The 459,689-nt window shown below is 64.9% G+C and carries 415 protein-coding genes, 11 tRNA genes and 3 pseudogenes (2 of these 429 running past the window's edge); 159 read left to right on the top strand and 270 right to left on the bottom strand.

The genetic code is table 11. The features are described from left to right. The 3 genes in view from ABC728_RS22170 to ABC728_RS22160 are tightly spaced (at most 39 nt apart) and all read left to right on the top strand, a layout consistent with a single transcriptional unit that may run on beyond the window. Positions 1-1,309 carry the 3' portion of a PQQ-dependent dehydrogenase, methanol/ethanol family gene (locus tag ABC728_RS22170; RefSeq protein WP_416621377.1) on the top strand. The gene continues 785 nt to the left of window position 1, outside the view, so the window shows 1,309 of its 2,094 coding nt (coding positions 786-2,094); its start codon lies beyond the left edge, outside the window; the stop codon is at positions 1,307-1,309. Further along, positions 1,306-2,253 (top strand): alpha/beta hydrolase, encoded by a 948-nt coding sequence (locus ABC728_RS22165; protein WP_416621376.1) that lies wholly within the window; start codon positions 1,306-1,308, stop codon positions 2,251-2,253. The genes ABC728_RS22170 and ABC728_RS22165 overlap by 4 nt, the downstream gene beginning before the upstream one ends. 39 nt (positions 2,254-2,292) lie before the next feature. Continuing rightward, positions 2,293-3,459, top strand: coding sequence for an acyl-CoA dehydrogenase family protein (locus ABC728_RS22160; RefSeq protein ID WP_416621375.1), 1,167 nt, complete (start codon positions 2,293-2,295; stop codon positions 3,457-3,459). Positions 3,460-3,508: 49 nt separating this feature from the next. On the opposite strand, the gene ABC728_RS22155 is transcribed toward ABC728_RS22160, so the two are convergent. Further along, positions 3,509-5,581, bottom strand: a complete 2,073-nt coding sequence (locus tag ABC728_RS22155) for a TonB-dependent receptor (RefSeq protein ID WP_416621374.1) — start codon at positions 5,579-5,581, stop codon at positions 3,509-3,511. 346 nt (positions 5,582-5,927) lie between these two features. On the opposite strand from ABC728_RS22155, the gene ABC728_RS22150 reads away from it, so the two are divergent. Next, positions 5,928-7,178, top strand: coding sequence for a cytochrome P450 (locus ABC728_RS22150; RefSeq protein ID WP_416621373.1), 1,251 nt, complete (start codon positions 5,928-5,930; stop codon positions 7,176-7,178). Between the two features lie 59 nt (positions 7,179-7,237). Then, positions 7,238-8,515, top strand: a complete 1,278-nt coding sequence (locus ABC728_RS22145; RefSeq protein ID WP_416621372.1) for a spinster family MFS transporter — start codon at positions 7,238-7,240, stop codon at positions 8,513-8,515. 22 nt (positions 8,516-8,537) lie between these two features. On the opposite strand, the gene ABC728_RS22140 is transcribed toward ABC728_RS22145, so the two are convergent. Next, positions 8,538-8,960, bottom strand: coding sequence for an HIT domain-containing protein (locus tag ABC728_RS22140; RefSeq protein ID WP_416621371.1), 423 nt, complete (start codon positions 8,958-8,960; stop codon positions 8,538-8,540). 181 nt (positions 8,961-9,141) lie between these two features. On the opposite strand from ABC728_RS22140, the gene ABC728_RS22135 reads away from it, so the two are divergent. Next, positions 9,142-11,757 (top strand): glycosyltransferase, encoded by a 2,616-nt coding sequence (locus ABC728_RS22135; protein WP_416621370.1) that lies wholly within the window; start codon positions 9,142-9,144, stop codon positions 11,755-11,757. On the opposite strand, the gene ABC728_RS22130 is transcribed toward ABC728_RS22135, so the two are convergent. After that, on the bottom strand, positions 11,758-12,867 hold the full coding sequence (locus tag ABC728_RS22130) for an aminotransferase class I/II-fold pyridoxal phosphate-dependent enzyme (protein ID WP_416621401.1): 1,110 nt from the start codon (positions 12,865-12,867) through the stop codon (positions 11,758-11,760). A 139-nt stretch (positions 12,868-13,006) separates the two neighbouring features. Between ABC728_RS22130 and ABC728_RS22125 the strand changes: the two genes are divergently transcribed. After that, the gene (locus tag ABC728_RS22125) at positions 13,007-14,374 is read left to right on the top strand and encodes a M48 family metalloprotease (protein WP_416621369.1); all 1,368 of its coding nucleotides are present in this window, start codon (positions 13,007-13,009) and stop codon (positions 14,372-14,374) included. Between the two features lie 53 nt (positions 14,375-14,427). Here ABC728_RS22125 and ABC728_RS22120 read toward each other — a convergent pair whose 3' ends face one another. Further along, complete coding sequence (locus tag ABC728_RS22120) at positions 14,428-15,990, bottom strand: DUF3369 domain-containing protein (protein ID WP_416621368.1); 1,563 nt, start codon at positions 15,988-15,990, stop codon at positions 14,428-14,430. A 216-nt stretch (positions 15,991-16,206) separates the two neighbouring features. Between ABC728_RS22120 and ABC728_RS22115 the strand changes: the two genes are divergently transcribed. The 4 genes from ABC728_RS22115 (at position 16,207) to accC (ending at position 19,640) form a co-directional block, all read left to right on the top strand. Further along, positions 16,207-16,980 carry a DsbA family protein gene (locus ABC728_RS22115; protein ID WP_416621367.1) on the top strand — a complete coding sequence of 258 codons (774 nt, stop codon included), beginning with the start codon at positions 16,207-16,209 and terminating at the stop codon, positions 16,978-16,980. 367 nt (positions 16,981-17,347) lie between these two features. Next, a complete protein-coding gene (locus ABC728_RS22110; RefSeq protein WP_445376502.1) occupies positions 17,348-17,758 on the top strand; it encodes a type II 3-dehydroquinate dehydratase in 411 nt (136 codons plus the stop codon). A 36-nt stretch (positions 17,759-17,794) separates the two neighbouring features. Continuing rightward, complete coding sequence (gene accB / locus ABC728_RS22105) at positions 17,795-18,259, top strand: acetyl-CoA carboxylase biotin carboxyl carrier protein (protein WP_416621365.1); 465 nt, start codon at positions 17,795-17,797, stop codon at positions 18,257-18,259. Between the two features lie 31 nt (positions 18,260-18,290). Then, positions 18,291-19,640 (top strand): acetyl-CoA carboxylase biotin carboxylase subunit, encoded by a 1,350-nt coding sequence (gene accC / locus ABC728_RS22100; RefSeq protein WP_416621400.1) that lies wholly within the window; start codon positions 18,291-18,293, stop codon positions 19,638-19,640. 68 nt (positions 19,641-19,708) lie between these two features. Here accC and mgtE read toward each other — a convergent pair whose 3' ends face one another. The 4 genes from mgtE to ABC728_RS22080 all read right to left on the bottom strand — a co-directional run bounded on the left by mgtE (position 19,709) and on the right by ABC728_RS22080 (position 24,401). Next, positions 19,709-21,055 carry a magnesium transporter gene (gene mgtE / locus ABC728_RS22095; RefSeq protein ID WP_416621364.1) on the bottom strand — a complete coding sequence of 449 codons (1,347 nt, stop codon included), beginning with the start codon at positions 21,053-21,055 and terminating at the stop codon, positions 19,709-19,711. A gap of 52 nt (positions 21,056-21,107) precedes the next feature. Then, a complete protein-coding gene (locus ABC728_RS22090) occupies positions 21,108-21,710 on the bottom strand; it encodes a class I SAM-dependent methyltransferase (protein WP_416621363.1) in 603 nt (200 codons plus the stop codon). Positions 21,711-21,772: 62 nt separating this feature from the next. Continuing rightward, positions 21,773-24,052, bottom strand: coding sequence for an NADP-dependent malic enzyme (locus ABC728_RS22085; protein WP_416621362.1), 2,280 nt, complete (start codon positions 24,050-24,052; stop codon positions 21,773-21,775). A 264-nt stretch (positions 24,053-24,316) separates the two neighbouring features. Next, a tRNA-Leu gene (locus ABC728_RS22080) sits at positions 24,317-24,401 on the bottom strand. A 237-nt stretch (positions 24,402-24,638) separates the two neighbouring features. Here ABC728_RS22080 and ABC728_RS22075 point away from each other — a divergent pair. After that, positions 24,639-25,748 (top strand): branched-chain amino acid ABC transporter substrate-binding protein, encoded by a 1,110-nt coding sequence (locus ABC728_RS22075; protein WP_416621361.1) that lies wholly within the window; start codon positions 24,639-24,641, stop codon positions 25,746-25,748. Between the two features lie 63 nt (positions 25,749-25,811). Here ABC728_RS22075 and ABC728_RS22070 read toward each other — a convergent pair whose 3' ends face one another. The 4 genes from ABC728_RS22070 to ABC728_RS22055 all read right to left on the bottom strand — a co-directional run bounded on the left by ABC728_RS22070 (position 25,812) and on the right by ABC728_RS22055 (position 28,993). Next, positions 25,812-26,324, bottom strand: coding sequence for an OsmC family protein (locus ABC728_RS22070; protein ID WP_416621360.1), 513 nt, complete (start codon positions 26,322-26,324; stop codon positions 25,812-25,814). Between the two features lie 40 nt (positions 26,325-26,364). Next, positions 26,365-27,138 carry an ABC transporter ATP-binding protein gene (locus ABC728_RS22065; protein WP_416621359.1) on the bottom strand — a complete coding sequence of 258 codons (774 nt, stop codon included), beginning with the start codon at positions 27,136-27,138 and terminating at the stop codon, positions 26,365-26,367. Between the two features lie 16 nt (positions 27,139-27,154). After that, on the bottom strand, positions 27,155-27,943 hold the full coding sequence (locus ABC728_RS22060; protein WP_416621358.1) for an ABC transporter permease: 789 nt from the start codon (positions 27,941-27,943) through the stop codon (positions 27,155-27,157). 66 nt (positions 27,944-28,009) lie between these two features. Then, positions 28,010-28,993 carry an aliphatic sulfonate ABC transporter substrate-binding protein gene (locus ABC728_RS22055; RefSeq protein ID WP_416621357.1) on the bottom strand — a complete coding sequence of 328 codons (984 nt, stop codon included), beginning with the start codon at positions 28,991-28,993 and terminating at the stop codon, positions 28,010-28,012. A gap of 343 nt (positions 28,994-29,336) precedes the next feature. Here ABC728_RS22055 and ABC728_RS22050 point away from each other — a divergent pair, with 343 nt between their 5' ends. The 3 genes from ABC728_RS22050 (at position 29,337) to ABC728_RS22040 (ending at position 31,576) form a co-directional block, all read left to right on the top strand. After that, a complete protein-coding gene (locus ABC728_RS22050; protein ID WP_416621356.1) occupies positions 29,337-29,753 on the top strand; it encodes a response regulator in 417 nt (138 codons plus the stop codon). A 227-nt stretch (positions 29,754-29,980) separates the two neighbouring features. After that, a complete protein-coding gene (locus ABC728_RS22045; RefSeq protein WP_416621355.1) occupies positions 29,981-30,250 on the top strand; it encodes a hypothetical protein in 270 nt (89 codons plus the stop codon). Between the two features lie 390 nt (positions 30,251-30,640). Further along, a complete protein-coding gene (locus ABC728_RS22040) occupies positions 30,641-31,576 on the top strand; it encodes an IS110 family transposase (protein ID WP_445376291.1) in 936 nt (311 codons plus the stop codon). 74 nt (positions 31,577-31,650) lie between these two features. Here the strand turns inward: ABC728_RS22040 and ABC728_RS22035 are convergent, their stop codons facing one another. From ABC728_RS22035 to ABC728_RS21995, 9 genes are all read right to left on the bottom strand, one after another. Further along, positions 31,651-32,958, bottom strand: coding sequence for a replication-associated recombination protein A (locus ABC728_RS22035; RefSeq protein ID WP_445376662.1), 1,308 nt, complete (start codon positions 32,956-32,958; stop codon positions 31,651-31,653). Between the two features lie 93 nt (positions 32,959-33,051). Further along, a complete protein-coding gene (locus ABC728_RS22030) occupies positions 33,052-36,303 on the bottom strand; it encodes a tetratricopeptide repeat protein (RefSeq protein ID WP_416617278.1) in 3,252 nt (1,083 codons plus the stop codon). Next, positions 36,300-36,995, bottom strand: coding sequence for an OmpA/MotB family protein (locus ABC728_RS22025; RefSeq protein WP_416617279.1), 696 nt, complete (start codon positions 36,993-36,995; stop codon positions 36,300-36,302). The genes ABC728_RS22030 and ABC728_RS22025 overlap by 4 nt, the downstream gene beginning before the upstream one ends. After that, entirely contained in the window at positions 36,995-37,678 is a 684-nt protein-coding gene (locus ABC728_RS22020) for a hypothetical protein (protein WP_416617280.1), read from the bottom strand. Before ABC728_RS22020 ends, ABC728_RS22025 begins: the two co-directional genes overlap by 1 nt. A gap of 6 nt (positions 37,679-37,684) precedes the next feature. Beyond that, a complete protein-coding gene (locus tag ABC728_RS22015) occupies positions 37,685-38,329 on the bottom strand; it encodes a protein phosphatase CheZ (protein WP_416617281.1) in 645 nt (214 codons plus the stop codon). Between the two features lie 85 nt (positions 38,330-38,414). After that, positions 38,415-39,359 (bottom strand): MotE family protein, encoded by a 945-nt coding sequence (locus tag ABC728_RS22010; protein ID WP_416617282.1) that lies wholly within the window; start codon positions 39,357-39,359, stop codon positions 38,415-38,417. Beyond that, entirely contained in the window at positions 39,356-39,883 is a 528-nt protein-coding gene (locus ABC728_RS22005) for a DUF6468 domain-containing protein (protein ID WP_445376501.1), read from the bottom strand. Before ABC728_RS22005 ends, ABC728_RS22010 begins: the two co-directional genes overlap by 4 nt. Then, positions 39,880-40,959, bottom strand: a complete 1,080-nt coding sequence (fliM, locus tag ABC728_RS22000) for a flagellar motor switch protein FliM (RefSeq protein ID WP_445376500.1) — start codon at positions 40,957-40,959, stop codon at positions 39,880-39,882. Before fliM ends, ABC728_RS22005 begins: the two co-directional genes overlap by 4 nt. Positions 40,960-40,977: 18 nt before the next feature. After that, positions 40,978-41,514 (bottom strand): flagellar basal body-associated FliL family protein, encoded by a 537-nt coding sequence (locus ABC728_RS21995; protein WP_416617285.1) that lies wholly within the window; start codon positions 41,512-41,514, stop codon positions 40,978-40,980. Between the two features lie 329 nt (positions 41,515-41,843). On the opposite strand from ABC728_RS21995, the gene ABC728_RS21990 reads away from it, so the two are divergent. From ABC728_RS21990 to ABC728_RS21965, 6 genes are all read left to right on the top strand, one after another. Beyond that, on the top strand, positions 41,844-45,164 hold the full coding sequence (locus tag ABC728_RS21990; RefSeq protein ID WP_416617286.1) for a transglutaminase family protein: 3,321 nt from the start codon (positions 41,844-41,846) through the stop codon (positions 45,162-45,164). Beyond that, positions 45,157-47,661, top strand: a complete 2,505-nt coding sequence (locus ABC728_RS21985) for a circularly permuted type 2 ATP-grasp protein (RefSeq protein WP_416617287.1) — start codon at positions 45,157-45,159, stop codon at positions 47,659-47,661. The genes ABC728_RS21990 and ABC728_RS21985 overlap by 8 nt, the downstream gene beginning before the upstream one ends. Further along, entirely contained in the window at positions 47,639-48,592 is a 954-nt protein-coding gene (locus ABC728_RS21980) for a transglutaminase family protein (RefSeq protein WP_416617288.1), read from the top strand. Before ABC728_RS21985 ends, ABC728_RS21980 begins: the two co-directional genes overlap by 23 nt. Before the next feature lie 138 nt (positions 48,593-48,730). Beyond that, positions 48,731-50,269 (top strand): helicase HerA domain-containing protein, encoded by a 1,539-nt coding sequence (locus ABC728_RS21975; RefSeq protein WP_416617625.1) that lies wholly within the window; start codon positions 48,731-48,733, stop codon positions 50,267-50,269. Between the two features lie 90 nt (positions 50,270-50,359). After that, entirely contained in the window at positions 50,360-50,566 is a 207-nt protein-coding gene (locus ABC728_RS21970) for a cold-shock protein (protein WP_416617289.1), read from the top strand. 141 nt (positions 50,567-50,707) lie between these two features. After that, positions 50,708-50,974 carry a hypothetical protein gene (locus ABC728_RS21965; protein ID WP_416617290.1) on the top strand — a complete coding sequence of 89 codons (267 nt, stop codon included), beginning with the start codon at positions 50,708-50,710 and terminating at the stop codon, positions 50,972-50,974. Positions 50,975-51,092: 118 nt separating this feature from the next. On the opposite strand, the gene ABC728_RS21960 is transcribed toward ABC728_RS21965, so the two are convergent. Then, entirely contained in the window at positions 51,093-51,368 is a 276-nt protein-coding gene (locus ABC728_RS21960) for a hypothetical protein (RefSeq protein ID WP_416617291.1), read from the bottom strand. Between the two features lie 169 nt (positions 51,369-51,537). Here ABC728_RS21960 and ABC728_RS21955 point away from each other — a divergent pair, with 169 nt between their 5' ends. Then, on the top strand, positions 51,538-51,993 hold the full coding sequence (locus tag ABC728_RS21955) for a hypothetical protein (protein WP_416617292.1): 456 nt from the start codon (positions 51,538-51,540) through the stop codon (positions 51,991-51,993). A 102-nt stretch (positions 51,994-52,095) separates the two neighbouring features. On the opposite strand, the gene mfd is transcribed toward ABC728_RS21955, so the two are convergent. Then, positions 52,096-55,722, bottom strand: coding sequence for a transcription-repair coupling factor (gene mfd, locus ABC728_RS21950; protein ID WP_416617293.1), 3,627 nt, complete (start codon positions 55,720-55,722; stop codon positions 52,096-52,098). Positions 55,723-55,858: 136 nt separating this feature from the next. Beyond that, positions 55,859-56,134, bottom strand: coding sequence for a succinate dehydrogenase assembly factor 2 (locus tag ABC728_RS21945; RefSeq protein ID WP_416617294.1), 276 nt, complete (start codon positions 56,132-56,134; stop codon positions 55,859-55,861). 99 nt (positions 56,135-56,233) lie between these two features. On the opposite strand from ABC728_RS21945, the gene recG reads away from it, so the two are divergent. Together recG and ABC728_RS21935 are read left to right on the top strand one after the other, a co-directional pair. After that, positions 56,234-58,315: an ATP-dependent DNA helicase RecG gene (gene recG / locus ABC728_RS21940; protein ID WP_416617295.1), complete on the top strand. Its 2,082-nt coding sequence runs from the start codon at positions 56,234-56,236 to the stop codon at positions 58,313-58,315. A 69-nt stretch (positions 58,316-58,384) separates the two neighbouring features. Then, positions 58,385-59,653, top strand: coding sequence for an NAD(P)/FAD-dependent oxidoreductase (locus ABC728_RS21935; RefSeq protein ID WP_416617296.1), 1,269 nt, complete (start codon positions 58,385-58,387; stop codon positions 59,651-59,653). A gap of 32 nt (positions 59,654-59,685) precedes the next feature. Here the strand turns inward: ABC728_RS21935 and ABC728_RS21930 are convergent, their stop codons facing one another. Further along, positions 59,686-60,972: a methyltransferase gene (locus tag ABC728_RS21930; protein WP_416617297.1), complete on the bottom strand. Its 1,287-nt coding sequence runs from the start codon at positions 60,970-60,972 to the stop codon at positions 59,686-59,688. 332 nt (positions 60,973-61,304) lie between these two features. Between ABC728_RS21930 and ABC728_RS21925 the strand changes: the two genes are divergently transcribed. The 4 genes from ABC728_RS21925 to ABC728_RS21910 all read left to right on the top strand — a co-directional run bounded on the left by ABC728_RS21925 (position 61,305) and on the right by ABC728_RS21910 (position 64,957). Further along, the gene (locus tag ABC728_RS21925) at positions 61,305-61,967 is read left to right on the top strand and encodes a transglycosylase SLT domain-containing protein (RefSeq protein ID WP_416617298.1); all 663 of its coding nucleotides are present in this window, start codon (positions 61,305-61,307) and stop codon (positions 61,965-61,967) included. Between the two features lie 257 nt (positions 61,968-62,224). Further along, complete coding sequence (locus tag ABC728_RS21920; protein WP_416617299.1) at positions 62,225-63,166, top strand: DMT family transporter; 942 nt, start codon at positions 62,225-62,227, stop codon at positions 63,164-63,166. A 1-nt stretch (position 63,167) separates the two neighbouring features. Further along, positions 63,168-64,040 carry a 23S rRNA (adenine(2030)-N(6))-methyltransferase RlmJ gene (locus ABC728_RS21915; protein ID WP_416617300.1) on the top strand — a complete coding sequence of 291 codons (873 nt, stop codon included), beginning with the start codon at positions 63,168-63,170 and terminating at the stop codon, positions 64,038-64,040. A gap of 206 nt (positions 64,041-64,246) precedes the next feature. Continuing rightward, a complete protein-coding gene (locus ABC728_RS21910; RefSeq protein ID WP_416617301.1) occupies positions 64,247-64,957 on the top strand; it encodes a protein phosphatase CheZ in 711 nt (236 codons plus the stop codon). 80 nt (positions 64,958-65,037) lie between these two features. On the opposite strand, the gene ABC728_RS21905 is transcribed toward ABC728_RS21910, so the two are convergent. Next, positions 65,038-65,439 (bottom strand): DUF1465 family protein, encoded by a 402-nt coding sequence (locus tag ABC728_RS21905; RefSeq protein WP_416617302.1) that lies wholly within the window; start codon positions 65,437-65,439, stop codon positions 65,038-65,040. Between the two features lie 299 nt (positions 65,440-65,738). Between ABC728_RS21905 and ABC728_RS21900 the strand changes: the two genes are divergently transcribed. Continuing rightward, the gene (locus ABC728_RS21900) at positions 65,739-66,200 is read left to right on the top strand and encodes an Hsp20 family protein (protein WP_416617303.1); all 462 of its coding nucleotides are present in this window, start codon (positions 65,739-65,741) and stop codon (positions 66,198-66,200) included. A gap of 213 nt (positions 66,201-66,413) precedes the next feature. On the opposite strand, the gene ABC728_RS21895 is transcribed toward ABC728_RS21900, so the two are convergent. Then, positions 66,414-68,315, bottom strand: a complete 1,902-nt coding sequence (locus tag ABC728_RS21895; RefSeq protein ID WP_445376499.1) for a propionyl-CoA synthetase — start codon at positions 68,313-68,315, stop codon at positions 66,414-66,416. Between the two features lie 202 nt (positions 68,316-68,517). Here ABC728_RS21895 and ABC728_RS21890 point away from each other — a divergent pair, with 202 nt between their 5' ends. Continuing rightward, positions 68,518-68,856, top strand: coding sequence for a hypothetical protein (locus tag ABC728_RS21890; protein WP_416617305.1), 339 nt, complete (start codon positions 68,518-68,520; stop codon positions 68,854-68,856). An 84-nt stretch (positions 68,857-68,940) separates the two neighbouring features. On the opposite strand, the gene ABC728_RS21885 is transcribed toward ABC728_RS21890, so the two are convergent. The 5 genes from ABC728_RS21885 to ABC728_RS21865 all read right to left on the bottom strand — a co-directional run bounded on the left by ABC728_RS21885 (position 68,941) and on the right by ABC728_RS21865 (position 74,707). Then, complete coding sequence (locus ABC728_RS21885) at positions 68,941-70,329, bottom strand: divergent polysaccharide deacetylase family protein (protein ID WP_416617306.1); 1,389 nt, start codon at positions 70,327-70,329, stop codon at positions 68,941-68,943. Positions 70,330-70,347: 18 nt separating this feature from the next. Next, positions 70,348-71,736 carry a S41 family peptidase gene (locus ABC728_RS21880; RefSeq protein ID WP_445376661.1) on the bottom strand — a complete coding sequence of 463 codons (1,389 nt, stop codon included), beginning with the start codon at positions 71,734-71,736 and terminating at the stop codon, positions 70,348-70,350. Positions 71,737-71,738: 2 nt separating this feature from the next. Further along, on the bottom strand, positions 71,739-72,986 hold the full coding sequence (locus tag ABC728_RS21875; protein ID WP_416617308.1) for a murein hydrolase activator EnvC family protein: 1,248 nt from the start codon (positions 72,984-72,986) through the stop codon (positions 71,739-71,741). Positions 72,987-73,113: 127 nt separating this feature from the next. Next, positions 73,114-74,154, bottom strand: a complete 1,041-nt coding sequence (locus ABC728_RS21870) for an alpha/beta fold hydrolase (RefSeq protein WP_416617309.1) — start codon at positions 74,152-74,154, stop codon at positions 73,114-73,116. A 37-nt stretch (positions 74,155-74,191) separates the two neighbouring features. Further along, on the bottom strand, positions 74,192-74,707 hold the full coding sequence (locus ABC728_RS21865) for a hypothetical protein (protein WP_416617310.1): 516 nt from the start codon (positions 74,705-74,707) through the stop codon (positions 74,192-74,194). 215 nt (positions 74,708-74,922) lie between these two features. On the opposite strand from ABC728_RS21865, the gene phaR reads away from it, so the two are divergent. The 5 genes from phaR (at position 74,923) to ABC728_RS21840 (ending at position 82,075) form a co-directional block, all read left to right on the top strand. Further along, the gene (gene phaR / locus ABC728_RS21860; protein ID WP_445376498.1) at positions 74,923-75,525 is read left to right on the top strand and encodes a polyhydroxyalkanoate synthesis repressor PhaR; all 603 of its coding nucleotides are present in this window, start codon (positions 74,923-74,925) and stop codon (positions 75,523-75,525) included. Positions 75,526-75,908: 383 nt separating this feature from the next. After that, positions 75,909-76,376, top strand: a complete 468-nt coding sequence (gene purE, locus ABC728_RS21855) for a 5-(carboxyamino)imidazole ribonucleotide mutase (RefSeq protein ID WP_416617626.1) — start codon at positions 75,909-75,911, stop codon at positions 76,374-76,376. 51 nt (positions 76,377-76,427) lie between these two features. Further along, positions 76,428-77,495 (top strand): 5-(carboxyamino)imidazole ribonucleotide synthase, encoded by a 1,068-nt coding sequence (locus tag ABC728_RS21850; protein WP_416617312.1) that lies wholly within the window; start codon positions 76,428-76,430, stop codon positions 77,493-77,495. Positions 77,496-77,729: 234 nt separating this feature from the next. Further along, positions 77,730-78,914 carry an efflux RND transporter periplasmic adaptor subunit gene (locus ABC728_RS21845; RefSeq protein ID WP_416617313.1) on the top strand — a complete coding sequence of 395 codons (1,185 nt, stop codon included), beginning with the start codon at positions 77,730-77,732 and terminating at the stop codon, positions 78,912-78,914. Further along, positions 78,911-82,075: an efflux RND transporter permease subunit gene (locus ABC728_RS21840; RefSeq protein WP_416617314.1), complete on the top strand. Its 3,165-nt coding sequence runs from the start codon at positions 78,911-78,913 to the stop codon at positions 82,073-82,075. Before ABC728_RS21845 ends, ABC728_RS21840 begins: the two co-directional genes overlap by 4 nt. A 27-nt stretch (positions 82,076-82,102) precedes the next feature. On the opposite strand, the gene ABC728_RS21835 is transcribed toward ABC728_RS21840, so the two are convergent. Both ABC728_RS21835 and ABC728_RS21830 read right to left on the bottom strand, forming a co-directional pair. Then, positions 82,103-82,915, bottom strand: a complete 813-nt coding sequence (locus tag ABC728_RS21835) for an SRPBCC family protein (protein WP_416617315.1) — start codon at positions 82,913-82,915, stop codon at positions 82,103-82,105. Beyond that, a complete protein-coding gene (locus ABC728_RS21830) occupies positions 82,896-83,510 on the bottom strand; it encodes an ArsR/SmtB family transcription factor (protein WP_416617316.1) in 615 nt (204 codons plus the stop codon). Before ABC728_RS21830 ends, ABC728_RS21835 begins: the two co-directional genes overlap by 20 nt. 232 nt (positions 83,511-83,742) lie before the next feature. Between ABC728_RS21830 and ABC728_RS21825 the strand changes: the two genes are divergently transcribed. Next, on the top strand, positions 83,743-84,411 hold the full coding sequence (locus ABC728_RS21825) for a uracil-DNA glycosylase (RefSeq protein ID WP_416617317.1): 669 nt from the start codon (positions 83,743-83,745) through the stop codon (positions 84,409-84,411). Positions 84,412-84,881: 470 nt separating this feature from the next. Then, entirely contained in the window at positions 84,882-85,829 is a 948-nt protein-coding gene (locus ABC728_RS21820; RefSeq protein ID WP_416617318.1) for a homoserine O-succinyltransferase, read from the top strand. Between the two features lie 44 nt (positions 85,830-85,873). Here the strand turns inward: ABC728_RS21820 and ABC728_RS21815 are convergent, their stop codons facing one another. Next, positions 85,874-86,692, bottom strand: a complete 819-nt coding sequence (locus tag ABC728_RS21815) for a substrate-binding periplasmic protein (RefSeq protein WP_416617319.1) — start codon at positions 86,690-86,692, stop codon at positions 85,874-85,876. A 208-nt stretch (positions 86,693-86,900) separates the two neighbouring features. Further along, positions 86,901-89,438, bottom strand: coding sequence for a M10 family metallopeptidase C-terminal domain-containing protein (locus ABC728_RS21810; protein ID WP_416617320.1), 2,538 nt, complete (start codon positions 89,436-89,438; stop codon positions 86,901-86,903). 172 nt (positions 89,439-89,610) lie between these two features. On the opposite strand from ABC728_RS21810, the gene pyrC reads away from it, so the two are divergent. Together pyrC and plsY are read left to right on the top strand one after the other, a co-directional pair. Next, the gene (gene pyrC, locus ABC728_RS21805) at positions 89,611-90,900 is read left to right on the top strand and encodes a dihydroorotase (protein ID WP_416617321.1); all 1,290 of its coding nucleotides are present in this window, start codon (positions 89,611-89,613) and stop codon (positions 90,898-90,900) included. 103 nt (positions 90,901-91,003) lie between these two features. Beyond that, a complete protein-coding gene (gene plsY / locus ABC728_RS21800; RefSeq protein WP_416617322.1) occupies positions 91,004-91,618 on the top strand; it encodes a glycerol-3-phosphate 1-O-acyltransferase PlsY in 615 nt (204 codons plus the stop codon). Between the two features lie 31 nt (positions 91,619-91,649). Here the strand turns inward: plsY and ABC728_RS21795 are convergent, their stop codons facing one another. Then, complete coding sequence (locus tag ABC728_RS21795) at positions 91,650-92,426, bottom strand: SDR family NAD(P)-dependent oxidoreductase (protein WP_416617323.1); 777 nt, start codon at positions 92,424-92,426, stop codon at positions 91,650-91,652. Positions 92,427-92,458: 32 nt separating this feature from the next. Then, positions 92,459-93,268 carry a nucleoside triphosphate pyrophosphohydrolase gene (gene mazG / locus ABC728_RS21790; protein WP_416617324.1) on the bottom strand — a complete coding sequence of 270 codons (810 nt, stop codon included), beginning with the start codon at positions 93,266-93,268 and terminating at the stop codon, positions 92,459-92,461. A gap of 186 nt (positions 93,269-93,454) precedes the next feature. On the opposite strand from mazG, the gene ABC728_RS21785 reads away from it, so the two are divergent. Next, a complete protein-coding gene (locus ABC728_RS21785; RefSeq protein WP_416617325.1) occupies positions 93,455-95,962 on the top strand; it encodes a ligase-associated DNA damage response DEXH box helicase in 2,508 nt (835 codons plus the stop codon). 166 nt (positions 95,963-96,128) lie between these two features. Next, positions 96,129-96,500 (top strand): hypothetical protein, encoded by a 372-nt coding sequence (locus ABC728_RS21780; protein WP_416617326.1) that lies wholly within the window; start codon positions 96,129-96,131, stop codon positions 96,498-96,500. A gap of 128 nt (positions 96,501-96,628) precedes the next feature. Here ABC728_RS21780 and ald read toward each other — a convergent pair whose 3' ends face one another. Continuing rightward, positions 96,629-97,738: an alanine dehydrogenase gene (gene ald, locus ABC728_RS21775; protein WP_416617327.1), complete on the bottom strand. Its 1,110-nt coding sequence runs from the start codon at positions 97,736-97,738 to the stop codon at positions 96,629-96,631. 129 nt (positions 97,739-97,867) lie between these two features. Between ald and ABC728_RS21770 the strand changes: the two genes are divergently transcribed. After that, complete coding sequence (locus ABC728_RS21770; protein ID WP_416617328.1) at positions 97,868-98,338, top strand: Lrp/AsnC family transcriptional regulator; 471 nt, start codon at positions 97,868-97,870, stop codon at positions 98,336-98,338. 63 nt (positions 98,339-98,401) lie between these two features. Further along, positions 98,402-98,821, top strand: coding sequence for an NUDIX domain-containing protein (locus tag ABC728_RS21765; RefSeq protein WP_416617330.1), 420 nt, complete (start codon positions 98,402-98,404; stop codon positions 98,819-98,821). 53 nt (positions 98,822-98,874) lie between these two features. Here ABC728_RS21765 and ABC728_RS21760 read toward each other — a convergent pair whose 3' ends face one another. Together ABC728_RS21760 and ABC728_RS21755 are read right to left on the bottom strand one after the other, a co-directional pair. Next, a complete protein-coding gene (locus ABC728_RS21760) occupies positions 98,875-99,228 on the bottom strand; it encodes an ArsC family reductase (protein ID WP_416617331.1) in 354 nt (117 codons plus the stop codon). An 80-nt stretch (positions 99,229-99,308) separates the two neighbouring features. After that, entirely contained in the window at positions 99,309-99,944 is a 636-nt protein-coding gene (locus ABC728_RS21755; RefSeq protein ID WP_416617332.1) for a DsbA family oxidoreductase, read from the bottom strand. Positions 99,945-100,115: 171 nt separating this feature from the next. On the opposite strand from ABC728_RS21755, the gene ABC728_RS21750 reads away from it, so the two are divergent. Next, positions 100,116-100,850 carry a hypothetical protein gene (locus tag ABC728_RS21750; RefSeq protein WP_416617333.1) on the top strand — a complete coding sequence of 245 codons (735 nt, stop codon included), beginning with the start codon at positions 100,116-100,118 and terminating at the stop codon, positions 100,848-100,850. 283 nt (positions 100,851-101,133) lie between these two features. Further along, entirely contained in the window at positions 101,134-102,099 is a 966-nt protein-coding gene (locus tag ABC728_RS21745; RefSeq protein WP_416617334.1) for a hypothetical protein, read from the top strand. A gap of 96 nt (positions 102,100-102,195) precedes the next feature. On the opposite strand, the gene ABC728_RS21740 is transcribed toward ABC728_RS21745, so the two are convergent. The 3 genes from ABC728_RS21740 to cobS all read right to left on the bottom strand — a co-directional run bounded on the left by ABC728_RS21740 (position 102,196) and on the right by cobS (position 104,478). Next, positions 102,196-102,870 carry a lipid-binding SYLF domain-containing protein gene (locus ABC728_RS21740; RefSeq protein WP_416617335.1) on the bottom strand — a complete coding sequence of 225 codons (675 nt, stop codon included), beginning with the start codon at positions 102,868-102,870 and terminating at the stop codon, positions 102,196-102,198. Positions 102,871-102,937: 67 nt separating this feature from the next. Continuing rightward, positions 102,938-103,558: a histidine phosphatase family protein gene (locus tag ABC728_RS21735; RefSeq protein ID WP_445376497.1), complete on the bottom strand. Its 621-nt coding sequence runs from the start codon at positions 103,556-103,558 to the stop codon at positions 102,938-102,940. Beyond that, positions 103,555-104,478: an adenosylcobinamide-GDP ribazoletransferase gene (gene cobS / locus ABC728_RS21730; protein ID WP_416617337.1), complete on the bottom strand. Its 924-nt coding sequence runs from the start codon at positions 104,476-104,478 to the stop codon at positions 103,555-103,557. Before cobS ends, ABC728_RS21735 begins: the two co-directional genes overlap by 4 nt. On the opposite strand from cobS, the gene cobT reads away from it, so the two are divergent. The 3 genes from cobT to purD all read left to right on the top strand — a co-directional run bounded on the left by cobT (position 104,467) and on the right by purD (position 108,039). Continuing rightward, positions 104,467-105,543, top strand: a complete 1,077-nt coding sequence (gene cobT, locus ABC728_RS21725) for a nicotinate-nucleotide--dimethylbenzimidazole phosphoribosyltransferase (protein WP_416617338.1) — start codon at positions 104,467-104,469, stop codon at positions 105,541-105,543. The two genes, cobS and cobT, sit on opposite strands and share 12 nt — an antisense overlap. Positions 105,544-105,561: 18 nt before the next feature. Next, the gene (locus ABC728_RS21720) at positions 105,562-106,671 is read left to right on the top strand and encodes a threonine aldolase family protein (protein WP_416617339.1); all 1,110 of its coding nucleotides are present in this window, start codon (positions 105,562-105,564) and stop codon (positions 106,669-106,671) included. 72 nt (positions 106,672-106,743) lie between these two features. After that, the gene (gene purD, locus ABC728_RS21715; protein ID WP_416617340.1) at positions 106,744-108,039 is read left to right on the top strand and encodes a phosphoribosylamine--glycine ligase; all 1,296 of its coding nucleotides are present in this window, start codon (positions 106,744-106,746) and stop codon (positions 108,037-108,039) included. A 377-nt stretch (positions 108,040-108,416) separates the two neighbouring features. Here the strand turns inward: purD and ABC728_RS21710 are convergent, their stop codons facing one another. The 5 genes from ABC728_RS21710 to ABC728_RS21690 all read right to left on the bottom strand — a co-directional run bounded on the left by ABC728_RS21710 (position 108,417) and on the right by ABC728_RS21690 (position 116,573). After that, positions 108,417-110,261: a TniQ family protein gene (locus tag ABC728_RS21710; protein ID WP_445376496.1), complete on the bottom strand. Its 1,845-nt coding sequence runs from the start codon at positions 110,259-110,261 to the stop codon at positions 108,417-108,419. Further along, positions 110,258-111,253 carry an AAA family ATPase gene (locus ABC728_RS21705; RefSeq protein ID WP_445376495.1) on the bottom strand — a complete coding sequence of 332 codons (996 nt, stop codon included), beginning with the start codon at positions 111,251-111,253 and terminating at the stop codon, positions 110,258-110,260. The genes ABC728_RS21710 and ABC728_RS21705 overlap by 4 nt, the downstream gene beginning before the upstream one ends. 2 nt (positions 111,254-111,255) lie before the next feature. Then, positions 111,256-113,466 carry a Mu transposase C-terminal domain-containing protein gene (locus ABC728_RS21700; RefSeq protein ID WP_445376494.1) on the bottom strand — a complete coding sequence of 737 codons (2,211 nt, stop codon included), beginning with the start codon at positions 113,464-113,466 and terminating at the stop codon, positions 111,256-111,258. A gap of 12 nt (positions 113,467-113,478) precedes the next feature. After that, complete coding sequence (locus ABC728_RS21695) at positions 113,479-114,279, bottom strand: hypothetical protein (protein ID WP_416617345.1); 801 nt, start codon at positions 114,277-114,279, stop codon at positions 113,479-113,481. A 218-nt stretch (positions 114,280-114,497) separates the two neighbouring features. After that, positions 114,498-116,573 (bottom strand): AAA family ATPase, encoded by a 2,076-nt coding sequence (locus ABC728_RS21690; RefSeq protein WP_416617346.1) that lies wholly within the window; start codon positions 116,571-116,573, stop codon positions 114,498-114,500. A 542-nt stretch (positions 116,574-117,115) separates the two neighbouring features. Here ABC728_RS21690 and ABC728_RS21685 point away from each other — a divergent pair. The 3 genes from ABC728_RS21685 to ABC728_RS21675 all read left to right on the top strand — a co-directional run bounded on the left by ABC728_RS21685 (position 117,116) and on the right by ABC728_RS21675 (position 118,208). Further along, positions 117,116-117,457 (top strand): ribbon-helix-helix domain-containing protein, encoded by a 342-nt coding sequence (locus ABC728_RS21685; protein WP_416617627.1) that lies wholly within the window; start codon positions 117,116-117,118, stop codon positions 117,455-117,457. Between the two features lie 317 nt (positions 117,458-117,774). Next, positions 117,775-117,993 carry a hypothetical protein gene (locus ABC728_RS21680; RefSeq protein ID WP_416617347.1) on the top strand — a complete coding sequence of 73 codons (219 nt, stop codon included), beginning with the start codon at positions 117,775-117,777 and terminating at the stop codon, positions 117,991-117,993. Then, positions 117,990-118,208 carry a hypothetical protein gene (locus tag ABC728_RS21675; protein WP_416617348.1) on the top strand — a complete coding sequence of 73 codons (219 nt, stop codon included), beginning with the start codon at positions 117,990-117,992 and terminating at the stop codon, positions 118,206-118,208. The genes ABC728_RS21680 and ABC728_RS21675 overlap by 4 nt, the downstream gene beginning before the upstream one ends. Positions 118,209-118,276: 68 nt before the next feature. Here ABC728_RS21675 and ABC728_RS21670 read toward each other — a convergent pair whose 3' ends face one another. The 3 genes from ABC728_RS21670 to ABC728_RS21660 all read right to left on the bottom strand — a co-directional run bounded on the left by ABC728_RS21670 (position 118,277) and on the right by ABC728_RS21660 (position 119,779). Continuing rightward, complete coding sequence (locus tag ABC728_RS21670) at positions 118,277-118,609, bottom strand: hypothetical protein (RefSeq protein WP_416617349.1); 333 nt, start codon at positions 118,607-118,609, stop codon at positions 118,277-118,279. A 136-nt stretch (positions 118,610-118,745) separates the two neighbouring features. Next, positions 118,746-119,372 carry a hypothetical protein gene (locus ABC728_RS21665; protein WP_416617351.1) on the bottom strand — a complete coding sequence of 209 codons (627 nt, stop codon included), beginning with the start codon at positions 119,370-119,372 and terminating at the stop codon, positions 118,746-118,748. A gap of 56 nt (positions 119,373-119,428) precedes the next feature. Further along, entirely contained in the window at positions 119,429-119,779 is a 351-nt protein-coding gene (locus tag ABC728_RS21660; RefSeq protein WP_445376493.1) for a hypothetical protein, read from the bottom strand. Between the two features lie 377 nt (positions 119,780-120,156). Between ABC728_RS21660 and ABC728_RS21655 the strand changes: the two genes are divergently transcribed. From ABC728_RS21655 to ABC728_RS21640, 4 genes are all read left to right on the top strand, one after another. After that, on the top strand, positions 120,157-120,885 hold the full coding sequence (locus ABC728_RS21655; RefSeq protein ID WP_416617353.1) for an endonuclease: 729 nt from the start codon (positions 120,157-120,159) through the stop codon (positions 120,883-120,885). A 28-nt stretch (positions 120,886-120,913) separates the two neighbouring features. Continuing rightward, positions 120,914-121,207 carry a hypothetical protein gene (locus tag ABC728_RS21650; protein WP_416617354.1) on the top strand — a complete coding sequence of 98 codons (294 nt, stop codon included), beginning with the start codon at positions 120,914-120,916 and terminating at the stop codon, positions 121,205-121,207. Positions 121,208-121,369: 162 nt separating this feature from the next. Then, positions 121,370-121,588: a hypothetical protein gene (locus ABC728_RS21645; protein ID WP_416617355.1), complete on the top strand. Its 219-nt coding sequence runs from the start codon at positions 121,370-121,372 to the stop codon at positions 121,586-121,588. A 2-nt stretch (positions 121,589-121,590) separates the two neighbouring features. Then, positions 121,591-121,854 (top strand): DUF3892 domain-containing protein, encoded by a 264-nt coding sequence (locus tag ABC728_RS21640; RefSeq protein WP_416617356.1) that lies wholly within the window; start codon positions 121,591-121,593, stop codon positions 121,852-121,854. 56 nt (positions 121,855-121,910) lie between these two features. Here ABC728_RS21640 and ABC728_RS21635 read toward each other — a convergent pair whose 3' ends face one another. Next, complete coding sequence (locus ABC728_RS21635; RefSeq protein ID WP_416617358.1) at positions 121,911-122,909, bottom strand: helix-turn-helix transcriptional regulator; 999 nt, start codon at positions 122,907-122,909, stop codon at positions 121,911-121,913. A 105-nt stretch (positions 122,910-123,014) separates the two neighbouring features. Between ABC728_RS21635 and ABC728_RS21630 the strand changes: the two genes are divergently transcribed. Next, positions 123,015-126,380: a TM0106 family RecB-like putative nuclease gene (locus tag ABC728_RS21630; RefSeq protein ID WP_416617359.1), complete on the top strand. Its 3,366-nt coding sequence runs from the start codon at positions 123,015-123,017 to the stop codon at positions 126,378-126,380. Positions 126,381-126,442: 62 nt separating this feature from the next. Here the strand turns inward: ABC728_RS21630 and ABC728_RS21625 are convergent, their stop codons facing one another. After that, positions 126,443-126,874, bottom strand: a complete 432-nt coding sequence (locus ABC728_RS21625) for a hypothetical protein (protein WP_416617360.1) — start codon at positions 126,872-126,874, stop codon at positions 126,443-126,445. Positions 126,875-126,956: 82 nt separating this feature from the next. Here ABC728_RS21625 and ABC728_RS21620 point away from each other — a divergent pair, with 82 nt between their 5' ends. The 4 genes from ABC728_RS21620 to ABC728_RS21605 all read left to right on the top strand — a co-directional run bounded on the left by ABC728_RS21620 (position 126,957) and on the right by ABC728_RS21605 (position 129,887). Beyond that, complete coding sequence (locus ABC728_RS21620) at positions 126,957-127,715, top strand: hypothetical protein (RefSeq protein ID WP_416617361.1); 759 nt, start codon at positions 126,957-126,959, stop codon at positions 127,713-127,715. Then, entirely contained in the window at positions 127,712-128,293 is a 582-nt protein-coding gene (locus ABC728_RS21615; protein WP_416617362.1) for a hypothetical protein, read from the top strand. Before ABC728_RS21620 ends, ABC728_RS21615 begins: the two co-directional genes overlap by 4 nt. 4 nt (positions 128,294-128,297) lie before the next feature. After that, the gene (locus tag ABC728_RS21610) at positions 128,298-128,969 is read left to right on the top strand and encodes a hypothetical protein (RefSeq protein WP_416617363.1); all 672 of its coding nucleotides are present in this window, start codon (positions 128,298-128,300) and stop codon (positions 128,967-128,969) included. A gap of 75 nt (positions 128,970-129,044) precedes the next feature. Beyond that, positions 129,045-129,887, top strand: a complete 843-nt coding sequence (locus ABC728_RS21605) for a DUF3883 domain-containing protein (protein WP_416617365.1) — start codon at positions 129,045-129,047, stop codon at positions 129,885-129,887. Positions 129,888-129,906: 19 nt separating this feature from the next. On the opposite strand, the gene ABC728_RS21600 is transcribed toward ABC728_RS21605, so the two are convergent. Further along, positions 129,907-130,596, bottom strand: coding sequence for a hypothetical protein (locus ABC728_RS21600; RefSeq protein ID WP_416617366.1), 690 nt, complete (start codon positions 130,594-130,596; stop codon positions 129,907-129,909). A 287-nt stretch (positions 130,597-130,883) separates the two neighbouring features. Here ABC728_RS21600 and ABC728_RS21595 point away from each other — a divergent pair, with 287 nt between their 5' ends. Next, the gene (locus ABC728_RS21595; protein ID WP_445376492.1) at positions 130,884-133,244 is read left to right on the top strand and encodes a hypothetical protein; all 2,361 of its coding nucleotides are present in this window, start codon (positions 130,884-130,886) and stop codon (positions 133,242-133,244) included. Positions 133,245-133,558: 314 nt separating this feature from the next. Here the strand turns inward: ABC728_RS21595 and ABC728_RS21590 are convergent. The 4 genes from ABC728_RS21590 to ABC728_RS21575 all read right to left on the bottom strand — a co-directional run bounded on the left by ABC728_RS21590 (position 133,559) and on the right by ABC728_RS21575 (position 138,594). Continuing rightward, positions 133,559-133,634, bottom strand: a tRNA-Lys gene (locus ABC728_RS21590). A gap of 102 nt (positions 133,635-133,736) precedes the next feature. Beyond that, a complete protein-coding gene (gene coaD / locus ABC728_RS21585) occupies positions 133,737-134,258 on the bottom strand; it encodes a pantetheine-phosphate adenylyltransferase (protein ID WP_416617368.1) in 522 nt (173 codons plus the stop codon). Between the two features lie 107 nt (positions 134,259-134,365). After that, positions 134,366-137,053, bottom strand: a complete 2,688-nt coding sequence (gene gyrA / locus ABC728_RS21580) for a DNA gyrase subunit A (RefSeq protein WP_416617628.1) — start codon at positions 137,051-137,053, stop codon at positions 134,366-134,368. Between the two features lie 149 nt (positions 137,054-137,202). After that, on the bottom strand, positions 137,203-138,594 hold the full coding sequence (locus ABC728_RS21575; protein WP_416617369.1) for an MATE family efflux transporter: 1,392 nt from the start codon (positions 138,592-138,594) through the stop codon (positions 137,203-137,205). Between the two features lie 389 nt (positions 138,595-138,983). Here ABC728_RS21575 and trmFO point away from each other — a divergent pair, with 389 nt between their 5' ends. Next, a complete protein-coding gene (gene trmFO / locus ABC728_RS21570; protein WP_416617370.1) occupies positions 138,984-140,348 on the top strand; it encodes a methylenetetrahydrofolate--tRNA-(uracil(54)-C(5))-methyltransferase (FADH(2)-oxidizing) TrmFO in 1,365 nt (454 codons plus the stop codon). A 95-nt stretch (positions 140,349-140,443) separates the two neighbouring features. Here trmFO and ABC728_RS21565 read toward each other — a convergent pair whose 3' ends face one another. From ABC728_RS21565 to trkA, 3 genes are all read right to left on the bottom strand, one after another. Next, complete coding sequence (locus ABC728_RS21565; protein WP_416617371.1) at positions 140,444-142,642, bottom strand: xanthine dehydrogenase family protein molybdopterin-binding subunit; 2,199 nt, start codon at positions 142,640-142,642, stop codon at positions 140,444-140,446. An 11-nt stretch (positions 142,643-142,653) separates the two neighbouring features. Next, the gene (locus ABC728_RS21560) at positions 142,654-143,100 is read right to left on the bottom strand and encodes a (2Fe-2S)-binding protein (protein WP_416617372.1); all 447 of its coding nucleotides are present in this window, start codon (positions 143,098-143,100) and stop codon (positions 142,654-142,656) included. Positions 143,101-143,324: 224 nt separating this feature from the next. Further along, entirely contained in the window at positions 143,325-144,701 is a 1,377-nt protein-coding gene (trkA, locus tag ABC728_RS21555; protein ID WP_416617373.1) for a Trk system potassium transporter TrkA, read from the bottom strand. Between the two features lie 303 nt (positions 144,702-145,004). Here trkA and ABC728_RS21550 point away from each other — a divergent pair, with 303 nt between their 5' ends. Further along, on the top strand, positions 145,005-145,844 hold the full coding sequence (locus ABC728_RS21550; protein WP_416617374.1) for a hypothetical protein: 840 nt from the start codon (positions 145,005-145,007) through the stop codon (positions 145,842-145,844). 9 nt (positions 145,845-145,853) lie between these two features. Here the strand turns inward: ABC728_RS21550 and ABC728_RS21545 are convergent, their stop codons facing one another. Genes ABC728_RS21545 through ABC728_RS21535 form a run of 3 tightly spaced genes read right to left on the bottom strand, consistent with a single transcriptional unit; the run spans position 145,854 to position 148,274 of the window. Next, complete coding sequence (locus ABC728_RS21545) at positions 145,854-146,597, bottom strand: nucleotidyltransferase domain-containing protein (RefSeq protein WP_416617375.1); 744 nt, start codon at positions 146,595-146,597, stop codon at positions 145,854-145,856. A 5-nt stretch (positions 146,598-146,602) separates the two neighbouring features. Beyond that, on the bottom strand, positions 146,603-147,094 hold the full coding sequence (locus tag ABC728_RS21540; RefSeq protein WP_416617376.1) for a CinA family protein: 492 nt from the start codon (positions 147,092-147,094) through the stop codon (positions 146,603-146,605). Between the two features lie 4 nt (positions 147,095-147,098). Next, positions 147,099-148,274 (bottom strand): bifunctional 2-C-methyl-D-erythritol 4-phosphate cytidylyltransferase/2-C-methyl-D-erythritol 2,4-cyclodiphosphate synthase, encoded by a 1,176-nt coding sequence (locus ABC728_RS21535; protein ID WP_416617377.1) that lies wholly within the window; start codon positions 148,272-148,274, stop codon positions 147,099-147,101. Positions 148,275-148,551: 277 nt separating this feature from the next. Between ABC728_RS21535 and dusB the strand changes: the two genes are divergently transcribed. Genes dusB through ntrC form a run of 3 tightly spaced genes read left to right on the top strand, consistent with a single transcriptional unit; the run spans position 148,552 to position 152,138 of the window. Next, positions 148,552-149,568: a tRNA dihydrouridine synthase DusB gene (dusB, locus tag ABC728_RS21530; RefSeq protein WP_416617378.1), complete on the top strand. Its 1,017-nt coding sequence runs from the start codon at positions 148,552-148,554 to the stop codon at positions 149,566-149,568. After that, the gene (locus ABC728_RS21525; protein ID WP_416617379.1) at positions 149,568-150,686 is read left to right on the top strand and encodes a two-component system sensor histidine kinase NtrB; all 1,119 of its coding nucleotides are present in this window, start codon (positions 149,568-149,570) and stop codon (positions 150,684-150,686) included. The genes dusB and ABC728_RS21525 overlap by 1 nt, the downstream gene beginning before the upstream one ends. 3 nt (positions 150,687-150,689) lie before the next feature. Then, positions 150,690-152,138, top strand: a complete 1,449-nt coding sequence (gene ntrC, locus ABC728_RS21520) for a nitrogen regulation protein NR(I) (protein WP_416617380.1) — start codon at positions 150,690-150,692, stop codon at positions 152,136-152,138. 55 nt (positions 152,139-152,193) lie between these two features. Here the strand turns inward: ntrC and ABC728_RS21515 are convergent. Then, positions 152,194-152,298 (bottom strand): annotated as a pseudogene (locus tag ABC728_RS21515) (IS5/IS1182 family transposase); the annotation flags it as partial. 392 nt (positions 152,299-152,690) lie between these two features. Between ABC728_RS21515 and gap the strand changes: the two are divergent. The 3 genes from gap to ABC728_RS21500 all read left to right on the top strand — a co-directional run bounded on the left by gap (position 152,691) and on the right by ABC728_RS21500 (position 155,707). Next, positions 152,691-153,698 carry a type I glyceraldehyde-3-phosphate dehydrogenase gene (gene gap, locus ABC728_RS21510; protein WP_416617381.1) on the top strand — a complete coding sequence of 336 codons (1,008 nt, stop codon included), beginning with the start codon at positions 152,691-152,693 and terminating at the stop codon, positions 153,696-153,698. Positions 153,699-153,833: 135 nt separating this feature from the next. Further along, the gene (locus ABC728_RS21505) at positions 153,834-154,067 is read left to right on the top strand and encodes a DUF3126 family protein (RefSeq protein WP_416617382.1); all 234 of its coding nucleotides are present in this window, start codon (positions 153,834-153,836) and stop codon (positions 154,065-154,067) included. 245 nt (positions 154,068-154,312) lie between these two features. Continuing rightward, positions 154,313-155,707, top strand: coding sequence for a hypothetical protein (locus ABC728_RS21500; protein WP_416617383.1), 1,395 nt, complete (start codon positions 154,313-154,315; stop codon positions 155,705-155,707). Positions 155,708-155,750: 43 nt separating this feature from the next. Here the strand turns inward: ABC728_RS21500 and ABC728_RS21495 are convergent, their stop codons facing one another. Next, entirely contained in the window at positions 155,751-157,121 is a 1,371-nt protein-coding gene (locus tag ABC728_RS21495; protein ID WP_416617384.1) for an aspartate aminotransferase family protein, read from the bottom strand. A 245-nt stretch (positions 157,122-157,366) separates the two neighbouring features. Between ABC728_RS21495 and dprA the strand changes: the two genes are divergently transcribed. The 3 genes from dprA (at position 157,367) to ABC728_RS21480 (ending at position 161,786) form a co-directional block, all read left to right on the top strand. Then, a complete protein-coding gene (dprA, locus tag ABC728_RS21490; RefSeq protein WP_416617385.1) occupies positions 157,367-158,488 on the top strand; it encodes a DNA-processing protein DprA in 1,122 nt (373 codons plus the stop codon). Positions 158,489-158,537: 49 nt separating this feature from the next. Then, positions 158,538-161,216, top strand: coding sequence for a type I DNA topoisomerase (topA, locus tag ABC728_RS21485; protein ID WP_416617386.1), 2,679 nt, complete (start codon positions 158,538-158,540; stop codon positions 161,214-161,216). A gap of 99 nt (positions 161,217-161,315) precedes the next feature. After that, positions 161,316-161,786: a hypothetical protein gene (locus ABC728_RS21480; RefSeq protein WP_416617387.1), complete on the top strand. Its 471-nt coding sequence runs from the start codon at positions 161,316-161,318 to the stop codon at positions 161,784-161,786. Here the strand turns inward: ABC728_RS21480 and ABC728_RS21475 are convergent. The 3 genes from ABC728_RS21475 to recO all read right to left on the bottom strand — a co-directional run bounded on the left by ABC728_RS21475 (position 161,773) and on the right by recO (position 166,239). Next, positions 161,773-163,014, bottom strand: a complete 1,242-nt coding sequence (locus ABC728_RS21475) for a substrate-binding periplasmic protein (protein ID WP_416617388.1) — start codon at positions 163,012-163,014, stop codon at positions 161,773-161,775. The two genes, ABC728_RS21480 and ABC728_RS21475, sit on opposite strands and share 14 nt — an antisense overlap. Positions 163,015-163,122: 108 nt before the next feature. Further along, on the bottom strand, positions 163,123-165,387 hold the full coding sequence (gene parC / locus ABC728_RS21470; protein ID WP_416617389.1) for a DNA topoisomerase IV subunit A: 2,265 nt from the start codon (positions 165,385-165,387) through the stop codon (positions 163,123-163,125). Between the two features lie 60 nt (positions 165,388-165,447). Beyond that, positions 165,448-166,239 carry a DNA repair protein RecO gene (gene recO / locus ABC728_RS21465; protein WP_416617390.1) on the bottom strand — a complete coding sequence of 264 codons (792 nt, stop codon included), beginning with the start codon at positions 166,237-166,239 and terminating at the stop codon, positions 165,448-165,450. A 216-nt stretch (positions 166,240-166,455) separates the two neighbouring features. On the opposite strand from recO, the gene ABC728_RS21460 reads away from it, so the two are divergent. After that, entirely contained in the window at positions 166,456-168,954 is a 2,499-nt protein-coding gene (locus tag ABC728_RS21460) for a bifunctional diguanylate cyclase/phosphodiesterase (protein WP_416617391.1), read from the top strand. A gap of 34 nt (positions 168,955-168,988) precedes the next feature. Here the strand turns inward: ABC728_RS21460 and ABC728_RS21455 are convergent, their stop codons facing one another. Next, a complete protein-coding gene (locus tag ABC728_RS21455; protein WP_416617392.1) occupies positions 168,989-171,100 on the bottom strand; it encodes a methyl-accepting chemotaxis protein in 2,112 nt (703 codons plus the stop codon). Between the two features lie 282 nt (positions 171,101-171,382). Between ABC728_RS21455 and aat the strand changes: the two genes are divergently transcribed. Next, positions 171,383-172,036, top strand: coding sequence for a leucyl/phenylalanyl-tRNA--protein transferase (gene aat / locus ABC728_RS21450; protein ID WP_416617629.1), 654 nt, complete (start codon positions 171,383-171,385; stop codon positions 172,034-172,036). On the opposite strand, the gene ABC728_RS21445 is transcribed toward aat, so the two are convergent. From ABC728_RS21445 to ABC728_RS21430, 4 genes are all read right to left on the bottom strand, one after another. Further along, entirely contained in the window at positions 171,970-172,488 is a 519-nt protein-coding gene (locus ABC728_RS21445) for a DUF2155 domain-containing protein (RefSeq protein WP_416617393.1), read from the bottom strand. The two genes, aat and ABC728_RS21445, sit on opposite strands and share 67 nt — an antisense overlap. A gap of 79 nt (positions 172,489-172,567) precedes the next feature. Beyond that, on the bottom strand, positions 172,568-173,080 hold the full coding sequence (mlaD, locus tag ABC728_RS21440) for an outer membrane lipid asymmetry maintenance protein MlaD (RefSeq protein WP_416617394.1): 513 nt from the start codon (positions 173,078-173,080) through the stop codon (positions 172,568-172,570). Positions 173,081-173,212: 132 nt separating this feature from the next. After that, positions 173,213-173,602: an NADH:ubiquinone oxidoreductase subunit NDUFA12 gene (locus ABC728_RS21435; RefSeq protein WP_416617395.1), complete on the bottom strand. Its 390-nt coding sequence runs from the start codon at positions 173,600-173,602 to the stop codon at positions 173,213-173,215. 157 nt (positions 173,603-173,759) lie between these two features. Further along, positions 173,760-174,812, bottom strand: a complete 1,053-nt coding sequence (locus tag ABC728_RS21430) for a UPF0104 family protein (RefSeq protein WP_416617396.1) — start codon at positions 174,810-174,812, stop codon at positions 173,760-173,762. A gap of 408 nt (positions 174,813-175,220) precedes the next feature. On the opposite strand from ABC728_RS21430, the gene ABC728_RS21425 reads away from it, so the two are divergent. Beyond that, on the top strand, positions 175,221-179,006 hold the full coding sequence (locus tag ABC728_RS21425) for a vitamin B12-dependent ribonucleotide reductase (RefSeq protein ID WP_416617397.1): 3,786 nt from the start codon (positions 175,221-175,223) through the stop codon (positions 179,004-179,006). 24 nt (positions 179,007-179,030) lie between these two features. Here the strand turns inward: ABC728_RS21425 and ABC728_RS21420 are convergent, their stop codons facing one another. Further along, positions 179,031-180,530 (bottom strand): tryptophan halogenase family protein, encoded by a 1,500-nt coding sequence (locus ABC728_RS21420; RefSeq protein ID WP_416617398.1) that lies wholly within the window; start codon positions 180,528-180,530, stop codon positions 179,031-179,033. A gap of 347 nt (positions 180,531-180,877) precedes the next feature. Next, positions 180,878-183,850: a TonB-dependent receptor gene (locus ABC728_RS21415; protein WP_416617399.1), complete on the bottom strand. Its 2,973-nt coding sequence runs from the start codon at positions 183,848-183,850 to the stop codon at positions 180,878-180,880. 670 nt (positions 183,851-184,520) lie between these two features. On the opposite strand from ABC728_RS21415, the gene ABC728_RS21410 reads away from it, so the two are divergent. Then, positions 184,521-187,082, top strand: coding sequence for a glycoside hydrolase family 3 protein (locus tag ABC728_RS21410; protein WP_416617400.1), 2,562 nt, complete (start codon positions 184,521-184,523; stop codon positions 187,080-187,082). A gap of 216 nt (positions 187,083-187,298) precedes the next feature. On the opposite strand, the gene ABC728_RS21405 is transcribed toward ABC728_RS21410, so the two are convergent. From ABC728_RS21405 to ABC728_RS21345, 13 genes are all read right to left on the bottom strand, one after another. Further along, positions 187,299-188,213: a tetratricopeptide repeat protein gene (locus tag ABC728_RS21405; RefSeq protein WP_416617401.1), complete on the bottom strand. Its 915-nt coding sequence runs from the start codon at positions 188,211-188,213 to the stop codon at positions 187,299-187,301. A gap of 388 nt (positions 188,214-188,601) precedes the next feature. Next, positions 188,602-189,051, bottom strand: coding sequence for a hypothetical protein (locus ABC728_RS21400; protein WP_416617402.1), 450 nt, complete (start codon positions 189,049-189,051; stop codon positions 188,602-188,604). Between the two features lie 44 nt (positions 189,052-189,095). Then, the gene (locus ABC728_RS21395) at positions 189,096-192,233 is read right to left on the bottom strand and encodes an efflux RND transporter permease subunit (protein ID WP_416617403.1); all 3,138 of its coding nucleotides are present in this window, start codon (positions 192,231-192,233) and stop codon (positions 189,096-189,098) included. 11 nt (positions 192,234-192,244) lie between these two features. Next, positions 192,245-193,903: a hypothetical protein gene (locus ABC728_RS21390; RefSeq protein ID WP_416617404.1), complete on the bottom strand. Its 1,659-nt coding sequence runs from the start codon at positions 193,901-193,903 to the stop codon at positions 192,245-192,247. 78 nt (positions 193,904-193,981) lie between these two features. Next, positions 193,982-194,407 carry a hypothetical protein gene (locus tag ABC728_RS21385; RefSeq protein WP_416617405.1) on the bottom strand — a complete coding sequence of 142 codons (426 nt, stop codon included), beginning with the start codon at positions 194,405-194,407 and terminating at the stop codon, positions 193,982-193,984. A gap of 145 nt (positions 194,408-194,552) precedes the next feature. Beyond that, positions 194,553-194,756 carry a hypothetical protein gene (locus tag ABC728_RS21380; RefSeq protein WP_445376491.1) on the bottom strand — a complete coding sequence of 68 codons (204 nt, stop codon included), beginning with the start codon at positions 194,754-194,756 and terminating at the stop codon, positions 194,553-194,555. 149 nt (positions 194,757-194,905) lie between these two features. Beyond that, positions 194,906-194,981, bottom strand: a tRNA-Glu gene (locus ABC728_RS21375). Positions 194,982-195,076: 95 nt separating this feature from the next. Next, the gene (locus tag ABC728_RS21370; RefSeq protein WP_416617407.1) at positions 195,077-196,600 is read right to left on the bottom strand and encodes a hypothetical protein; all 1,524 of its coding nucleotides are present in this window, start codon (positions 196,598-196,600) and stop codon (positions 195,077-195,079) included. A gap of 187 nt (positions 196,601-196,787) precedes the next feature. Then, complete coding sequence (recJ, locus tag ABC728_RS21365) at positions 196,788-198,581, bottom strand: single-stranded-DNA-specific exonuclease RecJ (RefSeq protein WP_445376490.1); 1,794 nt, start codon at positions 198,579-198,581, stop codon at positions 196,788-196,790. A gap of 156 nt (positions 198,582-198,737) precedes the next feature. Beyond that, positions 198,738-199,712, bottom strand: coding sequence for a class II fructose-bisphosphatase (glpX, locus tag ABC728_RS21360; protein ID WP_416617630.1), 975 nt, complete (start codon positions 199,710-199,712; stop codon positions 198,738-198,740). Positions 199,713-199,841: 129 nt separating this feature from the next. Further along, positions 199,842-201,140, bottom strand: coding sequence for a homoserine dehydrogenase (locus ABC728_RS21355; RefSeq protein ID WP_416617409.1), 1,299 nt, complete (start codon positions 201,138-201,140; stop codon positions 199,842-199,844). An 11-nt stretch (positions 201,141-201,151) separates the two neighbouring features. Continuing rightward, positions 201,152-202,381 (bottom strand): LL-diaminopimelate aminotransferase, encoded by a 1,230-nt coding sequence (locus tag ABC728_RS21350; protein ID WP_416617410.1) that lies wholly within the window; start codon positions 202,379-202,381, stop codon positions 201,152-201,154. Between the two features lie 153 nt (positions 202,382-202,534). Beyond that, complete coding sequence (locus ABC728_RS21345; protein ID WP_416617411.1) at positions 202,535-202,981, bottom strand: hypothetical protein; 447 nt, start codon at positions 202,979-202,981, stop codon at positions 202,535-202,537. Positions 202,982-203,165: 184 nt separating this feature from the next. On the opposite strand from ABC728_RS21345, the gene ABC728_RS21340 reads away from it, so the two are divergent. Beyond that, positions 203,166-204,962 carry a PHA/PHB synthase family protein gene (locus ABC728_RS21340; protein ID WP_416617412.1) on the top strand — a complete coding sequence of 599 codons (1,797 nt, stop codon included), beginning with the start codon at positions 203,166-203,168 and terminating at the stop codon, positions 204,960-204,962. A gap of 45 nt (positions 204,963-205,007) precedes the next feature. Here the strand turns inward: ABC728_RS21340 and ABC728_RS21335 are convergent, their stop codons facing one another. Then, positions 205,008-205,997, bottom strand: a complete 990-nt coding sequence (locus ABC728_RS21335; RefSeq protein WP_416617413.1) for an esterase-like activity of phytase family protein — start codon at positions 205,995-205,997, stop codon at positions 205,008-205,010. Positions 205,998-206,158: 161 nt separating this feature from the next. Here ABC728_RS21335 and ABC728_RS21330 point away from each other — a divergent pair, with 161 nt between their 5' ends. Both ABC728_RS21330 and ABC728_RS21325 read left to right on the top strand, forming a co-directional pair. After that, positions 206,159-206,425, top strand: a complete 267-nt coding sequence (locus ABC728_RS21330) for a hypothetical protein (protein ID WP_416617414.1) — start codon at positions 206,159-206,161, stop codon at positions 206,423-206,425. 20 nt (positions 206,426-206,445) lie between these two features. Next, positions 206,446-206,757 carry a hypothetical protein gene (locus tag ABC728_RS21325; RefSeq protein ID WP_416617415.1) on the top strand — a complete coding sequence of 104 codons (312 nt, stop codon included), beginning with the start codon at positions 206,446-206,448 and terminating at the stop codon, positions 206,755-206,757. A 208-nt stretch (positions 206,758-206,965) separates the two neighbouring features. Here the strand turns inward: ABC728_RS21325 and ABC728_RS21320 are convergent, their stop codons facing one another. From ABC728_RS21320 to ABC728_RS21275, 10 genes are all read right to left on the bottom strand, one after another. Further along, positions 206,966-209,113, bottom strand: a complete 2,148-nt coding sequence (locus ABC728_RS21320) for a TonB-dependent receptor domain-containing protein (RefSeq protein ID WP_416617416.1) — start codon at positions 209,111-209,113, stop codon at positions 206,966-206,968. A 147-nt stretch (positions 209,114-209,260) separates the two neighbouring features. Next, positions 209,261-210,463: a TIGR03862 family flavoprotein gene (locus ABC728_RS21315; protein WP_416617417.1), complete on the bottom strand. Its 1,203-nt coding sequence runs from the start codon at positions 210,461-210,463 to the stop codon at positions 209,261-209,263. Positions 210,464-210,568: 105 nt separating this feature from the next. Continuing rightward, entirely contained in the window at positions 210,569-210,931 is a 363-nt protein-coding gene (locus ABC728_RS21310) for a methyl-accepting chemotaxis protein (protein WP_445376489.1), read from the bottom strand. Between the two features lie 228 nt (positions 210,932-211,159). Next, positions 211,160-212,740, bottom strand: a complete 1,581-nt coding sequence (serA, locus tag ABC728_RS21305) for a phosphoglycerate dehydrogenase (RefSeq protein WP_416617418.1) — start codon at positions 212,738-212,740, stop codon at positions 211,160-211,162. A gap of 166 nt (positions 212,741-212,906) precedes the next feature. Continuing rightward, complete coding sequence (locus ABC728_RS21300) at positions 212,907-214,064, bottom strand: phosphoserine transaminase (RefSeq protein ID WP_416617419.1); 1,158 nt, start codon at positions 214,062-214,064, stop codon at positions 212,907-212,909. A 162-nt stretch (positions 214,065-214,226) separates the two neighbouring features. Beyond that, entirely contained in the window at positions 214,227-215,936 is a 1,710-nt protein-coding gene (locus ABC728_RS21295) for a hypothetical protein (protein WP_416617420.1), read from the bottom strand. Between the two features lie 142 nt (positions 215,937-216,078). After that, a complete protein-coding gene (locus ABC728_RS21290) occupies positions 216,079-216,555 on the bottom strand; it encodes a GNAT family N-acetyltransferase (RefSeq protein WP_416617421.1) in 477 nt (158 codons plus the stop codon). Then, positions 216,548-217,330, bottom strand: coding sequence for a PhzF family phenazine biosynthesis protein (locus ABC728_RS21285; protein WP_445376488.1), 783 nt, complete (start codon positions 217,328-217,330; stop codon positions 216,548-216,550). Before ABC728_RS21285 ends, ABC728_RS21290 begins: the two co-directional genes overlap by 8 nt. 25 nt (positions 217,331-217,355) lie before the next feature. After that, positions 217,356-217,787 carry a GNAT family N-acetyltransferase gene (locus tag ABC728_RS21280; protein ID WP_416617423.1) on the bottom strand — a complete coding sequence of 144 codons (432 nt, stop codon included), beginning with the start codon at positions 217,785-217,787 and terminating at the stop codon, positions 217,356-217,358. A gap of 100 nt (positions 217,788-217,887) precedes the next feature. Next, positions 217,888-218,487 carry a LysE family translocator gene (locus ABC728_RS21275; RefSeq protein ID WP_416617424.1) on the bottom strand — a complete coding sequence of 200 codons (600 nt, stop codon included), beginning with the start codon at positions 218,485-218,487 and terminating at the stop codon, positions 217,888-217,890. 215 nt (positions 218,488-218,702) lie between these two features. On the opposite strand from ABC728_RS21275, the gene ABC728_RS21270 reads away from it, so the two are divergent. Continuing rightward, a complete protein-coding gene (locus ABC728_RS21270) occupies positions 218,703-220,121 on the top strand; it encodes an aminotransferase-like domain-containing protein (RefSeq protein ID WP_416617425.1) in 1,419 nt (472 codons plus the stop codon). 11 nt (positions 220,122-220,132) lie between these two features. Here the strand turns inward: ABC728_RS21270 and ABC728_RS21265 are convergent, their stop codons facing one another. The 7 genes from ABC728_RS21265 to ABC728_RS21235 form a co-directional block, all read right to left on the bottom strand. Beyond that, positions 220,133-220,894, bottom strand: a complete 762-nt coding sequence (locus tag ABC728_RS21265; RefSeq protein ID WP_416617426.1) for a nucleotidyltransferase family protein — start codon at positions 220,892-220,894, stop codon at positions 220,133-220,135. A gap of 19 nt (positions 220,895-220,913) precedes the next feature. Next, positions 220,914-222,059 (bottom strand): dATP pyrophosphohydrolase, encoded by a 1,146-nt coding sequence (locus tag ABC728_RS21260; RefSeq protein ID WP_416617631.1) that lies wholly within the window; start codon positions 222,057-222,059, stop codon positions 220,914-220,916. A 2-nt stretch (positions 222,060-222,061) separates the two neighbouring features. Further along, a complete protein-coding gene (locus ABC728_RS21255; protein ID WP_416617427.1) occupies positions 222,062-222,856 on the bottom strand; it encodes a sterol desaturase family protein in 795 nt (264 codons plus the stop codon). A 124-nt stretch (positions 222,857-222,980) separates the two neighbouring features. Continuing rightward, complete coding sequence (lptG, locus tag ABC728_RS21250; RefSeq protein ID WP_416617428.1) at positions 222,981-224,063, bottom strand: LPS export ABC transporter permease LptG; 1,083 nt, start codon at positions 224,061-224,063, stop codon at positions 222,981-222,983. Then, positions 224,060-225,352: an LptF/LptG family permease gene (locus ABC728_RS21245; protein ID WP_416617429.1), complete on the bottom strand. Its 1,293-nt coding sequence runs from the start codon at positions 225,350-225,352 to the stop codon at positions 224,060-224,062. Before ABC728_RS21245 ends, lptG begins: the two co-directional genes overlap by 4 nt. Next, on the bottom strand, positions 225,349-225,801 hold the full coding sequence (locus ABC728_RS21240) for an HIT family protein (RefSeq protein WP_416617430.1): 453 nt from the start codon (positions 225,799-225,801) through the stop codon (positions 225,349-225,351). The genes ABC728_RS21245 and ABC728_RS21240 overlap by 4 nt, the downstream gene beginning before the upstream one ends. A gap of 82 nt (positions 225,802-225,883) precedes the next feature. Next, positions 225,884-226,801 carry a metallophosphoesterase family protein gene (locus tag ABC728_RS21235; protein WP_416617431.1) on the bottom strand — a complete coding sequence of 306 codons (918 nt, stop codon included), beginning with the start codon at positions 226,799-226,801 and terminating at the stop codon, positions 225,884-225,886. A gap of 84 nt (positions 226,802-226,885) precedes the next feature. Here ABC728_RS21235 and ABC728_RS21230 point away from each other — a divergent pair, with 84 nt between their 5' ends. The 3 genes from ABC728_RS21230 to ABC728_RS21220 are packed head-to-tail and all read left to right on the top strand — an operon-like array spanning position 226,886 to position 229,960. Next, positions 226,886-228,058 (top strand): CDP-alcohol phosphatidyltransferase family protein, encoded by a 1,173-nt coding sequence (locus tag ABC728_RS21230; RefSeq protein WP_416617632.1) that lies wholly within the window; start codon positions 226,886-226,888, stop codon positions 228,056-228,058. Between the two features lie 10 nt (positions 228,059-228,068). Further along, positions 228,069-229,022 carry a diacylglycerol kinase family protein gene (locus tag ABC728_RS21225; protein WP_416617432.1) on the top strand — a complete coding sequence of 318 codons (954 nt, stop codon included), beginning with the start codon at positions 228,069-228,071 and terminating at the stop codon, positions 229,020-229,022. Continuing rightward, entirely contained in the window at positions 229,019-229,960 is a 942-nt protein-coding gene (locus tag ABC728_RS21220) for a hypothetical protein (RefSeq protein WP_416617433.1), read from the top strand. Before ABC728_RS21225 ends, ABC728_RS21220 begins: the two co-directional genes overlap by 4 nt. Before the next feature lie 244 nt (positions 229,961-230,204). Here ABC728_RS21220 and ssb read toward each other — a convergent pair whose 3' ends face one another. Then, positions 230,205-230,780 (bottom strand): single-stranded DNA-binding protein, encoded by a 576-nt coding sequence (gene ssb, locus ABC728_RS21215; RefSeq protein ID WP_416617434.1) that lies wholly within the window; start codon positions 230,778-230,780, stop codon positions 230,205-230,207. Between the two features lie 188 nt (positions 230,781-230,968). Between ssb and ABC728_RS21210 the strand changes: the two genes are divergently transcribed. Further along, entirely contained in the window at positions 230,969-231,334 is a 366-nt protein-coding gene (locus ABC728_RS21210) for an MmcQ/YjbR family DNA-binding protein (protein ID WP_416617435.1), read from the top strand. Between the two features lie 103 nt (positions 231,335-231,437). After that, on the top strand, positions 231,438-234,317 hold the full coding sequence (gene uvrA / locus ABC728_RS21205) for an excinuclease ABC subunit UvrA (protein ID WP_416617436.1): 2,880 nt from the start codon (positions 231,438-231,440) through the stop codon (positions 234,315-234,317). A gap of 60 nt (positions 234,318-234,377) precedes the next feature. Here uvrA and ABC728_RS21200 read toward each other — a convergent pair whose 3' ends face one another. Next, positions 234,378-234,551: a DUF4169 family protein gene (locus tag ABC728_RS21200; protein WP_416617437.1), complete on the bottom strand. Its 174-nt coding sequence runs from the start codon at positions 234,549-234,551 to the stop codon at positions 234,378-234,380. A gap of 80 nt (positions 234,552-234,631) precedes the next feature. On the opposite strand from ABC728_RS21200, the gene ABC728_RS21195 reads away from it, so the two are divergent. The 6 genes from ABC728_RS21195 to ABC728_RS21170 all read left to right on the top strand — a co-directional run bounded on the left by ABC728_RS21195 (position 234,632) and on the right by ABC728_RS21170 (position 243,157). Beyond that, on the top strand, positions 234,632-237,820 hold the full coding sequence (locus ABC728_RS21195) for an AsmA family protein (protein ID WP_416617438.1): 3,189 nt from the start codon (positions 234,632-234,634) through the stop codon (positions 237,818-237,820). An 82-nt stretch (positions 237,821-237,902) separates the two neighbouring features. Then, on the top strand, positions 237,903-238,685 hold the full coding sequence (locus ABC728_RS21190; protein WP_416617439.1) for a 3-hydroxybutyrate dehydrogenase: 783 nt from the start codon (positions 237,903-237,905) through the stop codon (positions 238,683-238,685). 71 nt (positions 238,686-238,756) lie between these two features. After that, entirely contained in the window at positions 238,757-239,794 is a 1,038-nt protein-coding gene (locus ABC728_RS21185; protein ID WP_416617440.1) for a patatin-like phospholipase family protein, read from the top strand. Positions 239,795-239,940: 146 nt separating this feature from the next. Beyond that, entirely contained in the window at positions 239,941-241,524 is a 1,584-nt protein-coding gene (locus ABC728_RS21180; protein ID WP_416617441.1) for a peptide MFS transporter, read from the top strand. A 165-nt stretch (positions 241,525-241,689) separates the two neighbouring features. Continuing rightward, a complete protein-coding gene (locus tag ABC728_RS21175) occupies positions 241,690-242,514 on the top strand; it encodes a helix-turn-helix domain-containing protein (protein WP_416617442.1) in 825 nt (274 codons plus the stop codon). 172 nt (positions 242,515-242,686) lie between these two features. After that, positions 242,687-243,157, top strand: coding sequence for a hypothetical protein (locus ABC728_RS21170; protein WP_416617443.1), 471 nt, complete (start codon positions 242,687-242,689; stop codon positions 243,155-243,157). A gap of 18 nt (positions 243,158-243,175) precedes the next feature. Here ABC728_RS21170 and ABC728_RS21165 read toward each other — a convergent pair whose 3' ends face one another. From ABC728_RS21165 to ABC728_RS21145, 5 genes are all read right to left on the bottom strand, one after another. Beyond that, on the bottom strand, positions 243,176-243,862 hold the full coding sequence (locus ABC728_RS21165) for a hypothetical protein (RefSeq protein ID WP_416617444.1): 687 nt from the start codon (positions 243,860-243,862) through the stop codon (positions 243,176-243,178). 189 nt (positions 243,863-244,051) lie between these two features. Further along, a complete protein-coding gene (locus ABC728_RS21160; RefSeq protein ID WP_416617445.1) occupies positions 244,052-244,927 on the bottom strand; it encodes a DNA-3-methyladenine glycosylase family protein in 876 nt (291 codons plus the stop codon). A 2-nt stretch (positions 244,928-244,929) separates the two neighbouring features. Then, on the bottom strand, positions 244,930-245,610 hold the full coding sequence (locus ABC728_RS21155) for an ABC transporter ATP-binding protein (RefSeq protein ID WP_416617446.1): 681 nt from the start codon (positions 245,608-245,610) through the stop codon (positions 244,930-244,932). A 3-nt stretch (positions 245,611-245,613) separates the two neighbouring features. After that, positions 245,614-246,864 carry a lipoprotein-releasing ABC transporter permease subunit gene (locus ABC728_RS21150; protein ID WP_416617447.1) on the bottom strand — a complete coding sequence of 417 codons (1,251 nt, stop codon included), beginning with the start codon at positions 246,862-246,864 and terminating at the stop codon, positions 245,614-245,616. After that, positions 246,857-248,095 (bottom strand): lipoprotein-releasing ABC transporter permease subunit, encoded by a 1,239-nt coding sequence (locus tag ABC728_RS21145; RefSeq protein ID WP_416617448.1) that lies wholly within the window; start codon positions 248,093-248,095, stop codon positions 246,857-246,859. Before ABC728_RS21145 ends, ABC728_RS21150 begins: the two co-directional genes overlap by 8 nt. 218 nt (positions 248,096-248,313) lie before the next feature. Here ABC728_RS21145 and ABC728_RS21140 point away from each other — a divergent pair, with 218 nt between their 5' ends. The 3 genes from ABC728_RS21140 to ABC728_RS21130 are packed head-to-tail and all read left to right on the top strand — an operon-like array spanning position 248,314 to position 249,806. Beyond that, a complete protein-coding gene (locus ABC728_RS21140) occupies positions 248,314-248,886 on the top strand; it encodes a TetR/AcrR family transcriptional regulator (RefSeq protein ID WP_416617449.1) in 573 nt (190 codons plus the stop codon). 12 nt (positions 248,887-248,898) lie between these two features. Then, a complete protein-coding gene (locus ABC728_RS21135; protein WP_416617450.1) occupies positions 248,899-249,189 on the top strand; it encodes a YciI family protein in 291 nt (96 codons plus the stop codon). 11 nt (positions 249,190-249,200) lie between these two features. Continuing rightward, positions 249,201-249,806 (top strand): DNA-3-methyladenine glycosylase I, encoded by a 606-nt coding sequence (locus ABC728_RS21130; protein ID WP_416617451.1) that lies wholly within the window; start codon positions 249,201-249,203, stop codon positions 249,804-249,806. A gap of 425 nt (positions 249,807-250,231) precedes the next feature. Here the strand turns inward: ABC728_RS21130 and proS are convergent, their stop codons facing one another. Then, the gene (proS, locus tag ABC728_RS21125) at positions 250,232-251,536 is read right to left on the bottom strand and encodes a proline--tRNA ligase (RefSeq protein WP_416617452.1); all 1,305 of its coding nucleotides are present in this window, start codon (positions 251,534-251,536) and stop codon (positions 250,232-250,234) included. A gap of 165 nt (positions 251,537-251,701) precedes the next feature. Here proS and ABC728_RS21120 point away from each other — a divergent pair, with 165 nt between their 5' ends. Beyond that, positions 251,702-252,790, top strand: coding sequence for a zinc-binding metallopeptidase family protein (locus ABC728_RS21120; protein ID WP_416617453.1), 1,089 nt, complete (start codon positions 251,702-251,704; stop codon positions 252,788-252,790). Positions 252,791-252,884: 94 nt separating this feature from the next. On the opposite strand, the gene ade is transcribed toward ABC728_RS21120, so the two are convergent. Continuing rightward, the gene (gene ade / locus ABC728_RS21115; protein WP_416617454.1) at positions 252,885-254,600 is read right to left on the bottom strand and encodes an adenine deaminase; all 1,716 of its coding nucleotides are present in this window, start codon (positions 254,598-254,600) and stop codon (positions 252,885-252,887) included. Positions 254,601-254,617: 17 nt separating this feature from the next. After that, complete coding sequence (locus ABC728_RS21110; RefSeq protein ID WP_416617455.1) at positions 254,618-255,073, bottom strand: hypothetical protein; 456 nt, start codon at positions 255,071-255,073, stop codon at positions 254,618-254,620. A gap of 36 nt (positions 255,074-255,109) precedes the next feature. On the opposite strand from ABC728_RS21110, the gene ABC728_RS21105 reads away from it, so the two are divergent. Then, positions 255,110-256,411, top strand: a complete 1,302-nt coding sequence (locus ABC728_RS21105) for an NCS2 family permease (RefSeq protein ID WP_445376487.1) — start codon at positions 255,110-255,112, stop codon at positions 256,409-256,411. A 634-nt stretch (positions 256,412-257,045) separates the two neighbouring features. Here the strand turns inward: ABC728_RS21105 and ABC728_RS21100 are convergent. The 8 genes from ABC728_RS21100 to ABC728_RS21065 form a co-directional block, all read right to left on the bottom strand. Further along, positions 257,046-257,615: a DNA-3-methyladenine glycosylase I gene (locus ABC728_RS21100; protein WP_416617456.1), complete on the bottom strand. Its 570-nt coding sequence runs from the start codon at positions 257,613-257,615 to the stop codon at positions 257,046-257,048. A 144-nt stretch (positions 257,616-257,759) separates the two neighbouring features. Further along, positions 257,760-258,227 carry a RidA family protein gene (locus ABC728_RS21095; protein ID WP_416617457.1) on the bottom strand — a complete coding sequence of 156 codons (468 nt, stop codon included), beginning with the start codon at positions 258,225-258,227 and terminating at the stop codon, positions 257,760-257,762. Between the two features lie 79 nt (positions 258,228-258,306). After that, positions 258,307-259,968: an ArnT family glycosyltransferase gene (locus ABC728_RS21090; protein ID WP_416617458.1), complete on the bottom strand. Its 1,662-nt coding sequence runs from the start codon at positions 259,966-259,968 to the stop codon at positions 258,307-258,309. Continuing rightward, positions 259,965-260,276 (bottom strand): lipid-A-disaccharide synthase N-terminal domain-containing protein, encoded by a 312-nt coding sequence (locus ABC728_RS21085; protein ID WP_416617459.1) that lies wholly within the window; start codon positions 260,274-260,276, stop codon positions 259,965-259,967. Before ABC728_RS21085 ends, ABC728_RS21090 begins: the two co-directional genes overlap by 4 nt. Further along, a complete protein-coding gene (locus tag ABC728_RS21080; RefSeq protein WP_416617460.1) occupies positions 260,273-260,995 on the bottom strand; it encodes a glycosyltransferase family 2 protein in 723 nt (240 codons plus the stop codon). Before ABC728_RS21080 ends, ABC728_RS21085 begins: the two co-directional genes overlap by 4 nt. Positions 260,996-261,097: 102 nt before the next feature. After that, positions 261,098-261,730 (bottom strand): bifunctional nicotinamidase/pyrazinamidase, encoded by a 633-nt coding sequence (gene pncA / locus ABC728_RS21075; RefSeq protein WP_416617461.1) that lies wholly within the window; start codon positions 261,728-261,730, stop codon positions 261,098-261,100. 19 nt (positions 261,731-261,749) lie between these two features. Continuing rightward, positions 261,750-262,226, bottom strand: coding sequence for a nucleoside deaminase (locus ABC728_RS21070; RefSeq protein ID WP_416617462.1), 477 nt, complete (start codon positions 262,224-262,226; stop codon positions 261,750-261,752). Positions 262,227-262,417: 191 nt separating this feature from the next. Next, on the bottom strand, positions 262,418-262,570 hold the full coding sequence (locus tag ABC728_RS21065) for a DUF3309 family protein (protein ID WP_416617463.1): 153 nt from the start codon (positions 262,568-262,570) through the stop codon (positions 262,418-262,420). 233 nt (positions 262,571-262,803) lie between these two features. On the opposite strand from ABC728_RS21065, the gene ABC728_RS21060 reads away from it, so the two are divergent. After that, a complete protein-coding gene (locus ABC728_RS21060; RefSeq protein ID WP_416617464.1) occupies positions 262,804-263,208 on the top strand; it encodes a GreA/GreB family elongation factor in 405 nt (134 codons plus the stop codon). Positions 263,209-263,317: 109 nt separating this feature from the next. Here ABC728_RS21060 and ABC728_RS21055 read toward each other — a convergent pair whose 3' ends face one another. Beyond that, a complete protein-coding gene (locus ABC728_RS21055) occupies positions 263,318-263,821 on the bottom strand; it encodes a hypothetical protein (protein ID WP_416617465.1) in 504 nt (167 codons plus the stop codon). A 302-nt stretch (positions 263,822-264,123) separates the two neighbouring features. On the opposite strand from ABC728_RS21055, the gene ABC728_RS21050 reads away from it, so the two are divergent. Beyond that, positions 264,124-264,492, top strand: coding sequence for a hypothetical protein (locus ABC728_RS21050; protein WP_416617466.1), 369 nt, complete (start codon positions 264,124-264,126; stop codon positions 264,490-264,492). Between the two features lie 10 nt (positions 264,493-264,502). Then, entirely contained in the window at positions 264,503-264,853 is a 351-nt protein-coding gene (locus ABC728_RS21045) for a DUF2200 domain-containing protein (RefSeq protein ID WP_416617467.1), read from the top strand. Positions 264,854-265,018: 165 nt separating this feature from the next. Here the strand turns inward: ABC728_RS21045 and era are convergent, their stop codons facing one another. The 9 genes from era to folK all read right to left on the bottom strand — a co-directional run bounded on the left by era (position 265,019) and on the right by folK (position 272,519). Beyond that, on the bottom strand, positions 265,019-265,996 hold the full coding sequence (gene era, locus ABC728_RS21040) for a GTPase Era (RefSeq protein ID WP_416617468.1): 978 nt from the start codon (positions 265,994-265,996) through the stop codon (positions 265,019-265,021). Continuing rightward, positions 265,993-266,682: a ribonuclease III gene (rnc, locus tag ABC728_RS21035; RefSeq protein ID WP_416617469.1), complete on the bottom strand. Its 690-nt coding sequence runs from the start codon at positions 266,680-266,682 to the stop codon at positions 265,993-265,995. Before rnc ends, era begins: the two co-directional genes overlap by 4 nt. Further along, entirely contained in the window at positions 266,679-267,512 is an 834-nt protein-coding gene (lepB, locus tag ABC728_RS21030) for a signal peptidase I (RefSeq protein ID WP_416617470.1), read from the bottom strand. Before lepB ends, rnc begins: the two co-directional genes overlap by 4 nt. 6 nt (positions 267,513-267,518) lie before the next feature. Beyond that, positions 267,519-267,935, bottom strand: a complete 417-nt coding sequence (gene acpS, locus ABC728_RS21025) for a holo-ACP synthase (RefSeq protein ID WP_416617471.1) — start codon at positions 267,933-267,935, stop codon at positions 267,519-267,521. Continuing rightward, positions 267,932-268,678 carry a pyridoxine 5'-phosphate synthase gene (locus tag ABC728_RS21020; RefSeq protein ID WP_416617634.1) on the bottom strand — a complete coding sequence of 249 codons (747 nt, stop codon included), beginning with the start codon at positions 268,676-268,678 and terminating at the stop codon, positions 267,932-267,934. The genes acpS and ABC728_RS21020 overlap by 4 nt, the downstream gene beginning before the upstream one ends. Beyond that, entirely contained in the window at positions 268,678-269,202 is a 525-nt protein-coding gene (locus ABC728_RS21015; RefSeq protein WP_416617472.1) for a DUF2062 domain-containing protein, read from the bottom strand. The genes ABC728_RS21020 and ABC728_RS21015 overlap by 1 nt, the downstream gene beginning before the upstream one ends. A gap of 76 nt (positions 269,203-269,278) precedes the next feature. Then, positions 269,279-271,492 (bottom strand): RelA/SpoT family protein, encoded by a 2,214-nt coding sequence (locus ABC728_RS21010; protein ID WP_445376486.1) that lies wholly within the window; start codon positions 271,490-271,492, stop codon positions 269,279-269,281. Positions 271,493-271,557: 65 nt separating this feature from the next. Continuing rightward, on the bottom strand, positions 271,558-271,944 hold the full coding sequence (rpoZ, locus tag ABC728_RS21005) for a DNA-directed RNA polymerase subunit omega (RefSeq protein ID WP_416617474.1): 387 nt from the start codon (positions 271,942-271,944) through the stop codon (positions 271,558-271,560). A gap of 83 nt (positions 271,945-272,027) precedes the next feature. Then, positions 272,028-272,519, bottom strand: coding sequence for a 2-amino-4-hydroxy-6-hydroxymethyldihydropteridine diphosphokinase (gene folK / locus ABC728_RS21000; protein ID WP_445376485.1), 492 nt, complete (start codon positions 272,517-272,519; stop codon positions 272,028-272,030). Positions 272,520-272,830: 311 nt separating this feature from the next. On the opposite strand from folK, the gene ABC728_RS20995 reads away from it, so the two are divergent. Next, on the top strand, positions 272,831-273,427 hold the full coding sequence (locus ABC728_RS20995) for a LabA-like NYN domain-containing protein (protein ID WP_445376484.1): 597 nt from the start codon (positions 272,831-272,833) through the stop codon (positions 273,425-273,427). Positions 273,428-273,629: 202 nt separating this feature from the next. On the opposite strand, the gene ABC728_RS20990 is transcribed toward ABC728_RS20995, so the two are convergent. The 4 genes from ABC728_RS20990 to ABC728_RS20975 form a co-directional block, all read right to left on the bottom strand. Beyond that, positions 273,630-273,830 (bottom strand): YdcH family protein, encoded by a 201-nt coding sequence (locus ABC728_RS20990; protein ID WP_416617477.1) that lies wholly within the window; start codon positions 273,828-273,830, stop codon positions 273,630-273,632. 109 nt (positions 273,831-273,939) lie between these two features. Next, on the bottom strand, positions 273,940-274,515 hold the full coding sequence (locus ABC728_RS20985) for an FKBP-type peptidyl-prolyl cis-trans isomerase (RefSeq protein ID WP_416617478.1): 576 nt from the start codon (positions 274,513-274,515) through the stop codon (positions 273,940-273,942). 76 nt (positions 274,516-274,591) lie between these two features. Continuing rightward, positions 274,592-275,083 (bottom strand): FKBP-type peptidyl-prolyl cis-trans isomerase, encoded by a 492-nt coding sequence (locus ABC728_RS20980; protein WP_416617479.1) that lies wholly within the window; start codon positions 275,081-275,083, stop codon positions 274,592-274,594. Then, positions 275,080-275,730 (bottom strand): hypothetical protein, encoded by a 651-nt coding sequence (locus tag ABC728_RS20975; protein ID WP_416617480.1) that lies wholly within the window; start codon positions 275,728-275,730, stop codon positions 275,080-275,082. The genes ABC728_RS20980 and ABC728_RS20975 overlap by 4 nt, the downstream gene beginning before the upstream one ends. A 178-nt stretch (positions 275,731-275,908) precedes the next feature. Between ABC728_RS20975 and ABC728_RS20970 the strand changes: the two genes are divergently transcribed. The 3 genes from ABC728_RS20970 to ABC728_RS20960 all read left to right on the top strand — a co-directional run bounded on the left by ABC728_RS20970 (position 275,909) and on the right by ABC728_RS20960 (position 279,101). Further along, entirely contained in the window at positions 275,909-277,585 is a 1,677-nt protein-coding gene (locus ABC728_RS20970; protein ID WP_416617481.1) for an NAD+ synthase, read from the top strand. A gap of 271 nt (positions 277,586-277,856) precedes the next feature. Further along, positions 277,857-278,195: a response regulator gene (locus tag ABC728_RS20965; RefSeq protein ID WP_445376660.1), complete on the top strand. Its 339-nt coding sequence runs from the start codon at positions 277,857-277,859 to the stop codon at positions 278,193-278,195. A gap of 6 nt (positions 278,196-278,201) precedes the next feature. Beyond that, a complete protein-coding gene (locus ABC728_RS20960) occupies positions 278,202-279,101 on the top strand; it encodes a protein phosphatase CheZ (RefSeq protein WP_416617483.1) in 900 nt (299 codons plus the stop codon). Positions 279,102-279,148: 47 nt separating this feature from the next. Here ABC728_RS20960 and ABC728_RS20955 read toward each other — a convergent pair whose 3' ends face one another. After that, complete coding sequence (locus ABC728_RS20955; protein ID WP_416617484.1) at positions 279,149-279,841, bottom strand: helix-turn-helix transcriptional regulator; 693 nt, start codon at positions 279,839-279,841, stop codon at positions 279,149-279,151. Positions 279,842-279,938: 97 nt separating this feature from the next. Between ABC728_RS20955 and ABC728_RS20950 the strand changes: the two genes are divergently transcribed. Beyond that, the gene (locus tag ABC728_RS20950; RefSeq protein WP_416617485.1) at positions 279,939-280,619 is read left to right on the top strand and encodes a glutathione S-transferase family protein; all 681 of its coding nucleotides are present in this window, start codon (positions 279,939-279,941) and stop codon (positions 280,617-280,619) included. Positions 280,620-280,748: 129 nt separating this feature from the next. Here the strand turns inward: ABC728_RS20950 and mltG are convergent, their stop codons facing one another. From mltG to fabD, 5 genes are all read right to left on the bottom strand, one after another. Further along, positions 280,749-281,759 (bottom strand): endolytic transglycosylase MltG, encoded by a 1,011-nt coding sequence (mltG, locus tag ABC728_RS20945; protein ID WP_416617486.1) that lies wholly within the window; start codon positions 281,757-281,759, stop codon positions 280,749-280,751. Between the two features lie 7 nt (positions 281,760-281,766). Next, the gene (gene fabF / locus ABC728_RS20940) at positions 281,767-283,032 is read right to left on the bottom strand and encodes a beta-ketoacyl-ACP synthase II (RefSeq protein ID WP_416617487.1); all 1,266 of its coding nucleotides are present in this window, start codon (positions 283,030-283,032) and stop codon (positions 281,767-281,769) included. A gap of 140 nt (positions 283,033-283,172) precedes the next feature. Next, positions 283,173-283,406 (bottom strand): acyl carrier protein, encoded by a 234-nt coding sequence (locus ABC728_RS20935; protein ID WP_416617488.1) that lies wholly within the window; start codon positions 283,404-283,406, stop codon positions 283,173-283,175. A gap of 211 nt (positions 283,407-283,617) precedes the next feature. Then, entirely contained in the window at positions 283,618-284,358 is a 741-nt protein-coding gene (gene fabG / locus ABC728_RS20930) for a 3-oxoacyl-[acyl-carrier-protein] reductase (protein WP_416617489.1), read from the bottom strand. Positions 284,359-284,384: 26 nt separating this feature from the next. Continuing rightward, complete coding sequence (fabD, locus tag ABC728_RS20925) at positions 284,385-285,320, bottom strand: ACP S-malonyltransferase (protein ID WP_416617490.1); 936 nt, start codon at positions 285,318-285,320, stop codon at positions 284,385-284,387. A 334-nt stretch (positions 285,321-285,654) separates the two neighbouring features. On the opposite strand from fabD, the gene rpsF reads away from it, so the two are divergent. From rpsF to alr, 6 genes are all read left to right on the top strand, one after another. Beyond that, complete coding sequence (gene rpsF, locus ABC728_RS20920; RefSeq protein ID WP_416617491.1) at positions 285,655-286,122, top strand: 30S ribosomal protein S6; 468 nt, start codon at positions 285,655-285,657, stop codon at positions 286,120-286,122. Then, entirely contained in the window at positions 286,119-286,403 is a 285-nt protein-coding gene (rpsR, locus tag ABC728_RS20915) for a 30S ribosomal protein S18 (RefSeq protein ID WP_416617492.1), read from the top strand. Before rpsF ends, rpsR begins: the two co-directional genes overlap by 4 nt. A 19-nt stretch (positions 286,404-286,422) precedes the next feature. Then, on the top strand, positions 286,423-286,977 hold the full coding sequence (gene rplI, locus ABC728_RS20910) for a 50S ribosomal protein L9 (protein WP_445376483.1): 555 nt from the start codon (positions 286,423-286,425) through the stop codon (positions 286,975-286,977). A gap of 159 nt (positions 286,978-287,136) precedes the next feature. After that, a complete protein-coding gene (locus ABC728_RS20905; protein ID WP_416617494.1) occupies positions 287,137-288,375 on the top strand; it encodes a class I SAM-dependent methyltransferase in 1,239 nt (412 codons plus the stop codon). 101 nt (positions 288,376-288,476) lie between these two features. Beyond that, complete coding sequence (locus ABC728_RS20900; protein ID WP_416617495.1) at positions 288,477-289,979, top strand: replicative DNA helicase; 1,503 nt, start codon at positions 288,477-288,479, stop codon at positions 289,977-289,979. Further along, positions 289,969-291,111 carry an alanine racemase gene (gene alr / locus ABC728_RS20895; protein ID WP_416617496.1) on the top strand — a complete coding sequence of 381 codons (1,143 nt, stop codon included), beginning with the start codon at positions 289,969-289,971 and terminating at the stop codon, positions 291,109-291,111. Before ABC728_RS20900 ends, alr begins: the two co-directional genes overlap by 11 nt. A gap of 47 nt (positions 291,112-291,158) precedes the next feature. Here the strand turns inward: alr and ABC728_RS20890 are convergent, their stop codons facing one another. Further along, on the bottom strand, positions 291,159-291,563 hold the full coding sequence (locus tag ABC728_RS20890) for a cupin domain-containing protein (protein WP_416617497.1): 405 nt from the start codon (positions 291,561-291,563) through the stop codon (positions 291,159-291,161). Next, positions 291,560-292,006, bottom strand: coding sequence for a VOC family protein (locus ABC728_RS20885; protein WP_416617498.1), 447 nt, complete (start codon positions 292,004-292,006; stop codon positions 291,560-291,562). Before ABC728_RS20885 ends, ABC728_RS20890 begins: the two co-directional genes overlap by 4 nt. 69 nt (positions 292,007-292,075) lie before the next feature. Between ABC728_RS20885 and ABC728_RS20880 the strand changes: the two genes are divergently transcribed. After that, entirely contained in the window at positions 292,076-292,663 is a 588-nt protein-coding gene (locus tag ABC728_RS20880; RefSeq protein WP_416617499.1) for a TetR-like C-terminal domain-containing protein, read from the top strand. Here ABC728_RS20880 and ABC728_RS20875 read toward each other — a convergent pair. From ABC728_RS20875 to miaA, 5 genes are all read right to left on the bottom strand, one after another. Continuing rightward, a complete protein-coding gene (locus ABC728_RS20875; protein ID WP_416617500.1) occupies positions 292,653-293,495 on the bottom strand; it encodes a hypothetical protein in 843 nt (280 codons plus the stop codon). The genes ABC728_RS20880 and ABC728_RS20875 overlap by 11 nt on opposite strands. A 221-nt stretch (positions 293,496-293,716) precedes the next feature. Beyond that, a complete protein-coding gene (ilvC, locus tag ABC728_RS20870; RefSeq protein ID WP_416617501.1) occupies positions 293,717-294,736 on the bottom strand; it encodes a ketol-acid reductoisomerase in 1,020 nt (339 codons plus the stop codon). Between the two features lie 104 nt (positions 294,737-294,840). Then, the gene (gene ilvN / locus ABC728_RS20865) at positions 294,841-295,356 is read right to left on the bottom strand and encodes an acetolactate synthase small subunit (RefSeq protein WP_416617502.1); all 516 of its coding nucleotides are present in this window, start codon (positions 295,354-295,356) and stop codon (positions 294,841-294,843) included. Between the two features lie 63 nt (positions 295,357-295,419). Next, positions 295,420-297,186 (bottom strand): acetolactate synthase 3 large subunit, encoded by a 1,767-nt coding sequence (locus tag ABC728_RS20860; protein WP_416617503.1) that lies wholly within the window; start codon positions 297,184-297,186, stop codon positions 295,420-295,422. A gap of 100 nt (positions 297,187-297,286) precedes the next feature. Continuing rightward, positions 297,287-298,276, bottom strand: coding sequence for a tRNA (adenosine(37)-N6)-dimethylallyltransferase MiaA (gene miaA, locus ABC728_RS20855; RefSeq protein WP_416617504.1), 990 nt, complete (start codon positions 298,274-298,276; stop codon positions 297,287-297,289). Between the two features lie 216 nt (positions 298,277-298,492). Here miaA and ABC728_RS20850 point away from each other — a divergent pair, with 216 nt between their 5' ends. From ABC728_RS20850 to ABC728_RS20840, 3 genes are all read left to right on the top strand, one after another. Beyond that, the gene (locus ABC728_RS20850; RefSeq protein WP_416617505.1) at positions 298,493-299,632 is read left to right on the top strand and encodes an OpgC family protein; all 1,140 of its coding nucleotides are present in this window, start codon (positions 298,493-298,495) and stop codon (positions 299,630-299,632) included. Between the two features lie 103 nt (positions 299,633-299,735). Continuing rightward, entirely contained in the window at positions 299,736-300,635 is a 900-nt protein-coding gene (serB, locus tag ABC728_RS20845; RefSeq protein ID WP_416617635.1) for a phosphoserine phosphatase SerB, read from the top strand. Between the two features lie 55 nt (positions 300,636-300,690). Further along, the gene (locus tag ABC728_RS20840) at positions 300,691-301,326 is read left to right on the top strand and encodes a LysE family translocator (protein WP_416617506.1); all 636 of its coding nucleotides are present in this window, start codon (positions 300,691-300,693) and stop codon (positions 301,324-301,326) included. A 34-nt stretch (positions 301,327-301,360) separates the two neighbouring features. Here ABC728_RS20840 and ABC728_RS20835 read toward each other — a convergent pair whose 3' ends face one another. Beyond that, the gene (locus tag ABC728_RS20835; protein WP_416617507.1) at positions 301,361-301,951 is read right to left on the bottom strand and encodes an FMN-binding negative transcriptional regulator; all 591 of its coding nucleotides are present in this window, start codon (positions 301,949-301,951) and stop codon (positions 301,361-301,363) included. Positions 301,952-302,102: 151 nt separating this feature from the next. On the opposite strand from ABC728_RS20835, the gene chrA reads away from it, so the two are divergent. Then, positions 302,103-303,383, top strand: a complete 1,281-nt coding sequence (gene chrA / locus ABC728_RS20830; protein WP_416617508.1) for a chromate efflux transporter — start codon at positions 302,103-302,105, stop codon at positions 303,381-303,383. Positions 303,384-303,465: 82 nt separating this feature from the next. On the opposite strand, the gene ABC728_RS20825 is transcribed toward chrA, so the two are convergent. Then, entirely contained in the window at positions 303,466-303,987 is a 522-nt protein-coding gene (locus tag ABC728_RS20825; RefSeq protein WP_416617509.1) for an Lrp/AsnC family transcriptional regulator, read from the bottom strand. Positions 303,988-304,110: 123 nt separating this feature from the next. On the opposite strand from ABC728_RS20825, the gene ABC728_RS20820 reads away from it, so the two are divergent. Continuing rightward, positions 304,111-305,094 carry a mitochondrial fission ELM1 family protein gene (locus ABC728_RS20820; RefSeq protein ID WP_416617510.1) on the top strand — a complete coding sequence of 328 codons (984 nt, stop codon included), beginning with the start codon at positions 304,111-304,113 and terminating at the stop codon, positions 305,092-305,094. Here ABC728_RS20820 and ABC728_RS20815 read toward each other — a convergent pair. Continuing rightward, positions 305,070-305,618: a GNAT family N-acetyltransferase gene (locus ABC728_RS20815; RefSeq protein WP_416617511.1), complete on the bottom strand. Its 549-nt coding sequence runs from the start codon at positions 305,616-305,618 to the stop codon at positions 305,070-305,072. The genes ABC728_RS20820 and ABC728_RS20815 overlap by 25 nt on opposite strands. A gap of 6 nt (positions 305,619-305,624) precedes the next feature. After that, on the bottom strand, positions 305,625-306,518 hold the full coding sequence (locus tag ABC728_RS20810; RefSeq protein WP_416617636.1) for an N-formylglutamate amidohydrolase: 894 nt from the start codon (positions 306,516-306,518) through the stop codon (positions 305,625-305,627). A gap of 222 nt (positions 306,519-306,740) precedes the next feature. Between ABC728_RS20810 and ABC728_RS20805 the strand changes: the two genes are divergently transcribed. The 3 genes from ABC728_RS20805 (at position 306,741) to ABC728_RS20795 (ending at position 310,317) form a co-directional block, all read left to right on the top strand. Next, positions 306,741-306,815 (top strand) — tRNA-Val (locus ABC728_RS20805). Positions 306,816-306,998: 183 nt separating this feature from the next. Further along, the gene (locus tag ABC728_RS20800; RefSeq protein WP_416617512.1) at positions 306,999-307,976 is read left to right on the top strand and encodes an ABC transporter substrate-binding protein; all 978 of its coding nucleotides are present in this window, start codon (positions 306,999-307,001) and stop codon (positions 307,974-307,976) included. 7 nt (positions 307,977-307,983) lie between these two features. Further along, complete coding sequence (locus tag ABC728_RS20795; protein ID WP_416617513.1) at positions 307,984-310,317, top strand: ATP-binding protein; 2,334 nt, start codon at positions 307,984-307,986, stop codon at positions 310,315-310,317. A 21-nt stretch (positions 310,318-310,338) separates the two neighbouring features. On the opposite strand, the gene ABC728_RS20790 is transcribed toward ABC728_RS20795, so the two are convergent. Beyond that, on the bottom strand, positions 310,339-311,652 hold the full coding sequence (locus tag ABC728_RS20790) for a hypothetical protein (RefSeq protein ID WP_416617514.1): 1,314 nt from the start codon (positions 311,650-311,652) through the stop codon (positions 310,339-310,341). A 356-nt stretch (positions 311,653-312,008) separates the two neighbouring features. Here ABC728_RS20790 and ABC728_RS20785 point away from each other — a divergent pair, with 356 nt between their 5' ends. From ABC728_RS20785 to ABC728_RS20775, 3 genes are all read left to right on the top strand, one after another. Continuing rightward, entirely contained in the window at positions 312,009-312,557 is a 549-nt protein-coding gene (locus ABC728_RS20785; RefSeq protein ID WP_416617515.1) for a PAS domain-containing protein, read from the top strand. Continuing rightward, the gene (locus ABC728_RS20780; RefSeq protein WP_416617516.1) at positions 312,532-313,836 is read left to right on the top strand and encodes a methyl-accepting chemotaxis protein; all 1,305 of its coding nucleotides are present in this window, start codon (positions 312,532-312,534) and stop codon (positions 313,834-313,836) included. Before ABC728_RS20785 ends, ABC728_RS20780 begins: the two co-directional genes overlap by 26 nt. Before the next feature lie 120 nt (positions 313,837-313,956). After that, positions 313,957-314,622 (top strand): thioredoxin family protein, encoded by a 666-nt coding sequence (locus ABC728_RS20775; protein ID WP_416617517.1) that lies wholly within the window; start codon positions 313,957-313,959, stop codon positions 314,620-314,622. 590 nt (positions 314,623-315,212) lie between these two features. Here the strand turns inward: ABC728_RS20775 and ABC728_RS20770 are convergent. Further along, entirely contained in the window at positions 315,213-316,247 is a 1,035-nt protein-coding gene (locus tag ABC728_RS20770; RefSeq protein WP_445376482.1) for a methyl-accepting chemotaxis protein, read from the bottom strand. A 703-nt stretch (positions 316,248-316,950) separates the two neighbouring features. Here ABC728_RS20770 and ABC728_RS20765 point away from each other — a divergent pair. Both ABC728_RS20765 and ABC728_RS20760 read left to right on the top strand, forming a co-directional pair. Further along, positions 316,951-317,271, top strand: a complete 321-nt coding sequence (locus ABC728_RS20765; protein ID WP_416617519.1) for a helix-turn-helix domain-containing protein — start codon at positions 316,951-316,953, stop codon at positions 317,269-317,271. Positions 317,272-317,337: 66 nt separating this feature from the next. Then, complete coding sequence (locus ABC728_RS20760) at positions 317,338-318,783, top strand: calcium-binding protein (RefSeq protein ID WP_416617637.1); 1,446 nt, start codon at positions 317,338-317,340, stop codon at positions 318,781-318,783. A 21-nt stretch (positions 318,784-318,804) separates the two neighbouring features. Here the strand turns inward: ABC728_RS20760 and ABC728_RS20755 are convergent, their stop codons facing one another. Then, on the bottom strand, positions 318,805-319,248 hold the full coding sequence (locus ABC728_RS20755; RefSeq protein WP_416617520.1) for a MerR family transcriptional regulator: 444 nt from the start codon (positions 319,246-319,248) through the stop codon (positions 318,805-318,807). Between the two features lie 121 nt (positions 319,249-319,369). Between ABC728_RS20755 and ABC728_RS20750 the strand changes: the two genes are divergently transcribed. Further along, positions 319,370-321,532: a heavy metal translocating P-type ATPase gene (locus ABC728_RS20750; protein WP_416617521.1), complete on the top strand. Its 2,163-nt coding sequence runs from the start codon at positions 319,370-319,372 to the stop codon at positions 321,530-321,532. Between the two features lie 85 nt (positions 321,533-321,617). Here the strand turns inward: ABC728_RS20750 and lpxB are convergent, their stop codons facing one another. The 15 genes from lpxB to rpsB form a co-directional block, all read right to left on the bottom strand. After that, positions 321,618-322,808 (bottom strand): lipid-A-disaccharide synthase, encoded by a 1,191-nt coding sequence (gene lpxB, locus ABC728_RS20745; protein ID WP_416617522.1) that lies wholly within the window; start codon positions 322,806-322,808, stop codon positions 321,618-321,620. Then, on the bottom strand, positions 322,805-323,629 hold the full coding sequence (locus ABC728_RS20740) for an LpxI family protein (RefSeq protein WP_416617523.1): 825 nt from the start codon (positions 323,627-323,629) through the stop codon (positions 322,805-322,807). Before ABC728_RS20740 ends, lpxB begins: the two co-directional genes overlap by 4 nt. 6 nt (positions 323,630-323,635) lie before the next feature. Then, on the bottom strand, positions 323,636-324,424 hold the full coding sequence (gene lpxA, locus ABC728_RS20735; RefSeq protein ID WP_416617524.1) for an acyl-ACP--UDP-N-acetylglucosamine O-acyltransferase: 789 nt from the start codon (positions 324,422-324,424) through the stop codon (positions 323,636-323,638). 103 nt (positions 324,425-324,527) lie between these two features. Beyond that, on the bottom strand, positions 324,528-325,001 hold the full coding sequence (fabZ, locus tag ABC728_RS20730; protein ID WP_416617525.1) for a 3-hydroxyacyl-ACP dehydratase FabZ: 474 nt from the start codon (positions 324,999-325,001) through the stop codon (positions 324,528-324,530). After that, on the bottom strand, positions 324,979-326,028 hold the full coding sequence (lpxD, locus tag ABC728_RS20725) for a UDP-3-O-(3-hydroxymyristoyl)glucosamine N-acyltransferase (RefSeq protein WP_416617526.1): 1,050 nt from the start codon (positions 326,026-326,028) through the stop codon (positions 324,979-324,981). Before lpxD ends, fabZ begins: the two co-directional genes overlap by 23 nt. Positions 326,029-326,103: 75 nt before the next feature. Then, positions 326,104-326,730, bottom strand: a complete 627-nt coding sequence (locus ABC728_RS20720) for an OmpH family outer membrane protein (protein WP_416617527.1) — start codon at positions 326,728-326,730, stop codon at positions 326,104-326,106. A 13-nt stretch (positions 326,731-326,743) separates the two neighbouring features. Then, on the bottom strand, positions 326,744-329,077 hold the full coding sequence (bamA, locus tag ABC728_RS20715; RefSeq protein WP_416617528.1) for an outer membrane protein assembly factor BamA: 2,334 nt from the start codon (positions 329,075-329,077) through the stop codon (positions 326,744-326,746). Between the two features lie 17 nt (positions 329,078-329,094). After that, complete coding sequence (rseP, locus tag ABC728_RS20710; RefSeq protein WP_416617529.1) at positions 329,095-330,249, bottom strand: RIP metalloprotease RseP; 1,155 nt, start codon at positions 330,247-330,249, stop codon at positions 329,095-329,097. Positions 330,250-330,289: 40 nt separating this feature from the next. Then, positions 330,290-331,486 (bottom strand): 1-deoxy-D-xylulose-5-phosphate reductoisomerase, encoded by a 1,197-nt coding sequence (locus ABC728_RS20705; RefSeq protein ID WP_416617530.1) that lies wholly within the window; start codon positions 331,484-331,486, stop codon positions 330,290-330,292. Next, complete coding sequence (locus ABC728_RS20700; protein ID WP_416617531.1) at positions 331,468-332,268, bottom strand: phosphatidate cytidylyltransferase; 801 nt, start codon at positions 332,266-332,268, stop codon at positions 331,468-331,470. The genes ABC728_RS20705 and ABC728_RS20700 overlap by 19 nt, the downstream gene beginning before the upstream one ends. Next, positions 332,231-332,971, bottom strand: coding sequence for an isoprenyl transferase (locus tag ABC728_RS20695; RefSeq protein WP_416617532.1), 741 nt, complete (start codon positions 332,969-332,971; stop codon positions 332,231-332,233). Before ABC728_RS20695 ends, ABC728_RS20700 begins: the two co-directional genes overlap by 38 nt. Before the next feature lie 34 nt (positions 332,972-333,005). After that, a complete protein-coding gene (gene frr / locus ABC728_RS20690) occupies positions 333,006-333,566 on the bottom strand; it encodes a ribosome recycling factor (protein ID WP_416617533.1) in 561 nt (186 codons plus the stop codon). Position 333,567: 1 nt separating this feature from the next. Beyond that, entirely contained in the window at positions 333,568-334,236 is a 669-nt protein-coding gene (gene pyrH / locus ABC728_RS20685; protein ID WP_445376659.1) for a UMP kinase, read from the bottom strand. 172 nt (positions 334,237-334,408) lie between these two features. Next, positions 334,409-335,332, bottom strand: coding sequence for a translation elongation factor Ts (gene tsf, locus ABC728_RS20680; protein WP_416617535.1), 924 nt, complete (start codon positions 335,330-335,332; stop codon positions 334,409-334,411). A gap of 135 nt (positions 335,333-335,467) precedes the next feature. Then, entirely contained in the window at positions 335,468-336,241 is a 774-nt protein-coding gene (gene rpsB / locus ABC728_RS20675; protein WP_416617536.1) for a 30S ribosomal protein S2, read from the bottom strand. Positions 336,242-336,543: 302 nt separating this feature from the next. On the opposite strand from rpsB, the gene ABC728_RS20670 reads away from it, so the two are divergent. Continuing rightward, positions 336,544-337,113 carry a hypothetical protein gene (locus tag ABC728_RS20670; protein ID WP_416617537.1) on the top strand — a complete coding sequence of 190 codons (570 nt, stop codon included), beginning with the start codon at positions 336,544-336,546 and terminating at the stop codon, positions 337,111-337,113. Positions 337,114-337,169: 56 nt separating this feature from the next. Here the strand turns inward: ABC728_RS20670 and ABC728_RS20665 are convergent, their stop codons facing one another. Next, a complete protein-coding gene (locus ABC728_RS20665) occupies positions 337,170-337,793 on the bottom strand; it encodes a hypothetical protein (protein WP_416617538.1) in 624 nt (207 codons plus the stop codon). Positions 337,794-338,057: 264 nt separating this feature from the next. On the opposite strand from ABC728_RS20665, the gene ABC728_RS20660 reads away from it, so the two are divergent. Next, entirely contained in the window at positions 338,058-339,053 is a 996-nt protein-coding gene (locus ABC728_RS20660) for an LLM class flavin-dependent oxidoreductase (RefSeq protein WP_416617539.1), read from the top strand. Positions 339,054-339,183: 130 nt separating this feature from the next. Here ABC728_RS20660 and ABC728_RS20655 read toward each other — a convergent pair whose 3' ends face one another. The 4 genes from ABC728_RS20655 to ABC728_RS20640 form a co-directional block, all read right to left on the bottom strand. Continuing rightward, positions 339,184-342,366, bottom strand: coding sequence for an efflux RND transporter permease subunit (locus ABC728_RS20655; RefSeq protein WP_416617540.1), 3,183 nt, complete (start codon positions 342,364-342,366; stop codon positions 339,184-339,186). 206 nt (positions 342,367-342,572) lie between these two features. Next, positions 342,573-343,742: an efflux RND transporter periplasmic adaptor subunit gene (locus tag ABC728_RS20650; RefSeq protein ID WP_416617541.1), complete on the bottom strand. Its 1,170-nt coding sequence runs from the start codon at positions 343,740-343,742 to the stop codon at positions 342,573-342,575. A gap of 414 nt (positions 343,743-344,156) precedes the next feature. Continuing rightward, on the bottom strand, positions 344,157-345,167 hold the full coding sequence (locus tag ABC728_RS20645; protein WP_416617542.1) for a LysR family transcriptional regulator: 1,011 nt from the start codon (positions 345,165-345,167) through the stop codon (positions 344,157-344,159). A gap of 116 nt (positions 345,168-345,283) precedes the next feature. Further along, entirely contained in the window at positions 345,284-346,387 is a 1,104-nt protein-coding gene (locus ABC728_RS20640) for a Gfo/Idh/MocA family protein (RefSeq protein ID WP_416617543.1), read from the bottom strand. A 294-nt stretch (positions 346,388-346,681) separates the two neighbouring features. Here ABC728_RS20640 and ABC728_RS20635 point away from each other — a divergent pair, with 294 nt between their 5' ends. After that, positions 346,682-347,599, top strand: coding sequence for an AraC family transcriptional regulator (locus tag ABC728_RS20635; protein ID WP_416617544.1), 918 nt, complete (start codon positions 346,682-346,684; stop codon positions 347,597-347,599). A gap of 327 nt (positions 347,600-347,926) precedes the next feature. Here ABC728_RS20635 and ABC728_RS20630 read toward each other — a convergent pair whose 3' ends face one another. Beyond that, positions 347,927-349,123, bottom strand: coding sequence for a phosphoglycerate kinase (locus ABC728_RS20630; RefSeq protein WP_416617545.1), 1,197 nt, complete (start codon positions 349,121-349,123; stop codon positions 347,927-347,929). A 232-nt stretch (positions 349,124-349,355) separates the two neighbouring features. Between ABC728_RS20630 and ABC728_RS20625 the strand changes: the two genes are divergently transcribed. From ABC728_RS20625 to ABC728_RS20610, 4 genes are all read left to right on the top strand, one after another. Continuing rightward, entirely contained in the window at positions 349,356-350,936 is a 1,581-nt protein-coding gene (locus ABC728_RS20625) for a CYTH and CHAD domain-containing protein (RefSeq protein WP_416617546.1), read from the top strand. Between the two features lie 36 nt (positions 350,937-350,972). Then, the gene (locus ABC728_RS20620) at positions 350,973-351,590 is read left to right on the top strand and encodes a ParA family protein (RefSeq protein WP_416617547.1); all 618 of its coding nucleotides are present in this window, start codon (positions 350,973-350,975) and stop codon (positions 351,588-351,590) included. A gap of 112 nt (positions 351,591-351,702) precedes the next feature. Further along, positions 351,703-353,286 carry a glutamine-hydrolyzing GMP synthase gene (gene guaA / locus ABC728_RS20615; protein WP_416617548.1) on the top strand — a complete coding sequence of 528 codons (1,584 nt, stop codon included), beginning with the start codon at positions 351,703-351,705 and terminating at the stop codon, positions 353,284-353,286. Between the two features lie 319 nt (positions 353,287-353,605). Further along, positions 353,606-354,862: a tyrosine-type recombinase/integrase gene (locus ABC728_RS20610; protein WP_416617549.1), complete on the top strand. Its 1,257-nt coding sequence runs from the start codon at positions 353,606-353,608 to the stop codon at positions 354,860-354,862. Here the strand turns inward: ABC728_RS20610 and ABC728_RS20605 are convergent. The 4 genes from ABC728_RS20605 to trbG form a co-directional block, all read right to left on the bottom strand. Next, positions 354,852-355,124, bottom strand: a complete 273-nt coding sequence (locus tag ABC728_RS20605; protein ID WP_445376481.1) for a helix-turn-helix transcriptional regulator — start codon at positions 355,122-355,124, stop codon at positions 354,852-354,854. The genes ABC728_RS20610 and ABC728_RS20605 overlap by 11 nt on opposite strands. 146 nt (positions 355,125-355,270) lie before the next feature. Continuing rightward, a complete protein-coding gene (locus tag ABC728_RS20600; RefSeq protein WP_416617551.1) occupies positions 355,271-355,492 on the bottom strand; it encodes a DUF2274 domain-containing protein in 222 nt (73 codons plus the stop codon). Positions 355,493-355,494: 2 nt separating this feature from the next. Further along, positions 355,495-356,631, bottom strand: a complete 1,137-nt coding sequence (locus tag ABC728_RS20595; protein WP_416617552.1) for a TrbI/VirB10 family protein — start codon at positions 356,629-356,631, stop codon at positions 355,495-355,497. Continuing rightward, positions 356,628-357,521 (bottom strand): P-type conjugative transfer protein TrbG, encoded by an 894-nt coding sequence (gene trbG, locus ABC728_RS20590; RefSeq protein ID WP_445376480.1) that lies wholly within the window; start codon positions 357,519-357,521, stop codon positions 356,628-356,630. Before trbG ends, ABC728_RS20595 begins: the two co-directional genes overlap by 4 nt. Positions 357,522-357,644: 123 nt before the next feature. Here trbG and ABC728_RS20585 point away from each other — a divergent pair, with 123 nt between their 5' ends. Continuing rightward, positions 357,645-358,022, top strand: a complete 378-nt coding sequence (locus tag ABC728_RS20585; protein WP_174835074.1) for a nuclear transport factor 2 family protein — start codon at positions 357,645-357,647, stop codon at positions 358,020-358,022. A 5-nt stretch (positions 358,023-358,027) separates the two neighbouring features. On the opposite strand, the gene trbF is transcribed toward ABC728_RS20585, so the two are convergent. From trbF to ABC728_RS20535, 10 genes are all read right to left on the bottom strand, one after another. Then, entirely contained in the window at positions 358,028-358,717 is a 690-nt protein-coding gene (gene trbF / locus ABC728_RS20580) for a conjugal transfer protein TrbF (RefSeq protein ID WP_416617553.1), read from the bottom strand. Further along, positions 358,714-360,075, bottom strand: a complete 1,362-nt coding sequence (gene trbL, locus ABC728_RS20575) for a P-type conjugative transfer protein TrbL (protein ID WP_445376479.1) — start codon at positions 360,073-360,075, stop codon at positions 358,714-358,716. The genes trbF and trbL overlap by 4 nt, the downstream gene beginning before the upstream one ends. 2 nt (positions 360,076-360,077) lie before the next feature. Continuing rightward, complete coding sequence (gene trbK-alt, locus ABC728_RS20570) at positions 360,078-360,344, bottom strand: putative entry exclusion protein TrbK-alt (RefSeq protein ID WP_416617555.1); 267 nt, start codon at positions 360,342-360,344, stop codon at positions 360,078-360,080. Between the two features lie 14 nt (positions 360,345-360,358). After that, positions 360,359-361,132, bottom strand: coding sequence for a P-type conjugative transfer protein TrbJ (trbJ, locus tag ABC728_RS20565; protein WP_416617556.1), 774 nt, complete (start codon positions 361,130-361,132; stop codon positions 360,359-360,361). Next, entirely contained in the window at positions 361,129-363,615 is a 2,487-nt protein-coding gene (trbE, locus tag ABC728_RS20560) for a conjugal transfer protein TrbE (protein WP_416617557.1), read from the bottom strand. The genes trbJ and trbE overlap by 4 nt, the downstream gene beginning before the upstream one ends. 10 nt (positions 363,616-363,625) lie before the next feature. Beyond that, on the bottom strand, positions 363,626-363,907 hold the full coding sequence (locus ABC728_RS20555; protein WP_416617558.1) for a VirB3 family type IV secretion system protein: 282 nt from the start codon (positions 363,905-363,907) through the stop codon (positions 363,626-363,628). Next, positions 363,907-364,239 carry a TrbC/VirB2 family protein gene (locus ABC728_RS20550; protein WP_021696279.1) on the bottom strand — a complete coding sequence of 111 codons (333 nt, stop codon included), beginning with the start codon at positions 364,237-364,239 and terminating at the stop codon, positions 363,907-363,909. Before ABC728_RS20550 ends, ABC728_RS20555 begins: the two co-directional genes overlap by 1 nt. Continuing rightward, entirely contained in the window at positions 364,236-365,231 is a 996-nt protein-coding gene (gene trbB, locus ABC728_RS20545) for a P-type conjugative transfer ATPase TrbB (protein ID WP_416617559.1), read from the bottom strand. The genes ABC728_RS20550 and trbB overlap by 4 nt, the downstream gene beginning before the upstream one ends. 147 nt (positions 365,232-365,378) lie before the next feature. After that, a complete protein-coding gene (locus tag ABC728_RS20540) occupies positions 365,379-365,858 on the bottom strand; it encodes a CopG family transcriptional regulator (protein ID WP_171009991.1) in 480 nt (159 codons plus the stop codon). 10 nt (positions 365,859-365,868) lie between these two features. Further along, on the bottom strand, positions 365,869-367,857 hold the full coding sequence (locus tag ABC728_RS20535; protein WP_416617560.1) for a conjugal transfer protein TraG: 1,989 nt from the start codon (positions 367,855-367,857) through the stop codon (positions 365,869-365,871). Positions 367,858-368,126: 269 nt separating this feature from the next. Between ABC728_RS20535 and ABC728_RS20530 the strand changes: the two genes are divergently transcribed. Next, the gene (locus tag ABC728_RS20530; RefSeq protein WP_174835064.1) at positions 368,127-368,636 is read left to right on the top strand and encodes a winged helix-turn-helix transcriptional regulator; all 510 of its coding nucleotides are present in this window, start codon (positions 368,127-368,129) and stop codon (positions 368,634-368,636) included. A gap of 4 nt (positions 368,637-368,640) precedes the next feature. Next, positions 368,641-369,903, top strand: coding sequence for a beta-ketoacyl-ACP synthase II (gene fabF, locus ABC728_RS20525; protein WP_416617561.1), 1,263 nt, complete (start codon positions 368,641-368,643; stop codon positions 369,901-369,903). 78 nt (positions 369,904-369,981) lie between these two features. Here fabF (ABC728_RS20525) and ABC728_RS20520 read toward each other — a convergent pair. From ABC728_RS20520 to tet(G), 3 genes and pseudogenes are all read right to left on the bottom strand, one after another. Further along, positions 369,982-370,198: pseudogene (locus ABC728_RS20520) on the bottom strand (DUF3363 domain-containing protein); the annotation flags it as partial. Next, complete coding sequence (locus ABC728_RS20515; RefSeq protein ID WP_445376658.1) at positions 370,168-371,082, bottom strand: LysR family transcriptional regulator; 915 nt, start codon at positions 371,080-371,082, stop codon at positions 370,168-370,170. The gene ABC728_RS20515 and the pseudogene ABC728_RS20520, both read right to left, overlap by 31 nt. An 88-nt stretch (positions 371,083-371,170) precedes the next feature. Continuing rightward, positions 371,171-372,349, bottom strand: coding sequence for a tetracycline efflux MFS transporter Tet(G) (gene tet(G), locus ABC728_RS20510; RefSeq protein ID WP_445376478.1), 1,179 nt, complete (start codon positions 372,347-372,349; stop codon positions 371,171-371,173). A gap of 104 nt (positions 372,350-372,453) precedes the next feature. Between tet(G) and tetR the strand changes: the two genes are divergently transcribed. Beyond that, positions 372,454-373,080, top strand: coding sequence for a tetracycline resistance transcriptional repressor TetR (gene tetR, locus ABC728_RS20505; protein WP_416617564.1), 627 nt, complete (start codon positions 372,454-372,456; stop codon positions 373,078-373,080). Positions 373,081-373,324: 244 nt separating this feature from the next. Here the strand turns inward: tetR and floR are convergent, their stop codons facing one another. The 9 genes and pseudogenes from floR to ABC728_RS20460 form a co-directional block, all read right to left on the bottom strand. Then, positions 373,325-374,539 (bottom strand): chloramphenicol/florfenicol efflux MFS transporter FloR, encoded by a 1,215-nt coding sequence (gene floR / locus ABC728_RS20500; RefSeq protein ID WP_416617565.1) that lies wholly within the window; start codon positions 374,537-374,539, stop codon positions 373,325-373,327. Between the two features lie 218 nt (positions 374,540-374,757). Beyond that, a complete protein-coding gene (locus ABC728_RS20495; protein ID WP_445376657.1) occupies positions 374,758-375,879 on the bottom strand; it encodes a DUF3363 domain-containing protein in 1,122 nt (373 codons plus the stop codon). 327 nt (positions 375,880-376,206) lie between these two features. Further along, positions 376,207-376,665: pseudogene (locus ABC728_RS20490) on the bottom strand (type VI secretion protein); the annotation flags it as partial. 460 nt (positions 376,666-377,125) lie between these two features. Continuing rightward, positions 377,126-378,058: a lytic transglycosylase domain-containing protein gene (locus ABC728_RS20485; protein WP_416617566.1), complete on the bottom strand. Its 933-nt coding sequence runs from the start codon at positions 378,056-378,058 to the stop codon at positions 377,126-377,128. Then, positions 378,055-378,390, bottom strand: a complete 336-nt coding sequence (locus ABC728_RS20480) for a DUF736 domain-containing protein (protein WP_174835053.1) — start codon at positions 378,388-378,390, stop codon at positions 378,055-378,057. The genes ABC728_RS20485 and ABC728_RS20480 overlap by 4 nt, the downstream gene beginning before the upstream one ends. 36 nt (positions 378,391-378,426) lie before the next feature. After that, positions 378,427-378,972, bottom strand: a complete 546-nt coding sequence (locus tag ABC728_RS20475; RefSeq protein WP_416617567.1) for a S26 family signal peptidase — start codon at positions 378,970-378,972, stop codon at positions 378,427-378,429. Then, a complete protein-coding gene (locus ABC728_RS20470) occupies positions 378,969-379,487 on the bottom strand; it encodes a DUF2840 domain-containing protein (protein ID WP_416617568.1) in 519 nt (172 codons plus the stop codon). The genes ABC728_RS20475 and ABC728_RS20470 overlap by 4 nt, the downstream gene beginning before the upstream one ends. Before the next feature lie 61 nt (positions 379,488-379,548). Next, the gene (locus tag ABC728_RS20465; RefSeq protein ID WP_416617569.1) at positions 379,549-380,625 is read right to left on the bottom strand and encodes a replication initiator protein A; all 1,077 of its coding nucleotides are present in this window, start codon (positions 380,623-380,625) and stop codon (positions 379,549-379,551) included. Continuing rightward, complete coding sequence (locus ABC728_RS20460) at positions 380,626-380,895, bottom strand: helix-turn-helix transcriptional regulator (RefSeq protein WP_023516906.1); 270 nt, start codon at positions 380,893-380,895, stop codon at positions 380,626-380,628. A 463-nt stretch (positions 380,896-381,358) separates the two neighbouring features. On the opposite strand from ABC728_RS20460, the gene ABC728_RS20455 reads away from it, so the two are divergent. Further along, entirely contained in the window at positions 381,359-381,646 is a 288-nt protein-coding gene (locus tag ABC728_RS20455; protein WP_416617570.1) for a DNA -binding domain-containing protein, read from the top strand. 16 nt (positions 381,647-381,662) lie between these two features. On the opposite strand, the gene ABC728_RS20450 is transcribed toward ABC728_RS20455, so the two are convergent. From ABC728_RS20450 to ABC728_RS20440, 3 genes are all read right to left on the bottom strand, one after another. After that, complete coding sequence (locus ABC728_RS20450) at positions 381,663-382,184, bottom strand: DUF2285 domain-containing protein (RefSeq protein ID WP_416617571.1); 522 nt, start codon at positions 382,182-382,184, stop codon at positions 381,663-381,665. Positions 382,185-382,230: 46 nt separating this feature from the next. Continuing rightward, the gene (locus tag ABC728_RS20445; protein WP_416617572.1) at positions 382,231-382,446 is read right to left on the bottom strand and encodes a transcriptional regulator domain-containing protein; all 216 of its coding nucleotides are present in this window, start codon (positions 382,444-382,446) and stop codon (positions 382,231-382,233) included. Between the two features lie 198 nt (positions 382,447-382,644). Then, the gene (locus ABC728_RS20440; protein WP_416617573.1) at positions 382,645-383,172 is read right to left on the bottom strand and encodes an antirestriction protein ArdA; all 528 of its coding nucleotides are present in this window, start codon (positions 383,170-383,172) and stop codon (positions 382,645-382,647) included. Between the two features lie 326 nt (positions 383,173-383,498). Between ABC728_RS20440 and ABC728_RS20435 the strand changes: the two genes are divergently transcribed. The 4 genes from ABC728_RS20435 (at position 383,499) to ABC728_RS20420 (ending at position 387,913) form a co-directional block, all read left to right on the top strand. After that, entirely contained in the window at positions 383,499-384,422 is a 924-nt protein-coding gene (locus ABC728_RS20435; RefSeq protein WP_416617574.1) for a HamA C-terminal domain-containing protein, read from the top strand. Next, positions 384,422-386,536 (top strand): DEAD/DEAH box helicase, encoded by a 2,115-nt coding sequence (locus ABC728_RS20430; RefSeq protein ID WP_416617575.1) that lies wholly within the window; start codon positions 384,422-384,424, stop codon positions 386,534-386,536. Before ABC728_RS20435 ends, ABC728_RS20430 begins: the two co-directional genes overlap by 1 nt. A 589-nt stretch (positions 386,537-387,125) precedes the next feature. Next, positions 387,126-387,395, top strand: a complete 270-nt coding sequence (locus ABC728_RS20425) for a type II toxin-antitoxin system TacA family antitoxin (protein WP_445376477.1) — start codon at positions 387,126-387,128, stop codon at positions 387,393-387,395. After that, positions 387,383-387,913: a GNAT family N-acetyltransferase gene (locus ABC728_RS20420; protein ID WP_416617577.1), complete on the top strand. Its 531-nt coding sequence runs from the start codon at positions 387,383-387,385 to the stop codon at positions 387,911-387,913. Before ABC728_RS20425 ends, ABC728_RS20420 begins: the two co-directional genes overlap by 13 nt. Positions 387,914-388,641: 728 nt before the next feature. On the opposite strand, the gene ABC728_RS20415 is transcribed toward ABC728_RS20420, so the two are convergent. Then, on the bottom strand, positions 388,642-389,271 hold the full coding sequence (locus tag ABC728_RS20415) for a LysE family translocator (protein WP_416617578.1): 630 nt from the start codon (positions 389,269-389,271) through the stop codon (positions 388,642-388,644). A gap of 223 nt (positions 389,272-389,494) precedes the next feature. Between ABC728_RS20415 and ABC728_RS20410 the strand changes: the two genes are divergently transcribed. After that, a complete protein-coding gene (locus ABC728_RS20410) occupies positions 389,495-389,836 on the top strand; it encodes a hypothetical protein (protein WP_416617579.1) in 342 nt (113 codons plus the stop codon). 24 nt (positions 389,837-389,860) lie between these two features. Here ABC728_RS20410 and ABC728_RS20405 read toward each other — a convergent pair whose 3' ends face one another. Continuing rightward, entirely contained in the window at positions 389,861-390,706 is an 846-nt protein-coding gene (locus ABC728_RS20405) for an EamA family transporter (RefSeq protein ID WP_416617580.1), read from the bottom strand. Positions 390,707-390,881: 175 nt separating this feature from the next. Between ABC728_RS20405 and ABC728_RS20400 the strand changes: the two genes are divergently transcribed. Further along, positions 390,882-390,956: transfer RNA gene (locus ABC728_RS20400), tRNA-Thr, on the top strand. Positions 390,957-391,053: 97 nt separating this feature from the next. On the opposite strand, the gene ABC728_RS20395 is transcribed toward ABC728_RS20400, so the two are convergent. The 31 genes from ABC728_RS20395 to ABC728_RS20245 form a co-directional block, all read right to left on the bottom strand. After that, the gene (locus ABC728_RS20395; protein ID WP_416617581.1) at positions 391,054-391,593 is read right to left on the bottom strand and encodes a thioesterase family protein; all 540 of its coding nucleotides are present in this window, start codon (positions 391,591-391,593) and stop codon (positions 391,054-391,056) included. Between the two features lie 143 nt (positions 391,594-391,736). Further along, positions 391,737-393,359, bottom strand: a complete 1,623-nt coding sequence (locus ABC728_RS20390; protein WP_416617582.1) for a tetratricopeptide repeat protein — start codon at positions 393,357-393,359, stop codon at positions 391,737-391,739. 233 nt (positions 393,360-393,592) lie between these two features. After that, positions 393,593-394,786, bottom strand: a complete 1,194-nt coding sequence (locus ABC728_RS20385; protein ID WP_416617583.1) for a GNAT family N-acetyltransferase — start codon at positions 394,784-394,786, stop codon at positions 393,593-393,595. Between the two features lie 36 nt (positions 394,787-394,822). Continuing rightward, the gene (locus ABC728_RS20380) at positions 394,823-395,068 is read right to left on the bottom strand and encodes a DUF1467 family protein (RefSeq protein WP_416617584.1); all 246 of its coding nucleotides are present in this window, start codon (positions 395,066-395,068) and stop codon (positions 394,823-394,825) included. A 27-nt stretch (positions 395,069-395,095) separates the two neighbouring features. Further along, positions 395,096-395,500 (bottom strand): methylmalonyl-CoA epimerase, encoded by a 405-nt coding sequence (mce, locus tag ABC728_RS20375; protein WP_416617585.1) that lies wholly within the window; start codon positions 395,498-395,500, stop codon positions 395,096-395,098. A 98-nt stretch (positions 395,501-395,598) separates the two neighbouring features. Further along, entirely contained in the window at positions 395,599-397,284 is a 1,686-nt protein-coding gene (locus ABC728_RS20370) for a ribonuclease J (protein ID WP_416617586.1), read from the bottom strand. Between the two features lie 12 nt (positions 397,285-397,296). Next, positions 397,297-398,085: a type III pantothenate kinase gene (locus tag ABC728_RS20365; protein ID WP_416617587.1), complete on the bottom strand. Its 789-nt coding sequence runs from the start codon at positions 398,083-398,085 to the stop codon at positions 397,297-397,299. Position 398,086: 1 nt separating this feature from the next. After that, a complete protein-coding gene (locus ABC728_RS20360) occupies positions 398,087-398,758 on the bottom strand; it encodes a biotin--[acetyl-CoA-carboxylase] ligase (RefSeq protein WP_445376476.1) in 672 nt (223 codons plus the stop codon). A 125-nt stretch (positions 398,759-398,883) separates the two neighbouring features. After that, positions 398,884-400,335: an NADH-quinone oxidoreductase subunit NuoN gene (gene nuoN / locus ABC728_RS20355; protein ID WP_416617589.1), complete on the bottom strand. Its 1,452-nt coding sequence runs from the start codon at positions 400,333-400,335 to the stop codon at positions 398,884-398,886. Between the two features lie 3 nt (positions 400,336-400,338). Then, positions 400,339-401,919, bottom strand: coding sequence for an NADH-quinone oxidoreductase subunit M (locus ABC728_RS20350; protein ID WP_416617590.1), 1,581 nt, complete (start codon positions 401,917-401,919; stop codon positions 400,339-400,341). 18 nt (positions 401,920-401,937) lie between these two features. Then, on the bottom strand, positions 401,938-403,875 hold the full coding sequence (gene nuoL / locus ABC728_RS20345) for an NADH-quinone oxidoreductase subunit L (RefSeq protein ID WP_416617591.1): 1,938 nt from the start codon (positions 403,873-403,875) through the stop codon (positions 401,938-401,940). A 10-nt stretch (positions 403,876-403,885) separates the two neighbouring features. Continuing rightward, the gene (nuoK, locus tag ABC728_RS20340; RefSeq protein WP_416617592.1) at positions 403,886-404,203 is read right to left on the bottom strand and encodes an NADH-quinone oxidoreductase subunit NuoK; all 318 of its coding nucleotides are present in this window, start codon (positions 404,201-404,203) and stop codon (positions 403,886-403,888) included. A gap of 2 nt (positions 404,204-404,205) precedes the next feature. Continuing rightward, complete coding sequence (locus ABC728_RS20335) at positions 404,206-404,823, bottom strand: NADH-quinone oxidoreductase subunit J (protein WP_416617593.1); 618 nt, start codon at positions 404,821-404,823, stop codon at positions 404,206-404,208. 100 nt (positions 404,824-404,923) lie between these two features. After that, positions 404,924-405,412, bottom strand: coding sequence for an NADH-quinone oxidoreductase subunit NuoI (gene nuoI / locus ABC728_RS20330; protein ID WP_416617594.1), 489 nt, complete (start codon positions 405,410-405,412; stop codon positions 404,924-404,926). A 50-nt stretch (positions 405,413-405,462) separates the two neighbouring features. After that, the gene (gene nuoH / locus ABC728_RS20325; protein WP_416617595.1) at positions 405,463-406,470 is read right to left on the bottom strand and encodes an NADH-quinone oxidoreductase subunit NuoH; all 1,008 of its coding nucleotides are present in this window, start codon (positions 406,468-406,470) and stop codon (positions 405,463-405,465) included. A gap of 6 nt (positions 406,471-406,476) precedes the next feature. Beyond that, the gene (nuoG, locus tag ABC728_RS20320; RefSeq protein WP_445376475.1) at positions 406,477-408,543 is read right to left on the bottom strand and encodes an NADH-quinone oxidoreductase subunit NuoG; all 2,067 of its coding nucleotides are present in this window, start codon (positions 408,541-408,543) and stop codon (positions 406,477-406,479) included. Positions 408,544-408,564: 21 nt separating this feature from the next. After that, positions 408,565-409,863 carry an NADH-quinone oxidoreductase subunit NuoF gene (gene nuoF / locus ABC728_RS20315; RefSeq protein ID WP_416617597.1) on the bottom strand — a complete coding sequence of 433 codons (1,299 nt, stop codon included), beginning with the start codon at positions 409,861-409,863 and terminating at the stop codon, positions 408,565-408,567. A gap of 14 nt (positions 409,864-409,877) precedes the next feature. Continuing rightward, entirely contained in the window at positions 409,878-410,522 is a 645-nt protein-coding gene (gene nuoE / locus ABC728_RS20310; RefSeq protein ID WP_416617598.1) for an NADH-quinone oxidoreductase subunit NuoE, read from the bottom strand. Continuing rightward, positions 410,519-411,673: an NADH-quinone oxidoreductase subunit D gene (locus ABC728_RS20305; protein ID WP_416617640.1), complete on the bottom strand. Its 1,155-nt coding sequence runs from the start codon at positions 411,671-411,673 to the stop codon at positions 410,519-410,521. The genes nuoE and ABC728_RS20305 overlap by 4 nt, the downstream gene beginning before the upstream one ends. Before the next feature lie 105 nt (positions 411,674-411,778). Then, positions 411,779-412,420 (bottom strand): NADH-quinone oxidoreductase subunit C, encoded by a 642-nt coding sequence (locus ABC728_RS20300; protein ID WP_416617599.1) that lies wholly within the window; start codon positions 412,418-412,420, stop codon positions 411,779-411,781. Between the two features lie 32 nt (positions 412,421-412,452). Continuing rightward, positions 412,453-413,004 (bottom strand): NuoB/complex I 20 kDa subunit family protein, encoded by a 552-nt coding sequence (locus ABC728_RS20295; RefSeq protein WP_416617600.1) that lies wholly within the window; start codon positions 413,002-413,004, stop codon positions 412,453-412,455. A 31-nt stretch (positions 413,005-413,035) separates the two neighbouring features. Further along, positions 413,036-413,404: an NADH-quinone oxidoreductase subunit A gene (locus ABC728_RS20290; RefSeq protein WP_416617641.1), complete on the bottom strand. Its 369-nt coding sequence runs from the start codon at positions 413,402-413,404 to the stop codon at positions 413,036-413,038. A gap of 461 nt (positions 413,405-413,865) precedes the next feature. Then, positions 413,866-413,942, bottom strand: a tRNA-Asp gene (locus tag ABC728_RS20285). A gap of 53 nt (positions 413,943-413,995) precedes the next feature. Further along, positions 413,996-414,072: transfer RNA gene (locus ABC728_RS20280), tRNA-Asp, on the bottom strand. Between the two features lie 49 nt (positions 414,073-414,121). Further along, positions 414,122-414,198: transfer RNA gene (locus ABC728_RS20275), tRNA-Asp, on the bottom strand. Between the two features lie 137 nt (positions 414,199-414,335). Continuing rightward, positions 414,336-414,569: a hypothetical protein gene (locus ABC728_RS20270; RefSeq protein ID WP_416617601.1), complete on the bottom strand. Its 234-nt coding sequence runs from the start codon at positions 414,567-414,569 to the stop codon at positions 414,336-414,338. Between the two features lie 138 nt (positions 414,570-414,707). After that, a tRNA-Val gene (locus tag ABC728_RS20265) sits at positions 414,708-414,782 on the bottom strand. Between the two features lie 168 nt (positions 414,783-414,950). Beyond that, positions 414,951-415,223 (bottom strand): HU family DNA-binding protein, encoded by a 273-nt coding sequence (locus tag ABC728_RS20260; RefSeq protein ID WP_416617602.1) that lies wholly within the window; start codon positions 415,221-415,223, stop codon positions 414,951-414,953. Positions 415,224-415,367: 144 nt separating this feature from the next. After that, positions 415,368-417,776 carry an endopeptidase La gene (gene lon / locus ABC728_RS20255; RefSeq protein ID WP_445376474.1) on the bottom strand — a complete coding sequence of 803 codons (2,409 nt, stop codon included), beginning with the start codon at positions 417,774-417,776 and terminating at the stop codon, positions 415,368-415,370. A gap of 318 nt (positions 417,777-418,094) precedes the next feature. After that, a complete protein-coding gene (locus ABC728_RS20250) occupies positions 418,095-418,319 on the bottom strand; it encodes a hypothetical protein (protein ID WP_416617604.1) in 225 nt (74 codons plus the stop codon). A 93-nt stretch (positions 418,320-418,412) separates the two neighbouring features. Continuing rightward, positions 418,413-418,904, bottom strand: a complete 492-nt coding sequence (locus ABC728_RS20245; protein ID WP_416617605.1) for a GNAT family N-acetyltransferase — start codon at positions 418,902-418,904, stop codon at positions 418,413-418,415. Between the two features lie 123 nt (positions 418,905-419,027). Here ABC728_RS20245 and ABC728_RS20240 point away from each other — a divergent pair, with 123 nt between their 5' ends. After that, entirely contained in the window at positions 419,028-419,393 is a 366-nt protein-coding gene (locus ABC728_RS20240; protein ID WP_416617606.1) for a PadR family transcriptional regulator, read from the top strand. Then, on the top strand, positions 419,369-419,584 hold the full coding sequence (locus tag ABC728_RS20235) for a hypothetical protein (RefSeq protein WP_416617607.1): 216 nt from the start codon (positions 419,369-419,371) through the stop codon (positions 419,582-419,584). Before ABC728_RS20240 ends, ABC728_RS20235 begins: the two co-directional genes overlap by 25 nt. Positions 419,585-419,661: 77 nt before the next feature. Here ABC728_RS20235 and purN read toward each other — a convergent pair whose 3' ends face one another. Further along, positions 419,662-420,309 carry a phosphoribosylglycinamide formyltransferase gene (gene purN / locus ABC728_RS20230; protein WP_416617608.1) on the bottom strand — a complete coding sequence of 216 codons (648 nt, stop codon included), beginning with the start codon at positions 420,307-420,309 and terminating at the stop codon, positions 419,662-419,664. Beyond that, entirely contained in the window at positions 420,306-421,364 is a 1,059-nt protein-coding gene (purM, locus tag ABC728_RS20225; RefSeq protein ID WP_416617609.1) for a phosphoribosylformylglycinamidine cyclo-ligase, read from the bottom strand. The genes purN and purM overlap by 4 nt, the downstream gene beginning before the upstream one ends. Positions 421,365-421,469: 105 nt before the next feature. Here purM and ABC728_RS20220 point away from each other — a divergent pair, with 105 nt between their 5' ends. The 4 genes from ABC728_RS20220 to ABC728_RS20205 all read left to right on the top strand — a co-directional run bounded on the left by ABC728_RS20220 (position 421,470) and on the right by ABC728_RS20205 (position 425,245). Beyond that, positions 421,470-422,627, top strand: a complete 1,158-nt coding sequence (locus ABC728_RS20220; protein ID WP_416617610.1) for a DUF2066 domain-containing protein — start codon at positions 421,470-421,472, stop codon at positions 422,625-422,627. Positions 422,628-422,717: 90 nt separating this feature from the next. Beyond that, entirely contained in the window at positions 422,718-423,332 is a 615-nt protein-coding gene (locus ABC728_RS20215) for a CDP-alcohol phosphatidyltransferase family protein (protein ID WP_416617611.1), read from the top strand. Beyond that, positions 423,329-424,501, top strand: coding sequence for an AI-2E family transporter (locus ABC728_RS20210; protein ID WP_416617612.1), 1,173 nt, complete (start codon positions 423,329-423,331; stop codon positions 424,499-424,501). Before ABC728_RS20215 ends, ABC728_RS20210 begins: the two co-directional genes overlap by 4 nt. 30 nt (positions 424,502-424,531) lie before the next feature. Beyond that, on the top strand, positions 424,532-425,245 hold the full coding sequence (locus ABC728_RS20205; protein WP_416617613.1) for an HdaA/DnaA family protein: 714 nt from the start codon (positions 424,532-424,534) through the stop codon (positions 425,243-425,245). Here the strand turns inward: ABC728_RS20205 and ABC728_RS20200 are convergent. The 10 genes from ABC728_RS20200 to ABC728_RS20155 form a co-directional block, all read right to left on the bottom strand. Further along, the gene (locus ABC728_RS20200; RefSeq protein WP_416617614.1) at positions 425,228-425,851 is read right to left on the bottom strand and encodes a tyrosine phosphatase family protein; all 624 of its coding nucleotides are present in this window, start codon (positions 425,849-425,851) and stop codon (positions 425,228-425,230) included. The two genes, ABC728_RS20205 and ABC728_RS20200, sit on opposite strands and share 18 nt — an antisense overlap. A 1-nt stretch (position 425,852) precedes the next feature. Continuing rightward, a complete protein-coding gene (locus tag ABC728_RS20195; protein ID WP_416617615.1) occupies positions 425,853-426,230 on the bottom strand; it encodes a DUF6491 family protein in 378 nt (125 codons plus the stop codon). A gap of 152 nt (positions 426,231-426,382) precedes the next feature. Further along, positions 426,383-426,458 (bottom strand) — tRNA-Lys (locus ABC728_RS20190). Between the two features lie 28 nt (positions 426,459-426,486). After that, positions 426,487-426,562 (bottom strand) — tRNA-Lys (locus ABC728_RS20185). 181 nt (positions 426,563-426,743) lie between these two features. Continuing rightward, the gene (gene rodA, locus ABC728_RS20180; RefSeq protein WP_416617616.1) at positions 426,744-427,895 is read right to left on the bottom strand and encodes a rod shape-determining protein RodA; all 1,152 of its coding nucleotides are present in this window, start codon (positions 427,893-427,895) and stop codon (positions 426,744-426,746) included. Further along, positions 427,892-429,823 (bottom strand): penicillin-binding protein 2, encoded by a 1,932-nt coding sequence (gene mrdA / locus ABC728_RS20175; protein WP_416617617.1) that lies wholly within the window; start codon positions 429,821-429,823, stop codon positions 427,892-427,894. Before mrdA ends, rodA begins: the two co-directional genes overlap by 4 nt. A 56-nt stretch (positions 429,824-429,879) precedes the next feature. Further along, the gene (mreD, locus tag ABC728_RS20170; RefSeq protein WP_445376473.1) at positions 429,880-430,389 is read right to left on the bottom strand and encodes a rod shape-determining protein MreD; all 510 of its coding nucleotides are present in this window, start codon (positions 430,387-430,389) and stop codon (positions 429,880-429,882) included. Positions 430,390-430,397: 8 nt separating this feature from the next. Then, positions 430,398-431,276 carry a rod shape-determining protein MreC gene (gene mreC, locus ABC728_RS20165; RefSeq protein WP_416617619.1) on the bottom strand — a complete coding sequence of 293 codons (879 nt, stop codon included), beginning with the start codon at positions 431,274-431,276 and terminating at the stop codon, positions 430,398-430,400. Between the two features lie 110 nt (positions 431,277-431,386). After that, the gene (locus ABC728_RS20160) at positions 431,387-432,424 is read right to left on the bottom strand and encodes a rod shape-determining protein (protein WP_416617620.1); all 1,038 of its coding nucleotides are present in this window, start codon (positions 432,422-432,424) and stop codon (positions 431,387-431,389) included. 294 nt (positions 432,425-432,718) lie between these two features. Further along, on the bottom strand, positions 432,719-434,281 hold the full coding sequence (locus tag ABC728_RS20155) for a 2-isopropylmalate synthase (protein WP_416617621.1): 1,563 nt from the start codon (positions 434,279-434,281) through the stop codon (positions 432,719-432,721). 644 nt (positions 434,282-434,925) lie between these two features. On the opposite strand from ABC728_RS20155, the gene ABC728_RS20150 reads away from it, so the two are divergent. Both ABC728_RS20150 and ABC728_RS20145 read left to right on the top strand, forming a co-directional pair. Next, the gene (locus ABC728_RS20150) at positions 434,926-435,696 is read left to right on the top strand and encodes an MlaE family ABC transporter permease (RefSeq protein WP_416617622.1); all 771 of its coding nucleotides are present in this window, start codon (positions 434,926-434,928) and stop codon (positions 435,694-435,696) included. Further along, positions 435,693-436,481: an ABC transporter ATP-binding protein gene (locus tag ABC728_RS20145; protein ID WP_416617623.1), complete on the top strand. Its 789-nt coding sequence runs from the start codon at positions 435,693-435,695 to the stop codon at positions 436,479-436,481. The genes ABC728_RS20150 and ABC728_RS20145 overlap by 4 nt, the downstream gene beginning before the upstream one ends. A gap of 68 nt (positions 436,482-436,549) precedes the next feature. Here the strand turns inward: ABC728_RS20145 and ABC728_RS20140 are convergent, their stop codons facing one another. The 3 genes from ABC728_RS20140 to ABC728_RS20130 all read right to left on the bottom strand — a co-directional run bounded on the left by ABC728_RS20140 (position 436,550) and on the right by ABC728_RS20130 (position 438,841). After that, the gene (locus ABC728_RS20140; protein WP_416622361.1) at positions 436,550-437,491 is read right to left on the bottom strand and encodes an electron transfer flavoprotein subunit alpha/FixB family protein; all 942 of its coding nucleotides are present in this window, start codon (positions 437,489-437,491) and stop codon (positions 436,550-436,552) included. A 31-nt stretch (positions 437,492-437,522) separates the two neighbouring features. Then, positions 437,523-438,272, bottom strand: a complete 750-nt coding sequence (locus tag ABC728_RS20135; protein ID WP_445376472.1) for an electron transfer flavoprotein subunit beta/FixA family protein — start codon at positions 438,270-438,272, stop codon at positions 437,523-437,525. A gap of 224 nt (positions 438,273-438,496) precedes the next feature. Then, a complete protein-coding gene (locus ABC728_RS20130; RefSeq protein ID WP_416620709.1) occupies positions 438,497-438,841 on the bottom strand; it encodes a hypothetical protein in 345 nt (114 codons plus the stop codon). Between the two features lie 118 nt (positions 438,842-438,959). Here ABC728_RS20130 and ABC728_RS20125 point away from each other — a divergent pair, with 118 nt between their 5' ends. After that, positions 438,960-439,985, top strand: coding sequence for an SPOR domain-containing protein (locus ABC728_RS20125; protein WP_416620710.1), 1,026 nt, complete (start codon positions 438,960-438,962; stop codon positions 439,983-439,985). Here the strand turns inward: ABC728_RS20125 and ABC728_RS20120 are convergent. After that, positions 439,969-441,174 carry an O-antigen ligase family protein gene (locus tag ABC728_RS20120; RefSeq protein ID WP_445376471.1) on the bottom strand — a complete coding sequence of 402 codons (1,206 nt, stop codon included), beginning with the start codon at positions 441,172-441,174 and terminating at the stop codon, positions 439,969-439,971. The genes ABC728_RS20125 and ABC728_RS20120 overlap by 17 nt on opposite strands. 173 nt (positions 441,175-441,347) lie before the next feature. On the opposite strand from ABC728_RS20120, the gene ygfZ reads away from it, so the two are divergent. From ygfZ to ABC728_RS20105, 3 genes are all read left to right on the top strand, one after another. Further along, positions 441,348-442,226, top strand: coding sequence for a CAF17-like 4Fe-4S cluster assembly/insertion protein YgfZ (gene ygfZ / locus ABC728_RS20115; RefSeq protein ID WP_416620712.1), 879 nt, complete (start codon positions 441,348-441,350; stop codon positions 442,224-442,226). A gap of 63 nt (positions 442,227-442,289) precedes the next feature. Next, positions 442,290-444,968, top strand: a complete 2,679-nt coding sequence (locus ABC728_RS20110; protein ID WP_416620713.1) for a HAMP domain-containing protein — start codon at positions 442,290-442,292, stop codon at positions 444,966-444,968. A 306-nt stretch (positions 444,969-445,274) separates the two neighbouring features. Beyond that, a complete protein-coding gene (locus ABC728_RS20105; protein ID WP_416620714.1) occupies positions 445,275-445,802 on the top strand; it encodes a PRC-barrel domain-containing protein in 528 nt (175 codons plus the stop codon). A 145-nt stretch (positions 445,803-445,947) separates the two neighbouring features. On the opposite strand, the gene ABC728_RS20100 is transcribed toward ABC728_RS20105, so the two are convergent. Beyond that, the gene (locus ABC728_RS20100) at positions 445,948-446,994 is read right to left on the bottom strand and encodes an aspartate-semialdehyde dehydrogenase (RefSeq protein WP_416620715.1); all 1,047 of its coding nucleotides are present in this window, start codon (positions 446,992-446,994) and stop codon (positions 445,948-445,950) included. Between the two features lie 356 nt (positions 446,995-447,350). Between ABC728_RS20100 and ABC728_RS20095 the strand changes: the two genes are divergently transcribed. Next, positions 447,351-447,710 (top strand): hypothetical protein, encoded by a 360-nt coding sequence (locus ABC728_RS20095; protein WP_416620716.1) that lies wholly within the window; start codon positions 447,351-447,353, stop codon positions 447,708-447,710. 58 nt (positions 447,711-447,768) lie between these two features. Here the strand turns inward: ABC728_RS20095 and metF are convergent, their stop codons facing one another. Together metF and ABC728_RS20085 are read right to left on the bottom strand one after the other, a co-directional pair. Continuing rightward, complete coding sequence (gene metF, locus ABC728_RS20090; protein ID WP_416620717.1) at positions 447,769-448,695, bottom strand: methylenetetrahydrofolate reductase; 927 nt, start codon at positions 448,693-448,695, stop codon at positions 447,769-447,771. A gap of 16 nt (positions 448,696-448,711) precedes the next feature. Beyond that, positions 448,712-449,677, bottom strand: coding sequence for an ArsR/SmtB family transcription factor (locus ABC728_RS20085; protein WP_416620718.1), 966 nt, complete (start codon positions 449,675-449,677; stop codon positions 448,712-448,714). 280 nt (positions 449,678-449,957) lie between these two features. Between ABC728_RS20085 and ABC728_RS20080 the strand changes: the two genes are divergently transcribed. Both ABC728_RS20080 and ABC728_RS20075 read left to right on the top strand, forming a co-directional pair. Then, the gene (locus ABC728_RS20080) at positions 449,958-450,620 is read left to right on the top strand and encodes an MlaC/ttg2D family ABC transporter substrate-binding protein (protein ID WP_416620719.1); all 663 of its coding nucleotides are present in this window, start codon (positions 449,958-449,960) and stop codon (positions 450,618-450,620) included. A gap of 106 nt (positions 450,621-450,726) precedes the next feature. Continuing rightward, positions 450,727-451,539, top strand: a complete 813-nt coding sequence (locus ABC728_RS20075) for a hypothetical protein (protein WP_416620720.1) — start codon at positions 450,727-450,729, stop codon at positions 451,537-451,539. On the opposite strand, the gene ABC728_RS20070 is transcribed toward ABC728_RS20075, so the two are convergent. The 7 genes from ABC728_RS20070 to ABC728_RS20040 form a co-directional block, all read right to left on the bottom strand. Beyond that, positions 451,511-452,269: a substrate-binding periplasmic protein gene (locus ABC728_RS20070; RefSeq protein ID WP_416620721.1), complete on the bottom strand. Its 759-nt coding sequence runs from the start codon at positions 452,267-452,269 to the stop codon at positions 451,511-451,513. The two genes, ABC728_RS20075 and ABC728_RS20070, sit on opposite strands and share 29 nt — an antisense overlap. Before the next feature lie 120 nt (positions 452,270-452,389). Further along, on the bottom strand, positions 452,390-453,205 hold the full coding sequence (locus ABC728_RS20065) for a CheR family methyltransferase (RefSeq protein WP_416620722.1): 816 nt from the start codon (positions 453,203-453,205) through the stop codon (positions 452,390-452,392). Beyond that, positions 453,202-454,422 (bottom strand): protein-glutamate methylesterase/protein-glutamine glutaminase, encoded by a 1,221-nt coding sequence (locus ABC728_RS20060; RefSeq protein WP_416620723.1) that lies wholly within the window; start codon positions 454,420-454,422, stop codon positions 453,202-453,204. Before ABC728_RS20060 ends, ABC728_RS20065 begins: the two co-directional genes overlap by 4 nt. A gap of 21 nt (positions 454,423-454,443) precedes the next feature. Then, complete coding sequence (locus tag ABC728_RS20055) at positions 454,444-454,809, bottom strand: response regulator (protein WP_416620724.1); 366 nt, start codon at positions 454,807-454,809, stop codon at positions 454,444-454,446. Positions 454,810-454,836: 27 nt separating this feature from the next. After that, positions 454,837-455,334 (bottom strand): chemotaxis protein CheW, encoded by a 498-nt coding sequence (locus ABC728_RS20050; protein WP_416620725.1) that lies wholly within the window; start codon positions 455,332-455,334, stop codon positions 454,837-454,839. After that, entirely contained in the window at positions 455,331-458,036 is a 2,706-nt protein-coding gene (locus ABC728_RS20045; protein WP_445376470.1) for a hybrid sensor histidine kinase/response regulator, read from the bottom strand. Before ABC728_RS20045 ends, ABC728_RS20050 begins: the two co-directional genes overlap by 4 nt. Positions 458,037-458,345: 309 nt before the next feature. Continuing rightward, entirely contained in the window at positions 458,346-458,969 is a 624-nt protein-coding gene (locus ABC728_RS20040) for a histidine phosphotransferase family protein (RefSeq protein WP_416620727.1), read from the bottom strand. 98 nt (positions 458,970-459,067) lie between these two features. Between ABC728_RS20040 and ABC728_RS20035 the strand changes: the two genes are divergently transcribed. Beyond that, positions 459,068-459,265 (top strand): DUF3553 domain-containing protein, encoded by a 198-nt coding sequence (locus tag ABC728_RS20035; protein WP_416620728.1) that lies wholly within the window; start codon positions 459,068-459,070, stop codon positions 459,263-459,265. A gap of 120 nt (positions 459,266-459,385) precedes the next feature. Here the strand turns inward: ABC728_RS20035 and ABC728_RS20030 are convergent, their stop codons facing one another. Next, positions 459,386-459,689 carry the 3' end of a sensor histidine kinase gene (locus tag ABC728_RS20030; protein WP_416620729.1) on the bottom strand. 1,418 nt of this gene lie beyond the right edge of the window, so only the last 304 of its 1,722 coding nucleotides appear in the window; its start codon lies off the right edge, out of view — the gene reads right to left on this strand; it ends in the stop codon at positions 459,386-459,388.

Below are 459,689 nucleotides of genomic sequence, written 5' to 3'. Positions count from 1 at the left end.
TCCGGACCTGGACCAGCTCTATATCGGGGTCGGCAACGGCTCGCCGCTGAACCATGTCATCCGGTCGGAGGGCAAGGGCGACAACCTGTTCCTGTCTTCCATCGTGGCACTGGACCCCGATACGGGGGCCTATCGCTGGCACTATCAGCAGGTGCCGGGCGAAAGCTGGGATTACACGGCCTCGCAGCAGATGATGCTGGCCGACCTGCCGTTGGACGGCGACATGCGCAAGGTCCTGCTGCATGCCCCCAAGAACGGCTTCTTCTATGTCATCGACCGCCGGACCGGAAAGCCGTTATCGGCGGAAAAATACGCCCCGACCAACTGGGCGACGCATATCGACCTGGAAACAGGGCGGCCCGCGCTGACACCGGAAGCGCGATATCTGGAAAAGCCCTTCATCGCGACCATCGGGTCCGCCGGCGCCCATAGCTGGCATCCCATGTCCTTCAGCCCGAAGACGGGGCTGGTCTATATCCCCGTTCAGGTCATTCCCGGCTATTACCACCGTGACCGGGCCTTCACCTACCGCAAGGGACGCTGGAACCTTGGCTATGATCTGATGCGCCTGCCCCTGCCGCGCGACGCCGCGTCGCGCCAGGCCATGCAGGAAGGGCTGCAGGGCTGGCTGTCCGCCTGGGACCCGGTCGCGCAGAAGGAGGTCTGGCGGGCCGATCACGGCATGCCATGGAACGGCGGCACGCTGGCCACGGGCGGCGGGCTGGTGTTCCAGGGAACCTTCGACGGCCGGTTCATGGCCTATGACGCGGCCACGGGTACGGAATTGTGGCACTTCGCGGCGCAGACCGGGGTCATGGCCGGACCCGTCAGCTACGAGGCGGGTGGCCGGCACTATATCGCCGTCATGGCCGGTGCCGGCGGCGCCGTGCCGCTGGCACTGCCCAGTTTCCAGGGCCCGCAGGCCCAGCCAAACGGGCGCATCCTGGCCTTCGCCCTGGATGGAACCGCCCACCTGCCGCCGCTGGAAGCCGTCCTGCCCCCTCCCAGCGAAGCCGCCGTCCCGGCACCACCGGACCGGATCGAACAGGGCCGACTGCTCTATGCCGATAATTGCGGCGGCTGCCACGGGCTGGGCACCTTGTCGGGCGGCATCCTGCCCGACCTGCGCCGCTCCGGCGTGCTGGAGGATGCGGAGGCCTGGCGGCAGGTGGTCATGGAGGGCATCTTCCAGGATCGCGGCATGATCGGCTTCCGCCAGTTTCTGAGCGAAGACGAAGCCGAAGCCATCCGTGCCTATGTGGCGGACGAGGCGGCGCATCTGCGCCGGGAAACCGGAAAGGAACCATGACCATGCCGCTGGACCCGGATGCCCGCCGCCTGCTGGACATGGCCGCCGCCGCGGGTGCCCCGTCGCTGGATGCCATGGGTGTCGTTGCCGCCCGCGCGGCGGTGGCCGCCATGGGGCCCATGCTGGCCCCGCCCGCCCCGCCACACGCCCTGCGCCATCTGGTGCTGGACGGACCGGGTGGTCCGCTGCCCGCCCGCCTTTACCGGCCGGAAGGCGTGGACGCAGACATTCCCCTGCCGGCCCTTGTCCACCTGCATGGCGGCGGCTGGGTACTGGGCGATCTGGATGGATGCCACAGTTTCTGCGCAACCATCGCCAGCCGGGCCGGAATCGCGATCCTGTCCGTGGATTACCGGCTGGCACCGGAACACCCTTTCCCTGCCGCCCTGGCCGATACGCTGGCCGCCGTCCGCCAGGCGGTGACGCTGGCCGCCGATCTGGGCATCGATCCTTCACGGCTGGCCATCGGGGGCGACAGTGCCGGCGGCAATCTGGCGGCCGTCACCTGCCTGACCCTGCGTGACGGGGGCGGGCCAGACCTGCGGATGCAGGTTCTGCTCTATCCCGTCACCGATCTTCGCATGCGATCCGCCTCCTATGCCTTGCCCGATGGCGACGGGATGCTGACCGGCAGCATGATGCGCTGGTTCCGGAATCTCTATGCCGGGCCAGGGGCGGACGTGACAGACCAGCACCTGTCACCCCTGCTGGCGGACGACCATGCCGCTCTTCCGCCGGCCTATGTCCTGACCTGCGGCTTCGATCCGCTGTGTGACGAGGGCCGGGCCTATGCCGATGCGCTGGCGGCGGCGGGCGTGCCCGTCACCCATGTGCATTGTGCCGACCAGATGCATGGCTTCCTGTTCATGGGCGGCGCCATCGCCGCCGCCGGCCCTGCGGTTGAGGCGGTGGCCGATCACCTGCGCACCGCACTGGCCGGATAGGCCCCGCGCCGCATCGCCCGAAAATCTGAAAGGACATCCATGCTCACCTTCGATGAATGGCGGGCGCGCTCGCCCTTTTATGATGAGACCCATGACGCCGTAGCCCGATCCGTGGCCCGGTTCGTGGAACGGGAGGTCGCCCCCCATATCGACCGCTGGGAAGCGGAAGGCGAACTTCCCCGGTCGCTGCATGCCAAGGCCGCAGAGGCCGGTATCCTGCAACTGGGCTTTCCGGAGGAGTATGGCGGCCTGTCCGAAGGGGTCGACATCTTCCACGGCCTCACCCAGGCCGAGGAACTGGCCAGGCCGGGAGCAGGCGGACTGCATGCTTCCCTGATGACCCATTCCATGGCGCTGCCGCCGGTCCTGCGCCTGGGATCGGACGAACTGAAGCGCCGCATCGCCCCGCCCGTGCTGGCGGGCGAAAAGCTGATGGCGCTGGCCATCAGCGAACCTTCGGGCGGGTCCGATGTCGCCGCGCTGAAGACCAGCGCGAAACGGGTCGGCGACCGCTATGTGCTGAACGGATCGAAGACCTTCATCACGTCCGGCATGCGGGCCGACTATTTCACGGTGGCCGTGCGCACGGGCGGCCCCGGCATGGGCGGCATTTCGCTGCTGCTGGTGGAGGCGGACAGTCCCGGCTTCACCCGCACGAAGCTGGACAAGATGGGCTGGCGCTGTTCGGACACGGCCACGCTTTACTTCGACAATGTCGAGGTGCCGTCGGAAAACCTGATCGGGCCGGAGAATGAGGGCTTCCTGCGCATCGTCCAGAATTTCAACGATGAGCGGCTGCTGATGGCCATGCAATGCTGTGCCCATTCCCGCGTCTGCCTGCGCGAGGCGGCACAATGGGCCCTGACGCGCGAGACGTTCGGCAAGCGACTGGTGGACCATCAGACCATCCGCGTGAAGCTGGCCGACATCGCGCTGATGATCGAAGGAACGCAGGCCTGGGTCGATCAATGCGCCTGGATGCGCCGCGAAGGCCGCCTGACCCCGGCCAGTGCCGCCATGCTGAAGGTGCAGGCAACCCGCACCCTGGAACTGGCGGCACGGGAAGCCGCGCAGGTCCTTGGCGGCGCGTCCTACATCACGGGGTCCAAGGTCGAGCGCATCTATCGCGAGGTGCGGGTGAATGCCATCGGCGGCGGATCGGAGGAAATCATGCTGGATCTGGCCGGCCGCCAGCTTTTCCGCTGAAGCAAAGGCACCGGGGCAGCCCGCCCGCCGCGGTGCCCTGCCCCACCCGTCAATATTCCGCCGTCAGGCGCAGGCCCCAGGTGCGCGGGGCACCGGGGAAGCTGTTCTGGCCCAGGAAGCCGAGGGTGGAACCCCAGAAGGCATATTCCTCCTTCGTCAGGTTCTTGCCATAGACCGAAACGGTCCAGACCCCCGACGGGGTCGTATAGTTCAGGTTGGCGTCCAGCAAATTGTATGATTTCTGCTTCAGCAGATTGGGATCGTCGAAGAAATAGGCACCGGTGTAGCTGCTGGACAGGTTCGCCTTGAACGCCCCGCCATCGGCCAGGGTGCGCTCATAGCTGGCCGTCAGGTTGAAACTGTCCTTGGGTACGCGCACGAACTGTCGGCTGCCCGGATCGGCAACGCCGGCAAAGCTTTTATACTCGGCATCGGTGTGGCCGTAGCTGCCGGATACCGACAGATGTTCCGTCAGGATGGCCGTCGCTTCCACCTCGATGCCCCGGATGGTGGCGTCGGCGGCGTTGAAGACGGACTGCACCACGCCCTGGGTCGGGCTGGTGCCCAGCACGGTACGCTGCAGATCCTTGTAATCATTGTTATATGCGGAAAGGTTGAAGCGCAGGTGCCGGTTCAGCAGATCGGCCTTGTAGCCGATTTCATAGGCCGTGACCTGTTCGGCCTTGTACGGTTCGATGATGGGCGTGCCACGCAAGGAAAAACCGCCGCTGCGGAAGCCGCGCGTGGCGGAGGCAAACAGAAGCTGGTCATCCGTCAGCCTGTAAGCCAGGCCCAGCTTGGGCGACAGGTTGCTGTCGTCGGTCTTGGCCTGCGGCGACAGGGTGCAGGTGGAGAAATCCAGCGCGCAGGCGCCGAACGGCGCGGCCTGCGCCTTCTTCGTCTCCTCCGTGTACCGCGCACCGACGGTCACGGTCAGCCGGTCCAGCGGCCGCCAGTCGGCCTCCGCGAAGATGGCGAAACTGTCATTGTCCAGCAGAGAGCGGGTGGCCAGGCGCTGGGTCCCGTTGTTCAGGTCCCGCCCCTCGCGGAAATTGAAATTCTGCTCGAAATAGTAAAGTCCCGTGGTGAAGTCGAAACTGTCCGACAGCGGCATGGCATAGCGCAGTTCGGAACTGAACTGATCCTGGTCCTGCGCAATGCTTTGCAGGAAGGCACGGCTGGGCGTGCCGTCGAAATCGGTCAGCACGCGCGTGCGCACGTCGCGATAGCCGGTGACGGAGGTCAGCACGCCACCGCCCAGGTTCCAGTTCACCTCCAGCACGCCGAACAGCACATCGATATCGTTGCTGCCGCGCGTGTCCGGGGCCACAGTCCAGAAATTGGCCGGGGTGAGATAGCCTTCCTGCTGCGGCAGGGTCAGGGGAGAGCCCGGCAGGGTGGAGGGCGAAACGCCCCGCGCCACCACGGGGTCGCCCTTCTCCGAATACCATTCGCCGATCAATGTCACGTCCAGATTGTCGTTGGGCGTGAAGCGCAGGCTGGGCCGCACGATCAGCGAATGGCTTTCGCCATAGTCGCTGTCGGTCGTGGCATCGGTGAAATAGCCGTCAAGCCAGCGGCTCTGCACCGCCAGACGGGCGGCAAGCTTGTCCTGCACCAACGGGCGGTTCAGCACGGCCGACGCCTCGTAGCTGCCGTAATTGCCGATCCCGACCGTGGCCTTCGTGCTGTCGGAAAAGGATGGCCGCGCACTGCGGAAGGATACGGCACCACCCGTGACATTGCGCCCGAACAGGGTGCCCTGCGGACCGCGCAGGATTTCCACGCTTTCAACGTCGAACAGGTCGCCCAGCGCGCCATAATTGGAACCCCAATAGACGCCATCCTGGAAAATGCCGACGGCCGGCTCATCCGACGGGGTGGAACCCGACACGCCCATGCCACGGATGGCGAAATTCTGCACGCCCTTCTGCGCGGAAGGCTGCAAGGCCACCGACGGGGCCAGGCGGCCGACATCGACAATATCGTTGACGAAGAAATTCTCCATCTGCGCCGGACCAAAGGCCGTCGCGGAAATCGGCGTCTCCTGAAGGCTTTCACCGCGCGCCCGCTTGCGCGCAGTAACAACGATCTCGTCAAGCTGCATCGCGTCTTCGGACATCGGAACAGGTTGGGCCCAAGCGGAATCGGCGGCCAGCGACAGTACCAGGACTGAAATACCGTACGAAATACCGGATTTCCTCTTCATGCATACCTCCCTATGGCGTGTCCTTCGCGGGATCGCGCCTTTGTCGGCAGGATTGGCCTGCATCGCGCCGGCGATGCAAGATAGATCCATACCCATGTCTGCATTACGGGCTCTGTCGCCATCATCGATCGGCGGCACAACAGACCCGCGGCCACTGTCCATGCCCCGGCCATACCGGGAACCTGCCAATCGAGAGGTTCACACGAAATTGCCCCCGCTTACGCTGCCCGTGCCAACCACAGGGAATGGGGAGGATGGGATGCCCGACGGCCGGATGAACCAGAACAGCCAGGATGGTTGCCCGCATGCGGCCGGTATCCTGGACTTCACGGACAAGGACCCGTTTGGTTTCTATGCCGGACTGCTGGCCGGTCCGTCGCCGGTGTGGGACGAAGGGGCGCAGGCCTGGCTGGTCCATGATTTCCAGCAATGCCTGGACTGCGAGCGCAATGAAACGCGCTTCGCCAACATGTACCTGGACGCCGACCCGATCACGGTGGCCATCAAGGGCGGTGGCGCCAACATCACCCTGAGCCGGGAGCCGGAGCATATGAAGCTGCGCCGCTTCCATTTCCGGCTGTTATCCGCCGATAGTGTCCGTGTCTTCCGCGGCCGTCACATAAGGCCCGTGATCACCGGCTTGCTGGACCGCCTGGAAGGGGCCGCCACGGCCGATCTGGCCGAGCAATATGCGGCGCAAATTCCGCCGCGGATCATCTGCGCCCTGCTGGGCATGCCGACCGATGACAGGACGGTGGGCCAGATACTGGACGCCAACGAGGCCATCGTGCGCTTCATCGCATCCGGTTACCGCGACATGGTGCTGCGCGACGCAGCCCTGGCGGCATCGGAACGGCTGAACGCCATGCTGCTGCCCTATGTGCGGGACCGGCGCGAGCGGCCGGGCGACGATTTCATCAGCCGGGTCTGGCTGGATGCCCCCAAGGATGGGGTCGTCCTGGATGAGGCCGGCGTGATGGGCATCTGCCGGGAATTGTTCTTCGCCGGCTCCGACACGTCCGTGCATGGCATCGCCAACGCGCTGCACCTTCTGCTGGCTGATCCGGCAGTGAAGGACCGCGTGGCGGCCGACCGCGACACGGCCCTGCCGGCGCTGGTGGAAGAGGCGCTGCGGCTGTTGAACGTGGTGCAGTTCCGCCATCGCCGTTGTCTGGCCGATACGCAGGTCGGTGCCACCACCATCCGGCAAGGGGAAGTGATCATCCTGCTGCATGCCGCGGCGAACCGTGACCCCGCCCGCTTCGAATGCCCGCACGAGGTGCGGCTGGACCGGCCGGAACCGACGGCCCATCTGGCCTTCGGCCGGGGTATCCGGTCATGCATCGGCGCGCAACTGGCCCGGGCGGAAATGCAGGAGGCGCTGGGACTGCTGCTGGACCGGTTCCCCGCCGTCGCCCCCGATGCGGAGCAGCCGGCCCCCTGCTTCCGTGGCCTTTACATGCGGTCAATGGGGCCGTTGCACGTTAAGTTGCGGCCGGCCGCGCCGTGACCGTCCCGGTATCGGTGGCGGCCGCAGAAAACAGAAAAACCGTGGGAGGAAAGAGATCAATGGCCGCACAGCCGCCGGCACCCGGGTCCTGGTCCGCATTGCGCAAGAGCTACATCATGGCGATGGTGATGATCGTCGCCTTCATCAGCTATGTCGATCGCCAGATCGTCACGATCCTGATCCAGTCCATCAAGGAGGATTTGTCGCTGAGCGACACGCAGATCGGGCTGCTGACCGGTGTTTTCTTCTCCGTGCTGTACGTCATTGCCGGCATTCCGCTGGCCCGCATTTCGGACCGGGGGAACCGTCGCACGCTGATTTCCCTGTGCGTGGCGTTCTGGAGCGCCATGACCATGTTCTGCGGGATTGCCACCAGCTATGTGCAACTGGCCTTCGGCCGCATGATGGTGGCCGTGGGCGAGGCGGGCAGCGCGCCTGCCAGCTATTCCCTGCTGGCCGACCTGTTCCCGCCGCAGCGCCGCACCCGCATCTTCGCGCTGATGAGCTGCGGCAGCGCCTTCGGCATCGCGTTCGGGGTCTATCTGGGCGGCACCTTGAACGAGGTGCTGGGCTGGCGGACCACCTTCCTGGTCGTAGGGGCACCGGGCCTGGTGATCGGGCTGCTGTTCTGGCTGACGGTGCCGGAGCCCGCCCGCCCGGCCAGGGCGACCGATGCCCCCCCGATCCAGGGCCTGTTCCGCACATTGCTGTCCTTCCTGGACCTGACCACCTATCGCGCGCTGATTGCCATCGCCCTGTTTGCATCCATCGCCGCCTTCGCCATGCTGTCCTGGATGCCGGCCTTCCTGATTCGCGTGCATGGCATGTCTTCGGGGGAAGTCGGGTTGAAAATGGGCACGGCCCTGGCGCTGGGATTGCTGCTGGGCAACATCTGCTGCGGCACCATCGCCGACAAGATGGGCGGGCGCGATGTGCGCTGGCTGATCTGGACGGCGGGGTACGGGTTGCTGGCCTGTGTCCCGACGGGGCTGCTGTCGCTGTTCTGGCCCGATGCCCTGGGATCGGTCATCTGGTTCGGCGCCTTCACTTTCTTCCTGGGTTTCTGGGCGCCGCCGGTCATCACCGTCGTGGTCGGGCTGGTGCATGACCAGTCGCGCGCACTGGCCGCCGCCACCATTCCCATCTTCCAGAGCATCGGCGGTGCCATCGGGCCGCTGTTCGTCGGCATGGTCAGCGATGCCTTGACCCCGACAGAGGGGGTGGAGGGCATCCGCTATGCCATGGCCGCGTCGCTGGGCTGCTGTGTCCTTGCCGGCGTAGGTGCGCTTTTCACAGGCCGCTGGCTGCGGCTGGAATATCGGGCGGCACCCGGTTGATTCCGGCCGCCCGGCCGGATGGTCAGGGAAATTCCTGTCGCGCGGCTTCCCACAGCCGGTCGGCAAGGGCCGCCAGTTCGTCCCCGCCATAGGGCGCACTATGCCCGGCACCCCATACGGGGCCGGGCCAGGCCGGGTCAGTGTGCCGGCGCCCGATAACATGCACATGCAATTGCGAGACGTGATTGCCCAGCGCACCGATATTCACCTTGTCGGGCGTGAAGACATGTTCGAGCAGCCGGCCCGCCGCGGCGATCTCCCGCATCAGCAGGGATTGATCGGCCGGCGTCAGGCGGTGGATTTCCACCGCACCGGCCCGGCGGGGCACCAGGATCAGCCAGGCGAACAAACGGTTGCGCATCAGCAGCAGCCGGCTGAGCGGCCAGTCCCCCAGCGTGATCGTATCCCCGGCAAGCCGCTCATCAAGCCTGAACCCGTCTTCCATCCCGCTGCCCTCCGTTCTGTACCCTTATCCCCGAACTATACCAATGAACGGGCCCTGGGTTATGGTGATTGACGGTCTTGATGTCGATCATCATTGCGCTTTCCACAAAAATAACAGAAACGGCTGCCAGAACAGGTTGGTTACCGCCGTTGCGGGCGGGCTCCGGGGGCAAGACGAGACGATGGGCAAAATCCTGAAGATGCGGGCATCGGCCTGGGCGGTGCTGGTGCTGCTGGTCCTGGGCAATATCGGGGCCTGGGCGCTGTCCAACCGGCCGACCACGCCGGAGAAGCTCTGGGCCGGGACCATTGCCGGCGTCGCCTTCAGCCCTTACCAGGAAAATCAGAACCCGCAGGATGGGCGCCACCCGTCGCGCACCGATATCGAACGCGACATGGGCGTCGTAGCCCCCTATGTCCGGTCCATCCGTTCCTATTCCGCCACGGACGGGCTGGAGGTGATCCCGGAGATCGCCGCCAAATATGACCTCGACGTGACGGCCGGCGCCTGGATTTCGGGCGACCTGGGCAAGAACGAGCAGGAGATCAATTCCCTGGTCCGGGTGACGCGCGCCAATCCCAATGTCACGCGCGTCATGGTCGGCAACGAGGTGATGTATCGCGGCGACCTGGAGGTCGAGGCCCTGATCGACTATGTCCAGCGCGTGAAACGCCAGCTCGACGTGCCCGTCTCCACCGCCGAGCCACCCTATGTCTGGATGAAGCATCCCGAACTGGCCGAGGCGGTGGATTATATCACCATCCACCTGCTTCCCTATTGGGAGAAGGTGCCCATCGAGCAGGCCATGGATCAGGTGCGCCGCGGCTATGACGAAGTACGCGCCAGATATCCCGACAAGCACATCCTGATCGGCGAGGCCGGATGGCCGTCCGACGGGCCCTATCGCGGCGGGGCGCAGGCCAGCCTGGTCAATCAGGCACAATTCATCCGGAATTTCCTGAACCTGGCGGGCGACAACCGCTGGGACTATTACATCATGGAAGGCTTCGACCAGCCGTGGAAGCGGCAGATCGGCGGTGAGGCCGAGGCAAACTGGGGCATCTGGGACACCCATCGCAGCATGAAGTTCCCAATGGAAGGCGGGGTCTTCGAGGTGCCGGGCTGGCCCGTGCTGTGCGCCATCGCCGTGGCGCTGGCCTTCATCCCCATGTTCTGGTTCGTGCTGTCCCGCGATGACCTGCGGCCGGGCGGGCAGCTATTTTATGGCGCGCTGATCCAGGCCATCGCCTCGGGCCTGGTCTGGACCGCGACGGAAGCCATGACGACGGGCATGAACACCATGTCCTTCGTCGCCTTCCTGATCCTGATCTGCGCGCAGATTTTGCTGCTGATCGTCGTTCTGATCGATGGTCTGGAACTGACCGAGGTGGTATGGACCGACCGCTGGAAGCGGAAATTCACACCCGTCAAGGTCAATACCAGCGGCTACTATCCCAAGGTTTCCATCCATGTGCCCTGTTACAACGAACCGGCACACATGGTGATCGAGACACTGAACGCGCTGGCGAAGATGGATTATCCCAACTTCGAAGTTCTGGTGATCGACAACAACACCAAGGACGAGGAGGTGTGGAAGCCGCTGGAGGCGCATTGCGCCAGGCTGGGCCCGCATTTCCGCTTCTTCCATCTGGCAAAATGGCCGGGATACAAGGCCGGCGCACTCAATTTCGGACTGGCCGTGACGGCGCCGGATGCCGAAGTGGTGGGCGTCATCGACAGCGATTATCAGGTCACGCCGGACTGGCTGTCGGCCACCATCCCCTATTTCGAGAACCAGAAGGTTGCCTTCGTCCAGAGCCCGCAGGACTACCGCGACTGGCACATCCACCCGTTCCATCGGATGATCAACTGGGAATATCAGGGCTTTTTCCATATCGGCATGGTGCAGCGCAACGAGCGGAACGCCATCATCCAGCACGGCACCATGACCCTGATCCGGACCTCCATCCTGAAGCGGGTGGGCTGGTGGGCCGAATGGTGCATCTGCGAGGATGCCGAGCTGGGCCTGCGACTGTTCGAGGAGGGGCTGGAGTCGGTCTACATGCCCGACAGCTTCGGCAAGGGACTGGTACCCGACAGTTTCGCCGGCTACAAGACGCAGCGCTTCCGCTGGGCCTATGGGGCTGTGCAGATCATCAAGCGGCACTGGCGGGAGTTCCTGCCGTCGGGGACCAAGCTGACCTTCGGCCAGAAATATCATTTCGTGACGGGCTGGCTGCCCTGGTTCGCCGATGCCGCGCATATGGGCTTCGTGATGGGCGGCATTCTCTGGTCCATGGGGCTGCTGCTTGCCCCCAAATATTTCGAGTTCCCGCCCACCGTCTTCATCATGCCTACCCTGGGCGTGTTCTTCTTCAAGGTGGCGTGCGGCCTGTGGCTTTATGCGGCGCGGGTGAAATGCGGGTTCCTGGACAAGGTGAATGCGGCGGTGGCCGGCATGGCGCTGACCCATACGGTGGGCCGCGCCGTCTGGACGGGCCTGTTCACGCAGGGCCGCCCCTTTGTGCGCACGCCCAAGTGCGAGGACCAGCCAGCCCTGATCCAGGGCTTCCTGCATGCGCGGGAAGAGGTGGTGCTGATGATCCTGCTCTGGATCACCGCCTTCCTGGTGGGCTGGCGCGAAGGCGGCGACAATCGCGACGCCTATATCTGGTCGGCCATGCTGGTGGTGCAGTCCCTGCCCTATATCGCCGCGCTGGCCGTTGCCACCATCAACGGCCTTCCCATGCCCAGGCAGGACGATCCGGAGGCACAGCCGGCGACGGCGGCGGAGTGATCACCGCCGGCCCGACCAGGCCACCAGCCGCCGGGCCGCCTCTGCCACCTCTGCTTCCGCCGCGGCGAAGCTGATGCGCAGAAACCGATGGCCACGGGCCGTGTCGAAATCCAGGCCCGGCGTGATGGCCACACCCGTCTCGGCCAGGATGCGCTTGCAGAACGCCTCGCTGTCATCGGTCAGGCGGCTGACATCGGCATAGACATAGAAGGCCCCGTCGGCCGGGGCCAGATCATCGAACCCGGCACGCGGCAGTTCATTCAGCAACAACTCCCGGCTGCGGCGATACCGGGCGACATGGCCATCGGCCTCCTCCACACAGTCGAACGCCGCGACGGCGGCCCGCTGCGACAGGGTGGGGGCGGAAATGAACAGGTTCTGCGCCAGGCATTCGGCGGCCCGGACAAGCTCCGGCGGCACGACCATCCAGCCCAGGCGCCAGCCCGTCATGCTGAAATATTTGCTGAAGCTGTTGATGACCAAGGCCCGGTCGCTGAACGCCAGGGCCGTCTGCGCCCGCAGGCCGGTGAATTCGATACCGTGATAGATCTCGTCGCTGATGAGGCGCACGCCGTTTTCCTCGCACCACCGCGCCAGGTCGCGCAGGGCGTCGGGTGACAGCATGGTGCCGGCGGGGTTCGACGGGCTGGCCACGATCAGCCCCTTCACGGGCCGGTCCAGGGCGGCCAGCAGGGCCGGCGTCGGCTGGAAACGGGTTTCCGGTCCCGTCGGAATTTCCACGGGCACCAGATCCAGCGCGCGCAGGATGTTGCGATAGGCAGGATAGCCGGGTGCTGCCAGCGCCACACGGTCCCCCGGCTCGAACGCGGCCAGAAAGCCCAGCAGGAAGCCGGCCGACGACCCCGTGGTGACGGCGATACGCTCTGGCCCGACCGATACGCCATGGCGGTCACGATACCAGCGGGCGATGGCCTCCCGCAGGGACGGGATGCCGAACGCCTCGGTATAGGCGATACGGTCGGCGTCCAGCGCGGCATGGGCCGCCGCAATGACGCCGCGCGGGGCCGGCGTGCCCGGCTGACCGATCTCCAGGTGCAGGACATCACCACCCGCCGCGGCCCGCTCGTTGGCGGCGCGCATCACCTCCATCACGATGAAGGGGGCCACCGAACCCCGGCGCGACGGGGCCCAGGGGTCCGTGGCGATCGCTTCGCGCAACGTCGCCCTTCCCTCGCCATGTTTTTCGTGGCTAGTGTCGGGGCGAAGGGCGTTGCCGATGGATAGACTCATGTTTGCGGTTCCAAAGCGGATTGCCAATGCGGCGGTGGCGTTGCTGATGGCGGCCACGCTGGCCCTACAGCCGGCCGTGGCCCAGGCCCGATCGATCAGTTTCATCCGGGACACGGAAATCGAGCATATATTGCGCGTCTATGCCACACCGATCTTGGAGACGGCGGGCATCGTGCCGGAGGCCGTGACGATCGCCCTGGTCAATGACGACACGCTGAACGCCTTTGTGGCCGGCGGTCAGAACATGTTCTTCCATACCGGATTCCTGATGGATACGGGGCTGGACGAACTGATCGGGGTGACGGCGCACGAAACCGGCCACATCGCCGGCGGCCACCTGGCCCGCATGGGGGATGCCATGGCCAACGCCGCGACCATCGCCACCATCTTCACCCTGCTGGGCCTGGCCGCCGCGATCGGTGCCGGGCGCGGCGATGTGGGCATGGGCCTGATGGGCGGCGGCCAGGAAGCCGCGATGCGCACCTTCTTCGCCTTCACCCGCGCGCAGGAGGGCTCCGCCGACGAGGCGGCCATGAAATATCTGGAAAGCCTGGGCTGGTCGTCGGAAGGGCTGCTGAAGATGATGCAGCGGCTGGCCGGGCAGGAACTGCTGCCCGAGAACCGGCAGGTTGAATATGTCCGCACCCACCCGCTGACCCGCAACCGTATCGAGGCCATCCGCAATTTCGTGGAGACGCGGTCGCAGAACAACGGCAAGCGCCTGCCCGACAATTTCCATGACCTGCATGAGCGCATGGTGGCCAAGCTGATGGGCTTCATGCGGCCGGGCATCGCCCTGCGACGTTATTCGGCCACCGACAATGCCATCCCCGCCCGCTATGCCCGGGCCATTGCGCTCTACCGTACCGGCCGCGCCGACGAAGCCGTCACCATGACAGACGCGCTGATCGCAGCCGAACAGGACAATGCCTATTTCCATGAGTTGAAAGGCCAGATCCTGTTCGAGGAAGGGCGGGTGGCGGATGCGGTGGCCCCCTATCGCGAGGCGGTGCGTCTGAACCCCGATTCGGGCCTGCTGCGCAATGCGCTGGGCCATGCGCTGCTGGAAGTGGGCGACGACCGGTTCCTGGAGGAAGCCATCAACCACCTGACGGTGGCCGCGCGGGTGGAGCGCAGTTCCGCCATCACCTGGCGGCTGCTGTCATCGGCCTACAGCCGCGCCGACATGCCGCCGCAACTGGCCTATGCGCGCGCCGAGGAAGCCTTGTCCCGCGGCGACATCCGCGCCGCAAAATTCCATGCCGACCGGGCGGAGCGTATGCTTCCCGCCGGCTCCCCGGAATGGATACGCGCCCAGGATATCCGCGTGATGGTGGAAAGCCGGGTCTCGACCTCGGAGTTCTGAACCGGTCAAAAGCCGAAGGCAGGGGCCCCGGGCAGGGCCCCGAAGGCAGATCGTCAACGCGGCCGGACGCGCGCCTGACGGGCCTGGAAGAAGGCCTCGACGACGGTTGGGTCGTACAGGGTGCCGGCCCCTTCCTGAATGGCCCGCAACGCCTCCGCATGGGGAACGGCGGCCCGCCAGCTTCGCCGGTGGGTCATGGCATCATAGACATCGGCCACGGCCACGATCCGGGCCGCGGCCGGAATGGCGGTGCCGGCCAGACCTCGCGGATAGCCGCTGCCGTCCCAGCGCTCATGATGGGCCCGCGCGATGGCCGCACCGAAGGACAGGTAGTTGCTGCCTTCCACCATGCGGGAGGCCTTTTCCAGCAGGGCGGCCCCCCGCTCGCAATGCATCTCCATCTGCTGGCGTTCCTGATCGTCCAGCGGCAGGGTCTTCGTGATCAGCCGGTCGGGCACGCCGACCATGCCGATATCGTACAGCATGGCCCCCATGGTGATCAGGTCCAGGAACTCGTCATCGATGGGCGTGTCCCAACCGGCATTGCCACGCAGGGCGAAGGCGATCTCCGTCACCAGCCGGGACAGCCGCAACCCGTGGTCACCGCCGCCATCCGGGTCCTTGTAATCGGCCAGGCCGGCAAGGGCGATGACGGCCGCCTTGTGCGACCGCCGCACCTGTTCGTAAAGGTGCAGATTGTCGAAGCCGATGGCGATCTTGGTGCCCAGCAGTTCGGCAAGCTTCCGTTCCAGCCCGTCCAGCGGCCGGCCAACATGCAGGCAGGCCGCCGCATCACGGCCGTCCGCCGTGCGCAGCCAGAGGATCAGACGCTGATCGTCGTAATGATGCTGACGGCCGTTCAGTACAGCCATCACCATGGCCGACAGGGCCGGATCGGCGCTGTAGCCAAGCGGCATGCCCGCAAGGTCGGCATAGCGGCCGGATGCCGCCAGGATTTGCGCATCATTGCGGGCGATGCCCCGCGTGACGCAGACAAAACCGTCGGCCGCCACGTCCAGCACCTGCGCCAGTTCGCCCAGCACCGCCTGTGCGAACCGGTCGATGGCGCGCAGCGTGAACAGGCTGCCGGCGGCGTCGATGATGCGCGCCATGCCCCGGCGGGAACGTTCCAGTTCCGTGATATGCTCATAGGAGCGTAGGGCCGCCACCGTGGCGGTTCCCAGCTTCTGGGCCGTCAGCTCGGTCTTCGCCTTGTAATCATTGATGTCATAGGCATGGATGACGGCGTCTTCCGGCGCCTGGCCCGGCTGGCCCGTGCGCAGGATGATGCGCACCTGGCTGTTGCCCAGATCCTCCCGGATAAGGGGCACAAGGCGCAGGCCCGCGTCGTCGGTCTCCATCACCACATCCAGCAGGATCATGGCGATGCCAGGGTCCTTGGCGAGCATCTGCAAGGCCTCCGCCGCGGAGAAGGCGGACAGGAACTGCAGGGGACGGCCGTTATAGACGAACTTCTTCATGACCAGACGGGTCATGGCATGCACCTCCGGATCGTCATCAACGATCAGGATCAGCCATGGCCGGTCGACCTGGGGGCCAACGGCGACCGGGCTTTCCGGCGTCTCCTCATGGAAGAGGAATTCGTCGTTGTTCACGCCCATCCGGTGCCACCCGCTCCGTCCTGCGGGCCGCGGATTCCCCTCCACGGCCTTATCTACTGATTATATCGGACTTTACACACCTGCGTATCACCGCATACCTCGTTCGTGTAGGCAAGTGTCTTGAAACCCCAGCGGTGGAACCTCCACCTGTTGCAAGCGCCGCCCAGGCATCGCATGGTGCGGGGACGTTGCAAGGATGGAACCACAGATATGCCGATATTCCCGTTCATTTTCCGCCGGAACCGTCTGCACCGGGGGCTGGCTGTGCTGGCCCTGGGGTTGCTGCCCGCCATGCCCGTCACGGCGGCCGACAAGCCGCTGGACAAGGCGGCGGTGGAACAGATCGTCAGGGAATATCTGGTCGCCAACCCGGAAGTGATCCTGGAAGCCCTCCAGGCGCTGGAAAACCGGGAACAGGCCGCGTCCACCCAGGCCGCAAAGGAAGCGCTGACCGCGAATCGCGCAGCGCTGGAACAGAGCCCCACGTCGCCTGTGGGCGGCAACCCCAAGGGCGATGTGACCCTGGTGGAGTTCTTCGACTATAATTGCGGCTATTGCAAACGCACCCATCCGGAACGGACCGCCGCCGTCAAGGGCGACGGCAAGGTCCGTGTCATCTACAAGGAATTCCCCATCCTGGCCGCCTCCTCCCGCGAGGCGGCGCGCGCCGCCCTGGCCGCCAACCGCCAGGGCAAGTACGAGGCGTTCCACACGGCGCTGATGTCCCATCAGGGCCGGCTGGACACGGATACCATCCGCCGGGCCGCCCGGGATGTCGGGCTGGATGTGAAGCAGATGGAAAAGGACATGGGCGACCCCGCCATCGAGGCGGAATTGAAGGCCAACGCCGAACTGGCACAGAAGCTGGGCATCCGCGGCACGCCGGGCTTCGTGATCGGCGATACGGTGGTGCCCGGCGCCATCGAGGCCGATCAGTTCGTCAATCTGTTCAATGCGGTCCGCGAAGGGCGCAAGGGCGGCTGACCGGCGCCCCTCTTGATTCGGGACCCGTGCCGCGGATGCTAGCCGGCCGGACAGGATGATCCGGTCGGCATAGCCGGCATGACCTATGACATTCGGCCGATCCCCGATTGTGACAATCCTGCTCCACGCCGATGGCAAGAAGGTCTCCAACACAATATCTTGTTGGCACGCACCATTAATTCCTCAGCGGATAGATCAAGGGACAAGATTTTGCGATGGCAGGCTGGCGCCTTACGTAATGTTCGCGCCCCATTGCTCCAATCCGTGGCCGTGTTATAACCGCCCGGCTTCCGGTGATCACCACAGCAGGGCGACCAACTTGGCGCAAAGGCCATCGATCCTCATCCTAAACGGGCCAAACCTGAACATGCTCGGCACGCGCGAGCCCCATATCTATGGGGCGGAGACGCTGGCCGACGTGCAGGCTCTGTGCCTGGCCGAAGGCGAACGCCTGGGCCTGGAGATCGACTTCCGGCAGAGCAACCATGAGGGCGAGCTGGTCACCTGGATCCAGCAGGCGCGGGGCGTCCGATCCGCGATCCTGCTGAATGCCGGGGCCTATACACACACCTCCGTGGCCATACTGGACGCGCTGACGGCTGTTGACCTGCCCGTCATCGAGGTGCATCTGAGCAACATCTTCCGGCGCGAGCCATTCCGGCACCATTCCTATGTGTCGATGGCCGCCCGGGGGGTTATTTGCGGCCTGGGGTCGCACGGCTATGTACTGGCCCTGCAGGCGGCGGACCGCCTGCTTCGGGCCGGGACCCGGCCCTGACATCCCTGGCGCCTTTTGGATAAGGTTGAGAAAACCATGTCGAGCTTCGATCTGGATGCCGAGTTCGTGCGCACCATGGCCAAACTCCTGGAGGAGTCCGGCCTGACGGAAATGGAATATTCGGAAGGCGAACGCCGCATCCGGCTCAGCCGGGCCGCCCCGCCCGCCCCGGTGGGCTTCAACCCGGCCGCTTATGCTGCGGCCCCCATGCCCGCACCGGCCGCGGTGGCAGTGGCACCGGTTGCCGTCGTGGCGCCGGCCCAGCATCCCGGTACGCTGAAATCCCCGATGGTCGGCACTGCCTATCTCGCGTCCGAGCCCGGTGCGGCCCCCTTCGTGAAGGCCGGCGATACAGTGAAAGCCGGCCAGACCGTGCTGATCATCGAAGCCATGAAGGTCATGAACCCGATCAAGGCGCCCAAGGGCGGCACCGTGACGGAGCTTCTGGTCGCCGACGCGCAGCCGGTCGAATTCGGCCAGCCCCTGCTGATCATCGAGTGACCAGGCCATGACGGCGTATCCCCAGGACGGCCTGTTCGACAAGGTCTTGATCGCCAATCGCGGCGAGATCGCGCTTCGCATCCACCGCGCCTGCCGCGAGATGGGCATCAAGACCGTCGCCGTGCATTCCACGGCCGATGCCGATGCCATGCATGTGCGTCTTGCCGACGAAAGCGTGTGCATCGGCCCGCCTTCGGCCAAGGAAAGCTACCTCAACATCCCGGCGATCCTGTCGGCGGCCAGCATCACGGGTGCCGATGCCATCCATCCCGGCATCGGCTTCATGGCCGAGAACGCCCAGTTCGCCGACATGGTGATCGAGCATGGCTTTGCCTGGATCGGCCCCACGCCGGAGCATATCCGTGTCATGGGCGACAAGGTATCGGCCAAGAAGACCGTGATCGCCCGTGGCCTGCCCTGCGTGCCCGGTTCGGACGGCCCGGTGGACAGTTTCGAAACGGCGGCCGCCGTGGCGGACAAGATCCAGTACCCCGTGCTGATCAAGGCCGCGGCCGGCGGCGGCGGCAAGGGAATGAAGGTCGCCTTCAGCAAGGAGGAACTGCGGGAAGCCTACCAGCTTGCCCGTGGCGAGGCCCGGGCCGCCTTCGGCAATGACGAGGTCTACCTTGAAAAGTACCTCGCCAATCCGCGCCATATCGAGGTGCAGTTGCTGGGCGACCACCATGGCAACGTGGTGCATTTCGGCGAGCGCGACTGTTCCATCCAGCGCCGCCATCAGAAAGTGGTGGAGGAGGCCCCGTCCCCCGCACTGAATGCGGAAGAGCGGGAAAAGGTCGGCAGCCTTGCCGCCCGCACGGCCAAGCTGCTTGGCTATCGCGGCGTCGGCACGATGGAATTCCTGTACGAGGACGGGCAGTTCTATTTCATCGAGATGAACACCCGCCTGCAGATCGAGCACACGATCACGGAAATGATCACGGGCGTCGATCTGGTCCGCGAGCAGATCCGTGTCGCCACTGGCGCGCCGCTGGGCTATACGCAGCAGGATATCCGCTTCCACGGTCATTCCATCGAATGCCGCATCAATGCGGAACATCCGGAAACCTTCCTGCCCTCCCCCGGACAGGTGAAGCAGTACCACGCACCGGGTGGGCTGGGCGTGCGGGTCGACAGCGCGCTTTATGACGGCTATCGCATCCCGCCGCATTACGACAGCATGATCGCCAAGCTGATCGTTCACGGCAACACCCGCAACGAGTGCCTGATGCGCCTGCGTCGCGCGCTGGAGGAGTTCGTCATCACCGGCGTCGACACCTCCATCCCGCTGCATCAGCGCATCATCGCCGAGCCGGACTTCATCAACGGCGATTATGACATCAAATGGATGGAAGGCTGGATGAAGCGCCTGCAGGAAGGCTGATGCCTGTCGGCGACATGATCCCGGCGGTAAAAAGGGGCCCGGCGGACATCCGCCGGGCCTTTCGCATTTTATAGTAGCACGAAGGTGGCAAGGCCCAGGAAGGCCAGGAAACCGACGACATCGGTGACCGTGGTCAGGAAAACACCCGACGCCACGGCAGGGTCGATCTTCATCCGGTCCAAAACGAACGGGATCAGGGCACCGCACAGGCCGGCGCACACCAGATTGATGACCATGGCGGCCGCGATCACGCCGCCGATCAGCGGGCTGTTGAACCAAAGATAGGCGATGACACCCATGATGACCGCCAGGGCCAGGCCATTGAACAGCCCGACCAGCCCCTCCTTGCCGATGACGCGGGCGGCATTCGCCTTGGTCAGTTCCTTGGTCGCCAGCGCACGCACCGCAACCGTCAGCGCCTGGGTGCCGGCATTGCCGCCCATGCTGGCCACGATGGGCATCAGCACGGCCAGCGCCACCACCTTTTCGATCGTGCCGGCGAACTGCTCGATGACGACGGCTGCGATCAGTGCCGTCAGGACATTGACCGCCAGCCAGCGAAAACGTGAAAGCGCCGTGGAGGCGGCGGCCCGGTAGAGGTCGTCGCCGCCCACGCCGCCCATGGCCAGCATGTCGGCTTCCGCCTCCTCCTCGATCACGTCGACCACGTCATCGACCGTAATGACCCCGACCAGTCGCTGTGCTGCGTCCACGACAGGCGCCGACACAAGCCCGTAATTGCGGAACAGGCGGGCCACCTCCTCCTGGTCCATGGTAACGGGAATACGGCGTATATCCTTGTGCAGGATCTCGTTCAGCTTCACCCCGCGCCGGGCGCGCAGCACGCGCGACAGGGGCACGCTGCCGACCACCCTGTGCATTGGATCAACGATGAAGATGTCGTAGAATTCGGCCGGCAGGTCGCTGTCATCGGTCGTCGCGGCGGCGCGCAGATAGTCCAGCAGCCCGCCCACCGTCCAGAATTCCGGCACCGACACCAGGGTGCGGCCCATCAGGCGGCCGGCGGAATATTCAGGGTAGGTCAACCCCTCTTCCACCAGGGCGCGGGCCTCGGGCGGCAGGTTGGCGAGGATGGCCTGCTGGGCATCCTCGTCCAGATCCTGGATCACGTCGACGGCGTCGTCGGTATCCAGTTCCGCGACGGCCGCGGCCAGGGCCTTGGGCTCCAGCCGCTCGATCACCTCGTCACGCAGATCGACGGGCAGATAGGCCAGCACCTCTGCATCGAATTGCGGGCGCAGCAGCGCGATCAGCAGTTCGCGCCGATCCTCGTCCGCCTGTTCAAGCAGGTCGGCGACATCGGACGGGTGCAGGTCGGCCAGCATGCCGGCGGCGGCGGACAGATCGCCAGCCTCCAGCAGTTCCTCGATCGATCCCTGGTCCTTCTGATCCATGCCGCCTGCCATCGACAAGGGCCCCCCTTCCGTCCAGGTCCGGCACCCGCCCTCAGACGGGGAAATGCGCGCCGGCCAGTTCCCTCATCTCATCTTCCGTCGCTTGCCAGTTCGCCGCGACAGCCCAAAGGTCGTAGAAGGGATGCCCGCGACTGGTAACCATCACCTGCCCGAAACCCACACCCGACAACAGGCCGCCCAGCACCGGGAGCGTGAAGCCGCTGCGATGCGCCATGTGGACATGGCCATCCTTGATGGCCCAGCGCAGGCCGAACACCATGTCGATGGCAGCGACGGGGCCGGCCTCGCTCTGATACATCGGCTCCAGCAACCTGCCCTCGGCAATCTCTTTCGCGGCGGCCTGCATATCCGGACAGGTCAGGACCATCACACCCCGGGGTGACAGCACGCGACGGCATTCCTGCAGCGCAGTGATGACGTCGTGTGCAAAAAGATGCTCCAGGACATGGCTGGAATAGACGCCATCGAACGATCCGGACGGGATCATCGACATGTCTGTGATGCTGCCGACAATATCGGGCCGGACATCCGAAGCGACATCCAGCCGGGTTTCCGTCCAACCCGCCCCCGCGAAGCCCCTGGTCGTTCCGTCCCGCCGTTTCAACCCGCAACCGACATGCAGCAGGCGTCTCACCGGTACTTCCATATATCCCCCACAGGGCGGGCGACGGCCGCAGCCGTCCCGCTTTGATACCGTCAGGTGGCCGGATTGTGCATCTGCGCGTCGATGACCGCCAGCGCCGACATGTTCACGATGCCGCGCACCGTGACCGACGGGGTCAGGATGTGGGCCGGCTTGGCCGCCCCCAGCAGCACCGGCCCGACAGCCAGCCCGTCGCCCAGCACCTTCAGCAGGTTGAAGGAGACATTGGCGCTGTCGCGGTCGGGCATCACCAGCAGGTTGGCCGACCCGTGCAGACGGCTGTTGGGGAAGATACGGGTGCGGATCACCGGGCTGATGGCGGCATCGGCATGCATCTCCCCTTCCACCTCCAGGTCGGGGCAGCGTGCGGCAATGGCCTGAAGGGCCTCCCGCATCTTGATGGCAGAGGGGTCGTTGTGGCTGCCAAAGCTGGAATGCGACAGCAGCGCCACTTTCGGCGCCAGGCCGAAACGCCGCACCTCTTCCGCGGCCAGGTCAGTGATCTCCGCCAGATCGGCGGCCGTGGGGCTGGCATTCACATAGGTGTCGGTCAGGAAGAAGGTGCCACGGTTCAGGATCAGCACGGAGAGAGCCGCCATCACGCGCGCGCCGCGCTTCTTCCCCACCACGTCGTTCACATGCTTCAGGTGCCAGTCGTAAAGGCCGACCGTGCCGCAGATCACGGCATCGGCCTCCCCCTTTTCCACCATCAGGGCGCCGATCACGGTGGGGTTGGTGCGCACCACCTGACGCGCCCGGTCCGGTGAAACGCCACCGCGCTGCATGATCCGGTGATAGGTCTGCCAATAGTCATTATAGGCCGGGTCGTTCTGCGGATCGATCAGGCGGACATTCTCGTCCAGGCGCAGGCGCAGGCCCAGCTTCTCGATACGCCGGGCCACGACCTCGCGGCGGCCAATCAGGATGGGCTGGGCGATGCCATCCTCCAGCACCTGCTGGGCGGCGCGCAGCACGCGCTCCTCTTCCCCCTCGGCATAGGCGACGCGGCGCGGGTCCGCCTTGGCCTTGGCGAAGACGGGCTTCATCAGCAGGCCGGAGCGGAAGACGAACTGGCCCAGTTGCTCGCGATAGGCGTCGAAATCCTGGATGGGACGGGTGGCCACGCCGCTATCCATGGCGGCCTTCGCCACGGCGGGCGCGATTTCCAGGATCAGGCGCGGATCGAAGGGGCGCGGGATCAGGTATTCCGGCCCGAAGCTGGGCGGCGCCTCGCCATAGGCCATGGCCACCACGTCATGCACCTCTGCCTGGGCCAGCCGGGCGATGGCGTTGACGGCAGCGATCTTCATCGCCTCGTTGATGGTGGTGGCCCCGACATCCAGCGCGCCGCGGAAGATGAAGGGGAAGCACAGGACGTTGTTGACCTGATTGGGAAAGTCCGACCGCCCCGTGCCGACGATGGCATCGGGGCGCACGGCCTTCACCTCGTCCGGCATGATCTCAGGCGTCGGATTGGCCAGCGCCATGACGATGGGGTGCGGCCCCATCTTCTTCACCATGTCCTGGGTCAGCACGCGGGGTGCCGACAGGCCCAGGAAGATGTCGGCATCGCCGATGATATCATCCAGAACCCGGGCATTCGTGGCCTTGGCATAGCGTTCCTTGCGCGGGTCCATCAGCTCGGTGCGGCCCTGATAGACCACACCCTTGATGTCGTTGACCCAGATATTCTCCACCGGCAGGCCCATATCGACCAGCAGGTCCAAGCAGGCCAGCGCTGCGGCACCGGCGCCGGAGCAGACCAGCTTGACGGTGGCGAAGTCACGGCCCGTCAGCTTCAGCGCATTGGTGATGGCGGCCGCCACGATGATGGCGGTACCGTGCTGGTCATCATGGAAGACCGGGATCTTCATGCGCTCGCGCAGCGTCTTTTCGACATAGAAGCATTCCGGCGCCTTGATATCCTCCAGGTTGATCCCCCCGAAGGTCGGCTCCAGCGCCGCAATGACATCGACGAGCTTTTCCGGGTCCTTCTCGTTGATCTCGATATCGAACACATCGATGCCGGCAAACTTCTTGAACAGGACGCCCTTGCCCTCCATCACCGGCTTGGACGCCAGCGGGCCGATATCGCCCAGGCCCAGCACGGCGGTGCCGTTGGTAATGACAGCGACCAGATTGCCGCGGCTAGTATATTTGGCGGCGTTCGCCTCATCCTCGACGATCGCCTCGCAGGCATGCGCGACACCCGGGGAATAGGCGAGCGCCAGGTCACGCTGTGTGGCCAGGGGCTTGGTCGGGGTGACGGCGATTTTGCCGGGCGTCGGCAGACGGTGGTAATCGAGTGCCGCGTCGCGGAAGGCGTCGGTCATTTCCTGAATAGCTCCCAGCATCCGAGGGGTCTTTGTTGGGGCCTAGTTAGGCCCGTCCGCCCCGCCCTGTCCAGCCATAGCAGACAGCTTGCCGCCAGGGTCCCGGCGATAAGGGCGCTAGGCTGCGTTGCAGTGATCGGAATGCTGAAAAGACGGACACTTGTTCTGGAAAGCCGGACGGCTGCGACAGGGAGAAGGGCATGGCACGGGCCAAAATGAAAAGGGCGATGCCGGCCGGCATCGCCCTTTTTTCATCGTTCAGCATGGTGCGGCCGAAAAAACTCGAACTTTCACGGGTTGCCCCACAGCGACCTCAACGCTGCGCGTCTACCAATTCCGCCACGGCCGCAAAACACATGCCGGAACACCGCTTCAGGCTGGAAGCCCCCGGCGGTTGGCGGTGGATAGCAAATCGCGGCGGGCGCATCAAGCACCAATCGACATGCCATGAGAAGAACGACAGACCACGCCGGACGCAGTCCAGACCACGCCGGACGCAGTCCCGACCCATGTACGGATTTGACGGGAGGGGTCCGCATGATAGCTTCACGCTCACGTTCCACACCCCCACGGGAGATTGGCGACAATGAACCTCAAGAAAACCCTGCCCGCCGTCCTGATGGCCGCCACCATGCTGACGGGCCTGCCCGCGCTGGCCGATACGGTGGTCGGTCTGGCGGCCCCGCTGACGGGGCCCAATGCCGTATTCGGGGAACAGATGCGGCGCGGCGCCGAAATGGCCGTGAACGACATCAATGCCAGGGGCGGCGTGCTGGGTGAGAAGCTGGTGCTGGTCAACCTGGACGATGCCTCCAACCCCAGCCAGGGGGTGGCCATCGCCAACCGCCTGGCCACGCAGGGCGGCGTGGCCGCATTCGGTAATTTCAATTCCGCCGTCTCCATCCCGTCGGCCCGCGTCTATGCGGACGAAGGGATCGTGATGATCAGCCCGGCTTCCACGAACCCGCAGCTCACCGAACAGGGGCTGGATACCGTATTCCGCACCTGCGGCCGGGACGATCAGCAGGGCGATGTGGCCGCCGCCTGGCTTCTGAAGCATCACAAGGACGGCAAGGTGGCCGTCATCCACGACCAGACCACCTATGGCCGTGGCCTGGCGGAAGCAACTCGCGCCGCCCTGCGCAAGGGCGGCAAGAACGAGGCGATGTTCGATGCCGTCAATGTCGGCGACCGCGACATGTCGGCCCTGGTCACCAAGATGAAGGATGCCGGCATCGACATCGTCTATTTCGGCGGGCTGCATACGGAGGCCGGCCTGCTGGTGCGTCAGATGGCCGATGCCGGCCTGAAGGCCGTGTTCATGTCGGGGGACGGTATCGTCAACCAGGAATTCTGGAACATCGCCGGCCCGTCGGGTGAAGGCACGCTGGTGACCTTCGGCAATGAATACCGCGACAAGCCCGAAGCAGCCGACGTTGTGAAGCGCTTCCGCGATGGCGGGTTCGAACCGGAAGCCTATACGCTTTACACCTATGCCGCCGTCCAGGTCTGGGCCGCGGGTGCCGTGAAGGCCAAGTCGGTGGATGCCGAAAAGGTGGCCGCCGCCATGCGGGATGGTGAATATACCACCGTGATCGGTCCGCTCTCCTTCGATGATAAGGGCGATCGCAAGGTCACCGACTATGTCGTCTACCGCTGGTCCAACGGCAAGTACGCCCCCATTCCGGGGCAGTGATCCACTCACAATCACCAGGCCCGGCATCCGCCGGGCCTGGTCCCCGGAAAGCGGGATCGCCGGTCAGGCAGCGCTGGTCAGGTCGACCTGGAAGGACGGCGGGTTCTTCAGCGTCTGATAGATGACGCAATAGCGTTCCGTCAGCTTCAGCAGCGTGGCCCGCTGTTCATCCGTCAGGTCGCCCTGCAGGTCGAAGGACAGGCGGATATCCTTGAACCCGACGGGCGCATCCTTGGCAACACCCAGTGTGCCCCGGAAATCAAGGTCGCCCTCGGCCCGGACCGTGCCGCCGGCAACATTCAGGCCCAGCGCCGTGGCCACGGCCTTCAGCGTCACGCCGGCGCAGGCGACCAGGGCCTCCAGCAGCATGTCGCCGGAACAGGCGAAGCTGCCCGGTCCGCCGGTGGCGGGGTGCAGGCCCGCCTCCACCAGCGCACGGCCCGTATCGACCTTGCAGACGACATTCTCGCTGTCCAGTTCGCCCGCGGCCTTCAGCGTGACGATGGCGGCGGTCGCCTCGTCCTTGTAACGCTGCTTCAGCGGGGCCTGCAGGCTGCGCAGATCATCGGCATTCATGAATCGTTCCTCGTTTGGCTTCGTTTGGCTTCAGGCGTCGTCAGATGGCGTAATCGGGCTGCACCGTGCCGGGGTGGCGCGCATTGCGCAACTCCTGCAGCAGCCGGGCCCGCCAGCCCGGAAAACTGTCATGTTCGCGCCGGCCCCGGCGGGGCAGGCCGACATGATAGTCGCCATGGATGCGCCCCGGCGTGCCGCCCAGCACGACCACGCGATCGGCCAGGGCCAGCGCCTCCTCGATATCATGGGTGACCAGGATCAGGGTCGGCCGCTCATCCTCGGCATAGGCGTCCCAGACATCCAGCAGATGGTCCTGCAATTCCATGCGGATCAGGGCGTCCAGCGCACTGAACGGCTCGTCCAGCAGCAAGACCTCCGGCCGCGTCACCAGCGCGCGGGCGATGGCCACACGCTGGGCCATGCCGCCCGACAATTGCCGCGGCAGCGCCCGGGCGAAGGCCGACAGGTTGACGCGGGCCAGCACCTCGCCCACCCGCGACGCCCGTTCGGCCCTGGAAAGCCCCTTCAGCCCGAAGGCGACATTGGCCGAAATGTCCAGCCAGGGCATGAGACGCGGTTCCTGGAAGACCACCCCGATTTCCGGCCTTGGTCCCGTCACGGGCGTGCCGTCCAGTTCGACCTGGCCGTTGCTGACATTGTCCAGCCCGGCGACAAGGCGCAGCAGCGTGCTCTTGCCGCACCCCGACCCGCCCACGATGGCCAGGATTTCCCCGCGTTCAACGGAAAGGCCGATGCCCCGGATGGCGACATAGCCGTTGGCATAGCGCTTTTCGACATTGGTCAGGCGCAGCATGACGGGTTCCCTTCGCTCAGCGCTTCGACTTGAAACCATCCTGCCAGGCGACCAGCGGCGCCGTGGCGCGGGCCAGTGCCAGATCAGTCAGCTTGCCCAGGACAGCGAACAGCACGATGGCGCCCAGGATGACGGGCGTGCGCCCCGTCATCTGCCCGTCGATCAGCAGATAGCCCAGGCCCTCGCTGGCCCCCATGAACTCTGCCGCCACCACGAACATCCAGCCCAGCCCCAGGCCCGACCGCAGGCCAATGACATAGGTCGGCAGGCTGGCCGGCAACAGCACCCGCCAGACCAGTTCCAGCGGCGAGAAGCGATAGGCCCGCGCCACCTCCACCAGCTTGCGGTCCACCTCGTGGATGGCGCTGGCCAGGTTGAGATAGACGGGGAAGAAGACGCCGACGGCGATCAGCAGCACCTTCGATGTCTCGAAAATGCCGAACCACAGGATGAATAGCGGCACCCAGGCAATCGAAGGGATATTGCGCAAGGCCTGCAGCATCGGGTCCAGAAGCCGGCGGGCCAGGGTGGAATAGCCCGTCAGGGCTCCCATGGCCGTACCCGCCGCCACACCCAGCCCGAAGCCGACCAGCACCCGCCACAAAGTGGCCCAGACATGCATCCACAGGTCGCCGCTGGCCGCCAGATCCGCCACGGCCACCAGCACGGTGGACGGGGCCGGCAGCAGCTTGGCCGATATCCAGCCCAGATGCGCCGCCCCTTCCCATGCCGCCAGAAGGCCGACCGGCACCTCAAGTCCCAGGACGGCCCCGCCGAACCGGTCCCACCGGGAGGCGTCCGGCATCCGGCCGCCTCCCTGTCCCGCATCACTCATCCCATACTTCCTTCGACCCCGTTATCGCCGCCGCCGTCACGGCGCCGTCAGGCTGGCGCTGAAGGACGGATCGATCAGGGCGTCGGTGACGGCCTTCACACCCACGTCGGCGGCGATGATGCCGGCTTCCTGCAAGGCCAGTCCTGCCTTCAGGATCGTATCATGCTGCGTGGCACCAATGGCACTGTGCGACAGGTCGGTGCGTTCCAACTGGCGGCCGGCCACCTCCGGCGTCAGGCTGGCGGCCTTGGCCAGCGTGGCGGCCAGTTCCGCCGGATTGGCCAGGGCATGGGCCCGCGCCTTCTCATAAAGCTTCAGCACGCGGGCGACGATCTGCGGATGCGCGGCGGCGAAATCCTCCCGCACATTCAGCACACCCCAGGTATTGAGATCCGGCGCACGGTAGAACAGGCGCGACCCTTCCAGCAGTTCGGTCTGGGCCATCATCGGGTCCAGGCCGGCCCAGGCGTCCACCGCCCCCTGTTCCAGCGCCAGACGGCCATCGGCATGCTGGAGCAGGACGGTACGGATATCCCGCTCCGTCAGGCCATGATCGGCCAGGGCCCGCAACAGGAAGATATAGGGGTCGGTGCCGCGCGTCACCGCCACCCGCTTGCCCTTCAGGTCTTCGACCTTGGTGATGGGGCTGTCCTTGCGGGCGACCAGGGCGGTCCATTCCGGCTTGGAATAGACGTAGATCGACTTGATCGGCCCGCCATTGATGCGGGCCAGCAGGGCAGCGGCACCAGCGGTGGAGCCAAAATCCACACCCTTGGCGTTCAGGAATTCGATGGCCTTGTTGGACCCCTGGCTCTGCACCCAGCGCACCCGGATGCCGTCGCGGCCAAATTCCTCTTCCACCCAGCCCTTGTCCTTCAGGATCAGCGAGACGGGATTGTAATAGGCCCAGTCCAGCGTCACGGTGCCGGGATCGGCCGCCATGACCGTGCCCGACGGCAACAGGGCGGCACCGGCCAGCGCAATGCCGGCAACAAGGGACAGGAAGGAACGACGCAACATCAGGCTACTCCCTCTGGCTTAACGGCCATTACTGGACCCCGTGGGCGCCTTTGGCACGCCCAGCGTGGAATTTCAAGCGCGCCAGCAATTTGGCTTCAAACCGGCGTCGTCGAATAAAATTATTACCCATTTATCGTGCGTCAAATAGAATTTTTCACATCCCTCCTGCGTTGTACATTTCGAAAAATGCCATTGCCTAATCCCCGACCTTTCGGCCTAAGGCTGCAACAGCCGGTTGGATGAGTTGCTAAGGAGGGGACAATCCGGTATCCCCTTCAATAAGCACATACTCTTGATGGCATCCTGCCACTGGGGAAGGAAGCTGTGAGGATTCAAGATACCGATGATCCCGTTATCCGATTCTCCTGTCCGTGTCCTCATTGTGGAGGATGATGCACTTGTAGCGTTGGGCGTGCGCCTGACATTGACGGAATTAGGGTACTACGTCGTCGGTATTGCAGCATCGGAGCTGGAAGCCCTGTCCATTACAGCCCTGGAAGAACCACATCTGGCACTGATGGATATCCGCCTGCGCGGGGCCAATGATGGCGTGCAGGTCGCGCGGCGCCTGTGGCTGGAACAAGGCGTGCGCAGCATCTTTCTGTCCGCCTATGCCGATGAACAGACGATGGAGCGGGTGGCACAGGCCAAGCCGCTTGGATTCGTGCAGAAACCCTATTCGGCCCAGCAACTCCGCACGGCGCTGGACCTTGCCTGCCAACGGCTGCAGCTCAAGGGTTCGACTGATCCAAGCCCTTGAAACTCCTTCACAAGGGCACGGGATTGCCACATTTCGACCCCATGATGGCAATCGATTTGACCGCGTTGAGGGCAGGTTGCCGGTTAAATGATCAACGGCGGTAAAAAAATCCATCGACGTTGTTGTCAACAAACCCTTAACGCTTCAAGGTGCGTATGTTGAAGCGTACCCGGTAACGGGGGGATGGGCCCTCGCGTACCGGTCACATAAAAGCGAAGGAGCGAAAAATGCGCGTGCTTCCCCTGGTTCTTTCTGGCCTGATGGTTATGGGCCTGGCCGCCTGTGGCCAGGACAAGTCGAAGGAGGCGGCACCGGCAGCCCCCGCCGAGGCGCCGGTCGTTGAGCCGACCCCCGCGCCCGCTCCGGTTCCGGAAGAAGCCGCCCCCATGACCGAGGAAGCCCCGGCCGATGTGCCGGCCGAAGCCCCGGTTGAGGGTGAGACCGTGCCGTCCGAGCCCGCGCCGGACACCACGACCCCGCCGCCGGAAGGCAACTAATTCTCCATCATCGGGAAACCGGGTGGAACGGGAGGGCCGGATACCGTCGGGGTGTCCGGCCCTTTCGCTATTCAGACCGTCCCTATTCAGAATGCCCGCCGGATCACCCCCAAGGCTTCAGCCGTTACCCTTCTCATACCCAGTCCCGGTGATCGCAACCGATCACCGGCCTCAATCGCCGGCGCCCACATCCGTTGGCTTGTGTTTTCGAAATGTCAGTAAGATGTGTGATCGCCGGCCGGGGCATGCCCCGGCCGGCGATCCGTCCGGAAGACCGCTCCGTGGAAAGGTAGATCATACACCGTAGCCAAGCATGGTTCTCCGGTCGGCCCCTTCATTGACCCGAACAGTTGCTTGGGGTTGCAGCCCCGTACGTGCAAGGCAGGGAGTATGAAGATGGCACAACAGGACTCTATCATCGCCCTGGACGTCAGCAAGGCCCGTCTGGACGGGTTGGATGCCGAGACAGGAGAGGCTTTCCAAGTCGAGAATGCCGAGGCTGGTTACAGTCTCCTTCGGCGACGGTGTGGCAAGCGCGCCGTGCAGGTCGTCCTGGAAGCCAGTGGTGGCTATGAGCGGCCGGTCATGGAGGCTTTATCGAAAGCCGGCATTCCCGTCCGCCTCGTCGATCCTCGCAAGGTCCGGCATTTTGCCAGGGCGCATGGACGCTGGGCCAAGAATGACCGGCTGGATGCCCGGATGATCGCCGCCTATGCCCAGGCGATCCCCGGAGCCGCCTACCAACCCGATCCGGAACGGGAGGTCCTGGCGGAACTGGCCACCTACCGGCGCCAGTTGCTCGACGAGCAGACCATGGTCAGGAACCAGGCCCAGACCCTGGCGGATCCGGAACTGCGCCGCTTGGCCAAGCGGCGCCTGGATGCCATCGCCCTGCTGATCCTGCGCCTCGACAAGCGCATTGCCGAGCAGATCGCGGCATCCAAAACCTTGAAGGTCAACGACAACCTGCTCCAGTCCATTCCTGCTGTCGGGCCGGTGCTGGCGGCCACCCTGCTGGCCCATATGCCGGAGTTGGGCACACTGACACGACATCAGGTCGCCGCCCTGGCCGGCGTTGCCCCGATGGATAACCAGAGCGGCAAACGCGATGGCCCGCGCAGCATCTACGGTGGAAGGCCCGTTGTCCGAACCGTCCTTTACATGGCTGCCGTCGTCGCCAGTCGGCGAAATCCACCCTTGGCCGCCTTCTATAAAAAACTCATCGCCGCTGGAAAGAAGCCAAAGGTTGCCCTCGTTGCCATCATGCGAAAGATCGTCGTCCTCGCCAATGCCATCATCCGCGATCAGAGAACTTACGCCGCATGAAAACAGTTGCTTGGCTACGCCGCACGTGCGGCGCGTCGGCGGTCGCCGCCGTACCAGCTCCCGGTGAGTTGCACTCACCGGGAGCTGGTATCACGCCGCAGGCGGGCCCAATAATCCAGCCGTTTGCGCACCTCCCGCTCGAAACCGCGTTCCACAGGGCGGTAGAAAGGCCGGCGGTCCATCCCCTCGGGAAAATAGTTCTGCCCGCTGAACCCCTCGGGCGTGTCGTGATCGTAATTGTAGCCGTGGCCATAGCCCAACTGCTTCATCAGTTTGGTCGGCGCATTCAGAATGTGCTTGGGCGGCGACAGGCTGCCCGTTTCCTTGGCGGCGCGCGCAGCCTCCTTATACGCCGTGTAGGCCGCGTTTGATTTCGGCGCCGTGCCCAGATAGATCACCAGTTGTGCGATGGCCAGTTCCCCTTCGGGGCTGCCAAGACGCTCATAGGCTTCCCAGGCGGCGGTTGCCTGGGTCAGGGCGGCAGGATCGGCCATGCCGATATCCTCCACCGCGAACCGCGTCAGCCGCCGGGCGATGTATCGCGGATCCTCTCCCCCAGCCAGCATGCGGGCATACCAGTAAAGGGCGGCATCCGTGTCCGATCCGCGCAGCGACTTGTGCAGGGCAGAAATGAGGTTGTAATGGCCTTCCTGCGCCTTGTCGTATAGCGGCATGCGCCGCTGCACGGCGGCGGCCAGACCGTTATTGTCCAGCATCGTGCCTTCCGGCAGGGCGAACAACTCCTCGCACAGGTTAAGGCAATAGCGGCCGTCACCGTCCGCCAGTGCCTTGACGGCGGCCCGGGCGTCGGGGTCGAGCGGCAGGGGCCGCCCCTCCTCCGCCTCCGCACGCGCCAGCAGCAATTCCAGGGCCGCATCGTCCAGCCGGTTCAGCACGAAGACCTGCGCCCGCGACAGCAGGGCGGCGTTCAATTCAAAACTGGGATTTTCCGTTGTCGCCCCGACCAGGGTTACGGTCCCATCCTCCACATAAGGCAGGAACCCGTCCTGCTGCGCCCGGTTGAACCGGTAAATCTCGTCGATGAACAGCAGGGTGCCCTGCCCGCCCTGCCGCCGGGTCCTGGCCGCCTCGAACACCCGCCGCAGATCGGCAACACCGCTGAAGATTGCCGAAAGGGGTTCGAAATGCAGGTCGGTCGTCTGGGCCAGCAGGCGCGCCAGCGTCGTCTTGCCGCAGCCGGGCGGGCCCCACAGGATCATGGAGACCAGCCGCCGGGACCCGATCATCCTCCCGATAGGGCCATCGGGCCGCAGCAGATGGTCCTGGCCGACCATCTGGTCCAGGCTTTGCGGACGCAATCGGTCTGCCAGGGGCCTGGGCGCCTGTGCTTCAAACAAACCTGCCACCCTATCCGTTCCCATGGCCATGGCGATCCCGTTCCGTTCCCTTATTTCAGATGGGGGACGGGCTGCGCAATGTCCATCCCGCCCTGTCGGCGCCGTCGCCGGACGGTATCAGGATGGGGGCTGCGCCGGGGTGGCCGGGGCCGCGGCGGGGGGCGGCGCGGCCGCTTCCTGCCGGGCCGTGCGGTAATTGTCCAGGAAATTGCGGAACAGGTCGATTTCCGTAATGCGTGAGCGGATGGTGGCGGCATCGGCCAGCCCCGCCGCTTCCTCCGGCCGGGTCAGCAGGCGGAATGTGTTGGCATCCCTGGAATTTTCCATAGCAGGGCCGAAATCACGGCGCAACGTCTCCAGCCCGGCATTGTCCTGTGCCAGCGACAGCGCGATGGCATGGTTGATCACCAGCCCGGCCGTCTGTGGTTCCAGCGCCGCGCCCGCGGCCGGCGGCGGGCCGATCAGATCACCCAGAGCCGCCGCCGCGGCCGGCCATTGGCGGTCACGCATCGCGATATCGACGCGAAGCAGATTGGCATTGTGCGACTGGTCTGTCGCCAGCAACTGCACGGCGTCCGCCCCCTTGCCCGTCTGCGACAGGGCGCGGGCACGCAGAAGCTTGCGCTCCTCCACCAGTTCAGGGGGCAGCCCGTCCACCAAACTCTTGTCCAGGGCGGCGATGGCGTCATCGGGCTTGCCATCCAGCAGGCGGATACCGGCCAGCCGCGCCCCGACCTGGGCCTTTTCGGTTCCCGTCAGCCGATACTGCACCTGATGGTCCAGCAACTGGGCCGCCCGGTCCAGCAGATCGATCTCCACCAGCCGTTCGGCCAGACGGCGGATGATCCTGTCGCCATCCGGACCAGGCGGGGTCAGTTCCCGATATTGTTCATAGAGCGCAAGAGCCTCCACGGCCGACATGCTGGCCGCGCCGTCATTGGCGAACAGATTCGTGAAGGTCCGCGTCAGGTCGGATGCGATCTCTCCTGCGTCCCTGGTATTGGGGAACTGCGAGATGGTCTGCCGCATCGTATCGAAGGCCTGGGGATAATTCCCGGCCAGCGCATGCACCTCGCCGATCCGGCGCAGATTGGACAATTCCAGGGCGTCACCACGCCAGGCGAAGCGCAATGTCTCCATCTGCCGGGCGGCCTCCTTGGGCTCCATCCGGCCCAGGTCCAGCGCGGTGTCGATATAATCGCGCTTGCCACGCATGGCATAGAGCCGGTCGCGCCCTTCCTGCGCACTGGCGAAATAGGGCAAAGCCTTCTCATTATCGCCCAGGGCCCGGAACACGGCGCCACGGAAATACTGCACCGCCGCGGCCTGAGGCCCTGTTTCCCCACCCCGCTTGGCGACACGGTCCATGATCGATGCGGCTTGGTCGGGGTGCCCGGCCTTCAACGCCGCGTCCGTGGCGGACAGGGCGAGGCCGGTGTAAAACGGCTCCGGATAGCGGTCCAGCAACTCCCTGTTCTGGGTGAACAGAGTGTTGGCCCCGTCGAAATCCTGCTGACCGGCCAGGGCGGCGGCCCGCCACAGGGCCGCGTCGGGTTCCGCAGACAATTGCCGGTTGGAAAGATCGGCCTGTGCGCCTGCGTAATCGCCCGTCAAGGCGCGGCCGATACCGCGCACGGCCAGAAATTCCGGCCGGCGGTCGACATCGGGCTGCAATTCCTGCACCCGCGACAGCATCCCCAGCGCCTCATAGCCCAGCCCGTTGGCCAGATAGAAGCGTGCAATGTCCAACCGCCCGCGCGTGCGTTCCGCCTCTGGCATGGCAGCCAGCCGGTCCCAGCGTTCCTGTCGCGCACGGGTGAAGTCACGCAAGGGGACCTGTCCCCAGCGCTGAAAATCGAACAGCCTCTCCTCCTCCGCCGCGGGCGGCGGGGGTGGAACGGCGACCTGCACGTCGGCCGCGGGCGACAGGGTCAGCCCACCGGGAACGGAAACCTCCACCCCCTCGCGCACGGGCTGGACCAGCAGACGATCATCCAGCGGGCGGACGACGATGCCCTGCAGCGTGGGCAGGAACTGTACCTCCGCATAGCGCAGCGGAACCGGCATATGCGATCCCGGCTGCGGCAGCGGCACCACCTTCAGCATGTCACCAACCACAGGATCATGGAAGGCCAGCACCGTTCCCGCGTCCGGGGCCGCTACCACCAGCCGGGAGCCCAGCGCGAAATCCAGGTCCGGTTCAGGCGTCAGAATATGGTCATCGGGACCGTCGGGCACCGCCGAGGGGGGCTGGCCGTTTGTACGGGACAATAGCAGCCGCCATGCCGTTCCATCCCGCTGCACTGAGGCCTGCATCAGCGCCGGCATCGGAAATCTGAACCCCGCACCGTCCGGCACGTCCAGCCGGTCGATACTGACCGGCAGTTCCGGCGGGGGGGCCGGCACCGCACCGTCGGGAATTTCCCCGTCGAACAGCACATGCAGGAAGCCCGCACGTTCAAAGACGGCAGCGGACCGCGCCACCTTGGGATCAAAGACCAGGACCACCGGGGCCGCCGCCGCTTCCACCGCTGTTGCTGCCGGCTCGACCACCGGTGCCGGCGCCGGCACGGGTGAAGCCAGCGGCGCCGGCGTAACGGGTGTCGCCGCGGCGGCCGACGGGGCCGATGCCGCGGTGCCGGATGGTGATGCCCCGGGGCCGGAGGATGCCGCTGGTCCGGGTGCTGCGGTTTGTGCTGGCGGCGGCACAAGGGCCGTGGGAGCACCCGTGGCCGCCTGCTGCGCCGGCGGGGTGATGGCACCGGGGGCCGGCCGGCCGCGCATTTCGTACAGCGGTGCCCCTTCGCGCACGCCACGCGGGTCGGCCGCCGGAGGGGCGGCGGCAGTGGTAGCAGCGGCAGGGGCGGCGGATGCCGGAGCCGTCGTCGCCGCGGCGGGATTGGTCGGCCGGGCGATGGCGCCGGGTGGCGGCCTGTCCAGCACATCGACAACGATGCGGTTGCCCACCCGGCTGTCCTTGAGGCCGGCCCCGGCAGGAATGTCGAAGCGCAGGGTCACCGCGCCGTCACCGGCCGTCTGCGACAACCCGGCGATACGGCTGGGCCGCGCCCGTGCGACCGCTGCCAGATCCAATTCTGCCGGCACGGGAAAGCGGATCGAAACCGCCGTACCATTCTGTTCCACACTATAGGGCGTGGACCGGGGCCAGTCGAAGACAAGCCGGCTGTAGGTCGGATGCACACCGCTGCGCACAGGCACCCGCAGCGCGGGCGCGGCGGCCGGGGCCGGCGGGTTCTCAGCCGGCGCCGGGATGGATTGCTGCGCCGCGGACGGTGGTGCTGCCAGCAGCGCGCCCAGAGCCACGCCCAACACCAATGCCCGCCGCAATCGAAGACGCCCGGCCATCATGGCGTCACCCCATGTTCACGGACGACCAGATCGACGCGCCTGGCCTGTGGCGACACACGCCCGCCCGACCGTCCATCGCCATGACCGCGCACCGTGATATCCCGCAGATAGCCGGCGGCCCGCAGCGCCTCGGCCACCGATTGGGCACGCGCCAGCGACAATTCCCAGTTGCTGGGCCAACGGCTGCCGGCCGGCAGTGCATCGGCATGACCGACGACATCGACGGCATTGCCGATATTGGCTGCCACCCCCCCCATGACGAACATGGCCTGCCGGCCGCGCGCCGACAGGGTGGCATCGCCGGGCGCGAACAGCAGGTCAGCCGGCATGGACAGGACCAGCGAGCCGTCGATACGGTCGATGCGCACATCGGCCAGCTCGGGATTGCCCGCCATCTGGCTTTCGAACACGCGGCCCAGATAACCCAGGTCGATGGCCTTGCCACGATCCAGGCTGGCGGCGGAAAAGGCGGCCTCCGGCCTCTCCTCGCCCTCCTGCGCCGGCGTGGCCCCCGGCACGCCCGCGGCCAGCGCCTGGTAACGGGCCGGATCAGGCTCGGACATGGCGTAAAGCATGACGAAAAAGGTCAGCAGCAGGCAGATCAGATCGGTGAAGGTCACCAGCCAGGCACGTCCGGCCACCGTGTCAGGTGCCGCGAAACTGAACAGGGCCGGGGAACGGCGGTCGCGCATCACTGGCCCCCCGACCCGTGGATCGTGAATAGCAGCCGCATGCCGCCCGCCCTTTGTCCCTTCTCCAGCCCGACCGACAGGGATGGGGCATCGGCCCCCAACGCCGTCAGGGCCCGGGCCAGCGAACCGGCCCGCGCGACAAGGGGGCCCGTGTCGGCATCATCGGGTGCGGCGAACAATATCTCCGCCCGCACCGCCACACCCGATCCGCGCGGTTCCAGCACGCGCGCGATGCGGTCCATCAACCCCTGCTGATCAGGCCTGATCGATTGCCCGTCACCGGAGAACAGGGCCGCGGCCGGCAAGGCGATGAACAGGGTCCCCGCCTCCTGCCCGGCCTCCACCTTGGCCAGGGGCAGTTCGGCCCGGATCAGGTCTCCCAGGTCCCGCACCGCGCGCGCCGCCTCGCGCAGCGACTGCTGCCGGTCTCCGGGCGCCCCGGTCAGCAGCGCCTGGCTGGAAAAGGCGTCATCCACGCTGCGGATGACAGCGCCCACCTTCTCATCATGGAAATGCGAAACACTGTTCAGCAGGATGAAGAAGGCCAGCAGCAGGATGAACAGGCCCAGATACAAAAGCTGCCCCCCCTGCCCGCCGCCGCCCTGGCCATCGCCGGGCGCGGCGAACCGCACGGGAACCGCGATGTCAGGATCGGATCGGTCGGATGGGAGCGGGCCGGGCATTCATCCTCAATCGAACAGCGAGTCGATAAAGGCCTGATCGATACCCGTACCGGGCATGGACGGGCCGTTCAACAGGTCGGAATCGGCGGAACCGGATGCGGCGGCCGGGGCGGCGTCGGGGTGACGGCGCTGCACCTCCTCCCCCATGGCGATCAGCAGGGCTTCCACCTTCTGCTCGATATGCTTCAGAGCACGCACGACCTTCGTGATGCGCTGTCCCGTGATGTCCTGGAAATTGCATGCCTCGTAAATGCCGGTCGTGATGTCCATCAGCTTGTTTGACACTTCGGCCGGCACGTCACCGGCCAGCGCCATCATCTGGTCGCAGGCATCCATGATGCGGTTGGTCGCATCCTCCGTGGCGCCGACCACGGCGTCCAGTTCATCGGTCGCCAGGGGAATATGTTCTGAATGGATATCGGCCGGCTGGATGCTGGCGATCTCCTTCTTGGCGGTATTGATGAACCGGGCCAACCCTTCCAGTTCCGCATAGACATGCAGGTGATGCTGGCCCAGGTCTCCCCCCATGGAGGACAGGACGGATGCGACAATGGTCGTCACCTCCTCACGCGAAAGGGGCTGACGCGCCTCCGCGCGGGCATTGTCCAGACGGCCCTGGAGAACCGGATCGGCAGCGGCAGTGCGGAGCATCGGGAGACACCTTCAAGCGCTAAGGACCAAGGAACCGGGCAAAGCCGGCAGAGCGAACGGACAGCGCCCGGCCGCCTTCATACAATTAATCGGGCACGGTGGGCAGCGTCTTCCGCGCTGCCAGCAAAATCGTCACTTCCTGGGCCCGCTTCTGTTCCATCGCCGCCAGGACGGGCGCAACCTTCGCCTCCTTCATGCGGCTGATCACATTGATCAGCACGTCATTTTCCAGGCTGTTGAAGATTTTCGCGGCATCCACGGGCTTCATCGTCTCGTAAATCTTCACCAGACTGTCCAGTTGGGCCTGCTGTTCACTGTTGACCTGAGTCAGCAAGCCCTGGATTTCCTGCTTCAGGCCCTGCAATTCACCGATCTTCTGATCGAATCGCTGTTCGGCCGCCGCCAGCATGGCTTCCCGCTGGTCCAGTTCGCGCGCGCGCGTGTCCAACTGCTCCCGGCGTTCCTGCAGGCGCTGGAGCAATTCCAGTTCCGTGGGGGTGAAGCTCTGACCCGGTGCGCCGGACGGGGCCGGTCCCACATCGGGTTGATGCGTGGCGGGCGGGCTGGCCGCAGGCTCGGCCGAAGCAGGCGGCTGTGCCGGCGGGGATTGGGTGGCCGGGGGATCGCCGGCCTGTGCCACCTGGGTCGGTGGCGGCGTCAACGCGGGCGCGGGCGGCAACTCGGGCAGACCCTGCGGCCCCGTCTCCTCCGCGATGGAGGGGGAGATCAGCGACAGGCCCCGCCCCGTGGTCAGGGTCAGCCAGATGTCCCCCACCTTGAAGCCCAGGACCAGCATGGCAACAAAGATGGTGGCCGGCAAAAGGCCGGGACGGACCAGTGCCCGACGCGCAGCGCGCCCCTTGCCCGGCGGAACACGCCCCTTGCCTGCGGCACGGACGGGCGCGCCGGGCCGCACGGGCTTGGCCTTGGCCGCCGCCGGCTTGCCGCCGGACGGCGTGGCGGCATTCTTCTGCGGGGGCTTGGCCGCAGGTGCGGGCTTGGGCTGCCGGGAAACGGGAAGGTCGGTCATGGGCGCAGATTCTCCAGCGCCTGAAGCAGTTCCTTCTCCGCCCGGGAGCGGGGTTCAGGTCCGCCCGGCGACGGGGCCTGCGGAGGCGGCGCCGATGTCGCAGCGCGCACGGCAGCCGCAGCGGCAGGGGCCGACGGGCGCGGCAACGGCGCGGCCGTCAGCGGCGGGGGTGGTGCGGATGGCATGACGGCCGCCCGCGCCTTGCCCGAGGCCGCTTCCAGCCGGTTGGCAAGGCCGTCGGCCGCCTGCACGATCAGCTCCATCTCCTCCTTCAGGGTCTGGGCACGGGTGATCAGGGCGGCCAGCGCCTCTCCCAATTCCTGCGCCGTGCGGCGCATGCCCTTCACCGAACTGTCCGCCTGGGCCGTCGCCTCGGCAAAGCCCTTAACCAGTTCCTCCAGTTCCGCCCGGCTTTCCTTGACGGCGGAAAGCTGCCGGTTGAGCCGCAGGGCGTAGATGATGGTCGCCACCAGCAGGCCGACGATGGCCACGTCCAGCAACAGCGAGAGGATGGAGGCGATCATGGCTGCGACTCCGGCTTGGGGGCTTCCTTGTCGATACGCACGGCGATATTCCCGCCCTTGCGGCCCATCCGGCCCAGGAACATGGGCACATCACCGCAGCGCAGTTCGATCGTCTCGTCGGGTGCGACGTTCAGCAGCACGCGGCTGCCCACCCGCCAGGACATGACTTCCTGCAATGGCAGCACGATCTCGTCCAGCACGGCGGAAAGATGCACGTCGGTCTGCCAGAGTTCGGACGCCAGATGGGTTTCCCAGATGCTGTCGCGGCCGAACTTCTCACCCATGAACATCTGCAGCAGCAGTTCGCGCACGGGTTCCAGCGTGGCATAGGGGATCAGCAGTTCCAGGCGCCCGCCCCGGTCTTCCATGTCGATGCGCAGCTTGACCAGCACGGCGGCGTTCGCCTGGCGCGCGATGGTGGCGAAACGCGGATTGGTTTCCAGCCGATCGAAACGGAAGGTGACGGGCGACAGCGGATCGAAGGCCGCCGAAAGGTCCGACAGGACCACATGCACCATGCGTTCCACCAGATTGCGCTCGATGGTAGTATAGGGCCGGCCTTCGATACGCATGGCGGCGGTGCCGCGGCGCCCGCCCAGCAGCACGTCCACGATGGAGTAGATCAGCGCCGAATTGATCACCATCAGGCCGTAATTGTCCCATTCCTCCGCCTTGAACACGGCCAGCATGGCGGGCAGAGGGATGGAGTTCAGATAGTCGCCGAACCGCACGGAACTGATCTGGTCCAGGCTGACTTCGACATTGTCGGAGGTGAAGTTGCGCAGGCTGGTCGACATCATGCGCACGAGGCGGTCGAACACCACCTCCAGCATGGGCAGGCGCTCGTAATTGACCAGCGCAGAATTGACCAGCGCCATGACGCCGGTATTGTCGCCGTCGCCCGCCCCGTCCTTGTCGAAACCCAGCAGACTGTCGATTTCATCCTGGTTCAGGACGCGCGTGGCACCGCCGCCGCCGCCCATGTCGCCAAAGGCGTCGCCGGCCCCTTCATCGGCCATGGCCGCCCATTCGGCGGCCATCCTTTCTTCTTCGCTCAGTTCCTCAGGCCCGGCCATGGAACGCACCCTTTCGCATCACTGCTGGATCAGGAATTCCTTGACCAACACATCCTTGACCTTGACAGGCGCGGCCGCCGCATTGACCCGCATCAGCAGTTCCTCCCGCAGCCGGTAGATGCCGGCGGACCCCCGCAGATCATCGACGCGCAGTTCACGCAAGTAAACCTGGAAGGCATCCGTGATGCGGGGCATCGCCTGGTCCAGCGGCACCATATCCTCCGGCCGCGCCACCTCGAACGTGATCCCCAGCTTCAACAGCGTGGCCCGCCTTTCACCCGTATTCAGGTTGATCAGGATATCGGGCATGTCCTTGTAGAGCGGCGGACCCTTATAGGGGGGCAGTTCAGGTTCGGCCGGCGCTTCCTCCGCATGCTCGCCCTCCGCCTTTTTGCCCAGCAGGCCGTCCAGCGCACCGGTGAAGAAAGCGGCAGCGGCCCCGGCGATGACCAGGACGACGGGCAGCACGATGAACAGGACGATCTTCTTGCCGCTCAACTTCTTGCGCGGCAGATCGGTCTCCGACCCGCCGCCATCGGTCTCCAACGACGTCATGCTCACCACCCCCAAAACCGACAGGCCCGCCGATGCGCGTCAAGACCCTGCGCCAAGACCCAAGGAAATCCGGCATCGCTGTCGATCCGGAATGATACCAAGCCAACTCAACGCTTTCCACGCATTTACAGCATCGAAAGCATAATTTGCGGTGAATTCCCAACAATCTTGCGCAGGAAACCAACCGGAACCGGGTCCGGAGCGGCGGGCAGCCGGTCATCCGCCCTCGATGATAAAATGCTGCAACGCAGCTTAACCCCCTTCCGGTTTGATGATACCGTCGTCCGGACCGGCAACCAGCCGGCGAATAATGCGGGGGTCTGGGGCGAATGGGCATTCACGTCGCGTTGAACCACAAGACAGTCTACCGCTACGACCGGCCGGTTTTGCTGGGCCCGCAGGTCGTGCGCCTGCGCCCCGCGCCGCACTGCCGCACGCCCATCCTCTCCTATTCGCTGAAGGTCACGCCCAAGAAACAATTCCTCAACTGGCAGCAGGACCCGCAATCCAACTGGCTGGCCCGTTTCGTCTTTCCGGAAAAGACGACCGAATTCACGCTGGAAGTCGATCTGGTGGCCGACCTGGCGGCCATCAATCCGTTCGACTTCTTTCTGGAGCCGGCGGCGGAACGGGTGCCCTTCGACTATGATCCGCTGCTGGCCAAGGACCTGAAACCCTTTCTGGAGACAGAGCCGGTGGGCCCGCACCTGCGGGAACTGCTGGACGCGGTCGACCGGTCGGAACAGGCCACCGTGGGTTTCCTGGTGGGGCTGAACGCCCGGCTGCAGGAGATGATCGGCTATGTCATCCGGCTGGAACCCGGCGTGCAGACGCCGGAGGAGACGCTGGAGAAGCGCACCGGCTCCTGCCGCGACAGCGCCTGGCTGCTGGTGCAGATCCTGCGCAATCTGGGCCTGGCGGCTCGCTTCGCCTCCGGCTACCTGATCCAGCTTGTCGCCGACCAGAAGCCCCTGGAAGGGCCGGAGGGGCCGGAGGCGGACTTCACCGACCTGCACGCCTGGTGCGAGGTGTACCTGCCGGGTGCCGGCTGGATCGGACTGGACCCGACATCGGGCCTGTTCGCGGGCGAAGGCCACATCCCCGTCGCCTGCACGCCCGATCCGTTCAGTGCCGCCCCCGTATCGGGGGCGCTGGACGAATGCGAGGTGTCGTTCGAGCATCATATGGCCGTGACCCGCATCCGCGAGCAGCCACGCACCACCAAGCCCTATTGGCCCGAACAATGGGCCGCCATCGATGCGCTGGGCCGGCAGGTGGACCGGGAGATCGTGGACGGGGATATCCGCCTGACCATGGGGGGCGAACCGACCTTCATCTCCATCGATGACATGGACGGCGCGGAATGGAATACGGCGGCATTGGGGCCCACCAAGCGCCTGCTGTCGGGCGACCTGATCCGCCGGCTGAAGCGGCGCTTTGCGCCCGGCGGCCTGCTGCATTTCGGCCAGGGCAAATGGTATCCCGGTGAAAGCCTGCCGCGCTGGGCGCTCCAGCTTTACTGGCGCAAGGATGGCGACGCGCTGTGGACGCATGAGGAATACCAGGCCGACGAGCGCCGCGACTATGGATTCACCGCCGGGCACGCCGAGAATTTCATCCGCACCCTGGCGGAAAAGCTGGGTATTTCCGGCGACTATGCCCGCGCGACATATGAGGACCCCTGGCACTATATCCAGAAGGAACGCAAGCTGCCCATCAATGTCGACCCCTTCGATTCGAAGCTCGACAGCGAGGAGGAACGGGCGCGGCTGGCCAGGGTGTTCGAGCGGGGGCTGGACCAGCCCATCGGCTTTGCCCTGCCGCTGAACCGCCGGCACGAGGCGACGGGGCCGGTCTGGCTGTCATCGGCCTGGACGACGCGGGCCGACCGTCTGTTGCTGGCCCCCGGCGACAGTCCGGTGGGTTACCGCCTGCCCCTGGGCTCCCTGCCCTGGGTGGCACCGGCGCAATATCCCTATCACTACGAGCAGGACCCGTTCGATCCGCGCACACCGCTGCCCGCCTATGAGGAACTGTCGCAGCAACTGGCGGAGAACAAGGGACGCACGGAGCCGGTGGAGAACCGCCGACGGATGGCCGACGTGCGGGAGGCCGTGCCCGAAAAGGGACAGTCGGCCTGGTGGATCGTCCGCACGGCCCTGTGCGTGGAGCCGCGGAACGGCCGGCTTTATGTCTTCATGCCCCCCACCTCTTACCTGGAGGATTGGCTGGCACTGGTGGCCGCGATCGAGGCGGCCTGCGTCGAGCTGGACATGCCGGTGGTACTGGAAGGCTACGGCCCGCCCAAGGACCCGCGCCTGGACAGCATCGCGGTCACCCCGGACCCCGGCGTGATCGAGGTGAATATCCACCCGGCCGCAAGCTGGGATGACCTGGTCCGCAACACGACCGAACTGTATGAGGACGCCCGTCAGAGCCGGCTGGCCACGGAGAAATTCGCCCTGGACGGACGGCATGTGGGCACGGGCGGCGGCAACCACGTCGTCGTCGGCGGGCCGACACCGGGGGACAGCCCGTTCCTGCGCCGGCCGGACGTGCTGCGCTCGCTGCTGACCTACTGGCAGAACCATCCGGCGCTGTCGTTCCTGTTCTCCGGCACCTTCATCGGCCCCACCAGCCAGCATCCGCGCGTGGACGAGGCGCGGCACGACAGCCTTTACGAGCTTGAAATCGCCTTCAAGGTCCTGGACGAGGCGGGGGCCGACTGCCCGCCCTGGCTGGTGGACCGCGCGCTGCGGCATCTGCTGGTCGACGTGCAGGGCAACACCCACCGCAGCGAGTTCTGCATCGACAAGCTGTACAGTCCCGACAGTTCCACGGGCCGGCTGGGGCTGCTGGAACTGCGCAGCTTTGAAATGCCGCCGCATGCACAGATGAGCCTGGTGCAGCAATTGCTGCTGCGCTCCCTGATCGCCTGGTTCTGGAAACAGCCCTATCGGGCCCGGCTGGTGCGCTGGGGCACCCGGCTGCATGAGCGCTTCATGCTGCCGCATTTCGTCGCCCAGGACATCCAGGATGTGGTCGGCGACCTGCGGGCGGCCGGCTATGCCTTCAATGAGGAATGGTTCAAGCCGCACATCAATTTCCGGTTCCCCACCCTGGGCCATGTCAGCCAGCGCGGCCTGGTGCTTGAACTGCGCACGGCTCTGGAGCCCTGGCATGTACTGGGCGAGGAGCCGGGCGGCGGCGGCACCGTGCGTTTCGTGGACAGCAGCCTGGAACGGGTGCAGGTGAAACTGTCCGGTGCCAGCGACGACCGGTTCATCGTCACCTGCAATGGCCGCAGGGTGCCACTGCATGCGACGGGTACGGAGGGCGAGTTCGTGGCCGGTGTCCGGTACCGCGCCTGGCAGCCACCTAACTGTTTGCACCCAACGATCCCCGTGCATACGCCGCTGATCTTCGATATCGTGGATAGCTGGACGGGTCGCTCGATCGGCGGCTGCACCTACCACGTGGCACATCCGGGCGGGCGGAACTTCACCACCTTCCCGGTCAATGCCAACGAGGCGGAGGGGCGGCGGCTGGCTCGGTTCTTCCCGTTCGGGCACACGCCGGGGCCGATGGCGGCACCGGTCGAGATCCGCAATCCAGAGTTTCCGTTGACCCTTGACCTACGCCTTGGCTGATCCTCCCCGCGGCAGCGCGGGCTTATCTGCGGAACCCTGGGACGAGATGGTCACGGGCGACGGTCAGGTGCGCGCGCACTGGCAGTCCTTCATCTCGTCCGGGGCCAGCGACAGCGCCTCCATGGAGGAGCGCTGGGATGCCGGCCGCCGCCTGCTGTTCCAGAACGGCGTGACCTACCATGCCTATGCCGACCCGCAGGGGGTGGAGCGACCCTGGCCGCTGGACCCCATCCCCCTGCTTCTGCCGCAGTCGGAATGGCTGATGATCGCCCGGGGGGTGCAGCAGCGTGCGCGCCTGCTCGACCGGGTGCTGGTCGATTTCTACGGACCACAGCGCCTGCTGCGCGACGGGGTTCTGCCGGCGGGCCTGGTGTTGGGCGATCCGGGCTTCCTGCGAGCATGCCACGGCCTGACGCTGCCCACGGGATCGCGTCTGACGCTGCTGGCAACCGACATGGTGCGCGACCGCGACGGCGTCTGGCGCGTCCTGTCCAGCCGCACCCAGGCCCCGACGGGCACGGGATACACACTGGAAAACCGTGTGGTGCTGAGCCAGACGCTGGCGCAATCGTTCCGGGCCTGCAACGTGGAACGGCTGTCGCCCTTCTTCGAACAATTGCGCCAGACGCTGGTGGCCCTGGCCCCGCGCCAGTCCGGTCCCGATGGCTGCCCGCGCCTCGTGCTGCTGACCCCCGGCCCCCTGAACGAGGCCTATTTCGAGCATGCGTTCCTGGCCCGCCACCTGGGTCTGACCCTGGTGGAAGGGGCGGACCTGACCGTGCGCGACCAGGCCGTCTATCTGAAAACGCTGGGCGGGCTGGAACGGATCGACGTCATCCTCCGCCGCGTGGATGATGATTTCTGTGATCCGCTGGAACTGCGCTCCGACAGCATCCTGGGCGTTGCCGGCCTGCTGGAGGCCGTGCGTGCCGGCAATGTCGTGGTGTGCAACGGATTGGGCAGCGGCGTCACGGACAGCGTGGCGCTGACGCCATGGATGGGCGAGCTTTCCCGCCACCTGCTGGGAGAGGAGCCGTTGCTGGCCGATGTCCCCACCTATTGGGGCGGGGATGCACGGCAACGGGCGGAAATGGTGGCCGGCCTGGACCGGCTGGTTTTCCGCCCCGCCTATTCCACGCTGGGCCACCGGCCGACCTTCGGGCCGGAACTGGACCATGCCGGCCGCGCCGAACTGGCGGCCAATATCCGCCGCCGCCCGCAGGATTGGGTGGCGCAGGAACCGGTCACCCCCTCCACCGCCCCCGTCTGGCGGGACGGGCGGAAGCTGGCCCGGCCGCTGGTGCTGCGCGCATTCGCCTGCGCCACGCCGGATGGCGACTGGATGGTCATGCCGGGCGGGCTGGCACGCATCAGCGCGGATGACCGTTTCGCGTCGGTCTCCCTGCAGACGGGGGCGGGCGCCAAGGATGTCTGGATCACCGGTGCGGCGGGCACCAATCCACAACGCCGGCGCGGGGCCAGTCCCCTGATGCCCGATGGCACGGGCGACACCGGCCCCCGCACGGGCGACCTGCCGTCGCGCGCCGCCGACCATCTGTTCTGGGTCGGCCGCTATGCGGAGCGGGCCGACAATGCCGTGCGCATCCTGCGGGCCGCGGCCCGCCGCCTGTCCGACGACGCCCACCCGGGCGCGGAGGAGGAATTGCTGCCGCTGCTGCGGCTGATGGGTTTCACCGGCATGATCCCGGCGGAAATTTCCGGCCTGCCCCAGGCCGATGCCGTGCGCGGCATGCGTCAGGCGCTGGAGATCGTGGCCGACCGCGGCAATCCCGGCGGCCTGCGGGCCACCATGGACCGGCTGCGCCGTGCCGCATCGGGGGTGCGTGACCGGTTGCCGGGCGAGTTCAGCCGTGTATTGACCGTGCTGGACGAAGTGTCGGCCCGGCCCGTGAAGGCCGACCCGGCAGCCATGCATCTGCATCTGGACAAGATATCGCGGCTTCTGGCCTCGTTGATCGGGCTGGAACTGGATGGCATGTCCCGCGGGCCTGCCTGGCGCTTTCTGGTGCTGGGGCGCCGCCTGGAACGCGCCATCGGCATCGTCGGCGCCTTCCATGGCTGCGGGCTTGGGGCCGGAACCAGCGCGCCGGTGGCCGCCCTGTCGGTCCTTCTGGAACTGGCCGCCGCCGCCACCGCCTACCGGGAGCGCCATCCGGTCGGCATCCGGCGCGAACAGGTGCTGTCGCTGCTGCTGGCCGACAAGGAACATCCGCGTTCCCTGGCCTTCCAGATCAAGACGGTGCAGCGGCAATTGGAGAAATTGCCGGTGGTCGAGGGCGAGACGCCGGCCACCAGCCCGTCACGGCAGGCCTTCGACCTGCTGGACGCCGCCGCCGGCCTTGTCGCCGATCCCCAGCCGGCCCGCGACCCGACCGCGCTGGCGGCGTTGGCGGAACGGCTGGGCCGTCTGCTGCCGGAAATCTCCAACCTGTTGAGCCAGGCCTATTTCAGCCATGTCTTTGCCCGCACGACGTGAACAGGTCCCGGTGGCGCTGCCGACGGATGGCGAGCCAAAGCCGGCGCCCAAGCCGGCAACGCGCTACCGCTGCACACATGTGACACGCTATGCCTACAGCGATACGGTGACCAGCGCGCAGATGCTGGCCCATCTGAAGCCGCGCCGCCACCCGCGCCAGACCTGCCATGACACCCGGCTGACCATCGTGCCATGGCCCGCCGTACTGACGGAACGGGAAGACTGGTTCGGCAATCCCGTCACCTATGCCGCCCTGCATACCCCCCATCGCGAACTGGCCGTGACGGCGGAGATGGAGGTGACGGTGGAACCGCCACCGCCCTTCCCGGCCGAGACGACACCGCCCTGGGAGGAGATCGCGGCCCTGGCGGCCGGCCGGGGCGACACGGTGGAGTTCGTGCGGCCGTCGGCGCGCGTCCCCATGGCCGACGCTGCCCTTTGCCTGTTCGCAGCCGGGTTCTTTCCCACCGGCAGGCCGGTGGGCATCGGGGCCCTGGAATTGACGCGCCGCATCCATGCCGATTTCAGCTTCGATCCCACGGCCACCACGGTCAGCACCCCGATCAGCGAGGTTCTGACCCGGCGCCGCGGCGTCTGCCAGGATTTCGCGCATCTGATGATCGGAACCTTGCGGGCGCTGGGCCTGCCGGCCCGCTATGTTTCCGGCTATCTGCGCACGCTGCCCCCGCCGGGCAAGGAGAAGCTGCGGGGGGCCGACGCCTCCCACGCCTGGGTGCAGGTCTGGTGCGGGCCGGATGAGGGCTGGATCGATCTTGACCCCACCAACGGCCGGCAGTGCGACACCGATCATCTGACCCTGGCCTGGGGACGCGATTACGACGATGTCTGCCCGCTGCGCGGCGTGATCCTGGGTGGCGGCAGCCATGGTGTGCTGGTGGCCGTGGATGTGGAGCCCGTGGACAGCCCTTGAGGTTCCAGCCCCCACGGGCCCTGCTCCCCCACCGTCGGCGGCGGCGACCCTGCCCCACACCGCCGATGGGTTCCCACGATCCGCCGACATGCGCTATAGAGCCGCTTGACGGGGAAAATGCAGCGGGGTCGGTTCGGGATGCAGGTCGGCATCGACATGGGTTTGACGGCGGAGGGGCGCACCGCCACGATGGACCTGGAGGAATTGCTGGCCACCCGCCTGCTGGTGCAGGGCAATTCCGGTTCCGGTAAATCGCACCTGCTGCGCCGGCTGCTGGAACAGTCCGCTCCCTGGGTGCAGCAATGCATCATCGATCCAGAGGGGGATTTCGTGACGCTGGCCGAGAAGTTCGGCCATGTCGTCGTCGATGCGGCCCAGCATACCGAATCCAGCCTGCAGAAGGTGGCGGCCCGCGTGCGCCAGCATCGCGTCTCCGTCGTGCTGGCCCTGGACGGCGCCGATATCGAAGGCCAGATGCGCCTGGCCGCCGCCTTCCTGGGCGGTCTGTTCGATGCCGAGCGCGATTATTGGTATCCGATGCTGGTCGTGGTGGATGAAGCACAGCTATTCGCGCCTGCGGCAGCCGGCGAGGTCTCCGACGAGGCGCGCAAGGCCAGCCTGGGGGCCATGACCAACCTGATGTGCCGGGGCCGCAAGCGCGGGCTGGCCGGCATCATCGCCACCCAGCGCCTGGCCAAGCTGGCCAAGAACGTGGCGGCGGAGGCCAGCAATTTCCTGATGGGCCGCACCTTCCTGGATATCGACATGGCGCGCGCGTCGGACCTGCTGGGCATGGAGCGCCGTCAGGCGGAGATGTTCCGCGACCTGCAGCGCGGGCATTTCGTGGCCCTGGGCCCGGCCGTGTCGCGCCGCCCCCTGCCCATCCGCATCGGCGAGGTGGAAACGTCGGGCCGTGGCGGCAGCCCGAAGCTGATGCCCCTGCCCGACCAGCCGCCGGCCGATGCCCGCGACCTGATCCTGACCCCGTCGGCAGACGAACTGGCCGCCCCGCCGCCGCCCGTGCGCAAGGCCCCACCCGCGCCGCCACCCGACATCAACACCGCCCTGCGCCTGGCCGGCCAACGCCAGGCAGAGATGGCGGCCACCGCAGCACTGAATCCCGAACCCTCGCTGTTCGAAGCTGCGGAGAATGACGGCAAGCTGGACGAGGTGCTGAGGCAGGTCCTGGCCGATCCTGATGCCGCGTTCCGCACCGATGCCGTTCTGTATCAGGATTTCCTGGTCCGCTGCCGCATCCACCGGCTGCGGGGGGAAACGCTGGACATGCCGGCCTTCCGCCGACGGCTATCGGTGATCCGGGCCGGGGTGGATGCGGAAGGGGCCGACGACCCGGACTGGACGGAGGCGGAGAAGGCCGCCAAATCCCTGCCGGAGGACATGCAGGGGGTGTTCCTGCTGCTGGCACGGGCAGCACTGGCCCAGGCGCCCTGCCCGTCCGATGCGGAGGTGGCACGCGCCTGCGGCAGCCGCTCCCCCGGACGGGCACGCCGGCTGCTATCCTATATGGAACAGCGTGGGGTGATCGTGCAGCGCGGGCTTATCGGCGGGCTGCGTGCCATCGGCCTGCCGCATCTGGGACGGGAGACAGCGGCGGGGGACCCCAACGCCCCCGACCCGCTCGACACCGATGGCGACGGTGCCGCCGGCGCGGCATGAACGGCCGCACAGGCAGCCTTGCAATGGCTGGCGATTGCCGTCATGGTGCCGGCCTTCAATTCCCCTTTTCGAGCGCGCGGAGCGACGCCCATGCCGACCGGCACCGTCAAATGGTTCAACAGCGCCAAGGGCTATGGCTTCATCACGCCTGAGGATGGCGGACCGGACGTGTTCGTCCATATCTCGGCCGTCCAGTATATCGGCCTGCCCACCCTGAAGGAGGGGCAGTTCCTGGAATATGAGGTCGAGGTCAATCGCAAGACCCGCAAGCCCATGGCCATCAACCTGCGCAACTGATCCGCCGACGGCGCCTTACTTTTGGCGCATGCGGGGTATTCCCTGTCGATGGGACACTTGCATCGGGGCCGTTCCCTGCTATGACGGCGCCCAAACCCGCGCCGGCCACCCGCCGGCGCGCCTAAGATGGGAATCCGGACCATGTCCACACTCCATAAGCAGGCGATGGATGCCGTTCTGAAGGCCGCCGAGATCGATGTTCTCGGCACCCTGGAGGAACAGGGGATCAAGGACCGGTACAGCGAGGAAGGCGACCAGGCCGCCTACGATGTCGCCATCCTGCATGGCTACCGCGTCTTCATGCGCATCTGCGAGGCCAACGGCCTGGCCGCCGATGCCGACCTGTTCGCCGAAATGGCGGCCGAACTGGCTGACGACATTGCCAACGACCGTGGCGACGCGGACTGACCCCACCCGCTTGCAAACAACCCCGGGCCCCGATCACGGTGGGTGTCGCCCATGAGGATTCGTGACAGGGCAAGTCTTGCACCTGAAGCCGCCGATTGGCTGCGCACCAGGCACAGGCTCAGTCCGTCCCCGCGCGGCGCCCGCCGTCCGGGTCAGGGGCGATCAGGTTGCGCCCGTCCCACGGGCTCAGCATCAGTCTGAAATCACGGCAGGTCAGTTCGATGTGCCGGGTCAGGATCGTGGCCGCCTGCCAGTCGATATCCGTCTCCACCGACAGGGCGACATGGTCCAGGTCCGGGCAGCGCATGCGCATCTGGTTGACCAGCCGCACCAGACGCACAAGTGCGGCGGCAAGGTCGTCCGGCAAGGCCGTTATGTCGGGATAAGGCACCATGGATCGTCGGCAAGTCTTTCAAAGGACGGGCGTTTCCGGACGGATGACGCCCGTCCCGATCTTGCCGCGTTGCCGATGGAAATTCATTGGACCATTCGGCCGCAACACCTATAACGGATAGTCGATACGCACCCGCCACCGGCGGGTTATGCCAAGGGGAGAGTGAGCCTTGTCTCAGGCGCTTCAGACGGTCGCCAAGCTGGCCCGCGCGGCAGAGAAGGGCTTGCCCATCGCCCGTGGTTCCGTCCGCATGGACGAGGCGGGCGATGTCAGCGTCACCAGCCCCACCGAAATGTCGGAACATCATTTCTTCCTGGACGGGCTGATGTTCCATGTCAGCCTGACGCCGGAGGGGGATCAGACCCTTTTCAGGATCTGGGCCGATGTGGGTTATCTGCCTTTCAGCATCGAATCCCCGGAAAAGCGCGTCCACCTGTCGCGTATCCTGCGCGCCACTGCGGGCCTGGAAAAGGCCAAGTTCATCACCGACAGCAACCAGAAGATCATCGTGCTGGGGCAGGCCCGCGTGCCGGGCCACCTGACCTTGCCCGATCTGATCTATGAGGCGCTGCAATTCCTGCAGGAAGCACGGCCCTATCTGAAGGTGTTCGGCCAGTATTTGTGATACCGGCGGCCGGATTACCGGTCGTGCGCTTGTCATGCCCCCGATTTGTCCCGCCGGGTCCACCTTCATCCGGGATGAAGGTGTCCGGACAACCGCGTGCGGTCACCAGCGGCGTCTGGCCGCGCCGAAGGGAGGACGCTTGACCAGCGGCTTCGGCGGCGGCGGGGGCGGCGGTGGCGGCGGCGGCGGTGGCAGGTCGGCCGTCACCTTCTCCCCCGCCGCCATCTGGGCCAGCGCCTGCATCAATGTGCGGGCACCGGCCATGCGGGTCTCCTCCGCATCCCAGGGCCGCAGAAACACCAGCTTGTGATCGGGTCGCAGCTTGGCCGTGCCGGCCTGCTTCTGAATGAATTCGACCAGCTTGGCGGGATTCCTGAAATTGCTGTTGCGGAACGTGACGACCGCGCCCTTCGGCCCGGCATCCAGGTTCGACACGCCGGCTTCCCGGCATAGGCGCTTGATCTCCATCAGGCGCAGCAGATTGTCGACCTCTGGCGGCAGCTTGCCGAACCGGTCGATCAGTTCCACGCCGAACGCTTCGATCTCGTCCTTCGATGTCAGGTCCGACAGGCGGCGGTACAGCGTCAGCCGCACGCCCAGGTCGGGCACATAGCTGTCGGGGATCAGGACCGGCATGCCCAGCGCGATCTGGGGCGACCAGGCGTCCTCGGCCAGTTGCGCGTCGCTCAATCCGCCGCGCGCCGCCTCCACCGCCTCTTCCAGCATCTGCTGATACAGCTCGACGCCAACCTCCCGGATCTGACCGGATTGCTCCTCGCCCAACAGGTTGCCGGCGCCGCGGATATCCATGTCGTGGCTGGCGAGCTGGAAACCGGCGCCCAGGCTGTCCAGGGTCTCCAGCACGTGCAGGCGCTGCTGCGCCGTGGCCGACAGCACCGTCTTGGGCTGATAAGTCAGGTAGGCATAGCCGCGGACCTTGGACCGGCCGACGCGGCCACGGATCTGGTAAAGCTGGGCCAGGCCGAACAGGTCGGCCCGGTGGACGATCATGGTATTGGCGCGCGGAATGTCCAGGCCCGATTCGATGATGTTGGTGGCCAGCAGCACATCGTACTTGCCGTCATCGAAGGCCGTCATCACGTCTTCCAGTTCCGTGGGCGCCATCTGGCCATGGGCGGAAACGATCTTCACCTCCGGCACCAGTTCCTCCAGCCGAGCACGGACCCGGCCCAGATCCTCCACCCGCGGGCAGACATAGAAGCTCTGCCCGCCGCGGTGATGTTCGCGCAGGATGGCCTCCCGGATCACGACCGGGTCGAAGGGCAGCACGAAGGTGCGCACGGCCAGGCGGTCGACCGGCGGCGTGGCGATCACCGACAGTTCGCGCACACCGGACAAGGCCAGTTGCAAGGTGCGCGGGATGGGCGTGGCGGACAGGGTCAGCACATGCACGTCCGCCCGCAATTCCTTCAGCCGCTCCTTCTGCTTCACGCCGAAATGCTGTTCCTCGTCCACGATGACCAGACCCAGGCGCTTGAAATCCACGCCCTTGCCCAGCAGCGCATGGGTGCCGATGACAATATCCACCGTGCCATCGGCCACGCCCTGCCGGGTCTGGGAGGATTCCCTGGTCGTGACCATGCGCGACAATTGCCCGATACGCACGGGCAGGCCGGCGAAACGGCTTTCAAAGGTGCGGGAATGCTGCCGGGCCAGCAGCGTTGTGGGCACCACGACGGCCACCTGTCGCCCCGCCATGACAGCCAGGAAGGCGGCGCGCAGCGCCACCTCCGTCTTGCCGAAACCGACATCGCCGCAGATCAGCCGGTCCATGGGCTTGCCGGACCCCATATCCTCGATCACATCATCGATGGCCCGCAACTGGTCATCGGTTTCGGCATAGGGGAAGCGGGCACAGAACTCGTCCCAGGCGCCGTCGGGGATGGGCACGGCATCGGCCCGGCGCAGCGCGCGCTCCGCCGCGATGCGCAGCAGGGCGTCGGCCATGTCCTTCAGCCGGCGCTTGACGCGGGCCTTGCGTGACTGCCAGCCCACGCCGCCCAGCTTGTCCAGCGTGGCGCCCGCGTCCTCGCTGCCATAGCGGGACAGGACCTCGATATTCTCCACCGGCACATACAGCTTGTCGCCGCCATCATAGATGAGGCGCAGGCAATCATGCGGAGCGCCGCCGACCTCCAGCGTTTCCAGCCCGTCATACTTGCCGATGCCGTGATCGATATGGACCACGAAGTCGCCGGGGTTGAGCGAGGCGGCCTCGGCGATGAAATTGGCGTTGCGGCGCTTCTTCTTCGATCCGGCGCGGACCAGACGGTCGCCCAGGATGTCCTGTTCGGTGATGATTGCCAGGCCCGGTGCCGTGAAGCCATGGTCCAGCGGCAGCACGATCAGCGCCGTCGTCCCCCGCGGCAGGGACGTCAGGTCGGCCCAACTGTCCACGGCCTGCAGGCGCGTCAGACCATGTTCCTTCAGGACCGACAGCAGCCGGTCGCGGGACCCCGTGGTATAGCCCGCGATGACCGTGCTGCGGCCATCCTTCTCCAGCGCGTGGATATGGTCGCGCAGCACGTCATAGACATTGACGCCCGGCTGCACGCGCGCATCGGCGAAATCCCGCCCCTTGCGCCCGCCGCCATCCACCATGTCCTTGTTGGACACCTCCCCTTCCACCGCGGCAAAGGGGGAGAGTTGGGCCACGGCGCGCACGGCCAGATGCCGGTCGAACGTATCCCCATCCAGGAACAGCAGCGAGGGCGGCAACGGCTTGTAGACCGGATTGCCGGATTTGCGCTCCGTCTCCGCCATGGTGCGGCGGGCCTGGTAGAAATCCTGGACCTGCTCCAGCCGCTCGTCGCGGGCCTGTTCGACATTGGGGTCAAGCGTCACCGACGCATCGGGCAGATAGTCGAACAGGGTCTCCATGGAGCTATGGAACAGCGGCAGCCAATGTTCCATGCCCGCATGCTTGCGGGCAGCACTGACGGCCTCGTACAGCGGATCATCATCGGTGACGGCCCCGAAATGCTCGCGATAGCCCGTGCGGAACCGCTGGATGGACATTTCATCCAGGAATATCTCCGACATGGGCATCAGCAGGAAGCCGTCGCGCTTCTCCACCGTCAACTGCGTCATGGGGTCGAAGCTGCGCACCCCCTCCAGATCATCGCCGAACAGGTCCAGGCGCAAGGCCTCCTGGCTGCCGGGGGGAAACAGGTCGATGATGCCGCCACGCACGGCAAATTCCCCCGGCTCGCGCACCGTCTGCGCCCGGACATAGCCGTTCTGCGCCAGAAAGCGCTGCAATTCCGCGACATTGACGCGCGTGCCGACCTTGGCGCCGAAGCTGGCATTGCGGAAGGCGAGGCGTGGCGGCACCTTCTGCACCACGGCGTTCACCGTGGTGATGACCAGCAGGGCCGACGCGCCCCTGGCCGCAGGCCGCAGCAGTCTTGTCAGGGCCGCGATGCGTTGCGCCACGATCTCCCCATTGGGGGACACGCGGTCATAAGGCAGGCAATCCCACGCCGGAAAGCCCACCACCTCCACCGACGGATCGAAGAAGGCCACCGCTTCGGCCAGCCGGGCGGCGCGGGCATCGTCGCTGGTGATATGCAGCAGGCCCGCCGCCCCGCCGCGCCGCGCCAGGGCCGCCAGGATGCGTGCATCCTGCCCGTCCGGCGTGCCCGATAGCAGCATGCGGCGGGGATGGCCCAGGTTCAGCGCGATGTCGGGCGTCGGGATCAGGCTCATGGCAATCGGCTTTGCTGCTGGCGCGGGATGGTGCGGCGGGTATAGCAGGGATCGCGGCGGATGGGAACAAAAGGGGGACGGCCGTCGCCGTGCCATTCGGCGTGGATACCGGGGGCGGGATTTCCCGACCCCGGTATTACCGGTAGCGGTGAGCCCGCAGCATCTCCATCAGCGGCCCCTGCCATTCCGGCGGAGTCGGTTCCTGTCCCGTGATCCAGTTGTAGAGATCGGGGTCGGACATCTCCAGCAACACCTCGAACCGGTCCACCAGATCGTCGTCCATCGCGGCGACATGCTTGCGGGCGAAGCTGCCCAGCAGCAGGTCCATCTCCTTCGTACCGCGATGGTCGCTGCGGAAGATCAGGCGCTTGCGGCGGGGGTCCAGGTCGGCGTCGGGCAGATCGATCATCATCTTGGTTCCGGTTTGAAGCTGGGCTTTGATATAGAACCAGACGGGCGGCCTGTCAGCCGTCCGCTGTCCCATCGTCCCCGTGACAGATAGAGCCGCCCCTTGCGCCCCGCCATCCTGTTCCCCCTTTTCGCGCCCGTGACCAGCCTTCCTGGGCTGGGTCCGCGCCTTGGCAAGCTGGCCGAGAAGCTGGCCGGCCCGCATGTCGTGGACCTGCTGTGGCACAAGCCGACGGGCATCGTGGACCGAATCCAGGTGCCCGCCATCGCCGAGGCGCCGGAGGGACGGCACGTCGTGCTGACGGTGCGGGTGGACGGTCACATGCCGCCGCTGGCCCCCAACCGCCCTTATCGCATACGCTGCATCGACCATACGGGATCGATGGATCTGGTCTATTTCCACATCAAGGGCGACTGGCTGGAAAAGAAGCTGCCCCCGGGCAGCCAGATCATCGTTTCCGGCAAGGCCGAATATTATAACAACCATCTCCAGATCGCCCATCCCGACCATGCCGCCCCGGCGGAGGAAGGGGCCCCGCCCTCGTCGACGGAGCCCACATATCCGCTGACGGGCGGCCTGAACCCCAAGCCGTTGCGCACGGCCATCCAGGCCGCCCTGGCTCGCGCGCCCGAACTGCCGGAATGGCAGGATGCTGCCTGGCTGAAGCGGCGCGACTGGCCGGACTGGCATACGGCCCTGACCCGCCTTCACCACCCGGTGGATGAAGGGGACATCAATCCGCTGGGGCCGGTGCGGCAACGCCTGGCCTTCGATGAATTGCTGGCCAACCAGTTGGCCCTGGTGCTGGTCCGCGCACAGCAGAAAAAGCTGACGGGGCGGGAGACCCAGGGCGACGGGCGCCTGCGCGCTGCCGTCTCCGCCGCCCTCCCCTATCGCCTGACGGGCGCACAGGAACGGTCGCTGGCGGAGATCCATGCCGACATGGCGTCCAAGTCCCGCATGCTGCGCCTGTTGCAGGGCGATGTGGGCAGCGGCAAGACCATCGTGGCCCTGATGTGCATGCTGAACGCCGTGGAAACGGGCGCCCAGGCCGCCCTGATGGCACCGACGGAGATCCTGGCACGCCAGCATGCGGAAACACTGGCACCGCTGTGCGAGGCCGCGGGCGTGCGGCTGGCCGTACTGACCGGCCGCGACAAGGGCAAGGCGCGGGCCGCCCTGCTGGAAAGGCTGGCGGCGGGGGAGATCGACATCCTGGTCGGCACCCACGCCCTGTTCCAGGAGGAGGTGACCTTCGCCGACCTGGCCATTGCCGTCATCGACGAGCAGCACAAGTTCGGCGTGCATCAGCGCCTGCAACTGGCGGCCAAGGGGCGTGGGGTCGACACGCTGGTCATGACGGCCACCCCCATCCCCCGCACCCTGACGCTGACCGTCTATGGCGACATGGACGTGTCACGCCTGGACGAGAAGCCGCCGGGACGCCAGCCCGTGAAGACCGTCGTCATGCATGCCGACCGGCTGGAGGAGGTGGCGGGCAGCCTGTCCCGCGCCATTGCGTCCGGCCAGCGCATCTATTGGGTCTGCCCGCTGGTGGATGAAAGCGAGCAGGTGGACCTGGCCGCCGCGACGCACCGGCACGCCGCCCTGGCCGAACGGCTGGGGGACAGGGTGGGCCTGATCCATGGCAAGATGAAGGGAACGGACAAGGATGCCGTCATGGCCGCCTTTGCCGAAGGGCGGCTGGACGTGCTGGTCGCCACGACCGTGATCGAGGTGGGGGTGAACGTGCCCGAGGCCACGATCATGGTGATCGAACATGCCGAACGGTTCGGGCTGGCCCAGCTTCACCAGTTGCGCGGGCGGGTGGGCCGTGGCACGGGCGCCAGCACCTGCCTGCTGCTCTATTACCAGCCCTTGGGAGAGGTGGCACGTCAGCGCCTGCAGGTGATGAAGGATACCGAAGATGGATTCATCATCGCCGAAAAGGACCTGGAATTGCGTGGGGCCGGCGAGATGCTGGGCACCAAGCAATCGGGCATCCCGGAATTCCGGCTGGCCGATCTGGCGGTGCATGGCGAGCTGCTGGCCGTCGCCCGCGACGATGCGCGGCTGATCGTGGAACGCGACCCGGAACTGGAGACGGAGCGCGGAACGGCACTGCGGACGCTGCTCTATCTGTTCGAGCGGGATGCGGCGATTAGGTACCTGCGGTCGGGGTGATCCCCGCCCATGCTTGCCGTCCGGCGGCGGAGGTGGAACATTCCACCCATGACAGACAGAAGGCCCCCCATGCCCCACGCCCCCTCCTGGTATGCCGACACGGCCCATGCAGCACCCGCCCGCCCCCTGCTGGTCGGCGACACGGTGGCCGATGTCTGCATCGTCGGCGGTGGCTATACGGGGCTGGTGACAGCCATTGAGCTGGCGGGCAAGGGGCTGTCCGTCATCGTGCTGGAGGCGGAGACCGTCGGCTGGGGTGCGTCGGGGCGCAATGGCGGGCAGATCGTCACCGGCTTCAACAAGGGGATGGACCAGATCGAGGGCTGGGTGGGCAAGGACGATGCCCGCCATCTCTGGGACCTGTCGGAAGAGGCCAAGGCCATGCTGTCCGATCTGGTCGACCGCCATCGGATCGATTGCGACCTGAAATGGGGCTATCTGCTGGCCGCCCTGAAGCCGCGGCACATGACGGGGCTGGCGGAACACAAGGCGGAACTGGAGGGGCTCGGCTATCACAGGACGCGCATGGTCGAGCGCGACGAGGTCCGGTCCATGGTGGCCACCGATGCCTATCTGGGCGGGCTGTATGACGAGGGCAGCGGACAGTTGCATCCGCTGAACTATGCACTGGGCCTGGCCCTGGCAGCGGAGGGGATGGGCGTGCGCATCCATGAACGCAGCCGTGTGGTCCGCGTCGATACCGGCGACAATCCGCGGGCCTTCACGGCCACAGGCACCGTATCGGCCCGCTTTCTGGTGCTGGCCGGCAATGCCTATCTGGGCGGCCTATGCCGGCCCATCCGCAGCCGCGTGATGCCGGCAGGCACCTACATCATCGGCACCGAACCGATGGACCCCGACCGGGCCCGGGCCCTCATCCCCTCCGGTATCGCCGTGGCGGACATCAATTTCGTGCTGAACTATTACCGCCGCAGCCCGGACCACCGGTTCCTGTTCGGCGGCGGCGTCAGTTATTCCGGTTTCGACCAGCCGGGGCTGAAACAATCGCTGCGCCGGACCATGCTGAAATATTTCCCGCAACTGGCCGATCTCGCCATCGACTATTGCTGGGGCGGGCATGTGGCCATCACCATGAACCGCATGCCGCATCTGGGCCGCGTCAGTCCCACCACCTATTTCGCCCAGGGCTATAGCGGGCACGGCGTGGCGCTGACGGCCATCGCCGGCCGGGTGATCGCGGAGGCGATTGCGGGCCAGGCGGGACGGCTGGACGTGTTCGCCCGTATCCCCCACCGCCCCTTCCCCGGCCCTGCGGGGCTGAAGATGCCGGCCCTGGTGCTGGGCATGATGTGGTACCGGCTGCGCGACTTACTATAAGGCCGACGGCAAAGGCCCCTGGCCCCTGCGGTTCAGGGCTTCACCGCCAGCGCGATCCAGCCGGGCACCGGCTCCCCCCGTTGGGTGCGGGCGCTGAAGGGGGCAAGATGGCGCAATTCCAGCCCGGCATCCGCCACGGCCCGGCGCAGATGCGCCTCCCCATGGGCGAAGCGCCGCCCCTCATGCAGGATGAAGCCCGGTTCGACCGTCCGCTCGCAGGTGAAGGCGAAATGGCCACCATCGGCCAGGGTCACCGCCGCCGCCGCCATGACGGGGTTGAGGTCGCCGACATAGACCAGCACATCGGCCGCCACCACCAGATCATGCGCCGCCGGCCGCGCCAGCATGCTGGCCACCAGATCACCGACCCACAGCGCATCATAGATCTGCCGCGCGCGGGATTTTTCCACCATACGGGGCGACAGGTCGAACCCGGCCAGATGCGCAGCGACCGGGCGCAGGGCCGCCCCGGCCAGCCCCGTGCCGCATCCAGCGTCCAGCAGCCGCAGCCCCGCGCCGGGACCGATCCCATGGTCCAGCAGCAGGTCGCGCAGCGCACCGGGCCCGCCATAGCGAAGCTTTCCGACCAGTTCCTGCTCGAACCGGTCGGCATAACTGTCGAACAGCGCGCGCACGAAGGCCGCGGACAGCGTCGCCGCGGCCGGGCCGTGGGCCAGTTCGGCCAGCGCCGCGGCGGCACCGCCCGTATCGTCCGGATCGGCCTGCAGGGCCGCGCGCAGCACGGCGGCGGCCTTGCCCGGCTCGTCCAGTTGCGTCCAAAGGCGGGCCAGAATGACGCGGCCACGCGGCAGCGCGGGATCGGCCGGGTGGGCACGCCGCAGCGCGCCGTCCAGCATTTCCACGGCGGACAGCCCCTCGTCAGCGGCCAGCATGACCTGTGCCGTATCGATCAATATCTCCAGGTCGTGCCGTGCCAGGAACCGCGCCTCGCGCGCATGGGCCAGCGCCGCGTCCCGGTCACCCGCCGCCAGCATCAGGTGGGCCATGTGGCGATGGCCCATCGCATCGTCAGGCCGCGCGTCCAGCAGCAGCCGGCACGGCTCCATGGCCTCCCCGTGCCGACCCAGCCCGGCCAGGGCCGCCACCAGGCCCCGCAGGCAGGGCAACCGGTCCGGCTCTTCCGCCAGGGCACCCCGGAAGGCCTGCGACGCCTCCTCCAGCTTGCCTTTCTCCAGCAGCAGGTCGCCCAGCAAACCCGCCGCCTCCGCCCCGCCGCCCATGGCAAGCAGGATGGCAACCGCACCATCAGCGTCCTGACGGTCCAGATGGGCGTAGGCTTGGGTGATCACGTCGGTCATGGCGAATCCGGAAAACGCGGGCCGGCCGCTGCCGGGCGGATCGCGCTATATCATGCCGGTGAATGGCCGCCAGGGGGTACCGATGGGACAAACCAGCCCTTCTCGTGGGGATATATGCGGCGAATACAGCAAATCCAATGATTCCCGGTTGACCCAATGCGTCTAATCTGGAATTGCTATGCGGCCGGTGCATGGTGCCGGTCATGGTTTTCTTCAGGGAGCGGTCACCGCATTTCGTAACGGTGGCCTGGGCATGGGTCCCGCGCACAAGCGGGAATTTCGTCGGCGGCATCACCGCCGGGAACGCGACAGGGGGAACGAGGATGAAAGAGATGCAGATGCGCATGCGACGCGCCGCAGTCCCTTCCATCCGTGACTCCGCCCTGTTCATTGCCTTCTCCTTTGTATTCGCGCTGACCTTTCTCGCCGCGCCCGCTCGGGCCGCATGCCTTGACCATATCGTGGCCGCGGAAAAGGAATTCAGCATCCCGAAGGGCATCCTGATGGCCGTGTCCCTGGTGGAAAGCGGTTCCGGTGGTGCTCCCTCCCCCTATGCCATGAATATCCGCGGCCGCACGGTCTCGCCCCGCACGGAAGCGGAGGCTGCAACCTACCTGCGTGACAATCAGGGCAACCTGCGTGGTGCCGTCTATGCCGGCTGCATGCAGCTTTCGCTGACCCATCACAAGCAGGCCTTCCGTCCGGTCGAAAAGATCGTGAACCCGGAAGCCAATGTCCGCTATGCCGCCCGGTATCTGGTGACCCTGCGCCGGGAAACCGGAAGCTGGGCCGGGGCCGTCGCCCGCTATAATGGCGCCAGCGGCACGAAGGCGGCCGCCTATCAGTGCAAGATCAAGCAACAGCTTGTCAGCCTGGGCGCCCAGACCAGTGCCGATCTGGTTGGTGTCCCCGATTGCGCTGGCCAGAAGACGCCGCATGTCGCCCCCCGCACCCGCCGCGCCTTTGAGAAGCTGGACGATATCCCTGTCGGCTGAGCGGCTGTCTTTCTGGTCGCAGCGCCGGTCGTGCCGGGGCCCCGTCAGCATGGCCAGCCCCTGACCTTCCCGATCATCTGCCACCTGATTATCCAGCAGCCGCTGGTTCTGCCGCCGGTTCGTTTGACGCCCGTGATTTGCCGGTTCTGCCCGGACTGGCAACCCGGTGCCATGTCTGCCATGTAAAGCCGGGGCTGGTGTCCGCCGCGGGGATCACGCACGAAAGGTGCCGGTCCCCTTCGCCCGCACCGGAAACCATGTACCGTCTTTCCACCCTGCCCCCTGTCGGCCGCGCCATCCTGACGATGGTGGTGGCGGTGGCGATGTTCAGCACGATGAATGTGCTGGTGAAATGGCTGGGCTCCTCCTACCCCGTGACACAGGTGATCTTCTTCCGGGCATCGATCGCGCTGGTCGTGATCCTGCCGCTGGTCCATCGCGCGGGCGGCCTTGCCTCGCTGCGCACCGCGCGGCCCCTGGGGCACCTGGCCCGTTGCCTGATCGGTGTCACCTCCATGGCCTGCGGCTTCACGGCCATTACCTATCTGCCGCTGGCCAATGCCGCCGCCTTTGCCTTCACGGCCCCGCTCTGGACAACGCTGCTGGGCCTGCTGATCCTGGGGGAGAGGGTGCGATGGCGGCGGGCGGTGGCGCTTGTGGTGGGCTTCGCCGGGGTGCTGATCATGCTGCGCCCCGATGCCAACCTGCTGCGCGAGGCGATGGCGGGTGGCCGGGTGGCCGTCGGCAGCCTGCTGGCTCTGACCTCCGCCGCCCTGGCCGCCTGTGCCATGATCTCCATCCGGCGCCTGTCCGCAACGGAACCCAGCACGACCATCGTCTTCTATTTCATGCTGAGCGGCAGCATCATCATGGGACTGGCGTGCCTGCCCGACTTCGTGATGCCGACGCCCACCGATGCCCTGCTTTTCGTCGCGTTGGGCGTCGTGGGTGGGGTGGGGCAGCTTTTGCTGACCAGCGCCTATCGTGGCGCGCCGGTGGCCGTCATCGCGCCCTTCGACTATACGGCCATGCTGTGGGCCACGGGCTATGGCTATCTGATCTGGTCGGAGGTGCCCCATCCCATGGTAGCGCTTGGGGCCTTGATCGTGATCGGCAGCGGGGTCTACATCATATGGCGTGAATCCAAGCTGGGCATGATCCACAAGGCCCAGGCCGCCAGCACCACGAAGAACCTGTAACATGAACTATCGCCACGTCTTCCACGCCGGCAACGCCGCCGATGTCATGAAACATGCCGTGCTTGCCTGGCTGCTGGACCGGCTGCGGGCCAAGCCCGCCCCCTTCTTCGTGCTGGATACACATGCCGGCATCGGACGCTATGATCTTGACGACCAGGCCGCACGGCGGACAGGGGAGGCGGTGCGCGGTATCCGCCGTGTGCTGTCCCGGCCGGTGGATGGCCTGCCGGACTGCCTGTCGCCCTATCTGGAAACGATCCGGTCGCTGAACGCCGAGGGTGGGGATGGCGACCCCATCCGGCATTATCCAGGCTCTCCCTGGCTGGCACGATCGCTGATGCGGCCGGACGACCGGCTGCTGCTGGCGGAACTGCATGCCGACGATGTGCGCACGCTGCGGGCATTGTTCCAGGGCGACCGGCAGGTAAGCGTCCACCATATGGATGGCTGGCTGTCGCTGAAGGCCCACCTGCCACCGCGGGAACGCCGCGGCCTGGTCGTCATCGATCCGCCCTTCGAAGCGCCGGACGAATATGAGCGCATGGTCGCCGCCCTTGCCATCGCGCACCGCCGCTGGGCCACGGGACAATACCTGCTGTGGTATCCCGTAAAGGACCGCGCCACGGTGTGGCGTTTTCACCAGATGCTGGAGGATACGGGCATCCCCCGCATGCTGGCGGCAGAGCTTTGCTGGTCCGACGACGACCGGTCCGACCGGCTGAACGGGTCCGGCCTGATCCTGGTCAATCCGCCCTGGAAGACGCAAGAGACCCTGTCCACGATGCTGCCCGCCCTGCAAAAGGCATTGGATGCCGGCATCGGCCCCGTCGGCTGCCACTGGATCCGGGGAGAGGATGGCAGCACCGCTCTTTGATGCGGGTGTGCTTGTTTTCGCGCCTTCATCTTTTGGTCACGCTTGCCATCTTGCAGCGCACACTGGCTTAGGTCACAGTACGAAAGTGTGATGGCGTATCCGAACGGGCGATAGCCTTTCGTAGGGGCGCGCCGGATGCCGCATCGGGGGACAGGGGGACTGGAATGGTGCATATGCCGCGTCGGCCATTCATGGCGGAAATCCAGATGGCCAAGCGAACCGGCAGCGCCCGCAACGGGGCGGAGGTGCGGGACGGCGCCGTGACGGCGGCCGTTTCATCCGCCGCCCTGCCCCCGCCGCCGCCCGTCATGAATGTCAGCGTGGACAATGCCGAGGTGCTGGCCGCCATTTCCGCCCTGGGGGGAAAGCTGGACCGCTTCCTGACGGTCGACCACACCCATATCGAACAAATCCAGGTCGAAATCGCCGATATCGCCGGCCGCATCAAGGCGACAAAGGTTGAAATGGCCGCCCTGCGGCATCCCCTGGCGCACGAGGACACGTTCCAGGAGGCGAGCGAGCAATTGTCAGCCGTGGTGCGCGCCACAGAGGCGGCGACCAACATCATCATTTCCGCCGCCGAAGAGGTGGAGGACATCGTCAATGAAGTGCGGTCTCAACTGCCCGAAGGGTATCAGAGCAGCCGGCTGAAAGATTTGAACGACGTCACCCTGCGCATTTTCGAGGCCTGCAATTTCCAGGATCTGACGGGGCAGCGCATCACCAAGGTGGTACAGGCGCTGGCCTTCATCGAGGAACGGATCGACAGCATGATGTCCGTCTGGAACAGCAAGGAATTCGAGGCGCTGCCCCTGCCGCCCAGCATCGCCAAGCATGATGATGGCCTGGCCCTGCACGGGCCGATGGATGGGCAGGCCAGCGTTTCGCAGGCCGATATCGACGCCCTGTTCGACTGATCCCATATCCGGTGATCGAAGCCGATCACCGGACCTGTTGTCCGGCACTGCCATCCGGCGGCCCGGCAGGGTGGACTGTGTCAGGCGACGTTGCGCCGGACCATGTCCTCCAGCCTGGATGTCCGCATGTAAAGCCCATGGCTGCGTTGCAGCAGCGAGCGCAAGGCGGGCGGCAGGGCCAGATTGTCCGGTCCCGACGGGTCGGAACAGATATGGCCGCCTGACAGGGCGTAATCGTCCCCCACGGCCTGCTCCTGGGTCAGTTCCCCTGCATGCACGGCTTTCTGGGCCAATATCCACGCCATGACCTGTGTCAGCCGGCTGGTGACCCGCATCGACTCATAAGAGGCCTGAAGACGAACGGCGGGCGGCAGGCTGCGCTGGTCCGCCGCCTCCTGATAGGCCACGTAGTTGCGGGCCTCCAGCAGCAGGCTCATGGTCTCATCATAGGTTCTGTTGAAGAAGGCTGTCGGTCCGTTCACCCGCGACTCCTTCCCGGCGCCGGCACGATCGCCTGGATGCGCCTGCGACACCGGCAAAGTGTAAGGGCATTTGCCGCCGTTTGACAATCGGTGCCGGTCGCCTCCTTGGGGGTGCCCCACCCCTACCAATGTGCAGGGGAACTTTTTGCGTCTCCCCCTCTTGAAGGGCGGAAGCCCGGTTCTTACGTCAATGGCGTGGAGGCGGCGCCCGATGACGGGGTCGCGGATATCCACGAAGCCAAGGGGCCGGCCGATGACGGGGGCCCCGAGACCCAACGTATCGCTCCTGGAGGATACCAATGCGTAGCTATGACCTGTCGCCGCTTTTCCGTTCCACCGTCGGTTTCGACCGCATGACGCGCCTTCTGGAGAATGCGCTGAACGGGGAAGATAATGGCAGCAACGCCTATCCCCCCTACAATATCGAAAAGCGTGGCGAGGATCAGTACCGCGTCACCATGGCCGTGGCCGGTTTCAGCGAAAGCGATATCGAGATCACGGCACACCCCAATCTGCTGATCGTCCAGGGCAAGGCCAAGGAGACGGAAGGGACAACCTTCCTGCATCGTGGCATCGCCGGCCGCGCGTTCGAGCGCCGCTTCCAGCTTGCCGACCATATCCGGGTGACCAACGCCATACTGGAGAATGGTTTGTTGCACATCGAGCTGGTGCGTGAAGTGCCGGAAACCCTGAAGCCGCGTTCCATCCAGATCGCAACCTCCACGCCCAAGACCTCGCTGCCCACGCGCGACGCGGCGTAACCGCGATTATCTTGAAACGCTGAAATTAAAAGAGGGCCGCTACGATGGCGGCCCTCTATTTTTTACCCATTTCCCTGAAGCCCCGCCCGTTCAACCCTGCCGAACGAACAAGCCGAAAGTAGGAGCCCGGGCTCCAGGGGTCAACCGGCAACAGACGTTAAAGAACCATGGACGCAAAGAAAACGTCATGATTGTTGCCGAATTAACGCACCCTCATCCAGCCTTCGCATAACCGGCCTGCTTCAGGGCCGTGCCGATCTCGTCCAGGGTGGCGGGATCATCGATGGTGGCTGGCATCTTCCAGGCTTCGCTATCGGCGATCTTCTGCATCGTGCCGCGCAGGATCTTGCCGGAGCGGGTCTTCGGCAGCCGTTCCACGACCAGCGCCTGCTTGAAGGCGGCCACGGGTCCGATCTCGTCGCGCACCTTCTTGACGATTTCGGCCAGAATCTCGGCATGCGGCCGGTCGACCCCCCGCTTCAGGACGATGAAACCCAGCGGAAGCTGGCCCTTCAGCGCATCGGCCACGCCGATCACGGCGCATTCCGCCACGTCGGAATGACCGGACAGGACCTCTTCCATCGCGCCCGTCGACAGACGGTGGCCGGCGACATTGATGATATCGTCGGTACGGGCCATGACGAAAATATAGCCGTCATCATCGATGAATCCGGCATCCGACGTCTGATAATAGCCGGGAAAATCGGCCAGATAGCTCTTGAAGAATTGCTCCCGCGCATTCCACAAGGTGGGCAGCGTGCCGGGCGGCAGCGGCAGCCTGGCCACGATGGCGCCGATGTCGCCGCGCTTTACCGGGGTTCCGTCAGCCGCCAGGACCCGGATGTCCCACCCCGGCAATGGAACAGCAGTACTGCCGTATTTCACCTTCAGCAGATCAAGCCCCAGCGGATTGCCCGCGATGGGCCAGCCTGTCTCCGTCTGCCACCAATGGTCGATCACAGGCACCTTCAGGTGCGTTTCGGCCCAGTTCAACGTATCGGGATCGGAACGTTCGCCGGCCAGGAACAGGGCCCGCAGGGTGGAGATGTCGTGATTGGCGATCAACTCGGCGTTCGGGTCCTCCCGCTTGATGGCGCGAAAGGCGGTCGGGGCCGTGAACAGCGTCACGACCTTATGTTCCTCGATGACCCGCCAGAAGGCGGCCGCGTCCGGCGTGCCGACGGGCTTGCCTTCATAGACAAGGGTCGTGCAGCCCTGCAGAAGCGGACCATAGACGATATAGGAATGGCCGACGACCCAGCCGACATCGCTGGCCGTCCAGAACACCTCCCCCGGTTTCAGGCCATAGAAATGCTCCATGGTCCATTTCAGCGCGACGGCATAGCCGCCCGTATCACGAACCACGCCCTTGGGCTGGCCCGTCGTGCCGGACGTGTAGAGGATGTAGAGCGGGTCGGTGGCCTCCACCATCACGCAATCGGCCGGCCGGGCCGCCTCCATGGCCTGGCCCCAGTCCAGATCACGGCCGGGGGTCAGGGCCGCATGAGCCTGCGGACGCTGGAAAATGATGCAATGCGCAGGTTTATGATGCGCCTGATCGATGGCGGCATCCAGCATGGGCTTATAAGGCAGGATCTTGCTGCCTTCGATCCCGCAACTGGCCGACATGATGACCTTCGGCGTGGCGTCATTGATGCGCGTGGCCAGTTCATGCGGCGCGAATCCGCCGAATACCACGGAATGCACGGCCCCGATGCGGGCACATGCCAGCATGGCGGCCACCGCCTCGGGGATCATGGGCATGTAGATGATGACCCTGTCGCCCTGTGTCACCCCCTGGTCACGCAGCGCACCGGCCAGCCGTGCAACCTGATCCAGCAGCTCCGCATAGGTGATGAAGCGCTTGCTGTCGGACACCGGACTGTCATGGATCAGCGCCACCTGCGCACCGCGACCGGCGGCAACATGCCGGTCAAGCGCGTTATGGCAAATATTCAACCGTCCCCCCCGATACCACCGATAGAAAGGCTTATCACTTTCGTCCAGTATGGTTGTCGGGAAGCGATCCCATTCGATGGCTTCCGCAGCATCCCGCCAGAATTCCACAGGATCGGCCATGGACTGATTGTAGATCGACTGATAGCGCCCGGTCATGTCGTCCCCTCCCCGCTTCATGCACCGGAGCCGCGGGATGAAACGGCCGGCACATACGTTTGCTCTGATTTCGACCCTGTTGGAACGGGACATCAATGATTATGTCTGCCGCTTCACACTAATCAGCAAGAACAGCCGCCAGCTTTCATCCCCGACCTTGGTCTGCGACATTTGCAACCAGCCATCACGAGTAGCCGTCTCCATGATCGTTGACAGCCGACATATCCAGTTCTCGCCAGAGGCCATCCGGGCGGCGGTGAAGACCTATCGTGAACTGTTCCCGCAAAAGCAGCCGCCGGGCCTGCTGGGTCCCATCCTGATCCGCAGTGACAATCCCCTGATCCTCGGGGTGAAGATCCAGGCCATGGGCTCCAGCGTCTATCGCGAGATCGAGATGGAGGAAGCCGAAGTGGCGGCCGTGCTGATCATCTATTGCCGCAAGATGAAGATCCCGCTGCCACGGGCCGCGGAAAAATCGATGGAGGTCGATGGCGACCGTATCGCCTTGATCGTGTCGAAGGCCATGCAGGTTGTGGCCTAAGCGGGTTCCTCCAGATCGGCCCACACATGGGCGGGCTCGGAGCAGCTGCAAACCATGGAGTTTAACAGTCCTGGCGGGGCCCGCCTACCGGTCGGCCTGCCGGTTCACGACGGCGGAAACGGGCGCCAGCACGATCCCGCGGTCACGCAGGCCGACCGCCCAATCCGACAGGCGTTCCACACTGACGGGATAGGTGGCCTCGGCAAAGCCCACGGCCACACCATTGGCCTTGGCCAGTTGCTCGAGTTGAGCCAGTTGGGCGTCGATGCCGATGACGGACGGCACCCGGTCGATCTGAAGGTCGCTGATCACGCGCGGCAGGGACAGTTCCTTGGCCACGGCACTGCCCTTGCTGCCTGCAACCTGCCAGAGGTCGACATAAAGCAAGCCGCGGCGATGCACCTGCTGGAGCAGCCCGCGCACATTGTCACGCTGGGTCAGGAAGGCCGTGCCGCTGTCCGTCCTGGATGTCACGCCGACATAACCCGTGAAGGCGGCCATGCTGGCCTCAAGCCGCCTTGTATTCTCCTCATCCGACAGGTTGGTCAACAATGTGTTGGGACCGGGATCGTTGGCGGGATAGCCCGCCGGCTGCAAAGGCACGGCCAGCAGCACCTCGTGCCCCTTCGCACGCACATCATCGACACGGGCCTGCAGATCCTGTCCGGATGGGGGAAACGCGAAGGTGACAGCGCTGGGCAGCCGGTCGATGGCCGCCTGCGTCGCCGCATGCGACAGGCCCAGGCCGGTCAGGATGATGGCGATGCGCGGACGCTGGTCTTCCTGCGGGAAGGGCCGGGCGTAATATTGCCAGGCCGTCGTGCCATCGGGCGCCACACGGGGCACACGGCCAACGCGCAGCCGTTCAACCAGCATGTCGTTGCGCGAGGGGGTCAGGGTGACAGGCATGTCCACAGGGTCCAGCGGCGCCTCCTCCACCGGGGCCGCCGTGGCGGGCGGGGCGAAACGGGGGCTTCCGTCCGGCAACAGAATCACGATCCGGCTGCCCAGGCCGCGGGCAGCATCCAGCCGGGCCACCGTTTCCGGCCCCTTCACGGCCAGCACAACCGCCACGCCTGCCATGGCCAGCACCAGCAGCAGGGCGGCGATGGCCGGTGGTGATGGACGGGCCCGCCGCGCCGGGCCTTTGGCCTTGCGCCCGTTCCCACCCGTCTCCTCCTCCGTCTCCAGACCCAGCAGCGACAACTCACTGCTGTCGGAGAAGGGGTTGCCGGCCTTGCCCTTGCCGCGGCCACCGCGCGGCTTCACCCTGTCCCAGAACCGCTGACCCGCCTTGCCCGGCACAGACCGGTGATCCGCCTCGTCCCCCTTGGCGTCAGCATCCGCGCCCGCCGTGGCACCACCGCGGCGCACACCGAAGCGCGAGGCCAGCACGGCTGCACTGCCGCCACCGGTTCCCGCCGTGGCACCTGCCTTGGACTTGTTTTTTCTTGTGAACGGAAACAGGGGCACGGCCGGGGATGCTTATCGTCAGTTGGTATGTTTCGCCTGGGAGAAGAGGGCAACACCACGCAGCAGGTCAAGTGCGCGGGAAAGCTGGTAATCGACGGGCTCCGGCGCGGGCGGCTGGGCCGTCGGCGTGGTGGAGGGCGTCACGTTGGCACCGGGGTCGGCGGGCGCGTTCGGCACCGGCGGGGAGGCCGGCGCGGGTGCCGCCGGCGTGCCCGGACGGGTGCCGCCCTGGTCGGTATTGCGCAAGGCATTGGGCAGGTCGGCCTCGCGCCGGCGCTGGGCCGCCTGGGCCAGTTCCTCAACCTTGGCGGGCTGCACCTCGATGTCCGGGGAGATACCCAATTGCTGGATCGACTTGCCCGAAGGGGTGTAGTACCGCGCCGTGGTCAGCCGCATGGCGCTTTGCTGCCCCTGGAGCGGAATGACGGTCTGCACCGACCCCTTGCCGAAGCTCTGGGTGCCCAGGATGATGGCACGCTTGTGATCCTGCAGCGCACCGGCCACGATTTCCGATGCCGATGCCGACCCGCCATTGATCAGCACCACGATGGGCAGCCCGTCCGCGGAATCGCCGGGCTTGGCAGTGTAACGGTCACCCTCCTTGCCGCCGCGTCCGCGGGTGGAAACGATCAGCCGCCCCTTTTCAAGGAAAGTGTCGGACACGGAAACCGCCTGATCCAGCAGGCCGCCGGGATTGTTGCGCAAGTCCAGCACATAGCCGATCAGCTTCGGCCCCAACTGTTCCTTCAACCTGGCGATGGCCCGGTCCAGACCCGGCTGGGTCTGCTCGTTGAAGCTGGAGATGCGGATATAGCCGATATTGTCCTCGGCCCGGAACCGCACGGACTGAACCTTGATATTGGCACGGGTCAGGTTCAACTGGATCGGCTCGGCCACATTGTCGCGGCGGATGGTGATGCGGATGTCGCTGCCCACGGGGCCGCGCATCTTCTCCACCGCCTCGTTCAGCGACAGGCCCACGATCTGTTCATCGTTCAGATGGGTGATATAGTCGCCCGGCTGCACCCCGGCGCGGGCCGCGGGCGTCTCATCCATGGGGGAGATGACCTTGACGAAGCCGTTCTCCGACGTGACCTCGATCCCCAGGCCGCCGAACTCACCCCGGGTCTGCACCCGCATATCCGCGAAGTTCTTCTTGTTGAGATAGGAGGAGTGCGGGTCGAGCGAGGTCAGCATGCCGTCGATGGCCGCCTCGATAAGCTGCTCGTCCGTCACCTCCTCCACATATTCGGAGCGCACGCGCTCGAACACGTCGGCGAACAGGTCGAGCTGCTTGTAGGTTTCGGACTTCAGCGGCTGGCGGGCGGCGGCGGGGGAAACCACCAGTGCGGGAGCGGTGAAGGCCAGAAGGGCCGCGATGGCGGCGGAGGAGAACAGCTTGCTCATCATCAACCTTGTCCCTTGCCGTCGGAGGCTGCAAGGCCGCGGGCGGGGTTGACCGGCTGACCACCGCGCCGCAGCTCATAATACAATGTCGGGCTCGAACCACCCGACAGAAGGCCCACCGGCTCCCCTCCCAGCACGCGCTGGCCGACCTGGGCGTCGATACGCCCCAATCCGGACAGCAGGGAATGATATCCGTTGGCGTGTTCAAGGATCAAGAGAAGCCCGTACCCCTTGAACGGCCCCGCGAACATCACCGCGCCATCGGCCGGCGCCACCACCGCGGCACCGGCCCGGCCGCGATAGGTCAGGCCCCGGCTGGTGGCCCCGACATCGTCGGTCTGACCATAGCGGGTCACGACCTGACCGCCGACGGGGGCCACCATGCCGCCCAGGATGGCGCCGGATTGTGGTTCCGGTGGGGCACGTTTCAGGCCGGCGATGCGGTCGCGGGCGCGTTTCTCCCGTTCGGCCTCTGCCTGGGCCTGGCGGCGACGCTCCGCCTCCGCCTTGCGCGCGGCCGCGGCCTTGCGCTCCGCCTCCAGCTTCTCGATCAGCTCCTTCAGGTCGCCGGCGCGTTCCGCCAGGGCGGTGGCGCGCGCGGCCACGCGCGTGCGCTCCGCATCCGTGCCGCGTGACACCTGCTCCCGCCGGGCCACCAGGGCCGCCAGGTCCTTCTGCCGCAATGCCAGGCTTTCCGCGGCCCGCGCCGTCTTTTCCCGCTGCTGGGCCAGTTTCTGCCGCAGGTCAACCAGGGCCTGCAACTCGCGCGACAGCGCATCGGCCCGTGTCTTCAGCTCAGGCACGGCGGACCGCAGCAGCAGCGCGCTCTTCACCGTGTCGCTGGGCGATTGCGGGGCGGCGATCATCGCATCGGGCGGCAGACGCGACAGGCGCTGCAGCGCCCCCAGCAATTCCGCCAGCGCCGCGCGGTCAGCCTCGATCCGCTCCAGCCTCTCCTTCTCCTCGCTCCCCAGTTCGCCCAGTGCGGTTTCCAGCCGCGCCAGTTCATCGGACTGGGCGCGTTGCTGTTGGGCGGCTTCCACGGCGCGGGCCCGCAGGTCGGCCAGTTCCTTCTCCAGCGCCTCTGCCCTGGCATCCAGTTCGGCGCGGGCCTTGTCGGCCTGCTGCAGGTCGCGCTCCACCTGTTGCAACTGCCGGGCCGGATCGGCGGCACGCTGCTGCGCCGATGCCGGAAGCACCAGCAGGGCCGGCAGCATCAAGGAGAGCAGAAGGGTCCGACGCGGTGCCAATGGGCGCCCATTTCCGTATGTATGCCAAGGCTCCAGAAGGGTGGAGACGACCGCCCCTCCAGGCCAACCCCTTGATAGAACATCGCTGACGCGGCTGTCATCCGGTTTGCGATAGCCTTTTGGCGGATCAACCCTCCGGGCCGGCCGGCGGGTGGAGCAGCCAGTCGCGCAACGGGGCCCAGATGCGGGCCTTCGCGCCACCGCTGACGATCATGCCGATATGGCCCAGGCTCGGTTGCCAAACGGTGGCTCCCGGCAGGGCCGTGCCCAGCGCGCGTGCCGCCGCCGGAGGCACGATCCGGTCACGGGCGGGCACGATGACAAGGGACGGACAGGCCAGCGACTGCGGCCTGACCGGCATGTCCGCGATGCGCCATTCCCCCCGGCCCGGCGTATTCTCGCCATACCATCCCGTCAGGCATTCCCGCGCGATGGCCGCCGGCAGGCTGACGCCATCATTGAGCCAGTCCTCCAGTGCCACGAAATCGTCCGCTTCGTCCCCGGCCATGTCCATGGTGCCGAAGCGGCTGAACTTCTTCAGAGCCAGCAACGGGTCCAGCGTGGCAAACAGGGTCTGCACCCCATCCACCGGCAATTCACCCAGCAGGCGCATCACGGGATCGAAAGGCGTGACCAGGGCAGCCGTGCGCTGGGCCGCGGCGGCATCGTCGGCGTGAAAGTCCCACGGGGCCGCCATGGCCACATAGGCCGACACCAGGTCCGGCCGGCGCAGGGCGGCGCCAAGCGCCAGAAGCCCGCCCATGCAATAGCCGGCCAGTGTGACGGGCCCGCCGACGCGCGCGCATGTCACCTCCAGCGCGCGCACCAGCCGCCCCGCCACCACGTCCGACATGGTGAAGCCGCGCTCCGCCGCCTGCGGATAGCCCCATTCCAGAAGAAACGGGCGGATGCCGCCCCCGCCTTCGCTGTCGCCGCCGCCTTCGCCGGCCAGCCAGCGCAGCAGGCTTTTCCGCCAGGACAGGTCCAGTATATAGCCGCGGTTGATCAGCGACGGCACGAACAGGACCGGCCGGCCCCGGGCGCCCATCTCCAGCAAGCGGGTGGCCCCCTCCTGCCAGACGGTCGGCGCGTCCTCGATATCCCGCTGATAGGGATGGTGGCGATAGCGTTCGACCCCTTTCAGGAAGGCGTCGATTCGCCAACGCATGCCACGATCCACGGCATTGCTGAACGGCGCCAGCCGTTCAGTCGGCAGCGGGCCGTCGGGCAGGCTTGCGGCGGCGCCCAGGCTTTGCAGCAGGTCGCGCCGCAGTGCCGCCGCCCTCTCCCTCAGGCTGGGGTGCCAGTGCGGCCAGTTCGCGTTCAAGAGCGGCAATGCGGCCGGAGAGCTGAGCAAGATCGCCAGCCCCGTCCCCAGATGCAGCCCCAGCGGGCGCGGTCCCTGGCGCAGCGGCGGCGGGCCTGCCGGTTCCGCGCGCGTCCTGCCGTTCGTCATGGCTTTGCGTCCCCTGTGCCGCGGCCGCGCCGGGCCAAAGCGATTTCATCATGTCCAGCCACGGATTGCCGGCCTTGGCCGATCCCAGGGCCTGCTCCAGCATGCCGTTGAAGGTGATCGCCGTCTGGCCGAAAGCCGTCATGGTGCGGGCCATGCTGTCGGCCACGGCGGGGTCGGCGCACAGTGCCGCCCATTGGTCCTGCCACAGGTCCAGATAGCGCCGGGCCAGTTCATCCATGCCGGGCGGTTCCTTGGGTTCGCTCACCTTGCCCCTCACCTTGCCGTCGACGCCGGGCTCCGGCGGTTTCCGGCGGCCGTCGGACCGGCCGCACTCCATGCAGCATAATCAAACCGGTACGTCCGCCAAACAATAGTTACGTATTATGCGTGCGGCGTTGCGGAACGCTTGCGCTGCGACCGCGTAATGACGTACTCCTTGATATAACGATCCGCAGCATCGACCGGGGGAAACGTCGCCAAATGGCTGAAAAAGAAGACACCAAGCCCGCGCCGGTGACCATCAAGAAGTACGCTAACCGCCGGCTGTACAATACCGCCACCAGCTCCTATGTCACGCTGGACCATCTGTGCCAGATGGTGAAGGACGGCACGGACTTCGTGGTCTATGACGCCAAGAGCGGCGACGACATCACACGATCGGTCCTGACGCAGATCATCGTGGAGGAGGAATTGAAGGGCCAGAACCTGCTGCCCATCCCCTTCCTGCGGCAGTTGATCAGCTTTTACGGCGACAATATGCAGTGGCTGGTGCCGCGCTATCTCGAACATTCGATGAAGTCCTTCACGGGCAACCAGGACAAGATGCGCGAATATTTCCAGAATACGTTCGGGAGCATGTTTCCCTTCGGCGGATTCGAGGAGATGAGCAAGCAGAACATCGCCCTGTTCGAGCGGGCCATGCGCATGTTCAGCCCCTTCAATGGCGACATGCCGGTCACCCCGGCGGAAGCCCCTGCACCCGAAGCCGGCAAGGCGAAACCCGACGACAAGTTCTCCGAGCTGCAAAAGCGGCTGGACGAGCTGCAGAGCCAGATGGAGAACCTGACACGGCGCAAGGACTGACCCATCCGCCCCGTCGTCTCCGGTCTGCCCCCGTCATGTCCTTGATATACCGAAGAAGGTGCCCCCTGTGCCGGCAGGGGCACCGCTGGGATTTCCATGCAAACGTCCTGCGCCAATGTTTGCCGCCCCAGTGTCTGCCGCCCCAGCCTCTTCGCCCTTCTGGCATCTCTGGGTGATTCGCGGAGATGGCACGCCAATCCTGGCCGGCACGCATGAAATTCCGCCGGGCGGACCTGCGTCCCCTGCCATTGCGCATCGCCGACGGCTGCCTATAATCCCGCGCTTTCCGGGATCACCCGTGCGAGAGCGACAGGGAGCTGGCAGCCGTGACAACCTCATCCGCCCCCGAAAGCCAGGGAACGCCGGTTCCCGTCGGCATCATCATGGGCAGCCAGTCCGACTGGGTTACCATGAAGCACGCCGCCACCGTGCTGACCGACCTGGGCGTGCCGTTTGAAACCCGCATCGTTTCAGCCCACCGCACGCCGCAGCGGCTTTATGATTACGCGACCAGCGCCAAGGCACGCGGGCTGAAGGTCATCATCGCCGGTGCCGGCGGCGCGGCGCACCTGCCGGGCATGGCCGCATCCATGACCTGCCTGCCCGTGCTGGGCGTGCCGGTGGAAAGCCATGCGCTGAAGGGCCAGGACAGTCTTTTGTCCATCGTGCAGATGCCCGGCGGCGTGCCCGTCGGTACGCTGGCCATCGGCAAGGCCGGGGCCATCAATGCCGGTTTGCTGGCCGCCTCCATCCTGGCCCTGTCGGATGAACGGCTGGATACAGCCCTGACCGCCTGGCGGCAGCGGCAGACGGACGCGGTGGCCGCAGCCCCCGTGGACGATCCGGCCTGATGCCGCACCGGCCGGCCCCTGATGTTCCCTGACGTGAAGGACAACCCACCCATGACCGCGATTCCGCCCGGCTCCGTCATCGGTATCCTGGGTGCCGGCCAGTTGGGCCGCATGACGGCGCTGGCCGCCGCCAATCTGGGTTACCGGGTGCATGTCTTCGCACCGGAGAGCATGGACAGTTCATGTGGGCAGGTGGTCGCCTATCACACGCAGGCGGGGTGGCACGACCTGCGGGCACTCGCCCGCTTCGCCGACGATGTCGATGTCATCACCCTGGAATGGGAGAATGTGCCGACCTATGCCGTGGAGTTCCTGGCCAGGCACGTCCATGTGCATCCCGGCGCCAATGTCCTGGCCGTCGCCCAGGACCGGCTGGCGGAAAAAAGCTTCGCCAACAAGCTGGGGATAGGCACGGCCCCCTTCCGTGGTGTGCGCAACCCGGCGGAACTGGCCCTGGCCATGGCGGAGATCGGGACTGCCGCCATTCTCAAATCAACCCGCATGGGCTATGACGGCAAGGGGCAGATCCGCCTGAACCCGGGGGATGAATTGTCGGGCGCCTTCGATGCCATCGGCAGCGATGATGCCATCCTTGAAGGTTTCGTGGATTTCGAACTGGAAATATCCGTCGTCACGGCGCGCAAGGCCGACGGCACGCTGGCCTCCTTCCCGCCGGTACAGAACAGCCACAAGGCCGGCATCCTGGATACGACCAGGGTCCCCGCCGCCATCACACCTGCCGTCGCCACGGAGGCCGTGCGCATCGCGGAAACCCTGGCAACCGCACTTCAGGTGGTCGGTCTTCTGGCCGTGGAGATGTTTGTGACGCGCGATGGCCGCGTGCTGGTCAATGAAATGGCTCCCCGGCCGCATAATTCCGGTCACTGGTCCATCGATTTCGCCGAAACAAGCCAGTTCGAGCAGCTTATCCGCGCCATCTGCAACCTGCCGCTGGGTTCCACAGGCATCATGCGGCCCTGTGTGATGACCAACCTGATCGGGCATGATGTCGACCAATGGCAGGCCCTGTTGGGCGAGCCCGGCAGCCGCCTGCATCTTTATGGCAAGGGCGAAGCCCGATCGGGTCGCAAGATGGGCCACGTGACCCGGCCGGTCTGACCCGCCGTTTTTCCCGCATCTGCCGCAAGTCATCAATCCGCGCCCTTCGCCTGCCATGAACCGCCGGGGCCGCGCCGCGCCCACACCCTGTCTGTGATGCAGCGCACAATCATGCGCTGCAATAGCAGCCATGCGCTTGCATCTGCTATTCGCAGACGCAGCAAGAATTTGGAATGCATTTGCGGCTCAGCTTGCCATGCTATGGTCCAGATCGGGGTTCAGGTGGAGGGTTCCATGGAAACGGGCCGTATGGGTCGGGCTGCCTTGCTGGCGGCCGGGCTGACGGGACTGTTGGCGTTGACGGGTTGTGGCCGTGGGGGCCAGGATCCGCAGGCAGCGGCGCAGGCGCCGCAGGTTGTCGTCAGCCAGCCCGTCAAGAAAAACGTCAAGGAATGGGATGAATATACAGGGCGCTTCGCCGCCGTGGAGGGGGTGGAGATCCGGGCCCGGGTCAGCGGCTATCTGACGGCCGTCAGTTTCCAGGATGGCCAGATCGTGTTCAAGGGCGATCCGCTGTTCGTGATCGACCCCCGCCCCTATCAGGCGGTCGTGGACATGGCACGCGCCGGTGTGGCCCAGGCCCGGTCATCGGTGCAACTGGCCCAGCGGGAATTGGACCGTGCCCAGGATCTGCGGCGGACGCAGGCCGTATCGCAATCCGTGCTGGACACCCGATCGCAACAGCTGCAGAACGCCCAGGCTGCCCTGCTGTCGGCAGAGGCGCAACAGCGCGCCGCCGAACTCGACCTTGAATTCACCACGGTGCGCGCACCCGTGACGGGCCGCGTCTCGAACCGGCGGGTCTCGGTCGGCAATCTGGTCAGCGGCGGAACCGCGCAATCCACCCTGCTGACCACGATCGTCTCGCTGGACCCGATCCATTTCTATTTCGATACCGACCAGGCCTCCTATCTGCGCTATACACGCCTGAACAGCATGGGCGAGCGGACAAGCAGCCGGGACGGCGCCACGCCCGTGGAACTGGCCCTTCCCGACGAACAGGGCTTCACCCACAAGGGCCGCATCGACTTCCTGGACAATCGCATCGATGACGGCACGGGCACCATCCGGACCCGCGCCGTATTCGACAATCCCGACATGCTGCTGACCCCCGGCCTGTTCGGGCGGCTGCGGCTGGTCGGCCGCCCCGATTACGAAGGATTGCTGATCCCCGACGGTGCGATCGGCACCGACCAGAACCGACGCTTCGTGCTGGTCGTCGACCCGGAAAACAAGGTGGTCTACCGGACGGTGACGACGGGACCGCTTGTGGACGGGCTGCGGGTCATCCGCGACGGGCTGTCGGCCAATGATCGCGTGATCACGGCCGGCCTGCAGCGCGTGCGCCCCGGTGCCACCGTCACACCCATGGAACAGCCGGTCCAGGGCGCCGCCCCGGCCCAGGGGGCACAACCATGAAGATCGGCCGTTTCTTCATCGACCGGCCGGTCTTCGCCATCGTCCTGTCGATCATCATCATCGCCGTCGGCACCATCTCGTACCTGACACTGCCCGTCTCGCAATATCCGGAGGTGGTGCCGCCCACCGTCACGGTGACGGCACGCTATCCCGGTGCCAATGCCGAAACAGTGGCGAATACCGTCGCCGCCCCGATCGAGCAGGAGGTGAACGGGGTTGAAGGCATGCTCTACATGTCCTCCAACTCGACCAGCGACGGTCAGATGAACCTGACCATCACCTTCAATCTGGGCACCAACCTGGACGAAGCGCAGGTTCTGGTACAGAACCGCGTCGCCATCGCCGAGGCAAGACTGCCGGAGGAGGTGCGGCGCAACGGCGTGGTGACGCGCAAGGATTCGCCTGACCTGATGCTGGTGGTCCATCTGCTGTCGCCCGACAACACCTATGACCAGCTCTATATCTCCAACTATGCCCTGCTGCGCGTGCGCGACGTGCTCAGCCGCGTGGAGGGTGTGGGCAACATCAACCTGTTCGGGGCGCGCGACTATTCCATGCGCGCCTGGCTGGACCCGCAGAAGATCGCCTCCCTTGGCATGTCGGCGGGCGAGGTGGTGGCCGCCATCCAGCAGCAGAATGTGCAGGTGGCCGGTGGCAGCCTCGGCCAGCCACCGCTGGACACGCCGCGCGACTACCAGCTCAATATCACGCTGCAGGGGCGGCTGACGCAGCCGCAGGAGTTCGAGAACATCATCGTCAAGCATGGCGACGATGGCCGGCTGGTCCGGTTGAAGGATGTGGCGCGGGTGGAACTGGGCGCGCGCGACTACATCACCAATTCCTTCCTGGACGGCAAGCCGGCCGTGGTGCTGGCCGTGTCGCAGCTTCCCGGCTCCAACGCCCTGGAGACGGCGGCCCGGCTGAAACAGACGGTGGAGACGCTGAGCCGGGATTTCCCGCCGGGTCTTGAATACCGCATCGTCTACGATACGACCCAGTTCATCGCGGAGAGCATCAACGAACTGATCAAGACCATCGTGGAGGCCATGGCCCTGGTGGTGCTGGTCGTTCTGCTGTTCCTGCAACGGTGGCGGGCGGCCATCATTCCCGTTCTGGCCATTCCGGTATCACTGATCGGCACCTTCGCCATCATGTCGATGTTGGGGTTTTCCATCAACAACCTGACCCTGTTCGGGCTGGTGCTGGCCGTCGGCATCGTGGTGGATGACGCCATCGTCGTGGTGGAGAATGTGGAGCGTAACCTGGCGCTGGGCCATTCGCCCATCGAAAGCGCGCGCATCACCATGGATGAGGTGGGCGGCGCGCTGGTTTCCATCGCCCTTGTGCTGTCCGCCGTGTTCATCCCGACTGCCTTCATCGAAGGCATCCAGGGTGAGTTTTATCGACAGTTCGCCGTCACCATCGCCACGGCCACCATCATTTCAGCCTTCAATTCCCTGACCTTGTCACCGGCATTGTGCGCCCGGCTGCTGAAGGCCCATACGCCGGGGCACCAGGCGGCCACCGCGCGGCTGGCCGTGGTGTCAGGCCTGCTGGACCGTTTCTTCGCGGCGTTCAACCGGCTGTTCGACCGGCTGGCCGATGCCTATGCCGGGCTTGTCACGCGGGTGACGCGGACCACACCGGTCATGCTGGCAGTCTACATATTGCTGATCGCAGCCACGGGCTTCGTTTTCACCCGCATCCCGTCGGGCTTCATCCCGCAGCAGGATCAGGGCTATCTGATCATCGCCGTCCAGACGCCGGAAGGCACGTCGCTGACCAATACCACCGATGTTGTGCAGAAGGTGGCGGCGATCGCACGCGAAACGCCGGGCATCGCACATACGGTACAGTTCGCGGGCTTTTCCGGCGCCACCCGCACCATCGCCCCCAATGCCGGCGCCATCTTCACCCCCATGGTCCCGTTCGAGGAACGCAAGGCCAATGGCTGGACCGCCAACAGCATCCTGCAGGAATTGCAGAAGCGGGTCTTCATGGCGGTGCCGGAGGCTCAGGTATTCGTCGTGCCACCACCGCCCATCCGGGGGCTGGGTACATCGGGCGGGTTCACCCTGCGTGTGCAGGATCTGGCCGGCAACGGACCGGCGGCCCTGGAACAGGCCACATGGGCGCTGGCCCAGGCCGGCAACCAGGTGCCCGGCCTGACCAGCGTCTTCACGCCGTTCAGTGCCCGCGCACCGCAAATCTACCTGGATGTCGACCGCGCCAAGGCGCAGATGCTGGGTGTGCCGGTGACCAGCGTGTTCCAGACGCTGGCCATCTATCTGGGGTCGGCCTATGTGAACGACACGAACCTGTTCGGCCGCACCTTCCAGGTGACGGCGCAGGCCGATGGGCCGTTCCGGCTGGATCCGGAGAATATCGGCAAGCTGCAGACGCGCAACGACCAGGGCCAGATGGTGCCCCTGGGGTCCTTCGTGGATTTCAACTTCATCACCGGCCCCAACCGCGTCCTTCGCTACAACCTGTTCCCGGCGGCGGAGCTGCAGGGCAACAACCTGCCGGGCGTCAGTTCCGGCACGGCCATGGCCGCCATGGAACAGGCGGCAGCCACGGCCCTGCCCGCCGGATTCAAGGCCGAATGGACGGATCTGTCATATCAGGAGAAGAATACCGGCAATTCGGCACTCTACATCTTCCCGCTCTGCGTCTTCTTCGTCTTCCTTGTCCTGGCCGCCCAGTATGAAAGCTGGTCGCTGCCCTTCGCCATCCTTCTGATCGTGCCCATGTGCCTGCTGTCGGCCGTGGGCGGCCTGATGATGCGCGGCATGGACAACAACATCCTTGCCCAGATCGGGTTCGTCGTGCTGGTGGGGCTGGCATCGAAGAATGCCATCCTGATCGTGGAATTCGCCCGGCAACTGGAGGCGGAAGGCCGAGACCGCTATGATGCGGTGATCGAGGCGTGCCGCCTGCGCCTGCGTCCCATCCTGATGACGTCCTTCGCCTTCATCCTGGGCGTGGTTCCCTTGATGATCGCCAGCGGTGCCGGCGCAGAAATGCGCCAGAGCCTGGGCACGGCCGTCTTCTTCGGCATGCTGGGGGTCACCTTCTTCGGCCTGCTTTTCACGCCCGTCTTCTATGTCGTCATCCGCCGGTTCGTAAGCGGAAGCCACAGGCAGCCGGACCCGGCCTGATCCGGCCCGGCACCAACGGCGCCGGCGTCACGTGGCCGCCGGCGCCGGGAACCGCTGTGCCATCCAGTCGCGCCAGTGGCCTTCCAGCGATGCGGCACGCTCGGCCGCGTCGTTGCCATAGGCAAAGCGGACAACGCTGACACTCACATGGTCGCTGCGTTGATAGACGCCGCACATCATGATGCCGGGCCCCGGCTCCGACAGGCGCAGGACGAGGTAACGCTGCCCCTTCTCCTGCACCACCTTCTCGATCACCCCGGCCAGCGTCTCCGGCCCTGCGGGCCCCGCCCTTTCCTCCCCCACCAGGGGATTGTCCAAACCGGTGGCGGACAAAAGGTCCCGCCAGCTTTCCAGCGTGGACAATGTGGTGGGAACCATAGCCATGAAACCGGCACCGGGAAGACCGGGGAAATATTCCAGATAAAGCCGCAGCGCGGCGAAGAAGCAGGGCCAGCCGCTTTCAAAGCCTTCCAGTTGGTCGTCCCAATCGTCGCCGCTGGCAAACAGGGAATGGACCATGCGCACCTGACACAGCCCGCCGGATCGGGCCACGATGGAAATCTCGGTCGCCACCGGCGGGGCGTTCTCCATCCAATCCCGCTCCACATAGCCGAACCGGTGGGGCGGCTGCCACAGTGTCACCTCACCATTGGTGGAGACCTCCTGGCCGAAATCGAAACGGAAACGTCCGCCTTCACGCTCTTCGATCTCCGCACGCATGAACCAGGCGGCATTGCCGGGCCCCGTCGCCATGGCCTGCCACACCTGTTCGGGGGTGCCAGGGGTCAGAAACTCCATCTCCACCCAGCGTTTGCCGCTGTCATCCTTCTTGATCGGCATCGGGGGCTCCTTTCCTTTCGTCAGGCGCGGGATAGGCCGCAACAACCAACCGGTGCGGCCGGCCGCCCGGCGCGGTGTCGTCGTGATAGCGGCCCGCCAGTGTCGCCACGCAGGCCGCCAGATCCTTGCTGAAGGCCGCACGGTCGGCCGCAGAACGGAACCGGATGATGGTATCGATGGAAAGCGTGGCCAGCCGCCGGTCCGACAGGCGCGCCCGCGTCCAGAGCTGGCCTACCTCCCGCACGATGCGCGCCGCCAGCGCCACCAGATATGACGCGGACATCCGATCGGCCGCACGCTCCGGGTCGGCCGCCAGCGGGCCCAGCGCCGCCGGGGAAACGATGTAGCTGGCGGCCGTCGCCACCATGATACGTTCCGTCAGCCCGCCCCATTGCCGTTCCTCCACCGGCCTTACCAGCCCCTCCACCTCCAGCGCGCGCAGATGGTAATTCACCTTCTGCCGCGGCAGGCCCAGGCGGCCGGCAAGGGACGCGGCCGATGACGGCACCGCCAGTTCGGCCAGGATACGGCCCTTCACCGGGTCCAGGGCAAGACAGGCCGCCACGGGGCGATCAAGGATTTCCACGTCGAGCATGAGCGCATGATGCCTTGACAAAAAAATTTGTCAAGGCACTCGGTCGTCAGCCGCGATGTGTTCGTTGGTACCGGACAGGTGGCGCCGGACAGGCCGGGGTGAATGCTGGCACCCACCGGCGCGGACAGCCAGCCCTTGACCTGTTCCCGGTCGCCCCTTACCCATCTGTCCTGATGCCTGCGCCTACAGGCGGGATGGAAGCGACGGCAAACTTTCGCGGTGGAGCGGATCAATGGCGGGTGCCCAGACAAAGATGGAACAATTGGCCGTCCCAGGTGCAGATTGCGGTCTGTGCCCACGGCTGGCCGCGTTCCGGGAGCGCAATCGCGCCACCTTTCCGGCCTATCACAACGCCCCCGTCCCCGCCTTCGGCACGCTGGCCGGACGATTGCTGATCGTGGGGCTGGCCCCCGGCCTGCACGGGGCGAACCAGACGGGTCGCCCCTTCACCGGCGATTATGCCGGCGACCTGCTCTATGACACGCTGGTCCGATACGGGTTCGCCCGCGGCCGGTACGACCGCCGGCCCGACGATGGGCTGGAACTTGTTGAATGCCGCCTGACCAACGCGGCCCGATGCGTACCGCCGGAGAACAAGCCGACACCAGCAGAGGTGGCGACATGCCGCCAGTTCCTGACCGCGGAAATCGCGGCGATGGAACAGTTGCGGGCCATCGTGGTGCTGGGCACGGTTTCCCACGCCAGCACGGTGACAGCACTGGGCCGCCGGCCGGCGCATTTCGCCTTCGCCCATGGCGCCCGCCATGAGGTGAAGCAAGGCGTCACCCTTTTCGACAGCTATCATTGCTCCCGCTACAACACCAATACCGGCCGGTTGACGGCGGGGATGTTCCAGGCGGTCTTCGCCGCCGTGCGGGAGCATTTGGACACAATCGGCTGACAGGACAGCCGGCCCCTGCCATCAGAATTTAAGGGCGCGCGTCACGCCACCAGGGCGGCGCCAACCACGAACCATGCATACATGGTACCGAAGAAGCCCGTGATGGCCAGGAAATCGCGGACGAAAGCAGCGCGGTTCATTTGAGCCTCCGTTGTTCTGATGACCGCACTCTGACAGAACAAAAAAAGAACATCAAGCCTGTTGTTCCTTTTTTGTTCGCATGACGCCGTGGCATTTCCATGACCTGTGCGCATGGCGACGGCCGAGCGCCCAGCCAACGGCCAAGCCCTTGCCGCACGGCACCCCCGCCCGGACAGACAGTTGACGCCTGCGCGGATGACGATCATCTATGGACCAGCCGTTACCGTCCGTGGCAGGGCTTCCCCGTACCGGGGCCTGAAGCGGACCGGCTTCAGCAGATTGTCCCGTGGGGCCGGTCGGCCCTTGTGATTTCGGAAGAACGCAGCACCATGCCCATCAGGATTCCCAACAACCTGCCCGCCCGGTCCGTCCTGGAGCAGGAGGGCGTGATGGTGATGGACGAACAGCGGGCCGTGCGCCAGGACATCCGGCCGATGCGCATCGCCATCGTGAACCTGATGCCCCTGAAGGTCCCGACAGAGACGCAATTGGCCCGCGTGCTGGGCGCCGGACCCTTGCAGGTCGACGTGACGCTTGTCACCACGGGCAGCTATGTGCCCAAAAACACCTCGGCGGAACATATGGCCGCCTTCTACAAATCCTGGGAGGAAGTGCGGGAGGAACGGTTCGACGGGCTGGTCGTGACCGGCGCGCCCGTGGAAACACTGCCATTTGAGGATGTAAAGTACTGGCCCGAGTTGCAGGAGATCATGAACTGGGCCCGGACCAACGTCTATCAGAGCCTGTTCATCTGCTGGGGCGCCCAGGCGGCTCTCTACCATTATTATGGCGTGCCGAAATACCCGCTGCCGGCAAAGGCCTTCGGCATCTTCCCCCACCGCGTGCTCAATCGCACCAGCCGGCTGCTGCGTGGTTTCGACGACATGGTGCAGGTGCCCGTTTCACGGCATACGGAGGTGCGGCGCGCCGATGTGGAGCGTTGCCCGCAACTGGAGATTCTGCTGGAAGCGGACGAGACGGGCGTGTGCCTGGTCCATGACCGGGAAACGGGCGACAGCTTCATGTTCAACCATCTTGAATATGACGATTGCACCCTGCGCGACGAATATCGCCGCGATGTCGGGGAGGGCCGGCAGATCGCCCCACCGGCGCATTACTTCCCCGACGATGATCCGGAGAAGATGCCAGCCAACCGCTGGCGCAGCCATGCGTTCCTGTTCTTCGGCAACTGGCTGAACGACCTGTACCAGGGCACGCCCTACGATCTGGCGGACCTGGACCGCACCGTCAGCCGGTCAGGCGACCGGGCCGCCTGACCGGCTGCGCCGCCTATTGGGGGTGAGGCGGGATGCAGGAATAATCACGGGTCCCGGCGGTCCAGACCCCAGCTTCCCCAACTTCCCGGTGTGCTGTATCGCCGCTCGATGGCGGATGCGCGGCCATCCCCGATGATGTTGTCCAGCGCCTTTTGCATCCGTGCCACGGTGGCGGGCGGCAGGCGTTTGTTGCAGGCCATGGCGCCAGTGGACCGGGTCAGCCGCATCACCATGCGCACCGGAACCTCCGCCTGCCGCGCCTGATAGGGCGCAGCCCAGGCACCGCCGGCGAAAAGGTCGGCCTGGCCGTTGAACAGAGCACCGATCTCCGCCGCGCCTTCCATCGGTACAAGGGTGACACCCGCCACATCGCGTGTCATGTCGCGCAGATGTTTTTCCAGGGCGCCGCCCCCCTGGACGGCGATGCGCAAGCCGGCCAGATCCTCCGGCTTCGTGATCCGCTGCTGGAAACCCAGCGACGCGAACAGGGCCCAGCCCCCCTCCATCAAGGGTCCGACCCATTGATAGAGTGGCTTGCGCTCCTCCGTCAGATTGATGAGAAAAATACAGGCATTGGCCGTGCGGCCCAGCACGGCTTCCGCCTCCAGCCAGGGCAGAATACGGTATTCATGCGCAATGCCTGTTTCCTGCATGATCAGCCGGACCTTGTCGGCCGCCAGCCCCACAAGCTCACCGGTCAGCGCATCTTCAAAATTGGCCGGGGGGTTGGTCTCGGTGAGCAGCAGCAGTTCTTTTCCACCGGCTGCCATCACCGGCACCGCCGACCAAAGGCCAAGTGCCGCCACCATCGAACCCGCCCCCAGCCACCGCAGCAGGCCCCTTGCCGTTTTCCTGTTGGACACCACCGCCAACCCGCTCACAACCCTTGGATTGAAACCATGTCCGATCTTATCGGACAACCTGCAGTACGCCTCACCTTTTCCGCCTATGCAACGACAAAATTGGCATCCGCGACCTTCGGTCTATGCCCCAAAGAATAATACCAACGTATGTATCAATTATTAATAATTCCCCGGACTGCGTAGCGTCGGGTTGGCCAGCGGACCGGGCTCAGGCCATCAGCATCCAGCCCGCTTCCATGGCTTCCGGACCGGCCAGGCCCAGCGCCTCCCAGGCGGCGACCGCGCCGCCGGCACCCGTTGCCTGGACCGTATCGCCGGCATCAACCGTTACGGTGATGCGATAATCCAGACGCCGCGATGAATAATCGCGCAGTTCCAGATACACATCTTCGGCCTGCTGCGTGAATATCCGGACCGACAGCCCGGACGGGCGCGCCATGTCGCTGGTGACGACGACATTATCCTGCCCGCGCGTCAGCAACTGGGCCATAGGCATGATACCGGCCAGACCGGGAAATTCCAGCGTGATCTTGTAATTGGTATAGGCCGCGCCCCGGAACATGAACCAATCATTGTCGCCCGATTCGGACAGGATACCCGTCATCGCCTGTTCCACGATCAGGCGATGGTCAGCCTGATCGGTTCCGAACGGTGTTCCGCCGACGGGAGCCGACAGATAGGCAGCGACCGCGGCAGCCTGCCAGCCCTCCCCCGTAATATCATGGGTCATGGCATAGGCGGCAGTGTCGAAGGCACCGGCCGTGCGGCCCTCCGCAAAGCCGGACAGCAGGTAGTGCCGGGTCAGGGCTGCCGCATCATGCCCCACGCTGGCAGCCAGGTCAGGGTTCGACCCCAGATAATCATATGGGTTGAACCGGTCCGTGGCCCGCCCCTCCCCCGCACCATGGGCGAAATAATGGGCATAGGCGGCGTTGCCGTCGCCGCCGAACGCACGAACCAGATCGGGATGGGAGGCCAGATAGATCGCCGGATCGAAGGAAATCTCCCGATATTCCTTGTATCCGTAATGCACGTAATGGGCGACACCGGCCGCCGCATCCAGGCCGAAGGCCGCCCGCAGATCAGCATAGGAAGCGATGTAGGAGAGGCCCGAGAAGCTGACCCCCTGCCCCATCGCAGCACCGGTCTGGATGAAGTCCAGCATGCCGCCGGCCCGGCTGACGCCGATCAGGTCGAGCCGGGCCGGATCGGACGCCAGATAGGCCATGGCATCGAAGCCCGATACCGTCCGTCCCTCGCGCAGGCCATAGGTGACGTAATGCTGCATGGCCGCCGTGGCATCCAGTCCGAAGGCGCCGATCAGGTCCAGATTACTGGCCAGATAATCCAGCGCGTCGAAACCGTCGGCCAGCCGGCCTTCCGCCTGCCCGAACGTGATCCAGTGACTGCGCGCTGCATCGGTATCCGGGCCGAAGGCCGCGATCAGGTCCGGGTTCGAAGCGAGATAGAGCAGGCTGTTGAAATCCAGGGCCGCCATCTGTTCGCGCGTCAGGCTTTCCGACGAGCCCAGAAACCGGAAATTCTCCACATTGCTGACCAGCGCGCTGCCGGCCGGTCCCTTGATCAGCAGGCTGCCATCGATGGTGGTGACGATGCGATAATCGCTGGTGCGGCCCGGCAGATGGACGATGTCTTCCCCGCCCCCGCCATCCACGGTGTCATTGCCGCCGCCCAACAGCAGGATGGTGTCATTGCCGCCACCGGTGACGATATGATTGTCCAGCGCATTGTCGCGGACCGTATCGGCCCCGGTCCCGGTCGCCACACGGGAGATGAAGGTGCCGACCGCCAGCGACAGGTTGCGGGCCAATCCGGCCACATCGGAATAGCTGCCGGGCCGCATATCGACACTGGATTGCGCGGCGAAGCCTGACAGGTCCAGCGTATTACGCCCTCCCCCATCCCAGATGGCGACCACGGGCTGACGGTTGATCGTGAAATCAAAGACAGAGCGGCCGGCCGTGCTGTTGAAGCCATAGACCGTGTCACCGTCACGGGTGGCATAGTTGCGACCATAGAAATCCTGCACGGCCAGGATATCATACATCATGGGCGTAGAAGCATAGCGAGACCCGTGATTGGCACCCGTATTGCCTGCGCTGAAATACGACATCAGGGTGTATTGCGCGCTGTCCTGATAAAAATCGGCATTATTGGCATAGGTCACAGGCCTGTTGCTGCCGGACGCATTGTAGTCGCCGGGGTGCAACAGGCCCAGCGTATGCCCGATCTCGTGCAGCAGGGCGGAGAAATCGTAATGGCCGGGCGTGTTCCCCGACCATGTGTCCCCGGTACCGTGATTGACCCAGAGCGGCCGCGTCGTACCCGACGTGAAGGCGAAACCCCAGACGCCGCTGCTGATCGTGTCGGAATTGGCGAAAGTGATCTGTCCCTGCCGGGCCGACGGAGCGGCATTCTCGACAAAGGTCAGCCGGGCCACATCGGACCACAGATCCAGCGCCAGGCGCGCGGACTGCATCTGCGCTGTGGTGAAACTGTTGAAGCCGGCATAGTCCGCCCCGCTGCTGCCGGCCGGCCGCGTCACGGGAAAGCTGAAGCCGATGCTGCGTCCGGGCGCCCAGGCGCCCCCGTCGGCATCCTGCAGACGGTCGATGAACGCCGCATCCGACAGGACAGGCTTGCCCCCCGCCCCTGATGCCATCGCGGCCAGTTCCGCCATCGTGATGGCATGGGCCCCAGCCCCTATGCCGCACAGCACGCACATGCCCGCCCCCATCGCCCGAACCCCAAAAAAGGTAGCAGCCGGTGGCCGGCAGCAACAGCAACCGAAAGGATGTCCGCATCCTTTTTCAACCGCCGTCCGCGAAATCAGCAATCCCGACACGGCCCTTGTCTGCTAAATAGCCCCCGTGCAGCCACGGGAGACCTTACGCGCCATGACCAAGCCCGTCCTTTACCGCAACGCCCGCATCATCGACCCGGCCAGCGGCCTGGATCAGGTGGGCGACCTGCTGACGGTCGGCACCCGTGTCGCCGCCCTGGGACCCGATGCCACCGCCAACGGCGTGCCGGACGGGGCGGAGACCGTGGATGCCACGGGCCTGGTGCTGGCCCCCGGCCTGGTCGACCTGCGGGTGCAGGTGGGCGAACCGGGGCTGGAGCATAATGAGACGATCCTGACGGCCAGCCGCAGTGCGGCGGCCGGCGGCATCACCGCGCTGGCCACCCTGCCCAATACCGACCCCGTCATCGATGACGTGGCCGGGCTGGAATTCATCGCACGGCGGGCGCGGGAAACGCGGCTGGTCAAGATTTTCGCCTATGGCGCCGTGACGCGGGAAACCGCCGGCAAGGAACTCAGCGAGATCGGCCTGCTGGAGGAAGCCGGGGCCGTCGGCTTCACCGATGGCGGCCCCATTGCCGACCCGGCCCTGATGCGCCGTGCCCTGGCCTATGCCAACGGGTTCGGCCAGACCATCTTCCAGCATCCCAGCGAGCCACGTCTGGCCGGCGGCGTGATGAATGCCGGGGAGATCGCCACCCGCCTGGGACTGGCCGGCATCCCACCCATGGCCGAGGTGATCATGCTGGAACGCGACCTGCGGCTGGTGGAGATGACGGGCGGGCGCTATCACGCGGCCAACATCTCCACCGCGGAATCCGTGGCCGTCATCCGCCGGGCCAAGCAGCGCGGGCTGAAAATCACCTGCGACACGGCCCCGCCCTATTTCGCGCTGACCGAAGCCGACATCGGGGATTATCGCACCTTCTTCAAGCTGGCGCCGCCGCTGCGCAGCGAAACGGACCGGCGCGCCATCGTGGACGGGCTGGCCGACGGCACGATCGATGCCATCACGTCCGACCACCAGCCACATGACCAGGACAGCAAGCGCGTACCCTTCGCCCAGGCGGCTTTCGGCGCCGTCGGGCTGGAAACGCTGCTGCCGCTGACCCTGGAACTGGTCCATAAGGGCGCATTGCCGCTCGTCCGCGCGTTGGCGGCCCTGACCAGCATCCCGGCCGCCATCCTGGGCCGCGGCACGCTGGGCCGGCTGTTCGCCGGCGGCCCGGCGGACATCGTCCTGTTCGACGAGGGACGCCCCTGGAGGGTGGAGGCGGAAAAGCTGGTATCGAAATCGAAGAACAGTTGTTTCGACCGGCGACCGGTGCAGGGGCTGGTCTTGCGCACGATCGTGGATGGGCGCACGGTGTTCGCCCGCACCTGATACGCGCGCCAGTCGGCGCGGATACCGGGATCAGGATTTCCCGACCCCGGTATGACACGCATCCAGCCGACCAGACCGCCAGCCAACAAGAAGAACCATGCCCATGGCCGATCTATCCCTGCTCTCCTTGTCAATCGCTGCCATCGGCGGCTATCTGCTGGGCTCCATCCCCTTCGGCCTGGTGCTGACGCGGCTGGCCGGATATGGCGACATCCGCCAGATCGGCAGTGGCAATATCGGGGCCACCAACGTCCTGCGCACGGGCAACAAGCTGCTGGCGCTGGCCACACTGGTGCTGGACAGCGGAAAGGGCGCCATCGCCACGCTGGCGGCCTTGTGGCTGGGCGGGGTGGAAGCGGGGATCGCGGCGGCGGCCGGGTCCATGCTGGGCCACAGCTTCCCCGTCTGGCTGGGCTTCAAGGGTGGAAAGGGTGTCGCCACCTCGCTGGGCGTGCTGCTGGCCATTTCCTGGCCCGTGGGACTGGCGGCCTGCGCCACCTGGCTGCTGGCCGCCGCGATCTTCCGCATCTCGTCCCTGTCGGCCCTGATCGCCGTCGGGGCCAGCCCCGTGGTCGGCTGGTTCCTGGCCGGGCCGGCCATCGCGGGACTCTGCCTGTTCATCGCGGCACTGGTCTTCATCCGCCATCACGAGAACATCGCCCGGCTGCTGAAGGGTACCGAACCGCGCATCGGCGCCAGGAAGAAGGAAGCGGCCTGAACGGCTTCCCCCTACCTCCGGCGCCGGCCCCTCATCCCTTCGGCGTGCGATGGACGGACAAGGCCCCCGGCCCCTGGGTCGTGGGCATGATCTCTACCCGATTGACATTGAAGTGCGGCGGCAACGTCGCAACCCATGTCACTGTTTCAGCAACATCTTCTGGCGTCAGCGGCACCGTGTCGGCGTAGACCTTCGCCGCCCGTTCCGCATCCCCCTTGAACCGGACCAGGCTGAAATCGGTCTGGACCATGCCCGGTTCCACCGACGTGACACGCACGCCCGTGCCGGTCAGGTCCGCCCGCAGCGACAGGCTGAACTGGGTCACAAAGGCCTTGGACGCGCAGTAGACATGGCCGCCGGGATAGGGATAAGTGCCGGCAATGGAACTGAGATTGACGATATGGCCGGCACCACGGGCCACCATGCCGGGCAGCACCAGGCCGGTAATGATGGCCAGCGCCTTGTCGTTGGTGTCGATCATCACCTCCCAATCGTCCAGGTCGGCCTTGAAGGCCGGGTCGGCGCCCAGCGCCAGACCGGCATTATTGACCAGCAGGTCGATATCCGTGAAATCGGGCGGCAGGGCGGCCAGCGCCGCCTCCACCGCCTTGCGGTCGCGGACATCGAACTGCATCAGGTGGACCGGCACAGTCAGTTCGTCCAGCAAGCTGTTGAACTTGCTCAAATCCCGCGCCGTCAGGATCAGGCGGGAGCCCAGGGCCGCAAAGCGGCGGGCGAAGGCATGGCCGAAGGCGCCGCTGGCGCCGGTGATCATCACCACCTTCGGGGCATAGGGCACGCTGGTCATTCGGCTGTTCTCCATCTCTGCTGATGCGGCGGTCAGGCGCCGCGCTCGGCCTTCTTGGCCTGCCCCCACAACGCCTCCATCTCGTCCAGACTGGATGCTTCGGGGGTTTTTCCTTTTTCTGCAAGGGCCTGCTCGACGAAGCGGAACCTTCTGTCGAACTTAAAATTGGTGCCACGCAGGGCCGTTTCGGGATCGATGTCCAGATGGCGGGCCAGATTGACCAGCGCGAACAGCAGGTCGCCCAGTTCATCCTGCACACGGGCCTTCTCGGGCCGGGATGCCTTCATCTCGGCCCGCAATTCGCCGATCTCCTCCTCGATCTTGTCCAGGATCTCGTCGGCGCGGGCCCAGTCGAACCCCACGCGGGCGGCGCGCTTTTGCAGCTTCACGGCACGGGTCAGGGCTGGCAGGCCGGGGGTGATGCCGTCCAGGGCCGACGGGGGGATACCGCTGGCCGCGGCCTTTGCGGCCCGTTCCCTGGCCTTCAGTTCCTCCCAATGCCGGGTCTGGTCGTCGGCGGTCTGCACCGACACCTCTGCGAACACATGGGGATGGCGGCTGATCATCTTGTCGGCCGTGTGGGCGGCGATGGCGTCGAAATCGAACAACCCGCGCTCCTTGCCCATCTGGGCATAGAACACGGTCTGGAACAGCAGGTCGCCCAGCTCGTCCTTCACGGCCATCATGTCACCGGACAGGATGGCATCTGCCACCTCATAGGCTTCCTCGATCGTGTGGGGGGCGATGGTGGCGAAATCCTGCTCCAGGTCCCAGGGACAGCCGCCATCGGGATCGCGCAGCCTGGCCATGATGCCCAGCAGCCGGTTGGTATTCTCGGTCATCGCCCTTGCTCCCTCATCCATCCGCGGGATGTCAGGCGGCGACCTTATCGGACGGGGCGCGACGATGCCAGGATTGAACAGGGCATGAAATTCAACGGGGAACGCATGGGACAGGCATATCGCACGCATGGGCCGCGCGCACGGCCACCCCTTTGCGTTCGCCCTCTGTTCCGCCATAGTGCGCCCATGGAACCGCAGCCGACCGCGCCATCCGAAGACGACCTGATCCCCCCCGCCATCGCCGGCTGGTTCCGGGCGCAGGGCTGGGCGCCGCGCCCGCATCAGATCGGCATGGTGGCGGCGGCGCGCGACGGGATGCATGCGCTGCTGATCGCACCGACGGGGGCGGGGAAGACGCTGGCCGGCTTCCTGCCCACCCTGATCGATCTGGCCGAACGCCCGCGCGAGGGGCTGCACACGCTCTATATCTCGCCCCTGAAGGCGCTCGCCGTCGATATCCAGCGCAATCTGGAAGCGCCCATCGCCAGCCTTCGGCTGCCCATCCGGGCGGAGACGCGCACGGGCGACACGCCGGAGGCCAAGCGTGCCCGGCAACGCGCACGACCGCCGCACATCCTGATGACCACGGTGGAAAGCCTGGCGCTCATGCTTTCATACCCCGAGGCGGCGGAGATTTTCCGGCCCCTGCGTCGCATCGTGATCGATGAGCTGCATGCGCTGGCCGGCACCAAGCGGGGTGATCTGCTGGCCCTGGGGCTGGCACGCCTGTCGGGGCTGGCACCACACGCCCTGCGGGCCGGATTGTCGGCCACCGTGGCCGATCCCGACGCGCTGACAGCCTGGCTGTCGCCCACGGGTCGGCTGCATGATGATGAGGGTGAACTGGCGCCCGTGCGCGTGGTCCGCGGCCGGCCGGGCGCCCCGCCGCGGGTGGAAATCCTGGCCACCCGCGAGCATCTGCCCTGGGCCGGACATATGGCCCTGCACGCCATGGCGGAAATATATGATCGCATCCGCCGTCACGGCGTCACGCTGGTCTTCGTGAACACCCGCGCCCAGGCCGAACTGGCGTTTCAGGAACTGTGGCGCCTGAATGCCGACAACCTGCCCATCGCCCTGCACCATGGCAGTCTTGCCGTGGAACAGCGGCGCAAGGTGGAAGCGGCCATGGCGGCGGGCCGCCTGCGGGCCGTGGTGGCCACGTCGTCGCTGGATCTGGGCATCGACTGGGCGGAAATCGATCTGGTGGTGCAGGTGGGTGCGCCCAAGGGCGTGTCCCGCCTGTTGCAGCGCATCGGCCGCGCCAACCATCGGCTGGACGAGGCATCGCAGGCCCTGCTGGTGCCCGGCAACCGGTTCGAGGTCCTGGAATGCGCGGCGGCAGTCGCCGCCATCAAGGCCGGCACGCTGGATGGCGACCGCCCGCGTCCCGGCGCGCTGGACGTGCTGGCCCAGCACGTGACGGGCGTTGCCTGCTCTGCCCCGTTCAATGCTGATACGCTTTATGCCGAAGTGGTCCGGGCCGCGCCCTATGCCGATCTGTCGCGCGACGAATTCGATGATATATTCGATTTCGTGGCCCATGGCGGCTACGCGCTGGCGGCCTATGAACGGTTCAAGCGACTGGTCCAGGACCCGGAAACGGGCCTGTGGCAGGCCGCCAGCGGCATGGTGCAACGGCAATATCGCCTGAATGTCGGCACCATCGTGGAAGAGGTGATGCTGAATGTCCGGCTGAACCGGGGTGCCGTGCTGGGACGGGTGGAGGAATATTTCGTCAACGGCCTGGTGCCGGGCGACAGTTTCGTGTTCGCCGGCCAATTGCTGAAATTCGTCGGGATTCGCGACAATGACGTGATCGTGGCCAAGGGTGGGGACGGCACGCCCAAGGTGCCGGCCTATGCCGGCGGGCGGCTGCCGCTTTCCACCCACCTGGCCGACCGGGTACGCGCGCTTCTGGCCGACCCGGCCCATTGGGACGGGTTTCCCGATGCTGTACAGGAATGGCTGCGGCTGCAACAATACCGCTCCGTCCTGCCCGACCGGGCCGGGCTGCTGGTGGAAAGCTTTCCGCGGAACGGAAAGGAATATCTGGTCGCCTATTGCTTCGAGGGCCGCAACGCACATCAGACACTGGGCATGCTGCTGACCCGCCGGATGGAGCGGGCGGGCCTGCACCCGCTGGGCTTCGTGGCCACCGACTATGTGCTGGCCGTCTGGTCGCTGAAACCGGTGCAGGACCTGGAGGGGTTGTTCGACCAGGACATGCTGGGCGATGATCTGGAAGCATGGATGGAGGAATCATCCATGCTGAAGCGGCTGTTCCGCAATGTGGCCATCATCGCCGGCCTGATCGAACGACGTCACCCGGGACTGGAAAAGACGGGACGGCAGGTGATGTTCAGCGCCGACCTGATCTATGACGTGTTGCGCCGGCACGAACCGGGCCATGTGCTGCTGCGGGCCACCCGGGCCGATGCGGCGGCCGGCCTGACCGATGTGCGCCGGGTGGCCGACATGCTGGCCCGTGTCCGGGGACATATACGCCATCGCCGGCTGGACCGCATTTCCCCGCTGGCGGTGCCCGTCATCCTGGAAATCGGGCGGGAACAGGTGCAGGGCAGCGCCATCGACGCCCTGCTGGACGAGGCCGTGAACGAGATCCTGGAAGAGGCCGTGCCCGAACTGGTCGCCCCCGGCCCGAACGGCCCCTTCCAGGGGCGCCTTCTATAGAGGCGGGGTGATGCGCATCACAGGTGATGCTGCGACCGCATAACTGTTCTGCACTTGAAATCTGCGCAGTGTGGCGACGATCACAGGCATAATTGCGGCAGTGCATCATAAAGGATCACATGAAGTGGCGCGATGGCGCCCTTTCCCGCATGTGAAGAGAAAAGCGATGAGATCGATACTGACACTCGGCGCCATTCTTCTGGCGACCGCCCTTTCCATTCCGGCCCAGGCCGCCCCGGCCGATGATCTGGCCGCCCGTATCGACCGCGCCTGCGTTGCGCCGCTGGCTACTCCCGGCAGCCTGTCACTGACAGACCATGCAAGGGCCGTGGAAAGCTTCGCCGGCCGTACCGACGCCTACCAGAACTGCCTCTATGGCGAACTGAACCGCAACCGCGCGGCCCTGAGCCAGAGCGAGCAGGAAGTGATCGCCGCACGGCTGAGCCGTTCCAGCTACGCACTGCACGCCGCCCGCACGCAATATGCCTCCGCCCTGCGCGCCGCGCGCCTGCCGATGCAGGTGGCGGACAATTCCTGATCCTTTCCCAATCAATCTCCTTTCCCCATCGATCCACCGGGGGGAATGTAAAGGCCGGGTCCCGCGACAGGACCCGGCCTTTTTTCTTTATCGGCAAAGGGCGCCCAAGGGGCCACCCTTCTTCCGCGTCAGCCCAGCACGCTTTCAGCTGACACGACCCGGCCCAAATGCGCGATGCCGGCATGGGTCAGTTCGCCCTTGGCCACGTTCAGCCCGTTGCGCAGATGCACATCATCCTTCAGTGCCTGCACCCAGCCCTTGTCGGCCAGAGCCAGCACGAAGGGGGCCGTCGCGTTGTTCAGCGCGAAGGTGGATGTACGGGCGACAGCGCCCGGCATGTTGGCCACGCAATAATGGATCACGCCATCCACGACATAGGTGGGGTCGGCATGGGTGGTGGCGTGGCTGGTCTCGAAACAACCGCCCTGGTCGATGGCGACATCCACCAGCACGGCACCCTGCTTCATCCGCGCGACCAGATCGCGGCTGACCACCTTCGGCGCCTCCGCACCCGGCACCAGCACGGCGCCGATCACCAGATCGGCCTCCAGCACGGCCTGCTCGATCGTGTCCACATTGGCATAGACGGTGTTCAGGCGGCGCCCGAACTGCTGGTCCAGCTGGCGCAACCGGTCCAGGGACTTGTCCAGCACCGTGACATGGGCTTCCAGGCCCATGGCCATACGGGCGGCATTGGTGCCGACCACGCCGCCACCGATGATGGCAACCTTGGCCGGGGGCGTGCCGGGCACGCCGCCCAGCAGAATGCCGATGCCGCCATAGGATTTCTCCAGGCAATGCGCGCCGGCCTGGATGGACATGCGCCCGGCCACCTCCGACATGGGCGCCAGCAGGGGCAGTCCGCCATTGCGGTCGGTCACGGTTTCATAAGCGATGCAGATCGCACCCGACGCCTGCAACAGCTTGGTCTGTTCCGGATCGGGGGCGAGGTGCAGATAGGTGAACAGCACCTGACCGGGGCGCAGCATCCTGCATTCGCCTGGCTGCGGCTCCTTGACCTTCACGACCATGTCGGCGCGGGCGAATATCTCCTCTGCCGTGTCGACGATGCTGGCACCCGCGGCGACATACTGGTCATCGCTCAACCCGATGGCGGCACCGGCATCCTTCTGCACGATCACCTGATGGCCGTGTACCACGAGCTGACGCACATTGCCGGGGATCAGCCCGACGCGATATTCGTGATTCTTGATCTCTTTGGGAACACCGATGAGCATGGTTATTCTCCCTGTTCGGACGTGAAAAAAGAATACGCCCGAGGGCCGGTGAATGTCCTTGCAAAGACCGGTGCCGGCATGGCCCTATTTCGACGTTTCTTGCATGATTTTCCTGATACACGGTGGAATATGCGGCCAGCCGACCTGGATGCCATTGATCGTCGGATTTTAATCGAGGTACAGGCCGATGGTCGCGTCTCCGTCGCGGACCTGGCCGACCGGGTCGGGCTGTCCCCGTCGGCCTGCCATCGCCGGTTGAAGAAACTTGAGGATGAAGGGGTGATCGAAGGTTATGTCGCCCTGGTCAGCCCGGCCGCCCTGGGGCGCGGCACATCCGTTTTCGTGCAGATCACGCTGGACCGGCAGCAGGACCAGGACTTGCGCGCCTTCGAGGCCAAGGTGATGGAATGCCCGGAGGTGATGGAATGCTATCTGATGGCGGGGGATGCGGATTTCATGCTGCGTGTCGTCGTGGCCGACGGCAGCGATTATGAACGGCTGCACACGCAGACGCTGACCCGGCTGCCCGGTGTGGCGCGGGTGCGATCCAGCTTCACCCTGCGCACGGTGGCCAAGCGGACCACCGTGCCGATGCGATAGAAACGGCCTGCCGCAACCCTGCCCCCCCCGAACCAATGCACCATGGAAACAGTAGGTAACGATATGCAAATCCGCGTCGGCTGTGGCGCCTTCATCCAGGATGATCAGGGACGCCTGCTGCTGGTCAGGCGCCGCCGGAAGCCGGAGGCCGACCATTGGGGGCTGCCGGGTGGCAAGGTGGATTTCCTGGAACGGGTGCCCGACACGATCGTGCGGGAAATCCGGGAAGAACTGGACGTTGATATCGCGTTGACCGGCCTTCTGTGCGTCGTCGACCAGATCGACCCGGCAGGCCCCAGCCACTGGGTCAACCCCGTCCACCGGGCGCGGATCATCCGGGGGGCGCCCCGCGTGATGGAACCCGATGCGCTGGCGGACTGGGGCTGGTTCCATCCGGATGCCCTGCCCGGGCCGCTCACGCTGTCCACGCGCGTGGCGGTGGCGGCGGCCCGCGATGACGGGACGGCCGGTCACGACGACTGAATCCGCGCAACTCATACTATTTTGCGATGAGTTCTACTCATCGCAAGGTGATATCAGAACGCCTGTTCGTACTGGTCAGGCTTGAAGCCCACCAGCAGCCGGCCGTCGCCCAAATCCAACACCGGGCGCTTGATCATGCTGGGCTGGTCCAGCATCAGCGCGATGGCCTTTGCCTGATCGATATCCTGCCGGGCGGCGTCGGGCAGCTTGCGGAAGGTCGTGCCGGCGCGGTTCAGCAGAACCTCCCACCCGACCTGCGATGCCCAGGCCGACAGCCGTTCATGATCGATGCCCGACTGCTTGTAATCATGAAAGCGGTAGGCGACCCCCCGGGCGTCCAGCCAGGTCCGGGCCTTCTTCATCGTGTCGCAGTTCTTGATGCCATAGATCGTGACGTCGCCCGGCATGGGTCTTCTTCCTGTCTGGTTCATTGCTGTACGGGATTGCCGGCACGGGGCTTCCGGGCCCGCCGGCTGCGCGCCCTCTCCTACCCCGCCAGTTCGTCCCTGGCCAGATCGAGCATGGGTAGAAAGGCCGTGTGTTCCTGGGCGCCGGACAGGGCATAGCGCCGGTCGAAGATATAGCAGGGAACGGCCTGCACCCCGAGTTGCCGCGCCTGGCTGTCGCTGCCGCGCACGGCGGCGACATCGCCGTCACCTGCCAGATAATCGGCGACGGCATCACCATCCAGCCCGTTTTCGCTGGCGATGACGCGCAGTTCATCCCTGTCGCCAATGTCCCTGCCCTGCTGGAAATGCGCATGGAACAGGGCCAGGGTAAGGTTCGTCGCCTTGCCGAACCGCTCGGCAAAGCGGACCAGCCGGTGGGCCTGCAAAGTGCTGGGTATGCGCTTGACCAGATCCAGGCGCAGGGACAGGCCATCGCGCGCCGCCGCCTGTTCAACCACGGCACTCATCTGCCGCGCCCGCTCGACGCCACCGAACTTCGCCGTGAAATACAGGTCGCGGGACATGCCGGATGGCGGCAGGTCGGGGTTCAACTGGAACGGCATCCAGCGGATGTCCACGCGCACGCCCGGCCTTTCCGCCAACGCACGATCCAGCCGGACGGTGCCCAGAAAACACCAGGGACAGACAAGGTCGGAATAGATTTCGATCAGCATCGGGATAACCGCCCCTTCCAGATGGCCCAGCATAGGATACAAGGCCGCCCCCGGCGAGGGGGGATGGCCATGCGCATGGGAGATAACTTGCGCCACCCGCCGCCGGCGATCATGATGCACGTGACAGTTTCATGACATCCGAGGGGCGGATAACGGATGGGGCAGAAAGGCATGATCGCGCCGCAGGTGGCCGCCTGTTTCGTCAGCCATGCCACGATCCTTCTGGCGGTCAACCTCGCGCACGACCCTGATCCCGTGCTGGCCCGACACCTGCCGGCAACCATTCCGCCGGCCGAGGACCTGCTGGATGAACGGGTGCTGATCGATCAGGTGATCCGCGCGCCCCAGGGCGACAAGAGGCTGGACGGCACGCTGGCATGGCTGGAACAGGTCTGGTTCACGATGACCGACCAGGCATCGCTGCACCCTCTGGTCCTGTGTGAACTGGATAGGCGCCGCGATACACCGGTGATCTTCGAACTGGATGGCGACATGGCGCGCGCCGCGGACATGCTGCATCATCTGGCGCGGCAATGCCGGGGCTTATGCGATGTGACAGGCCTGACGGAGGTGTCTGACCTGGCGCGGCAATGGCTGGTGGATCGCCGGCAGGAAAGGCTTTCGCACCTGGCGCAGCAATGCCGCTTCCTTCTGGAGAAGGGGGAGGAACAGGATGGCGAAAGGCCGTCGGCCGAACTGCTGCGCCGTATCCTGCTGCTGGCCCTGGAAGGCACGATGCCGGCCGCCGACTATCTGGCCCTGCATGTCGGCCCCCAGGCCGGGGGCCGGTGGGACATGGCGGAACTGACGCGGCTGGTGCGCCGACGTTACCCGCTGCTGCGCCGGGCGGATGTGGAGGCCATGGCCGCAGCCCTGCCGCCAGCCCGGCACAGCGCGGTGGCCTGACCCATTCCATTCCGGCGCACTGGCACCTCCATGCCCCCTCTGGCCCCCCGCAACAATCCCCAACTGGCCTTGAAGCGCCGGCCCCGATGCCGTTTGCTGCCGAACTGGAACGGCTTTCCTTGGACTGCAAACCGATCCGGCGGCGACTGCCACAGCGCCGCTCGTGCGGCGTCGCCAAGCCAACGGATGTTGGCGCCGGCATTTGAGGGCGGTGATCAGAGCCAACAGGTTCTGGTCAGCGGAAATAAGCTCTGGAAAGCCAACGGAAGCGGAGGGAGACGAATTGCACAGGTTCGAAAAATGGGTGCGCCTGACATCACTGGCCGTCGGCATGATGGCTTCCTCCCTGCCAGTCCTCGCGGCAAAGGTGGATAGCGTCAAGCTCATGCAGAGCCGCGAGGCCGTCTCGGTCCAGGTCACCGACCTGTCACCGCGCTTCCTTGACTTCCACGGAGCGGCAGCGGGGCTGGATGGCGAGACACGCTGGGCCCTGTGGCAGGAAAGGTACGGTTTCGCTGCCATTCCGCCGACGCCGGAGGGGATGGCCATCGCACGGCGGCTGCTGGACGAAGCATGGAACCGTTATCCGGAAGCCATGCCCGCGATCCGGGCCGGCGCCGCCGGGATGAAGCCGTCACCGCTCGACATCCTGCTGGAAGTGACGCGCCTGTTTGATTGGCACGACCCCGTCCGTGTGGATGTCGTCGCCTTCGTCGGCGGATTCGAGGCCAACGCCTTCACCGCGGCCCGCAATGGCATCGCAATGGTGGCCATCCCGCTGGAGATCGATGGCGGGCAGCGTGATCTTCTGCTTCTGCACGAAATGACGCACGCCGCCCAGATCGCCATGGGCGTCATGTCCGGTGGCTGGGAGCGGGAGGTCGGGGTCACCGTCCTGACCGAGGGGCTGGCCTGCATGACCGTGAAACAATTGCGGCCAGGGCGGAAGGATGAGGATTACGTCGCCCATCGGCCCGGCTGGTATGACGAGGCGATGGCGAAGGCGCCCGCCATCCTGCGCGGCATCCGCGGCGCCCTTTCCGACAAGGACAGCGACAGCGTTTTCCGCTTCACCATGGGGACCGGCACGACGGGCACGGAGCGGGAGGCCTATATCGCCGGCTGGCTGGTCGTGAACCGGCTGCTGGCCGACGGCTGGACCTTCCCCCGTCTGGCCCGCGTTCCGGAAGCGGAAATGAGTGCGCTGGTCGCCGCCACGATCGACATGATCCTGGCGGATACGAACTGAGAATGGCAAAGACCGTCCCGCGGCCGCCCCCTGTCATTCGACAGGCGATGGCAGCGGGCCAGTCGCCGTTGCTGATCTTATCGTGGTTTAGGTGATTTACGGCGCGTTCAGGGCGGTGGCCAGGGCCTGCGCCTCCGGCCGGTAGAAATGCCGATCGACCAGAATGGCGCGCGGGCTGGTCTGCTGGCCATAGAACTTGTCGTTGAACTCCCGCCGCGGCGCGATGACGGACCCTTCGATGGCCATGCCGCCGAACAGGCCGCTGGTCTTTGAATAGACATAGATATCGGCCGACAGGCCCACGGCATAGGAGGCCCCCACGCCCGTGCCCAGTTCACCGATGGCGACATTGGCATCCGCACCCAGCTTCACCTTGCGGTCCAGCACGGCGTCCAGACCCTTCTGCGTCATGATCACCATCATCATTTCCGATGCCTGCCCCCCGAACTGAAGGCCGAAGCTGGCCTCTGCCAAGGTGTAGAAGGCCGGGCCGCTCCAGGCGCCATCATCGCCGCGGGCAACCATGACACCCGTGCCCCCGCCCCCGCCGATGAAAAAACCAGCCTGGATGACATTGGGCATGATCAGCACGGCCCGCGCCCGGCCGACCAGGGTCTTCAAATCCTTGTATTGCGGGTCCGTCAGCAGGGTCAGGGCCGTCACCCGCGCCCGCTCAACCATGAGTTCGGGTTCCGTCAGGGCCTGGGCCGGACGCACCAGGGCGGTAACCGCCAGGGTCAGGCCGAACAGGGCCATCACGAAACGCTTCATCTTGCTGCTCCCTTACTATAGGCAACCATCTTTTCATGCCCGCAATGCCTAGCCAAGGCAAGCGGCCCTAACAGGGCGGAATATTGGCACCGATAAGGCGCCATTGGCCATCCCCCCCGCCCTCCATAGCCATATGGTCCAACCGGAACAGGTGCCAGTGATCCACGGCAACGGCCAGCGCCGCCCCCGGCGTCAGGCCCAGCGCCAGCGCCAGGGCGGCACGGATGGGCCCGGCATGGCCGACCATCACGACATCGCGACCGGCAAGGGCCACCGTCTCCCGCCGGATGGCTGCCGCCACCCGCCCGGACAGGGCGGCGAAACTTTCGCCGTCCGGTGGCGCATTGCCGGCCGGGTCGTGCCAGAATTGTTCGGCTGTCGCCCGCTCGTTCTCCCAAACCTCCGCATGCGTCCGGCCCTGCCACCGACCGAAATCCTGCTCCGTCAGGTCGGCGACGCAGCGGGTCGCCACGCCGGGGGCCAGCACGGCAGCCGACCGGATGCTGCGCACCAGGGGACTGGTCAACCAGACAGCATCCGCAGGCAGGCGATGACGGGCGCCATTGATCATTTCGATATCGGAAAGATCCACATCCACGTCCAGCCGCCCCGCCATGGCGCCCGGGGGCAGCCGAAGGGGGGCATGCCGTATCCACCACCAGCGGGTGACCAAGCCGGCAAGGGTCATGTCGAAACCGGAATGAGCGCGGCCAGGCCCAGCAGGAAGGCGATTTCCGCCATTTGCTGCCCGGCCCCCAGCACATCACCGGTGATCCCGCCGATCTGCCGGCGGGCCAGCCGCGTCAGGGCCCAGACGGCAGCGGCCGAACCCGCCATGATCCCCAGGCTGGACAACCCGCTTTCAAGGTTCAGCTTGCCCAGCGCCGAACTGGCCAGGGTGAAACCGATCAGCAGGGCGACCAGGGCGCGGGCCCGGTCGGGCCGGCCCTGGCCGGCCGAGACACCCTGGCTCCTGGCATCGGGCAAGGCCAGCTTCATCAGCGGCAGCAGGCCACGCGAAAAGGCGTGTGCCCCGATCAGGGCCAGTGCGACGGTCCGGGGATCAGCCAGCGTGGCCAGCACACCGACCCTTGCCAGCACCGCCAGGATCAGCGCCATGGCGCCATAGGTCCCGACGCGGCTGTCCTTCATGATGGAAAGCTTCGATGCCGTATCGCGGCCGCCACCGAAGCCATCGGCCACATCGGCCAGCCCGTCCTCGTGCAGGGCACCGGTCAGCCAGGTCAGGGCCGCCACGGTCACCACGGCCGCCAGGGCCGGTGACAGGCCGGTCATGCAAAGCAACCAGAAGGACAATCCGCCGCCGGCCCCGATCAGCCCGCCAACGATCGGAAACCAGGGCAGCGCACGGCGATCCAGGTCCGCCGGCCACTCCCCCTTCCAACGCAGGGGCAGCCGGGTCAGGAAGATCACGGCGGCCATGAATTCCGCAAGCGGCTGTGGCCTGTGCTGCTTTGTTGCATCGCTCATGACATCGGTATAGGCCAGTGTGACTTTCACCGCCAGCACCGTTCCGGCCCCGGCCGGGAGGGCCAGCCGGTAACCATGTTCAGACACGTCACCCAGGAAGGCGCCATGTCCGGCCATCACGACCATTCCCATCACCATCATGATGACGGCCTGCCCAGCCTGGACGAAATCCGCCGCGTGCTGCCGGAACTGCCGGGACCCGACCTTGAATCCGCCACCGCCGCCCTGCAGCGCGAACAGACATTGCTGAAGCCGGCGGGCGCGCTGGGCCGGCTGGAGGAACTTGTGCAGTGGCTGGCCACATGGCAGGCCAAGGCGCCGCCGGAACTGACCCACCCCCGCATCGTAGTGTTCGCCGGCGCGCATGGCATCGCGGCCCAGGGCGTGTCAGCCTATCCCCCGGCCGTCACGGGCCAGATGGTGCAGGCCTTCATCAATGGTCACGCGGCCATCAACCAGTTGGCCGAATTGCACGATGCCGACCTGCGCGTGCATGAGATGGACCTGGACAACCCCACACAGGATTTCACCCAGGGTCCGGCCATGAACGAGGCGGCCTGCGCCCGTGCCGCCGCCTATGGCATGATGGCCGTGGAGCCGGGCCTGCACCTGCTGTGCCTGGGGGAGATGGGGATCGGCAATACGACATCGGCCGCCGCCTTGTGCGCCGCGCTTTTCGGCGGGCCGGCATCCGATTGGGTCGGCCCCGGCACCGGCGTGGATGCGGAAGGCGTGAAGCGCAAGATCGCCGTGGTGGAAGCCGGACTGGCCGCCAATCCGTCGGCGCTGACCGACCCGTTCGAAGCGCTGCGCTGTCTGGGGGGACAGGAACTGGCCGCCATCATGGGGGCCATCATCGCCAGCCGGCTGGCCCGCGTGCCGGTCGTGCTGGACGGTTTCGCCTGCACCGCTGCGGCGGCCGTGCTGTACAAGGCCGATCCGAAGGCGCTGGACCATTGCATCGTCGCCCATCGCAGCGCCGAACCTGGCCATACCCGCCTGCTGGCCGCCATCAACAAGCGTCCCCTGTTCGATTTCGACATGCGACTGGGCGAGGGCTCAGGCGCGGCCCTGGCCATTCCCGTGCTGAAATCCGCCCTGGCTTGTCACCTGAACATGGCCACCTTCGCCGAGGCGGGCGTGGCCCAGAAGGGTGAACGCCCGGCCGGCGCCATGCATTGACCCGGGGGGATCCAAGGCATGACCGGCATCGTCATCGACCGTGCCCTGCGGGCGCAATGCCAGACCTTCCTGCAGGGACACGGGGCCGTCACCCCACGCATCTGGATGGAACGGATGCTGGCCATGCCGGAAATGGACCTGCCCGGCGATGAATATGGTGCCGGCCCCACCGTCACCGCCCTTCAGGATCAGGTGGCGGGGCTTCTGGGCAAACCGGCAGCGCTGTTCTTTCACAAGGCGGTGGTGGGACAGCAGGCCGTGCTGTTCGCGCACCGGGAACGCACGGGCCGGCGACTGGTGGCCGTCCATCCGCAAAGTCACATCGCCATCGACGAGACCGATGCCGTGGAGCGGCTGAGCGACATCCGGCTGGCCCGCATCGGCCCGGACGATGCGCCTTTCACGCTGGCCGACCTGCAAGGAATACACGAGCCGCTGGCCGCCGTCGTCGTGGAACTGCCGCTGCGCAATGCCGGCTTCCGGGCCACGTCCTGGACGGAACTGGTGGCCATATCCCAATGGTGCCGCGATCAGGGCATCGCCTTCCACCTGGACGGTGCCCGCCTCTGGGAGACGCAACCCTGGTACGGCCGCACGCTGGCGGAAATCGCCGCCCTGGCCGACAGCGTCTATGTCAGCCTTTACAAGGGGTTGGGCGCGCCGGGCGGTGCCATCATCGCCGGCCCCGCCGATCTGCTGGCTATGGCGACGCCCTGGCGCAGCCGCATGGGTGGCAATCTCTACAGCGCCTTTCCCTATATCCTGGGTGGGCTGGACGGTTTGCGCCGGTTCCTGCCACGCATGGCCGATTACCATGCCCATGCCATGGCGCTGGCCGCCGCGCTGGACGAACGCGACGCACCCCGGGCCGCAGACCGGGTGATGTGCAATTCCTTCCGGCTGGTCTGGCCCGTGGATGCCTCCGCCCTGGCAGATATCCTGGCCATGACGGCCCGTACCGACCGGTTTTGGGCGTTCGGCCGGGTTGTGCCCTTGCCGGTACGGGATTATTGCTACACCGAAATGGTGGTTGGCGAGGCGGCGATGCTGCACGCGCCGTCTGCCCTTGCCGACCGGTTCGCAACCTGGCTGGCCGCCGCAAGGGCGGTATCCGCCAAGGCTGGGTGACCCGGCCGGCCCCGCATGCTAAGAACCCGCCGCCAGCCGGCAGCGGGGCCGGCAGCAGGGAGTGAGGGTGCGATGAAGATTCTGGTCGTGGGGTCCGGCGGTCGTGAACATGCGCTGTGCTGGGCCGTCAAGCGTTCGCCCCTGTGCGACCGGCTCTATTGCGCGCCCGGCAATGCCGGCATTGCACAGGTGGCCGAATGCGTGCCGCTGGCAGCCAACGACGTGGCCGGCATCACGGCCTTTGCCCGCGCGCAGAACATCGATTTCGCCATCGTGGGGCCGGAAGAGCCGCTGGTCCTGGGCCTCGCCGACAGCCTGCGCGAAGCCGGCATCCCCACCTTCGGGCCGTCCGCCGCCGCCGCCGCCCTGGAAGGGTCAAAGGGTTTCATGAAGGATGCGGTGGCCCGGTTCGGTGTGCCCACCGCCGCCTATGGCCGGTTCACCGATGTGGCTGCGGCCAAGGAATTCGTTGCCCGGCAGGGGGCCCCCATCGTCGTGAAAACCGACGGCCTGGCCGCCGGCAAGGGCGTGACCATCTGCCAGACGGTGGAGGAGGCCTTTGCCGCCATCGACGAGGCCATGGTGGGTCGCCGCTTCGGGGATGCGGGGACCGAGCTGGTGATCGAGGAATTCCTGGACGGGGAGGAAGCCAGCTTCTTCGCCATCTGCGACGGTGTCCGTGCCGTGGCCCTGGCCGGCGCACAGGACCACAAGCGCGCCTATGACGGCGACCAGGGCCCCAATACGGGCGGCATGGGCACCTACAGCCCCGCCCCCGTCCTGACGCCGGCACTGGAAGCCCGCATCATGGAAGAAATGGTGCTGCCCACAGTGCGCGGCATGGCGGCCGAGGGGAAGCCCTTCATCGGCGTGCTGTTTGCCGGCATCATGGTCGTGGCCGGCCCCGATGGGCAGCCCGTACCCAAGCTGCTGGAATATAATGTCCGCTTCGGGGACCCGGAATGCCAGGTGCTGATGCGCCGGCTGAAGTCGGATCTGGTGCCGCTGCTGCTGGCCGCCGCCAACGGCGACGTGTCGGGCCAGCAGCCGCAATGGCATGACGAGGCCGCGCTGTGCGTCGTCATGGCCGCCGAAGGCTATCCGGGTGATTATGCGAAGGGCACGCGCATCGGCAATCTGGACAGCGCTGCTGTGGTCGATGGCGTGGAAATCTTCCACGCCGGCACCAAGGAAGGGGCCGATGGTACCATCCTGGCCAATGGCGGCCGCGTCCTCGGCGTCACCGCCATCGCCCCGCGCGTGGCCGACGCCCGGACAAGGGCCTATGAGGCCGTGGACCGCATCGATTGGAAGGAAGGTTTCTGCCGCCGCGACATCGCCTGGCGGGCCATGGCCCGGGGGCTGTGAGCCCCCCTGCCCCGGAACGGAATGGCCCTGGCCAGGAATGAACGACAACGACCCCGCCGGTTTCGGCGGGGTTTCATTTTGCGATATTGGGATGGTGACGGCGTCGGCAAGCCTTGCGGCGAACGATCCCCATCAAAGGGTCCCCAATCGAACCCGCCGGGCCAATCGAACCCGCCGGGTCGGGGCAGGCGTCATTTCCGCTGCTGTGGAATAAAGCATCCCGTAGCTCTGGTCCCATTACAAGTCATTGATTTTGTTCACATCAAGCCTGGCTCAGAAATCATCTCACGGCGAAAATCGTATCAAAAAACCTTTGCAACGAACTCAAAAGAAAAGCCCGCCGAATTACCGGCGGGCATCAATCTTGAAACAAAATTTCACGCTCTCTGGAAGTCAGCCCTGAGGTAGAACGCCACCTCACCCACCCCGAACTTTATGGCCGGTTTCACAACTCCTCCCCGGAGTATCTGCCTGAGATATGTGGTTCCCAGTTCCTTGGCGGCCTGCCCAAACGTGACGTATGTTCGGCAGAAACTTTCCAGGTCATCCCGGTGAACAACGGCGCATTTGCGAGTGGTGACCGGATTGGTCAGGACCGCGTGCGGCAGCAGGCCCTTGGAAATAAGCGCCCAGGTAATCCCGTTTCCCCACTTCGTCTGTTCCCGGATCTGCTCCACGGTAAGGTATGGCCAGGGTTCCGTGCCAGGCGCCTCCCTGGCCAATACCCGGCGGACTTCATTTGGATCAACTGCCAGAGAACATTTGGACCCCGACGGCCACGGGGCGACACGGGAAAATCCCCCTTCCAGCAGGATCCGCATGACATGAGCATAAGGCGCCCTGCACCGTTTGGCGGCATCGAAGATTTCGACCATCCCATCCTCGACCGCCGGCATCGTCACCTGCATGGACAATCTTTTCAGGAAGTTGTCCAAATCCGCCTGAAGGAAGCCGTTGCAAAAGAAGCCTGCTTCAAGGCGGGAAAAGAACGGAACGACCAATCCTTCACGCATCAGCGCCAGGAACCGCGACCTGGGCATGCCCAAGTATGCCATCGCCTCGTTCTGGGGAACCATGGACCGGAGCTGTTCGATTAGGGGGTCGACTTTCTCCGCCGGGAACGTGGTCCTGTCATTTGACAAGTTTTCATGCTCGGCGGTGATCAGTCCTCGTGCCGAAAGATACTGCCTCATCCTTGAACTTTTCATGTAGCAGGCAGTCGCAACGGTGGTTACCGACCAGCACCGGCGCCGCCCGATCGGTACGTCAAAGAAGGTATGCAATTCGCCTACGGGCAACGATTCCGCCACTTCCTCACGGATTGCGTCTCGGGCCAGGTTAAGGGACGCCTCGTCCTTTTCCGCCCGTAGCCAGTCATAGAGCAAGCCGAAGAAACGCTTTCCGCCCAACTCCCCGGAATTTTTCCAATTGGCGGCCATGGTCTTTCGAACGAAACCCCTGAACAACTCCTCGCCGCTAAGCATGATATCGCAGCCAATCGACGCTACGTCCGCTACGACCTCATCGTCCAGATCCCGGGTGGCAACCTTGGGTCCGAAGCGGGAGACGGCACCGACGATCTCGCACAGGCGGACGGCCTTATGCATGGGGATGGAATCCAGCCACGGCGACGTTGAATCCCCCTCTCCATTCAGCCGGCGATACAGATACACCTCCATGGACGATGGCGCCCGGGCGACCCGGTCAATGTCCCCAGCCACGATTCGACCAACATGCGGAGCGACCGCCCTGGCAAAATCAGCGCATTCGATCATGTTCGTTTTAGCGCGACCGAGGGTAAGCAGTGCGACCCCGTGGACCGGGCATGACCTAAACCAAGAGAGTTGCCAATAAATGCGTTGAAACGGTGCAGACCGCCTTTGATCGATCTGGGCGGCAACATCCTCCGAGATGCAGTCAGGGCAGACACGCACGTGGGTGCGGAGCGAAGAAGCCACATTGACCATCTGGCCACGGAGCTGGAAACCGTGTCCTTCCCGCGATGTGAAGGAGTTGCGGCGTAAGGCGTGCGGGTCGGCACCGGAAACCGCTGCTAACTCCGCCAGCGCCTTCTCCTCTCCCGTCGCCACGGCCAGAAACTTGAACCCCATGTCCAGGCAGAAGCCATGGGCATCGCATCCGTTCCTGAATGCCAGCCGGGAGCAGAAGCTCGTCGGCGTCTCGTCTGGATGCAGCGGTACAGTCAAGGAAAGCATAGTCATGCCGTCTTCCCCCGCTTGCGCTTGGGACGGGCCGGCAGCGCGGCGTCCAGGCGGGAGTTGGACGGTACGATCTCCTGCCAATCGGCCGCGAAGAAGATGTTGCTGTCTGCCGAACAATCCCGTTCCTCGGCATAGATCTCCGCGAAATGTTCCACGCCGACCACAGCGTCCGCCCCGGCTTGGGAGTGTGCGAACAGGACTGCACGCCTGACGAGCGTGATCGCCGATCCCAATCCCCATTCGGAAGCAACGATCAGACGGTGGATGAATTCATCCGTCCCGATTTCGTCATGAATGGCCATTCCGGCATGGTTCGCCACGATTTCGTAGGCGATTTCCCGCACCAGATCCACATCGTCGGGAAATGCCAACGGCTGGAAGCGGAAAGTCTGGCTGCGACGCTCAACCTGGCGGTCGCCACTGATGAACGCCGACAGCACCGGGAGACCAGACAGAATCAAGCTGACGGCCCATTCCCTCTGCTGCATCGTGCTTTTCAGAACATCTCGCAGCTTGGTCAGCTCAGAGTTGCTCCCCCTTCCCAGGATATGGTGGGCTTCGTCGAGCCAGATGAACCGAACGCCATGTTCCTTCAAATGATACCTGATCATTTCCCAGATGCGATGATCCGCAAGCTCCCGCTGCAACGGGTATCCAAGCCGTTCCAGGACTACCCGGCCAAGCTGCTTCAGCGTGCATGGGGAAGGCGTCGTCAGCCTCAGGAAGTTGCTGTCATCCAAGCCGTTGACGTGCTTGATGGCCTTCTCCATCGTCAACGTCTTTCCCGCGCCGGACCCACCAACGAGCGCCAGCATCCGACCCTCGGGGTGCTGGCTGGCGACCGCTACGGACATGTCGTCGATGAAGTCCTGCAGGACTTGACGAAAGCGATCATCGCGGTCGGTGCTGAAATACTTGTCGACGATCCGCGCTGCCAGTGCCGTACGCCCGCAGGCGGTCTTCACGGGCGACGATGCGGTATAGTTTGTCATGTTCATTCCTCCGTCGTGAATTGTTTTGAAGCTGCGGGGCGATGGGCGCGATGGGTTCCGTCAGCGGCAGGTGTTGGGGAAAAGGCAGGCCGGCCAATGGGCGGCGAAGTTTCAAAGCGCATTTCGGTGTCGCCCGGCTGCTCACCCTCAGCCTCCATGCCGGGGAGTTCCCTGGCCTGGCCGCCCCTTGCCTTGAAGTCGAACTTCATGAACAGGCGCTTTTCGATGCGCTCCAACTCGTCGGTGCCAAGGATGGCGCTTCCCAGTTCGGCGGCGTCGGCGGCCTCGTCCGCCTGCCCCCGGATGGAGCGGATGGCATCGGCGACGATGTGCGAAGACAGGTGTTCCATGTCCGCGTTGCGCCGACCGAGGTCCCTCGCGGCGGCCGTCCATTCCCACCAGGTCACGCCATCAAGCGCTAGGCCGTCCATGGCCGGCGGAACGCTGATCCAACCATCCGGCGTCTGGACGGAGACCCTTCCGAGGTCCCAGCGGCCAACTTTTACAGTCACCTCGCCCAGACCTGCCTTGCGACGCAGTTCCTGGAGTTCCCGCGACTGGTAGTGGATCCCCAGGATGCGGACGCCCTGGTTGGAGATCCGGCGCTGGCACGGAATGCCGAAGACGCAACGACGGGTATCGTCATCTGGAGGCGGCAGCACCCCGAACTGGGCGACCAGCCGATTCCAGGTCTGAAGCGGCGTTGCCCCCGCCAGTTCAGCATGCGGGCGATTATGATAGGCATCGACTACATAGCGGACGAGGGTGCGGTTAAGGGTTTCCAAGTTGACGCTGGCATGGCGTTCGGCGTCGTAGTCCCCCTTCTCCACGGGATTGGAAAAGGTCTGGCCCTGGAAGTACCGGGCGAACTCGCGCTGGAAAGTCCCGAAGACCCGTTCAATCCGACCGCGCAGTTCGGGGACACCCGCTGGCGGGTAATGGTCACCTGCACCAAGTGCCGCGATGGCCAGTTTCACCTGTTCCGCCCGGAAAGACGGGCCATTGTCCATGCTGACCGTCTCCGGAATGCCATGCATGTTCCACGGTGACCGGCAGCCGACCGCACCGGCGATTTCGGACTTGTCACGGACGACCATCTCCAACGTGGCAATGGCGCTCGCCGACGATGGCGCTGTCGTGAAGCGCATGGCCAGGATGCAGCGTGTCGCGCAGTCAATTGCGACCGACACCCAGACCCGGCCGATTGCGCCGATCTTCTCCCGCTGTTCGTCCGTCAGCAACTCCCAGATGCCGGACTTTGAGAGCAATACCTGGAGAGACACCTGCCATTCATCCATCTCCACGACTTCAAGGGGACGCCCCAAGGGGTCACGGCTATAGATAATGTTGAACTTCTGGCGTGCGGCTTCCGCACCGTACCGACCGGCGGTTACCGTGAACGGATCAAGGGTCCGGTTCAGATGCTTCCAGAATGTCTGGTAACTGATGCTTTCGATCGGCTCTAGGTTCGCGACCGACCGTTCCCGGTTCTTCTCGTCCAGGGCCATCCGATAGTCGCGGTAAATCATGATCTTGCTGTCACGGTTCGCGCTGGCATAGCGCCCGACATGTTGGTTAACCAGGGCCCAGGCATCGCCAGACTTCCGCGGAGTTCTGTTGCCGCGCCCCTTCGTGTTCGAGCAGAGCGCGACGGCGACGAAGCCGCCGTCGCGGAAATCGCGCAGCCAACGGCGCAGGGTGGACGGTGTAGGAGGAAGCGAGACATTGACCTGAACTTCGCATGAAGCCCGGCGGCCGGGACGACTGCCGGAACTGGTCGTACGGGTTGCCGTTGCCTCATCCCTCACGATCTGGGCATGGATTTCGGCAATGGCGATCTTCATCGAAACGTCAGATCGGGTGACGTCCTTCCGCTTCGCCTCCATTTCCATGAACATCTCGCAGTAGGCCTTGCGGCGCAGAATCCGGCGCTGTTCATCCTGGGGAAGGTCGAACAGCGCCACGTCCCGGCCCTTGGCACGGCGCGCTGCCGTTTCGGGAAGGTAGAACCCCTGCTTCACGATGAGGGTGCCGGCCTGGGCGAAACGGGCGATTTCGTCATGAGGCAGGAACTCGCGGACGTCGTTGTCCTCGACGCGGGCCAGGTGGTGGCCGCGATCGCTGGTGGAGACAGGCCGGTAGGCCTGGCCGTTCAGCAAGACCTGGTCATGCTTGGTGAGCCGATAGTGAACCACTGAATGCTGCATCATCATGATCCTTTCTGCTCAGGCAGCCATGGCGGGACGGTGGAGGCGGACCATCGCCAGGTCGCCGATATGCGTTCCGTCGGCGAGTTCCAGCCCACCCTCGTCGATCAGGTTGACGACGGCGTTCAGGGCACGGGCGGGCGGGAGGCCGGACATCGCAACCAGGCTGCGGATCGGCACGGTCCCCCGGACACCGGCGGCGACCTGCGACGTCACCTGCACATCCTCATCGTTGCGGCAGGCCCGTGCCCTGAGGATGTGGCGGGCGTCGGCGACCTTCGCCCGCGGAACGTGCTGTTCGGTACAGATCTCGAAACGGTCAGCGAAGCCGTCGCCCGTCTGCCGGCGGATAAGGGCGATGGTGTCCTCAATCCCGGAGGACCCGACCTTGGCGAGCGGCTTGACGGCATATGCGATCCGCGCGCCGGACACGGTCTCGACCAGAAAGTCGAACGTGTGCCGCGCAGCACGACCGTCCCGCCGGACATAGGCGATGGCGGGCGGCTGGTCATGGACGGCGACGATGCGCCGGTCCGTCAGCAGCAGGTAGGCGAGGTCGCGTTCGAGGGCGCTCTCATAGACGACCGCCCTGCCCGACACGGGATCGTGGATCGATCCACGGCACGAGAAGCGGCTGTTGGCTGCCGGCTTCCTCGACGCGATGGAAGGGAGCGGCGGGTTCCATACCCCGTCCGCGGTCTTGCCACCGACCGGCTGGTCGGGACGGAGAGCGTTGTCCTGATCGGAGGGCCTGATCGAGAAGAGATCCAGGCCGGCACGCTTGGCATGGAGATGTTGGGAAACGAGATACTGGCGCATGATCGCCTCATCGGGCTGCCGGCAACCGCATCACGGTTTGAACCGGCCGAACATTGGGGCCATCGAGGCAAAGGGAGGGCGGCGCTGTCAGAAACGACGGCGTTCGGAAACCCAGACCCCGACGGTGGCGGGCAGGCAGAGCAAGGCTCAGCCTATGAGGCGCGCCGGACGACCGTCGGTGGAATGGATGGTGGCGTGAGGGGCGGTGGGGGCCGTGCTCATTGCACGGCCCCAGCGTCATGCGACATGGAGGCGACGATCTCCTCCACCTCGGCCCCGGTCAGGGTACCGCGGTCGAGCAGCAGGTCGGCGACGGCATCCAAGGCAGAGCGGTGGCGGTGGAGCAGATCCTTGGCCGCCTTGTACTGTACTGAAAGCTCGGCCTCGACCTGAGCGGCGAGGGTCGGATCCTGGCGCAACATCGCGGCGACGTTCTGCGGGGAGACCTCGCCCTTCCAGGCCAGACCGTCGCCGAAGCCGTAGGAGCCCAGCATCTGCGCCGTCAGGGCGGTCGCCTTCGCCAAGTCGCTATCGGGATGCCCGCCGGAACCGTTCGCGGGCATCCCGTAGACGATCTCCTCGCCGGCGCGGCCGGCGAGCGTCACGCGGATAAGGGCCCGCATCGACGCGCCTGTTTCCAGGCCGGACGACCGGAAATGAGCGCCGGAGTGGTTCGGCAGGACGGTGACCGACCGCAACTGGCCGGGCAGTTCAAGCGCACCGGCCACAGCATGGGCCGCCTCATGGACGGCGATCCTGCGCTGATGGTGGATCGGCAAATTCAGCGCGGGAGAAACCTGGGCGAGAAGGTCCGCGATGATCATCTGGCGGCCTGCCCGGCGCGCGAGACGTTTGGCATTTCGCACCCAGAACTCGACATCGGCGCCAGTCCCGCCCAAGCCTGCCGCCGCGACATCGGAGAGGTCAGCGTCAGGAAGATGGCGGTGGCCGAGATGCTCCCTCAGGATGCCCGCCAATGCGAGTTGGTCCGGCGGAAATACGGGGATAACGCGGTCGAAACGGCCGGGCCGGAGAAAGGCCGGGTCGATATTCAGCGTATTCGCCACCCCCAGGATGATGACACGGTGTTTGACCGCTTCGTCAATCCTTTGCAGGGCCTCGTTGACGACCTGGATACTGTACTCCCTGTTCCGACCTTCCATCTTGTCCCGGACGCCGAATGAGTCGGCTTCCTCCAAAAGGAACAGGCAGCCGCCGAGAGCTTGCGCCTGCTCGAAGCTTTCGCGCATTGCTTTGAGCATGTGGCCTTGGTGACCTGCCGACTGCCACTGTCCGTAGGAACCGATCACCAGCGGGAGCCCCGCGCTTCTCGCCAGGCGCGCCGCAAAGGTGCTCTTGCCAGTACCAGGCGGTCCGACAAGCATGCATCCCTTGTCAATCTCGTCGGCGGACAGGATCCCGGCGTTATAATCGGCCAAATCCTTGATCAGGTTACGGGCCCACTCCACTGCCTCGTCCATGCCGCTAAGCCCGTCCAGGGTCGGGCCGTCGATGACAGGCATTCGAACCTTCGCCTCCGCCAAGCGCGCCAGGCGTTCGATCCACTGGTCGGCACCTTCGTCGAACCGGTGAGCGAAGCGGAGGTCGGTAGGCGTCAGAAGCCGGCACAGCCGATCCGGTACGGAAACATCCGGCCGAACGCCGAACGCAGCCGCCGCCGCGTCAGCCAACACGGCAGCGTCGACCAAGGGGATCGAAACCTGATGATCGGCACCGTTCCGGACGATCTCAGGGGCCTTGGCTTCAGGCGGAACCAATACGAGAACGCCCTTTCCGTCATCGAGGGCCCTGATGATGCCAAACTCGACGGAGTTGTCGCCCAGGGAGGCCCTGTCGAGGTCGTCGACGATCAACCACTCGTCGTACACCCGCTGCGACTGAAAAACGTCAGCAGGCCCCTCGGCATCGGTGTTAGGAATGCCATCCTGCCCCTCCCGCAATTCTGCAGCGGCTGCCTCCATTTCACGTTGAATGGATGCATTCACGCGATCACGAAACGCCTGGGAAATCGCCGGCACCCATGCCGGCGAACCAATGTTCACGACAACGACTTGCCCCGGCTGTTCAATGGCGGCCGCCGCCTCCGGCTTGCTGGCAAGAGCGCGATCCAATAGGACGGATGCCGTGGCGGCGTATGGGGTCGGCCGATCGGCATTGTCGGGCTCGACCGCGTCGGCGGCCTTCTCGGCGTCGAGATGCTCAACGATCTGCTTGTTGTAAGCCTTTGATAAAGCAGACAGCGTGGTGGGCGGTCGGTCAAGCTGCGAAGACATGGTGATACCTGCCTTGTCCAAAGTCGTCGGACCTTCGGCACAGAAGTGCGAAGGCGGCTACGCTTTGCGCAGGTCACAAGGACGGATGTCAGGAAACGACCGTGTTCCTTGCGCCTACGCGGCGCAGCATATCTTTCCCGACGCCAAGGACATGGCCGGAGCCATCGTGGCGTTCACGTCGAGGTGGAGGTGGAGGATATGTGAGGAAGCATTTGTCATAGCCATATAGTTGCTTGAGCGGGGTAGGATGTCAATCCCAGAATTCCGGAACGGTTGAAAAACTCTATCCGCCCTGCCCTGCACCGGATTCCAGGGCTGCCAGGGGCCTCTCCTGGCAGCTGTTGTCCTACCCATGCGGCCGGACAGGGCAGCGATTACAACGGTTACGTGGCCGGCAACGGGATCGGGCGGTGAAGCAGTTCACCACTGACATTGACTAAATAGGATAACATAAAATAATAAATACAATTATGGAGAGTCTAATGCCGCCACTAAGCCGCCGTCGCACGATTATTACAAACGATGATCCCGCGTTGGACGAAATGAGGCTGGGGCAGGCGTCTGAAATCCATAATGTCAACGTTGCCGGCAAGCGGACCAGCCTTCGGCTGCGCGGAATTGAATGGGAGAGCCTGCGCCTCATCGCCCAGCGTGAGGGTTGCGACCTCTCCCACGTCGCCACGGAGATCGACAAGCGCCGCGGCGATACGTCCCTTGCCGGTGCGCTGCGGCTGTTCGCGATCGCCTATTTCCGGGAACTGCTGCGTCTCAAGGAGGATGTTGCAGGTTTCAGCCCGGTCCAGATCCTCCAGGCGCTGGCAGGGCCCCAGGACAATATCGGGGCGGATGCGGTACACGGCGGTCGCGACCTGGCACCGGCCTGATCACGGCGATGATCAGCCCCAGTCCCAGATCATCGGCCTTGCCGGCTTGGCGGTGGAGACATGTTCCTGTACCGGAATCGGGGGCGGGCCTCCGGCGTTTGGCAGCGACCAGCCGGAAGGGACTGCCGACGAAGTCTTCCCCCGATATGGTATGCGGTACCGTCGTGCCTTTCTCCTCGAACTCGTCCATGGCGATCTCCGTATATTATAGAACAAAAATGGAACATCTGCCAAGCGCCAGAAAAAACGCGGCCCGCGGTTGAACGGTCACGGAATAACCGGTAGCCCTGGCTTACGCCATCGCCTGGGAGATCCGCATGCGCCGCCTGCCCCTGCTCGCCGCCGTCCTGGCCGCTACGTTGCCGGTCGCCGCGATGGCGAAGGACACCGTCAAGATCGCCACGTTCATCCTTGGCGGCCCCGTCGCGCGCCACGCCAAGGAAGGTTCCTTCGGGGTCCTGGTCTATTCCGAAACGTCCAGGGACGATAAGAAGCGGGTCAGCGACCACTGCCCTGTTTCGATCGAGATTCGATGAAGTTTCCGCCCCGTATATCCGGCGCAGCCGGTGCGCTGGCAATCGCGTCCGTTGTGGCCTTCGTCGTCGGCGTTGCTGCGCTGCTGGCGTCGATCTTCTGGATGGGATCGGTGCTCTTGCCGTTGGGGATCGCGGGCATCGTGGGCGGATGGCTGCTGTTCGAACATTCGATGCAGCACATCGCCAGGGAGAACGGCATGGATGCCGGTAGATGATAGTAGCGGCTGTATTTCACGGCAGGTCGGTTAATGGGGGCTTTACAGCCCCCATTTGTGCCGCGGGTTTACTGGACGACTACCCAACCTGAATCAGCCCGTGTGAATTTCATTTCCGTCGTACCTCCCGCGTTGTTGAGCCAAGGTCCATCAACACGAACCGTAACCGTGCAGGCGAAGACGGCGCTTCCATTGACCTTGGCACAACTCAGTTTCTTGAATTCACGCAGCACCATCTGCTGCCCACCTCCAGCTGCCTGGGTCGCCTCATTCGCCTTGTCGAACTGGGCCCGGATCGCATTGCGCATGTCATCCTCCCCCGGCTCACCGTTGCCGCACCCCGCCATCGTCAGCAGCGGCACCAGGGTCAGCACCCGGCAGTATTTCAAAATATTGCTCATTTCATCTCCTTCATTCGTGGTCAGTGGTCGAATTGAACCGGCCCCACTTGCCTGGTCATCGCCAGGCCCGTCGGGACGTTGTGAATGCGGTGGTCGGAAGTCGGCCCTCGACTGCAATGTCTGGGGCCTACCTCAATCAGCCGAACGAATGGCCGCACGCCTTGAGGTTCGTCGCGAACTCGTCGTAGATCGTCTCCACAAGGTCCTCGTGAAGACCGGAAACAAGGGTTTCTCGCCGAGATCCATAAATCAGGTAGATGCAATAGCCATATTGGCGCACGAAATCCGCATTAGCGATTTGGCTGGCGTTTTGGGTACCGGCGGCGAAGGCCCCAGCCGCACCGGAACCATAGAAGGCGGCCGATGGTGTTCCCTTAGGCGGGGTAGTCAAGCCCCATCCAATGGCCCGCACATGATCAACATCGAAAAGTTTCTCTGCCTGCGGGATGGAGATCCGTTGGGCATTGATCTCAATTCGGGTCGTTGCAATGTGACCGCCCCGTTTAAAGAGCAGCCAAATAATATAGAACACGCCCACAAAAGGCATGATTGCTGAAATAAAGGCCAGACCAGAATATGGAGATGCTGTTGAGGCTACAACGATGGGCAGAATGATCAGAAAAATCAAGGAAAGAAAGATTTTCCCTCTCCTTGATTTCTTTACGAATACATCCATGATGATCTTGTCACCTTCCTTTGTGGTCTTGTAGTCATAGGCCGGCTCAGTGGCCTGCGGCGTGCGGGCGGGATCGCGGAGAGACATCTGATGCATCCTTGGGCTAAGGCTTCTGATGGCTGGTGGTCGCCGTTGCGCGCCGATCAGCCGGAATAGGTCCATTCCAGGCCACCATCGTTGAACGCCAGGAACTCGACGTTCAGGTATGTGTCCGCGTCGTTGCCGCCGGAGACCTTCAATCTGTCGTAGGGCTGACGGACGATGGAATGGGCGCCACGCGAACCGGACAAGCCGCCGACATCTACGCCTCGCCTGCTGTCAACGTAATAATTGTAGTTCAGCGTCACCGCCGATCCGACCCCAACGCCGAACGGGTAGTAGCGCGTCGGCGGCGCACCGGGGGTCGCGCGCGTTTGGTCGGTGGAGGATGAGCCCACGCAGCATGGGCAGCCACCCGGGTGGGGCGGTAACGAATTGTTCTCGTTGGTAGGCAAGACTTGTACCTCCTTTGCAAAAGGACAAGCGCAACCGTCCGCCGCCGGCCTGGCGCCGGGACGGTAGATACGTACAGCAAAGGTTGCACGCCCAGCCTATTCCCCCCGCCCGGGTAGCTACTCCCAGGTGTTGGTGGGGTGTTTTATTCAGCTGGCCGCCCGACATAGGGGCTGTGCCTTTGCTTCACGCGCAGTTGCGCCCCCACCTCCGGTATCTAGCCGGGTGTAGGTGGTACATAATATGCCACGGATGGGAACGCACATGGAACAGGTTTCCATGGGGGAACGGCCATGTCGCCGCCGGACGGTGAAGCCGTTCATAGGATGCCACGCCGGTATCAGCCTATGCTTCCTGCAGTTCGGGAGTGGAGGTCCATATGTTCCGACAGGCGGTGTTCGGCTTCCTCGTCCTGTTTCTTGGCGCCTTCCCCGCCGGCGGGGAGCAGCCTGCCCGCCCGCTGGCGAATTTCGACAAGGCGAAGGTCGTCGCCAGGGACAGCATCTATGCCGACCGTCGCATCGACTATTACTGCTCGTGCAGCTACACGCCGAAGAACGCATCGGGGGGCGTGATCGACAAGGCCAGCTGCGGCCTGGTCAGCAGTTCGTCCATCGCGACGCGCCTGGACTGGGAGCACGTCGTCCCTGCCTGGTTCTTCGGCAACAAGCGGTCCTGCTGGGCTAAGGTCGGGTGCAAGCCCGGCGTCGAGGGGCGGGAATGCTGTGAACGGACCGATCCCGAGTTCAAGCAGGTGGAGGCGGACCTGCACAACCTCGTCCCGTCGGTCGCCCTGCTGAACGTCGTCCGGTCCAACCACGCCTACGGCATGGTGGAGGGCGACCCGAGGAAATACGGCCGGTGCGAGTTCGAGATCGGCGGGAACCCGAAGCGGGTCGAGCCGCCCCAATCCGTGCGCGGCGACCTGGCCCGCGTCTGGCTCTACATGATCGACACTTATGGCGTTGAGGTCACGGAGGCCGACCTGGCCGTCCTAAAGCTGTGGTCGCTCGCCGATCCGGTGGACGAATGGGAACGGCTGCGCGACCGCCGGATCGAGGCCGCCCAGGGCAACTTCAATCCCTATGTGCGGAATGCCGCGCCCTGAACCTAGCGGCTGGAAAGGATGGACGACGATGCGGATTTTATTGGCCGGCCTACTGGGTGCCATGCTGACTATCCCGACGCTCCCAGCCGCGGGCCTCAGCCAGACCGACGAGCAGGTCCGGCAGGCGCTGATCCAGCAGTCGATCGCCAGCTATCCCGGCAACTGCCCCTGCCCTTACAACACTGCCGCCAACGGCAGCCGGTGCGGGAAGCGCAGCGCCTACAGCAAGCCAGGCGGCCACGCGCCGCTGTGCTTCCCCCAAGACGTGACGGACAAGATGGTCGAGGACTATCGGCGGGCGAACGGGGCCAAGCCGAAGTAACGCCCACATCGGTTCGTCGGATTCCGATTGAAATAGCCGCCGAACGAAGAAAGTTCGGTCATAGGGCTGATGCGCGTTCGCATACGACAGGATTTGTCGTCCCGCTCATCCACAGTGCAGTCAGCGGCCAAGGTGAGCCGTGTCATGGCAAGAGGATGAAGCATGAGTAAGGGCAGTAAAGGCGGCGGTAGCTACCGCAGCGCAATCAGCGGGCGGTACGTCACCGCCAAGCACGGCAAGGCCAGCCCCCACACGACGGTGCGCGAAAGCGCCGGTTCGGGTGGCGGCAACGGCAGCCACTACCGGAGCGCCATCTCGGGGCAGTACGTCACCGACGCCTACGGGAAGGCCCACCCCAAGACCACCGTCAAGGAGAGCTAACCATGGCCAAGCGCTATGTCCGTGCCACCGGCAAGAACTCGCAGGGCGACATCACCTCCCTGTGCAACTCCGGTGAAACCTGGTCGCCCCGCAGCAAGGCGAACGCGATCAGCGACATCGAGACCGGGACCCACGAATACTGGGTCAACTGGTTGAACTCGCCGGAGACGCAGATCAGGGTGGTGAACGGCCCCTCGGGCAAGTACCTCAGGACTGATCGCGACAGCACGTCGCGCAACAACCTGGACGACCTGCCCGACTGCTGATCGACATCTCGGGGCCGAAGCATCGCTTCGGCCCCCGTCTTCTTTAAGGGCTGGTGTCAAGGCAACGCAGCAAAGTCAGAACGCCGATAGCCATCCACCATCTTTACGAGTTCAGGAGGGGAGATCACCTCCACGGCGTCCCCCCACATATATAGGTGCCAGCACATTTCCAGCAGGCCGGCCGCGCGGAACTTCACGATGAGGGATCCATCGGCTTCGAACTCGACGGTCTGCGCCGGGTGGAAAACAAAGCCTTGCGCCTGCTGTGCGGCCTTCGGAGCGAATTTCCACACCACGTCATGTATACCGTGGGGATCTTCATAGGAGCCGAAGCAGCGTTGCGCGTGCTCAGCGAGATCGAAACCCTCCTTCCTCAGGAAAGGGTCCGACAGGACGGTCGCCTCTTCTATGCAATCGACGCGATAATGCTGCACATCGCCGCCGGATTTTCCCAGATCGATCGCGACGAGATAGCGTCGGGCCCCCAATAACAGCCCGTGCGGGGCAACTATCCTGTCCCGCGCCGCGATGTCCTTCTTACCCCGATAACGGATGCGCAGCTTGGACGCCCCCTTGAGGGCGGTGGAGATCGCAAGGTCTACAGCCTCCTCGCTGGTAGGCCTGGGACCGGGGCGTGCCGCATGGCCCAGAGCCATGAGCAGCGCTTCCTCGTCGGCCTCGATGCGTCGACTGCGGTCGGTCGGGATGAGGGCCAGTATCTTGGCGTGCAGGCCCCGCAGAGCCTTGGCATGATCGATTCCCGCGCTTTTGGCCAGGGAGGCTTCTGCCAAACTCAATGCCGCGAGTTCCTCAGCCGTGGGATTCAAGAGCGGCGCGATACCGGACCTTGGCAGGTACCAGCGTGAGCATCCCGGGTCATCGTCATCGTTGCGCTTTTCGAGTTCCGGGAAGAGGTCGCCCAAAGCCTGGATCAACCTCTGCGCGGTCCGATAGTTGCGTTCCAGCATCGCCTCGATCTCTTTCAGGCTGACGCCCCTCATCGATGTTGCCTTCGCTGCAACCCTCAATAGCTCGACCGCATTCCGGTAAGACATTCCCTGCTCCTGAACACGCGGTACTTTCAGCCGCCTGCTGCAATCATGATGCGGGATTGGTAGGATGGAGTTGAGATTGAGGTAGCCCGTTTGGGGAGAGCGGTAATGCTGAACTACCAGGGAAGGACGATCTTCTCGGCGAGTGATCTCGTCAACTTCATGGGCTGCTCACACGCGACGGTACTGGATTCCCGCAACCTCGTCACGCCGACCACGTTCGCTCCGGATGACGAAACGGCCGTCCTGCTCCAGGAGAAAGGCATCGAGCACGAGCGCACCTATCTCCAGCGCCTGCGCGACGAAGGGCGCACGGTCGTGGAGATCCCAGCGGACGGCACCTTGGAGGAACGTGCCCAGGCAACGCGGCGGGCGATGCGCGCAGGCCCCGACGTCATCTACCAGGGTGCCTTCCTTGCAGGGCGCTGGCATGGCTATTCCGACTTCCTGCTGAAGGTCGACGGCATCGACTCATCGCTGGGGTCGTTCGCCTACGAGGTGGCCGATACCAAGCTTGCCCGGACGGCGAAGCCGAAGCACCTGATGCAGCTCTGCGTCTACGCTGAGATGCTGGCAGCCGTGCAAGGCGTCATCCCGCCGCGCATGCACGTCGTCCTAGGGACCGGAGTGGTCGAAACCTTCCGCACGGACTCGGTGCTGCATTACTTCACCTTCGCCCGGCGCCGCTTCGAGGCGTTCGTGGACGCCCTGCCCGCCGTGTCAAGCGGCGACCCGTGCAGCCACTGCACCTTCTGCCGGTGGGCCGACCGCTGCGACGCCGAGTGGGAGGCCGCCGACCACCTCTCGATCGTGGCCGGCATGGGACGCAGCCAGGTCGCGGCCCTGCGTGAAGCGGGCATCAACGACATCAGCGCGCTGGCAGCGCTGCCCGCCGGTACCAGGATCCCCGGCATCCAGCCCGGCACGGTCGCCAAGCTCTCTGCCCAGGCCCGCCTCCAGGCTCACTACCGCCGGACCGGCGAGCAACAGTTGGAGTTGCTTCCGCCGGCACCGGGCCGTGGCTTCGCCCGCCTCCCCCAACCCAGCGAAGGCGACATGTTCTTCGACATGGAGGGGGACCCGCTGTTCGACGGCGGGCTGGAGTACCTTTTCGGGATCGTCGCCATGGATGGCGGCGTGGACCGTTTCGATGCCTTCTGGTCCCATGACCGCGACGGCGAGAAGGTGGCGTTCGAGCAGGCGGTCGATTTCATGACGGCCCGCATCGCGCGGTATCCCGGCGCCCATATCTACCATTACGCCTCGTACGAAGAGACGGCCCTGAAGCGGCTGGCCATGTACCACGGGACCCGCGAGAACGAGGTGGACGACATCCTGCGCGGCAACCGGCTGGTAGACCTCTACAAGGTCGTGGCGGAATCCGTCCGCACGTCGGAACCCCGCTATTCCATCAAGAACATGGAGGCCTTCTACCTGCCCGGCGGTCGCCAGGGGGAGGTCAAGACCGCCGGCGACAGCATCGTCATCTATGAGCGCTGGCGGCGCCTCGGCGGCGACCAGCTGCTCCGGGAGATCGCCGACTACAACGAGGTCGATTGCCGATCCACGAGAGGGTGCCGCGACTGGCTGCTATCGCTCCGGCCGCCGGGGACGCCGTGGTTCACCGGACGTACGGTGACGCCCATCACCCCTGAGAAAACGATGGAGCGGCAGGAAGCGGAAGAACGCACGCAGCGCCTGGCCGACGCCTTGGTGGCTGGCAACGATGAGCCATGGCGGCAGCTGCTCGCGGACCTGTTGGAATTCCATCGGCGGGAGGCGAAGCCAACCTGGTGGGCCATGTTCGCGCGCCAGGACATGGACCATGACGCCCTGCTTGAAGACGCGGAATGCATTGCCGGCCTCCAGCCGCATCCGACGATCCGGCCCCGGGCAGAAGGAAAGTCTGCCGTCTACGCCTTCACCTTCCCGGCGCAGGACTTCAAGATACGTGTCGGTGACAAGCCGGTACGTTCGGGCACCCTTGAGCCGGCCGGCGAGATCATATCGCTCGACGAGGACAACGGCGTCATCGAGTTGAAGCTGGGGCCCAGTAGGTCACCTATAGTGCCGGGAAGCGCCCTGATCCCCGAGGGTCCCGTGGGCGACAAGGTCCTGCGCGCCGCGATCTACCGATACGCGGAGGATGTCGCCAGGGGCGGCGTAAAGTATCCCGCCGTAACCGCGATCCTGCGCCAGGATCGGCCGCGGTTCATGGGCAGGCCGCCGAACCAGGCCGTCGTGCCGGAGGGGATGGACGCCACCACCGGGATGGTTGAAGCCCTTCGGGTATTGGACGACAGCTACCTGCTTGTGCAGGGCCCTCCGGGCGCGGGCAAGACCTATTCGTCGGCCCAGGCGATCGTCGCGCTCCTCGCCGCCGGGAAGCGCATCGGGGTGGCGTCCAATTCGCACAAGGCAATCAACAACCTGCTGAAGGAGGTGGAGGCGATGGCCACCGCCCAAGGGCTGCGTTGCCAGGGCATGAAGAAGTCGTCGCGAGAGGACCAGGTGCTCGGCACCGGGGGCTGGATCGAGGACGTGATCGGCGGAAGCGGCAGCGGGGTGCTTCCCCACCATCGGCTGGCCGCCGGCACGGCCTGGCATTTCGCGCGGGAGGAGTTGGACCAGGCGTTCGACTACCTGTTCATCGACGAGGCAGGCCAAGTGAGCTTGGCGAATATCGTGGCCATGGGCATGGCCGCCCGCAACATCGTGCTGGTTGGGGACCAGATGCAGCTCTCCCAGCCGATCAAGGGCACGCATCCCGGCGGCAGCGGCCAGTCGGCACTTGATCACCTCCTGGAGGGACATGCGACGGTGCCGGCCGACCAAGGGGTGTTCCTGCCGATCACCCGCCGCATGCACCCGGACTTGTGCCGGTTCATATCCGAGGCGATGTACGACCGGCGGCTGGAAGCTGAGCCGAGCACGGCCAACCAGCGTGTCGAGGTCGACGTCTCGAAGGACCCGGAAGCGCTTGCCCCGGCGGGGCTGCGCTTCGTCAAGGTCGAGCATGCTGGATGTACTCAGCGGTCGGAAGAGGAAGCGGCTCGGTTGGATACCACCTACCGGGCGCTGCTCGGCGGCCACTGGACCGACCGAAATGGAAGACGCCATTACATCGGGGTGGACGACATCCTGGTGGTCTCTCCCTACAACATGCAGGTCGATCTGTTGAAGCGCGTCCTGCCGGAGGGGGCACGGGTGGGCACGGTGGACAAGTTCCAGGGCCAGGAGGCGGCTGTCGTCTTGGTGTCGATGGCGACATCGTCTGGAGATGACCTGCCGAGGAACATCGAGTTCCTTTACAGCCGGAACCGGCTCAATGTGGCTGTGAGCCGAGCACGATGCTTAGCGGTCATCTATGCAAATTCACGGCTGCTTGAGGTTTCTTGTTCGAAGATAAGGCAAATGGAGCTGGTAAATGGTCTTTGCTGTGCCCAGCAATTCGCTACCATGACATTCAGATAGAAAGTATTTTTCCCTGACAGCGCGAGGACAAACGCCAAGGATCTATTTGGCCACTGCTAATGTCATTCACGAAAAACGCTATTAACTCTCATATCTGGAAACTCCCGATATATAGCGCTAACCAACTGGGTAAAACCAAGAGAAACGATCCACTTACCGAGTTGGTGGAAGTAACTCAAAAAAGCCGGCTGGAGCCGGTCGGCGATTATTGCAGCTTCAGCCTTACCCTCACTCGTCAGCCGATACGTGCGCGGACGTCCAGTCGCTACACTCACCAACCCCTTGGTTGCCAAATTATCAATAGCGTCGTATACGCTGCGGTCGAATGGCCCGTAGTCGTAAGGAACAAAATTGAATTTTGGACCGCCAAATGCGGGTGAGGCCTTTCGGTCTATCAGGAAAAGCATTTTCATGATCTGGATGGGAGACGCGCTACCATCGGGCATGGCGGCGAGAGCCACCAAAGCAGCATCTTCCTGTGAAAAATCTGTCATTCCTCCCGAGCCTCTGGGCGTTGCATGGATGCACCCTATATGTGATAACGTCAGGCTTCAATAGTATCTAGGACAGGGCAAAATGTCTCTCACAGAGAATGCAAGCGGTAGAGATAATGCTGCCAGCTGGCTCTCCGACACAATGCGAATTACCCTTTTTGGTGAGCCTCAACGGTGGGAGTTCCCAAACGGGAGCCTGACAGAGATCTTGTTTGGCTCACCTCCAGAAATGGAGCAGACCTCACGCCGGGGCGCAACGGAGACTCGGCTAGAGGCCACTAAGCATGAGGGCTTCCAAATTAACATCGTCCGTCAAGGCGGGCGAATAGATATTCACGTACTGACAGATGAAGTATTCGACGATTCATCATCAATGATAAGGCCAATTAATGATTTTGCCCCTGTCATTAATAGAATAACAAAAGAAATAAATAAGATTTCCACATCATTTTCTCGAGTTGGAGCGGGGGCTAGTCTTATTCAACCACAAAGCGATACTGTTGAAGTGTATAAAATCTTGAAGCAGCGATTTCCATGTTTATTAGTTGATACAGATAACTGTGATGATTTTCTATATCAAATCAATCCTTATACCATTGATGAAGATATTAGACTTAATCATTTGGAGCGATGGTCACACGGAGTTTTTGAACGCATTGACATCCCTGTTATGGGGGGGGGCTTTGAGGGCGGGAGCATCCAAAGCCGATTGGTAGGCGTAAAACTTGACCTTGATTATAACACCGGAGTCGATTTACGATTGAATCTCGATGCCAATCGAGCCTCTTCATTACTAGAGAAGCTCGTCGTATCAATGTTCGAGCGGATGGATGGGTTATGATGCTCGGAATTGGGACTTTACTTGGACCTAAAAGTCGTTTTATTAACCGATCCCCGCAGCACGGCACCTTCCGCGCGCTTCGTGATGATGAGGCGTATGCTTCTGACGTGGACGACATCGTCTCGTTCACTCATGTTTATTCGGGAGGAGTGCAGCGTATTTTTAAGTCGTCTCCCGAATTTTCTACTTTTTTAGTTGGAGAGGTGCGCGATACTGCAATTAACTGGTCTTTCAACGACGTCAGCTTCTCGTCAGCATTGGGTTCTTACAACACGAAGGTCCCAGCGTGGGTTTCCGCAATGTACGATGCGAGCCTTCAGTCAGTTGAGGACGAAGATATTCTCGCGATGTTCGATGCACTAGAGGAAGCAATTTACACGGATCTCGCCAAGCTTGACCGGGAATTGGCATATATTGACGTTCACCGGTTGGCGCCGGAATTCATAGTCGGTATACCTCGAGCTCTTTTTCCGTTGAATGGACACCTTCTAAATTGGCAGCCTTACGTTAAGAGAGCTTGGTTTGCCTTGGCAAATAGAAAATTGGACGTGAGCGAGCTCCTTCAGGGACTTCTTTGACCAGATGCTGAACAACCCCACTTCTATCCCCTTTGATCGAGCTGATTCGATTGGCTTTGTTATCCGTCGAATCTCGGGTGATCAGTGGCATACGGGTATGCTCTACATCCATGAAGGCAAAGCTCGTTTACGGCATCTATGCAGCCACAATCACCTTGAGGATGAGCCTGCGGAAGAGCTGCACTATCTCTGGACAGAGGTAGCGGCTATTGGTTCGATAAATAAACGGCTCATCGCATTGCGTCTTGGAAAAGGAGGAAAAAACAAAGTACCTTATGGTGTAGGTTTTCTGGATAATGGCCATTACTTGGACAAACAAACTCTTCATTACACTAAGACCGAACTAGGTATGGGCCTCACTTGTGCAACGTACGTGATGGAAATTTTGCATACATTCGGATTCAAACCATTTACCATATCCGAGTGGACTCCAAATGATGGTGACGTTCATTGGCAGCGATCTATTTTGCAATACTTTAAACAATGCCATCCGGATGCTGAAAAGCATTTTGAGACGGAACAACAAAATATCGGTTCGCCGCGATTTCACCCACAACATGTGACGGGCGCAGGGCATGCAGAAGAATGGCCTGTTTCCAAAACAGACGCGGAGCTTTTAGCAACACAAGTGACCATTAATTACAATGCAGTATTTCCCCAACCGCTAATGCATTAACAGTATGCTGCCCGTCACTCAAATTAATACTTGCTGGATACACCATACTAAAAAATCTGAACGGATGTACCACAAATGGCCGCTGACTGGACTGACGCGGAGAACGACGCCACCGTCGCGGACTACTTCACGATGCTCGATGCCGACATTGCCGGCCGGCCCTACAGCAAGGCCGATCACAATCGCCGGCTCCGAGCGGTGATCGACCGGCCGCGCGGCGCCATCGAGTTCAAGCACCAGAACATCAGCGCGGTCCTGGTGGGCCTCGGGAAGCCATGGATTCCCGGGTACAAGCCAGCGTCCAACTACCAGATGTCGCTCGAACCCGCGGTGGTGCGATGGCTGGAACGACATCCGAAATGGCTTATGCCGACAGCCCCGGACATGACGGTCGAGTTCCAGTCCTTGCCGATCAGCGAGAACGACATCCTGCGGATTCTCCCGCCGCCCACGCACAGCAACGCGCCCCCGCTCCCCGAGATTGGCCGGATGGCTGCCATCGCCAGGAAGTACGACGTGGCAGGGCGCGACGCGCGCAACCGGGACCTTGGCGAAGCGGGCGAACAGCGCGTGCTGGCCCACGAAAGGGCCGCCCTGCTCTCGGCTGGCAGGACGGACCTGGTGAACGGGATCCGCTGGGTATCCCACCTCGACGGCGACGGGGCCGGCTATGACATCAGGAGCTTCGACGCCGACGGCCGCAACCGGCTGATCGAGGTGAAGACGACCAACGGCTGGGAGCGCACGCCCTTCCACGTCACGCGCAACGAACTGGCCGTTGCCGACGAACGCCGCGACGAATGGTGCTTGGTGCGGCTCTGGAACTTCGCGCGGGAGCCCAAGGCGTTCGAACTGCGCCCACCACTGGAGGCGCACGTGTCGCTGGTGGCGACCAGCTTCCAAGCAAACTTCCTGTGAAGCTTCTGGGACCGACGCGCTAGAATATCCGACGCACGAAGAAATCGACCCGGTTCACGCCGTGCCAGGCCGGCAGCGGATGAGTTGACGCAGGGAAGACGGGGCTGCCGCGTAGGCCGTCCACATAATTCCTTAGGCTGTCGGCCGCCCTTGATCCCTGCCAGTGCAGGAAGGCCAGCACGAAGAGGCCATGCGTGGCGAGGCCGGCCCCCTGCATGGCCTCCAGCCCGGCGATGTTCCTTTCCCAGTCCCGGACCTGCTGGGCGGGCCTGCTGGACGCCTCCTTCCCGGCCCAGGCGATCTTGACCCCGATCGCGATCCTGTCGTCGCGCCGGACGGCCAGCATGTCGCACCGGGCATCGCTGCCCGCCGGCGACACACCGGCCTGGACCGTCCAGTCGTCCTCGCTCAGCGAACGGTACAGGGCGAACTTGAGCTGCTCCTCGGTCGGTCTCGTATCCCGGTGCCCAACCATGGGAACGAAGCGAAAGTCGCTGACCGCGCGCCCTATGCCGGCCCGGATCGCGTCGACCGGGAGCCCCTGCGCCGCCTCGACGGCGGCGGCCCTGGCGCGGGACGCAGCCTCGATGTGTTCTCGGGCGAGCATTTCGCCGAAAATGCGGGCGAGCTTGCTGATGCTCTCCTCCGCTGCGGCGGCGTCGTAGCCCTCGTCGCAAAGAATAAGGTTCAGACGCGACTCGTCAGCCATGGATCGCCCCCGTGTCGTCGTCGATGTGGCCGTGGCCTAGCCAGTTACAGCGCGGGAACGGGCATGCGGAAGAAGGCCGTCGGTACGTACGCCGTCAGCGCCGTCCGAGCCGATGGGCTTCGCGGGCGATGTACCCAATTTCCGCCTTCGCGGATAACGCCCTCCTCGGGCAGGCGCCACCCTCCTGGCGCTTCGCGCGCCGAAAACAAAACGCAATGAGGCCGGTTACAGACTTCGCCGCGGTCAAGGGAGCAGGGAAGCGCCCCATTTCCAATCAGGCAACCCAAATGTCCCTGCGCCTCCACCGGATCATCGCCGACTACGTCCGCCTTCGGCTTGAACCCATCATGCCGCCGCGGGAGGTCATGGCCCTGCGCGACCACCTGCTGGGGCTGGCGCGGGAAAGGCGCTGGCCGGCCAGGTCGGGCGGCGGCTTCGACTACCAGGCCATCGCCGCGGCGGCCGGCGTCCCTCCTTCCACGCTGCTCGACGCCAGGGCGCAGCTGAAGCCGCTGCTGGACGCCATCGTGCGGGAACTGCCCAGCCCGGCCGTCGCGAAGCCGAAGCGGGCCGTCCGGAAGGTGGCACGCAAGCTGGCCCTGGCCATTCCGAGGGCGAAGCCCTTGGCCGCCCCAACGCAGGAGCCGCCGAGGGCAAAGACGCCGTCCGTGCCGCCGGCCCCGGCCCGGAAGCGCGGGCGGCCGAGGAAGGATGCGCCGGTCGTCGCGCCGGTGGCCAAGGCCCGGCGCCGGGGGCGCCAGCCCGCCCCGGTTGTCCAGTTTCCACCCGCGCTGTGGCCCGAGGCGCGCACCTTCGCCGACTTCCATCGGGAGCTGGACCAGCAGGCCCGGCGGCATGACGACAACAACCATGTGCTCCAACGGGCCCTCGCCGCCGCCGGCGTCGCGGTCAATGTCTCCACGATCCGCAACTGGCGCAGCGGGGTCCGCCATCCCAGGACCGTCCGCAGCATGCAGGCCATCGCGATCCTTGAGCAGCGGTACCGGCTACCTGACGGGCACCTGTCGGGCCGCCTGCCCCATCCTGCCCGCGCCATCGCCGGCAACAACGTCCATGGGATCACCAACGCCGAGCACCGACGGCTGGCCTGGCACCTGCCCGACGACTTCACCACCCGGCCCCCAAAGGAACGGGAGGAGATCCTGCGATGGGTGCGGGAGGTGGTCGTGCGCGGGTCCACCGCCTACAGGGCGTACCAGGCCGCCGCCATGAAGACGCCCTTCGCCCTCCGGCTGCCCCATGCCGGCGCCTTGGTGGATGCACGCTGGAAAGACCAGGGAGGCCGGCGTTCGGAAAGTCCGAGGTTCGACGTCGCCACCATGGCCGACGAAGAGCTGGACCGCGAGATCGCCGGCCTGGTCGGGTTCAAGAGCGCCACCCTGACGCCCTTCGGGTACCAGCGGTCCGGTGCCTGGGGCCGGGAGATGGCCTTGCAGCAGATCGAGCACCTGGGCCTGATGTTCGGGGCGCTGGCCGCTCCCGCCGCCGGGCCGGTCCGCGGCCTCGGCGCCGACAAGGGGAGCCTGTGCTTGGCGCTGCTCGCCTTTCCCCAGACCTGGGGCTGGTACGTGGACTGGCGGGAGCGCCGTCGCGGCTTCTACACCAGCTGGGAGAGTGGCGCGCTGTCGGTGGCGGCGGCATTGACCCGCCCCGAGACCGGATGGCTGTGGCAGAACCCCGGTCTGGCCCAGCGCCTTCAGCCTGTCCCGGGCCTGCTGGCCCAGGACGACATCGACAGGGCCCTGGCCGACTGGCGGGCCGCGTGCCAGGCCGCGCACCGGTACGCCGTCAGCCGGGGCAAGGAGGTGAAGCGGGTGGCCAAGGTCCACCGCGACCCGTTCGAGCCGATCCTGCCGGTGCTGGAGGCGGATAGTCCGTTGACTGAATACAAGAAGATCGCCGACGAGATCGTCCGGCTCATGCCGAGGGCCGACCGCTATCCCGTGGCTGCGGCCGAGGCGACGCGGGCGCTTTTGATGGTCCGCCTGGGCCTGCACCTGGGCGTGAGGCAGAAGAACCTGCGCCAGCTGCTCTGGAAGCCCAGGGGCGCCATGCCCTCCACGGCGCGGCACCTCAGCGACCTCCGCCGGGGCGAACTGCGCTGGAACAGCCGCGACGGCGGCTGGGAGGTCTACATCCCCGTGGAGGCCTTCAAGAACGCCGGCTCCTCATATTTCCGCGGCCAGGCCTTCCACCTCCGCCTGCCGGACCTGCACGGGCTGTACGACCTGATCTCCGGCTACCTGGACCGGCATCGCCTTCTGCTGCTGGGCGCCGCCGCCGATCCGGGCACGTTCTTCGTGAAGACGGCGAAGCGGACCTCGACCGGTGCCGAATACGGTCAGACGACCTTCTACGAGGCCTGGCGCCTGATCATCCAGCGCTACGGGATCTACAACCCCTTCACCAAGCGCGGCGCCATAGAGGGCCTGTTGCCCCACGGCCCGCACAACGTCCGCGACGTACTGGCGACCCATATCCTGAAGAAGACGGGCTCGTACGAGCAGGCCAGCTACGCCATCCAGGATTTGCCGGAGACGGTCCAGGAGCACTATGGGCGGTTCCTGCCCGGGGACAAGGCGGCGCTGGCGGCCAAGGTGCTGAACGAGGTGTGGGAGGCGGCGTGATCGGCCGTGGACGGCACCTTGCGGCGAATAGCGATCCTATTCGCCGCAAACGATGCGGTGATTGTCGTCCTTGCACGTATCGGACTTAGGCGAACCCCAAAGGCTACACCGAGAAGCAGCCATATCTGGGAAGACTAGCAGCCCGAACCTCGCATATGTCAGCGAGCCGCAGAGGGATTAGAAGGGGCCAAAAGCGGCGCCTAATATTATCAATAACTTAGCTGAATGCATAAACGTTATCGTGTCAGATTGGCATACCATAGCCCTTCTAGGGAAAAGATATGCCACCATCGACAGCTGCCATTTCAAAAGGGTGGTGATCCCGCTGGGACTCGAACCCAGGACCCCATGATTAAAAGTCACGTGCTCTACCGGCTGAGCTACGGGATCGCCCCTTGAAGTGGCGCGCACCATAGGCGGGTGAAACGGCCACGTCAACACAGGTCATGTGGCATTGCACCCTTGCGGAACGCAGGGGTGCCACCGCCATCGTCAGGTGGGGCCGGCCTTGCGTTCCGCTTCGAAACGGGCAGCCAGGCTGGCTGCGACGCGCGGGCTGACGAACTGGCTGATATCGCCGCCCAGACGCCCGATCTCCTTCACGAAGCGCGAGGAGATGAACTGGTGGCGATCGGACGCCATCAGGAACACCGTATCGACGGCGGGGTTCAGCCGCGCGTTCATGCCGGCCATCTGGAATTCATATTCGAAATCCGAAACCGCGCGCAGGCCGCGAATGATGACGCTCGCCCCGCAATCAACGGCGAACTTCATGAGCAACTGGTCGAAGGGGCGCACCTCCACGCTGCAGCCCTGCTGGCTGAGCGTGGCCAGTTCGCCGGCCACCAGCGCCACGCGCTCCGCCGTGCTGTAAAGCGGACCCTTGCCCGCATTGCTGGCCACACCCACGATCAGATGATCAACCATCCGCACCGCGCGCTGGATAATGTCGAAATGGCCGTTGGTGATCGGGTCGAACGTGCCCGGATATACACCGATACGCGATGCCACCATGTTGGAAATCCTCTCCCCTTACCCCCAGCAGGACCGGCTCCATCGCCCGGACCCTGTTTTAGCCGCCGGAGATCGATCGTCCCCGGCGGTCCGTCCCCCGGTGCCGGTCAGCCGGCGGCACCATCGGCATCGGCTGCCCCGGCTTCGGCTCCCCCCTCGCCGGCACCGTCATCCTCCAGCCGGGCCACGGACACCACCTTTTCCTCCCCCGCCAGGCGGAACAGGGTGACGCCCTTGCTTTTGCGGCCCGTCAGCCGGATGTCATGCACGGGCATGCGGATGACCTGGCCGCTGTCGCTGACCATCATCACCTGGTCGGTCTCATGAATGGGGAACACGGCAGCGATCGCCTTGTTGCGGTCACCCATGTCCATGTTCCAGATGCCCTGGCCGCCGCGGCCCGTCAGCCGGTATTCATAGGCCGAGCTGCGCTTGCCAAAGCCCTGCTCCGACACGGTCAGGATGATCTCTTCCCGCGCCTGCATCTCCGCAAACTGTTCCGGCGACAGGGCGGCCTCTCCGGCCACGGGCTCGGCATCGACATCAACCGAATCGTCCGCCTCCTCGCCCAGGGCGCGGCGCAATTCGCGGGCCTGCTTCAGATAGGCCGCCCGCTCCTCCATCGTATAGTCGGTGTGATGCAGGATCGACATGCCGATCACACCATCGCCCTTGGCCAGACGGATGCCGCGCACGCCGGTGGAAGTGCGGCCGCTGAACACGCGCACCTCGGTCACGGGGAAGCGGATGCAGCGGCCCAGGCGGGTGGCCAGCAGCACATCATCCTGATCGGTGCAGGTCCGCACGGCGATCAGGGTCTCCCCCTCTTCCTCCAGCTTCATGGCGATAAGGCCGTTGGCGCGGATATTCTGGAAATCCGACAGCTTGTTGCGCCGGATGCCCCCGCCGGACGTGGCGAACACGATCTCCAGATCGCCCCAGGTCGCCTCATCCTCCGGCATCGGCATGACGGTGGAAATGGTCTCTCCGTCCGTCAAGGGCAGCAGATTGACCAGCGCCTTGCCGCGGGTCTGCGGCGTGCCCTGCGGCAGGCGCCAGACCTTGAGCTTGTGGACGATGCCGCGGCTGGTGAAGAACAGCATGGGCGTATGGGTATTGGCCACGAACAGGTCGGAGACATTGTCCTCCGCCTTCAGGCTCATGCCCGACCGTCCCTTGCCGCCACGCGCCTGGGCGCGATAGGTGGAAACCGGCACGCGCTTGATATAGCCGCCCTGGGTGACGATGACGACCATGTCCTCGCGCTGGATCAGGTCCTCGATATCGGACTCGAACTCCGATTCCTCGATCAGGGTGCGGCGCGGCGTGGCAAAGCGGGCCTTCATCTCGCCCAGTTCGTTGCGGATGATGTCCAGCAACAGCGCACGATCGGCCAGCACAGCCAGGAAATGCCGGATCTGGTCGGTGACGCCGGTCAATTCCTCGCCGATCTTGTCACGCTCCAGCCCGGTCAGCCGGTGCAGGCGCAGATCCAGGATGGCGCGGGCCTGCGCTTCCGATACGCGGTAGGTTCCGGTTTCCGACAGGCCGCGGCCCGGCTCGTCGATCAGCGCGATCAGCGGGGCGACGTCGGCCGCCGGCCAGTCGCGGGCCATCATCTGCTCACGCGCAGTCTGCGGGTCGGGCGCGTTGCGGATCAGCGCGATCATCTCGTCCAGGTTGGCGACCGCGACGGCCAGACCGACCAGGATATGGGCGCGTTCGCGCGCCTTGCCCAGTTCGAACTCTGTCCGGCGGGTCACAACCTGTTCGCGGAAGCGGACAAAGGCCGCGATGATGGCCTTCAGGTCCATCAGTTCCGGCCGGCCGCCATTCAGGGCCAGGGCGTTGACGCCGAAGCTGGTCTGCAGCGCGGTGTGCCGGAAAAGCTGGGCCAGGACGACATCGGCCACGGCATCGCGCTTCAGTTCGATCACGACCCGCACACCGTCGCGGTCCGACTCGTCCCGGACGTCGCTGATCCCCTCGACCAGCTTCTCGGTCACGCATTCGGCGATGCGCTCCAGAAGCTTGCCCTTGTTCACCTGATAGGGGATCTCGGTGGCGACGATGGCCCAGCGATCCTTGCGGATCTCCTCCACATCCGTCTTGGCGCGCATGATCACGCTGCCACGGCCGGTATGGAAGGCCGAGCGGATGCCCGAGCGGCCGAGGATCACGGCACCGGTGGGGAAGTCCGGACCCGGCACGATCTCGATCAGTTCATCGATCGAGATGTCCGGATTGTCGATATAGGCTAGGCAGGCATCCACCACCTCACCCAGATTGTGCGGGGGAATGTTGGTCGCCATGCCGACGGCGATGCCGCCGGCCCCGTTGATCAGCAGGTTCGGGAACTTGGCCGGCAGAACCGTCGGCTCTTCCTCCGACTCGTCGTAGTTCGCCTGGAAATCGACCGTTTCCTTGTCGATGTCATCCAGCATGAACTCCGCCACCTTGGCCAGGCGCGCCTCGGTGTAGCGCATGGCCGCCGCGGCATCGCCGTCCATCGACCCGTAATTGCCCTGGCCGTCGATCAGCGGCAGGCGCATGGAAAAATCCTGCGCCAGGCGGACCATGGCATCATAGATCGCGCTGTCGCCATGCGGATGGTATTTACCCATCACGTCACCGACGATACGCGCCGACTTCTTGTAAGGCTTGGTACTGTCGTACCCGCCTTCCTTCATGGCGAAGAGGATGCGGCGATGCACGGGCTTCAGGCCGTCGCGCACATCGGGAAGCGCCCGGCTGACGATCACGCTCATCGCGTAATCGAGATAGGAGCGCCGCATCTCATCTTCGATGGTGATGGGCGAGATATTGGACGGCAGAGCGGGTGTGGATGTCACCGAGCGGAACTCGTCATTACGGGGCGGACAGAAACGGCCGGGGTGACCGGCCGCTTGGCGCCCCTTGTAGCATCATTCGCGGGTGCGAACAATCAATGGGGGCGGGACCCCGCCCCACCTGCCCCGATCCCCTGCCGCGACAGCCACCAGAACCGCACGGACAGGAAAGTGACCGACACGAAGCTGGCGACGAAGATGCCCTGGTACAGGCCCAGCACGCCCTGGCCGAAGCGAAAGGCCAGCAGATACGCGACCGGCATCATGATGGCATAGTAGGAGCAGAAATGCAGGATGGTCGGCACCCAGGTGTCGTTACGGCCGCGCAAGGCATGGGCCATGACGACCTGCCCGCCATCGGCCACCAGCAGCCAGGCCGTCAGCGCGATCAACGGCGCGGCCAGGGCGGTCACGGTGGCATCGTGCGTGAACTGGCCCGCTATCTCCCCCGGATAATGCAGGAACAGCACACCGACCAGTGCAAGGCAGACCGTTGACACACCCAGCCCCGTCCAGCCGGCAAGCCGGGTTTCCCGCGCGTCACCGGCGCCGAAGGCGTTGCCCACCCGTACCGACGTGGCGGATGCAAGACCCAGGGCACACATGAAGGGCAAGGCGGTCAGGTTCAGCGCAATGGTATAGGCGCCCATGGCTGCGGCCCCCAGCCAGCCGGCGAACAGCCCCAGCCCCGCGAAGGCCGACCCCTCCAGCCCGTTGGAAAGGCCCGCGGCATAGCCGACCTTGCGCTGTTCGGCGGCGTGGCGCCACCACCCGGCGAAACCGCCGCGGATGCCCCATTCCACCCGCCTCGGATGCCACCAGACATAGGCGACCAGACCAATCGCGCCCAGCCAGCGGAGCACCGTGGTCGACCATGCCGCCCCCTGCGCGCCCATGGCCGGGAAGCCCCAATTGCCCCAGACCAGCAGCCAGTTCAGCCCCACATTCAGCACATTGCCGATCAGCATGGCGACCATGCCGGGCAGCGGCCGCTTCATCCCTTCCAGATAGAGGCTGGTGGCCAGGTGCAGCGCCGCCGCCGGCATGCCCAGCGCCACCACCCGCATGATGCCGGCACCGCCATGGGCCAGTTCCGGGTCCTGTCCCGTCAGCAGCAGGAAAGCCTCCCCCGTCAAGCAGGCACCGGCGACCGTAAATCCTATCAACAGGGCGTAGGGCAGCGACCGGCGCCAGATGCGGCCGGTCAGATGATCCTCGCCCCGGCCCACGGCCTGCGCGGAAAGGACCAGAACCCCCATCAGCAATCCGATCATTACGCCCAGCATGACGCCGACCGGCATGTTGCCCAGCCCGTAATAGGCCAGTTCCCGGGCATCGTAGCGGCCGACCATCACGGTATCGACCAGCGCCATGGTCATCACCCCGGCCTGGGCGATGATCACAGGAACGGACAGGCGGACCAGCTCCCCGACATGACGGCGGATGCGGCGGAACGCGGTTTCCCGCTTGGGGGCGATAAGGGTCATGATGGGTGCGACGGGAAAGGGCCGGAATCGGGTTTGCAGGGGGCGCGACGATACATCCGATATCGGAAATGTCCAGCCCGGTGATGTCGCCGGAACAATTCAGCCCGCCTGAGGGTTGGATAGGGGTAGAGAACAGATCGAAGGGAGACCCCAGCATGGGCATCGTTCCGCCGCTTCCCGGTTCCACCCCACCCGACGAGACGGAAGTGCCGCCGCCCGGCGAGACGCCGACGCCGCAGCCGGGCGGCCCGCCGGATGAACCGCCGCCGGTTCCCATCCATGATCCCGCGCAGGACCCAAGCCGCAGGCCGCCGCCGCAACACTTGTCCGGGGGCCCATGCGCGCTGGGGGCTTGACGGATGGGCGGGGCCGCGCGAAACCGTGGCCCCATGACCCAGCACGCCCCCATCCACGTCATCGGTGCCGGCATGGCCGGCAGCGAAGCCGCCTGGCAGATCGCTCAGGCCGGCATCCCCGTCATCCTGCACGAGATGCGGCCCGTCCGGAAAACGGACGCGCATCAGACGGATTTCTTCGCGGAATTGGTCTGTTCCAATTCCTTCCGCTCCGACGATGCCGAATACAACGCCGTCGGCCTGCTGCATGAAGAGATGCGGCGGTGCGGATCGTTGATCCTGACGGCAGCCGACACGCACAAGGTGCCTGCCGGCGGTGCGCTGGCCGTGGACCGCGACCATTTCGCCGAGCATGTGACGCAGACCCTGACCAGCCACCCCCTGGTGACCGTTGAACGCGGCGAGGTCGATGGTATTCCGCCCGAGGAGTGGGACAGCACCATCATCGCCACCGGCCCGCTGACCAGCATGAAGCTGGCCGAAGCCATCCGCGCATTCACGGGCGAGGAGCAGTTGAGCTTCTTCGATGCCATCGCGCCCATCGTGCATACCGACAGCATCGACCTGTCCAAGGCATGGTTCCAGTCCCGCTATGACAAGGTCGGGCCGGGGGGCACGGGCGAGGATTACATCAACTGCGCCATGGACAAGGAGCAGTACGAGGCCTTCATCCAGGCGCTGATCGATGGCGAGAAGGGCGATTTCAAGGAATGGGAGAAGAACACCCCCTATTTCGAAGGCTGCCTTCCCATCGAGGTGATGGCCGAGCGCGGCCGGGACACCCTGCGCTACGGCCCCATGAAGCCCGTCGGCCTGACCAACCCGCATGAGGGCAAGCGCCCCTATGCCGTGGTGCAATTGCGCCAGGACAATGCGCTGGGCACGCTCTACAATCTGGTCGGCTTCCAGACCAAGCTGAAATATGCCGAACAGGTTCGGGTGTTCCGCATGATCCCCGGCCTGGAGAATGCGGAGTTCGCGCGGCTGGGCGGCCTGCACCGCAATACCTTCATCAATTCCCCGCGTCTGCTGGACGGGTCCCTGCGCCTGAAGGCCATGCCGCGCCTGCGCTTCGCCGGGCAGATCACGGGCTGCGAGGGATATGTGGAAAGTGCGGCGGTGGGCCTGCTGGCCGGCCGCTTCGCGGCCTGCGACCGGCAGGGATCGCTGCCCGCCCCGCCGCCCCGCACCACGGCGCTGGGCGCCCTGCTGGCCCATATCACGGGCGGGGCGGAAGCAGAGACGTTCCAGCCCATGAACGTCAATTTCGGCCTGTTCCCGCCCGTGACGGAACGCCAGCCCAATGGCAAGGAACTGCACGGCAAGGACCGGAAGAAGGCCTATACCGGCCGCGCGCTGCGCGACCTGACAGGCTGGCTGGATACACCGGCGGCCTGACGCGCGCCGGCCGAATCGCGCCGGCCCTGATCCCCCCGACCTGGATCGTCAGAACACCATCTTCCCGGCCGGAACCGGGAAGATGGTGTGCTTCATCAGGCCTGCAAGGCCTCCACCACCGGCAGGTGACGGAGGCGCTTGCCTGCCAGAACCGACAGGGCATTGGCCACGGCCGGGGCCGTCGGCGGCAGGCCGGGTTCGCCCACGCCACCCAGCGTTTCACCCGACGCGATGAAATGCACATCCACGACGGGCGCCTCGGCATGGCGCATCAGGCGATAGGTGTCGAAATTGCGCTGTTCGGCACGGCCAGCCTGCACCGTCACCGCCTCGTACAACGCTGCCGACAGGCCCATGATCACGCCGCCTTCCATCTGGCTTCTGGCGCCGTCGGGCAACACGACATCGCCGCAATCCAGCACGGCTGTCACCTTGTGGATGCGGGGCGTGCCGCCGTCGAGCGACGCTTCGACCACATGGGCCGACAGCGCACCGAAACTGGCGAAGAAGGCGATGCCATGGGCGTGGCCATCGGGCAGTTTACCGCCCCAGCCCGCCTTTTCCGCCGCCATGTCCAGCACGGCCAGGGCCCGCCGGTCATCACGCAGCAGGTGGCGGCGGAACGCCACCGGGTCCTTGCCGGCCGCCGCCGCCAATTCATCGATGAAACATTCCAGGAAGAAGGCGTTCTGCGTCGCCCCCACGGCACGCCAGGGTGCCGTGGTGACCCGCACGTGCCGGCGCGCCCAATCCAGCCGGAAATTGGGCAACTTATAGCGCAGCGCTGTCAGGTCCTGGACGGAGGAACCATCCAGCTCCCCTTCCTTCAGACCGGCCGGCGTGAACTCCGCACGCATGGACGGGCCGGCGGTGCGAATGGTCATGGCGGTCACCTCGCCCCCGGCATCCAGCGCCGCCGACAGGCGGGCCATCTGCGCCGGACGGTAATAGCCGCGGTCGAACTCGTCCTCCCGCCGCCAGAAGAACTTCACGGGCGTGCCGGCCAGTTCACGGGCCACGATGGCCGTGCCGGGAATACCCTCATCCGTCAGGCGCCGGCCGAAACCGCCCCCCAGCATCAGCGTATTCACCGTCACAGCCGCGTCATCCAGCCCGATGCTGGCCGCCGCGGTGCGGCGGGCACGGTCCTGAACCTGGATGGGGGCCCAAAGCTCCAGCCTTCCATCCTTGAGCAGCCCGGTGCAGCTCCACACCTCCATGGGCGCGTGGCAGATATAGGGAACACCGTAATCGGCCGTCACCACCTTCGCCGCCTTCCTGAAGGCATCGTCGGGATTGCCGGTCGCGGCCGCCTGGATGGCATCGGCGGCACCCAGCCCTTCCCGCATGGCGTCGACCAGGGCCGCACTGGTGATCCCGTCCTGGGGAGAGGGGGCAAGGGTCACCGCCACCGCGTCGGCCCCCTTGATGGCTGCCCAGACGCTGTCCGCAACCACGGCCACCCCGCCGGGGATCCGCACCACCTTGCTGACACCCTTCACCTTCAGGGCCGGCGCCGCGTCGAACGTGGCGATATCCCCATGGAAGACGGGGTTCAGCCGGGCGCAGGCGTAAAGCATGCCCGGCAAGCGGAAATCCATGGAATAGACGGTTTCGCCCGTCACCTTGGGCGGGATATCCAGGCGGGGCACGCCTTTGCCCACATAGCGGCGGGTCGCCGGATCACGCAGCGGCGGATTGTCGGGCGGGGTCAGCATGGCCGCATCGTCTGCCACCTCACCGATCCCCAGGCTGCGGCCGGAAGCGGCATGCGCCAGCCGGCCATTGTCCAGGGTGATACCCGCCGGATCGACCTGCCAGCGGTTGGCCGCGGCCTGGATCAGAAGGGCGCGGGCCTGGGCCGCCCCCTTGCGCAGATGGTCGTTCCAGCGCCGCACGCCCCAGCTTCCGCCCGAACTCATGGCCCCGCCGAAGCGGTAGGCATCGGCGGGAATGGCGGTCTGGACGCCGACATCGGCGATATCGACACCGATTTCATCGGCGATGATAGCGGCGTGGGCCGTCTGGCTGCCCTGCCCCATTTCCGTGGTGGGGGAGATGATGACGATCTTGCCGTCCTTCATGACGACGACATGCGCCGTCAACATGCCTTCGCGGGCGTTGGCCCCCGCCGCATCGCGGCCCAACGCCGGATAGGGCGGCGGCGCGGTCTGAGCCGGCACCGGCAGCGGAAGCGACACGGCAACGGCAAGGCCGCCAAGACCGGCCAGAATGGCACGGCGGGACAGGGCGGCGTGGATGATGTCATGGTGTGGCAGGCTGTCCATGGTCATGTCCTTTCCCGTCAGGCGATGCCGGCGGCGCGCTTGATCGCCGTCTTGATGCGCGGATAGGTGCCACAGCGGCAAAGATTGCCATCCATCGCGGCATCGATCTCCGCATCGCTGGGCTTCGGTGTCTCGGCCAGCAATGCGGCGGCCGACATGATCTGCCCGGACTGGCAATAGCCGCATTGCGGCACCTGCTGTTCGATCCAGGCCTTCTGCACGGGATGGTCGCCGCCCAGCCCCTCGATCGTCGTGATGGTCGAACCGGCCACCGCCTCCAGCGGCAGGACACAGGCGCGCGTTGCCACACCGTCCACATGCACCGTGCAGGCCCCGCACTGCGCCACGCCGCAACCATATTTCGTGCCCGTCAGCCCGGCGATATCCCGGATCGCCCACAGCAGCGGCATGTCCGGATCGGCATCCAGCCGGTGCATCTTGCCGTTGATGGTCAGTTCGATCATGTCACGCATCCTTCCGCCAAGGAATTGATTATCCACAAGATAGGGTGACCGGTATCATACCGCGCCCCCGTTTTTGTTTCTGTTCGGTAAATAGGAATGTCAAAAGATGTCAGCCGGCTGACTGCCGGATACTGGACACCGTCACGTTATATTCTATTGAATATTTCGACATGAACCGGACAGGCGCGCCGAAACGCGGCAAGCCTGCTGGCCTGCCACCGCGATCAGAAGAATTCCAGCCGCACGGCGAACATCTTCTCCACCTTCTTCACCTGCCCCACCTCGGCCAGGATGATGACGCGGTCGTTCGGCTTGATGACAGTGCTGGGCCGGGGGATGATCACCTTGCCGTCACGCACGATGGCGCCGACAATGATGCCGTGCGGCATCCGGATGTCCTTCAGCGGCAGGTTCACCAGGGTGGAGGTTTCCAGCGCCTCGGCCTCGATCACCTCGGCGAAATTCTCCCGCAGGCTGTGGACGGCCTTGATGCGGCCCCGCCGCACATGCTGGAGGATGGAGGAAACGGTGATGGAACGGGGGCTGACCACCGCATCGATGCCCAGCGGCAGCACCAGCGGCTGATAGGTCGTCTTGTTGATCAGCGTGATGGCCCGCTGGCAACCATGGCGCTTGGCCAGCAGGCTGGCCAGAATGTTGCCCTCGTCGCTGTTGGACACGGCGACGACCGTCTCGCTGGCGCCGACATTGGCTTCTTCCAGGATGGCGGGGTCCAGGCCGTCGCCATGCAGCACCATGGTGCGTTTCAGCTTCTGCGCCACATGGGTGGCCCGGCGGCGGTCCACCTCGATGATGCGGACCGACACACCGGGCTGGTTCTGCTCGATCTCCTCCGCCAGGCAGAGCCCGATATTGCCGCCGCCTACGATGATCACCCGCCGCGCCTGCCGCTCCTCATGCCCGAAGGCGGCCATGGCGCGGGCGACATGGTTGGTATCGGCGACGAAATAGACCTCATCACCCGCCAGCATCTGGTCGTTGCCGTCGGGGATGAACTGCCGGTCGCCACGGATGATGGCCACCACCTCGATCGCCAGGTCGGGGAACAGGCCGGTAAGCTGGCGCAGGGGCGTGTTGATGATAGGACAATTCTGGGTGCAGACCACCCCGATCACGCGCACCAGCCCATCGGCCAGCGGGATCATGTCGAAGGCGCCCGGCACCTGCAGGCGACGCGACACCGCGCGCGCAACCTCGATCTCCGGCGAGATGATGACATCGATCGGCATGTGTTCGCGCGCGAACAGATCGGCCCAGATGGGCTGAAGATAGGATTGGTGGCGGACACGCGCGATCTTGGTCGGGACGCTGAACAGGCTGTTGGCGACCTGACAGGCCACCATGTTCACCTCATCCGCCAGCGTCACGGCGATCAGCATGTCGGCATCGGCCGCCCCAGCCGCCTCCAGCACGTTGGGGTGCGAGGCGAAACCCACCATGGCCTGGACATCCAGCGTGTCGCTGATCTTCTGGATCAGTTCCGGCGACTGGTCGATGACCGTCACATGGTTGCCCTCGGAGGCGAGGTACTTGGCAATGTTGGAGCCGACCTGCCCGGCACCGCAGACGATGACTTTCATGGGAATACGGACCTGATCCGGCAGCCACGGGCATCGGGCGGCCGATGGGCAACCGGTGCCCGGTCCATGCCGCCCGGTCTGTTCTGCCGCGTCCATCTTCCCAGATCAATAGCGGAATGGTCACGCTGCCAGGGCAAAGGCCTTCGGCGGAACCCGCCAGGGGTGGAACCTCATGATCATAAATGAGATTATCTGCATGATAAGGCGCTTTTTATTCTTTAACAGTCATATAACTTTTATAATTGAAAGCGCACTAAATTGTGTATTTAATCCCGCCGATACACGGACGGGAGGAAAGCCATCATGCATGTACGGATGGGTACGGCCTTGCTGGCGCTGGCGATGCTGGCAGGATGCGCGACGCGGAGCCCGGACAGCGGCGGGGCACCGCAGCACGTCGCAACGCTCAGCCCGGCCCAGCTTTATGCCGCTTCCCTGAATGCCGTGGCCGTGCCGGGTCCCGATGACATCGGTCCCGGATTGCTGCGGATCACCCCCGACAATCCCGACCTTGTCTGGCGCGACACACCGGCCGGCCGACAGGTGCTGGTTGCCTCCACCATGTCGCAGGCGGCCTATGAGAAATATTACCAGGGCAAGACGACCGGCGGGCCCAACGGCTGGGGCCAGATTTGGGTGACCGCCGTGCCACAGCTTCGCCGGTTCTGTTCGGCAGCCCCCGGTGATGGCGCGGTGAAAACGCAGCGGGTTGTACAATGGCTGGGCCTGAACCCCGACGTGCCCTATGCCCAGGTGGTGGAGATGTGGATCGCCGCCGACAGGCTGGTCCGCCCCTGCCCCGTCACCGACATCACGGCCGCCACCTGCGGCTTGGACACGGCGGACCAGTGGGGCCCCCCGGCCGTGCCCGGCACGGCCAGCCGCCCCGTCTGCACTATCGGCGATGCCGCATGCCTGGAGAATCAGAGTTACTGGGACTGGTTTTCCAGCAACATGCGGCTCAACCTGAAGGAAGGGGGCGCACCCTGGACACGGCTGGGCTACACGTTCGATTGGAAGCCAAAGGAAAATGGCGGTTTTGAACAGTATGGCGCCAGCGAATTCGTCATGAAGCCGGGCGCGACTTACGAGATCAGTACAGCCTATAGCCTGGCCGAATACTGCGCCACCCCCGGATCATAGAGAGCACCTTCAATCCCCCAGCCGCCAGTCGGCCGGTGCCGGCCGTCGGTCGCCTGCCATGAACCGGCCGCCATAGGGTGCCAGGCAGAGATCGACCAGGGCCAGCACCTCTCCTGCGTCCTGCTGGGCGAACAGTTCCTTGAACGCATGTTCGAAGGTGGCCGCCAGCATCGGGTCCAGGCGCAGCAAGGCCTTGGCCAGGCCCTTGCCGGTACCTGTCCACGCCCCGGCCGCGCGGACGGTGAAATCCGCCAGCTCGATATAGAGGCGGGCACCAATGGCCAGTTGTTCCGCCGCGTTGCGCGGCTGGGCCAAATCCGCCGCCAGATCGGATATGGAATAGCGGCGGGTGCGCAATTCCTCCTCCGTCAGAAGGGGTGGGCCACCATCCAGTACGGACTGCGCCTGTCGCTTCAGTTCCTCGATCAAGGCGGGATCACCGGCGATGGGCAGGCCATTGGCCACCATGCGGGCCAGTGAAGGCTTGCCCAGCCGGCGGTCGGCGTCCCAGAAATAGGCCAGCGTGTCGGGGTCGTGCAGGAACAATTCCACGGCCACGCCCTGCCGGTCGTGGGTTTCCCGGACAGCGGCCGGCAGGTGATGATAGATCAGCACCGCGTCGATGTCCGACCCCGGTCCCGCCGTTCCCCGCGCCACCGACCCGGCCAGAAAGGCGGCGATGATATCGGGCTGGTCGGTCCATTCGCGCAGGATGGCGTCGGCCAGATCGATGGTAGGGGTGATGGCGGTCATGTCTGTCAGGCCCTTCCCGCTTCCAGCACCAGTTCCAGGGCCCGGCTCACCGTGGCCAGCCGCACCGCTTCGCGGTCGCCGGGAAAGACATGGTGTTCGACCCGCACGCCGCCACCCCGGTGCGCGACGCCCAGATGCACCAGCCCGACGGGCTTGGCATCGGTCCCACCACCGGGGCCGGCAATGCCGGTGACCGAGACGGCGATGTCGGCGCGGCTATGGGCCAGCGCTCCTTGGGCCATGGCCGCAGCGACAGGGCCGCTGACGGCGCCCAGTCGGGCGATCAGGTCGGCGGGCACGCCCAGCATCTGCACCTTGGCATCGTTCGTATAGGTCACGAAGCCCCTGTCCACCACGGCGGAGGAACCGGCAACGGCCGTCAGGCACCCGGCGATCAGACCGCCCGTACAGCTTTCCGCCGTGGCCACCCAGAGCCCGCGGGCCGACAGCGTATCACGCACATTCTCGGCCAGGCGGATCAGGTCGGGCGCGAACATCGGCCTACCCCATGACCAGGGGGAGGCGGACGGTGGCCGCGGCCTGGGCCGCTATGCCTTCGCGCCGGCCCGTGAAGCCCAGCCCCTCCGTCGTCGTGGCCTTTACGCTGACGCGGGACGGGTCGAGCGCCAGGATCTCCGCCACACGCGCCACCATGGCCTCGCGGTGGGGGCCGACCTTCGGCCGCTCGCAGATGATGGTGATGTCGACATGGGCGATGACCCCGCCCCGAGCAGCCACCATCTCGGCGGCATGGCGCAGGAAGCGCGCGCTGTCGGCACCCTTCCATTGCGGGTCGGCGGGCGGGAAATGCTGGCCGATGTCACCGGCCGCGATAGCCCCCAGGATGGCGTCGGTCAGCGCGTGCAACGCCACATCGGCGTCGGAATGCCCGTCCAGCGCCGCATCATGCGGCACCCGCACGCCACACAGCCACACATGGTCGCCATCGGTGAACTTGTGGACATCATAGCCGGTGCCCGTGCGGATATCGCCCAATGCGGCCAGGAACAGTTTCTCGGCGCGGGCCAGATCGTCTTTGTTGGTCACTTTCAGATTGTCCGGATCGCTGGGAACAAGGGTGACGGGTAGACCCGCCGCCTCGGCCACGGCGGCATCGTCGGTCAGGTTCAGGCCGGCGCCGCGCCGGTGGGCCGGCAGGATATGGGCGAAGCGGAAACCCTGGGGCGTCAGCGCACGCCACAGCGCCGTGCGGTCCACTGTCCCGTCGCTGCGGATGCCCCCGCCCGCCTCGGCCCCACGCTTCAGCGTGTCGGCCAGCGGGGTGGCGGCGATGGCGGCAGGGGCGGTCTCCAGCGCCGCGATGACGCCGGAGATATCTGCGTGCGAGACCAGCGGCCGCGCTGCGTCATGGATCAGCACCAGATCGGGCGGATGCCCGGCCATGGCCTCCAGGCCATTCAGCACACTGTCCTGGCGCGTCGGTCCGCCCGTGATGGGCGGCGGCAGATCGAGCCCGGCCACCGCCCGGTCATAGAGATCGCGGAAGGCCGGATCGATGACGACGCGCACGGCATTGACCTGCGGATGGCGCAGGAAAGCCTCCACGGTGCGGCGCAGGATGGGCTGGCCGGCCAGCGGCAGATACTGCTTGGGCAGGTCGGCCCCGAAACGCAGGCCGCGGCCGGCGGCGACGATCAGGGCGGTACAGGTGGGCATGTGTTCTCATGGGGCTGCGGGACTAGCCCCGCGACCCTAGCGCGGATGGCGCCCTGCGCCAATGGCCTGCACGGCAGGCAAGCCATGCCGGCCCAACCCCCGCCCTCTCCCCCTGCCCACCCATTTCCCGGGGAAAAAGCCGCCATGCGGTGGTGATCATTGTGTTTTTGCAGGCTTATGTTAATCTCTGTGCCTAAATTTCATGCATCCGCAAGAGTTGCCTGCCATTTGTGCAGAAATCGGCCGGCGGCGGATCAGGTCCAAGGTTGCGTATCCCATGGTCAAGCCGCTTGCCCCCCTTCAGATCGGTCCGGTCCGGATTGATGATCCCGTGATCCTGGCGCCGCTGTCGGGCGTCACCGACATGCCATATCGCCGGCTGGTCAAGCGGACGGGCGCGGGGCTTGTCGTGTCGGAGATGATTGCCAGCCAGGCCATGATCCGCGCCACGCGGGAAAGCATGCTGAAGACGGAATGGAGCCTGGATGAGGCGCCGATCTCCATGCAGCTTGCCGGGTGCGAGCCGGCCGTGATGGGAGAGGCGGCGAAGCTGAACGAGGATCGCGGCGCCCATATCATCGACATCAATTTCGGCTGCCCCGTGAAGAAGGTCGTGAACGGCTTCGCCGGGTCGGCCCTGATGAAGGATGAATTGCTGGCCGGCCGTATCATGGAGGCCACGGTGAAGGCCGTTTCCGTGCCGGTGACGATGAAGATGCGCAAGGGCTGGGACGCGAACAACCTGAACGCCCCGAACCTGGCCCGCATCGCGCAGGAATGCGGCGTGAAGATGCTGACCGTCCACGGCCGCACCCGCTGCCAGATGTATAACGGCACCGCCGACTGGAAATTCATCCGCCAGGTCAAGGAAGCGGTGAACATTCCCGTCATCGCCAATGGCGACATCAACAGTTTCGAGGATGCGGTGCGCTGCCTGGAGGAATCCGGTGCGGATGGCATCATGATCGGCCGCGGCACCTATGGCCGGCCCTGGTTCATCGCCCAGGTCATGCATTACCTGCGCACAGGCGTCATCCTGCCCGAGCCGCCGCTGGCGGCGCAGTTGCAGACCGTCCTGGAGCATTACGACGCCATCCTGGCCCATTACGGGGTTCAGGCCGGCATCAAGATCGCCCGCAAGCATGTGGCCTGGTATTCCAAGGGCATGAACGGGTCGGCCGATTATCGCAACCAGATCATGACCAGCGAAGACCCGGAGAAGATGAAGCAGCAGATCATCGCCTTCTATTCCGCGGCGCTGGACCGCGGCGTCACCGAGCGGGCGGCCGCCTGATGGCGCGGGTCCCGGCGGCGCGCCGGCTTGGTGCCGACATCGATCCGACCTCCATCCTGGCCGCCCTTCCCGACCCCGTCATGGTGGTCGATGGCGACGGGCTGATCCGGTTCATCAACCTGGAGGCCCAGGAATTCTTCGATGTCAGCGCCACGCGCGTGCTGGGCACCCGGCTGACGGACCTGATCCCCGAGGACAGCCCCGTCTTCGCCCTGCTGGACCAGGCGCGCATCACCCACGCCACAGTCTGCGAATATGGGGTGACGGTGGAAACCCAGCGCGTCGGCCCCCATTCCGTCACCATGCAGGCGGCCCCCCTGGGCGACCCGCCGGATCAGGTGGTGCTGACCATCCATGAACGGTCCATCGCCCGGCGCATCGACAAGCAGTTGAACCATCGCGGCGCCGCCCGATCGGTCGTCGCCATGGCCGCCATGCTGGCGCACGAGGTTAAGAACCCGCTGTCGGGTATCCGCGGCGCGGCGCAGTTGCTGGAGGAAAATGCCAGTGAGGACGACCAGATCCTGACCCGGCTGATCTGTGATGAGGCCGACCGCATCGTGGCCCTGGTGGACCGGATGGAGGTGTTCACCGACGGGCGTCCGCTGGAACGCCAGGCCGTGAACATCCATGCCGTGCTGGAGCATGTGCGCCGCATCGCCCAGACGGGCTTTGCCCGCCATATCCGCTTCATCGAGAAATACGACCCCTCCCTGCCGCCCGTTCTGGGCAACCGCGACCAGTTGGTGCAGGTCTTCCTGAACATGGTCAAGAATGCGGCGGAGGCCTGCCCCGACCAGGGCGGGGAAATCCTGCTGTCCACCGCCTATCAGCACGGGGTGCGTCTGGCCGTGGCCGGATCGGACAGCCGGATGCATCTGCCCCTGCTGGTCAGCGTGGCCGATAACGGCCCCGGCATCCCGGAAGATATCCGCGCCAACCTGTTCGATCCCTTTGTTACGACGAAGATGAACGGAACCGGCCTGGGTCTTGCATTGGTTGCCAAGATTATCGGTGACCATGGCGGGGTCATCGACTTTGAAAGCGTGCCGCGGCGCACGATCTTCAAGGTTTCCCTGCCAGTCACCGACCAGAACGGTCACGGAGAGGGTGCCTAAAAAATGGGCGCAACCATTCTCGTTGCGGATGACGATCGGGCCATTCGGACAGTGCTTACCCAGGCCCTCGCCCGCCTGGGACATGAGGTGAAAACAACGGGCAACGCTGCCACGCTGTGGCGGTGGGTGCAGGAGGGCGAGGGCGATCTGGTCATCACCGATGTGGTGATGCCGGATGAGAACGGCCTCGACCTCGTGCCACGCATCAAAAAGCTGCGGCCGGAGTTGCGCATCATCGTGATGAGCGCGCAGAACACCCTGCTGACGGCCGTGAAGGCGGCGGAAAGGGGGGCCTTCGACTATCTGCCGAAGCCCTTCGATCTGAAGGACCTGATGGCCATCGTGCAGAAGGCCCTGTCCACGCCCGTGCCATCCACCAGTCCGGCCCCCGCCCCCGCGGAGGACCCGGAGGAGGAGGCGCTGCCCCTGATCGGCCGGTCGCCGGCCATGCAGGAGATTTACCGCGTCCTGGCCCGCCTGATGGGAACGGACCTGACGGTGATGATCACGGGCGAAAGCGGCACCGGCAAGGAGCTGGTGGCCCGCGCCCTACATGATTATGGCAAGCGGCGGGGCGGCCCGTTCGTGGCCATCAACATGGCGGCCATCCCGCGCGAACTGATCGAGTCCGAGCTGTTCGGCCATGAGAAGGGCGCCTTCACGGGTGCCACCATGCGCTCGACGGGCCGGTTCGAGCAGGCGCAGGGCGGTACCCTGTTCCTGGATGAGATCGGCGACATGCCGCTGGAGGCACAGACCCGCCTGCTGCGCGTGTTGCAGGAGGGCGAATATACGACCGTGGGCGGGCGCACACCCATCAAGACCGACGTGCGCATCGTCGCCGCCACCCACCGCGACCTGCGCACCCTGATCCGCCAGGGCCTGTTCCGCGAGGATTTGTTCTACCGCCTGAACGTCGTACCCATCCGCCTGCCGCCCTTGCGCGAACGGACGGAGGATGTGCCGGCGCTCGTCCGCCATTTCCTGAACCAGGCGGCCCAGCAGGGCCTGCCGGCCAAGACGGTGGACAATGCCGCCATGGACCGGTTGAAGCGCTATCGCTGGCCCGGCAATGTGCGCGAGCTGGAAAACATGGTCCAGCGGCTGGCGGCCCTGTACTCGCAGGAGGTGATCAGCCTCGATGTCATCGACACCGAACTGGCCGAAACCAATCCGGCCGCCGCCCCCACGCAGGAACCCGTGAACGAAGGCCTGTCGGCGGCCGTCGAACGCCACCTGCGGGAATATTTCGCAGCCCATAAGGACGGCATCCCGGCGGCGGGGTTGTATGACCGCATCCTGCGGGAGGTTGAACGGCCGCTGCTGTCGCTGTCCTTGACCGCAACCCGTGGCAACCAGATCAAGGCCGCGCATATGCTGGGCCTGAACCGCAATACACTGCGGAAAAAGATCCGGGACCTGGATATTCAGGTGGTGCGGGGGCTGAAGTAGGTTAAAGCGCCTGGGGAAACCTTTAGAGTTTGATTCGATATTAATGTGAATTGTATCAACATCTTGCGATACTTCGAATGAAGAGTTGAACGGATGCGATGAAGAGCGACGCGGTGGCGGAAGCGATTGTCTGTTGGAGGTCCGTGGCGAGCCGTCGAGAGGCGCCAACATTCGTTGGCTTGGCGACGCCGCACGAGCGGGGCGGCGGCGGTCGCCGCCGGACCACCTTGCGATGAGTTCTACTCATCGCAAGGTGGTATAAACCCAATTAAGAAATGATTCTCCAAACGAGCATTCATCATCGACCGCACCATCCCCGCACAAACCCTGCCCTCAAAGAGTCATGCCGGTAACGCCGTTACCTGAATTGCGGCCGGTTCACAAAAAAACTAAGCTGCAACCCGTGCGCTTCACGCATGGCGGAAGGGACGGTTGTGCCCTTGTATGCGGGGGGTTCAGGGGTTAATTCGGGCTTGGAACATGGGCCGTCCCGCTGCCCATCGGCCCCCGGTGCCAAAGCCGGCGCGGGGTGCCGTTCAATCGGAGGAAAGCATGGCTGTCAAAGTTGCGATCAACGGGTTCGGGCGTATCGGCCGTCTGGTTCTGCGCGCTCTGTACGAGAGCGGCCGGAACGATATCGAGGTCGTCGCCATCAACGATCTGGCCGACGCCAAGTCCAACGCTCACCTGCTGAAGTATGACAGCGTGCATGGCCGTTTCCCCGGCACCGTGGAGGTGGTCGACGGCAATCTGGTCGTCAATGGCCACACCATCCGGTCGGTGCAGCAGCGCGATCCGGCCCAGCTTCCCTGGGGTGAGCTGGGCGTGGATATCGCCCTGGAATGTTCCGGCATCTTCACCTCGCGCGAGGCCGCCTCCAAGCACCTGACCGCCGGTGCCAAGAAGGTGCTGATCTCCGCGCCCGCCACGGACGAGGATCTGACCGTCGTCTATGGCGTGAACCATGACAAGCTGACGGCCGAGCACAAGATCGTATCGAACGCCTCCTGCACGACCAACTGCCTGGCCCCGGTGGCCCATGTGCTGAACCAGGGCATCGGCATCGCGCATGGCTTCATGACCACCATCCACAGCTATACCGGCGACCAGAACACCGTGGACACGTTCCACAAGGATCTGCACCGCGCCCGCGCCGCCGCGCTCAACATCATCCCGACCAGCACCGGTGCGGCCAAGGCCGTGGGCAAGGTTCTGCCGGAACTGAAGGGCAAGCTGGACGGCACCTCGCTGCGCGTGCCGACCCCGAACGTGTCGGTCGTCGACTTCAAGTTCGTGGCCAAGCGCGACACGACCGTGGAAGAAGTCAATAAGCTGATCACCGAGGCCGCCAACGGCCCGCTGAAGGGTATCCTGGGCGCCTATGCCGAGCCGCTGGTCTCCACCGACTTCAACCATGACAGCCACAGCTCGATCTTCGCGCTGAACGAGACCAAGGTCATGGAAGGCAATTTCGTGCGTATCCTGACCTGGTACGACAATGAATGGGGCTTCTCCAACCGCATGGGCGATACCGTGATCGCCATGAGCAAGGCTGGCTGATTTCCCGACTGGTCATGCCGCCGCCCCCGCGTTTATCCTGGGGGCGGCCTCTACCGACAGGGGCGCCGTTCCGGCAAGGGCGGCGCCCCTGGCTTTTCACCCTTCCCGACATGAAAGCAAGAAGGCGGATTGGATATGACCCCCAACGAGATCGCCCGGCTGCAGGCCTATCTGCGCCGGAATTTCGGCAACGACAAGATCACCGTGAACCCCCCGGCCAAGAAGGGCCAGCCCGTTGAAGTGACCATCGGTGACGAGTTCATCGGCACGCTCTATCGGGACGAGGATGATGGCGACATCTCCTATGCGTTCAACATGACCATCCTGTCGGAAGACCTGCCCAATATCGCCCCCGCCAAGGCGAAGTGACACGCCCGTAAAGGTCGTATTTCCCAATAGGGCGCCTGCCGCGAAAGTGGCAGGCGCCCTATTGCTTTTGGTTGAAAATATTTCAGATACCATTCAATATTCCCTCATTGGTTGATCATGTCCTATGCGTAACAGGGCGCAGGTGGACAGGACCGGTCACCATCGATCAACGGGGGGTAACAAGGATGGAACGCAGGTCATTCAGGCGGGGGGGAGCGGCGGCGATGCTGGCGGCAGGCTTGGCAATGGCCGGACTGTCAGCCACCCCCACCCGGGCGGAAGGCAATGCACAGTCGCTCCAGCAGGGCATGGTTCCGAAATCGGCCGTACCCTTCATGCTGCCTGCGGAGCCGACGCCAAAATACCAGCTCAAGTTTCCCGATTTCGGCTATATGCCGCCACCGACGGACTATACGGGCCGCGTCTTCGTCCTGTCCCAGGATTTTCCCAAGACCAAGCCGGCCATTGAACCGGCTGTGGAAAAGATCCTGAAGATCGACTACCGCAAGGACTGGCGCGCCTATCTTGATGCCGTCAAACAATATGTCTTCCAGGGCAATATCGATGCCGAGAATGGTGTGGAAGATGATTTCTTCCTGGAGGACAATACGGTACGCCGCTGGTTTCATGTGCCCTGGCAGCATTGGGGACCCAACGGGCGCGAGGGCTATCACGGCCTGACCAAGGAAGGCCCGCTGCCGGTCGGGTCGCTGGCCCCCGAACAGACCGTCAAGTCCAGCGCCTATGCGGTCGGCTTCTACAACGCCATGGGTGGCTGGACCATCGGGCAGCTCTGGCCTTCCGCCCAGGCGCCGGACATGTCCTATTTCCAGAAGGGCGGCGGCTTCCCCGACGGCACCGTGGTGGCCAAGCTGCTGTTCACGACGCTGGATGAAAGCCAGGTGCCATACCTGACCAATCCCGTTTCATGGAATGCCTATGTCTATCAGGCCGACGTGCCCGGCATGCCGGCCCCCCCGACACCAGGCCAGCGCGTGACGGCGAAGGTGCATCTGCTTCAGATGGACATCATGGTGCGCGACAGCCGGCTGGACAAGCAGGGCGGCTGGGTGTTCGGCACCTATGTCTATAATGGCCGCATGGGCAAGGCCAACCCGTGGGAAAATCTCGTCCCCGTCGGCCTGATGTGGGGCAACAATCCGGAGGTCACGGTCTCCCACACCAATCCCACGCCGACAGCCACGCGGATCAACCCGGCCATCACGGAAACCATCATCAATCCCGACACAAGGGAATTGCCACCCATGCATCTGGGCTGGAATTCCCGCCTGAACGGTCCGGCCGATAATTCGGCCAGCAGTTGCATGTCCTGTCACAGCACGGCGCAATATCCGGCCATTTCCGCCATCATGCCGCAATTCAACAACCCGGCCTTCCCCACCCCGCCCGACGGCCAGGATGCGGGACCGGAATTCATGCTGTGGTTCCGCAACATTCCGTGGGGCCAGGCCTTCAACAAGGGCCACGCCGTGAGCCTGGATTTCAGCCTGCAGATGCAGGGTAGCATCATCAACTGGATCGCCTATACCGACAGTGTCCAGCAAGGCCGGTTCTCGGCTGAATATTGGTCCAAGGGCAATAGGGTGTCGCGCAATCCCGGCCCGGCGCCAGCACAATGACGCCGTGATGCGACCGGGGCGGGACCATTGCCCGCCCCGGTCACTACGTCACCCCCAGGTCGCGCGCCGTCAGGTCCAGCGCCCGCCGGGCCCGTTGTGCGACCTCGTCGGCCTCATCCTCAGTCATGGTCAGGGCCGGGGCGTAGACCAGGCTGTCGCGGATGCCGCGCATGATCAGGTCATTGTGGAAGCAATGGTCGCGTGCCATCAGGCCGACCCTGCCATTGCCGGGAAACCGTTCGCGTGTCCGGCGGTCCTTCACGATCTCGATGGCGCCGATCATGCCCTCCGACCGGATTTCACCGACGATCGGGTGGCCGTCCAGCACCTCTTCCAGCCGCGTGCGCAGATAGGGGCCGATCTCCTCCCCCGCCCGCCGGACAAGCCCGTCGCGTGCGATGATGTCCAGATTGGCCAGGGCCACGGCACAGGCCACCGGGTGCCCGGAATAGGTGAAGCCGTGGTAGAACTCGCCCCCTTCCTCGATCAGGGTCCCGGCCACACGGTCGCCGACCATGACGGCCGACAGGGGGATGTAGCCTGACGTGATGCCCTTGGCCAAGGTCATGAAATCGGGGCTGATGCCATAGCGCTGGCAGCCGAACCAGTGGCCCAGCCGCCCGAAGCCGCAGATCACCTCGTCGGCGATCAGCAGGATGTCGTGTTCGCGGCAGATGCGCCCGACCTCCGGCCAATAGCTGTCGGGCGGGATGATCACGCCGCCCGCACCCTGCACCGGCTCCCCGATGAAGGCGGCCACATTCTCCGGCCCCAGTTGCAGGATCTTCTCCTCCAGCGTGCGGGCCGCCAGCCGGCCGAACGCCTCGGCACCCATCTCCCCCTGTCCCTCGAACGGATAGGGGGCCATCACATGGGCGAAATCCGGCAGCGGCAGGCCGCCTTGCGCATGCATCGCCGGCATGCCGTTCAGCGATGCGGCCGCCATCGTGGTGCCGTGATAGCCATGGTCGCGCCCGATGATGATCTTCTTGCCCGGCTTGCCCTTCAAGGCCCAGTAATGCCGGACCATGCGCACGATCGTGTCATTGGCTTCCGACCCGGAATTGGCGAAGAAGGCGCGCGACAGGCCCGGCGGCGTCAGTTCGGCCAGGCGGGCCGCCAGTTGCACGGTTGGCGCCGTGGTCGTCTTGAAGAAGCCGTGATAGAAGGAAAGATCGGTCAGCTGGCCATAGGCCGCATCGGCCAGTTCCCGCCGCCCATATCCGACATTGACGCACCACAGCCCGGCCATGGCATCCAGGATGCGCACGCCGGCGCTGTCGGTCAGCCACACCCCTTCGGCATGGGTGATGATGCGCGGCCCGCCCAGCGCGGACAGTTCCTTGTGGTCGGTGAACGGGTGCCAGTGATGGGCACCGGACAGGCGCTTCAGTTCGGCGGTATCGACGGACATGGACAAACACTCCCCGGATCGGACAGGCAGACGGCATTGCGGACGGACGAAACCCGTCCCGCCGGCGGGTTGAACCCGATCCGGGCGCAATGCAGCAGCATCTCTTCCTTGGGCGTGGGGCCGGTATAGGTCATGGGCGGATCATAGCGTGCCCGGCACCGCCCGTCACCCGGTCGCCCATCACCCGTTTTGTCATGACCGGGAAAGCCGTTGACAGCAGATGGCGATTGCAGAACCATGCACCCATGCAATCACAGAATTCAACCCTGCCGCTGACCGAACGCATCGACCGCGTCCGCCTGATCCGTGCGGAAAATGTCGGGCCTGTTACCTTCGCGCGACTTCTGGAACGGTTCGGCACGGCCAGCGCGGCGCTGGCGGCACTCCCCGACCTGGCCCGGCGCGGCGGCCGCAAGGCACCCTTGCGCGTGCCCGCGCGGACAGAGGTGGAGCGGGAAGCCGCGGCGCTGGAAAAGCTGGGCGGGCGCTGGCTGTTCCGGGGGGAGGCGGATTATCCCCGGCCGCTGGCCGCCATCGACGATGCGCCGCCTGTCCTGGCAGTGTTGGGCTTCCCGGCCTTGCTGGCCCGTCCCTGTGTGGGCATCGTCGGCGCGCGCAATGCCAGCATCGCCGGGCGCAAGATGGCCGAGCGGCTGGGCCACGACCTGGCCGATGCCGGCTTCACCGTGGTATCGGGCCTGGCCCGCGGCATCGACACAGCGGCCCATCAGGGGGCCATCGGCGGCGGTACCGCCGCCGTGGTGGCCGGCGGCGTGGACATCATCTATCCGCCGGAAAACGCCGGCCTTTACCATGATATCGCCCAGCGCGGCACGGTGCTGGCCGAATCACCCCTGGGGACGGAACCGCAGGCAAGGCATTTTCCCCGCCGCAACCGTCTGATCTCCGGCTTGTCGCTGGGGGTTGTCGTGGTGGAGGCGGCGCTTAAATCCGGGTCCCTGATCACCGCGCGCCTTGCCGCCGAACAGGGGCGCGATGTGTTCGCCGTGCCGGGCTCCCCGATGGACCCGCGCGCCCAGGGCTGTAACCGCCTGATCAAGGAAGGTGCTGCCCTGGTGGAGAATGCGGACGATATCGTCACGCACCTGCATGCCGCCGCCGCGGGCCCCTTGCGCGAGCCGGCCGGGGGACATTTCCGGTCCCCCATTCCCGCCACGGAGGACGAGCGCGAACTGGCCAAAGCACGCCATCTTGTGGTCGAGAGCCTGTCCCCGACCCCGGTTCTCATTGACGAAGTCATCCGCGGCTGCCAATTGTCTGCCGGGGTGGTGTTGACCGTGCTGCTGGAACTGGAACTGGCGGGGCGGCTGCAGCGTCATCCCGGCGGTCAGGTCAGCCTGGTCTGACCGGTCCAATTCGCGGTTTTCCATCGTTCCTCGAAAGGCGGGTCCTTCAGTGGCTGGCAGTGTCGTCATCGTTGAATCCCCGGCCAAGGCCAAGACCATCAACAAGTATCTGGGACAGGACTATACCGTCCTGGCCAGCTTCGGGCATGTGCGCGACCTGCCGCCCAAGGATGGGTCGGTGCGCCCCGAAGAGGATTTCGAGATGGATTGGGAACTGGGCGACCGGTCCAAGCGCCATGTCGATGAGATCGCCCGCGCCGTGCGCGGTGCTTCCCGCGTGTTCCTGGCCACCGATCCGGATCGCGAGGGAGAGGCCATCGCCTGGCACGTGCATGAGCTGCTGAAGGAAAAGCGGCTGGCATCCAAGGCCGAGGTGCGCCGCATCACCTTCAACGAAATCACCAAGAGCGCCGTGCTGGACGCCATTTCCAAGCCGCGCGACGTGGACCAGGAATTGGTCCAGGCCTATCTGGCCCGCCGCGCGCTGGATTACCTTGTGGGCTTCAACCTGTCACCGGTCCTGTGGCGCAAGCTGCCCGGGTCCAAGTCCGCGGGCCGTGTGCAATCCGTGGCGCTGCGCCTCATCTGCGAGCGGGAGGCCGAGATCGAGGCCTTCAAGCCGCAGGAATACTGGACCATCGAGGCAGAGTTCAAAACCCATGACGGCGCCACCTTCACGGCACGCCTGACGCAGTTGGACGGCAAGCGGCTGGAGAAGTTCAGCCTGGGCGACAAGGGGGCGGCTGAGGCGGCGCTGGCCCGTATCCGCCCCATGCTGTTCAAGGTGGGCCGCGTTGAACGGCGCGAGGTGAAGCGCAATCCCTATGCGCCCTTCACCACCTCCACCCTTCAGCAGGAAGCCAGCCGCAAGCTGGGCTTTGGCGCCGTCAAGACCATGCGCACGGCCCAGAAGCTCTATGAGGGCGTGGATATCGGCGGCGAGACGGTCGGCCTGATCACCTATATGCGTACCGACGGCGTGTCCTTGAGCCAGGAAGCCATCGACGGGTCGCGCCGTCTGATCGACCAGACCTGGGGTGATGCCTATGTGCCGGACAAGCCGCGCATCTACAAGACGGCCGCCAAGAACGCCCAGGAGGCGCACGAGGCCATCCGCCCCACCGACCTGTTCCGCCGCCCGGACCAGATGACCCGTTATCTGGACAAGGACGAACTGCGGCTTTACGAGCTGATCTGGAAGCGGACCGTCGCGTCGCAGATGGCCAGCGCCATCATGGATCAGGTGACGGTGGACATCATGTCCAAGGGGGCGGAGGCCGTGTTCCGCGCCACCGGCTCCATCATCCGGTTCGATGGCTTCCTGCGCGTCTACCAGGAAGACAAGGATGATGATGGGGAGGAGGAGGAGAATCGCCGCCTGCCCCCCATGAAGGATGGCGACGACCTGACGCGCGGCAACCTGAAATCCGACCAGCACTTCACCCAGCCCCCGCCCCGCTATACGGAAGCGAGCCTGGTGAAGAAGATGGAGGAACTGGGCATCGGCCGGCCCTCCACCTATGCGTCCATCCTGCAGGTGCTGCAGGAACGCAATTATGTGCGGCTGGAAAAGCGGCGGTTCGAGCCGGAGGACCGCGGCCGGCTGGTCACCAGCTTCCTGGAGAATTTCTTCAACCGTTATGTGCAGTATGACTTCACGGCGGCCCTGGAAGAGAAGCTGGACGATATCTCCGGCGGGCGCATCTTCTGGAAGGATGTGCTGCGGGAATTCTGGAAGCATTTCCACGCCGCCATCGACGACACCAAGGACCTGACCATCACCCAGGTGCTGGATGCGCTGGATGCCGCACTGGGGCCGCATTTCTTCCCCGACCGCTTCGACGCGGAAGGGCAGAAGATCGATGTGCGCGCCTGCCCGACCTGCGGATCGGGCCGCCTGTCGCTGAAACTGGGCAAGACGGGCGCCTTCATCGGCTGTTCCAACTATCCCGAATGCCGCTATACCCGCCCGCTGGCCGTGGCGGGGGAGGATGCGGAGGCCGATGCCGACCGGGAACTGGGCACCGATCCCGATACGGGCCTGACCGTCGTGCTGAAACGGGGACCCTACGGCGTCTATGCCCAGTTGGGCACGAACCTGCCGAAGGAGGAAAAACCCAAGCGCGTGTCACTGCCGCGCGGCATGAACCCGCAGGATGTCGACCTGACCATTGCCCTGGCCTTGCTGTCCCTGCCCCGCTCCCTGGGCATGCATCCCAGCACGGGCGTGGAAATTCAGGCCGGTATCGGCCGCTTCGGCCCCTATCTGAAACATGGCGACGCCTATAAGAACATCCCCGCGGACGATGATGTGCTGACCATCGGCCTGAACCGGGCCGTGGTGCTTCTGGGCGACGGGCCGGCGAAGAAGGCCGTGCAGGGACGCGAATTGGGGAACCACCCCAAGGATGGCAAGCCGATCTCCATCGGCTCCGGCCGGTTCGGCCCCTATGTGAAGCACAACAAGCTGTTCGCCAGCATTCCCAAGGCCCAGAATCCCGACACGCTGACGCTGGAACAGGCCGTGGAACTGCTGGCGGCCAAGGCCGCCAAGGACACGGCCAAGAAGGGGGCGGCCCCCGCCGCGGATGCCCCACCGGCAGAGGAGAAGCCGAAGAAGAAGGCCCCGGCCAAGAAGGCGGCCGCGCCGAAGATGGCCGCGAAGACCGGGACCAGCAAGACGACAACGGCCGCCAAGAAGCCGGCGGCGAAAAAAAAGACAGTGTGAGCTTGCTTTCAGGAACAGGATGAACCACGTTCATTCGTATAAGGGGCATTGGTCGGCGCTCGTGATCGGGCGGCCGGCTGCCATTGCCGGGAGGCTGACATGCGCGCCCTGTTCCTGACGGGTCTGGTCCTTTCGATCATCGCCCTGACCGCCGTGGCGGAAGAGACGAAGCCCGTCAATACTTTCACCCTGCTGAACAAGCCCGGCACCCTGCCCGCCGTCCCGGATTACAGCCAGGGTGTGCCGGCCGCTGCTGCCCCGGCCGAAGATCCAGGCTGCCGCGTGCGCAAGACCGTGGAAGCCGGCGTGTCCATGGGTGGGGTCAGCGGCAAATATGCCGGTGCCCGATTGGATTATGGCAAGGATGACAGGGCGCTGGATCGCGGCTATGCCCCCAACCCCTGCCCCCAGACAGGTTTCGCCATGTCGCTTTCCATGTCTGCCAGCGACATGGAAATGAAACGCCGGGGCGAGAATTATCCGGCCGGCCGGCCCATTGTCGAAGGTATGGACGATGGCATGGCCGATATCGGCAATAACCGGCCCGGCCACCGCCTCAATGGCGATTGAGTGTCCGTTCGATATCCAGTCCGATCGTAACGCCACCCAGCACCGAACCGGGCTTATCGCCGGCAATGGCGAAACTGACCTGGACGTTGAACTGGCCCGTCGACTGGTCGAAGGCGATATTGTCGACGAAGATCGTGTCAGCCCCCTTGGCAACGGTCATGGCATATTTCGCCTCGTCGGCTTGCCAGAGGTCGGAGGGAAGCGGATCGGCGGCCACGGCCACGCCCGCATTGTCGAACAGAAGGATTTCTGAAACCACCCCGCCAGTCGCGGCCCGCAGCCGGGCCAGGGCCGTGGATAGCGGATGATCGCGCAACGACCATACCAGCGAATGGTCGGCCGCAGCACGATGGCTCTGAAATATCTGGTCCTCCTCCACGATGCGGCTGACGGGTTTATCCGCGTTGAGCCTGCCGGCCGCCTTCAGCGCCGGAAGCAGGGACGGCTCGGTCAACAGCCTGTCATGGACCTGTCGGGCCACAGCCAGGGCCAGCCCGCGCTCGGATGCCGTCAGAACCATGTTGGCCGCCGCACAATGGCCGATCTCGCCGTTGAACCGTTCCAGAAAATGCGGGTTCGACCGCAGGAATGGGGCCGCGAAATAGACACCCAAGGGCATATAGCGCTGAAAGCTGACCTGGAACTGCGCAGGATCGGCCCCCGCCTGCTTGATCGCGGACAGCAGTTCCGCCTGGTCCATCAGAACCGCTTCCACCCGGCCGGCCGCCAGCATGCGCAGCAATTGCGTCGATGTCCGGGCCATGCCATCGACATCCCTTCCCTGACCGCGCAACCATTTCAATTGATTGGATCCCAGCACGGCGGCAATGCGGCGGCGTTGGTGCAGATCCATCTTCACGAGACGAATGCCCGCCGGTGTCACCCACACCCAGCGTTCGAGGGCCAAAGGCAGGGAGAGATGCCCGTCACGCGGCCCCTCGGGATCCGGCGCCACGGAGAAAATGCCCGCCACGGCTCCCTGGCGCACCTGTTCGCGGGCGCGCAGCCAGGGCGCAAGGTCAACCTCGTATCGCTGATCCAGCCGGTCCATGATGCAGTCGAGCGCGCGCAACGATGTGCCGCCCAATTCCCCGTTCACCATCTCCTGATAGGGGGGCGCGATATTGGTCAGCAGATGCAGCACTTCCGACGCGCGGGCCTGCACGGTGGTGGATAAAGCCATCCATACCACCAGCAACAGGCGCCCCGCCATGATGACAAGGCGCATGATCCACTCCCCTGCATGCCCGGTTCCGGGACCAAGCCTCAGGAGAAAGTGTAGGTCGGCCCCCGTCGTCCGGATAGATATCCGGAAGGTGCGGAAACTGGCCCTGCATTAACCGGTGAATTTGTTGTTCTTGGGAAAGCCGGTGGGCGGCAGCTTGCCCTGGCTGCCGCGAAAGGCCACCCAGCCGGACAGTTCCGGCAGGGTCACGGTGCGGATACGGCCTTCGACTCCGCCCATTTTCCAGGACAGCCCATCAGCCAGACTGAAGCATTTCACATCCGACAGGCTGGCATCCTTGTATTTCTGCAGCGCCACGCCCTTGCCACGCGCCATGACGGGCAGTTCCTCCAGCTTGAAGACCAGCAGCTTGCGGTTATTGCCGATAACGGCGACCGCATCCCCCTCCACCGGGATCACCAGGGCAGCGACCCCGCCATCGGACGGGTTCAAAACCTGCTTGCCGGCCCGCGTCTGGGCCACCACCTCGTCGGCTTCCACCTGGAATCCACGGCCGTCGCTGCTGGCCACCAGCAGCCTTTGCCCCGGCACGTGCGGGAACAAGGACACGATCTCGGCCTCGCCCAGATCGGCCATCAGGCGCACAGGTTCCCCGAAGCCACGGCCACGCGGCAGCTTGTCGGCGCCCAGCGTATAGAATTTGCCATTGCTAGCGAAGACAAGCAGCTTGTCCGTGGTCTGCACGCGCAGGACAAAACCTTCCTTGTCACCATCCTTGTATTTGGCGTCCGCCGCCTCAGCCGGCGACATATGTCGCGACACGGCGCGTATCCAGCCCTTTTCGGACAGGAAGACGGTCAGCGGCTCCCGCTCGATCATGGCTTCCACCGGCACGACGATATCGGTCGGGGCCTCCCCCACCTCCGTCCGGCGTTCACCCAGCGCGGTCGACCGGCCGAACTTCCTGTCCATCTGCTGCACGTCGGTGCGGATGGCCTTCCAGCGCTTGGCCTCATCCTCCAGAAGGTCGGTCAGCTTAGCCTTCTCGGCCGTCAGCGCGTCATGCTCCTTCCTGATCTCGAACTCTTCCAGCCGGCGCAGGGAGCGCAGCCGCATGTTCAAGATGGCCTCTGCCTGAACATCGGACAGGTGGAAGCTGCGCATCAGTTCCTTCTTGGGTTCATCCTCCTCGCGGATGATGCGGATGACCTCGTCCAGGTTCAGATACGCGACCAGATAGCCGCCCAGCACCTCCAGCCGGTGTTCGATCTCCCCCAGCCGGTGGCGGGACCGGCGGATCAGCACGTCCTGGCGGTGGGCCAGAAAGGCGCGCAGCACCTCATGCAGGGTCATGACGCGCGGGATGGTGCCGCCATCCAGCACGTTCATGTTCAGACTGAAACGGATTTCCAGGTCCGTGTTGCGGAACAACTGCTCCATCATCACGGCGGGATCGACATTCCGGCTCTTGGGCACCAGCACCAGGCGGATATCCTCCGCCGATTCGTCGCGCACATCCTCCAGCAGCGGCAATTTCCGTTCCGACAGAAGTTCGGCGATCTTCTCCACCAGCCGCGATTTCTGCACCTGATAGGGGATCTCGGTGACGACCACCTGCCAGGTGCCCTGACCCAGCGGCTCCTTCATCCAGCGGGCCCGCAGGCGGAAGGCGCCACGTCCCGTGCGGTACGCCTCGATGATATTGGCGCGGCTTTCAACCAGGATGCCGCCGGTGGGGAAATCAGGCCCGCGTATCCAGCTCACCAGCTCTTCCACGCCGACGGGCCGGCGCTTTTCCGGCGGGGGCAGCAACTCGCGCTCGATGATCAGGTTCAGGGCGCCGCAAATCTCCCCCACATTATGGGGCGGGATGCTGGTGGCCATGCCGACCGCGATGCCGGCCGATCCGTTGGCCAGCAGGTTGGGAAACGCGGCCGGCAGCACGATGGGCTCGTTCCCGTCGCCGTCATAGGTGGCGCGGAAGTCGGTGGCATCCTCATCCAGGCCCTGCATCAGGGCCTTGGCCACCTCGGTCAGGCGGGCCTCGGTATATCGCATGGCCGCGGCATTATCGCCGTCGATATTGCCGAAATTGCCCTGCCCTTCCACCAGCGGATAGCGGCTGGCGAAATCCTGTGCCAACCGGACCAGGGCGTCATAGACGGACTGGTCGCCATGGGGATGGAACTTGCCGATCACATCGCCGACCACGCGGGCCGACTTCTTCGGCATGGTGGAGGGGTCCAGCTTCAGCTGGCTCATGGCGAACAGGATGCGCCGATGCACCGGCTTCAGCCCGTCGCGCACATCGGGCAGCGAACGGGAGACGATGGTGGACAGGGCATAGGACAGGTAACGCTCCCCCAGCGCGTCGGCGAGGCGTTTGTCCAGGATTTCATGGGCGGCGTCGGTCATGCCCCATCCATACCAGATAGGGTAGGGGCGTGGGTACTGGCTTCTATCCGTCCTGTCGGCTTATTGCGCCGGGCCGGGGGAGATGGCCCCATCCCCATCGGGCGGTATCCCATGCATCCGTCCGTACCGTTCCACGAAACGGGCACGGGCTGCGGGCAGCTCGGCATGGCGCTGGGCAAACGCGCTACGCGCCAGGAAATGGCCCGTCAGGGCCAGGCCCCGCATCACCTCCACCGGCCCGCCATCGGAAAGGCCCAGCAGGAAGGCCGGCAATTCGAACAGCTTGTCCTTGTACGGTTCGGCCGCTGAAAGGGAAACAGCACGGCCCGTGCGCGGGCTGACATGGCTCAGCCCGTCATTGCCGGCCAGCAGGTCGGCCGCGGTCCGGCCACTGACGGCGCAGCGCGACAGGTCCAGGCCAAATCCGATCTCGTCCAGCAGACCGATCTCCCACCGCACATAAATCTCCGCCCAGACATCGGTTTCCATCGCTTCCAGCAAGGCAAGCGTGGCGTCGAACAGGCCGGGATGCGGTTCCCGGTCGGCCAGCAGCCCATCCAGCAAGCCGCAGGCCGATGCCAGACAGGCGAGTCGCAACGGATCATCCAGCAGCGGGGCGGCATAGGCACGTTCCAGTTCCAGCGACCAGGTCCCCAACTGGTCTGCCAGCCGGGCCCGCCAGGACACGGCCAGCCGGCTTCCCGGCTCCAGCGACGCACGCATCCGTGCCGATTGCCCGCCATGCACCAGCCCCGCGTGCCGGCCATGCGCGCGCGTCAGCATCAGCGCCAGGGCGGCGGTTTCCCCATACGGACGTGCGGATAGCAGGATCGCCTGGTCGTTCCAATCCATGACCCAAATCCAGAGCAGTTCAGCACAAACCGGAATCATTCGGGAAAACCACGCCCCCGCCCCCGGATCCGGGACCGCAATGGTACAGCAAGGCTCCATGTCTGCGAAAGTTCAGATGAACATAAATAACGGGCGGCAGCGAAGGGGCATGGCCCCACCCGGTGAAAGTGGTATAGAGTTTCCCCGCTCACCTTTCACTTGTCCACCGGCCCTGCCTTGCCCGACATTCTGCCCGACGATCTTCTGGCCCGGCGATACATGCTGGCCGGTCTTTCCAGCGGTGAGGCCGTCTGGGACTGGGATATCGCCGCCGACCGCCTGTTCCTGTCGCCGGGCTTCCGCGATCATCTGGGGCTGGATCCCGCGGCAGAAACGACGGGCGGTGAAGGCAGTCCGCACGACTGGTTCGACCGCGTGCATCCGGAAGATCTGCAATGGCTGGAAGCCACACTGCGGCCCCTGCAGGATGAACCGGAACGGCGTTTCCTGATCGAACACCGGGTCCGCAACCGGCGGGGCGACTGGACCTGGCTGACGGTGCGCGGTGCTGCCATCGGTGATGGCAGCGGCGCGGTGGTCCGCCTGATCGGCACGGCCAGCGACATCACCCAGCGCAAGGAGGCCGAGGAAAGGCTGCGTATCAGCGAGGAGCGGCTGGCCCTGGCGGCGGCGGCGACCAATGACGGGCTTTACGACTGGGACCTGCGCACCGACCGCATCTATTACGCGCCCCGCTGGTGGGCATTGTTAGGGCTGGACCCGCAGAGCGACGGGCCGGAAGAATGGCTGTCGCGCGTGCATCCGGAAGATCTGATCTGGCTGCAGGCCACGCTGGACGCGCAGATGTCGGCGGGCGGCAAACCATTCCAGATCGAATACCGCATCCAGCACAGCCGGGGCGCCTGGCGCTGGATGCTCTGCCGCGGCATCGCGGTGATGGATGTGCAGGGCGAGCCGGCCCGTCTTGTCGGCTCCCAGTCCGACATTACCGACCGCAAGGTGGCGGAGGAACAGCTGCGCATCAGCGAGGAACGCTATGCGCTAGCGGCCCAGGGTGCCAATGACGGCTTGTGGGACTGGCGTATTCCGGAGGGGGAGGTTTATTATTCCCCGCGCTGGTCGGACATGCTGGGCCTGCCGGGTGGGGAATGGGTCGGTACGATCGAGGATTGGTTCGCCCTGGTCCATGCCAGCGACCTGCCGGGGCTGCGCGCGGCCTTTCAACTGCACCTGTCGGGCGGCATCGACCATCTGGAGCATGAGGTCAGGGTCCGCCACGATAGCGGGGCGGAACTGTGGGTGCTGATCCGCGGTGTGGCAATCCGGGATCCGCTGGGCGATGCCATGCGCATGGCCGGTTCGATGACCGATATCACCGCGCGCAAGCGGGCAGAGCAACAGATCCTGTTCGATGCCTTCCATGACGGTCTGACCGGGCTGCCTAACCGGTCGCTGCTGATGGACCGTATCAACCAGACCATCGACCGCCGTCGCCGGCCCGATGATCCGCCTTGTGCCGTCATCCTGTTCGACCTGGACCATTTCAAGACCGTCAACGACAGTCTGGGCCCCAATTTCGGGGATGATGTGCTGCGCACCCTGGCCAAGAGGCTGGAGGCCCAGCGCCGGGCCGGCGACACGATCGCACGCATATCAGCCGACGAGTTCGGCGTGCTGATGGATGGGGTCGTGGATGCCAAGGCCGCCATGACCGCCGCGCTGCGTCTGGCAGCAACCATCGCCGAACCCATCCGGCTGCCCGGCGGGCAGGAACTGGTGCTGACGGCATCAGGCGGGATTTCAATGTCGCACACGGGCTATGCCCAGGCCGCCGACATGGTGCGCGACGCCAGCCTGGCCATGTTCCGGGCCAAGGGGGCGGGGCGCAACCGGGTAGAGGTGTTCGACGATGCGCTGCGGGCCCGCGCCATGTCGCGCCTGCGCACGGAGGCGGACCTGCGCCTTGCGGCCGACCGGCATCAGTTGACCCTGTTCTATCAGCCCATCGTCCGCCTGTCCGACCAGTCCATTGCCGGGTTCGAAGCGCTGATCCGCTGGATGCATCCCGAGCGCGGCATGATCTCCCCCGCCGATTTCGTGCCACTGGCCGAAGATACGGGCTTGATCCTGCAGATCGGGCGCTGGGCCATGCAGGAGGCGGCCGAACAACTGGCCCGCTGGCAGAAGGATTATGGCAGTGGCCTGTTCATGAGCGTCAATGTGTCGGGCCGGCAGATGCTGGACGACCAGATGGTCGACAGCGTCCGTCAGGTCCTGGCCGACAGCGGCATCCCGCCGGAAACCCTGAAGCTGGAGATCACCGAAAGCCTCCTGATGGACGATCCGGCCCGCGCGGTCGTCATGATGCAGCAAATCCGCGATCTGGGCGTCAGCCTGTCGCTGGATGATTTCGGCACCGGCTATTCCAGCCTGTCCTATCTGCATCGCTACCCGGTCAATTCACTGAAGATCGACCGGGCCTTCGTCAGCGGGGCCGGCAGCGGCGACCGGCGGGAGGAGATACCCCGCATCATCCTGCTGCTGGCCAAGAGCCTGGATCTCGACGTGGTGGCCGAAGGGATCGAGAATCCGGAACAGGCGGGTTTCCTGCGGTCGCTGGAATGCCGGTACGGCCAGGGTTTCTACTTTTCCCGCCCCGCCCCCGCCGCAGAAATCGAACGCCTGCTGGTCCTGCCCTGCCTGCCGGCTTCCTGACACCGTCCGCGCGGCAGCATCCCGTCGGCCCTCATCATCCCTGCGCGCTGCGGGCCAGGATGTCGGCCAGCCTTTCGCGCAGCGCGCGCATCTCCGTCGTCACCTCTGTCGCCCGTTCCCCCAGTTCATGGGCCAGTGTCCTTGTTTCACTGGCATCGGCGGCGACGGTGCGGATACGGTCGAAGACCTCCACCGTACCGCCCGCAGCACTGGCGGCACTGGCACTGATGCTCTCCGTGGCGCTGCCTTGCTCGGTCACCGCGGCGCTGATCGTGCCGGCGATCTCGTCGATGCGGGCGATGACGGCGTGCAACTGGTGGATATCGCCGATCACGCGCTCGGTCGCCCGCTGAACGGCCGTGATCTGCGAGGTGATCTCCTCCGTCGCCTGGCCCGTCTGGTTGGACAGGTTCTTCACCTCGGCCGCAACGATGGCAAAGCCCCGCCCCGCTTCGCCGGCGCGGGCCGCCTCGATCGTGGCGTTCAGCGCCAGCAGGTTCGTCTGGCCGGAAATATCACCGATCAGTTGCGCGGCCCGGCCGATATTCTGGGCGGCGTCGGCAAGCTGGTTCACCATGGCGCGGGTCTGCCCGCCCCGCTGCACCGCGTCATGGACCATGTCGGCGACCTCCGTCACCTGCCGCCCGATCTCGCGCGAAGCGGTGGCAAGCTGCTCGGTGGCGGCGGCGACCGTCTGGACATTGCTGGTCGCCTCCTGCGCGGCACCGGCCACACCGTCGGACTGCTCGCCGGTGCGGGTGGCGGCGCCGGTCATGCGGTCGGCCATGGCGGCGATGCCCGCTGCCTGCTGCAGCACGGCCTCCACCCGGCGGGTCATCTCCTGTTCCAGGGCTTCGGCCAGGCTGCCCAGCCGGTCGGCCATCTCCTGCTTGTGCAGACGCTCCCGCTCCCGGTCTTCCGCTTTAAGGCGGTCCATTTCCTCCGCATTCACACGGAAAACGTCGATGGCGCGCGCCATGTCGCCGATTTCGTCATGGCGCGCCGTGCCGGGGATGAAGCTCAGCCTCTCGCCGCGCGCCAGCCCTTCCATGGCCTGCTCGATCCGGGCCAGCGGCCGGGTGATGGACCGCACCAGCAGCAGCGACAGGCCACAGAACAGGGCCACCAGAATCCCGCCAATCGCCATGGTCAGGCGCTGTGTTTGCGTGCGGATCGCGGTTTCAGCGCGCCGCGCCTCCGTCAGCCCGGCGCGGGTATAGGTGAAAAGCCCGTCGATCAGGGGAGCGGTCTCGGCGAACACGCCGGTAAATTCCCTGATGGCATCGGCCTGACGCCCCGTGGCCTCGGCCAGGGCGACCATGTCCTGCCGGTACTGGCGCGACAGGGTGTCGATCGTGTCCTTCGTCTCCTGATCAAACTGGGTCTCAGGCACGAAGAATGAAAATTCATTGTAGGCCTTGCGATGCTGGCCCAGATACCGTTCCTCCCCCGTCAGAAGGAAGGATTTCTCGGCGTTGCGCATTTCGGCCATGCCGATGAACAGGGAAGCCGCCATGGTCGCCGGCCATTTCTTCAACTCCCCCTCCGCCGCCGCCACGGACCGGACCATCTGCCCGCGCAGCCCGTCCTCGTCGGTGAAGCCCACGGCGCGGGTGGCCTCGTCCACCTTGGCGAAGGCATCGCCCAACAGGCCCAGCTTGGCGGTCAGCGTTGCGATCGTGTCGGCCTGATCGGCCGCGGCTGCGTGCGCCGTCAGGTCGGCCACGGCCGTCTCCACCTCCCCCAAGGTGGACAGAAACGCCACCCCCGCGGCGGGATCACGCTCCCGCAGGAAACGGGTGGCGTGAAGCTGCAAGGCCGTGGTGCGGCGGTTCAGGTCGGCCGCCGTTTCCGCGAAGCCCGACAGGGCCGTCATGCGGCCCGTCGCCTCTTCCCGTCTTGCATCGCCCAACAGGAACAAGCCCGCCGTCATCAGGACGGTCAGCAGGGCGGCTCCCACCAGGAAGCCGATGCGGGTGGAAATGGAAAGCCGGGCAAGCCAGCCGCCCTCCCCCGTCAGCCCATCGGCACCCACGCCGATGCGGGCAAGCCATGCCTGCCCGAACCAGCCGGATCGCGCCCCGCCATCGGATGGCATCTCGTGCGAGGCCTGGGCGCGGTCGTTTGTCAGCGTCAGTTCCGTCATGCGGCACATCCGGATGTTGGGGTTTGTCTAAAATTGTCGACAGTCCAGAGACCCGAAACCCCCAACAGACCCCGGCTGCCGCCGAGTACCTTGGGGGTATGCCGAATGACTTAAGGAACGATTGGTAAAGGCTTTGTCGCAGTTCGATGAAGTTTGCGTGACAGTGGCCGTTCCAGGGCCGCCGCCAACCCCGTCCGATGGGACCGGCGCCGGTGATATTTGTAAGCGGGCGGGGGGCTTGCTATGCTCGCCGACGAATTCCGCAACGAAACATCGGGGATCATGGGGATACTCACACCGGACCTTCTGATCCGCGCCTATGCCGGCGGGGTGTTCCCCATGGCCGAAAGCGCGTATGCGGACGACCTTCTCTGGTTCGATCCGCCGTTCCGCGGGGTGCTGCCGCTGGATGGGTTCCATGTGCCGCGCCGGCTGCGCAAGACGATCCGGCATTTCCCCTTCGATGTGCGCGTGGACAGTGATTTCCGGGCCACCATGCGCCATTGCGCCGAACCGGCACCCGACCGGCCGCAGACCTGGATCAATACCGATATCCTGGAGGCCTACTGCCAGCTTCACGCCATGGGCCATGCCCACAGCGTGGAATGCTGGCAGGACGGAACCATGGTCGGGGGGCTGTATGGCGTTTCCCTGGGGGGTGCCTTTTTTGGGGAGAGCATGTTTTCCCGTGCCACCGACGCCAGCAAGGTGGCGCTGGTGCATCTGGTGGCGCGGCTGTCGGCCGGCGGCTTCCTGCTGCTGGATACGCAGTTCCTGACCGGGCACCTGTCGCAATTCGGCGCACGGGAAATACCCCGGCACCGTTATCGCGCGCAACTATCCAAGGCTTTGGCCCGGAACGCCGAATTTCACTGTCTGGAGGATGAGCGGGCGCTGGTCGGCACCTTCTTGCAATCCTTGACCCAGACGTCATAGACCGGGTGTTCCATCGCCGACAGGGCCGGGCTGGATGCGAACATCCAGCCATTGAACACGGCCACCTCACCCCCGTCCGGCCGCTGCTCCTGCACATTCAGGAAAGCCGCCGATTCCGGGGGATCGATGGGGGGTGCCTTGCGGCAGGCCTCGACCCGGATGGACAATTGGCCGAACCGCACCACCTCACCCACCTTGGCTTCGAAGGTGGAGGTGCGGGCCGTCACCTTGTCCAGCCCCTGCAGCAATGCGACCGGCATGGGATCAAAACTGCGCTCCGGCGGTGGCGGGGGCGCGGGGCGCTGTACGGCACCCGGCAGGGAAGACGCCTGTCCCTCGTCCAGCGCCGGCTCCCCGGCAGGTACCTGTTCCTGCGCGCGAACCGCGGGCACAATTGCCAGCAGCATCAGACACAGCGACGAAAGACGGAAACGGGTCTGGATGGGTTTCACGGGAGGGCATCCACTGGCCGACAGGGCGTCCTTGAGAGAAAAGCGGCCATTTCGGGCGGTTTCAAGGCCGCCCGCGAAATCACATGGGCGGCAGCGGCGTTTGTCCGGCCGCGGGTGGGGCACCGGCATCACCGCCACTGGCGCCACCGCCTCCCGTCGAACTGAAAATGAAGCGGCCCAGCAACTCCTCCAGGTTCACGGCACTCTGCGTATATTCGATCATGTCGCCAGGCTTCAGCCAGTCATCCTCCCCACCCGGATCAAGCTGGAGATAGCGACCGCCCAGCAGGCTTTCGCTGGCGATCGATGCCGAGGTGTCGCGCGGAAGCTGGACATTGCTGTCGATCTCCATGCGGATGACCGCCTGATAGGTCTGTTTGTCCAGATATTGCTGGGTGACGGTGCCAACCTTGACGCCGGAGATACGGACATCGGCACCGGCCGAAAGGCCGCCCGTGCTGCTGAACCGCGCCTCCAGCGGATAACCGGAGATGGCCCGTACACTGCTGCTCGTATAGGCGAAGAACAGGAAGAAGCCGGCAACCAGAAGGACGACGGCACCCAGCACTGTTTCGATCACGTTCCTGCGCATGGACAGTTCAGCTCCCTGACGGGCCCGTGGTGAATGACCGGGCCGGACCTTCCCTCAAACACACATGCCTTAAACACACATGGCGGCGCTTTCGTGGCGCCGCCATGGGCCTGCTCCCAAAGATAGGGATGATCAGTTCGGTGTCCAGGCCTGGTAATCGCCCGTGGCCTTGTCGCGCTGGCCGCCGGCAAACAGATGGCCCGGCGGACGATAGGCCTGCACCGTGCCCGTGGGGTTGGGCTGATGCGGCTTCTGCCAGGGCTTGTGGAAACCGCTCCCCTCCGGCAGGGGCGCATCCATGTTGTAATGCAGCCAGCCATGCCATTCCGGCGTCACCTTCGTCGCCTCCGGTGCGCCCTTGTACAGCACCCAGCGGCGGGCCTTCATGCCCCGGCGGGCCTTCTTTTCCTCGAAATAGCGGTTCCCGGCGGCATCGCTGCCAACCTGCCGTCCGACACGCCAAACCAGAATATTGATCTGGATATTGGCCATCCATGTGGCCAGGGAGAACTTCTCGCTCATGACTTTTCCGTGATGCAGCACGAGGAACGGCGGCGACTATGCACCGCCGCCGCAACAAAATCCACCCCCACGGTGGAAGGCGGACCTGCGCCCCCCGCGGGGCCGTATCAAGATGCCGGCGCGACCAGTTGCACGGGAAAGTCACGCGCCAGCGCCCTCAGCCATCCGTGCCCCGCCCGCGCAGCCGGTCCGCCGCGCGCCCGAAACGGCCGGTATGGTGGCGGATCTCCCAGGCCGCAATGCCAAGGCCCGCGGCCGCCAGCGGCAGCACGTAATAGAAGAAGCGATAGGCCAGCAGGGCGCCCAGGATGGCGCTGGCTGCGTCATGGTGGGCAAGACCGAGCAGGATGATGCTCTCGAACACCCCCAGCCCGCCGGGCACATGGCTGAAGATGGCAACGATCAGCGCCGCGCAATAGAGCGCCACGAAGGATGTATAGGGAACCTGGACTTCCGTCGGCAGCAGCATCCACAGCACGCCGGCCGCCAGCACCAGTTCGGCCGACGCGATGGTGATCTGCGAGACCACGCCACCCCAACTGGGCAGTTGAATGGACCAGCGCCCGAACCGCACGGGCTTGTGCGTCACCGCCGTGATGACGCAGACGGCCAGCAGGCCCAACAACATGGCCGCCCCGGCCGCCTGCACCGCGATTTCCGGCACGTTCAGCAACAAGGACACCGGCTCCGGCCCCACGATCATGCCGACGGCCCCCGTGAAGGTCAGCCCCAGTGTGAAGGTGGTGGTCGAGAAGACGACGATCTTGGCCACGTCGGCCGGTGACAGGCCGGCCTTGCCATAGGCGCGCAGCCGGACCCCGGCTCCACTGATCACCGCCCAGCCGACATTGTTGGAAATGGCATAGCCGCAGGAGGCCGCGAAGGCCGTGGTCGCGTAGGGCACCTTGCGCCGCAGATAGATCTGTGCCGACAGGTCGTACAGCGTCAGGACCCAATAGGCCCCTATCGTCAGCGCCATGGCCTGCAGGACCTTCGACAAGGGCAGGTCCGTCAGATAGAGCCAGACCTCGGCGAAATCGATTTCCTTGATCACATGCTCCACGGCGACGGCCAGCAGCACGACCAGGAACATGATGGTGGCGACGCCCAGCAAAGCCTTGTAATGCCGGATCAGCCAACCACGAACGGCGGCGGCCCTTGCGGGTTTCGATGAAGCGGGCGTCTGTTCGGGATCGGGAAGTCGGGTCATTCAGGAATGCAACACGCGAAACGAGACCGGCCACAGCGGCGGGCGCACCCTGCCACCATTACAAACGGAAAGAAACCCCCAGGCCGGTGCCAACGCCCCGCGGAAGCAGAACCTCTCCCATTGCACCTGGGAGATTGGGGGGGCGGGCGACTCAGACAAGGCGCGGAACAGGAAAATCCAGCGATGCCGCCGCTTCCGGCCCCCAAAAAGGGGGATTCCGCCCCACCACCCGCGTCAACACAATAAGCTGTATATGCTTTTGAAATAGCCAACAAAATATGGTTGCCGGGCCTTCCCCTGTGGCCTAGCCTTCCGGCCGTCACCATATATAGCGGCGCTGCTGCCTGTCCGTCATGACGCACGGCCGGCACGCACGACCCGCCGCCTTGTTTGGGAAAGGCTTGGACCATGCGCATCGAACGCCGTTTCACCGTTGAAGGCCAGGACGCCTATGCCGGCATCCCGTTCCGCCAGGCGACGAGCGAGATTCGCAATCCCGACGGTTCCACGGTCTTCCAGGCCAGGGATATCGAGGTTCCGGCCGAATGGAGCCAGGTGGCCTGCGACATCCTGGCCCAGAAATATTTCCGCCGGGCTGGCGTGCCTGCGGCCCTAAAAAAGGTGGAAGAACACAGCGTCCCCCCCTTCCTGTGGCGCCATGTCGCGGATGAGAAGGCGCTGTCCGGGCTGCCCGCGCAGGAGCGGACGGGGGCGGAAACCTCCGCCCGGCAGGTTTTCGACCGTCTGGCCGGCACCTGGGCCTATTGGGGCTGGAAGGGCGGCTATTTCGAGTCGGAAGCCGATGCCGCCGCGTTCCATGACGAGATGCGCTTCATGCTGGCCCGCCAGATGGCGGCACCCAACAGTCCGCAATGGTTCAATACCGGCCTGTCCTGGGCCTATGGTATCGACGGGCCCAGCCAGGGCCATTTCCATGTCGATCCGGCAACCGGGGAGGTCGTTGCCTCTGCGTCAGCCTATGAGCGGCCACAGCCCCATGCCTGTTTCATCCAGTCGGTCGCGGATGATCTGGTGAACGAAGGCGGCATCATGGACCTGTGGGTGCGCGAGGCGCGCCTGTTCAAGTACGGGTCCGGCACGGGCACCAATTTCTCCCGCCTGCGCGGAGAGAACGAGAAACTGTCCGGCGGTGGCAAGTCGTCCGGCCTGATGAGCTTTCTCAAGATCGGCGACCGGGCGGCCGGCGCCATCAAGTCCGGTGGCACGACGCGCCGGGCCGCCAAGATGGTGACGGTCGATCTCGACCATCCCGACATCGAAGCCTATATCGACTGGAAGGTCGTTGAGGAGCAGAAGGTCACCGCCCTGGTGACCGGTTCCAAGCAGGTTTCCCGCCATCTGAACATGATCATGGCGGCCTGCAACGAAGGTATGGGCACCGATGCGGACCGGCTGGACCCGCTGACGAACCGGGCCCTGAAACGCGCCATTGTGGCCGCCCGCCGCGACCTGGTCCCGGAAAACTACATCCAGCGGGCCATCCAGCTTGCCGGCCAGGGCTATGCCGGGATCGATATCCGCACCTTCGACACCGATTGGGATTCGGAAGCCTATCTGACGGTCAGCGGCCAGAATTCCAATAATTCCGTGCGCGTGCCCAATGCCTTCCTGGAGGCTGTGGAAAGTGACGGCCCCTGGAACCTGATCCGCCGCACGGATGGCAAGGTTGCCGGCACGCTGCGCGCCCGCGAATTGTGGGACAAGATCGGCTATGCCGCCTGGCAGTCGGCCGATCCGGGCGTACAGTTCGATACGACCATCAATGAATGGCACACCTGCCCCGCGTCCGGTCGCATCAATGCGTCGAACCCGTGCAGCGAATATATGTTCCTGGACGACACGGCGTGCAATCTGGCGTCCCTGAACCTTATGGAATTCCGCCAGCCCGACGGTCGGTTCGACATCGATGCCTTCACCCACGCCTGCCGGCTGTGGACGCTGGTGCTGGAAATCTCCGTGGCCATGGCGCAGTTCCCGTCGCGGGAGATCGCGCGTCTTTCCTATGATTTCCGGACGCTGGGCCTTGGCTATGCCAATCTTGGCGGTCTGCTGATGGCAGCCGGCCTGCCCTATGACAGTGTGCCGGGGCGGGCGCTGGCCGCGGCCATCACCGCATTGATGACCGGCGTGGCCTATGCGACCTCCGCCGAGATGGCGCGCGAGTTGGGGCCCTTCCCCGGCTTCGCCGCCAACCGGCAACCGATGCTGCGCGTGATTGCCAACCATCGCCGCGCCGCCCATGGCGCACGGACGGGCTATGAGGGGCTGTCGGTGGCACCCGTGCCGCTGGTCGCGGACGAATGTCCCGACGCGAACCTGGTCGATGCCGCCCGTCGCGCCTGGGATGCAGCACTTGCCATGGGACGCGACCATGGCTATCGCAACGCGCAGGCCACCGTCATCGCACCGACAGGCACCATCGGCCTGGTCATGGATTGCGACACGACGGGCATCGAACCCGACTTCGCCCTTGTGAAATTCAAGAAGCTGGCCGGTGGCGGCTATTTCAAGATCATCAACCGCGTTGTGCCGGAGGCTTTGTCACGGCTGGGCTATGACGATACCGCAATTGCCCGGATCGAGCGCTATGCCGTGGGGCATGGCACGCTGGTGGGGGCGCCTTGCATCACCCATGACCGGCTGCGCCGTCTGGGCTTTGGCGACGAACAGATCGACGCTGTGGAATCCGCCCTGGAATCCGCCTTCGACATCAAGTTCGTCTTCAACAAATGGACGCTGGGTGCCGATTTCTGCACACGCACCCTGGGCATACCGGGCGATCTGCTGGAGATGCCGGGCTTCGACCTGCTGGCGCATCTGGGTTTCACCCGCAAGGAGATCGAGGCGGCCAACGTCCATGTCGCCGGCGCCATGACGCTGGAAGGCGCGCCGGGCCTGCGGGATGAACATCTGCCCGTGTTCGACTGCGCCAGCCCCTGTGGGCGGATCGGCACGCGCTTCCTGTCGGCGGAGGCGCATATCCGCATGATGGCCGCAGCCCAGCCTTTCATCTCGGGCGCCATCTCCAAAACCATCAACATGCCCAACGGCGCCACGGTGGCGGCCTGCACGGATGCCTACATGCTGTCATGGCGCCTGGGGCTGAAGGCCAACGCGCTCTATCGCGACGGTTCCAAACTGTCCCAGCCCCTGAACGCACAGGTGCTGGAGGATGAAGAGGAGACGTTGTCCGAGGATGACCAGACCCTGCTGGAGCGCGTGGTGGAGGCGCCCGCCGCCGCCCGCGTTCCCCTGGTGGCTGAACGGGTCGTGGAAAAGGTCGTCGAGCGCGTCGTGGAAAGGGTGGTGCGCAACGACGGGCGGGAAAAGCTGCCGCAGCGGCGCAAGGGCTATACCCAGAAGGCCATGGTGGGCGGTCACAAGGTCTATCTGCGCACGGGCGAGTACGAGGATGGCCGCCTGGGAGAGATTTTCATCGACATGCACAAGGAAGGCGCGGCCTTCCGGTCGATGATGAACAATTTCGCCATCGCCATCTCGCTGGGTCTGCAATATGGCGTGCCGCTGGAAGAATATGTCGAGGCCTTCACCTTCACCCGGTTCGAGCCGTCGGGCATGGTGCAGGGCAACGATGCCATCAAGATGTCGACCAGCATCCTGGATTATGTGTTCCGCGAACTGGCCATCTCCTATCTCGGCCGCAACGATCTGGCCCACGCCACGCCAGAGGATCTGCTGCCCGACACGATGGGACGGGGCGACGCACAGGCGGATCTGGCCGGCATGCCGGAAGCCGCCAACACGGCCCCCGAATTGCCCGACCATGCGGCGCGCATGACGCAGGAGACGCTGGCCGCCGTGGCCCGCATCGCCTCCACCGGCTATATGCGCTCCAACCTGCGTGTCGTGCCCGGCGGGCAGCAGGGCCGGGTCGTGGCGGGGTTCCAGCAGGCGACCACGGGCTATGCCGCCACGGGCACCGACGCGCCGTCGGCCTTCGCCGGGGGGGCGGTCCATGCCGACAGCCTGTCCAGCACCGCCCTGCGCGGCGGCACGGTGGGCCGGCACGATGCACGGTTTGAGCGCATGAAGGAAGCCCGCGCCCGCGGCTATGAGGGCGATCCCTGCCCGGAATGCGGCAACATGACCCTGGTGCGCAATGGCACCTGCCTGAAATGCGACACTTGCGGCGGGACGACGGGGTGTAGCTGAGCCCGAAGTCCAGAGGGAGGGCCTTCAGGCCACCTTCAGCCCGGCGAGATACGCCTCGTGGGTCGGCATGCTCCCGGCGGCCTGAAGGATGCGGGCACGCATCGTCGCCATCCGCTCCCGCATGGCGGGCAGCGGGTGCAAATCGACCAGCGGGTCATGGCTTTCCGGCATGATCCCCTGCCCCAGCATCACGGCGATCCAGCTTGTATCCGTGAACAGCGCCCGGGCGCGGGTGGAAACCCGGCCGTTACGCCGGAACAGCTCGATACGGGATTTCAGGCTATCGGGGATATCCATGGTCCGGCAATGGTCCCAGAAGGCACTGTCGGACCGTTCCGTCGCATGATAGTGCAGGATCAGGAAATCGCGCACAGCCTCGAATTCCGCCTGTGCCAGCGCATTATATTCGGCGACTGCCACCGGATCGATCTGCCGTCCGGGAAAGAAATCCAGCAGCTTGGACAGGCCCGTCTGGATCAGGTGGATCGATGTGCTTTCCAGCGGTTCCAGAAAGCCGGATGCCAGCCCCAGCGACAGGCAGTTTCCAACCCAGGCCTGCTTGCGCCGGCCGGTGACGAAGCGCAGCAGCCTCGGCTCCGCCAGGACCTTTCCGTCGACATGGGACAGCAAGGTGGCCCTCGCCTGCTCCTCCCCCATGAAATGGCTGCTGAAGACATAACCGTTGCCCACGCGGTGGCGCAGCGGGATACGCCATTGCCAGCCGGCCGGCCGTGCCGTGGAGCGGGTGAAGGGCGGGATGCGCCCGTCCCCGGAGGTCGGAACGGCCCAGGCCCTGTCACAGGGCAGCCATTGGCTCCAGTCCTCATATCCCGTCCGCAGGGCCTTTTCGATCAGCAGACCGGAAAAGCCTGTGCAATCGATGAAGAAATCGGCCTCCAGCCGCTCCCCGCCGTCGCAGATGACGGCCTGCACGAAGCCGTCATGCCCGCGTAATGCGACATCGACGATCTTGCGGTCCAGCCGCTCCACCCCCAGCCGTTCCGCGTAGCGACGCAGATAATCGGCGTAAAGAGCAGCATCGAAATGATAGGCCGAGCGGATGGTGGAGGCGATGGACCGTTCATCCGCTACCGGACCGGTATAACGGCCCAGTCTGGCCATGACATTGCACAGGGCATAATCCTCGATATCCCCGCCTTCCCCCTCCTGCCGCAACCGCAGCCAGTATTGATGGGTGTGGGTGGCATCCAGGGTCAGCCCATGGATGCCGAAAGGATGGAAGTAGCGATGACCCGCGCGCGTCCAGTCACAGAACTCGATGCCAAGCTTGTAGGTGCCCTGGGTGAAGGTCAGGAAATCCGCCTCATCCAGGCCCAGCATCCGGTTGAAGGTCTTGATGGGCGGGATGGTGGCCTCCCCGACGCCGACGGTGCCGACAGCGCTGCTTTCCACCAGCCGGACCCGTACCTGTCGGCCCACGGCACGGGCCAGTGCCGCCGCCGCCATCCATCCGGCCGTACCGCCACCCACGACCAGGATGCTGCCCGGAAGATTTCCGGCCATGATCTCTGTCCCCCTAATACTATTTTGCGGTAATCAGAACCTATTGGTTCTGGTCACCGCCCTCAAATGCCGGCGCCAACATACGTTGGCTTGGCTCCGCCGCACGAGCGGCGCGGCGGCGGTCGCCACCGAACCAACTTGCGATGAGTTCTACTCATCGCAAGTTGGTATAACCAGCTGCCAAACAACAACCAGGCCAGGATTGGAAACCGCTCCAACCTGGCCTGGTGTCATGCTTGAGGCGCTCCACACGCGAAGATGACGGGGCACCGTGCCTGCTTCCCTTGTGATGGAAGGCAGGCACGGCCCTCGTTTCCCCGCATGCGGGCGCCGGCGCCGTTTCCCGACTAGCCGCCCAGCTTGAACCGGACGCCCGCCATGATGCGCTGCGAACCGGAGGCATAGGTGAAGGGCAGATTGTTGAACTGCAGATACTGGCTCTGATCTTCCTTGGTCAGGTTGATCCCTTCCAGCGTCAGACCGATCTGCTCGGTCACCTGATAGCCGATCTGGGCGTCCAACTGGCCGTAGGAGCGGTTCCAGATGCCCAGCGTCCGGTTCACCGCACCGTCGCCGAAGCCGAAATTGCCGGAGAAGGATTTCGACCGCCACGTATAGGACACACGCGCCTCAAGTCCGTGATCCTCGTAGTAAAGCTGACCGTTGAAGGCATGCTTGGAAACGCCCGGAATGGGCAGGCCCGTGTCGAAATCATTGAAGAGCGGCGACTTGCTGTCCGAATAGGTGTAGTTGACATTGAAGCCCACACCCCAGTCGAACGCATATTGACCACTCAGTTCGAAGCCCTTGATCCGGCCACCATCGCCGTTGATCGGGCGCTGGATGGGCACGTTGCGGCCACCGGCCTGATCCATGACGAATTCAGGCTTGGTTTCCGTGCCGATGAAGCTGTCCACCTCCTTCCAGAAGCCGACCGCCGACACCAGACCCTGGGTGCCGAAATAATATTCGTAGCCGACATCGAACTGCGAGGCGCGGAACGGATCGAGGTCGGGGTTGCCGGCCGAACCGTTCGTGGCCTCGAACAGGTCGGTGGTGGGGTTGCGTGTGAAGTCCACGCGGAACCCGCGGCCCAGATCGAACAGGTTCTGGCGGGCTACGACACGCGAGGCGGCGAAGCGCACCTTCTGCCCCTCGTCCAGGTCGAAAACCATGTTCAGGCTGGGCAGGATGTCGGTATAGGAACGCTCATTGGCGATCGTCTCGCTGTCACGCAGGACGCCGTTCCAGCTGTCCGTGCCCAGATAGACCGGATCGGGATCGGTGGCACGGTTCTGATACACGGTCAGCGTCGTGTGGATCAGCCGGGCGCCGACATTGATGTGATATCCGTCGCCGGCATCACCGACATCCGCCATCATGTAGCCGGAATGGGTTTCTTCCTTCACGCGGAAGCTTTCCAGCGGCTCCTCGTAATAGGCGAACGGCGTGTCCGGATAAAGGGCCTGGATCCACTTGGCGCCGTTCTTCATCTGGCCGCGATCCTGGACCAGGATCTTGCCGCCCACCATGTCACCGGAGGAGAAGAAGTTGTTGATCGTCTCCACACGACCACCCGCATTCGTGAAGGTCTGGAACGGCGTGATCAGAGGCGGGGAATTACCAAAGCGGTTGGTGCAGCCCGCCGGGATTCCGGGCGTGCCGGCCGGCAGTTCGCAGGACTTGTAGCCGATGGCGCCATCCTGGAAATAGCCGTAGGGCGTCCATTTCTGTCCGAACTTCGTGCCGTCCAGTTCACCCTTGCCGGAATAATCGGCCAGATAGCGGCCACGGCTGTAATCCACATCGCGGGACGCGAAGCGATAGCCGCCCGACAGCGTCACATTGCCGGCCCCGATGAATTCCGGCTCATACTCACCATCGGCGCGCAGGGAATAATTCTCCAGGTCCGCCCGGTCGCCGAACACCCAGTGCGACTTGAAGAAGCCGTAGGCCGGGTTGGTATAAAGATCCGGGATGCCGGGCAGCGAGAAGGAAGGCAGTTTCCCGTTACCGTTATTGTAGGAAAACAGATAGTTGGACGGCGCCGCGGGGTTGGCAGGCTGATGGCTGAACCCCGTGGGGCTGGTCGGATCGGCCGTCGGCACACCATAGGAGGTATAGCGCACATCGTTGTTAGCGCTGTCACTGAACAGGTCGGCCTTGGCATAGGCACCGCGGACGGAGCCCCGGAAATTGCCGCCATCATCGAACTTCAGCTTCAAGCCGAAATTGTCCGCCTTCACAGAGGAATTCTGGACATAGGAAATGGCTTCGGCCGAGTTGGCGATCAGGGTGCCGTTCAGCAGCACCCCGTTGCCATCGATCGAATAGGGCTTGGTGGCGTCCAGGCCCGGGCTTTCGATGGCGAACGGGAACTTCAGCGAGGCTTCAGAGGTCAGGATGTCCAGTTCGGAATGGAACCATTCGCCCGACAGTTCCACGCTGTCCGACAGGACAACGGCACCGGACAATGACCCGCCGATACGTTCGCGCGTCTGGTTGCGGTCGGTCGCGTACCGGTATTCGGGCGCATAGTAATTGGTCGGAACGGTTGCCTTGTCCCCACGTTCAGCGAAACGCCAATTACCGCGGTTCTGGCCGCCCAGCACGTCGGTCTGGGAATTCTGCTTGTCGTAGGAGAAGGTGCCGATGAAGGCGGCCTTGTCATCCCAGTTATAGCCGAAGGCTACGGCGCCCAGCGGCTTCCAGCCGCCATCGGCGCCGGTGGACTTGGCCGCGCGCACGTTGCCGGCCACGGTATAGCCGGGGTCCAGGACCAGCGGGTTGCGGGTCTTCAGGTTGATCGTGCCGCCCAGGCCGCCTTCCAGCAGGCGCGCATTGGGCGACTTGTAGACATCGACGCCGCCCAGCAATTCCGACGGCACACCCTCCAGGCTGTCTACTTCCCGCGTCTGGCCCTCGCCCAGGGTGAAGACCTCCAGGCCGGTCAGGAAGATCTCCTCGTTCAGCAAGGTGACGTTCTGGTCCAGACCGCGGATGCGCACGCGGGTGCCCTGACCATTGTTACGATCAATCTGCACACCGGAAAGACGCTGCAGGCTTTCCGCGATGTTCTGATCGGGGAACTTGCCCATATCTTCGGCGGTGATGGATTCAATGATCTCGTTTGCATTGCGCTTCGTCTGGAGCGCGCTGGCCAGCGAGGCCCGGAAGCCCGTGACGATGATCTCGTCCAGGGTCTGTTCACCCCCCGCGGCCGGGGCCGGCGCCTCTTGCGCCTGTGCCGGCAGGGCCGTGGCCAGCGCAATGGCGGCCACCCCGCCCAGATAGAATCCAAGCGCGTACTTTCTCGACATCTCTTTCCTCCCATAAGGGCATGAAGCCATTAAGGCATTTTGATTTATTTAATCTCCGGACGGAGATTCGACCAAAGGCGGGTCCATGCGAGGTTTCCTCCCCTGCGGCGTCGGGCGATTGGCCTTATCAGGTTGGTTTTCCGCCCGCCGTCACCATGAACAATGTTGACAGCGCAGTCAATAGGGTTTGATAACGCTGTCATTGCTGTGCGAATGATGACACAGAAGGGCATGGAGCGACAACATATGGCAGAAAATATGGAGTTTCTTCGCATGTGCAAAAGATTGCGCCTACCCCCGTAACCATGGCCGGGAGCAATTGACATCGCTGCCAATTTGATTTAGTCCTCAACAGGTAGAAACGGAAAAAAATTTGCAGTCCGTTGAAACTACTATCAGTTCTTGATAGCGGTAACCAATTTCCGCGCCCATGCGGTGCTTTTCGCGTTCTTCCGGTCAATTTTATGACAGCGTTAACAGAAAAGGGCCGGTTTTGATCGCCCATGACTTCCCGCTGGAGGAGAACAGTTTACCAGACTTATCGGGAGTTGAGCGTTGACAGTACGCTGAGATGATGTCATGTCATCTGACAACGATGTCAGATGACATGCGCCGGACAGGACGGCCAATGACCTGCCGGCCCATAACGAAGCAGATTGGGAGGAAGAAAGTGACGTCGAAGCGAACCGCGCGGCTTGGTCGCGCCCTGGGTCTTGTCAGCGCCTTTGCCTTGCTGGGCGGTCTCTCCGTTGGCCCGGCCCATGCCGCCGACGCCCCGGCATCGCAAGCCAGTCTGCTGCATCCGGAAAAATGGCCCAAGGGTGGTACGCCGCGCCTGATCGACCCTGCCATCGAAAAGAAGATCGACGCGCTGATGGCGCGTATGAGTTTGGAGGAGAAGGTCGGACAGACCATCCAGGGCGACATCTCCACCATCACGCCGGAAGATTTGCGCAAATATCCCCTGGGCTCCATCCTGGCCGGTGGCAATTCCGGCCCCTTCGGCGATGACCGCGCCCCACCCAAGGATTGGCTTGAAGCGGCCGACCAGTTCTATCGCGTTTCGATGGAGGAACGGCCGGGCCGCACGCCCATTCCCGTGATTTTCGGCGTCGACGCCGTGCATGGGCATGGCAATCTGGGGGCCGCCACCATCTTCCCGCACAATATCGCGCTGGGCGCCACGCGCGACCGCGATCTGCTGCGCCGCACGGGTGAGGTGACGGCCCGCGAAATGGCCGCCACCGGCATCGACTGGACCTTCGCCCCTGCCCTCTCCGTCGTTCGGGACGACCGCTGGGGCCGGTCTTATGAAGGATATTCGGAAGACCCGGAAATCGTGGCCGACTATGCCGGTGCCGTTGTCGAGGGCATTCAGGGTGTCATCGGGTCCAAGGATTTCATGAAAGCCGGCCGCACCGTCGCCACCGCCAAGCATTTCCTGGCCGATGGCGGAACCGAAGGGGGCCGTGACCAGGGTGACGCCCGGATCAGCGAGGACGAGCTGATCCGTCTGCACAATGCCGGCTACCCGCCGGCCATCGATGCGGGCGTCCTGACCATCATGACCAGCTTTTCTTCCTGGCAGGGCGTCAAGCATCACGGCAACAAGCAGTTGATGACCGATGTGCTGAAGGACCGGATGGGCTTCAACGGCTTCATCGTCGGCGACTGGAACGCCCATGATCAGGTGCCGGGCTGCACGAAGTACGATTGCCCCGCCTCGCTGATCGCCGGGCTGGACATGTACATGGCGGCCGATAGCTGGCAGAGGCTGTATGAGAACACGCTGGCCCAGGCAAAGGACGGGACCATTCCCATGGCTCGCCTGGATGATGCCGTGCGCCGCATCCTGCGCGTGAAATTCCATTCCGGCCTGTTCGACAAGCCGGCCCCGAAGGACCGCAAGGACGTGCCGCCCCTCAGCGAGCTGGGAAAGGCGGATAATCGGGCCGTCGCACGGGAGGCGGTCGCCAAGTCACTGGTTTTGCTGAAGAATCAGGGTGGCATCCTGCCCCTGTCGCCGGGTGCCCGCGTGCTTGTGGCCGGTGACGGGGCCGACAATATCGGCAAGCAGTCGGGCGGCTGGACCATTTCCTGGCAGGGCACCGGCAACCGCAATGACGAATTCCCCGGCGCCACCAGCATTCTGGGCGGCATCCGCGAAGTGGTCGGCCAGAATGGCGGCAAGGTCGAATATGACGTTGCCGGCAATTTCAAGACCCGGCCCGACGTGGCCATTGTGGTGTTCGGGGAGGAACCCTATGCGGAGTTCCAGGGGGATGTCGAAACGCTGGAATACCAGCCGGGCGACAAGTCAGACCTGGCCCTGCTGCGCCGGCTGAAGGCCCAGGGGATCCCCACCGTGGCCGTCTTCCTTTCGGGGCGGCCGCTGTGGGTCAATCCGGAAATCAATGCGTCGGACGCCTTTGTCGCGGCCTGGCTGCCGGGCAGCGAAGGTGGCGGTATCGCCGATGTGCTGTTCGCGGACAAGGCCGGCAAGGTCCGTCACGACTTCCATGGCAAGCTTTCCTTCTCCTGGCCGCGCACGGCGGCACAAACGCCCTTGAACCGTGGTGACGCCAATTACAATCCGCTGTTCGCCTACGGATTTGGCCTGACCTACAAGGACAAGGGCGATCTGGCCGCACTGCCGGAGGAATCCGGCGTGCCGGCGGAGGCGAGCGGCAATACCGGCATCTATTTCCGGGGCGGTCGCGCGCCGGCTCCCTGGTCGCTGGCCATCGGTGATCAGGTGGGCGATCTGCGCGTGACCACGACCAGCGGCACCAGTCCCGGCCAGGTGGTTGACCTGAAGTCGGTTGATGTTGCCGCGCAGGAGGATGCCAAACAACTGACCTGGAACGGCAGCGGCCTCGGCTCGCTGGTGATTTCCGGACGGCCAGTCGATCTTTCCCGCCAATCCAACGGCGATGTGACCTTGTCGTTGCGGTATCGCGTGGACCAGGTGCCCACCGGCACGGTGAACCTGACCATGGCGTGCGGCCCCGATTGCCGTGGCACGCTGGATGTCACCAAGCTGCTGGCAGGTGCCAAGCCGGGTGATTTCCACACCACCAAGATTTCCCTGAAATGCTTCGCCGCTGCGGGTGCGCAGATGGCGACCATCGAGGCACCCGTGGTGATCAGCACCGAGGGTCGGCTGGGCCTGACAGTCACCGACCTGAAGCTGGATGCCGATCCGGGCAACGCCGTCTGTCCCGGCGCGTGATTGCCGGGCAGACCCGTTTCGCCCCCAAACGGCACGGGATGGGGGCGATGACGGTTCTCTCTCTTCTTGTCACCCCACTCCAGACCATCCGTTCGCGGATGGTCTTTTTTTATCCTCATTTCATGCGGACACAAAAACGCCCGCCGGTGAAACCGACGGGCGTTCGACGACATCACGGCGCAAGTCCGACCTGCCCGAAGCCTCTGGCGCCGGATATCAGGCCTGACCCAGGGATGCAGCAGCCGGTTCGGCCGGCGGAGCCGCATCGCCATTTTCCGCAGCACCGTTCTCCCTGGCCACCTCTTCCAGCCGCGCGGCAATCTGGGGCACGATCGGGCTGTCGGGGTGGGTTTCACGATAGAGATCGGCCAGCGCCTGCGCCTTGGGCAGATCGATCCGGGCGACGCCGGCGATCATGTTGGCAAGCTGAACATGGCCCACCTGCACCTGCGGGGCAAGACGGGTGGCGGCCAGATAGGCCTCGGCCGCCGTATCGACATTGCCCGCCGCCTCATGCACACGGCCAAGGGCATATAGCGCTTCCGGCATCTGCGGACGGCGGGCCAGGCACGATTCGAAGGCCGCGGCCGCATCGGCCAATTGCCCCATCCGGAACAGAACATTGCCCAGGTTGAACAGCGGTTCCAGTGCGTTGGGATCGGCCTGGGTGGCCCGCTGCCACGCCTCCGCGGCCAACGGCAATTCCCCGGTCTGTTCCCGCACCAGAGCCAGACCCGACCAGGCGTCACGGAAATCGGGATCCAGCTCCACCGCGCGGGTCAGGCTTTCGATGGCTTCGTCCAGCTTGCCCTGCTGGGCCAGCGCCATGCCCAGATTATGATGCGGCGGCGGATGGTCCGGCTTCAGCGCGCGGGCCTTCTTCAGGGCGGTGATCGCCTCGTCGATCTTGCCCAGGCCCTGCAGGGTGGCGCCCAGGTTGGACCAGGCGACACGGATGTCCGGATGTTCGGCATAGATCTTGGTGATCTTGCGCAGCGTATCCGCCGCTTCCTTCAACCGGCCCTGCCGGTGCAGTTCCGTCGCCGCCCGCATGTCGGACGGAAAACTATTCAGCATCGCATCGGACTTGGTCAGGTCGGCGATCTTGCGACGGCGATCATGGCGATTCATGAAAAGACTACCCGGATTCCTGGTGGGACCTTGTCAACACCGACTTGATAGCAAGTCGTAAAGGAAAACGAAACCACGCAGCAGTCTTAACCCTGCGCTTTGACGATAAAAAACGGGGCCGGTCCCTTTCGGGACCGGCCCCGTCTTCCATGACGATCATGGACGATCCGCTTTGGCGGTGGACCCCGCCTGCGGATGCTTTCCGATCAGCCGGCGAGAACCCGGATGCCGGAGAGATCCGCGCGGGTCCGCAAAGTGGAACGAGACATCGGATCACCTCCTTTCTGCAAGTTGCAACGACAAGACAAAGATGGGGCGTTTCGCACCACAGGTCAAGCCAATTCATCCGATATCGGAATAGTCACGCCTTGGGGGCCGGATGCCGGGGTCAATGCCCCTCATGCCCGGTATGATCCCCGTGGTCGCCATGATCGTGGCCGTGCGCCTGCGTGTCGGCCGGCTTCCACTCGTAACGCGCCTGCAATGGTCCCTTGCCGGCCAGGGTGACGAGGGTGGCGATGCGGGTCCCGGCGGGCACCGCCTGATCCAGGCGGCCCGACAGGCTGTTGGGACCGGCGGGTGCCAGAGCGACCTGCACCGGCGCGCCATCCAGCAGCAGGGTCGCGGTGCCTGTCGCCCCGGCCGTGTCCACCGGCTTGTCGTGCATCGTGTTGAGGTAGAGCGTCAGGGTGCCGTCGGCGATCATCAGTTCCTGATGCAGCGGCCCGGCATGCACCTGCATACCGCCATGCGGCCCGACGGGCGGCGCATGGGCCAGCGCCGGCAATGGCGACACCGCCAGCGCAGCAGCCAGAATCAGGGCAAATTGCTTGTTCATGGACATTTCTCCTTTCAGAAATCCCGGCCAAGTGGCCGTTAGGGTCAGAAAATCTCGGCCGGGTGGCCGTTTGCGCTGGTTTCAGGGGATTTATCGCCCCGCAGCCGTTCAATGGCGGGACCGCCGAACCGGGCGAACAGGATCGGGGTCAGGATCATGTCCAGCAGCGTGGCACTGATCAGACCGCCGAAGATGGTGACGGCGACGGGATGCAGGATTTCCTTGCCCGGCGCATCGGCCCCGATCAACAGCGGCACCAGCGCCAGCCCGGCTGATAGGGCCGTCATCAGCACCGGCACCAGTCGTTCCCGGCTGCCGCGCCGGATCATGGCGGGGCCGAAAACCTCCCCCTCGATCCGGCAGAGGTTGATGTAATGGCTGACTTTCAGAATGCCATTGCGGGTGGCAATACCCGCCAGGGTGATGAAACCCACCATGCTGGCCACCGACAGGGGCAGGCCGGCCAGCCACAGGGCCGCCACGGACCCGATCAGCGCCATCGGCACGGTGCCCATGATGATCAGCACGGGCACGAGCGAGCGGTAGCGGCTGTAGAGCAGCAGCAGGACCAGCACGAAGGAAACCAGGGATAGCAGCACCATGGTCCGCGCCGCCTGTTCCTGCGCCTGGAAGGTGCCTTCCAGGCTGGCATGCGTGCCGGCCTGCATCGGGGTGTCGGCCAGAACGGCTCGAATATCCGCGACGATGGCCGCCATGTCCCGGCGCCCGTCGCCATTGGCCAGAATGGCCAGCCGCCGCCGGCCATTCTCGCGCATGATCTCGTTCGGGCCATCGGCCTCCGTCACGCTGGCCAGATGGGCGAGCGGCACGGGGCCGACGGCCGTGTCGATCAGAAGCCGGCCCAGCGCCGCCGGCCGGCGATCCTCATCGACCAGCCGCAGGACAAGATCGTGCCGGCGCTCGCCTTCGATGATCTCCGCCATCGTCTCGCCATTGGAGAGAACCTCCACGGCGTGCAGCACGGCGGCCGGGGTCACGCCATGGGCACGGGCGCGGTCCGGGTCCACCGCCACGCGCACCTGCGGGATCAGCACCTGCTTTTCGATCTGCAGGTCGACCAGCCCCGGAATGGTGGACAGGCGCTGTTGCAACCCGCCCGCCAGTGCCCGCAGGGCCTGCATGTCCTCGCCATACAGCTTGACGGCCAACTGCGCCCGCACGCCGGACAGCATGTGATCCAGGCGGTGTGAAATAGGCTGCCCCAGATTGACCGACACGGGCAGTGCCGACAGCCGCTGGCGGATATCCGCCAAGATCTCCGCCTTTCCCCGTGCAGATGGCCGCAGATGCGCCTCCATCTCGGACATGTGAACGCCCATGGCATGTTCATCCAGTTCGGCCCGTCCCGTCCGACGGGCGATGCCCGTCACCTCGGGCACCTCCAGGATCAGACTTTCCGCCATGCGTCCCACCGACGCCGACGGGTCCAGCGCGATGCCGGGGTTCAGCGACAGCGTTATGGTCAGCGTGCCTTCGTTGAAGTCGGGCAGGAAGGCGCGTGGCAGGAAGGGGACGGCCGCCAGCGCCGCCAGGATGGCAACCGCCACGCCGCCCAGGACAGCCCCGCGATGCGCGAAGGCCAGGTCCAGCAGCCGGTCGTTGCCCGCCTTAAGACGGCGGACCAGCCAGCCTTCGCGATGGATGGCCCCCGCCAGGCGGGGCAACAGATGAAAGGCCAGCACCGGGGTCACCGTGATGGCCGTGACCAGACTGGCCAGGATCGCGGTGATATAGGCGATGCCCAGCGGCGCGAACAGCCGCCCTTCCACCCCCGAAAGGGCGAACAGCGGCACGAAGACCAGGACGATGATGGCCGTGGCGTAAACGATGCCCGACCGCACCTCCGCACTGGCTGCCAGCACGATGGAGAATACAGGCCCCGGCGCGGGCCGGGCCGCATTCTCCCGCAGGCGGCGGAAGATGTTCTCCACATCCACCACCGCATCATCGACCATTTCGCCGATGGCGATCGCCAGCCCGCCCAGCGTCATGGTGTTGATGGTCAGGCCCAGCGCCTTGAAAACCAGCACCGTGACCAGCAGGGAAACGGGAATGGCCGTCAGGCTGATCAGCGTGGTCCGGGCATTACCCAGGAACAGGAAGAGGATGATGGCCACCACCACCCCGGCCTCCACCAGGACGCGGCCCACATTGGCGACACTGTTCTCGATGAAATCGGCCTGCCGGAAAACGATGGCGGGTGCCGCCACGCCTGCGGGCATGCCGGCAGACAGTTCATCAAGCGCCTGTTCCACAGCCCGCGTCAGGGTCAGCGTGTCGGCATCCGGCTGCTTCTGCACCGAGATAAGCACGGCCGGACCGCCATCCAGCCCGGCATCGCCGCGACGCGGACGGGGGGCATGCTCGACCAGCGCCACATCGCCCAGGGTGATCACGGCACCGTCGCGCACGGCCACGGCAAGACGGCGCAGGTCCTCCAGCCGGTCGGTGCGGCCGATGCCGCGGATCAGCAGTTCCTCCCCCTGCCGGTCCACCACACCGCCGCCGGCATTGGCACCATAGCCGGCCAGCGCCGTCCGCAGGTCGGCCAGCGTGACGCCCAGAAGGGCCATGCGGCCCGTATCGGGTGCCACGCGGAACTGACGCACCTGCCCGCCCATGGGAATGACTTGGGAGACGCCAGGGATGGACAACAGACGGGGCCGCACATTCCAGTCGGCCAGATCGCGCAGGCGCATCGGATCGATCGCCCCATCGGCCGCCGGCGTCAGGGCGACCAGCATGATCTCTCCCATGATGGAGGAGATGGGGCCCATCTGAGGCACCGCCCCCGGCGGCAGACGGTCCGACAGCCGTGACAGCCGTTCCGCCACCTGTTGCCGGTTGCGATGGATTTCCGTGGCCCAGCCGAACTCCACCGTCACCACGGACAGGCCGGCGGCCGATGTGCTGCGCACCCGCTCCACACCGGGCATGCCGTTCATGGCGGTTTCGATGGGAAAGCTGACCAGCCGTTCCACCTCCTCCGGCGCCAGGCCGGGGCTTTCGGTCATCAAGGTGATGGTCGGCCGGTTCAGGTCCGGGAAGACATCCACCGACAGACGGTCCAGCGTGAAAACGCCATAGACCATCAGCAGCAGGGCGACCACCAGCACCAGCACACGGTTGCGCAGGCTGGCGGCGACGATTGTCGTGAACATCGCACGCCCCCCTATCGTATCTGGTTCAGCAGGTCGGCGCCCTGCACCACGATGCGCATGCCGGCATCGGCGCCCGCCAGCACGCGGACATGTTCCGCCCCGGCCGGCACCGTGCGCACGGCATGGGGCACGAATCGCTGCGCACCCGCATGTTCGAGTATGGCGGGCAGCCCGTCGGGCCCGCGCACCAATGCGGTGCGCGGCAGCAACAGCCCCTCTTCCACCGGACCGGTCCTCAGGAACAACGACAGGATGGCACCGGCAACGGGCGGCCTTTCACCCCATGTTTCTCCGTCCGGCAGGCGCAACAGCAGGCGGGTGGCCCCCGCCGGCCCCGGCCCCTGTCCCACCAGGACCAGCGGCACCGCGCGCGCGCCGATCGCCGCGACAAAGCCGGCACCGGGCGGCGGCGGGCCGTCGAAGGACAGGGCCTCCACCAGCAGCACCCCGGGATCGGCCAGTTCGAAGATCGGGGTGACATCCCGATCCTCGATCATCATGCCGGCGATGGCGCTGGTGGCCGTGATCACCCCGTCGATGGGGGCGACCAGCGGCACACGGGCCACCTGGGCCCGGGACAAGGCCCGGCGTTGCCGCAGCAGGCCATCCAGGTTGGTTTGTGCGGCATCGATCTCCCGCTGCGGCACGGCACCCGACAGCTTCGACACACGCTCCCATTGCTGGCGGGCCAGCCGGATCTCGCGATCCAGTCCGGCGAGCTGTTCAGAGATGCCGCCCCCCTCCTCCACCCGCAGAACCGGCTCGACATAGGCCAGCACCTGTTCCGCCTTCACAACAGTGCCGGGCAGGGGAAATCCCCCTTCCGGCGGCATCAGCCGTCCCGATTGCGGCGACTGCACCCAGCCGGACCGGTTGGGATCGGCGATGATGCGGCCCGCCAGGGGACGGACGGGGGCCACCTGTCCCACGTCCAGAAGCATGGTGCGCACCGACAGCAGACGCTGCGTCGGTTTGGGCACAAAAAGGCCGCCATCGGGCAGACGGGCCGGCCGCGTGCCAAACGGGGGCGCCACATCCGCCGGCCCGCCATGGTCATGACCCTCATGGGCCAGCACGCGGCCCGCAGGCCAGGACAGCAGCACCAGCAGCACCAGGACCAAGCCCGTCCCGCGGCGGCGCATCAGGGCGATGCCGGCGGCCAGCAGCAAACCCAGGGCGAAGCCCACCCCCATACCGGCCAGCAGCGCACCAAGCCCGATCCCCCCGTCGGGGCCTTTTTCTGTTGCCGCACGGGGAACCGTCAGGGTGCCGACCAGCAGGTCGGCCATCCCGTCACCTGTCACGGTCAGGGCCAGCGCGTAATCGCCGGGCCGGCCGGCCCATGGAACGGCCAGTTGATATGTCCCGTCGGCGGCGGCCGGCACGGGCACCGGTGCCCCCCCATCCACGGAAAGGGTGACTTTCGCTTCCGTGACCGGGCTGTTGTCAGCCAGCCGGTCGATGAACAGGGTCAGGTCGGGTCCCCGCAACAGACCGACAAGCTGAACATCACCGCCATCGGCTTCAAGCATGGACGGGGTATCGGCGCGATCAGCGGGGACAGGCGCGGCGGGGCCGTGATCATGGCCTTCATGAGAAATAGCGGGCAACGGCACCATCAGGGCCGCAAGCAGCAACACCCCGCAGAGCAGGCGCATCGGGACAAGCATGGGATATTCCATCGACGGCACGTGAAACAAGCCGGCCCACCCTTCCCGACAGGAAGGGCGCCGGCACGAACATCGGCGTCAGGTGGAAAGCGGGGGGCGAAGATCGGGGGGTGGGTGCCGCCCGGCGGGATCATCGCTGCGGGACGGCGGCAGGCACAGGCCCGACACGGCCCGGACAAAGGGTCCGGACCCAGCCGGCAGTCCGGCCGGCATATGGGTCATGCAGGCAGACAGGCAACCGCAGGCGCAAAGATCCTGACAACGGCCATCGGTCCCGTGATCGCGCCGATGATCCTGCCCAGCGGCCGTGACGCCATGGCCGGCCATGTCATGGCAATCACCATGGGCCGGCGCCGAAACGAAACTTGTCGGCGTTGCCGTTCCGTCACCGGCATGGTGCGCACCATCATGAGCCGCGGCGGCGGACAGGCCGAACAGGGCCAGCACCAGCGCCACGGCGCCGGCCTTCAGCAAACCTGTCCAATAAAGCCCGATGCGCGACATGCGTCCTTCCCGGTGCGATAACCTGTGGAAGAATGGGCCGACGTGCCGGCCGCCGCAAGCGGCTTGACCGGTGATCAGCCATTAAAAAGGCGGGCATCGCCTGCGCGAGCCCGCCTTTGCAGGGGTCCGGCCCTTTGGAGGCCGGTCAGCGTCGCGATTTCGTCTCGCCGGCCGCCAGTTCGGCCTTCAGGGCGCGGATGCGCTCCAGCATCGTGTCCTTCAAACCGGGAGTCGGCTTCGGGCCCAGGGCGGCCAAGGCCAATTCAAGCTGCAACAAGGCGCGGCGCTTCTCCGCGTCGTTGCGCTTCAGGGGCCGGTTGTCGCTGCGCTGTCCTTCCATCGAACGCATGATCAATCCCTTAACGGTTACGGTAACCAGTGATAGGCAACGAAAAAGCCCCGGCCTTTCGGCACGGGGCTTTTTCCGTATCTGCCAAATGATGCCAAAGTCAAGCATCCGGCTCCGGCGCCACACCCAAGAATTACCTTCCTGGAAGGTGGCGTCCCCAACGGGATTCGAACCCGTGTTACCAACGTGAAAGGCTGGTGTCCTAGGCCTCTAGACGATGGGGACGTCGTCGGTGGGCGGTTAATTAGCCGGGACGACGGGCCTGATCAAGCACTTTTTTTCATGATCCTGCATATCGCCCATTCCGAGACCCGAAGGGATCATTTCTTATATCGGTCCAGGGTCCGCTCGACACGATATTCCAGGTCGCGGATGATGTTCAGCGACGGCAATCCCTTCAGCACCTTCAGCACGCCGGCCAACTGGGCCAGGGCGATTCCGTGACGGGGCCGCGCACGCAGATACTCCACACGGAAATTGATCCCGATTTCCAGCCGCTGTTCCAGGTCGGCCTCCTTGGCGCGCACCAGCCGTTCCTGGCCCTCCTGCTCCATCAGCTTCTTCACGGCCGTGAACAGGACGGTGGCGGCCTGGGCGATGCCCAGTTCCTCTTCCGTCGGGGCGTGGGTCATGTCGGGTTCCAGCCGCACCTCCGCACCCTTCTTCTCCTGCAACTGCTTGACGGGCAGCACGATGGCGCAATCCTGCATCGCGGCTGCCAGGAAACTGTCGACCGCCTGCATGACGCGGTTGCGCGCCTCGGCCAGCAGGCGCTGCCATTCCGGATTCGGCTCGACGTGAACCTCCTCCGCCAGGCCCTTGATCATCACCTGCGCATCCGACACCAGCCGGGCGCTGGTCAGCAACCAGACGCGCCGGGCCATGACGGGGCCGCCAGCGGCACGGCCGATTTCCGTCAGGGTGCGGGTCAGATCAGAGAAAAGCCGGGCGGGGATGAGCCGGGCCGGGTGGTTGCCCGACACATGCGTCATGTCCTGGGACAGCATGCGCACCAGCCGCAACGCCTGGAACGGTTGCGCCAGCATGGTCATCAGGCCGAAGAAGAAATATTCCACGATGTCGGTACCGGCATTGTGGATGTTGAGATAGGCGGTGCGGGCCACGGCGACCGCCTTGGGCGTAAAGTCGAAAACGGGTCCTTCCTCCACCCCCGCCATGCGGCGGATGCGGTGCAGCGTGGGGGTCAATTGCCCGTTCAGGCTCAGCAGCACGGCAATTTCCTCCATATCCTCCAGCGCGCGGTCGCTGCCCAGGATGGCCGCCAGTTCCCCACGCCGGCCATAGGACCGCCGTGCCTCATCCAGGATGGCACGGGTGGCGTCCGCCGCCGCCAGGGCGCCCCGGTCGGCAAAGGTCTGAAGATCGGTCCAGCGCTGCTCACGCACGGCGCGGCCATATTCCGCCTCCATGGTCAGCAACAGGGTGCGGTGGGGAGAGGTCTGCAGGATACGCCACCAGGGCGCCAGAATCTGGCGCGGCAGCGCGGCCTTGCGCTTCTCCTCATGCGGGTCGCCATTATAAAGGAAAAGCTCTACCCCCATGCACACGGCACGCTGGAACGTCTGAATGCGGGCGGGTTTCAGCGAACGCAGCCGCGGGCGCAGCGTGTCCAGGATCTGCTCGTCGGTCGGATCGCGCCGTTCGGCGGCACGGGCCATTTCCACGGCGCGGGCCACGCGCAGCAGGGACGGGTCGTCCAACTGGTCGAAATGGGCCTGCAGCTTCGATACGGCTGAACCGGAGTCCCCTGGCGCCTCCGCCGCGGGTTTCGTCTTTGTTTCCTCGGACTTCTGTACCGGCGTTCCCGCCGACCGTACCGTCATGACAATGATCGCCCCGTTCAAGAAACCGCTTGCGACCACCCCCCGTTTCGCACGGCCCGACCCGGTCGGGGAGCGATGGGAGACTATAAGACAAAGGCCGGCGCCTGTCTTTAACGATCTGGTAACAATTTAACGCGAACGGGTTAAGGTCCGATCAAGGAAAGGTGAAATCTCGATGATGGTTGGTTCAGGATGGATTTCCGGAAACAGCGGCATCATCGATCAACAACTGCACCCCGTCATTGCCATTCCAACGGTCGGGCCGCAAAGTTCCCGCCAAATGCATGGGCCGGCCGCCACTTTGCAGCAAGGCAGGCCCCAGATCGCCATCCATGGCCCGGAAAGCGATGGATTTCAGGCGGCTGCCATCGCTGCCCGTCAGGATGCAGCGCACATGATTGGCCCCCACGACATCAGCCTTCACGATACGCGCGTCGGTCACCGCGAAACGCGGTTCGGCATTGCCCGTGCCATAGGGAGCCAGGCGTTCCAGATGGCGCAGCAATTCGGTGTTGGCGGCACGAACCGACATTGCGCCATCCAGCGACATCGATGGCACAAGCGGCCCGACATCATCCAGTTGCCGGGCGATGCGTTCACGCAGGAAAGCCCGCAAATCGTCGATTCTCTCCCGTTCCACGGTGAAGCCGGCCGCCATCGCATGCCCACCGCCCGCCACTAGCAAGCCCGCCTGACGGGCGGCGATGATGGCGGAGCCCAGATCCACGCCGCGCACCGACCGGCCCGACGCCTTGCCCAGCACGCCGTCCAGGGCCACGACGCAGGCAGGGCGGCTGTACCGGTCCTTCAGGCGCGATGCGACGATGCCGATGACACCGGGGTGCCACCCCTCGCCCACGGCCAGGACCAGTTCGGGACAGGTATCGACCTCCGCATCCATCATGGCGATGGCATCGTCCAGAACCGCCGCCTCGATGGCACGGCGTTCGGCGTTGAAGGCGTGCAGTTCCTTGGCCAGCGCCGCCGCCTCCGCGGCCAACTCCGTCGCAAGCAGCGTGGTGCCGAGATCGGCCCGGCCGACACGGCCACCGGCATTGACCCGCGGCCCGATAATATAACCGGCATGGTAGGCATCCATCGCCTCGTTCACACCCGCCACGTCGGCCAGGGCGGAAATGCCGATATTGGCCCGCTTGCCCATGACGCGCAGCCCCTGCGCCACGAAGGCCCGGTTCAGGCCCACCAGCGGCACAACATCGCAAACCGTTCCCAGCGCCACGATATCCAGCCAGGACATCAGGTCCGGCTCCGTCCGGCCATTGCTGTAGAAGCCGGATTTACGCAGCGCACGGTTGACCGCCACGATCAACAGGAAGGTCACACCGACGGCGGCCAGCGTCGATAAAGGCCCGCCGGCCGGTTCATCCAGGCGATTGGGGTTGACCACAGCGGTCACGGCCGGCAGGCGCGGCTCGGCCTTGTGATGGTCCACCACCACCACTTCCAGCCCGGCCGCCACAGCCCCGTGCAGCGGATCAAAGCTGGTGACGCCGCAATCAACCGTCACCACGAGCACGACCCCTTCCGCCTTCAGCTTCAGCAGGGCGGGCAGGTTCGGGCCGTAGCCCTCCTCGATCCGGTCGGGAATATAGACGCGCAATTCCCGTCCCAGTGAGCGAAAGAACCGGTTCAGCAAGGCCGTCGATGTGGCACCATCAACATCGTAATCGCCGAAGACGGCCACCTTCTCCCCATCGCGGATGGCGCGGGCCAGCCGTTCGGCGGCCACGTCCATGTCGTGCAGCACCGATGGATCGGGCATGAAGGCCCGCAGGGTGGGGGTCAGGAACCGTTCCGCCTCTTCCACGCCGACCCCACGTCCGGCCAGCAGGCGCCCCACCAGTTCCGGCAGCCCATGCGCCTGGGCCAGCGCCAGCGCCAGCCTTTCGTCACTGTTGCGGGCCTTCCAGCGGCGGCCGGTGATGGAGCTTTCAACGCCCAGAAAGGCGGGATTGGTCATGGCAATGTGAACCGTCGGGTGAAAGGATTCCGGCCTCACCATAGCAAAAAGCCCCGCCACCGGAAGGGCGACCTTCCCATGACGGGGCCTTGATCAGGGCAGGAACGATTTTACCGCCCCAGCGAAAGGCATGCCGGAGAAAACCGGCGTACAGGCTTACCGCTTCGCTTCCGGGATCATGCTGGTCTTGGTGCGGAAATTGTGATGCGCTTCGACATAGCGCACCGTGCCCGACTTGGAGCGCATCACCACCGAATGGGTGATGGCACCACCGGCGAAGCGACGCACGCCGCCCAGCATCGGACCCGTGGTCACGCCCGTGGCGCAGAACATCACGTCGCCCTTGGCCAGATCGTACAGCCCGTACTTCTTGTCCAGGTCCGTCACGCCCCAACGCTTGGCACGCTCCCGCTCGGCATCGTTGCGGAACAGCAGACGGCCCTGGAACTGCCCGCCGATACAGCGCAGCGCGGCGGCGGCCAGCACACCTTCCGGCGCACCACCGGACCCCATATAAAGATCGATGCCCGCCGCCGGCTGGGCGGTGGCGATCACGCCGGACACGTCGCCATCGCCGATCAGCATGATACGCGCACCGGCCTCACGCACCCGGGCGATCAGCTCGGCGTGACGCGGGCGGTCCAGAATGCAGACGACCAGTTCGGACACGTCCGCACCCTTTGCCTTGGCCAGGTTCCGCAGGTTGGCGTCGACCTTCTCGTCCAGGTCGACCACCCCATCCGGCAGGCCGCCGCCCACAGCGATCTTGTCCATATAGACGTCGGGCGCATTCAGGAAGCCGCCGGCCTCCGCCATGGCGATGACGGCCAGGGCGTTGGGACCACCCTTGGCACAGATGGTCGTGCCTTCCAGCGGGTCCAGCGCGATGTCGATCTTGGGGCCCTGGCCGGTGCCGACCTTTTCCCCGATATAAAGCATCGGGGCCTCGTCACGCTCCCCCTCCCCGATCACGACCGTACCGTCGATGGACAGCGCGTTCAGCGCCTTGCGCATGGCATCCACGGCCGCCTGATCGGCAGCCTTCTCGTCGCCGCGGCCCATCAGCAGGGAGGCCGACAGGGCCGCCGCCTCGGTGACGCGGACGACTTCCAGCGCCAGGTTGCGATCCATGACCAGCGAGATGTCGCCCTTGGGATTGGTCGTGCCACTCATTGCTTGTCCCCTTCTTGTCGATGCCGGCGTCTTGTCTGCGGTCCGTCGCCCAGGCGCCGTTCCCGGCCGGTATGGTACCGGTGTTGGTCAGAAATCCTCGATGCGGATCATGCGCGGCGGCTCCGTAACGCTGTCCAGCGATGCGATGGTGGCGAGCGCCTGCTGCATGGCCGCCTCATCCGTATCGTGCGTGGTCCAGACAACCGGCACGGCCTCACCCGGCGCGCGGCCGCGCTGCAGGAACGCCTCCATGGAGACATTCTGGTCACGCAGAGTCGCCGCGATCTCTGCGATCACGCCCGGACGATCCACCACCATCAGACGCACATAATAGCGGCCGCGGCGGTTGCTGATCGGCGACGCCTTGGCCACCTCCAGAGCGGAAGCCGGGACACCGAAGGTCGGGGTGGAACGGCCGCGCGCGATATCGACCAGATCGGCCACCACGGCGGACGCCGTCGGCCCCTCGCCGGCGCCCCGGCCCACCAGCACCACCTTGTCCACGAAATCGCCATCGGCCACCACGGCGTTGAAAACGCCGTCCGTGGCGCCGATCGGGCTGCTGATCGGCACCATGCAGGGATGCACGCGCTGCTCGATCCCATCCTCCGTCCGCCGGGCGATGCCCAGCAGGCGGATGCGATAGCCCAGTTCCTGCGCATAGGCGATGTCGAGCGCCGAGATATGGCGGATGCCCTCGATATGCACCGACCTGAAATCGACATGCACACCGAACGCCACGGCCGTCAGCACCGCCAGCTTGTGCGCGGCGTCCACCCCATCCACGTCGAACGACGGATCGGATTCCGCATAGCCCAGGCGCTGGGCATCGGCCAGCACGTCGGCAAAGTCGCGTCCCGTGGTCCGCATCTCCGTCAGGATATAGTTGCAGGTGCCGTTCAGGATGCCGTGGACTTCACGGATATTGTTGGCGGCCAGCCCTTCCCGCAGCCCCTTGATGGCGGGGATGCCGCCGGCCACGGCCGCCTCATAGGCCAGCGAGACGCCAGCCGCTTCCGCCCTGGCGGCCAGCGATGCGCCATGATGGGCCAGCAGGGCCTTGTTGGCCGTCACCACGGGCTTGCCGGCGGCGATCGCCGCCTCCACGGCCTGCTTGGCAACCCCGTCCGAACCGCCGATCAGTTCCACCAGCACATCGATGCCGTCATCGACGGCCAGATCGGCGGCATTGTCGTGCCAGCGCAGGCCGGACAGATCAATCCCGCGATCACGGGACCGGTCGCGGGCGGACACGGCCGTCACCTGGATGGGACGGCCGGCACGCCGGGTCAGCAGTTCGCCATGGGTGGCCAGGAGCTTCAGGACCCCGCCGCCGACCGTTCCCAGGCCGGCGACACCGATACGCAGGGCTTTGCCATCAACCATGAAGAAAATCCTTACTCAACAGCGGCGGATTCAGACGTGACAGGCGCATTGGCCTTGCGCGCCTTGTCCAGGAACAGCTTGATATTGCGCGTGGCCTGACGGATGCGCTGGGTGTTCTCCACCAGGCCGAAACGCACATGGCTGTCGCCATATTCGCCGAAGCCGATGCCGGGGCTGACGGCCACCTTGGCCTCCTGCATCAGCAGCTTGGCGAATTCCAGGCTGCCCAGGTGCTTGAACTGGTCCGGGATTTCGGCCCAGACGAACATGCTGGCCTTGGGCACGGCCACGTTCCACCCGGCCTGATGCAGACCTTCAACCAGCACGTCGCGGCGGTGGCGATACATTTCCCGGATTTCCAGCACGCAATCCTGCGGGCCGTTCAACGCCGCCGTGGCCGCCACCTGGATGGGGGTGAAGGCGCCGTAATCGACATAGGATTTGAACTTGGCCAGCGCCCCGACCAGCTTCTTCGATCCCACGCCGAATCCGACACGCCAGCCCGGCATGCTGTAGGTCTTCGACAGGCTGTTGAACTCCACCGTGATGTCGCGCGCCTCGGGGATCTGAAGGACCGACGGCGGCGGGTTGCCGTCGAAATAAATCTCGGCATAGGCGATGTCGGACAGGATGTAGATCCCGTGCTTCAGGCAAAGATCCACGATGGGGCGGTAGAAATCCAGCGTCACGGTCTGGCCCGTCGGATTGGACGGGAAGCTGACGATCAGGGCCGTGGGCTTGGGCACCGAATGCTTGATGGCACGCTCCAGGGCCGGGACGAAATCATCCAGTCCCTTGTCCACGGGAATGTGGCGCAGGGCGGCACCGGCCAGCATGAAACCGAACGGATGGATCGGATAGCTGGGATTGGGCACCAGGATCACGTCGCCGGGGCTGGTGATGGCCTGTGCCAGGTTGGCCAGCCCTTCCTTGGAACCGATGGTGACGATCGCCTCGGTCTCCGGATCGATATCGACATCGAACCGGCGTTTGTAATACGCGCTGATCGCCTTGCGCAGGCCGGGAATGCCGCGGCTCTGGCTGTAGCGGTGGGTCTTGGGGTTCTGAACCGCCTCGACCATCTTCGCCACGATATGCGGCGGCGTCGGCTGGTCGGGATTGCCCATGCCGAGGTCGATGATGTCCTCCGCGGCGGCCCTAGCTCGCGCCTTCATCGCATTCACTTCTGCGAAGACATAGGGCGGAAGCCGCTTGATGCGGTGGAATTCAGTGTCGCTCATGGACCTGGGCACCGGTTTGAAGATGATCGGGGCGAAATATGTAGCGCACCGCAACAGCCCCAAGCGACATGAATTTGCGCGCCATCCCCGCCATTCAGCCATGACCGGCGGGGATGGCGGACGGCATCATGCCGTCACATCCGGCGGGGGACGTCAGCCTTCGGGTGGGCGGGGCAGGGCCTGCGGCGCGGCGGGCGGCGCTTCGGGCACCTGCGGAATGTCGTCGGGCCGCCCGCGCGGTCCCAGCGGCGCTGTGCGCAGCGCGTCACCCGCGGCCTGCCCGCTGTCGCGGTCGGCCTGCAGGCGGTCCATCATGGCCTGACGTTCGATGGGGCTGGAGAATTCCTCCGGCCGGGCGGGCACGGCGCCGAGGTTGGCGGAGCCCTTGGCGGACGGGTCGGCCCGGCGGATCGCCCGTTCCCCCGTCAGCACGCGGACGGGGTCGGCGTCGGTGATGTCCTGTGGCCGTGCCGGGGCGGGACCGTCATCGAAGACGATGTCGGGCACGGGCACGCGCGCACAGCCGGCCAGGGCCAGCAGGCCCATGACGGCCAGGACCGCGAAGTGACGGGGCGATACGTATGCGGCGGTGAAAATCATGGCCGGATCGTGTATGAAAAAAAGTGGGACGGCAACCCGCCTGCCATACACTCTTTCGGACAGGCTGGCACGCGGAAAGCCGTACCATGGACCAAAGCCGGCGGCACCCCCTTCACCGGGGGCACAGAAGAAACGCATGTCCGGCAACCACCTGTTTGGGAAACGAGTGCTTAAGGAAAGCAGCATGGCCGAGCCGCAAGGACCCGAGATCAAGATCCCCGATCCGGTCGAAATGTCGCGCAACATGGCGCGCATCGCCGAACAGAGCCAGCGGCTGGTGGCCGACTTCCTGCAGCGGCAGAACGGTGAGAGCAGTGCGCCGCAGAGCCTGATGAATATCGGGGCCGCCTTCATGGAGATGACGGCCCGCCTGATGGCGGACCCGGCCAAGCTGATGCAGGCGCAGATGTCGCTCTGGCAGGATTACATGGCCCTGTGGCAGCGCACGACCCAGCGCCTGCTGGGCCAGGAGGCGGCACCGGTCGTCGCCCCGGCCAAGGAGGACAAGCGCTTCAAGGACAGCGCCTGGGACGAGAACACGCTGTTCGACTATATCAAGCAATCCTACCTGCTGACGGCACGCTGGCTGCAATCCACCGTCAAGGAGGTGGAGGGCATGGACGACAAGACGGCCAAGAAGGTCGATTTCTATACCCGTCAGTTCGTCGACGCCATGGCGCCCAGCAACTTTGTGCTGACCAATCCGGAGGTGTTGCGCGCCACGATGGAGTCGGGGGGCGAGAATCTGGTGAAGGGGCTGGAGAACCTGCTGGGCGACCTGGAACGCGGCAAGGGCCAGCTCGCCATCTCCATGACCGACTACAAGAAGTTCGAGGTGGGCCGCAATATCGCAGCCACGCCCGGCCAGGTCATCTTTCAGAACGACCTGATGCAGTTGATCCAGTACAATCCGACGACCGAGCAGCAAAATAAGCGGCCGCTGCTGATCGTGCCGCCCTGGATCAACAAATTCTACATCCTGGATCTGCGCCCGGCCAATTCGCTGGTGAAGTGGCTGTGCGACCAGGGGCATACGGTCTTCATCGTCTCCTGGGTCAATCCGGACGAGAAATTGTCGGCCAAGACATGGGAAGACTACATGACCGAGGGCCCGCTGGCCGCCCTGGACGCCATGGAGCAGGCGACGGGCGAGCGGGAAGTGAACCTTGTCGGCTATTGCATCGGCGGCACGCTGACCGCGTCCACCCTGGCCTATATGGCCGCCAAGGGCGATGACCGGGTGAAAAGCGTGCTGTACCTCGTCACGCTGACCGATTTCACCGAACCAGGGGAACTTTCCGTCTTCATTGACGAGGAGCAACTGGCCGCGCTTGAGGAGAAGATGAACAGCCAGGGCTACCTGAACGGGCAGTCCATGGCGACAACCTTCAACATGCTGCGCGCCAACGACCTGATCTGGTCCTTCGTCGTCAACAACTACCTGCTGGGCAAGGACCCGTTCCCCTTCGACCTTCTTTATTGGAATTCTGACGCGACCCGCATGCCGGCCGCCATGCACAGCTTTTATCTGCGCAACATGTATCAGCGGAATCTGCTGGTGCAGCCCGGCGCGCTGACGCTGAAGGGCGAGAGTATCGACCTGCGCAACATCAAGGTGCCGACCTTCATGCTGTCCACGCGGGAAGATCACATCACCCCGTGGAAATCCACCTATGCGGCAAGCCAGCTTTATGGTGGTCCGGTCAAGTTCGTGCTGGCGGCGTCGGGCCATATCGCGGGCGTTGTCAACCCGCCAGCCGCCAACAAATACAGCCATTTCCTGAACACCAAGCTGCCCAAGGACCCCGACCAGTGGCTGGCCGGCGCCCGGCAGGTGGAGGGAAGCTGGTGGCCCGAATATGCCAAATGGATCCAGAAATATGCCGGCCCCAAGGTGCCGGCCCGCGTGCCGGGCGACGGGAAGCTGACACCGGTCGAGCCTGCGCCCGGTTCCTACGTGAAGCTGCGCGCCTCGGATTGATGCCGCCGCCGCCCCCGCACCGAATGGGTGCGGGGGCGGCATCCCTCATGGCCGCCATTCGAACATGGTCAGCAGCGTGCGCTGCAACAGGCTGTTGAAATTATCGTCCGACACCAGATAGACGGCGACCCCGCCATCGGGCAGGGCACGCGCGTCGATGCCTTCGTAATTTTCCGTCGCCATGGGGGATGCCAGGCGTGCGATCTCCCGCCCGGCCAGCACACCGCCCGGGACAAGCATGGCCGGCAGGTCGGCCGCCGGGACATGGACGATGCGACTGCCCCAGCCGCCCAGCAACCCCACCCGCCGTTCCAGCACCAGCAACCCGCCATCCGGCAGGCGCGCCGCATCGACAGGCAGGAACGGCGGCAACGCCCGGTAGCAGAGCTCGATCCAATCACCGGACCGGCCGACCCAGGCGCGGTGCAGCCCCTGCCCCTCCCCCCCTTCGGCAATGGCCAGCAACCGGCCGTCGGAAAGGGCCAGCAGGGTTTCCAGCCCGCTGTTGAAGGGCAGGTCGGACAGGCCGGCGGGACCTTCGACCGGCGTTGCCGGCACGCCGGCCAGCGCCGGCGGGTAATGCCAGATGCTGTGGCGGCGCTCCATGGAGACGGCCCATCCGTCCCCCGGCCAGTCGCCCAGCAGCGCCAACCCCTCCGTATCGTTGAAGAAACCCGGGAACGGCTGCCCATCGGGACCCAACAGCAAGGCGACCTGGAAATCCGACGCAGCGGCCAGCCTGCCCTCTCCATCATAGGAGAGCCGGCCGGCGATACGCCGTCCACGGTCGCTGATGGCCACGAACTGGCTGCCATCAGGGGCGACGCGCAGGCTGGACAAGCCACCGAAATCAGCATTGCCGTCACGCAGATGCAGGCTTCCCCGCCAAAGCAGTTCACCGGCCCGCGGCGCACCGACCGGTTCCTCCAGCAGGGCGACGGGCACGCTGGGCGGTCCTTCCCGGCCACTCGCACAGCCGCCGCACAGCAGGGCGAGCGACAGAAGCACCGGCAGCACGCAGACAGAGCGGATCATCGGTGGCATACTCCTTTCAGCGAATGGCACGAACGGCTTATGCCAATCGGTCAGGGCCGTTCAGTTCCCCTTCCTATCGCGACTGCGAAACGTTTATCCTCTCTCACCAGGAAATGGCATCCCTCGAAATCAGCGGGCAAAAATCGATGGGCATTGACAAGATGACAGGCATTGAAGCGGGCCCGGAACCTGAATTGTCGGGCGACACTGCGCGACTGGACCGGATCGAAGCGCGACTGGCCGTGCTGGAAGATCGGGTGGCCGGTGCCGGGGCTGCCGTCCCCCCGCCGCCCGAGCCGGCACCGGTTGTCGCCAGCGGCAAGCCGGAATGGCTGACCCAATTGAACGATTTCGTGCGCAACAACCCGGTGCTGGCCCTGATCGGCGTCATCATCGTGCTGGTGATTGCGTCGCACATTCTTGACTGATCAACGGGCAGGCGGGGCGGATGAGCAGTTACAGCTTTGAAATCACGATGAAGTTCAAGAACCGCGGCGACATGGAAAAGGCCGAGGACTGGATCAACGACAATATCAAGGGCCTGTGGGCGCTGGAATTCCTGGGCATGCAGGAAGAGATGAGCGTTGATACCGGCCTGCGGTCCCAGGTCCTGAATGTGCTGTTCAAGTTCGGACGGCGCGAGGATTTCGAGCGGTTCCGCAACGAATATGTCATGGGCAAGCGCCCCGCCGCCGCCGCAACGAAGAAGCCGAAAGTGCCGGAAAAGCCCAAGGGGTTCTTCGCCCGCCTGTTCTCCTGACCGCGCAGCGCCAGGCCCTGAAAACAAAGGCCCGGACGGTGCGCCGTCCGGGCCTTTGACGTCAGAAGGCCGCGCGCCCATGCACAAAGCCGCCGGATGGCGGCGCCCGACGCCTAAATCCGTCGGCACCAGCATCCGCTGGCTCGGGCGCGCCGCAGAACGGTGCGACGGTTGTCGCAGCCGAGGGTCTGATCAATGCTTATTCGAATCAGAAGTCGACATTGACGGACACCCAGAGCCGGCGGCCCTGCTGGTTGTTGTTGTATTCATTGGCATAAAGCGTGTTGGCACCACTGGCATAGGGCAGATAGCGCAGGAAGTTGCGGTCCAGCACGTTATAGACCGTGGCATTGATGGTGACGTTTTCCGACACCTCATAGGCGCCGCCGACATGGAACAGGTTGTATCCCTTGAAATTCCCCAGCCCGGCGCGGGCCACCGCGTCGCTGCGGAAACGCCGGGACCGGTATTCGCCCCGCACCCACGCATTCACCTGGTCGGTCGCCTGCCAGCGCAGGGCGGCATTGACCATGTGCTTGGGCGTGTTGGTCAGCGGCTGCCCCTTGGCCGCCCCGCTCTTCTGCTCGCTGTCGGTATAGGTGTAGTTGCTGGTCAGCGTCCAATCCTCGTGCAGCCGGGCCCGCAGAGCCAGCTCACCGCCCCGGGTCACCGCCTCGTCCACGTTCACGGACTGGCTGAACAAGTCTACGCGCGGCCAGTTGCCGTAATCCACACAACCCGGCCGGTTGGGCGATGCGGCAAAGGAACAGTTCAGCAGGCCGGGGCCACTGGCAATCTTGTCCTGAAATTCGTTGTTGAACAGGGTGACATTGCCCGACAGCCAGCCGCCATCATCGAAATAGGCGGCGATTTCCGTGCTGGTGCTGGTTTCCGGCTTCAATCCGGGGCTACCGATAGACGGGATCGTCCCCTGCCCCGTGAAGCCGGTGATGCCATCAGCCAACTGTTCCAGACGGGGGGTCTTGTACCCCCGGCTGACACCGCCCTTCAGGATCAGTGCCTGGGTCGCGTTCCAGACCAGATAAGCGCGCGGGCTGGTATGGCCGCCAAAGGAACTGTGATCGTCGTGGCGAACACCGACGGTCAGCGCGAAATCGGGCATGAACCGCCATTCATCCTCGGCGAACAACGCCCATTGCCGGTGCGTATAAGGTGCGGGGGCCACCCCATCCACCATCTCCGCGTCCCACCATTGGCCGCCCAGGGTCGCCGTATGATTGCCGATGCGGCCATTCAGCTTGGCGTCATAGATGGTGTTCTCCGACTCCAGCGTGCGGGGCGCGCCCGCCACCTTGCCGGGCGTTCCCGGCGGCAGGGTCCGGCCGATAGTTTCCGTCGTGTTGCGCATCACCGACGTGTCCAGCGTATAATCCGGCGTGATGCGCCAGGTATAGGCCAGCGTATATTGCTCACGATTGAAACGCTGGGTGGGGCCATAGCCGCCCTGGGTGCCGACCGTGCCCAACTGGTTGTCGCCATTCTCATATTTCTGCCAGGCGCCATCCGCGTCGAACCAGATGTCGTGATCGGCGTTGGGCGAGATGGTCAGGCGGGCACCGGCGGTGCGGATCAGCGCCTCCACGGGGCTGGGGCCACGCTTGGAAACCTCGATCTCATTACCGCTGGCATCCGCATAGGCCAGATCCGACGCACCGCGATCCAGCACCGAACCACGAAGCGCAAGCGCCACCTTGTCCGCCAGCAGCGGGCCATGGACATAGATGTTGGCCTGGCTGGTATTGCCGAAATCGGTGTCCTCGTTCAGGGTCTTGGACAGGCTGATGGAACCTGCCCATTCCTTGCCCGGCTTGCGGGTGATGATGTTGACGACGCCACCCATGGCATCGGAGCCGTAAAGCGTCGACATCGGGCCGCGCACGATCTCGATCCGCTCGATGGCCGACATGGGCGGCATGAAGCTGGTGGATGTTTCGCCAAAGCCATTGGGCGTGACACTGCCGGCACTGTTCTGACGGCGCCCATCGATCAGCACCAGCGTGTAGTCACTGGGCATGCCGCGCATGGAGATGTTGAGGCCGCCCGTCTTACCGGCCGTGTCACCGACATCCACCCCCTCGACATCCACCAGCGCCTCGGCCAGGCTGCCATAGGCCTTTTCCCGCAGGTCCTGCTGTCCCAGGACGGTGATGCTGGCCGGCGCCTCCACCAGCTTCTGCGCGAAGCCGGATGCGGTGACCACAATCTCTTCCGTCAAGGGGCGCTGGGCGACCTGGGTTGCGGGATCAGCGGATTGGGCCTGGGCGGCGCATGCCAGAACGCAGGCAGCCGTTCCCAGCAGCGCCGTCCGCATGGACGGCAACAGGGAGCATGTCATCACCACACCTTATGATGTTTCTTGAATACGCGAGACGATCCAACTGGCCGCCCTTTTGGCAGGCGACCATCTTATCGTCAAGCGTTGTTAAGAGAGATTCTCATTCTTATTGTCGTATGATGACAGACGCGCTATAGAAAAACAGGCTCACGTCAATGCGGCCGCGCCACGCGCAGCGGCGACAGCCGTGGCGTAGCAGCCCTGCAGAAGGTAACCGCCGGTCGGCGCTTCCCAATCCACCATCTCGCCACAGGCAAAGACGCCCGGCAGGTCCCGCAGCATCAGATTGCCGTCCAGCGCAGACAGCCTGATGCCGCCGGCCGTGGAAATGGCCCTGTCCAGCCCCCGCTGCCCCGCCAGCGGCACGGGCAGCGCCTTGACCAGGCCGGCCAGCACGGAGGCCCGACCCACATCCTGGTCGCCGCAAAATTCACGCAGCAGCGCCCCCATGGGCGGGGTCAGGGCCAGCGCCTTGCGCAGGCGGTTGGCGAGACTGTCTGCCGGGGGTACCCGCGCCAGCCGGTTCTGGACCTGGGCCAGGGTCATGTCCGGCTTCAGGTCGAGATGGATGACTGCCCTGCCCTGCTTGTCGATGGCCTCGCGCAACGGGGCTGACAGGGCATAAAGCGCGCCCCCTTCCAGCCCTGTCCGCGTCACCACCAGTTCACCGGGAACGGTGCGGTCCTGGAAATGGATGGCGACCCGCTTCAAGGGCTGCCCCTCCGCCCGCTCCAGAAAGCCTTGCGACCAGGAAAGATCGAAGCCGCTGTTCGACGGGCGGAAAGGCGCCAGCGGCACACCGCGCGCCGCCAGTATCGCTGCCCAGCCACCATCCGACCCCAGGCGCGGCCAGCTCGCCCCCCCCAGTGCCAGGATGGTGGCCGACGGCATGACGGACAGGGGCCCCGCGGCCGTATCGAAAGCCAGCGCCCCGTCCCCGTCCCAGCCCGTCCAACGGTGACGGGTGAACAGCTTGACCCCCAACCCGTCCAGACGTTGCAGCCAGGCCCGCAGCAGAACGGACGCCTTGAAGCTTTTCGGGAACACGCGCCCGGACGACCCGACAAAGGTTTCCACCCCCAGCCCATGGCACCAGCCGCGCAGGTCACTGGGCGTAAAGGCGCGGATCAACGGGTCCATGAAGGACCGCCCCGCACCATAGCGGGTGATGAACCGGTCCAGGGGTTCGGAATGGGTTATGTTCAGCCCGCCACGGCCAGCCATCAGGAACTTGCGGGCCGGCGACGGCATGGCATCGTGGATTTCCACCAGCCGGCCGGCCGCTGCCAGGGTTTCCGCCGCCATGAGGCCGGCCGGACCGGCACCGATGATCACGACAGGGCGGGGCATGGCAATTTTCCGTGGAGATGAAAGGGAAGCGTGAAGGGCGGCAGCAAAAAGCCAAGGGGCGGCACCGTCACCGGCACCGCCCCCCGATTTTGTCGCAGCGTTCGGTCAGGCGTGGGTGATCGCCCGCTCGACAAGCTGGCCCAGATGCTGGGTACGCTTGGTCAGGCTTTGCAGCACGGCAGAGATTTCGGCCGTAGCGGCGGCGGTCTGGCCCGACAGGTTCTTCACCTCGCCGGCCACAACGGCGAAGCCCTTGCCGGCCTCACCCGCACGCGCGGCTTCGATGGTGGCGTTCAGGGCCAGCAGGTTGGTCTGCTTGGCGATGGCGTCGATCTGCTGCGCCACGGTGCCGACCTTCTCGATCTCGGTCCGCAGGCCTTCCAGTTCACGGCTGATTTCCTGCAGGGCGGAGGACACCTCGCTCTTGCCGGCGCCGGAGAGATTGCTCAATTCGCTGCCGTACTTCATCTGCAAAGGCCTTGCGTCTATGGGTTGTCCGAAAAGGACCCGGGCCCAGCCTGGGTCTGCCAGACTTCATATCACAAACCGCAGAGAGTGATCGTTACGATTTTCCACGCCCGCCATCACTTTTGGAGGGGTGGCGCCGATGGAAAGGGGGCAGGCCGGCTGCTGAAAAGAAAAGGGGGAGGGCCGGCGCCCTCCCCCTTTCCCGGACGGCTGACCGCCCTTTCCGGATCAACCGAAGGTCAGGGCCGTGGCGCGCACCACGCTGGGCAGTGCGCGGATGGTGGCCAGCAGGTCTTCTCCCACCTTCTGGTCAACCGACACCAGGCAGATGGCGTTCGCGCCCGGTGCCGTGCGACCCAGATGGAAGGTGGCGATGTTGACGCCGGCGTCACCCAGGGTGCTGCCCAGCTTGCCGATGAAGCCCGGCTTGTCCTCGTTGCGGACGAACAGCATGTGCGGGGTGACCTCCGCTTCGACGGGGACCTCCTCGATCTCCACCAGGCGCGGCTTGTCGCCGCCGAACAGGGTGCCGGCCACCGACCGGGTGCGCTGTTCGGTCTGCACGATGACGCGGACCAGGGTCTGGTAATCGCCGGCCACCTCGCGCTTGGTCTCGCTGACCTTGATGTCGCGTTCCTTGGCGATGACGGGGGCGTTGACCATGTTGACCGATTCCATCAGCGGGCCCAGCAGGCCCTTCAGCACGATGGCGGTCAGCGGACGGGTGTTCAGTTCCGCAGCCTGGCCTTCATACTCGATGGTCACGGCCTTCAGGCCCGTCTCGGTGATCTGACCCGCGAAGCCACCCAACTGCTCGGCCAGCTTCATGTAGGGGCGCAGCTTCGGCGCATCCTCCGCCGACACCGACGGCATGTTCAGCGCGTTGACGACGGCGCCGTTGACCAGATAGTCGGCCAGCTGCTCCGCCACCTGCAGAGCCACATTTTCCTGTGCTTCGGTGGTGGAGGCGCCCAGGTGCGGGGTGGCCACGACCTTCTCATTGCCGAACAGCGGGTGGGCCTTGGCCGGCTCCTCCGCGAACACGTCCAGCGCGGCACCGGCAACATGCCCGGCCTCGATGGCCGCCTGCAGCGCCTCTTCCACGATCAGGCCGCCACGGGCGCAATTGATGATGCGCACGCCCTTCTTGGTCTTGGCCAGCGCCTTGGCATCCAGGACGTTCTTGGTGGCCTCGGTCAGCGGCGTGTGCAGGGTGATGAAGTCGGCGCGGCGCAGCAGGTCGTCCAGTTCCACCTTCTCCACGCCGATTTCCGTGGCGCGCTCCGGCGACAGGAACGGGTCGAAGGCGACGACCTTCATCTTCAGGCCGATGGCGCGGTCGGCGACGATGCCACCGATATTGCCGCAGCCGATGACGCCCAGCACCTTGCCGAACAGTTCCACGCCCATGAAGCGGTTCTTTTCCCACTTGCCGGCATGGGTGGAGGCATTGGCGGCCGGGATCTCACGGGCCAGCGCGAACATCATGGCGATGGCATGTTCGGCGGTCGTGATCGAGTTGCCGAACGGCGTGTTCATGACGACGACGCCACGGGCCGTGGCGGCCGGAATGTCGACATTGTCGACACCGATGCCGGCGCGGCCGACAACCTTCAGGTTGGTGGCGGCGGCCAGGATTTCCTTGGTCACCTTGGTCGCCGACCGGATGGCCAGACCATCATACTCGCCGATGATGGCCTTCAGCTCATCGGGCTTCAGGCCGACCTTCACGTCGACCTCGACGCCGCGCTCCTTGAAAATCTCGACGGCGCGGGGGGAAAGGCTGTCGGAAATCAGAACCTTGGGCATGGGAATGTCCTTCGCATGGAGATGCGGGATATCGTTGGAAACGGGGTCCGGCTCGCACTGGGTCACCATTTGCCCTTTGTGCCTTCCCCCCGCAAAGGCAGGGGAAGGCACTTCACAGCAATGGTTGCGCCAAGCGGCGTTCGCCGGAACAGCAGAAAGTTCGAAATCAGCCGGCCTTGACCGTCTCATAAGCCCAGTCGAGCCAGGGCAGCAACGCCGCGATGTCGGCATTCTCCACCGTGGCGCCGCCCCAGATGCGAATGCCCGGCGGGGCATCGCGGTAGGAGCCGGCATCCATGGCCACGCCTTCCTTCTCCAGCAGGCTCGTCAGCTTCTTGGCGATATCCGCCTGCGCCTCGGCCGGCTGCGCCGTCGCCCAGGGGTCGACGATCTTCAGGCAGATGGAGGTGCAGGAACGGCTTTCCACCGTATCGGCCAGGAAATCGACCCAATCGGTCCCGGCGACCCAGTCGGCCACCAGCTTGAGGTTGCTTTCCGAACGGCCGACCAGCCCTTCCAGACCCCCCACCGACTTGGCCCAGTTCAGCCCGTCCAGCGCATCTTCCACGGCGATCATCGACGGCGTGTTGATGGTCTCGCCCTTGAAGATACCCTCGGTCAGCTTGCCGTCCTTGGTCATGCGGAAAATCTTGGGCATCGGCCAGGCCGGCTTGTAGCTTTCCAGCCGGGCCACGGCGCGCGGCGACAGCACCAGCATGCCGTGCGCGGCCTCGCCCCCCAGCACCTTCTGCCAGGACCAGGTGACGACATCCAGCTTGTCCCACGGCAGGTCCATGGCGAACGCGGCAGACGTCGCGTCGCAGATGGTCAGACCCTCACGGTCGGCGGCGATCCAGTCACCATCCGGCACCCGCACGCCCGATGTCGTGCCGTTCCAGGTGAAGACCACGTCACGGCCGAAATCGACCGTGGAAAGGTCGGGCAGCTTGCCATAGCCGGCGGTCAGGGTCCGCACGTCCTGCAGCTTCAGCTGCTTGACGACGTCGGTGACCCAGTCCTTGCCGAAGCTTTCCCACGCGACCATATCGACGCCGCGGGCGCCCAGCATCGACCACAGCGCCATTTCGACGGCACCGGTGTCGGAAGCGGGAACGATGCCCAGCCGGTAATCGGCAGGAATGCCGAGGATTTCCTTGGAGAGGGCGATCACCTGCTCCAGCTTGGCCTTGCCGGGCTTGGAGCGGTGGGAGCGGCCCACGAGCGCGCCCTTGAGGGCGTCGATCGTCCAGCCGGGGCGCTTGGCACAGGGGCCGGACGAGAATTGCGGATTGGCGGGGCGATTGCCCGGCTTCGGCGCAGCCATATGGCTATTCCTTCCAGAATAGTAGCGTCCCGTTGGGGGGACGTGACCCGCCGCCGAAGCTATGGACTTGGCCCGCACCCGTCAATGGGGCATCGCCGTGCGCGTATCGGATTGCTGCCCTGCGGGGTGCGCAGGGGAAAGATTATTCCAGCCCGGACCGCGTCATCCCATGGGTAGCATCGATTTGTCGACCAGACCTGAATCGAGCATGGCGCTGCACAGCTTGAAATAGGCGTCCCGGCGTTCCTGCGCACCGGCGAACCGTTCCAGATAGTTCAGGATGAATTCCGGCCGCTTGAGCGCCTGGGTCAACTGGTCGGCCGCCAACTGCCGGGCCCGCCCTTCCGGCAGCCCGCCGCACAGGCGGACAATGGCCAGGATGCGGTCGGTATAGTTCATCGCCTGGTTGGCCAATATCTCGGTGCGGACATTGTCGAAAATGGCAGCATCCAGGATTTCCGCCATTTCCCGTTTCGGCGCGGCGGGCATGCCCGACATCACGATGCGCCGGGCCAAAGTGCCCAGCGTCTTGATCGCCTCCATCCGGTTGCCGACCTCACGGATGAAATCCTCCGGCACGATCAGACTGCGCAGATATGTTGCCACCTTCGCCTTGGCGGCGTCGCCGGGGGCGGTTTCCGCCAGGGAAAGAACGGTCTCCGCCCTGGTGACGGCGCCGCGCAGCGGGCCGATCAGGTCGGACATGGATTCCGGCTGGATCAGGCGGTCGGCCCGCTGGGCCAGCGCCTCCAGAACCTCTTCATCCCGGGCCAGAACGGGAGCATGCCGGCGAAGGTGGCCGATCACTTCCACCGTCGCTTCCATCTCGTCCCGGATGCCGCGGTCGCTGCGCAATGGCAGGCGCGCATGCAGGTGGCGCAGCAGGCCCAGGCGCAATTCCGCCATGGTGCGCGGCAGCACCCCTTCTGACAGAAGCAGTGACAGGGCTGCCACGCCGGGCGGCTGCTCGTTGCGCCCGCCCGTGCCGAGATTGCCGGCATAGAGGTCAATGGCGTTCAAGACCAGGTCCAGGCGCGACTTCTCCTGCCCGGCCAGGTCCTTCAGTGCCAGCGGCGACGACATGATCTCCGCCGCGATGCTGTCCAGGATGCGCATTTCCCGCACCGACAGGTCGGGCGTGGCCAGCAGGAACAGGCGATCCAGCTTCTCCACCCAGCCCTTGGCATCGGCCAGATAGGCGGCCACGGCCCGATACAGGCAATGATCCAGCCCCGCCGCCGGCCCCTTGTACTGGTCGGCCACGGCCACCAGGCCACCTTCCCCGATCCGGGCGGGCGGAACGGTCTTGGCATTTTTCACCAGTGCGGCCAGGGCCGTGTCGGCCAGGGCCATCAGTTCCTTCATGCGCGCCACGGCGGTCTGCTTGGTACCCCGCACCTGCACAGAGGCGACGCGCTGCAAGGCGCCCTGCAGGATGGTGCCCGCCCCATCCAGCACGCGGGCATTCACCTCGTAATTCAGAACCTCCAGCGGCGTCATCCGCTTTTCGTCCAGGAATTTGGCGAAGAAGGTCCGGAAGATCTGACGCTGCACATCCCCCATCAGGTCTTCGGGCTTCTCGCACCAGGAGGCGTCGCGGCCGGGATTGGCCCGGGCCAGCGGATCGACCTCCTGCACGCCATTACGCAGGCGCTTGACCATGGTCACCGTGGTGGTGAAGCCATGATCCTTGTAGTCGGAACGGCGGACAAGCCGGATGCCATCCACCTCGTTGCGCTGCACCAGCAGCGCAGCGGAAGGTTCCAACTGGCGAAGATCGGGAGACTCCCGAACGACCAGCCAGATGTCGCCGTGAAAGCTATGCAGCTCGTAGACCGTTTGGACGGCACCGATGAGTTTCTGTTTGTCCACAGGCCCTGGCTCGAAAATAGCCGTCCACGCAGCCGGCCATCCCCCTGATGGCCGGCGTCAACGGCCGGGTGGTCTGCAAGCCCCGCCATTTTGCTCAATTCTCCATCCGGGGTAAACAGTGTAATCGGGTCGATCACGCCTATCACGTTAGTGGTAGTGCCGATTCCGGCGCGGCAGGCCGCCACATGGCCCGGTCCGGCTGGTCCAGCGGCCTAAATCCATAGTGCCGGTAAAGCCCGTGGGCATCGACGGTGAACAGCAGGAAACGGCGCAAGCCCATCCATTCCGGCCTGTTCACGACCGTCCCGACCAAGAATTTGCCGAATCCGCCACCCCGCAGGCCGGGATCGATCCAGACATCGGCGAGATAGGCGAAGGTCGTGTGATCGGTAACGATGCGGCAATAGCCGGCCTGCCGCCCGTCATCCAGATAGAGCCCGACCGGCACCGAATGGCGGGCAGCCTTCACCACCTTCTCCCGGCTGATGCCCGGTGACCAATAGCTGCTGGCCAGCGACCGGTGGATGAAATCGAAGTCCAGCCGCGCAGGATCGCTGGACACCACGCACCCATCGTCCCGCCGCACCTCCCAGACCCCACAGGCGGGCGCGTCAGACATGGATGGCACCTTCCAGATAAAGCACGCCGCGCCCGGCGATATGCACGCGCTCGCCCAGCAAGCGGCAATGCAGCCGGCCGCCACGGGCGGAAAGCTGCCGCGCCTCCAGCCCATCCCGGCCCAGCCGCGCGGCCCAATAGGGGATCAGGCTGCAATGGGCCGATCCCGTCACGGGGTCCTCCGGAATACCCTCCGCCGGCGCGAAGAATTGGGAGACGAAATCCACATCCTCCCCCGGTGCGGTGACGATCACCTTCCCGGCGATGGCCGACAGCAGGGCGAAATCCGGTGTCAGGCCACGCACGGCGGCAGCGTCGGGATAGACGATGAACCAGTCGCGCGCTGCCAGCACCTCCACCGGATCAGGCCCTCCCAGGGCACGCAGCAGATCGGCCGGGGCCGTGGCCGGTGCCGGCGCGCGGGTGGGGAAATCCAGCGTGTAAAGGTCGCCGTCCCTGGACACGCGCAGATCACCCGCCACCTTCGTATGGAACAGCAGCTCGGTCGCCTGGGGATCGATGAAGGCGGTGATGACGAAGGCCGATGCCAGCGTGGCATGCCCGCACAGATCAATCTCGCCCGTGGGCGTGAACCAGCGGATGCCCCAACCCTGTCCCTGCCGCACAATGAATGCGGTTTCTGACAGGTTGTTCTCCATCGCGATGGATTGCATCAAGGGTTCCGGCAGCCATTGCTCCAGCGGTACGACGGCTGCGGGGTTGCCGGTGAACAACCGGTCGGCAAAGGCATCGACCTGATAAAGGGGCAGGCGCATGTCGGTCTCCGGTCGGGACCCCGTCTCACAGGGTCGTGAAGTCGAACGCATTGTCCAGCGGGGTCAAACCGGCCTGGGGGTAATAGCTCATCGCGCCGGGAGCCGAGAGCAGCAGGCAGCGCAACGGCCAGCGCCCCGGTTCCACACCGCGGGACGCGGCATCGCGCGTTTCCCGCATCAGCCGCTTGCCGATGCCACGGCCCTGATGGGCGGCATCGACCGCCAGATCGGACAGATAGCAGCAGAAGGCGAAATCCGTGACCGACCGCGCGACGCCCACCAGCAGACCGCCAACCCGCGCCGTCACGATCAGGTTGGCATGGCGCAGCATGGCCTCGATGCGCGCGGGATCGTCGATGGGCCGGCGCTCGGCCAGGCCTGAGCGCTTCAGCACATCGATAAATTCCGCTGTCCGCAACCGCGTTTCCACCGCATAGACGACAGGCATTGACACCATGACAATCCTCCCCGCCCAAAGGCAATCGGACTGGCCAACCTTAAATACGGATACAATTGGCGCAGGAGTCCGATCAATGTCACATTTGTTACGATGACAATTACAACAATAGAAGCGCTGTCGCGGCCGTGGCCAGACCCAGGAAGCCGTTGAACAGCCGGAGTTGGAGATCATCGCGCAGCCAGCGTCCCATCCCCTGCCCGAACAACGCCCAGACGAGGGTAAAGGGCATGCCGACCACAAGGAACATGCAGGTGATGGCCAGCACACTGCCCCATTCGCCCAGTTGCGGCATGCGGAAAATGGCATGTACGGAAATGGCCATGGCCAGACCCTTGGGATTGATGAACTGGAACGCCGCCGCCTGCCAGAATCCCAGCGGCCGGGACCGGGCCCCCGCCTCTGGCCGGCCGGCCGTGCCGATCTTCCAGGCCAGGTAGAGCATGTACAGGACCCCGCCATATTTCAGGACAGGGGCCAGCAGGGGTATCGCCAGCATCGCCGCCTCACCGCCAATGCCTGCCAGCAGCAGGAGTGTGCCGAAGCCGGCCACGATGCCCAGGATGTTGGGCAGGGTGCGCCGCAGGCCGAAGGTCGCCCCGCTGGCCGCCAGGATCATGTTGTTAGGCCCCGGCGTCACAGAAGAAACAATGCAGTAGACCGCCAGTGCCATCAGCGGTTCGATCAAGCCCTTATCCATCGCCCTGACCTCCGGCCATATCCCAGAACGGAATTGCACCTTTCGACCTGCGATAATTGTCACCCAGCATTTCGCAGGCGGCACATTGATACCGTGCATTTCCTTGGATAGAATGGCGGCAAAACAGCGTCAATCTGCGGATTGCAACTGGCAACCATGCAACAAGTGGGACAATCGCCGACCGCAGCGCGGCAGACAGCACAGGAGCGTCAGCCATGAACCAGCCCGCCACCATCCGCTGGCAACCCGCCATGGCCGGCCGGGCCGGCCCGCTCTATCGGGCCATCGCCGCGGCCCTGGCAGAGGATATCGCCAATGGCACCCTGCCGCCGGGCACGCGCCTGCCCACCCACCGCGACCTGGCCTGGGATTTGAAGGTGACCGTCGGCACCATCACCCGCGCCTATCAGGAGGCCGAGCGGCAGGGGCTGATCGGGGGCGAGGTGGGGCGCGGCACCTTCGTGCGCGATCCCCGCCGGCTGGTGGACGCCACAGTGGAAGCCGGCGGCCTGCTGGAACCGGCCACGGGGCTGATCGATCTGTCGGTCAACGCCACGGCGCTATGGCCCGATGCCGCGGCCCTGGCCGCCGCGACCCAGGCCGTGGCGCAGCGGCCCGACCTGACGGCGCTGATGTCCTATCAGACACCCCTGGGCCACCCGCGTCTGCGCGCGGCCATCGCCGACTGGCTGGCCGATACGGCCGGCCTGCATGTCACGGGCGATCAGGTCCTGCTGGCGGCCGGGGGACAGGGTGCGATGCAGGTGGCCCTGGCCGCCGTGACCCGGCCGGGCGACACGCTGCTGGTCGAACAACTGACCTATCCCGGGATGCGCACCCTGGCCCTGCATCTGGGACTGCGGCTGGTACCCGTCCCCATGGATGGCGAGGGCCTGTTGCCCGACGCGGTGGAACAGGCGGCGCGCACCCATGGGGCCCACGCTCTCTATTGCATGCCGACATTGCAGAACCCCACGACAGCAACCCTGTCCCTGGAAAGGCGGCGGGCGCTGGTGTCGATGGCCCGGCGCATCGGGCTGATGCTGGTGGAGGATGATGTCTATGGCTTCCTGAAACAGCCCGCCGTTCCGACCCTGGCCAGCCTGGGGCCGGACGTGACGCTTTATGTCAGCAGCCTGTCCAAATCGCTTTTTCCCGGTCTGCGCACGGGCTATGTCATCGGCCCGCGTCCCTTGTTCGATCGTATGGCCACCGTGCTGCGCGCCACGATCCTGACCCCGGCCCATCTGGGCACGGTGGTGGCCGCCGAACTGATCGACAGCGGGGAGGCCGGGCGGATCGCGCAGCGTCGACGGGCGCTGGTGGCGGAACGACAGGGCCTGACCCGCACGCTGCTGCGCAGCCTGGATCTTTCGGCTTCCGACCCCGACGTGACCCATGTCTGGCTGCCATTGCCGGACAATGTGCGCCGCGACGATCTGGTGCGCGCCGCGCTGGAACACGGGGTCAAGATCACCTCGGCGGAAGCGTTTGGCGTCGGCAAGGCAGAGGTCCAGAACGCCGTGCGTATCTGCCTGCTGGGCGTGGACCATGCCGGCCAACTGGAAAGGGGCGTATCCGTCCTGGACGGGCTGATCGCCAACCCCGTGGCCAGCAGCGCCACCCTGGTTTAGGAACCGGCGCCTCAGGACAGCAGCCGTTCCACCAATTCCATGTCCGCCGCCTTGTCCACATCCACGGCAGCCAGGCCGAACGGCATTTCCACGACCGCCGGCCGCGCCCCGGTGATCCGGCCCAGACGGGCCAGCGCCATGGACAGGGTCAGCCGGCCCAGCAGGAACCGCAGCACGGACAGCGGCCCCAGCAGCCGGATCATGCGCAGTGGATTCTTCCGTTGCGCCTCCACCTGCCGCCAGGTCCGCGCCACACCCATCGCCGCCGCGGTGCGGAAGGCGAAGAGGTTGCACCCGGAAAACGCCCCATCGGCAAACCGCAGATAGGTGCGCTGCGTTTCCGCAACGGCGGCCTGGACGACATGATCGCGCGCCAGACCGACACAGACATCGGCATCATCAGGCAGGTGGGCCAGGAAATGTTCCACCCATTCGGGCTGCAAAAGCGCGTGGTCGGCGGTGGTGACGAACAGCGGCGTGCCCAGGCTGTCCAGGGCCGCGCAGACGGTCAGGCTGGGGCTGCCCGCAGCCGGCAGCAGGGCGATGCGCCCGCCGGCCAGCAGCAGGCCCAGTTCGGGATGGTCGCGGACCAGTTCCGGGCGCTCGATGGCGATATGGATCGGGCCCACGGCCGGCGCGGCCACCAGCGCGCGCACCACCCGGACCAGCATGGGCACCCCGGCGACGGGGGCGAAGGCCTTGTGGCTGACGCCCGCCAGCATCGCCACCGGGTCGGCCGCCCCGCGCGAGCCGGCGAGAACCAGCGTCGTCATTCCCGTCACGGCCATCCCGTCACAGCGCCTTTTCGTAGAGACGATAGGTCTTGTAGCGCTCACAGCCGATGGTCTCGATGATGCGGCGCATGGGCATGTTGTCTTCCAGAATCCAGGACAGCTCGATCCAGCGATAACCCAGGGCGCGCGCCTCCCGCCGCATCCCGTCGATGACCAGGAAGGGCAGGACGGCCGCCAGCCAGCCCCCCACATCCCGGCGGACCCCCATCAAGGGCACCCGCGCCGACTGGACACCCTTGACCTTCAGCCGCCACAGCATCTTGAACAGGCCGAACGGCAGAAGCCGGCCATTCAGGTCGAAGATCGCCTCGTTCAGGTTGGGCAGGGCGACGCCGAATGCCACAGGCTTCCCACCCAGTTCGGCAATCCAGACCAGACGCGGATTGATCAGGGGCTTCATGGATTTGGCCATGTGCCGGGTTTCCGCCGCCGTCAGCGGCACGAAACCCCAATTGCCGGCCCAGGCATTGTTGAAGATATCGGTGATGGTCTCCAGTTCCTGGTCATAGCGCTTCATGTCCAGCATGCGCACGACCAGATTGTGCGGCAGCCGCCGGCTGATGACGCTCCGCACGGCCTGGGGCAATTCGTTGCCGATATCGTGGAGATAGGCGAAAACGTCCTTCGCCTTTTCCAGGCCCGCCGCTTCGATGCGCGCGCCCAGATAATGGCGGTCATGCCCCATCATCAGCATGGGCGGCCTGTCCCAGCCATCCACCAGCAGGCCCGTCTCCTCGTTGATCGACAGGTTGAACGGTCCCAGCATGCGCCGCATGCCCCGCACCAGCAGCCAGTTGCCGGCGGCGCTGAACAGAGCATCGATGACGGCCTGATCATCCTCCGCCGCCAGCAGGCCGAAATGGCCGGTGGCATCCTGCCGTATCTCCAGGCCGGACCGGTCGATCTGGGCAGAGATGCGGCCCACGACCTGCCCATGGCGCCGGGCCAGGAAGAAAGCCGCCTCGGCATGCTGGAAATAGGGATTGTGCTTGGCCGAAAGGGCTTCCTTGCGTTCCAGCAGCAGGGGCGGCACCCAGTTGCGGTCGCCCTTGTGCAACCGGTACGGCAGACGGATGAAGCGATCCATGTCCTTCGGGTCCGTCACCGCGCGGACGTCGACCCGAACAGGATCACCATGCAGCACGCTCAAGATGCGGCCTTCAGTCCATCGCCGCCGCCGGCGCCACCACCCGGTGCCGGCGGACGCGGGGGCCGGTCACGCGGCGGCGCGCCGGTCAACTCCATGACCCAGGGATAACGCTCCGCCTCGTCAAGGTCATAGCCCAGGTTGAACACCGTGGGGCTGCGCGGCTTCTGCCTTGCCTCACCGTAATAGCTGCCGAACAGCATGTCCGGGCCATAGGCGATGATGCCGTAATTCCCGTCCTCGTTATGGAAGTGATGATAGAGGTGGAGCTGCTTGATCCGGGAAACCCAGGCCCAGCGCGGCTTGTAGTTCAGATGCTGGATGCAGTGGAAGAACTCGTAGATGCAGGTCGTGACCAGCCCGGTGGACAAGGCCGCCGCCGCCCCGGTCCGGCCGTCGATCAGCCAGCCCACAGGCAGGGTGACCAGGGCGATGGTCGGCAAGGTGTTGGCCAGGCTGCCGAACAGGACCTCCAACTTGTGCGGGTCCTGGTGATGGTCGAAATGGATGCGTTTCCACAATCCGGCGGACCATTTCATCCGGTAGAGCCAGCGGCCGTGCAGGATGTAGCGGTGGATACCGTACCAGGCCAGCGGATAGATCAGCGAGGCGACCAGCACGACCAGCCCCAGCCGCCACCAGCTTTCCACCCAGGCCAGGGCAAGGATGCCGGCCACCATGGCCAGCAGGCCGTAAGCCTGGATGGCCGGATATGTGGAATAGGCCAGCGCCAGTTCCCGCAAATTCATCTTGCCGAGGTCATAGCTGCGGCCGCGCCAGGCATCGCCCCACATGCCCCTACCCTTTCCCAAACGGGACGGCGTGCCGCCCCTTCTGTCATCGTGCCGTCAAACTATGCCCCGGTCGCCCCGCCTTCAAGCCCGGAACAGGGGTTTCCTCTTGCGACATGGTGGCCGCCTACCCTTCCACATAGACCATGATGGCACCACCGATGGCCGCGAACAGCAGCAGTGGCGCCCAGACGGCGATGAGTGGCGGCAGCACACCCGCCTGCCCCATGGACCCCAGAATGCCGGCCGACAACAGGAAGACCAGCCCGATGACGGTGCCCAGCGCCATGCTGCCCATGGCCCCGCCGCGCCGGCGCATGCCATGCGCCACCGGTGCGGCCAGCAGCAGCATGACCAGGGAAGCGAGCGGAGCTGCATAGGTGGAATGCAGCCGTGTCGCATAGAAGGCCGGGCTTTCACCGCCGGCCCAGGTGCCACGGACGATCCGTATGAGCCGGTGGATGGAGATATTCTCCATCGGCTTGCTCAGATCGACCATGTTGCCCGGGGACAGGGACACGTCCCAGACCATGCCGTCATCATGCTCCACCCGCACGGGATCGCCGATATGGGTGCGCACCACGCCGGTCAGCCGCCAGACGCGATCGACATATTCCCCGCTCTGCGCCGACATCAGGGCCGTGGCCCGGCCGGCCGCGTCACGGTCGACGACCTCCAGCCCCTCGAACCGGCGCCCGTCCTCAGCGATGGAGGCGACGCGCATGATGCTGCCATGCAGCCGGAACCAGACCGGCTTGGCCGGCTCGTCATCCGCCCCCTCGTCGGGCAGCGCCGTCTCGTTCCACCAGGTGACGAACGCACGCTCGGCCCGCGGTGCCACCTGATCGGCCAGCAGGAAATGCCCGATGGCCACGATCAGTGCTGCCGGCAGCAACGCGCCCATGATCTGATAAGGCGTCATGCCCACGGACCGCATGGCCACGATCTCGTTCGTCGACGCAAAGGTCCAGAGCGTGGACAGGGATCCGATCAGCACGGCCAGCGGCACGATCCGTTCCACCACCATGGGCAGACGGATGATCGTGTAATGCATGAGCCCGCCGGCCCCCAGTCCCCGTTCCAGCACGGTGGAAGCGGCATCCAGCAGATCCAGCAGCTGCAGCAGCGCGGAAAGGGCGATCAGCACCGACAGGACACGGATCAGGAAGGTGCGCGTCAGGTAGCGGGTGATGGTACTGCGATGGTTCATGGCTGCGTTCCCCCCGGCGCTCCGCCGGGCCCGCCTGTCCCTGTTTCTGTCCCGCCGCCCTTGCGTCGCCGCCGTGGGATCAGGCGGCGGACAAAGGCGCCGGCCGCATCGATGGCATCGAACAGCGCGGCGAAGGGATTCTCGCCCGGCCGTACCTCGGCCCGGTGGAACAGCCAGCCGCAGAGAAGACAGAAAAGACCGAACGGCACCCACACGCCGATGACAGGCGGCACCCGGCCCACATCGCCGAGGCTTTCACCCAACTGCACAAGATGGTGATAGACGATGAGGATGAGCGTGGCCAGCGCGATGCCCTGGCCCCGCCGGGCCCGTTTGGCCGCCATCCCCATGGGCACGGCCAGCAGCGGCAGCAGCGGCAGGGACAGCGACCGGGCCAGCCTGGCATGGAATTCCGCCTCCACCCGGCTGCGGACCAGAATGGATTGCGGGTCGTGCATTTCCGACCATAGTTCCGTGATGGTCAGTTCGCGCTCGCTGCCGCCCCGCTCCCGGAACGGCTCCGTCACCAGCCGGAAGGGCCGGTCCAGCGTGAGCTCGCCGAATTGCAGCACCTGGCGCCGGCCATCGGGCAGAACACGGATCTGCACCCCATCGCGCAGGGTCATCAGCACGCGCTGCCGATCGGCGGTGGCGGCCAGGGCGCCCGTGGTCGCCGTCGTCACCCAGACCTCGCCATTGTCGCGGTCCTGCTGGACAAACACCTTTTCCAGCCGCCGGCCCGTCACATCGACCATATCGGCGCTGATCGTCAGCCCATCGCCGGCATCCACAAAGGTGGATTGCGGCACCGTGGCATCCCAGGCCGCATTCACCACCAGATGGAACACGGCGCTGTAGCCATAGCGGCCATAGGGCTGCAGGTAGCCGAACAGCAGAATTGAAAAGGCCATCAGCACCGCACCCAGCGCCAGGAATGACCGTGCGATTCGGGGCACCGACAGGCCGGCGGATTGCAAGGCATCCAGTTCATTGTCCTCCCCCATGCGGGCGACGACGACGAACATGGAAATGAAGAATGCCGCAGGCAGCGCCAGCCCCAGATAATGCGGCACCAGATTGGCCACCAGCCGGACCACCATGTCGAACGGACCGCCATGGTTGGCCAGGAGATCGAACAGGCGCAGCAGCCGTTCCATCAGCAGCGCCACCAGCACGACCGCCAGCGACGCCAGAAGCGGCTTCAGCGTCTCCGTCATGATGTAGCGGTCGATCAGCCGCGTGCTGTGCAGCTTGAAATTACGGGCGACCGGCGGCGGTGAACCGTTCACGTTGCATCCACCCACAAGGCCCGCAGGTCAGTAACCAGCGCCGCCAGCACGGCGGCGTCCAGCGCCATCGCCTGCCCCAGGGCCGGCGGCCCGGGCCAGCCGGCATCGGCAAAGGAAAGCCCCCTGTAATCCCGCGTTCCGTCATACCGGGGGATCACATGGAAATGAACGTCCGGATCGACCATCATCAGCATCAGGTAATTGATCTTGTGATAACCAACGAAACGCCCCAGCACCTGTTCCACCCGCGCCACCACCTTTTGCAGGTCGGCAAAGGCGTCCGGCGACAATTGGCCGAACGCCGTCACGGGCTCCCGGCAGACCAGCACCAGCGACCCCAGGGCCGGCTGCTGCGGCCGCACCTGCACCGACCAGGCAGCGGTTTCGGCGACGACACTGGCCGGATGGCCGAATTTCAGCATGGTCGCGTTTGGGGGCATATCGGTCATGGCGCTGGGACTCGGGAGCGGAATTCAACAATGGCGGCACTTTAGTGGCAACAGACAACGGTGGCAATCGGGCCGAACACCGTCAGCCGCGGGGCAGCCGCAGGGACCAGCCCCCCAGCGCCGTGACCGGGCCGTCCCGGTGCCGGGCGCCGCGCACTTCCACCTGCACCCGCCAATCACCGGCGTCGGTGTCCACCGTCACATGATGCCAGCGGGCCGGCATGTCATGCCGCCAGCCGATGGCCGAGGCCGATGGCGCCGTCAGGCTGGGAATGGGCCCCGATGGCCCCTTCACCTGTGACAGGTTGGCCACATGGGCATGGCCGTGCAACAGAATCTCGGCACCTGTACGGGCCAGCAGGGAACGCAGTTCGCGGCGGTCGGTCAGCCCCTTGCGGTTGGAGACGACGCCATCGCCCACCGGGTGATGCACCATCAACACGCGGAAAAGCCCGCGCCGGCCCGCATCGGCCAGCATGTCGCCCAGCCGCTCCATCTGGGCGGCACCCAGGCGCCCCGTCGCCAGAAGCGGTGCGGTGGGCACGCCGCTGTTGGCACCGATGAAGGCGACGGAACCGCGCTGACGCAGATAGGGAAAGGACGGCACGGCCTGCGGGTCGGCATCGTCGCCGCGCATATGATCGGCCCACAGCCCCAGCCCGCGCTCGACGGGCACTTGCACCATGGCGTCATGGTTGCCCGGGACATAGCTCACATCCTCCGCACTTCCCAGTGACCGCAGCCATGCGGCACCGCGCGTGAACTCACCGGGCATGGAGATGTTGGCGATGTCACCCGTCACGGCCCAATGGTCCACGCCCTGCGACCGGATGTCCGCCACAATGGCGGCCAGCATGTCCGGCGTATGGGCATGCCGTCGCTTGCGTTGCCAGGACTGGTAGCTGAGCGTCCGCTTGGACAGCCATTCCAACCCGCGGGGACGGTCGGGCGCCAACGGCAGGTGCGGGTCGGAAAGATGGGCAAAGCGGAAGGGTTGCATGGGCGACACCCTACATTGTCGCACAGGCGATAGGCAAAGCTCCCGTCAGGCTGTATGAAGACGGCCAGGAAATCCCCCTTGATCATGGTTCACGCCTTGTCCGCCGAAAACCCCGCCCCCGATGCCGCCCTGCCGATGGCCGCCACCATCGGTGACAATCCCGTCCGCCTATGGGGCATGACCTCCGCTGAACGGTTGCGCCGGCAATGCGTGCGTAACGGCGTGAAGGAGGTGCGGGCCTGGGACGGTCAGGATCATGGCAGCAGCCAGCTTCTGCTGCGGACCGACTGGGTCTTCGACGAGGTGCTGGTCCGCGACCTGATGCGCAGGCCGGGCACCATCCTGGTCGATGCGCGCAACCGGGAACCCGTGGCCGCCCATGTTTCGGCAGCCGATGCAGCGGCGGCGGCATCCATGCTGAACAATTCACGAGTCGTTCCGGACGAGCTGGCCGGGCGGCTGCGCGTGCTGGTCCCGGACGATCTGTCCTCCAGCTATAATCATGCCCTGCGCAAGCGGGAGGCGCCGTTCCTGCTGCGCCTGACGCCCGAGGCGCTGCCGAGGATCGAACAGCGCATGTTCGCCGGCAGCTACAAGGGCGTCACCGACATCGTGACCAAATATGTCTGGCCCCTGCCGGCCCGCCACGTCACCAAGGCCTGCGCCGTGGCCGGCATGACCCCCAACATGGTGACGGGCATCGGGGCCATCCTGATGCTGCTGGCGCTGTGGCTGTTCTGGCAGGGGCATTACCTGCCCGGCCTGGCGGCCGGATGGATCATGACCTTCCTGGACACGGTGGATGGCAAGCTGGCCCGTGTCACCCTGACCAGCAGCAAATGGGGCAACATCTTCGACCATGGCATCGATCTGGTCCATCCGCCCTTCTGGTGGTGGGCCTGGGCCGCGGGCCTGCCGGCGGCGGGATTTGACATGCCGGGCGGCATGGCCCTGGCGCTGACCGTCATCTGGGTCGGCTATGTCTCCCAGCGTCTGCAGGAAGGCTATTTCATCAAGGTCTTCAAGATCGACATGCACACCTGGCGGCCGTTCGACAGCTTCTTCCGGCTGATCACGGCACGCCGCAATCCCAACCTGATCATCCTGACCCTGGCCACGCTTCTGGGCCGGCCGGATATCGGCATGGTGGTCGTGCTGGCATGGATCGTGCTCTGCTTCGGCGTCCACATGGCCCAGATCGTCCAGGCGCATCAGGCGGCCCGCAAGGGCCCCATCCAATCCTATCTGTCGGCCTGACACCCCTGTCATGGCGCGTCTCGGCCTTATCCGGAACCCCTACAGCCAGCGCAACAAGGGCGTCGGCGGTGACAGGGCTGCCCAGGCGGCGGCCCTGCTCGGCTTCTATTTCGCCGAACCCGCCTCGCCGCAGGAATTGCAGGAGACGCTGGCCGATTTCGCCCGTGGCGGCGTCGACATCCTGTGCGTGGATGGCGGTGACGGCACGGTGCGCGACGTGCTGACCGCCCTGCCCGCCGCCTATGGCGACACGCCGCCACGGCTGGCCATCCTGGCCGCCGGCAAAACCAACCTGATTGCGGCCGATGTCGGCACCACCGGCCATGGCGCCAGGGGGCTGGAACGGCTGCTCAACACCGTGCGGGACGGTTCGCTGGGCCGGCATGCCGTGCGCCGGCCCGTCCTGTCCCTGCACTGGCCGGATGGCGAACACCGGGACGTGCGCGGCATGTTCATGGGGGCCGGCGCCTTCACGCGCGGCACCGACCTGGCCAATGCGGCCATCCACAAGGCCGGGTTCACGCAGGAAATCGCCGTGGCCCTGACCATGGCCGGCGTGCTGGGCCGGGCGCTGGTCGGCAACGACCGGCATGGCTGGCTGGCGGGGGAGGATTTCGGCGCCGCCATCGATGACGGCACCATGGATGATGGCAACCGTTTCCTGTTCCTGGCCACCACGCTGAACCGGCTGATCATGGGGCTGTGGCCCTTTTGGGATCATGGCGACCGGCCACTGCGCTATCTGGATGTCGCGGCCCGCCCGCCCGGCCTTCTCTTCGCCCTGCCCCGGCTGATGAAGGGCCGGCCCGGGGCCGCCATGCGGGCCGGCGACGCCTATCGCTCCGGCGGGGCAGAGCGGATCGGGCTGCGCCTCACCCGGCCCCTGATCATGGATGGGGAGACCTATCCCGCCGGTCATGTCATCCTGTCCGCCCATGACAGCATCACCTTCGTGCAGCCGTGACCGCCCCGCCCCGCCTCGCCGACCTGATCCGCACCGAATGGCAAGCGCCCCTGCCGGACCCGGCTGCGGCGCTGGTGCGCGCATTGCGGGACCATGGCGGGGACAATGTCGCCGCCGTGCTGTTTTATGGCTCCAACCTCCGCTCCGGCGATGTGGAGGGGGTGCTGGACTTCTATGTGCTGCTGGACAGGCTGACACCCTGGCGGGATAGCCGGTCCCTGGCCGCCGCGACACACCTGCTGCCGCCCAGCGTGGAATATTGGGAGGTGCCCTGGCAGGGGCATGTCCTGCGGGCCAAGGTTGCCGTGATGGGCATCGGCCAGTTCGCCGCCGCCAACCGCTTCGGCGGCTGGGACACCACGATCTGGGCACGTTTCGCCCAGCCTGTGCTGCTGGCCCATGCACGCGACGCTGCTGCAACCGGCCGGGTCCTGGCCGCCGTGGCACAGGCCGTTTCCACAGCCGGCCGCTGGGCGGCCCTGCTGGGGCCGGCCCAGGGAACGGCACGCGACTATTGGGAGGCACTGTTCATGGCCACCTATGCCGCCGAATTGCGGGTGGAAAAGGCGGCACGCGGTGTCAGCCTGGTGGACCATGCGGCCGACCGCTACACGGCCTTGCTGGTCCCCGCCTGGCAGGCGGCCGGCATCACCTGCGAGGAAAAGGCCGGCGGGATCCTGCTGCCGTTGATGGGCCAGACGGAACGGACAAGGGGGGTGCGCGCCTGGGCCAGGCGGCGCCTGTTCGGTAAGGGGCTGAACGTTGCCCGGCTGGTGAAGGCAGCCTTCACCTTCCAGGGCGGCGTGGATTATCTTCTATGGAAGCTGCACCGCCATTCCGGCATGCGTCTGGAACTGACACCCTGGCAACGGCGCCATCCCGTGCTGTCCGCCCCCGGCATTCTGTGGAAACTGAAGCGCATGGGGGCCATCAGGTGACGGCGGAGCATACCGCCGCCGAACCCACGCTGCCCTGTCAGCCGCTGCATCATCTGCTGCCCTGTCGTGCGGATCCGTCACGACACGCGCGCCGCACGTCAGGCGAACCAAAGGCCCACCGCAAAACCGGAACCGGGGCGCCAAGCCCGCCGGATAGCGGGACCTGCGGTACCGCCATCGGGGGCCCTCCGGCTCCTGTCTCCCTCGTTACCCGGTGATCTTCCGCGATCGCGGGGACGCAGGCTCAGAACGGGATTTCATCATCCAGGTCGGCCGCCGGGCTGGGGCGGGTGTTCCCCCCGCTACGGGCGCCACTGCCACCATTGCTGCGGCCGGAACCACCCCGATCCTCGTAACCGCCGCCGCCACCATAGCCGCCGCCACCGCCGCTTCCGCCGCCATAGCCACCACCATAATCACCGCCGCGGTCATCATATCCGCCACCGGACGAGGCCCCGCCGCCGCCTTCACGCCCGTCCAGCAGGGTCAGCTCACCCCGGAACTGACGCAGGACAACCTCGGTCGTATAACGCTCCTGGCCCTGCTGGTCCTGCCACTTGCGGGTCTCCAACTGGCCTTCGACATAGACCTTGCTGCCTTTGCGCAGGAAACGTTCCGCGACCCCCGCCAGATTCTCGTTAAAGATGACGACGCTGTGCCACTGGGTCCGTTCCTGCCGTTCGCCGGAATTGCGGTCCTTCCAGCTTTCCGACGTGGCGATGCGCAGCGTGCAGACCTTGCCGCCATTCTGAAGCGACCGGACCTCCGGGTCGCGGCCCAGGTTGCCGATCAGGATGACCTTGTTGACGCTGCCCGCCATGTGTCGCTCTTTCGCAAAAGGGTATCGCCGGTGGAACCTGCGTCCCGCCGTTGTCGCCCGCAGCCTAACGCCGGCCCACGCCCGTTTCTACAATATTAAACAAGAACAATGCAAGAACATTGCATTTGCCGGCACGAGGCGGCATTGTCTGGCCGTGGGTGAATGCGACCGTCTCCAGGATGCAGCCGATGACCGACCAACCGCTTGCAGCCGCCGAACAGGCATTGAGAACCCGTGCCCTGTCCCTGCCCGGCGCGGTGGAGGATTTCCCTTGGGGGGAGCGGGTCGTGAAGGTCAACGGCAAGATATTCGTGTTCCTGTCCCGTCCCGGCGACGGAGCGCTGCGGATCAGCATGAAGCTGCCGCATTCGCGCGATTTCGCCCTCGACGTTGCGGGCGCGGAGCCGACGGGATACGGGCTGGGCAAGGCCGGCTGGGTCAGCTTCGGATTCGCGGCGGGAGATCAGCCGGATGTCGAGCGCCTGTGCCACTGGCTGCTTGAAAGCTACCGCGCCATCGCGCCGCGGCGGCTTTCGGCCCTGCTGGCGACATGACGCCCCCGCACAATGGTGGCCTTGGCAATCACGCCGGGTTGCCTATCCTTAACCGCACCGCAGCATGGCAATGGCCCACGGGGCTGAAAGCGAAGAAGCAGCGATGAGCAAGTACATTTCCGTCCGTGGCGCCCGTGAGCATAATCTGAAGAATGTCGATGTGGATTTGCCGCGCGACAGCCTGGTGGTGATCACCGGCCTGTCCGGGTCCGGCAAATCCTCTCTGGCCTTCGACACGATCTATGCCGAAGGCCAGCGCCGCTATGTGGAAAGCCTGTCGGCCTATGCGCGCCAGTTCCTGGAACTGATGCAGAAGCCCGATGTGGACAGTATCGAGGGGCTGTCGCCCGCCATCTCCATCGAACAGAAGACCACCAGCCGCAATCCCCGTTCCACCGTGGGCACGGTGACGGAAATCTACGATTACATGCGCCTGCTGTTCGCGCGCATCGGCATTCCCTATTCGCCGGCCACCGGCCTGCCCATCGAAAGCCAGACGGTCAGCCAGATGGTTGACCGCACCCTGTCCATGCCGGAAGGCACACGGCTCTATCTGCTGGCCCCCATCGCGCGCGGCAAGAAGGGGGAATTCAAGAAGGAACTGGCGGAACTGCGCAAGCGCGGCTTTCAGCGCGTCAAGATCGACGGGGAAATGTACGAGATCGAGGATGCCCCCACCCTCGACAAGAAGCTGAAGCATGATATCGAGGTCGTGGTCGACCGGCTGAAGGTGCAGGCCGACCTTGGCAACCGGCTGGCCGATTCGATCGAGACGGGGCTGGACCTGTCCGACGGGCTGATCTTCGCGGAGGATGCGGACAGCGGGGAGCGCACGGTCTTTTCCGCGAAATTTGCCTGCCCCGTCAGTGGCTTCACGATTGAGGAGGTGGAACCGCGGCTGTTCAGCTTCAACAATCCGTTCGGGGCCTGCCCGGCCTGCGACGGTTTGGGCTCGAAGCATTATTTCGATCCTATGCTGGTCGTTCCCGACGAGCGGCTGAGCCTGAAGGAGGGCGCCATCGCGCCCTGGGCCAACTCGACCTCGCAATATTACCTGCAGACCCTGGAGAGCATCTGCGCCCATTTCGGCGCCGATATCCGCCTGCCCTGGGAAAAATTGCCCGACGAGGTGCGCCAGTGCGTCCTTTACGGGTCCGGCAAGGCACCGATCACCATGCGCTATGATGATGGCCTGCGTTCCTACGAGACAAAGAAGCCGTTCGAGGGGGTGGTCAACAACCTGCAGCGCCGCTGGAAGGAAACCGAGAGCGCCCTGGTGCGCGAGGAACTGTCCAAGTACCAGTCGGCGCAGCCCTGCGAGGCCTGCGAGGGCGCACGACTGAAGCCGGAAGCCCTGGCCGTCAGGGTCCGGGGGCTGAACATCGCGGATATCAGCCGCATGTCGATCCGGCAGGCGGCGGACTGGTTCGCCAACCTTGACCCCCACCTGACCCAGAAGCAGCGCGACATCGCCGTGCGCATCCTGAAGGAGATCAACGAGCGCCTGGGATTCCTCAACAATGTCGGGCTGGAATATCTGGCCCTGGACCGCGCGTCGGGCACGCTGTCGGGTGGCGAAAGCCAGCGCATCCGCCTGGCATCGCAGATCGGATCGGGCCTGACGGGCGTGCTTTATGTGCTGGACGAACCGTCGATCGGCCTGCACCAGCGCGACAATGACCGGCTGCTGTCCACTTTGAAGCGGCTGCGCGACATCGGCAATACCGTCGTCGTCGTCGAACATGACGAGGACGCCATACGCGAGGCCGATTATCTGGTCGACATGGGTCCGGGTGCCGGCGTGCATGGTGGGACCATCGTGGCGCAGGGTACACCGGCGGAGGTCATGGCTCATCCCAGCAGCCTGACCGCTCTCTACCTGTCCGACCGGCGGCGGATCGAGGTGCCGGCCGTGCGCCGCACGGGTCATCCGGGCCAGATCCTGGAGGTCACGGGCTGCCGCACCAATAACCTGCGCAACGTGTCGGCTCAGGTGCCGCTGGGCACCTTCACCTGTGTCACGGGCGTCTCGGGGGGTGGCAAGTCCACCCTGGTGATCGAGACACTATACAAGGCGCTGGCAAAGCGGCTGATGGGCGCCCGCGAGCATCCGGGCGATCACGACGCCATCCACGGGCTGGAGAATATCGACAAGGTCATCGATATCGACCAGTCACCGATCGGCCGGACCCCGCGGTCCAACCCCGCGACCTATACCGGCTGCTTCACCCCCATCCGCGACTGGTTCGCGGGCCTGCCGGAGGCGAAGGCGCGGGGCTATGGCCCCGGCCGCTTCAGCTTCAACGTCAAGGGTGGGCGGTGCGAAGCCTGTCAGGGCGACGGCGTCATCAAGATCGAGATGCATTTCCTGCCCGACGTCTATGTCACCTGCGATGTCTGCCATGGCAAGCGGTACAATCGCGAGACGCTGGAAGTCCTGTACAAGGGCAAGAGCATCGCCGAGGTGCTGGACATGACGGTGGAGGAAGGGGCGGAATTCTTCCGCGCCGTGCCGTCGATCCGCGACAAACTGGAGACACTGGACCGGGTGGGCCTGGGTTATATCAAGATCGGCCAGCCCGCCACGACCCTGTCGGGCGGCGAGGCGCAGCGCGTGAAGCTGGCCAAGGAACTGGCTCGCCGGTCCACGGGCCGCACCATCTATATCCTGGACGAACCCACGACGGGCCTGCATTTCGAGGATGTCCGCAAGCTGCTGGAAGTGCTGCACGCGCTGGTGGACCAGGGCAATACCGTGCTGGTGATCGAGCATAATCTGGAGGTCATCAAGACCGCCGACTGGATGATCGACATGGGTCCCGAAGGCGGCAACGGGGGCGGGGAGATCGTGGCGGCCGGCACACCGGAGCAGGTGGCGACATCCAGCCGCAGCCACACGGGCCATTACCTGGCCCCCTACCTGTTGCGAAAGACCGTCGCAGCCCCCCCGCCTGCACCCGCCCGCAAGCGCAAGGCAGGCTGACCGGGTTTGCGACAGCGTTCGGCAGGCGGGCTTCGGCCCGCCAACGGCCCCTGTCCGGTGTCAGTCCAGCTTTTGCCCATCCAGCCGGGTGCGGGCGGCGGCGGCCTCGGCTTGGCTTTTCTGCTTTTCCGCCTTTGTCCGGCCGAAACGGATACGGTTCTCGGCCGCCCGGCTCTCCCGCTCGGCCTTCGCCTTCGCTTTTCGGGCACGATTGAGATTCACGATTTCGGCCATATCAATACCTATCCTGCCAGCCACCGATCCCCTAGGTTAAGGCCCTGCGGCCAACCGATAGCAAGAGGAATGGAACGGGCGTGAAGCGGATTGCGGTCATTGCCGGTCTTTGCCTGGGCCTGCTGGTGCTGCTGGCCCTGGTCGGGCCGGCCCTGGTTCCCTGGAACGAGTTCCGGTCGCGGGTGGCCGATGGCCTGACGGAACTGACGGGCCGGCAGGTGGTCATCGATGGCGACCTGGATCTCAGCCTGTTGCCGGCCCCGACATTGCGGGCGGGATCGGTCCGCCTGCTGGATGACGGAGAGGTGCTGGCCAGCATCGGCAGCGTCGATATGCGGGTGAGGCCGCTGCCGCTGTTGCAGGGGCGGGTGCAGATCGAGCATCTGGTCCTGCGCAAGGCGGAAATGCGGGCCTTACTGCCGGGCGACGGACCAGCGCGCTGGCCGGTCGCCCCGGAAGCGCTGGGCGGGTCGGTGCAGGTGGAGGGATTGTCACTGAGCGACGGCTCCCTGGCATTGGAGCGGCCGGATGGCAGCATCACGCGGCTGACCGGGCTATCGGGCGAGATGGGGGCCGGCGGACCCGACGGGCCGTTTGAACTGATGGCCAATGGCGGTCTGGGTGGCATGCCGGTGCGGCTTGCCCTGAACGCCGCCCGCCGCACGGCCAATGGCGGGACCCCGGTACGCGCGCTGCTGACCCTGCCCGATGCCCGCACCGATCTGCGCTTCACGGGCATTCTGCCTGCCGGCGGCGTCCCCTGGAAGCTGGAGGGGGACATCGTCCTGCAGGGCGGCGGTGCCGCCCCCCTGCTGCGGCTGGCACGGCACCTCGCGGGGCAGGAGGTGGGGGAAGTCACCGATACCGGCCCGGCGCTGGCCCTACGCAGTCATCTGGCCATCACGCCAGAGGCCATCGGGCTGGACGGTATCGAGTTGCAATGGGGTGACAGCCGGGCTACGGGCAGCATCGACCTGCCCCGCATGGCGGCGGGCGAAGGGGCTGTCGTCCTGGCCTTCACGGCACTGGACCTGGACGGGCTGGCCGCCGATCTGCCGGACATGCGGCCCTGGTTGCCGGATACGCCGCTGACACTGGACCTGCTGGCCGACCAGGGACGCCTGAATGGCGAAATCCTGCGTGACCTGCGGCTGGTCGGCCGGTTGGAAGCAGGCGTGATGAACGATGCGGAGATGGCTGCCACCCTGCCCGGTGCCACAGCCCTGACCGTGAAGGGTAGCGTCGACCTCACCGGCAGCACACCGGTGGCGGATGTGTTGCTGGATACGCGCAGCGACAATCTGCGCGCCATCCTGACCTGGTCCGGTGTGCCGGTGGAGACGGTGCCGGCGGAACGGCTGCGCCAAGCCCGGCTGACCGGCCGGCTTGCCGGAAAGCCGCAGGATTTTGCCCTGACGGACATCGCCGGCAGCGTGGATACAACGGCATTCACGGGTGCCTTCACCCTGGCACGACGCGACCGGCTGGGTCTGGGCCTGCGCCTGACATTGGACCGGCTGGACCTGGATGCCTACCGCATGGCGGATGCACCACCGCCCTGGACAGGCCTGCGCACGGTGATGGAAGGCATGGACCTGACCCTGGAAGGCCGGGCCGACCTGCTGACGGTGGACAGGATACCCGTGGAGGGGCTGACGCTGGATGCCGGCTGGACGGGCAACGCCCTGTCGCTGCGGGCGCTGAATGCCGATGCCGTGGCGGGCATCAATGCACGGGCCAGCGGCTTCCTTTCGGGCAATCAGGGTGAAAGCTCGCATCTGACGCTGACGGCCAACGGGCCGTCCCTGGCACCGCTTCTGCGGGCCCTGGGCCGGCCAGACCCCGTACTGGCCGAACGGCTGGGCAGCGTGGCGGTGGAGGCGCGGCTGGTGGGCGACATGGTGCGCCTGGCCGCGGATATCCGTGCCGATGCGCTGGGGGGCAGTACTCATGTCGGCGGCACCATCACCGACCCGTTGGACAGGGAGGAGGCGGGTCCGGGCCTGGACCTCAAGGTGCGCAGCACCCTGCCGGAGACGGGGAACCTGCTGCGGCTGTTCTTCAGCGACTGGCGGCCGGCCGGCCCGGCCGGGCCGCTCGACATCTATGCATCCGTCGCCGGCCCCTTGGCCGGTCCGGTGACGATCGACGCCATTCAGGGCCGTTTCGCCGGACAGGAGGTGGCCGGGGCCTTGAACTGGAGCCGGTCCGCGGGCGAGGAGCCGCAGCCAGGCCGCCTGTCGGGGGAACTGGCCCTGGGGGCACTGGATGCCGACCTGCTGCTGCCGGGGCTGACCCGCGACGGCGCGGCCTGGAACCTGGACTGGACGCGCCGCATAAACGGCGAGATCATTTTCGCGGCAAGGCAACTGACGCTTGGCGGGGAAAAGCTGGAGCAGGTCCGCCTGCCGCTGACCGCAGGGGCGGGTCTGATCCGTCTGGAAGAAGCGACCGCGCAATGGCGGGGCGGGACCGTGAAGGCCGGCGGCGCCATCGAGCAAACCGCCGCCGACCCGGTCAACGCGGAGACGCAGACATCGCCGCTGGCCGGCAATCTGACGCTGGAGGTCGCAGGGGCGGACCTGCCGCCCTGGCTGAATGGAGAGAGCCTGGGCGTTGAGGGCGGCAAGCTTGATCTTTCATTTACAGGAACCGGAACCGGCCCCACGCCGCACGCCGTCACATCCTCCCTTTCCGGCAGTGGGCAGGCCACCCTGCACGGATCCACGGTGACCGGCATCGACCTGGCCGCCACCGGCAAGCGACTGGCCGAGGGGGGGGCCCGGGGACCGGCCAACCTGCGCGCCATTCTGCGCCGCGGTGGCCAGACGGGCTTCGACACGCTGTCCCTGTCCTTCGCGCTGGCCGACCGTATCGCAGCGATCAGCGGCATCGATGCCGCCGGACCGCAAGGCGCGTTGACCGGTGCCGGCCGCTGGTCCTGGCACGACCGCACCCTGGACCTGGCTTTGACCGCCAGGCCGGCCGACCCGAAAGCGGCGCCGTCCATGGGCATCCGGCTGGCCGGGCCCGATCAGGCGGCCGTGCGGACCCTGGACCTGGAGGCAGCCGATGCCTGGCTGGGCCGGCGGGAGGCGGAGCGGCGGGCGCGGGAAGCCGCGAAGGAGGCTGCCACGAAACCAGCCCCCGCAGCGCCCACGCCGGCCCCGAAACCCGCACCAAAGCCGGCAGCCCCCGCACCGCAACCGGCTCAGCCGCAAGATGACGCGGTGCAGGGAATCCTCGACCGGCTGAAACGCACCCCTTGATTTGAAAGTCGAATGGGTATTCATCTCCATGCATCCATCCGCAGGCCGGTCCAGCCGGAACGACAAGGGAGCGAGTAGCATCATGCTGAAGGATAAGGTCGCCATCATCACGGGCTCCACCAGCGGGATCGGGCTGGGTATCGCGCGCCGGCTGGCAGCGGCGGGCGCCCATGTCGTGCTGAACGGTTTCGGCGACAAGGCGGAGATCGAAACGGTCCGCACGGCCATCGAGGCGGATTACGGTGTCCAGGCGCTTTATTCCGCCGCCGACATGAGCAAGCCGGACCAGATCCGGGCCATGATCGACCTGGCGGTGGAGAAGCTGGGCGGGGTTGACATCCTGGTCAACAATGCGGGCATCCAGCACACGGCCCCCGTCACGGAGTTCCCCGCCGAACGCTGGGACAGCGTGATCGCCATCAACCTGTCCGCCGTTTTCCATGGCATCCAGGCCGCCCTGCCGCATATGCAGGCCAAGGGCTGGGGCCGCATCGTCAATATCGCGTCGGCCCATGGGCTGGTGGCCAGCGCCAACAAGGCCGCCTATGTCGCGGCCAAGCATGGTGTCGTCGGCCTGACCAAGGTCGTGGCGCTGGAGAATGCCGAAGGCGCCATCACCTGCAACGCCATCTGCCCCGGCTGGGTGCTGACCCCGCTGGTGCAGAAGCAGATCGATGCGCTGGCCGCGCGCGAAGGCATCAACGGCCAGGAGGCACAAGTGAAGCTGTTGTCGGAAAAGCAACCATCGAAGCAGTTCACGACGCCCGAGCAACTGGGTGACCTGACGGTCTTCCTGTGCAGTGATGCCGCGGCCAACATCAAGGGCGCGTCGCTGACCGTCGATGGCGGCTGGACGGCGCAGTAAAGCCCGACAGCTCCCCTGCCCCTCGCCTGCTTCGTCCTTGCATTTTCCCTTTTTCCAAGTGAAGTCCCGTCATGACCAAAGCAAAAGCCGCCCCCCGCCCCCGCATCGGCCTGGCGCTGCAGGGAGGGGGATCGCACGGGGCCTTCACCTGGGGCGTGCTGGACAGGCTGCTTGAACGCGACCGGCTGGATGTCGAGGCGATCAGCGGCACCTCCGCCGGCGCGCTGAACGGTGCCCTGCTATCCTATGGCTGGCTGACGGGGGGAGCCCAGGGGGCCCGGGACCTGTTGCACCGGTTCTGGCGCCGCGTGGCGAAGGCCAATGCCTTCGGGCCGATGTCGCCCTCCTTCCTCACCCAATTGACGGGCAACCCCAATGTGGAGGCCCATCCCGTCTATGCCGGGTTCGACCTGATGATCCGGATGATGTCGCCCTACCAGTTCAATCCGCTGGGCCTGAACCCGCTGGCCGATGTGCTGGAGGGGCTGATCGACTTCGGGAAACTGGCGGAAGCGGCGGAAATGCGGCTGTTCGTCAGTGCCACGAATGTCACGCAGGGCAAGATGCGCCTGTTCCAGGGCAAGGACCTGTCAGCCGATTGCCTGCTGGCCACCGCCTGTCTGCCGTTCCTGTTCCAGGCCGTGCGCATCGACGGGGAACATTACTGGGATGGCGGCTACATGGGCAATCCCGTGCTGGACCCGCTGATCAAGCAATGCCGCGTCGATGACATCGTCATTGTGCAGGTCACGCCCATCCACCGGCCGGAGGTGCCCCGAGCGCCGACCGCCATCGTCGACCGCATCAACGAGGTCAGCTTCAATTCCACCTTCCTTCGCGAATTGCGGTCGATCGAGCTGGTCAACCGTCTGCTGGCCAGGGGAGCCATGACGCCGGAGGCATCGGGGATGCGGCAGGTCCACCTGCACCGCATCCAGGCGGAAGACCGGATGGCCCATCTGGGTGTGTCCAGCAAGCTGAACGCGGATTGGGGCTTCCTGACGGACCTGTGCGAACTGGGGCGGGAGGCCGCCGACCGTTGGCTGGCCGGCGATGCGGCACAACTGGGCCAGCGCAGCACCTTCGAGACGGGAAGCCTTTTCGTGTGAGGTGCCGCCCCGCTCCTGCCCCATCTTGCGGAGACGGCCCGACCCGATCGCGGCCGACCCGGAAGCATCCCCTCGTGCCCTCTGTTTCAACCCTGGCAAACATGCTATAGGCCCGCACTTCAGCATCCAGACAAAACAAGGCTGCAATGGCTTGGATATCAAACGACCCTGAACGGGGGTTCTTCGGGCATCCGCGCGGGCTGGCGCCACTGTTCTTCGCGGAGATGTGGGAACGCTTCTCCTTTTATGGCATGCGCGCGCTTCTCACGCTCTATCTCGTCAAACATTTCATGTACAGCGATGAGCAGGCGAGCTTCATCTATGCCAGCTATGCCTCGCTGAACTATGCCATGCCGGTGATCGGCGGCCTGATCGCCGACCGTTACCTGGGCAATCGCAAGGCGGTGATGCTGGGCGCCATCCTGCTGGTCTGTGGCCATATCGGCATGGCCTTTGAAGGCGCACCGGCCCAGATCATCGACGGCGTGATCGTGCGGCAATCGCCATACGATCAGATCATGTTCCTCTCCCTGGCCTTCATCATTGTCGGCGTCGGCTTTCTGAAGTCGAACATCTCGACCATGGTCGGCAAGCTTTACGCCAACAAGGACGATCCCCGCCGCGATCCGGGTTATACCATCTTCTACATGGGCGTTAACCTGGGCTCCTTCATGTCCACGATCGCCTGCGGCTATCTGGGCGAAACCTATGGCTGGGCCTATGGTTTCGGGCTGGCCGGCCTTGGCATGGTGGCAGGGCTGATCGTGTTCGCCCGCGGCACGCAATGGTATCGCAATTCCGAACCACCCGACCCGGTGGCGCTGCGGGCCCGCACCCGCGCCGGCCTGTCGCTGGAATGGATCATCTATGCCGGGGCTGTGGCCGCGGTGTTCGTGAACTGGCAGCTTGTGCAGATGCATGCCGTCGTCGGCTCGCTGCTGCTGGCCATCGCCACGGTCGTGCTGCTGGGCATCCTGTGGTTCAGCCTGACCCAATGCACCAAGATCGAGCGGGATCGCATGGTCGTGGTGCTGGTGCTGACCGCGCTTTCCGTGGTGTTCTGGACACTCTTTGAACAGGCGGGAACCTCGCTGACGCTGTTCGCCGACCGCAATTCGGACCGGTCGCTGTTCGGCTTCATCATTCCGGCCTCCGTGGTCCAGGTCTTCAACCCGATGTTCATCGTGCTGCTGGCTCCCGTGTTCTCCTGGGGCTGGGTGAAGCTGGCGCAGAAGGGGCTGGAGCCTTCCACACCGTTGAAGTTCGCGCTGGCCATCATTCAGGTCGGCCTGGGCTTCGGTGCCCTGGTGGTCGGCGCCTCCCTGGCCGGGGAGGACGGGCAGACCGCGCTGTTCTGGCTGGCCCTGGCCTATCTGCTGCACACGACCGGCGAACTGTGCCTGTCGCCCGTGGGCCTGTCGATGATCAGCCGCCTGTCGGTGGCCCGCATCACCGCCATGGTCATGGGCGTCTGGTTCCTGGCCTCCTCCGGTGCGCATTTCCTGGCCGGCATCGTTGCCGCCATGGCCAGTACCAGCACGGAACCGGGGCGAGAGATGACGGCTGTGGAAAGCCTGCCGGTCTATACGGCGGTGTTCCATGACCTGTTCATCGGTGCGGCCGTCATCGGCGTGATCGTCGTCCTGATCAGCCCGTTCCTGAAGCGGCTGATGCATATGGATGCGGCCGACATGCATGTGACCAACGGCAAGCCGCCCAAGAAGGGCTGAGCCCCACGGGCTTGCCATCGCCATGGACCCGCCCGGATCGCTCCGGGCGGGTTTCTTCTTTTCGGGGGTCGGCCTGCAGCACCGTAATTACCTTCCAGGTAATCGACAGGCGACGGGGTCCATGGGACAAGAAGGCCTTCCCTTCCAGCACGCCCGGGCGCCCCCATGCTGCAAACCGCCACCCGCCGCCGCGTCAATAATGCCGAAGCCTTCGGCCCATTGCTGAAACGCTGGCGCCAGTCCCGTGGGGTCAGCCAGTTGGACCTCGCACTTTCCTGCAATACCAGTCAGCGGCACCTGTCCTTTCTGGAATCGGGCCGGTCGCGCCCGTCGCGTGGCATGGTGCTGCAACTGGCCGGGGCGCTTTCGGTGCCGCTGCGGCACCAGAACGCCCTGATGCTGGCCGCCGGCTTCGCGCCCGCGTGGGACAGCAGCCCGCTGGATGCGCCCGACATGGCCCCCGTGAAGGCTGCCATCACCCATATGCTGGACATGCAGTCCCCCTTCCCGGCCGCCGTCGTGGATCGCCATTACAACCTGATTCAGGCCAATGGCGGCGGGCAGCGCCTGCTGGGCTTTCTGGCCGGTCCCGCCATCGCGGCCATGGCCCAGACCAACCTTGCCCGCCTGCTGCTTTCCCCCGACATGCGGCCGGTGATGGAAAACTGGCAGGAGGCGGCAGCCTGGACGATACGCCGCCTGCGGGCGGAAGCGATGCTGGAAGACCCACTGGCCGGTGCGCAGGATGATCCGATGGCCGATATCCTGACCGATCCGCAATGGCTGGACCTGGCGCCCCCACTGACCGAGGGACCGCCGGACGCACCTGCCCTGTGCCTGCGGTTCAACAAGGACGGGGTAAGTCTGTCCTTGTTCTCCATCATCGCCATGGTCGGCACGCCGCTGGATGCGGGGCTGCAAAGCCTGCGGGTGGAATTGTTCTATCCCGCCGACGCCATGACGGAAGGGTGGTTCAGGGCGCAGGCATGATCTACCAATAGGTGTATTATTCCTATTGCCATTTCGACGATCATGCGCATGATCAAGGGCGGGCCGATCAGGGGACGGGGAAACGCCTTTGGACATGCACTTATCCAGGACCGGGAAACCCGATCAGGGTTCGGCAGCCGTCCCGCCAGGCTTCAGGACATATCCAGCGCGATTGCGGCGCCGTGCCCGGTACCTGACCTGGCCCCTGGTCCTTCTGTCGGCCGTATATGCAGGGGGGGCTGCGGCCCTGGCCGGGCCGGGCGATGTGACCGCGGTCAGCGCCGGGGCCCCTTCCTGGCGCCGCATCACCTTGGACCGCACACCGTCACCGACGGAAATGGTGGCGGTGCGGATCGCCATCGCGGCCGACAGTTTCCATCCCGGCCGGCATGTCATCGTGGATGTGCCCAGCGGCCCGGCCTTCGTCGCCCAGATCATGCGGGAGGCGGCGGCGGAGCCAGCCGACGGAACCCTATGGTTTGATGCCGCCATTCCCTTCCGGGCCTTCAACGATACCACCCCCAGCCTTTCCCTGCGCTTCCTGCTGGATGAGGGATGCAAGCCGGGGGAGGCGGTGCCGACGGATCGCGGTCCGCTTCTGGTCACGGCCGTGGATGCGCGTCTGGCACCCCTTGCGCCGTGAAAGCCGGATTACACCGGATCAGCCAACCACCTGCCAGGCGCCATCGGGCTGCATGCAGGCCGTGCCATAGGCATCTTCACGCCGACCGCCGATGATCACCTGCTGCTGGAATTCCCGGCAATAGGCACCCGCGGGCGTCCGCCCCTCGCGCAGGGGCGTGACGGACCCGCCATAGCCGCCATCGGACCAGATGACGGGCTGGCCGATGGGCGCCGTGGTGGCACGTATCTGTGCTTCCTCATGCGCACGCTGCTGCGTCTCGCTGAGCGCATTCAGCGCCAGCAGCGAAATGGCTGTCAGCCCCAGGAAGGCCAGAGCGTCATTGTCGCGGCGATAATGACCATAGCCGGAATACCAATGGCCATGCGGCCGCACCACCACGACATCATGATAGACACGGCGGCGGGCCGGCGGCACATCCCAGTGACGCACATGGTGGCCGCCACGATCGTACCAGCCGGGCGGCGGGCCATAGTAACGGTCATATCGCGGACCGTTGCGGGGGCCCTGGTCGTAGCGGGGGCCATGATCATGGCGGGGACCGCGATCATAACGGCCCCGGTCATACCGCTCCTGCCCGTGCTGACGGTCGCGGCCATAGCCGTTCCGATCCCGATCGCCCGGCCCCGCAACTGCCGGCGGTATCGCCACCGACAGGGACAGCAGGGCCGCCAACGCCAGGGAACCCAGTTTGTGCAATCGCATGATCGCCTCGCCTTAAAACCAGTGGCATCCCCGACAAGGGATGCGCAGACCATCACGATCAGGGCGGGAGGGGGCGGATTTATGGCAAAGGCGCGCATGGCTGACCCTTTCAGCCACCGGATTTCCGCATGGATAGGCATGAACCAGCAACAGGATCGCCGGGGGCCACTTTCCAGCCGGGGTCCGGCGTCAGGTCCAGCCGGCCCAGAGATGGGCCGTGGCAAGGCTGCGCCAGGGCGCGAAGGGCTGCATCAGGGCTGCCTGCTCCGCCGGGCCGGGACGCCGGTCCAACCCGTGGAAATTCTGCAATGCCAGGGCAAGACCGGCATCCCCCACGGGCGCGATATCGGGAAAGGCACAGGCCCGCAGCAGCACATAGGCCCGTGTCCAGGGCCCGATACCCTTGATCCCCGTCAGCGCGGCATCGGCCGATACCGCGTCGCCATCGGGCAACGCCTCATAATCCACACCGGCCCTGGCCGCATTGATCAGATAGGTGGCCTTGGCGCGGGAGAATTTCAGCCGGCCCAGCACTTCCGGGTCCAGCGCCGCAATGCCGGCCGGCGTGGGATGCGCCTTCATGCCCGATACATGGTCGATGCCGGCCAGATCGATCAGCGTGCGGCGCAACTGACCGGCGAAGCGCAGATTGACCTGCTGCCCCACGATGGCCCAGCACAGTGCCTCGAACACGCTGGCGGTCTGCGGCAGGCGCAGCCCCGTGCCGCACCGCGACAGCAACCGGGCCACCGCCGTATCGTCACGCCCCAGCGCCTCCAGCCCCGCAACGTCGATGGATACGCCCAGCATGCGGGCCGCCGCGGCGCGCAGGCGGGCCGCCTCCACCGTCGTCAGATCGGCGGGGTCGGCGGTCAGCACCGCACGACCTTCCCCCAGCGCGATCTCCAGGCGGATGGCGCGGCCGGCCGGGGCCAGCACCTTGGTGACGCACGCGCCCGCCACCCGTTCCGACAGCCCGTCCGGGTCACGCCCATGATAGGCCAGCACCCAATCGGCACGATATCCCGGCGGCAAGGGGATGTCGGGCAGCCAGACCGCCGCCATCGTCAATGCTCCACCAGCACGCCGTCACGCATTTCCACCACCCGGTCCATGCGCCGGGCCAGGTCGAGATTATGGGTTGCGACCAGCGCCCCCAGACCCTGCCCGCGCACCAGATCGGCGAACAGGGCGAACACCGTCTCGGCCGTCGCCGTATCCAGATTGCCCGTCGGCTCGTCCGCGATCAGCAGCCGGGGGCGGTTGGCCAGCGCGCGGGCAATGGCCACGCGCTGCTGTTCCCCGCCCGACAATTTGGCCGGACGGTGCCCGGCACGGGCCGACAGGCCGACAAGGCCTAGCAGTTCCTGTGCCCGCGTGCCGGCCTGGGCACGGGCCGCCCCGGCCAGCATCTGCGGGATGACGACATTCTCCAGTGCCGAGAATTCCGGCAGCAGATGGTGGAACTGGTAGACGAAGCCGATCCTGTCGCGCCGGATGGCCGTGCGCTCCTTGTCGGACAGGCCGTCGGCCTTGCAGCCCGCCACCTCGATGACACCACGATCGGCATGTTCCAACAGGCCGGCAATGTGCAGCAGCGTGGACTTGCCCGCCCCGCTGGGGCCGACCAGGGCCACCATCTCCCCCGCCCGGATGGCGGCGTTGACGCCGCGCAGCACATGCAGCGGGCTTTCCACCTGGGTGAAGCTGCGATGGATATCGGTCAGGCGCAGGACGATGTCATCCATTTCTCACTCGTATCGCAAGGCTTCGACGGGGTCCAGGCGGGCAGCCCGCCAGGCAGGGTAGAACGTGGCCAGAAGCGACAGCGCAACCGACGCCAGACCCACCTGGGCCACCTGCCACGGATCGGTGAAGGAAGGCAAGGAAGACAGGAAATAGATGTCCGAATTGAACGGATCGACGCCCGTGGCCGACCGGATGATCTGACGCAGCCCTTCCATATGCCCCGACAGGAGCAGACCCAGCGCCAGCCCTGCCGCCGTGCCGGCCATCCCGATCGACGCCCCCGACATCAGGAAGATGCGCAGGATGGTGCCACGCCCGGCCCCCATGGTGCGCAGGATGGCGATTTCCCGCCCCTTGTCCTGCACCATCATGATCATGCCGGAAATGATGTTGAAGGCGGCGACGACGACGATCATGCCCAGGATCAGGGTCACGACATTGCGTTGCGTCTCGATAAAGCCGAAGAAGGCACCGTTCACCTGCGCCCAGTCGCGGACATAGAGGCTGCCCGGCAATTGCCGGGCAATGTCGCCCAGCTTGGACCGGGCCAGCGTGGGGTCGGCCAGCGTGACCTCTATGGTGGAGACAGTGTCGTAGAGGTCATAGAAGGACTGGGCCGTCGGCAGGTCCATCAGCACCAGGGTGGCATCGAATTCCGAGACGCCCAGCGCCACGATACCCGCAACCGTGAAGGCGCGCGAACGCGGCGAACCGCCCTGCCCCTCGATATTGGGGGACAGGATGGTAACGCGGTCGCCCAGGGCGATCCCTGCCCGTTCGGCCATGCGGGCGCCGATGGCGATGCCGTCGCCCGACGCCAGTGAACCTTCCACCAGCGCATCGGCAAAGGCCGGGCGGGCCGCCATGTCCGATGCGCGCAAGGCCTTCACCAGCACCCCCCCGGCAAAGTCGCGGAAGGACAGCAGCCCCTGTGCATCCACGGTGGGCATGACCGACACGACGCCCGGCACCTGCTTCACCCCGTCCAGCAGCATGTCCGTGACGGGGAAGGTGCCACTGCCATCCATGGCCACGACATGGCCCTGGAAACCCAGCACGCGGGCCAGCAGGTCGCGCTGAAACCCGTTGAAGACCGACAGCGAGATGATCAGCGTCGCCACACCCAGCGCAATTCCCAGAAAGGAAAAGCCGGCAATGACGGAAATGAAGCCTTCCTGGCGCCGGGCACGCAGGTAACGGAAGGCGATCCAGCGTTCGACGATGCCGAACATGCGGGCTTTCCCCTCAGCCATGGCGCAGCGCCTCCACCGGGTCCATCGACGCCGCGCGGCGGGCGGGATACAGCGTCGCGCCGACCGACAGGAACAGGCCCAGGCTGACAACCAATGTCACCTCCCCCCAATCGATGATGGCCGGCAGCGTGGTCAGGAACAGCAGCATCTGCGAGCCGCCAATGCCGGGCACCTGGCCCAGCGCATGGCCGATGGCCTGGACATTGACCGTCAGCAGCAGCCCGACCCCGAAGCCCAGCAGCGTGCCGACGGCACCGATGGACGCGCCAGCCAGAAGGAAGATGCGGGAAATGCTGGCCCGCTCCGCCCCCATGGTGCGCAGGATGGCGATGCTGGCGGCCTTGCCGCGCACCAGCATGACCATGGAGGAAACGATATTGAAGCTGGCCACCAGTATGATCAGCGTCAGCACGATGAACATGGCCACCCGTTCCACGCCCAGCGCCGTCACCAGCCCCTGATTGGACTGCCGCCAGTCCGTGATCTTGAAGCCAGGGCCGGCCGCCTGTTCCAAGGTTCGGCGCATGCGGTCCACATCCATCGGGTCCAGCACGAACACGTCGATGGCGCTGATGCCCTCACCCGTGCGGAAAAAGGCCTGCGCGCTTTCCAGCGGCATGAACAGCAGGCTGCCATCCTGTTCGGGCATGCGCAGGTCCACCACCCCGTCCACGGGGAATTCCTTCTTGCGCAGCATGGTGCCGAAGGGGGTGGGCGTGCCCTTGGGGCTGATCAGCGTGACACCGCTGCCCGGCGCCACGCCCAGCGCGCGTGACAGGCCATAGCCCAGCACGGCCCCGTCCTCCCCCATGTCCAGCGTGCCGCGTACCAGGCTGCGGCCGACGACGGGCCTGTCCATCAGGTCGTCCGCGGAAAGGCCGCGCACCTTGACACCCACGGCGCGGCCATCGACCGTGGCCAGCGCCTGGCCTTCCACCACCGGCATCGTGCGCAGCACACCCGGCGCGGCGCGCAGCCGGTCCAGCAGCGGGCCGTAATCGTTGAGCACGCCGCTTTCGGCCGTGATGCCGGCATGGGCGCCCACGCCCTGGATGCGGGCCACCATCTCCGCCCGGAAGCCGTTCATCACCGACATGACGATGATCAGCGTCGCCACACCCAGCGCCACCCCGATGAAGGAGAAGCCGGCGATGACGGACACCGTCCCTTCCTGCCGCCGCGCCCGCAGGTAACGGAAGGCGACCATGCGCTCAAAGGGGCTGAAGATCATCACATCTCGGGCGAACAGGAAACGACGCAGGGGTTTAGCCTTGCTTATAGGCGGAAATGGGGCGGCGGCGGAAGGGTGGTCCGCGGCCTTTTCATGGCGGGGCCCCTCACAACCCCAGTCATAAAACAGGATGAACGCCGTCGCGATGAAAGCCGCTTGACGGCGTTAGGTCGATTGACCTAATTTTCATCCAGGTCAATCGCCTTGAACCTAATCCCATGCCGCCCACCCGCACCCAGATCGTGGAAGCCGCCGACGCGCTGTTCTATCAGCGCGGGTTCGACCACACGTCCCTGGCCGACATCGCGCAGGCCGTGGGGATCGCGCGGGGCAACCTGACCTACCATTTCAAGGCGAAGGACGAGATTCTGGCCGCCGTCATCGACCGGCGTCTGGCGGCCACACAGGCCATGCTGGACGGGTGGGAGGCCGCGGGGGACGGGCCGGCGGCGCGGATCACCGGCTTCATCCATATATTGATCACCAATCAGGCGAAGATCATGGCCCATGGCTGTCCCGTCGGCACCCTGTCGAACGAGCTTGCCAAGCTGGATCACGCCGCCTTGCCCGACGCGGCCCGCATCTTCACCCTGTTCCGCACCTGGCTGGCACGGCAGTTCACCCTCATGGGCCATGGGGAACGCGCGGACGAACTGGCGCTGCACCTGCTGGGCCGCAGCCAGGGGGTGGCGACGCTGGCCACCGCCTTCAGGGATGAAACCTTCGTCCGGCGGGAAGTGGCGGCGATGCGCGACTGGCTGGCAGCGCTTGCGACACCGACAAATCAATAAGGGGGGAACCACATGTTCATCATCTTCCTGCGCTTCACCGGGGACAAGGCGCGTGCGCCGCAATTCATGGAGGCGCACAATGCCTGGCTGCGGCAGGGCTTCGACGATGGCGTCTTCCTGCTGGCCGGCGGGCTGGAAGCCGGCCGGGGCGGGGCCATCCTGGCCCATGGCACCGATGCCCCCGCCATAATGGCCCGTGTTGCCACCGATCCCTTCGTGATCGAAGGGATCGTCAGCCCCGACATCCAGGCCATCACCCCCGGTCGCGTCGACGACCGGTTGAGCTTCCTGCGTGCCGCCTGACGGGTGCCGCCATGGACAAGACCCTGCCCGGCCCGGATGGCCGCCCCCGCTGCCGCTGGTGTGCGTCGGCGCCGGAATTTCCGCATTATCATGATACCGAATGGGGCTTCCCCGTCGCCGACGACCGGCGGCTGTTCGAGAAATTGTGCCTGGAGGGGTTTCAATCCGGCCTGTCCTGGCGCACCATCCTGGCCAAGCGGGAGAATTTCCGCGTGGCCTTCCATGGATTTGATATCGATGCCGTTGCGGCCTTCGGCCCTGGCGATGTCGAACGGCTTCTGGCCGATGCCGGCATCGTCCGCCATCGCGGCAAGATCGAGGCTGCCATCAACAATGCAAGGCGGGCGCAGGAACTGATCGCCGCAGAAGGGTCGCTGGCTGCGTATTTCTGGCGCCATGAGCCGCCGCCGGGGGAACACGGGCGCCCCCAATCGGCCTCCACTTCTGCCACATCGGTGAAACTGTCCAAGGATCTGCTGAAACGCGGCTGGAAATTCGTCGGCCCCACGACACTCTTCGCCTTCATGCAGGCGATGGGCCTGATCAACGACCATGCCGAGGGCTGTGTGATCCGGGAGGAGGCGGCGAAGGCACGGGAAGGGTTCAGGCGCACGTAATGTACCGCGCCCCTCGGAAGATCCCGATAGAGACCTCATATTTTCCTTTATTTTCAGATACTTAAACAAGAGATTTCGGGGATTCCCTGGTTGTTTGGGTATACCAGCGGCCCAGAACCTTGACCGATGGTCAAGGTTTTCGGCACCTCAAGCGCCGGCGCCCACATGCCAACGGCTCGGGCACGCGCCACGTGGCGCGCGGCGGCAGTCGCCGCGGGTACGAAGGGCCAAATATTTCGACCGTCCGTATAAAAGGGGCGGCCCCATGAGCCGCCCCTCCCCTCATCCAAACAAATGACGCAAGTTGGTCCGGCGGCGACTGCCACAGCACCGCTCGTGCGGCGTCGCCCGCGCCAACGAATGTTGGCGCCGGCAATTGAGGGCGGTGACCAGCACCAATAGGTGCTGGTCACCGCAAAATAGTATTATGCCGTCACCTTGGCCAGTGCCTCTTCCAGAGGCAGTTCCAGTTTCTCGCCCGATGCACGGCGTTTCAGTTCCACCGTACCGGCCTTCAGGCCGCGGGGGCCGATGGTGATCTGCCAGGGAATGCCGATCAGGTCCATGTCGGCGAACTTGGCGCCCGGCCGCTCGCTGCGGTCATCATAGATCACCTCCACCCCTGCGGCCTGCAGGCGGGCATAGAGATCGTCGCAGGTGGTGCGGCAGGCCGCGTCATCGGCCTTCAGATTAATCAGCGCCACCTTGAACGGCGCCACCTGATCCGGCCAGATGATGCCGGCATCATCATGGCTGGCCTCGATCAATGCCGCCACCACGCGCGACACGCCGATGCCGTAGGACCCCATCTCCACCGTCACCGGCTGCCCGTCGGGTCCGGTCACGACCGCGCCCATGGGGGCGGAGTATTTGGTGCCGAAATAGAAGATGTGCCCCACCTCGATCCCGCGCGCGGTGACCAGATCGGCCGGCGCCTTTTCCGCGTCGTGCATTTCCTCCGTCGCGGCATAGATGCTGGTATATTTGGCGAAGAAATCCTTCAGGTCGCCATTGGCATCCGGATTGTCGGCCAGAACGTCCATGTCCAGCCAGGCCTTGTCACAGAACACCTGGCTTTCGCCGGTATCGGCCAGAATGATGAACTCATGGCTCAGATCGCCGCCGATCGGGCCGGTGTCGGCGCGCATCGGGATGGCCTTGATGCCCATGCGGGCGAAGGTGCGCAGATAGGCCAGGAACATCCGGCGGTAGGACAGCCGGGCCCCTTCGGCATCCAGATCGAAGGAATAATTATCCTTCATCAGGAATTCACGGCCGCGCATGATGCCGAAACGGGGCCGGACCTCGTCCCGGAACTTCCACTGGATATGGTAGAGGTTCTTGGGCAGGTCCTTGTAGGACTTCACGAAGGTCTTGAAGATGTCGGTGATCATCTCCTCGTTCGTGGGGCCGAACAGCATCTCGCGGTCATGGCGGTCGGTGATGCGCAGCATCTCCTTGCCGTAGGCCTCATACCGGCCCGACTGCTTCCACAGGTCGGCCGACTGGATGGTCGGCATCAGCAGTTCCTGGGCGCCGGCCCGGTCCTGTTCCTCCCGCACGATCTGCGACACCTTCTGCAGGACCTTCCAGCCCAGCGGCAGCCAGGCATAGATACCGGCCGATGTCTGGCGGATCATGCCGGCCCGCAGCATCAGGCGATGGCTGACGATCTGCGCCTCCGACGGGGTTTCCTTGAGGGTGGGCAGGAAGTAGGTGGACATGCGCATGGGAGGAAAACTCGCAAATCAGGAGAAATGACGATCGTGCCGGACTTTATGGGCTGACGCGGCCGGCGGCAAGGTGGGAGAATGGTTGACCGGCGTGCGCCACGCCGGAACCGGAAAGGCCGCCACCGCGTTGCCGTCCGGACGCCGGTTCCCCAGAGGCCCCCCATGAAGCTGTTCCAGTGCCAATGCTGCACCCAGGTCCTTCATTTCGAGAATACGGCCTGCCTGCGCTGTGGCCGGACGGTAGGCTATCTGCCTGGAACGGACGCCATGGCGGCGGTGGAAGCCGACGGCCCGGTATGGCGCGTGCTGCCAACGGGCGGGCAAGCGGGGGACACGCAACGTTGGCGATTCTGCCGCAATTGGGAATTGAGCGCCTGCAACTGGATGGTGGCGGTGGGCGATGGGGACGATCCCGAAGCGCCCGTCTTCTGCCGGGCCTGTCAGCATAACCGCACCGTGCCCGACCTGTCGGACCCGGCCCATCATGCGCTGTGGCAGAAGATGGAGGCGGCGAAACGACGGCTGATCTACACGATCATGCGTCTGGGCCTGCCCCACCCCAGCCCGGACGACGCCCATCCGGAGCCGCTGGCTTTCGACTTCCTGGCCGACGATCCGGAAGCGGAGGAACGGGTGATGACCGGCCATGCCGACGGCGTCGTCACCATCGCCCTCAAAGAGGCGGACGACGCCACGCGCGAGAAGATGCGCGCCGACATGGGCGAGGCCTATCGCACCCTGCTGGGCCATTTCCGGCACGAGGTAGGGCATTATTATTGGGATATCCTGGTCCGCGACGGCGGCAAGCTGGAGGATTTCCGCGCCATGTTCGGCGACGAGCGGACCGATTATGGCGAGGCACTGGAACAGCATTACAAGGAAGGTGCCCCCGCCGGCTGGCAGGAGAACCATGTTTCGGCCTATGCCACCATGCACCCATGGGAGGATTGGGCGGAGACCTGGGCGCATTACCTGCACATGGTGGACACGCTGGAAACCGCCGCGGCCCTGGGCATGCGGCTGGAACCGGATGCGGATGAGGAGGGCGAGCTTTCCGCCACGGTCGATTTTGATCCCTACCGCGTGCGCCGCGCCGCCCGCCTGATCTCCGCCTGGGTGCCGCTGACCGTGGCACTGAACACCCTGAACCGGTCAATGGGCCAGGCCGATCTCTATCCCTTCGTCCTGACCGAGCCGGTGCAGCGCAAGCTGGGCTTCGTGCATGATCTGGTGGTGGAGGGACGGAGGTAAAGTCGCCCGGCACCTTGCGCGAAAACGGGATTTGAGGGCGGTGATCAGAACCAATTGGTTCTGATCACCGCAAAATAGTATTAACTGTAAGTCATCACGCCGCCACCAGCTCAAACTTGTCCACATCCACCAGCCCCATGTCGGTGATCTTCAGATGCGGGATCACCGGCAGGGGGAGGAAGGCCAGTTGCAGGAAGGGCTCAGCCAGAGGGCAGCCCAGCGCCTTGACCGATGTGCGCAGCGCTTCCAACTCATGTTCCACCGCCTCGAACGGCTTCAGGCTCATCAGGCCCGCGACCGGCAGGGCGAGTTCGCCGACAACAGCACCATCCTTCACAGCCACGAAGCCACCGCCGATTTCGATCAGGCGGTTGATGGCAGCGACCATGTCGGCGTCGCTGGAGCCCACCGCGCAGATATTGTGGCTGTCATGGCCGACAGAACTGGCCAGCGCGCCCGACCGGATGCCGAAGCCCTTCACGAAGCCCTTGCCGATATTGCGGGTGAAGCCGTGGCGCTCCACCACGACGATCTTCAGGATGTCATTGTCCGGATCGGCATGGCGGCGGCCGTTGCGATAGGGGACGGTGGCCTGCAACGCCTCCGTGATGATCTTGTTGGGCAGCACACCGATGACAGGCGTGCCGGGACCGGCGGCGGGAATGGCGAGGTCTTCGGCCCCGATGCGGTCGCGCTTGATGGAGTTCAGGCCCACGGCGGGCGCAGAGGTGCGGCCGGCAAAGGTTTCAGGGGATACCGGCTTGCCGGCCCGGATCACCTGGGACACGGCACATTGCGCCAGATCGTCCAGCAGGACGATATCCGCCCGATAGCCCGGCGCCACCAGCCCCCGGTCCGTCAGCCCGAAACCGCGTGCCGCCGACCATGTGGCCGTGCGATAGGTGGCGGCAATATCCGCCCCATGGGCGATGGCACGGCGGATCAGATGGTCCAGATGTCCTTCCTCCGCGATGTCCAGCGGGTTGCGATCATCGGTGCAGAAGGCCAGGAACGGGCTGGTCACCGGATCGATCAATCCTGCCAGCGCATCCACATCCTTTGACACCGAGCCGTCGCGGATCAGCACCTGCATGCCCTTGGCGATCTTTTCCCGCGCCTCGGCCTGGCTGGTGCATTCATGGCAGTTCCGGATGCCGCAGGAAAGATAGGCGTTCAGTTCCTTTCCTGTGACCAGCGGTGAATGCCCATCGATATGGGCGCCATAGAACTCCGCCAGCTTGTCCAGCGTCTCCTCATCCTTCCACAGCACGCCGGGAAAGTTCATGAACTCGGCCAGGCCGATGACTTTGGGATGGTGGCGGTGGCGGGCCAGATCGTCGGCCTTCAGCCGGGCGCCCGCCGTTTCCAGATGCGTGGCCGGCACACAGGAGGAAAGCTGGACGCGCAGGTCCAGCGCTGTCGTCAGAGCCGAATCCAGGAAATATTCAAGCCCCGTCCGCCCCAGCACGTTGCATATCTCGTGCGGGTCGCAGATGGCCGTGGTGGTGCCGCGGGGCAGGACGCAGCGGTCGAATTCCGACGGGGCGACCAGGGTGCTTTCACAATGGACATGGGTGTCGATGAAACCCGGCACGGCAAAGCGGCCCCTGCCATCGATCTCCATGACGCCGTCATAGCGGTCATAGGTGCCGACGATGGTGTCGCCGCAGATGGCGATGTCGGTTTCATCGATGGCACCGGTAGCCACGTTCAGCAGCCGTACATTCTTGATGACAAGATCGGCGCGGTTGCGCCCCATGGCCTGATCGATCCGCTGTTTCAGGATGGCTTTGGCGGCGGCGCGGTCCATGGGTCAGCCCTCACATCTCAATGGGGAACATTGGCACAGAGCGCCACCAGGTCGGCTTCGGCCGCCGGCTGGACGGGACGGCCGTTGAACAGAACCCGGTCACGCTCGACCGTTACCGTACCGATCTGCACCTCCCCCCGGTAGAGGTTATTTGTTGCGATACCGAAACGCCGGGCCAGATCGGCGGTCAACTCGATCTCGATCACCTCCGGCAGCGCGATGGCGGCGCTGTCGGGCAAATCGGCCGGGGCGACCGGCCGGCCATGCACATCGACACCGGGCCGGTATTCGACATCGGCGCCGGGCTGGTGGCGGGTCAGGTACCGGCAGGCAGCGGGATCGACGCGGATGGTCGGCGGGTCGGCCTGGGTCCGGGCCGGCGATTGCGCCAGGGCCGGGACGGGAAAGACGACCAGTGCGAACAAGGCCACCAACCCTATGGCTCCCATGGCTTTTTCAAGGAATACTGGCATTCCGTCTCTCCCCATATCCGACGCGCGGGGGCGCCCATGCGCATGCTGGTATCCTACTTCAAGCTGAACGAGCTGGGCAGTGATGTCCGGACGGAGTTGCTGGCCGGGTTCACGACTTTTTTAACCATGGCTTACATCATCTTCGTCAATCCGCAGATCCTGTCGGCAGCGGGCATGGACCATGGGGCCGTGTTCGTGGCGACCTGTCTGGCCGCGGCGCTGGGCTCCGCCATCATGGGGCTTTACGCCAACTATCCCATCGCCCAGGCACCGGGCATGGGGCTGAACGCCTATTTCGCGTTCACGGTGGTCGGACAGATGGGCTATTCCTGGCAGGTGGCGCTGGGGGCCGTGTTCCTGTCCGGTATCCTGTTCATCATCCTGTCGGTGCTGCCCGTGCGTGAGGCGGTGGTGAACGCCATTCCGCGCACGCTGAAGCTGGCGATCTCGGCCGGGATCGGTTTGTTCCTGGCCATCATCGCGCTGGAAAATGCCGGGTTGATCCGGGCCCATCCCGTCACGCTGGTCACCATCGGCGACCTGACGAAGCCACAGCCGCTGCTGGCTGCTGCCGGTTTCATCATCCTCTGCGCGATGGCCGCGCGGCGGGTGACGGGGGCCGTGATCCTGACCATCCTGGCCGTGGCACTGGTCGGCATGGTATCCGGTGTCACCCCGTTCAACGGGCAGGTCGTGTCATTGCCCCCCGATCCCAGCCCCACCTTCCTGGCCATGGATCTGGCCGGGGCCTTCAGCATCGGGCTGGTCACGGTCGTGTTCGCCTTCTTCTTTGTCGATCTGTTCGACACGGCGGGCACCCTGGTCGGTGTCGCGCACCGGGCCGGGTTGCTGGACAAGGATGGCAGGCTGCCGCGCCTGAAGCGCGCCCTGTTCGCCGATGCCGCCGCCACGACGGCCGGTGCGGCGCTGGGGACATCCACCGTCACCTCCTATATCGAAAGCGCGGCCGGCACCAATGTCGGCGGGCGCAGCGGGTTGACGGCCGTCACGGTGGCCGTGCTGTTCCTGGCCTGCCTGTTCCTGGCCCCACTGGCCGCCAACATCCCCGCCTATGCCACGGCCCCCGCCCTGCTCTACATCGCGTGCCTGATGGCGCGCGGACTGACCGAAATCGACTGGGAGGATGTGACGGAATATGCACCGGCCGTGGCGACAGCCATCGCCATGCCGCTGACCTATTCCATCGCCCATGGCATCGCCATCGGCTTCATCACCTTCGCCGGTATCAAGATCCTGACCGGCCGCTGGCGGGAGGCGGGACCCGTCGTCCTGGTGCTGGCGGGGCTGTTCCTTTTGAAATTCGTCCTGCTGGGCTGACCGGCAGGCAACCGATTCCCCTCTCCCCGCCATGATATTCCCCCATGGCGGGAGTAGATATTAACAGATGGACGATTAAGGATTACGCAGAGAAAATCATGATAACGATAGCATTGATGAAATAATAGGCTTGTGCTGCCCTTTTGGGCATTCATTCCGTTTGCGTAAAGGGCACAAGCAACCCAAGCCGGCGTCCAATGAGAAGAAGACTAAATTTTTCTTTATTTTCAATGTGTTAGATAGAATCTGCGATCCAGGGAAGCCATGCAGCAGGGATATGGTTCGAAACCGAACCATGCATCCGTGACAATGCTGCCACAGTGCCCGCATCATTTTTGTGCGAAGCATTTGGTTAATGATTTTTGATGGTGACGGGTGTGCCGAGGCCTGCTTATACTCCGCCCCACAAAAGAAAAAGACCGCGCCAGCAAGGCAGCGCGGCCTGAGTTTAGGGAGGAATTGCCACCAGGCGGTGTCAAAACAGGGATCCAACCCCGTTCGACAAGATAAGTTTTTAACTTTCTGAATTCGAAGGCAAGCCGATTTTATCGGCTTGCCTTTTTTATTGATCGATTCTTAGATTTTTGCTCAAGAAATATGCAATTGCTAACCAACCGAACAGGCGTTTGCCCGTTCAGAGGGCGGAATAGCCCTGAAAACCCGCCTTTATGGCTTGTTGCCAGGGCAAATCGAGATTCGACATAGCAATCATGGCCGGACAATCGGGCCGGTGGGCGCCGGGCAGATATCCGATGCTCATCAGGAACTCGCCAACGATCTCCCCGCCTGTGAAGCGGAAAGTCCGGCCGAACAGCTTCACCCATTCGGGCTTGCCCCGCGGGTGGTTAGCCGCGATCCAGCCATGGAAGGAACCGTGGCTGGATCGCAGGCGCTGGATCATCTGTGCATTGTGAATAGCGGCCTGGACCTTCAGCCGGTTTCGGATGATACCCGGATCGGCCAGCAGCCGGTCAATATCCGCAGGGCCGTAAGCCGCCACCGCATCGACGGAAAAACCATCATAGGCGGCGCGAAAGCTTTCCCGCTTCTTCAGGATGGTGAGCCAGGACAGGCCGGCCTGGTTGATTTCCAGCACCAGCCGTTCGAACAGTTCATCATCCCCGGTGAGCGGGACGCCATATTCATGATCATGATAGGGACCGTGCCATTCATGGCCCGGCGCCACATCGCAATATCCCGACAAGATTCCGCTTCCTTCTCACGAAAGGTCGTATCCTGGCAGCATAGCGCGGCGGAGCCGGACGGTCGCGGAAAATGTTCGCTTTACGTTCTGTTTAACAGCATCTCCGGCCTGCCTGCGACCAGGGCGGGCAGGCCGGAGACCGGGTCAGGCGACCTCCAGCACGGCCTCTACCTCCACCGCCACGCCGAAGGGCAGTGACGCGGCGGAGACGGCGGAACGGGCATGCTTGCCGGCATCACCGAACACTTCGCCCATCAATTCCGACGCACCGTTGATCACCTTGGGCTGGTCATTGAAATCGCCTGTGGAGTTGACGAAACCCACCAGCTTCACCACCCGCACCACGCGGTCCAGATCGCCATCCAGCGCCAGCCGGGCCTGTGCGATGATGTTGAGGGCGCAAAGACGGGCCGCCTCCCGCCCTTCCTCAATCGAACAGCCGGCGCCCAGCTTGCCGACATGACGCAGTTCCCCGTTCCACATCGGCACCTGACCGGAAATGAAAAGCTGGTTGCCCGTGCGCACGGCCGGGATATAGGCGGCCAAGGGCACCGCAGCCTTGGGCAGTTCGATATTCAATTCGGCCAGACGCGCGTCGATGCGACCCGCCATGGCAACCTCCTCTCAAAGGTGATGGGTTGGCCCCTTGATAGCAGTGCCCAAGGCGCCGGGGAAGGGCCGGACCCCGCACTTATCGATCCATGTCCTGGCCTGACAGGATGTAGAAATGCAGCAGGACCGGCCGGCCGCGGGAATAATTGAAGCCGGACAGTTCGGCCACCCGGCGCGGATGCCGGCCGGCCGCCTGCATGGCGGCAAGGAACGCCGCCTCCTCCCGCCCCGTGGTGACCAGTCCGATGGCACAGGCGGGATCGGCCAGCAGATGACCGGCCACCATGCCGCCCCCACCCAGCCGCGTTTGCGTGCCCACCAGGAACACCATGGACGGCTCTGTATAGCCACCGGCCGCCAGGATACTGCCGGCACAGGGCTTTTGCGCGTCGAACACCTGCCGGACCTGCGGGCTCAGCCAGAAAGGCGTCAGGCCCGGCAGCGCCATCCCGAACAGACCGGCATGGAAGCCCAGGCTGGCCAGCAGCGCCACCATCAGCCCCCGCCCCCGGTGATGGCGGGCCAGCAGGAACCAGAGCAGGCCGCCGGCAACCAGCACAATCCCCCCGGTAGCGACCAGGCTGCCTGTCAGCCCCTGCCCCATCAGCCGATAAGGGGCACCGACCAGCACCACACCCAGCGCGCCCGACACCAGCAGCATCAGGGCGGCGGCCGGCCAGGACCAGCGCCGCATCCGGGGTGCAGTCACGGCACCGGTTGCCGGCAACAGCGCCGCGGCCGCCAGCAACGCCACGGCCGGCAGCACGGGAAGCGTGTAATGCGGCAGCTTGGTCACCACGATCTCGTGGATGACCCAGGTCGGGATGATCCAGGCCAGGCAGAAGCGAACCGCGGCCTCATGCCGGCGCGCCCATATCCAGGGCAGCGCCAGCAGGACCAGCGGCGCCCAGGGCCAGAAACTGATCCAGAAGCTGGCCAGGAAATATCCCGGCGGTGCGCCATGGCTTTCCTGCCCCGCATGCGCCTTGCCCAGGAATTCATGCCCCACAGCCGTGGCGAAGAAGCCGCCATCCGTGGCGATCGTGATGGCGGCCAGCCAGGGCAGCACAAGGGCCAGCAGAACCGCGAGACCGGCGACAGGGCGCAGGCGGGCAAGCCATGGCGCATCGCGATCGATGATCCACAGCGCCAGCATGGCGGCACCCACCACCATCAGGATCACCCCCTTGACCAGGATGCCCAGCCCCAGCGAAAGCCAGAACAGCATCGCCAGCCCCCGCGGCAGGGGCAGATCCGGCCGCATATAGACCCGCGCCAGCACCCCCATGCAGCCCATGACACAGGCAAGCTGGACGGCATCGGTCTTGGCCATGCGGGCTTCCACACCCAGAATGACACAGGTGGCCAGCATCGCGGCCCCCAGCAGCCCGGCCGCCGGCCCGAACAGGCTGGCCCCCGCCCAGGCCGTCAGCAGCACGGCCGCCAGCGCGCCCGCCAGGGAGGGCAGCCGGTACATCCAGACCGGCCCGTCATCGCCGCCGACCGTCAGGACATGCACCGTCGCGGCCTGCATCCAGTAGATACCGACCGGCTTCTTGTGCCGCGCTTCATCCTGGAAGCGGATATCGATGAAATCGCCTGTTTCCAGCATCTGCCGGCTGGCCTGGACATACCGGCTTTCATCCCGGTCGAAGGGCGGGATCGTGGCAAGGCCCGGCAGGAAGGCGGCAAGCGCCAGCACAAAAAGCAGCAGCCGGGAGAGGGTCCCCCCGGCCTTCATGTCGTCCCCCGCCTCTCCCGCCGGATCAGGTGCAGGTTGCGGGTATAGATGACCAGGGCCGGCACCTGACCCGCGATGATCACCAGATCCGGCCGCAGGAAACCATAGACCATCAGCATCATGCCCCCGCCCAGGCTGAACCACCAGAAGGCGACGGGCATCACGGAACGGCCGGCCCGCTCCGAACTGACCCACTGCACCAGAAAGCGCATCATGAACATGGCCTGGGCCGACAGGCCGAAGACCACCAGCCAGCCCTTGTCGGCGATGGCAGCATGCCACCAGGCGTCGATATGGGTCCAGATCATGGGGCCTTCACCTCGGTCACCGCCCCCGGCCGCTTCTGCCGGCGCAGCAGCCACATCACGCCGAACAGATCGAACAGGCCGATGGCCGCCCGGTGCAGGTTGGTGTATTTCGATACGCCCGACAGGCGCGGCCGGTCCGCGATGGGCATATTGGCATAGGCGAGGCCCCGCCCGCGCACGAAGGCCGGCAGGAAACGGTGCAGGCAATCGATGGCCGGCAGGTCGCAGAACAGGTCGCGGCGCATCAGCTTCAGCCCGCTGCCGGTATCCGGGCAGTCATCCCGCAGCATGGCCCGGCGCAGCCGGTTGGCGAAGGTCGAGGCCAGACGCTTGGACCGCGGCGCGCGGCGCGTCACCCGCACGCCATTGACCAGCACCAGCGAAGGGTCGGCAGCCAGCATGGACAGCATGGCGGGAATGTCGGCCGGGTCGTTCTGGCCGTCGCCATCCATCAGCACCAGCCAGTCCCCCGCCGCCGCCCGCGCGCCCGTGACCAGTCCGGCGCTTTTGCCGGCACAATATTCATGCCGGATCAGGCGCAGGGTGGGATATCCGGGCAGCCCCCCCTGCACGCGCGCCGCCGTGGCATCGCGGGAGGCATCGTCGACAACGATCACCTCGAATGCGGGGCCGCCCGCCATGGCGGCATAAATTTCAGCCAGAAGCGGCAGGATGTTGTCCTGCTCGTCATGGACGGAGATGACCACGGAAAGGTACACGCAACCTCCCTGTCGGTCGGGGGACGATCTCTGCGGGAATAATCCGAAAGCAGGATGAAGGAAAGTGACGCTTTGAAGCAGCCGCCGTGCGGCATCCGGGGGTCAGAGCCCCGCCGCCAGCGTCACACCCGCCGCCCGCAACCGATGCAGGGCGGTTGCCAGCGATCCACCCAGGTCGATGGCCCGGCTGGCACCCGTCAGCAACACGGACGCAAAACCCAGGCGGGTCGCATCCTCGGCCGAGTAGGCCACGCAGTAATCGGTGGCAAGCCCGGCAAAGAACAGCCGCGTGAAACCCCGTTCCCGGCAATAGCCGCCAAGACCCGTGGTCGTGGTCCGGTCATTTTCAAAGAAGGCCGAATAACTGTCGAGATCGGGACGGAAGCCCTTGCGCACGATCAGGCCCGCCATGGGCACATCCAGGCCGGGATGGAATGCCGCCCCCGCCGTGCCCTGCACGCAATGGGTGGGCCACAGGGTCTGGGTTCCATAGGACAGGGTGATATCCTGAAACGGTATGGTGCCCGGATGGCTGGCCGCAAAGCTGGAATGGCCCGGCGGATGCCAATCCTGGGTCAGCACGACCCCGGCCCCGGCGGCGTGGAACCGTCGTGCCAGGGCATTGGCCGCCGGCACCACGGCATCACCATCGGCAACCGCCAGTGCCCCGCCGGAACAGAAATCATTCTGGATATCAACCAGGACCAGAAGGTCCGCCATTGTCAGCGCCGTCATCTCCGCCCCCGCACGCCCTTCAATAGGGAACGCGATCCGCCTTCCCGCACCAGGCCTTGAACACGGCCAGCGCCGCCCCGTTGGGGCGGTGTTCACACGGGATGATACGATTGTCGGGCGGGCTTGCCACCTGCTCATAGATCAGCGCGTCGTCAAAGCCGATCTCCGCCGCCTGGAACCGGTCGTTGGCATAGACGATGCGGTCCACCCGCGCCCACAGGGCGGATGCCAGGCACATGGGGCACGGCTCGCAACTGGCATAAAGCGTCGCACCGCGCAGATCGAAGCGGGCCAAGGCGCGACAGGCATCGCGAATGGCCACCACCTCGGCATGGGCAGTGGGGTCGTTCGTGGATGTGACCTGGTTCCAGCCGCGGCCCACGACATGACCGTCCAGCACGACAACAGACCCGAAGGGCCCGCCATGGCCGGCCTCCATGCCCTGGCGCGACAGCTCGGCGGCCAGTGTCAGGAATTGCTGGTCTGGATCGGACATGGCGGCGGGCGCTTTCGGGCAGGATGGCGGGAAACCACCCAGGGATAGCGCCCGCACCCGCCGCCTGTCACGGGGATATTGGCGGCAACCGCCGCCGCGCCGCTGGTGCGGCGGCGCCAAGCCAACGAATGTTGGCGCCGGCGATTGGGCGGTGATCAGAACCTATGGGTTCTGATCACCGCAAAATAGTATCAGATATGGCCCAACAGGACCAGGATCAGCACGACAATCAGCACGGTGCCCAGCAGGCCGGAGGGGCCATACCCCCACCCCCGGCTGTAGGGCCAGGCCGGAATGATGCCGATCAGGAGAAGGATCAGGATGATAAGGAGGACGGTGGACATGGCTTCACCCATCTTCTGTTGTTGTTCCTCATGTCTTCTCAACACGTGAGAACCGGACAAGGGTGCGAGCCATGGCGTATTAACACTTTGGGAGACCGGAGAGGACACAGGGCACAAGAGGACACAAGGGCACATGGGACCGTCCATTCACGGGGATTGACCTTTTGCCGCCATTCGTCCTTCCTGTGGGGGGTGTCCGCCGCGGGCGGCCCCTTTTTCAAACCGAGGAAGACATGAACAGAAAAACCCAGATCGGGGATCCGCCGATCCGTATCCTGCGCGACGACCTTGAAAGGCTTGAAACCCTTCTTGATTCCATGCACCGGTCCTACGCGCGCATCTCCCTGTTCCTGCAGGAGGAACTGCTGCGCGCCGATATCGTCGACAAACAGCCGCGATCGCCCTTCGTGGGCCTGGGGTCGCATGTCGCCTTCGTCGACGAACAAGGGGCCCCCCACGCCGGCACCCTTTTCATGCCAGAGGACGGGTGTACCAGCCTGCCCGACGGGATTTCCATCCTGACCCCCGTTGGCTGTGCCCTGCTGGGCCTGTCGCAGGGGCAGAGCATCGGGTATGAGACCGTGGACGGGCGCAAGAAGCGCATCACGGTCACCGGGGTCCGGCCGCCAGACCCCTGACCATACCCACATCGCCCCGGCCCGTCACGCCTCCGGCTTCACCGCCGCGGGGCGGGGGCGGGCCGGCCGGCGGCGAAGGCAGGGGCATGTTCGCCCTGGACGGGGCAGATCAGCCGAACTGCAACAGGCCCGGTGCCTTATCGATGATCTCTTCCAGGATCATCTCCGCCGTTTCCAGGTCGCCCTTCAGCTTGTCGCCCATGGCCTTGGCATATTCGGGCCGACGCAGCTTTTCCGCCGCGTCGTGCAGGCTGCGCAGTTCGGAAATGAATATCTCCCGCGCGCCCAGCGGCAGCATGGTCTTGGCCGACAGGACGAAGAAAAAGCGCATGCTGGCCCGGATCAGCAGCCCCAGCATCAGCGTGTCCAGCCGGGCATATTCCTCCTTCAGGTCGTCGACACGGGCCGTATCCACGGCGCGCAGCCGCCCTTCGATCAGAATGCAGAGCGCTTTGAACTCCCCCACCTTGTTGCGAAATTCGTTATAGGTCTGGAAACTGTCCTTGGCGGCCTCGTCCTCGGCCAGCTTGGCCAGTCGCATCGCCTCACGCGCCTGCCCCTCCAGCGCGCCCAGCAGGTCCTGGATTTCCTTGCGGGTATAGGTGCGCTTCATGGCAGGCGTCAGCTCGATCAGTCGGAACCGGATATCGCACCTATATAAGCAATCCCGCCCCTACCCGGAAGCCCGCCCCGATGGTCAGGATGGTTTTTCTGAAGGGAAACGGTATGGCGGGGCAACCGCATGGACATCACGCACCAATGCATGTTCGCCTGCTCCTGAACATCCTCATGGCGCCATCATCCTATTTACCCGCTTCCCCCGCATCTTCCATAGTGGTTCAACGGCAAAGGAAACCGGGGGCCTCGGAAAGGCCCATTGTCCGGTCCAGTGCGCCAATGCCGGGAGGCACGTCCATGAACACGAACGATACCTATCTCGCGGTTTTCACCAGCAACAAGGCCAGCCCCCGCTGGCAGGCCTGGTATGCGATGTCCGGCGAGGAGAGGCGGGCCAGGGACGAGGAGGGGCTTGCCGCCCTTAAGGCGTGGGACGAGGCGCATCGGAACGTGATCGTCTATGCGGGCGGACCACTTGGCCCGACCAAGCGCACGTCGCCGGAGGGCGTGGCGGATGTGGTCAATGAGTTGACCGTCTTCGTCGTGGTGCGCGCCTCGTCACACGAGGCGGCGGCGCGGCTGTTCGAGGGTCATCCGCACTTCACCATCTTCCCCTGCGACAGCGTCGATGTGATGCCGCTCCTCGGTCCCAAATCCGACATGTGAGGCCGCACCCATGACGAAGCACCGCCTCTATACGATGAGTTTCGCCAAGGTTCACCCGCTCTATGTCGCCAAGGCGGAACGGAAGGGCCGCACCAGGGCAGAGGTCGATAAGATCATCTGCTGGCTGACCGGTTACACCCAGCCCGGACTCGACGCCGAACTGGCCAGGCAAACCAGCTTCGAGGATTTCTTCGCCCAGGCGCCGCGACTGAACCCTTCGCGGGATCTGGTCACAGGCGTGGTCTGCGGTGTCCGGGTGGAAAATGTCGAAGATCCGCTGATGAAGGAAATACGCATCCTCGACAAGCTGGTCGACGAGCTTGCCAAAGGCCGGCCGATGGAAAAGATATTGCGGCAATAATACTATTTTGCGGTGATCAGAACCAATTGGTTCTGATCACCGCCCTCAGTCGCCGCCGGACCAACTTGCGATGAGTTCTACTCATCGCAAGTTGGTATAAGATGGAGGGGAAGCGGCAGGGCGCGCACCCGCCGCCGGCCTCTCCCCTTTCCGCCGCCTGACCGCTCAGGCGTTGAAGTCCAGGCCCCAGGCCTCGTACTGGTCGCGCTCCTCGGCCCAGTTCTCCCGCACCTTCACGAACAGGACCAGATGGACCGGACGGCCCAGGAAATCCTGCATCTCCACCCGGGCAGCGGTGGAGATGGACTTGATGCGGCTGCCGCCCTTGCCCAGGATGATGGCCTTCTGGCTGTCGCGCTGGACATAGATCACCTGCGCGATTCGCACGGAGCCGTTCTCGAACTCCTCCCAGCTTTCCGTTTCCACGGTCGTGGCATAGGGCACTTCCTGGTGAAGCTGGAGGAACAGCTTCTCCCGCGTGATCTCCGCGGCCAGCAGACGCTCGGGCATGTCGGAAAGCTGGTCCGGCGGATAGAGCCAGGGGCCTTCCGGCACCGACGACGCGAACCAGGACAGCAGCGTGTCCAGCCCGTCACCCGTCAGGGCCGACACCATGAAGGTCTCTGTGAAGATGCCGAACGCCGCGAATTCAGATGCCAGCGCCAGAAGGCGCTCCCGCTTGATCAGGTCGATCTTGTTCAGCACCAGCACGGCCTGGCGCCCGGCGTCCTTCAGGCGGTCAACGATGCCGCGCGTGTCGTCATCGATGCGGCGCTGGCTGGCATCGAACAGTACGGCCACCTGGTCGGCATCGGTCGCCCCCTGCCATGCGGCGGCCACCATGGCACGTTCCAACCGCTTCTTCGGGGTGAAGATGCCGGGCGTGTCGACATAAAGGATCTGGCTGTCGGCCACCATGCCGATGCCCAGCACGCGCGAGCGCGTGGTCTGCACCTTGGGGCTGACGATGGAAACCTTGGTGCCGACCAGCGCGTTCAGCAGCGTGGACTTGCCCGCATTGGGCGCACCGACCAGCGCCACGAAGCCGCAGCGCGGATGGACCGGTGCGGGGCGGGCGGGGGCGTCGCCATCGGTGTCCTGGCCCGCGAGAAAGCGGGAAACGATATCGTCGGGATCGGTCATGACTTGCGTATCCGGGTCAGCAGGGCTTCGGCGGCAGCCTTTTCCGCCACCCGTTTGGAAGGACCGGAAGCGATGGCCGGCTCATGGCCCTCAACCTCCACGGAGATTTGGAAGACGGGCGCATGGTCCGGACCGCTGCGGCCGATATCCTTATAAAGCGGCAGTTTCTGTCCGCGCGCCAGCGCCCATTCCTGAAGGCCGGTCTTCGGGTCCTGCGGGGGTGCGGCCCGCGCGCCTTCCAGCGCCGCATCCCAATGCCGGCGGATGAAGCCGGCCGCCGCCGGCAGACCGCCATCCAGGTACAAGGCACCGATCACCGCCTCGCAGGCATCGGCCAGGATGGCCGGCTTCACATCGCCCGCCTGTTCGCCAGGCGCCAGGCGCAGGAACCGGCCGAGCCCGATGCGCCCCGCCACCACCACCAGCGCCTCTGCCCGGACCAGCGCCGTCAGGCGGCGGGCCAGCGCCCCTTCCTGCTCCTTGGGAAACCGTTCCAGCAGCCATTCGGCCACGATCAGGCCCAGCACGCGGTCGCCCAGGAACTCCAGCCGCTCATACCCCTTGCCCACGGCGCGGCGGTTGACACCGCCCACCGATGGATGCGTCAGCGCTTCCACCAGCCGCGCCTGATCGGCGAACCGGTGGCCCAGGATATCCTGAAGCGCATCAAGCCCGGCATCCATCATTGAACCCTTTCCCAGAACCGTTCGGTGCGGATCGCCTGGCCCCAGCGCCAGAAGCGCCACAGGCTCTCCTCTTCCCGCACCGACAAAAAGATGTAGGTGGCCCGGCCCACGAGATTTTCCACCGGGATGAAGCCCACGACGTCCGGTACACGGCTGTCCTGCGAATTGTCGCGGCTGTCGCCGATACCGAACACATGGCCCGGCGGTACGTTGAAGACGGGCGTATTGTCCAGTGGCCCGAAATCGCCCGACATCTCGATCACGGGATGCTGGCGGCCGCCGGGCAGCGTCTCGATATATTGCGGGGCCGTGAACGCGCCGCCGAACCCTTCATGCAGAACATAATCGGGCGCGCGGATGCGGGCCACCATCTCGCCATTGATGTACAATGCGCCGCCGATCATCTGCACGCGGTCGCAGGGCAGGCCCACGATGCGCTTGATATAGTCGATCGAGGTATCCTTGGGCAGCTTGAATACGGCCACGTCGCCGCGTTCGGGCAAACGGCCGAACAGACGGCCCGGCGCCCCCTGGCAGTCGGCCGTCACGGCCGGCGCATCATCCCCGAAGCGCAGGAATTCCGGCAGGGAATAGCGGCTGTAGCCATAGGCCGCCTTGTTCACGAACAGATAGTCCCCCACCAGCAGGGTCGGCACCATCGATCCCGTGGGAATGTTGAACGCCTCCACCGCCAAGGTCCGAAACCCCAGGACGACCAGCACGCAGATCAGCATGAAGCGCACGCTTTCCCCCCAGCCGCCGACGGCATGCGGCTTGGTTTCCACCAGTGGCGGCAATACTTCGTCCTGCGGGCGGCGAGGCTGTTCCATGGGCGGTCAGGCCGGTGGCTGGGCAATGGCGGAGATGACGACGAAGGCCTGGGCATAGGGGGGCTCATCCGTCATCGACAGATCGATGCGCGCATCCATGCCGGCCGGCACCAGGGCGGACAGCCGGTCCCGCGCGCCGCCGGACAGCAGCAGGGCCGGCCGGCCCTTGCCGTCGGAGACGACCTCGATATCCTTGAAATGCACGCCGTCGGCGTAACCCGTGCCCAGCGCCTTGGTCGCCGCCTCCTTCGCCGCGAACCGCTTGGCATAAAGGGCAGCACGCACAGGCCCGCGCCCCGCCGCATCGGCCCGCGCCCGCTCGCCAGCCGTGAAGATTCGGGCGGCGAAACGGTCGCCGAAACGGTCCAGGCTGGCCTGGATACGGCGGATATCGACCAGATCGCTGCCGATCCCCAGGATCATGCGGCCCCCGCCCGGCGACCGGCATCCATGCGGGCGCGCATTTCGACGATGGTGGCGGACAGGCCGACGAAGATCGCCTCCCCCATCATGAAATGCCCGATATTCAGTTCCATGATCGACTGGATGGCCGCCACGGGCCCCACATTGTCGAAGGTCAATCCATGACCGGCATGACATTCCAGGCCGATGGCCGCGGCGTGGGCGGCACCGGCCACCAGCCGGTCCAGTTCCGCCTGCCGCAGCGGGCCGGCGGGTGCGTCGGCATAGGCCCCCGTATGCAGTTCAACCACGGGCGCACCCAGCGCGCGGGCCGCATCCAACTGCACCGGGTCGGCCCCGATGAAGATGGACACCCGGATGCCGGCCGCCGCCAGCCGGGCAACATAGGGTGCCAGATGCGCCCTGTTCGCGATGACGTCCAGCCCGCCTTCCGTCGTCCTCTCCTCCCGCTTCTCCGGAACCAGACAGACGGCGTGCGGCCGATGGCGCAGGGCGATGGCCAGCATCTCCTCCGTCGCCGCCATCTCCAGGTTCAGGGGCCGGTCGATCTCGGCCATCAGCCGTTCGATATCATGGTCGCGGATATGGCGACGATCCTCCCGCAGGTGGGCCGTGATGCCATCGGCCCCCGCCGCCACGGCCAGCAGGGCCGCGCGCACCGGGTCGGGATTGTCGCCGCCGCGTGCGTTGCGCACGGTGGCCACATGGTCGATATTCACGCCCAGGCGCAGCGGCCTCAGAATCATGGCAATCCCTCTTCACGCACCTGAAGCGGCCGGGCGGCACGGCGCCGCTTCCGCCGCTTTTCCTGATAGAACCGGATCACGGGCTTGGCAATCGCATAGACGGCAAGGCCGGCCGCAATCCCCATCAGGGTGCCGCCGGCCAGCATGGGCATAAGCACCTGCCAGGGATGGCTGATCAGGAAGGCCAGCGTCAGGCGGGCCTGATCCTCATGCCCCGGCGTGATGCCCATCAGCACGCAGCCCAGCCGGTAACTGGCATACCAGATGGCCGGAAATGTCCAGGGATTGCCCACCACGGTGCCGACCATGGCCCCCATGATGCTGGCCCGGCTCACCCAGGCCAGCAGGAACCCCACCAGGAAATGCAGACCAATCAGCGGTGTCATGGAGACCGCGGCACCAAAGGCCAGCCCCAGCGCGATGGCATGCGGCGTGCCCTCGATGCGCCCCACGCGATGGACGACATAGCGGCCCGACCGTGCCAGTCCCATGGACGGCCAGACCAGCCGACGCAGCCGCATCGCTGGTGTCAATGGTACGCGCCGCCTGAACATGTTTACGGTCCCGGTTCCTTTTGCCGCCCCCTATATAGGGATGTCAGCGGCCGCGTTCGACCGAATGGATCACGGGTGTGGCCCGCAATGCCGCCATGATGTTGGTGAGGTGCTTCACGTCCTTGACGTCCACATCGATCAACATCTCGAAATAGTCGCTGGTGCGGTTGGTGATCTTCAGGTTGGTGATGTTGCCGCCATTCTTGCCGATCACCGTGGACAGGGTGCCCAGCGCCCCCGTCTCGTTCGCAACCACCACCGACAGACGGCCAACCAGATCGTCGGGCGCGTCGGCATCCGGGTCCCAGGACACATCGATCCAGCGTTCCGGACTGTCGTGGAAGCTCTCCAGTGTCTCGCAATCGATCGTATGGATCGTCACACCCTTGCCCGTGGTGACGATGCCCACGATGCGGTCCCCCACGATCGGGTGGCAACAACGGGCATAATGCACCGCCATGCCCGGGATCAGCCCCCGGATGGCCAGCGGCGCACCGCTGGCTTTACGCGCCGGCTTGGCCTTGGTGTTGATGGAAGCCACCACCTTCTCGTCCGCCGTCGCCGCGCTGGGCGTGTAACGGTGACCGGGGAAGATGGAATTGAAGACGTCGCGCACACCCGTCGTGCCGGCACCGACGGCGGCCAGAAGATCATCCACCGACGGCTGCTGATAGATCTTCAGCACACCTTCGAAGGCCTTTTCGGAATATTCGTAGCCTTCCTGGCGGAAGACCCGTTCCATCAGCCCGCGGCCGAGCTTGATATGCTCACCCCGCTGCTGGGTGCGGACAAAGCGGCGGATACGGGCCCGCGCCTTGCCCGTGATGACGAAATTTTCCCAATCCGGCGACGGCGACTGGTTCTTGGAGGTCAGCACCTCCACCTGATCACCGTTCTGCAGGTGGGTGCGCAGGGGCTGCATGCGGCCGTTGATCTTCGCCCCCACGCAGGTGTCACCCACCTGGCTGTGGACGGCATAGGCGAAATCAACAGGCGTGGCGCCGCGCGGCAGGGCGATCAGATCCCCCTTGGGCGTGAAGCAGAAGACCTGATCCTGGAACAGTTCCAGTTTGGTATGTTCCAGGAACTCCTCGGGCCGGCCGGCATGTTCCAGGATGTCCAGCAATTCGCGCAGCCACCGATATTGCCTGCCCTCCGTCTTGGGCTGGCCGGCGGGCGATCCCTGCTTGTAGGACCAATGGGCGGCCACGCCCATGTCGGCCACCTCATGCATGTCGCGGGTGCGGATCTGCACCTCGATGCGCTGCTTCTCGGGGCCGATGACGGTGGTGTGGATCGACTGGTAGCCGTTGGGCTTGGGCGTGGAGATATAGTCCTTGAACCGGCCCGGCACCACGGGGTACCGGGCATGGATGATGCCCAGCGCCTGATAGCATTCGCCCAGCGTATCGACGACGATGCGGAAGGCCATCACGTCGGACAATTGCTCGAACGCGACGTTCTTGGCGTGCATCTTGCGCCAGATCGAATAGGGCGATTTCAGGCGCCCATAGGTCTCCGCATTGGGAACGGCCAACTCGTTGCCGAAACGGACCGTCTTGTCCAATTCCTCGATGATGCGGTCCACGCGGGCCTTGCCCGTGGATTGCAGATCGTCCAGGCGGATGCGGATGCTCTCATAGGCGTCAGGATTCAATTCCTTGAACGCCAGATCCTCCAGCTCGTCCTTCCAGCGCTGGATACCGATACGCTCAGCCAGAGGAACATAGATTTCAAGCGTCTCACGCGCGATGCGGCGGCGCTTCTCCGGCTTCAGGAACTCAATGGTGCTCATATTGTGGAGACGATCCGCCAGCTTCACCAGCAGGACCCGGATATCCTCCGACATGGCCAGCACCAGCTTGCGGAAATTCTCCGCCTGCTTGGTGCTTTCGCTCTGCTCCCCGATATTCTGCAGCTCGATCCGCGACAGCTTGGTCACGCCATCGACCAGACGCGCGACCTCCGCGCCGAACAGACGCTGGATTTCCTCCAGCGTCGTCAGCGTGTCTTCCACCGTATCATGCAGCAAGGCCGTGATGATGCTGTTGGCGTCGAGCTTCAACTCCGTCAACAGCCATGCCACCCAGATCGGGTGCATGTAATAGGGATCGCCACTGGCCCGCGTCTGCGAACCATGTGCCTTCATGGTGAAGACATAGGCGCGGTTGAGCGCTTCCTCTTCGGCATTGGGGTCATACCCCATGACGCGCTCAACCAACTCATACTGGCGAATGATCTTGGCCTGGCGGCTCATTCTACACCGCCCTTCCGCGTCTTCCCACGCCAGCACGGCCCTGACATTTTTTTACTTCCGTCGGCTCAGATATCCTCGTCGGCCAGATCGGCGCCGCCGACCTCACCCTCGGCGAAATCCATATCGCCGCCCAGTTCGTCCTCGGCCTCCGCACGGGCGGCGTCCTGGGCCCAGGACGCCTCGCCGGCCATCAGCTCAACGATCTCCTCCTCGGGCTCGTCCTGCTCCGGCACGCGCTGGTGGCCCTTGATCAGGCTGTTCTTCAGACCGTCCAGGGCGACCGTCTCATCCGCGATCTCGCGCAGGGCGACGACGGGGTTCTTGTCATTGTCCCGATCGATGGACAGCGGCGAACCGGAAGCGATGTCGCGGGCGCGCTGGGCCGCCATCATCACCAGCTCGAAACGGTTCGGGACCTTCAGGACGCAATCTTCAACGGTTACGCGGGCCATTCGACATATACTCCAGCGACGGACAAGCCTTTATCTATAAGGAGCAGACCGGAACATTGCAAGAATGCCCACCCGCGCCCACGTCATTCCAGACCCGACAGGCGGGGCACCGATCCGGCCAGCGGCCGGATGCCCTGCCCCGGCGTCAGCGCCCCGATCAAGTCGGATACCGTAGCGCCATGCACGGGATGGCGCCAATGCGGTGCGACGTCGCGCAACGGATACAGTACAAAGGCGCGCTCGCCCATACGCGGATGCGGCAGGATGGGCGGCCCTTCCTGGAACATGCCCTTGTAGTCCAGCAAATCAAGGTCCAGCACCCGCGCCTCGTTCAACTGCCGACGCATGCGGCCGAACTCTTTTTCCACCTCATGGAGTCGCGACAGCAAGGCGGCGGGGGACAACCCGGTCTCCACCCTGGCGACGGCGTTGACGAACCAGGGCTGATCGGAAGCCGGCACGGGCGCCGTCTCGTAAAAGGCCGACACGGCCGTCACCCGTACATCGCCGGAATTCAGCCGGGCCAGCGCGCGGGTGCATATTTGTGCCGGCGTCCCCAGGGCCTCAGACGCCAAATTCGAGCCAATCGCAATCAGAATCACCGGCCTTACCTGGAAATAAGGGCCATCGCCGGCCATTTACTTGGGGGATGGCGAATGACGGCACTTGCTGCCGAACAGGCTATGGCATACCGTGCCGGAAATCGTTCGTCACCTGCCGCGTGCTTCTGGCTCCCTTGACGGGGCCAAGAGGACCGACCATAAACCTCTTCGTCCGGCCGAAGTGGTGCATGTGAAAATTGCGGCCGGAAAGTAGATTTTTCCAACTCAATTCTTAAGAGGATCGAATGGCACGAAAGATATTTTATCAACAGGAACGGCTGGCCATGTTCATTGATGGGGCCAACCTTTACGCCGCCGCCCGATCCCTGGGATTCGATATTGATTACAAGCGTCTTTTGGAGTTGTTTGCAGCAGAAGGCCGGTTGATCCGCGCTTTTTATTATACGGCACTGGTCGAAGATCAGGAATATTCGCCGATCCGTCCGCTGGTCGACTGGCTGGACTATAACGGCTACACGATGGTCACGAAGCCGACCAAGGAATTCACCGACGCATCGGGCCGGCGCAAGATCAAAGGCAACATGGATATCGAACTCGCCATCGACGTGATGGAGATGGCGGACCATGTCGACCACATCCTGCTGTTCTCCGGCGATGGCGACTTCCGTCGCCTTGTGGAAGCGGTGCAGCGCAAGGGCGTGCGCGTGACCGTGATCAGCACCGTTCGTTCGGCCCCGCCCATGGTCGCGGACGAACTGCGGCGTCAGGCCGACAATTTCCTGGAATTGCAGGACCTTGCCCCCAGCATCCAGCGCAGCCACAGCGGTCGTTACCAGCAGCCCCCGCTGGCGCATGACCATACCGGCCATGACGACCAGAATGTCCAGCCCGAGCAGATGCACGAAGAACCCGGAGAGTAAAGCGCACCCCCGGCGGGCACATCCCGCCGGGGGTATCTTGCGCGCCGGGTTGCGAACCGCCAAGCATTGAGCGATCGGATACAGACGCGCTACGCGCGGCATTCCGGAGGTCACGGTCTTTTCATGCAAAACCCCGGTGATCGGATACCGATCACCGGGGTTTTGCATGAACGCAGCAGCAGAAACCGCGCCGCAATCGCTTCTACGCGATGATATCGGGTACAAGCTGGCTTTCCAGCCGGGCGATCATGTCCTTCAGCAGCAATTTGCGCTTTTTCAGGCGTTGAATCTGGAGTTGATCGACGGGCAACTGCTCCGTCAGCCGCTGGATGACATCATCCATGTCGCGATGCTCTGTTTTCAGAGTCGCGAGTTTCTCCTTCAACATCAATTGGTCGGTCATCGGGTTCCGCGTCGCACAGCTTGTCGCAGGCGCTCCAACGCCCGGGCGCATCCATACCACAAAACGTGCCCCGCATGGGGCACGCATTTTTCAGGGGCGCGGGGTCGCATCAACGAACGGTGCCGGGCTTGGCCAGCAGGTTTGTATTGTTCGGCTTCCGGATGCCGAGCAGTTCAATGGTGAACAGCAGCGTCGCATTGGGCGGGATGCCGCCATCGGGCTGGCCGCGGGCGCCGTAGCCCAGATTGCCGGGAATGGCCAGTTCCCACTGTTCGCCCACGCGCATCATGGGCAACGCCTCCTGCCAGCCGCGGACGACGCGCCCCAGCGGCAGGCTGGCCGGCCGCCCACGGGCATAGGAACTGTCGAATTCCTTGCCGTCGATCAGAACGCCCCGGTAATGCACGGTCACCTCGTCCGACAGGGTGGGACGCAGGGCATTGCCGTCCGCCGCGCGGATGACGCGGTATTGCAGACCGCTGGGGGTCACGCGCCAGCCGGGCTTCTTCAGATTGTCGGAAAGATACTGGGTTTGCGGATCGATGCGCGGCATGGACAGCACGTCCTCCACCGAACCGCCGGCCGGCGGCGGCACCGGCCCGGTCGCCTGCGCCAGGGCTGCCGGGGCAGCCAAGGCCAGCGCCAGGGCGAACAGGGACGCCAGGGTCACGGAACGATCGGTCATGTCAGGACTCCGCATCAGGCAACGAACTGCTAGCGGGTTAGCACGGATGGCGCCCCGGGTCACCCCCTCCGGGCCATCAAAGCTCGCTCGACAGTTTCAAGCGTGTCACCGACAGCAGTTCGATGGTGAAGAAAAGGTTGGAACCGGCCGGCACCTTGCCGCTGGCCGATACCGCAGCGCCATAGCCTGCGCTGGCAGGCACCGCCAGTTCCCAGACATCGCCCGGCCGCATCAGCGGCAGCACCTGCTTCCAGCCGGCGATCACCCGCGTCAATTGCAGGGCGGCGGGCCGGCCCTGGGCGCGCGTATCCTCGAAGACCGTGCCATCCTCCAGGCGCCCCTGGTAATGCATCCGGGCCGTGTCGATCAGACGCGGCGGCACGCCCGCGGCGGGGCCGGATTTGACGATGCGGTACAGGGTCGGCCCCTGCGGCACCGCCCGCCATCCCCCCTGGCCCGAAAGCCGGTCCAGGAATGCCTGCTCCGCCGGCGTCAGGGCACGCGCCGGGGCCACTTGCAGCAACGGCAGGACCATAAGGCCCAGCAGGTGACGGCGCCGCATGATCATGGCGTGGCACTTCCCTTCCGCTCGTCCTGGAACGCCGGGGGCACGCGCCCTTCCGGCGGGTCCAGCGTCATCATGATCAGATCGCCCGGCACCTCGAACAGGGCCGGGTCCTGCGGACCACGCCGGATCTCCGACAATTGCATGGAGATGGCGGCGACACCGCCATCCCCGGTCCGCCCGTCCAGCTTCACATAGATGCCGTCAGGCGTCGCCCACACCCGGCCGTCGAAGCCACCGCCATCGGGCGTCATGTCCTGGACACGGTAACGGGTGACCTTCTCCCCCGCCACGGTCTCCGTTCCCTCCGGTTCTCCCGAAAGCCGGGCGAGAATGCTGGGGACGATACCCACTTCCGGATCAGTCAGGGACAGTTTCATGGCCATGCGGCTTTCGGGCTGGATCACCACGGCCTCGTCCAGGTCGGGCCGCACGATCAGCAGGTTGTTCATGCCATCCACCCGGCTTTCACGCCGCTCCCTCCCCTTGTCATGGAACAGCCGCGCCGACAGCGCCACCCCGTCGACCTGCAGATCCTGGCTGGCGGAGAAGGCCGCCATCGGGGCGGGCAGCGGATCGGCCCCTGCCGGCAGCACAACCGCCAGACACGTCACCAGGGCCGTCAGCAGCATGGACGAAAGGGATGGCATGATGGGCCTCCAGCCTGTTTCATCGAAAATAGCCGGCCAGCACCCGGCGGGGCAAGCCGGAGCAAGCAGGGCGGCCATGCCGTCCCCCGCCGCAGCCGGGCTTGACCCCTTATGCTCAACAAGAGAATAAGGAAGCCGACCGGCCCCGCCGCCGGCCATGCCGCAGGACGAAGATGACATGACCGATCAATTGACCATCGCGCTGGCCCAGATCAACCCCACGGTCGGCATGCTGGATGACAATGCCGCCCTGATCCGCGCCGCGCGGGCGGACGCGGCGGCGGCGGGCGCGGACCTGGTCGTCTTTCCCGAACTGTCGGTCTGCGGCTATCCACCCGAAGATCTGGTGCTGAAGCCGTTCTTCCTGGACAAGGTGGAAGAGACGGTGCGCGGCTTGGCGGCACAGACGGCGGATGGCGGTCCGGCCCTGCTGGTCGGCGCGCCCTGGCGCGTGGATGGCAAGCGTCACAATGCCGCGCTGCTGCTGGATGGCGGCGTCATCGCGGCCGTGCGGCTGAAGCATGACCTGCCCAATTACGGTCCGTTCGACGAAAAGCGGGTATTCGCCGCCGGCCCCCTGCCCGGCCCTGTGAATTTCCGCGGCGTGCGGCTGGGCGTGCTGGTCTGCGAGGATATGTGGACCCCGGACGTCGCCGAGACCCTGGCCGAAACCGGGGCCGAGATTCTGGTCGTCCCCAATGGCAGCCCGTTCGAGATCGACAAGGTCAACCGCCGTCTGGACCTGGCCGTGGCAAGGGTAGTGGAAACGGGACTGCCGCTGATCTATCTTAATCAGGTGGGCGGCCAGGATGAACTGGTGTTCGACGGTGCCTCCTTCGTGCTGAACGCCGACCGGTCGCTGGTGGCCCAGCTCCCGGCCTTCGCGCCGGCCCTTGGCCTCACCCGGTGGGTCCGCACGGAAGAAGGCTGGAAGGGCTCATCGCCCGACATGACGCCGCCGCCCGACGCGCTGGGTGCCATCTATGGCGCCATGGTGCTGGGCCTGCGCGACTATGTGCGCAAGAACCGCTTCCCCGGCGTGATCCTGGGCATGTCCGGCGGCATCGACTCGGCCATCTCCGCCGCCGTCGCCGTCGATGCACTGGGACCGGCGCAGGTGCATTGCGTCATGATGCCCAGCCCCTATACCAGCCAGGAAAGCCTTGACGACGCCGCGGAATGCGCCGGGCTGCTCGGCTGCCGCATCGACACCATCTCCATCCAGCCTGCGATGGCGGCATTCGCCACCATGCTGGCACCGGCCTTCGCCGGCCGGCAACCCGACATCACGGAGGAGAACCTGCAAAGCCGGTCACGCGGCGTGACGCTGATGGCACTCTCCAACAAGTTCGGCGGCATGGTTCTTTCCACAGGCAACAAGTCGGAAATGTCGGTGGGCTATGCCACGCTCTATGGCGACATGTGCGGCGGCTATTCCGTGTTGAAGGACGTGTACAAGACAACCGTCTACCGCCTTTCGCACTGGCGAAACGGCAACCGGCCGGAAGGCGCCCTGGGGCCGGCGGGCCGGGTCATTCCCGAGCGTATCATCACCAAGGCCCCCACGGCGGAATTGAAACCCGACCAGAAGGACCAGGACACGCTGCCGGAATACGAGGTGCTGGACGATATCCTGGAATGCCTGGTCGAGCGCGACCTGTCACTGGCGGAAATCGTGGCCCGCGGGCACGATGCCGCCACGGTCAACCGCGTGTGGCGGATGCTCGACCGCGCCGAATACAAGCGGCGGCAGGCCCCGCCGGGCGTGAAGATCACCTCCCGCAGCTTCGGGCGCGACCGCCGCTATCCCATCACCAGCGGGCTTCTTTCGCTGTTGCGCAGTGCAGAGGGATAGAAAGTCGGAAAAGTTGCGCCCCGGCCCGCCCGCCACGGCTTGACAAGCCACGGGGCGCCAACCAAAGTGCGGGCCAGTAGCCATGCTCGACCATTCCCGATTGGCTTGCCTTTGCCTATCGGGTAGTTTTGGAAGAGTTACCGGCCTGGACGGGGTAATATGCCCGAAATGTCCGGCTTTTTAGACATTGTCTTTTGGTGCAACACGTTCAGGTGGGGGTTCCGCAGTGTCCTTGAACATTCAGGTGCTGGTTGTCGACGATTACGCGACGATGCGGCGTATCATCAGGAACCTGCTCACCCAGATCGGGTTCACGAAGATCGAGGAAGCCGCCGATGGCGCCGAAGCCTTGGCCAAGTTGCGCGCCGCACCCTTCGGTCTGGTGATTTCTGACTGGAACATGGAGCCGATGACCGGCCTGCAGCTTCTGAAGGAAGTGCGCGCCGACGTGCGCCTGAAGGCCACGCCCTTCATCATGGTCACCGCCGAGTTGAAGACGGAAAACGTCATCGCGGCCAAGGAAGCCGGCGTGAACAACTATATCGTCAAGCCGTTCAACGCGGACACGCTGAAGAAAAAGATCGAGAGCGTCCTGGGCGCGCTGGGTTGATCGGCCGTGTCTGAACCGATCTTCGATCTGTCCGACCAAGATTACGACGAGATCGAGGACGCGCTCATGTCGAGTCCGCGCGGGCGTGCCTTCCTGCGTGCGCGGGACAGGCGCAACCGCGTGGTGGCGGTGGATGATGTCCGCCGCCTGATCCGTGAACATCGCGACCATCCGGAGATCGATCCCCGGTCCCACATCAAGGTTCTGCGGCGCGAGCTGCAGGACCTGTCGTCGCATATCGCGGAAACCCGGCGGGAAATCGCCGCATTGAAGCCGGATGACCCCTCCGCCGATCGCATCATGCGCGCGACGGAGGAACTGGACGCCATCCTGCAATCCACCGAGCATGCGACCACGGAAATCCTGAACGGATCGGAACGTATCCAGTCGGTTGCCGACCGGCTGCGCAAGGACCATCCCGATCTGGCCCAGATCCTCGATAACGAGGTGACGGAGATCATGACGGCCTGCTCGTTCCAGGACATCACGGGCCAGCGCATGACCAAGGTGGTGAACACCCTGCGCTATATCGAACGGCGCGTGCATGCGATGATCCAGATCTGGGGGCTGGAGGGGCTGGACGCCGAGGAAATGGCCGCGGCCCTGGCCGATGAACCCAAGGACACCCGCCCGGATGCCCACCTGATGCATGGCCCGCCGCTGCGCGGTGCCATCAATCAGGATGCGGTGGACATGCTGCTGGCCGGTGCCGCCGCCGTAAGGGCCGAAGGGGGCGATCCGCTGGCCCCGCAGCCTGTGGCATCGACGGAGCCGGCGCCGTCCCCCACCCCGCCACCGCCGCCCAAACCCGCCCCAGCGGCAAGAAAGCCGGTGGATGATGAGGATGATGGCGGCATGGGCACAGCGGCCCTGTCGCAATCTGCCGTGGACGACCTCTTTCCATGAGAGCGGTTTTCGGTTGGCCGGAAACAGCTCTCATGGAAAGGGGAGCATCATTCTTCGGCACTCTGCTGCCAGCTCCGTCTCCATCGCGCCCGTAGGGCCGGGGTCCGCTCGGGATAGCGTTCACCCGTGAATTCGGCTCGAACGACCCGGTCTGTGCGGAAATGGCGAAAATCCCGCCGCATTTCACACCAGGCCGCCAGCGTCCGGGCATTGTCGAAGTAAACGATCAGCACCGGCCATATGGTGCGCACCGTCTCCCGGCCCTGCTCATCCCGATAGGTCAGATGCAGCCTGTGCCCGGCATGGATGGCGGCCCGCAGGGCAACCATGTCGATGCTGTCCTCCACGGCACGCAGGCGCGGCGGGGCCACACCGGCCGGCCGCTGCACCACGGGGCGCAGGTCCTCCGGCACCGATGCCTCGATCTTGGCCATCAGATCGGCGGCGGCACGGACCAGCACGGGATCGCCCTGCCGCGCCACCCATTGCGCGCCCAGCATCGCCACTTCAATCTCATCGGGTGTCAGCATCAGGGGCGGCATGTCGAAGCCGCCTTCCAGCATATAGCCGATGCCAGCCTCCCCACGGATCGGCACCCGCTGCCCGATCAGGGTGGCGATATCGCGGTAAATGGAACGCCTCGATATTTCCAGTTCCGTCGCAATGATTTCAGCCGTCACCGGACGGGACGCCCGCCGCAGGATTTGAATGATCTGGAACAACCGGTCGGCGCGACGCATCACCTATCCCCCTGTTTGCAACGCTGCTGACAGTAGGGTGGCAACAGGCAGGGTGTAAACGATACCCGTCAACTGCGATGCCGTGACGGGACAGACGATGATCAAGCTGCATGCCCCCGCTCCCACCCCGGGCCTTGCGGAGCCCGACCCCGTTCTTCTGAAGGTTGAAGTGCAACTGCGCATGGCCGGTCTGGCCTATGAAAGGCTGGTGGGGGGGCCGGACACACCACCCGGGCACAGGCTGCCATTCATAGAGGATGACGGGGAAATCGTGGCCGGCAGCACCCTGATCCGCGACCATGTGGAACGCACCTATGGCATCGACCTGGACAAGGGGCTGTCTGTGCGGGAGAGGGCAAACGCCTGGTCCATCGAACGGATGCTGGAAGATCATCTCGGCCGGTTGATGGCGTATGCGCCCCGGTCGCCGGACATCAATGCCAACACCAAGGGCGTGCGCGGCCCCCTCGCAGCCAATATGCCCACCCATGACGCAGCCCCGCAGGACGGAGCCGAACGGCTGGAACAGGCCGGCCGTTCGCTTTCAGCCCTTTCCGTGCTGCTGGGCGACCATCCCTTCATGATGGGGTTCTATCCCACAGGCGTCGATGCCATCACCTTCGCCATGCTGGCCTGCCTCTCCGCACGGCCATCCGATACACCGCTACACCAGATGGTCGAGGCCCATGGCGCATTCGGCCCCTATGTGCGGCGCATGGCGGCCCGGTTCTGCTCCGACTCTGTCTGGTGGTGGGGCGAACGATCCATTGCCGCCTGAACCGGTGATGGACGGTCTTTACACCGCGCTGCCGGCACCCGCCCGCCGCCGGGATGCCGGGGCTGATACCCTTTCCCGCCGTCAAGGCGAACGGCTGTGGCAAACGCCTGCAACCGTAGCCCGATCACCTCAACCGCCGTCCCGCACCCGCCGCCAGTTCACGACATTGCGATTATGCTGTTCCAGCGTCTCCGCAAAGGCATGGCCACCCGTGCCGTCGGCCACGAAATAGAGATACTTGTGGCTTTCCGGCTGCAGAACGGCCCGCAGCGACAGCAGGCCGGGATTGGCGATGGGGCCGGGGGGCAATCCATCGACCATATAGGTGTTGTAGGGCGATTCCAGTCGCCAGTCGGCCCGGGTCAGGTCACGGTCGATCTGCCCGCGGGCGTCCGACAGGGCATAGATGATGGTCGGGTCCGATTGCAGCCGCATGCCCAGCCGCAGGCGATTGATGAACACACCCGCCACACGTGGCCGCTCTGCCGCCACGCCGGTTTCCTTCTCCACGATGGATGCCAGGATCACGGCCTCTGCCGGTGTTTTCAGGGGCAGGTCGGGCGCCCGTTCGGCCCAGAGCCGTTCCAGAACCTGAGTCATATCCGCACCCATGCGAGCCAGAACCGCTGAACGCGCATCGTCGCGCAGGAAATGATAGGTCTCCGGCAACAAGGTGCCGTCGGCCGGAATCGTCGTCACCTCCCCGGCCATGGCGGGCTGGGCCTTCAGCAGTTCCACGATCTGCCAGCTTGTCAGGCCCTCCGGCACCGTCACGCGATGGATGACGGTCTTGCCGCTGATGACCAGGTCGATGGCCTGTTCCAGGCTGATCCCCGCCGCAAAACGATATTCCCCGGCGCGCAGGCGGGCACCATCGCCCCGCAGCCGGACGGCGACCAGCATGTCCCATTCGTGCCGGGTCACGCCGCCATCGGCCAAAGTGCGGGCAATCCCCTGCACACCGGTGCCGCGCGGGATGATCAGCACCGTATCGGTCGCCAGTGGTCCCGGTCCGGCATATCGCTGCCAGCCGATCCATGCCGCCGCGGCCCCCGCCGCGACCAGACCCAAAAACAGCGCCGCTGTCAGCCAGAGCCAACGGCGGCGCTGTTTGGTCGTGTTTTCCGGCTGCCCGCTCACGCGCAGATCAGGACACAGCCTTGAAGACCAGCGAAGCGTTGGTGCCGCCAAAGCCGAAGCTGTTGGACAGGGCGGCGCGCACCTTGCGCTCCCTGGCCTGCTTCGGCACCAGATCGGCACCCTCCGTCCCCTCATCGGGGTTTTCCAGGTTCAAGGTGGGCGGCACGATCTGGTCGCGGATGGACAGGACCGAATAGATCGCCTCCACAGCGCCGGCTGCACCCAGCAGATGGCCGATGGCCGACTTGGTCGATGACATGGAAGCGCCGGCCAGATCACCGCCGAACAGGCGCTTCACGGCGCCCAGTTCGATCAGGTCGCCCAGCGGGGTGGAGGTGCCGTGGGCATTGATGTAGTCCACATCACCCGGGTTCAGGCCGGCCCGCTTCATGGCCATGCGCATGGACCGGAAGCCGCCATTGCCATCCTCCGACGGGGAGGTGATGTGGTAGGCATCGCCGGAAAGGCCATAGCCGACAACTTCGGCATAGATCTTGGCACCGCGCGCCTTGGCGTGCTCCAGTTCCTCCAGCACGACAACGCCGGCGCCCTCGCCCATGACGAAGCCATCGCGACCCTTGTCGTAAGGGCGGCTGGCCTGTTCGGGCGTATCGTTGAAGCCCGTGGACAGCGCGCGGGCCGCGGCGAAGCCGGCGATACCCAGGCGGCTGCAGGCGCCCTCCGCCCCACCCGCGATCATCACGTCGGCATCATCCAGCGCGATCATGCGCGCGGCGTCGCCGATGGAATGGGCCCCCGTGGAGCAGGCGGTCACCACGGCGTGGTTCGGACCCTTGTAGCCGTGATTGATGGAAATATGGCCCGACGCCAGATTGATCAGGCAGGACGGGATGAAGAAGGGCGAGACGCGGCGCGGCCCCTTCTCGGCCAGCACCAGCGATGTCTCGTAGATGCCGGGCAGACCGCCGATGCCGGAGCCCACGGAAACGCCCGTGCGCTCGAATTCCTCGTCGTTGGATGGCTTCCAGCCGCTGTCCTTGATGGCTTCATCGGCCGCCGCGATGGCGAACATGATGAAGTCGTCCATCTTCTTCTGTTCCTTGGGCGGAATGAAGAGATCGAGGTTCAGCGTTCCATCGCTGCCATCGCCACGCGGCACCTGGCCCGCGATCTTGCAGGGAAGATCGGAGACGTCGAAGCCCTGGATGGTACGGATGCCGGACTGACCCTTGATCAGGCGGTCCCAGTTGGTTTGCACCCCAACCCCGAGCGGGGTCACGAGACCAAGACCGGTGATGACGACGCGGCGCATGTATCCGACCTGCAAAAGTGGAAACGGAAAGGGGCATCGGCCAGCGACCGGCCCAACAGGAAATGGGGATCGGCAATCGGCATTGCCAGACCCGGGGACGGCGGCAAGCCGGCCCCGGGCCCATCACCCACCCTTGGAAATCAGCTCTTGGAGCTGATGAAGTCGATGGCGTCCTTGACGGTCAGGATCTTCTCGGCGGCGTCGTCCGGAATCTCGATGCCGAACTCTTCCTCGAACGCCATGACCAGTTCGACGGTGTCCAGGCTGTCAGCGCCCAGATCGTCGATGAAGCTGGCGGTATCGGTGACCTTGGCCTCTTCGACGCCCAGGTGCTCGACAACGATCTTCTTCACGCGTTCAGCAACATCGCTCATTTATTTGACCTTTCAGGATCTTCCGGTGGGACCAGCCCAGGGCTGGTTGTTTAGGGCTCTTGCGGGGTCCAGAACAAGCGGATTCCTTGGCCCGGCCCCCGCGATGCCGGTCAGGAAAGCGTCGTCACTTAACATGAACCGCGCGCCCTGACCAGCACTCAGCAAGCATCGACGCCGGCGACCCCGCACAAGGGGGCGCGCTGGGCCTGCATCAGATCATGGCCATGCCGCCATTCACATGCAGCGTCTGACCCGTGACATAGGCCGCCTCGTTGGAAGCCAGATAGAGGACGGCGGCGGCAATATCGTCGGGCGTGCCCAGTCGGCCGGCGGGAATGCGGCTGTTCATCGCCTCCTTCTGCGCGTCGTTCAGAACGTCGGTCATGGCCGTGGCAATCATGCCGGGCGCCACGGCGTTCACCGTGATGCCCCGCGTCGCCACCTCCTGGGCCAGCGCCTTCGACATGCCGATCATGCCGGCCTTGCTGGCCGCATAATTGACCTGTCCGGGATTGCCCGTGACACCCACGACGGAGGTAATGCCGATGATACGGCCCCAGCGGCGCTTCATCATGCCCTTCACGGCGGCGCGCGCCAGACGGAAACCGGCCGTCAGGTTGACATTGATGACACTGTCCCAATCCTCGTCCTTCATGCGCAGGATCAGGCCATCGCGCGTCAGGCCGGCATTGTTGACCAGGATGTCCACCGTGCCGCCCAGCGCGGCCTCGGCCTTCTTGAAGAGATCCTCCACCTGTGCCGGATCGGACAGGTTGGCGGGGACGACGACAGCGCGCTCGCCCAGGTCGGCGGCCAGCGCTTCCAGCGCTTCCACCTTCGTGCCGTGCAGCGCGACCTTCGCACCTCTGGCATGCAGCGTGCGGGCGATGGCGGCGCCGATGCCGCCCGATGCACCCGTGACGAGGGCCGTCTTGCCGGACAGGTCGAACATGGTAACCTCCCAAAAAAGAAAGCGGATCAGCCCAGGGTGAACGCATCGATATCGGCGGGCCCGCCGATGGAACTGGCCACCAGTTCCTTGTCGATCCGCTTGGCCAGGCCTGCCAGCACCTTGCCGGCCCCCAGCTCCACCAGTTCGGTCACACCCTGCCCTTTCATATAGAGCACGCTTTCCCGCCAGCGGACGGCGCCGGTCACCTGCTCCACCAGCAGGCGGCGGATCATGTCCGGGTCCGTCACGGCAGTGGCCGTGACATTGGCGACCAGCGGGGCCGCCGGCGACCGGATGACGGTGCCGGCCAGCGCCGCGGCCATGGCGTCGGCTGCCGGCTGCATCAGGGGACAATGGAAGGGGGCGGACACGGGAAGCAGCATGGCGCGCTTGAACCCGCGCTCGGCCGCGATCCTGATGGCGCGCTCCACCGCCTCCTTATGCCCGGAGACGACCACCTGGCCAGGGGCGTTGTCATTGGCCGCCGTGCAGACCTGGCCCTGCGCCGCTTCCGCCGCGATCTCGCGTGCGGCTTCCAGATCGGCGCCAAGGATGGCCGCCATGGCGCCCATGCCGACAGGAACCGCCTTCTGCATGGACTGGCCACGCAGCTTCAGCAGGCGCGCGGTGTCGGAAAGGCTGATGGCGCCAGCCGCGCACAGCGCGGAATATTCACCCAGGCTGTGGCCGGCCACGAAGGCGGCCCCCGACAGGTCCAGTCCCTTCTCGGCCTGAAGCACACGAGTCACGGCGACCGAAACCGCCATCAGGGCCGGCTGGGCGTTCTCCGTCAGGGTCAGTTCATCACCCGGCCCCTCGAACATCAGGGCGGAGAGCTTCTGGCCCAGGGCCTCATCCACTTCGGCGAAGGTGTCGCGTGCTATGGCGAACCGCTCGGCCAGTTCGCGGCCCATGCCGACGGCCTGGCTGCCCTGGCCGGGAAAGACGAAAGCGCGGGTCATGGTGGTTCCTGCAATATGTCCGGTGCGGCCTTGATACAGCGACGGGTGGCCCTGTCAAGTCACCGTGCCCGCCGGGAGGGGCCGCAAAGCCTTGTGACGCGGACGTAAGCCCGTATATTCCGGCCCGGTGCCCATGCGTGGAACCATCGGCGCCCATGCGACCGGCCCGCGCCGCCGCCCCTTGCGCGGCGCGGGACAGTCTGTATAGTGCGCGGCTTCCGAAACCCCGCCGGCGCTTTGCCAAGGTGCCGGCTAGGACCGTGCGGCTGGCCCCCTCCCCTTCAAACCGGGATCGGGACGCAGCGACGGACCATCAATAGCCATGGGGAATTTTATGGCGCTTTATGAAACCATCCTGATCTGCCGGCAGGATATTTCCTCCACGCAGGTCGAGAGCCTGACCGAAACCTTCAGCAACATCCTGAAGGAACAGGGCGGCTCGGTCGTCAAGACCGAACAGTGGGGTCTGAAGACCCTGACCTACCGGATCAAGAAGAACCGCAAGGGTCACTATGTCTATCTCGGCCTGGACGCGCCCGCCGCGGCCGTTGCCGAGATGGAACGCAACATGTCCATCAACGAGGACGTGCTGCGCTACATGACCGTCAAGGTCGAGAAGATCGACGAAGGCCAGACCGCCATGCTCGCCAACAAGGGCGAACGTGCCGAGCGCGGCCCCCGCGGTGGCTTCGGCGACCGTGGCCCCCGTCGTGAATTCGGTGACCGCGGCCCGCGCGAGGGCGGCTTCAGCCGTGGCCCGCGTCGTGAGGCCGCTTCGGAAGGTGAAGGAGACCGCGCATGAGCACCGAACGTCCCCAGGGCGCGTCCACGGGTGGCGCTCCCCGCTCCGGTGGCGGTGGCCGCCGGCCGTTCTTCCGTCGCCGGAAGACCTGCCCGTTCTCCGGCCCCAACGCGCCGGCGATCGATTACAAGGACATCAAGCTGCTGTCCCGCTTCATCTCGGAACGCGGCAAGATCGTTCCGTCCCGTATCACCGCCGTTTCGGCGAAGAAGCAGCGTGAGCTGGCCCGTGCGATCAAGCGCGCCCGCTTCCTGGCTCTTCTGCCTTACGTCGTGAAGTAAGCGAACCGGGAGAAAAGACATGGACGTCATTCTGCTGGAACGCGTCGAGAAGCTGGGTGTGCTGGGCCAGGTGGTCAAGGTGAAGCCGGGCTATGCCCGCAATTACCTGCTGCCGAAGAAGAAGGCCCTGCGCGCCACCAAGGAAAACCTGGCCTATTTCGAGACCCAGAAGGCGCAGATCGAAGCGCGCAATCTGGAGCTGAAGAAGGAAGCCGAGGTCGTGGCGACCAAGGTCGACGGCATCGCCGTCGTCGTGGTCCGTCAGGCTGCCGAGTTCGGCGTCCTGTACGGTTCCGTCTCCTCGCGCGATATCGCCGAGGCCGTGACGGCGGCCGGCACCACGATCGCCCGCGGCCAGGTGGCCATCGCCGAGCCGATCAAGACCCTGGGCCTGTTCAAGGTCCGCGTCGTTCTGCATCCGGAAGTGTCCGTGACCGTGACGGTCAACGTGGCCCGTTCGGTTGAAGAAGCCGCGGTCCAGGCCCAGCGTGGCGGCATGGTCGTTGGCCGCGACGACGAGGACGAGGACGAGGCGACCGAAGAGGTCGAAGCCACCGAGGAGACCGAGGCCTGACAGGTCCCGGTGCCGGATGGAAACATCCGGCTTCCCCGATTGGGTGAAAAAGGGCGTTCCCTGCATGGGGGCGCCCTTTTTTACATTCAAGAACCTTCCCTGTGACATTAACCATGACTACATTTCCAGGACGTTTCAGCGGCCTGGGGATGTACCGACATGCTGTTGTTCCGTCTGCTTTCCTCACTGGTCCGGCACGGACGCCTCTGCCTGATCGATGCACGCGGCGGGCGCCATTATTACGGCACCGCAACGGATGAGGAGGCGCCCGTCACCGTGCGGGTGACCGATCCGGCGCTTCATTGGAAACTGGGGCTGCATCCCGGCCTATACGCAGGCGAGGCCTATATGGACGGCACCCTGCAGATGGTCGAGGGCAGCCTGTATGATTTCATCAGCCTGATCACACGCAATGCGGGGCTGGGTCACCTGAGCCCGACGAGCGCGTTTGTCCAGCGCTTCGGCGTCGGCGTGCAACGCTTCATCCAGCAGCGCAACCCGCTGGACCGGTCGCGCCGGAACGTCGCCCATCATTACGACCTGTCCCGTCAATTCTATGACCTGTTCCTGGACGCCGACAGGCAATATTCGTGTGCCTATTTCCCAAAGCCGGGCCTGACACTGGAACAGGCGCAGGAGGCCAAGAAGCGGCACATCGCATCCAAGCTGCTGTTGCAACCGGGGTGCCACGTGCTGGATATCGGCTGCGGCTGGGGCGGCATGGCGCTGACCCTGGCGCAGATGGCGGATGTGAGGGTAACTGGCATCACGCTTTCCAAGGAACAACTGGCCGTGGCCCGGGAGCGGGCCGCCGCGGCCGGCCTGGATGACCGGGTGAATTTCGAGCTGTGCGATTACCGCGAATTGCCCGGCCGGTTCGACCGCATCGTCAGCGTCGGCATGTTCGAGCATGTCGGCGTGCCGCAATATCCCCTGTTCTTTGAACGGGTGCGCGACCTGCTGGCCGATGACGGCGTGGCCCTGCTGCATTCCATCGGACGGATGGAAGGGCCCGGCACCACCAATCCCTGGATCCGCAAATACATCTTCCCCGGCGGTTATTCACCTGCCCTGTCGGAGGTGACGCCCGCGATCGAGCAGGCTGGCCTGTGGCTGACGGATGCCGAGATCTGGCGGTTGCATTATGCGGAAACGCTGCGCCATTGGCGTGAACGGTTCCTGGCCAACCGGGAGAAGGCCAAGGCGCTTTATGATGAGCGTTTCTGCCGCATGTGGGAATTCTACCTCGTCGGGTCGGAATGCGCCTTCCGCCATCAGGGGCATCTGGTGTTCCAGTTGCAGATGGCCCGGCAGGTCGATGCCGTACCTTTGTCACGCGATTACATGATCGACGCTGAACGGCAGCGGCCGGCGGGGCGCAAGACGCGCGCTGCCTGATTTATCCACAGGATATCCCCCGATCCATCCCCGCCTTTTCAAGTCAGCCCCCGCGCGATGGCGTAACGCTGTCGGCGGGGGCCTGCTAAACTGGCGCCATCATGGATGCCAAGCTGATCGACCCCGCCGCTTTCGCCGGTGCCACCCCCGTTGCCTATCGCACGCCGCCGCACAATGAAGAGGCGGAGCAGACGGTGCTGGGCGCCATCCTGGTCAATAACCGGGCCTTCGAGAAGGTCGGCGAGTTTCTGCGGGCTGAACATTTCTTCGATCCCGCGAACCAGAAAATCTTCCAGGCCATCGCCAAGATGGTCGACCGGGGCCAGGTGGCCAACCCGATCACCCTGAAGGCCTATTTCGAGCAGGATCGCGACCTGTCGGATATCGGCGGTCCGGAATATCTGGCCCGACTGGCCGCCGCCATCGTCACGGTCCATAATCTGGAGGATTATGGGCGCGTCATTCATGACGCCTATCTGCGCCGGCAATTGATCGAAGTCGGCGAGGATATGGTCAACCATGCCTACAAGCATGACCTGGACATCGGCGCCAACGACCAGATCGAGGATGCCGAAAAGAAACTGTTCGAGCTGGCTGCCACAGGCGACATCAAGGGTGATTTCATCCCCTTCGACCGGGCACTGACGGCAGCCATCCAGACGGCAGAGGCGGCTTTCCGCCGATCCAGCCACGTCACGGGCGTCACCTCGGGCCTGCGCGACCTGGATACCAAGCTGGGCGGTCTGCACCCCAGCGACCTGCTGATCCTGGCCGGCCGCCCGTCCATGGGCAAGACGGCGCTGGCCACCAACATCGCCTTCAATGCCGCCAAGGCCTACATGCTGTCGGGCGGCAAGGAAGGGGCGCCCGTCGGCTTCTTCTCGCTGGAAATGTCGGCGGAACAGTTGGCCCTGCGTATCCTGGCCGATCAGGCCGAAGTGTCGGGCGACAAGATCCGCCGTGGCGAGATTTCCGCCACGGACTTTCCGAAATTCGTGGAAGCCAGCCAATACCTGTCCAAGGTGCCCTTCCATGTGGATGACACACCGGCCCTGACCATCTCCGCCGTGCGTACACGCGCCCGCCGGTTGAAGCGCACCCATGGGCTGGGCCTGATCGTGGTCGATTATCTCCAGCTTCTGCGCGGCGGCGGGTCCGGGCGCGGCGAACAGAACCGCGTGCAGGAGATTTCGGAAATCACGCGCGGCCTGAAGGCCATTGCCAAGGAACTGGACCTGCCCGTCATCGCGCTGTCGCAGCTTTCCCGCTCGGTGGAAAGCCGCGAGGACAAGCGGCCCCAGCTTTCCGACCTGCGCGAATCCGGCTCCATCGAGCAGGATGCCGACGTTGTGATGTTCGTCTTCCGCGAGCAATATTATCTGGAACGCGCCGAACCGGGTCGACGGCCCGACGAATCGGAAGACAAATATAATGACCGTTACCAGCAATGGCAGGAGCGGCTGGCGCAGGTTCATAATACGGCCGATGTCATCATCGGCAAGCAGCGCCATGGGCCGGTCGGCACCGTGCGCCTCTATTTCGACGGCAATTATACGCGCTTCGGCGATCTGGATACCCAACACGGCGGATCATATGACGAATGATCTGGCGGGGCTGTTGCAAAGCCCCGAGGCGGCGCGTGTCGGCGCCGTCCTGATCATCGATCTGGCCGCGCTGGTTTCAAACTGGCGCGACCTGGCGGCCCGCGTGGCACCGGCCGAGTGCGCCGCCGTCGTAAAGGCCAATGGCTACGGGCTGGGTGACATTGCTGTGGCCAGGGCCCTTTGGCAGGCCGGTGCCCGCAGCTTCTTCGTGGCCGATATCGAAGCGGGCCTGCGCATTCGCCGCGCCTTGCCCGATGCCCGCGTCATCATCCTGCATGGTGTTCCCGCCGGCACGGAGGACGAAGTGGCCGGCCAGCGCCTGACGCCCGTGCTGAGCAGCCTGGGCGAGATCGCCCGCTGGTCGGGCCATGCCCACCGGCTGGGCGACCGGCTGCCCGCGATTATTCATATCGATACCGGAATGAATCGCCTGGGCCTACCATCCGATGAATTGGAACGGTTGTGCAATGATCCTGATCGGCACTTGTCAGGGCTGGATTTGAACGGGTGGATGAGTCATCTCGCCTGCGCCGATGATCCCCGCCACCCATTGACGCCCGAACAATTGCGTCGGGTGCATGCCGCGCTGGCCCGCCTGCCCTCGGCACCGGTCAGCCTGGCCAACTCGGCCGGCATATTTCATGGCGCCGATTACCATTTCGATCTGGTTCGGCCCGGCATCGCGCTTTACGGCGCCAATCCGGCCCCCTGGCTGGCCAACCCGATGCGGCCTGTGATCCGGCTGCTGGCCCGTATTCTCCAGGTTCGCGCGGTCGCCCCGCCCATGACGGTCGGCTATGACGCAACCCATCATGTCGATCGCCCGAGCAAGGTCGCGGCACTGGGGATGGGTTATGCCGATGGCTACCCCTGGTCGCTGGCCGGCAAGGGCACGGCCAGCATTGCCGGCCATGCCGCGCCGCTGGTGGCGCGGGTGTCCATGGATCTGTTGACCGCCGATGTCAGCGCTGTGCCAGACCATCTGCTGCAAGTCGGGGGCTGGGCCGACATTATCGGCCCTCATCGGGACGTGGACCAGGTGGCGCGAGAGGCCGGCACCATCGGGTATGAGATATTGACCCGGCTGGGCCAACGCTATCACCGGATCTATCTCGGGGGCGCCAGCGTTTGAGATACCGGTAACCGGCTGTGATCACCGGGACTTGATATGAGGCGGTTTCACTGCGGCTTGGCGAACCATTCGACAATGGCCGGCATCCGCCTTTCAAACCCGCCCGGAATGAACAGGTTCAGCAGACCGGCCCGGTCCGCCCCCGGATTGCGGAAATCATGATCGACACCGGGAGGGATGCGAATGAAGGAGCCCGCCGCGAAGGATCGCCATTCAGTCCCGATCAGGATTTCCGGTGTACCGGCCAGAATATAGAAGATTTCATCATTGTCCGCATGCGCATGGGCGCCGATTTCCCGCTGACCCGGTTCCAGCCACCATTGCGAGATGGAATAGCCGGCCGCCGTTTCCGCCTCGTCCGCCAGGAAGATCGCCGTCAACCCGTCGCCCAGGGCGTAATGCCGGCCGCCGCCCGGCGGAAGGGCGATAATGTCGTGTCGCGGTTCGCTCATGCCCCCGTTTCCTCGTTCCAGCGGCGCTGCATCTCTTCCGGACTGACCTGTTCGATGGTCTGCGACAGCATCCAGCGATGGCCGAACGGGTCCATGACCATGGCACTGCGCTCCCCGAAGCTTTGATTTGCCGCCGGGCGGATGATGATGGCCCCTGCCGCCGCGGCGCGCGCCAGATCCTCATCCACGGCCGTCGTGGACAGGTACAATGTCACCGGTGTGCCGCCGATCGTGTCGGGGCTGAGTGCGCCGAAATCCGGATATTCGTCGGACATCATCACCACGCTTTCACCCAGCCGCAGTTCCGCATGACCGATCCGGCCGTCCATCGGGTCGGTCATGCGGAAAATCTCCACCGCCCCGAAGGCCTGGATATAGAATTCGATGGCCGCAGCCGCATTCTTCACGGTGAAATAGGGCATCACGCCCGTGACGCTGGACATTTCGCACCCCTTGTCATCAGATTTCAATTACGAAACGTTTCGTTTCGTAATGAGTCAATGGGGAACGAAATGAAACCGCGCGGGCGTCCGCCCAGCCCGGCCGCCAGGGAAAAGGCCTTGTCGGCGGCGCACGGAATATTGATGGAGGAAGGGTTCGGCCGCCTGACCGTGGAGGCAGTGGCGGCCCGGTCGGGCGTGGGCAAGGCCACCATCTATCGCAACTGGACCAACGCTTGCGAACTGGCCATGGCTGCATTGATCGATGGGGCACCCGTCGAGGCGACAGCCATGGAGCCCGGTTTCAAGGCCGCATTGACGGCGCAGATGCGAGCCCTGGTGAAGGCCTTTGCCACCACACGCGGACGGCAGATCGCCATGACACTGGCCGCCGCCGACCCGGAAAGCGAGATGACACGCGCTTTCCGGAACCGCGTAATCCTGTCCAGCCGGGAGGCGGGCCGCGCGCTGGTGCAGGATGCCGTAAGACGCGGTGAAATCGGCCCGCCTGTCGAGATCGAGATCCTGCTGGACATGATCTACGGCCCCGTCTTCTATCGCATCCTGGCCGGGCATCAGCCGCTGACCGCCGGCTTCGCCGAAGGGCTGGCGGAAAACGCCGTCACGATCCTGAAGGCGCCGGGTGGGGTCACGCCGTGATCGAGATATTGGCCTCCGACACCTGAACGGCGATGGTCAGCGTTTCGGTATAGGTGCTGGTATAGGTCATCTCCATCACCGACCCGGCCGCCATGCCGGCCGCGTCCGATGATGCCCCGCCGGGGTCCATCGCCTCCAGCGCGCCGTTCAACCGTTCAAGCGTCTCTCCGGCAGCGGCCAGATCGTCGCGCGAGGCCTTGAGGCTTTCCTCCAGTTCCCGCTGCTCCTCCTCGCTCATCCACAAGGTATTGTCCTTGCTGGCTTCTGCCTGGGTCAGCAGCGTGCGGGCCCGGCCCGCGATGTCGCGAACCTCCTGCACATAGGCGCGGGCATAGGAAACCGGGACACCCCCTGGTGTCATGCCGGGCTGCGCTTCCACGGGTTTGGCGGGATCGGGTTCTCCCCGCGCGATGGCGGCTGCACGTTCAGCAGGATCGACATCGCGGCCTTCCACCAATGCCTTCGCCTCGTCCGAGAGCTTGCGGGTCATGCCCGAGGCTTCGCGCGCCACATTGGCCAGCTTGCGCACATCGCCCTTGGCGGCGGCCTGCCGCGCCTCCTGCTCCAACTCCCCCATACGGCGCTTGGATTGCGTCAGCTTCTCATTGGCGGCCTTGCGGTCGATCTCCGACCGGGCCTGATCCAGGAACTTGCCCAGTTCCTCCACCCGCGCCAGCGACTTGGCCGCGTCGTTGAAGGAGCCGCCCAGACCAAGGTCCATCAGGCGCTTATAGATATCTTCCTGTGACCGGCCGGTGGTCGGCGTGTCCTTGGATGCCTTGAACCGCTCCTCAACCGCCTTGTCCACATGGCGATCGATCGCCGTCTTCATCGCTTTCGCGTTGGCGGCACTGAAGAGCGAGTTCGCGTTTAGCGAAATCATGGGCTCCCCCAAAAGGCGATCATTTTGATCTACCCTCAAACTACCCTGTTCGCGTCAAACGGGCAAGAAGCCTGAATACGGTCTTTCGTGATAGCATATGAAAAGCAAAACCGCCCGGCGGAAGAACCCGCCGGGCGGTCTGCTTGACAACCAAGAAGCCGTCGGACGGCTCAGTTCTTGGACTTGTCCACCAACTGATTGGCGGCGATCCAGGGCATCATGGCGCGCAGCTTGCCACCCACTTCCTCGATCGGATGCTCGGCCTGGCGGCGGCGGGTCGCCTTGAAGGACGGGGTGCCGGCCTTGTTCTCCAGCATCCAGTCGCGCACGAAGCGGCCGGACTGGATGTCTTCCAGCACGCGCTTCATTTCGGCCTTGGTCTCGTCCGTCACGATGCGCGGACCGGTGACGTAATCACCATATTCGGCCGTGTTGGAGATGGAATAGCGCATATTGGCGATGCCACCTTCGTAGATCAGGTCCACGATCAGCTTCACTTCGTGCAGGCACTCGAAATAGGCCATCTCCGGGGCATAGCCGGCCTCGACCAGCGTCTCGAAACCGGTCTGGATCAGCTTGGTCAGGCCGCCGCACAGCACGGCCTGCTCACCGAACAGGTCGGTCTCGCACTCTTCCTTGAAGGTGGTCTCGATGATGCCCGAACGGCCACCGCCGACGGCCGACGCATAGGACAGGGCGACGTCCAGGGCGTTGCCGGAAGCGTTCTGATGCACGGCCACCAGGCAGGGAACGCCGCCGCCCTTCTTGTATTCGCCGCGCACGGTGTGCCCGGGGCCCTTGGGCGCGATCATGAACACATCCGTGTCGGGACGCGGCTCGATCAGGCGGAAATGCACGTTCAGGCCATGGGCGAAGGCAATGGCGGAACCCTGCTTCAGGTTCGGGCCGATCTCGTTATTGTACAGGTCGGCCTGATGCTCGTCCGGCGTCAGGATCATGATGACGTCGGCGGATGCAGCGGCCTCCGCCGGGGTCACGCAGGTGAAGCCGGCGGCTTCGGCCTTGGCGCGGGTCGGCGAGTTCGCCTTCAGCGCGATGATCACGTCCGTCACACCGCTGTCGCGCAGATTCTGGGCGTGGGCATGGCCCTGGCTGCCATAGCCGACGATGGCCACCTTCTTGCCCTTGATCAGGTTGACGTCGGCGTCGCGATCGTAATAGACGCGCATGGGAATGTTCCTTCGTTCTGCTCTGCTGTTGCTCTGTCCGTCCCCGGCGCGGGGTACGGCATCGGGTTGAAAAGGCGCGTCCCGGCCCTGCCGGGACAGGTCCCTTAAAGGGTGGCCGTACCGCGCGACAGGGCGGCAGCCCCCGTGCGGCTGATATCGATCTCACCCAATTGCTTCATCAGGTCGATGAACCGGTCCAGGTCCTCCGCGGCACCGGTAATCTCGAACACGAAGCTGCTGATCGTGGCATCGACGACACGGGCCTTGAACACATCGGCGATGCGCAGGCTTTCCACCCGCCGCTCACCATTGGCCACGACCTTGACCAGGGCCATCTCCCGCTCGATGAACGGGCCTTCCAGCGTCAGGTCCTTGACCTTGTGGACGGGAACCAGGCGATCGAGCTGCACCTTGATCTGTTCGATGATCATCGGCGTACCGGAGGTGACGACGGTGATGCGCGACAGGTTGTCGCCCGTATCGATCTCCGCCACCGTCAGGCTCTCGATATTGTAGCCGCGGCCGGAAAACAGGCCGATGACCCGGGCCAGCACGCCCGGCTCGTTATCCACCAGCACGGAGATGGTGTGGCGGCGGATATTGGACTCTTGGATTGTCACGGGGAAAGGCTCCCAGCTTCTTTGTTCTTCAGGGGCGGAGGATCGGCGGACGAGGGGGCCGGCTTATACCAGTACCATCCCCTCCTCCGGCGTGGCCTCGGCCACCTTGTCCTCCGGCCCCAGCAGGATCTCGTTATGCGCCTTGCCACCCGGGATCATGGGGAAGCAGTTTTCCTTCTGGTCCACGCACATGTCCACGATGACGGCGCGGGGCGTGGCGATCATCTCGGCAATGACGTCATCGACCTCGCTCACCTTCGTGGCGCGCAGGCCCACGCCGCCAAAGGCATCGGCCAGCTTCACGAAATCCGGCAGCGCTTCGGAATAGCTTTCCGAGTAGCGCGAGCCATGCAGCAATTCCTGCCACTGCCGGACCATGCCCATCCACTGGTTGTTCAGGATGAACACCTTGACCGGCAGGCGATATTGCAGGGCCGTCGACATTTCCTGGATATTCATCTGGATCGACGCCTCCCCGGCCACGTCGATGCAAAGCGCCTTGGGATTGGCGATCTGCGCCCCGATTGCAGCCGGCAGGCCGTAACCCATGGTGCCCAGCCCGCCCGAGGTCAGCCAGCGGTTCGGCTTGTTGAACGGCAGGAACTGTGCCGCCCACATCTGATGCTGCCCGACCTCTGTGGAGATGAACACATCATCGCGGCCAGCAATGGCGGCACGCAGCCGTTCCAGCGCGAATTGCGGCTTGATGACCTTGTCCGTCTTCTCGTACCGCAGGCAGTCACGGGCGCGCCAGACGCCGATCTGGTCCCACCATTCCTTCAATGCCGCCTGGTCGGCCCGCTTGTTGCGCGCCTTCCAGATGCGGATCATGTCTTCCAGCACGTAAGCCGCATCGCCGACGATGGGCAGATCGACGCGAACATTCTTGTTGATGTTCGACGGATCGATATCGATATGGATCTTCTTGGAATTCGGGCTGAACTCGCTGATCTTGCCCGTGACCCGGTCATCGAACCGCGCACCGACGCAGACCATCAGGTCACAGCCATGCATGGCCAGATTGGCCTCGTAGGTGCCGTGCATGCCCAGCATGCCCAGCCATTGCTGATCATGGGCCGGATAGGCACCCAGACCCATCAGGGTGGTGGTGCAGGGATAGCCCGTCATGCGGACAAGCTGTGTCAGCAACTGGCTGGCCACGGGGCCGGAATTGATGACGCCGCCACCGACATAGAAGATGGGACGCTTGGCATTGGCCAGCAGTTCCACCGCCTCCTCGACCTTGTTCAGGTCGGGCTTCACCTGGGGGCGATAGGATTTCGGCTGGCTTTCGCCCGGCGTGCGATAGGTGCCCTCGGCGAACTGCACATCCTTGGGAATGTCGATGACGACGGGACCCGGACGGCCGTTCTTGGCCACATAGAACGCCTCGTGCAGCGTCCGGGCCAGATTGTTGACATCCTTGACCAGGTAATTGTGCTTGGTCGCGGGCCGGGTGATGCCGGTCGTGTCGCATTCCTGGAACGCATCATTGCCGATCAGATGCGTCGGCACCTGCCCCGTCAGGCAGACGATCGGGATGCTGTCCATCAGTGCATCGACCAGACCGGTGACGGCGTTGGTGGCACCGGGGCCGGACGTGACCAGCACGACGCCGACCTTGCCGGACGAACGCGCATAGCCTTCCGCCGCATGGACGGCGGCCTGTTCGTGGCGAACCAGGATGTGCTTGATCTGGTTCTGCTTGAACAGCGCATCATAGATGGGTAGTACCGCGCCGCCCGGATATCCGAAGATCGTGTCTACACCCTGGTCCCGAAGGGCCTTGATGACGATTTCCGCACCGGAGAGGCTGGTTCCCGAAGACATGATATGCGCTTTCAAACAGTTCCAACTGGGTTGAAAAACGCCGCCTTTCGCAGGGGCGAAGGGCGACGTGGCGGCACACTAGATGGAACCGGAAAGGTGGTCAACCCATTTTAGTAATGTTCTTAGTCATGTCAGCCATGATACGGTCATAAAATTTCGTGAACGCTGTTCCAGATGCAAGTTCCATCGCATCCAACCGCAGTGCGGCAGGCATTTGATTGCGAAACCAGGTCATCTGGCGCTTGGCATAGTTGCGGGTCAGTTGCTGGGCGGTGGCGGTTGCCGTGGCCCGGTCCATCCGCCCTTCGATCAGCGCCGCGATTTCCGGCACGCCCAGCGCCTTCATGGCCGGCAGGGCGGGGTCCAGCTTCTGCCCCAGCAGCGCCGCCACCTCCTGCTCCGCGCCCTGTTCCAGCATAGCCAGGAAACGCCGATCGCACCGGGCGTAAAGCACGGCACGCGGCGGCTCAACGACAAGGGTGGTGAAGGAGAGATGTGCCGGCACGTCGCGCGGCGGGTCGGCCTGCCAGGCGCTGATCGGCCGGCCCGTAGCCTGCATCACCTCCCAGGCGCGGATCAGACGCTGGCTGTCGGTGGGATGCAGGCGGGCGGCCGTGACGGGATCGATCGAGGCCAATCGCGCGTGCAGGGCGGGGCTGCCGATCGCTGCCTGCAGGTCCATGGCCGCCTGCCGCACATCCGCCGGAATATCGGGAATGTCGGACAGGCCCTGCATCAGCGACCGCAGATAAAGCCCGGTCCCGCCCACCACGATGGGCAGCCGGCCCGCCGCATGTGCGGCATCGATCTCGGCCAGGGCCCGCTGGCGCCAGCGGGCGGCGCTCATCCGCATCGAAGCCGGGACGATCCCGTAAAGCGCATGCGGCGCCGCCGCCTCGTCCGCCGGCGACGGGCGGGCAGTGATGACACGCAGGTCAGCATATACCTGCATGCTGTCGGCATTGATCACCACACCGTCCGCACGGTCCGCCAGGGCCAGGGCCAGCCCCGATTTGCCCGACGCGGTCGGCCCGCCAACCACCAGCACGGGGTGCTGCGGCGGGTGGGTGGGTCCAGGGTCTGCTGCCATCGGCGCCACGGCGTCGGCCTTTTTGAAGAAATATGGAAAGGAAGATCAGGTATCTGGTAGCCGCCGCAGGGGCTGCTTGTCATGGGCTTATCACGGCGGGGCCAGGAAATTTCCACCCTGCCGCCATGATTGGGGTGTTCCATAAGGAGATTGGCGGTACAAGGTGACCGTCCATGCCCGTCGATGGGGCCGGCCACGGGACAGGGAGTTCGCGTCATGCGTGATCTGCGGATCGATTTCTTCCGGGGCCTCGCCCTTTGCGCGATCTTCCTCAACCATATCCCGGGACCGGCCACGGCCCTGACCTGGCGGCATTACGGTTTCTCCGATGCGGCGGATGCCTTCGTCTTCCTGGCGGGATTCAGTGCGGCGCTGGCCTGGGGCGCCGGGTTCCGCGGCGAACGGGACACCGCCCGGGCCAAGGGAAGCGCCCTGCGCCGTGCCCTGCACCTCTACCGGGCCCATCTTCTGCTGGTGGGCGCCATGCTGGTGCTGGTGACGGCGGGCGCCTGGATTTATGCCAATCCCGCGATCAAGGAGATGATGGCCCTGGGCTATCTGGGCAACCATCCGGCAGACGGATGGCTGCGCGTCGCCCTGCTGGTCTATCTGCCCAATCTGGGCGACATCCTGCCCATGTACATTGTCTTCATCAGCATGCTGGCGCTGCTGGGGCCGGTGATGGCCCGCAACCCGCTGCCGACCTTCGTCCTGTCCGCGCTGGTCTGGGCCTGGGGGGGCATGACCGGGATCGCACCGCCCGCCCATCCGGGAGGCTGGTCCTGGTTCTTCAACCCGCTGTGCTGGCAGTTCCTGTTCGTCATCGGCTTCCTGCTGGGCAATCGCGTATCCAGTGGCAAGCCGCTGCCGCATCATCCGCTGCTGATGACGGGCGCCGTCATCATGGTGCTTTACGCGCTGCTGGCCACGACACCCTGGCAGTCGTTTGGCATCGGGCGCGAGTTCCGCGTCTTCGACCCCGATGCGCTGATCCCGCATGGCAAGGCGACGCTGGAGATCGGGCGCCTGCTGCACTTCCTGTCCCTGGCTTATATCGTGTCGTCCCTGATCCGGCCGGATGCCGGCTTCCTGGGGGGGCTGGCCGGACGGCAGTTCTCCATCATGGGCCGGCACAGCCTGCCCGTGTTCGCAGGCGGTGTGCTGCTGTCGGTTCTGTGGACCATCCTGATCGAACAGACGCCCACGACGAACCGCATGGAATGGATGATGGGCCTGTCGGGGCTGCTGATCCTGCGCGCCATCGCCATGGTATGGGAACATGCGGGTCCCGCCGACCGGCCCGCGGCACGCCCGATGCCGGCACCGGCACCGGCGATGCCGGTCGCCGCGACCTGATCATTCCGGATGGCATCCCCTCACGCATGATCGGTTGCCAGCAGACGGCAGGGACGCGATAAGGGCGGCAATCGACCACCCCTGACGGACGGGAAACCCGATGCTGCGCCAAGTCCTGACCCTGATCGCCAATCCCGCCGCACCGGCGCTGGACGACGCCACCGCCAAGGCGGCACGGGCGGCGCTGACCGAACTGGGGGCCGAAACGGCGCCGGCGGACTGGCTGGCACCGTCCCTGGCCTGCGATATCGGGTTCGACGGGCTGAACGAGGATCAGGCGCAGGCCGCCGTTGCCCGCGCCCTGGCGGGCCGCCCCGTGGATATCGTGGCCCAGGCCGTTGAGGGACGGCGCAAGTCCGTACTGGTCGCCGACATGGAATCGACCATCATCCAGCAGGAAATGCTGGATGAGCTGGGCGACCTGATCGGGGCACGCGAACGTATCGCCACCATCACGGCCCGCGCCATGAATGGGGAGATCGGCTTCAAGGGCGCCCTGCGCGAGCGGGTGGCCCTGCTGGCCGGGCTGGATGCCGGCGTGCTGACGCAGATGATCGGCCGCGTCACCTATATGCCGGGGGCCGCCACCCTGATCGCGACGCTGCGCCGGCATGGCGTCTATTGCGCACTGGTGTCGGGCGGGTTCAAGACCTTCACGGCCCACGTGCGTGAAACGCTGGGCTTCGATGAGGATCAGGCCAACGACCTGATCCTTGCGGATGGCAAGCTGGCCGGGACGGTGGTCGAACCCATCCTGGACAAGGATGCCAAGCATCAAGCCCTGATCCGCATCACCGCCGCGCGCCGGGTGCCGGTAGCCGCCAGCATCACCGTCGGCGATGGTGCCAACGACCTGCCCATGCTGATGGCGGCGGGCATCGGCGTGGCCTATCACGCAAAGCCCAGCGTGGCGGCACAGGCCCGCGCCCGCATCGATCATGGTGACTTGACGGCACTGCTTTACATCCAAGGCTACAGGGCTTCGGAAATCACAGTGGCATAAGGTTGCCCGGAACGGCACCATCGGGACAGGTTCATCCAGGATGGAGTGCGCGTCCATGCCGGTCTTTCCCGTTGAAACGCTGCTGCTGTTCCTGACGGCGGCCCTGGCGCTGAATCTGACGCCGGGGCCGGACATGCTGTTCTGTCTGGGCAGCGGCGCCCAGCGAGGCCCCAGGGCCGGGCTGGCCGCCGCGTTGGGCGTGGCGACAGGGGCGATGGCGCATACCGCCGCCGCGGCCTTCGGTCTGGCGGGCCTGCTGATGGCCTCGCCGCTGCTGTTCGAGATTGTGCGCTGGGCGGGTGCGGCCTATCTCCTGTGGCTGGCCTGGAACACGTTCCGCGCCCCACCGCCGGCCGCCGCCGGCACGGCGACCAGCCAGCGCGATATCGGCCGCATCTTCCTGCGCGGGGCCATCACCAACATCCTCAACCCCAAGATCGCCATCTTCTTCCTGGCCTTCCTGCCGCAATTCATCGATCCGGCCCGCGGATCGGTCATCGTGCAAGCCCTGGTGCTGGGCACGCTGCTGAACCTGTCGGGCACCATCGTCAATGCGATGGTGGGGATGGGGGCCGGTGGGGTGGGGCGACGTCTGGCCCGCAACCCCGCAGCCGCCCGCATGCTGAACCGCATCTCCGGCACCGTCTTCCTGGGCATGGCCGTGCGCCTGGGACTGATGAGCCGGACCTGAAGGCGGCCGCCCCTGACACAGGGGGCCCAGGGCATCAGGGTATCTCCAGCACGCCGGAAAGCCCGGCCCGCACACCGGCCCGGTCCGCCTCCGGCCGGTTCTGGCTCAGCTTGGCCTTACCCTCCACCTTGTCCACATGCAGGACCAGCCCGACAATGGCGCGCAGATTTGCGGCAATGAAATCCGCCGGGGCGTCAGCGACCTTCCAGGGCACCTCCCGCCCCATCTCCTGTCGGTCGGTCAGACGGCTGACGATGGCTAACACGGCATCCGGGTCCTCCACCACCTCCAGACGCCCGTGAACATGCACGGTCAGGTAATTCCAGGTTGGCACGACCTTGTGATGGATGGCCTTGCCCAGATACCAGGACGGGCTGACATAGCCGTCACCCCCCTGGAAGAGGGCCAGCGACGGCACGCCCGGATCGAAGCGTCGCCAATGCGGGTTGGCCCGCGCGACATGGCCTGTAAGCCGCAGCCCGTCCGCCCCGCGCTCCCGCAGCAGGGGCAGCAGTGTGGACAGCAATCCGCCATCCCCCAGACTGACCAGCGTAGCCAGCGGCCGGTGGTCGATCAGGTCCAGCGCGGCCTGCATCTCCATCGTGAACGCATCGGGTATATACATCGGCGCGCGCTCCCCGTCTCGTGCCGTCGGACCTCCCCCATTCCTGCCGCAGAACGCAGCGCATCGCATTCATTGACTTGTAACAATGACAAACTTGCATCCGGCCCGTGGCACACGCAGCATCGCGCCACATCGGGGGGGGGGGAGCTTAATGCCTGATTTTGCTCAAGCGCTGCGTTTCTGGTTCTGGCTGGGCTGCGTCAGCTTCGGCGGGCCGGCGGGGCAGATCGCCCTGATGCAGCAGGAGCTGGTGGAACGGCGGCGCTGGATCGACGGCACGCGGTTTCTGCACGGGCTGAACTTCGCCATGCTGCTGCCGGGACCGGAGGCGCAGCAGCTTGCCACCTATATCGGCTGGCGCCTGCATGGGACCCTGGGCGGGCTGGCTGCCGGCGGGCTGTTCATCCTGCCCGGCGCGCTGGTGCTGCTGGCCCTGTCATGGCTGGCGGCCGAACATGGGGATCTGGCCTGGGTCGGCGCCCTGTTCGACGGGGTGAAGCCCGTCGTGATCGCCATCATCGCGGCTTCCGTCTGGCGGCTGGGCCGGCGCACCTTGCGCGGGATCGCTGCCCTGCTGCTGGCCCTGGCGGCCTTCCTGGCACTCTATCTGGGCCACCTGCCCTTCCCCATCCTGATCGCCCTGGCCGCGCTGCTGGGTTATCTGGCCGCACGAATGGGCCGCGACTGGTTCACCCACCCCGCACATGCCCCCGGACATCCCGACGATGGCGAGGGGCACCTCCCCGACGACCGGCCCCCGTCGCGCGGTTCGCGGCGGCTGGTACGGCTGGCCCTGCTTTTTGCCGTGCTGCTGCTGGTGCCGGTCCTGGGGGTGGTGCTGTTGCTGGGCCGCACGCCCTGGGCCGATATCGCCGACCTGTTCACCACAGCCGCCTTCGTCACGTTCGGCGGCGCCTATGCCGTGTTGCCCTACATCGCCGAGCGCGCCGTGGAACATTATCACTGGCTGACGGCGGCGGACATGCTGAACGGGCTGGCCCTGGCCGAAAGCACGCCGGGCCCGCTGATCCTGGTCACCCAGTATGTCGGCTTCTTCGCGGGCTGGAACCATTCCGGCGGCCTGTCGCCGGGGATGGCCGGGATGATCGCGGCGGGCCTTACCACCTATGTCACCTTCCTGCCCTGCTTCTTCTTCATCTTCGCCGGTGCCCCCTATATCGAGGCGCTGATCCGCAACCGGGCGGCGGCCGGAGCGCTGGCGGCCATCACGGCGGCCGTGGTCGGCGTCATCCTGAACCTGGGCGTGGTGATGGGCGAACAGGTGCTGCTGCCCGGCGGCCAGCCGGACCCGGTGGCATTGATCGTCGCATGTCTGGCGCTGTTCGCGCTGCTGCGCCTGCAGGTCGCCGTGCATTGGCTGGTGCTGGCGGGTGCCGGCTTCGGGCTGGTCCGCATGCTGCTGGTCGCCTGAACCAGGGTCCATGACGACGAAGGGCGCCCCCATGGGGGCGCCCTGGCGGGACGTGGGAAAGACCGATCACGCCGGGCGCGAATCAGACTTCGTCTTCCTCGTCATCATCTTCCTTGACCTCCGGCCCGACATCGACATCGATGGGCACACCGGGGGCATATTTGGACTGGCGGATGGCCAGGGCCGATTTCACATGGCTGACATTGGGGGCCGCCGTCAGCTTCGTGGTCAGGAAACGCTGATAGCTGTCCCAGTCCACCGCCACGACCTTCAGCAGGAAGTCGGTTTCCCCGGCCAGCATGTTGCATTCCCGAACCTCCGGCCAGCTATTGACCAGTGATTCGAAACGCTTCAGATCGCTTTCCGCCTGGGACGACAGGCCGACCTGTGCGAAAACCGTGACATGGAATCCCATGGATTCCGGGTTGATGTCGGCATGGTAACCGCGGATGTAGCCGGCCTCCTCCAGCGCGCGCACACGGCGCAGGCAGGGGGGAGCGGAAATGCCGGCGCGCCGGGCCAGTTCCACATTGGTCATCCGGCCGTCCGCCTGCAGGTCACGCAGGATGCGCCGATCGATTCGGTCGAGTTTGACCCGCCGCATGGTGATTTTTTAACTCCAGGAGTTCATGATTTGAGCAAGGATATTACACGCCCAGCCCCTTCCCGCAAGGGAGAGCCGGATTACGATATAAAATTTCCCAAATCAAGCCCCACAGGTGCGGATGTGACCAGTAAACCCCCAACCTGCTGGGTAGTGTCCGACGGGCGGGCGGGAATCGAAAACCCCTGCCTGGGGCTGGCGGAAGCGCTGGACCTGACACCGGTCGTCAAGCGGGTCCGGCTGCGCACACCGTGGCGGCAGACCACCCCCTATCTGCCGCTGCCCGGCATCGCGGCGGCACTGGCACCCGGATCGGACACGCTGGACACGCCCTGGCCCGACCTTCTGATCAGTTCCGGCCGTCAGGCCGTGGCCCTGTCGATGGCGGCCGGACGCCGCTCGCCCCGTACGGTGCGGGTGCATATCCAGAATCCGGGCGTGCCCTTCGACCGGTTCGATCTTGTCAGCCTTCCAAGCCACGACCGGAAGAAAGCCCCCAACCTGGTGGAAAGCCGCGGCGCCATCCACCGCGTGACGGCAAGGAAACTGGCCAGGGCGGCCGCGGATTTCGCACCGCTGGCAGCCGGGCTGGCCCGCCCCCTGGTGGCGGTGATGATCGGCGGGTCCAACCGGTTCTATACGCTGGACGAAGCGATGATGACCGGCCTGGCCGACCAGTTGGCCACCCTGGTGCGCGACCAGGGGGTGGGCATGATGATCACCACATCCCGCCGGACGGGGGCGGGCAACGAAGCCATCCTGCGCCGGGCCCTTACAGGGCTGCCGGTGTTCCTGTGGGACGGTACGGGACCGAATCCATATTTCGGGATGCTGGCCCTGGCGGACCACCTGATCGTCACGTCCGACAGCGTCGCCATGGTTTCGGAGGCGACCGCCACGGGCAAGCCGGTGCATGTCATCGATCTGGCCGGCAATGCGGAGAAGTTCGACCGGTTCCACGCCATGCTGCGCGCAGACGGGGTGACACGCCCCTTTACGGGGCGGCTGGAGACATGGACGTACACTCCTTTGGACGATACCGCCCGGTTGGCCGCCCGCGTCCGGGAATTGCTGGACGAGCGTCAGGCCGGCAGCGGGGCCGGCTGATCGGCATTGCCGGGGGGCGGGGCGGCCGGGTCGCCCAGCGGACGGACCATCAGCACCCAGTCCAGCCAGCGGCCATGCTTGACACCCAGGCCCGGCACCGATCCGGCCAGCGTGAAGCCCAGGGCGCGATGCAACCCCAGGGAGCCCTGGTTGCTGCCATCCCCGATGACGGCGACCATGCGGCGGTATCCCGCGCGTGTACAATGGTCGATCAACGCCTTCAGCAAGGCCCGTCCCACCCCCATCCCCTGCGCGTCGGGTGCAACATAGATGGAATTCTCCACTGTGAAGCGATAGCCGGGCCGGTCGCGGAAGGCGCTGCCATAGGCATAGCCCAGCACCCGCCCCGCCTGTTCGGCCACCAGATAGGGATAGCCGCCGGTCTGCACGGCCAGCATGCGCCGCGCCATTTCCGCCGCATCGGGCGGTGCCGCCTCATAGCTGGCCGTCCCCTCCAGCACATGCGGCGCATAGATGGCGGCGATGGCATCGGCATCCGCCACCGTGGCCGGGCGCAACAGCATTTTCCTTCACCCCCCCTTCACGGCGGCCGCCCGGCGACCGCGCGGCTTCAGCCCGTCGCCGGGCAGGCGACCCAGCCGGGCGACCAGCCGGCACATATGCTCGGCCAGCACCTCCAGATAGGGCCGGCGGGCCAGGGCATGCTCGTCCATATATAGCGACCGGTTCAACTCCACCTGCAGGGCATGCACACCGTCGGCGGGGCGGCCGTAATGGCGTGTCGTGTAGCCGCCGGCATAGGGGGCATTGCGGCCCACCACATAACCCAGCCCCGTCAGCACCTCCTCCACCGCCCCGACAACGCCGGCATGGCAGGCGCTGCCGTAGCAGTCGCCCAGGACCATATCCAGGCTGCCGCTCTCCGCGGCTTCCGGCGGCAGGCCGATGGACGGCATGGAATGGCAATCGATCAGGATGCAATAGCCGAACCGGTTCCTGGTTTCGTCAACCAGTCGCCGCAGGGCTGCATGGTAGGGGTAGTAGCAGCGGTCGACCCGTTCCACGGCCTCCGCGAAGCGCAGACGCTGGCCGTAAATCTCCTCCCCACTGGCGACGACACGGGGAATGGTCCCCAGTCCTGCTGCCACCCGCGGGCTGCGGCTGTTGACATAGCTGGGCAGGGGCCCGTCGAACATCACGGGATCGAACTCGAATGGCTCCCGGTTCAGGTCCAGATAGGCGCGCGGCAGCATCGCTGCGAGCAACGGAACGCCCAGGCCAACGCAGGACCCGAAAATCTCATCGACGAAGCAATCCTCCGACCGGCGCAAGGCGCGCGGGTCCAGGCGTGACCGTGCGATGAAGGCAGCGGGATAATCCCGCCCGCTGTGGGGCGATGCCAGCACGACCGGCATCTGCGGACCCGCCGGCGGCCGGTGGATGATGAAGACGCCACCGCCCATGCCGGTGCCGGGGGGACGGCCGGGGACAGGGGGGGCGGAGCAGGCGTCATCCGGGCAACTCATGCCCCAGATGTATCGGATTGCGACGCCCCCTTCCAGCCAGCCGAAAGGGTCGGCAAAAAAACCGGCGATTTTCTGAAAACAGGGTGTTGCATTGCCCCGAACTGGTTGCTATAAGCCCGCCCACCCCGGAACGACAACGCCGGGGCGAACGAACGGATCGGGCGCGTAGCTCAGCGGGAGAGCACTACGTTGACATCGTAGGGGTCACAGGTTCAATCCCTGTCGCGCCCACCATCCGTTGCAAAGTCCGGAAGGGCCGGTTCCAGCAGGAACCGGCCCTTCGGCTTTCCAGGCCTTTTCCAAACGGATAGGCTTCCGGCTCTAGCCCCCGATGCCACCCCATGTTGCAATGGACGCCATTGCCATCGTCCCGCACCGGTCAGAGGGCGTTGGCGGCCTTTGCGTTCGGGAGTGTCCATGCGTTCGCGGCGTTTCATTTTCTTTCCGGCGGCCGTCGCCGTCCTGATCGCTGCCATCTGGATGCTGTTTCCCATCGGCCATCTGAGGGATCGGGACAAACTGGTCATTGCCGAAAGCCGGCAGATCATGTCCGCCCTGATTTCGGTGGCAGAAGCGGACGGCCATTTCGCCCAGCAGGGCCTGGCGGTGGAACTGCTGCCCGTCGCCAATGGACGCATGGCCCTGCAGACCATGCTGGATGGCCGGGCCGATCTGGCCCTGTCCTCGGACGTGCCGGCAGCCAACGCCATCGCCACAGGGCAGCCGATTCGCCTTCTGGCCACGGTGGAAACATCCGACCGGGACGTGGTGGTCGCATCGCCCGCCGGCAACGAGATCACCCGTCCCGATGCTCTTGCCGGCCGCCGCGTCGGATTCGTCCCCGGTACCAATTCGGAATATTTCCTGGGCCTTCTGCTGCGCCAGAACGGGTTGAGCGAACAGGTGACGCGCGTCCCGCTGGAAAGCGACGCCATCATGCAGGCCCTTTACCGCAATGAGGTGGATGCGGTTTCGGTGTGGACGACGTTGCGAATTACATCCGCCGACATGTTCCCCCAGGGCTTCGACGTCCTGGCCCTGCCGGGCCTTTACACCGAAAGCTGGATTCTTTCCACACGGGCAGACGTGGTGCAGGAGCGCTCCGACACGCTGCGGCGCCTGGAGAAGGCGTTGCTGGCCGCGGAGCAGACCATCCTGCATGATCGCGAACACGCCATTCCGATCGTGGCGGCCGCGACGGGCATCAGCCCGGCGCTGGTGCGTGCCCACTGGGACAATTACGGTTTCACCTTGCGACTGGACCAGGCCCTGCTGCTCTCGCTGGAAGCCCATGTCCGACGGGCCGGCGGCAATCCGGGGCCGGAACTGCTGGACTTCCTGCAACTGGACCTGTTGAAATCCGTTGATCCCAGTCGTGTGACCATCCTGGATTAGCCTCGGCATGAATATCAGGACACGGATCGTCGCCACGCTTATCTTTGCGGCCGTCGCGGTGGCGGTGTCCGTGGGCGCGGCGCTGTGGGCCTGGGGCATGATGGGACGCCTGACAGCGCATGTGACGGAAACGCACGCCCTGGTGCGGACCATCTTCGAACTGAGCCTGCTGACACGGGAATATTCCGACACGGGCAGCGAGCGGGCCCTGTTCCAGTGGCAGCGTGGCCATGCGAACCTGGACATGGAGTTGTCCCGCCTGCTCGATGCCTCCACCGACGAGATCGACCAGACGCTGCTGAAACGGCTGAAGCTGGATAATGCCATGGTCCGGCCGGTGCTGGAGCGCTATGCCCTGGATCATACGGACCCCGAGGCCGCCAATACGGCGCTGGCATCGCTGATGCTGCGCTTCAATGTCATGGCATCGGATGCCGACCGGCTGGCGGCGAACGCCAATGCACGGGTCAATCAGCAGGGCCGGCTGCTCCTGCTTTTGCAGATCCTGCCGCTGGCGCTGCTGGCACCGGCCGTCGCCCTGGCCCTGGCCGCCAGCCAGCGCGTGATCGGCGGCCTTCAGCGTGTCGGGCAGGGCGTGGAGGCTATCGGCGGCGGCAATCTGGGGCACCGGCTGGATGTCAGCGGCCAGGACGAGTTCGCGCAATTGTCCGCCGGCGTCAATCGCATGGCGATACAGCTCCAGGCGCTTTACGCCGACATTGCCGGCAAGATGGAGGCGCTGTCCGTCGCAAAGCAACTGGCCGAGGCTGGAGAGAAGGCCAAGGGCGCTTTCCTGGCCAACATGAGCCACGAGATCCGCACGCCCCTGAACGCCGTGATCGGATTCGCCGACCTGCTGCGCGACGGCACGGCACCGGTGGCGGATCGGGAGAAATGGCTGGGCCTGCAGATGGAGGCCGCCCGCGCGCTGATCGCCATCGTGGACGATGTGCTGGACCTCTCCAAGATCGAGGCCGGGCGCCTGGACCTGGAGCCCGCGGCCCTGGACCCTGCGGCCCTGGCGGAAAGCTGTGTGGCCCTGCTGATGCCGCGCGCGGCAGACAAGGGGCTGGCCATCCGCGCTGCCCTGGCCGACGACCTGCCGAACTGGGTCGTGGGCGATGCCGTCCGTCTGCGGCAGATCCTGCTGAACCTGCTGTCCAACGCCGTCAAATTCACCAGTACCGGCGGCGTGACCCTGAGCCTGGTGCGTCACGGCAGCAGTCTGGTCTTCACCGTCAGCGACACCGGCATGGGTATCCCGCCGGAACGCCAGCAGCATCTGTTCATGCCCTTCAGCCAGTTGGACGCCTCGATCACGCGGCGTTTCGGCGGCACGGGCCTGGGGCTGGCCATCACCAAGCGGCTGGTGGACGCCATGGGCGGCAGTATCGCGCTGGACAGCCGGCCGGGCCAGGGCAGCCAGTTCCATGTCACCCTGCCCCTGCCCGAGGCGCGGGCCCCGCGCATCCAGCCGGAGCCGGAACCGCAGGCGGCCTTGCCGTCCTATCGCCCGCTGACCATCCTGCTGGCGGAGGATGTCTTCGCGAACCAGATGCTGGTCCGCGCCATCCTGGAACGCGCCGGGCACCGTGTGCAGGTGGTGGAGAACGGACAGGAAGCCGTGGACATGCTGGCGACGGCCGGGGACCTGTTCGATCTGGTCCTGATGGACGTGCAGATGCCCATCATGGACGGGATGGAAGCCACGCGGCGCATCCGCAAGGCCGGAGCACGCCTGCCCATTCTGGCGCTGACCGCCAATGTCCTGCGGGAGGAACGAGAGGCCTGTGAGGCCGCCGGCATGTCCGGCCATCTGGCCAAGCCGCTGACCCCCCAGGCGCTGAACAAGGCCATAGCGGAGATCGCGGGTTTCCGTTTCACCCGAGCGGATGCCCTGCCCGCCCCCTCTGTGGCCGATGCACCCGACCCGACCCCTGCGCTCCCGACCGATCCCCCGGCCGGCGATACGGTGCTGGTCATGGATGTGCTGGAGGAACTGCTGGCCGTGACGGGGGATGAGATCGGCATCACTCTGCTTCAGGATGCGATGGAGTCCTTCAAAGTCCGTTGCGACGCGATCTTGAATGCCGGGGGCGATCTGGCCTGTATCGAACGCGAAGCGCATGCCCTCGTCTCCACAGCCGGCAATCTGGGCTTCATGCCCCTGTCGCAGCAGGCCCGCAAGATGATGAACGCGGCGGCGGATCATGACCAGGGCCGGACCGAACGCCTGCTGCGCGACCTGCCGGACCTGTGCGCAGCCGCATTGACTGTCGGCGATGACATGCTGAAACGCCTGCACGAACGCCAGAAGGATACCGGACCCACGCTGGCCTGACCGCTGGTCTGAACTCTGGGTTTACTTCGGTGCGTTACCCGTGCGGCGCGGGTCCAGCAGGGGCCGCTGACGCTGGAAATCGGTGCGTGACCGGCGGACGACATGTTCGGGCACATCGACCCAGCCACCGATCAGTTCGCCGGACAGGAATCGGATGCCGGCCTCCTCGCACAGATCCTCCATGGCCATGCCCTCCACCCCTTCCACGGCCGGCAGCAGGCGGTGACGCAGGGCCTGCTGGGCGAAACGGGTGATATCGGGCCGCCACCGTTCCACCGACGCACCCGGCGGCAGTGCCGCGTTGACGACCCGGATGCCCGACGCCTCGATGCCCCCCAGGTCCATGCCGGTCAGCGGCACCTCCAGCATCACGGTGCTGCCAAAGGGTTTCACGGCGGCCACCAGTTCGGACAGCCGGCCGGCCGGCACGCCCGCGGGCATGCCATGGAAATGATAGGTGGTGAAGGGCAGCAGGTGGCGGGGGATATCCCGCAATACATGCAACAATGTCTGCCGCCGTGTCGTGGCCGCCAGACTCTCGAAATGGATGGGCAATGACAGGAAAAACCGAAAGCGGTTGTCGTAAAGCTCCAGCGCCGTGGCCAGCGACTCGTGCGCGACACGGATGTCCAGGTCCAGGATTTGCTGCGGGTCCGCCGGGTCCTCCAGACAATCATAACCCCAAAGCGGCGACCGGCCGGCACGGGTCCGGCAGCCCCGGGCCATGTAGAGTGACAGGACCTGCCGTCCCACATCCCAGACGGGGCGGTAGCGTACCTGCAGCGGACCGGCCTTTTCCATAGGAGCATGCCGGGCGACACCCTCTGCGGCAGACGGCGGCATGGCGGGGCCGTGCGGCGGCGCGACCGCCCCGGCCCGCGCCGCGTCCAGCATCTGGCGGAGATTGGCGGGGACCAGCACCATCTCCGATCCCATTTCATGCATGGCCGTGCGGACGGTGATACTGTCCGTATCGGCACCGCCAAGCAGCATGACCTGCAACTCTTCCACCACCTTGGCGCACACCAGGCGGGCTTGGTCCGGCCCCAGATGGGCGAAGACGACGACATAGGCCTCCGCCCCGTGACGGAACCAGGCATCATGGGCGGAAAGATGCTGGGTCAGGAGCTTTTCCGCCAGTTGGTGAACCCGGCTGGCAATACCCTCCCAGCGGTTGCCCAGCTTCTCATGCAGGCTTTCAAGCCCCATCAGGTGGATGCTGCCGGCCTGGGTCGGATCGCGTCGATCGAAAATGCGGCGCAGGGCGGCGGACAGGTCCGAACTGCCCCCCGGTGCCATCCCCGGCTCGGCCCTGGATGCGTCGGCCGGCGGCACCTTCGCGCCTGGCGGACTGGCGGCGGGTGGTGCGCCAGACGGGCTGGCATGCGGTGCGTCATCCGCCGGCGGTGCAGGCAAACGCCTGCCTGCGGCTTTCGGCTCGCGGCCCAGTAAAGCGGAAAGAAAGGACGCCACCATTTCGCGCATCGCCCGGACCTCCACCCGTCAACCAAGAATAATCCCATCCCGGTTAACGATCCCTATCTCTCCTGATAGAATGCCATCACCCGCCACGCTTTATAATGACGGCCGCAATGCAGCGATAAAGTACATGATATGGATCAATGCGGGCACTCAATCATTCAGGCAAGCACGCGGCATGCGATGCCCTGTTCGGAAAGATCGGAAACGCCATGACGGTTGCAGATACCGCGCGCAGCAAGGGCCGGCCACCCCTGACCGGAATTGAACGAACCTTCCATGATGATGAACTGATCGTCACCAAGACCGACAAGGGTGGCCGCATCACCTATGCCAACCGCACCTTCCTGCGCATCGCCGGGCTCAGCGAGGGAGAGGCCCTGGGCAAGCCGCACAACCTGATCCGACACCCCGACATGCCGCGCGTGGTCTTCAAGCTGCTGTGGGATACGCTGGGCGCCGGCCAGGAGATTTTCGCCTATGTCCTGAACCGGGCGGTGAATGGCGATCATTACTGGGTCTTTGCCCATGTCACGCCTTCCCACGATCTGGGCGGCAATGTCGTGGGATATCATTCCAACCGCCGCACGGCGGACCGCCGGATCGTGAACGATGTCATCACCCCGCTCTACAAGCAATTGCTGGCCGAAGAGGCCAGGCACCAGCGCATCCGCGAGGGGATGGCCGCCAGCGAGGCGATGTTGATGGCAATGCTGCGGGAACGGGGGGTCAGCTATGAACAACTCATCTTCTCTCTTTAAGGCGCGGCTGACCGGCGTGGCCGTGCTGGCGGGATCGGTGATCGATCTGGCCGGCAACGGGCTGGGGCTGCACACGGTGGCCATCGCGGGCGGCGTCATCACTCTGCTGGCGGCCTTGGCCAGCTTCTACTATCTGGCGCGTGTGGACCGGGTGCTGACGGGCGCTGCGGCCGTGCTGGAAAGGCTTGCCCGTGGCGATTACGAGGCCCGGATCACCGGTATCAGCGAAGGCGGGCCCCTGGGCACGCTGCTGCACATGATCAATGATGTGACCGACCGGGCCGATGCCTTCGTGCGCGAGGCGACCGCCTCCCTCCAGGCCATCACCAACCAGAACTATCACCGCCGTGTCATCGAGAAGGGCATGGTCGGCACTTTCCTGCTGGGCAGCCGGGCCATCAATGCCGCCAACAACGCCATGTCCGACAAGGTCAGCAATTTCCAGCGGATCGCAGACGAGTTCGAGAAGACCGTGAAATCGGTGGCGGACGGTCTGGGCAATGCCGCCCGCGACGTGGAGGATGCCGCCTCCACCCTGGCCCAGGCCGCCGAGGGCACGAACCATGAATGCATGGCCGTGGCCGCCGCCGCCGAGCAGGCCAGCACCAACGTGCAGACCGTGGCCGCCGCCGCCGAGCAGTTGAGCGCCGCCATCCGGTCCATCACCCAACAGGTGGATCGTTCACGCGACATCACCAACGCTGCCGTGGGCCGTGCGCGCGCCGCCAATGACAGGGTGGCCACCCTGTCGGTCGCTGCCGTCCGCATCGGTGAGGTGGTCGGCCTGATCCAGGAGATCGCGGCGCAGACCAATCTACTGGCCCTGAATGCCACGATCGAGGCGGCAAGGGCCGGAGAGGCCGGCAAGGGCTTTGCCGTGGTGGCGTCGGAGGTGAAGAACCTGGCCGGCCAGACCGCACGCGCCACGGAGGATATCCAGACCCAGGTCGCCGATATCCAGGCCGCCACGCAATCGGCCGTGGACAGCATCAACGAGATCACCCAGGTGATTGCCGATGTGAATGGCACCACGGTCAACATCGCCGCCGCCGTCGAACAGCAAGGCGCCGCCACGTCGGAAATCGCCCGCAACGTGGAGGAAGCAGCCGTGGGCACGCGGAACGTGTCGGAACGCATCACCATCGTCACGCGGGCCGCATCGGAAACGGGTGCCTCCTCCAGCCAGTTGTTGGGCTCCGCCGAACATCTGGCCCGCGAATCCGGGCATCTGGGTGGGGAAATGTCATCCTTCCTGACGGCCCTGCGGCGCGTGATCTGATCGCTGCAACCGCGACGCGCAAGAAAATGACGGCTCCCGCGACATTTTTGTCCGGGGGCCGTTTGATTTTCGCGTTGCAGGCCCTACATTCTGGCAACCCCACAAAAATAGAGGTCTGCCATGTCTATGACGTTCACCCGCCGTGGATTCCTGCATTCCGCCGGTGCGCTTGCCGCCGGCGGTGCCCTGATGGCCGGCCCCTTGCGTGCCGGCACCGCCTGGGCTGCGACCGGCCCGGCCATCGGCCAGCCTGCGCCTGCCTTCACCGTGACGAATGTCGACGGGGCCAGCGTCAATCTTGCAGACTACAAGGGCAAGCTGGTGGTGCTGGAATGGACCAACCATGGCTGCCCCTTCGTCCGCAAACATTATGATTCCGGCAATATGCAGGCCTTGCAGAAAGAGGCGACGGACCAGGACATCGTCTGGCTGGCCGTGATCAGCTCCGCCCCCGGTGAGCAGGGACACCTGTCCCCCGCCGACGCCAAGGCGCGCATGCAGGAGGAACGCTGGGCCGCCAGCACCATCCTGCTGGACCCCGAAGGCACCATGGGCCGGGCCTATGATGCCAAGACCACACCCCACATGTACATCATCGGCACCGACGGCACCCTGCTCTATAACGGCGCCATCGATGACAAGCCGACGGCCAAGCAGGAAGACATCAAGGGCGCGCGCAACCATGTGCGCGAAGCGCTGGCCGAAATCCGGGCCGGAAAGCCGGTCAGCATGGCCAGCACGAAGCCTTATGGCTGCAATGTCAAATATTCCAAGACCACCACCTGACCCTGGGATGACTGATGACATGCCGGACAAGGGGCCGGCGGAATGGCCTTGGCAATGATGCCGCCTGCCCGGGCCGGCATCATTGCCGGGCTTCCTGCCATCATGCAGGTCCGGGTAATTGGGCTACATTTCAGGCAGAAAAAAAGGCCGTGGCATTGCCACGGCCTGAGTTTAGGGAGGAAACGCCCAAGAAGTGCGTTACGACAGAGGGCCAAGGGCCGTGTCGCAAGAACGAATATGCTCGCTGCGACGCCGTTGTGCAAGTGCAAAATATAGCGGTCGCCATGCGGGAATTTCCTACCAAACCCATGGATTGCCAACATTTTCAGCAATTTCGACCAAGGTAGGGGTGACGCTGCATTGCAGCATAGTTATGCGACGTGATTATTTGACTTGAAAATGGGCATTGTCAGATGCGGGCAACAATGCCACGGCCAACGCCCCAACCAATGCAGTCCCTGTAACCTGTAACAGTGGTACAGCCCACGGGGCACCTGCCCGACGGCAGGAAACAAAAAGGGGCGCCGGCAGCATGCCGGCACCCCATAACGCATCATCGAACCTGCCCCGGAGCGCCCCTGCCCCGTGGTTCAATGCGCTGTTTCGCCCCCCGTCTGGACGATCACGCCATACCAGCCCAGACCGCGATAGGTTTCATAGCCCGGCGTCAGGGCAAAACCGACCAGCCGACCGAACTTGTCCACGTAATGCCCCATGGCCTTGCCATGGGTTTCCAGCGGGAAGGTTTCCGACAATTGCCCGCGGCCGTCGGAAGAGGAGATGATACGCCCGGCGGCATCGACAAGCAGGCACCGCGTTCGCCCCTCCTCGCTGCGATCCAGACGCACGCCGGAGGTCACGGCGCGGGCCTGCGGTTCCCAGTCGAAGAAGATGCCCATGGCGCCGATGATCTCGCCATCCACAGCACCATCGCGGCGCACCGCCGTGGAATAGGTGGCAACGGTGCGCCCATCCAGCGTGGGGTTGGCGGTGATGTCCACCACTGTGAAATCGGACCCGTCACGGGTGCTCAGCGCCTGACGGAACCAGGATTCGTTGGCCACATTCGTGCCAATGGCATTGGGGAAGCGCCGCGGCCGGCCGGTGGCCACCACCCGGCCCTGACGGTCGGCGACCCACAGATCCAGATAGACCGTGTAGCTGTCCAGGATCACGCCGAGGCGGGAAGAGGCGAAGGCCGACGCTTCAGTACCGGGCTGGGCGACGCAATCGACCACGGCCTTGTCCGTCGCCCACCAGCGCACATCGCAGGAGCGCTCATACAGATTGCGGTCGATGATTTCGATCATGTTGAGCGCCAGATCAGCCAGACGCTGGCCGCGAAAGCGAACCATCAAATCTTCACCGACCGTCGCCATACGGTCGACCAGTTGCCCAATTTCTGTGCGAAGCTCGCTGGCGACGACACTGACCTGCCGGGAGATGGAGTTCACCTCGTTCGCCACGACGGCGAACCCCCGCCCCGCGTCGCCGGCCCGACCGGCTTCGATCAAGGCATTGAAAGCCAGCATCTTGGTCGTCCGGTTGATGTCCTCAATCGCGGAAACCTTCTGGCTCGCCACATCCAGCACATTACGGGTGAGATCGATCAAGCTGTTATCCATGGGGGCGGCCTCTTGTTGCGCTGCACTCGCATTTCCGCAAAGCAAAAAGCGTGCCCTTTCACCGGAGAAACTTAAACCATTGATGAAAAATGAAAGTTAAATTACGCAACTGCGATACAAAAATTTTCATGCCCGCTTTTTAAGCATTTCGGCTCTCAGCGCATAGGTCATGGGCTGTTGCATTCGAAACAATGTGCAGAATCTGGGCTTAATTTAGCAAAAATATAATCAAAATTGAAACTTCTGCCGCAGATCTACGGCCTCCCTGCCCAGCCGACAGGACAGCTCTCAAGTTCTATGAGGGGCGATGTCGCAAGCCGGGGAGGAAACCCGGAAAAGGCGATGGCGGAACGGCCGGATTCCAAGGGGCGATAGGAAGCCGGCCATTCCGCCATCCAACGACCCCGGCTTGGGGTATCGGAGCCGTTGGCGCCTTAGACCGTCGACGCTGATGGGGTTAAGCGACGACGGGATCTCGGTTTAAACGTCCGTGAATGGCCATGTGGCCATTCACGGACGTTTTGTCCGGCACCGGAAACAGGGGCGACGTTCCGGCGCCGAACGATGTACAGTAATCCTGAAATATGAACTTCATGTCAAGCGATTTCATAATGAGCAATCCTGAACTTTTCCACCTTGCCCCCTGGCCCTCGCCTGTGTCACCCTGCCCACCGGTCATGTGTGGAGATGGATGATGCCCGCAGTGGCGAGCCCCCGCGGGAAACCGCGTGGCGAGGAAAGCGAGAAGACGAAGCTGACGCGGCAGATGCGGCGGGAGGCCGGAAAATGGCTGGCCAGCAAGCGTGAGCAGGCGGGCATGACCCAGGCGCAGGTTGCCGAGCATGTCGGTTACCGCTATTACACCTTCGTTTCCCAGGTCGAAGGCGGCCATGGGCGCGTACCGTCCGAACATTTCGAGCTTTGGGCACAGGCCATCGGCGTCCCGCCGCAGGATTTCACCCGTAAGCTCCTCAGCTATTACGAGCCGGAAATCCACCGGCTGCTTTTTCCCGGTGATTGTTGATATCGCGCATCTGCGTGGCTTGGGGCCAGCGCGGATGCCGGAGCAAGGAGGGGGCACTTGGGCGACGTGCTGCGGTTCATCCGGGCCGTGACGCAGACCGGCCACTGGACAAACCAGGAGAAGGCGGAGCTTTTCCGCCTGACAGAGGGGCTGGCCGCTCATGACAGCGGAGTGGAGACGGCGTCGGGCATTTCCGACAGCGGTGATCCCTGGTTCATCATCTATTGCGCCGAGACGGGTGACGTGCTGGTGCATGTGGCGCGCATTGCCGGCCGCTTCGTGGTGCATGACCTGTCGGGCGACCTGCTGATCGAAGGCGATGACCTGCGCGGGCTGATCAGCCGCGCCGCCGGCCGGCAGGCCGTGGAGGATGCGCATGGCGGATACGGCAACGTCGTCGTGCTGGCTGCCCTGGCGCTCGTCGTCGATTTCTTCCTCAACACCGAACGGGCCGTGGCCGCCGCACCGGACCATGAACAGCCTGCCGCATTACCCCTTCCGTCCGCCGATCCGCTTCTACTGTTCACGGATGATGATGCGTCCCCGGCCATCGGCGGACAGCCTGACCGCGCACCGGATCGCGGTGGCACGCATGGTCACTGGGCCCTGCCGGTCCTGGGCGAAGGCCTGATCAACACAGGCGATGATCGCCATGCCGTGCCGCCGGCTTCCACTCTCACCGTCCGGGAAAATCCGGGCGACCTGCCGTCCATACTGCTGCCCGACACGGATCCGGCGCTGCCCGCAACCGATCCGGAACGGCCACCGACGGGCGGGCTTGTCCTGCTGGCCGGTGACGAGGGGGCGACGCTGGTCGGTGGTGACGGGCATGATCTGCTGGTCGGCGGGGATGGTGACGACCTGCTGATCGGTGGTCATGGCAATGACACGCTGATCGGCGGCAGCGGCAGCGATACGCTGATCGGCGGCGAAGGCGACGACACGATCTTCGTTGCTGCCGGCGACGTCGCCACGGGCGGTCCTGGCAGCGACCGTTTCCTGATCATGGACAGTCTGGTCGACCAGTGGGTCCAGCAGAAGGTTCAGGGTGCGGCCATCAACCTGTCGCAGAACGTCACCGATTTCCGCTTTGCCGATGGCGACGAGTTGCTGTTCACCGCCCAACGCTGGCATGTGACCCTGCGCCTGACCGATGGTTCCTATGAGCGGACCTTCGGCCCCAACGGCCTGTCCGATCTCGTGGGGCCCGGCGCCGCCGACAAGGTGGCATCCATCCTGGATGCGGAAGGCCGCCGGTCCGACAAGGATGGCTGGGACGGTGACAGCCTGGCCAGCCTGCTGCCATCGGGACAGGCACCGGCCGATGATCTGGATATCGCGGGGGGCGTGGATATCGAAATCGACGCCGACAATGACGGTCAGATCGACACCATCGTCACCGTTCGCCCCCGGCAGGATGTTCCACCGGCGCACGAGCCACCGCCCGATCCGGACAACAGTGTCAGCCTGACCGGGATCAGCGATCCGGTCGATACCGGCTATTGGGGCTGACCGCGCGCCCGGCACCCGCGATCATGTGAATTCCGACTGGTCTGGACCGTCATGATCCGGGTGCTGGCAAAGCGCGTGATGGCCCAGCACCTCGATCACCCGACAATCCGCGATGGTGCCATGGGCACAGTGCGCGACCATGCGCTCCAGTTCCGCCTCCAGCGCCCGCAGCCGGCCGATGCGGGCCCGCACGGCTGCAAGCTGCGTGCGGGCAATGGCATCGGCCGCGGCACAGGACTGGTCGGGCCGGTCCGACAGGCTCAGCAGACTGCGGATGGCATCCAGCGGAAAGCCCAGCTCGCGGGCATGGCGGATGAAGGTCAGCCGCTCCAGCACCTTGCCTTCATAGAGCCGCTGATTGCCCGTGCTGCGTTCCGGCGGGGTCAACAGGCCGATCTGCTCATAGTAACGGATGGTCGGCACCTTTACGCCGGCCGCCGCCGCAAGCTTCCCGATCGTCAGCATCAAATTTCCCCTTGAACCTATAGCCGCTGGAGACATTAGGCTTTTCAGCGGATAAGGACAACGCCCCCGGGCGGGCAGGAGATTTGGAATGAAAGCGGGGACGAAAGCAGCCCAAGGCACCATGCGCTCACATGAATGGGCCCTTTCCGGCATGGATTGCGGCTCCTGCGCCACCAGGATCCGCGACGCGCTGGGGCAAATGCCCGGTGTCACGGGGGTGGACGTGGCGTTGATGGCGGAGCGGCTGCGCCTGACCCTGGAGGCCGGCCGAACGACACCGGCGGAAGTGGAGGCGGTGGTGCGCGCGCTGGGCTATGGCATCACCGCGCGTCCGAGGGACGCAGGATCGCAGCCCGACAGCCACGACCCGCAGGGACATGCAGGTCACGTTCATGATGACCCGGCCGGCCGGGCCCTGCCCTGGTCCCGCACGGGCAAGGGCAGGCTGGTCATCTTCACAGGCCTGTTGCTGGCCGCTGCATGGGCGGTGGAGATACTGGGTTCGTCCACGACCGGCAGATGGGCCTTCACGATTGCATGCCTGTTGGGGCTGGCGCCCGTCACCCGGCGCGCGCTTGCCGCCCTTCGCCGCGGGCAGCCCTTCACCATCGAAAGCCTGATGAGCGTCGCCGCCATCGGTGCCCTGTTCATCGATGCCGCGGAGGAAGCGGCCCTGGTGGTATTCCTGTTTGCCGTGGGCGAGGTACTGGAAGGGGTTGCGGCCGGCAAGGCCCGCGATGGCATCCGGGCCCTGACCCGACTGGTGCCCCGCACCGCCCTTTTGCAGGAAGCCGGCGTGGTGCGGGAAGTGCCGGCCGAAACACTGGCCGTCGGCCAGACCGTGCTGGTCCGCCCCGGCGACCGCATCCCCGCCGACGGCGAGATCATCCAAGGCACATCCGGCATCGATGAAAGCCCCGTCACGGGGGAAAGCGTACCGCGCAGCCGAGGGCCGGGCGACGACGTCTTCGCCGGCTCCATCAATACGGAAGCCGCCTTGCAGGTGAGGGTTTCGAGGATGGCGGCAGACAACACGATCGCCCGCATCATCCGGCTGGTGGAAGAGGCGGAAGAGGCCCGCGCGCCCACGGAACGCTTCATCGACCGGTTCAGTCGCGGGTACATGCCCGCCATCGTGATGCTGGCCGCCCTGGTCGTGCTTGTGCCGCCGCTGGCCTTCGCCCAGCCCTGGGATATCTGGGTCTATCGCGGACTGGCCCTGCTACTGATCGGCTGTCCCTGCGCCCTGGTGATCTCCGTCCCCGCTTCCATCGCCGCCACGCTGTCCACCGGCGCGCGGCACGGCCTCCTGATGAAGGGGGGTGCCGTGGTGGAGGCCGCAGCCAGTATCGGCCAGGTCGCCTTCGACAAGACCGGCACCCTGACGCATGGCCGCCCACAGGTGACCGATATCGTGCCGCTGACCGGCGCCACCGAGTCGCAGGCATTGGCCGTGGCCGCCGCGGTGGAGGCCGGGTCCAGCCACCCGCTGGCCCAGGCCATCCTGCGGAAGGCGCAGGATGCAGATACACCCGTGCTGAATGGGCAGGAGGCCCGGGCCATTGCCGGCAGGGGCGTTGAGGCCGTTGTGGAGGGTGAGCGCGCCTGGGTCGCCAGTCCCCGACATGCCGCCGAGGCCGGCGCACTGGACGATGACGGTCGCACCCGTGCCGCAGCGCTGGAAGCGGAGGGCAAGACAGTGGCTGTCGTCTTCCGCGCGGGACGGGGTCTGGGCCTGATCGCCCTGCGCGACGAGCCGCGCGCCGACGCGGCCGAGGCCGTGCGCCAATTGAAGGCGCTGGGCATCGGTGCCACGATCCTGACGGGGGACAATCCCCGCACAGCCGCCGCCATCGCCGGCGGAATGGGTATGGAATACCGGGCCGAGATGCTGCCCGGCGACAAATTGCAGGCCATCCGGGAGATGGGTGGCACCCGCGGCATCATGATGATCGGCGACGGCATCAATGATGCGCCGGCCCTGCGTCAGGCAAGCGTCGGCGTCGCCATGGGATCGGGCACGGATGTGGCGCTTGAAACCGCCGATGCCGCCATCCTGCGCAACCGGGTGACCGATGTTCCCGCGCTGATCCGGCTGTCCCGCGCCGCGATGACCAATATCCGGCAGAATGTCGCCCTGGCGCTGGGGTTGAAAGCCATTTTCCTGGCCACCTCCATCCTGGGGTTGACGGGGCTGTGGATTGCCATCCTGGCCGACACGGGCGCCACGGTGCTGGTCACGCTGAACGCCCTGCGCCTACTGGGCCACGATCCAGACCGGTAGATGTATGCTCCTTGAAGATAGTTGCTTGGCTACGCCGCACCAGCGATGACGCCCCCGACCCGTTCCTTTTTTTCAGGCCGGACCGTTATTTCCCACCGGACAGGCCTGGTGCCCCGGCACCGGCAATCACACGCAACACCGCGTCGGCGGCCCGCTGGCTGGGGGTTTGCGAACCGTCCTGACCCAGCCAGCGGGCCACCTGCGCCACGCCATCCACCTGCTCGCGCCGCGCCGCCGGGTCGGACAACAGCCTGTCCACCGCCACCGCCAGCTTCTCCGGCGTGCAATCCTGCTGCAGCCGTTCGGGCACCAGCATGCGATCCAGCATGATGTTGACCAGATTGGCGTATTTCACGCGGATCAGCCGCCGGTAGAGATAGAAGGTCAGCGGATGGATGCGATAGGCGATGACGGCAGGCAGTCGGGCCAGCGCCAGTTCCAGCGCCACGGTACCGCTGGCGGCCAAAGCCACCCGGCTGGCGGCCATGGCGTCGTATTTCTCCTCATCCCCCTGGACGACCAGCGACGGCACCGGCCACTGCGCCGCCGCGGCCGTGACGGCGGCGGCAACCTTGCCCAAGGTGGGGATGACGACATGCAGGCCGGGATGGCGCTGTTTCAGGATAGCCAGCGTCGCCGCGAAATCGGGCAGCAGCAGCCTGACCTCGCTGCGCCGGCTGCCGGGCAGCACGCACAGCAACGGCACGTCCGGCGCAATGCCGTGACGGGCGCGGAAGGCGGGGCCGTCCCCGCGTTCCACCCCCGCCTCAACGATGGAATGACCGACAAAGGTAGCCGGCAGGCCCACCGCCTCGAAGTAAGGCGGCTCGAACGGCAGCAGCACCAGCAGGTGATCCAGAAAGGCCGCAATCTTGCGTGCCCGGCCAGGCCGCCAGGCCCAGACGGTGGGGGCGACATAATGGATCAGCCTGATCCCTTTATCGGCGCGCCGCACCTTCTTCAGGACACGGAAACAGAAATCCGGTGCATCGATGGTCACAACGGCGTCGGGCTTCGATGACAGGATCGCCGCCGCCGTCTGATCGATGCGGCGGATCAGGCCGGGCAGCCTCGGCAGCAACTCCGCCAGGCCCATCAGTGTCAGTTCCTCCATCGGGAACAGACTGTCCAGCCCCTCGGCCATCATGCGTTCCCCGCCGATGCCGGCAAAGCGGACCTGCCCGCCCGTCGCCTGTTTCAGCGCCGCCATCAGCCGGGCGCCCAGCACATCGCCCGATGGCTCCCCCGCGATCAGGAAGATGAAGGGTGCGGTCATGGACCGGCCTCCACCCCCGCCACCCACAACCCCGCCATGTCGGCAGCGGCCAGGGCGGCTGGCCGGCCCGGGAACAAGGTGCCGCCAGCCTCTGCCGCGATGCCGGAAAATCCGCCGGCGATGGCGGCGGCCACCGTGTCCGGCCCGATGGTGGGCAGGTCCAGCCGGCGATCCTGGCCGGGCTTGGCACATTTGACCAGAACAGGGCCGGTCCCCGCCCGCTTCAGCCCGGCGCAGCGGGCGATCAGGGCGTCGGTCCCTTCGATCGCCTCCACCCCCAGCACCAGCCCCCCCTGGATGACGACCGCTTGCCCCACATCCATGGCACCCAGGGCGCGGGCCACGATCAGCCCGTGGGCGATGTCCGCATGGCCGGCGGCATCGGGTGCCACGCGGGTCAGGACACCCGCCGGGGTCAGCAGGTCAGCGACAAGCCCCTGGATGCCCATCACCTGGAAACCTTCCTCCTCCAGCAGTGCCGCGATGGCCCGCAGCAGGCCGTCATCGCCCAACGCCTTCAGGCCAAGACGCGCAAAGAATTGTGCAGCCCGCCAGTCGGGACGCAGGTCGGTCAGCGATGGCCGCCGCACACCACCCGCCATGACGATATGGGTCACCCCTTCCGCCCGCAGACGGTCCAGGATGGCGCCGGCCGCTCCCATGCGGGACATCATGTGCGGCATGTCGGGTGTCAGCCAGGCCTCTGCCCCCTGCCCTTCCAGCGCGACCACGAAGTAGGGCCGGCGTCCCTGGCGGCAGCTTTCCACCACCTGCCGCGGCAGGTCGCCGCCGCCGGCGATGATGCCCAGCCGTTCGGCCATCACTGGTCAGCGCGGCAGGGTCAGGGCGCGGGAACCCCGGTCGGACAGAAAGGACAGGATGTCGGCCACGGATGCCATGCCGGCATATTCATCGGCCACCAGGGCCTGGCGGCTGGCAAGGTCGCCCTCCCCCTCGAACAATTTTCGGAAGGCGCCGCGCACGGCGTGCATATCTTCCCGCGAGAAGCCGCGGCGCTGCATGCCCACCAGGTTCAGGCCGGCAAGCCAGGCGCGGTCGCCCTTCACCAGGCCATAGGGGATGACATCCGCCTCCACGCCCGACATGCCGCCGATCATGGCATGGGCACCGATGCGCACGAACTGGTGAACGGCTGACAGCCCGCCCAGCACGGCATGGTCGCCCACCACCACATGCCCGCCCAGCGTGGCATTGTTGGCGAAGATGACATTGTCGCCGACGATGCAGTCATGGCCGATATGGACGCCGACCATGAACAGCCCGCCATCGCCCACGCGCGTCACCATGCCCCCACCCTCGGTGCCGGTATTCATGGTGACATGCTCGCGAATACGGTTGTTGCGGCCGATGATCAGCTCGGAAGGCTCGCCCTTGTATTTCAGATCCTGCGGCGCATGGCCCAGCGAGGCAAAGGGCCAGACGGTCGTGCCTTCGCCGATGGTGGTCCGTCCATCGATGACGACATGACTGATCAGGCGCACATAATCGCCCAGCACCACGTCAGGCCCCACTACGCAGAAGGGGCCGACCTCCACGCCGGCACCCAGCCGCGCCCCCGGATAGACCACGGCACTGGGATGGATATTCGCGCTCATGGCCGGAACCTCGATCAGTTTGATGTGGAAAGGGGCGGTTGCCCGCCCCCTCACTGCCTAACAAAGGCGTTTGACAAAATTGCGTCCGGCCAACGCGGCCGGATCAGCCTTCCATGACGATCATGGCCGTATATGTGGCCTCGGCATGCAGATTTCCATCCACCCAGGCTTCGCCGCGGAACTTCCAGACATTGCGGCGATTCTGCACCTTCTGGACCTTGATGTGAATCTGGTCGCCGGGGCCGATGGGCCGGCGAAACTTCGCCTCCTCGATCCCCATGAAATACACCAGACGGCCTTCTGCCTCCTGTCCCAGGGTCTGCATGACCAGGATGGCCGAGGTCTGGGCCATGGCTTCCACGATCATGACGCCGGGAAACACCGGCTTCTGCGGGAAATGACCGGTGAATTGCGGCTCGTTCATCGTCACGTTCTTGATGCCGGTGCAGCTTTCACCGGGGACGATATCCTTCACCCTGTCGACCAGCAGCAACGGATAGCGATGCGGGATCAATTCCATGATCCGCATGATATCAAGTTCCTTCACTTCGGCCTTACTCGTTTCCGTCGTGCTCATCGCCCCGTCCACTTCTACCCCTCGCCAGTCGCGCCATCATCGCCACCTGCCGAAAATACTGCCGCTTGGGCTGTGCCGGCGTACCGAGCACCTCCGTCATGGGCGGCACATCCCGCATGACGCCGCTCTGCGCTGCGATCCGGGCACCGGCCCCGATGGTCAGATGGCCGGCAACCCCCGCCTGCGCCGCCAGAACGGCGTGATGGTCGAATCTGGTGCTTCCCGAAATACCCGACTGGGCCACGATGACGCACCCAGTCCCGAGCGTGACGTTGTGCCCGATCTGGACCAGATTATCAATCATGCAGCCCCGCCCGATCACGGTATCGGGCCCGGCACCCCGGTCGATTGTCACATTCGCCCCGACCTCCACATCATCATCGATGATGACGCGGCCAAGCTGGGGCACGCGCACATGGCCCGCAACATCCATGGCGAAACCGAACCCGTCCTGACCGATACGGGCACCGGGATAGATGACGACGCGGTCACCCACCAGGCAATGCGACAGCGACGCACAGGCCCCGATGACACTATCCGCCCCGACCCGCACATTGCGACCGATAACGGCATTGGCGGCAATGCGGCTGCGCGGCCCGATCTCCGCACCTGCCTCCACAACGGCGCCGGCCGCCACCTCCACCCCCTCGCCCAGCCGGGCGGTGGGGTCGATATGGGCGGCGGGCGACACGGCCCCTGAGGCGACGGGCAACGGATAGAAGGCCTGCGCGCACAGCGCGTAGGCGCGATAGGGCTTCGGCGACAGCAGCAGGGCCATACCGGCCGGCGCCCGATCGGCCAGCGACGGATGCACCACACAGGCGCCGGCCTTGCTGGCCCGGAAGGCCTCCACGTACTTTCGATTGTCCAGGAAGCCCAACTGCCCCGGCCCTGCCTGATCCAGCGGCGCCACATCGGACAATAGCAGGTCCGGATCGGCTCCCGACGCCACCTCGGCTCCCGACCGGGAAGCCAGTTCGGCCAGGGTGAAGGGGCCGGCACGGTCGAAGAAGCGGGGATCGGCCATGGGGAAATCCTTCATATTGGAATACTGGCACCGCGAACAGCGCCCGGATGGCAACCCTGCCCGCAGCGGCGCCGGTTACGGTGCCGGCAGCGTGACCGTCACCTGGGGCAGGCGGTTGTTCAGCCTGTCCAGCACCTCATCCGTCAGGTCGGTGGCCTTGCCTGACTGATAGACGATGAACTGACGGGAAATGACCAATGTCGCCCCCGACTCTCCGGCCACCTCGGCGATCACCTGATCCAGCGTGTTGATCACATTGTTGCGGGCCTGGTTGAAGGCGATGTCCAGCCGCCGGGTGCGTTCCTGCAGGGCGCGGCCGGTGGCCGAGACCTGGGTTTCGAACTCCGTGCGCTTGCGGTCGAACTCCTCCACCGACACGGTCTGTCGCAGGCGGGCAAGTTCCTGTTCCGCCTGTCGCAAATCCTCCTGCTGCCGGCCAACATCACGCTGAAGCAGATCCTTCTGCACATCCAACTGCTGCTGGATGTTCTGCATGGCCGTGGCCTGCTGAAGGATGGACGGAATGTCCACCACGGCCACCTGGGCATAGGGCAGTCCACGGCGGGCCGGTGCGGGGCTGGTGGCAGATACCGCCTGCTGCGGTTCCGCCGCCACCTGCGCCATGGCCGGAGCCGGAAAGACGGACAGCCCGGCCACAAGGGCCAGGCTGCCAGGCAAGGGGGACAGGCGGCGGCGCTTCAAGGCCCCGCCCCCGTCAGAACCGGGTGCCGAAGCTGAACTTCAGCGTCTCGGTCTGGTCATAAGGCTCCTTGGCGATCGGGTAGGCCAGATCCAGGCGGATCGGACCGAACGGCGACTTCCAGGACACGCCCACGCCGGCGGACATGCGGATCTTGGCGCTGTCATAGAACACGTCGCCTTCGCCCGGCTTCTCCTTGGCCGCCGTCAGGGTGCCGGCATCGTAGAAGGCATGAGCCTTCACGCCCAACTCGTCCGGCAGGCCCAGCTTGGTGGTCAGTTCCAGGCTCGCACGGCTGAAGATCGTGCCGCCGAGCGCATCGCTGTAGCGCGTATCGTTGATGTTGGGCACGTTGCGGGGGCCGATACCGCCGATCTCGAAGCCGCGCAGCGTGTCGCCGCCGATGAAGAAGCGGTCGTTGATGCGCAGGTCCTTGCCCATGCCCCAGATATAGCCGGCCTCCGTCGTCAGACCCAGAACCACCTCCTCGAACGGCTCCCAATACTGGCCGCCCGTGATGCGGTTGCGCAGATAGCGGGTATCACCGCCGACACCGGCGAATTCGACCGACCACAGGAAGTAATAGCCCGATGTCGGCTCGATGCGGCTGTCGCGGTCGTCATACAGCAACTGGCTTTCCACCGACGACGTGATGGTCGAGCCCATCTGGTCCTGCAGGAAACGGGAGGACCCGAAATAAATATTGTCGATCTTGTTGTGAACCAGCGAGTAGCTGATACGCTGACGCAGCTTTTCCGACAGCGGGAAACCGGCGCGCAGCACCATGCCGGTGCTTTCCAGATCATAGGAGATGGTATCGCGGTTATCGCGCACCACGCGGAACAGATCGACACCGGCCGCCAGGTCGCGGTCCAGGAAGTACGGCTCCGTGTAGCCCAGATCGACCTCGAAGCTGCGCGAGGACAGCAGGGTCGACAGGCGCAGGTCCTGGCCCGTCCCCATCAGGTTGCGCTGACGGATGGAGAAGTCCAGCAGCGCGCCGTCGGTGGAGGAATAGCCGGCACCCAACTGGATTTCACCTGTGGGCTGCTCCTCCACCTCCAGCGTGATGACGGACTGATCGCGGCTGCTGCCCTCGGCCGTCTTGATCTCGACGCCCGATTGCAGGAAATAGCCCAGATCCTTCACGCGCTGTTCGGAGCGCCGCACCTTGGAGATGCTGAACGGATCGCCTTCCACCAGCAGCATCTCACGGCGGATCACCTTGTCCAGCGTGGAGTAATTGCCGATGATGTCGATGCGCTCCACGAAGACGCGCGGACTTTCCTTCAACTCGAACACCAGATCGATGGTCTGGTCTTCCTGGTTGCGCTGCAACAGCGGGTCGATCTCGACGAACGCATATTGCAGGTCGCCCAGACGGTTGGTCAGCGCCGTGATGCTCTCTTCGATCTTGTCGCCATTGTACCATTCCCCGGCATAGGCGGTCAGCGCGCTGTAAAGCGGCTCGACATCCACGTCGGGAATGTCGGAAACGATCTCGATCTTGCCGAAGCGGTAGCGCTTGCCTTCATCCACCGTGATGGTGATGAAGAAATCCTCCCGATCGGGGGTCAGTTCCGCGACGGCCGTCAGAACCTTGAAATCGGCATAGCCGTTGCGCAGGTAATGCCGGCGGATCTGCTCCTGGTCATAGCGCAGGCGCTCGGGATCGTAATTGTCGTTCGAGGACAGGAACCGCCACCAGCGCGACTCCTTCGTGATCATGATGTCGCGCAGGTCGCTGTCGTCGAACACGTTGTTATTGACGAAATTGATCGCCTGCACGCCCGTCATCTGGCCTTCTTCGATCTCGAAGATCAGGTCGACGCGGTTCTGCTCAAGCTGGACGATCTTCGGCTCGATGCGCGCAGCGAAGCGGCCCTTGCGGCGGTAAAGCTCCTGGATGCGCTCCATATCGTTCTGCACGCGGGTCCGCGTGTAGACGGTACGGGGGCGAAGCTGCACCTCCGGGGCGATATCCTCCGTCTTGATACGGCGGTTCCCCTCGAACGCGATGCGGTTGATGATGGGGTTTTCCACCACCGCGATCAGCATCACGCCACCGTCGCGCCGGATCGACACGTCGGCGAACAGGCCGGTCGCAAACAGCGACTTCAGCGACTGATCGATCTTGTCCGGATCGAAATTGTCGCCCACCTGCACGGTGAGATAGGAACGGACCGTCGTCGGCTCGATACGCTGCGAGCCTTCGACACGGATTTCGCGAATGATGCCGCCATCAAACGCCTCCTGGGCCATGGCGCCGGTTGACAGCGCGATGGTGGATGTAGCGGTGGTGCCGCCCAGCAGCAGGCACAGCGCCGCGAACCTGGAAACCGAGACCAACTGTTCCCCCGAAAAGGCTATGACAGGACACCCTTGAAGAAGTCGACGACACGTAGCTGCACAAGGTCATTCCACGTGGCGAAAACCATCAAGGTCAATACCAAAGCCAGACCGACCCGGAAACCATATTCCTGGGCCCTCTCGCCAAGCGGCCGTCCGCGAACGGCCTCCACTGCGTAATACAGCAAATGTCCCCCGTCCAGCATCGGAATAGGGAACAGGTTGATCAGGCCGAGATTGATGGAAAGCACGGCCACGAACCAGATCATGGTCACGAAGCCCGTCTGGGCGACCTGACCCGACATCTGGGCGATGCGGATGGGCCCGCCCAGCTCGTTCGTGCTGCGTACACCCATCACCATCTGCCAGACGGCGTCCAGGGTGCCTTCCGTCAACCGGACCGTCTCCTTGCAGGCTTCCCACAGGGCCGTCAGCGGCGTCTGGCGGCGATATTCATCATTTCCACGCAGCACACCCAGCCGGCCTATCGTGTGGATATTGCCGAACCGGTCCTCCATCTGCTCCGCCCGCGGGGTCACGGTCAGTTCCAGCCGGTCCGAACGGTCCGGATTGGCGGGATCCGGCCGGTCCACCACCATCTGCACGGTGTGCCCCGGATTCATGACGATGACGCCCAGCACATCCTCGAACCGCGGCGTGCTGCGGCCGTCCATGGAGACGATACGGTCGCCCGGCTTCATCCCGGCATCCGCCGCCGCCCCTTCGGGAAGCACTTCCCGGATAATGGGCGGGGTATAGGGCTGGCCATAGATCATGAACATGAAGGCCAGCGCCAGGATGGCGAACAGGAAATTGGCGGCCGGCCCGGCCGCCACGATGGCCATGCGCTGGCCGACCCGCTTGTGGTGAAAGGATACGGCGCGTTCCGACGCCTCTATCTGCGCCACCTGGGCGGAAGGCGTGCTGGCGGCACCGGCGTCGCCGAACATCTTCACATAGCCGCCCAGCGGGATCAGGCTGAACTTCCAGCGCGTGCCACTACTGTCGGTGCGGCCGAAAACCTCCGGCCCGAACCCGATGGAAAAGACCTCGACCCGGACGCCGTTGCGGCGGGCCACCAGGAAATGTCCCATCTCGTGCACGAAGACCAGCACGGTCAGCACGACGAGGAACATGACCCCGTAATTCCAGACGAAGCCCAAGACTTCCATCAAAGCGCCTCCAGGGGCACCGGCACCCAAATCCACCGGCTCAATTTGCGCGACCTAAAACCGCAATTTCGGCAAAGGCGTGGCAACGTGCCTCCGCATCCGCCGCTTCCACCGCCGCCAGAGACCCCGGCGGGGTATGCGGCAGGACGGACAGGCACTTTTCCACCACCCGCGGGATGTCCAGAAAGCGAAGCTCTCCGGCCAGGAAGGCGGCCACGGCCACCTCGTTCGCGGCATTCAGGATTGTAGGGGCCGCCCCCCCGCTTTGCAAGGCGCGTCGGGCCAGTCCCAGGGCCGGGAATCGGGCCATGTCGGGCGACTCGAAGGTCAGCGTGGCCGCCCGTGCCAGATCCAGCCTGTCCCCCGGCGTGGCGATACGGTCCGGCCAGGCCAGCGCCACGGCGATGGGCGTGCGCATGTCGGGCGTGCCCAGTTGGGCCAGCACCGAACCATCGACATATTCGACCAGGGAATGGATCACCGATTGCGGATGGACCAGCACATCGATCCGGTCCTCCGGCATCGCGAAGAGATGGTGGGCCTCGATCAATTCCAGCCCCTTGTTCATCATGCTGGCACTGTCGACGCTGATCTTGGCACCCATGGACCAGTTGGGATGCGCACAGGCTTGCGCCGGCGTCACGTCCCGCATCGCCTCTCGCGTCCAGGTACGGAAGGGTCCGCCCGAAGCGGTCAGCACCAGCCGGGAAATCCGGTCGCGCCGCGCCTCGTCGAACACCTGAAATATGGCACTATGCTCGCTGTCGACCGGCAACAGCGTGGCGCCATGGCGCCGGACGGACTGCATCACAAGGTCGCCGGCACAGACCAGCACTTCCTTGTTGGCAAGCGCGATGGTCGCCCCGCGCTCCACCGCCGCCAGGGTCGGGGCCAGGCCGGCCGCGCCGACGATGGCCGCCATCACCCAATCGGCCGCGGGACGGCTGGCAGCCTCCACCACGGCCGCGGCACCGGCCGCCACCTCGATCCCCGTCCCGGCCAGGGCGTCCTTCAGGTCGGCATAACAGGCATCGTCGGCCGCTACAGCCAGAGCCGGGCGCAGCAGGCGGGCCTGCTCGGCCAGCCGGGCCACATTGCGGCCGGCGACCAGCGCCTCCACCTGGAAACGGTCGGGATATGCTGCCAGCAATTCGACCGTGTTGGTTCCCACCGACCCGGTGCTGCCCAGCACGGTCACGCGGCGGGTTTCCTGCGGCGTCACCAAAATCGCACCCACTCCCCGGCCACCAGCTCGAACAAGGCATAAAGCGGGGCTGCGAACAGCAGCCCGTCGATACGGTCCAGGATGCCGCCATGGCCGGGGATCAGGTTGGAACTGTCCTTCACGCCCACGCGGCGCTTCATGAAACTCTCGAAAAGGTCGCCGGCCTGCCCCGCCACGGCCAGCACCGCGCCGATGCCGGCATAGGCGGCGATCGCCAAGGCGTTCACATGGTGCGGCACATCCGTGGCGGCCGGCGGCACCAGCCAGCCGGGCAGCCAGTCCCCGCTCTGCGCGGCACCGAACAATGCGCCCAGGCCGGCAGCGGCAGCCATGCCGCCGATCAGACCGGCCCATGTCTTCTTGGGGCTGATGCGCGGCGCCAGCTTGGGCCCGCCGATGGACCGGCCGGCGGCATAGGCACCGATATCGGTGGCCCAGATGGCCAGCACCAGGAAAAGGAACAAGGCCAGCCCATAGGGGCCGCTTTCCAGCCGCAGCCAGTACATCGAAACGAACGGCACGATGACATAGACGGGAGCGAAGAGGATCAGGCCGGGCGTGCGGCCGGCCGCGGGGGCGACAAGCCGGACCGTTTCCCACGCCGACAGGCCGGCGAGCGCCAGCAGCAGCAGCTGGAACGGCACCCCGCCCCACCAGACGGCGGCCAGCACCGGGGGTGCCAGCACCAGGGCGGAGATGACGCGCAGCGTCAGGTTCGACCGTGGCGGGCGGGGGGGCGGCATATCGGTCACGGGATCATCGACTTCCGACCGTGGCGCCGAAACGCCGGTCACGCCGGTGATATTCCTGGATAGACGCCTCCAGGTCGCGCTTGGTGAAATCGGGCCAAAGCGTATCCACGAACACGAGTTCGGCATAGGCCAGTTGCCAGAGCAGGAAATTGCTGATGCGCTTTTCCCCGCTGGTGCGGATCATCAGGTCCGGGTCGGGAATGTCGGGAGCGGTCGAAAGCTGGCCGGCGAAACTGTCGGCCGTGATGTCGCCCGGGGTCAGTTCCCCCCGCTCCACGGCCTGCGCCAGCCGGCGGGCGGCATCGACCAGTTCCTGGCGCCCGCCATAGGACAGGGCCAGGACCAGCGTCATGTCGGTATTCCCGGCCGTCACCGCCTCGGAATGGTCGATCAGCGCCTGGATGTCGGCGGAAAGACGGGCGCGCTCCCCGATGACACGCAGACGGATGCCGTTCTTGTGCAGCTTGGCGATCTCCCCCCGCAGATAGAAGCGCAGAAGCTGCATCAGGGTCGAGACCTCGTCGTCCGGACGACTCCAGTTCTCCGTGGAGAAACTGTAGAGCGTCAGGTAGCGCACGCCCATCTCGCGCGCGCCTTCGATCACCTGACGGACGGCGTCCACGCCCTTCTTGTGGCCGGCCGTCCGTGGCAGGCCGCGTGCCGTCGCCCAGCGTCCATTGCCATCCATGATGATGGCGATGTGCGTGGGCGGCGGGGTATAGGCGGGTGTTTCGGGGCCCGGCATGGCTGGCAGGTCCTTAATCCTTCGTCGGGACGGATCAGACCTGCAGGATTTCCTTTTCCTTCGTGGCCAGCGCCTCATCAACCTTCTTGATATGGGCGTCGGTCACGGCCTGGACCTTGTCGGACCATGTCTTCTGCTCATCCTCGGAAAGCTCGCCATCCTTCTGCAGCTTCTTCAGGACGTCCATGCCATCGCGGCGCACATTGCGCACGGCGACACGGGTCTGTTCCGCATATTTGGCGGCGACCTTGGACAGTTCCTTGCGGCGCTCCGAATTCAACTCTGGAATCGGCACGCGGATGGTCGACCCCTCCGTCTGCGGGTTGAGGCCCAGCCCGCTGTCCCGGATCGCCTTTTCCACGGCCTTCACCGTGGAACGGTCGAAAACCTGCACGTTGATGAGGCGGGGCTCCGGCACGGAGATATTGGCCACCTGATTCAGCGGCACGGTCGTCCCATAGGCCTCGACGGTCACCGGCTCCAGCAGGTTGGCGGAAGCGCGGCCCGTGCGCAGACCCGCGAATTCCTTGCGGAGCGTTTCCAATGCGCCGGCCATGCGACGCTCGATATCCTTGATCAGATCGGGAGCGGCCACCTTATGCCTCTTCGGTTATGATGGTGAATTTACCCTGCCCGGCCATCACTTCGGCGAAGCCGCCGTCCTTCTGGATGGAGAAGACAAGGATGGGAATCTTGTTTTCGCGGGCAAGCGAAATCGCCGAAGCATCCATGACCTGGAGGTCGCGCGACAGCACGTCCAGATAGGTCAGACGGTCGTAGCGGATGGCGTCCTTCACCTTCTTGGGGTCGGCGCTGTAGACGCCATCCACCTTGGTGGCCTTCAGCATCGCATCGCAGCCCATTTCGGAGGCGCGGAGTGCGGCGGCCGTGTCGGTGGTGAAGAACGGGTTGCCCGTGCCGGCGGCGAAGATCACCACGCGGCCTTTTTCCATGTGGCGCTCGGCGCGGCGGCGGATATAGGGCTCACACACGCTGTCCATGGGGATGGCCGACTGCACGCGGGTTTCCACGCCGGCCTTTTCCAGGGCGTTCTGCACGGCCAGCGCGTTCATCACGGTGGCCAGCATGCCCATGTAATCCGCGGTGGCGCGCTCCATGCCGGAAGCAGCACCGGAAATGCCACGGAAGATGTTGCCGCCGCCGATCACGGCGCAGACCTCGATTCCCATATCGATGACGGACTTGATCTCATTCGCCATCCGGCTGACGACGTTGGGATCGATCCCGTATTCCCGCTCCCCCATAAGGGCTTCGCCTGAGAGTTTCAGAAGAACGCGCTTGTAACGGGCCTCGGGCACGGGCTTGTCCTTTCGATTGGTCCGATCCGCAAAGGGCGGCCGGGACCGGCCGAAACCGGTCCCAACTCCTCACTGGCAAACAAAGCCGGCGCGTCACCAGCACCGGCTCCGTCCCGCCTCAGCCGGCCATCTTGGCGACTTCGGCGGCGAAATCGGCCTGTTCCTTCTCGATGCCTTCGCCCAGGGCGAAGCGCACGAAGCCGGTCAGGGCCACCGGGGCGCCAGCGGTCTTGGCGGCATTCTCCACGACCTTGCGGATCTTGGTCTCGCCGTCGATGACATAGAGCTGCTCCAGCAGCACCACTTCCTCATAATACTTGCGGATGCGGCCTTCGACCATCTTCTCGATGATGTTCTCCGGCTTGCCGCTCACCCGGGCCTGCTCGACCAGCACGGCACGCTCGCGGTCCAGGTTGGCGGTGGAGACGTCGCCGACGTCCAGCGCCTCGGGACGGGCGGCGGCGACATGCATGGCGATCTGCTTGCCCAGATCGGCCAGCACGGCCTTGTCACCGGTCGATTCCAGGGCGACCAGCACGCCAATCTTGCCCAGCCCCGGAACCAGGGCGGAGTGGACGTAGGAGGCCACGACGCCGTCATTCACCGTCAGACGGGCGACGCGGCGCAGGCTCATGTTCTCGCCGATGGTGGCGACCAGGCTGGTCAGCTCATCGGTGACATTGCGGCCGGTGCCCGGATAGTCAGTGGCCTTCAGCGACTCCAGATCGCCATTGCCGTCCAGCGCAAGCTTGGTGACGGTGGACACGGCGGCCTGGAAAGCCTCGTTGCGGGCAACGAAGTCGGTCTCGGCATTCAGCTCGACGGCGGCGCCGGCCAGGCCATTGGTGGCAACGCCAACCAGGCCTTCGGCGGCCACGCGGCCAGCCTTCTTGGCGGCGGCGGCAAGACCCTTCTTGCGCAGCCAGTCGATCGCGGCTTCCAGGTCGCCGCCCGTCTCGGTCAGCGCCTTCTTGCAATCCATCATGCCAGCGCCGGACTTCTCGCGCAGGTCCTTCACGAGCGCAGCGGTGATCTCGGCCATTTTCGCCTCTCTATCGTCGGAATGTGACGGGTCAGGATAAATCTTGCTGGGGCCGGCGCAAACGGCCAACCCCGGACAGCACAACGGCCGGACCGCACCCGGACAGGGTCGCGGCCCGGCCGTCGCACATCAAACTCAGGCCTCGGCCGGGGCTTCTTCCGGCACGACCTCGACGGGGGCCTCTTCCTGGCTGCCGATATCGATGCCGGCGGCCGACATCTCGGCCTGCAGGCCGTCCAGCACGGCGCCGCTCAGCAGCTCGCAATAGGTCTCGATGGCGCGCAGCGCGTCATCGTTGCCCGGAACCGGGAAGGTGATGCCATCGGGATCGGAGTTGCTGTCCAGGATGGCAACGACCGGGATGCCCAGCTTGTTGGCTTCCTGGATGGCCAGGCTTTCCTTGTTGGTGTCGATGATCACCAGCAGGTCGGGCAGGCCGCCCATGTCACGGATACCGCCCAGCGCGCGCTCCAGCTTGTCGCGGTCGCGCGTCATGTTCAGCAGTTCCTTCTTGGTGCGGCCGGAGCCCTCACCCACGGAAAGCTGCTCGTCCATGTCCTTCAGGCGGCGGATCGACTGGGAGATGGTCTTCCAGTTGGTCAGCATGCCGCCGAGCCAGCGATGGTTCACATAATACTGGCCGCAGCGCTTCGCCGCCTCGGCCACCTTTTCCTGGGCGGCGCGCTTGGTGCCGACGAACAGGACGCGGCCGCCGCCGGCGACAACGTCACGCACGGCCTGCATGGAGCGGTGCAGCAGCGGAACGGTCTGTTCCAGGTCGATGATATGCACGCCGTTGCGCGCACCGAAGATGTAGGTCGACATCTTCGGGTTCCAGCGACGGGTGTGGTGACCGAAATGGACACCAGCTTCCAGAAGCTGGCGCATGGTGAAAGTGGGCATAGCCATAGGAAAACGTCCTTTTCCGGTTTGTCCTCCGTGGGCGACGTCGCCCTGGCACCTGCCAGGCCGACACCGGATCGATGGAAGGCCCCTGTCCGGGGGAAACTGTCCCCTGATAAAAGCCATCGCACCGCAAGCCCACGTGTGGGATTAACGACGGGCGGTGGAATACCCCAGCCGTGCCGGCATTGCAACCCCGCTCCAGTATCCGCTTTGCGCGTCGGCCATGTCTTGGCAGGGGGGCCGGGCTGTCATATGGTCCGCGCCCGCGGGTTGACCCCGATTTCCGACACCCCATGTAGCAGCGCATGAACGCCCCCGTCCGCCCGTCCAATGCCTCGCCCGATCTGTTGACGGGCTTTCTGCGACTGAATGCCGGCGGGCGCGATCCCGTCACCCCGCTGTGGCTGGAAGCCGATGGGTTGCCGGAGGTGCCGCGGCGCCTGCTGGCCCATGACCATGGCATGACGGCAACGCTGGAAGCCTTCTGGGGCGAGCGGATGCGCCTGGAGGTGCTGCATACAGAGGAGATCGACGGGCTTCTGCGCCGCCATGTGCTGCTGTCGGGCGCCGACCGCGGCATTCCCGCGGAACTGGGCCTGATCGAGATCCGGCTGGAAGCGCTGCCGCCCGGCGCCCTGTTCGCGGTGAGGCAACGGCGCATCCCGTTCGGCGCCATCCTGTCGGCCTGCGGCACCGCGTTCCGCAGCCAGCCGGCCGGGTTCCTGCGCCTTGTCGCCGACGAGTCGCTGGGCCGCCTGCTGCGTGTGACACCGGGCAGCCCCGTCCATGGCCGGGCCACCACCCTTTACGCCCATGATGATGGGCGCCTGCTGGCCAATGCCGTCGAACTGCTGAGCGGACATCGGCCGGGTTGAGGGACCCGGGTGAGGGGCCGGCAGCGCATGGCCCCTGCCCGCCCGTTCCAGATCGGCTATCGCCGCAACACCACGGCCGCGGATGCCACGCCGAAGCCCAGCGACACGGCCGCCACCGCCAGCAGCAGCCAATAGACCTGCCGCACCTCCGCCAATGCCCCGGCGGTATGGACGCGGAATTCATCGATCACGGGATCGTTGGCACGGGCCGCCGGCACCTCGTTGGCCAGCACTTGGGTCTGTTGCAGATACCAAAGCTGCGACACGGGCTCCCCCGCCCGCATCGCGGCGACCACGGCCGCGACTCCATTGGCCAGATTGTCATGCGCCAAGCGCAACTGCCGGGCCTTCTGCTCGTTCATGGGGGCCAGCGCCTGCTCCAGCCGGGCAGCCAGGCGGCGGAACTCCGGAATGCGGGTGTCCACGCGCGCGGCCGTGGCGTCGCGCGTGCGCTCATCGAAGATCAGCAGGAGGACGTCGCGCTGCAAGGCACGGCTGGTGGAGCGCAGTTCGGTGGCCGTGGCGAACACCTCCTGCCCGCGTTCCTGCGCGCGCAGCGCCGGCAGGCCGAGCATCAGGGTCGCAGCCAGCAAGGCCACGATCACGGGGACGAGACCCGCCGCCAGCGCCGGCAGGATGCGGCCGCGCGGTTCTTCCAGATCCCAATAGCGATTGGTCATTCAACAAACTCCCGGGAACTTTGAGATCAACTGCCTTTTCGTTCTTTTCCCGGACTGTCGCATGGGCCGGCAACAAAAAGCGACTGCTTATCGACCCTGGCGGCGCGGCCATGCCTGGCCACAAGCCACGGGCAGGGTCGCAGCGGGAACCTGGAAGACCCATATGGGAGCAAGGGCCCATTCTGGTCCGGAACCGATCGACGTCACGGCGTCCCGCCCGCAAGGCGGGGCCATAACAGGGCTGCGGGCAAACATCCCGCAGATATGACATTGGCAGAACTCTCCATCCTGGAACTGGGACGGGTGCGGCAGGGCGGGACACGGCGCGCGGCGCTGGACGAGGCCCGGACCCTTGCACAACATGCCGAGAACTGGGGCTACAAGCGGCTCTGGGTCGCCGAGCATCACAATATCCAGACCGTGACCACGGCCGCCACGGCCCTGGTCATCGCCCATGTCGCGGCCGGCACCTCCACGATCCGGGTCGGCGCCGGCGGCATCATGCTGCCCAACCATGCGCCCTATGTCATCGCCGAGCAGTTCGGCACGCTGGAAACATTGTTCCCCGGCCGCATCGACCTGGGCCTTGGCCGCGCGCCGGGCACCGACCCGTTGACCTTGCGCGCCCTGCGCCGGGATCCCGCCAACGCCGACAATTTCCCGCAGGATGTGCTGGAGCTTCAGGCCTTTCTGGCGCCGGCCGGCCCCGGCCAGCGGATCGAGGCCGTACCGGGTTCCGGCACCAATGTGCCCTTGTGGATCTTGGGCTCCAGCCTGTTCGGAGCGCATCTGGCAGCCGAACTCGGCCTGCCCTACGGTTTCGCCTCGCATTTCGCGCCGGGCGCGCTGGATCAGGCGCTGTCCGTCTATCGGACCCGCTTCAAGCCGTCCGACCAGCGCGACCGGCCCTATGCGCTGGTCGGGGTGAACATCATCGCCGCCGATACGGATGAGGAAGCCCGGTTCCTGGCGACCTCGCAGCAGATGTCCTTCACGGATCTGGTGCGCGGGGGCCGCAAGCTGACCCAGCCGCCCATCACCGACATCGAAACCTATTGGACCAATCCGCGGGAAAAGGCGCAGGTGCAGCAGATGCTGGCCTGCAGCATCGTGGGGGGGCCGGCCACGGTGCGGCGGGGGATCGAGGATCTCCTGACCCGCACGCAGGCCGACGAACTGATGATCGTCTCCGACACGTTCGATCCGGCCAGGCGGCTGCGTTCGTTCGAGATCATTGCGGAGGTTATGCGCGGCGCCTGACAGCGCCCCATCATAAGGGAACGGCAAAAGGCCCTGGGCATCCGCACCGATGCCCAGGGCCTTTTGCCATCACGATCCCGCAGGTACCGCCCGGCGCCGGTGACGGCCACCGGGCGGTACCCCCATCCGGTCAGTCGCCGGCCGCCGCCATACCGGCCGGGATGGACGCGGCCGCCCGTTCCTGACGGCGGGCACCGGCCATGTAGCGCAGAAGCACATAGAAGACCGGGGTCAGCATCAGCCCGAACAGCGTGACGCCCAGCATGCCGAAGAACACGGCGATGCCCATGGCGTGGCGCATCTCCGCGCCGGCCCCGGTGGAGGTGACCAGCGGCACCACGCCCATGATGAAGGCGATGGACGTCATCAGGATGGGGCGCAGGCGCAGGCGGCTGGCCTCGATCGCGGCCTGGACAACGGTACGGCCGTGCATTTCCAGTTCGCGGGCGAATTCCACGATCAGGATCGCGTTCTTCGCCGACAATCCGACAAGCACCATGAAGCCGATCTGGGTGAAGATGTTGTTGTCCCCCCCGGTCAGCCAGACACCGGCCAGGGCCGACATCAGGCTCATGGGCACGATCATCAGGATGGCCAGCGGCAGGGTCAGGCTCTCATACTGGGCCGCCAGCACCAGGAAGACCAGCAGGACCGAGATGGGAAACACCCACAAGGCCGCGTTGCCGGCCAGGATCTGCTGATAGGTCAGGTCGGTCCATTCGAACCTGATGCCGCGCGGCAGCACCTCCGCCGCGATGCGCTCCGCCGCCGCCTGGGCCTGGCCCGACGAATAGCCGGGCGCCGGCCCGCCATTGATGTCGGCAGCAGTGTAGCCGTTGTAGCGGACCACCATTTCCGGACCATAACTCTGCGTCACCTGCACCAGCGACGACAGCGGCACCATGACGCCCTGGTCGTTGCGGGTCTTCAGCAGGCCGATATCGTCGGCATGGGCCCTGAACGGCGCATCCGCCTGGACCCGCACCTGATAGACACGACCGAACGTGTTGAAATCATTGACATAGAGCGAACCCAGATAGACCTGCATCGTCTCAAACACATCCGTGACCGGCACGCCCAACTGCTTAGCCTTCACCCGGTCCAGGTCGACATCCAGTTGCGGGACATTGATTTCATAGGAGGTGAAGGTCGGCCCCAGTTCGGGCGTCTGCGCGGCGCGGGCCACGAAATCGTTGGCGGCCTTGGCCAGTGCCTCGTACCCCAGCGACCCGCGATCCTCCAGTTGCAGCTTGAAGCCGCCCAGCGTGCCCAGCCCCATGACGGGCGGCGGCGGGAAGACGGCCACGAAGGCTTCCTTCACGCCGTTGAACTGCTGTTGCAGGCTGGCGGCGATGACATCGGCCGACAGGCCTTCCTTCTGCCGTTCCTCGTAAGGCTTCAGCGTGGTGAAGACGATGCCGGCGGAGGAGGAATTGGTGAAGCCGTTCACCGAAAGGCCGGGAAAGGCCACGGCATTGGCGATGCCGGGCTGCTTCAGCGCGATGTCCGTCATGGTGCGGATCACATCTTCCGTGCGGTCCAGCGAGGCACCGGTCGGAAGCTGGGCAAAGGCGATCAGATATTCCTTGTCCTGGGCCGGCACGAAACCGCCCGGCACCGCGCGGCCCAGCACGAAGGTCAGGCCCAGCAGCAGGACATAGACCAGCATCATGGCCCCCTTGTGCCGGATGACGCCGCCCACACCCTTGCCATAGCTTTCCGATCCCCGCTGGAAAACGCGGTTGAAGCCCCGGAAGAACCCGCCCAGCACCTTGTTCATGCCGCGGGTCAGCCAATCCGGCTTGTCGTGATGGCCCCTCAGCAGCAGGGCGGACAAGGCCGGCGACAGGGTCAGTGAGTTGAAGGCCGAAATGACGGTGGAAATCGCGATGGTCATCGCGAACTGCTTGTAGAACTCGCCCGACAGGCCGGACATGGCGGCCAGCGGCACGAACACGGCCACCAGGGTCAGGGCGATGGCGATGATGGGGCCGCTCACCTCCTGCATCGCTTTATAGGTCGCCTCGCGCGGGGACAGACCTTCGGAGATGTTGCGCTCCACATTCTCCACCACGACGATGGCGTCATCGACCACGATGCCGATGGCCAGCACCATGCCGAACAGCGACAGGGCATTGATGGAAAAGCCGAACAGCAGCATCAGGGAGAAGGTGCCCACGATCGAGACGGGCACGGCCAGCAGCGGGATGATGGAGGCCCGCCAGGTCTGCAGGAACACGATCACCACCAGCACGACCAGCGCGATGGCTTCCAGCAGCGTGTGAATGACCGCGTCGATGCTGGCCTGCACGAAGCGGGTCGGATCATAGACGATGGCATATTCAACGCCGTCGGGCATGTCCTGCTGCAATTCCGCCATCACCTCGCGCACGGTTTCGGAGATGGCGAGCGCATTGGCGCCCGGTGCCTGGTTGATGGCGATGGCCACGGCCGGCTTGTTGTCCAGAAGCGAGCGCAACCCGTATTGGGATGCCGCCAGTTCCACCCGCGCCACGTCACGCAGATAGGTGACGGCGCCATCGGCCGTCTTCAGGACAATGTCCTGGAACTCCTCCACCGACTTCAGCCGGCCCTGGGCATTCACGGAAAGCTGCAGGGGTGCGTCGGGAACGGACGGGCTGGCGCCGATCACGCCGGCCGCGACCTGCACATTCTGTTCGCGTATGGCGTTGACGACATCATTGGCCGTCATGCCGCGCTCGGCGACCTTCTGCGGGTCCAGCCAGACCCGCATGGCATAGTCGCCCGACCCCCACAGCAGCACCTCGCCCACGCCGGAAATGCGCGCCAGCCGGTCGCGCACGTTCAACACGGCGTAGTTGCGCAGATAGGTCATGTCATAACGGTCGTCCGGCGAGCGCAGATGCACCACCATGGTGAGCGTCGGGGAGGACTTGACCGTCGTGACGCCCAGCCGCTGCACATCCTGCGGCAGGCGGGGCAGCGCCTGGGCCACGCGGTTCTGCACAAGCTGCGTGGCCTTGTCCGGATCGGTGCCCAGCTTGAAGGTCACGGTCAGGGCCATGTTGCCGTCGCTGTTGGCCTGGGACTGCATGTAAAGCATGTCCTCCACGCCGTTGATCTGTTCCTCCAGCGGCGAGGCGACGGTTTCGGCGATGACCTTGGGGTTGGCGCCGGGATACTGGGCGCGCACCACCACCGATGGCGGCACGACCTCCGGATATTCGGATACGGGCAACTGGAACAGGGCGATGAACCCCGCCAGGAAGACGACCACCGACAACACGCCCGCGAAGATCGGGCGGTCGATGAAGAAACGGGAAATGTTCATGGGAGCCTCGGTCCGCGAACAGGGCGCGGATTGGATTGGGCCTGGATGAAAGACAAGACGCCCCCGTCACCCTGCCCAACAGGATGCAGATCACGCCGGGACCTGCCCCCTCCCCACCTTCCCCGCGGAAACGGAGAAGGCGGGGCAATGCAAAAGGGGGACAGACGGGTGCCGGACCGAACCTGTGTGAGACGGGGCGGGCGGCGTTACCGGGCCGCCACCTGCGTGTCGGGGCGTTCCATCGCCACCAGCTTGGGATTGATCACATCGCCGGGACGGGCGCGCTGGATGCCGTTGACGATGATCCGCTCGCCGGGGGCCAGCCCCTGCGTCACGATGCGCAATCCTTCCTGACGGCTGCCCAGGGTGACAGGCCGGTAGGCCACCTTGTTCGCCGCATCCACCACCAGCACGAACTTCTTGTCCTGATCGGTGCCGATGGCCCGTTCATCCACCATCACGGCCGCCTGCGGCTCCGACCCGCCCACCTTGATCCGGGCATAAAGGCCGGGGACCAGCATACCGTCGGGATTGTCGAAACGGGCGCGGACCCGGATGGTGCCGGAAACCGGGTCCAGGCGGTTGTCCACGTCATCGATGCTGCCATCGCGCGAATAATCCGCCTCGTTGGCCAGGCCAAGCTGTACGGGCACACCGGCCTTGTCCTTCACCGACGCGATATGGCGCAGATAGGTCTGCTCATCCACATCGAAAGAGGCATAGATGGGGGAAACCGAGACCAGCGTGGTCAGGGGCTGGGATGCCGCCCCGGCTGCCACGACATTGCCGACCGTGATCTCGGCGCGGGAAACCCGGCCGCCGATGGGGGCGGCCACGCTGGTATAGGACAGGTTCAGGCGTGCCACCTCCAGTTCGGCCTCCGCGGCGCGCAGGCTGGCGCCGGCATCGCGGGCGGCGTGCTCACGCTCGTCCAGGGTGCGGCGCGTGATGGTGCTGTCGGCGACAAGCCGGGATGCGCGGTCCAGTTCCGCCTTCGTGAAGCGCACACGCGCCTGGGCGGCCGCCAGTTGCGCCTCGGCCCGCGACAGTTCCGCCCGGTAGGGGGCGGGATCGATCGTGAACAGAACATCGCCCTTCTGCACCAGAGTACCATTGCGGAAATGAACCTGGGTGATGGTGCCGGAAACCCGGGGGCGGACATCCACCCGCTCCACGGCCTCCAGCCGGCCGGAATAGCTCTGCCAGTCCACGACCTTGCGGGCCACGACGGGGGCGACATCCACCTCCACCGCGGCCGGGGCCGCGATGGCGACGGGCGTGTCATCCGCCTGCCCCTGAATGGCGGCGGCGGCGATGACGGCCAACGACACCCCAGCCGCCATCACATAGACCAGCTTGCTGCGCGTGATCGACATTGGGTCAACTCCTGCAAAAATGCGCAGACAAGGGTTTCCCGCCGCCGCCTGCGGGCGGGGGATCACGGAAACGGCCGGCCTGTGGAAGACAGCTCCGCCGTCAGCGCCCGGCATGCCGGACCCCTGGTCAAACGCCTTTGGTTTCGTTTTTGAAAAGCCCCATCCGGCTGGATGAGGCTGCCTCGATTTTCGACTTTACCGGCTTTGCTGCGCCGCCGCTGTGATGGCCGTCGCACCTTGTCGATTTTTTTGGCAACCGATGAAACCCGGAAGATATCGGCTGTCAAAATCCTTTGCCGTTCAAGCCACAAGCACATTCAGCCCCATGAGGCCGCCGGCCCTGGAGGTAATTGAGCAAGTGCAGCATCCCGCAGGCGCCGTCATGAATAAAGACGGTTTTTCTGAGCAGACAATTCACCCAGGACGAACAATCACCCCCGGCCCCACCGCCGGGTCGGCCCCCATGCCCACCCCACAGCAGGCCTCAGCGCTGTAACAGGCCAGGGGATGGTCCTCCCCCTGCAGAAGCGGACATTTCTCAAACAGGCTGACCACCCAGTCCACGAACAGCCGCACACGATGGGACGGCTGGCGGTTCTGGGGATAAACCGCGGAAATCGGCATGGGTGCCGGCCGGTACTGGGGCAGCACCTCCACCAGTTCACCCGCTTGCAGACGGTCCAGCGCCATGAACAGGGCCGGCTGGATCAGGCCATAACCTTCGACACCACACGCGACATAGGCTTCGCTGTCATTGACGGCGACCGGCCCGGTCAGCGGCACCTCCACCTCCACCCCGTCCCGGACGAAATCGAACGGGTAAGACCGGTTGCCCAGATGGGGGGAGAAATAGCGCACACCCTGATGACCAGCCAGGTCCTCCAGCCCTTCGGGACGGCCGAACCGGTCCAGATAGGCGGGGCTGGCGCAGGTCAGCCGGGACAGGCGGCCCAGGCGCCGCGCCACCAGCGAACTGTCAGGCAGGGGGCCGATCCGCAGCACGCAATCAACACCCTCCTGCACGAGGTCGATCTGCCGGTCATTCATGCCCAGCTTCAATTCGATATCGGGATAAAGCGCATGAAAATCCCGTAGGGCCGGCACGACCACCAGCCGGCCGATTGATGTCGGCATGTCCACATGCAGCCGGCCCCGCGGGTGGCGCTTGCCATCGATGAAGATGGTCTCCACCTCCTCCACCTCCGCCAGGATGCGCTGGGCGCGCTCATAGAAGGTCTGGCCATCGGCCGTCAGGCTGAGGCTGCGGGTGGTGCGCTGGAGAAGCCGGCAGCCCAGATGGGCCTCCAGCCCCTGGATGATGGTTGTGACCGATGCCCGCGGCAGGCCCAGCATGTCGGCTGCCCGGGCAAAGCCGTTCAAATCCACGACATGCACAAAGACGTGCATCGCCTGCAACTTGTCCATGATGAACCCCATCCCCACTGGCCCGCCGGCCCCGACATGGCCGTCATCATAGGCCGGCGGGCGGCGGCCCCGCTATGCGCCCGGTCACTCCGCCGCCTTGCCGTCCGCGTGACAGGTCACCCGGCCACGTTCTGCCGCACGCCGGTCTGTGCGGCGCGCTCCACCGCAGCCACCAGGCGGCTGTTGTGAAGCGCGTGGGCGAAGCCGGGCGTGTGGTGGGTTCCGGCCGCCATGTCACGCGCCAGCGACGCATAGACTTCACCGACATTGATCGCGGCCCCCTTCCAGAAATCGGCCGCGGTGGGGCCGACACCTGTGGCGACGGGGGCATCGGGTGCCTCGAACGGGACGCTGGCCGACAAGGTCAGATCGCCCACCTGCACGCCGGCCAGGTGACTGCCCTGGAGCTTCAGCCAGCCCAGCGATCCGCGAACCTCCAGGATGAAATTCGCATCCTCCGCCGGTATACCCGCCAGGACCTGAACCGAGACGGGCGCACCGCTCGACGTCCGGGCGATCAGATCCAGATGATCGGGAATGTCGCGAACGGAGGTCTCGCCGGTATCGACAATGTCGATCTCCGGCCAGAGAAGTTCGGTGCGCGCATCGACCTCGGTGATGTCGCCCAGCACGGCCTCGATGACGTCCAGCACATGGCCCGTGGTGATGGTCATGAAGCTCGCACCCGATGCGGCCTTGTTGAAATAATCGTAGGCTGCGATCGTTTGCGGGCCATAGCCGAAGGTCGTGGCACCGACACGGGCCGACAGCAGGCGGCCAAGCCTGCCCGAAGCCACCAGTTCGGCCGCCCGGCGGGCCGCCGGATTGTGCCGCCCCTGAAGGCCGATGGCCGTGTGCAGCGAGGATGCGGCTGCCGCCATCTCCGCGGTCTGCGCCAGCGTCGCGCCCAGCGGCGCCTCGCAATAGACGGTCTTGCCGGCCGCAAGCGCCGCCATCACCAGATCCCGGTGGGCCGGAACCTTCACGGCCACGGTGACGATATCGATGGATGGATCCCTGATCATCGCATAGGGATCGGCGTACCAGCGCGTAGCACCGAACGCCTCGGCGGCGGCCCTGGCGCTCTCCTCACGCCGCGTGGCCACCGCGGCCAGCACAAGGGCGGGCTGCGCCTGGAGCGCCGGAACGTGCGACGCCCCGGCCCAGCTTGCCCTTGTATCCGCGCCGATGATGCCAACGCGATATCTGTTATCCGACATGTTTCTATGCTCCGCTGCGGGTCAATTGGGACGCCTGTGGGTGGGACGCCTGTGGGTCCGTCGCCCGAAACATAGGAACGCCTCCGGAGCGGAAGCTACGCAGTTACGATCAGGAACCGGCTCTCCACGCTCAATCACACGGCCGGCCCGTGATGATTGAGACGAACGGGCGCGCTCTTGATAGAATATGCATAGTACGGCGCATGCCTTTGCAGCGAAGAATGGACATCGCACCATGCATGGCCGGCAAGCCGCCATGTCCGCAAGCGCAGACCGGCAGGACATTCGACCCCCATGACGAAGCCAGAATTCTCCGACCTCCTCCAGATCATCGAACGTCACGCCCGCCACGATTACGTGACGCCGATCAAGGGCTTGAAGGTCGGGCGGACGGATATGCCGTCAGAGGTGGGCCATTCGATCTATCAGCCGTCCTTCGGACTGGTCGCGCGTGGCGTGAAGGAATTAATGGTGGGCGAGACCCCGTTCCATTACGCCGCTGGAGAGTCGCTGCTATGCACCGCCGATGTACCGGTGACCTCGCAAGTAACCGAGGCAAGCCCTTCGGCGCCTTATCTTGCGGTCCATCTTGATATCGATCCCATGGTTGTCGCCGACCTTCTGCGCGAGCGTGCCGGCGACAGGCCCAGGTCGGACGACACCGTGATGGCCGGGAAATACAGGCTTGATCCGGAACTGCTCGATCCCCTGATCCGGCTGATCTCGCTGCTTGACCGCCCACGTGACATTCCGGTCCTGGCGCCCTTGATCCGGCGGGAAATCACCTGGCGCCTGCTGCACACCGACCATGGGCCGCTGCTCAGCCAGCTTGCCTTCGCGAACGGGCACGCAACGCGGATCGGGCGCACGACAGCGTGGATCAGGGCCAACTATGCCGAAGCCCTCAACATCTCCGACCTTGCCGCGCAGGCCAATATGAGCGTCGCGAGCTTCCACCGCCATTTCAAGGCTGTGACCTCCATGTCGCCCGTGCAGTTCCAAAAGCGCGTCCGCCTGCAGGAAGCGCGGCGCGTCCTGTCAGGCTCCAGCACGATTTCCGCCGTCGCCTATGATGTCGGCTACCAAAGCATATCCCAGTTCAACCGCGACTATCGGCGGCTGTTCAACCTGACCCCCAGCGACGATGCCGCCACGTTGCGCGCCACACTTGGCCGTGAACCATCGGCAGCCCCACAGGCCCTGACGGGCTGACGGGTCGCGAAGCCCTGTTCCCACCTTCGAGAGTCCGTCCAGGACTTTTTTTATTTACTATCAAAACCTTACTTTATCATCACTCCTGCTGCGGCCTGGGGTAATACCAACGTGCGATGAGTAGAACTCATCGCACGTTGGTCCGGCGGCGACCGCCGCAGCGCCGCTTGTGCGGCGTCGCCCGAGCCAACGAATGTTGGCGCCGGCGATTGAGGACGGTGACCGGAACCAACAGGTTCCGGTCACCGCAAAATAGTATAACGGCGAAATGAAAAAGCCCGGCTCACGAAAGCAAGCCGGGCGCATCATTTGCCACCATCCTCGCTGTCAGGCGTGCTTCTCCAATGCAGCGACACCCGGCAGCACCTTGCCTTCCAGCCATTCCAGGAAAGCCCCCCCCGCCGTGGAAACGTAGGAGAAGCGGGCGGCCACGCCGGCATGTTCCAGCGCCGCGACCGTATCGCCGCCGCCGGCCACGGACAGAAGCCGTCCCTGGGCCGTCAGGTTGGCGGCAATCGCGGCCACGCCGTTGGTGGCCGTGTCGAAGGGCATCAGTTCAAAGGCGCCGAACGGGCCGTTCCAGACCAGCGTCCTGGCGCCTTCCAGCTTCCGGCCCACCAGTTCGATCGTGGCGGGGCCCGCATCCAGCATCATCTCGCCGTCTTGGATATCGGTCACGGCCGCCACGCGATGATCGGCATTGGCCTTGAACTCCCGTGCCATCAGGCCATCCACGGGCAACACGATCTCGCACCCGCCGCCGGCTGCCTTTTCCATGATGGCGCGGGCCTGGTCGGCCATATCACGTTCGCACAGGGAAGAACCGACCGACACACCCTTGGCAAAAAGGAAGGTGTTGGCCATGCCGCCACCCAGCACCAGGATATCGACCTTCGACACCATGTTGAGCAGCAGGTCGAGCTTGGTGGAGATCTTGGCCCCGCCGACCACGGCGGCCACCGGCCGTTCCGGTGCCGCCAGCGCCTTGCCCAGCGCTTCCAGTTCCGCCTGCATCAGGCGGCCGGCCGCACTGGGCAGCAGGTGGGCAATGCCCTCCGTCGAGGCATGTGCCCGGTGGGCGGAAGAGAAGGCGTCGTTGACATAGACGTCCCCCAGCGCCGCCAGGCCCTTGGCCAGTTCCGGATCGTTCTTTTCCTCACCCGCATGGAAACGGGTATTCTCCAGGATCAGGACCCCACCGGCGGGCAGGGTCGCCACGGCGGCGGCGGCCTTGTCGCCAACGCAATCCTCGGCGAAGGCCACCGGCGCCCCCAGCGCCTTTTCCACGGCCGGCACGACCTGACGCAGGCTGTTCTTCGTGTCCGGGCCGTTCTTGGGACGGCCGAAATGCGACATGACCACAACCTTGGCGCCCTTGCCGGCGATTTCCTTCAGCGTCGGCACCAGGCGGTCGATGCGGGTCGTGTCGGTGACCTGCCCGTCAGCCATGGGCACGTTCAGGTCGGCGCGGACAAGCACGGTCTTGCCCGTGACATCGATGGTGTCGAGGGTCTGGAAGCGCATGGAGGAGGTCCCCGTCAGGAAGGATGTGGCGTTCTTTACCAGGGCGCAAGGAAACACCATTGCCCGCCGGCTTTCAACACCCGCACCCGTCGGTGTGGCGTGCAAAAAAATCGCCCGCTGCGATAGACAGGCTTTCACGGAATTGTCATCGTCCCCACATGAATGGCGGAAATCCGGGCGAATCGTCCTTTCCGCCGGCTTTCGTGCGCAATCATGGGGTGAACGGAAAAGAATGTCGGGTCAGGAGATCGAGCTGAAACTGGCGGTGGCGCCGGCCGACATGGATCGGCTGCGCAAACTTCCCTGCCTGTCGGCCACCATCGCCAAGCCATCGGTCAAATCGCTCGATAGCATCTATTTCGATACCGTGGATCGCCGGCTGGCCGCCAGCGGCCTGTCATTGCGCGTGCGCCGTGTGGGACGCAAGCTGGTCCAGACGTTGAAATCCGCCCCGGCACCCGGGGCCGGTGCCCTGGTGCGCGGCGAGTGGGAGGCGGAGGTGTCGCAGCCCCGCCCCGATCTTTCCGTCCTGCCCGACCCGGCTGTGCTGGAACCGTTGGGCGATTTGTCGGCCGACGCGCTGGAGCCCGTGTTCGAGACGCGCATCCGCCGGCAGGTGCGCCGCCTTTCGCCTGTGGACGGCATCGTGATTGAAGTGGCGCTGGACCAGGGAGAAATCCTGGCCCCCGGCGGGCTGTCGCTACCCGTCCACGAGGTGGAACTGGAACTGGCGGAAGGCACGGACACGGGCGCTCTCTATGATCTTGCCCGCGCCATCCATGCCGACGTGCCGGTGCGCCTGGAGATGGCCACCAAATCGGCCCGCGGTTATGCGCTGGCCGCCGGCACGGAGCCGGCCAGTGTCAAGGCGTCCAGGCTGACCCTGGCGCCCGACGCGACGGTGGAGGAGGCCCTGTCGGCCATCGTCCGTCACTGTCTGGGCCATCTGATGGCGAACGAGCCGGTCACCCGGCTGGGCCAGGACCCAGAGGGTGTGCATCAGATGCGCGTGGCGCTGCGCCGCCTGCGTTCCGCCCTGCAGATCTTCCGGCCCTTCATTCCGGCCGAACAGATGGATGACCTCGCCCCGCGCGTGAAGGCGCTGGCCGATGCGCTGGGTCCCGCACGGGAATGGGACGTGTTCCTTGGTGAATTGCTGCCGCCCGTGGCCGGGGCGCTGCCGGACCATGCCGGCCTGGAGGCGTTGACGACGGCAGCCCGTGCGGCCCGCGACCAAGGCTATGTGCAGGTTCGGGCGGCCCTGGCCGATCCCGGCCATACGGCACTGCTGCTGGATCTGGCCGCCTGGGTTGATGCGCGGGGCTGGCGCAACCAGCCGGTCAGCGAGCAGTCGACACTGCTGCTGGCGCCCGTGATCGACATGGCCGGTGCCCTGCTGGGCAAGCGTCACCGCCAAGCCCGCAAGCGGGGGCGCGGCTTTGCCCGCCAGGCGGCCGCCGCGCGGCATGAATTGCGCATCGCACTGAAGAAACTGCGCTATGCCGCCGATTTCTTCCGGTCCCTGTACGAAGGCAAGGCCCTGCGCCGCTTCCTGGACGAATTGTCGAACCTGCAGGACCATCTGGGCCATTTGCAGGATGTGGCGACGGTGGACAAGCTGGTGGCCGACCTGGAACGCGATGCGGCAGCCGGCCGGCCCGGCGAATGGCGTCTGGGTGCCGGCCTGGTCGCCGGCTGGCATGCACGCGGCCTGCACGACCTGGAAGAGGATATCGTCGCCGACTGGCAGCGCTTCGGCGAGGCAAGACCCTTCTGGCAGGAAAAGGAAGAGGAGGAGGACGGCGACAGGTAACCCCCCATCCCTTTCCGGCAAGCTAGAGGAACTCCCATGCGCACCATCCTGGTCAGCAATATAAAAGGTGGCGTCGGCAAGACGACCATCGCGACGCACCTGGCGGCATCCTTCGCGCAGTCGGGGCACAGGACGGTACTGGCCGATGTCGACCGGCAGCGCTCCTCGCTGGGCTGGCTGAAATCCAGGCCGGAAACGGCGGCAGCCATTACCGGTGTGGATTGGGTGAAGGATATCGGAAAGCCGCCAGCGGCCACAGGCCGGCTGGTTATCGACGCGCCGGCCGCGATGCGTCCCAAGGATGTGGAGGAACTGGTCCGCCGCGCCGACATCGTGGTGCTGCCCGTATTGCCGGGCGCCTTCGACGAGGCGGCGACGGCCCGGTTTCTGGCCAAGCTGGAAGAGGTGAAGGCCATCGCCCGCGAAAAGGTCCCCGTGGCCATCATCGGCAACCGTCTGCGGGCCCGGACAAGGGCCGCCGACCGGCTGGATGCCTTCCTGGCTGGGGCTGGGCATCAGGTCGTCGCCCGCCTGCGCGACAGTCAGCTTTATCCCGATCTGGCGGCCGACGGGTTGACCCTGTTCGACCTGAAAGGCAAGCGGGCCATCGACCTGCGTGCCGATTGGGAACCGCTGCTGGCGTTTGTGGGATAGGCAGGGGGCGGTCTCGTCTCCATTAGGGCAGCCTTGCGAGGCTGCGGCTTGTCCTGTCGGGCGGGCTTGGATAGGTTGCACCGCATTTTCCGCCCACCGCAGGAACATGCCCATGGCCGCCGACGCCGTCACCACCGCCCCCGCCGCCCACCCCGACCGTGTCCTGATCCTGGATTTCGGGTCACAGGTGACGCAGCTGATCGCGCGCCGCGTGCGCGAGGCCGGCATCTATTGCGAGATCATTCCCTTCAGCGCCGATGCCGAGCGTATCCGCGCCTTCGCGCCCAGGGCGGTGATTCTGTCGGGTGGGCCCGCCAGCGTGACGGAAGCCGACAGCCCCCGTGCCAATGACGCCGTCTGGTCTCTGGGCGTGCCGGTCTTCGGAATTTGCTATGGCCAGCAGACCATGTGCGAACAGTTGGGCGGCAAGGTGGAACCGGGTGACACCCGTGAATTCGGCCGTGCCTTCGTGGATGTCAAGGATGACTGTGCCCTGTTCGAAGGCGTGTGGGCAGTGGGCGCGCGCGAGCAGGTATGGATGAGCCATGGCGACCGCGTGACGAAGCTGCCCGACGGTTTCCGCATCGTCGCGACCTCCGAAGGCGCCCCCTATGCCATCATCGCCGACGATGCCCGTCGTTTCTACGCCGTGCAGTTCCATCCGGAGGTGGTCCACACCCCCCATGGCGATGCCCTGATCCGCAATTTCCTGTTCAAGGTGGCCGGCCTGAAGGGCGACTGGACCATGGCCGCCTTCCGGGCAGAGGCCGTCGCCCGCATCCGCGAACAGGTGGGCGCGTCCAAGGTGATCTGCGGCCTTTCGGGCGGCGTCGACAGTTCCGTGGCCGCCGTGCTGATCCATGAGGCCATCGGCGCGCAATTGACGTGCATCTTCGTCGATACCGGCCTGATGCGCACAGGCGAGGCAGAGCAGGTGGTCACCCTGTTCCGCGACCATTACAACATCCCCCTAGTACATGTGGATGCGTCCGACCTGTTCCTGGGGCAACTGGAAGGCGTGTCCGACCCGGAGCAGAAGCGCAAAATCATCGGCCGCCTGTTCATCGAAGTGTTTGATGGCGAGGCTGCGAAAATCGGCGGCGCGGAATTCCTGGCCCAGGGCACGCTCTATCCCGATGTGATCGAAAGCGTGTCCTTCACCGGCGGCCCCAGCGTGACCATCAAGTCGCACCATAATGTCGGTGGTCTGCCCGACCGCATGAAGCTGAAACTGGTGGAACCGCTGCGCGAACTGTTCAAGGACGAGGTGCGCGCGCTGGGCCGTGAACTGGGCCTGCCCCACAGCTTCGTTGGCCGCCACCCGTTCCCCGGTCCGGGCCTGGCCATCCGCGTGCCCGGCGAGATCACGCGCGAGAAGCTGGAAATCCTGCGCAAGGCCGACGCGGTCTATCTGGAGGAAATCCGCAATGCCGGCCTCTACGACGCCATCTGGCAGGCCTTCGCCGTCCTGCTGCCCGTGCGCACGGTTGGTGTGATGGGCGATGGCCGCACCTATGATTACGCCTGCGCCTTGCGGGCGGTAACCTCGGTGGATGGAATGACGGCCGACTATTACCCATTCGATCACAGCTTCCTGGGCCGCGTCGCCACCCGCATCATCAATGAGGTGCGGGGCATCAACCGCGTGACCTATGACATCACGTCGAAGCCGCCCGGCACGATCGAGTGGGAATAATTCGGGCCTATCCGAACGCCGCCGATAACCGCCGATCTCCGCACATAACTAACTGAAATCATTAAATAAATCTGCCATCATCTATCGCCGTCTATCGCGGGGCAAACCTCGCGATAGACGGTATAGCTGACGGTGTGGCGTCTCTTGTCGCATTGCCAAAACAAATATACCGTCAGGAGCAAGAGAGCTTCTGACGGTATTTTTTTCGACCTTATTCCCTTGAGAATAATAGGAAATTTTCCGTTCAGGGAGGCCATTTCTGGCCTGACGGTATATTGGGCGGCTCTCTGGCGTTTTTGAACGATCTCGGAGGGTCAAAATGCTGACTGACGCGGGCATCAAAGCCCTGAAACCAAAGGATAAATTGTATAAGGTCGTTGACCGTGACGGTATGTATGTCGTGGTCAATCCCTCGGGGGCGGTCGTGTTCCGATATGACTACCGCCTCAACGGGCGTCGGGAGACTTTGACGCTCGGCCGCTACGGCGCGTCCGACCTGTCTCTGGCGCGGGCGCGCGAGAAGCTAATCGACGCCAAGCGCGCCATACTTGAAGGGCGGTCGCCCGCCCGAGAGAAGCAACGCGAGAAGCGCCGTATCAAAGAGGCAAAGAGCTTCGGCGAGTTTGGCGAACGCTGGTTGCAGGAGGCGAAGATGGCCGACAGCACCCGCGCGATGCGGCGCTCGATCTATGAGCGGGACATTCTTCCGACTTTTCGGAACCGGCTGCTGACCGAAATCAGCCCCGATGATCTCCGCGCCATGTGCGCCAAGGTGAAGGCACGCGGAGCCCCGGCCACGGCCGTTCACGTCCGCGACATCGTGAAGCTCGTTTATGCCTTTGCGATCCTGCACGGGGAAAAGGTGCCGAACCCGGCCGATGAGGTCGGGCCTGCCTCTATCGCGACCTTTGTTCCCAAAGACCGCTCTCTCTCGCCTGCTGAAATCCGCGTCATGCTCGGCCAGCTTGAGCATGTGCCGACGCTGCCGACGATCCGGCTCGGCATGAAGCTGTTCCTGCTCACCATGGTCCGAAAGAGTGAGCTACAGGATGCGACTTGGGATGAGGTCGATTTCGAGAACGCGGTCTGGTCGATCCCCAAGGAGCGGATGAAGCGATCCAAGGCGCACAACGTCTATCTCGCGGAGCAAGCCATCGACATCCTCATTGCGCTCAAGACCTGCGCCGGCAATTCCAAATATCTGCTGCCATCGCGTTACGACGCGGATGCTCCCATGTCGCGGGCGACCTTCAATCGCATCACCACCGCTGTCGTGATGCGGGCGAAGAAAGAGGGCTTGCCGCTCGAACCGTTCACGGTCCACGATCTACGCCGGACGGGCTCCACGCTCCTGAACGAGCTGGGCTTCAATAGCGACTGGATCGAAAAGTGCTTGGCGCATGAAGACGGGCGGTCGTCCCGTGGCATCTACAACAAGGCAGAATATGAGCACCAGCGCCGCCATATGATGCAGGAATGGGCGAACCTTGTGGACGCTTGGGTAGCGGGCCAGAAATACGCTCCAACGCTGTATCCGCCGTCAATGGACCTTTTGGTGCCTGAACCTAGCGTTTGACGGGCCGGAATTTCCTGAGCTTCACATCAGGAGACGGCGCACGTTTGATAGCTTTCTCTCTGGAGGCTTGGCGACGTTCTTCAAGCCAAGCCTCCACCTCGGCCAAGTCCCAAACCACGCACCGGGCCGTCAGATAGAACCGTTGGGGAAAATCACCCCGTTGCTCCATGTCGTAGATTGTAGTGTCAGCAAGGGGAACGAGTTCTCGAAGCTGATGCCTGCGAATTGTCCGTTTACCCAGCGCAGATGTTGGATCACTCATCTTCATAACCTCGTTAAGCCATGTTCAACGGGATTCCGGGCAACCGGAGGCTCCCGAAACTAGGCGAACCATGCAGCGAGGTCAGCGGCGTGTAGCGTGCCGCATTTGCGCCTATGCGCTGGCGGCACCCCCTGCCGGAATGGGACTTAGCTGGCGGCCCGCCGCGCCTTGGCGAAACCGCGATCCGTAGCGATGAAGTGTTGAAGCATCGGCACGATGAGTTTGGCGGGATCGGCGACGGGCTGGCCGCTCTGGCGAGCCAGCACCTCGGCATAGACGATCAGATCGCGGTTGAGGGTCGCGGGCAGCTCCAGCATGACCTTTACGGGCTTGTCGTCGGGCAGCGGGCCGAGTTTCAGTTTCGTCATGGTCAACCTCCTGCCGGCTCGAATACTAAATCGCGGGTGACGATGATCCTGACCGGGAAGCCCGGCCGGATGGTCAGCGTCGGCGCGACCTGCAATTGGCGCTGCACGATCTGCTGGCCCGCCTGATTGACGGTATCCTGCGCCCCGTCGCGGATGGCGCGGATCAGCCGGTCCTCGTCGCTCGTCGCCAGCTCCGAGCCGACTGCAAGCAGCGTGGACAGCCCTGCGGCCTTCATTAGATCCCACCAATGATAATCGACCCCATCCTCAAGCCCGGCATAGCCGCTGGCATCCGCGCCCGGCAGGCGCTCCAAAACGATGGAGCGGCCGCCCGGCAGGATCAGACGATTCCACACCAGCAACACGCGGCGCTGGCCGAAGGTCACGCCATCATCGTATTGGCCGATGATACGGGTGCCCTGCGGGATCAACAGCAGCGAGCCGGTCGGGCTGTCATAGACGTTCTCGGTGACTTGGGCCGTGATCTGGCCGGGCAGATCGGAACGGATGCCGGTTATCAACGCGGCCGGGATCACGGCCCCGGCCTGAAGGATATAGGGCGATGCCGGCGGCGCGACGCGATCCGGGGCGACGGTCTGCCGGTCCACGGGTCCATTGAGAAATGCCGCGTGGCGATCCTGTGTCGCGGGCTGTCCGCCGAGGCCAAGCCCGCCGAGGCCGGGCATGGCCGTCCCTGCCGGCGCTCCCGTGCGCGGGCCGGACTGGAAAAAGACGTTGCTCAAGCGCGCGGCTTCTTCCTCGGCCCTGCGGCGTTCTTCTTCGGGATCGACGGCGGGCGTCGTCATGACGGGCGGCGCGACCGGCTGTCCCCTTGTCTGCGCGTCGAGGATCGGACGGCCGAGGTCGCCGGGTAGCGCGGGGCCGAGCGCCGGCCCGCTATAGTCGCTCGGCAGGCCGGACAGGCCGTCCGCCGTGGGCCGGTTCTCGGTCGAATAGAGTTCGTCGCCTCCCGGCCCCCCGTCGCGGGTCTGGAACGCGTACATCAGCGCCCCACCGATGCCGAGAAGCGCGACGGCTCCGACGCCTGCCAGCATCTTGCGGGACAGGCGCGTAACACGGGGCGGCTCGGCGCGCAGGCGCATGGGCGCGATGGTGTCGGTGATGGTGTTCTCGCTCATGACGGGGTGTCTCCGGTCGCGCTGGCGGGCTGGGCGGCGGCGGCCTGCGTCGGGTTGGTGCGGACGATCCTGACAACCTGCTGGCGGTTGCCGCTGCCAAGGCGCAGCTCGGCCGCGCCGAACAGGCGATCCACGATCAGGACGTTCTGATGGATACGGCTGTTGACGATCTGCGGCTCGCCGTTCGCGCCAAGCACGAAGATCGGCGGCATCTCGCCCTGCACGATCCCGGCCGGGAAGACGACATAGACGCGCCTGCCATCGTCGAAGACGGAAACCGGCCGCCATGGCGGGCTGTCGCCCTGCACCTGCAAGGCGTAGCGATAGTTCCGTGCCGCCTCGGCCGGAATGATCGGCGCGGCCGGAACCGTCTGGCGCTGGCCGGCAGGCGGTGCGGGATAGGCCCATGCCACGGCGGGCATGTAGAGCGATTCCCGCGCGCGCAGCTCGATCATGTAGGTGCGCCGGTCGGTGGTGACGATAAGGTTGGTGGAAATGTCCGGCCGCGTGGGCTTCACGAGGATATGGACACGACGGTTTGCGCCGCTGCCGCTTTCGGTGTCGCCGATGATCCAGCGGGCGGTGTCCCCGGCCGCGATCGGCCCCGCGCCTGTCAAACTCTCGCCCGGCTCCAGCGCAATGGTCGTGATCTGCCCGACTGCGGCATAGACCTGATAGAGCGCGCCTTCCGACCACGGATAAATCTGGATGGCGTTGTAGTAGCCTTCGCGGCGCGGCTCGACGCGGGCGGCGGCATTGGCGTTCTCGACGCGGCCGGTCGGCGTGCCGGCGGCGGTGCCGCCGCGCGCCACGGTCCATGCCGGGGGCACATGCAGCGGCCGGGGCGTATTGTCGGTTGCCGCCGCCTGCACGGTCGGCAGCGGCGGCACGCTGGCGTCGTAGCTGAATTGCGGTGTCCGGTTGGTCGCGCAGCCTGCCAAAGTAATTGCAAACGCCGTCGCAAAAATCGCATAGGTTAGCGACTTCAGGATCAGTAAGGAGGAACCAACAGAATGGATTCTGTGCCGACGATTGTTGCCCGGTATATCGACGCCTACAACAGGATGAATGTTCAGGCGATGCTCGACTGCCTGTCGGGCGACGTTCGGTTTATCAACAGATCGAACGGAGAGACGACGAACGAAACGCACGGGATCGAGGCATTTCGCGCGCTGGCGGAACAGGGCGTCCAGTTGTTTGCTGAAAGAGAACAGACGATCCTCGACTGTATCGCGATAGACGACCGTGCAGCCGTGCGCATCGGCTATCGCGCCAAGGTCAAAACCGACCTGCCCAATGGCTGGAAGGCCGGGCAGGAAGTCAAGATGACGGGCACCTCGTTCTTCATGATCTCCGAGGGAAAGATCAGCGAGGTGATTGATGCAAGCTGAGCGTTTCATTGGCTCATCTCCCGCGACCATGAAATTGCATTGACGTAGATTCCCAGCGGATTGGCGCGCAGGCGTTCGGCGTCGCGCGGTGGCTGGATGACGATGGTGAGGATGGCCGTCCATCGTTCCGTGGTGGAAAGCTGGCCGTTCTCGAAATGCCTTTCCGTCCAAGCCACGCGGAAGCTGTTGGGCGAGGCCCGGATGACGCTGGACACCTCGACGGCGACCTGCTGACGGCCGACGCGGGTGAAGGGATCATTGGCACGGGCGTAATCGTTGAGCGCCGCCGCGCCGCGATCCGTGGTCCACTCATAGGCGCGAAGCCAGTTCTGACGGACAATGATCGCGTCGGCCGGGATCGCGCGGACCTGCTCGATGAAGCGGCCGAGATGAAAAGCGATTTGCGGATCGGTCGGGCGATAGTCGGCATTGGCGGGCGCGACGGTCTGCGCCTGACCGAGATTGTCCACCTGCACGACCCAAGGCACCACGGTCCCGCGCGCGGTCTGCCAGACCAGCGCCGAGGCGAAGCCGGCAGACAGGATCAGGGAGCCGAAGGCCATGAGCCTCCAGTTGCGAGCCTGCACGCGGGCCGAGCCGATACGCTCATCCCAAGCCTGCGCGGCCTTCTGATAGGGCGTCTCGGGTTCCGGCGATTTGCCGTAATGGGTTGCTGGTCGTTTGAAGATGCTCATGAGCGGTCACTTTCGGAAAGGTTGACGGAGGAACCGGAACCGTGGCTGTCGCCAGACCGCACCGCATGGGCGGCCATGGTGGTGCCGTGGTTCATTGCCTGCGAGCGGCGCATCTGCTGCGCCCATGCGGGCGGGCTGCCGGCCGGGCCGGATGCTGCTGCGGTGGGATCGGCGCTCGCGCCGCCGACTGTGCCCATGGTGGAGCTGCCGCCCGACGCGCCGAAACCGGCTTTCGCACCAGCGGAGAAGCTGGATTTGACGGATTCGCTGGCGCGCGCGGCGGCGCGTTTGAGGGGCGAGATAGCCGCCGATCCTGCGGCACGCGCGACGCCGCCGAGGCCGGAAGCGACACCGGCCGCGCCGGACTGGCCGAGCGAGCCGACGCTGTAGGCAGCGGTCGCCGCGCCCGCGGTGGCCGCACCGCCGCGGACGGCCGCGGCCCCGCCGGACAGGGCAGCGGCACCGCCTTTGGCGGCGAGCATGGCCCCGCCGCCAGCGGCGACGGCTGCGCCTGCGACCGCAAGCCCGGTTCCCACGGCAGCACCCGCGCCAAGCTGCGGGCCGCCAGAGACGATGCCGTTGGCGATGCCGGGACCGAAGATGCCGAGGCCGAGCAGCGACAGGGCTGCCAGCACAATCGCCATGGCGTCGTCGATAGTCGGGGTTGCCCCGCCGAAACCGGCGGTGAATTGCGAAAACAGGGTGCTGCCGATGCCGATGATAACGGCGAGGACCAAGACCTTGATGCCGGACGATACTACGTTCCCCAAGACCTTCTCGGCCATGAACGCGGTCTTGCCGAACAGCCCGAAGGGGATGAGGACGAAGCCGGCGAGCGTCACCAATTTGAACTCGATCAGCGTCACGAAAAGCTGGATCGCCAAAATGAAAAACGCGAGCACAACCAGCGCCCACGCAAACAACAGGCACGCGATCTGGATGAAGTTCTCGAAGAAGGCGATCCAGCCCATCAGGTCGGAAATGGAGTCGAGCAGCGGGCGGCCGGCGTCGAGGCCGGTCTGCGCCACGCGGCCCGGCCGCATCAGATCGGTGACGGAAAAGCCGGTGCCCGACGCCATCAGGCCGAGGCCGGCGAAGCTCTCGAAAACGATCCGAGCGAGATTGTTCCAGTTGGAGATGATGTAGGCGAAGACGCCGACGAACAGGGTCTTTTTGATTAGCCGCGCGATGATGTCGTCATCCGCGCCCCATGCCCAAAACAGGGCGGCGAGCGTCACGTCGATGACGATCAGGGTGGTGGCGATGAAGGCGACTTCGCCGCCGAGCAGGCCGAAACCGCTGTCGATGTAGGAGGTGAATACGCCTAGAAACGAGTTGATGACGCCCGTGTTGCCCATGGTCAGCGCGCCTCGCTGCGGTCACGGCCGAGGAAGCGGTCGCGGGATTCTGCCCATGCGGCGAGGCAATCGGTGTCGCTCGCCGCCGCCTCGCCGAGCTGCTGGCAGCGGCGCAGGGTTTCGCGCAGCGGATCAGCCGGGGACTGGAAGGCCGAGGCCGGGGGCGGCGCGGAAGGCTCGTCCTTCCGCGCCATGTCGATTGCGGTCGCCGTGACGGCGATGGCGATGAATACAACGGCCCCGAGCCGGGCCAGCATCTTGCCGTCCATGGCGAGCCTCCCCGTCAGTTGTTGCCGTTGAACATCTGCGCGTTGCCCGGCTGATAGCCGCTGCCGGGCGTCAGGAACCGCTCGCGCTGGATGCGGCCCTGTTCGGCGGCGGTCGCGCGCTCGGCCTCCGTGAGCGCATCGGCGCGGCCGTTCGCCGAGATGACCGCGATCAGGTCGGAAAGCTGTTGCGACTGGAGCGCGAGAAGCTGATTGCCGGCCTGTGTGGCTTGCAGCGCGCCGGTTGCGCCCTGACTCTGGCCGACCAGCGCGGCCATCTCGGCACTGTTGCCGTCGATATTGCCGACCGCACCCGCCTGCACGCGCATGGCGTCCTGCAAGCCGCCGACCGTGTTCTCCCAGCGGCCGCGCGCATCGGCGACAAGCTGGGCGTCGGTCGCCGATAGCGAGACATTGCCATATTGGCTCTGGAACGCTTGGTCGATCTGCCCGACCTCGAACGCGATATTCTGCGCCTGCCCCAAAAGCTGCTGCGTGCGCTGGACGTTCTGCTGGAGCTGCTGGAGCGACGAATATGGCAGGCTCGCCAGATTGCGGGCCTGATTGATGAGCATCTGCGCCTCGTTCTGGAGGCTGGTGATCTGGTTGTTGATCTGCTCCAGCGTGCGCGCTGCCGTGAGCACGTTCTGCGCATAGTTGCTCGGGTCATAAACGATGCGGTCGAAGCCGAATTGCGCATGGACCGGGCTCGCCAGCATGGGCGACAGCGCGACGGGCACGGCGAGCGCCAGTGCAAGGGCCGAGGCCCCGACGAACTTGGGATAGGTCATGGAAGAATCTCCTGTGTGGTATCGAGCCGGGCCGGCGCGGCGGATTCCGGCCGGTCGGCAAGATTGGTGAGGTTTGGGATCAGTTCGGCCGCCCAATCGACGCCGCGCTCGCGCAGCCATGCGGCGAGGAAGCCGTCGCGGCCGTGTTCGGCGACGATCTGCGCAATGAGCGTCTGGTCGGATTTGGCGGATGCGGCGCAGAGTGCGAGGCCGACTTCGGACAGGCCAAGCTCGAACAGGCGATTGCCCCTGCGGCTTTGGCAGTAATAATCCCGCTTGGGCGTGGCCCTTGCGAGGATTTCGATCTGCCGGTCATTCAATCCGAAGCGCCGATAAATCTCGGTAATCTGCGGCTCGATGGCGCGCTCGTTCGGCAGCAGGAGCCGCGTGGGGCAGCTCTCGATAATCGCGGGTGCGATGTTGCTGCCGTCAATGTCGGACAGGCTTTGCGTGGCGAAGATGACGCTGGCGTTTTTCTTGCGCAGCGTTTTCAGCCATTCGCGGAGCTGGCCGGCGAAACCTTCATCGTCGAGCGCGAGCCAGCCTTCATCTATGATGAGCAGCGTGGGTCGGCCGTCGAGCCGGTCGCCGATGCGGTGGAACAGGTAGGACAGGACGGCCGGGGCCGCGCCGGTCCCGACAAGGCCCTCGATCTCGAACGCCTGCACATCGGCCGAGCCGAGATGTTCGGCTTCGGCGTCGAGCAGCCGGCCATAGGCCCCACCGACGCAGAACGGCCGGAGCGCCTGTTTCAGATCGTTGGATTGCAGCAGCACCGCAAGGCCGGTGATCGTGCGTTCCTCGACCGGTGCCGAGGCGAGCGAAGTCAGCGCCGTCCAAAGATATTCCTTCACCTCGGGCGTGATGGCGATGCCTTCGCGCATGAGGATGGCGGCGATCCAGTCGGCCGCCCATGCGCGTTCATAGGTGTCGTGGATGCGGGCAAGCGGCTGGAGCGAAACGGACGCCTCGGCCCCTTCTGTCAGCCCGCCGCCCAAATCGTGCCAGTCGCCGCCCATGGCGAGCGACGCGGCGCGGATGCTGCCGCCGAAGTCGAAGGCGAACACCTGTGATCCTGCATAGCGCCGGAACTGCAAAGCCATGAGGGCGAGCAACACGCTCTTGCCCGCCCCCGTGGGGCCGACGACAAGGGTGTGCCCTACGTCGCCGACATGCAAAGACAACCGGAACGGGGTTGAGCCTTCGGTCTTTCCAAAGAGCAAAGGGGGCGCACCGAAATGCTCGTCCCGTTCCGGCCCCGCCCACACCGCCGACAGCGGGATCATGTGGGCGAGATTCAAAGTGCTGATAGGCGGCTGGCGGACATTGGCGTAGGCGTGTCCGGGCAGGCTGCCGAGCCATGCGTCAACTGCGTTGACGCTCTCGGGCATGGCGGTGAAGTCGCGGCCCTGAACGATCTTCTCGACCAGGCGCAGCTTCTCGTCGGCAATGCGCGGGTCGGCATCCCATACGGCGACGGTGGCCGTGACATAGGCCATGCCCGCCACGTCCGCGCCGAGTTCCTGCAAGGCCATGTCGGCGTCGAGCGCCTTGTTGGCCGCGTCGGTGTCCACCAGCGCGGACGCCTCGTTCGTCATCACCTCTTTCAGAATCGCGGCGATGGACTTGCGCTTGGCGAACCATTGGCGGCGGATGCGAGTCAGCAGCCGCGTCGCATCGGTCTTGTCGAGCAGGATCGCCCGCGTGCTCCACCTGTAGGGGAACGGCAGGCGATTCATTTCGTCGAGCAGGCCCGGCGTCGTCGCGGTCGGGAATCCCACGATGGTCAGGACACGCAGATGCGCGTCGCCAAGGCGCGGCTCCAGCCCGCCGGTCAAGGGCTGGTCGGCGAGCAGCGCGTCGAGGTGCATCGGCACCTCGGGCACGCGCACGAGATGCCGGTTGGTCGAGATGGTGGAATGGAGATAGGTTAGCGTCGCGCCGTCATCCATCCAACGGCACTCCGGCATGAAGCCGTCGAGCAAGGCCAGCACGCGGTCGGTGCGGTCGATGAAGGCGCGCAGCAGCTCCCACGGGTCGACGCCGGTTTTCTCGCGGCCCTCGTAGAGCCATGTTTCGGCGCGGGCGGCTTCCTCGGCCGGGGGCAGCCAGAGGAAGGTCAGAAAATAGCCCGACACGAAATGCGTGCCTGCTTCCTCGAACCCGGCTTTGCGCTCGGCATCGACCAGCGCCGATGCGGGATCGGGAAAGGTGCTGTCGGGATAGGTTGCGGCCTCGTTGCGCTGCGCCTCGACAAAGATGCTCCAACCGGAGCCGAGGCGGCGCACGGCGTTGTTGATGCGGCCGGCGACGGCGACCAGCTCGGCGGCGACAGCGGAATCCAGATCGGGACCGCGAAACTTCGCGGTCCTCTGAAAACTGCCGTCCTTGTTCAAGACGACGCCGGAGCCGAGCAACGCGGCCCATGGCAGATAGTCGGCGAGCCGGGTGGCGGTGCGGCGATATTCGGAAAGGTTCATCATGGCCGCGCCCTCACGCCGCCAGATGGCCGGGGATGCGCAGATGCCTACGCCCGACCTCGACGAATTGGGGATCGCGCTTCGCCGCCCATACGGCTGCGAAATGGCCGATGGCCCAAATGGCGATGCCGACCAGCCAGAGGCGCAGGCCGAGGCCAACGGCCCCGGCCAGCGTTCCGTTCAGAATCGCGATGGAGCGCGGTGCGCCGCCGAGCAAAATATGCTCGGTCAGCGCCCGGTGGACCGGGATCGAGAAACCCGGCACCGCGTCGAGCTGTTCGAGTCCGCCCGCCATCAAACGAGCGCCCCGCCGCCGAAGGAGAAGAACGACAGGAAGAAGCTCGATGCGGCGAACGCGATGGACAGGCCGAAAACGATCTGGATCAGGCGACGGAAGCCGCCGCTGGTATCGCCGAACGCGAGGGTCAGGCCCGTCACGATGATGATGATGACGGCGATGATCTTGGCGACCGGCCCCTCAATGGACTGGAGGATTTGCTGCAAGGGCTGTTCCCACGGCATCGACGAACCGGACGCATGGGCGGCCGGGGCGAGCATGAGGCTGATGGCAAGGGTGGATGCGGCGGTCGCGGCGAAGCGATAGCCGCGCGTGAGCGTGCGGATCATGAAGATTCTCCTGTGCTGGTGGGGATTGTCGAAGGGATGGGATGCCTGATGCGGTAGTCGCCGTCCGGCCCCAGCCCCTCGACGCGGGCAAGCTCGGCGAGCCGGCGCGCGGAACCGCGCCCGGAAAGGACGGCAACAAGGTCGATAGTCTCGGCGATGAGTGCGCGCGGGACGGTGACGACAGCCTCTTGGATGAGCTGTTCAAGGCGACGAAGCGCGCCGATGCCAGTGCCGGCGTGAATGGTGCCGACGCCGCCCGGATGACCCGTTCCCCATGCTTTGAGCAGGTCGAGGGCTTCGGCACCGCGCACCTCGCCAATGGGAATACGGTCGGGGCGCAGGCGCAGCGAGGAACGGACCAGATCGGAAAGCGTCGCCACGCCGTCTTTCGTCCGCATGGCGACAAGGTTGGGCGCGGCGCATTGCAGCTCGCGCGTGTCCTCGATGATGACGACGCGATCCTGCGTCTTTGCCACCTCGGCGAGCAGCGCGTTGGTCAGCGTGGTCTTGCCGGTGCTGGTGCCGCCTGCCACCAAGATATTGGCGCGGGCTGCGACGGCTTCGCGCAGCGTTTCCGCCTGCTCGGCGGACATGATGCCCGCCGCCACATAGTCGTCGAGCGTGAACACCGCGACGGCGGGTTTGCGGATGGCGAAGGCCGGCGCGGCGACCACGGGCGGCAGAAGCCCCTCGAACCTCTCGCCACTTTCCGGCAGTTCGGCCGAGACGCGCGGGCTGCGGGCATGAACCTCCGCGCCGACATGATGGGCGACCAGCCGCACGATGCGTTCGCCATCGGCGGCGGACAGCCGTTCGCCCGTGTCGGAAAGTCCTTCGGACAGGCGGTCCACCCAAAGGCGGCCGTCCGGGTTCAACATCACCTCGACCACGGCCGGGTCTTCGAGCAGCCGGGCGATTGCGGGGCCGAGCGCGGTGCGCAACATGCGCGCGCCGCGCTGGATCGCTTCCTGTCTGTGGTGGTTGGTGGTCATGTCGGCCCCGGCTTTCTGGCGGGGCGCAACAGGCGGTCCCCGGATCGGGGTCGATTAAGAAAGCCCGGAATTGGGCCGGTTCAACAAGTATCTAGCTGCGTGCGGTGATCGGCGGCGAACGGCGGTAAATAGGATGGGTCCGAATACTTACTCTTGATCGCCGTTGCTCTCGGACTCGTCCGGCAACGGATCGTCGGGAAGTGAGTCGAGGTCGCGCGACAGCTCTTTGAGGAACCTGTCGCCGGTCGCCAGACGCCGGCCGAGATTCTGCATGAAGCCCTCGAACCGCTCCGCGCCTTTGGCACGGGCAGCGGATTGTGCGGCTCCCGTGAGCGGCGGGGTGATCGTCATCCAGAAATGGATGAACTGCGCGACCGTCTCGCCGAGGACGGCGAGATCTAGGTCGAGCGTGTCGATCTGGCGGCCGAGCTTGTCCAAGCGGCGCGACATGGCGGCTTCAAGCTGGTCGTCGGCATCGCCGGACAGGTAGGACATGACCGCCGCCTCCACGATGGCGGATTTCGAGACATTGCGGCGCAGCGCCACCGAGCGGCGCAGCGCCATCGCCTCGATCTGCGGAATGAGCGCGGGGTCGAAATAGATATTCAGGCGGGTGCGTGTGGTCATGGGCGTGTCCTCAAAGCTCGATTCCATCATCGGGGTTCAGCGCCACCTGCCGCGCGACCATCCTCATGCGCTGGCGCATGGCGCGGGCCTTGGCCGCGTCAACGTCTGGCTCGTCGTCCAGAAACTCGAACTCCTGTTCGGGCGGCTGCACCGACGCGACGATTTCCTCATGCTCCGGCAATTCCGGCTCGCGGCGGATGCCGGCATTGGCGGGATCGCCCTCGGCCCCGTCTGCCGCGACCGTCGCGGAACGATTTTCCGCCGCAACCACGCGGCCGGACCAGTCATCGGCGGATGGGCTGGGCGCCAGCGGAGCGGCGACCAGATCGGGCGGGGTCAGGATGCGTTCCTGAAACCGCGCATCCTCGTAGTAGCGGGCCTTGGTCGCGCGGACCGGCGGCGTGCCCGCCACCATGACGATTTCGTCCGTTGGCGGAAGCTGCATGATCTCGCCCGGCGTGAGCAGCGGCCGGGCCGTCTCCTGCCTCGACACCATCAGATGCCCGAGCCACGGGGCTAATCTGTGCCCGGCATAGTTGGTGGAATCGCGCAACTCAGTCGCGGTGCCGAGTGCATCGCTCACCCGCTTGGCGGTGCGTTCGTCGTTCGTGGCGAAGCTGACGCGAACATGGCAGTTGTCGAGAATGGCGTTATTCGGCCCATAAGCGCGTTCAATCTGGTTGAGGCTCTGCGCGATCAGGAAGCCTTTGATGCCGTAGCCCGCCATGAAGGCGAGCGCCGATTCAAAGAAGTCGAGCCGGCCGAGCGCCGGAAACTCGTCCAGCATCAACAGCAAGCGATGGCGCTTGCTGGAGGTGGTCAATTCCTCGGTCAACCGCCTGCCGATCTGGTTGAGGATCAGGCGGATGAGCGGCTTGGTGCGGTTTATGTCGGACGGCGGCACGACCAGATAGAGCGTGACGGGCTGGCGGCTGCCGACCAGATCGGCAATGCGCCAGTCGCAGCGCGCCGTCACCCGCGCCACCACCGGATCGCGGTAGAGGCCGAGAAACGACATAGCGGTGGACAGCACGCCGCTGCGCTCGTTCTCGCTCTTGTTCAACAGCTCGCGGGCCGACGACGCGATCACGGGATGAACGCCAGCCTCGCCGAGATGCGGCGTATCCATCATGGCGCGCAAGGTCGCCTCGACCGGGCGGCGTGGATCGGACAGGAAGTTGGCGACGCCTGCCAGCGTCTTGTCCTTCTCCGCATAGAGAACATGCAGGATCGCGCCGACAAGCAGGCTATGGCTGGTCTTTTCCCAATGGTTGCGCTTGTCGAGGCTGCCTTCGGGATCGACCAGAATATCCGCGATATTCTGAACGTCCCGAACCTCCCATTCGCCCTGTCTCACCTCTAGCAACGGGTTGTAGGCGGACGATCTGGCGTTGGTCGGATCGAACAGCAGGACGCGGCCGTGCTTCGCCCGGAAGCCGGCTGTCAGCGTCCAGTTTTCCCCTTTTATGTCGTGGACGATGGCGGATGCGGGCCATGTCAGCAGCGTCGGCACCACCAATCCGACACCTTTGCCGCTCCGGGTCGGGGCGAAGCATAGGACATGCTCGGGACCGTCATGGCGCAGATAGTCTTGGGTATGACGGCCGAGCACCACGCCATCGGGGCCGAGCAACCCCGCCGCGCGGATTTCCCGATCCTCGGCCCATCGCGCCGATCCATATGTGGCGACGTTGCGTGCTTCCCGCGCCCGGATGATCGACATGAAGATGGCGGCGGCGATGGCGAGGAAGCCGCCCGATACCGCGATGATGCCGCCCTCGACGAAGATCGCGGGCGCGTAGGCGTCGAACGAAAACCACCACCAGAAAAACGCGGGCGGATAATAGACCGGCAGACCCGCCAGCTCGAACCATGGCGCTCCAAGCTGCGGCTGGAAGCCGAGGCGAAACGCCGTCCATTGCGTCGCTGCCCACACCATCACCAGAACGATGGTGAAGACGACAGCGATTTGGCCCCAAAGGATTCGTCCTCCGCGCAATGCAGGCTCCAGTCGGCAAAAGAGACGGAGCCGATCAGAGAGTAGGCAAAATTGGGACAGGCAACAGGAAAGGGGCTGCGGGAGGGCTGCCGGATACTATCGGCGGCAAATAGGACGGGTTGCCTTCACCGCCATCCGGCCGGGTGATCGCCGCTGCGCAACTGGCGGGGCGAATCGCCGCAACGGACGCATTGGATGGCCCTCGCGTCATGTCGCCGCTGTCATAGATGTAACTTGCATAATAGAAGTTACATCATTATGGATGTGCCATGCAACGAACAAGCTTTCTGTCATCCGAATGTCCCGCAGCCCGAGCGCTGGAAAGCGTCGGTGACTGGTGGAGCATCTTGATCCTGCGAGACGCCTTCCAAGGGTTGAGCAAATTCGATGAATTCGAGAAAAACCTCGGAATTTCCGCGAACATTTTGGCGAGGCGATTGAAGCATCTCACGGCGGAAGGACTGTTTGAAAGGCGACGATACAATGATCATCCGCCTCGATTTGAATACGTCCTTACCGACAAGGGGCGAGATTTTTATCCGGTAGCAATCGCCCTGTTTGCATGGGGGAACCGGAACCTTGCGCCCAATGAAATAGCCATGCGCCTTGGAGACAAGAAAACCGGATGGGAGAGGACCGCCGTTATCATCGACGCGAATACAGGAGAAGCAATCACTCCTGAAAACACCGTTCTTCTGGCAGGCCCCGCCGCAACAGAGGAAACGATGCGCGTCATAAATCGCGTGAAGCAAATAAGCTCAGAAAAAGAAACGGAATAATCCAATGCGCCGAATTGTTGTAACCGGCATGGGTTTAGTTGGCCCTCTTGGTTCTGGCATCGAAACAAGCTGGAAAAGACTTCTCGACGGGAAATCGGGAATCAGGAGTTTGCCCGATGAAATTTCCAACGATCTACCGGTGAAAATCGGCGGACTCGTTCCTAGCCTGATTGAAGATTCCGAAGCCGGTTTTGATCCCGACTTGATCGTTGACACAAAGGATCAACGAAAAATGGATCGCTTCATTGTGTTTGCACTTGCGGCCGCGAAGGAGGCTCTTGAAACGGCGGGATGGCATCCCACCAGCGACTACGAACGTGAGCGCACGGCGACAGTTATCGCCTCTGGTATAGGCGGGTTTCCTGCTATCGCTTCGGCAGTTCGCATAACGGATACACGGGGAGCACGGAGGCTCTCACCGTTTACCGTGCCATCGTTTCTTGCCAACCTCGCGGCAGGACAGGTTACCATCAGGCATGGATTTACAGGTCCTATTGGCACGCCTGTAACCGCCTGCGCCGCTAGCGTTCAGGCCGTCGGCGACGCCGCGCGGTTGATACGCTCCAACGAGGCCGACATCGCTCTGTGCGGCGGGGCAGAGGCATGCATTGACAAGGTTAGTCTCGGGGCATTTGCTGCCGCGCGAGCACTATCCACCGGCTACAATACTACCCCGGAACTGGCGTCGAGGCCGTTCGACGCCGGGCGCGATGGTTTCGTAATGTCCGAAGGGGCGGGTCTGATCGTCATAGAGGAATTGGAACATGCCCTCGCTCGGGGTGCCAAGCCCATAGCCGAATTGGTAGGATACGGCACTACCGCTGATGCACACCATATGACTGCCGGTCCAGAGGACGGTCGAGGTGCGGCCCGTGCGATGAAAATCGCGCTCCAGAGTGCCGGGTTGAAGCCAGACGATATTCAGCATTTGAACGCTCATTCGACCTCCACCCTCGTAGGGGATCGTGGAGAAATAGCGGCGATAAAATCCGTTTTTGGCAATCATGACGTGGCGGTAAGCGCCACGAAATCGGCGACCGGACACTTACTTGGTGCCGCAGGCGGCATTGAGGCGATTTTCACGATACTCGCCCTACGGGATCAAATCGCTCCCCCAACGAGAAATTTAGCAAACCCCGATCCTGCGGTCGCAGGTATCGACCTCGTTCATCAATCTTCACGTCCTATTGTCATGGAACATGCCATTTCCAACGGATTCGGCTTTGGCGGCGTTAATGCAAGTGTCGCTTTCCGGCGATGGCAGTAACAGTTCCTGACGGTGGCGGCTTATGCGACTACTTCGGTTCGCTATGATGTTGAGAGGAAGCCGAATATAGCGTTGATCCTATACCGCCAGTCCTATCTGCTCGCGCAACTGCCACGATACCGATCCACCCTGCATAATGCATGACCTCGCTGCCGAGCTGGCGGTTGATGACCTGTCTCCACGGGACAAGGGTGCATTTATGGCTCTTTTCAACCACAGCGAACTTGCTGCTGGATAATTGTACGGTGCCGATGGACTTGCAGCTCACGCCCTCGCTATCCGTGGCAGTACCGAATTCGTGCAGACCTGTCGGCCCATGTCGTTGGCGAGGCTGAGCAGGTTGCGAAGCGCCGTGCTGCGGTTGGACGGCGACCAGACAGCCGAGAAGGCGACCGGCTCCGGCTCGTCGGCGAAGGGCAAGAAGACAATGCCGGTTGACGGCAACAGCGCCGTGGCCGCACTGACGATGGTGATGCCGAAGCCCTGTCCGACCAAGGACAAAAGGGTGCCACGCCCCACGTCGAAGCGCAGGATCGACGGCGCAGGCCAGTGCTCGGCGTGGCGTAGCACGATATGGCTATGAACCTGCGGCCCAGTGCCGCCACGCCGGACAAGAAACGTCTCGCCTGCCAGATCGGGCCATGTGACGGCTGACCGCTTGGCGAGCGGATGTCGTTCCGGTAGCACCGCCAAGAGCGGTTCGGTCCATGTGCGACGGGAATGGCAGTCGGGTAGTTGGGGCGTGCCCGCGACGAACGCCACATCCAACCTGCCGGCGCGAAGCTGCACCACCGCTTCACGGGCTGGGCCTTCGGTGATTTCGACTTCAACGCCGGGGTGATCCTTGCGGTATCGGCCGATCAGCTTTGCTAGGAAGCTGCGGGGGATTAGGGCATGGATTCCGATGCGAAGCCGGCCGCTTTCTCCGGCTGCCGCCATGCCAGCGGTCTTAATCGCATGGTCCAATAGATCGACACCGGCCGCGATCCGCTCGACGAAGTGGCGACCGGCCTCGGTCAGTCGGACACCTCGTGCATGGCGCTCGAACAGGAGGATGCCAAGGTCTTCCTCCAGTGCCTTCACGCGCGCGCTGACGCTGGATTGCGCCACGCCGAGCGCATTGGCGGCGTGGCGGAAGTTCAGATATTCGGCGACGGCGAGAGTGTGAACTAAGGTCATCATCGGCACTCGCCCCGAGAGGAGATGATGGCTCAACGGATTTAATCCGTCATTCCCCGTAAGTCTACGCATACCAATTCGCCATGACTCAATCACAATGAGTTGCGAAAGGTCTGCGTAGTATTGGCAGACATATTAAATAGAGGATCACGCCGACAATCCAAACCCAACCGTTCCATGCTCCTATGGTAGCAGAATAGAGTGCCGTGAAGCCAAGCGGTCCCGCGATAGAGCTTAGATTGGTGAGGCTTGTAAGCGTTCCCTGTAAAGCTCCTTGCTTGTTACTGCTGACATTATTTGAAAGCATTGCCTGCAAGGCCGGCATGCCAACACCTCCGGCGGCAAGCAGCAACAAAATCGGGAACACCATCCATCCCTGCGTGGCAAAAGCCAGAAGAATGAAGCCAGTCGCATCCGCAGCCATGCCAAAGAGCAGCGTGCGCCGCTCTCCAAGCCGGCTTGAAAGCGGACCGGTAACAAACGCTTGGAAGATTGCATGTGTTGCTCCAAACGCCGCAAGCGACAAACCAACAGTCGTGGTGTCCCACTGAAAACGGTCCTCGCCATAGATGACCCACAGGGCCGCAGGCACTTGGCCGATCAGTTGAATAATGAAGAAAACTGCGAAAAGTGCAGCTAGCCCGCGCAATGTATCATCCAGCCGGAACAGAACGAATGGTTTGATACGAACCGGCTTTCCGGCCCCGCCATGGCTGTGATGAGTCTCCTTGAGAAAAATGTAGGCAAGCAGGAACGCGAAGCCGTTGAGAAGGGCAGCGGCGATAAACGGAGCATGGGCAGAAATACCACCGAGCATGCCACCAAGTGCTGGCCCGGCAATCATGCCTGCTCCATAACAGGCCCCCATGTAGCCGAACCAGCGTGCGCGAGAACCTTCCCCCGTCGAATTGGCAATGGTTGAGGCAGCTACGGCTCCGGTTGCTCCCGTGATGCCAGAAACGATTCGGCCGATATAGAGAACCCATAAGACCGGCGCTGATGCCATAATCGTGTAATCGACTGCGGCCCCCGCAAGAGAAGCCAGAAGCACCGGACGCCGACCGTAAGCATCTGAAAACTGTCCAAGCACGGGCGCGAAGATGACCTGCATCAACGCATAGAGTGACAGCAAAGCACCATAGTGACCAGCGACCTGCTCCGCCGGTACAAGCTCGCGCAGAAGCGTCGGAAGGACCGGCATGATGAGGCCGAGTCCCATGGCGTCGAGACTGACGATCAGCAGGGCGATGATGGCAGAGCTGCGCACCTGAAACTCCAGCGCCGCTCAATGCGAGCGACTTTATCAATGATAAGAACATAGACATAGAAATTATCGTTGATAAATTGTCAAGCACTGGCAGAGGAACGTGAATGACCAAACTGGACAAAGGCACCGTGATCGCAGCGGCGCTGGAGCTGCTGAACGAGGTTGGCATGGACAACCTGACGACGCGAAAGCTCGCTGAACGCCTCAAGGTTCAGCAGCCTGCGCTTTACTGGCATTTCCAGAGCAAGCGCGCGCTGCTTGACGCACTTGCGGAGGCGATGTTGACGGAACGCCACACCCGCTCGCTACCCGGAGAGAACGAAGACTGGCGGCTATTCCTGAAAGAGAACGCCCAGAGTTTCAGAACGGCGTTGCTCTATTATCGCGACGGGGCGCGCATCCATGCCGGCACTCGACCGACAGAACCGAATTTTGGCACTGCCGAGACACAAATACGCTTTCTCTGCGCGGCGGGCTTTGGTCCGAAGCACGCTGTTTGGGCGCTCCGGGCGGTCAGTCACTATGTGGTCGGTTCCGTTCTCGAACAGCAGGCATCTGATGCCGATGAGAGAATGTCGGACAGATCAGATGTGTCCGGGCAGGCAGCATCGTCCTTCCTGCACGATCTGTTTCACGAGTTGGAAACAGAAGGCATAGATGCTGCGTTCAACTTCGGACTTGACAGCCTCATCACCGGTTTCGAGCGGCTACGTTCATCCGCAATAGATTAAAGGCTTATGCGCGACCCCAGTGAGGTCGGCAAGAACGCTGGCGGCATTGCAGAAATGGGCTGGAAAAGTCGTGCTTCGTCTCGGTGGCGATATGACGATAGTTCAGACAACCGAGAAGGCGACCGGCTCTGACTCGCCGGCGCAGGGCATAATGAGCGGTATCCTGCCAGACAGGATACCGCCATTCGTAAGGCCGCGATGGCGAGTGCGCTGTATGGGTTCTAGCCGTCCTGCCGCTCGCCGGTCAGGCGACTGGCGATCTCTCGGCAGGAACGTTACGGGAGCGAAGTAGCACCAGACCCGTCAATACCAACACCGCCATCGTCGTCGCGTAACAGATCACGGGCCATGCTGTGTCACCGTTTATTAGCGTTACCGCCAATGTCCCGACGATGCTGACGATCAGGCTTTGGATGCAGAAGTAGAACGCGACCGCTGATCCCGCGATGTCATCAAACTGTGCAAGTGCGCCGTTGGCGGTAACGGACACTGTGAAGACAATTCCGACCGCTATAACCCACATCGGCAGGATGAAGCTGAGGAATGACGGCGAGCCGAAAAATTCACCCATCCCCAACAGAGCCGCCCCGCAAACGAGCAACGTCATCCCGCGCGCTACGCATCCCGCAATGCCCCATCTGGCGACAAAGGACTTCGCAAAACGGGTTGTCACGATCATGACGAACGCGACAGTGGCAAAGGCCAAGCTGAATCCGATCTCCGAATAGCCCGCTTGGCCTATGAGCACACGGGGGGCTGTCGAGAAGAAGACGAAGAAGGTGCCCATGCCCGCGCTAAAGCCGACCGTGTAAACCCAAAAGGCCGGGCTGGCGAAGATAGGCAAAACGGACCGGCGAGTCTTCGCTTCATCAAACGGGCGGGTTTCGTGCCACCTCAAACCAGCATTCAAGAGTGCGGGCAAAGCCAGTGCGGCCAGCGTGACGAATATCGCTCGCCATCCGAAAAACTCGCCGATCAACGCTCCAGCGATGGGACCAAGGGCGGGGACGAAGGCCAGCATCGAACTGAAAAGACCGTAGATGACGACACCCTCGGGGCGGCTGGCATAAACGTCGCGAACCGTCGCGAACGTCGCCACCAACGCCGCCGACGCGCCGACCGCTTGTAGCAAGCGAAACGCGACGAAGGTTGCGGCCGTTGACGACCATGCCGCTCCGAGAGAAGCAACGATGAAAAGCGCCCCGCCCGCAAGCAAGATCGGCCGTCGCCCGATGCGATCCGACATTGGGCCAAAGATCACCTGCCCCACGCCGAGCACAACCATGTAGAGGCTCAACGTGAGTTGGATCATGGATGGCGTCGTGTTCAGGATGCCAGGCATCGCTGGAACGACGGGGAGATAAATATCCATCGCCAGTGACGCGAGGATGTCGAAGGGAGCCATCAGCAGCAGGGCTGCCGGCAACGTATAGGCCCACGCGGGGCGTGTGATAGTCATGACGAATAAACCGCTCGATTAAGGATTCCGGGCGGCGTCTGCTCGTCAACAATCAGATTGGGATTGGTCTTACAGAACGCCGCAACAACAGTGTTTGTTGTTGCGGCTTACTTGTCTGCTGACTTAGCGGTTCCCATGCTGATAGCTCCACACTTGGCAATACGAGTATCTATCTCCTATCCGAATAGCGTCGGTGTCGCAACGCCGTTTCAGGTGCTCTAAAGTCCCAACCCCCTTTGCCGCCCCAACTGCCACGACACCGATCCGCCCTGCACGACGCCCATGACCTCGCGGCCGAGTTGGCGGTCGATGACCGGCCGCCACGGGACTAGCGTAAATTCATGGGATTGCTCGACCACGGCGAACTTGCCGCTTGATAGCTGCACGGTGCCGGTGAACTTGCCGCTGACGTTCTCGCCGTCCGTGGCGGCGCGGAACGGCAGTCCCTTGCTCTCGGCCATCTCTGCGCCGACGCGGGCAACCTCGCGCTCGCGCAGGGTGGCGAGAAGGCTGCGGCGGTAGAAGATGCGGCCGTTCCGCGCTCGGGTGGCGTCGCCCTGTTCGATGTGATGCTCGCGCCGCTGGTCCATGGCGTCGCGCACCTGCTGGCCGAAACCGACCGGAGCAAGGTCGGCCGTTTCGCCATGGATCAGCCGCCGGTCCAACCAGGTCGCGCCATCCGAACCGATCTGCCTTTGCAGATCGACCGGGGAAAGCACGCGCACGCTGGCCTGCCTGTCGCGGCCGGCGTCATAGACGGCGGCGCGGCTGACCAGATCATCGGGGATGCGCCATTGGTCGGTGTCGATCCGCTCGACGATCCCGGCCCGGCGCAGCGCCTCCAGTCGGCGGACATGGGCATCGACATAGCCCTCATAGTCGCCGCCCGGAACGCAGCCCTCGAATTTCGCCTGCTCCAGATGGCGGCTCGGCCGATAGATGCCGTCCTCGGCGATGGCCGTGATGGCGCGGTCGGACGGTCGGGCTGCCGCCTCGGCCGGGCCGATCTCGATGATGCCGCCAATGCGGGCATCCTCCAGCCGCTCGAGCGCGATGCCGGCGATGTGGTGCGTGCGGCCGTCGATCCCGTCCACTACGATTGTCAGGTTCTCTCCCAGCTCGTCAGATAGGTGTTTGTCCACGACGCGGCCAAAGATCGGCGTCTCGGGCACCCCGTCATGGATTTGGAAACTCATGGGATCGCGTTCGCCGCCCTGCGGGCCGAGGGCCTTCTGCATGGTGCGGATAATGTCGCCGCGCTCGCCCAACTCGCGCAGGGCCGGCTCCATGTCCTTGCTCAATTCCCAAACGGCGGGCGCGTGTTCGGTCGCCAGCCCCATCTTCTCCAGCTTGCCGAGACGGCGCAAACGCAGCGTCCGCTCGAACTGCCGCCTTGGCTCTGCCGGTTCATGGCGCAGGTCGAGGAAACGGGCATCGGCTTCCTCGGCCATGGCGCGGTCGATGCGGGTGAAACGGTCTTGGTCGATTTCGGCGGACAGCTTGCGGGTCTGCTCGATCTCGGTAACGGGGCCGAGTTCCAGACTGGCAAGCTCGCTGGCGCGCTCGCGCAAGCCGGCCGAAAGATAGTCGCCGTTGATGACTAGATCCCCGCCGGTATCGTCGCGGCCGTTGACGACGATATGCACATGGGGATGGCCGGTGTTGTAGTGATTGACGGCAACCCAATCGAGTTTCGTGCCAAGGTCCGCTTCCACCTGTTTCATGAAATCGCGGGTGTAGGCCGTGAGGTCCGACAGCTCCGCGCCGTCCTCGGGCGAGACGATGAATCTGAATTGGTGGCGGTCGTCCTTGCCGCGATCAAGGAAGGCGTCGCCATCGGCGCGGTCCTCGGTTGCCGAATAGAGCCGGCCGCGCTCGCCGTCGCGTGACGTGCCGTCGCGCTGCACATAGCGCAGATGCGCGCGGGCGCGTCCGCCCTTCCACGCGGCCCGGACGCTGCGCTGCTTGACGATCACGCGGCGGCTGCCGGGCTGGCGATGATGCCATTGGCCGGAGATGTTGCGGGCGCGGACGAAGCTCGCGCCCCGGCCGCGCTTCACGCCCTTGCCGCTGGCGACCACGGCGCGGGAACGGCCCGGCGATGACGGGCGGGCGGGTGACGGCATGGAAGGATCGCGGGAAGCTGCCGCCTGATGCTGGCGGGTGATCTTCTTGACCTGCGTGAGAAAACTCTTGGTCTTGCCGGCCTTCGGCGTGTCGGATCGGATGCCGCCGGGCTTCGGGCGGAAGCGGTTTTCGTCGTCGGCGCTCATGGGCGCGACTCCTGACGAAACCGCCGAAAAACGGCCGATATGGGCCTATGGTGCCGCTCGAAACCCTGCAAAGCCAAGGCTTTGCGCGAAATCGCGGCACGCGGCCCCTCAAAACCACGGTGCCGGAATCGGCAACCTAACCAGTGTGCAGACAACAATAATTTCCAGAAGCGGCCCGATATGGTGCCGTCTTCTTTAATCTTGCCCTCCGCCCTTTCTGCCTTTTCTGCCCCTCCTGCCGGGAATCCAGCCGGGCAAAAACCTGCCTGACTGGACACCGGAATGAGCGCCGCCGAGCGCGGGAACGCCGTCCTCATGGCGTTCCCGAACCGCTCGCGTCGGCGACGAAAATGCTGTCGCCCTGTGACTCCGTATCGACGGGATCGCGCACCGGAACGGTCGCGCGGCCGTCGCCGGATCGTGCGTCGGACGGCGGCGCGGCGACAGCCCGCGCGTCGCCCGGACGCATGACGAACAGCGGTGCCTCGCGCCAATCTGGCGGCGGCGGCGGTGCCGATGACGGCGGATCGGTTGCAGCCGCGCCGCCGAGGATCGGCGCGAGCGCGGCGACATAGGCCCGCGTTTCGGCCGGCAGGGTGCGGCCGGTCGCAAGGTATTCGTCATAGCGGCCGGGGCCGGCATTGTAGGCCGCGAGCATCGCCGCGACATTGCCGTAGCGGTCGAACATTTCGCGCAGGTAGGCCGTGCCTGCGAGGATGTTGTCGCGCGGGTCGTAGGGATCGCGGCCGAGGCCGTAGCGGACGCGCAGGCCCGCCCATGTATCGGGCATCACCTGAATCAGTCCCATCGCGCCGGCCGACGAAACCGCGCGCACATCGCCCGCGCTCTCGGCGCGTAGCACCGCAACGATCCAATGCTCCGGTATGCCGAAACGCTGCGACGCCTCGGCGATATGGGCTGCATAGGGATGGGCGGCAGCCGGGCGCTCGACGGACGCGGATTGCGCGACCGCGACGCCCGATCCGACGCAGACGGAAAGCGCGCCGGCCAGTATCAGGACGGCATAATGCCATGCAGTCCTGTCTCCGCTTCGACACCAGCCTGCCAGCGTGCTCGCTGCGGTCAAGGGCAAGGCGCAAGCGCCGGCCGATGGCCGCCCCTGACCTTCGCTGCGCGCGCCGGCCGTCCGGTGGCCGAGCGGGACGAAGGGATGAGACGGCTTTTCCGCGAACAAAGGGATGACGATCTTGGACCGAATGGCGGGCCGGACGCGCGCGGCCGTCATTCCTCGTCCTCGACTTTCCGGGGGTGCTTCCAACGCAGCGTCCAGACCGATGGATCGTCGTTGGACTGGAACAGCTTGGCGCGGATCGGGAACGGGAAGATCGGTCCCTCCAGCCGCAACGACACAAACTCGCCAGCGTTTTCGCTGGAGTCTTTCCATGCGGGGCCGGTGTCCGGGCCGTCCTCGCTATCGAGGCGCACGCGATAGTCGGGCGCGTTCTTCACGTCGCTCGGCTTGGCCGGAACGATGAACAGCTTATCGCGGAGGCCGAACGAATGTAGCTTCCCGGCATAGCCGGTTTCGGTGCGGGTGAAGGTGCCTATTTCTGCCATGGAAAATCTCCTGTGATTGGCTTTCGAGGGATGGTTTCAGTGCGTCGGTGCGCGCCACTCGTAGCGGCTGACGCCTTCCTCATCGGTCCAGAGCGGAACCGCTCGGCCGATGACGGAAGCTGCGGGGATGGGTCCGAAATAGCGGCCGTCGAGGCTGTCGCGGACTTCCCAATTCATAAGGAAAAGCTGGCCGTCGCCGATCACTCGGCAGCCCTGCCAGACGGGCAGATCGCGGCCGAGGCTGTCGCGCTCCAGCGCCTCGCCCATCTCGATCCCGTCAACCGTGATCGTGCGGCCAGTGCGGCAAACCCGCTGTCCCGGTAGGCCCAAGACGCGCTTCAACAGCGGGACGCCGCGCGCGATATAGCCGCGCTCGGACATGAAGGCGGCGAGCGGTTCGGGCGGCATGACGGCGACCAGCTCGGGCACCTCGATCCGCTCGGCCGGCTCGACCGTGTAGAAGCCGATGGGTGCGCTGGCCGTCGCGTTCCAGATGAGTTTCACGGGCCAATCGACGGCGCTGGCGGCGGCGATGCCGATGGCGGCGAGCGCCGTCACCGTGAGGGTGCGGCGGCGCGTCATGGCTCGATCCTTCGGCGGTGAAGCCACGCGGCATGTCGCTCGGGCGTGTAGGCGTGCGGCTCCAGATTGGCGGTCAAACGGTTGTGGACATGCCGCCAATACTCGGGTGCGGCGTCGGCTGGATCGAGGCCGAGCGATTCCACGGCGTCGATGGCGGCAAGCCCGCGCTGCACCTTCGGCCAACCGTCGAGGCGCAACAGGATTTCGCCGCCGGGGCGGACGAATGGCAATGTCTGGAACGGCTCGCCGCGCCCGATTGCCCGCACAATGTCGATGCGGGAAACGACCGTGCCATGCTCGCCGTTCGCCCATCGGACGAAGGCGAAGACGCTGCCCGGCGCGAAGCCGACGACACTCCGGCGGCGGTCGATGATCTGTTCGTAGCTCTTGCGGCCGAAGCGTATCCAGTGCTCGATGCGGCGCTTCTCGAACGTGAGTTCAACCAATGTCGTGAAGGGCGCAGGCCCGTCCGGCAGCGGACGGCCGTGCGCGCTGCGATGGGCGCGGCGGGTCATTGTGCGTCTCCGGCGATGTGCTGGTGGGGGGTGCGCGCGTGCGCTGCTTTAACGGCGGGCGTCATGGCTCGCCGCTCCCGGCAGAACCGGCACCACGCTTCGCCTGCGCGCGCGTCAAAGAAAAAGAGTTAGATTCTCTGTTAGATAAGTTAGCGGTCGGATTCCGCTTTTCAGGCCAAAGCGTTAGCTGCGGTTCGTGCGCCTGATGTGCCGATAGTCGTGCGCCTGATGTGCCGATACTGCCTGCGCCTGATGTGCCGATGGCATTAACAGGGTTATCAACAGTGCCTGTTGATAAGTTTTCGGGGCGGATGCGCAGCAGCTCGCGGCCGTCTTCCCGCTCGATCTGGAGGCGGTAGCCGGGGAGTTGCTGGCGGGCCGCGATCCGGCGCAGGTCCAGCGCGAAGTCGGACGGCCGGGCGAGGCTGCCGGATTTCTGATGAAGGTGCGCGACCTCGAAAATCCAGCCATGGCGCTGGTGCCCGGCGTGCTTTCGCGCAACGCGGTAAAGCCATCGCTCGATGCCGCCAGTCAGCCGAAAATAGGCCGGGTCGATGGTCAGGACCAGCGAGCGGTCGATGACGCTGTTGTAGAACCATTCGGGCAGGACGAACTCCATGCCCTCAACGCGGCCGGCGCGCGTCGTCATTTCCTCCCACTCGTTGATCCATGAGAATTGCCGGCGACGCCAATGCGGGCCGTTGCGGATCGTGGTGGCAATGACAGTCGATTGCAGCCGCGCCAGCGCGGCCTTGAGCAATAGATATTGCCGGTTGCCGGTCGGGCGTCCGATGGCGCGCAACAGGTGGTAGGGCGTGAACCGGACGAAACGCGAAGTGGCGAGGCCGTCATTCTCGGCCGCGACGATCTGCGAGGCCGCCCATATGAGCACATCGGCGTCCCATATGGTCGCCATGCCGTGCTCGGGCATCCCGAACACCTGCACCTCTATGTCGGCGGCTTTGTAGAGAATCGGCTTGGTGCGCGGGGTCTTCGCCAGCGAGAAGAACGGCCGTTCCATCAAGTCGCGCTGATCGCGCGGCGGCGCATCGCCCGTGGCGACCACGAAGGGGTCCAGGCGGCTGCGCTCGCTGTCCTCGGTCGGCTGCGCGGGGGCGTGATCGTCCTCGCGCAGCATCTAGCACTCGTCCCGTTCTTCGGGTGTGAGCGGACGCGCGGGAAAGACCGTGCCGGCGGTCTTGTCGCGGGTGGATTTGCGTTCGCCGACCGCGCTCCAGTCTTCCAGATCGCGGACGGTGTAGAGGACGCGACCGCCGACCTTTCGATAGGTCGGGCCGGTGCCGTAGGTGCGATGTTTCTCAAGGGTGCGGATGGATATGCCGAGGAAGCGCGCGGCTTCCTTGGTGCGCAACAGGCGTGGCGGCAGGCCCGCAAGCGGGTTGGGCATGGATCACCTCCAATCGGGATTGGGCTGCCGGGGGGCGGCAGCGGACTGTGGCGAACCATGGCGAGGGATCGGCGGCGCGTAGCGTGCCGCTTTTGCGCCTATGCGCTGGCGGCACCCCCCTCGGGGGCGTCGCTGGCTAGTAGGTGAAGGATTTCAACGGCTCGTTGCCTGCCGCGCCGAATAGGCAAAGACATTCGCGCGCGGCTCGGCTAAGATCGCGGGTGGAGCAGACGCGCTGCTCCGGGGCGTCGAAACCCCTCTGTTACCGTTTGGTGCCGGCCGTTACGGCACCGCACTCCTTGACCTATGGTCGGGGAGCCTGTGGCGTATACAACAGGCTCTCCGAGCTAAAGGCCATGGGGCCGTGTAACAGCGGTTTCGAACTCCCCGATCACCAAGAGTTAGAGAGAATCGTTTGCGGGGGCGCACCGCAGACAAACCCTCTCGGATAAGGGGAGTGGACATGCGAGTGCCTGTCGAACTCGATCCCGATGTGGACGACGAAGCGCCAGCCGGCAACGCCATAACCGCCTATGACGAACGCCACTACGTCACCTATCTGCGCCTTCTCGATGCGAAGGCCGAGGGCGCGGACTGGAAGGAAGTCGCGCGGATCGTGCTGCACCGCGATCCGGCAGCCGAGGAACTTCGGACCTATCGTTGCTGGCAAAGCCACCTCGAACGCGCGCAATGGCTATCGCGTGAGGGCTATCGCAAGATTCTGGAGCAGGCGGCAGCTAACAAGGCGTGAGGGCCACGCCTCCCGATCAACGCTTGCCGGGCTTGATCGGATAGTGGAGCAACGGGCGATAGCCGCCTCGCATCATCTTGATACCGTGCGCGACCAGGCGGCGGGCCTTGTTCTTGCGCGGATCGTTCTCAAAGTCTTCCTTGGTGCCGCGAAAGCCAAGCAGGACTTCAGCGATGGTGCGATAGCTCTCGCCGTGCAGCCGGGCGTCGAGCGCGCGCAGGGACAGGATATGCCATTGCCGGAGCTGGGCGGGAACGGCCCGGAAGTCGGGACCGGGCGCGCGGCCGTTGAGGGACCGCCAAAGACGGCGGGCAGCGTGGGCGCGCAGCTCCAGAAAGGAATCTATCGGCAGGGTGACGGCATAGAAGGCGGCTGCGTCGGGCACCGCCTCGGGCAGCCAGAATTGATGTGCGACGCCATCCACCTGCCAGACGCCGTGCCAGCCATCGGCGGCGCGGCGCAGGTCGAGGCCGTCGAGATGCGCCAGCGTCAATATTGGTTCGGTGTCGCCGTCCATGTGCTCGGCCGGCGACAGCATCACCGCTTGCGGCTGAAGGCTCGGCCTCCAGATTGGTGGCGGCCGGTCATGCGGCGCGTCGGGATCGCACGGGAAATCGCAACCCCCAGCGATCCGCGAACGCTTCAAGGTTGCGCCCGGTCGGCTGTCCGGTCGATGCGATGGTCTGGAAGTCCTGACGATATTCGTCGTTGCGGCGCAGGTATTCCCAAGCGAAACCGGCGGCCGGAATGTGCTTCGCGTGTCTGTATGCCGCCGGCAAACGCCAGTCGATGCTAAGCATGGCGTCACCTCCCAAAGCCGGGGCGCGCGAGGCCGCGCCCGGACCAGAGAGATTCAAGTATTGTTTGAAGTATTAGAAGCCGCTCAAAGTAGATATGTTGAGCGGATAACCCGATCATTATTGGTTATTTTCTTCTTAACACTATCGTCGCCGTCTGGCTAGCTGCCCGCCCGCAAATGCAGACAGGCGACCATGTTTTCATCTGTTGGAAAACACATGCACCTCGCCGTGCGTCGTCTCGATGGTGAACAGATCGCCGCCCATCTCGGCGTCGCGCGCCATCGCATCCCAATCGACATAGTAGCGCAGCGGCTCGGGGATCGTGACGCTTTCCGTGGTCAGCTCCTCCATGTAGTCGGCAAGGCTGGCGAACTGACCATGATAGCAGTCCTCCAAGGTGGATTCGGCTTGATCCATGTCGCCGCCGAACTGCTCCAGCAGGCCCGCACCGAGTGCGCCATGCTCTGCGATGAAAGCGGCCATCCGCGCCACGCCGTCGATGCCGGCATATTCGGAGATGCTGACGCCCTCGAAGCCCTCATAGTCGTGAATGGCGTATTCCTCCGCATCCTCGACGGGGGAACGGACAAGCATCGCGGCAATCTCGTCCCTGATCTGGTCGGTGTCCTGATCCGCGTCGATCCAAGCCCCATGCAGATAGCCGTTGTTGTAGGCTGCAAGGCAGGCAACATAGATGCGGGGGTTGCTGTCGGATACGTTGGTCATGTCTCTGATCCTCGGGTCTGAAGGTCAGCGAAGCGGAACGCCGCGCCTGACCTTCTGGCCGTCGCCGAGACCGGGTGTGCAAACGGAGGGAGGCTGCGCGGGGAACCGGCTGCACGGAGCGCGTCAAGCGCGGAGGAAGCTGGGCGGAAGCCTTTCGAAGTGCGCTGAGGGCGGAGCCCTAAGGCCTGTGCTAACGAACCAATCAGAGAGCGTCAGGGACAGGGCGATGATCTGCGCGGAGGTCATCGACAAAATACCTAGTCATGCATCCTCTCAAATTGTAGCGTTATCTGACGGGGACAGTCTCGGTGGGGGAGTCTATTTTTATGTCTGGGCTGGCATTTGAGGTTTTGATAGATGAATCGCTTTCTTCAGTAACATCGACAGAGCAGCTCACAGAAATCGTCAATAATCGTATAATAAGTTTGATAAATGACTTTGAGGATGCGGAATGGCGCTACCCAAAGTTTCAAAATTACTTGTGGGATAACATCGCTCAAACTGCCCTATCTGAGAAAGAGCGATCTTCCCTTGTCGATCAAAGCCACAGCAGTCTGATCGCAGCGGCTCAGAATCTGAGGCTTACAGACAATGATGAAATCGGACAGGGCAGTGAAATTGCTGAAGTATTTTTGTATGGCCTGATGCGTCATCGCTTTGGTGCACTGCCCGTAGTCCCGAAAATTTTTTATAAGCAAAATGTTCAGGATAACGCCAAAGGGGCGGACAGTGTTCATATCGTCATTGATGGAGACGATTTTACGCTATGGTTTGGAGAGGCAAAATTCTACAATTCCATTGCCGATGCTCGCTTGGATTCCGTCGTAACCTCGGTCATGAATTCACTTTCAACGGACAAGTTAAAAAAAGAAAATGCTATTATAACCAGCGTATCTGATCTTGACGGCCTACCAATCGCGCCAGATCTTCGAGCCAAAATAAAAGCCGCTTTGGACAACAGGGAGTCCATCGACAACTTGAAGGCAAAAATTCATATTCCAATCCTGCTATTGCACGAATGCTCGATTACCTCAGGCGCAAAAGACCTAAGCGAAGCCTACAAGGCGGAAATTATCAAATTTCATAAAAGCCGCGCAGACGCTTATTTCCTTAAGCAAATCGCGAAATCGAGTTCGGTCCATAAATATGACGATCTAAATTTTCACATCATCCTGTTTCCAGTCCCTAGCAAGAAGAAAATCGTCAACGCTTTCGTCCAAGCCGTCGCTTTCTATAAGGGGCAGAGCTAATGGATGTTTTTGATACCTGCTACGAGATCAACAGGCTTCTGACACTCAAGAACGAGATCGCCGCCAGAAATCTCCTGATCCGCCTACTGGCAAACCTCGATCATTCCAAAACCCCTTATCCGCAAGTGGTCAATCATATGATCCGCGCGACTGGACTATTCCCCTACCTGCAACTGGCAAACGCTTCATGGGATCAGAAATATGTTCATCATGCATTTGAAGTTGATGTTGGTCGGCGCGTCGCAACACTCCATCGCGAGCAGTCGAGCGTTCTCGCCAAGCTTTTGGATGGCAAGAACATAGCGATTAGCGCTCCGACTAGCTTCGGAAAGAGTTTTGTCATTGATGCATTCATTGCAGCCAAAAGGCCGAGCAATGTAGTGATTATCGTGCCCACTATCGCCCTGATGGACGAAACGCGCCGCCGATTGTTCAAAAAGTTCTCTGAAGAGTATACAATAGTCACAGCGCCAGATACAAAACTTGGAGCAAAAAATATACTTATATTTCCGCAGGAGCGTGCCTTCGGTTATCTGGATGCGCTTGATAGCATAGACTTGCTAGTGGTCGATGAGTTTTACAAGGCAAGTCAAAAGCATGACCGTGATCGCGCGCCTGCACTCATTAAAGCGATCCTGAAGCTCTCGAAGAAGGCGAAACAGAGGTATTACCTTGCACCAAACATCAAAAGATTGAGCGACAACGCCTTTACTCGCGACATGGAATTCGTCGAGCTTCTAGACTTTAATACCGTATATCTTGATATTAAGGAGCCGTATAAGGAATTCGGAAAAGACGAAACCAAGAAGGGCGAAAAATTAATCGATTTAATTTCTCAGCAAACACAAAAATCATTGATATATGCGGGAACATATTCTGAAATAAAGAAAATTTCGGAACTTGTTATATCAAAGATTCAACCTGTTGATCGCATATATACAAGCCACTTCTCCAAGTGGCTTAGGCAAAATTATCAGCCGGACTGGAGCTTAGCAGATTTGGTTGATCGAGCGATTGGTGTTCACAACGGCAGCATGCATCGATGCCTCAGTCAGCTACAAATACGTCTTTTCGAATATGAAGATGGATTTGATAGTATTGTATCCACATCGTCAATAATAGAAGGTGTCAATACGTCTGCTCAAAACGTCATTGTGTGGAAAAGCAAGCTAGGAAATACAAACCTTAAGGACTTTACATATAAGAATATCATCGGCCGGGGCGGCCGAATGTTTAAGTATTTTGTCGGAAATATATACCTTCTTGACGCCCCGCCAAAATCTGAGGACGTTCAGCTTGATATTGAGTTCCCAGAGGAAATACTGGGAACACTCGATGAGGTGCGGGATTCAGATCAACTCACAGATCGGCAAGTGGAGCGGATAATTGAGTATCGCACACAAATGTCCGCGATCATTGGGGATGAAAATTTTGCGCACATAAAGCGCGACAACATCCTGCAAGATAGCGATGCGGATTTCTTACTTCGGCTGGCAATGGATATGAGGGATAATCCCGACGAATGGCGTGGCTTTGGTTATCTGAACTCCAGTAACCCCGATCACTGGGACAATATGCTCTACAGGGTCTTACGGCTTAAGCCCGGGAATTGGGATACGCAATTCGGCAAACTTGTGACGGCAACTAAGACGATGGCTCACAATTGGGATCGGGATTTGCCCCAACTAATATCGACCCTTAAAGGCGATGGCGTCGATATTGACGATTTTTTCAAGCTCGAACGGACTATGACGTTCAAGTTGGCGGCCCTTCTGAGCGATACAAACGAACTTCATAAGATGATTATTAATCCGTCAGTCGATATTTCTGCCTTTATAGGTAGAATGAGCAGAGCGTTTTTACCTAGTGCAGTCTACCATCTCGAAGAGTATGGCTTGCCACGCATGATTTCAAAAAAAATCCACATATCTGGTTTGATTGACTTTCAAGACCCCAGCATGGATCTATTGAAGGCAATTGATCGCTTTAAGAATCTTGGAAAAGATGCAGTGTTAGCGATTAGGTCACTTGGTCCCTTTGATCGCTATGTAGTTCGTTTCTTTTTCGACGGGATCACGCTTGACGATCCGGAGCCGACGGAAAAGGCAATTTAGCCTCTAGGTTTTTCGTGGGCGCGCGAACGTTTAGGGCCGGGACGGGAGCGTCCCGGCATCTCTCCGCCCCCCGTTGGGCACCTCCTTCTAGCCTCCGTTCTGTAGGGCTATAGCGTAGGTGTAGCTCTCTGTTTGTTCGTCTTCCGCCCGTCAGGTAGGTGCAGCCCGCACGTAGGAATTGTTATCGCGCTCCGATGACCATGCTTGTGGAGGATCGGAAGGGATTCGAACTCCGTTCAGAAGGGTTTGTCGCGTAGATATCATCGCTTGCGGCAGCGTGCTGGTCCGAAAGCGAGCGCGCTTCCACATTGCGCTGTAGGGAGCCGGATAGCCGCCGGTGAGAAAACCCTCGACGCTTTGCGCAGGGACAGCATTTCTAAGTTGCGACAGCTATACGTTGGAGATTGAAGCCCGGTGGCGGAACACGCGATAGCGTTGGTTCGAGCGTAGCCGAAAGCGGCCCGAAGGCAATCCTTCCTGTATTGACAGTGTGGATACAAACACCCATATTCCGGTCATGGCAAAAACACGTCTCGCCCCTCCCGAATCTTCCCGTTCTGCGACTGCTGCCGTCGCGGCGCGCGCCTCTGTGGCCGACGCCAAGGGCAGCATCAACCTGCGGATCGAGTTTACCACTCGCCAACTCATCGACGATGCGGCGGCGGTCCTTGGCAAGACGCGCACCGAGTTCATGGTGGAAAGCGCACGGCGGCAAGCGGTGGATGTGCTGCTCGATCAGCGTTTGTTCACGCTGGACTCCGAACGCTACGACGCCTTCATGCAGGCGCTCGACAATCCGCCCGCGCCGGGACCGAAGCTCAAGGCGCTGCTGCGCCGGACCCCGGCATGGCAGAAATAGACGACACGCCGGACCATCCCGAACCGCAACTGTCTGCCCCCGTTCCGTTGACGGCGGAGCATGATCTTTCGACGTTCGACTGCGGCGAGCCTGCACTGAACGACTGGCTGCGGCACCGGGCCTTGAAGAACGAAAGCCGGTTCTCGCGCACCTACGTCGTGCGCGCGGGAAATCGGGTCGTCGGCTATTTCTGCATCTCGGCGGGATCGGTTGAGCGGGGCGCAGCTCCCGGCAAGGTGCGGCGCAACGCACCCGACCTGATTCCGGTTTCGATCATCGGGCGGCTCGCCGTTAGCCTCGACCATGCGGGCAAGGGCCTCGGCGCGGACCTCTTGTCGGACGCGCTGCGGCGGATCGCGCTGGCCTCGCAAAGCATCGGCATTGGGGCGGTGATGGTTCAAGCGAAGGATGGGGCGGCCAAACGCTTCTATCTGCGCTACGCGGAGTTCATAGAATATCCCGAGGACAGCCGGACGCTGTTCCTGCCCATTGAAACCGTTGTCGCGGGTTTCAGGTAGGTTGAAGCGGTCCATCTTGAGGATGGCCAACCAAGAACCATGACGGTATAATCATGTTTCATCGAGCGCATTTGCTGAGTCGATGCCCATATGCTGGCAGTTGCCGTCTCCAGCGATAGATGGCGCAATGTCGAGCTTCATCGCCAGCCCAAAAAACTCAATAATTTCAAGATCGAACTTTTCTGACGGTAGCCTAGACGGTATCTCGATATGCGAAAAAATATTTTCGCATTATTTTTCAATGCACTAGGTTGACCCAAAATTATCGAGTGGGAATGATTCAGGCCCCGCCGAACGCCGCCGATTTCACCCTGCGGTACGATCTAAGCTACTGAAAGAAAAAATAAAATCATCCGGCGCCTATCGACATCTATCGGTGGGCATAGATGGCGTTCGGCGGCCTCGCTGACGGGCCTTGCCCCCATTGATCAACCGGAAAAACGAAAATACCGTCAGGAGCAATGAGGCTCATGACGGTACTTTTTTTTGATATAAACGCTGAATTATAAGCGCTTTCTACGACATAGGCCTCCAAGAACCGCGTGACGGTACTTTTCCGCAAGGAGGCCCTAAATGTTGACCGATGCAGCACTCAAGTGCTCACCGGAGGCGTACTGCTGGACGGCCCGACGGAAGCCGGAGAGAACGGCCCGCGGGGTGGGCACGGATTGCGGGTGATCCCCATTGCGCTTGTGCGGAGGCGGCGGGGGTGATGCCCGGCCGGCGATCTATCGCTGGGCCGTCGCCAGCTTCACGGCAAGCGCGATGAAAACCAGGCCGGCGATGCGGTTCAGCATCACCTGCACCCGGTCCGACCGGCCCAGCCAGCGGCGGATGGCGCCCGCCGCCAGGGCAATGCCGGAAAAGGCCACGAAGGCGCTAAGGATGAAAAGACCGCCCAGCGCGAACATCTGCGCCGCCATGCCCCCACGGTCGGGCGCCGTGAATTGCGGCAGGAAGGCCAGGAAGAAGATCGCCACCTTGGGGTTCGTGATATTCATGACGATGCCGCGCAGATAAAGCCGGCCATATTCGCCCGGCACCCCATCACCATCGGCCAGGGTTTCCGGCCCCGCGCGCAGGGCGCCATAGGCCAGATAAAACAGATAGGCCGCCCCCAGAAATTTCAGCCCTGTGAAGGCCAGTTCGGACGTCTGGAAGATGGCCGCCACACCCAAGGCCACGGCGCCCGTATGGAAAATCAAGCCGGTACATAGCCCAAGCGTGACAACGACACCCTTCACCGGCCCTTTCAAGGCCGACTGGATCAGCACGAAAAGATTGTCAGGCCCCGGCGCCAGGGCCAGCAGCAGAGCCGTGGAGACAAAGGCCAGGGCGGTTTCAAACGGAACAGGCATGGGACCGGGGCGATGGGGGCGGTGGAATATCTGTCGACTGTCTTCATATGATCATAAAGATATCGCGTCGGGTTTGACAGACCCGCATAGACGTCCCGAACCGTCCGGGGCGCCCGGCAAAGGGGTCCACAGGAGGGGCGAGCCGGCGTCAAAGCTGCTGGCGGAAGGACGGCAAGGCCGGATAGGCTGACGGGATGGACAATGACAAGAGGGTTGCGCCGACATGAAAAGGACCGGGCTGATCCTGGGGACCCTGCTGCCGCTGCTGATGCTGGCGGGCTGTGGTGGCGAACCCAGCGAGGCGCAGATGCGGGATGCCGTCCAGGGCCAGTTCGACCAGGTCAATTCCGCCGCTGCGGAGGTAGGACGCCTGATCGGCCGGCGCGAGGGGTTCAAGGCCATGGGGGAAATCAGGAGCTTCAAGAAGCACCAGTGCAAGGCCAAGCCCGATTCCAACGGCTATGTCTGCTCCTTCTCCATCATTGCCGACACCTTGATGGGAGAGATACAACAAACAGGGGAAAAGACCTTCCTGAAGACGGATAAGGGCTGGGTCGTGCAGTAAGGCGCCGGAGACGGCTGGCGCGTATCAGGCCAGACGCAAGGTGGCGATGCCGGCCAGCACCAGCAGCGCTGCCCCCACGCGCCAGCGCCCCACAGGCTCCTTCAGCCAAAGGCGCGCAATCAGCAAGGCGAAGATGACGCTGGTTTCCCGCAGGGCCGCCACCAATGCGATCGGCGCCTGGGTCATGGCCCAGATGGCAATCGCATAGCCCCCAAGGGCCAGCACACCGCCCACCAGGTCACGGCGCCAGCCGCGGCGCATGGCGAGCCACAGGCCGTTCCCACCCCGGCGGGCCCAGGCCAGCGCCAGCATGGGCGGCGCGTTCAGAAAGAAAAGCCAGGCGGTATAGGCCAGGCTGTCGCCCGCCACGCGCGCGCCCAGCCCATCCACCATCGTATAGCCGGCGATGAACAGGGCCGTGACCAGCGCCATCAGCACGGGCCTTGTATCGGCGCGGACACGCAGGCCGCCACGCAGGGCCAGTGCGGCGATCCCGCCCGCGATCAGGGCGATGGCCACACCTTCGGCAGGATGCAGCGGGTCGGCCCCCAGCGCGAGGCCCGCCAGGGCCACCAGCGGCGGTGCCGACCCGCGCGCCACGGGATAGACCTGCGACAGGTCCCCGACGCGATAAGCCAGGACGAGAAAGACCTGATACCCCAGATGCAACGCCAGCGACACGGCCAGATACGGCCAGGCGGCCGGTGAAAGCCCGCCGGTGACAGGCAGGATGGCCAGCCCGGCCACGCCGCACCAGGTGTTCAGCATGGTGATTCCCACCAGCCGGTCGCCACCGCCCTTCAGCAGGCTGTTCCAGCCCGCATGCATCAACGCCGCCGCCAGGACCAGCGGCACCACCCATTCACCCATCTCATCCCCCGCGCCGGTCCGGAACCGGTGAAATCCGAGCCGATCCGGCAGCGAAATGATACAGGCAATGGTGCCATGCAGGGGCTTGACGATGATTATCGGCAGGTCGGGGAAATTTCCATGTTGCCAAGCCCAAATCCCTTTGATAGAAGCACGCCCACTTCACCACGACGGCGCCCCGATAGCTCAGTGGTAGAGCAACCGCTTCGTAAGCGGTAGGCCGTTGGTTCAAATCCAACTCGGGGCACCATTCCTCATCCTGAGGAAGGCGTTGTGGCTGTGGTGAAAGGGCCCGTTGGGTCCTTTTTTGTTGCCCGACGATAGGCGGTCTGCGATGACCCGCCGCTTCACCCTTCCTTTGCACGATCGCTGATCGATTGCTGGGCGTCCTGCCAGGCGCGCAAATCTTCCGGCATCGGGGGGCTTTCCATCGCCACGCCCATATGGCGCATCAGTTCGTCGGTGCCTATGGTCCGCCCGCGTTCCCGAAACACGGCCTGGACCACGATCACCGCGGCCAGATGGCCGTCGACCGTCTCGAACCGCTGTTCCAGATAGATCCATTTGCCTTCCCAGCACAGGACCCGCGTCTTCAGCCGATAAGGCTGGGCCGGTTTCAGTTCGCGCCGGAAGCGGATGGTGGCGGCCCCCAGCACGGGCGCCCATTTGCGTTTCAGGATCAGGCCCAGCATGCCCGACCGGATCATCATATCCACCCGCCCCAGATCGGCCAGGGTGAAGTACCGGCCGTTGTTCATATGCAGGTTCGTATCGATATCATTCAGCCAGACGCGCAGGCCCAGGTCGGATGTGTCCAGGGGACCGAAGGGCCGGCGGGACAGCAGCGCCATGACGACGACGCGCAACAATCGGAAAATCAGGTTCATGCGGCATCCGGCGGAATGAAAATGGGCGGCACCGGTCACGGCGCCGCCCTGTCATGGGCAAAAGGCAGAGTCGGGGGACGACAGGTGGGAAATCAAGCCCGCAATGCGCCCCCACCCTCCCTGCGCCCCACCCTCCCTTTGCATCAGATATAGAAGTGGATCTGTGTCCGGTCATAGCCCGTGCCGATCATCACCGGCTGCCCCTTAACGACTGGCAAGTCATGGTTGAAGAAATAGACCGCCTGCTTCCAATGATTGGTGCGGGTTGCCGATTTGCTGTGATAATCGACGCTTTCATCCATGTGCAGGTCGAACCAGAAGGCCACGCCATGAGCGATGCCGGTTTCCGACGCCGTGACGGTCAGCACCTTGGCGTCGCTGTCGGGCATGTTCTTATAGAAATCAAAGAACCAGGCCTTTTCCGGTTCCGACAGCATGCGGTGGGGATCGGCCGCCAGATCGATGGTGGCATAGCCCGGCGTGCGGAACTGGTCGAACTTCGACATGTCGAAGCCGGAAATGGTGCGCACGGGGCTGATGCGGCGCAGGTCATCGGCCTGGATCAGGGCGCAATGCACCGTGGCCGCCGCCGGAATGATCTTGGCATCCGGCTTCAGCAGGTTCTGGCGGGCATGCTGCAGGATGGTCAGCATGTCCGGCGCCAGCATGCCGACATTGATCAGTTCCGACACGAAGACATCGGCCTTCTCCGGCATGTCCTGGCCCAGCACGAGGTCGGTTGACTTCTTGCCGATCACCGTGACGCGATCGGCATAGCCATTGAGCGCCACGGTCTCGCGCGCCACCTCCACCAGGGGCTTGTGCATCTCGCAGGTATAGACGTGATGGGCGCCGGCCCGCGCCGCCATCATGGCCACCAGGGCGGACCCCGTGCCGATCTCCAGCACCTTGTCGCCGGGCTTCACGGCGTTCAGCAGGGCCGCTTCGTAGGCGTCGTTGCGTTCATGATCGTTGATCATGGGAATATGCCAGGCGGGGATCTGCGTGGACCGCAGAAGCTGGAGTGCGAACAGCACGGCGGCATTGTCGGGCATGCGGTTATGGACGCCTGTCAGAAGGGCCACCGCATCCTCGATCCGGTTCTGACCCTGGAAGACCTGGGCTAGGCCGATGGCGGCCTCTGCCCGGCTGGGATCGCCGGCCAGCACATTGGCGAACAGGCGGCCCGCTTCGTCCAGCCGGTCGGTGTAAAGCAGCAGGGCGGCCAGATTATAAGCCGCATCCAGGTTGCGCGGAGCCAGCGCCAGGGAATGGCGGAAGCAGAACTCAGCCTCGGACAGGCTGCCCTGTTCGCGCAGGGTATTGCCCAGATTATTGTGGCCTTCCGCATAATTGGGACGCAACACCACCGCCTGGCGGAAGCAGCGTTCCGCCTCCATCAACTTGCCCTGAGCGCGCAGCGCGTTGCCCAGATTGTTGTGGGAAACGGCATTGGTCTCCTCCAGCGCCACGGCGCGCGCGAATTCGTGCTCCGCCTCTGCGAAGCGGCGGCAGCCGTAAAGCAGCACGCCGCGGCTGTTGTGATATTCGGCGCGGGATTCGTCCAGTTCGATGGCCTTGGCGAACAGCTCGTTGGCCTCCGCCGCCCGATTGGCCCGCAGGGCGATGATGCCCAGCAGATGGGTGGCCTCCGAATGTTCCGGTTCGGCCTGCAGCGCCGTGCGGCAGCTCATCTCGGCCTCGGCCAGGTAGCCGGCCATCAGGTGCTGACGGGAGATGCTGACGCAATCCTGGACGAAGGACATGGGATGGCTCCTTGGCTCTGCTGTCTTGGGGGCCCGTCCGGGCCAATTCGGTTCGGACGAGATAAAAGCAAAGCGCGTGCCAACAGAGGGAATATCCAGGATTTGCGGGGTTCTCCGGCATGTCGGCAAAAGCTGCCCCGGTCCCGGCCACAGGACAGGGGAGAAAATGCCCGGCCATGACCCGGCAATTCCATCCCGGTCCATCCCGGCTCCCGACGCCGGGTGCCGGTGGCTCAGATGGGCCCGTCCCCCGCACGGCGATAAGGGCCGGCAGCGGCCAGATCCGCAATATGGTCGCCCATGGCCTCCCGCTCCCGCGCCAGGAAATCGGCCACGGCCCGGCGCAGGCCCGGATGCACCAGATAATGGGCCGACCAGGTTTCCACGGGCAGATAGCCGCGCTGGATCTTGTGTTCGCCCTGGGCCCCGCCCTCCACCCGTGACAGGCCATGGTCGATGGCGAAATCGATGGCGCGGTAATAGCAGGCTTCGAAATGCAGGAAGGGATGGTCGCCCACCCCGCCCCAGTTGCGGCCATAGAGCGTGCGGGCGCCCATCAGGTTCAACGCCCCGCCGATCCAGCGCCCGCCCTCACGCGCCATGACCAGCACGGCATTGTCGGCCATGTCCGCCCCCAGGCGGAGAAAGAAATCGCGTGTCAGGTAGGGCTGACCCCATTTGCGGTCCGACGTGGCCCGATAGAGCCGGTCGAAAGCGGCCCAATGTTCCTCGCGCAGGTCGCCTCCCGTCAGGGTCAGCAGTTCCACGCCGCTATAGGCCACGGCCTGCCGTTCCTTGCGCACGGCCTTGCGTTTGCGTGAACTGAGGCTGGCCAGGAAATCGTCGAAGCCGCGATAGCCCCGGTTCTCCCAATGGAATTGCGTGCCCAGCCGCAGCAGCCAGCCGGCCCTGCGGAAGCAATCCACATCCGCAGGGGCGGCAAAGGTGACATGCACACCGGATAGCCCGCTCTCCCCCGCGATCCCTTCCAGCGCGCGGATCAGGGTGGCCGGCAGCCCCGGCGGCGCACCGGCGCGGACCAGCAGACGCGGCCCCGTCACGGGCGTGAAGGGCACGCTGGATTGCAGCTTGGGATAATAGCGGCCCCCGGCCCGTTCGAACGCATCGGCCCAGCCATGGTCGAACACATATTCGCCGTAGGAATGATATTTCAGGTAAAGCGGCATCACGGCCAGCAGCAGGCCGGCCGCATCCCGCACCGTCAGGTGGCGGGGGTCCCAGCCCGTATCGCCCCCCACCGAACCGCTCTGTTCCAGGATCGACAGAAACCGGTGCGACAGGAAGGGATTGTCATCCCCTCCCGGGCTGCCGGCCAGGCAGGCATCCCACTCCTGCGCTCCCACGGCGCCGATGGCATCGACAAGGCGGATGGTGAGGGCGGGTGGTACCTGTTCCGGATCGGTCATGTGCGACCTCGGGCGTCGGGGTTGCAGGGGACGGGATCATTCCCGGAACAGGGTGCGCCACTCCACCAGGCCGAAATGGCCCGATGCCCAGGCCAGCAGGACCAGCACGGCCGACAGCACCGATGTCCACAGGAACTTCTTCAGGATCTGGGGGCGCGCGGGCGCGCCCGGCTGGTGGCCGACCTGCTCCACCTCCTCCCGCTTGACGCCAAAGGGCAGGACCATGAACAGCACGGTCCACCAGACGGTGAAATAGATGGCACCCCAGGTCGCCCAGCCCATGATCTTCCTCCCCGCCTCCGCGTTGCGTCAGACCTGCTCGATCTCGACCAGGGTACCGAACAGGTCCTTGGGGTGCAGGAACAGCACGGGCTTGCCATGCGCGCCGATCCGCGGCTCCCCATCGCCCAGCACACGCAACCCGTCGGCCTTCAGCTTATCGCGCGAGGCGATGATGTCCTCCACCTCGTAGCAGACATGGTGGATGCCGCCGGCGGGGTTGTTGGCCAGGAACTTGGCGATGGTGCTGCCCTCCCCCAGCGGGTGCAGCAATTCGATCTTGGTGTTAGGCAATTCGACGAACACCGTGGTCACACCATGTTCGGGCAGGTCAAGCGGCGCCGACACGGTGGCGCCCAGCGTGCTGCGATAGGTTTCCGTCGCCACGGCCAGGTCCGGCACCACGATGGCCACATGGTTCAAACGACCGATCATCACCCACTCCTCATTTTATCGTTTGTTCGCCCAACAGATAGCCACGGGAGACACCTGCGTCACCCGTGACAAATCGGCACGACGGCCATCCGGCACCGTCAGATGCGGACCAGATGCACCTCTGTCAGGGGTTTGCGCCCCTGGCTGCTGTTGAAGGACCGGCGGATGGCCACGCGCGCCGCCTCCTTCACCTGGGCGTCGTCCTGGCGGGCGGTTTTGGACAGACGCTCCACGGCATCGCGCACGCGGGCGGTCAGGTCGGCCACCTCCTCGGTGATCTCGTCTTCTTCCAGCAGGCCCATGGCCGTCACCTTGGGGTCGGCCAGCAGGTCGCCACGTGGCGTCATGACCAGGGTCACCATGGATACACCGCTTTGCGCCATGCGGGTCCGGCCACGCATGGCCATGTTGCTCAGCGGCACTATGCGCTTGCCGTCGATGCACAGTTTGCCCGCATGGACATGGCCCAGGGTCACGGCCGGACCCGGCGCCAGGCGGATGGCCGCCCCGTCATCGGGCACGATCACTTCCGGTACCTGGCAGTCGCGGGCCAGCGCGGCATGGACCGTCAGGTGCCGATGTTCCCCATGCACAGGCACCGCCACCTTGGGCCGCACCCATTGGTACATCTGCACCAGCTCGTCGCGTGCGGGATGACCGGAGACATGCACGAACTCCTCATCCGCCGTGACGACCTGCACGCCCTGCCGCATGAGGCCATTCTGGATCTTGGCGATGGACTTTTCGTTCCCCGGTATCTCCCGGGCGGAGAAGATCACCACATCGCCGCGTTCGAGCACCACGTCGGGATGATCGTCATTGGCGATGCGGGCCAGGGCAGCCCGCGGTTCCCCCTGGCTGCCCGTGCAGATGACCAGCAGCTTCTCCCGCGGGACGAAGGCCGCCTCCCGTTCCGTGAGGAAGGGCGGCAGATCGGTCAGGTAGCCATTGGCCCGGGCCACCTCGTTGATGCGCCACAGCGACCGTCCGGCCAAGGCGACGCGCCGGCCATGGGCATGGGCCGCCAGCGCGATGGAATGCAGCCGTGCCACGTTGCTGGCAAAGCAGGTGACGGCGATGCGCGTTTCCTTCCATCGTCCGAAAAGCTCGGTCAGGCTGTCCTTCACAGCCGCCTCCGACCCCGACCAGCCGGGCACCATGGCATTGGTGCTGTCGCAGATCATGGCCGTTACGCCCTCGCGCCCAAGCTTCTTCAGCGCATCCTCATCCGCCAGCAGGCCGATGACGGGGTCAGGGTCCAGCTTCCAGTCACCCGTATGCAGGACAGTCCCCGCCGGCGTGCGGATCACCAGGGCATTGGGTTCCGGGATCGAATGGGTAAGGCTGATCAGTTCGAGATCGAAAGGACCCAACTTTACCTTGCCACCCAGGGGAACAACATGGATCGGCACCTTGTCCTGCAAGCCCGTTTCCTGCAGCTTGGCCCGCAGGAAGCCGGCGGCGAACGGCGTACACCAGACGGGGACGCGCAAATCTTCCCACAGGTAAGGGATGGCGCCCAGATGATCCTCATGTGCATGCGTGACAACGATGCCCACCAGATCGCCCAGCCGCTCCTCGATGAAGGCGGTATCAGGCAGGATGATATCCACGCCGGGCGTCGTTTCGTCACCGAAACTAACGCCGAGATCGACCATCAGCCATTTGCCGGCATGATGGTAGAGGTTCAGGTTCATCCCGATCTCGCCGGCCCCGCCCAGCGGCACGAAATGCAGGGCATCGGGCGCGAAATCCATCGTCTGCTTGGGTTTGGCTTCCGTCATTCGGTCCTGAATTCAGTTGGCGATGCTGTTGCGTTCATGGATCAGCCGGAGACCCCGCAACGTCAGGTCCCCATCAATATGGTGGATCATGTCGGTCCCCTCGGCGAACAGACGCACCAGGCCGCCCGTACCGATCACGGTCACCGGCGTCTGCCCGTCCGGCGACAGCTCGGCGATGATCCGCTTCAGGATACCCTCAATCATCCCGGTATAGCCCCAGAACATTCCCGACTGCATGGCCGAAACCGTGCCGCGACCGATGGCCTGCTCCGGCTTGGCAATGTCGACCTTGGGCAATTGTGCGGCCACGCGGTGCAAGGCATCCAGCGACAGGGCCGGGCCGGGCGCGATGACACCCCCGGCAAAGGCCCCGTCGGCATCCACCACATCGAAGGTCGTACCGGTGCCGATATCGATGACGATCAGTGGCGTAGCATAGGATGCGGCGGCCGATATCGCATTGACCAGACGGTCGGCCCCCGCCTCGCGCGGGTTGGTCAGCCGCACCTCCAGCCCCAGATCGACCTGCGGATCGCCGACACGCATGGGCGTGCAGCCAAAATGATCCTCCGTCAGCTTGATCAGCGCATAGGTCTGCGACGGCACCACGCTGGACAGGATCGCTGCGTCGATATCCCCCGGACGGATATTCTTCATCCCCATCAATGTCACCAGCCAGACGGCATATTCGTCCGCCGTGCGCTGGCTGTCGGTGGATATGCGCCAATGGGCCCGCTTCTCATCACCGTCAAAGACGGCGAAGACGACATTGGTATTGCCGGCATCGATGGCCAACAGCATGTCAGGTCTCCCCGCCGGTGAAGAACACGTCACCGGCCGTCACGCGCCGCACGGCGCCACCGCACTCCACCAGAAGGCCCCCCTCCCCGTCCAGATCGACGAAGCGGCCCGTGAAACTCTCCCCCGCCAGCCGCACGGTGACGGCTCCGCCCAGTCCCTGCGCAGCGTTGAGCCAGGCGGCACGGATGGGGGCGAAGCCATGGTCCCGAAAACGACGATACCAGCCATCGAACGATGCGGCATAGGCCGCCAGCACCTGTTCAACCGTGACATCGGCACCGGCAGCCAGCAGCGAGGTCGCGGGATAAAGCGCCTCATCCGGGAAATGGCGGACATTGATGCCCACCCCCAGCACCAGCCATTCCAGCCCGCCCTGCCGGTCCGCTTCGGATTCCAACAGGATGCCGGATATCTTGGCACCATCCACCAGCACATCATTGGGCCATTTCAGCGTCACCCGCCCTGGCACCAGGGCCGACACCGCCTCCCCCACCGCGATGGCCGCGACGAAGGACACCAGCGCCGCCGCGGCCGGCGCCATGCCCGGCCTCAGCACCAGGGAGCAGGCGAGGTTCCCCTCCCCGCTGGTCCAGGCCCGGCCCCGCCGGCCGCGGCCGGCCGTTTGCCGCAGAGCCTGTACCAGGCAGCCCTCCGGCGCACCGGCACGGGCCATGGCCTTGGCCTCATCATTGGTGCTGCCGCACTCTTCTACACGGTTCAGATGAAAAAACGCGGGCAGCCGGGCCGCCCGCGTTTCATCTCGATTGTCAAATCCAGCCACCATGCGCGAAACGCCGGTCACCGGGCCCCGAACAGGGCCGCCGCCGCCGCCGCCGCACCGGTGGTGATCGGCGACAGGAACAGGATATAGACCGGGAAGACGAACAGGGCCGCACCGGCAACCACGATACCGTTCGTCGGTGCCGGATTATCCAGCGGCTCCGTCACGTCATCGAAGTACATCGCCTTAATGACGCGCAGGTAATAGAAACAGGAGATGCCCGACGCGACAACGCCGACGATGGCCAGCGCGTAAAGCTCCGCCTGGATGGCCGGCAGGAACACGGCCCACTTGCCCCAGAAGCCCGCGGCGGGCGGCACGCCGGCCAGCGACCACATGAAGACCGCCATGGCGAAAGCCAGCATGGGATGGGTCTTGGAGAGACCCGCCAGATCGGCGATCTCCTCCACCGCACGGCCATTCTGGCGCATCGACAGGATGATGGCGAAGACGCCGACATTCATGGCCAGATAGATGGCCATGTAGATCAGCACGCCGCGCACACCCTCGACCGAGCCGGCGGACAGCCCGACCAGCGCGTAGCCGATATGGCCAATGGAGCTGTAGGCCATCAGGCGCTTGATGTTCTTCTGCTGGATGGCCCCCAGCGCGCCGATCACCATGGAGGCGGCGGCACAGAACTGGATCACCTGCTGCCACTGGCCCACCAGGTCGCCGAACGGGCCGACCAGCACACGGATGAACAGCGTGATGGCCGCAACCTTGGGCGCCACGGCGAAGAAAGCCGTGACGGAAGTCGGCGCGCCCTCATAGACGTCGGGCGTCCACATATGAAACGGCACGGCGGAAATCTTGAAGGCCAGGCCAGCGGCGACGAACACCATGCCGACAACCACACCCAGCGACGGTGCCCCCTCGGCCGCCGCCAACACGACGGCCAGCTTGTCAAAGCTGGTGGTGCCGGCAAAGCCATAGATCAGCGATGCACCATAGAGCAGCAGGCCGGAGGACAACGCGCCCAGCACGAAATATTTCAGGCCCGCCTCGGTCGACTTGGCCACATCACGCTTGAACGACGCGATGACATAAAGCGCCAGCGATTGCAGTTCCAACCCGACATAGAGCGAGATCAGGTCGTTCGCCGAAACCATGGCCAGCATGCCGAGCGTGGCCAGCACGATCAGCACCGGATACTCGAACCGGGCCACGCGCTCCTTTTCCAGGTAATTGACGGAAAGGATGATGGCCAGGGCGGAAGCGGTGAGGATCAGCAGCTTGGCGAACAGGCCGAAGCTGTCGGCCACGAACAGGCCGTTGAAGGTCACCTGGCGGCCTTCCGGTCCGTTCAGCAGCAGGAACCCCGTCGCGATGAGCGAGGCGACCGACAACCAGGACACGGTGCGAAGGCTGCCGTCGCCCCGGAACACGCCGATCATCAGCAGAACCATGCTGGCAACGGCCAGGAAGATCTCAGGCAGCGCCGGGATCAGGTCGGGAATGGTAGCCATGGCTCAGTTCTCGCTCACCGGAAGGGGCGCCGGGGTTTCGCCGGGTACGTCGGACACCGTGATGGCGGCGTTCTGTGTCACCGTCTCGATCAGACCGGCGGACCGTAGCGACGCCTCGTGATCGGCCAGGATCTTCTCCACGGTCGGGTTGTAGATGTTCTGGAAGCTGGCCGGATACACACCCATGATGATCACGATGGCGACCAGCGGGGCGAAGAAGGTGACCTCCTTCCAGTCCAGATCCTTCATGGCCTTGACCTCGGGCTTCTCCAGCTTGCCGAAGAACAGCTTGCGATAGAGCAGCAGCATATAGGCCGCCCCCAGGACCAGACCGGTGGCCGACAGCAGGCCGTACCAGGTATTGACCTGGAACACGCCCAGCATGGTCAGGAACTCACCGATGAAACCCGAGGTGCCCGGCAGGCCGACCGACGCGAACATGAAAATGGCGAAGACCACGGCATAGCGGGGCATGTTCTTGGCCATGCCGCCATAGGCCGCCATTTCGCGGGTATGCAGGCGATTATAGGCAACGCCGATGCACAGGAAGAGTGCCGCCGACACAAAGGTGTGGCTCAGCATCTGGAACATGGCGCCATCCAGGCCCTGCTGGTTCATGGCGAAGATGCCCATGGACACGTAACCCATATGGGCCACGGAACTGTAGGCGATCATCTTCTTCATATCCGACTGCGCCAGCGCCACCAGCGAGGTGTAGATGATGGCGGCGATCGACATCACGAACACCAGATCCTGGAAGTGGAAGCTGGCTTCCGGCAGCATCTGGATATTGGCGCGGATCAGGCCATAGCCGCCCATCTTCAGCATCACGCCCGCCAGCATCACCGAGCCAGCCGTCGGCGCCTCCACGTGAGCGAAGGGCAGCCAGGTATGGGCCGGCCAGATCGGGGTCTTCACGGCGAAGGCGATGAAGAAGGCCAGCCACAGCCATATCTGCATGTTGCTGGCGAAGGGATAGTCGACCAGCACGCGCATGTCCATGGTGCCGGCTGTCAGATACATGGCCAGGATTGCCAGCAGCATCAGCACCGAACCGACGAAGGTGTAGATGAAGAACTTGTAGGAGGCATAGACGCGGTTGGGACCGCCCCACACGCCGATCATCAGGAACATCGGCAGCAGCACCCCTTCGAAGAAGAGATAGAACAGCACGAAGTCCAGCGCCGTGAACATGCCGACCAGCATGGTCTCCAGCACGAGCAGCGCGATCATGAATTCCTTGACCCGCTTCTCCACCGCTTCCCAGGAAGCCAGCACGCAGATGGGGGTCAGCAGGGTGGAAGCCAGCACGAACCAAACGGAAATGCCGTCGACACCCTTGATATAGGAGATGTTGAAGGCCGGCAGCCAGGCCACCTCCTCCACCAGTTGAAAGCCGGGGTTGGAGGGGTCGAAGCCGGTCAGGATGAACAGCGAGACGATGAAGGTGATGATCGACGTCCACAGCGCCACACTCTTGGCGTTGCGGGCGACCGTCTCCTGCTCTCCGCGGATGAGCAGGATGAACAGGGCGCCGACAAGGGGCAGGAACGTCGTCAGCGAAAGGATCGGCACATCGGCCATTTCGAAAGACTCCCTACCTCAGCGCGCCAGGAAGAACCAGCCGGCCAACACGACCACGCCGATCACCATCACGAAAGCATAATGGTACACATAGCCCGTCTGCAGGCGGCTGGCCGCCAGGGACAGGCGCCGGGTGACGGTTGCGGCCCCGTCCGGGCCCAGCCCATCGATCACCGCGACATCCACACCCTTCCACAGGCCGAAGCCGAGCTTCATGGCCGGGCGCACGAACAACGCATTGTACAGTTCATCGAACATGTACTTCCGGAACACGAAGCCGTGGATGGCCTTGAAGGTATTGACGAAGGCGCCGGGCAGACCGGGAACGAACATGTAGAAGACATAGGCCAGCGCGATACCCGTCACACCCGCCGCCAGCGGGGCATAGGGCACCCAGCCCGGCACATGGTGGGCGGCTTCCACGATCGTCCCGTGCTCACCCGTCAGCATGAAGATGCTGCCGGCCCAGAAGGCATCCATATCGTGGCCCACGAACCAGGGATAGGCGACGAAACCGGCAAACAGGGCACCGATCGACAGGACGATCAGCGGCACCAGCATGACGGCCGGGCTTTCATGCACGTGGGCCATCACCTTCTCAGACGCGCGCGGCTTGCCATGGAAGGTCATGATCAGCAGGCGCCAGGAATAGAAGGCCGTCATGAAGGCGGCGGCAATGCCCATCCAGAAGGCGAAGGAACCGGCAACGCTATGCTTGGCGTAGGCCACTTCCAGGATCATGTCCTTGGAGTAGAAGCCCGCGAAGAACGGGATACCGGCCAGCGCCAGGTTGCCGATCCACATCATGGCATAGGTCACGGGGATCTGCTTCCAGATGCCGCCCATGTTGCGCATGTCCTGCTCGTCCGACATGGCGTGGATTACCGAGCCGGCCCCCAGGAACAGCAGGGCCTTGAAGAAGGCGTGCGTCATCAGGTGGAAGATGGCAGCCGGATAGGCGCCGACACCAATGGCGAAGAACATGTAGCCAAGCTGGCTCATCGTCGAATAGGCGATGACGCGCTTGATGTCGAACTGGGTCAGGCCGATGGTCGCGGCCACGAAAGCGGTCGCCGCTCCCAGATAGGTCACAACCTCCAGGGCCACGGGCGCATATTCGAACACCGGGCTCATCCGGGACAGCATGAAGACGCCGGCGGTCACCATGGTGGCCGCGTGGATCAGCGCCGACACCGGGGTCGGACCTTCCATGGCGTCCGGCAGCCAGGTGTGCAGGCCCAACTGGGCCGACTTGCCCATGGCACCGATGAACAGCAGCAGGCAGGCGCAGGTCAGCGCATGCACTTCCCAGCCCAGGAAGTTGAAGGTGGTATCGGCCTTGGCGGCCGCCTGCTCGAAGATGCCGTCGAACTGGACGGTGCCAAAGATGACGAAGATCGCCATGATGCCCAGCGCAAAGCCGAAATCGCCCACGCGGTTGACCAGGAACGCCTTCATGGAGGCGTCGTTGGCGCTCTTCTTCTCATACCAGAAATTGATCAGCAGGTAGGAGGCGACACCCACGCCCTCCCAGCCGAAGAACATCTGCAGCAGATTGTCGGCCGTGACCAGCATGAGCATCATGAAGGTAAACAGCGACAGATAAGCCATGAAACGTGCCCGGTGCGGGTCGTGGCTCATGTAGCCGACCGAATAGACATGCACCATGGACGACACGCCGTTCACCACGACCAGCATCACGGCGGTCAGCGTATCGATGCGCAGCGACCAGGACACCTCGAAGGTGCCGCTGTCGATCCAGGTAAACAGCTCGACGGTACGCGCGGCCTCGGGTCCGCCGAAACCGATCGTCGCGAACAGGATCACGGACAGGATCGCGGCGGTCAGAACGCCGGCGCAGGTGACGATCTGGGCCCCGCGGTCGCCGATGATGCGCCCGAAGAACCCGGCGATGAAGGCGCCCAGCAGGGGCAGGAAGATGGCAGCGATTTCCATGATGCCCGCCTCAACCCTTCATCATGTTGATGTCTTCAACCGCGATCGTGCCGCGATTGCGGAAATAGACCACCAGGATCGCCAGACCGATGGCGGCCTCCGCCGCGGCCACGGTCAGGATGAACATGGTGAAAATCTGTCCCACCAGATCGTTCAGATAGACGGAGAAGGCCACCAGGTTGATGTTGACGGCGAGAAGGATCATCTCGACCGACATCAGGATGATGATGACGTTCTTCCGGTTCAGGAAAATCCCGAACACGCCGATGGTGAAGAGGATGGCCGACAGCGTCAGGTAATGCGCCAGGCCGATAGAGCCGAATTCCATGATCAGACGCCCCCCCGCGTCGGGACCTTGCGTACCTGCACAACCTCGTCCCGCTTCCGGTCGAGCTGCTGGCCGATCTGCTGGCGGCGGACGCCGGGGCGCGACCGGAGCGTCAGCACAATGGCACCGATCATCGCGACCAGCAGGATCAGGCCGGAAACCTGGAAGGCGTACACATAGTCGGTATAGAGGATCTGGCCGATGGCCTCCGTATTGGTCACCTGATCGACCGGCGGGATCGGCGCATTGTCGGCCGTGCCCCCGACCGGACCGCCAGCCAGTTGCGTGACGGCCAGGAACACCAGTTCCACCGCCAGGATGGCACCGATCACCAGCCCGACCGGCATGTAGCGCATGAAGCCCTGTCGCAATTCCTGGAAATTGATGTCGAGCATCATCACCACGAACAGGAACAGCACCGCCACGGCGCCGACATAGACGATGACCAGGATCATGGCCACGAATTCAGCACCGATCAGCACAAACAGGCCGGCGGCGTTGAAGAAGGCCAGGATCAGGAACAGAACCGAATGCACGGGATTCTTGGCCGTGATCACCTGCACGGCAGATGCCAGCAGGACGAAAGCGAACGCATAGAATGCGACAGCGGTCAGTGTCATGTTACGCCGCCTCCGGCGCTGTGGTCATCGGGTACTGGGTCACGGAGGATACTCCGGGCGAAGGACGGGAGACGGCCGGCGAACCGGCCGCCCATGGTGATTAGCGGTAAGGTGCGTCGGCCGCGAGATTGGCCGCGATCTGGGCTTCCCAGCGGTCACCGTTGGCCAGCAGCTTTTCCTTGTTATAGTAAAGCTCCTCGCGGGTTTCCGTCGCGAATTCCAGGTTCGGCCCCTCCACGATGGCATCCACCGGGCAGGCTTCCTGGCACAGACCACAATAGATGCACTTCACCATGTCGATGTCGTAGCGCGTGGTCCGGCGGCTGCCATCCTCGCGCGGTTCGGCCTCGATCGTGATGGCCAGCGCCGGGCAGATGGCCTCGCACAGCTTGCACGCGATGCAGCGTTCCTCCCCATTGGGATAACGGCGCAGGGCATGCTCGCCGCGAAAGCGCGGGCTGGTCGGACCGCGTTCGAACGGATAGTTCAGGGTCACGCGCGGACGGAACATGTAGCTGAAGGTCAGCGACATGCCCTTCACGAGTTCCCACAAGAACAGGCCGCGCGCGGTACGGTCGAGCAGGGCCATGGTTCACCTCCATCATCGGGCGGCGGCCCCCGGCCCCCGCCCCCACGAAATCAGTTTGGCAGCAGGTCGAAATAGACGAGCACACCAGCGGTCAGCACCACCCAGATCAGCGAGAAGGGCAGGAAAACCTTCCAACCCAGACGCATGAGCTGGTCATACCGGTAGCGCGGCAGCGTGGCGCGCACCCAGATGAAACAGAACAGCACGAAGCAGATCTTGGCGATGAACCACAGCGGACCGGGTATCCAGTTCAACGGCGCAATGTCCAGCGGCGGCAGCCAGCCGCCCAGGAACAGCACCGTGGTCATGCCGCTCATCAGGATCATGTTGATATATTCGCCCAGGAAGAACAGGGCGAAGGTCATCGACGAATATTCGACGTTGAAACCACCGGACAGTTCGGATTCACCTTCCGGCAAGTCGAACGGGGCACGGTTGGTTTCCGCCAGCGCCGAAATGAAGAAGATGATGAACATCGGGAACAGCGGGATGAAGAACCAGACATTCTTCTGCGCTTCCACGATGGTCGACAGGTTCAAAGAGCCGACGCACAGCAGCACGGTGATGATGACGAGACCGATGGAGACCTCATAGGAGACCATCTGCGCCGCGGCACGCAACCCGCCCAGGAAGGCGTATTTCGAGTTGGATGCCCAGCCCGCCATGATGATGCCATAGACACCCAGCGAACTGATGGCGAAGAGATAAAGGACACCGACATTGATATCCGCCAGCACCAGCCCTTCACCGAACGGGATCACGGCCCAGGCGACCAGGGCCAGCAGGAAGGTCAGCATCGGCGCGGCCACGAAGACGACGCGGTTGGCGCCCGACGGGATGATCGTTTCCTTGGCCAGCAGCTTCAGACCGTCGGCGAAGGGCTGCAGCAGACCAAAGGGCCCCACCAGATTGGGACCCTGGCGAAGCTGCATGGCGGCCATCACCTTGCGCTCGAAATAGGTCAGCATGGCCATGCCGATCAGCAGCGGCACAACGATGACCAGAATGCCCGCGACGATGCGAACGATCAGCGGCAGTTGATCCCACAATTCCCACATCGTCACTTACTCCGCCGCCGCGGCCGCGATGGCCGGCTTCAGAAAGGCTTCCGTGCATTCAGCCATGGTCTGCGACGCGCGGCTGATCGGATCGGTCATGTAGAAATTCTCGATCGGCGAGGTGAAATGTGCATCGGCAACATTGCCTTCCGCACCGAACGCAGCCCATGCCGCCGGGACCACGCGATCCAGCGTCGCGAAGACGGGGTTCACCTGCACCATGCGCTGGCGCACCTGGGTCAGCGTGTCGTAGGGCAGGGCCTGGCCCAGTTCACCCGACAGGGCGCGGATGATCTTCCAATCCTCCCGCGCCTCTCCCAGCGGGAAGGTGGCCAGCCGGGCCTGCTGCACACGGCCTTCGGTATTGACGTAGGTGGCGTTCTTCTCGGTATAGGCGGCACCCGGCAGGATGACGTCGGCGCGATGGGCGCCACGGTCGCCATGGTGGCCCTGATAAATCACGAAGGCATTGCCGAACTTTGACGCATCAATCTCATCCGCGCCCAGCAGGTAGACCGCCTCGATCTCCCCCGACTGCGTCCCGGCCAGGATGCCGGAAAGGTCGCGCCCGCCGGAACCCGGCAGGAAGCCGGCATCCAGCGCACCCACGCGGCCGGCGGCCAGGTGCAGTACGTTGAAACCGTTCCAGTCGTCGCGCACGGCCCCAACCGTTTCCGCCAGGGCGCGCGCCGCGGCCTGCACGGCCGGACCATCACCACGGCGCAGCGCCGCAGCACCCAGGATGATCAGCGGGTTCTTGGCACCCTTCAGCACCTCGGCGAACGGATGGGCGCCACTGATCAGATCGGCCAGCACGGAACCGGAATTGCCCAGCCATTCGGTCGGGAAGGTCAGGTCCACATTCTGGCCGATGACGGCCACCTTCTTCAGCTTGCCGGTCAGGTAGGTCTTGCGCAGGCGGGCATTGACCAGCGACGCTTCCCAGCGCGGATTGGTACCGATCAGCAGCACCGCGTCGGCATTCTCGATGCCGGCGATCGTGCTATTAAAGACATAGCCGGCGCGCGCGCTGGTATCGAAGCTGGCGCCATCCTGCCGGCAATCCAGGTTCGCTGATCCCAGCGCCGTCAGCAGGTCCTTCAGCGCAACCGTGCTTTCCACATCGACCAGATCACCCGCAATGCCGGCGATCCGGTTGCCCGGCACATTGGCCAGCCGCGTCCGGATGGCCGCGAAAGCCTCCGCCCAGGTGGCGGGCTTCAGCTTGCCGTCGGCGCCCCGCACATAGGGACGGTCCAGACGCTGGCGCTTCAGGCCATCGATGGCATAGCGCGTCTTGTCAGAAATCCATTCCTCGTTCACATCCTCGTTCAGACGGGGCAGAACGCGCAGAACTTCCCCACCGCGGAAGTCGATGCGGATGTTGGAACCGACCGCGTCCATGACATCCACGCTCTCGGTCTTGCGCAGTTCCCAAGGGCGGGCATTGAACGCATAGGGGCGGCTGGTCAGCGCCCCGACGGGACAGACATCGACCAGATTGCCCGACAGTTCGGAATTGACGCCGGCTTCCAGCGCCGGGGTGATCTCCAGATGCTCGCCACGGGCGAGACCACCCAGCGCCGCCACACCGGCGATCTCATCCACGAAACGGATGCAGCGCGTGCATTGGATGCAGCGCGTCATATAGGTCTTGATCAGCGGACCCATGTATTTTTCGCTGACGGTCCGCTTGTTCTCCTCGAACCGGCTGCGGTCATAGCCGTAGGAGACGGCCTGATCCTGCAGATCGCATTCGCCGCCCTGGTCGCAGATGGGGCAATCCAGCGGATGGTTGATCAGCAGGAATTCCATCACGCCCTTGCGGGCCTTGTGGACGTTCGGGGTGTTGGTCCTCACCACCATGCCCTCGCCCACCGGCAGCGCGCAGCTGGCCGCAGGCTTCGGCATGCGCTCCACCTCCACCAGGCACATGCGGCAGTTGGCCGGCACGGACAGGCGTTCGTGATAGCAGAAGCGCGGCACCTCGATGCCGAGCTGTTCGCAGGCCTGCAGCACTGAGGTGCCGGGAGCGACTTCGATTTCGACGCCGTCGATGGTTAGCTTGGGCATGATATCCTCTTCGCCCCCGACTTACTCTGCCGCCACGCGCACGCCGCGTTCGGCGTGCGTGCGGTATTCCAGGATACGGCGTTCCACCTCGGGCCGGAAATGCCGCATCAGACCCTGGATCGGCCATGCCGCCGCATCACCCAGCGCGCAGATGGTATGACCCTCGATCTGCTTGGTGACGTCCAGCAGCATGTCGATCTCTTCGACATGCGCCTGCCCTCTGACCAGCCGCTCCATCACGCGCCACATCCAGCCCGTGCCCTCACGGCACGGCGTACACTGGCCGCAGCTTTCATGCATGTAGAACTTGGACAGGCGGGCGATGGCCTTCACGATGTCGGTGGACTTGTCCATCACGATCACGGCGGCCGTGCCCAAACCTGAGCGGACCTCGCGCAGGCTGTCGAAATCCATCAGGACCGTGTCGCAGATTTCCTTGGGCAGCAGCGGAACCGAGGAACCGCCGGGAATGATGGCCAGCAAATTGTCCCAGCCGCCACGCACGCCGCCGCAATGCTTCTCGATCAGTTCCTTCAGCGGGATGCCCATCTCCTCTTCCACCGTCGCCGGCTGATTGACATGGCCCGACACGCAGAACAGCTTGGTGCCGCTGTTCTTGGGACGGCCCAGATTGGCGAACCAGGAGGAACCACGGCGCAGGATGGTGGGCACCACGGCAATGGACTCGACATTGTTCACCGTCGTCGGACGGCTGTAGAGACCGGCCATGGCGGGGAACGGGGGCTTGTTGCGGGGCTGGCCCTTCTTGCCTTCCAGGCTTTCGATCAGCGCCGTCTCTTCGCCGCAGATATAGGCGCCGGCTCCCAGATGCAGATAGACATCGTGGTCGTAGCCGGAGCCGCAGGCATTCTTGCCAATCAGGCCGGAGGCGTAAGCCTCGTCGATGGCCCGCTGGACGTTGGCGGCCTCATGATAGAACTCGCCACGGATATAGATATAGGTCGCCGTGGCGCCGATGGCGAAACCGGCGATCAGGCAGCCTTCGATCAGCTTGTGCGGATCATGGCGCATGATTTCCCGGTCCTTGCAGGTACCGGGCTCGCCCTCGTCGGCATTGACCACCAGATAAACGGGGCCATTGCTGGTCTTGGGCATGAAGGACCATTTCATGCCGGTGGAGAAGCCGGCGCCGCCACGGCCGCGCAGGCCCGAATCCTTCACCAGTTCAATGATCTTCTCCCGGCCCAGATCCAGGATGTCCTTGGTGCCGGCCCAATCGCCACGGGTCTTCGCCCCTTCCAGGAAGGGGCTTTCGAAACCGTAAAGGTTGGTGAAGATGCGGTCTTCATCGCGAAGCATGGTTCACCCCCCGCTCAAGCCTGGCCAGCGGGCTTCACGCCCGCCCTGGTGGCCGATTCCGTCAGCGTGGTCGGCCCGCCGATGGGGCAGGACCGGATGCGGCCGTTCTGCGGCCCCCCTTCCGGCTTTTCACCACGGGCCAGCGCGTCCAGGATTTTGCCTGTCGTCTCGGCCGTCAGATCCTCGTAGAAATCATCGCCGATCTGCATCATGGGCGCGTTCACGCAGGCGCCCAGGCATTCCACCTCGATCACGGTGAACTGCCCGTCCTGCGTCGTCTGGCCCGGCTTGATGCCCAGCTTGCTCTCACAGGCGTGCAGCACCTCGTCCGATCCCCGCAGCCAGCAGGGCGTGGTGGTGCAGACCTGGACGAAATGCTTACCCACCGGCTTCAGATTGTACATCGTGTAGAAGCTGGCCACTTCCATGGCGCGGATGGGGGCAATGTCCAGGAAGGTCGCGACATAATCGATGGCCACCTTGGGCAGCCAGCCGCCATTCTGGCGCTGTGCCAGATCAAGCAGCGGCATCACCGCGCTCTGCCGGCGGCCTTCGGGATACTTGGCGATGATGCGCTTGGCCAGTTCGAGATTCTCGTCCGTGAACTCGAAGCTGGTCGGCTCCGCCACCGCGGGGCCGGAATGATGGGCGGCACTCATCGATCGATCTCTCCGAACACGATGTCCATGGAACCGATGATCGCCACGGCGTCGGCGAGCATGTGACCCTTGGACATGAAATCCATCGCCTGCAGGTGCGAGAAGCCGGTCGGGCGGATCTTGCAGCGATACGGGCGGTTGGTCCCGTCGGCCACCAGATAGACGCCCAGTTCGCCCTTCGGCGATTCCGTCGCCGTATAGGTCTCGCCGGCTGGCACGTGGTAGCCTTCGGTATAAAGCTTGAAATGGTGGATCAGCGCTTCCATCGAGCGCTTCATCTCCCCGCGGGAAGGAGGGGTCACCTTGCGGTCATCCACCTTCACGGGGCCGGTGGTACGGGACAGCTTGTCAAGCGCCTGACGGATGATGGAGATGGACTGCTTCATCTCCTCCATCCGGACCAGATAGCGGGCATAGCAATCACCCGTCAGGCCGACGGGGATGTCGAACTCGAACTCCTCGTAGCTGTCATAGGGCTGCGCCTTGCGCAGGTCCCAGGCCACGTTGGAGCCGCGCAGCATGGGGCCGGTGAAACCCCAGGCCAGCGCGTCGGCCGCGGAGACGACACCGATATCGACCGTGCGCTGCTTGAACACGCGGTTCTCGGACAAAAGGCCTTCCAGGTCCGACATGAATTTCGGGAAGGTCTCGATATAGGCGTAGATATCGTCGGCCAGCCCGGCGGGCAGGTCCAGGTTGACGCCACCAGGCCGGAAATAGTTGGCGTGCATGCGGGCACCCGACACCCGCTCATAGAACTCCATCAGCTTCTCACGCTCCTCGAAGCCCCAGAGGGCGGGCGTGATGGCACCGACATCCAGCGCGAAGGTCGTGAGGTTCAGCAGATGGTTCAGCACGCGGGTGATTTCCGCGTAGAGCACACGGATATATTGGCCACGCTTGGGCGGTGTGATGCCCAGCAGTTTCTCCACCGCCAGCACCCAGGTATGCTCCATCGACATCGGTGAAACATAGTCCAGCCGGTCGAAATAGGGCGTGGCCTGGGTATAGGTCTTGTACTCGATCAGCTTCTCGGTGCCGCGATGCAGCAGGCCGATATGCGGATCGGCCCGCTCCACGATCTCGCCATCCATCTCCATCACCAGGCGCAGCACGCCATGCGCGGCCGGATGCTGGGGACCGAAATTCATGGTCAACGGCTTGATCTGCACCTCGGCCGGATTGGCCGGCGCGGTGTTCACGGTCAGGCCACTCTGGGTCGCGACATTGGTCGTAGCCATGGTTGCAGGCTCCCCTTAACGCTTGCCCAAGGCGGTCGGTGCCGCCAGGGGGATAACGGCCTTCTCGTCGCCCGGCAACTGGACATCCGTCATGCCCTCCCAGGGCGACAGGAAGTCGAAGCTGCGGAAATCCTGCGTCAGCTTCACGGGCTCATACACCACGCGCCGCTGCTCGGCGTCATAGCGCAGTTCCACGAAGCCGGTCAGGGGGAAGTCCTTGCGCAGCGGGTGCCCCTCGAAACCATAGTCGGTCAGGATGCGGCGCAGGTCAGGATTGTCGGCAAAGAAAATGCCATAGAGATCCCAGGCCTCACGCTCGAACCAGCCGGCCACGGGGTAGAGGCCGACGATGGAGGCGACGGGCGTATCCTCGTCGGTGGCGACCTTCACACGGACGCGATGATTGTGCTTCACCGACAGCAGATTATAGACGACCTCGAACCGTTCCGCCCTTGCGGGATAATCGACGCCGGCAATATCGGCCAGCATCTCGCAGCGGGTGGTCGAATCGTCACGCAGGAACTGGATGCCCCGGTAAAGGGCATCGCGGGCCAGGGTCACGGACAGTTCGCCATGGGCCACCACCGTCTCCAGGACGGCCGCACCCAGGGCGTTGCCAATATAGTCACCGAGTTCCTTGAGGGCCTCGTCGCTCATCCTAAAGCGTCCTCTTTCCCCTAGTTCCAGCGTCAGGCGCGGATCAGGCGGTTACCGCCCTTGATCTTCTTCTGCAATTGCAGAATGCCATAGACCAGCGCCTCCGCCGTCGGCGGGCAACCGGGCACGTAGATATCGACGGGCACGATGCGGTCACAGCCGCGCACCACCGAATAGGAATAATGGTAATAGCCGCCGCCATTGGCGCAGCTGCCCATGGAAATGACCCAGCGCGGCTCCGCCATCTGGTCATAGACCTTGCGCAGCGCGGGGGCCATCTTGTTGCAGAGCGTGCCGGCCACGATCATGACGTCGGACTGACGGGGGCTGGGGCGCGGGATCACACCGAACCGGTCCAGGTCGTACCGCGCCATATAGGCGTGGATCATCTCCACTGCGCAGCAGGCCAGACCAAAGGTCATCGGCCAGAGCGAGCCGGTGCGCGCCCAGTTCAGCAGGTCTTCGTACTTGGCGACCAGGAAACCCTTGTCGTTCAGTTCGGCCGTGACCGCGTTGAGATAGGCCTCCTGCGCCGGACCCGGCGGCAGGGGGCTCGTATTGGTGGTGACCAGGTTGCTGCTCATGGCGCTGTCGCTCCCAGGTTGGCCGGCGGGATCACTCCCATTCCAGCGCACCCTTCTTCCATTCGTAAATGAAGCCGATGGTCAGGATGCCCAGGAACACCATCATCGACCAGAAACCGAAAAGACCGATATCGCCCAGGGCCACGGCCCAGGGGAACAGGAAGGCTACTTCCAGGTCGAAGATGATGAACAGGATCGCCACGAGATAGAAGCGCACATCGAACTTGGAGCGCGCATCCTCGAACGCCTCGAAGCCGCACTCATAGGCCGACAGCTTCTCGGTATCCGGGTTCTGCTTTCCAACCACCAGGGAGGCGGCGATCATGGCGCCGGCAACCACGGTGGCGATCGCCAGGAAAACCAGGATGGGCAGATACTGCACCAGCAGCGGGTTGGACATCGGATCGGGCATCGTCACACCGGTTCAGCCCGGGGCCGCGCCATAGGAAATCATCGGACCGATGGATCGGGCCGATGAGCATATGTCGCAACCGCGAGCGGTTCATGGACCAGGAAGGCTTCCAGGGGGTACCCCGTAGCCCACGGGAATATAGGCCCCGTCCCCGCCGGAAGGAAAGCGAATTACGTCAATTTTGGGCCTGAGAAACATTCTCAACTGCATGGAAATGCCCGGGCTTCCGCTGATTGGTGCATCGCGGCAAAGCAGCAATGCGTTGCCGCGATTACTGAAGGAGCCAGGCGCACGGCCTTGCCGGCGGCGCTGTGGAAATGCGAAAAACAGCAAATCCCGGCTGGGAAATACTGTTTTTAAAACAAATCATTCACGGGAATTTCAAAAGCCCCGGACGTTGGTCGGGGGCACGAAGATCGTTTGCCGACAACGGGCGAGGCCAGGGAAAGTGGCGCGAGTGACGGGACTTGAACCCGCGGCCTCCGGCGTGACAGGCCGGCGCTCTAACCAACTGAGCTACACCCGCGCAGGGTGGGAGGATTTTACGTCCTCTTACCGGACGTTGCCACCATTGAAGGGTGGCGCGAGTGACGGGACTTGAACCCGCGGCCTCCGGCGTGACAGGCCGGCGCTCTAACCAACTGAGCTACACCCGCACAGAACACAGGACCAGTTGTCAGGCCGATCCAGAACCTCTTCGGAAAGTGGCGCGAGTGACGGGACTTGAACCCGCGGCCTCCGGCGTGACAGGCCGGCGCTCTAACCAACTGAGCTACACCCGCAAACTTTCCAAACCAGCGCCGCGACCGTTCCGGGCCCCGCCGCCGCTGAGGTGGGCGGGTGTATATTCGACCCCGCCCACCTTGTCAAACATGAAATGTCCTCTTCCCGACGATGACGGGCGATGCCGGCGCATCGCTCATGTCGCCTTGGTCCGGCGCAGGTCGATCAGCTTGTCCAGCACCGCGTCCAGGGCAAAGGGGGGTTCGCGTTTTTCCAGCGCGCCAGCCCCGCCATAGCGCGACAGGGTCAGTTCCAGCGCGTTCCACAACAGTTCAGCAATTTCCAGTTCCTGCTGGTCGGCAGCCAGTTCCAGCGCGGCCAGGATGCGATCGCCCAGTCGGCGGTCGGCGGGATCGACGGAATCGGTCACGCGGCGCTTTCCTTTCCGGTCCACGGACGGAAGGACCCGTCCGGCACACAGTATAGCCGGCACGGGCATGCGCGCACAGGCGCTGCCTAACGATCACGGGCATTTTTTGCAGGGAAAGGGTGCCGCCGGTTGCGGCGGTGGTGGGCGGTGAGGGAGTCGAACCCCCGACCTGCGGTGTGTAAAACCGAAGCTCTACCTCTGAGCTAACCGCCCGATCGATCCGATCGCCGGCGACAATAGCGCCGGATGCGGCAGAATCAACAAGGAAATGCCGGCAACCGCGTACCGGCAGAAAAAGAACGGGCGGCCCTTGCGAACCGCCCGTTCTTGAACTTCCATCGGGTCACCCGGTCGATGCCGGGTGCTACCCTTGGCGCACGCTCAGTTCAGCGCGTCCTTCAGGCCCTTGCCGGGCTTGAACTTCGGCTGCTTGCTGGCCGCGATGGCAATCTTCTCACCGGTGCGGGGGTTGCGGCCTTCGGAAGCGGCGCGCTCAGCGACCGCGAAAGTGCCGAAACCGACCAACCGCACTTCGTCGCCCTTCTGCAGCGCGCCGGTGATCCCATCGAAGACCGCATCCACGGCCTTATTCGCGTCCGCCTTGGACAAACCAGCCGCTTCGGCGACCACGGCAACGAGATCGTTCTTGTTCACTTAAGGCCCCCCTCGTCAAGAGAGTAACGGTTGCACATGCCGGAAAGAGATTCCAGGCAATCTCAGGATTGGTAATCCGCTGCCGACGCCCGGAATTGCAAGGGGGGCAGCGGGAAATCAATTCACACGATTTCCCGCCGCACTTCAATGCCGAATCACGCCATCCCGGTCGTCATCCCCAGCTTTTCCGGGCACCTGGGCCACTTCTTCGGGCTCCGACCAGTCGATTCCGACCGGTGCCGTGACCAAGGCATTGGCAATGACCTCATCTACGGTTGAAACCGGGATGATGGTCAGACCCTTTTTGACATTATCGGGGATTTCGGCCAGATCCTTCTCATTGTCCTTGGGAATCAGCACGCGCTTGATTCCCGCCCGCAAGGCGGCCAGCAGCTTTTCCTTCAGGCCACCGATGGGCAGGACCTTGCCGCGCAGCGTGATCTCACCCGTCATGGCGATGTCCTTGGCCACCGCGATCCCCGTCAGGACGGAAACGATGGTGGTGATCATGGCCACGCCGGCCGACGGACCGTCCTTCGGGGTCGCCCCCTCCGGCACATGAACGTGGATGTCGCGCTTTTCGAACAGGGTGGGTTTGATGCCGAAGCGCAGCGCGTTGGCCTTCACATAGCTTTCGGCCGCCTGCACCAACTCCTTCATCACGTCGCCCAGCTTGCCGGTGGTCTGGATACGGCCCTTGCCGCGCAGCATCACCGCCTCGATGGTCAGAATCTCACCGCCAACCTCAGTCCAGGCCAGACCCGTGGTCGCACCGACCTGATCCTCCAGCTCGGCTTCACCAAATCGGAAGCGCCGCACGCCGGCGAACTTTTCCAAATTCTTGGGCGTCACCTTCACCTTGTCGAGACCCTTCATCAGGATCTCCTTGATGGCCTTGCGCGCCAGATTGGCCAGTTCGCGCTCCAGCGAACGCACCCCGGCCTCCCGCGTGTAGTAGCGGATCAGGTCGCGCAGGGCCTCGTCGGTGATGCTGAACTCCCCGGCCTTCAGCCCATGGTCGGACACCTGCTTGGCGATCAGGTGGCGCTTGGCGATCTCCACCTTCTCATCCTCGGTGTAGCCCGACAGGCGGATGATCTCCATACGGTCCAGCAGCGGCTGCGGCATGCGCAGGGAATTGGCCGTGCAAACGAACATCACATCGGACAGGTCGTAATCGACCTCCAGGTAATGGTCGTTGAACGTGCTGTTCTGCTCCGGGTCCAGCACCTCCAGCAGGGCCGACGACGGGTCGCCGCGCCAGTCGGCACCCAGCTTGTCGATCTCGTCCAGCAGGAAGAGGGGGTTGGAGGTCTTGGCCTTCTTCATCCCCTGGACGATCTTGCCCGGCATGGAGCCGATATAGGTCCGGCGATGGCCGCGCACCTCCGCCTCGTCCCGCACGCCGCCCAGCGACATGCGCACGAAATTGCGGCCTGTGGCCTTGGCAATGGACTTGCCCAGCGAGGTCTTGCCCACCCCCGGCGGGCCGACCAGGCAGAGGATCGGTCCCTTCACCTTGTCCATGCGCTGCTGCACGGCCAGATATTCCAGGATGCGTTCCTTGACCTTTTCCAGGCCATGATGGTCGGCGTTCAGGATGATTTCCGCACCCTTGATATCCTTCTTGACCTTGGACCGCTTCTTCCACGGAATCGACAGCATCCAGTCCAGATAGTTGCGCACGACGGTCGCCTCGGCGCTCATCGGGCTCATGGTACGCAGCTTCTTGACCTCGGCCTGGGCCTTTTCGCGGGCTTCCTTGCTGAACTTGGTCTTGGCGATCTTCTCTTCGATCTCCGCCACCTCGTCCTTGCCGTCCTCGCCCTCGCCCAGTTCCTTCTGGATGGCCTTCATCTGCTCATTCAGATAGTACTCGCGCTGGGTCTTCTCCATCTGGCGCTTCACGCGGTTGCGGATACGCTTTTCCACCTGAAGCACACCGATCTCGCCTTCCATGAAGGCATAGACCCGCTCCAGCCGCTCTGCCACCGACGGCGTTTCCAGGAGCTGCTGCTTTTCGGGGATCTTGAGCTGGAGATGGCTGGCGATGGTATCGGCCAGCTTGCCCGGCTCCTCGATCTGGTTGATGGAGACCAGCACCTCGGGCGGGATTTTCTTGTTCAGCTTGATATATTGCTCGAACTGCGACACGGCGGCGCGCGACAGCGCTTCCAGCTCCTGCGGCTCGCCCGTCTTCTCGTCGATCAGTTCGGCATAGGCCTGGAAGAATTCCTCGTTGTCGCCGAACTTGGTGATGACGGCGCGCTTGCCACCTTCCACCAGCACCTTGACCGTCCCGTCAGGCAGCTTCAGAAGCTGCAGCACAGTGCCGATCGTGCCGACGGAGAAAATGTCGGCCGGGCTGGGATCATCCTGCGAGGCGTTCTTCTGGGTGACCAGCAGGATCTGCTTGTCATCCTTCATGACGTCTTCCAGCGCACGGACGGATTTCTCACGGCCGACGAACAGCGGGACGATCATATGGGGGAAGACGACGATGTCTCTCAGCGGGAGGACCGGGTAGAGAACACCACGGGGGATGTCCAGCATCTTATCTGCCTTCTACTATCTCTGGACCGCCAGCCCCGGGGGCGCTGGTCCGGCCGCCCGCCCCAGATGGGCACGGGGAATAAACGGCCGGCGACGGTATCGATGTTAACGTGGCACAGCAGTACCCCCCCTTCAAGGGGCTCAACCACGCAAAGGTGCATATCAAGGCCGGTTCCCCCGGCCCCGCCGAAAAGAAAAGGGCCGCCCGGCGCAAAGCCGGCGGCCCTTCCTCCACAGCGGTTCGGACACGCCCCGGCGGACCCGCAAGCCCCCGCAGCACACCCCTTTGTCAGCGGCCGGCGAACCCGGCCGCCAGCATCATACCTTGCCCAGCATCGCCATGATGGCCGTCACGAAATAGCCCAGCACCATGAACAGCATGGCGTAGCCCCAGCCGATGAAGAAATGCAGCATCAGCATCAGCAGGAACAGCGTGACAAGGATGATGCTGATCGTGGTGAAGCGGGTGAAGGCATGCCAGCCCTCGGCATGTTCCTTCACAAGCTTGTCGCTGACCACCGCGGGACCGTGATTGCCGGCCATGTTCTTCTCCCCGAAACGAGACGTTTGGAATCCTGGCAACGGTTTAAGGGCAGCCGGGGCCGTTGACAAGGGCTTGTGAACGGTTGGGGGGTGCTACCGAATGTCCTTGACCAGGCGAAGGCTCTCCTCCCCATAGCCCATCCGGGCATAGAAGGCCCGGCCACGGCGGTTGCTGGCGAACACGTCCAGCGACAGGCTTTCGTACCCCTGCGCCCGGGCCCACCCTTCCACGGCCGCCATCAGGGCCTGTGCCACCCCCTGCCCCTCCGCCGCCGGCGTGACGGCCAGAAGCGGGATATAGGCCGCCACCTTGCCGGTGAAGAGGTCCGCCATCGGCTCGGCATGGACAAAGCCCAGACATTCTCCTCTGGCTCCCCCGACCTCACCGGTCCCTTCGGCAACCAGGGTGACGGCTCCGGGCTTGGGCGCATCCAGCACCTCATGCATGAAAGCCTGCTGAAAACGCATCACCTCCCCTGCGCTGCGCCAAGGCAGGTCGGCCACACCGGCCAGCCGGCCAGCCTGCGCATGGATGAACAGGTGATCGGCGGGTCGGGCCGGCCGGACCAGGGGGACGGACATCATGGGGGCTCCCGGGTTTCCACCGGATTGTCCATGCCACGGGCCCCAGGGGCCTCGCAATCGGTCCTTGACGGATGATGATTTCTCCTACACCGTATGCAACATATCTCATACATGGTATGGATAATGAAAACCGCACCCAACCCCACCCTCGGACAGTTCGAGCAGATCGTTCTCACCGCCGTGCTGAGCCTGGGGGAGACGGCCTATGGCGTCACCATCCATGCGCGGGTGGAAGAACTGTCGCGACCACGCAAGGTGGCGCTGGGTGCCGTCTATGCCACGCTGGACCGGATGGAGGACAAGGGCCTGGTCAGGTCATGGATGTCCAACCCCACGCCGGAACGGGGTGGGCGCGCCAAGCGCTGCTTCCTGCTGGAGGCCGCCGGCGAGCAAGCCTTGAGGGAAGCGGTCACGACCGCCAAGCGCATCTGCGATGTCATCGAACAGGAATGGGGAGAGGGAATATGGAAGGCCAGCGCCATCGCGTGAACCAACAGCCGCCGGGACTGGTCGGCGGCCTGCTGCGGGTCCTGTTGCCACCGGCCTCCCGCGAGACCGTGCTGGGCGATCTGACCGAAAGCAGCCGGACGCCCGGGGAGTTCACGACCCAGGGGCTGCGCAGCGACCGCCGGCAGGCGGTGCGGCAGCAGATCGCCCGGATGGACATGGCACCGGCCTGAGGAATGATCCGGGTCACGGACCGAAGACGGGACTTGTCGCATGCACCGGCATCGGCGCATGCGACCCGTTTGCTGTTTCAGGGGATGGCCGGGCCGATCATCGCGGACGCCAGTCCGGCGCCGCGCACCGCGACCCGGTTGCCCTGCACGCCCACGCGCCCCTCGGCGATCAGGCGCACAGCCAGCGGATAGGCCCGATGTTCCTGCACCAGCACGCGGGCGGCCAGGGTATCGGGTGTATCATCATCGGCGACCGGCACGGCAGCCTGGACCAGGATGGGCCCCTCATCCATTTCCACCCGGACGAAATGGACCGTGCAGCCATGGAAGCGGACACCGGTGGCGATGGCCCTGGCATGGGTGTCCAGACCGGGAAAGGCCGGCAGCAGCGACGGATGGATATTGATCAGCCGGTCATGCCAGCGCGCCACGAACCAGGGGGAAAGCAGCCGCATATAGCCCGCCAGACAGACAAGGCCGACGCCGGCCGCGTCCAGCGCTTCCGTCATGGCGGCCTCATGCGACGGCTTGTCGGCATAGTCGCGCGGCTTCAGCACGATGGCCGGAATGCCGGCCGCCCGTGCCCGCTCCAGCCCCGGGGCGTCGGCCTTGTTGGAAATGACGAGCGCCACCTCCGCCGGGAAGTCCTGATCCCGGGCGGCGTCGATCAGGGCCTGCAGGTTGCTGCCCCGGCCAGAGATCAGAACGCCCAGCCGCAGCTTCACGACCAGCGCTCCAGCCCCTGGATGGTAACGCGGTGACCATCGGCGCGGCTCACGACATGGCCGATACGCTTCACGGTTTCGCCGCCCTCGGACAGGATGCGGGTGGCATCGTCAGCCTTGTCAGCCGGCACCACCACCACCATGCCGATGCCGCAATTGAAGGTGCGGGCCATCTCGGCCGCTTCCACATTGCCCGTCGTCATCAACCAGGCGAACACGGACGGCAGGTCCCAGGACGCCGCATCCAGGTCCACGCCCAGCCCGTCGGGCAGGACGCGGGGAATATTCTCGATCAGGCCGCCGCCCGTGATATGGGCCAGCGCATTGACCGTACCGGCACGCACGGCGGCCAGCACGGGCTTCACATAGATACGGGTCGGGGTCAGCAGCGCCTCACCCAGCGTGCGTGCGCCATCCCAGGGGCAGACGCTGTCATAGGTCAGGCCCGAGACGCCCACCAGCTTGCGCACCAGGGAATAGCCGTTGGAATGGACACCGGTGGAGGCCAGGCCCAGCACCACGTCACCTTCCTTCACCTTGTCGCCGACCAGCACCTGCGAGCGTTCAACCGCCCCCACGGAGAAGCCGGCCAGATCATAATCACCCTCGGCATACATGCCGGGCATTTCCGCCGTCTCCCCGCCCACCAGGGCACAGCCGGCCTGGCGGCATCCCTCGGCGATACCGGCGACGATGGCGCGGCCGGCGGCCACGTCCAGCTTGCCCGTGGCGTAATAATCCAGGAACAGCAGCGGTTCCGCCCCCTGCACGACCAGATCGTTGACGCACATGGCCACCAGATCGATCCCGACCGTGTCGTGGCGGTTGGCGTCGATCGCCACCTTCAGCTTGGTCCCCACGCCATCGGTGGTGGATACCAGCAGCGGATCGTGGAAGCCGGCCGCGCGCAGGTCGAACAAGGCGCCGAACCCACCCAGCCCGGCATCGGAGCCGGCGCGGGCCGTGGATTTGGCCAGGGGCTTGATGGCATCGACCAGCGCATTGCCCGCATCGATATCGACACCGGCATCCCGGTAGGAATAGCTGCTGCTCATGCCCTGATCCTCGCTGCTGGCGTAACGGCGCACGGGTGGGGTAGAAGGGGATGCCACCCGACCTCGAAGTTGGCGCCGAACATAGCAACATCGGAAATCATGGCAATGCCGGTCCTCCGCACCCCCGCCCTGCGCAAAAGCCTGTCCGCCGTCCTGCTGGCCGCCGGCCTTGCCCTGCCCGCCGCAGCACAGGGGGGCAACGATCTGTTCACCGTGCGCGACGTGAGCGTGGATATCGCCGCCGCATCCCCTGCCGCGGCCCGCGATCAGGGCGTGCGGGAAGCGCAGCGCAAGGCGTTCAACCTGCTGTTCGACCGGCTGACCGTGGACGGCACCCGTGCCGGACTGGGCGATGTGCCGGCCGACAGCATCGACCGCATGGTCGGCAGCTTCGAGGTGCAGGAGGAACGAACCTCCGCCACCCGGTATGTCGGCCGGCTGGCCATCCGCTTCAATCCCGTCGCCGTGCGCGACTTCATGCGTGTCCATGGCGTGGCCTATGCGGAGGTGATGTCCAAGCCCGTGCTGGTCATCCCCGTCGACCAGACGGGGGATGCGCCCGTGCTGTGGCAGGCGGAGACGGCCTGGCGACAGGCCTGGGCCGATCTGGCACCGCAGGGCGGGCTGGTTCCCGTCATCGTACCCTATGGCGAGGCGCCCGACGTGGCCGATATCGGCGTCGACCAGGCATTGTCGGGCGATGGGGAGGCCCTGCGCCGCATTGCGGAGCGATACGGGGCGGGCGAGGCGGCCGTGGTGGTCGCCACCGGCAGCCCCGCGCAGGGTTTGACCATCAATGTCGCCCTGCATCCCATGGGCGGCGCACCGGAACATTTCACCCTGACACAAAGCCCGGTTGCCGGAGACCCTGCGGGAACGGCACCATCCGGGCTGGTTGATACCGGACAGGCAGAGGCCGCCGCCCCATTGACCGTCGACCCCACCCTGCGTGCCGCCGTGGAAGCGGTGACCCACCGGCTGGAGGAACGCTGGACCGCGGCATCCGTGATCCAGGCGGGCACCGAAAGCGGGATGACGGTGACCGTCAGCTTCACCGACCGCGAGGGCTGGCTGGAAACCCGCAAGCGGCTGGCCAGCCTGCCCATCATCACGCGCGCCACGGTGGTCAGCCTGTCGCGCGAGGGTGCCAGCCTGGACCTGCGCCACAAGGGCGGGCTGGAACAGTTGCGTACCGCCCTGGCCCAACGCGACCTGCTGCTGGAGGACGGGCCGGAAGGACCGGCCCTGCGCCTGGCCCGCTGACCGCGTGCAAGGGGCGGCGGCGCCAAGGCCATTGTGATCCAACGGGAAAGCCCCATACTGCCATCATGTCCCCGGTGGTGTTGAGGTGCCATGTCCGATCCCCTTTCTGAAACGGTTGTGTCCGACCCGACGCTGGACCGGCTGCGCCGCATGACGATGGGCATCACGGCCGGCCGGCTGGCCGGTGCCTTCCTGCTGGCCTGGCTGATACACGCCGGTCACATGACGCTGGCCTTCTGGCTGCTGCTGCTGATCGGGCTGGGCGCCCTGCTGGAAGGATTCGCGGCACTGGTCTTCAAGACGCGCACCCGTATCGGTGCGGCCCTGGACGGGCTGGCCGACCGGCTCGTGCCTCTCCTGGCGCTGATCGTGCTGGCCTCGGCCAACCTCATACCCTATTGGGTGCTGATCCCCGTGCTGCTGCGCGAGCTTGTGCTGCTGCTGGGGCAGAAGCTGCCGGAGTCGGCGGGCAATCTGCCCTGGATACGGGAACCGCGCTGGCTCTTCCACGTTAACATTGTGGCTTTGGACCTGCTGGTCCTGCTGATCCTGCTGATCCAGGGGCCGGGCTTCGGATTCGATGCCTTCCTGTTCCCGCTGGAAATGCTGGTGGTGGCGCTGGCCGCCGTCTCTCTCCTGCTGGCCTTTCTGCGCCGGCCGGGGCCGGCGGCAATCATGGATGAGGACAAAGGGGAGGCAGCATGACCCGTGCCAACCGGCATTGGCGATTTTGGGCCTGGGGGTTCGTTATCTTCATCGCCATTGTCTGGTTGCTGCGGTCCATGCTGGCACCGTTTGTGGCCGGCATGGCGATCGCCTATCTGCTGGACCCGGTGACCGACCGGTTGGAAGAACAGGGGATGCCACGCTGGGCCGCCACGACGGTGGTCCTGTCCGGCTTCACCCTGGTCCTGGTCCTGGCCTTCCTGCTGCTGCTGCCGCTGCTGCAGAACCAGGTCGTGCAACTGGTCCAGATGGCACCGGAATGGATCGCCTGGGCCAAGCGCGAGGTGATGCCCATGATCCAGCGCTTCATGCAGCGGCTGTCGCCAGCCGACATGGAGAAGCTGCGCGACGCAGCGGGCGGCTATGCCGGCACGGCCGTAAGCTGGACCGCGGACATGCTGCGCAATCTGGTCAGCCGCGGCATCGCCATCGTCGATGTACTGACCATGCTGTTCATCATGCCCATCGTGGCCTTCTATCTGCTGCGCGACTGGGACCGGCTGATCGCCACGATCAACGACTGGCTGCCCCGCCATTACGCTGCGACCATCCGCGAGCAGGCCCGCGCCGTTGACGCGACCCTGGCCGGATTCGTGCGCGGGCAGGCCACGGTCTGCCTTGTGCTGGGGGCCTTCTACGCCGTGGCGCTGACCATAGCGGGCCTCAGTTTCGGACTGGTGATCGGCATGGTGTCGGGCATCCTGTCCTTCATCCCCTTCGTGGGCTCGCTGGTCGGCTTCGCCGCCAGCGTCGGTATCGCCCTGTTCCAGTTCGACGAGTTCTGGCGCGTGCTGCTGGTGGCCGGCATCTTCATCTTCGGCCAGGCGGTGGAAGGAAACATCCTGACGCCCAAGCTGGTGGGCGACAAGGTCGGGCTGCATCCTGTCTGGGTGATCTTCGCCCTGATGGCGGGCGGGGCCCTGTTCGGATTCGTCGGCGTGCTGCTGGCCGTGCCGGTGGCGGCCGTGATCGGCGTGCTGGCGCGTTTCGCGCTGAAGCAATATATGGAAAGCAGCCTCTACCGTGGGTATGGCGGCGGGCCCGTGCCGAAGCCACTCGACTTGCCGCCCGATCCGCTGCTATCCCATCCAGCCGCGGAGGGGGCGGAGCAGCGGCAGAACGTAGCCGACCTGCATCCCCCACCCTGATCCCAGCCCCTTTCGGAAAGGAGGGCCATCGTGACAAACGTACCCTCCCGGCAATTGCCACTGGATCTGGGCCACCGGTCGGCCATGGGCGAGGACGACTTCCTGGTCGCCCCCGGCAATCATGACGCCGTCGCCTGGCTGGACGCCTGGCCCGACTGGCCGTCGCCCGCACTGGTTCTGTTCGGGCCGTCCGGGTGCGGCAAGAGCCATCTGGCCCAGATCTGGCGGGCCCGGGCGCGGGCCAACCTGCTGTCGGTGGAGGATTTGCGCGGCGAGGAGGATTTGCCCGACCTGCTGCGCCCCACCCGCACGGCCGTGCTGGACAATGCGCAGGCGGTGGCCGGCGACCCCGCGCTGGAGCGGGCCCTGTTCCACCTCTATAATCTCAGCAAGGAAATGGGGGGCCATCTGCTGCTGCTGGCCGACAATGCCCCCGTCAACTGGGTCATCCGCCTGCCGGACCTGCGGTCCCGCCTGCTGGCCGCCCCGGCGGTCGGCATGGCGGCACCGGATGATTCGCTGCTGATGGCCGTGCTGGTGAAGCTGTTCGCTGACCGGCAGATCCGCGTGGGCGAGGATGTCATCGACTGGCTGCTGACCCGGACCGAGCGCAGCTTCGCCAATGCGCGGCGCGTGGTGGCCGCATTGGATCATGCGGCACTGGCCGCCAAGAAGCCCATCACGGTCCGTTTCTGCCGGCAGGTGCTGGGCGAGGACCGCGACGGTTCAGGCCCTGCCGCCTGAACCACAGGCCTGGTCCGGAAGATCGGCGCGGGTAAAATGGGCCACTTCGCGGCTGCGATGGTTCTCGTTCAGGAAGCGCATCCATTCCGGCTTGCCCGCCGCCTGGCGGGCATAGATCTCACGCAGCGCCTCCAGCAATTCCGCCCGGCAGCCCAGCATATCGCCGCCGATCTCCAGCATGCGCAGGTTGGGCCAGGCCTGGGGCCGGATGCGCACCACCTCGGCCAGCGCCTCTCCGGGGGGACGGTCGGGCCGGGCCTGGGCCAGGATCAGCGCCATGGCCGCGGTGGACCGCGATACACCCATATGGCAATGAACCAGCAGATGGTCACCGGCTCCGGCCACGTCCTGGATGCGGCGACCGAAATCCAGCACCTGTTCCAGGTGCGCGGCCACGGGCGCTACACGCTTCGGCAGGTCTTCCACGATATCGTCGAAACGCAGGTCAATGCGGGTATGCGGGGCAAAACTGTCGAAGGCTGACAGCGCATCCCGACTGGGGTCCAGGATGGAGACGAGATGCGTAACCCCTGCCGTCGCGTGGGAGGGCAGTTCCTCGATCCCGCAGACGGTCAGACGGAAAGGCACGAAACTTTCGACGGACAAATCACTTCTCCTCGGCGGCCGGCGTTTCCACCAGCCGGGTGATGGACAGGATGGGAATGCGCTGGCCATCGGCCAGGACCTTGCCCCAGCCGGAGCAAAGCTGCCCGTCCGGGCGCGCCAGGAAGGCGATCTCCGTTTGGGTGCCAAGACCGGCGGCCACCGCGCCGACCCCCAGTTCGATGCGGAAGCGGCGGCTGGCACCCTGGGTGACGATGATGGTGCGGCTGTCTTCCACCGACCAGCCGTTGATACGGCCATTATCGATGCAGATGTCGCGGGCGGACGTGGTGGGGGATGTGGCGGGGGCAGCGGGGTCGTCCGCAGACCAGGCGGGGCTGGCCATCAGCAGGAACAGCACGGCCAAGATTTGACGCTTCATTCCGCGTCCCTCCATTCCAAGGCGCCCCTGGCGGAAAGGTAGCGCCGGGATCGGCCGCCATCAAGAGCCCCGGGAGGAAGGCGGCCCTGTGTGTCGCGTGCGTCGGCCGAACAACACGCTGTTCATCTTCTTTCAGGACGGGAGAGGAAGGTTGGTGGGCGCACAAGGACTCGAACCTTGGACCCGCTGATTAAGAGTCAGCTGCTCTACCATCTGAGCTATGCGCCCAACCTTCGGGCGAAGGAACCGGGTGGATTGGTGGGCGCACAAGGACTCGAACCTTGGACCCGCTGATTAAGAGTCAGCTGCTCTACCATCTGAGCTATGCGCCCAATCCACAATCCGCTTCTTCGCGGGCCCGCCGGGGCGTTCACCCTGGCGAGGCGCGCTGTTTAGCAAAGGCCCGCCCCCTTGTCGACAGGTTTGATAGGCGTGGCTGCGTTTTTTTGCCGGGACCGAGCCTTGCGATGCCGGCATGCCGCTGCGACCCGCCGCCGGCCTGCCGGCGATGGGTCAAAGATCGCCCAACCCGCGGCGCGACATGCGCACATCACGGTGGATGTGGACCGACATCAACAGGCCGAACCCCACCATCACCGCCAATGTCGCCGTGCCGCCATAGGAGATGAGCGGCAGCGGCACGCCAACCACGGGGATCAGCCCCATGATCATCGCCACATTGATGAAAAGATAAAGGAACAGGTTGACCGTCAATCCCAGGGCGAGCAACCGCCCGAACTGATGCCGGCATCGGTTGGCGATGACGAAGCCGAACAGCAGCAGCATGCAGTAAAGGAACAGGAACGACACGCTGCCGACCAGCCCGAACTCCTCCGCCAGCATGGTGAAGATGAAGTCGGTCTGCTTTTCCGGCAGGAAATTCAAATGGCTCTGCGTGCCCTGAAGGAAGCCCTTGCCCGTCAGGCCACCCGATCCGAAGGCGATCTTGGACTGGGTGATGTGATAGCCCGTGCCCAGCGGGTCGCTGTCGGGGTCCAGAAAAGTCTCCACCCGGTCGCGCTGGTAATCATGCAGCACGAACTGCCAGGTCAGCGGCACCGCGATCAGCACCGCCCCGATGATCAGCCCGAATTTCCACAGCCGCACACCCGACAGGAAGAACATGGCGCCCGACGCCATGACCAGCATGAGCGAGGTGCCCAGATTGGGCTGGGCCAGCACCAGCGCCACAGGCGCCCCCACGATGGCCAGCGGGATCAGCAGGAAAGGGATGCGGCCCGTATCTTCAAGCGAGGCGCCATGGAAATAGCGGGCCAGCGCCATGACCAGCGTGATCTTCATGATCTCGGACGGCTGAAGCTGCACGAAGCCAAGGTCGACCCAGCGCTGGGCGCCCTTGCCCACGGAGCCGAACAGGTCCACCGCGATCAGCAGAAGCAGCACCATGCCATAGAGCGGATAGGTCATCTTCATCCAGACACGGATGTCGATCATGGCGATGAACAGCATCGCCCCCAGCCCCACGCCAAACCGCGCAATCTGGCGCGATGCCCATGGGTCCAGGTTGCCATTGGCCGCCGAATAGAGCATGGCGAAACCGACGGAGGCCACGGCGGTGACCAGGAACACCAGGCTCCACGGGATCTGGCCCAGCTTCTCGGTAAAGGAAAGGGTGGCGCCGTCACCGCCGACTTCCAGGCTCATGGCGCGCCCTCCTGCGTGTTCCCGCTGTCCGGGTCCGGTAATGCCGGTTCATGCCCCGTCTCGCTGCCCGAGACGGGCTGCTGTGCCACCGTGGCGCGTGCGGCGTCCAGCATCTGGCATTCCAACAGGATATCACGCGCGATGGGGGCCGCTACGGCACCCCCGCCGCCGCCATGTTCGACGATGACCGAACAGGCATAGCGGGGCGCGTGGGCGGGCGCATAGGCGACGAACAAGGCGTGGTCGCGTTCCCGCCAGGGCAGGTCCTCGTTCCGCCGCACGCCCGAACTGCGCTCCGCCATGGAGATGCGGCGCACCTGCGCGCTGCCCGACTTGCCGGCCAGTTCCATGCCCGGCACCGTGATGCGGCCCCGATAGCCCGTGCCGGACGGTGTGTTGGACACGGCGTTCATCCCTTTCAGGACGAGGGCGAGATTTTCCGGCTTCACGTCGATGCGCGGCCATTCCGTCGTTTCCGTGAACTGGTCTTCCACGGATTTGGTGACATGGGGCTGCACGGCCCGTCCGCTGGCCAGCCGGGCCGTCATCACGGCAAGCTGCAGCGGCGTGGTCAGGACATAGCCCTGGCCCATGCTGGCGATCAGGGTTTCACCCTGGTGCCAGGGCTGCTTCAGGGTCTGCCGCTTCCACCGGGGGTCGGGGATCAGGCCCGGCCGTTCACCCGGCAGTTCCAGCCCGACGCGGCTGCCCAGGCCGAAACGGCGGGCCATGTCGGCGATCCGGTCCATGCCGATGCGCTGGGCGATATCATAGAAATAGACGTCACAGCTCTGGGCCAGGGCGTTCACCATGTCCATGCTGCCGTGCCCGCCGCGCCGCCAGCAATGGAACCGGTGGCTGCCCAATTCCATATGCCCGGAGCAGTATACCCGGTGATCACCGTTCACGATGCCGGATTCCAGGGCCGCCAGCGCCGTCAGCATCTTGAAGGTGGAACCCGGCGGATATTGCCCCGCGATGGCCTTGTTGATCAGCGGCGTGCGCTCGTCGTTCAGCAGTGCCTGATAGGCATCATAGCCGATACCGCGGGCGAACTGGTTGGGATCGAAGCTGGGGCTGGAACACAGCGCATGGATGCCGCCCGTATGCACGTCCATCACAACCGCGGCCGCGCTCTGCTCCGCCGACAGGCGCTGATGCATGTAATGCTGGAGCTTGGCGTCGATGGTCAGGGTCACCTCGCGCCCCGGCTGGCCCGGATCGCGCGACAATTCGCGGATGACGCGGCCGACGGCGTTCACCTCCAGCTGCCGGCTCCCGGCCACGCCACGCAGGGCCTGGTCGTATTGCCGCTCGATGCCTCCCTTGCCCACCTTGAAACCCGGCAGGGTCAGCAGCGGATCGCGCGAGCCCTCGACATCCTTCTCCGACGCCGCCCCGACATATCCCAGGACATGCGACATGGCCTCCCCGAACGGATAGGCGCGCACTTGGCCGACATCGATGGAAACGCCCGGCAGATCGGGCAGGTTCACCTCGATAGCGGCCATCTGGTCCCAGGTCAGGTTCTCCTTCAAGGTGATCTGGGCGAAGGAACGGGATCGCTGGATGTCGCGCTGGATGCGGCGCTCATCCCCTTCGGTCAGGGGAACCAGCTTTCCCACCTCATCCAGGATCTGCTGCACATCGCCGGCCCGCTCCGCCACGATGACGACGCTGAAATTCTGCTCGTTGACGGCCAGGGGCACGCCGAACCGGTCCGTGATCATGCCGCGCGGCGGCGCCAGCAGCCGGAGCGAGATGCGGTTATCCTCCGCCAGCATCGTGTAGCGGTCGCTTTCCACGATCTGGAGATAGTAGAGCCGCGCCACCAGCGCACTGACGGCCGCCGCCTGCATCCCGCCCAGCACCAGCGTGCGGCGGCCCAGCATGCGCTGACGCTCGGCATCCCGATCATAGGCGGACATCTGCCCTCAAACCCCTATAGACACTCAATGGCAAAAAGGCACCGGCCCGCCGGACGCTAGCTTAAATAGGCGCGGTGCAGACGCTGCAACAGATACGCCACCAGCGGGAACAGGGCCACCCCCAGCAGCGATTGCACGATCACCGCGCGCGCATCCAGCAGCGAGGCCGTCATCAGCGCGAAGACGGTCCATTGTACCGCTGCCGCACCACTCGCGACCAATGCAAACCCGATCCACAGCATCACGAAGGACCGGCCCAGGAAAAAGCCGCGCTGCGTGATCAGCAGCCAATAGGCCAGGATCAGCGCCAGGGATGTCATGCCCACCGGCGTGCCGCTGATCAGGTCATGCAGCAGGCCGATCATGAACACCACCATGGGCCGCAGCAAGTCCGGGCGATGGATGACCCAATAGAAGAAACTCATCAGCATGAAGGGCGCCGTGATCGGGGCATAGCCCGGCAGATGCAGCGGCACCATGCCGATCAGCATGGCCACCACGGTTATCCCCAATGGCAGCAGATTACGTGCCGTCTGGTCGAGCTGGGTCAGGATTCCACCGGCCATGTCGGCCCTCAACGCGCAGCGCCCGGCTGCGCCTTTTCGGCGGCAACACCGCTCGCAACACCGAAATCGATGATCTGGACATGTTCCAGACGGGACAGGTCGGCCATGGGCACCACACGCGGGCGGCCATCGGGACCCGGTTCCACCATGCCCACCGGCAGACCCGGCGGGAACATGCCGCCATGACCGGACGTGAACACGCGCTCTCCCTTCGACACCTCGCTGTTGGGCGGTAGATAGGTGAGAAGCGGATGGTCCGAATTGTCCCCCGCCAGCACGGCGCGCTGACGGCTGGTTTCAAGCACGACAGGGATACGGGCGTTCAGGTCGGTGATCAGCAGCACGCGCGACGACCATTCACCCACCTGCACAACGCGCCCGATCAGTCCCTGACCCGACATGGCCGCCTGCCCGCGCGCGACGCCGTCACGGGCACCGGCCGTGACCACCACGGTGCGCACGAAGGCACCCCCCAGGTCGCCGACAACGCGGCCCGTGACGATGGTGGCGGCCGGGTCGGGCCGGAACGACAGGAGGGAGCGCAGCGAACCGTTTTCCGCCTCCAGCCGCAGGGCAGCCTGCTGCCATTGCAGCAGGCGGGCATTCTCCTGCCGCAGGCGGGCATTCTCATTGTGCAGATCGGTCAGCGACCGGAAATATTCCAGCGCATCTGCCACGCTGGCGGCCGGCCGCGACAACACGTTCAGGATGGGGGAAACCGCATCTGTCGCGCGCGAACGGGCCTGGTCCACCAGCCCGCCATTGACATGACCGATCATCATCAAGGCGATGGCCGCCAGAATCAGCAGCGGAAAATAGAAACGCTGCACCATCCCCCAGACGGGGGCGGCGATACGTGCAACGGATCCGCTGTTACGTGCCTTCACCGGAGGTGCTTCCCGTAACCGACGGGCCGCCCTGTCCGGCGGCCCGAATACAACAAGAAATTAACGTGAAAAACCCGTGATGTAAATTGCGGATCGCGGCGCGCGTTCCGTCAATACATGCGGATCAACACGTTGCGCAGGCTTGCCTCTTCCAGCGCCCGACCGGAACCCAGCGCCACACAGGACAGCGGATCATCGGCAATGGACACGGGCAAGCCTGTGGCGTGGCGCAGCACATAGTCCAGATTGGCCAGCAGCGCGCCACCGCCGGTCAGGACGATGCCCTTGTCCACGATGTCGGCGGCCAGTTCGGGGGCGGTATGTTCCAGTGCCACCTTCACGGCCTCGATGATCTGGCTGACGGGTTCGGCCAGGCTTTCGGCGATCTGCCGCTCGCTCATGACCAGTTCCTTGGGCACGCCGTTCATCAGGTCGCGCCCCTTGATCTCCATCACCCGGCCTTCGCCATCCTCCGGCGGGCAGGCGGACCCGATTTCCTTCTTGATCCGCTCGGCCGACCCCTCACCCACCAGCAGATTATGGTGGCGACGGATGTAACCGATGATGGCCTCGTCCATCTTGTCGCCACCGACGCGGGCGGAACGGGCATGAACGGTGCCGTTCAGCGACAGGACGGCCACCTCGGTGGTGCCGCCGCCGATATCCACGACCATGCTGCCCGTCGGCTCCGTCACCGGCAGGCCGGCCCCGATGGCCGCGGCCATCGGCTCCTCGATCAGGGAAACGCGGCGCGCACCGGCGGCCTCCGCACTTTCCTGGATGGCGCGGCGCTCCACGGCGGTGGAGCCGGAGGGCACACAGATCACGATCTCCGGGCTGGCGAAGCTGCGGCGGTTATGGACCTTGCGGATGAAATGCTTGATCATCTCCTCCGCCACCTCGAAATCGGCAATGACGCCGTCGCGCAGCGGGCGGATGGCCTGGATATTCCCAGGCGTGCGGCCAAGCATCAGCTTGGCCTCGTCACCCACGGCCAGGACCTGCTTCTTGCCGCGATGGTCGCGGATGGCGACAACCGATGGCTCGTTCAGGACGATCCCGCGCCCCTTGACGTAAACCAGCGTGTTGGCCGTACCAAGGTCGATCGCCATGTCGGCGGAAAACATACCGAGCAGGTTTGAAAACATGGGGAAAGCGTATCTCTGGATGCCCGGATTCTGCCGCCCTTCGCGCGATCGGGCTCCGGAATGCCGGACCGCGTTTGTTGCATAGACCATTTGGGGGCAGCCCCTCAAGTCTTGAAACTCCCCAGGCCGGAATTTGTCGCGGCTTTTGTCCCGCACTGCCGCATGATGCCGGATGCGAATGCCGACGTTCCCGAAACGATCCCCAATCATGGCAGCAAAAAGGCAAAAACCCCCGCCGGCGCGGGGCCGGCGGGGGCTGAAACCCGCAGATAGGGGAATCGGAGTCGCCGCGGATCAGGCGGACAGGGCGACGGGTGCTGTCTTCTGCCGCTTGGTCACCAGCTTGTTCAGCGCATGGACATAGGCCCGTGCGCTGGCCACCAGCGTATCGGCATCCGCCCCCTGCCCGTTCACGGTCTTGCCATTCTCTTCCAGGCGCACCGTCACTTCCGCCTGGGCGTCGGTGCCCTGGGTCACGGCATGCACCTGATAAAGCTGCAGCTTCGCCTCGTGCGGGACGGCCAGCTTCAGCGCATTGAACACGGCATCGACCGGACCATTCCCGAAGGCCACGACCGGGGCGATGGCCGCACCCTCCACCTCCAGTTCCAGCACGGCATGCTGGGGACCCCGGGAGCCCGCCACGACATGCAGGGCGATGAAGCGGATATGGTCGTTCTGACGGCCGACCTCGTCATCCATGATGGCGACGATATCCTCGTCATAGATGTCCTTCTTGCGGTCGGCCAAATCCTTGAAGCGGCCGAAGGCGTCGTTGATGGCGTTCTCGCCCAACTCGTCGTAACCGAGTTCCTTCAGCTTGGCGCGGAAGGCGGCACGGCCGGAATGCTTGCCCATGACCAGCGACGAGCGGTTCAGACCCACCGATTCCGGCGTCATGATCTCATAGGTCTCGGCATGCTTCAGCATGCCATCCTGGTGGATGCCGCTTTCATGGGCGAAGGCATTGGCGCCGACGATGGCCTTGTTGGGCTGCACCTGGAAGCCGGTGATGGTGGAAACAAGGCGGGAAGCGCGGGTGATATGCTCGGTCTTGATGCCGGTGGTGCAGCCGATCAGGTCGTGGCGGGTGCGCAGGGCCATCACCACCTCTTCCATGGAGGCGTTGCCCGCGCGCTCGCCCAGACCATTGACCGTGCATTCCACCTGACGCACGCCGACGCCGATACCGGCCAGCGAATTGGCCACGGCCAGCCCCAGGTCGTTATGGCAATGGACGGAGAAGACGGCCTGATCACTGTTGGGAACGCGGGTCATCACGTCCTTGAACATGGACGCATATTCCTCCGGCAGGGCATAGCCGACCGTATCGGGGATATTGATGGTGGTGGCGCCGGCCTTGATGGCCGCCTCAACGCAGCGGCACAGGAAGTCGCGGTCCGACCGGCTGCCATCCTGGGCCGACCATTCCACATCCTCCACCAGGTTGCGGGCATAGGAGACATACTCGATCGTGCGCGCCAGCACCTCCTCTTCCGTCATCTTCAACATGTAGTTCATGTGGACGGGGCTGGTGGAAATGAAGGTGTGGATGCGCTTGCGCTGAGCAAGCTGCAACGCCTCTGCCGCGCGGTCGATGTCGGCACGGGCGGTGCGGGCCAGCGCACAGACCATGGAATTCTTCACGGTCCGCGCCACCTCGCGCACCGCCTCGAAATCACCATTGGACGCGATGGGGAAGCCGGCTTCGATCACATCGACGCCCATCTCCTCCAGCACGGTGGCGATGCGCAGCTTCTCATCCAGGTTCATGGAACAGCCGGGCGCCTGTTCCCCGTCACGCAGGGTGGTGTCGAAAATGATGACGCGGTTGCTGTCGCGGATGATGCTGCTCATGTCCTGGTCCCTTGCGGCAGGTCCGGCCCGATCCCGAAGGGATGCGCGGCACCGGAGAAATATCGATTTAGGCGGCTTCCTGCGGCGCCGGGGCGGCGCCTAGACCCCTGATCGCGGACCATGCCACGACAAAGGCGGCACGGCATCGGGCGGTCAGGGGGAGATTAGTCGTAGGGTGGCGACCCGAACGGGGGTGGCAGCCGGAACAACACGGCCGCAGCGGATGGAAGACGCAGACAGGCGGGCGGACAGGCCGATGGAACGGGCGGCAATGCCCGTCATCTTCATGCTGTCAGCGATGTGGCCGGCCGTTGTCACGGGGAAAGACCTGTCCATCCAAGGGTGCGCGCATGCCGGACAGGGCCGGCAGCTCGTTTCTCCACCCGGTTTTACGGCGAAATCCCCGGCACGGCAAGATGCTTCGCACGGAAACAAATGCAAAACTTCCATGCGGGCACAGCACGGGCCGGCCCCGGCATGGGCCATCGGCCGTGATCGGCACACGCTGCGCCACATCCGCGCCACATCCACGCGACAGCGTGGCGTGAATGCGGGGCAGCCCCTCTCGACCCCCTCTCGACATTGACAGGAGGCACCCCATTGTCTAGCCGTAGTTCCGGGTCCCGCATGAGAAGGTCGGAGTGATGAATTTCCTGAGTGCGATCGGCCGCGCCACCCTGACCTTCCTGGAGGCGACGGGCCGGCTGGCCCTGTTCACGCTGACGGCGCTGTCCCACTGCCTGCGCCCGCCTTTCTATTTCCGCCATATCGGCCGGCAGATGCTGGAGATCGGCTATTACAGCCTTCCCGTGGTCGGCCTGACGGCCGTGTTCACCGGCATGGTGCTGGCACTGCAAAGCTATAGCGGCTTTTCCCGGTTTTCCGCGGAAAGCGCCATCGCCACCGTCGTCGTGCTGTCCATCACGCGCGAACTGGGGCCGGTTCTGGCCGGGCTGATGGTCGCCGGACGCATCGGCGCCGCCATGGCGGCCGAACTGGGCACCATGCGCGTGACCGAACAGGTGGACGCGCTGTCGACACTGTCGACCAATCCCTACAAATATCTGGTCGTGCCGCGCCTGATCGCCGGCACCACCATGCTGCCGCTGCTGGTGCTGGTGGCCGATATCATCGGGGTGTTCGGCGGCTATCTGGTGGCGGTCTACCGGCTGGACTTCAACGCCGCCAGCTACATCAACAATACCTGGCAGTATCTGGAATTCATGGATGTGGTGTCGGGCCTGGTGAAGGCGGCCTGCTTCGGCTTCGTCATCTCACTGATGGGCTGCTACCACGGTTATAATTCGCGCGGCGGGGCGCAGGGCGTGGGGGCTGCCACCACGAACGCCGTGGTCTCGGCCTCCATCCTCATCCTGGTGCTGAACTATCTCTTGACGGGGATCTTCTTCTCATGACGACGCCCGAACTGGACGTGCCCAAGATTTCGTTGCGGGGCGTGAAGAAGGCCTTTGGCCCGAAGGTCGTGCTGGATGGTATCGACCTGGATGTGGGGCGCGGGGAAAGCGTCGTCATCATCGGCGGTTCCGGCACGGGCAAGTCGGTGCTGCTGAAAAGCATCCTTGGCATCCTGCAGCCCGATGAAGGCCGCATCCATATCGATGGGGAGGACACGACCCATATCGGCGGGCGCGACCGGGAACGGGCCATGGCCAAGTTCGGCATGCTGTTCCAGGGGGCAGCCCTGTTCGACAGCCTGCCTGTTTGGGAAAACGTGGCCTTCGGCCTGATCCAGGGCCAGCGCGTGGGCCGGCGGGAAGCCAGGGAACGCGCCGTCGCCACGCTGGGCGCCGTGGGACTGAGCCCCGACGTGGCCGACCTGTTCCCGTCGGAACTGTCCGGCGGCATGCAAAAGCGCGTCGGCCTGGCCCGTGCCATCTGCACGCGCCCGGAGATCATCTTCTTCGACGAGCCGACCACGGGCCTGGATCCCATCATGGCCGACGTGATCAACGACCTGATCGTGAAATGCGTGAAGGACCTGGGCGCCACGGCCCTTTCCATCACCCACGACATGGCCAGCGCCCGCAAGATCGCCGACCGCGTCGCCATGCTGTACCAGGGAAAGCTGATCTGGGTGGGGCCGGTGTCGGAAATCGACAATTCCGGCAATCCCTATGTCGAACAGTTCATCCACGGCCGCGCCGACGGGCCGATCAAGATGCAGATCAAGGCATTCTGAAGGCGCCACGCGAAAAAACACCCGCCATGGTTCCCCATGGCGGGTGTTTTATTTTCAGATCTTCCCCCTCAGCCTGCGATTTTCTCGGTGAGTTCGGGTACGATCTTGAAGAGGTCGCCGACGATTCCATAGTCGGCGACCTGGAACATGGGAGCCTCTTCGTCCTTGTTGATGGCGACGATGACCTTGCTGTCCTTCATGCCGGCCAGGTGCTGGATGGCGCCGGAGATGCCGACGGCGATGTAGAGTTCCGGTGCGACGATTTTGCCGGTCTGGCCGACCTGATAATCGTTGGGCACGAAGCCGGCATCCACCGCCGCGCGGGAGGCGCCGACGGCGGCGCCCAGCTTGTCGGCCAGCGCGTCCAGCAGCGGGAAATTGTCGCCCGACTGCATGCCGCGCCCGCCCGATACGATGACCCGCGCGCTGGTCAGTTCCGGCCGTTCAGACTTGGTCAGCTCCGCCGACACGAAGCGCGACAGCCCGGCATCGCCCGTGGCAGCCAGGGCCTCCACATGGCCCGAACCGCCCGTCTCCGCCACCGCCTCGAACGCCGTGCCGCGCACCGTCACCACCTTGATCGCGTCCGACGATTTCACCGTCGCGATCGCGTTGCCGGCATAGATCGGCCGCTCGAACGTGTCGCCATCCACCACGGCGCTGATCTCGCTGATCTGCTGCACGTCCAGCAAGGCCGCCACACGCGGCGCCAGGTTCTTGCCAAAGGTCGTGGCCGGGAACAGCACATGGCCGTACCCGCCCGCCTTCACCGCCGCCACCACCAGCGGCGCATAATTCTCCGCCAGCGGATGGGCATATTCCGCCGCATCCGCCACCAGCGCCTTCGTCACGCCGGCAGCAGAAGCCGCCGCCGCGCCCGCCGCGCCCACGCCCGATCCGGCCACCAGCACATCCGTCTGACCGCCGATCTTCGCCGCCGCACCCAGAACCGTCAGGGTCGGCTTCTTCACGGAACCGTCCGACGGCTCCGCAACAACCAGAATGCTCATGTCGCTTATCCTTTGAAGACGGTATCGCGGATCAGATGACCCGGGCTTCGTCGCGCAGCTTGGCCACAAGCTCGTCGACGCTGGCGACCTTCACCCCGCCCTTGCGCTTGGGCGGCTCCGTCACCTTCAGCACCGTCAGGCGCGGCGCAATGTCAACGCCCAGCGCATCCGGCGCCAGCGTCTCGATCGGCTTCTTCTTCGCCTTCATGATGTTCGGCAGCGACGCATAGCGCGGCTCGTTCAGGCGAAGGTCCGTCGTCACAACCGACGGCAGCGTCAGATCGACCGTCTCAAGACCGCCGTCGATCTCCCGCGTCACCGCGACCTTGCCATCGCCCGGCTCAACCTTCGACGCGAACGTCCCCTGGCTCCACCCCAGAAGGGCCGCCAGAGCCTGGCCCGTCTGGTTGCTGTCATCGTCGATCGCCTGCTTGCCCAGGATCACCAGATCCGGGCTCTCCTTCTCAACGACCGCCTTCAGAAGCTTGGCAACCGCAAGAGGCTGGACCTCCCCGTCGGCCTGCACCAGCACACCACGGTCCCCACCCATCGCAAGCGCCGTCCGGATCGTCTCCTGCGACGCCGCAGGACCAATCGAAACAACCACGATCTCAGAGGCCTTCCCAGCCTCCTTCAAACGAACCGCAGCCTCAACCGCAATCTCGTCAAACGGGTTCATCGACATCTTGACATTCGACAGCTCAACACCGCTGCTGTCGGGCTTCACGCGGATCTTGACGTTGTAGTCAACGACACGCTTAACGGCGACAAGGAGTTTCATCTGAGGGCGCTCTTGTTAGGGCTTCCAGGGAACAAAACTGGCTCGGCCAGGATAGGCGACAAGGTGGACGGGACAAAGCCGGTCGTAAAGGCCCGTTCTGATCAAAATGATTGATCAAATCCGTCAAGAACGGCAGCGCGCCCAACGCGCCGGCCACATCCTGGAAACCAGCCCCCCTTGACCGCCAGCACCATGAAATCCTCGCTTCCCGCCGCCGCCAAGGGTCAATGATCCGAACCCTGCAAAATCTGCCGGCGCATGCCGGTCTCATAATCCAGCCCTTCCCGCGTCAGCACGACGGACATCGGAAAATTACCCCGGATCAGCCCCTTGCGTTCCAGCACGGCCCAGGGTGCCGGGTTGCGCAGGCCCGTGGCATCCTGGGCATAGACCAGCCAGGGCCCCAGATGGAAATGATTGCCATGCGCCGTGAAGGGCAGTTCCAGCACCTCCACCGCGCCATCCCCGATGGGACGGCAGATATCCTCGAACTCGGCAAGAGCCTGGAACAAGGTCAGGGTCTTCAACTGCAAGGGGTTCAGGTTCAGCGGGTTCTTCCTGGCGGCCATCGCCAAATCTCCAGTGCATCGACAAGGTTGCTGGTTTGAAGCCCGTTTATCCGGCATCGTCAAGCGGCCCCATGTCCGCTATGAAGAAGCCCTGCCCTGTGACCGGATGATGACCCGCATGCTGCCCCGCGCCCGCACGTCCCTTGCCGCCCTGGTTCTGCCGCTGCCCTTGCTGCTGGCCGCCCCCGCGCTGGCCGACATCCAGGCCGGGCGCATCGCCTTTTCCAATGGCGACTACGCCACGGCCTTCCGGGAATTCAACGCGGCGGCGGAAGCGGGCGACAGTTCGGGCCAGTATCTGGCCGGCGAGATGCTGGTCCAGGGACGCGGAGTCGCCAAGGACGCACGCCGCGGCCTGGATCTGCTGGAACAGGCCGCGCGCGGCGGACATGTCGGGGCGCAGAGCATGGCAGGCGCGCTCTACGCCTTTGGTCAGGACCTGCCGGCAAACCATGCCAAGGCTTTGGAATTCCTGCGACCGGCCGCCATGGCCGGCGACATGCACGCCCAGAACAACCTGGCGGCCCTGACCTTCTTCGGTCTGGGGACGCAGAAGGACGTCGTGGAGGCACTGACCTGGGCCAAACGCGCCGCCGCCAAGCGGCTGGTGGCTGCCATCCGCCTGGAAAAGGATATCGAGGCGCAAGCCACGCCGGACCAGATCAGGGAAGCGACGCTCCGGTCACGGGCACCGCTGCCGGCGATGGGCGCACCAGCCGCCACCTTGGCCGCCGGGACCGCTGCGCCGCCGCCGCCTTCAGCGGGACCATCCGTCCCCGTGCAGCGGCCGGCGGCCGAACCGGTGCCCCCGCCGGCATCACCCACGCCGCCGCCTGTGACGTCCGGGGTGGCGCCGCCCGCCCCTGCACCCGGATCCGCCGGCGACCTCGGCGACGGCTGGGTCATCCAGGTCGGCTCCCTGCCCAGCCGGGCGGAGGCCGAGCAGCATTGGCGGCGTCTTGCATTGCGCCAGGCACCGCTGCTGGGCGATAGGCAGCCCGCCCTGATCCAGGCCGACCTGGGCGCCCGCGGCATCTATACCCGTGTTTTCCTGACCGGCTTTGCCGACCGGGCCGCTGCGGTCGCCCTGTGCGAGCGCCTGAAGGCGGCCGGCACGGATTGTCTGGTCAAGAAGGGCCCCTGACCCGCCCCGCCAGGGCCAGCACAGCGCCCGCGAACAGCATGCCGCACAGGATCCAGGCCTGCCAGGCACCATAGGCGAAGCTTTGCATCAGGATGGACGCGCCGAACAGCGCCACGGCCATGGCCCGGATGGAAGGGTCCAGCCGGGTCAGCCGGCGCAGCACGACAAGCAGCAGGAACCCCGCCGCCAGCGCGCCGATCCAGCCCAGCTCCAGCCGGATCTGCAGGAACAGGCTGTGCGGATGGATCGGCAGGACGGGCCAGTTCAAGGTGCCGGGGAAAATACCTTCCCCACCGGGAATGACACGGGAGGCTTCCAGTCCCCACCCGCGCCAGGGATGTGCGTCCAGGTTCTCCGCCACGAAGTTCCAGGTCATCATCCGGTGACGGGAACTGGCCGGCAGCCATTCCGCCTGTGGCAGGCCGGCCCGCGTCATCCACTGGGCGGCCTGTCCACAGAATGCCAGGCCCAGCACGATGCCCGTCGCCACCAGACCGGCCGCCAGCCGCACTGACCAGTAGCCCAAAGCCAGCAACAGCAGCAGGGCCAGCAGGAAGGCAACGGCCAATTCGCTGGTGCTGAACATGGTCAGCACCAGCGCCCCCGCCAACGCCAGAACCGCCGGCACACGTTGGCCCAGCCGCCACATCAGCAACGATACCGGTCCCGCCAGCAGGGCCAGCAGCACGGCCGCCCGATTGATATCGCGTTCCAGGTTGAGGTCGGTCTTGCCCGGTGAGGCCAGGTGCTGGATCGGCTGGTCCCCGATCAGTTCCAGCGTGAACAGGATCGCCCCGAATACGGCCGCCGGCAGCAGCCAGCGTGCAGCCTGCCGCGCCCGATCGGGAGCCAGCCGGCCCAGGGCCGTCAAAAAGAACAGACCCGGCACGAAGACATAGAGAAAGGCGGCCCAGGATTCCAGGGCCCGGCCCATGGCCCCCGTCCAGGACAGGCCAAGCCCCGTCCAGGCAATGAAAAGGCCCAGGCCGGTCAGGATCAACGGATCGGGAAGCGGCAGGCGCCGTTCCCGCCACAGGCAGGCCATGAGCGCGAAGACCGAAAGAGCGACCATGCCCGGCGCCATGCCAAGCGGCGCCAGGGGCACGACCGCTGCCAGCAGCGGGATACCCAGACCAATTATAAAGACGATGACGGGAGCACCAGCGTGCCCCCCCTTGTCCGCATGCATCGCTGCCGCCCTTGGATCAGACAGATCAGCGCCCCTGTATCTTCTCATTTAACGGCTAACCAGGGCAGAACCAAGCGCGATTTCGCACAAGCCCCACGTGCCCCCTATGCGCCCCGCCGGTACCGCTTATATTTAAGCAGCCCTGTACCGAACCATTTCCGGATCGAACCACCATGATGTCCGCACCGCTGATCCCCCTGCCCGACCGGGCCATCATCGCCATCGGCGGGCCGGACCGTGTCGCCTTCCTGCAGGGACTGATCAGCAACGATGTGACCCGAGCCGGCCAGGACCGGGCGATATGGGCCGCGCTGCTGACGGCACAGGGCAAGTATCTGCATGATTTCATTCTGTTCGCCGACAATGACCGCCTGCTGCTGGATGTGGAGGCGTCCCGGCGGGAGGATTTGCTGCGACGCCTGCGGATGTACAAGCTGCGGTCCAAGGTCGAGCTGACCGACCTGTCGGACGAGTACCGGGTGTTGGCGGATCCCGGCCCTGCCGATGCGCCGGCGGGACAGGTCATCCCCGTCGCCGGCGGCTGGAGCCTGGTCGACCCGCGCCATGCCGGGCTGGGGCGGCGGCTGGTCCTGCGGGCCGATGCGACCCCCGCGGCGACCGGCGCCTTCGCCACCTGGGACCGCGCCCGGCTGCTGCTGGGCATTCCCGACGGCACGCGCGACCTGGTGGTGGAGAAATCCATCCTGCTGGACAATGGCTTCGACGAACTGCACGCCATCGCCTGGGACAAGGGCTGTTATGTCGGCCAGGAACTGACGGCGCGCACCAAATATCGCGGACTGGTGAAGAAACGGCTGTTGCCGGTGGCCGTCGACGGCCCGCTGCCCGAACCCGGCACGCCCGTCACGGCCGATGGGACGGAGGTGGGGGAAATCCGCAGCGGCTGCGGGGATCGGGCCCTGGCCCTGATTCGGCTGGAGGCGCTGACGATGGGCCGGGCGCTGGCCTGTGGCGGGGTCCGGCTGCGGCCCCAGCCCCCCGCCTGGCTGCCTCTACCCCCGTCGGAAGGCGATACGCCAAGGAATGAGTGAACTGAACACAATAATTGGTTAGTCTCTCCGCCCATCGACGCAAGATCAGGGTTGGGAGGCATCATGGAGCGGGGCGTGGGAGCGCGGCTGTCGTCGCTGCGGAGCCTGAGCACCGCCATCGCGCTGGGCGCCACCATCCTGGTTGGCGCCCTGGCGGCCGGCACGACCTTCCAGATGGCGCAATATCAGGTGCAGGCCGGCAACCTCGAGGTGCCGGGCGACACGCTGGCCAAGACCCGGCTGCTGATCGATTTCCAGCAGCGCATGGGCCATGACGGTTTCCTGTCGGCCCTGGCGCAATTTGCCGAAACCGGCAATGCCGAGGCACGGGCCGAGATGCGGGCCAGCCTGGACGCCGCCGACCAGTCCCTGCGCGGTCTGCAGGGCAAGCGGCTGACACCGGCCGAACTGGAACTGGCCGCCGATCTCAAGCGCCTGCTGGACAGCGCGCGCCGGGCCCTGGAATCGGCCAATGGCGGGCCCACGGCGCTGGGCCAGACCACACCCGTCATCCTCCTCACCCGCTATGCCGCCCTGGCCGACCGGATCGACCAGCGGTCGCGCACGCAGCAGGCCGTGGAACTGGCCCGGCTGGAGGAGGTGGCGACCCGCGGGCTGTGGCTGGGCGGCGCCGCCGTACTGGCCCTGGTCGTCACGCTGTTCGCCTTCCTGACATTGCTGGGCACGCGGGTGCTGCGTCCCCTGTCGGAACTGGGGCGCGGGGTGGATGCCGTGGCCCGCGGCGACTGGCGCGCCCCCCTGTGGGGGACCGAGCGCCCGGACGAGTTCGGCGGCCTGGCCCGCAGCATCGACGCCTTTCGCAAGCAGGCGGCGGAAATTCCCGACATTTCCGTAGCCACGGAGGATGGGCGCCTGCGCCTGAAATTCGAAGGCGACTATGCCGACCTGTTCGAGGCGCTGACGGCCCGGCTGCGCGGGGCCGGCGGCACGCTGGCCGTGCTGGGCAACGATGTCGGCCGCATCGTGGGCGACACGAAGCAGCAATTGCACGAGACACTGGGCCAGGTGAACCAGCTCTGCGCGGCCGCGGTGCGCACGGTGACGGAAAGCAACCGGGAGATCCGTCAGGCGACGGAAATGCTGGGCCATGCCGTGGCCCAGGTCCGTGCCTTCGACGCCAGCGGGGATCATAACGGTCTGGATGCCGTGGTCGATGCGCTGCGACAGCATGCCGACATGCTGGCCGATACGCTGTCACGGACGGAGACCAAGGTCAGCGACACGCTGGGCAGCCTGTCGGAAAGCGACAGCGATATCCGCCATGCCAGCGTGGAGGCGCGCGACGCCGCCAAGGCGCTGTCGGCCACCATGACGGAGGCACAGCAAAGCCTGCTGTCGGCCGTGAAGATCCTGCGGGCCTCCGGCGACATGCTGGCCGGTACCGTGGACCAGACCGGCAGCCGCATGACACGCGCCGCCGACGCCATGGAAGATGGGGAAAAGGCGCTGTTCGCCGCCCTGGGTGGCGCCACCAGCCGCCTGGACGAGGCGACGGAGAAGGCCGCGGCCCGGCTGGAGGATGCCGGCCATCAGGTATCGCGTGCCGCAGACCAGTTGGACGACCGCGCCGCGGAAATCGCCTACAAGCTGGAAGCCGCGCTGGACAGCATGAACCATGCCCAGCACGCCATGCAGCAATCAGCGGAAATCGCGGAGGACATGACGCGCGGCAAGCTGGAACCACTGGCCGAGCAGTTCCACGACATCCAGGCCCGCTTCAGCAGCCTGATGGCCGATGTGTCGGACCGCGCCGACAGCATGGCCGACGCCGTGGACGGGCTGCGTCTGACCAGCGACGGGCTGCGGCAGGAGTTCGAGCGCCGGCGCGTGGAGCCCGGCCAGCATGAAGCCATCGCCGACCTGCTGACCCGCATGCGCGGCAGCGCCACCCAGATCGCCGACCGGGTGAAGGAGATCGGGGAGACGGCGGGCCGGCTGGCACAAAGCCTGACGGGCGGTGTGGACGACGCCACCGCCCGTCTGCGCGACCTGACCGGCGACCTGCGGCAGGAAACCAAGGCCCTGTCGTCGGAGGCGCATATCGCCACGACCACCCTGTCGCGCACCGTCGGACAGCAGGAACGGCTGCTGGCCGACATGAAGTCGGTGGCGGCCGAACTGGATGCCGTGCGCGACAAGGACCATACCCCGCAGGGACTGATCGACCTGACGGCCGGGCTGCGCGCCGCCATCGACGCCGTTCACGCCCTGGTCGCCAGCGCCGACAACCGGGAGAAGATGGCCGTCGATCAGGCGGTTGGGCTGGTGGACAAGCTTCAGCAGCGCATCCAGAACATCGAAGGCATGGCCGGCGGATTGTCGGCAGCGACGGCGGCCTTGCACGCGCTGGCCGCATCCGACAATGCCGGACGGGAACGAGAGAATGCGGAGCTTCTGACCATCGCGGAGGCATTGAAGGCCCGCCTGGACGGCATCGACCGGCTGGGTGACCGGCTGGACAGCACGACCGACAGCGTGCGCGGCGTGCTGGAGGAAACCCGCAACCGGGAACGGACCGACCTGTCCATCGTATCGGAACTGACCCAGAACCTGCGCGAGCGGGTTCTGCGGCTGGACGGGCTGTCGGTCGACCTGTCGCGCGCCATCGACCTGCTGCGTTCCGCCAGCCGCCAGAACGAGACCGCCAGCGCCAACGCCGCCCGCGATCTGGGCACCCGGCTGGCCCAGATCGCCGATCAGTTGCGCGGGGCCGCCGGATGACGGCGCCGGCGTTTGAGGTGCCGAAAACCTTGACCATCGGTCACGGTTTCCGGCCGCGGGTATAATAGCCAAGGGGCATGGACAATGACCCTTGATATCCGTGCCGACCGGCGCGGCGGCGGCACGTGCCGCCGAAGCCTTCGATCTCGAGGAGGCGAGATCAAAGGCACAGGGCATAAATCCGGCACCCTGCGCGGGTAATGTCACAAATCCAGATGGAAACTTTCCTGGACCGGCCGTGTTGACTGGGCATGGGTGTGGCGCTGATGCCAAGCCCTCCTGCCAACCAACGGAAGGAAACACACCATGCGCACTCGACTGATTGGTGCCGCCGCCGCGGCCGCCCTCCTGTGCAGCGCCGGTGCGATGGCCCAGACCGTGCCGCCCGGTTCCACCGAGCCCGTTCCGCCCGTTCCGGGCACCACCGTTCCGGGTGCGATCGACCAGAACAGGGCCCAGGACCCGTCGGTCATGGACACCCGGCCGCAGGGTGCCCCCGAGGTCGTAGCCCCCACCGCGCCGCGGCTTGACCGCACCTCCGCCGAAACCCTTCTGGGCCGGACCGCCGTGGGTGCCGACGGCAAGAAGCTGGGCGAGGTGGAGGATGTGATCCTGAACGCCAGCAGTGGCGATGCCGAAAGGCTGATCATCACCTCCGGCGGCTTCCTGGGCATGGGCAAGAAGGCCATCGCCGTGGACATCGCCGATGCCGAATTCCTGGGCGGTGACAAGGAAGTCCAGGTCCGCAACCTGACCTCTGCCCAGGTGGAGCAGATGGCCGAGTACAAGTACGACCAGGACACGCTGTCCCTGACCCGTACCGACCGGCGCTAACCCAAGTCCCCTCAGCCGCTCCGACGTCCCTGCAAACTACCCCCGGCCTTCAACAGGTCCGGGGGTTTCTTTTGCGTGCCTGTCCGGCACCCCGCTCCGCGCCCCGGCACCAGGGGAACCTGCGCAAGCCAGAGCGTGCGTCCGGTCAGCCGACAAGGCGCTGAAGAATCTGGACGGCATTCAGCGCCGCACCCTTCAGCAACTGGTCGCCGGCCAGGAACAGGGCGATGGACCGGCCGGACGGGTCGCCCACATCGCGGCGGATGCGGCCGACCAGCACGTCGCCCTGCCCCGAGGCCTCGTTGGGCATGGGGAAGTGGTTGCCGTCCCTGTCATCGACCAGCCGGACACCGGGTGCCGATGACAGGATGGACCGCACCGCGTCGGGCTCCACCACCTCATCGAACTCCACGCTGATCGCCATGGAATGCGCGCGCAGCACAGGCACCCGCACGCAGGTGATGCCGATATGCAGGTCGGGCCGGCGCAGAATCTTGCGCGTCTCCTCGACCACCTTCTCCTCCTCCCCGTTATAGCCCGTGGCAGGGTTGATGGCTGCATCGTGGGAGAAAAGGTTGAAAGCATAGGGGTGCTTCAGCACACGGGGCGCATAGGCATCACCGGCAAGATGGGCGGCCGTCGCGGCGCGCAGCTCCTCCATCGCCGCGGCCCCGGCACCGCTGGCGGCCTGATAGGTGGCGATGGTCAACCGGCGGATGCGGTGGCGGGCGTCCAGAGCCGCCAGGGGCACGGTCGCGATGATGGCGACACAATTGGGATTGGCGATGATGCCCGGCCGCGCCGGGATCACATCCGGGTTCACCTCCGGCACCACCAGCGGAATATCGCCATCCATGCGAAAGGCGGAGGAATTGTCGATCACCACGGCACCGGCCGCCACGGCCCTGGGCGCATAGTCGCGCGAAATGCCGCTGCCTGCGGAAAACAGGGCATAATCGATACCCTGGAAACTGTCATCACCCAACGCCTCCACCATCAGGCTGCCACCGGCGAACGGCACGACCTGTCCGGCCGACCGCGGGGATGCCAGCAGGCGCACCCGGCACAGGTTCAGGCCCGCCTGTTCCAGGCAATGGCGGATTTCCACCCCCACGGCGCCGGTGGCACCGACCACGGCAACGGAAACGGGCCGGGCGGCAGCTTCGGGGCGGGGGGCGTTGTGGACATTCATGGAACCGATCCTCTGGCTTGATGCCGGGATGGGGCCTGATCCACCTGGAGCCGCCCCAACCGTTCCCGGCGGGGCATCTGGCTTTATGTCGACCGCGTCAGACCGCGCGCACGCCAAAAAGCCCGCCCCGCAGGGTGGTCTTTTTAGTGCTGGTCGTGGTCACGATCAGGATCGACATGGCGCCGACCTTAACCCGGACCAACCCCGTCTTGTAAAGACCGGGCCGCCATCGCCCCGTGCATCCGCGCACTGCCCGCGCCGCATGACGGGGCGCGGCATGGCTGTCTATTGCGTATTTCCGCTGGCGGTGGGACTATGGGGGACGCATATATGTACCCGAAAGGTGCGGATAGAAGATGTCCGTTGAATTGAAGGACCCCAAAACGCTGGAAGCGATTGGGATACTGGCCAATGCCCTTGACGACGTGACAGGACCGGAACGGCTGGAATGCCTGATGGCTGCCAACGCCCTGCGTCAGGTCGTTGAATCACAGTCCGAGAATGCGCTCAGCTTCGCCCAGCAGGCCTTTGAATCGCTGGATAGCGATGTGCGCCGGCGGGTGGAGAACGATGCCACCACCACGGCCATCAAGGTGGTGGAGCAGGCCAGACGCCGCCCCAACCCGCGCATGGTCCGCAGCGGCAAGCCCAAGGGCGGCAACAGCTTCCTGGACGCGCTGAATGGCGGCCAGATGAAAACGGAGCGCAAGTGGTGATCTGAACCGGTGACGGCCGTGAAGGTGGGGCGTGCCCCCCTTCACGGCACCCATGGGTTCAGGCCCGCACGCCCAGCATGTGGCAGATGGCCACCGTCAGGTCGGCGCGGTTCATCGTATAGAAATGGAACTGCTTCACGCCATGCCGCTCCAGATAGCGGCATTGCTCGATCGCCACGGTGGCGGCGACCAGATGCCGGGTTTCCGGTGCCGCGTCCAGTCCATTGAACAGGTCCAGCATCCAGGCCGGCATCGCCGTGTTGCACTTGGCGCCCATTTCCGCCGCCTTCTGGAAATTCAGGATGGGCAGGATGCCGGGTACCATGGGCACATGGATGCCAGCCGCGGCCGCCTTGTCGCGGAAACGCAGGAAAGCCTCGGCATCGAAGAAGAACTGGCTGATGGCCCGGTTGGCGCCTGCATCCACTTTCCGCTTCAGATTGTCCAGATCAACCTGCGCACTGGGCGCCTCAGGGTGGACCTCGGGGAAGCAGGCGACGGAGATGTCGAAGTCCGCGATGCGCTTCAACCCTGCCACAAGATCCGCCGCATACGCATAGCCGCAGGGATGCGGTTCATAACCCCGGCCACCCAGGCCGCCCGTGCCATCCGCGCGCGGCGGCGGGTCACCCCGCAGCGCCACGATGTGCCGGATGCCGGCATCCCAGTAACTGTGCGCGATCTCGTCGATATCCTCCTTCGTGGCGGCCACGCAGGTCAGGTGGGCGGCGGCGGGGATGCCGGTTTCGGCCTGGATGGCCGTGACGGTCGCGTGCGTGCGTTCCCGCGTCGATCCGCCGGCACCATAGGTGACCGACATGAAGGCCGGCTTCAAAGGCGCCAGCCGGCGAATGGCGGTCCACAGATTCTCATGCATCTTCTCCGTCTTGGGCGGGAAGAATTCGAAACTGACGGTCAGGTCGCCGGGCGCCGTGATCAGGGGGGCCGGCCCGCCAGCCGCATCCATCAGGTCGTTCAGGGTCATGGAAGCCACACTCGCTTTACGGGGTCGGGGACGGCCGCAGCCGCGTTGAAGAGGTGTCGGCACGGATGGCGCGCCAGATGCAGACGGTCAGGGGATCACCCGGCAGCACACGGACGGGATCGGGATTCATGCCGGCCCGCCGCAGCCAATTGCCCATCTCTGCATCGGTGAAGCCCAGACGGCGATGGGCATGCTGCTCGCGCAGATATTCCAGCTCGTGCCGGGCGAAATCGACCACCAGCATGATGCCGCCCGGGCGCAGCACACGCGCCGCCTCCGCCAGCGCGTCCGCCGGCTCCTCCGCATAATGCAGCACCTGGTGGAAAATGACGGCATCCTGGCTCTGCCCCGGCAGGGCAAGCTGGTACATCTCGCCCAGGCGCACCTGACAATGGCGCAGGCCCGCCTGCTCCAGACTGACGCGCGCCACGGCCAGCATCTCGCGCGACGCATCGATGCCCAGGCCATGGGCAATGCGGGGGCCGAAAAGCTCCAGCATGCGGCCCGTGCCGGTACCCACATCCAGCAGATCGGCGATCCCTTCCTGCGGCAGGAGCGACAGCAAAGCCGCCTCGACCTCCCGCTCCGGCACATGCAGGCCGCGAATTTCGTGCCAACGGGCGGCATTCTCACTGAAATAGCGGTCCGCCGCCTCGCGCCGGCCCTGCTTGATCAGGTCCAGCCGCTCCAGGTCCAGGGCCAGCCCGGCATCGTCAGAGGGGATGGCATCCACCAGGGTGCGGGCCAGTTCCGCCACCGCCCCGCGCTCGGCCAGGCGGTAATAGGCCCAGATCCCCTCCCGGAACCGCTCCAGCAATCCGGCCTCGCACAGCAGCTTCAGGTGACGCGAAACACGCGGCTGGCTTTGCCCCAGAATCTGGGTAAGCTCCGTCACCGTCAGTTCCCCATGCGCGCACAGCGATAACAGCCGGAGCCTTGTCGGCTCGGCCGCTGCCTTCAGCGCATTCAACAGGAATTCCATGGACCAGACGTCCTTTCACGGTGTCGGATCAAGATATAAAGATATCTTTATGCGATGTAAACACCCGACATCCGTCGGGGGCCGCCCCGCGTTGATCGCGGTTCCCAACGTCGCCCCTGCCGCGTTATCGAACGGGTGATGCCCAATATCGGTCGCAATTGCCGCTTATCCATTGAGTGGACAAATGGTTGACTGCCATGGACGGAACATCGTGACGCGCGTCACTGCCGGCGGCCTGGGGCCGACCGCAGGATGGCGCAGGAAACCAGAGGATCAAGACGTGAAGAACCCGATCTCCCATCGCCGTTCGCCGCTGACCGGCGCCGCAATGCTGGTTCTGGCCGGCTTTGCCGTGATCGCCGGTCCGACCCTGGCCCCGGCCAGCGCGCAGGCACAGAACGCCAAGGCCCCGCAGGCCGCCGCCGGTTTCGTGCAGTCGCTGGGCGACAAGGCCATTGCCACGCTGGCCGACCCCAAGGTCAATGACGAGCAGGCCAAGACCGTCTTCCGCGAATTGCTGAACGAGAATTTTGATATCAACACGATCAGCCGCTTCGTGCTGGGCCGGTACTGGAACGTCGCCAACGACGCCCAGAAGAAGGAATACCAGACCCTGTTCGAGCAGATGATCGTCGAGGTCTATGCCGAGCGGTTCAGCCAGTATGCGGGCGAGAGCTTCAAGGTTGGCGGCGCCCAGGCCGCAGGTGCCAACGATGCCGTGGTCATGTCGCAGGTGCTGCGGCCCAATGGCCCGCCCGTGAACGTCTCCTGGCGCGTTCGCAACCGTGACGGCAATTTCAAGATCATCGATGTGATCGTGGAGAATGTCAGCATGAGCGTGACGCAGCGATCGGAATTCGCCAGCGTCATTGAAAGCAATGGCGGCCGATTCGATGCCTTGCTGGCGGCCCTGCGTCAACGCATCCAGACAGCCGCCAATTAAGGACGGCTGCTGCAACCTATCCGGTTTCGCGCCAACATGGCAGCATGCTATGTGACGGGTCCGCCGCGCTCTACCGCGGCGGACCTTTTTTCTGCTGCGGGTCCCTATGCTGCGCGAAATCCTGATCAGCCTGCGCACCAGATGCGCACCGGCCTTCGCCGCCCTGGGCTACCGCTATGCCGCCGTGGCCTGTGTTGGTCGGGCGCAACGCTGTGCCGCCGCCTGGGCCCCACATCAGGAAAATACCAAGCGGCGTCTGCTGGCCGCCATGGCGGAGGCACCGGCAGGCAGCAACACGGCTGTCATCCTGGGGTCAGGCCCCTGCCTGGACCTGCCCATGGCCGAACTGCTGGCCCGTTTTTCCCGCGTTCTGCTGGTCGATGTGGCCCATCCGCCCGACGCCCGGCACCTGGCGCGACGCCATGCCGGTATTGAACTGGTGGAGATGGACCTGACAGGCACAGCCCTGTCGCTGGCGGACCGGGCTGCCGCACAGGTGCCGACACCCAATTGCAATGCCTTCGTGGATGAGCCGGGTCTGGGTCTGGTCGTGTCCGCCAACCTCATCTCCCAGTTGCCCCTGGTTCCACTGCGTCACGCCCAACGCCGATGGCCCGACGCCGACCTGGGCGGATTTGCCCGGTCCATCGTCATGGCCCATCTGGATCATCTGGCCCGTTTCACCTGCCCCACCTTGCTGGTGGGGGACATGCAACGGCGCATCGTCGATCCCGATGGCAAGGTGACGGAATGGGAAGACCCACTATTCGGCGCCAATCTGCCGGCAGGCGAAGCGGAATGGGAATGGACCGTGGCACCGGTGGGCGAATTGTCGGGCGGCTGGTCCATCGTGAACCGCGTGCGTGCCGTACGGATGGACCGCCGCCTGCCTACTGCGTCGGGCTATGGCGGGCCATGATGGTGGCATAGGTGCCATTGGCCTGGATGCGGCGCAGGCCTTCGTTGAACCGCGCCGCCAGCGCCGCGTCGCGAAAGCCCGCCCGGTAAGGGGTGGGCGGAAAAATTCGGTACTCCTCCACGGGCAGGTGCAGCCGGGTGTCACTGCCACTGCCGGCCAGCACCCGCGCGATGTGATAGTGCAGCACCCGCGTTTCAGCGACCACCACATCATAGCGGCCGAACAGCAGCCCATGGGCCTGCAATGCCTGTGTCGGCTCCTCCCGGTAATCGGGTGCCGCCGCCACGGCCGCAGCAAATTCGGGGCCCAGCACCTTGCTGGCCCGCTGGAAGGCCAGAACCCGCCAATGGCGCAGGTCATCGGGCCGTTCCAGATGGATGTCACGCCCCGCCAGTGTCATCGCCACGTTCTGATAGGTGATATAGCTGTCGGTCAAAGTGATATCAGCCGGCCCATCCCCCACAACCGGGGCAAACCCCGCCACGACCGCACCGTTGGCAGCCACGACCAGCCGGGCGTTGGACCCGACATAGGGTTCCATCGTCATATTCGCAGCCTTGAATATCGCCTCCAGCAACTCATACTCGATACCGGCCAGACGCCCATCGGCAACCCTGTAGACCAGGGGTGCGGCCTCACGCAGGCCGAATGTGACCTTCTCCGCCGCCCCGACAGGCGGAACGGCCAGCAAAAGCAGGCAACAAAGGAAGACGAAAAGGCGCGACGGCATGCGGGGGTCCTGTCTCAAACCCTGACAGCCTACAGCCTGCACGCATGGCGCAGAAGACCCTGACAGGGTCCATTCGGCTATTGTCATCCGAGACCGGTTACAGCCGCCCTGCCGCCACCATCACTTGGCAGCCAGGGTGTAAAGGCCGCGCTGGCCTTCCATCGGCTTGAATTTCTCCGTGATGCCCAGCACGGTCTCGGCCCCGCCCAGGTACAAGATGCCATCCGGCGGCAACAGCTTGGCCATGGCCTCCAGCACTTTGGACTTGGTCGGCTGATCGAAATAGATCAGAACGTTACGGCAGAAGATCACATCGAACTGGCCCAGCGGTGTCAGGTCGGACAAGAGATTATATTCCCGATACTGCACCTTGCCGCGGATATCATCGTTCAATTGCCATTTGTCGCCCATCTGCTTGAAATATTTCACCAGATGGGTGATGGGCAGGCCACGCTGCACCTCGAACTGGGTGTAAAGGCCGGCGCGGGCCTTGTTCACCATCTCACTCGACAGGTCGGTGCCCAGGATCTCGATCCGCCAGCCGGCCAGTCTGGCCCCTTCCTCCTGCAACAGCATGGCCAGGGAATAGGCCTCCTGCCCGGAAGAACAGGCCGCAGACCAGACGCGAATCTGCTTCTTCGCAGCCCGGTTAGCCAGAAGATGCGGCAGGACCACCTGCTTGAACTGGTCGAACGGCTTCTGGTCACGAAAGAAGGAGGATTCGTTGGTGGTCATCGCCTCCGTGATGTCACGGAGCAATGCCTCGTCACGCTTGCTGCGGACCGCGACCGCCAGTTCGTCCAGGCTCTTCAGGGTCCATTTGCGGGCCACCGGCATCAGCCGGCTTTCCAGCAGATAGGCCTTGTCGGAGGTCAAGACCAGACCCGACCGCTGCCTCAGCAGGGTGCAGAACATATCGAAGTCTTCGACCTTCATGCTGCCTGCCTCAATGCGATCTTACGAATGTAAGGCCCGATTTCCTTCAATGGCAAGACGGCACTGCACAATCCCGCCGTCGCCACCGCCCCCGGCATGCCCCACACGACGGAACTGGGCTCGTCCTGCCCAAGAATGGCGCCGCCAGCCTGCACCACCGCCTCCGACCCGCGCTGCCCGTCATGGCCCATGCCGGTCAGAATGGTGACCAGCACCCGCTTGCCATAGGCGCGGACGATACTGCGCAGCATCGGGTCCACGGAAGGGCGACAGAAATTCTCCGGCGGGTCCTTGGTCAGGGTCAGGTAATTCACACCGTTCTTCTGCACGACCAGCATGTGGAAATCACCCGGCGCCACATAGGCACGGCCACCCACGATGGGTTCCCCCTCCTTCGCCTCCGCACACTGCACGCCGCACTGGCGGGTGATATGTTCGGCCAGGATGGTGGTGAAGGTTGCCGGCATATGCTGGGTGATCAGGATCGGCTGCCGGATTCCATCCTTCAGGTGGCTCAACACTTCGAACAAGGCTTGCGGCCCACCCGTGGAACTGCCGATGGCCAACACATCCGGCCGGAAATCCGGCACGGGCCGCAGGCTGATCGGCCCCGTTTCCGGCTTCAACCGGACAGGTGGGGACAGCGTGAAACCTGTGGTCGGCGGCGCGGTGCCCACAGGCGTCACCGGCCGCACGATGCCGGGGGCAGCGGGCGTACCGGCGGCCGGCGTGGGCGCCCCCTTCCGCGGATCGGCCTTGCGCGCGGCAAGCGCCAGCGCCTTGACCTTCCCCGTCAATTCCCGCTTGAAATCATCAGCACTGGTCAATTCCCGTGTCGATGATGGCTTGGGGATATAATCCGCCGCTCCGGCCTTCAGCGCACGAAGGCTGATATCGGCGTTTTTGGCCGTCAGCGTGGATGCCATGACGATCTTGACATGCGGATCGACAGCCAGCAGATGCGGCAGGGCCGACAGCCCGTCCAGTACCGGCATTTCGATATCCAGCACGATCACGTCGATCATCTGGCGTTGCAAGGTATTGATCGCCATCTGGCCATTGGCCACGGACGCGACGACCTTGATCTCCGGATCACCTTCCAGCGAGCGCGTGAGGAGGCCGCGGATGACGGCACTGTCATCCACCACCATCACCCTATAGGGCTCTGTGCCGGTCGGCGTCGCCTGGGTCACCGGTCGTCCGGGAAGCTCGTTCATTGCCTGCAATCCCGGGCGGCCTTAAAGAAGGCCGACCTGTTGGAACTTCGTCTGGATGATGTCGCTGTCGAACGGCTTCATGATGTACTCGTTCGCACCCGCCGACAGCGCTTCCTGGATATGGGCCAGATCATTCTCCGTTGTGCAGAAGACAACCTTGGGCGCCTGGCCGCCCGTCATCTTGCGAAGCCGGCGAAGGAATTCTATGCCGGTCATCACCGGCATGTTCCAGTCCAGCAGGATGGCGTCCGGCATGCTGCGCGCGCAATAATCCATGGCCTGCTTGCCATCCTCGGCCTCATCACAGGCAAAGCCGAGTTCTTCCAGGATCTTGCGCGCTACCTTGCGGACAACGCGGCTGTCATCGACGACCAGACACGACTTCATCAATGGACCTCGATTGCCGGACGCGGGTTATGCCGCCTCGATGTTAGCAAAGTTGAGCAGCTTTGAGACATCCAGAACGACGAGCAATGTCTCTTTCAGACGATAAATGCCGGTCGAAATCTCGCGCCACCGCAGATCCATGGTGGCCGGATGACGTTCGAAATCATCGGAGGACAGCGACAGCACCTCGCCGACATTATCGACCATGAGGGAATAGAGCTCGCCCTTATGATCGACCACAATGCTCATCACGGGCTTGCCATCGGCCGGGCGCGGCGGCAGGTCCAGTCGCTTGCGCACATCGATGGCCGTGACGATGCGGCCACGCAGGTTCAGCGAACCCGCAACCTCCGGCGGGGCCAGCGGAATGCGCGTGATCTTCTGCGGCCCCAGCACATCCTGCACCTGCAGCACCGGGATACCGAAAAGCTGGTTGGCAATGGTTGCCGTGACGAAATCCTCGTTCTTGATGAGGGCGATTTCCTGGGAGCCGGCCTTCTTTACGGCGGGGAGACGGGCACTCATGCGGCACCTTTCTCGGTGATGGTCTGCTGCAACGTGAAAAGCAGGGCTTCACGGTCGAACTTGGCGACATAGTCGTTGAAGCCGGCCTGCCGGCCGCGATCCAGGTCACGCGGACTGGCATGGCTGGAAAGGGCGACAAGCGGCGTCCCGGACCAGCGGGTGCTGGCACGCACAGCCTGGGCAAAATCCAGGCCGCTCATGCCCGGCATCTCGATATCCGAGACGATGACGTCAAAATCCTCGCCCAACTCGCAAAGGGCCAGGGCTTCGTCCGCACTCTCCACCGCCGTCACATCGTACCCCGACACGGTCAGCAGCGGGGTCAGCAGGTTGCGGAAGAACGGGCTGTCATCGACCAGCAGCACGCGATGCTGATGGTCATCCTCGAAGCTCTCATGGTTGTTGCCGAACCAGTCCTTGAAGGCACGGGTCAGGTAGAAACCGGCATCAATGACGTCTGTCGCCTTGCTGGCAATGATAGCCGAACCCAGGAAGCCCGGACGCTCCGTCCCCAGTTCGACCTGCAGGCGGTCCTCCACGATATCCACGATCTCGTCGACGACCAGACCCATGGAACGGTCGCCATCGGCGAACACCACCACGGGCTGGCGCTTGTCGCGCGCGATCTTCCAGGCCGGATCGATGGGCACCAGCGGCATCAGCTTGCCCCGGTACTGGACCACGGGTTCGCCATTGGACAATTCGACCTGATTGAGGTCGACATCCTCCAGACGGGCGACCAGCGACAGCGGCACGGCCTTGGGCCCGCCCTCCCCGGCGCTGAACAGCAGCAGGGCCATCTTGTCGTCCTCCCGGCGGGAAGTGGACTTGGCCACTTCCTGGGCGGCCATCTGGGTATCCGGCATTCCGGCCAGGTTGCCCGACGCCGTGGCGATACCGTTGGGATCCAGGATCATGATGACCGAACCGTCGCCCAGGATGGTGTTGCCCGAGAACAGTTCGATATGGCGCAGGATGGGCGCCACCGGCTTCACCACGATTTCCTCGGTATCGAACACCCGGTCGACAATGATGCCGAACGTATAGTTGCCAACCTGGCTGACGACGATGAAGGTCTCCCGCTTTTCGTCATCCTCGGCGCTGCCCAGCTTCAGCAGCTTCTGAAGGCTGACCAGCGGCAGCAGCCGGTTGCGCAGGCGCAGGACCGGCGCACCGTTGATGCGTTCGATCTTGTGCTCGCTGTCGTCGGCGGCGCGCACCAGCTCGATCACGCTGATTTGCGGCACGGCGAATCGCTCCGACGCGCATTCCACGATCAGGGCCGAAACAATGGCCAGCGTCAGCGGGATCTTGATGGTGAAGGTCGTGCCCCGACCCTCGACCGACCGCATTTCGATCGTGCCGCCGATCTTCTCGATATTCGTCTTCACCACGTCCATGCCCACGCCGCGGCCGGACACGGACGTGACCTTGGCGGCAGTGGAGAAGCCCGGCTTGAAGATGAACTGCTGGATCTGCTGATCCGCCATCTGGGCCAGTTCCAACTCGGTCGCCAGCCCGTTCTGGATGATCTTGGCCTTGATCTTCGAGAGCGCCAGGCCTTTGCCGTCGTCGCTGATCTCGATGATGATATGGCCGCCTTCATGATAGGCGTTCAGTGTGATGCGGCCGGTTTCGGACTTGCCGGCGGCGATACGCTCCGACGGAATTTCCAGCCCATGGTCGCCGGAATTGCGAACCATGTGGGTCAGGGGGTCCTTGATCAGCTCCAGCACCTGACGGTCCAGTTCCGTCTCGGCACCGAGCATCTGCAGCTCGATCTTCTTGTGCAGTTCATGGGACAGGTCGCGCACCAGGCGCGGCAGCTTGGCCCAGGCATTGCCGATGGGCTGCATGCGCGTCTTCATGACGCCTTCCTGCAGCTCCGACGTGACATGGTTCAGACGCTGCAGGGGGGCGGCGAACTCGCTGTCCTTCTGGGAACGCAGTATCTGGAGAAGCTGGTTGCGGGTCAGCACCAGCTCGGAAACCATGGTCATCAGGTTTTCAAGCAGATCCACATGCACGCGGATGGTCTGCTGGGCAAGTGCGCTTTCCTTCGCCTCGCCCCGCACCTCGTCCTGTGCCTCGCTGCGAGGCGGCGGCGGCGGGGACGGCGGCGGCACATCGACGGCCGGCAGCGGCGCTTCGACCACGGGCGCAACGGCTTGGCTCGCGGGCGGCGGGGGCGGAGGTGGCGGCGGCGAGGCCGGCGCCAGCGTATGTGTCAGATGGGCAGGAACCGGCTCGAAAAGCTGGTCGGGATCATTGTCGGGCACGGTTGGTGCGGCGGCCGGCGGGGCGGCATTGGCCTTGGGCAGTTCCCGCCCTTCCGCCATCGCGTTCAACCGGTCGATCAGATCCTGATCGGAACCGGGCGGCTCCGCCTCCGTCTGTTCCAGGACGGACAGGATGCCCTTGATCGTATCCAGCAATTCGAGGATCAGCGACACCGCGTAGGGGGAAACATGCAACTCCCCGTCGCGGAACTTGCCCAGCACGTTCTCGGCGGCATGGGCCACCAACTCCAGCCGTGGCAGCCCCAGGAAGCCGCAGGTCCCCTTGATCGTGTGAACCAGTCGGAAGATGTTCGACAGCAGCCCCGGATCATTGGGGTTCTGCTCCAGCTTCACCAACTCGACGTCGAGGACGGCGAGGTTCTCATTGGTCTCAGTGAGGAATTCACTCAGCAGATCATCCATGGTCCACGCCCCGTTTCGGGAAATTCAAGTTTCCACGCCATACGCCGGTCGATACCCCCGGTGAAGGACCCTTGTACGCGCCCGGCCGACCGTCGGCCAATGAAAAGTCTCTGAAATCAGACAAATTCTTCCATGCTGTGTTCGAATTGATGGACTGCGGGGGGCAGCGTTGGCAAGGGCAAGCTTACCTCTTTTCGGTTAGGTTCGGCCATCCGAATGTGCGGGTACGAGGACTATTCACGGCTGCAGGCCGCGCGGCGAGGTTGAATAGTTCAGTGGCTGCATCATGGCCTGCCGCGCGCGGCAACATCAGAAACGGTTCTTTGCCAGGACGAAACGCAGGGGGCCCGCCGGCTCGGGCGGCGTGAAGGAAAGTCCATAGGCGGCGGCGAAGCGGGGCACGGCATGGGACAACACCGACCGCGGCGTCAGGTCCGCTTCGGCCAGCCCCCCGGACAGCGCCGCCACCATCTCTGGTCGCAGGGCGGCCCCCGTGCCGCTGGCCGTGAGGACCAGCCCACCATCGTCCCCCTCCACCCGCACCACCCCGCCACGCGGCAAGGCCTCCTCCGCCAGCAGGGCCGACAGCAACACCAGTTTCACCATTCCCGGTGGTGGTGACTGAAGGGCAGCAAGCCATTCCAGCCGGGTCGCCCCACCGCGGAACCAGGCCTCCAGCGCCGCGCGCCCGTCACCGGCGGACAGGCCCGCCTGTCCACCGGCCGCCCCCAGCGCCAGCCGGTACAGCCGCAGCCGGGCGGCGGCGCTATCGGCACTGTCGGCAATAAGGTCCAATGCCTCCCCGCCGGCATCGCCGCCGCTTTCGTCCAGCAATTCCACGCCATTGTTGATCGCGCCGACCGGGCCGACCAGATCATGGCAGAGACGGGAGCACAGAAGCTCCACCACCCTTATTCCCAGATGCCGTTCCATGCGGTTCCACGTCCCCTCGCCTGCGGCCGCGATCCTTGGGCATGGCCGGCCGCTTTGGTTAGGATAGGGCTTCGTCCTATTCACTGGAAGCCGAACAAATGGATGAATCCCTGGTTCCCGGCGCCTTCGTCCGCCATCCGACCCAGCCCGATTGGGGGCTGGGCCAGGTCCAGTCCGTGATCGGCACGCGCGTCACGGTCAATTTCGAGCATGCGGGCAAACTGCTGGTCAATATCGCCGCCGTGCGGCTGGACGTGGTGGACCCGGATGCCGAACCCGCCGGATCGGCACCCTGAACAGCCTGTTCCCGGTCAGCGCAGGCATGCACCAGCCTTCGATTTTCCATGCGCCGGCGCCGCATCCTTTGCGCGGCGGCGATCGCGAAAACCAGGGCTTATTGCCCATGTCTCTTGGTTTCAGACATTCAACGTCGTTGGCAACCGTATGGTAACGGTCGTTCCGCGGCCGGGTTCGCTGTCGATCGCCAGCGTGCCGCCATGCAGTTCCACCAGGGATCGCGCCACAGGCAGACCCAGGCCCGTGCCCTCGGTCGGACGCGACAGGTGACTGTGGACCTGACGGAAGGGCTCCAGGGCGATGGCCACCTCCACCGCGGTCATGCCGCAGCCCGTATCCCGGACGCACAGCAATACGGACCGGTCTTCCCCCGGTTGATCATAGCCGGCGAAAACCGTGATGGTGCCGCCGGGTGGCGTGAAC

This window comes from Niveispirillum fermenti, assembly GCF_052474395.1.
The sequence above is the reverse complement of the archived record's forward strand: the minus strand, read 5'-3'. Positions and strand labels throughout refer to the sequence as shown.

Excerpts from the sequence above, each read along its gene's own strand:
- ABC728_RS20620 (WP_416617547.1), top strand. The coding sequence starts at position 350,973 with ATGCGCACCATCCTGGTCAGCAATATAAAAGGTGGCGTCGGCAAGACG.
- ABC728_RS20150 (WP_416617622.1), top strand. The coding sequence starts at position 434,926 with ATGAATTTCCTGAGTGCGATCGGCCGCGCCACCCTGACCTTCCTGGAG.
- ABC728_RS21190 (WP_416617439.1), top strand. The coding sequence starts at position 237,903 with ATGCTGAAGGATAAGGTCGCCATCATCACGGGCTCCACCAGCGGGATC.
- ABC728_RS21835 (WP_416617315.1), bottom strand. The coding sequence starts at position 82,915 with ATGCCGATCAAGAAGGATGACAGCGGCAAACGCTGGGTGGAGATGGAG.
- ABC728_RS20085 (WP_416620718.1), bottom strand. The coding sequence starts at position 449,677 with ATGGAATTCCTGTTGAATGCGCTGAAGGCAGCGGCCGAGCCGACAAGG.
- ABC728_RS22125 (WP_416621369.1), top strand. The coding sequence starts at position 13,007 with ATGTTTGCGGTTCCAAAGCGGATTGCCAATGCGGCGGTGGCGTTGCTG.
- ABC728_RS21550 (WP_416617374.1), top strand. The coding sequence starts at position 145,005 with ATGCATGTACGGATGGGTACGGCCTTGCTGGCGCTGGCGATGCTGGCA.
- ABC728_RS21820 (WP_416617318.1), top strand. The coding sequence starts at position 84,882 with ATGCCCATCAGGATTCCCAACAACCTGCCCGCCCGGTCCGTCCTGGAG.
- ABC728_RS20415 (WP_416617578.1), bottom strand. The coding sequence starts at position 389,271 with ATGCCTGTTCCGTTTGAAACCGCCCTGGCCTTTGTCTCCACGGCTCTG.
- ABC728_RS20800 (WP_416617512.1), top strand. The coding sequence starts at position 306,999 with ATGCGTTCGCGGCGTTTCATTTTCTTTCCGGCGGCCGTCGCCGTCCTG.
- ABC728_RS21505 (WP_416617382.1), top strand. The coding sequence starts at position 153,834 with ATGACCCCCAACGAGATCGCCCGGCTGCAGGCCTATCTGCGCCGGAAT.
- ABC728_RS20540 (WP_171009991.1), bottom strand. The coding sequence starts at position 365,858 with ATGACCACACGCACCCGCCTGAATATCTATTTCGACCCCGCGCTCATT.
- ABC728_RS22130 (WP_416621401.1), bottom strand. The coding sequence starts at position 12,867 with ATGGAGGTGATGCGCGCCGCCAACGAGCGGGCCGCGGCGGGTGGTGAT.
- ABC728_RS22035 (WP_445376662.1), bottom strand. The coding sequence starts at position 32,958 with ATGGGAACGGATAGGGTGGCAGGTTTGTTTGAAGCACAGGCGCCCAGG.
- ABC728_RS21525 (WP_416617379.1), top strand. The coding sequence starts at position 149,568 with ATGGCGCGGGTCCCGGCGGCGCGCCGGCTTGGTGCCGACATCGATCCG.
- ABC728_RS21850 (WP_416617312.1), top strand. The coding sequence starts at position 76,428 with ATGACCGCGATTCCGCCCGGCTCCGTCATCGGTATCCTGGGTGCCGGC.
- ABC728_RS20120 (WP_445376471.1), bottom strand. The coding sequence starts at position 441,174 with ATGCATGCGGACAAGGGGGGGCACGCTGGTGCTCCCGTCATCGTCTTT.
- ABC728_RS21430 (WP_416617396.1), bottom strand. The coding sequence starts at position 174,812 with ATGACCCGACTTCCCGATCCCGAACAGACGCCCGCTTCATCGAAACCC.
- ABC728_RS21280 (WP_416617423.1), bottom strand. The coding sequence starts at position 217,787 with ATGGTGTCAATGCCTGTCGTCTATGCGGTGGAAACGCGGTTGCGGACA.
- ABC728_RS20405 (WP_416617580.1), bottom strand. The coding sequence starts at position 390,706 with ATGGGTGAATGGGTGGTGCCGCTGGTCCTGGCGGCGGCGTTGATGCAT.
- ABC728_RS21385 (WP_416617405.1), bottom strand. The coding sequence starts at position 194,407 with ATGTCGCGCATCGGGCTTTATTGGACAGGTTTGCTGAAGGCCGGCGCC.
- ABC728_RS20905 (WP_416617494.1), top strand. The coding sequence starts at position 287,137 with ATGCTGTTGTTCCGTCTGCTTTCCTCACTGGTCCGGCACGGACGCCTC.
- ABC728_RS20160 (WP_416617620.1), bottom strand. The coding sequence starts at position 432,424 with ATGTTTTCAAACCTGCTCGGTATGTTTTCCGCCGACATGGCGATCGAC.
- ABC728_RS22005 (WP_445376501.1), bottom strand. The coding sequence starts at position 39,883 with ATGATCGCCTCCATCCTCTCGCTGTTGCTGGACGTGGCCATCGTCGGC.
- ABC728_RS20235 (WP_416617607.1), top strand. The coding sequence starts at position 419,369 with ATGGAAGGCCAGCGCCATCGCGTGAACCAACAGCCGCCGGGACTGGTC.
- ABC728_RS20770 (WP_445376482.1), bottom strand. The coding sequence starts at position 316,247 with ATGGATAACAGCTTGATCGATCTCACCCGTAATGTGCTGGATGTGGCG.
- ABC728_RS22165 (WP_416621376.1), top strand. The coding sequence starts at position 1,306 with ATGACCATGCCGCTGGACCCGGATGCCCGCCGCCTGCTGGACATGGCC.
- ABC728_RS20470 (WP_416617568.1), bottom strand. The coding sequence starts at position 379,487 with ATGACCCGCCGCGCCCATCGCAGCGCGCACGGCCGTCCGCTGCCGGAC.
- ABC728_RS20370 (WP_416617586.1), bottom strand. The coding sequence starts at position 397,284 with ATGACGGAAGCCAAACCCAAGCAGACGATGGATTTCGCGCCCGATGCC.
- ABC728_RS20040 (WP_416620727.1), bottom strand. The coding sequence starts at position 458,969 with ATGGAACGGCATCTGGGAATAAGGGTGGTGGAGCTTCTGTGCTCCCGT.
- ABC728_RS21315 (WP_416617417.1), bottom strand. The coding sequence starts at position 210,463 with ATGCCCCGCCCTGTCGTGATCATCGGTGCCGGTCCGGCCGGCCTCATG.
- ABC728_RS22050 (WP_416621356.1), top strand. The coding sequence starts at position 29,337 with ATGATCCCGTTATCCGATTCTCCTGTCCGTGTCCTCATTGTGGAGGAT.
- ABC728_RS20515 (WP_445376658.1), bottom strand. The coding sequence starts at position 371,082 with ATGACCTTAGTTCACACTCTCGCCGTCGCCGAATATCTGAACTTCCGC.
- era (WP_416617468.1), bottom strand. The coding sequence starts at position 265,996 with ATGACCGATCCCGACGATATCGTTTCCCGCTTTCTCGCGGGCCAGGAC.
- ABC728_RS20055 (WP_416620724.1), bottom strand. The coding sequence starts at position 454,809 with ATGAAGTCGTGTCTGGTCGTCGATGACAGCCGCGTTGTCCGCAAGGTA.
- floR (WP_416617565.1), bottom strand. The coding sequence starts at position 374,539 with ATGACTATCACACGCCCCGCGTGGGCCTATACGTTGCCGGCAGCCCTG.
- ABC728_RS21320 (WP_416617416.1), bottom strand. The coding sequence starts at position 209,113 with ATGACATGCTCCCTGTTGCCGTCCATGCGGACGGCGCTGCTGGGAACG.
- ABC728_RS20365 (WP_416617587.1), bottom strand. The coding sequence starts at position 398,085 with ATGCTGTTGGCCATCGATGCCGGCAATACCAATGTCGTCTTCGCCGTC.
- acpS (WP_416617471.1), bottom strand. The coding sequence starts at position 267,935 with ATGATCCTGGGGATCGGCAGCGATCTGGTCGATATCCGCCGTATCCAG.
- ABC728_RS21595 (WP_445376492.1), top strand. The coding sequence starts at position 130,884 with ATGTCCCTGCGCCTCCACCGGATCATCGCCGACTACGTCCGCCTTCGG.
- rpsB (WP_416617536.1), bottom strand. The coding sequence starts at position 336,241 with ATGGCTATGCCCACTTTCACCATGCGCCAGCTTCTGGAAGCTGGTGTC.
- ABC728_RS21880 (WP_445376661.1), bottom strand. The coding sequence starts at position 71,736 with ATGAGCAAGCTGTTCTCCTCCGCCGCCATCGCGGCCCTTCTGGCCTTC.
- ABC728_RS21840 (WP_416617314.1), top strand. The coding sequence starts at position 78,911 with ATGAAGATCGGCCGTTTCTTCATCGACCGGCCGGTCTTCGCCATCGTC.
- ABC728_RS20250 (WP_416617604.1), bottom strand. The coding sequence starts at position 418,319 with ATGGCCGGCAATCACGGTCCCGCGGTGGTCAGCGACAAGCTTGTGAAG.
- trmFO (WP_416617370.1), top strand. The coding sequence starts at position 138,984 with ATGACCCAGCACGCCCCCATCCACGTCATCGGTGCCGGCATGGCCGGC.
- ABC728_RS21575 (WP_416617369.1), bottom strand. The coding sequence starts at position 138,594 with ATGACCCTTATCGCCCCCAAGCGGGAAACCGCGTTCCGCCGCATCCGC.
- ABC728_RS20410 (WP_416617579.1), top strand. The coding sequence starts at position 389,495 with ATGAAAAGGACCGGGCTGATCCTGGGGACCCTGCTGCCGCTGCTGATG.
- ABC728_RS21090 (WP_416617458.1), bottom strand. The coding sequence starts at position 259,968 with ATGAAGGCCGGGGGGACCCTCTCCCGGCTGCTGCTTTTTGTGCTGGCG.
- ABC728_RS20600 (WP_416617551.1), bottom strand. The coding sequence starts at position 355,492 with ATGACGAAACTGAAACTCGGCCCGCTGCCCGACGACAAGCCCGTAAAG.
- ABC728_RS21965 (WP_416617290.1), top strand. The coding sequence starts at position 50,708 with ATGTCCACACTCCATAAGCAGGCGATGGATGCCGTTCTGAAGGCCGCC.
- pyrC (WP_416617321.1), top strand. The coding sequence starts at position 89,611 with ATGACCAAGCCCGTCCTTTACCGCAACGCCCGCATCATCGACCCGGCC.
- ABC728_RS21795 (WP_416617323.1), bottom strand. The coding sequence starts at position 92,426 with ATGACCAGCGTGCCCTATGCCCCGAAGGTGGTGATGATCACCGGCGCC.
- ABC728_RS21780 (WP_416617326.1), top strand. The coding sequence starts at position 96,129 with ATGAGATCGATACTGACACTCGGCGCCATTCTTCTGGCGACCGCCCTT.
- mreD (WP_445376473.1), bottom strand. The coding sequence starts at position 430,389 with ATGGCCGGTGGAATCCTGACCCAGCTCGACCAGACGGCACGTAATCTG.
- ABC728_RS22160 (WP_416621375.1), top strand. The coding sequence starts at position 2,293 with ATGCTCACCTTCGATGAATGGCGGGCGCGCTCGCCCTTTTATGATGAG.
- ABC728_RS21995 (WP_416617285.1), bottom strand. The coding sequence starts at position 41,514 with ATGACGTCGTTGGAGACCGATGGCGGCGGGTCGGAGACCGATCTGCCG.
- ABC728_RS21015 (WP_416617472.1), bottom strand. The coding sequence starts at position 269,202 with ATGCGGCTGCGTCGGCTGGTCTGGCCGTCCATGGGACTGGCACGGTCG.
- coaD (WP_416617368.1), bottom strand. The coding sequence starts at position 134,258 with ATGGTGGCATCGCGTATCGGTGTATATCCGGGCACGTTCGACCCGATC.
- ABC728_RS21200 (WP_416617437.1), bottom strand. The coding sequence starts at position 234,551 with ATGGCCGAAATCGTGAATCTCAATCGTGCCCGAAAAGCGAAGGCGAAG.
- ABC728_RS20240 (WP_416617606.1), top strand. The coding sequence starts at position 419,028 with ATGAAAACCGCACCCAACCCCACCCTCGGACAGTTCGAGCAGATCGTT.
- ABC728_RS20755 (WP_416617520.1), bottom strand. The coding sequence starts at position 319,248 with ATGCTGACGATCGGGAAGCTTGCGGCGGCGGCCGGCGTAAAGGTGCCG.
- ABC728_RS21140 (WP_416617449.1), top strand. The coding sequence starts at position 248,314 with ATGCCGCCCACCCGCACCCAGATCGTGGAAGCCGCCGACGCGCTGTTC.
- serA (WP_416617418.1), bottom strand. The coding sequence starts at position 212,740 with ATGCCCAAGGTTCTGATTTCCGACAGCCTTTCCCCCCGCGCCGTCGAG.
- lpxB (WP_416617522.1), bottom strand. The coding sequence starts at position 322,808 with ATGACCGCACCCTTCATCTTCCTGATCGCGGGGGAGCCATCGGGCGAT.
- ABC728_RS20780 (WP_416617516.1), top strand. The coding sequence starts at position 312,532 with ATGAACAACTCATCTTCTCTCTTTAAGGCGCGGCTGACCGGCGTGGCC.
- ABC728_RS20550 (WP_021696279.1), bottom strand. The coding sequence starts at position 364,239 with ATGATCCGCACGCTCACGCGCGGCTATCGCTTCGCCGCGACCGCCGCA.
- ABC728_RS21935 (WP_416617296.1), top strand. The coding sequence starts at position 58,385 with ATGCCCCACGCCCCCTCCTGGTATGCCGACACGGCCCATGCAGCACCC.
- gyrA (WP_416617628.1), bottom strand. The coding sequence starts at position 137,053 with ATGCGGCGCTCCTATCTCGATTACGCGATGAGCGTGATCGTCAGCCGG.
- fabD (WP_416617490.1), bottom strand. The coding sequence starts at position 285,320 with ATGACCCGCGCTTTCGTCTTTCCCGGCCAGGGCAGCCAGGCCGTCGGC.
- ABC728_RS21065 (WP_416617463.1), bottom strand. The coding sequence starts at position 262,570 with ATGTCCACCGTCCTCCTTATCATCCTGATCCTTCTCCTGATCGGCATC.
- ABC728_RS21355 (WP_416617409.1), bottom strand. The coding sequence starts at position 201,140 with ATGGTTGATGGCAAAGCCCTGCGTATCGGTGTCGCCGGCCTGGGAACG.
- ABC728_RS21285 (WP_445376488.1), bottom strand. The coding sequence starts at position 217,330 with ATGCGCCTGCCCCTTTATCAGGTCGATGCCTTTGCCGACCGGTTGTTC.
- ABC728_RS20045 (WP_445376470.1), bottom strand. The coding sequence starts at position 458,036 with ATGGATGATCTGCTGAGTGAATTCCTCACTGAGACCAATGAGAACCTC.
- ABC728_RS21845 (WP_416617313.1), top strand. The coding sequence starts at position 77,730 with ATGGAAACGGGCCGTATGGGTCGGGCTGCCTTGCTGGCGGCCGGGCTG.
- ABC728_RS20640 (WP_416617543.1), bottom strand. The coding sequence starts at position 346,387 with ATGTCGGATAACAGATATCGCGTTGGCATCATCGGCGCGGATACAAGG.
- ABC728_RS21685 (WP_416617627.1), top strand. The coding sequence starts at position 117,116 with ATGAGGCTGGGGCAGGCGTCTGAAATCCATAATGTCAACGTTGCCGGC.
- ABC728_RS20075 (WP_416620720.1), top strand. The coding sequence starts at position 450,727 with ATGCTGCGCGAAATCCTGATCAGCCTGCGCACCAGATGCGCACCGGCC.
- ABC728_RS20350 (WP_416617590.1), bottom strand. The coding sequence starts at position 401,919 with ATGGCCGATGTGCCGATCCTTTCGCTGACGACGTTCCTGCCCCTTGTC.
- ABC728_RS20795 (WP_416617513.1), top strand. The coding sequence starts at position 307,984 with ATGAATATCAGGACACGGATCGTCGCCACGCTTATCTTTGCGGCCGTC.
- ABC728_RS20635 (WP_416617544.1), top strand. The coding sequence starts at position 346,682 with ATGACGAAGCCAGAATTCTCCGACCTCCTCCAGATCATCGAACGTCAC.
- tetR (WP_416617564.1), top strand. The coding sequence starts at position 372,454 with ATGACCAAACTGGACAAAGGCACCGTGATCGCAGCGGCGCTGGAGCTG.
- ABC728_RS22060 (WP_416621358.1), bottom strand. The coding sequence starts at position 27,943 with ATGCCGGACGCCTCCCGGTGGGACCGGTTCGGCGGGGCCGTCCTGGGA.
- ABC728_RS20890 (WP_416617497.1), bottom strand. The coding sequence starts at position 291,563 with ATGAGCGAACCGCGACACGACATTATCGCCCTTCCGCCGGGCGGCGGC.
- ABC728_RS20970 (WP_416617481.1), top strand. The coding sequence starts at position 275,909 with ATGACCGATCAATTGACCATCGCGCTGGCCCAGATCAACCCCACGGTC.
- ABC728_RS20195 (WP_416617615.1), bottom strand. The coding sequence starts at position 426,230 with ATGAAGCGTCAAATCTTGGCCGTGCTGTTCCTGCTGATGGCCAGCCCC.
- ABC728_RS22030 (WP_416617278.1), bottom strand. The coding sequence starts at position 36,303 with ATGATGGCCGGGCGTCTTCGATTGCGGCGGGCATTGGTGTTGGGCGTG.
- dusB (WP_416617378.1), top strand. The coding sequence starts at position 148,552 with ATGGTCAAGCCGCTTGCCCCCCTTCAGATCGGTCCGGTCCGGATTGAT.
- ABC728_RS20145 (WP_416617623.1), top strand. The coding sequence starts at position 435,693 with ATGACGACGCCCGAACTGGACGTGCCCAAGATTTCGTTGCGGGGCGTG.
- aat (WP_416617629.1), top strand. The coding sequence starts at position 171,383 with ATGGGGATACTCACACCGGACCTTCTGATCCGCGCCTATGCCGGCGGG.
- ABC728_RS20245 (WP_416617605.1), bottom strand. The coding sequence starts at position 418,904 with ATGATGTCCGTCCCCCTGGTCCGGCCGGCCCGACCCGCCGATCACCTG.
- ABC728_RS20065 (WP_416620722.1), bottom strand. The coding sequence starts at position 453,205 with ATGAAGGTCGAAGACTTCGATATGTTCTGCACCCTGCTGAGGCAGCGG.
- ABC728_RS22075 (WP_416621361.1), top strand. The coding sequence starts at position 24,639 with ATGAACCTCAAGAAAACCCTGCCCGCCGTCCTGATGGCCGCCACCATG.
- fabF (WP_416617561.1), top strand. The coding sequence starts at position 368,641 with ATGCGCCGAATTGTTGTAACCGGCATGGGTTTAGTTGGCCCTCTTGGT.
- ABC728_RS21735 (WP_445376497.1), bottom strand. The coding sequence starts at position 103,558 with ATGACCCTTGCCGGCTTGGTCACCCGCTGGTGGTGGATACGGCATGCC.
- ABC728_RS20050 (WP_416620725.1), bottom strand. The coding sequence starts at position 455,334 with ATGAGTGCCCGTCTCCCCGCCGTAAAGAAGGCCGGCTCCCAGGAAATC.
- ABC728_RS21400 (WP_416617402.1), bottom strand. The coding sequence starts at position 189,051 with ATGAACAAGCAATTTGCCCTGATTCTGGCTGCTGCGCTGGCGGTGTCG.
- mazG (WP_416617324.1), bottom strand. The coding sequence starts at position 93,268 with ATGACCGAGAATACCAACCGGCTGCTGGGCATCATGGCCAGGCTGCGC.
- ABC728_RS20360 (WP_445376476.1), bottom strand. The coding sequence starts at position 398,758 with ATGGCCCGTGCCGGTGCGCCGGAGGGCTGCCTGGTACAGGCTCTGCGG.
- ABC728_RS21680 (WP_416617347.1), top strand. The coding sequence starts at position 117,775 with ATGCGCCGCCTGCCCCTGCTCGCCGCCGTCCTGGCCGCTACGTTGCCG.
- ABC728_RS21070 (WP_416617462.1), bottom strand. The coding sequence starts at position 262,226 with ATGTCCGATCCAGACCAGCAATTCCTGACACTGGCCGCCGAGCTGTCG.
- chrA (WP_416617508.1), top strand. The coding sequence starts at position 302,103 with ATGCCTGATTTTGCTCAAGCGCTGCGTTTCTGGTTCTGGCTGGGCTGC.
- trbL (WP_445376479.1), bottom strand. The coding sequence starts at position 360,075 with ATGGGCAACACGGGCGTCATCAACTCGTTTCTAGGCGTATTCACCTCC.
- ABC728_RS21210 (WP_416617435.1), top strand. The coding sequence starts at position 230,969 with ATGACCGACCAACCGCTTGCAGCCGCCGAACAGGCATTGAGAACCCGT.
- ABC728_RS20475 (WP_416617567.1), bottom strand. The coding sequence starts at position 378,972 with ATGACGCGCCGCCGCACCCTCACGGTGACGGCGCTCGCCGCCATCGGC.
- nuoN (WP_416617589.1), bottom strand. The coding sequence starts at position 400,335 with ATGGCTACCATTCCCGACCTGATCCCGGCGCTGCCTGAGATCTTCCTG.
- ABC728_RS21975 (WP_416617625.1), top strand. The coding sequence starts at position 48,731 with ATGCAGGTCGGCATCGACATGGGTTTGACGGCGGAGGGGCGCACCGCC.
- ABC728_RS21380 (WP_445376491.1), bottom strand. The coding sequence starts at position 194,756 with ATGCGTTCGATGGAAGGACAGCGCAGCGACAACCGGCCCCTGAAGCGC.
- ABC728_RS20665 (WP_416617538.1), bottom strand. The coding sequence starts at position 337,793 with ATGACCAATCGCTATTGGGATCTGGAAGAACCGCGCGGCCGCATCCTG.
- ABC728_RS21690 (WP_416617346.1), bottom strand. The coding sequence starts at position 116,573 with ATGTCTTCGCAGCTTGACCGACCGCCCACCACGCTGTCTGCTTTATCA.
- ABC728_RS21420 (WP_416617398.1), bottom strand. The coding sequence starts at position 180,530 with ATGGCCGGAAATCTTCCGGGCAGCATCCTGGTCGTGGGTGGCGGTACG.
- ABC728_RS21600 (WP_416617366.1), bottom strand. The coding sequence starts at position 130,596 with ATGGCTGACGAGTCGCGTCTGAACCTTATTCTTTGCGACGAGGGCTAC.
- ABC728_RS21710 (WP_445376496.1), bottom strand. The coding sequence starts at position 110,261 with ATGACTATGCTTTCCTTGACTGTACCGCTGCATCCAGACGAGACGCCG.
- ABC728_RS20610 (WP_416617549.1), top strand. The coding sequence starts at position 353,606 with ATGCTGACTGACGCGGGCATCAAAGCCCTGAAACCAAAGGATAAATTG.
- ABC728_RS20980 (WP_416617479.1), bottom strand. The coding sequence starts at position 275,083 with ATGATCATGCGGCGCCGTCACCTGCTGGGCCTTATGGTCCTGCCGTTG.
- ABC728_RS21265 (WP_416617426.1), bottom strand. The coding sequence starts at position 220,894 with ATGACGACGCTGGTTCTCGCCGGCTCGCGCGGGGCGGCCGACCCGGTG.
- ABC728_RS21620 (WP_416617361.1), top strand. The coding sequence starts at position 126,957 with ATGTCTCTCACAGAGAATGCAAGCGGTAGAGATAATGCTGCCAGCTGG.
- ABC728_RS21130 (WP_416617451.1), top strand. The coding sequence starts at position 249,201 with ATGGACAAGACCCTGCCCGGCCCGGATGGCCGCCCCCGCTGCCGCTGG.
- ABC728_RS20650 (WP_416617541.1), bottom strand. The coding sequence starts at position 343,742 with ATGTCGATCACGCGCAGCAAGCTGGTCTATGTGATGGCGGCTGGGGTG.
- ABC728_RS21695 (WP_416617345.1), bottom strand. The coding sequence starts at position 114,279 with ATGCGCCAGTATCTCGTTTCCCAACATCTCCATGCCAAGCGTGCCGGC.
- lptG (WP_416617428.1), bottom strand. The coding sequence starts at position 224,063 with ATGAACCATCGCAGTACCATCACCCGCTACCTGACGCGCACCTTCCTG.
- ABC728_RS20290 (WP_416617641.1), bottom strand. The coding sequence starts at position 413,404 with ATGTCCAACCCGCTGCTGGTGCAGTATCTGCCCATCCTGGTTTTCCTG.
- ABC728_RS21705 (WP_445376495.1), bottom strand. The coding sequence starts at position 111,253 with ATGACAAACTATACCGCATCGTCGCCCGTGAAGACCGCCTGCGGGCGT.
- ABC728_RS20380 (WP_416617584.1), bottom strand. The coding sequence starts at position 395,068 with ATGGGCTGGGCGACCTGGGGTGCCATCTATTTCACCGTCTGGTGGACC.
- ABC728_RS21055 (WP_416617465.1), bottom strand. The coding sequence starts at position 263,821 with ATGAAGCGCACCTATACCCGCAAGGAAATCCAGGACCTGCTGGGCGCG.
- ABC728_RS21120 (WP_416617453.1), top strand. The coding sequence starts at position 251,702 with ATGAAGCTGTTCCAGTGCCAATGCTGCACCCAGGTCCTTCATTTCGAG.
- ABC728_RS22055 (WP_416621357.1), bottom strand. The coding sequence starts at position 28,993 with ATGTTGCGTCGTTCCTTCCTGTCCCTTGTTGCCGGCATTGCGCTGGCC.
- alr (WP_416617496.1), top strand. The coding sequence starts at position 289,969 with ATGACGAATGATCTGGCGGGGCTGTTGCAAAGCCCCGAGGCGGCGCGT.
- ABC728_RS21545 (WP_416617375.1), bottom strand. The coding sequence starts at position 146,597 with ATGACCGCCATCACCCCTACCATCGATCTGGCCGACGCCATCCTGCGC.
- lpxD (WP_416617526.1), bottom strand. The coding sequence starts at position 326,028 with ATGGCCGATCCCCGCTTCTTCGACCGTGCCGGCCCCTTCACCCTGGCC.
- ABC728_RS20485 (WP_416617566.1), bottom strand. The coding sequence starts at position 378,058 with ATGACGGCCGCGCGCGTCCGGCCCGCCATTCGGTCCAAGATCGTCATC.
- recJ (WP_445376490.1), bottom strand. The coding sequence starts at position 198,581 with ATGACCAATCCCGCCTTTCTGGGCGTTGAAAGCTCCATCACCGGCCGC.
- ABC728_RS20860 (WP_416617503.1), bottom strand. The coding sequence starts at position 297,186 with ATGTCTTCGGGAACCAGCCTCTCCGGTGCGGAAATCGTCATCAAGGCC.
- ABC728_RS21240 (WP_416617430.1), bottom strand. The coding sequence starts at position 225,801 with ATGACCGATATGCCCCCAAACGCGACCATGCTGAAATTCGGCCATCCG.
- ABC728_RS21495 (WP_416617384.1), bottom strand. The coding sequence starts at position 157,121 with ATGTCCGTCGATACCGCCGAACTGAAGCGCCTGTCCGGTGCCCATCAC.
- ABC728_RS21945 (WP_416617294.1), bottom strand. The coding sequence starts at position 56,134 with ATGATGATCGATCTGCCCGACGCCGACCTGGACCCCCGCCGCAAGCGC.
- nuoE (WP_416617598.1), bottom strand. The coding sequence starts at position 410,522 with ATGAGTGCCGCCCATCATTCCGGCCCCGCGGTGGCGGAGCCGACCAGC.
- ABC728_RS20965 (WP_445376660.1), top strand. The coding sequence starts at position 277,857 with ATGCGGCGTATCATCAGGAACCTGCTCACCCAGATCGGGTTCACGAAG.
- ABC728_RS21475 (WP_416617388.1), bottom strand. The coding sequence starts at position 163,014 with ATGCGCCTTGTCATCATGGCGGGGCGCCTGTTGCTGGTGGTATGGATG.
- ABC728_RS20140 (WP_416622361.1), bottom strand. The coding sequence starts at position 437,491 with ATGAGCATTCTGGTTGTTGCGGAGCCGTCGGACGGTTCCGTGAAGAAG.
- ABC728_RS20435 (WP_416617574.1), top strand. The coding sequence starts at position 383,499 with ATGTCTGGGCTGGCATTTGAGGTTTTGATAGATGAATCGCTTTCTTCA.
- ABC728_RS21300 (WP_416617419.1), bottom strand. The coding sequence starts at position 214,064 with ATGGCTGCGCCGAAGCCGGGCAATCGCCCCGCCAATCCGCAATTCTCG.
- metF (WP_416620717.1), bottom strand. The coding sequence starts at position 448,695 with ATGACCCTGAACGACCTGATGGATGCGGCTGGCGGGCCGGCCCCCCTG.
- ABC728_RS21770 (WP_416617328.1), top strand. The coding sequence starts at position 97,868 with ATGCGGCCAGCCGACCTGGATGCCATTGATCGTCGGATTTTAATCGAG.
- ABC728_RS21110 (WP_416617455.1), bottom strand. The coding sequence starts at position 255,073 with ATGCCAGTATTCCTTGAAAAAGCCATGGGAGCCATAGGGTTGGTGGCC.
- ABC728_RS21350 (WP_416617410.1), bottom strand. The coding sequence starts at position 202,381 with ATGAGCGACACTGAATTCCACCGCATCAAGCGGCTTCCGCCCTATGTC.
- ABC728_RS20100 (WP_416620715.1), bottom strand. The coding sequence starts at position 446,994 with ATGAATGTCCACAACGCCCCCCGCCCCGAAGCTGCCGCCCGGCCCGTT.
- ABC728_RS20445 (WP_416617572.1), bottom strand. The coding sequence starts at position 382,446 with ATGCTTAGCATCGACTGGCGTTTGCCGGCGGCATACAGACACGCGAAG.
- ABC728_RS20660 (WP_416617539.1), top strand. The coding sequence starts at position 338,058 with ATGACATTGGCAGAACTCTCCATCCTGGAACTGGGACGGGTGCGGCAG.
- ABC728_RS20955 (WP_416617484.1), bottom strand. The coding sequence starts at position 279,841 with ATGCGTCGCGCCGACCGGTTGTTCCAGATCATTCAAATCCTGCGGCGG.
- trbJ (WP_416617556.1), bottom strand. The coding sequence starts at position 361,132 with ATGACCTATCCCAAGTTCGTCGGGGCCTCGGCCCTTGCACTGGCGCTC.
- ABC728_RS20460 (WP_023516906.1), bottom strand. The coding sequence starts at position 380,895 with ATGCCCAACCCGCTTGCGGGCCTGCCGCCACGCCTGTTGCGCACCAAG.
- ABC728_RS20985 (WP_416617478.1), bottom strand. The coding sequence starts at position 274,515 with ATGACCGATCGTTCCGTGACCCTGGCGTCCCTGTTCGCCCTGGCGCTG.
- ABC728_RS20295 (WP_416617600.1), bottom strand. The coding sequence starts at position 413,004 with ATGAGCAGCAACCTGGTCACCACCAATACGAGCCCCCTGCCGCCGGGT.
- ABC728_RS20630 (WP_416617545.1), bottom strand. The coding sequence starts at position 349,123 with ATGCGCTTCCAGACCCTCGACACCATCGATGTCACGGGCAAGACCGTG.
- rodA (WP_416617616.1), bottom strand. The coding sequence starts at position 427,895 with ATGAGCCTGGAAGTCGGCGGTGACGGCGCCACCCTTTCCTTTACCGAG.
- ABC728_RS20900 (WP_416617495.1), top strand. The coding sequence starts at position 288,477 with ATGGATGCCAAGCTGATCGACCCCGCCGCTTTCGCCGGTGCCACCCCC.
- trbE (WP_416617557.1), bottom strand. The coding sequence starts at position 363,615 with ATGATGAACCTTTCCGAATATCGCCGCACCGCCACCCGGCTCGCCGAC.
- ABC728_RS20750 (WP_416617521.1), top strand. The coding sequence starts at position 319,370 with ATGCGCTCACATGAATGGGCCCTTTCCGGCATGGATTGCGGCTCCTGC.
- mgtE (WP_416621364.1), bottom strand. The coding sequence starts at position 21,055 with ATGGATCAGAAGGACCAGGGATCGATCGAGGAACTGCTGGAGGCTGGC.
- ABC728_RS22140 (WP_416621371.1), bottom strand. The coding sequence starts at position 8,960 with ATGGAAGACGGGTTCAGGCTTGATGAGCGGCTTGCCGGGGATACGATC.
- fabF (WP_416617487.1), bottom strand. The coding sequence starts at position 283,032 with ATGCGCCGCGTCGTCATCACCGGTCTTGGTCTCGTGACCCCGCTCGGG.
- ABC728_RS21050 (WP_416617466.1), top strand. The coding sequence starts at position 264,124 with ATGAACACGAACGATACCTATCTCGCGGTTTTCACCAGCAACAAGGCC.
- ABC728_RS21610 (WP_416617363.1), top strand. The coding sequence starts at position 128,298 with ATGCTGAACAACCCCACTTCTATCCCCTTTGATCGAGCTGATTCGATT.
- ABC728_RS21765 (WP_416617330.1), top strand. The coding sequence starts at position 98,402 with ATGCAAATCCGCGTCGGCTGTGGCGCCTTCATCCAGGATGATCAGGGA.
- ABC728_RS20740 (WP_416617523.1), bottom strand. The coding sequence starts at position 323,629 with ATGGCCGAACGGCTGGGCATCATCGCCGGCGGCGGCGACCTGCCGCGG.
- ABC728_RS21755 (WP_416617332.1), bottom strand. The coding sequence starts at position 99,944 with ATGCTGATCGAAATCTATTCCGACCTTGTCTGTCCCTGGTGTTTTCTG.
- ABC728_RS20110 (WP_416620713.1), top strand. The coding sequence starts at position 442,290 with ATGGAGCGGGGCGTGGGAGCGCGGCTGTCGTCGCTGCGGAGCCTGAGC.
- nuoG (WP_445376475.1), bottom strand. The coding sequence starts at position 408,543 with ATGCCCAAGCTAACCATCGACGGCGTCGAAATCGAAGTCGCTCCCGGC.
- ABC728_RS20385 (WP_416617583.1), bottom strand. The coding sequence starts at position 394,786 with ATGACCGATCCGGAACAGGTACCACCCGCCCTCACCATCCGCCTTGTC.
- ABC728_RS21435 (WP_416617395.1), bottom strand. The coding sequence starts at position 173,602 with ATGAGCGAGAAGTTCTCCCTGGCCACATGGATGGCCAATATCCAGATC.
- ABC728_RS21760 (WP_416617331.1), bottom strand. The coding sequence starts at position 99,228 with ATGCCGGGCGACGTCACGATCTATGGCATCAAGAACTGCGACACGATG.
- ABC728_RS21310 (WP_445376489.1), bottom strand. The coding sequence starts at position 210,931 with ATGAAGTACGGCAGCGAATTGAGCAATCTCTCCGGCGCCGGCAAGAGC.
- miaA (WP_416617504.1), bottom strand. The coding sequence starts at position 298,276 with ATGGCAGCAGACCCTGGACCCACCCACCCGCCGCAGCACCCCGTGCTG.
- ABC728_RS21095 (WP_416617457.1), bottom strand. The coding sequence starts at position 258,227 with ATGGCGGGTCGCATCGACGCGCGTCTGGCCGAATTGAATATCGAACTG.
- ABC728_RS21535 (WP_416617377.1), bottom strand. The coding sequence starts at position 148,274 with ATGCCCACCTGTACCGCCCTGATCGTCGCCGCCGGCCGCGGCCTGCGT.
- ABC728_RS20215 (WP_416617611.1), top strand. The coding sequence starts at position 422,718 with ATGTCCGATCCCCTTTCTGAAACGGTTGTGTCCGACCCGACGCTGGAC.
- ABC728_RS21675 (WP_416617348.1), top strand. The coding sequence starts at position 117,990 with ATGAAGTTTCCGCCCCGTATATCCGGCGCAGCCGGTGCGCTGGCAATC.
- ABC728_RS20645 (WP_416617542.1), bottom strand. The coding sequence starts at position 345,167 with ATGGACAAGTTGCAGGCGATGCACGTCTTTGTGCATGTCGTGGATTTG.
- ABC728_RS21165 (WP_416617444.1), bottom strand. The coding sequence starts at position 243,862 with ATGCGATTGCACAAACTGGGTTCCCTGGCGTTGGCGGCCCTGCTGTCC.
- trbF (WP_416617553.1), bottom strand. The coding sequence starts at position 358,717 with ATGAGCATCTTCAAACGACCAGCAACCCATTACGGCAAATCGCCGGAA.
- ABC728_RS20105 (WP_416620714.1), top strand. The coding sequence starts at position 445,275 with ATGCGCACTCGACTGATTGGTGCCGCCGCCGCGGCCGCCCTCCTGTGC.
- ABC728_RS21500 (WP_416617383.1), top strand. The coding sequence starts at position 154,313 with ATGGCCGGACTGTCAGCCACCCCCACCCGGGCGGAAGGCAATGCACAG.
- ABC728_RS21395 (WP_416617403.1), bottom strand. The coding sequence starts at position 192,233 with ATGTTCACGACAATCGTCGCCGCCAGCCTGCGCAACCGTGTGCTGGTG.
- ABC728_RS20775 (WP_416617517.1), top strand. The coding sequence starts at position 313,957 with ATGTCTATGACGTTCACCCGCCGTGGATTCCTGCATTCCGCCGGTGCG.
- ABC728_RS20210 (WP_416617612.1), top strand. The coding sequence starts at position 423,329 with ATGACCCGTGCCAACCGGCATTGGCGATTTTGGGCCTGGGGGTTCGTT.
- ABC728_RS22025 (WP_416617279.1), bottom strand. The coding sequence starts at position 36,995 with ATGCGCGACCGCCGTTCCCCGGCCCTGTTCAGTTTCGCGGCACCTGAC.
- ABC728_RS21890 (WP_416617305.1), top strand. The coding sequence starts at position 68,518 with ATGATCGTTGACAGCCGACATATCCAGTTCTCGCCAGAGGCCATCCGG.
- fliM (WP_445376500.1), bottom strand. The coding sequence starts at position 40,959 with ATGGCCGGGCCTGAGGAACTGAGCGAAGAAGAAAGGATGGCCGCCGAA.
- ABC728_RS21825 (WP_416617317.1), top strand. The coding sequence starts at position 83,743 with ATGGCGGGTGCCCAGACAAAGATGGAACAATTGGCCGTCCCAGGTGCA.
- ABC728_RS20850 (WP_416617505.1), top strand. The coding sequence starts at position 298,493 with ATGCGTGATCTGCGGATCGATTTCTTCCGGGGCCTCGCCCTTTGCGCG.
- ABC728_RS20695 (WP_416617532.1), bottom strand. The coding sequence starts at position 332,971 with ATGCCGGGCCCCGAAACACCCGCCTATACCCCGCCGCCCACGCACATC.
- ABC728_RS21540 (WP_416617376.1), bottom strand. The coding sequence starts at position 147,094 with ATGTTCGCGCCCGACCTGATCCGCCTGGCCGAGAATGTGCGTGATACG.
- ABC728_RS21185 (WP_416617440.1), top strand. The coding sequence starts at position 238,757 with ATGACCAAAGCAAAAGCCGCCCCCCGCCCCCGCATCGGCCTGGCGCTG.
- ABC728_RS20990 (WP_416617477.1), bottom strand. The coding sequence starts at position 273,830 with ATGACCGACCAATTGATGTTGAAGGAGAAACTCGCGACTCTGAAAACA.
- pncA (WP_416617461.1), bottom strand. The coding sequence starts at position 261,730 with ATGACGGCGCTGACAATGGCGGACCTTCTGGTCCTGGTTGATATCCAG.
- gap (WP_416617381.1), top strand. The coding sequence starts at position 152,691 with ATGGCTGTCAAAGTTGCGATCAACGGGTTCGGGCGTATCGGCCGTCTG.
- ABC728_RS20825 (WP_416617509.1), bottom strand. The coding sequence starts at position 303,987 with ATGCGGCGGGTCAAACTCGACCGAATCGATCGGCGCATCCTGCGTGAC.
- ABC728_RS21225 (WP_416617432.1), top strand. The coding sequence starts at position 228,069 with ATGGCGCGTCTCGGCCTTATCCGGAACCCCTACAGCCAGCGCAACAAG.
- ABC728_RS21480 (WP_416617387.1), top strand. The coding sequence starts at position 161,316 with ATGCGCGCCCTGTTCCTGACGGGTCTGGTCCTTTCGATCATCGCCCTG.
- ABC728_RS21895 (WP_445376499.1), bottom strand. The coding sequence starts at position 68,315 with ATGACCGGGCGCTATCAGTCGATCTACAATCAGTCCATGGCCGATCCT.
- ABC728_RS21830 (WP_416617316.1), bottom strand. The coding sequence starts at position 83,510 with ATGCTCGACGTGGAAATCCTTGATCGCCCCGTGGCGGCCTGTCTTGCC.
- ABC728_RS21665 (WP_416617351.1), bottom strand. The coding sequence starts at position 119,372 with ATGTCTCTCCGCGATCCCGCCCGCACGCCGCAGGCCACTGAGCCGGCC.
- nuoF (WP_416617597.1), bottom strand. The coding sequence starts at position 409,863 with ATGCTTCGCGATGAAGACCGCATCTTCACCAACCTTTACGGTTTCGAA.
- ABC728_RS20555 (WP_416617558.1), bottom strand. The coding sequence starts at position 363,907 with ATGGCGGGCGGACTCGAACAGCTCGACGCGGTGCCGGGTTTCTCGATC.
- ABC728_RS20455 (WP_416617570.1), top strand. The coding sequence starts at position 381,359 with ATGCGAGTGCCTGTCGAACTCGATCCCGATGTGGACGACGAAGCGCCA.
- pyrH (WP_445376659.1), bottom strand. The coding sequence starts at position 334,236 with ATGGGGGAGCGGGAATACGGGATCGATCCCAACGTCGTCAGCCGGATG.
- ABC728_RS21655 (WP_416617353.1), top strand. The coding sequence starts at position 120,157 with ATGTTCCGACAGGCGGTGTTCGGCTTCCTCGTCCTGTTTCTTGGCGCC.
- ABC728_RS21785 (WP_416617325.1), top strand. The coding sequence starts at position 93,455 with ATGGAACCGCAGCCGACCGCGCCATCCGAAGACGACCTGATCCCCCCC.
- ABC728_RS21045 (WP_416617467.1), top strand. The coding sequence starts at position 264,503 with ATGACGAAGCACCGCCTCTATACGATGAGTTTCGCCAAGGTTCACCCG.
- ABC728_RS21750 (WP_416617333.1), top strand. The coding sequence starts at position 100,116 with ATGATCGCGCCGCAGGTGGCCGCCTGTTTCGTCAGCCATGCCACGATC.
- ABC728_RS21920 (WP_416617299.1), top strand. The coding sequence starts at position 62,225 with ATGTACCGTCTTTCCACCCTGCCCCCTGTCGGCCGCGCCATCCTGACG.
- ABC728_RS22145 (WP_416621372.1), top strand. The coding sequence starts at position 7,238 with ATGGCCGCACAGCCGCCGGCACCCGGGTCCTGGTCCGCATTGCGCAAG.
- cobT (WP_416617338.1), top strand. The coding sequence starts at position 104,467 with ATGTCCGGCCATCACGACCATTCCCATCACCATCATGATGACGGCCTG.
- mce (WP_416617585.1), bottom strand. The coding sequence starts at position 395,500 with ATGATCGGTCGTTTGAACCATGTGGCCATCGTGGTGCCGGACCTGGCC.
- rplI (WP_445376483.1), top strand. The coding sequence starts at position 286,423 with ATGGACGTCATTCTGCTGGAACGCGTCGAGAAGCTGGGTGTGCTGGGC.
- phaR (WP_445376498.1), top strand. The coding sequence starts at position 74,923 with ATGGCTGAAAAAGAAGACACCAAGCCCGCGCCGGTGACCATCAAGAAG.
- ABC728_RS21150 (WP_416617447.1), bottom strand. The coding sequence starts at position 246,864 with ATGGCTGAGGGGAAAGCCCGCATGTTCGGCATCGTCGAACGCTGGATC.
- ABC728_RS21175 (WP_416617442.1), top strand. The coding sequence starts at position 241,690 with ATGCTGCAAACCGCCACCCGCCGCCGCGTCAATAATGCCGAAGCCTTC.
- ABC728_RS21925 (WP_416617298.1), top strand. The coding sequence starts at position 61,305 with ATGCAGATGCGCATGCGACGCGCCGCAGTCCCTTCCATCCGTGACTCC.
- ABC728_RS20975 (WP_416617480.1), bottom strand. The coding sequence starts at position 275,730 with ATGCCATCCCTTTCGTCCATGCTGCTGACGGCCCTGGTGACGTGTCTG.
- ABC728_RS21145 (WP_416617448.1), bottom strand. The coding sequence starts at position 248,095 with ATGATCTTCAGCCCCTTTGAGCGCATGGTCGCCTTCCGTTACCTGCGG.
- ABC728_RS20875 (WP_416617500.1), bottom strand. The coding sequence starts at position 293,495 with ATGAAGACGGCGATCGATCGCCATGTGGACAAGGCGGTTGAGGAGCGG.
- ABC728_RS20440 (WP_416617573.1), bottom strand. The coding sequence starts at position 383,172 with ATGACCAACGTATCCGACAGCAACCCCCGCATCTATGTTGCCTGCCTT.
- ABC728_RS21870 (WP_416617309.1), bottom strand. The coding sequence starts at position 74,154 with ATGCGTTGGCGAATCGACGCCTTCCTGAAAGGGGTCGAACGCTATCGC.
- ABC728_RS20625 (WP_416617546.1), top strand. The coding sequence starts at position 349,356 with ATGTCGGGTCAGGAGATCGAGCTGAAACTGGCGGTGGCGCCGGCCGAC.
- ABC728_RS21335 (WP_416617413.1), bottom strand. The coding sequence starts at position 205,997 with ATGATCCGCTCTGTCTGCGTGCTGCCGGTGCTTCTGTCGCTCGCCCTG.
- ABC728_RS20450 (WP_416617571.1), bottom strand. The coding sequence starts at position 382,184 with ATGCTGTCGCCGGCCGAGCACATGGACGGCGACACCGAACCAATATTG.
- ABC728_RS20950 (WP_416617485.1), top strand. The coding sequence starts at position 279,939 with ATGATCAAGCTGCATGCCCCCGCTCCCACCCCGGGCCTTGCGGAGCCC.
- ABC728_RS21605 (WP_416617365.1), top strand. The coding sequence starts at position 129,045 with ATGGCCGCTGACTGGACTGACGCGGAGAACGACGCCACCGTCGCGGAC.
- ABC728_RS20305 (WP_416617640.1), bottom strand. The coding sequence starts at position 411,673 with ATGAATTTCGGTCCCCAGCATCCGGCCGCGCATGGCGTGCTGCGCCTG.
- ABC728_RS21425 (WP_416617397.1), top strand. The coding sequence starts at position 175,221 with ATGCGCATCGAACGCCGTTTCACCGTTGAAGGCCAGGACGCCTATGCC.
- ABC728_RS22015 (WP_416617281.1), bottom strand. The coding sequence starts at position 38,329 with ATGCTCCGCACTGCCGCTGCCGATCCGGTTCTCCAGGGCCGTCTGGAC.
- ABC728_RS22020 (WP_416617280.1), bottom strand. The coding sequence starts at position 37,678 with ATGCCCGGCCCGCTCCCATCCGACCGATCCGATCCTGACATCGCGGTT.
- ABC728_RS20935 (WP_416617488.1), bottom strand. The coding sequence starts at position 283,406 with ATGAGCGATGTTGCTGAACGCGTGAAGAAGATCGTTGTCGAGCACCTG.
- ABC728_RS22070 (WP_416621360.1), bottom strand. The coding sequence starts at position 26,324 with ATGAATGCCGATGATCTGCGCAGCCTGCAGGCCCCGCTGAAGCAGCGT.
- ABC728_RS21960 (WP_416617291.1), bottom strand. The coding sequence starts at position 51,368 with ATGGTGCCTTATCCCGACATAACGGCCTTGCCGGACGACCTTGCCGCC.
- nuoK (WP_416617592.1), bottom strand. The coding sequence starts at position 404,203 with ATGGAATTCGGCTCTATCGGCCTGGCGCATTACCTGACGCTGTCGGCC.
- trbK-alt (WP_416617555.1), bottom strand. The coding sequence starts at position 360,344 with ATGGACGGCAAGATGCTGGCCCGGCTCGGGGCCGTTGTATTCATCGCC.
- nuoH (WP_416617595.1), bottom strand. The coding sequence starts at position 406,470 with ATGTGGGAATTGTGGGATCAACTGCCGCTGATCGTTCGCATCGTCGCG.
- accB (WP_416621365.1), top strand. The coding sequence starts at position 17,795 with ATGTCGAGCTTCGATCTGGATGCCGAGTTCGTGCGCACCATGGCCAAA.
- ABC728_RS22040 (WP_445376291.1), top strand. The coding sequence starts at position 30,641 with ATGAAGATGGCACAACAGGACTCTATCATCGCCCTGGACGTCAGCAAG.
- ABC728_RS21630 (WP_416617359.1), top strand. The coding sequence starts at position 123,015 with ATGCTGAACTACCAGGGAAGGACGATCTTCTCGGCGAGTGATCTCGTC.
- ABC728_RS20300 (WP_416617599.1), bottom strand. The coding sequence starts at position 412,420 with ATGAGCGACGAGGCCCTCAAGGAACTCGGTGACTATATTGGCAACGCC.
- ABC728_RS20130 (WP_416620709.1), bottom strand. The coding sequence starts at position 438,841 with ATGGCCGCCAGGAAGAACCCGCTGAACCTGAACCCCTTGCAGTTGAAG.
- ade (WP_416617454.1), bottom strand. The coding sequence starts at position 254,600 with ATGGACCGCGCCGCCGCCAAAGCCATCCTGAAACAGCGGATCGATCAG.
- rnc (WP_416617469.1), bottom strand. The coding sequence starts at position 266,682 with ATGATGGATGCCGGGCTTGATGCGCTTCAGGATATCCTGGGCCACCGG.
- uvrA (WP_416617436.1), top strand. The coding sequence starts at position 231,438 with ATGAGCAAGTACATTTCCGTCCGTGGCGCCCGTGAGCATAATCTGAAG.
- ABC728_RS20420 (WP_416617577.1), top strand. The coding sequence starts at position 387,383 with ATGGCAGAAATAGACGACACGCCGGACCATCCCGAACCGCAACTGTCT.
- ABC728_RS21390 (WP_416617404.1), bottom strand. The coding sequence starts at position 193,903 with ATGCTTGTCCCGATGCGCCTGCTCTGCGGGGTGTTGCTGCTTGCGGCC.
- ABC728_RS22045 (WP_416621355.1), top strand. The coding sequence starts at position 29,981 with ATGCGCGTGCTTCCCCTGGTTCTTTCTGGCCTGATGGTTATGGGCCTG.
- lpxA (WP_416617524.1), bottom strand. The coding sequence starts at position 324,424 with ATGAGCGCGAATATCCATCCCAGTGCCGTGGTCTATCCGGGGGCGCGG.
- rpsR (WP_416617492.1), top strand. The coding sequence starts at position 286,119 with ATGAGCACCGAACGTCCCCAGGGCGCGTCCACGGGTGGCGCTCCCCGC.
- ABC728_RS20465 (WP_416617569.1), bottom strand. The coding sequence starts at position 380,625 with ATGCTGCGCGAGGACGATCACGCCCCCGCGCAGCCGACCGAGGACAGC.
- ABC728_RS21565 (WP_416617371.1), bottom strand. The coding sequence starts at position 142,642 with ATGACCATGGACAGCCTGCCACACCATGACATCATCCACGCCGCCCTG.
- rseP (WP_416617529.1), bottom strand. The coding sequence starts at position 330,249 with ATGGAAGTCTTGGGCTTCGTCTGGAATTACGGGGTCATGTTCCTCGTC.
- ABC728_RS20880 (WP_416617499.1), top strand. The coding sequence starts at position 292,076 with ATGAAACCGCGCGGGCGTCCGCCCAGCCCGGCCGCCAGGGAAAAGGCC.
- ABC728_RS21640 (WP_416617356.1), top strand. The coding sequence starts at position 121,591 with ATGGCCAAGCGCTATGTCCGTGCCACCGGCAAGAACTCGCAGGGCGAC.
- recO (WP_416617390.1), bottom strand. The coding sequence starts at position 166,239 with ATGGATTGGAACGACCAGGCGATCCTGCTATCCGCACGTCCGTATGGG.
- ABC728_RS21235 (WP_416617431.1), bottom strand. The coding sequence starts at position 226,801 with ATGCAACCCTTCCGCTTTGCCCATCTTTCCGACCCGCACCTGCCGTTG.
- fabZ (WP_416617525.1), bottom strand. The coding sequence starts at position 325,001 with ATGAGCACGACGGAAACGAGTAAGGCCGAAGTGAAGGAACTTGATATC.
- mlaD (WP_416617394.1), bottom strand. The coding sequence starts at position 173,080 with ATGCGCAGGAACGTGATCGAAACAGTGCTGGGTGCCGTCGTCCTTCTG.
- ABC728_RS22110 (WP_445376502.1), top strand. The coding sequence starts at position 17,348 with ATGCTCGGCACGCGCGAGCCCCATATCTATGGGGCGGAGACGCTGGCC.
- ssb (WP_416617434.1), bottom strand. The coding sequence starts at position 230,780 with ATGGCGGGCAGCGTCAACAAGGTCATCCTGATCGGCAACCTGGGCCGC.
- ABC728_RS21230 (WP_416617632.1), top strand. The coding sequence starts at position 226,886 with ATGGTTCACGCCTTGTCCGCCGAAAACCCCGCCCCCGATGCCGCCCTG.
- ABC728_RS20135 (WP_445376472.1), bottom strand. The coding sequence starts at position 438,272 with ATGAAACTCCTTGTCGCCGTTAAGCGTGTCGTTGACTACAACGTCAAG.
- ABC728_RS22065 (WP_416621359.1), bottom strand. The coding sequence starts at position 27,138 with ATGCTGCGCCTGACCAATGTCGAAAAGCGCTATGCCAACGGCTATGTC.
- ABC728_RS20605 (WP_445376481.1), bottom strand. The coding sequence starts at position 355,124 with ATGAGTGATCCAACATCTGCGCTGGGTAAACGGACAATTCGCAGGCAT.
- ABC728_RS21720 (WP_416617339.1), top strand. The coding sequence starts at position 105,562 with ATGACCGGCATCGTCATCGACCGTGCCCTGCGGGCGCAATGCCAGACC.
- ABC728_RS21155 (WP_416617446.1), bottom strand. The coding sequence starts at position 245,610 with ATGGATGACATCGTCCTGCGCCTGACCGATATCCATCGCAGCTTCACC.
- ABC728_RS20840 (WP_416617506.1), top strand. The coding sequence starts at position 300,691 with ATGCCGGTCTTTCCCGTTGAAACGCTGCTGCTGTTCCTGACGGCGGCC.
- ABC728_RS20335 (WP_416617593.1), bottom strand. The coding sequence starts at position 404,823 with ATGACACTGACCGCTGTCGCATTCTATGCGTTCGCTTTCGTCCTGCTG.
- mfd (WP_416617293.1), bottom strand. The coding sequence starts at position 55,722 with ATGAGCCTGATCCCGACGCCCGACATCGCGCTGAACCTGGGCCATCCC.
- parC (WP_416617389.1), bottom strand. The coding sequence starts at position 165,387 with ATGACCGACGCCGCCCATGAAATCCTGGACAAACGCCTCGCCGACGCG.
- ABC728_RS21405 (WP_416617401.1), bottom strand. The coding sequence starts at position 188,213 with ATGAATCGCCATGATCGCCGTCGCAAGATCGCCGACCTGACCAAGTCC.
- trbB (WP_416617559.1), bottom strand. The coding sequence starts at position 365,231 with ATGACCACCAACCACCACAGACAGGAAGCGATCCAGCGCGGCGCGCGC.
- ABC728_RS20495 (WP_445376657.1), bottom strand. The coding sequence starts at position 375,879 with ATGGGGCTGGCGACCGAACACGCGCCCGCCGTTTGGGAATTGAGCAAG.
- dprA (WP_416617385.1), top strand. The coding sequence starts at position 157,367 with ATGCAATCACAGAATTCAACCCTGCCGCTGACCGAACGCATCGACCGC.
- ABC728_RS21930 (WP_416617297.1), bottom strand. The coding sequence starts at position 60,972 with ATGACCGACGTGATCACCCAAGCCTACGCCCATCTGGACCGTCAGGAC.
- ABC728_RS21560 (WP_416617372.1), bottom strand. The coding sequence starts at position 143,100 with ATGATCGAACTGACCATCAACGGCAAGATGCACCGGCTGGATGCCGAT.
- ABC728_RS20430 (WP_416617575.1), top strand. The coding sequence starts at position 384,422 with ATGGATGTTTTTGATACCTGCTACGAGATCAACAGGCTTCTGACACTC.
- nuoI (WP_416617594.1), bottom strand. The coding sequence starts at position 405,412 with ATGGCCCTGCTCGACCGTACCGCGCGCGGCCTGTTCTTGTGGGAACTC.
- ABC728_RS21650 (WP_416617354.1), top strand. The coding sequence starts at position 120,914 with ATGCGGATTTTATTGGCCGGCCTACTGGGTGCCATGCTGACTATCCCG.
- ABC728_RS20395 (WP_416617581.1), bottom strand. The coding sequence starts at position 391,593 with ATGAACCTGATTTTCCGATTGTTGCGCGTCGTCGTCATGGCGCTGCTG.
- ABC728_RS21105 (WP_445376487.1), top strand. The coding sequence starts at position 255,110 with ATGCGCATGCTGGTATCCTACTTCAAGCTGAACGAGCTGGGCAGTGAT.
- ABC728_RS21980 (WP_416617288.1), top strand. The coding sequence starts at position 47,639 with ATGTCTTTGCCCGCACGACGTGAACAGGTCCCGGTGGCGCTGCCGACG.
- ABC728_RS20390 (WP_416617582.1), bottom strand. The coding sequence starts at position 393,359 with ATGTCCTTCGTCCAGGATTGCGTCAGCATCTCCCGTCAGCACCTGATG.
- ABC728_RS21010 (WP_445376486.1), bottom strand. The coding sequence starts at position 271,492 with ATGAGCCGCCAGGCCAAGATCATTCGCCAGTATGAGTTGGTTGAGCGC.
- purM (WP_416617609.1), bottom strand. The coding sequence starts at position 421,364 with ATGAGCAGCAGCTATTCCTACCGGGATGCCGGTGTCGATATCGATGCG.
- ABC728_RS21340 (WP_416617412.1), top strand. The coding sequence starts at position 203,166 with ATGGCCGAGCCGCAAGGACCCGAGATCAAGATCCCCGATCCGGTCGAA.
- ABC728_RS20670 (WP_416617537.1), top strand. The coding sequence starts at position 336,544 with ATGAACGCCCCCGTCCGCCCGTCCAATGCCTCGCCCGATCTGTTGACG.
- ABC728_RS20885 (WP_416617498.1), bottom strand. The coding sequence starts at position 292,006 with ATGTCCAGCGTCACGGGCGTGATGCCCTATTTCACCGTGAAGAATGCG.
- ABC728_RS21910 (WP_416617301.1), top strand. The coding sequence starts at position 64,247 with ATGGCCAAGCGAACCGGCAGCGCCCGCAACGGGGCGGAGGTGCGGGAC.
- ABC728_RS21370 (WP_416617407.1), bottom strand. The coding sequence starts at position 196,600 with ATGACGGTACGGTCGGCGGGAACGCCGGTACAGAAGTCCGAGGAAACA.
- ABC728_RS21635 (WP_416617358.1), bottom strand. The coding sequence starts at position 122,909 with ATGTCTTACCGGAATGCGGTCGAGCTATTGAGGGTTGCAGCGAAGGCA.
- ald (WP_416617327.1), bottom strand. The coding sequence starts at position 97,738 with ATGCTCATCGGTGTTCCCAAAGAGATCAAGAATCACGAATATCGCGTC.
- plsY (WP_416617322.1), top strand. The coding sequence starts at position 91,004 with ATGGCCGATCTATCCCTGCTCTCCTTGTCAATCGCTGCCATCGGCGGC.
- ABC728_RS21625 (WP_416617360.1), bottom strand. The coding sequence starts at position 126,874 with ATGACAGATTTTTCACAGGAAGATGCTGCTTTGGTGGCTCTCGCCGCC.
- ABC728_RS21060 (WP_416617464.1), top strand. The coding sequence starts at position 262,804 with ATGAACAGAAAAACCCAGATCGGGGATCCGCCGATCCGTATCCTGCGC.
- guaA (WP_416617548.1), top strand. The coding sequence starts at position 351,703 with ATGGCCGCCGACGCCGTCACCACCGCCCCCGCCGCCCACCCCGACCGT.
- lon (WP_445376474.1), bottom strand. The coding sequence starts at position 417,776 with ATGCTGGACATCCCCCGTGGTGTTCTCTACCCGGTCCTCCCGCTGAGA.
- ABC728_RS20655 (WP_416617540.1), bottom strand. The coding sequence starts at position 342,366 with ATGAACATTTCCCGTTTCTTCATCGACCGCCCGATCTTCGCGGGCGTG.
- ABC728_RS21415 (WP_416617399.1), bottom strand. The coding sequence starts at position 183,850 with ATGTCGAGAAAGTACGCGCTTGGATTCTATCTGGGCGGGGTGGCCGCC.
- lepB (WP_416617470.1), bottom strand. The coding sequence starts at position 267,512 with ATGGAACAGCCTCGCCGCCCGCAGGACGAAGTATTGCCGCCACTGGTG.
- ABC728_RS22010 (WP_416617282.1), bottom strand. The coding sequence starts at position 39,359 with ATGACCGACCTTCCCGTTTCCCGGCAGCCCAAGCCCGCACCTGCGGCC.
- ABC728_RS21330 (WP_416617414.1), top strand. The coding sequence starts at position 206,159 with ATGACAGGCATTGAAGCGGGCCCGGAACCTGAATTGTCGGGCGACACT.
- ABC728_RS20060 (WP_416620723.1), bottom strand. The coding sequence starts at position 454,422 with ATGAACGAGCTTCCCGGACGACCGGTGACCCAGGCGACGCCGACCGGC.
- fabG (WP_416617489.1), bottom strand. The coding sequence starts at position 284,358 with ATGTTCGACCTGTCCGGCAAGACGGCCCTCGTCACGGGTGCATCGGGC.
- purD (WP_416617340.1), top strand. The coding sequence starts at position 106,744 with ATGAAGATTCTGGTCGTGGGGTCCGGCGGTCGTGAACATGCGCTGTGC.
- trkA (WP_416617373.1), bottom strand. The coding sequence starts at position 144,701 with ATGAAAGTCATCGTCTGCGGTGCCGGGCAGGTCGGCTCCAACATTGCC.
- ABC728_RS20815 (WP_416617511.1), bottom strand. The coding sequence starts at position 305,618 with ATGCTGTTGCGCCCGGCCACGGTGGCGGATGCCGATGCCATCGCCGCC.
- ABC728_RS20530 (WP_174835064.1), top strand. The coding sequence starts at position 368,127 with ATGCAACGAACAAGCTTTCTGTCATCCGAATGTCCCGCAGCCCGAGCG.
- ABC728_RS21740 (WP_416617335.1), bottom strand. The coding sequence starts at position 102,870 with ATGAAGCGTTTCGTGATGGCCCTGTTCGGCCTGACCCTGGCGGTTACC.
- rpoZ (WP_416617474.1), bottom strand. The coding sequence starts at position 271,944 with ATGGCCCGCGTAACCGTTGAAGATTGCGTCCTGAAGGTCCCGAACCGT.
- ABC728_RS21345 (WP_416617411.1), bottom strand. The coding sequence starts at position 202,981 with ATGATTTTCACCGCCGCATACGTATCGCCCCGTCACTTCGCGGTCCTG.
- rpsF (WP_416617491.1), top strand. The coding sequence starts at position 285,655 with ATGGCGCTTTATGAAACCATCCTGATCTGCCGGCAGGATATTTCCTCC.
- ABC728_RS21670 (WP_416617349.1), bottom strand. The coding sequence starts at position 118,609 with ATGAGCAATATTTTGAAATACTGCCGGGTGCTGACCCTGGTGCCGCTG.
- purE (WP_416617626.1), top strand. The coding sequence starts at position 75,909 with ATGGGCAGCCAGTCCGACTGGGTTACCATGAAGCACGCCGCCACCGTG.
- ABC728_RS21700 (WP_445376494.1), bottom strand. The coding sequence starts at position 113,466 with ATGATGATGCAGCATTCAGTGGTTCACTATCGGCTCACCAAGCATGAC.
- mrdA (WP_416617617.1), bottom strand. The coding sequence starts at position 429,823 with ATGTCCGCCTATGATCGGGATGCCGAGCGTCAGCGCATGCTGGGCCGC.
- cobS (WP_416617337.1), bottom strand. The coding sequence starts at position 104,478 with ATGGCCGGACATGGCGCCTTCCTGGGTGACGTGTCTGAACATGGTTAC.
- ABC728_RS22155 (WP_416621374.1), bottom strand. The coding sequence starts at position 5,581 with ATGTCCGAAGACGCGATGCAGCTTGACGAGATCGTTGTTACTGCGCGC.
- tsf (WP_416617535.1), bottom strand. The coding sequence starts at position 335,332 with ATGGCCGAGATCACCGCTGCGCTCGTGAAGGACCTGCGCGAGAAGTCC.
- ABC728_RS21615 (WP_416617362.1), top strand. The coding sequence starts at position 127,712 with ATGATGCTCGGAATTGGGACTTTACTTGGACCTAAAAGTCGTTTTATT.
- ABC728_RS20125 (WP_416620710.1), top strand. The coding sequence starts at position 438,960 with ATGCTGCCCCGCGCCCGCACGTCCCTTGCCGCCCTGGTTCTGCCGCTG.
- ABC728_RS21970 (WP_416617289.1), top strand. The coding sequence starts at position 50,360 with ATGCCGACCGGCACCGTCAAATGGTTCAACAGCGCCAAGGGCTATGGC.
- ABC728_RS20070 (WP_416620721.1), bottom strand. The coding sequence starts at position 452,269 with ATGCCGTCGCGCCTTTTCGTCTTCCTTTGTTGCCTGCTTTTGCTGGCC.
- ABC728_RS22150 (WP_416621373.1), top strand. The coding sequence starts at position 5,928 with ATGCCCGACGGCCGGATGAACCAGAACAGCCAGGATGGTTGCCCGCAT.
- ABC728_RS21255 (WP_416617427.1), bottom strand. The coding sequence starts at position 222,856 with ATGTGGGGCGATGCCTGGCGCGGCCGCAGCTATGACCTCGGCAAGATG.
- ABC728_RS22135 (WP_416621370.1), top strand. The coding sequence starts at position 9,142 with ATGGGCAAAATCCTGAAGATGCGGGCATCGGCCTGGGCGGTGCTGGTG.
- ABC728_RS21275 (WP_416617424.1), bottom strand. The coding sequence starts at position 218,487 with ATGGATAAGGGCTTGATCGAACCGCTGATGGCACTGGCGGTCTACTGC.
- glpX (WP_416617630.1), bottom strand. The coding sequence starts at position 199,712 with ATGGATCGCAACCTGGCGCTGGAAGTCGTCCGCGTCACCGAGGCGGCG.
- ABC728_RS20035 (WP_416620728.1), top strand. The coding sequence starts at position 459,068 with ATGGATGAATCCCTGGTTCCCGGCGCCTTCGTCCGCCATCCGACCCAG.
- ABC728_RS21160 (WP_416617445.1), bottom strand. The coding sequence starts at position 244,927 with ATGGCGGCGGTCTGGCTGCCCGACATCCCCTTGCCGCCGGGATATCGT.
- ABC728_RS21900 (WP_416617303.1), top strand. The coding sequence starts at position 65,739 with ATGCGTAGCTATGACCTGTCGCCGCTTTTCCGTTCCACCGTCGGTTTC.
- ABC728_RS21645 (WP_416617355.1), top strand. The coding sequence starts at position 121,370 with ATGAGTAAGGGCAGTAAAGGCGGCGGTAGCTACCGCAGCGCAATCAGC.
- ABC728_RS20585 (WP_174835074.1), top strand. The coding sequence starts at position 357,645 with ATGGATTCTGTGCCGACGATTGTTGCCCGGTATATCGACGCCTACAAC.
- ABC728_RS20155 (WP_416617621.1), bottom strand. The coding sequence starts at position 434,281 with ATGAGCAGCATCATCCGCGACAGCAACCGCGTCATCATTTTCGACACC.
- ABC728_RS20785 (WP_416617515.1), top strand. The coding sequence starts at position 312,009 with ATGACGGTTGCAGATACCGCGCGCAGCAAGGGCCGGCCACCCCTGACC.
- ABC728_RS20480 (WP_174835053.1), bottom strand. The coding sequence starts at position 378,390 with ATGGCAGAAATAGGCACCTTCACCCGCACCGAAACCGGCTATGCCGGG.
- ABC728_RS21990 (WP_416617286.1), top strand. The coding sequence starts at position 41,844 with ATGGGCATTCACGTCGCGTTGAACCACAAGACAGTCTACCGCTACGAC.
- ilvC (WP_416617501.1), bottom strand. The coding sequence starts at position 294,736 with ATGCGCGTCTATTACGATCGCGACGCCGACGTCAACCTGATCAAGGGC.
- ABC728_RS20810 (WP_416617636.1), bottom strand. The coding sequence starts at position 306,518 with ATGGGCGGTGGCGTCTTCATCATCCACCGGCCGCCGGCGGGTCCGCAG.
- ABC728_RS21325 (WP_416617415.1), top strand. The coding sequence starts at position 206,446 with ATGAGCAGTTACAGCTTTGAAATCACGATGAAGTTCAAGAACCGCGGC.
- ABC728_RS20595 (WP_416617552.1), bottom strand. The coding sequence starts at position 356,631 with ATGAGCGAGAACACCATCACCGACACCATCGCGCCCATGCGCCTGCGC.
- ygfZ (WP_416620712.1), top strand. The coding sequence starts at position 441,348 with ATGATGTCCGCACCGCTGATCCCCCTGCCCGACCGGGCCATCATCGCC.
- proS (WP_416617452.1), bottom strand. The coding sequence starts at position 251,536 with ATGCGCATGTCCACCTACTTCCTGCCCACCCTCAAGGAAACCCCGTCG.
- ntrC (WP_416617380.1), top strand. The coding sequence starts at position 150,690 with ATGGGCGCAACCATTCTCGTTGCGGATGACGATCGGGCCATTCGGACA.
- ABC728_RS20995 (WP_445376484.1), top strand. The coding sequence starts at position 272,831 with ATGTTCATTGATGGGGCCAACCTTTACGCCGCCGCCCGATCCCTGGGA.
- ABC728_RS20095 (WP_416620716.1), top strand. The coding sequence starts at position 447,351 with ATGTCCGTTGAATTGAAGGACCCCAAAACGCTGGAAGCGATTGGGATA.
- ABC728_RS21270 (WP_416617425.1), top strand. The coding sequence starts at position 218,703 with ATGAACCAGCCCGCCACCATCCGCTGGCAACCCGCCATGGCCGGCCGG.
- ABC728_RS22085 (WP_416621362.1), bottom strand. The coding sequence starts at position 24,052 with ATGACCGACGCCTTCCGCGACGCGGCACTCGATTACCACCGTCTGCCG.
- ABC728_RS22115 (WP_416621367.1), top strand. The coding sequence starts at position 16,207 with ATGCCGATATTCCCGTTCATTTTCCGCCGGAACCGTCTGCACCGGGGG.
- ABC728_RS21085 (WP_416617459.1), bottom strand. The coding sequence starts at position 260,276 with ATGATCTGGACCCATATCGACGCCTGGTGGCATGCTGCCATCGCCGAC.
- ABC728_RS21135 (WP_416617450.1), top strand. The coding sequence starts at position 248,899 with ATGTTCATCATCTTCCTGCGCTTCACCGGGGACAAGGCGCGTGCGCCG.
- nuoL (WP_416617591.1), bottom strand. The coding sequence starts at position 403,875 with ATGGAAATCGCTGCCATCTTCCTGCCCCTGCTGGGCGCCTTCATCGCC.
- ABC728_RS20835 (WP_416617507.1), bottom strand. The coding sequence starts at position 301,951 with ATGTATATACCCGATGCGTTCACGATGGAGATGCAGGCCGCGCTGGAC.
- ABC728_RS21810 (WP_416617320.1), bottom strand. The coding sequence starts at position 89,438 with ATGTGCGTGCTGTGCGGCATAGGGGCTGGGGCCCATGCCATCACGATG.
- ABC728_RS21180 (WP_416617441.1), top strand. The coding sequence starts at position 239,941 with ATGGCTTGGATATCAAACGACCCTGAACGGGGGTTCTTCGGGCATCCG.
- ABC728_RS21290 (WP_416617421.1), bottom strand. The coding sequence starts at position 216,555 with ATGTCTGACGCGCCCGCCTGTGGGGTCTGGGAGGTGCGGCGGGACGAT.
- ABC728_RS21455 (WP_416617392.1), bottom strand. The coding sequence starts at position 171,100 with ATGACGGAACTGACGCTGACAAACGACCGCGCCCAGGCCTCGCACGAG.
- ABC728_RS21915 (WP_416617300.1), top strand. The coding sequence starts at position 63,168 with ATGAACTATCGCCACGTCTTCCACGCCGGCAACGCCGCCGATGTCATG.
- ABC728_RS20220 (WP_416617610.1), top strand. The coding sequence starts at position 421,470 with ATGCCGGTCCTCCGCACCCCCGCCCTGCGCAAAAGCCTGTCCGCCGTC.